A 461373-nucleotide genomic window follows, 5' to 3' on the forward strand; every position below is an offset into this window, starting at 1 on the left:
GTAGCCGATCATCGTCATGGGGATCTTGTCCTGCGCCACGCGGTCCAGAATGCCGTAGGCGACGCCGGTGGAGAGGGTTTCGACCAAGGTAGCGCCACCCTGCTTGGTTTTCAGGCGCTCATAGCATTCGACGCCGCGCGACGGGTTGTATTCGGTTTCGCATTCTTCCCAGCTGATCTTGACGCCATTCACGCCGCCGGCCTGGTTGACCAGGTTGAAGTAGTCGATGGCGCCGCCGTAGAAGCCGGAGCCGCCGGCCGCGTAGGGGCCCACGCGGTAGGACGGCAGGGCGATGTACTGTTCCTTGTCCTGCGCCTGGGCGCTGCCGGCCATGGTGAGCGCGGCACTGGTGATGGCGGCGGCCAGCATGAGCGATTTGATGTGTTTCATTGTGTGTCTCCTCTTGTTTTATTTGATTTCAAGTCAACCGACATCAGACTGCAAGGTACAAATTTCTAGTGCGGGAAAGGCCACAGGCGCAGTTTCTCCTTCGCGATCTGCCACAGCCTGGCCAGGCCGTGTGGTTCGACGATCAGGAAGAAGATGATCAGCGCGCCGAACACCATCAGTTCCAGGTTCGAGGCCACGCTGGTCGGCAATGCCAGGCCATGCGCGATGGTGTTCAGGAAGACGGGCAGCAGCACGATGAAGGCCGCGCCGAGGAAGGAACCGAGAATGGAGCCGACGCCGCCGATGATGATCATGAACAGGATGCGGAAGGACAGATCCAGGTTGTACGCTTCCGGCTCCACCGTGCCCAGGTAGGCATACGCATACAGGGCGCCGGCCACGCCGCAGTAGAAGGAGCTGACGGCAAACGCCAGCAGCTTGGTGCGCATCAGTCTGAAACCGATCACTTCGGCCGCCATGTCCATGTCGCGCACGGCCATCCACGAGCGGCCCACGTTGGAGCGGATCATGTTCTTGGCCAGCAGCGCCATGCCGGCGACGATGGCCAGTACCAGCAGGTATTTGCTTTGCGGCGTATCGAACTGGTAGCCGAGGATGGTCATTTTCTGTACCGTGATCACGCCCGAGGAGCTGTAGTTGGTCAGGTACGGGATCTTGGTCAGGCACCAGACGACAAAAAACTGCGTCGCCAGGGTGGAGGCGGCCAGGTAAAAGCCGCGGATGCGCAGGGAGGGCAGGCCGAAGGCGATGCCCACCATGGCCGCGCACAGGCCACCGAGGATGAACGACACCAGCAGCGGCAGTCCCGGCAGGCGGGCCATGAAGTTATACGAGGCAAAGGCGCCCACGGCCATGAAGGCGGCCGTACCCAGCGACAACTGGCCTGCGTAACCGGTCAATATGTTCAGACCCAGCGCTGCCAGTGCGAAGATCAGGAAGGGAATCAGGATCGCCGACAGCATGTAGGGCGAGGCAAAATACGGCAACAGGAAGACGGCGACAAGCAGCGTGGCCGTCAGCGCCAGGCGGTCCTGGCGGATCGGGAAAATCTGGTTGTCAGCCTGGTAGCTGGTCTTGAATTGTCCTGCTTCACGGTAAATCATGGCGTGTCCTTTGCTGGCTGTTGAGCGTCAACCCAACGGCTTCAATACTGGGGTCGGACCCTGAGGGTCCGACCCCGGGGTTTGTTTTTGGGGTAAAAAAGTCATGCAATATCAAATACGCCGGATGATCTTCTCGCCGAACAGGCCTTCCGGGCGCACCAGCAGGAACAGCAGGGCCAGCACATACGGGAACCAGCCTTCGATGCCGCCGCCCACCATGGGGCCGAGATAGACTTCGGCCAGCTTTTCCGAGGCGCCGATGATCAGGCCACCGACGATGGCGCCCGGCACCGACGTAAAGCCGCCAAGGATCAGTACCGGCAGCGCTTTCAAGGCGATGAAGGTGAGGGCGAACTGCACCCCGTTGCGCGCGCCCCACAGCAAGCCGGCCACCATGGCCACCAGACCCGCCACACCCCACACCACGGCCCAGATGCGCTGCAGCGGGATGCCCACCGCCAGCGCCGCCTGGTGATCGTCGGCGACGGCGCGCAGGGCGCGGCCCACCTTGGTTTTCGAAAACAGCAGGGCCAGGCAGATCACCAGCAGCGCGCAGATGCCGGCCGCCACCACGTCGAATTGCGAGATGATGATATTGAAATGCTCCATCAGGAAGGGCATCGGTACGTCTTCGATGGGCAGGTCCAGCTTGTGCACTTGCGAGCCCCACATCAGCTGCGCCAGGCCTTCGATGAAAAAGGTCAGGCCGATGGTGGCCATGAACAGCGTGATTTCCGGCTGGTTGACGAGCGGGCGCAAGACCACCCGTTCAATCGCCATGCCCAGGACTATCATGGTGAGCATCGTCAGCGGAATGGCCAGCCATAGAGACAGGCCGAACTTGTCCATGATGCCGACGCAGGTGAGGGCGGCGAAAAACACCATCGCTCCCTGCGCAAAATTGAACACGCCCGAGGCCTTGTAGATCAGCACGAAACCGATCGCCACCAGCGCGTACATGACGCCCGACAGCAGCCCGCCGATCAGCACTTCAAAGAAAAAATTGATATTCATACGGTGTCCAATGCGTCTTAGTGGGCCACGCCGAGATAGGCGTTGATGACATCCTGGTTGCTGCGCACCTCGTCGGGCGTGCCGTCGCCGATCTTCTTGCCGTAATCGAGCACCACCACGCGGTCGGAGATATCCATCACCACGCCCATGTCGTGCTCGATCAGCACGATGGTCGTGCCCAGCTGGTCGTTGACGTCGAGGATGAAGCGGCACATGTCCTGCTTTTCTTCCACGTTCATGCCGGCCATCGGTTCATCGAGCAGCAAAATTTCCGGCTCGGCCACCAGTGCGCGGCCCAGTTCCACGCGCTTTTGCAAGCCGTAGGGCAGGCGCCCCACGGGCGTTTTGCGGATGGCCTGGATTTCCAGGAAGTCGATGATCTCTTCGGCCTTCTTGCGGTGCTCGATTTCCTCGCGCCGCGCCGGGCCCCAATACAGGGCTTGCAGCAGGAAATTCGACTTCATCTTCAGGTTGCGCCCCGTCATGATGTTGTCCAGCACCGTCATGCCTTTGAACAGGGCGATGTTCTGGAAGGTGCGCGCGATGCCGGACTTGGCGGCCGCGTAGCAATCCATGCCGCGCCGGTGTTCGCCCCGGTAGATGATCTCGCCCTGCTGCGGGCGGTACACGCCATTGATCACGTTCAGCATCGAGCTTTTTCCCGCGCCGTTCGGGCCGATGATGGCGCGGATTTCATGCTGCTTGACGTCGAATGAGATGTCGGTCAGCGCTTTCACGCCGCCGAACGACAGCGAGATGTTCTTCAGGTCGAGGATCACAGGGCCGGTCTTGCGGGCCGTGCCGAAATGGGCGTCGGGTTCGTTCATTTGCATCGTGCTGTGCTCCATCATGCGGCCAGGCCCTGGGGCCGATACGTTTTGCTGTCCCAGATCTGCAGGTCGGCGCTGGTCGAGCCAAGGCGGCCATCCTCGAATTTCACCTGGGTCTCGATGAATTGCGTTGCCTTGCCCTCATACAGAGCGGAAATGAGCACCGCGTATTTTTCGGCGATGAATTTGCGGCGTACCTTGCGCGTGCGCGTCAGTTCATCGTCGTCCGGGTCGAGTTCCTTGTGCAGCACCAGGAAGCGGTGGATCTGCGTGCGGTCCATCAGCGGATCGGTCGCCAGTTCCGCGTTGACCTGCTCGATACAGTCGCGGATCAAGCCGTAGGTTTCGGCGCGCGCCGCCAGGTCGGTGTAGCCGGCATACGCGATGCCGCGCCGCTCCGACCAGTTGCCCACCGCTTCGATATCGATGTTGATGAAGGCGCACACCTGGTCGCGCGCATGGCCGAAGGCCACCACTTCCTTGATGAAGGGGAAAAACTTGAGCTTGTTCTCGATGTAGTTGGGCGCGAAGATGGCACCGCACGTCAGCTTGCCCACGTCGGCTGCGCGGTCGATGATTTTCAGGTGGCCTTCGCTGTCGAATACGCCCGCGTCGCCCGTATGAAAGTAGCCGTCGGCATCGATCACTTCGGCCGTGGCTTCGGGACGCTTGAAGTAGCCGCTCATGGTGGCCGGCGACTTGACCAGCACTTCGCCATTGGCCGCCAGTTTGACTTCCACGCCCGGCGCGGGCAGGCCCACGCTGTCGAACTTGATATTGCCGTCCGGCTGCAGACACACATAGGCGCAGGTTTCGGTGGAACCGTACAATTGCTTGAGGTTGACGCCGATGGAACGGTAGAAGCGGAACAGGTCGGGGCCGATGGCGGCGCCGGCCGTGTAGGCGACGCGCACGCGCGACAGTCCCAGCACGTTTTTCAGGGGACCGTAGACCAGCAGCTCGCCCAGCTTGTAGCTGAGGCGATCCGCCAGCGGCACGGGTTTGCCATCCAGGATCTGCGCGCCGCAGCGCTTGGCCACGTCCATGAAATGGCTGAACATGTGGCGCTTGATGCTGCTCGCATCTTCCATGCGTATCATCACGCTGGTGAGCATGTTTTCGAACACGCGCGGCGGTGCAAAGTAGCAGGTGGGGCCGATTTCGCGCATGTCGATCATCACCGTGTCGCCCGATTCGGGGCAATTGACGGTGAAGCCGGCCACCATCGCCTGCGCCAGCGAGAACAGGCAGTCGCCTACCCATGCCATGGGCAGGTAGGACAGGATGTCTTCCTCGTCGGTGAGCTTGTCGAAGGCCACGCCGCCAACGCCAGCGGCCAGCAGCGCCGTGTGGCTCTGGCACACGCCCTTCGGTTTACCCGTGGTGCCCGAGGTGTACAGGATCACGGCCGAGTCGCTACCTTGGCCCGCTGCCACGGCGGCGTCAAAAAAGCCCGGATGTTCGCGGTCGTAGGCCCGGCCCAGCACCTGCAGGGCGGCAAAGGACGTCAGCTCCGGCTGGCGGTAATGGCGCATGCCCCGTTCATCGTCGTAGGCGATGTGGGCGATGTGCGGATACAGGGCCTTGAGTTCGAGCAGCTTGTCGACCTGCTCCTGGTCTTCGACGATGGCGTAGCGGATTTCCGCATCCTGCAGCACATAGGCCATGTCGGCGGCCGGCGCGTCCTGATACAGTGGCACGGGCACGCCGCCCAGGCTTTGCGCGGCCAGCATGGCCCAGTACAGGCGGGGACGGTTGTCGCCGATGATGGCCAGGTTCATGCCGCGCTGGAAGCCGATGGCAGCCAGGCCGCAGGCCAGGGCGCGCACCTCCTCGTTGACCTGGGACCAGGTCCAGGTTTGCCAGATGCCCAGGTGTTTTTCGCGAAATGCGGGCTTGTCGGATCGTACTGTCCCGTGTTGCAATAAGCGCCGCGGAAAAGTCGGCATCGTTGCTGTGGTAGTCGTTTGCACCAGTGTCTCCCTGTTGCTTGTCTCAGGCTCCACCTCGTTGGATGGCGCTCTGTGTTTTTATGTATAAGGCGTTTGTGCAATGATAGTAGCTTGCGTTAGTTTGCCGAGTTGTCTTTTCGGGGACATTTACCCACTTTTCGATGGTGCATCGCACAATGACCTACCCTGATATCAGTTTGAAGGATGCCGTGCGCGCGGCCAACTGGGCGCAGCTGCTCGATCCCGTGCAAATGGCCCGGGTCGAGGCGGATGTGTTTGAAACCTTCGTGCCGAAAGGCGGCTTTGTCTGCCGCAAGGGCGAGCCGGTGGACAACTGGATCGGCGTTATCAGCGGCATGGTCAAGATGAATAATTTTTCTGCTTCCGGCAAGGCCATGACCTTCATCGGCGTGCCGCCCGGCAGCTGGTTTGGCGAAGGTTCGCTGCTGAAAAGGGAAATCCGCAAATACGACACCATGGCGCTGCGCGACACGCGCGTGGCGCGCCTGCCCGGCGCCACTTTTCACTGGCTGCTGGAAACGAGTCTGCCCTTTACGCGTTTCCTGCTGATGCAGCTCAATGAGCGCCTGGGCCAGTTCATCGGCATGGTGGAAAACGAGCGCCTGCTCGACCTGAACACGCGCGTGGCGCGCTGCCTGGCCTCGATGTTCAACTCGCACCTGTACCCTGGCGTCGATACGCTGGTGCAGCTGTCGCAGGAAGAGATCGGCCTGCTGTCGGGCTCTTCGCGCCAGCGCGCCAATCAGGCCTTGCAGGTGCTGGAAAAAAAGGGCTTGCTGCGCCTCGATTACGGCGGCATCCGCGTGCTGGACCTGGAAGGCTTGCGCCGCTACGAGGCCGATGATGCCATCTGAGTCCGCCCGCGCCGCAGCGCTGCGCGCACGCCTCGAGGGCGCCGTAGTCGACCATGCGCGCTTCACGGGACCGCCCGTGGACTTGAGTGACTGGACGCCGCAGGAGCTGGGCCTTGTCTGGGGCGCGCTGCACCGCGCCTCCGGTTTCGGCCATGATGATCCGGCACACCGTGAACTGGCGGCGACCTTGCTGGCACAGGCCAGCAGCACGAACCTGGCGCCCCTGCTGGCGGGTGAGGTATTCCTTGACGCGCTGGACGCGGCCCGCGTGCACGACTGGGACTACGCGATTGGCTGCCTGGCTTGCCTGCATGGCACGCCACCGGAAGGCAGTGCGCAACTGGCACTGCGCATCCTGGACGAACCGACGCACTGGGGTGAGCAGCATTTTGCTGTCTGGCTGTTGGCGCAGCTGGCCGGCGGCGATGCCCCGGCCCAATTCGCGCAGATGATGGACGAGCGCCATGCGCGCTACCCGATGCCATTGACCTTGCAGGAACTGGCCGTGCTGCCGCAGCTGGCGCAAGCATCGCTACTGGCGCTGGCCGGCTCGCGCTACAGCGGCCACTGGAACCGCGACAGTATCGGCGAGGCCGATCCCGCCGAGGTGCTGGCCGACGATGCGGCGTATGTGGACTTTGCGCGCACGATACTGGAACAGGCGGCGCGCCATATCGCCGCCGTCCATGACGGCAGCGTGCCGTATGCGGCCGATGCCGCCTTTGCCACGGCAGACTCTCCGGTGCTGGCGCGCGCCGCGCGGGTCGCCGCCTATCGCGATGATGCATGGTTCAGACCCGTGATCACCGTCTTGCTGCCTTTGGCATGCGTGGCGCCCGGCGCGGCCAAGAGCGCGCCGTCGCAGTCGCTGGCGATGGCGCTGGGCCATGCGGTGGAAACCATTCCCACGCCGGAAAGCTTGCTGGCCCTGCGCACGGCGCTGGCGCAGGTACGCCATGCGGGCATCCGCAAGAAGCTGGAACGCAATCTGAAGCCGGCCGAACGGGCGCTGGCCGAACGGCCCGATATCGCCTGGAGGGTCGGCATGCCCGGTCCCATGGGGAAGCGGCGCCAGGCCATGCTGGCGCGCCGCCTGGAGGCGGGCTATGCCAGCGACGTGCGTCTGCGCCTGGACCAATGGCGCGCCTTGCGCGACGATGCCGATATCGATGTGGTGGCGCGCGCGCTGGTCTGGCGCACGGGCGACGGATTGGCCTTTATGCTCGACGGGAAGGGCGCCATCGATGCGCAGGGGCAGCCAGTGGAATTGCCTGAACAAGGCGAAATCGGCCTGTGGCACCCCTTGCACGGCAGCGGGGAGCAGCGCGCCGCCTGGCAGGCGCTGCTCACACAGCGGCGCTGGCGCCAGCCGCTGCGCCAGGTTTATCGTGAAATATATGAACCGCCCGGCGACGCCAGTGCCCCATTTGCCGGCTACCAGTTGTCGGTGCGTACCTTGCTGGGACTGGCGCGCCGCGAAGGTTGGCGCCTGGACTACGATGAAGGCCTGTCGCGCCAGTTCGGCGCCTGGCGCGTGTCGCTGCGCATCGAGGGACGCGTGTATCCGGGTGCAGAGGGCGCTTGCACGTCAAACGGACTGGCGCCTGCGCAGATAATGCCGATGGCGCCGGTGGCATATTCGGAAGCGTGCCGCGCGGTGGATCTGCTGGTCAGCGCCAGCGCGTTGGCGCTAGTGGAAGAAGAGCAAAGCGTGCAGCGCGCAGAACGCCTGTTTTACCTGGCCAACTTGGCACCGGGGCCGATGGCGGGCATGCGGCGCACCGTGCTGGAACAGGTCTTCGCGGAGCAGATCGAGGAAGGCCGCATGGCGCTCGAAGCGCGCCACCTGACGGTAGGCCGGCATGCGATCCACCTGACCACCGGCAGGGTCACGAAGGACGGCGCCGAGGTGGTGATCGAGTTGGTAGCGATGGGGAACAAGCTGGGCGCGGTGCCGTGGCTGCCGCACGATGAGGCGCTGCTGGAAAAAATCGCCGCTACCGCCGGGGTGCTGCTGGCGTTGCACCGAGTGCAGCCCGGCTGCTAATCGCGGTATCATAGGCACTTCCCAGCACAGCACCTTTTCGCCGCCATGCAGACATCCGTTCACAGTAATCCCGCCTCCCGTTTGACCTTGCTGCGCGCCGCCATGCGCGCGCAGCATATCGATGCCCTGATCGTACCCTCGGCCGACCCGCATTTGTCCGAGTACCTGCCGGCGCGCTGGCAGGGCCGCGAGTGGCTGTCGGGCTTTACGGGGTCGGTCGGCACCCTGGTCGTGACGCAGGATTTTGCCGGCGTGTGGACCGATGGCCGCTACTGGGAGCAGGCGGAAGACGAACTGTCCGGCAGCGGCATCGTCCTGAAGAAAATCCCGTCCGGCGCCAGCGTGCTGTATATCGACTGGCTGGGCGAGACCATGCAGCCGGGGCAGACGGTAGCCGTCGATGGCGCCGTGCTGGGCCTGGCCAATGCGCGCCTGCTGCAGCAGGTGCTGGGTGAGCAAGTGACCCTGCGCACCGATACCGATGTGCTGCAAGCCGTGTGGCCAGAGCGTCCGGCCATGCCCGCCGCGCCAGTGGTTGAACACGCGGCGGCGTATCCATCGCTGTCGCGTATTGAAAAACTGGCGGCCCTGCGCGCCAGCATGGCGGCGCACGGCGCCAGCCACCACGTCATTTCCACCCTCGACGATATCGCTTACCTGTTCAACCTGCGCGGCGCCGACGTCAGTTACAACCCTGTCTTCCTCGCGCATGCGCTGGTGGGGCCCGAGCGCGCCACCCTGTTCGTCGCCGACGGCAAGCTGCCCGCCGCCCTGCGCGCTACCCTGGAAAGCGAAAGCGTGGACGTGGCCGCGTATGACCGCACGGCGGCCGCGCTGGCCGCGCTGCCGGCCGGCGCCACCTTGCTGCTGGACCCGCGCCGCATTACGTTCGGCACGCGCCAGGCCGTGGCCGAGGGCGTGCGGGTGGTCGAAGCCATCAATCCGAGCACCCTGGCCAAGTCGCGCAAGACGGATAGCGAAGCGGCCCACGTGCGCGCCGCCATGCAGCAAGATGGCGCCGCGCTGTGCGAATTTTTCAGCTGGTTAGACAGCACCCTGGCCGATCCGCAGCGCGCGCCCTTGACGGAAATCGGCGTCGACGAACACCTGACGGCATGCCGCGCGCGCCGTGCCGGTTTTGTCAGCCCCAGTTTCGGCACCATCGCCGGCTTCAATGCGCACGGCGCGATCATGCATTATCACGCCCATGCGGGTAGCGATGCCACCATCGAAGGCGACGGCTTGCTGCTGATCGATTCGGGCGGCCAGTACCTGGGCGGCACCACGGATATCACGCGCGTGGTCCCCGTCGGCACGATCACGGCCGAGCACAAGCGCGATTTCACCCTGGTCTTGCGCAGCATGATCGCCCTGTCGCGCGCGCAGTTCCCGCGCGGCGTGAAGTCGCCCATGCTCGATGCGATTGCCCGCGCACCGCTGTGGGCCGAGGGCATCGACTTTGGCCACGGCACGGGCCACGGCGTGGGCTTTTTCCTGAATGTCCATGAAGGGCCGCAATCGATTTCGCAGTCGGCCATGCCGGAGCCGCAGACGGCCATGGAGATCGGCATGATCACCTCCATCGAACCGGGCATTTATCGCCCTGGCCAGTGGGGCATCCGTATCGAGAATCTGGTATTGAACGTTCCCGCAGGGACGACGCAGTTCGGGGAATTCCTGCGTTTTGAAACCCTGACCCTGTGCCCGATCGATACGCGCTGCGTCGAGCGCTCGCTGTTGCGCGACGACGAGGCGGCCTGGCTCAACGACTACCACGCCACCGTGTGCGCGCGCCTCGCGCCGTTGTTGGCTGCGCCGGCCGATGCGCCTGCGCTGGCGTGGCTGGAACAGCGCACGGGAGCCATCTGATGCGTTCGACCCGCGCCACGTCCGCCATCGAGCGGCTCAAGGAACGTACCGGCCACCGCCTCTACACGATGGCGCGCACGGGCGATGAACTGTTTTTCCTGACCGAAGGCCCGGGCTTGCCGCCCCTGTGCCCGCCGCTGGAACTCGATGCCTTTGTCGCCTTCGTGAATGGACTGGGGCCGCAAAAGGCGCGCCGCGTCAGCAAGCTCGATGTGGCGTTTGAAAAGCAGCTGACGAAAAAGCCCTAGATGCCGACCATCGACTTCCTGCGCGCGTATTGGTCGCCGGCCGAGCTGGCAACGAATGGCGTGATTCTGCTGAACCTGCTTGGCGCGTTGCTGCTGGGCTTGCTGGTGGGCTATGAGCGTTCCTATCACGGGCGCGCCGCCGGCATGCGCACGTATGGCCTGGTTTGCATGGCTTCGGCCGCGCTGACGGTGCTGGGCGGCTATCCGGAGTTCTGGTATGGCGGCCATGGCACCATCGTCGGCAGCGACCCGACGCGTATCATCCAGGGTATCGTCACGGGCGTGGGTTTCCTCGGCGCCGGCGTCATCATGCGCGAAGGCTTCAATATCAGCGGCTTGACGACGGCCGCCTCGATCTGGGCCTCGTCCGTGATCGGCATCATGGTCGGCATCGGCTTTTATCTGTCGGCCATGGGCCTGGCCTTCATGTGCGCGATGGCGATGATTTTTCTGTCAAAATTGGAGAACTGGCTGCCGTCGCGCCACGCAGTGGCCATCACCATGCGCTTCAAGCAAGGGTTTGTCCCGCGCGAAGATGCGCTGCGGCGCATGGCTGCCAAGCGCGGCTACGACATCGCCGGCGGCTCGCTGACCATCGGCAGCACCGACGGCATGCAGGAATGGCGCTTTGTCGCCATCGCGCATGGCAAGAACACGGGTGCCAGCCTGTCGGCCATGTCGGCCGAACTGGCCGCCTTCGAAGGCATCGCCGGCTTCCAGCTGTCGCACGCACGCAACTGAAAAGGATGGACATGGATGCACAGGCCCAAGACGTACTCGATTTCTGGTTCCTGCCGCCGGATAACCCTGACTACGGCCAGTCGCGCATGGAATGGTTCCGCAAGGATGACGCCTTCGACGCGCACATACGCGCGCGCTTCGGCACGCTGATCGATGCCGCCCTCGATGGCGGCTTGCGCGCATGGGACGCGACGCCGCACGGCGCGCTGGCGCGCCTCATCGTGCTCGATCAGTTGACGCGCAATGTCTATCGGGGCACGCCGCGCGCCTTTGCCGGCGACGCCCAGGCGCTGGCGCTGGCCGTCGCCTTGACGCAAGCGGCGCAGGACCAGCAATTGCCACCGATGCTGCGCGCCTTCGCCTACCTGCCGTTCGAACATGCGGAAGACCTGGCCATGCAGGCGCGCGCCGTCGAATTGTTCCAGCTGCTGTCGCAGGCGCATCCCGGCTTTGATGGCATGCTCGATTATGCGCAGCGCCACCAGGAAGTGATCGCCCGCTTCGGCCGCTTCCCGCACCGCAACGCCATCCTGGGGCGCGCTTCCACGCCGCAAGAGGTGGAATTCCTGCGCCAGCCGGGATCGAGTTTTTAGAACATCATCATGAATGTCACTTTGAATATCATCGGCGCCGGCCACGTGGGACGTGTGCTGGGCAGTTTGTTCGCCGGCGTGGAAGGTGTCGCCGTGCAGGATGTGCTGACGCGCTCGATCGCCTCGGCGCAAGCGGCCGTGGCTTTCATCGGCGCCGGCACGCCCGTCGCCAGCTATGCGGCCCTGCGCCACGCGGACGTCACCATGCTGGCCGTCTCCGACGATCAGATCGGCCCGGCCTGCGCGGCGCTGGTGGCCGAGGGACGCCAGGCGGGCGCCATCGTGTTCCACTGCAGCGGCGCGCTGGCCTCGAACGTGCTGCTGGCCGCCACGCAGGCCGGTGCTTTTGTTGCCAGCGCCCACCCGATCCGCAGCTTTGCCGACCCGCAGCAGGTGGCCGCCACCTTTGACGGCACGTTTTGCGGCGTCGAAGGCGATCCGCTGGCAATGGCCTTCCTCACGCCGGCTTTGCATGCCATCGGCGCGCGGCCCGTGCCCATCGACCCGGCCGCCAAGACCCTGTATCACGCCGCTGCCGTGTTTGCCAGCAATTACCTGGTGACGGTGCTCGACGCCGCCCTGCGCGCCTACCAGGCGGCCGGCATTGCCGAGCCGGTGGCGCGCGAGCTGGCCCAGCCTTTGGTGACGGAAGCGGTGGCCAATGTGTTCCGCCTGGGCGCCGCGCCCGCGCTGTCCGGCCCCATCGCACGCGGCGATGCGGCCACCGTGCAACGCCAGCAGCAGGCGGTGCAAAGCTGGGATGCCGCCACGGGGGAGTTGTACCGGGCGCTGGTGGCGCCCACGCAAGATCTGGCCAGGCGCAAGCGCGGGGGATGAATCAGGCGGCGTGCACGCCGTTACGGCCGTGATGCTTGGCCTGGTACAGGGCGCTGTCGGCGCGCGAAAAGAAGGCCGATTCGCTTTCGTCGCGCCGGTACTCGGCCACGCCCAGGCTGATCGTCACGGGGTGCTGCGGCGCGGGCAGACCGAAATCGTGCTGCTCGACGGCGGCGCGCAGGTTTTCCGCCACGTCCATCGCCTGCGCCAGGCTGCAGTTATTCAGCAGCACCAGGTATTCCTCGCCGCCCCAGCGCGTGATGACGTCGCTTTCGCGCACGGTGGCGCGCGCCACGTCCGCCACGCCACGGATGACCTTGTCGCCCCACAGGTGGCCGTGGGTATCGTTGACGCGCTTGAAGAAATCGATGTCGAACAGGATGGCCGACATCGGTTGCTCGTTGCGTTTGGACAAGAGCATGGCGCGCTGGAACAGCAATTCCAGCGATTGGCGGTTCAGCAAGCCCGTCAGCGCATCCGTCGAGGCGATGCGTTCGATGCGGCGCTGGTAGCGGTTCACCGTCAACAGGGTCAGCAGCAATACCAGCAGGGTGACGCCAAAGCTGATGGCCAGATTCAGGATGAACACGCCCTGCAGCGACTTGACTTCGTCGCTGACATTCTGCTCGACCACCAGATACCAGCCCAGCTCGGGAATGAAACGCGAGTTGACGAGGATTTGCGCACGGCCCAGCTGGTACGACAGGTGCGTCGGTGCGCTCTGGTGGTTGATGATCTGGTCGGCAATGCTGTTCACGCCAGGCAAATTGCGGATGTTGCCGCGACCGTCGCGCATGGTCTTGCCCGCCAGTACCAGGGCGCCGGCGCCGTCGACAAAGTAGATGTTGCGGTGGAAGCGCGCCTGGTAGCGGTCGATGATGTGGCTCATGGTGTCCAGGGTCAGGCCGATGCCCGTGGCGCCGATGAACTGGCCATCGTAATCATAAACGCGGTGGTTGATGAAGATGGTCATGCTGTCGCGGTTGGCCATGTCCACGTCGACATTGGTTTCATAATCGGTGCTGTCCATGGCGCGCACGCGGTAGTACCAGAGGTCGCGCGTCGCTTCCGGGCTGACGGATTTCAGCGTGCCTTCAGCATAATAATATTTGCTGCTTTTGTCCGAGACGAGAAAGCTGGTGATGGCGCCGTATTTCTTCTTGACCTCGGCCAAGTAGCGCACGATCTGCGCCGGGTTGCTTTCGCCAGCGAGTATCCAGTCGCGCACGAAGGTGTCGTGCGCCATCAGCGAGGAGATGAAGACGGGGCGCAGCATGTCTTTCTGGATTTCGGAATAGATATTGTCGCCCGTCAAAGGCAAGGTCTGGTCGGCGATGCCATGCTCGATGGCCTGGCGCGAGGCCAGGTAGCTGGCCAGGCTGGTGGCCATGAAGCCCGCCCCCAGGATCAGGGTCAGAAGGATGAGCAGGCGGTACTTGATCGACAGAAGGCGCATGGAGACGTGAAAGTGGCAGGCGGGAAGGCAATCTTTACGCAAGCCAAAAGTATGCAGCAGGCCTGGTATTGGCGCAATGATAACTGGCTTTATTGATAATTTGCGCTGGTATCCGCGACAAGATAACCACGACTTACCAAATAAAAGTGCCGATTTGTCGACAAAGATGCAAATTAGCAATAAGATTTGACGATGGGAATCAATGCGCACAGCCCCTGTCTTGCCGTCCGTTTCAGGCGCAGGACACCACGCGCAGGGAGTGTAGTATGTTATTTTTAAAGAGTACGTCTGTCAGCAAGGCCTCCGGCATTTATGAGGTCGACATCGCCGCCAAACCACCGGGCAAGACCTTTGGCATTTTCCTCGCCACCGATCCCGATCATCCACCGCATGCCTTGCTGGGACAATTGAAGGTGCTCGGCTACGAGAACACCTATAGTTCCCCCTACCTGCACAAGGATGGGGGCAAGGTGCTGGATTTGCATTTCCAGAAGGATGGCACGGATATCTTCAAGGGCTGGAAAACCGAGGAGTGCACACTCAACTTGGCGGCCATCACGGCGCTGTTCGAGGAGCACGGCATCACTATCTCCCCACGGGTTATGTCGATGGCGGAAGCCTACGCTTAATTTGCTTCAACCCGCCTCCACGCCAATGTGATACAGCGCCCACGGGCAGCTGGCGAATCGTTCGGCCAGGGGCAGGGCCGCCACGGCCGCGATGCGGTCGGCATCATGGATCGCCCATAGCGGTCCCAGGCCGCCCAGCGCCATCGCCTGCCCGTCGAGGTGGGTGGCGACCATAAAACGCTGTGCGCGCGCCTGCGCCATGGTCAGCGCCGCCGCATAGCCATCGACGGCGCGCAGCAGCAGGCGCACATCATCTCCCTCCGGGGCGCCCGCCGCCCTCAAGACATCGACCAGCAGCGGCCCGCGCAGGCCATGCGCCTTGCCATCGTATTCCAGGGTGGGGTGGATGGTGTGTGCCGGCAAGTTCGCCAGCGCCGCAAAGTCGAATGCCCGCGCCCGCTCAAAACTGATTTTCTGCTTGTGCATCATCTGGTCGCGCACGGCGTCGAACGGACCCCGGTTGGGTTTGGCTATGCTGCCCGTGATGGTCAGCAAGGCCGGACCGCGCAGGCCGGCGGGCGCCGCCCGGGCGATGGCGGGCAAGGCCGCAGCGGCCACGCCGGCCGCGAGAAACTGGCGTTTGTGCATGCACTTCTCCTGTTCGTCTGAATTTCAAATTGCGCTTAAGTCTATCTTAAGTTCGCTCAACGGTGCGCATTTTATGGTTATTGTCAGTTTGGAATCTCTGCTTACATCTTGTCACAGTTCTTACGGAATGGAGAAAGACGTAGCTTTTTTCGGCTGTTATTGTGTCCTCATCGCACTTCGCTGAACTGCGAATCCAGGCACGTCAACTATTTGAGAGAGAGAACATGATGAAAAAGAAAATCCTGTTTGCAATGATCGCTACGACTACTGCACTGACCGGCATGAGCGCCGCGCACGCCGAAGGCGCCTATGTGGGTGCCGGCGTCACGGGCAACCGCTACAATTTTGATATTCCTGGCGCCACCAGCGCCGATAATCACAGCGGCTACAAGGCCGGCGCCAAGATCTTCGCCGGTTACGATTTCGATAAAACCTGGGCGGTCGAGGGCGGTTACGCCGATTTCGGCAGCAAGGATTACAGCTATGTCACCGGTGCCGGCAACGGTTCCGTGAAAAGCGATTCGCACGGCTACTACCTGGCCGGCAAGGCCAGTATGCCGGTGAGCGATAAAGTGGGCGTGTTCGGCAAGCTCGGTGTGGCCAAGGTCAAGAATAGCCTGAGCGGCACGGGTCTGTCGACCGGCATCAGCGGCAACGACAAGACGGGCGTGTACGCTTCCGTCGGCGCCCAGTACGCGCTCAACGAGAAAGTCTCGCTGACGGCGGAAGTGGAACACTTCGGCAAGAGTGCCGACCAGGGCCGCAAGGCTACCGGTCTCGCTTTAGGCGCACGCTACAACTTCTAATTTAACAGAAGTTTGCTGAAAAAAAGGCAGTTACCGCGAGGTAACTGCCTTTTTGCATGGCCGGACCGAAATTACGTGGTCAATGGCTTGTAGCGGATACGCTTCGGTTTCGCGCCTTCGTCACCCAGGCGTTTCTTCTTGTCGGCTTCGTATTCCTGATAGTTGCCGTCAAAGAAGGTGACCTGCGAATCGCCTTCGAATGCCAGGATGTGCGTGGCGATACGGTCGAGGAACCAGCGATCATGCGAGATGACCATCACGCTGCCGGCAAATTCCAGCAAGGCGTCTTCCAGCGCGCGCAGGGTTTCCACGTCCAGATCGTTCGACGGTTCATCGAGCAGCAGGACGTTGCCGCCCATCAGCAGGGTTTTTGCCAGGTGCAGACGGCCACGTTCACCGCCGGACAGATTGCCGACGATTTTTTGCTGGTCGCCGCCCTTGAAGTTGAAGCGGCCGAGGTAGGCGCGCGACGGCATTTCGAAGCGGCCAACCGTCAACATGTCGGCGCCGCCGCACACGTCCTGGAAGACGGTCTTGCTGTCCGACAGCGAGTCGCCGCGATTCTGGTCGACGATGGACACGCGCGCCGTCTGGCCGATGGCCACTTCGCCGCTGTCCGGCTGTTCCTTGCCGGTAATCATCTTGAACAGGGTCGACTTACCGGCGCCGTTAGGGCCGATGATGCCGACGATGGCGCCTGGCGGCACGGTAAAACTCAGGTTATCGATCAGCAAACGGTCGCCGAACGCTTTCGATACGTTCTTGAACTCGATGACGTCATTGCCCAGGCGTTCGGCCACGGGAATGAAGATTTCCTGCGTTTCGTTGCGTTTCTGGTACTCGTGCTCGGACAGCTCGTTGAAGCGGGCCAGGCGGGCTTTCGACTTGGCCTGGCGCGCTTTCGGGTTCTGGCGCGACCATTCCAATTCCTTCTGCAGCGCCTTCTGGCGCGCCGATTCCGTCGATTCTTCCTGTTTCAGGCGGGCTTGCTTCTGCTCCAGCCAGGTCGAGTAGTTACCCTTCCATGGAATGCCGCTGCCGCGGTCCAGCTCCAGGATCCACTCGGCCGCGTTGTCGAGGAAGTAGCGGTCATGGGTGATGGCCACCACGGTGCCGGGGAAGCGCAGCAGGAATTGTTCCAGCCAGTCGACCGATTCCGCATCCAGATGGTTGGTCGGCTCGTCGAGCAGCAGCATGTCGGGCTTGGACAGCAGCAGCTTGCACAGCGCCACGCGGCGCTTTTCACCGCCGGACAGCACGCCGATGCTGGCATCCCATGGCGGCAGGCGCAGCGCGTCGGCGGCCATTTCCAGCTGCAAATTCAAATTGCCGCCGTCGGAGGTGGCGATGATCGCTTCCAGGCGCGACTGCTCGGTGGCCAAGGCATCGAAATCGGCATCCTCCTCGCCATAGGCGGCGAACACGGCTTCCAGCTTGGCTTGCGCTTCAAACACTTCACCCAAGCCCGATTCGACTTCCTGGCGCACGGTTTTTTCCGGGTCCAGCTGCGGTTCCTGCGGCAGGTAGCCGATGTTCAGGCCCGGCATCGGCACGGCTTCGCCCTGGATGTCGGTGTCGATGCCGGCCATGATTTTCAGCAGGGTCGATTTGCCGGAGCCGTTCAGGCCCAGCACGCCGATCTTCGCGCCTGGGAAGAAGGAGAGGGAAATATCTTTCAGAATCTGGCGCTTGGGCGGGACGATTTTGCCCACGCGATTCATGGTGTAGACGTAATTTGCCATTAGAAATCTCGGGTGATATACAAAGACGGACAGGATACGGTAAACGCCCGCTTCCGGCCAGCGCTGCGCGCTGCCGGAGCGGGTCGGTCAGGCGGCCAGGCGCGCGCGGCGGCTGTTCCACAGCCCCTCGGCCGCATACAGGCCCAGCGCCGTCCAGATGACGAGGAAGCCCAGCATGCGCTCTTGGGTGAACGATTCGTGGAAAACCCACACGCCGATCAGCAGCTGGCCCGTGGGGGCGATGTATTGTAATAAGCCCAGTACGGCCAGCGGCAGGCGGCGCGCGCCGGCGGCAAACAGCAGCAGGGGAATGGCCGTGATGGGGCCGGACGCCAGCAGCAGCGCGCGCGTGGCGGTGGAATCTGTATTGACGAAGCCGCTCTGTCCGTGCCAGGCCAGCCACAGCATGTAGGCCAGCGCCAGGGGAAACAAAATCAAGGTTTCGAATGACAGGCCTTCCAGCGCACCGAGCGCGGCCGTCTTGCGCAGCAAGCCATAGCCGCCGAAGGTGGCCGCCAGCAGCAGGGCGATCCACGGCACTTGCCCCGCTTGCCAGGTGAGCCAGGCCACGCCGCAGGCGGCCAGGCCGATGGCCAGCCACTGCAGGCGGCGCAAGCGCTCGTGCAGCAGCATAAAGCCCAGCATGACATTGATCAGGGGCGTAATGAAGTAGCCGAGGCTGGCGTCGACCACGTGGCCATTGTTGACGGCCCAGATATAGATGAACCAGTTGGCGGACAGCAAAAACGCGCTGGCGACGAAGCTGGCCACGACCCTGGGCTGCGCTTTCAGGCTACCCAGCCAGCTCCACTGGCGGCGTACGGTCAGCACGATGCCTAGAAACAACAGAGACCAGACCATGCGGTGCGCCAGGATTTCCTGTGGTGCGATCTCGCCGATGGCATGGAAATACAGGGGAAACAGGCCCCAGCACAGGAAGGCGAGGGAGGCGTACAACATGCCTGGATTCATGATGGGGCTCGCTGGAGAGTAGACAGTCTGTCATTATGGCTGAAAACATCGGGGGCTGCCCGGCGCCGCTGGCGAGGCGTAGAATGGCAACAAATCAATGGCCGCAAGCCCGCGCAGCAAGGCGGAGCGGTACAAAACCACGACTTTGGGGCAGCTGCGGAACCATGCAAAAATACTCTTGCTATTTGCTAATACCTATCATATTGTGCGATGCAACAAAACAAAAATGGGTGCAATCTTGACGTCGGAACACAAAAAAAGCGGCCTGGTCGGCTTGACACTGGCTGCCGTCGGCATCGTCTATGGCGATATCGGCACCAGTCCGCTATACACCCTCAAAACGGTATTCGACCCGGCCCACGGCCTGTCTGTCACGCATAACAACCTGCTGGGCATCGTCTCGCTGATCTTCTGGGGCCTGACCCTGATCGTCTCGCTGAAGTACGTGACCCTGGTGCTGCGTGCCGACAACCGCGGCGAGGGCGGCATCATGGCCCTGATGGCGCTGGTGTTGTCGTCCGTCAGCAAGTCGTCGCGCTGGCATGTGCCGCTGATGGTGATCGGCGTGTTTGGCGCCACCCTGTTCTATGGCGACAGCGTGATCACGCCGGCTATTTCCGTGCTGTCGGCCATCGAAGGCCTGGAAGTGGCCACGCCTGCCTTCAGCCCGTACGTGGTGTGGTTGACGATCGCCGTGCTGGTGGCGCTGTATTCGGTGCAGTCGCACGGTACGGCCGGCATCGGCCGTTTCTTCGCTCCCATCATGCTGATATGGTTTGTCGCGCTCGCCTGCATGGGCGTGCTCAATATCATCAAGTCGCCAGGCATCCTGGCCGCCGTCAATCCCCTGCATGCGGTGGCTTTCCTGCTCGACAATGGCCGTATCGCCTTCCTGTCGCTGGGCGCCGTGGTGCTGGCACTGACGGGCGCCGAGGCGCTGTACGCGGACATGGGCCACTTCGGCAAGAAGCCGATCCGCATGGCCTGGTTCCTGATCGCCTTTCCCGCGCTGGCGCTGAACTACCTGGGCCAGGGCGGGCTGCTGCTGGCGCACCCGGAAGCCATTTCCAATCCGTTCTACCAGCAGCTGGGCGCCTGGAGCGTGTATCCGCTGGTGATTTTGTCGACCATGGCCACCGTGATCGCTTCGCAGGCGACCATTTCCGGCACCTTTTCGATGACCAAGCAAGCCATCGCGCTGGGCTTCTTGCCGCGCATGCGCGTGCGCCACACGTCGGAAAGCGAAATCGGCCAGATTTACATTCCTGCCGTCAACTGGCTGCAGCTGGCCGTCGTGCTGATGGCCGTCGTCGGTTTTGGTTCGTCGGAAAAGCTGGCCGCCGCCTACGGCATCGCCGTCACCGCCACCATGCTGGCCACCACGATCCTGACCTTCTTCGTCATCCGCTACCGCTGGAAGATGAATTTGCTGCTGTGCTGGGCCGCCACAGGCTTCTTCCTGATCATCGATGTGAACCTGTTCGCGGCCAGTTCCCTGAAACTGTTCCACGGCGGCTGGTTCCCGCTGTTGCTGGGCGCCGTCCTGTTCATCATCATGCTGACCTGGAAACGGGGCCGCCAACTGGTGTTCCAGAACCTGGAAAAGCACGCGATCCCGCTCAACGAATTTCTCTCGTCGCTGTTCATCGCGCCGCCGCTGCGCGTGCCCGGCACGGCCATCTTCCTGCGCGGCGAAACGGATGGCGTGCCGCATGCGCTGCTGCATAACTTGCTGCACAACAAGGTGCTGCATGAGCGCGTCATTTTCCTCACCGTCTCCATGCATGAAGAGCCGTGGGTGTTGCCATCCGAGCGCGTGCGCGTGGTGGAGCTGGGCCACCAGTGCTACCAGGTGTATGTGCATTACGGCTTCAAGGATGAACCGGACATTCCGGCGGCGCTGGCGCAATGCGCCGAGCAGGGACTCGATTTCGAGATGATGGAAACGTCGTTCTTCATCGCGCGCCAGACCATCATCTCGACGCCGGGGGCCGGCATGATGCCATGGCGCGAGCACCTGTTCGTTACCATGTCGCGCAATGCGCGCACGGCGGCCGACTACTATCAGATCCCGAGCAACCGGGTGATCGAACTGGGCACACAGGTGGAAATCTAAATATTGTGGCCATTTTGGCAGCGTTGCATCGGCGCACCATTCAGCGTCGTGCTTACGTCTGCTTACAAATGGGCCCGGCGACACCTGTTAAACTCCAGCCCGTACCGGTCCGCACCGTACGGGCCCCAGTCACACACCAATATTTAAAGGGAAACCATGAAATCGGTATTTCAATTGATCGCCACGCTCGCTTGTGCCGTGGCCCTGACCGCCTGCGGCGCCGCCGCAAACACGGAAAAGCCGGTCGTGCTCGACCCGAATACGCAGGTGAAGGAACTCACCTTCCCCGATGTGGTGGTCGGCACCGGCGCGACAGCGGAAGCGGGCGATACCCTGGATGTGCTCTACACGGGCTGGTTGTATGACGCGAGCAAGCCGGACAACAAGGGCAAGCAGTTCGAGACAAACATGTCTGGCCCGGCTTTGCCTTTCCAGCTGGGCAAGGGTCTCGTGATCCTGGGATGGGACCGCGGCCTGGTCGGCATGAAGGTGGGCGGCACGCGCATCCTGTCCATTCCGTATGACCTCGGTTATGGCAAGGTGGGCAAGCCACCGGTGATTCCCGGCTACGCGGGCTTGTTGTTTGAAGTCAAGCTTGTGAACGTGTCGAAAAAGTAAGCCAGCGCAGGGCTGCCAATACCAAGGGCGATTCCACGGAATCGCCCTTTTTGCTTTGCGGGCTCTGTCTCTGTCAGGCTGGTGCCAGTTCCTGGAAATAATACGTGGCGCCACCCAGATCGGCTGGCGCGTCATATTGCAGCACCTGCGTGCGGCGCAGCGCCACGGGGGCACTGAAGGCGGGGCCGTCGTAGACGAAGGTATGGAATTCGCCGTTTTCGCCGCAGGCGTCGACACCGGGCGGCAGGTCGGCGAGGAAGGAAGCGTCGAACTCGCGCCCGCAAAACTCGCGTGGCAGGTGCCGGCCATTGATGCACACGACGATGGCCTTGAAGCCGGCGGCGAGAAATTCGTCGACCAGCGCGCGCCGCGCTTCGCCCCACAGGGGCAGATGGGCGGTCAGGCCGGCCGCGGCGCAGACTTTTTCTTCCCAGTCGCGGTGCGGCTGCAGATCGATGTCGCCAAACAGGGCATGAGCTATGCCCTCGTCTTTCGCCGCGCGCAGCATGGCGATAAATTGTTCCTCGTAGCTGGCCCAGCTGGCGTGATAGCGCTGCAGGCGCGCACCCAGGCTGGCTGCCTGCGCTTCGAGTAATTCAGGCGGCACGCCGTGCGAGCGCGATTTGCGGCCATCTTCATCCATGGCCGTGATCAGCAGCGGCACGCGCAGGCCGGCGTTGCGCGCGCGCCACAGGGCCAGGCAGGAATCCTTGCCGCCGCTCCAGGAAATGAGGGCCGTCGTCATGCTGCCGCCCGCGCCGCGCGCAGCATGTCGACGTGCTGTATGCCGTCTTCGTCGTAGGGAGCGCTGACGGTGACAAAGCCGAACGACTGGTAGAAGCGCTCCAGGTATTGCTGCGCACCGATGCGAATGGCGTGGCCAGGGTGCTGGCGTTCGGCGCGCGCAATGCCTTCCGCCAGCAGCTGCTTGCCGGCGCCCGTGCTGCGCGCTTCGGGCGCCGTCAGCACGCGGCCCAGCGACATTTCCACGTATTTGGCGCCCGGCGCCAGCACGCGCAGATACGCGGCCAGCCGGCGCTGGCCATCGACCGTTTGCCAGCCCAGCAAGTGCATGGCTTGCTGGTCATGGCCATCGAGGTCCGGGTAAATACACTGCTGTTCGATGACGAACACGCGCTGGCGCAAGGCCAGCACCTGGTACAAAGCGTGGGGGCCGAGTTCGTCGAACGTGTTCCATTGCCAGGCGATCATGCGTACTCCGGAAAAATCAGGAAAAGAGCGCCATTCTAAAGGTACACGTGAAAAAAAACCGCGCTGCCTTCATGGCAGTGCGGTTTTGATGGCGACGCGCAGCAGTTTATGCCAGGTGTGCTCAGACGATCGTCAGGGTGACGTCGATGTTGCCGCGCGTGGCGTTCGAGTACGGGCACACGATGTGGGCGGCGGCGACCAGCGCTTCGGCGGCGGCGCGCTCCATGCCCGGCAGCGAAATGGTCAGTTCCACTTCGATGCCGAAGCCCGTGTCGATGGCGCCGATGCCGACCTTGCCTTCGATGGACAGGTCCGCCGGCAAGGCGATCTTGTCGCGGCCGCCGACGAATTTCATGGCGCCGATGAAGCAGGCCGAGTAGCCGGCGGCGAACAGTTGTTCCGGATTGGTGCCCACGGCGCCATTGCCGCCCAGTTCTTTCGGCGTGGTCAGCTTGACGTCCAGCACATTGTCGGACGACACGGCACGGCCTTCGCGGCCTCCGGTGGCGGTGGCTTGCGCGCGGTACAGGACTTGTTTGATCGACATGGTGGTTTCCTTGAGTAAATTAAATAGTTAACGATTAAATAGTGTGCTGCTTGTTTCATGGGCTGCTGCCCCAAGATGCCCGTCTGCAGAAGCGATTGCCGGCGTCCATGTGCTCAATATATATCGCGCACTATTTAATTGCAAGCGATTTTATTTTCACGCGACGCATATTTGTGCTTTATTTTCTTGCCTTTGTCGCCAGTATTGCCCTTCCGTCGCATAATGGCCACCGTCGCCGGGGGCGATGGTTATGCTGGGCCCACTTCACACCCCAAGGAAAAAATCATGACTAGCCTCTTCTTTATCCTGCGCATCACCTTGGCCACGATGCTCACTTACATCATCGCTACGGCGATTCTGGTCGAGAATTTTCTGCGCTATATCTTCGGGAATACGGAGGGCTTCTTTGTCATCGTCGGCGCGCTGCTGGCCAGCGCCGTCATCACGAATGCGTTTTCGCACGTGCGGCGCGTGCGCCTGATCGCCGGCGCCGTCAATGCCGGCACCCTGTCGAGCCGCCAGCGGCGCCAGATCGAGATTCCGTTCGAGGCGGGCGAGGTGTTCGACATGATCGACGCGGCTATCCGCGAACTGCCGGGCAGCGAAGTGGTCGAAAGCGCGCGCGACAGCCTGCAGGTGCAGGCTAGAGTACGCCGCGCGGCGCCGTACACGCACACGGGCTTGCCCCGCATGCGCCTGCTGGGTTTTCTGGAGCCGCGGCCGAACCAGATCCTCGCCACCGTCACGCCGAATGGCGAGGCGGGCAGCGTGACCCTGATCTGCGAACCGGCGCGCAATGCCTGGACCGACTGGTTCCTCGTCGACCATGGCAGCAACCTGGAAAACGCGGAAGCGGTGACGCGGGCGTTGACGCGCCGCGTGGCGCAGCGCCGGCGCGGCGAGCAGGCCGAGGCGCGCCAGACGGTGACGGAAAAGGAACTCACGGTGGCCAAGCTGAGCCTGCTGCACGCGCAGGTCGAGCCGCACTTCCTGTACAACACCCTGGCCAGCGCGCAGCTGCTCACGCGCAGCGACCCCGTGCGCGCCGACGAGATGCTGGGCAACCTGATTTTGTACCTGCGCCACTCGCTGCCGCGCACGGAGCAAGCCATGTCGACCCTGGGCACGGAGCTGGAACGGGCACGCGCCTACCTCGATATCCTGAAAATCCGCATGGGCGCGCGCCTGAACCTGCAGATTGAGGTACCGCAATACCTGCGCCAGGCAGAGCTGCCGCCGATGATGCTGCAAACCCTGGTGGAAAACGCCATCAAGCATGGCCTGGAGCCGAAGAGCGGCGGCGGCACCATCTGGATCATGGCGCGCAGCGGCGATGGCACGGTGATCGTCACGGTGGCCGACGACGGCAAGGGTTTCAGCGACGATGGCGCCGGCACGGGCAACGGCCTGCGCAATGTGCGCGAACGCCTGCGCCTGACCTACGGCAATGCCGCCGCGTTTGCCATAGTCGCCAATTTCCCCGATGGTGTGACGGCCACCATCACGGTGCCTGACAGCACGGCGCAAGGAGTGTCGTATGGATGACACCTTGAGCGGCATGACCTGCGTCATCGCCGAAGATGAAACCCTGCTGCGCGATGCGCTGGTGGCCTTGCTGGCCGAAGAGTGGCCGGCACTGCGCATCGTCGCCGCCTGCGACGACGGCGGCACGGCGCTCGACGCCATCGCCACCCTGCGACCCGACGTTGCCTTCCTGGATATCCGCATGCCGGGTTTGACGGGGCTGGAAGTGGCGGCTGGCGCGCTCGAAGCCAGTCCCGCCACCCAGGTGGTGTTCGTCACCGCCTACGACCAGTACGCGATCGATGCCTTCGACAACGGTGCCGTCGATTACTTATTGAAACCCATCGCCCGCGAGCGCCTGCAAGCGACCTTGCAGCGCCTGCAGGTGCGGGCCGGCAAGGCCCAGGCGGGCGACGGCGCACTGGCCGGCCTGCTGCAGCAATTGAGCCGCGCCTTGCCGGCGGCGGCCAAGTCGCCGCCGCTGGTGTGGCTGACGGCCAGCAGCGGCAAGGACACGCGCCTGATCATGGTGGAAGATATCGCCTATTTTCAGTCCGACACCAAGTACACGGCCGTCATGACGGCGGACGGCGAGGCGCTGCTGCGCAAGCCGATACGCGAACTGCTCGACGTGCTCGATCCGGCGATTTTCAAGCAGATTCACCGCTCCACCATCGTCAACATGAAGATGGTGGCGGCGGTCACGCGCGACGAGGTGGGACGCGGCGTCTTGCGCCTGAAAACGCGGCCGGAAACCCTGGCCGTGAGCCAGCCGTTCATGGCGCTGTTCCGCAATATGTAGCGTTAGTCGGCCGTCTCGAAGCCTTCGAGCACGTTCACCACATTGATGCCCAGTTCCTTCACCGCATAGCCCCCTTCGAGGATGAAGGCGGTGGGCAGGTTCAGATGCGCCAGGCGTTCGCCCACGCGCAGGTAGTCGCCGCTTTGCAAGGCGAAGTGCGACAGCGGGTCGCCGACGAAGGTATCCACACCGAGCGACACCACCAGCGCGTCGGGCGCGTACATATTGATGCGCAGGCAAGCCGTTTCCAGCGCGGCGAACCAGTTGGCCGTGGCGCTGCCGGCAGGCAGCGGCAGGTTGACGTTGTAGCCCAGCCCCGCGCCGCTGCCCGTTTCATCGGCGTGCCCCAGGTAAAACGGGTATTCGCTGCGCGGATCAGCGTGGACAGAGGCGAACAGCACGTCGTTGCGCGCATAGAAAATGCTCTGCGTGCCGTTGCCGTGGTGGTAATCGATGTCGAGGATGGCGACCTTGCGGGCGCCGTCGTCGAGCAGATGCTGCGCGGCCAGGGCCGCGTTGTTGAGAAAACAGTAGCCGCCAAAGAAATCGCTGCCCGCATGGTGGCCCGGCGGGCGCGTCAGGGCAAACGTGGCCCGTTCTCCCAGGCGCAGCGCGTGGGCCGCGTTGACGGCGCAGTCGGCGCCCGTCTTGGCCGCCGTCCACGTGCCGGCCGTCAGCGGCGTGCCATTGTCCATCGAGTACAGGCCCAGCTTGGCCGTGAAGTCGTCCGGTTCGATATCGCTGCGCAAGGTGCGCACGGGCCACACGGAGGGCAAGGCATCCTTGTTGGCATTGTCCGGGTCGAGCGCCAGCCAGTCGTGCCAGGCATGGCGCAGGAAGTGCAGGTAACGGGGCGTGTGGATGCGTTCGAGCGACGTCAGCGGTACACCGTGCGGCGTGACGATGCGGCCCAGGTTGCGCCGTCCCAGTTCGGCCACCACCATGTCGGCCCGTTCGGGCGTCTCGAAGCAGGGCACCATGGTGCCGCGAAACATTTCGAAGCGGCCCCGGTGCTGGCTGTGCAATTCATTGTAGAAGGTCAGCATCGGGACGTTTTGTGCAAGGTCAGGTGTGCGAGCACAGGGTGCTGGCGCGGTAGGCGGCGACGAAATCGTCGAAGCTGCCGGCGGGCGCCGCTTCCATGGCGCGCTGCTCGGCCAGCGAGCTGGCGGCCATCGCGTCGAAATACGCGCTTTGTTCCTTGCTGGCCGGCTGCGCGCGGAAGTAGGCGGCATGGCGCTCGCTCTGGCGCAGGCCGAAGGCGGCAAACGAGCCGCCATTGGCGCGCAGCTCGGCCAATACCTTTGCCGATGGCGTCGTGTCCGGGTCTGCCAGTTTGACGGCTTGCGCCGCCAGGCTGTCCGCATGCGCCGTGCCGCCAATGCGCGCGTCGAGCAAGGCCGCCACGGGGGCGATGCGCGCCAGCAATTCTTCGCCCCAGGCCTGCAGGGTGATGTCTGCGCCGTCGCGGCGCAGGGTCAGGCCCGGCGTGCGGCCTTCCTTGACGGTGCGCGCGAAATTGTGCGTGTAGCAGGCGCTTTGCTCGGCCGAGATGGACGCACTGTCGTCGAGCGCGCAGAACAGCAAAAACGCGTCGAGGAAGCGCCCCGTTTCCAGGCTGATACCGACCGGTTCGAACGGGTCGACATCCATGCAGCGCACTTCGATGTATTGCACTCCGCGCAGGCACAGGGCCTGGATGGGGCGCTCGCCCGTGCGGATCACGCGTTTCGGGCGGATGGTCGAATAGTATTCATTTTCGATCTGCAGCACGTTGGTGGACAATTGAATCCACTCGCCATCCTTCTTTGTACCCAGCGCCGCATACGGCGGATACGGGTCGTTGACGGCGTGCGTGAGGGCGCTGACGTAGTCTTCCAGGCTGTTTTCGTGCGGGCGCAGGCCGGACTGGGCATCGTTCTGGTAGCCGAGGTCGCTCATGCGCAGGCTGGTGGCGTACGGCAGGAACAGGGTGTCGTCGGACAAGGTGTCGAGCTTGTGCGCACGGCCGCGCAGGAAACCGCTGGACAGGGCCGGCGAAGCGCCGAACAGGTACATCAGCAGCCAGCTGTAGCGGCGGAAATTGCGGATCGTCGCCAGATAGCTTTCCGACTGCACGTCTTTCGGCGAGGCAGCTGCCTGCGTCGGGCTGGCGCTGGTGTCCGGGTTGCTGGCGAGCACTTGCCACAGCTGTTCGTCGAGCGAATAGTTGTAATGGATGCCGGCGATGCATTGCATGGCCTTGCCGTAGCGCAAGGCCAGGCCGCGCCGGTAGACGTGCTTGAGCATGCCCATGTTCGAGCTGCCGTAGTTGGCGATCTCGATCTGCGCTTCGGGCGGCAACTGGCAGGGCATCGACTGGCTCCACAGCAACTCGTCACCGAGGCGGCTGTACGCGTAGCGGTGTACGGTATCGAGCTTGCTTAATGTCGTGGCGATGTCGCTTTCAGCCGGGGTGATGAATTCGAGCAGCGCTTCGGCGTAGTCGGTGGTGATTTCAGGGTGCGTCAGCGCCGAGCCCAGGGCAGCGGGGTGGGGCGTGGAAGCCAGATGGCCGGCAGGGTCGACGCGCAGGGTTTCACGCTCGATGCCGCGCAAGCCGCCCAGCAGCGCGCGGTTGGCATCTTCGGTCAGCAATGCCAGGCGGCGAGTCAACAGGTTGGGCAATTTGAGCTTCCTTTCTTGTGCAGCATATAAATAATTTGTGCTGAGATTAACCGAATTTTGGCAAATGCGTCGGCGCCGGCCCAAAAAACGCCGCGTCGCCAGCGTCCGCCCCGGGCAAGAGGGGCGGCGCTTCGGTCAGGAATTCGCTTGATATTTTAACAAACTGCGGAGCATCTGGCGCGTTGCCGGATCAAGCCCCGCGCACGTGGATGGGTCAGCCCAGGCGGGCGCCGCTGACGCGCTCGATGCCGGCCAGGTCGCGCCAGCTCTGCACTTTGCTGTAGCCGGCGTCGGCCAGCAAGGCGCGCACGGACGGTGCCTGGTCATAGCCGTGTTCCATCAGCAGCCAGGCGCCCGACGCCAGATGGCGCGCGGCGCCGGCCACGATGGTGCGCAGGGCCGACAGGCCATCGGCGTGGTCGGTCAGCGCACCGGCCGGCTCGAAGCGCAAATCGCCTTCGGCCAGGTGGCGGTCGCCGCTGGCGATGTAGGGGGGATTCGAGACGATCAGGTCGAATTTTTCCGTGCCCAGCGCTTCGAACCAGTCGCTGGCCATGAAGGTGATGTTGACGCCGTTAGCGCTGGCGTTGCGGCGCGCCACGGCCAGCGCCGTGCTGCTGACGTCCAGGGCCGTGACGACGGCGTCGGGCCGCGTGTACGCCAGCGCGACGGCGATGGCGCCGCTGCCCGTGCCCATGTCGAGCACCCGTCCGCCCGGTGGCAGGCGCTCGAGCGCCAGTTCCACCAGCACTTCCGTGTCGGGGCGGGGGATCAGCACGGCGTCGTTGACTTCGAACGGCAGGCCGAAGAATTCGCGCTGGCCCACGATGTAGGCGATCGGCTCGCCTTGCAGGCGGCGCGCCAGCAAGCCGGACAGGCGTTCTGTTTCATCGGAAGTGAGCACGCGCTCCGATTGCGTGATCAGCGAGACGCGCGACAAGCCCAGCGCGTGGCCCAGCAGGATACGGTTGTCGAGCGGATCGAGCAGCGGACGGATTTGCAGCGCGCCGACAGTGCTGCCGGCGGGGATCAGTGTTTCTGGCATGGTGCTTTCAATTATTTCTGACGGCGCAGCAAGGTCCACAGCAGGCCGATGGCGAAGATGGCGAACCAGATGAACGCCCATTGCGGGATCGACAGGCCGAAAAACGGCTCGCCGGCGTTTTCGCAGGCGCCATACGATTCAAACATGAAGGGCATGAGTTCGGCCGTGAAGATCTTGTTCAGCGCCGTTTCCACAGGGTCGATGCCGCACGAGAAGCCGGGGTGCGCCAGTACGTACAAATGCTTGGCGCCCACACCCAGGCCGCCCAGGGCCGCCAATATACCGATGCCGGCGCCGATTTTCGGCCGCTTGGCGGCCGCGCCAGCCAGGCAGGCGATGCCAATGGCGAGGAACAGGTAGCGCTGGATCACGCACAGCGGGCACGGCGCCATGTGCATGGCATGCTGCAAATACATGGCCACGCCCAGCATCAGGAAACACAGGGCGGCGATCGACAGGAGGACGGTGCGTGAATTTTTCATGGGCGACACGGTGAGGTGGATGGAATCGAGCTGGTCATTTTCGCACAAGGCCGGATTTTTATTGCTTAGCCGCTACTTAAACGCGGGGTCAGACCCGGCGGGTCTGACCCCAGCCTTTGCTTGGGGCTACTTAATCACCGAGCGCTGCTAAAAGCTCGGCCTGGTGTTCGGCGGCTAAAGCATTCGTCAAGTCCGTCAAATCCCCATCCATGATGAAGTCCAGCTTATACAAGGTCAAATTGATGCGGTGGTCCGTCAGGCGGCCCTGCGGGAAATTGTAAGTGCGGATGCGCTCGCTGCGGTCGCCCGAGCCGATCAGGCTCTTGCGCGTGGCCGCTTCCTTCGACTGCTGCTCGCGCAGCTGCACGTCCTTGATGCGCGCGGCCAGCACTTTCATGGCTTGCGCCTTGTTCTTGTGCTGGCTGCGGTCATCCTGGCATTCCACCACGATACCGGTCGGCAAGTGGGTAATGCGCACGGCCGAATCGGTCTTGTTGATGTGCTGGCCGCCCGCACCCGAGGCGCGGTAGGTGTCGATGCGCAGGTCGGCCGGGTTGATGTTGACGTCTTCCACTTCATCGGCCTCGGGCATCACGGCCACCGTGCAGGCGGATGTGTGGATGCGGCCCTGCGTTTCCGTGGCCGGCACGCGCTGCACGCGGTGGCCGCCCGACTCGAATTTCAGCTTCGAATACGCGCCATTGCCGACCACGCGCACGATCACTTCGCGGTAGCCGCCCAGGTCGGAGTCGGACGACGACACCAGCTCGACTTGCCAGCGGTTGCGCTCGGCAAAGCGCGAGTACATGCGTAATAAATCGCCGGCGAACAGGGCCGATTCATCGCCGCCCGTGCCGGCGCGAATTTCCAGGAAAATATTGCGCTCGTCGTTGACGTCCTTCGGCAGCAGCATGGTTTGCAATTCGCGTTCCAGGCGCGCCATGGTGGCTTTCGCCGCCTCGATTTCTTCCTGCGCGAATTCCTTCATGTCCGGGTCGCCCAGCATCTCTTGCGCCGTGGCGATATCGTTGCCCGCTTCCTGGTAGGAATGGTACAGGGCCACCAGCGGGCCCAGTTCGGCATGCTCGCGCGTCATCTTGCGGTAGCTGTCCATGTTCGACGTGGCGTCCGGGTGCATCAACAGTTCGTCGAGTTCGACCAGGCGGTTCGCCAGTTGATCGAGTTTGCCCAGCATGGATGGTTTCATAGCGATTCGTGGTGAGAGTGTAAGGATGGTGCGGGTCCGGCACGCCCGGCAGGCGGGCAGGGGCGGCCGCGCGGGCGGCCAGCGGGGCTGCGCTAACGGCGGGGACGGAACAATTTTGGCAGCAGGGTGACCAGCTGCTTGCGCTCGTCGCCTTGCGCATGGTGCAGCGCCTGCTGCGGACCGTGCAGGAACTTGGCCGTCAAGCCCTTCGACAGCGCTTCGAGCACGGCGTCGATGTCGGCGCCCTTGGCCAGCATCTTGCGCGCCCGTTCCACTTCCATCAGGCGCAGCGCTTCGCTGTTTTCATGCAAATGCTGGATGACGGGCACCATGGCGCGGTCGTCGACCCAGCTCATGAACGATTGCACGCGCGTTTCGATGATGGTCTCGGCTTGCGCCACGGCCGCTTGCCGGCTTTCCAGGCCCGTCTGCACGACCTTGCCCAGGTCGTCGACCGTGTACAGGAAGACGTCGTTCAGGCGGCCCACTTCCGATTCGATGTCGCGCGGCACGGCCAGGTCGACCATGAACATGGGTTTGTGGCGGCGCGCCTTGATGGCGCGCTCGACCAGGCCCAGGCCCAGCAGCGGTAACGATGATGCCGTGCACGAGATGACGATGTCGAACTGGTGCAGCATTTCTGGCAAGTCCGCCAGGCGGATCGCCTTGCCGTTGAAGCGGTGCGCCAGTTCCTCGCCCCGTTCCATGGTGCGGTTGGCAATCGTGATGCTTTTCGGATTTTGCGCGGCAAAGTGCGTGGCACACAATTCAATCATTTCGCCGGCGCCGATGAACAGCACGTTCTGCTCGGCGATCTTGTCGAAGATACGCTGCGACAGGCGCACGGCGGCGGCCGCCATGGACACGCTGTGGGCGCCGATTTCCGTGCTGCTACGCACTTCCTTGGCGACGGAAAAACTGCGCTGGAACAACTGGTGCAGATACGTGCCCAGGCCGCCCGCCTCGTCGGCCGTGCGGATGGCGTCCTTGATCTGCCCCAGGATCTGCGTTTCGCCCAGCACCATCGAGTCCAGCCCGGAGGCGACGCGGAAGGTGTGGCGCACGGCATCGTGCTGCGGCAGCATATATAAGTGGGGGCGCAGCTCGCTGTAGTTGAGCTTGTGGTAGTCGGCCAGGAAATGCGCGCCCGCGTCGAGCGGATTGGGCACATGGCTGGCCGCATACAGCTCGGTGCGGTTGCACGTCGAGAGAATGGCCGCTTCGTCGTTGTCGCGCAGGTCGATGCGCTGGAACCAGGTACGCGCCGCCATCACCGCCGAACCCAGATGCTCAGGCGCAAACGCCAGCTGTTCGCGGAGCGACACTGGGGCGGTGGTATGGTTGAGGCCGACGGCGAGCAGTTGCATTTCAGGGCTGTTGGGAATTCTTATGCCGACATTATAACGCCTTGTGCCCGCTCTTTGAGCAGTTCGCCTGTTTTCGTCCGGATGCGTGGGCGTCACCCGCCCAGTTTTTCCAGGCGATAGCCATAACTGTAGACGGGCACGAGGCGGTAGCCGTGTTCCGGTTTCAGCTGCAGCTTGTTGCGCACGCGCGAGACGTGGGTATCCATGGTGCGCGAGGGCAGGGCCGTGTCGCGCTGCCACACGGCTTCATGGATGTAGGCGCGCGACAGGGGACGGCCCATGTTGCGGAAAAACAGCAGCGCCAGGGCGAATTCCTTGTGCGTCACGTCCAGCACTTCGCCATCCTTCAGCAGGCGGCTGGGGCGGGTTTCAAACGTGTAATGACCAAATTGCAAGTACTCGGCCCCATTCTGCGCCGGGTAGGCCACGCGCAGCAGCGCCTGGGTGCGCAAAGTCAGTTCGCTGCGCCGCAAGGGCTTGATCATGTAGTCGTCGGCGCCGGCCGTCATGCCGGCCACCACATCATCTTCGCCCGAGCTGTTGGTCATAAACAACACGGGCGCCTTCGGCGCCAGTTTTTCCCGGGCACGGCGCAATACTTCGGCACCGTCCAGATCGCTCACATGCCAGTCGAGGATGAGCATGTCGCAACTGTCCTTGCGCAATTGCCCCAGCATTTCCTTGCCACTTTGAAACTCGTGGCAAGCGTGGCCGGCGGCGGTGAGCACCTGGCAGATCAGTTCTGCCTGACTATGGTCGCTATCGAGTACGGCAATTCGCATAATGGGCTGGAATGTGTAGCAACAAACAGACGGTCCGCTCTGCTTATCGTAATGTTAAGGAATGCTCAAGTGAAATATAACAGAGATTGCAACTGTGTCCAGTGAAATCAGCGGCCACATTCTTTACGTTACACTTGTTCATCTACCCCCTACTAGCGGAGAAACGCGCATGGCAGACAAGAGCAGTACCGATTGGACCCTGATACCGGCCAGTCATACCGAAATCGAGCAAGTGCGCGAGCGCTGCCGGCGCCTGGTGCAGCGGCGTGCCGTGATGTCGGCGGGCGCCTCGGCCATTCCCATTCCCGGCATCGACCTGATGTCGGATGTCGGCCTGTTTTCCATGCTGATCAACGATATCAACCACGAATTCGGCCTCACGCCCGAGCAGATCGAGCGCCTCAACCCGCAGTTCAAGATGATGGCCTACCGCGCGGCGGTGGGCATGGGCGGCATGCTGGTGGGAAAACTGGTGTCGCGCGAACTGATCCTCCAGCTGCTCAAGCGCAGTGGCGTCAAGATTGCCACCAAGCAGGTGGCGCGCTTCGTGCCGTTCGCCGGGCAGGTGGTGGCGGCAGCCATCGGCTACGCCGTGTTCCGCCAGATCGGCAACCAGCACGTGAATGCCTGCGCCGCGGTGGCGCAGGAGTTGCTCACGGTGAGGCCGGATTAAAGACCTTAAGCGTCCGGCAGCACCACGTTGACGTCGAGCACCTCCAGGTTGCCCTGGCGGTCCAGCGAGATCTTGATGTCGTCGGCATTGACCTTGGTGTACTTGGAAATGACGGCGATCAATTCCTTGTGCAGGGCGGGCAGGAAGTCCGGACCACCGCGGCCGCTGCGTTCGCGGGCGATAATGATCTGCAGGCGTTCCTTGGCGGCGGTGGCCGTCTTCGGCTTGGGGGGAACAGGAAAGAAAGCAAGGCCATATCACTTCGCCCCAAAAATGCGCTGGAGTAATCCAGGCTTTTCATAGTTGGTAAAGCGCAACTCGACCTCTTCGCCGAGGAAACGCGAGACCACGTCTTCATAGGCTTGCGCCACGTCTGTGCCCTTGAAATGGATGGCCGGATTGCCCTGGTTCGAGGCGGCCAGCACTTGTTCCGATTCCGGAATGATGCCCACCAGCGGGATGCGCAGGATTTCCTGCACGTCCTGGTAGGACAGCATTTCATCCGATTCCACGCGTTTCGGCGAGTAACGGGTGATCAGCAAATGTTCCTTGACCGGTTCGCCACCCGTCTGCGCGCGGCGCGACTTGGCTTGCAGGATGCCGAGGATGCGGTCCGAATCGCGCACCGATGACACTTCCGGGTTGGTGACGATGATGGCTTCGTCGGCAAACGTCAGCGCCATCAGTGCGCCATGCTCGATGCCGGCCGGCGAATCGCAGATGATGAACTCGAAACCCATGTTGATCAGGTCGTTCAACACGCGTTCCACGCCTTCTTCCGACAAGGCATCCTTGTCGCGCGTCTGCGACGCAGGCAGGATGAACAGGTTGTCGCAGTGCTTGTCCTTGATCAGGGCCTGGTTCAGCGTGGCTTCCTTGTTGATCACATTGATCAGGTCGTAGACGACGCGGCGCTCGCAACCCATGATCAGGTCGAGGTTGCGCAGACCCACGTCAAAATCGAGCACGGCTGTCTTGTGGCCGCGCATGGCCAGGCCAGTGGAAAAACTGGCGCTAGAGGTCGTCTTGCCGACACCGCCCTTGCCGGACGTCACAACAATAATTCTTGCCACAAATAATCCTTTTCAGATATCTCTTGAATTGTGCAGCTTAAGAGCGGTTCACGGGAGTGACCGGATTGACAGAGTGTATATCGATTCTGTCTCCAGCCAAACGAATTTGCGCCGGTCCGCGCACCATTTCTGTGGGGAAACCATCCTCGAAGGTGCGGTAGACGCCGGCGATCGACACCAGTTCAGGCTCCATGGCCAGCGCAAAAATGCGCGCCTGGGCATTGCCCGAGGCGCCGGCCAGCGCACGGCCATACAGCGAGGAATACACATGGATGCTGCCGTCGGCGATGATTTCGGCGCCATTGTTCACCACGGCGGTGATGATCAGGTCGCAGCCGCGCGCATAAATGCGCTGGCCCGCACGCACGGGCGTGTCGATCACCATCACTTGCGCTTCGGCGCCCGCCTGGGCGGCCGCCGTGGGCGTATCCTTGGGCGGCGCATCGTCGCGCGTCTTGCCGCTATCGAGGCTCAAGCCTTGCGCCAGGATGGCGTCCTGCATCTCGGCCGGCGCATTGCGCACGGCCACGGCATTCAAACGGTATTTTTTCAGCAGGGCCACCAGGGAAGCCCAATCGACGGACATGCTGCCAGGCGGCAAGTCGGCCACGTCCAGCACGGCCAGGTCATCTTCGAAAAAGTCCGCCACGCCCCCCGTCATGTCGCGCAAGGCGGCATCGAGTGCCTGCGTATCGGCGCTATGCATAATGGCGGAGACAGCAACGACGGTGGAAATCTTGATTTCGATAGGCTTCTGCGACGGGCTTTTGGACATAAACATTTATCAAAGTGAAACTGCGGCAGGCCAGATGTTCCGTACGGCAACAATGGGAGCAGTAAATTTCTTGCATTCTACTGCAAAAAAATCAGCATCAGGGGCCTGGCGCGTGCTATTCCGCAGGGCAACACCTACTTCATGTCAAAAAACAAGGGCGGCGCCGCGGAAAACCGCTGCGCCGCCCTGAGCGCAGCCGAGAATGCGGCTTGAGTACGCCTATGGCATCAAGCTGCCCGCATCTGCTGAGCCGCCGCGACCATATTTTTTAAAGCCGCTTCCGTTTCCGTCCAGCCCCGCGTCTCCAGGCCGCAGTCCGGATTGACCCACATGCGCGTGTGGATCTGCGTCGTGTCCTTGACCACGGACGCGGCGATGCGGAAGGCGCGCGTGGCCCATTCCAGGTAGGCGACCCACTGGCCGCGGCGCAGCGGCAAGCCTTCGCGCATGGCCGGCTCGTCGATCTGGATGATGCCGATGCCGGCCGTTTCCAGGTCGGCCACTTCGTCGCGGATGGCCAGGGCCAGCTGCAGCGCCGTGGCGGCGCGCGGCTGGTCGTCGCGCACGAACGACCATTGCAAGAGCGTGACGGGACCCGTCAGGATGCCCTTCACCGGTGTATGCGTCAGGCTTTGCGCGTGTACCGGCCAGGCGACCGTCATGGCGGCCGGGTGCTGCACGTCGCCGTAGATGATGGGCGGCTTGACGCAGCGCGCGCCGTACGATTGCACCCAGCCCAGGCGCGTGAAGATAAAACCGTCCAATTGCTCGTCAAAGTAGTCGGCCATGTCGTTGCGTTCCGCTTCGCCATGCACGAGCACGTCCAGTCCCAGCGTTTCCTGGCGCCCCACGGCGTGGGAGATTTCGGCGCGCACCTGCTGTTCATACCCGGCGCCCGCCAGTTTGCCCCGCTGATGGCTGGCGCGCCGTCCGGCGATGGCCAGGCGAGACGCGGCCAGCGCAGCGGCGTCGGGATGGCCGGCCAGCGCATTTTTCAGCAGCGACAGTTCCGTCAGTTTCTCCGTGGCAAACGCCAGCCAGCGCTTGATTTCCCCGTCGAGCGCCGTTTCCGCTTCCAGGCTGAACGGCACGTGCAGCAGCGAGCACGACGGCGCCAGCCATAGCTGGCCGTTGCGCCTGGCTGCCAGCGGCTGCAGCACGGCCAGGGCCGCGTCGAGGTCGGTGCGCCAGATATTGCGCCCGTCGACGATGCCGATCGACAAGACTTTATGCGCGGGCAACCAGTCCGTCACGCTGATCAATTCATGCGGCGCGCGGATGCCGTCCACGTGCAGGCCAGCCACGGGCAGGCGGCAGGTCAGGCTGAGGTTTTCTTCCAGCGGCGAGAAATAGGTGGCCAGCAAGATATTCACGCCCACCTGGTTCAGCTGCCAATAAGCGCTCTCGAAGGCGCTGCGCCAGGCGTTGGGCAAGTCCAGGCCCAAAATCGGTTCGTCGAGCTGCACCCATGTCACGCCTTGCTGCTTGAGGCGGTCGAGCAGGGCGCCGTACACGGGCAGCAATTGTTCCAGCAGGGCCAGACGATGGAAGCCAGACTCGCCCGGCGTCTTTTCCTTGCCCAGCCAGAGGAAGGTGAGGGGGCCGATCAGGGCCGCCTTGACCTTGTGGCCCAGCGTCTGCGCCTCGGCCACTTCGGCCAGCAGGCGCTCGCCAGCCAGCGAAAACTGCGTCTGCGGCGACAATTCGGGCACCAGATAGTGGTAATTGGTGTCAAACCACTTGCTCATTTCCAGCGCGGCAGTGCCTGCGGCGTTGCTATGGTGCGCGTGGCCGCAGTCCGCGTGTTGCGCATGCCTTGCTGCACCGCGCGCCATGGTGAAATAGCGCGCCAGCGGTGATTGCTCCGGCGTAAAGTTGAAACGCGCCGGTTCGCAGCCCAGCAGCTGGATATGGCTGGCCACCTGGTCGTACAAGGCGAAGTCGCCCACGGTGACGTAATCGAGCCCGGCGTCGCGCTGCTGCGCCCAGTGGCGTGCGCGCAGTTGCTGGCCCGTCGCCTCCAGGGCGGCCTCGGACACCTCGCCACGCCAATGGCTTTCCAGTGCCAGTTTCAGTTCACGCGCGGCGCCGATACGGGGAAAGCCAAGGATGTGGGTACGAATGGGCATGATGTCATCGAGATTTAATGTGAATGCGCTAGAGTGTGCGGCAACTTGATCTATAATCAAAACGAAACATTTTACCGAATAACATGAAAATAATTCACGTACAGAATCCATTTCCCCGATGCTAGAAATCCGCCACCTGCGCACCCTGAGTGCCTTGCGTTCCTCCGGCAGCCTGGTACGCGCCGCGCAGTTGCTCAATTTGACCCAGTCGGCGCTGTCGCACCAGGTCCGCTTGCTCGAAGAGCGCTACAAGGCGCCCCTGTTCGAGCGCAAGTCGATGCCGATCGCGTTTACGGCCACGGGCAGCCGGCTGCTGGAACTGGCCGACAAGCTGCTGCCCGAGATCGAGCTGGCCGAGCGCGACGTGGCGCGCCTGTCGCAGGGCGACAAGGGGCAGTTGCGCGTGGCGCTCGAATGCCATACCTGCTTCGACTGGCTGATGCCGGTGATGGATGCGTTCCGCCAGCGCTGGCCGGAAGTGGAGATTGACCTGGTATCGGGCTTTCACAGCGAACCGGCGGACTTGCTGCGCTCGGGCGAGGCCGATCTCGTGATCGGCTCGCCATATGGCCCCGACTTCACCGTGTTTCCCCTGTTCCGCTTTGAAATGCTGGTGGTGATGGCGCAGAAGCACCGGCTGCAGGCGCAGCGCCGGCTGGTGGCGGCCGACTTTACGGGCGAGACCCTGATCACTTATCCCGTGCCGGAAGAGCGCATCGATCTGATCCGCGAAGTGCTGCGCCCTGCCGGCATCGAGTTTGAACGCCGCACGGCGGAACTGACGGTGGCCGTGCTGCAACTGGTGGCGAGCCGGCGCGGCATCGCCGCCTTGCCGAACTGGGCCATCAAGAATTATGTCGATTACGATTATGTGGTGGCGCGCCCGGTGGGCGAGCACGGCCTGTGGAGCGACTTGTACGTGTCCGTGCCGGAGCAGTTGCAGGACAAGGCGTATGTGCGTGATTTCGTCAGCGTGATACGCGAGCAGTGCGCGGCCTCGCTTGACGGTATCAAGTTGTTGTCCTGATCAACGTTGAGTTGGAAACAAACCAACAGCAAAGCTTGATAAATATCAAGGTTTAGCAATGAACCACCGCTTACAGTTGAGCACTGTGCGGCGCAACATGGCGCTGCCTACTCTTTGGGGAGGAACACGATGTTTTCATTTTCCGAGCAATGGGCACTCGCCGGCAAGGCCGTGGTGGAAGCACAATTGATCAGCGCGCAAGCGTATGCCCAGGCCGCCGTCGAGAGCGGCGCCAGCGTGCTGGACTTGCAGCTCGACGCGGCCCGCGCGGCGCTGGCGGCCGCTACGGTGGCGGGCAATCAGCTGCTGTCCGCGAAGGACCCGCAAGCGCTGCTGGAACTGTCGCGCACGCAGTCGCAACTGGCCATCGAACGCATCGGTGCATATGGCCGCCAGGCAAAGGATGTTGCTCAGGAAACCCAGGAGAAATTCGACACTGTGACAAAGGGTGAGTTTGCTGCATCGCGTCAAAAATTTGGCGAGCTGGTGCAGGTGGTAAAGCAAACGCCCGTGCCCCTGATTATTCCCTTCAATAATTTTCTAAAAACCACTTTCGGCGGCGCCGATGAAGGGTATGATAAAAATAAAAACACGCGTCCCGCTCGTCAAGCGTAGGCGCGTTGTGGCCCGGCAGCGGCTATCCGCCGCGCCAGGCCGCCCGCCGCCACTGCAGGGCAGGCCGCCATCGCTGCCGCCTGCGGTGTGGCGCTGGAACTGTGGCGTATGCCACGCTAGAATGAAACATAGCTTGCTGTGTCTTCCCGGATTCATTGGATTGTATTAACACCTTCACCTTGGCCCTCGTGGCCTGCATATCGGAGAAATAAATGGATGATGTCGTAATCGTGGCCGCCGGCCGTACCGCAGTCGGCAAATTCGGTGGCAGTCTGGCCAAGATTCCTGCGTCCGAACTGGGCGCGCATGTAATCAAGGGCTTGCTGGCACAAACCGGCATCGACCCGAACCTGATCGGCGAAGCGATCCTGGGCCAGGTGCTGACGGCTGCCGTCGGCCAGAACGCCGCGCGCCAGGCTGTCATCAAGGCTGGCCTGCCCAGCTCCATCCCGGCATTCACCATCAACAAGGTATGCGGCAGCGGCCTGAAGGCTACACACCTGGCGGCGCAAGCGATCAAATGTGGCGACGCCAACATCATCATCGCCGGTGGCCAGGAAAACATGAGCGCCTCGCCGCACGCGATGAACGGCTCGCGCGACGGTTTCCGCATGGGCGACTTCAAGATGGTCGACACCATGATCGTCGACGGCCTGTGGGACGTGTACAACCAGTACCACATGGGCATCACGGCGGAAAATGTCGCCAAGAAATACGAAGTGACGCGCGCGGAGCAGGATGAATTCGCGCTGCAGTCGCAACTGAAGGCGGAAGCGGCGCAAAAAGCGGGCAAGTTCAAGGATGAAATCCTGCCGCTGGAAATCGCCAATAAAAAAGGCACCGTGGTCTTCGACAGCGACGAATACATCAAGCCGGGCTCGACCCTGGAATCGCTGACCGGCCTGCGCCCTGCGTTCGCCAAGGACGGTACCGTCACCGCCGGCAATGCTTCCGGCCTGAACGATGGCGCCGCCGCCGTCATCATGATGTCCGCTGCGCAAGCGAAAGAACTGGGCTTGAAGCCGCTGGCACGCATCAAGGCGTACGCCTCGTCGGGCCTGGACCCGGCCCTCATGGGCATGGGCCCTGTCTCCGCTTCGCGTCTGTGCCTGAAAAAAGCCGGCTGGACGCATGAAGAGCTGGACTTGATGGAAATCAATGAAGCGTTTGCCGCGCAAGCGATTGCCGTCAACAAGGAAATGGGCTGGGATACCAGCAAGATCAACGTGAACGGCGGCGCGATTGCCATCGGCCACCCGATCGGCGCGTCCGGTGCGCGCATCCTGGTCACCCTGATCCACGAAATGATCCGCCGCGACGCCAAGAAAGGCCTGGCAGCATTGTGCATCGGCGGCGGCATGGGAGTAGCTTTAGCCATCGAGCGGGATTAATCGCTAGCACCGAACCCGGGCCGTCGCGCGCAGTGTGCGGCGGCCTGGTTCGAGGCGGTTGGCTGCCGTTCCACGGCGGATGTGGATAGCTTTAAGTAGATGATTAACTTTTTAGCAATAGAACGACACTGAGGGGATGAAAAATGGCAAGAGTTGCATTGGTAACTGGTGGCATGGGTGGTCTGGGCGAAGCAGTCTGTTTCAAGCTGGCGGCGCTCGGCTATCGTGTGGTCACGACCTATTCTCCAGGCAATCAGAAGGTCGCGGACTGGCTGGCGACGACCAAGGACATGGGCTATGACTTCAAGGCGTATCCGTGCGACGTGGCCGACTACGATTCGGCCGCTGCCTGCGTGGCTGCCGTGGAAAAGGACATCGGTCCTGTCGACGTGCTGGTGAATAACGCCGGCATCACGCGCGACATGACGTTCAAGAAGATGGACAAGCCGAACTGGGATGCCGTGATGGGCACCAACCTCGACTCCGTTTTCAACATGACCAAGCCTGTCTGCGACGGCATGGTGGAACGCGGCTGGGGACGCATCATCAATATCTCGTCCGTGAACGGCCAGAAGGGCGCTTTCGGCCAGACCAACTATTCGGCCGCGAAAGCCGGCATGCACGGTTTCACCAAGTCGCTGGCGCTGGAAGTGGCGCGCAAGAACGTCACCGTCAACACCATTTCGCCAGGCTACATCGGCACCAAGATGGTCATGGCCATTCCGCAGGAAGTGCTCGACAGCAAAATCATCCCGCAAATTCCGATGGCGCGCCTGGGCAAGCCGGAAGAAGTGGCCGGCCTGGTGGCCTACCTGGCTTCTGATGAAGCCGCGTTCGTCACGGGCGCGAATATTTCGATCAACGGCGGCCAGCACATGTCGTAATCGTTGTTGAGGTAAAACAGAGAGACAGCTGCGGCTGTCTTTTTTTTATGCTTGCCAGCAAAACAAGGGGAAGATGGGATTTGCCTTAGAATCAGCATTTCTTCACCGCATCATTCTCCATGCCCCTTGTTCCTGCCTTGCGCCGCGCCAGCGTGGCCGTCATCCTTTTCCTGGGCGCCAGCGCGGCCCAGGCCAGCGTCGCGTTCCACGTCACGGTGACTACCGAGCGCGTCAACAAGCCCGGCGTGAAAACCAGCCTGCCCGCGCGCGATACGCAGGACAGCGATGTGGTGCTGGGCGAACATTTTATCAGCGTGCGAGATGGCAAGAGCCTGTCCGTGCTCGATTTTGCCACGCGCCGCCGCTACATGATTGATACGGCGGCCTCCACCTACGACACGTATTCGCTGTTTGACGTGGCGGGTTTTCGGCGTTTCGAGATAGAACACCGCAAGGGCATGGCCGGCGCGCTCCAGGCTGGCGGCTTGCAAGCCCACGTCACGCCGCTCGTGTATGAGGAGCAATCGCTGTCCGTGCCGGCGGCAAGGCGGCGCGGCGCGCTGGTTCCGCAGGTGCTCGACGGCGCCGTACTGTGGTCGCTCGATGAGCAGCCCCTGCTGCGCCTGGGAATCGCCGGCAGCCCCGTCAGCGGCGACGATGCCACGGCGTTTGCCCAGTACTTGCGCTACACCTGGGGCGGCCACCCGCTGGTATTGAAGATGCTGGCCGGCGGCAAGCGCATTCCCGCCGCATTCACCTTGCACTACCAGGAGGTAGGCGGCGCGGTGACGCGCCATTTCCGCATCAGCACCATGACGGCTGGCGCACCGGCCACCTATAGCTTGTCCGCCTACCGGCCACGCCCGCTGGCGGCCGATGCCTCCCCGCTTGAAAGAGTGCTGGCGCAGGCGGCGCGGCTGCCGCCGCTGGGACCTCAGGCGCATCCGGCGCTGCGCGCCGAAGCGGAGCGCCTGTTTGCGGAAGAGAAACCCTTTGACGCCTTCCTCAGCATGCTGGAAGATCATTTTTCCACGGGGGCGCTGGTGGAAAAACTCACGCCCCAGCAGCAACTGGCCATGCAGGAGTGCCAGCCCATCCATGACTTGACGCGCGCATTGCTGGCCAAGGACAAGGAGGGCATTCAGGCCGCGCTGGCCACCGTGCAGGCATCCAGGAAGCAAACGGGGCTGGAACAGCCCGTACTGGCCTTGTTCGAAGGGAATTTGCGCGCCAAGCTGGGGCAATGGCCCGAAGCGACCGCGCTGTATCTGCAAGTGCTGCAGGTGAAACCGCACATGGCAGCCGTGTACCAGGACCTGGGCGACGCCTTGCTGGCGCAATTCGATGCGCCGAACGCCTGGCGCAGCTGGGATGCGGGCCGGGCCATGGCGCCGTCGCTGCGGCAATTTCGCAAGGTCAACGATTTGGAGCGCAGCCTGTTGCACGACTACCCCGCCTTCTTTGCCGGCGGGACGACGCTTGCGCCTGAAGTTCAGCCCAGCACCAGCCGCCCGGCCAGCAAGACGAAGACGGTGGGCAGTACGAACTTGCCGTAAGGCGAAGGTTTACCGCGCAGGCGGCGCGCCAGGCGCGCGGCCAGCACGGCGTACAGGGCATCGAACAGCAAGCCCACCAGCACCAGGACGGCGCCCAGACGCAGGTATTGCATGCCAACCTGCTCGCTGCCGACGACGAATTGCGGCAGGAACATGCTGCAAAACAGCAGTGCCTTCGGATTGAGCAGATTCGTCAGGAAGCCGCGCACCAGGCTGGCGCGGGCGCCGTGCGCCGTGGCGGGGGCGGCTGCTTCCTGCAGCGTTTTTTTCGACAGGGCCGACTGCAGCAGGCGCAGCGCCAGGTACAGCAGATACGCGGCGCCCGCCCATTTGACCCACTGCAAGGCTTGCGGATGCGTCACCATCAGCGCCGCCAGGCCCGCGCCCGACAGCGCCACGTGCACGGCGCGCGCACCGGCAATGCCCAGCGCCGTTACCAGCGCCGTCGCCACGCCGCGCGCGGCGCCTGCCGCCAGCACCAGCGCCATGTCGGGGCCGGGTAATAAAAAGGCGCCGGCCAGTGCCAGCAGGTACATCAGGAAGGTAGAATCGGACATGGTGCAGCTCGGTCACAGGCAAAAAGTAAGGGCGGGAGCAACGGCAGCTTGCCGCATGCTCGCCGGGTCCCATTATGTTCTTGTCGTGATGAAATGTGCTTGCTTTTCCTGCCCTGCATACCCTAGTATTCGGGTAGATTCCACTCCTATAAAAACAAAAAATAGATGAAAATTTCAGAAGTTAGCCTCGACGCCACCGATTTGCAGATACTCAGGCTGTTGCAGGATGAAGGACGGCTGTCGAATGCGCGCCTGGCCGAGCGCTTGAAGCTCAGTGAAACCCCTGTCTGGCGCCGTTTGCGCCGCCTGGAAGAGGAAGGCTTTATCACCGGCTACCAGGCTTTGCTCAACCGCAAGAAGCTGGGCATCGGCCTGGTGGCATTTGTACGGGTCGTGTTTGCCAACCATGGCGGCGAGCAGCCGTCGCAGTTCGAGCAAGCCATCGCGACGATTCCCGAGATATTGTCGTGCCACAATGTGGCGGGCGAAGCCGATTATTTCCTGCAAGTGGTGGCGCGCGACCTGGAAGCGTATGGCGAATTCGTCTCGACGGTGTTGCGCCGCCTGCCCGGCGTGGCGGAAATCCAGTCCAGCCTGTCGATGCGCGAAATCAAGTCGTCGAACCGCCTGCCTTTGCCGCTGGCCTGAGGCGCCGGGGGCGCACTATAATTGGAACAGTTGCCAGGAATCGTGCCTGGCGCCCTGACCGCCATTCCAAGGACCGCCCGCCATGCCAGACTCCCTGTCGCCCCTGTTTCCCGCCCTGACGCCGAACCGGCACGGCATGCTGGCGGTCGATGATATCCACACCATTTATTGGGAAGAGTGCGGCAATCCCGATGGCATTCCCGTGCTGTTCCTGCATGGCGGCCCCGGTGCGGGCCTGTCGCCGCAGCACCGCCGCTTCTTCGATCCGCAGCGCTACCGCGTGATCCTGTTCGACCAGCGCGGCGCCGGCAAGTCCACGCCGCTGGGTGAATGGCGCAACAACACGACGCAGTTGCTGATCGACGATATCGAAGTGCTGCGCGCCCAGTTCGGCATCGATCAATGGCTGGTGTTTGGCGGCTCCTGGGGGTCGACCCTGGCGCTGGCGTATGGCCAGGCGCATCCGGAAGCTTGCCTCGGTTTCGTGCTGCGCGGCATCTTTTTGTGCACGCAGGCGGAAATCGACTGGTTCATCGAAGGCGTACGCTGGTTCTATCCGGAACTGTACGCAGAATTTGCCGCGCCCATTCCGCCAGAGGAGCGGGGTGACTTGCTGGCCGCCTACGTGCAACGCATCCTCAGCAGCGATCCTGCCGTGTACTGGCCTGCCGCGCGCGCCTGGAGCCGCTTCGAGGGTCGCCGCGTGTACCTGATGCCGCAGCCGGAAGATGCGCCGAACGATGCGCTGGATCTGGGCGTGGGCAGGCTCGAATCGCATTACATGGCCAATCTCGGTTTCTTCGAGGAAGACCAGTTGATCCGCAACATGGGACGCATCGCGCACTTGCCGGCCGTCATCGTGCAGGGACGCTACGACGCCATCTGCCCGCCGCTGTCGGCCTATCGCCTGCAGCAGGCATGGCCCGGCGCGCAGCTGGAGATGATACCGGACGCGGGCCATGGCGCGCTCGAGCACGGCATCGCTTCGGCGCTGGTGCGCGCCACCGAGCGCTTCGTCCCGGGGCGCGGCTTCGCATGACGTTACAACACGCCGGTTGGCAAAGCGGCCAGCCGGCGTGCGCCACCTGCTACACTAGCGCCTGTGCCGCCGCCTTCCGCGGGCGGCAGTGCGACCTTACCTTTTTTTACCCATGAACATACAGATCGGCGACATCGGCCATATCATCCAGCTGGCGATTGCGCCGGTTTTCCTGCTGACCGGCATCGGCACCATGCTGGTGGTGCTGACCAACCGCCTGGGCCGCATCATCGACCGCACGCGCGTGCTGGAAGACCGGCTGGACATCGGTTACAACGATTTCTACATGGATGAGTTAGATACGCTCTATACGCGTACCCATCTGATCAATTATTCGATCTCCCTGAGCACGGCCTGCGGTTTTTTCGTCTGCGTCATCATCGCGATGCTGTTTCTGGGCGATATCATGAACCTGACGCTGGACAAATACATTGCGGCCTTCTTTGTGCTGGCCGTGATTTGCCTGATCGGCTGTTTTATTTACTTACTGCGCGAAATTTACCTGGCCGCCAGGGCCCAGCGCATCCGGCGCCATATCCGCCCGCCCCGTTAAGCGGCCGCGCCGGTTTTACCCTACTATTGAAGAACGAGTCCAGCATGCACGATTACAAACGTCCCCCCACCCTGCACCGCTACGGCCAGCGCAGCGAACTCGAGCTGGCGCTGAGCCTGGGCCAGTTCCGTCTGATACCAGCGGGCAATTGCCTGACCCTCAGTTTTTCGCAAGTATGGGACAAGCACCTGTTCGACCTGTTCGCCCCGGCCGACGCCTGTTTGATCATCCATAACACGGAAGAATTCGGCGAACGCCTGCACCGCGCCGTGCAGCGCACTTTGCCCAGCTGGGCCGGCATCGACGGCGTCGTCGAATATGGCCAGCGCGCCGCCCTGGGCGCCACTTTCACCAAGACGCGCGCCGAAGCGCCCGAGCAGGAATGGCTGTTCGCCTGGCGCTCGATGCAGCCGCAGGCCAGCCTGAACCCCGTCACAGTCAAACTGGGCAGCCTGGAAAACTTCGCCGAAATTCGCGACCGCGATACGTATCTGGCTTGATTTAGCCTGCCTTTTCCGCGTGCTGGCTGTCGATGCGGGCCAGCACGGCCGCCATCATGCGCTCGATATCGCCGCGTATCATGGTCGTGCCCAGCATGCCGGGCACATAGAAGCCCGGCATCAGCCGGCTGGAAAAGACGATGCGCGTGCCGCCCGTCTCGGGGATGGGATACAAATTCCAGCGCGATTCGTAATGCCGCATGTCGCCCGAAATGAGGGCGATATCGATGGCCGTAAACGGCGTTTCCGTGGCCCGCACTACCAAGTGGATGGGGTGGTTCATGAACAGGAAGCGCGCCATGCCCTGCTGTTCGATGATGATTTCATTGCCGTTGCGCGACAGCACGCGGCAGGAACTGAGGTCGGGCACGAATTCATGCATGCGCTCGTAGGTCGTCAAGGTTTTCCACACGGACGCCGGCGGCGCCTGCACGCTGCCGCTGGCATCGACTTCATACATGCGCTGCCCGTCAACCTCGATGCGCTTGACCTCGACCTTCAGCTTGTCCAGGCGTATCGCCTGTGCCAGCGCGGTCGCGGGGACGGCGCACAGCATCAGCAGGCAGAGGAAGAGTCGCGTCATGCCATCAGCCTACGGGAAAGTAGCGCCCGGCACAAGCTGTACCCATCGCCGGCGGGCGCGCCCGGCGATTTAGAACTCCCGGTCTAGAGAAAGTCGCTGCGCTGGCCAGCAATGCTTGTTACCGTACGGCCTGCATACCACCATCTATCGGACCGACCATGACTGCCTATCCCCATCTGCTGGCCCCGCTCGACCTGGGTTTTACCTGTTTGCGCAACCGCGTCATCATGGGATCCATGCATACGGGCCTGGAAGACAGGTTCTATCATTATGGCAAGCTGGCCGCCTTTTACCGCGAACGGGCACGCGGTGGCGTGGGGCTGATCGTCACGGGCGGCATCTCGCCGAACCGCCAGGGCTGGCTGCTGCCGTTCGGCGGTACCCTCAATTTCCTCGGCGACGTGCCGAATCACCGCAAGGTGACGCGCGCCGTGCACGAGGAGGGCGGCAAGATCGTCATGCAGATCCTGCATGCGGGCCGCTATGGCTATCAGCCGTTCGTCGTCTCGGCGTCGGCGAAGAAATCGCCGATTTCACCATTCCGCCCGCGGCCCTTGAGCGAACGCGGCATCGAGCGCACCATCTGCGACTACGTGCGCTGCGCGCGCCTGGCGCAAAAGGCGGGCTACGACGGCATCGAAGTGATGGGCAGCGAGGGTTATCTGCTGAACCAGTTCCTGTGCGCGCGCACGAATCTGCGCCAGGACCGCTGGGGCGGCACGATCGAGAACCGCATGCGCCTGCCGGTGGAGATCGTGCGCCGCATCCGCGCCGCCGTCGGCCCCAACTTCATCATCATGTACCGCCATTCCCTGCTCGACCTGGTCGAGGGCGGCAATACCTGGGACGACGTGGTAACGGTCGCCAAGGCGCTGGAGCAGGCCGGCGTGACCATTCTCAATACGGGCTTCGGCTGGCATGAGGCAAGGGTGCCCACCATCGTCACCTCCGTGCCGCGCGCCGCCTTTGCCAGCGTGGCGGGCCGGCTGCGCCGCGAAGTCACCATTCCCGTGGTGGCCTCGAACCGCATCAATATGCCGCACGAAGCGAACGCCATCCTGGAACGCGGCGACTGCGACCTGGTGTCGATGGCGCGCCCCTTCCTGGCCGACCCTGACTTTGTCGCCAAGGCCGCTTCAGGCCGCGCCGACGAAATCAACACCTGCATCGGCTGCAACCAGGCGTGTCTCGACCACACCTTTGCCAACAAGCGCGCCAGCTGTCTGGTCAACCCGCGCGCCTGCCATGAAACGGAACTCGTGTACGCGAAAAAGGCCGTGCCGCGCCGGGTGGCCGTCGTCGGCGCCGGGCCGGCCGGCCTGTCGGCCGCCTGCGTGGCCGCCGAATGCGGGCACGCAGTGACCCTGTTCGACAGCAGCGACAGCGTGGGCGGCCAGTTCAAGGTGGCCATGCAGATACCGGGCAAGGAAGAATTCACGGAAACCATCCGCTACTTTGCGCGCCGGCTGGCGCTGCTGGAAGTCAAGCTGCGCCTGGGGCAGCGCGTGACGCGCGAGCAATTGCTGGCCGGCGGCTATGACGACGTCATCGTCGCCACCGGCATCAAGGTGCGCCTGCCGGCTATTCCCGGCATCGAGCATCCGAAAGTGCTGTCGTATCTGGATGTGCTGCAAGCCAAGAAACCCGTCGGCGCGCGCGTGGCCATCATCGGCGCGGGCGGCATCGGCTTCGACGTGGGGGAATATCTGCTGCACGACCCGGCGCACCCGCTTCCGCAATCCGTGGCGACCTGGGCGGGCGAGTGGGGCGTGGACTTGAATGCGGCCACCGGCGGCGGCCTGGTGCCGCCCGTGGCGCCGCATCCCGTGCGGCAAATCTTCCTGTTGCAGCGCAAGACGTCGAAAGTGGGCGCGGGCCTGGGCAAGACCTCGGGCTGGGTACACCGCGCGGCCTTGGCGCGCAATGGCGTGGCCATGCTGGCCGGCGTGAGCTACGACAAGATCGACGCGCAGGGTTTGCACATCACCGTGGGCGGCGAGCAGCGTTTGCTGGCGGTCGACAACGTGGTCATCTGCGCCGGCCAGGACAGCTTGACGGAACTCATGCCGCCCGTCGGCAAGGATGGCAAGCCGCTGCAGGTGGGCGGCCCGCGTTTCCATAAAATCGGCGGCGCCGCGCTGGCGGCGGAACTCGACGCCAAGCGGGCGATACGCGAAGGCGCGGAGCTGGCCGCCAGCCTGTAAAAAGAAAGCCTGCCGGCTGGGGTGCGGGCAGGCTTGCTGGACGGAAAGGGCGCTGGCTTAATGCCCGCCATGCCCCTTGCTGGCCGCCTCAAAACTCTGCAGCACGTGCTCGGCCATGCCATTCGCCAGCTCGTGCTCGCCAATGAAGACCTTGCCCGCGTTTTCCGCGCGCAGCAATTCCGCCTCTTCCTCGCTGTGCGTGCGCACCACCGTCAGGATGGCGGGGTTCAGCGCGCGCGCCGTCTCGATCATGGCGCGCACGTGGAAGGTGTCCGGCGTGGCGATGACGAGCATGGTGGCGTGCGTGATGTGCGCCTGGATCAATACCGCCGGTTCGCCCGCATTGCCGGCCACGGCCGGAATGCCCTGCTTGCGCAGCTGGTCGACGATTTCGCGGTTTTCCTCGGCCACGACAAAATGAATGCCGCGTTCCATCAGGGCGGCGGCGATGCGCCGGCCCACGCGGCCGTAGCCGACCAGCACGACTTGACCCGACAGCTTTTCCTGCGGCACTGTCATCGGCAGCTCGGCCAGCGGGTCGGTGGTGCGTTCGAACTTGCGCGCAAAATCGCTGTTGCCGATCACGCGCAGCAGCGGCTTGGCCATGCTGAAGACGAGCGGGTTGAGGGCGATGGACAGGATGGCGCCGGCCAGGATCAGGCTTTGCCCTTCCTGTGGCATCAGGCCCAGGGAGAGGCCCAGGGCGGCCAGGATGAACGAGAATTCACCGATCTGCGCCAGGCTGGCCGAGACGATGATGGCGGTTTTCGGCGGATAGCGCAGGGCCATCACCAGTAAAAAGGCGGCGATCGACTTGCCGAAGATAATGATGGCGCACACGGCCAGCACTTGCAGCGGCTTGTCGATGAGGATATTCGGCTCGAACAGCATGCCGACGGAAACGAAGAACAGCACGGCAAACGCGTCGCGCAGGGGCAGCGACTCTTCCGCGGCGCGGTGGCTCAGTTCGGATTCGCGCAGCACCATGCCGGCGAAGAAGGCGCCCAGCGCGAACGACACGCCGAACAGCTTGGTGGAGGCGTAGGCGATGCCGACGGCGGCGGCGATCACGCACAGGGTAAACAGTTCGCGCGAACCGGTGCGCGCCACTTGCCACAAAATCCACGGGAACAGCTTGCGGCCCACCACCAGCATGAAGATGATGAAACCGGCCACTTGCCCCAGGGTCACGGCCAGGGTTTGCCACAGGCTGGCGGCCTCGGCATCCGGCGCGACCTTGCCACCCAGCACACCGGCGAACGCCGGCAGCAGCACCAGCACCAATACCGTGACCAGGTCTTCCACCACCAGCCAGCCGACGGCGATGCGGCCATTGAGCGAGTCGAGGATGCCCCGTTCTTCCAGCGCGCGCAGCAGCACCACGGTACTGGCCACGGACAGGGCCAAGCCAAAGACCAGTCCGCCACCGAGGGTCCAGCCCCACCAGTGGGCCAGGCCCATGCCCATCGCCGTGGCGACGCCGATCTGCAGGACGGCGCCGGGTAGCGCAATCTTGCGCACGTCCCACAAATCGTCGATGGAAAAGTGCAGGCCGACACCGAACATCATCAGCATCACCCCGATCTCCGCCAATTGCCCCGCAATTTCCGCATTCGCCACAAAACCGGGCGTGGCCGGTCCGATGATGATACCGGCGGCCAGATAGCCGACCAATGCCGGCAGTTTCAGGCGCGCGGCGATGAAGCCGAAGATGAGGCCGAACCCGAGGGCTGCAGCGATGGTGGTGATCAGACTGATGTCATGGGGCATGCGTGGTGGGTTCCTTATGGGGACGTGCGGATGGAAAAAGAGGGTGTTCAGCGATCGAGTATAAACGCAACAAAGCTGCGGCTGGAATTTTCCTGCCGCTTCTTTTACAAAAAATTTGCGCTATATCTTGGTCCAGCTGGCACCGAACGCATGCCATCGACTGCGATCTGCGCCTAATTGTGGCAATCAGGCGCAGATCGCTCCCAATGCTTACACCTTGCGCACGACCACGCAGCCGATGGAATAGCCGGCGCCGAACGAGCAGATGACGCCCATGGCGCCCGCCGCCATGTCATCCTGATATGTATGGAAGGCGATGATGGAACCGGCCGACGAGGTGTTGGCGTAGGTGTCGAGGATCACGGGCGCTTCGTTGGCCTCGGCGTCGCGGCCCAGGATCAGGCGCGCGATCAGCAGGTTCATGTTCAGGTTGGCCTGGTGCAGCCAGTAGCGGGAGACTTGCGCCACTTCCACGCCGGCCTTGGCCAGGGTCGCCTTGATCATCTCGGCCGCCATCGGGCACACTTCCTTGAAGACCTTGCGGCCTTGCTGGCGGAACAATTTGTCGGCCTTGCCCACGCCGGACTCGTCAAAACGGTTGAGGAAGCCGAAATTGTTGCGGATGGCGTTAGAGAAGCGCGTTTTGAGTTCCGTGCCGATGATCTCGAACTGGTGCGTAGAGACGGCCGTGTCCTTGGCTTCGACGATGATGGCGGTGCAGGCGTCGCCGAAAATGAAATGGCTGTCGCGGTCGCGCCAGTTCAGGTGGCCGCTGGTGATTTCGGGATTCAAGACCAGCACGGCGCGCGCCTGGCCGCTTTGCACGGCGGCCACGGCTTGCTGGATGCCGAAGGTGGCGGACGAACATGCCACGTTCATGTCAAAACCATACCCGTCGATGCCCAGCGCATCTTGCACTTCCACCGCCATGGCGGGATAGGCGCGCTGCATATTGCTGCACGCCACCAGCACCATGTCGATGTCGGCCGGCGTGCGGCCGGCGCGCGCCAGCGCATCGCGCGCGGCGGCGACCGCCATTTCCGCCTGCACGGACAGTTCGTCATCGCCCCGTTCCGGGATGCGCGAGACCATGCGCGCCGGATCGAGGATGCCTTCCTTCTCCATCACGAAGCGCGACTTGATGCCGGATGCCTTTTCGATGAAGGCCACGCTCGACAGCTCCAGCGCCGTCACCGTGCCTGCGGCGATCGCGTCGGCGTGATCGGCATTGAACTTTTCCGCGTAAGCATTGAAGCAGATGACCAGCTCTTCGTTGGAGATCGAAAATGGCGGCGTGTACAGTCCGGTACCGCTGATGACGACTTGTTTCATGGTTAAACTTTCAAATTTGGCAATCGGCGCGCTGCCGATAAGTGAAGCAAATTTTACACAAACGGGCTCGACTGTAGAGAGTTTCGTGTTGCGCGAGAGGGGGATGTGTGGCGGAAGATTGATTTTTGTCGCGTGGACGGGTTACCAGGGGGCATGGCGCCCCCCACGGTACTGCTTACTTCTTCTGTTCTTTCTTGACGTCGGCTTGCACCACCAGCGGTTCGGCCTTGGCCAGCTGAACCGGTAAACCCTTCAGGTGGTTCAGCGCCTGGTGCAATTGAAAATCGTCCTTGCTGCCAAATTCCAGCGGCTTGCGGGTCTTTTCCAGGGCGATGATGCGCAATTGCTCTTCCATCTCGTCGTTGACGGGGGCAGCTTTGGCGCCGTTGTTGGCACTGCCTTGGTCGCGGTCGTTGCTCAGGTGCTTGGTCAGGTCCGCTTCGCGGATGCGCAAGCCGTTGAGGCCGTCGCCGTCCGCATTTTCGTCGACCAGCAGATCGGGCACGATGCCCTTGGCCTGGATCGAGCGGCCTTTCGGCGTGTAGTAGCGGGCCGTCGTCAGTTTGACGGCCGTGTCGGCCGTCAGCTGGCGGATGGTTTGCACGGAACCCTTGCCGAAGGTTGGCGTGCCGATGATGGTGGCGCGCTGGTAATCCTGCAGGGCACCGGCGACGATTTCCGAGGCCGAGGCCGAACCCGTGTTGACCAGCACCACCAGCGGCACTTTCTTGATAGCGGCCGGCAATTTCGCCAGCGCGTCGCCTTCTGCGCGGAAGGTATAGTATTCGGCGCGGCCATAAAAGACCTGTTTCGAGTCCGGCAACTGGCCGTTGGTCGAGACGATGGCCGCGTCCTTCGGCAGGAAGGCAGCCGAGACGCCGATGGCGCCTTGCAGCACGCCGCCCGGATCGTTGCGCAGGTCCAGCACCATACCCTTGATGTTTGGATCTTGCTGGTACAGCGCCGTGATCTGCGCGGCCATGTCGTCGACGGTCGGTTCCTGGAATTGCGACACGCGCAGCCAGGCGTAGCCCGGTTCGACCATCTTCGCCTTCACACTCTTTTGATGGATTTCCTCGCGCGTGATGGTGAAGGCCAGCGGCTGCGGTTCATCCTTGCGGGCAATGGTCAGCGACACCTTGGTGCCCGGTTCGCCGCGCATGCGCTTGACGTTGTCGTCCAGGCTGACGCCTTTCACGGGCTGGCCGTCGAGGCGAGTAATCAAATCGCCGGCCTTGATGCCGGCGCGGTAGGCGGGGGTATCCTCGATGGGCGAGACGATCTTGATGTAGCCGTCTTCGCTCAGGCCAATTTCAATGCCCAGGCCGACGAACTTGCCTTCGGAGCCTTCGCGCAGCTCGGCGTAGGCTTTCTTGTCGAGGTAGGCGGAATGGGGGTCGAGCGAGGCGACCATGCCGGAAATGGCGTCTTCCAGCAATTTCTTGTCTTCCACCGGCTCGACGTAATCGGACTTGATCAGGCCAAACACATCGGCCAGCTGGCGCAACTCTTCCAGCGGCAGGGGCGGCTCGACGGTTTTTTGCGCCATGGCCGAAAATTGCAGCGACACGGCGACGCCGGCCACCACGCCCAAGCCGATCAAGCCGGTATTTTTGAGTTTGCCCATCATTGCACCTTTGCAGCTAGCGTGTCTTGCACAAGCGCCAGTCCCCGTGGAGCGGCGCTTTCCTGAAAGTATAGACCTGAATCTCTGCCGGCGTGGGCCGGCCGTGGAAAAAGCGTACCTCGCCCCAGTCTACGCGCGAAAACGGGGCTGTCAGCTTGCCATATGTTGCGGCTTTGTATGCGATGTATAGTTACTCTTGAGGGGAGTAAGCATTTGTAAGAGTCGAAAAAATGCGTGTGCGGCGGCCCTATAGTGGACTCGCATTCTCGACCCGAAGTGGTTTTGCCTGCGTCTGCGGACGCAGGCTTTTTTTTATCCGGAGCCCCCATGACCTCGCTGATCTTTTCCCCCGCCTTGCGCCGCCTCGGCCTGGCTTTCCTGCTGGGCACCACCGCCTTGACGGCCTCGGCCGTGCCGATTGCCGAGATGCGCCTGGAAGACTTGCTGCCGATGGCCCCCGATTTCAGGACGGAATTGAAACTCAATGCGAATCAAACCACCTTGTGGCAGCAGGTGGAAGGAAAAACCCGTCAACTCTTGCGCGAACGCAAGGCGCGCCGCGAACGCCTGCAAGCGGCTGTGACGCAGGGCTTGCAAACGCCCCGGCTGGAGTTGCGCGACTTGCTCGCGGGCCTGGACACGGAAAGCACGCAGAGCCTGGCCGAAGAAAAGCAGGTGCGCGAATGGTGGCTGAGCGTCAACGATGCCCTGGACGAGCAGCAGCGCCAGATGGTGGCCCAGTTCATCGCCGGGCAGATGGCGCGCGTGATGGACGCCGCCGCGCCCCGCAGTGAATCGCGCGGCGCGCCCGCTGGCGAACACGGCGGGCGCAAGGGCGGCAAGGGAGGCATGGGCGGCGCGGGCGTGAGCATGGGTAGCGGCGGCGCTGGCATGACGTTGCCCGGCAACTGAGGGGCAACTGAGGGGCAACCGGGGGGCAAGGATGGCCAAATGGCATGCTCGCGTGCTACATTCCTGCAGCGCCTGGCGCGGCGGGCTATCCGCCCGCAGCTATCTGCCCGGTCTTTTTTGACATGCCCCATAAGGACAATCCGTGAATCGCTATCTCTTGAGCAGTCTGACCCTGACCCTGTTGGCTGCGTTTGCCCATGCCGCCGAACCCGCATCCGCCGTGGCCGCCCCGACCGTGGCGCCCAGTGTCGCACCTTCCGCGCCTGCCGCCGCTGGCGTCGTTTCTGGCATCGACGTGCAGTACATCGACCCTGCCGTACGCGTGCAGGACGACTTTTTCACCCATTTGAACGGCAAGTGGCTGGCCACGGCCGAGATTCCTGCCGACAAGTCGAGCTGGGGTTCGTTCGCCAAGCTGCGCGATGACACCACGCCACAGTTGCGCGGCATCATCGAAGCCACGCAACAGGACAAGCACAAGAAGGCCGGTTCCGAAGCACAGAAAATCAGCGACCTGTACGCCAGCTACATGGATGAAGCCAAACTCGATGCGCTGGGCACGAAGCCGCTGGCCGGCGAACTGAACCGCATCCGTTCGCTGCGCGACAAGAAGGGCGTGCCCGCCCTGATCGCCCACCTGAGCCAGACGGGCGTGTCAACCCCGTACGCCGTCTACGTGGGCCAGGATGCCCGCGCCTCCACCAAATACGCCGCCTATGTCAGCCAAAGCGGCCTGGGCATGCCTGACCGCGACTACTATCTGGAAGCCAAGCAAGCTGGCGTGAAAGAAAAATACCAGGCGCACGTGGAAAAGATGCTGGCCATGGCCGGCGACAAGAACGCCGCCGCGCACGCCAAGGCGGTAGTGGCTCTGGAAACATCGCTGGCCGAAGCGCAATGGACCAAGGTCGAGAACCGCGACCCCGTGAAACGCTACAACAAGACCGACATCAACAAGCTCAATGACCTGACCCCCGGCTATGACCTGAAGTCCGGCCTGGCTGCCCTGGGCATCGCCAACAAGGTCGATTATGTCATCGTCAACCAGCCGAGCTACCTGGCCGGCTACAACAAGGTGCTGGCTAGCACCGATCTGGACACCCTGAAAGCGTACTTCGAATGGCAGCTGCTGCGCAGCTACGCCAGCTATTTGTCGAAAAACTTCGTCGATGAAAGCTTTGCCTTCTACGGCACGGTACTCAGCGGCGTGACGGAAAACCAGCCGCGCTGGAAGCGTGGCGTAGGCGCCGTCGAAGGCGTGCTGGGTGAAGCGGTGGGCAAACTATATGTCGCGCAATATTTCCCGGCAGAGCGCAAGGTGCACATGCAGGAACTGGTGAAGAACGTGCTGGCCGCCTACAAGGACAGCATCGACACGCTGGACTGGATGAGCCCGGAGACCAAGAAAGAAGCGCAAGCCAAGCTGGCCAAGTTCACGCCGAAGATCGCGTATCCGAACAAATGGCGCGATTACACGAAGCTGCAAATCGTCCAGGGCGACCTGGTGGGCAACATGATGCGCGCCGCCAACTTTGGTTCCGCCCGCCAGGTGGCCAAGCTGGGCAAACCGATCGACCGCGAAGAGTGGGGCATGACGCCGCAGACGGTGAACGCCTATTACAGCTCGACGATGAATGAAATCGTCTTCCCCGCGTCCATCCTGCAGCCGCCGTTCTTCGACGCCAACGCGGACGACGCCGTCAACTATGGCGCCATCGGCGCCGTCATCGGCCATGAAATCAGCCACGGCTTCGATGACAAGGGCAGCCAGTCCGATGGCGACGGCAACCTGCGCGACTGGTGGACCCCGGCCGACCGCAAGAACTTCGCCGCCAAGGCCGATGCGCTGACCAAGCAATACGATGGCTACAGCCCATTGCCTGGCTACCACGTCAATGGCGCGCTGACCCTGGGCGAGAACATCGCCGACAACTCGGGCGTGGCGATTGCCTATAAAGCCTACAAGATCTCGCTGGGCGGCAAGCCGGCGCCCGTGCTCGATGGCTTGACGGGCGACCAGCGCTTCTACATGGGCTTTGGCCAGGTGTGGCGCAGCAAGATGCGCGAAGCGCAGCAGATCGTGCAAATCAAGACCGATCCCCATTCGCCGGGCCAGTACCGCGCGAATGGCACCATGGTCAACCAGCCAGGTTTTTATGAAGCGTTTGGCGTGAAACCGGGTGACAAGATGTATGTGGCGCCGGAAAACCGCGTCATCATCTGGTAAGCGTCATCCGATACACCGATGGCGCTCACCATATTGTCGGCTTACGCCCTCCGGGCTAAGCCGACCTACGCCATGTAAACGTTATCTTGTCACAACAGAAAGGACCACTTGCGTGGTCTTTTTTGTATTCCTGCCAAAGTTCTTTCTGTCGTTTCGGCCGGTATGCTACAGTCAAAAACCGGGCCAGAAGCCCTGGGCCTTCTGACCCTTATATTCCACACAATATAATATAGAGGACAACCGTGAATCGTTATTTGTTAAGTGCATTGACCCTGAGTTTGCTGGCCGGCGTGTCCGGCATGGCTGGCGCCGCTGATACGGCCAAGAAAGCCGCTCCCGCCACGGCCGTCGCCGCCGCCGCGCTGACGTCCGGGATCGCTGTCGAATACGTCGACCCTGCCGTGCGCGCGCAGGACGACCTGTTCCAGCACCTGAATGGCAAATGGCTGGCAGAAACCGTCATTCCTGCCGACAAGTCGAGCTGGGGCAGCTTTGCCAAGCTGGCCGACGATACGCAAACGCAGCTGCGCGGCATCGTCGAAGGCGCTAGCGCCGACAAGGCCCGCGCCGCCGGTTCGAATGCCCAGAAAATCGGTGATTTTTATAACAGTTTCATGGATGAAGCCAAGCTGGAAAGCCTGGGCCTGACACCCTTGAACGCGGAGCTGGCGAAGATTGCCGCGCTGCAGGACAAGGCGGAGTTGCCTGCCGTCATCGCCCATTTCAGCAAGCTGGGCGTGACCTCGCCGTACGACTTCGGCATCCACCAGGACGCCAAGGATTCCACCAAATACGTGGCCGACATCGTGCAAAGCGGCCTGGGCTTGCCTGACCGCGATTACTACCTGGAAGCGGGCAAGGCCGACACGCGCACCAAATACCTGGCCCACGTGGAAAAAATGCTCAGCCTGGCTGGCGACGCGAATGCTGCTGCCAACGCCAAGGCTATCCTCGCGCTGGAAACGGATCTGGCCAAGGCGCAATGGAGCAATGTGCAGAACCGCGACCCCGTCAAGACCTACAACAAGGTGGAGCTGGCAAAACTGGCCGCCATGGCGCCAGGCTACGACTGGGCCCGCTACCTGAAGGACACGGGCATCGCCGGCAAGGTCAATTATGTAATCGTCAGCCAGCCCAGCTACCTGAAAGGTTTTGCCGAGATCGCCAACAAGACGCCGCTGGCGACTTGGAAAGCGTACTTCCAGTGGCACTTGCTGCACGCCAATGCCGGCTACCTGCCGAAAGCGTATGTCGATGAAAACTTCGCGTTTTACGGCACCACCCTGACGGGCGTGACGGAAATGCGTCCGCGCTGGAAACGTGGCGTGGGCGCCGTCGAAGGCGCGCTGGGCGAAGCCGTGGGCCAGTTGTACGTGGAGCAATATTTCCCCGCCGAACGCAAGGTGCGCATGGAAGCGCTGGTGAAAAACCTGATGACGGCCTACCAGCAAAGCATCGACAAGCTCGACTGGATGAGCCCCGTCACCAAGAAACAGGCGCAAATTAAACTGGCCAAGTTCACCACCAAGATCGGCTATCCGAACAAATGGCGCGATTACTCGGGCCTGACGGTGGCGCCGGACGATTTGATCGGCAACATCCAGCGTTCGCACCTGCTCAACTACAACCGCGAATTGAACAAGCTGGGCCAGCCTATCGACCGCGACGAGTGGGGCATGACGCCACAGACCGTGAACGCCTATTACAACCCGGAACTGAACGAGATCGTCTTCCCGGCCGCCATCTTGCAAGCGCCGTTCTTTGACGCCAACGCGGACGACGCCGTCAACTATGGCGCCATCGGCGGCGTGATCGGTCATGAAATCAGCCACGGCTTCGACGACCAGGGCGCCCAGTACGACGGCGACGGCAATCTGCGCGACTGGTGGACCAAGGCCGACCATAAAAACTTCGCCAAGAAAACCAAGCAACTGGTGGCGCAGTACAACAGCTTCAGCCCCGTCAAGGGCCACTTCGTCAACGGCGAACTGACCTTGGGCGAGAACATCGCCGACAATTCCGGCGTGGCGATTGCCTACAAAGCGTACAAATTGTCGCTGAACGGCAAGAAAGCCCCCGTTATCGACGGTTTCACGGGCGAACAGCGCTTCTATGCGGGCTTTGCCCAGGTCTGGCGCATGAAGATGCGTGAAGCGCAGCAACTGGTCTTGCTGAAAACGGACCCGCATTCGCCAGGCCAGTTCCGCGCCAACGGCACCATGCGCAACCAGCCCGGCTTCTACCAGGCCTTCGACGTGAAACCGGGCGACAAGATGTATCTGCCACCGAAAGACCGCGTCATCATGTGGTAAGACGGCTGTTCAAGGCATAAGTTACCAGCCGCCCCGCGCAAGCCGGGCGGTTTTTTTGCGCCCGACATGGCCGCGCTACTGCGAAAGCAAGCTGAGCAGAATGAGGGAAGTGTTGCGCGACTAGGGGGGATTTTTCTTGCTCGTTGACAACGAAGTTTGAAGCGCCTATATCTGGATGAAAACAAGAATAAACCTGTGTAGCGCCCCGTATGTCATCAAAAAGGAAACATTGTGAGAGACATATTTCGTACCAGCCAAGCCCGTTTTATCACCCTGTTCAGTCTTGTTTTTGTGGTGTTGCTGGTCATGACCCTGGCCGTCATCCATTTTTTCGTCACGCCGGATTTGAAACGCACCGAGGGCATGGTGGTCGGTTTTGACGTCAGCAAAATTTCTACCAGGATTACCGAGCAGTTGCGACAGGTCGAGGCGCAGCAGCGCAGCATCACCCAGACGGTGGCGCTGATGGACAGCGCCGCGATCGACGTCCTGCTGCCGGGACTGGTCGACCAGTATTCCGACCCGAATGTGTTTGGCGGCGGCATCTGGCCGCTGCCGAAAAAGCGCGATCCCGAGCGCGACAAGTTCAGCACCTTTTTCGCCCGCGATGGCGCCAATAAACTGGTCATCAACACCCACTGGAACTCGCCGGAGTCGTTGAAGTACTTCGAGCAGAGCTGGTATCTGGGCGGGCTCAAGTCTGCCAAGGGGCATTGTGACTGGGCCAAGGCTTACAAGGACGACGCCAGTGCGCAGCCGCGCACCAACTGCGCCATGCCGATCTATAAGGACAACGAGTTGTACGGCGTATCCACCATCGATGTCACGCTGGGCTTTTTCAACCGCCTGGTGGCCGACATGGAGAAAACGATCCACGGCCAGATCCTGATCGTCGAACGCGACGGCAAGATCATCAGCAACAGTACGTATATCAAGGATGAGATCGTACTCAAGAAAGTCGAGGATCTGGCGTCCAGTTCGCCGATGGTGGCGGCCATCGGCCTCCTGCTGCCCAAGCTCGATGCGCAGGGCGTGGCCGAATCGGAGTATCGCAGCGATGGCACGCCCCACACGCTGTTCCTGAAGGCGATACCGGGCAGTCCGTGGGTGCTGGCGACCGGTTTGCCGACCCGCCAGCTGACCGAGCAAAGCGACCGCATCTTGAGCAAGCTGGGCATGGTGCAGATCCCCATTGCCTTGCTGTTGCTGGCCATGTTCATCGGCAGCATCCGCCTGTTCATGGGACGCCTGGGCGTACTCAAGAGCAATATCGATGCGCTGTCGGCCGGCGACGCCGACCTGACGCGGCGCCTGCCGGGCGGCGGCGGCAGCGAGTTCAACGATGTGGCCGGCAGCTTCAACGCCTTCATCGAACGGCTGCAGCAGATGATGCGCGAAATCGGCACCAGCACGGCGTCGATCGCGCTCGCCTCGCGTGAAATCGCCAGCGGCAACCAGGATCTGTCGGCACGCACCGAAAGCCAGGCCAGCGCGCTCGAGCAGACCGCCGCGTCGATGGAGGAGTTGACCGGCACCGTCAGGCAGAACGTCAGCAGCGGCAAGGAGGCCAACCGGCTGGCACTGGACGCCTCGAAGGTGGCGGCGCGGGGCGGCGCGGTGGTGACGCAGGTGGTCGAGACGATGGGCGCGATCGAACACTCGTCGAAGAAAATCGCCGACATTATCAGCGTCATTGACGGGATCGCGTTCCAGACCAACATCCTGGCGTTGAACGCGGCCGTCGAGGCGGCCCGGGCCGGCGAACAGGGCCGCGGCTTTGCCGTGGTGGCGTCCGAGGTACGCAACCTGGCGCACCGCTCGGCCACGGCGGCCAAGGAGATCGGTGCGCTGATCGTTGAATCGGTGCACAACGTCAACGCCGGTACCAAACTGGTCGACCAGGCTGGCGCCACCATGCACGAGATCGTCGCCGGCACCGACAAGGTTGCCAACATCATCGGCGAGATCCTGCTGGCCAGCCAGGAGCAGGAAACGGGCATCGGCCAGGTCAACCAGGCCATCGTTCAGCTCGACGACACCACTCAGCAAAATGCGGCGCTGGTGGAGCAGGCGGCAGCGGCAGCCCATTCGATGCAGGAGCAGACGGCCAAGCTCGAACAGATCATCGGCGCATTCAAGCTGTAGCGCGCCGCGCACGGACATTAAAAAAGCCGCCCGGTTCAGTTTGAACCGGGCGGCTTTTTCACATCTGAAGCAACCTTGGGGCCGTTGCAACGCGCCGCCTGAAGCGGCATCGCGCTTATTTCGTGGCTTCTTGCGCTGGTGCGGCAGCGCCGTCAGCGGCTGCGGCCGGTGCCGGCACTTCCGGTTCCTTGAACTTGCCGCCCGAAGCGTTGGCAATGTAGACGACGGCGCGCGCCACTTCTACATCGTCGAGGTCGGGATTGCCGCCCTTGGCCGGCATCGCGCGCAAGCCTTCGATGGCGTGTTTCAGGACCGTATCGTAACCCTGGGCCAGGCGGGCCGACCAGCTACCCGCATCACCAAACTTCGGTGCGCCGGCCATGCCGGCGCCATGGCAAGCCACGCAGGTGGCCGTGTAGACGGCTTCGCCGCTTTGCAGCACTTTCGGACCGCTGGCATCCTTGAAGGTAAAGCCGGCGTTGGCCACGGGGCTCAGGCGCTCGGCAATGGCTTCCGGCGACTGGCTGTCCGTCCCGGCGCCCGTCAGTTTTTGCGCCGTGACGAACTGCACCAGCAGGATGATGCCGATGACGGTGAGGAGGAAGAAGCCAGCTACGGCGGCAAGCAATTGTTTAGGCGTTTTGATCGCTGATTGTTGTTCGTTATGTGCGTCGCTCATGATGTCCTTAGTCCAGATTTGAAACTGATGGCCGTGTAAGGTAGCATTTTTACATGCTTGGATGTAAACCTTTGTGAAACCCACAATTATAGGCACAAAAATTGAGCAGCGACATGCAATTGCCAGCGATACGACAGTTTCCGTAGACGTAGGTAAAGAAAAACGGTATCCTTCGCATCACTTCAGAAATTCCCCCTACGCGGCTGTAGCTCAGTGGATAGAGTATTGGCCTCCGAAGCCAAGGGTCGTGGGTTCGATCCCCGCCAGCCGCACCAAGATTTTCCCTGTGTCATTTCCTCTATTGGTTTAACCGTATCGCTGGTCTCAGCGTGGCGTGCATTTGCCTGCGCCTTGCGCGATGCCGCGCAGCCAATGGGGCTTCCAGCTGAGCGTGAAGGCCACGGCCATGATGCCGGCACCCATCATCAGTACCCACAGCAACAGGCCAAAGCCGATGCCGTGACCCGCCACGCACAGTGCGCCGGCCAGCGCCAGGGCGGTGCCGGCAGCGTAGCGCCAGCGGTGGCGCAGCCGTGCCGAGGGCGCGGCGGGGTGCGTGCCGACGCTCGCTGCCCAATGTTCTTCTTGTGATAGCGCAAGCAAGGCAAACGCCAGGTAGATGCCTGCTGCGGCAGCGCAGGTCATAGACAGTTCAAGCATGTGAGCCTTTCCCCGCCTTGCGGCCCAGGCGGCGTGCGCTGGCTGCGGCCAGCACGGCCGTCGCCAGCAGCAGTAGGTCCATGCCGGCCACGGCATGCTGGCCCATGGCCAGCGCGTGGAGGGGATGGTCGCCCGTGGTCAGCCAGTTCAGCAGCACTGCCAGCAGCGCCATGGCGGCTATCAGCCAGGCCTGTTCGCGCCAGGCATGGCCGGCGCGCAGCCAGGCGTGCAGGAAGGCGGCGACCCAGACCGCATAGAAGGCCGCCATTTCCAGGCTGGCACGCGGCATGCCGGCCATGGCGGCGTCGAGCGGCAACAGGCGGTTGGCAACAAAAAAGGCCAGCGTGGCCAGCATGATGCCCGTCACGCTGCCGATGGCCAGTCCCTCCACCACGCGCACGCCGTGCAGCCCTTGCCTGGCGTGCCGCGCGCGGCGTCCCTCCAGCCAGAACAGGTAGCCCGTGGCGATCAGCAGGCAGCCGGACAGGCCGCCCAGGAAGTACAGCCAGCGCAAGGTCCAGTGGTTGAAGCGGATGAAATGCAGGCCGGACATGACACGCTGCGCCGTCATCACGGGCGCGGCCTGGAAACGCTGCAGCAGCGCGCCCGTGCCGGCGTCAAAATACAATTGGTCCAGGTTCATCGTGATATCGCTCGTATACGAACGGCGCAGCTCGACGTAGCTGTTGGCGTCGCCCGGGTGCCAGACGCGCATGAAATACGGCTGTCCGCCATGCCATTCGCGTTCGGCCAGCCTGGCCATGGCGTCGATCGACGTCAGCGTGCCGGGCTGTCCCGTTTTGGGGCGCTTGAAGCGACCATACGCTTGCGCCATGAAGGCGCTCTTGGCCTGTTCGCCGCGTCCGTACGTGGCTTCGTGCGCCTGCGGAAAGTAGATCGTGATGAAAATGATCAATCCGGACAAGGTGATCAGGAAATGAAACGGCAGCGCCGCCAGGCCGCTCAAGTTATGTAGGTCCAGCGCGCTGCGCTGCAGGCGCTTGCGGGGGCGAAACGTGAAGAATTGCGCGACGATTTTCTTGTGGATGACGACGCCGGAAACGAGCAGCACCAGCATCGCCATCGCCGCCAGTCCCACCAGCCATTTGCCCAGGTCCAGCCATGTCAGGTGCAGGCTGTAGTGAAATGGAAAGATAAAGCCTGATCCCCCTGCCGTTCCCTGGTCAGGGATAAAGGCATGGCCGGCGGGATCGAGCTGGTGCGCCACGCTGTTTTTGCCGAGGCGATAGGAAAACCCCAATGTCGGTTCGCGTGGCGTGGGCAGGTCGACGCGCCACTGGCTGGCGCCGGCCGGCACGGCCGGCAGCACGGCGCGGGCGATGCGGTCGAGGGAGAGCGGTTGCGTGGCGGGCGCCAGCCGCGTTTGCGGCATCATCCAGCGGTCGATTTCGGCGTCGAAGACGCTCAGGGTGCCCATCCAGAAAATGGCGAACAGCACGCTGCCCAGGATGACGCCGGCCCAGCTGTGCAGCCAGACCATGGATTTGCCAAACGTGCGTTCCATGCGGCCGCTTCCTAGGTGATCAGATAAATCAGGATGGCCAGCACCGCGGCGCTGGCGCCCAGGCGCAGCCACAGGCGTGCCAGCGACGGCACGCTAAAGCCCCATAGCAACAGCAGCAAATACACGACAAAGCCCAGCATCGCCGCCAGCACGACCGCTTCCGAACGGGCCATGCCCAGGCGCGCCAGCACGGCGCCGGCCGCCGTCACGCCCAGCGCCGTGACGGCGTAGCCACCTGCCACGGCGCCTGTCACGCGCAGCAGCATGCGTGCCGGGGCGACGATGCCGGTGACTCTGGAGCGCGCGCGCGTCATCATGCGTGCCGCTTAGAAGCGCAAGGAGTAGCCGAGCGACAAGGTGCGTCCCCGTCCGGCGAAGTAGCGTTTGGGCTCGACCAGCGCGCTTTGCGAGTAATACGTGATGTAGTCGCGGTCGAACAGGTTGGCCACCGCCAGGCGCAGCTCGCCCTTGGGCAGGCGGTAGCTGGCCGTGGCATCGACCAGCGTGTAGCCGCTGAAATCCTTGGCCGGGTCGTCGAACGATTGGCGGAAGGCGTGCTGTGCTTGCACGAAGGTTTTCAGCTGGGCGTTCCAGTCGGCCGACCAGGTGGCGATCAGGCGGTTGGGCGCCACGTTCAAGCCATCGAGGCGGGCGTCCAGGCTGCCGTTCTCGTCGCTGTCATAGCGGCCCTTGGTGTAGGAATAGGCGAGCTTGGCGCGCTGGGCCGCATTCAGGCGCAGGCCGACGCTCGCTTCCACGCCTTCGATGCGGGTTTTTTCACGCGCCATCATGAAGGCTCCATTGATGGGTACGATGCGCGTGCCGAAATCCGAATCGGAGCGGAAATAGCTGGCGTCCGCATCCCACGCACCCTTGCGCACGCGGGTACCGACCTCGATGCTCTTCGTGAGTATCGGTTCCAGGTTGTGCATGTTGGCAATGCTTAGGCCCGGCGTATTGATCGAGCGCAATACTCTGCCGATATCGGGCATGCCGAAGCCTTCGGAGTAGCTGCCGAAGATTGTGATGTCTTGCAGCGGGGTGTAGACGAGGCCGGCGTTGACCAGGGTTTCATTGAATTTCAGCTTGCCGCCCGTCACCTTGACGCGTTTGTACTGGGCCAGTGTCTGGTAGCTGTCGATTTGCAGGTCCGCATTTTCCTTGCGCACGCCCGCGTGCAGCGTGAGCTGGCCCGTCAGCTTGTATTCGCCCTGCAGGAACAGCGACAGATTGCGGTATTCGGACTCGGGCACATAGGTGCGTCCCGTTGCGTACAGGTCTTGCTTGCCCTTGTCGAACAGGGTGTCGAAGCCTACCGTCAGTTTCAAGCGGCCATCGAGCAAGTCCGAACGGCTCAGGCCGACCTTGCTGCCGTACTTGGAGGCGACGGCGCGCGACTGGTCGTACAGCTTGCCGACGGGAGCGATGCTGGCGTCCTGAAAGGTGGCGGAATTGTCCGCGCCAAACAAGCCTTCGAATTCCTGGTTGAAGACCATGGCCGACAGTTCCATGCCGGCCAGGTTGGCGTGGCTGTAGCTGAGGCTGGAAGTCCAGACATCGTTCCACGGTGCAATGCCTGGCGGCTCGCCTTTTACCGACACGCTGGGCAAGCCCGTGGCGCGGTCGCCGGCGACGACCAGGTAGCCGGCCTTCGACTTGATCTTGTAGCGGTTGAGCGACACTTGCAGACGCTGGTTGTCATCGATGACATAGCCCAGTTTGGCGAGCACGTCATACGTGCGCGAATCCATCAGGTCGCCCTGCGTATTGTCGCTGCCGATAGGGCGGCCCTTGCCATCCAGATACAGCCCCTGGTCTTCGTACGAGGCGGCCAGCAGGTATTCCAGCTTGTCCGTGCGTCCATCCAGGCGGTAGCTGGTCTTGTAATTCATCACATCGGAGCCCGTTTGCGCCGTCGGCGCTGTCGCCTGGATGTCAATGTGCTGGTTGAAGCTGCCCTTTTCAGGACGCCGCGTGATGATGTTGATGGTGCCGCCCGTGGCGCCCAGGCCATTGATGGCATTCGCGCCCTGGATCACTTCGATGCGCTCGACCATGGAAAAATCGATGGTATGGGCTTCGCGTCCCGTGGGGCGCATGGGGTTCGATTGTGGCACGCCGTCGACGAGGATCAGCGGTGTGCGTCCGCGCAGGGTTTCGCCCGAGCCATTCATCTTGCCGCGGCTGGGCGTGTAGGACGGCAGCACGCTGCTCAGGACATCCGAGGAATTGCCGGAAATGGCCATCTGCCGCGCGATTTCCGCCTTGCCAATGATGACCACGGTTTGCGGCGCCTTGTCTGCCGCGATATTCGAACGCGAGGCGGACACCACCACGGCCTGCATCTGGCCGTCCGTCCCGCTGCCGTCCACCGCCAGCTGCGCCACGGCGGATGGCGCCGCCAGGGCAGCCATCAGGGCGGCGTACAGGGGATGGTAAGGCAACGGCATGCTTTTGAATAACTTCACTAGATGTCCTTCAGACTGAGGGTGGGAATGCCATGGCCGCACTGAGGATTGCAACGCAGACGCCATGGCCGCGAAGAAATGGCACTGTTGGCGGCAAGCTATCGACTCAAAGAAGCCGAGGTGCGCCAGTGACTGTTGACAGGCAGGAGCTGGCAGGAAAACGTTGCCCGTATGATTCTCTGCCTGAGAATGATTGTCATTATCAACAAGTGCGACAGGCATGTCAATGCGTGCCGATCGACGTTCACCCTTGCCACAACGCCTGCAGCCCGATTCCACCGGGATGGCCATGCTGCCGTTTTTTTGTGCGGTTTCTTCCGAAAACGTTCCTGACGCCCCTGCCGTTGTCGCATTACAACCTCTAAAGTCCTCCAGCCACCGATATCAAAATTGATATCGAAACAGTGGAAAAATTGATTGGAGAGATTATCGTCCAGCCCCTAAGATAAACGCCGAGCATGCGCACGACATGCAAGCGGTACAACAATATCAATACAATATCTGGAGATTCATGATGCGCCACGCCACCGGCCCGCTCGCGGCCACTTCCCCTCGTCCATTCACCTTGAAGGCAGCCGTTGCGGCATTGGCCGGTATCGGCCTGCTGAGCACGGCTTCGGTCTGGGCGCAGGAGGCGGTGGCGTCCGATGCCAATGCCGAGCCTGCGGCGGAAGTGTCGGTGGTGACCGTCAGCGGCGTGCGCCGCTCGGCGCAAAATTCGCAGCAGATCAAGATGCGCTCGGACCAGGTCATCGATTCCATCGTGGCCGACGACATCGGCAAATTCCCTGACAACAACGTGGCCGAAACCCTGGCGCGCATTTCCGGCATCCAGATCCGCCGCGATTCGGGCGAAGCGAGCGCCGTCATGATCCGTGGCTTGCGCGATGTCACGACCTTGCTCAACGGCCGCGAACTGTTCACCACCACGGGCCGCTACGTCAACCTGGCCGACATTCCCGCCACCATGCTGCAGCGCGTGGACGTGTACAAATCGCAGGGCGCGGACCAGGTCGAAGGCGGCGTGGCCGGCATCATCGACGTGCGCACGAATCGCCCCTTCGATTTCAAGGAGTTGACCGCCAGCGTGAATACGCGCGCCGTCTACAGCGACAAATCCAAGGCCACCGACCCGAACATCAGCGGCATGCTGTCGAATCGCTGGAAGACGGGCATCGGCGAAGTGGGCGCGCTGCTGGGCTTGTCGCAGCAGCAGCAGCGCTACCATGAAGAACGCGCGTTCAGTACGGCCCCCGTGGACAAAAGTTTCCTGTCGCCGGGTTTGACGGGGCCGGACCAGGTGGGCTTGTTGCCGATCAAGGGCGACCGCCGCCGCAGCACCGCTAATGCTGTGCTGCAATGGCGTCCGAACGCCGACGTTGAACTGTACGCCGAAGGCATGGCCACGCGTTTCCTGCTCGATGCCGAATCCGACTACTTCGTCGGCTTGCCATGGTGGGGCACGCCCGTCTCGGCCACCAAAATTCCCGGCAGCAACCAGCTGCAAACGCTCACTTCCACCAACGTCAACACCATCATGTCGACGCAGGCGAACAAGAACCAGACCAAGACGCATCAATTTGCCGTCGGCGGCTTGTGGGATATCAACCCGGAATGGCGTTTCACGTCGGAAGTGGCCAGCACCAAAAGCAGCTATACCTGGCGCAACCCGATTCTCGACGCCATTACCGTCGTGCCGAACGCCAGCATCAATACCAACCGGAACGGCACCTTGCACGTCGACTACACGGGCAGCGACTTGCAAGACCCGTCGAATTACTATCTGAAGGGCTTTTTCGACCGCTACGGCGAAGACAAGGGCAGTTCGAACGACCTGCGCGCCGATCTGGCGTACACGCCGAGTGCCGGCGGCTTCTTCAAGGAAATCAGCGTCGGTGTGCGCGGCGTCAAACGCGAAGCCGAATCGATCAAGAGCTTCGAGGGCAATGCGGAAGCACCGGACGTATCCGGCGCGGCGTTTCCGTTCAGCCGCCAGAGCGTGACGTCGATTCCCGGCCTCAATTGCCTGTCGGAATCGATGTCCAGCGGCGGTCCCGACTATGGCTTGAAGCAGTGGTACACGCCGTGCGCCAGCTTCCTGCTCAATAACACGGGCACGATCCGCCAAGCCGTCACGGGCAATAGCGCAGCGCGCGCCATGGACCCGGGCTCCTTCTTCAAGGATACGGAAAAGACGTATTCCATCTATACCAAGGCGAAGATCGCCTTCAAGCTGGGTGCCTACCCCGTCGATGGCACCGTGGGCGTGCGCGTCGTGCGCACCGAGCAAAGCCTGCAAGGCAATAGTTCGCAAGACGGCGTCTACACGCCCGTCATCAGCGACACGGCCAGCACCGACGTGCTGCCCAGCGTAGCCCTGAAGATCAAGCTGCGCGCCGACCTGGTGGGCCGCTTCGCCGCAGGCCGCACCATCAGCCGCCCCGGCTTTGCACAGCTGAACCCGGGCGTAGCCCTGGTCAATTCGACGGAAACGGTGAAGGCGACGGGCGCGGGCGGCAATCCGAACCTGAAACCGGTGACGGGCGACAATGTCGATGCGGCACTGGAATGGTATTTCGCGCCGGCCGGTTCCGTCACGGCAACCGTGTTCCACCACAAGTTCGACGGCTATATCCAGCAACGCATTGCCAGCGAAACCATCGCCGGCAAGGCCTATGATGTGGACCGCCCGTACAACACGGCCGCCGGCAAGCTGCAGGGCCTGGAAATTGGCTACCAGCAGTTTTATGACGGCTTGCCGGGCCTGTTGAGTGGCCTGGGCTTGCAAGCGAACGGCACCTACATGAGCGGCAGCACCGACGACGAGACGGGCAGCCATGCCATCACGGGTGTGTCGCGCTATGCCTACAACCTGGTGTTGCTGTACGAAAAAGATGCGTGGTCGGGCCGCCTGGCCTACAACTGGCGCTCGAAATTCATCGACAGCTACAACCAGGGTGGTCCCGGCCTGGACTTGAAGGTGGCGCCGACGGCCCAGCTTGACGGATCGCTGTCGTACAAGATCAACGAGCAGTTCACCGTGACCCTTGATGGCAATAACTTGCTCGACACCAAGTTCAAGGATTACTGGAACGAGGCAGGCGTGTATCCGCGCGATACGCGGCGCTATGACAGGACAGTCGGTGTATCGCTGCGCTGGAAAATGTAAGTTGATCACAGAGTAAAAAATCAAGGGCGTTGCCATGGTTTCGGCCGGCAGCGCCGCTTGCGTTGCAGTTGGGCAGTCAGACACGATTCATCATCAAAAGAATGGACGGAAAGCATGGAGACGCAAAAATTATCCACCGTTGAAAAGGTCGGCTTCGGCGCGGGCGACATGGCGCTCAATGTCGTCATCTCGTCGATGATGCTGATCATCACCTTTTTCTATACCGATATCTATGGCTTGAAAACCACGGACCTGGCCCTGCTGTTCGTGGCCGTCAAAGTGGTGGGCGCCATCGCCGACCTGGTCATGGGGCAGATCACCGATCGCTACAGCTTTGCCTCGGGCCGCTACCGCCCGTATCTGTTGTGGCTGGCCGTGCCCTTCGGCGTCAGCGTGTTTTTTGTGTTCACCACGCCGGAATGGGGCTATGACGCCAAATTGATCTGGGCGTATTCGACGTATATCCTGATGACGATCATGACGGCCGGCGTGGGCATCCCCTACATTTCGCTGATCAGCGGCCTGACCAGCGATCCGCACGAGCGCCTGTCGGCCAATGGCTACCGCCTGTTCTTTGCCAAGATCGGCGCCTTCATGGTGACCATCGTCGTGCCGATCCTGTCGCAGCGCTGGGGCGGCGGCAACCCGGCCGTCGGCTACCAGGCGGCCATGGCCGTGATGGCGGTGATGGGCGTGGCCCTGTTCCTGTTCTGCTATTTCACCACCACCGAGCGCGTCGTGCACGTGGTGGAAAAACAATCGTTGCTGGAACAATTGAAGGTGCTGCTGCAGAACGACCAGTGGCTGGTGCTGTGCGGTGTGTGCGTCACGGGCACGGTCGGCTACGTGGTGCGCGGCTCCGTCGCCATTTATTATGCGAAATACTATCTGGGTGGCAGCACGGAAACGGTGGCCGCCTTTCTGACCACGGGCGTGGTGGCGGCCATCCTGGCGATGATCGCCTCGACCTGGATCACCAAGTTTTATTGCAAGGTCAAGCTGTTCCGCTACTCGCAAATCGGCGTCGCGCTGATCAGCCTGGCGATCTACTTTTTTGTAACGCCGAGCGACACCGTGCTGGCCTTCGCCCTGTATTTCCTGCTGTCCTTTGTGGTGGACTTGCACGCGCCCGTGTTCTGGTCGGCCATCGCGGAAACCATCGATTATGGTCAAGTCAAGACGGGCAAGCGCGTCTCCGGTTTCGCCTTTGGCGGCATCTCTGTCTGCCAGAAGGCGGGCATGGCCGTGGCGGGCTTTTTGGTCGGCATGCTGCTGTCGTACTTCGACTATCAGCCCAACCATGAGCAAACGCAATTTGCCCTGAACGGCATCGCCCTGATGCTGTCGATCATCCCCGGCTTCTTTCACTTGCTGATGGGCTTGCTGATGTTCAAGTACCGCATCAGCGACAGCTATTACACGGGCGTGAAAACCGAAATGCACAAGCGTGGCTACGTGGCTGCGTAAGAATAATTGAATGGAGCAAGCAACATGGCAGACATCTTGAAACCGCTGATCGAACAACGCGCCGACCCGCATATCTACCGCCACAGCGACGGTTACTATTACTTTACGGCTTCCGTGCCCCAGTACGACCGCATCGAACTGCGCCGCGCCGACAGCATCGCCGGCCTGGCCGGCGCGCCAGCGGTCGACGTGTGGCACAAGCCGGACACGGGGCCATACAGCGAGCTGGTGTGGGCGCCCGAGCTGCATTTCAACCAGGGCGCCTGGTATGTGTATTTCGCCGCCGCGCCGAGCCGCGAAATCAAAGATCAATTGTTCCAGCACCGCATGTATGCGATCCGTAATACCAACGCCAACCCAATGGAAGGCGAGTGGGAATTCATGGGGCAGGTCGACACGGGCATCGACACCTTCTGCCTGGACGCCACCACTTTTACGCACGACGGCGTGCTGTACTACCTGTGGGCGCAGAAAGATGTGGCCATCGAAGGCAATTCCAACCTGTACCTCGCGCCGATGGCCACGCCGTGGCAGCTGGCCGGTCCGCCCGTGATGCTGAGCAAACCGGAATTCGACTGGGAAATCCGCGGCTTCTGGGTCAACGAGGGGCCGTCCGTGCTGAAGCGCAATGGCAAGATCTTCATCAGTTACTCGGCCAGCGCCACCGATGAAAACTACGCCATGGGCTTGCTCTGGGCCGATGACACGGCCGACTTGCTCGATCCGGCGGCGTGGACGAAGTCGCCCGAGCCCGTGTTTGCCACCTGCTACGAGCACGGCATCTACGGCCCCGGCCACAACAGCTTCACCACGGCCGAGGATGGCGACGGTGTATTGCTGGTGTACCATGCCCGCACCTACACGGAAATCGTCGGCGACCCCCTGTGGAACCCGGACCGCCATACATTTGTGAAGCCGCTGCGCTGGGATGCGCAAGGCATGCCCGTGTTTGGCCGCTCATCGACCCTGTAACATTCCGGACCCGACGCCATGACCCCAGTTGATACTGTTTCAGTGACGCCAGCGCCGTTCGGCATCCTGCCCGACGGCCAGCCCGTGACGGTCTATACCCTGACGAACCGCCAGGGCATGCAGGTGAAGGTGCTGGACTTTGGCGCCATCATCAGCGCAATCCAGGTGCCGGACCGCGTCGGCACTTTTGCCGACGTGGTGCTGGGTTTCGAGCGCATCGAGCCGTATCTGGCCAACAGCGCTTTCCTGGGCGCCGTCATCGGCCGCTATGGCAATCGCATTGCGCAGGGACGTTTCAGTCTGGACGGTAAGGATTACCAGCTGGCTGTCAACAATGCACCGAATCACTTGCATGGTGGAAACCAAGGCTTTCACCAGGTGATGTGGCAGGCCGAGGCTTTCACGAAGGCTGACGCCGTGGGCATCACGTTCACGCGCAGCAGCCCGGACGGCGAAGATGGCTACCCGGGCAAGCTCGACGTGACGCTGACCTATGAACTGGATGACGACAACGCCCTGAGCCTGCACTACCACGCCGTGACGGACCAGGCCACACCGATCAACCTGACCAACCACAGCTATTTCAACCTGGCGGGGCAGGGCAGTATCCTCGGCCACGAGGTGACGATCAACGCGGACCGCTACCTGCCCGTTGATGCGGGATCGATACCCACGGGCGAACTGGCGGACGTGACCGGCACGCCGTTCGACTTGCGCCAGAGTACCGCCATCGGCGACAGCATCGATGTGCCGCATGAACAGCTCCGCATCGGGCGCGGTTACGACCATAACTTTGTGCTCAATCAACAGCCGGAGCAAAGGCTGAAGCTGGCCGCCAGCGTGCGCGAGCCCGTTTCGGGGCGGGTGATGCAGGTGACCACGCAGGAGCCCGGTGTGCAGTTTTATTCGGGCAATTTCCTTGACGGTAGCCAGCACGGCAAGCTGCGCGCCCACAGTTACCGTGGCGCGCTATGCCTGGAAACCCAGCATTTCCCGGATTCGCCGAACCAGTCCCACTTCCCGAACACCATCTTGCGCCCGGGCCAGGTGTATCAGACGGAAACGGTATATCGGTTTTCCGCCGAGTAAGCACCGCAGCCAAAACAGCCCACGCCCTGCCGCCATGCGCCCGCAGGGCGTTTTCATTGGCGCATGCCGATATCGTTTTCGATATCGGAACGCATTAAAAATTGATTGGAAAGGCATGGCAGGATTCTTTAGTATTCCAACATCGCTGCCCGGGCCGACGACATTAGATCCGGCATGGCACAACCAGGAGAATGGCATGTCTGAGACAAAAAAGAAGGTGGCCCTGCGCTCGGCCGAGTGGTTCGGCTCGCAGGACAAGAATGGCTTCATGTACCGCAGCTGGATGAAAAACCAGGGCATACCTGACCACGAATTTCACGGCAAGCCCATCATCGGCATCTGCAATACCTGGTCCGAACTGACTCCCTGCAATGCGCATTTCCGCCAGCTGGCCGAACACGTCAAGCGCGGCATCCTGGAGGCGGGCGGTTTCCCCGTGGAATTTCCCGTCTTCTCGAACGGCGAATCGAATCTGCGCCCGACCGCCATGCTGACGCGCAACCTGGCCTCGATGGATGTGGAAGAATCGATCCGCGGCAACCCGATGGACGCCGTCGTGCTGCTGGTTGGCTGCGACAAGACCACGCCAGCGCTGCTGATGGGCGCGGCCAGTGTCGACATTCCCACCATCGTCGTCAGCGGCGGCCCCATGCTGAACGGCAAACTCAACGGCAAGGACATCGGTTCCGGCACCGCCGTGTGGCAGTTGCACGAGCAGATGAAGGCGGGATCGATCACCTTGCACCAGTTCATGTCGGCCGAATCGGGCATGTCGCGCTCGGCCGGTACCTGCAACACCATGGGAACGGCCTCGACCATGGCCAGCATGGCCGAAGCGCTGGGCACGTCCTTGCCGCACAACGCGGCCATCCCCGCCGTCGATTCGCGCCGCTACGTGCTGGCGCATATGTCGGGCATTCGCATCGTTGAAATGGTGCACGAAGACCTGCGCCTGTCGAAAGTGCTGACGCGCGAGGCGTTTGAAAACGCCATCAAGGTCAACGCCGCCATCGGTGGTTCGACCAATGCCGTGATCCATTTGAAAGCCATTGCCGGACGCATCGGCGTGCCTTTGGCCCTGGAAGACTGGACCAAGGTCGGCCGTGGCACGCCGACCATCGTCGACTTGCTGCCGTCGGGCCGTTTCCTGATGGAAGAGTTTTACTACGCGGGCGGCTTGCCGGCCGTGATACGCCGCCTGGGCGAGGGCGATTTGTTGCCGCACAAGAATGCGCTGACCGTCAACGGCAAGTCGATCTGGGACAACTGCGTCGAAGCGCCGATCTACAACGATGAAGTGGTGCGCACCCTGGACAACCCCTTGCTGGCCGATGGCGGCATTTGCGTGTTGCGCGGCAACCTGGCGCCACGCGGCGCCGTCTTGAAACCGTCGGCCGCCTCGCCGCATCTGATGCAGCACCGTGGCAAGGCCGTCGTCTTCGAAGACTTTGAACATTACAAATCGCGCATCCTTGATCCGGACCTCGATGTGGACGCGAACTCCGTGCTGGTGATGAAGAACTGCGGCCCGAAAGGCTATCCGGGCATGGCCGAAGTGGGCAACATGGGCTTGCCGCCGAAACTGCTGGCGCAAGGCATCACCGACATGGTGCGCATCTCGGATGCGCGCATGAGCGGCACCGCCTACGGCACCGTCGTGTTGCACGTGGCGCCGGAAGCGATGGCCGGTGGCCCGCTGGGCATCGTCAGGGATGGCGACATGATCGCCCTCGATTGCCACGCCGGCAGCCTGAACATCGACATCAGCGACGCGGAAATCGCCGAGCGCCTGGCGAAGCGCGAACTGGGCAGCGCGCCCGGACCGAAGAGCGGCTACCAGCAGCTGTACATCGAACACGTGTTGCAGGCCGACGAAGGCTGCGATTTCGACTTCCTGGTCGGCAATCGCGGTTCCGCCGTGCCGCGCCACTCACATTAAGCGGAGAACTCCATGCTGTTGCTGCAATTTATGAATGAACATGGCGGCCGCCTCGTCGGCCTGCTGCAAGATGACGTCATCCGCGTCATCGAAGGCTACAACACGACGTATGCGCTGGCGCAAGACGCCATCCGCAAGAAGGTCAACCTGGCGGAACTGGTCAACGCCACCGTCGGCAACACCACGCATTCCTATGCGGACGTGGCCGCTGCCGGGCGTGTGTTGCCTCCGCTCGACCATGCGGACGAAGCGCACTGCTACGTGACGGGCACGGGCCTGACCCACCTGGGCAGCGCCGGCGCGCGCGACGCCATGCACAAGAAGATCGGCGGCGATGCCGATTCCCTGAGCGACTCCATGAAAATGTTCCGCCTGGGTGTGGAAGGCGGCAAGCCGGCCGATGGCACGGCCGGTGCCCAGCCAGAATGGTTTTATAAAGGCGACGGCTCCATCGTGCGCGCCAGCGGCCAGCCGCTGCGCATGCCGGACTTTGCCCTCGATGGCGGTGAAGAGCCGGAAATCGCCGGCCTGTACGTGATCGGCGACGACGGCCAGCCGTACCGGGTCGGCTACGCCATCGGCAATGAGTTCTCGGACCATGTGACGGAACGCCAGAATTATCTGTACCTGGCTCACTCGAAGCTGCGCATGTGCAGCGTCGGCCCGGCCTTGCTGGTGGGCGAATTGCCCGCGCACATAGACGGTACCTCGCGCGTGCTGGACATTGCCGGCAAGGTGCGCTGGGAAAAGGCCTTTGTCAGCGGCGAAGAGAATATGTCGCACACGATTGCCAACCTGGAACACCACCATTTCAAGTATCCGCTGTTCAAGCGCCCTGGCGACGTGCACGTGCACTTCTTCGGCACAGCGACGTTAAGCTTTGCCGATGGCGTGAGCGTGGCGCCGGGCGAAACCTTTGAAATCGAAGCGCCGGCCTTTGGCCCCGCCCTGCGTAACCGCCTCGACGTCTTCCCAACCGAATTTGCGAAAGTGAGCACATTATGAGTTTCAATATCACCGGTGATGCATTGATCGGCGGCGTCGCCGTCAAGGGCAATGGCGGCTCCTTCGAAGCGTGGGACCCGGCCGCGCGCGCGCACATCGCGCCCGCCTTCCACATGGTGGACGTAGCGCAAATCGACGCGGCTTGCCGCCTGGCACAGGCCGCGTTCGACCCCTTCCGCGCCACCAGCGATGCGCAGCGCGCCGATTTTCTCGACACCATCGCCGCGCAAATCGGCGAATTGGGCGACGAGCTGATCGTGCGCGCCATGACGGAAAGCGGCTTGCCACGCGCGCGCCTGGAAGGCGAACGTGGCCGCACGGTGGGTCAGTTAAAACTGTTCGCCGGCTTGCTGCGCGAAGGATCGTGGACCGATGCGCGCATCGATTCGGCTTTGCCCGAGCGCACGCCGCCGCGTCCTGATTTGCGTTTGCGCATGATCGGCCTGGGCCCCGTCGCCGTGTTTGCGGCCAGTAACTTCCCGCTGGCCTTCTCGGTGGCCGGCGGCGATACGGCCTCGGCCCTGGCGGCCGGCTGCCCTGTCGTGTTGAAAGCGCATTCGGCCCACCCTGGCACCTCCGAGCTGGTGGCGCGCGCCATCGTCAAAGCCATCGAGATTTGCCAGCTGCCGGCAGGCGTGTTCGCCTTGCTGACGGGCACGGGCAATGGCATCGGCCAAGCCCTGGTGGCCCATCCGGCCATCCAGGCGGTGGGCTTTACGGGTTCGCGTTCGGGCGGCATCGCCCTGATGAAGGTAGCGGCCGAGCGTGCGCAACCAATCCCCGTGTATGCGGAAATGAGCAGCATCAACCCCGTGTTCGTGCTGCCGCAAGCCCTGGCTGCCCGTGGTGCGGCGATCGCCAGCGGTTTTGCCGCTTCGCTGACGATGGGCGTGGGCCAGTTCTGCACCAATCCCGGCCTGGTGCTGGGCCTGGAAGGCGCCGACTTTACGGCCTTTGCCGCCGCCGCCGCCGAAGCGCTGGCCCCGGCACCGGCCGCCACCATGTTGACGGCCGGCATCGCCAGCAGCTATGCGAAGGGCGTCGCCGCCCTGGCGCAGCACGCCGATGTGACGCCGCTGGTGCAAAACGCTGGCGAGGAAGGCAAGGGCGCCGCTGCCCTGTTCGTCACTTCGGGCGAGGCTTTCCTCGGCAAGCACGATCTGCGCGACGAAGTCTTCGGTCCGGCCTCGCTGCTGGTGGCGTGCCGTGACATGGATCAATTGCTGGCGATTACGGAAAGCCTGGAAGGCCAGCTGACGGCCACCTTGCAGATGGATGCCGGCGACGTGATTGATGCGCGCCGTTTGCTGCCCGTGCTGGAACGCCGCGTGGGCCGCATCCTGGCCAACGGTTTCCCGACCGGTGTGGAAGTGTCGACGGCGATGGTGCACGGCGGCCCGTTCCCGGCCACCTCGGACGGGCGCAGCACGTCGGTCGGCACGGCGGCCATCAACCGTTTCCTGCGTCCCGTGTCCTACCAGAACCTGCCGCAGGACTTGCTGCCGGAGTCGCTGCGCGACGATAATCCGCTGGGGATCTGGCGCCGTCACGATGGCGTATTAGGCAAACTTTAATCATAAATTTACAACGCCTGACAAAACCGTAGCGAGCGGATGTGAGTTGTGGTTGAGACGCGGAACTGTGCGAATGCACAGTGAGCATCGGAAACCGCAAATCGCGACGCGCAGTAGGTTTTGATAGGTGTTCTTAATCATAAAAAATAAAAATAAACAGGCGGAGACAAGATGAAGCAATTGGCGAAATATGGCAGCTTGCAGGGCAAGCGCGTGTTCATTACGGGTGGCGGCAGCGGCATCGGCGAATCGTTGGTGGCGGAGTTTGCCGCCCAGGGCGCGCTGGTGGCGTTTGTCGACATCGCCGTGGAAGCGAGCGAGGCCCTGTGCCGCCGCCTGGCCGCAGCGGGCCTGACGGCGCCCTTGTTCCGCCATTGCGACATCACGGATATTGCATCGCTGCAAGCCGTCATGGCCGAACTGGCGCAGAAGCTGGGCGACTTCGATATCCTCGTCAACAACGCGGCCAACGACCAGCGCCACCAGGCGCAGGACGTCACGTTGGAATACTGGAACGAGCGTATTGCGATCAATCAGCGTCCCATGTTCTTCACCTGCCAGGCCGTCTTCGAGGGCATGAAGCGCAGGGGCGGCGGTTCCATCATCAACGTCAGCTCGATTTCCTGGCACATGAAGTCGGGCGGCTATCCTGTGTATGCCACCACCAAGGCCGCCGTCGTGGGCCTGACGCGGGGCCTGGCGCGCGACTATGGCGCCCACAATATCCGCGTCAACACGGTCACGCCCGGCTGGGTCATGACACAGCGCCAGATCGAGCTGTGGGTCGACGAGGCGGCCGAAGTGGAAATCAAGAAAAGCCAGTGTCTGCCAAGCAAGCTGATGCCGCAGGATATCGCCGCCATGGTGCTGTTCCTCGCATCGGACGATGGCGCGATGTGCTCCAGTCAAGAGTTCATCGTTGACGCCGGCTGGGTGTAAGCGCCGCCGCGCCGTTTATTCGCGCCGGCACTGACCGGCACCTCCGATCTTGAAGCACCCCTCATGCCGCCCCAACCCCGCGGCAGGAGAGGCATCGCCACATCCGGACATTGAAGATGAAACCTCTTGTTTGCAGCGTCGCCCTTGTTTTTGCCAGCTTTGCTGATGCGCAAGGGCTGCAGAGTCCTGACGGTACCCTGCAGGTCAAGGTCGCGCCTGGCCCAGCTGGCAGCATCCACTACAGCATCTCGCGCAGCGGCGTGCCCGTGATCCAGTCATCAACTTTGGGCCTGGAATTTGCTGGCCTGAACCTGTCGAAGAAACTGAGCCTGGGCGCGGCGTCTCCCATTACTTCTGTTGCCGAGCGCTACACGATGGCCACGGGCAAGCGCCGTGTCATCGATTACGCGGCCAATGAACAGACGTTCACGGTGCACAATGCGCGGGGGCAAGCCATGGACGTCGTGTTTCGCGTCTCCAACGATGGCGTGGCTTTCCGTTACGAGCTGGGCCAGGTGCCCAGTTCGGCCGGAAAAATGCTGCAGGAAAGCACATCGTTTGCCTTTGCGCCGTCCACGCGGGCCTGGCTGCAACCGATGCAGGTGGCGCAGACGGGCTGGATGAACACCAATCCCGCCTACGAAGAACATTATCGTATGGATATTGCCGTCGGCACGCCGTCGCCGCTGGCGGCTGGCTGGGTCTTCCCGGCCCTGTTCAAGGCGGGCGAGACCTGGGTGGCGCTGACGGAAGCTGGCATGGATGGCAGTTTCCACGCCTCGCGCCTGCAGGCGGCCTCGAAAGGCGGCATCTACCGCATCGGCACGCCGATGGCGGCCGAAGTGGCACCCGGCGGCGCCTTGCTGGCACAGGCGGCCACGGGCTTGCGCACGCCATGGCGGGTGTTGGCCATCGGCAGCCTGGCCACCATCATGGACTCGACCCTGGGCACGGACCTGGCCGCGCCCGCTATCGCCTTCGATACGGCCAAGGTGCTGCCCGGTCATGCAGCCTGGAGCTGGGGCTTGCTGAAGGATGACGCCACCGTGTATGGCGTGCAGAAAGATTTCATCGATTACGCGGCGGACATGCGCTGGAACTATGTACTCGTCGATGCGGACTGGGACCGCAAGATCGGCTACGAGAAAATTGCCGAGCTGGCCAGCTATGCGGCCGCGAAAGACGTGGGCCTGTTCCTCTGGTACAACTCGTCGGGCAGCTGGAACAAGACCGAGTATACGCCGAAAGGCAAGCTGCTGACCCATGCACAGCGCGAACACGAATTTTCGCGCCTGGCGGCCATGGGCATCAAGGGCATCAAGGTGGACTTCTTTGCCGGCGACGGCCAGTCGATGATTGCCTATTATTTGGGCATCCTGAATGATGCGGCCAGACACGGCTTGCTGGTCAATTTCCACGGCGCTACCTTGCCACGGGGCTGGGCCCGTACCTACCCGAATCTGATGACGGCCGAGGCCGTCAAGGGACTGGAATTCACCACCTTCGAGCAGCGCGACCAGGACGCCATGCCCGCGCACGCGGCCATGCTGCCGTTCGCCCGCAACTTGTTCGACCCCATGGATTTCACGCCCATGGTGTTTGGCGACGTGCCCAACATCCGCCGTGCCACGCGCAACGGTTTCGAACTGGCGCTGCCCGTGCTGTTTTTGTCGGGCGTGCAGAACTTTGCCGAGATTCCCGCCGGCATGGCCAGCGTGCCTGCCTATGTCAAAACCTTCCTGCAGGAACTGCCGCGCAGCTGGGATGACAGCCGCTTCATCGATGGCGTGCCGGGCAAGTACCTGATGCTGGCGCGCAAGGCGGGCGAGCGCTGGTATGTGGCCGGCATCAATGCCCAGGTCACGGCGCAGACGTTCACGGTGGACTTGTCCTTTCTGGAAGGCAAGCATGGCGCCCTGATCACGGACGGCGCCGGCGAGCGCGCATTCAGCCAGCAGGAAATTTCGGCCGGCAAGGCCGTCATCACGATCAAGCCGCATGGCGGTTTCGTAGCAATCTTTAAATAAGCCCCAAAGCAAATACCGGGGTCGGACCCTCAGGGTCCGACCCCAGCTTCTGCACTTGGGTTGGTATGAAATTAAAACAACAGGAGACAGCATGAAATTCATCCATACCAGCATCGCGGCCCTCAGCCTGAGCCTGGCCGTCGGCAGCGCCTTTGCCGCGCCCGTCAATGTCACCATCGACGTGGCCAAGCCCGGTGCCGTGATTAACAAGAACGTGTATGGCCAGTTCGCCGAACACCTGGGCACGGGCATCTACGAAGGCATGTGGGTGGGGCCGGAATCGCCTATCCCGAATACGAAAGGCTGGCGCAACGACGTGCTGGGCGCGCTGAAACAGTTGCACGTGCCCCTGGTCCGCTGGCCTGGCGGCTGCTTTGCCGATGAATACCACTGGAAGGATGGCATCGGCGCGCGCGAGAAGCGCCCGACCAAGGTCAACACCAACTGGGGTGGCGTGGAAGAGTCGAACGCCGTCGGCACGCACGAATTCTTCGACCTGGCCGAGCTGCTGGGCGCACAAACCTATATCAACGGCAACCTCGGGTCCGGCACGCCGCAGGAAATGTCCGAGTGGCTCGAATACATGACCTCGGACAGCAAGTCGACCCTGGCCGAGCTGCGCCGCAAGAATGGCCGCGCGCAGCCGTATAAAGTCGATTACTTTGGTATCGGCAACGAAGCCTGGGGTTGCGGCGGCAATATGCGCCCGCAGTACTATGCCGACCTGTACAAGCACTATCACACCTTCATGAAGACGCCGGAAAGCGCGCGCCCGAAATTCATCGCCAGCGGCGGCAATGACGACGACATCAGCTGGTCCAGCACGCTGAGCCGCGAAATCAAGCCGAACATGATGGACGCCATCAGTTTCCACTACTACACGGTGCCGACCGGTGTGTGGGAAAAGAAGGGCGCGGCCACGGGCTTTGGTGAAAATGAATGGATTTCCACCTTGAGCCGCACCCTGCGTATCGATAGCTTGATCAAGAACAATATCGCCGCCATCGACAAGAACGATCCCTCGAAAAAGACGGGCTTGTACGTCGATGAATGGGGCACCTGGTACGACGTCGAGCCGGGCACCAATACGGGCTTCTTGTTCCAGCAAAACAGCTTGCGCGATGCCCTGGTCGCGGCTCTGAACTTCAATATTTTCCACCAACACGCGGACCGTGTGCGCATGACGAATATCGCGCAAATGGTCAACGTGCTGCAGGCCATGATCATCACGGACAAGGATAGCTATTTCCTGACGCCCACGTATCACGCGTTTGAAATGTACGTGCCGTTCCAGGATGCCACGACCCTGCCGGTCGCCATCAGTGGTAATGGCAAGTACAGCCTGGGCAAGGTCAGCATTCCGGAAGTGAGCGCCTCGGCCGCGCGCGGCAAGGATGGCAAGGTGTATTTGTCGCTGGTCAACACGAACCCGCACAAGGCCGTCGACGTCAATGTGGCGCTGGCCGGCAAGCAAGTGGCCAGCGTGACGGGCCGCGTGCTGACCGCCGGCAAGATGGACGCCGTCAACAGCTTTGCGCAACCGCAAGCCGTGCAGCCGGTGGCGTTCAATGCCAAGGCGCAAGGTGGCAAGCTGACCGTGTCGGTGCCGGCCAAGGCCGTGGTGGTGGTCGCCGTCGAATAAACGCCCCGCTTCCTGCTGTCTACTCTGTGCCGGTGCGGGAAGCGAATCCCGCGCCGGCCAGCCGCATCGTGCTGCACGTTGTAGAGAAAGTATTCCATGAACAGAAGAGAATCTGTGCTGGCGCTCGGTAGCGCCATGGCCCTGGCCGCCTGTGGCGGCGGTTCGTCCGATAGCGCGCCTATCGTCTCCGTCACGCCGCCCGTGGTGCCTCCCGTCGTCCCTCCCGCTGTCGTTCCACCAGTACAAGGCGCCATCACTTTTAGCAATGTCTCCGTGCACGACCCGTCCGTCATCAAGGTGGCCGATACCTATTATGTGTTCGGCTCGCACCTGGCGGCCGCCAAGTCCACGGACCTGATGAACTGGACCAAGATGGCCGACGGCGTCAATGCCAGCAACCCCCTGTTCAACAATGTCGTTACCAGCCTGGCTGACACGTTTTCCTGGTCGCAAGTGACGGGCTTGTGGGCGCCTGATGTCATCCAGCTCGACAATGGCAAGTTCGCCATGTATTACAACAGCTGCAAGGGCGATTCACCGCGTTCCGCCATGGGCCTGGCCCTGGCCGCCAAGGTGGACGGGCCGTACGTGAACCAGCGCATCTTTTTGAAATCGGGCATGTGGGGCCAGCTCAGCGAAGACGGCGTGACCATCTACGATGCCCTGACGCAACCGAACGTGGTTGACCCGAACACCTTCCGCGACGCTGCCGGCAAGCTGTGGATGATCTACGGCTCGTATTCGGGCGGCATCTTCATCCTGGCCATGGACCCGGCCACGGGCTTGCCTGTCGCAGGGCAGGGTTATGGCAAGCACGTGATCGGCGGCAACCATAGCCGCATCGAGGGCGCCTACGTGCTGTACAGCCCGCAAACGCAGTATTACTACCTGTTCACCTCGTTTGGTGGCCTGGATGCGAACGGCGCCTACAATATGCGCGTGGCCCGTTCGCGCGCTCCGGACGGCCCGTATGTCGATGCCAAGGGCAAGGACATGACGCAGGTCAAGTCCAATCCCGCCTTGCCCCTGTTCGACGATGCATCCATCGCGCCGTTTGGACAGAAGCTGATGGGCAATCATCAATTCGCGCTGGCGGCGGGAGAAACGGGCACGCCGCTGGGATATGTGTCGCCAGGACACAATTCGGCGGTATACGATGCCGCCACGCAGCAGTATTTCCTGATCTTCCATACGCGCTTCCCGAACACGGGCGAGTTGCACGAGATCCGCGTGCACGAACTGTTCATCAATGGCGATGGCTGGCTGGTGGCCGCGCCATTCCGCTACGTACCGTTGACCAGGAGCGTCACGCCACTGGCGGCGCAGGTGGCAGCCGCAGAGGTAGCGGGCAGCTATCAACTGATCAACCATGGCAAGGATATTTCCACGGCGCTCAAGCTGTCGCAAGCCATCACCTTGCTGGCGGACGGCACGATCACGGGCGCGCAGACAGGCACGTGGGAGCACCAAGGCAATAACTTGTTCGCCATCACCTTGGCATCCGGCGGCCTGTTCAACGGCGTGCTGTCGCGCCAGTGGAATGGCAATGCCAACGCCTTTGTCGTCACGTTCACGGCGCAGTCTGCTGATGGCGTGTCGCTGTGGGGCGCCCGCACGGGCAATTAATAGTTCTAAGTAAAGGAAGGAAAACATGATGCGAATGCTCAAGCGCGGTCTGGCCGCCGTTACCGCCACCTTGCTGGCACTGTCCTGCCATGCCGCGCAAGTGAGCGTGCACGACCCCGTGATGGCCAAGGAAGGCGATACGTATTATCTGTACAGCACAGGTCCCGGCATCACTTTCTACAGTTCAAAAAATATGCGCGACTGGCAGCCGGAAGGGCGCGTCTTCGCGGGCCAGCCCACGTGGGCCAAGACGGCCGCGCCATCGTTTGACGACCATATCTGGGCGCCTGACGTGCAGTTTCATGACGGGAAATATTACCTGTATTACTCGGTGTCCGGTTTTGGCAAGAACAAGTCCGGCATCGGCGTGACCGTCAACACCACGCTCAACCCCCGCTCGCCCGACTACCGCTGGGTCGACCAGGGCATGCTGCTGCAATCGGTGCCCGAGCGCGACGAGTGGAATGCCATCGATTCGAACATCATCACCGATGCCAAGGGCACGCCGTGGATGTCGTTCGGCTCGTTCTGGAACGGCATCAAGCTGGTCAAGTTGACGCCCGACTGGACCCGTATTGCGGAACCGCAAGAGTGGCATTCGCTGGCGCGCCGGGCGCCGCTGCCGCCACGGGCTGGTGAATTCAAGCCCGCGCCTGAAGAGATCGAGGCGCCGTTCATCTTCCAGCACGGCAAGGATTACTTTTTGTTCGTCTCGTGGGGCTTGTGTTGCCAGAAGGAGAAAAGCACCTATCACCTGGCCGTGGGCCGTGCCAAGAGCGTGACGGGGCCGTATCTGGACAAGAACGGGCGCGACATGGCGCAGGGCGGCGGCACGGTAGTGCTGCAGGGCGACAAGGATTGGCAAGGCCTGGGCCACAATAGCGCCTACACGTTCGACGGCAAGGATTACCTGGTGCTGCATGCGTATGAGACGGCGGACAATTATTTGCAGAAGCTCAAGATCCTGCCCATGACGTGGGACAAGGAGGGCTGGCCGCAAGTCGATGCACGCGACCTGAACCGCTATCAAAGCCGCCAGTTGCCCGCTGCCAAGCCGTAAGGGGCCGCCATGAAGAAAACCATGTTGATGCTGGCGCTGGCCGCCGGCGGCCTGCTCACGCCGCACTTGCAGGCAGCTGAACTGTTCCCCCTCTCGTCCGTGCGCCTGGGGGCGGGGCCGTTTCTCGATGCACAAACGACGGACTTGCAGTATCTGATGGCTTTCGACCCTGAAAAATTGCTGGCGCCGTTTCGCCGCGAAGCGGGCTTGCCGCTGCCGCAGCCCAGCTATGGCAACTGGGAATCGACGGGCCTGGACGGCCACATGGGCGGGCATTATCTGTCGGCGCTGGCCCTGATGGTCGCTTCCACGGGTGACGCGCAAGTGCGCGAGCGCCTCGATTATGTGCTGGCGGAACTGCAGAAATGCCAGGACGCCAATGGTAATGGCTATCTGGGCGGCATTCCCGATGGCAGCGCGGCCTGGCAAGCCGTTGCCAGGGGGGAAATGCAGGCCGACACTTTTTCCGTCAACGGGCGCTGGGTGCCGTGGTACAACTTGCACAAGGTGTATGCGGGCTTGCGCGACGCCTACCAGCAGGCGGGCAGCGCGCAGGCGAAAACTATGCTGGTGGCCTTGTCGGACTGGGCCGTCAAGCTATCCGTCTCACTCACCGACGAGCAGATGCAAGCGATGCTGCGCGCCGAGCATGGCGGCATGAATGAAGTGCTGGCCGACGTCTACGCCATGACGGGCGAGCAGAAATACATGGACCTGGCCGTGCGCTTTTCGCACCAGGCCATCCTGCAGCCTCTGGCGCAGCAGCAGGACAAGCTGACGGGCCTGCATGCGAATACGCAAATCCCGAAAGTGATTGGCTTCGAGCGTATTGGCGCATTGACTGGCCGGCGCGACTGGCAGCAGGCGGCGCAATTCTTTTGGCAAACCGTGCATGACAAGCGCACGGTGGCCATCGGCGGCAATAGCGTCAAGGAGCATTTTCACGACGAACACGACTTTTCTTCGATGGTGGAAGAGGTCGAGGGGCCGGAAACGTGCAATACCTACAATATGCTCAAGCTGACCGAGCAATTGTTCAAGCGCGACGAGCAAGTGAAATACACGGATTACTACGAGCGTGCGCTGTACAACCACATCCTGTCGTCGCAGCGCCCTGGCAACGGCGGTTTCGTGTATTTCACGCCCATGCGCCCGAATCACTACCGCGTGTATTCGCAGGTGGACAAGGGCATGTGGTGCTGCGTGGGTTCCGGCATCGAGAGCCAGGCCAAATATGGCGAGTTCATCTACGCGCATGAAGGTGACGCCCTGTACGTGAACCTGTTCATGGCCTCCACCCTGGACTGGCAGGCGCAGAGCGTCAGGATTATCCAGAGCACGCAATTCCCCGACCAGGATACGACGCGCATCACCGTGCAGGGAAATAAGACGTTCAGCCTGAAGATCCGCTACCCGCAGTGGGTAGCCAAAGGCAAGCTGCGCCTGAAGCTCAACGGCAAGGCCATGCGCGTGAACGGCGCCCCCGGCGAATACGTGACGATCACGCGCGCCTGGAAAGCGGGCGACACCGTGGACGTGACCCTGCCGATGACGACGCGCCTGGAGCAGATGCCGGACCAGTCGAATTACTATGCCGTGCTGCATGGCCCCATCGTGCTGGCCGCCAAGACGCAGCCGTTCGCGAATGAACAACTGAACTATTTTGCCGACGACTCGCGCATGGGGCATATCGCCCAGGGGCAAGTCTGTCCGCTGGAATCGTCGCCGCTGTTCGTCAGCGACACAAAAGAGTTCATGCACAAGATCAAACCCGTAAAAGGCCAGCCGCTGACGTTCACGGCGCCCGGGCTGATCCAGGGCAAGGATGCGGCGAAGATAAAACTGATCCCGTTCTTCCGCTTGCATGACTCTCGCTACATGCTGTACTGGCCCGTCTCCACGCCCGCCAGCCTGGCGCAGCTGCAGGAAACCACCCGGCAAGCCGAGGCGCAGCGCCTGGCGCTCGATGCGCTCACCATCGACCAGGTGGCCCCCGGACAACAGCAGCCCGAGTCCGACCACAACTTCCAGGCCGAGGGGGGAGAAAACGGCGTCAACAAGGGCCGGCACTGGCGCCATGCCACGGGCTGGTTCAGCTATGAACTGAGCGACCCGCAAGGTGCCGCGGCGATATTGCGCCTGACCCTGTCCACCCTGGACGCGGGGCGTGTCTTCGACGTCTTGATCAACGGCGTCAAGGTCGAGACCATCGCCGTGGCGGCTGATGCGCCGCAGGAGCTGCATACGGTGGATGTGGCCTTGCCTGCCGAGCTGGTCAAAGCGGCCAAAGGCAAATTGCGCGTGAAATTTGTCGCCGGCAAGGATTCCGTGGCGGGCGGCCTGTACGGGCTGCGCCTGCTGCGCTGACGGGAGGCAGGAAGCTAGGCAAGCATCCGGTGATACGCAAATCGGTATCGCAAGCGAAAAAGAATTGATTGGATGGCTATGTTGCTTTCTCCTACCATGGGTTCATAAAAAACCGCCCATCCGGCATCCGGCTGTGATGGTATTCCAAAAAAAAACTGGAGACAAGAATGAAATTGACACGCCGCACACTCCTCGCCAGCGCCATGTTGTTGGCACTGTCCGCTACTTCTTCCGCCTTTGCCGCCAAGCCCCTCGTCATGGGCTTTTCGCAGGTAGGCGCCGAGAGCGAATGGCGCACCGCCAATACCGTCTCCATCAAGGAGGCCGCCAAGAAAGATGGCGTCACCCTGAAATTTGCCGATGCGCAGCAAAAGCAGGAAAACCAGGTCAAGGCGCTGCGCTCGTTCATCGCGCAAAAAGTTGACGTGATCGCCTTCTCGCCCGTGGTGGAATCGGGCTGGGATACCGTCTTGCGCGAAGCCAAGGCCGCCAAGATTCCCGTCATCTTGACGGACCGCGCCGTTAACGTGGCCGATAAATCGCTGTACGTCACCTTCATCGGTTCCGACTTCGTGGAAGAGGGCCGCCGCGCTGGCCAATGGCTGCTCGAGCACGCCAAGAAAACCCCGGATGCCACCTTGAATATCGTCGAACTGCAGGGTACGGTCGGTTCCGCGCCGGCCATCGACCGCAAGGAAGGCTTCCAGGAAGTCATCGGCAAGAATCCGAAGATGAAGATCATCCGTTCGCAAACGGGCGACTTTACGCGCGCCAAGGGCAAGGAAGTGATGGAAGCGTTCCTCAAGGCCGAAGGCAAGAAGATCAACGTGCTGTACGCGCACAATGACGACATGGCCATCGGCGCCATCCAGGCCATCGAAGAAGCCGGCATGAAGCCGGGCAAGGACATCATCATCATCTCGATTGATGGCGTGAAAGGCGCGTTCGAGGCCATGATCGCCGGCAAGCTGAACGTCACCGTGGAATGCAGCCCGCTGCTGGGTCCGCAATTGATGTCCATCGCCCGCGATGTGGTGGCCGGCAAGCCCGTGCCAGCACGCATCACGACGGTGGAAGGCGTGTTCCCTGCCGAGGTGGCCGCCAAGGAATTTCCGAACCGTAAGTACTAAGCTTGCCGCATGATGAAGACGCAAGCGCATCACACGGCCGCGCCAGCTCCCCTGCTGGAGTTGCGCGGTATCAGTAAAGCCTTTCCCGGCGTCAAAGCCCTCAGCGATGTTGCCCTGCGCCTGTATCCGGGCGAAGTGCACACGCTGATGGGGCAAAACGGCGCCGGGAAATCGACGCTGATCAAGGTGCTGACGGGTGTTTATACGCCCGACAGCGGCCAGATTTTGCTCGATGGCAAAGCCATCGCCCCCGCGTCCACGTCGGACGCTCAGGCGCTGGGCATCAGCACCGTGTACCAGGAAGTCAATCTGTGCCCGAACCTGTCGGTGGCGGAAAACATTTTTATCGGCCGCTACCCGCGCCGTTTCGGCATCATCGACTGGCGTTCCATGCAGCAACAGGCGCGTGCCTTGCTGCAGCAATTGCAGATCGATATCGATGTCACGGCGCAATTGTCCAGCTTTCCGCTGGCCATCCAGCAAATGGTGGCCATTTCGCGCGCGCTGAATATTTCGGCCCGCGTGCTGATCCTCGATGAACCCACGTCCAGCCTCGATGAGGCGGAAGTCAATCTGCTGTTTTCCGTGCTGCGCCGTTTGCGCGAGCAGGGCATGGCGATTCTGTTCGTCACCCATTTTCTTGACCAGACCTACGCCATTTCCGACCGCATCACCGTCATGCGCAATGGCGAGCGCGAAGGGGAATATGCGTGCAGCGAGCTGTCGCGCCTGGCGCTGGTGAACAAGATGATCGGCGTGGCGGCCGACACGCAGGAACAGGCGCTGGATCTGGCGCAAGAAGCAGGCGCGGCCAGTTTCGGTCCCGCCGTGCTGGAAGCGCAGGGCCTGGGCCGCAAGGGCGCCTTGCTGCCCATGGATTTCCACATCCGCCAGGGTGAATTGCTGGGCCTGGCCGGTTTGCTCGGTTCGGGCCGCACGGAACTGGCGCGCCTGCTGTTCGGCGCCGACAAGGCCGATTCCGGTTCCATCACCATGCAGGGTCAGCCGCGCCAGTTCGCCGTGCCGCGCGACGCGATTGCCCGGGATATCGGCTTTTGCTCGGAAGACCGCAAGCACGAGGGGGCGATTTTGTCGCTGTCCGTGCGCGAAAACATCATCCTGGCCTTGCAAGCCCGCACGGGTTTGCTGCGCGCGATTCCCTATAAACGCCAGCAGGCGCTGGCCGACGAATACGTGAAGGCGCTGGGCATCAAGACGGCCAGCATCGAAACGCCGATTGGCAGCCTGTCGGGTGGCAACCAGCAGAAAGCCTTGCTGGCGCGCTGGCTGGTGACCTCGCCGGCCATGCTGATCCTGGACGAACCCACGCGCGGCATCGACGTGCGCGCCAAGCAGGAAATCATGAGTTATGTGAGCAAACTGTGCCGCAAGGGCATGGCGATTCTGTTCATCTCGTCCGAGCTGCCGGAAGTGCTGCGCTGCAGCGACCGTATTGTGGTCATGCGCGACCGCAAGGCCTGCGGCGACTATGCGCGCGGCGAGCTCGATGACAGTTCCGTGCTGCAAGTGATTGCCGGAGACGCCACATGAGTTTATCCACACCCTCCAGCGTGCCCTTGGCGCGTGCGGCTTCCCTTACGAATGCTTCTATGTTGCAGAGCGTCTTGCACCACCCTTTGAGCCGCCCCCTGGCCGCGCTGCTGTTGCTGCTGCTGGTTGATTTCTTCGCCATCCCCGGCTTTTTCCATCTGGAAATTCGCGATGGCCATCTGTACGGCAGCGTGATCGACATCGTCAACCGCGCCGCGCCGCTGATGCTGGCCGCGCTGGGCATGACCCTGGTGATTGCCACGCGCGGCATCGATATTTCCGTGGGCGCCGTCGTGGCCCTGTCCGGCACCGTGGCCGCCATGCTGATCGGCGGCACCATGGTGATGGACAACGGCGTGCCGACCTATGTGAGCAACATCCCCATGGGCTGGGCCCTGGCCGCCGCCCTGGGTGCGGCCCTGCTGTGCGGCGCCTGGAATGGCGTGCTGGTGGCCGGTCTCGGCTTGCAGCCCATCGTCGCGACCTTGATATTGATGGTGGCGGGGCGCGGCCTGGCGCAACTGCTGACGGATGGGCAGATCGTCACCGTCTACTACCAGCCGTACTTTTTCATCGGCAGCGGCTACCTGTTCGGCTTGCCGTTCTCGCTGTTCCTCGTCGCGGCGGTCTTCATCATCACGGCCGTGCTGATGCGCAAGACGGCCCTGGGCCTGTTCATCCAGGCCGTCGGCATCAACCCCGTTGCCGCGCGCCTGGCGGGGATCAAGACGGCCACCCTGATCTTTTTCGTCTACGTGTTTTGCGCCGCCTGCGCTGGCCTGTCGGGGTTGATGATCAGCTCGAACATCAAGAGCGCGGACGCCAACAATGCGGGCCTGATGCTGGAACTGGACGCCATCCTGGCCGTGACCCTGGGCGGGACGTCCTTGGCGGGCGGTAAGTTCAGTCTCGTGGGCAGCATGATCGGCGCGCTCATCATCCAGACCCTGACCTACACGATTTATTCGCTGGGCGTGCCGCCGGAAGTGAACATGGTCGTCAAGTCCGTCGTCGTCTTCCTCGTCTGCCTGTCGCAATCGTCGGAGTTCAAGCAATTGCTGCATCGGAGAAAAGCATGAAGGGCTTGCTGCACACCCCGTATTTCACTTCGCTCGTCACCGTCTTGCTGCTGGTGGTGATGCTGGGCCTGGGCGGCGCCGCCTATCCGGGCCTGCTGTCGACGCAAGTGATCTTCAACCTGTTGATCGATAACGCCTTTTTGCTGGTGATCGCCGTCGGCATGACTTTCGTGATTGTTTCCGGCGGCATCGATTTGTCCGTCGGGTCCGTGCTGGCCCTGTCGACCATGATCGCCGCCTGGCTGCTGAACGTGGCGCACTGGCCGCCGCTGCTGGTGATCGCCACCGTGCTGGCGCTGGGCAGCGTGTTTGGCGCCGGCATGGGCGCGCTGATCCATTATTTCAAGTTGCAGCCCTTCATCGTCACCCTGGCTGGCATGTTTCTGGCGCGCGGGCTGTGCTACTTGATCAGCATTAATTCCATCACCATCACCGACCCGCTGTTCGTGGCCATGTCGCAGACCCAGCTGGGTTTCCTGGGCGGCTTCGTTTCACCCGGCGTGGTGATCGCCGTGGCGACCTTGCTTTTGGCCATCTGGCTGGCGCACGCCACGCCATTCGGCCGCGCAGTGTATGCGATTGGCGGCAATGAACAGTCGGCCCTGATGATGGGGCTGCCCGTGGGCCGCACCAAGGTTTTCATTTACGCCTTCAGCGGATTCTGTGCGTCACTGGGTGGTGTGCTGTTTGCGTTCTACATGCTGTCCGGCTATGGCTTGCATGCGCAAGGCACGGAACTGGACGCGATAGCCGCCGTCGTCATCGGCGGCACCTTGCTCAGCGGCGGCTACGGCTACGTGGCCGGTGCTTTGTCCGGCGTGCTGGTGCTGGGCACCATCCAGACCCTGATCGCCTTTGACGGCACGCTCAGCTCGTGGTGGACCAAGATCGTCATCGGCGGCTTGCTGTTCGTCTTTTGTGTCGTGCAAAGACTGATGGCCATGGGCCAGAAACATACCAACGGGAGTTAACTTTGATGTTGAAGCAGAATAAACGTGCCGCAGCCATCGGCATGGCGGTGGCGCTCGCCTGTATTGCAGTCAACGCGCCGGCGGCCAATCCCATCGTGAAAAACATCTACACGGGCGATCCGGCCGCGCTGGTCGACAATGGCAGGGTGTATTTGTACGTCGGCCACGATGAAGCGAGCGCCACCGACACGGACTATCGGATGAACGAGTGGCGCGTGTATTCCACGTGCGACATGGCCAACTGGACGGACCACGGCTCGCCCGTGCGCTTTTCCACGTTTGCCTGGGCCGGCAAGGATGCCTGGGCCGGCGACATCGTCAAGCGCGGCAATAAATACTATTTTTACTCGACCGTCGACCATAAAACCATCGCCGGCAAGGCCATCGGGGTGGCCGTGTCCGACAGCCCGACGGGGCCGTTCGTCGACGCGCGCGGCAGCGCCCTGATCACGAACGACATGACGAAACAGACGGCGATCCCGTGGGATGACATTGACCCGGCTGTTTTCATCGACACGGATGGTCAGGCCTACCTTTACTGGGGCAACACGGTCTTGAAATACGCCAAGCTGAAAGCCAACATGACGGAGCTGGACGGCCCGATTCTGACCTTCGGCATGGATGCGTTCACGGAAGCGGCGTATCTGCACCAGCATGCGGGCACGTATTACCTGTCGTACTCGCGCAACTTCCCCGAAGAAACGGCGTATTCGACAGGGCCGACGCCGACGGGGCCGTGGCATTTCCGCGGCGCCATCATGGACAAGAATGCCGTGGTGAAAACCATCCACCAGGCCATCATCGAATTTAACGGCAAGTCCTACATCTTCTATCACAACGACAAGTTGCCCGGCGGCGGAGAATACCGGCGCTCCGTGGCCGTGGAAGAACTGAAATACAAGCCGGACGGCACGATCGAATTCATCCATCAAACGGCTGGCCCGGCAGCCAATCCCAGCGCCGCCTGCAAGGCATCCTGAACGCTTGTTGAGCACCTACAAAAAGGAGACACACCGATATCTGGAATATCGATATTGAGTTAAAACTGATATCGATCATGATATGATTTATTCATGGATACCCTCAACCCCAACTGGTTCTTGCGAGCCCGCCTGAAGACGCGGCAATTGCTGCTGTTGATCGCCCTTGACGAGCAGCGCAACATCCACCGCGCGGCGGAAGAATTGCACATGACGCAGCCGGCCGCGTCCAAGCAAATCAAGGACCTGGAAGAGATGCTCGACGTGCGCCTGTTCGACAGGTTGCCGCGCGGTATGGAGCCGACCATCTACGGCGAAACGATGATACGCCACGCGCGCATGGCCCTGACGAGCCTGTCGCTGGCGCATGACGACATCGTCGCCCTGAAGTCGGGTCTCACGGGCCAGGTGGAAGTGGGCGTCATCATGACGCCGGCCATGGCCTTGCTGCCGCGCGCGATTGCCCGCATCAAGCAGCAGGCGCCGCTGATGCGCATCGGCGTGCACCTGGAACACAGCAATACCCTGATGGACATGCTGCAGCATGGCACGCTCGATTTCATGATCGGGCGCATCCTGGAAAAGGAAAGCAGCGCGGGACTCATCTACGAGGAATTGACGGAAGAGCCGGCCAGCGCCGTGGCGCGCAATGGCCACCCGCTGCTGTCGCGCAAGAATCTGCAATTGAAGGACCTGGCGGGCCAGCCGTGGATCTTGCCGCCGCAAGGCAGCATCCTGCGCCACCGCTTCGACATGATGTTCCGCCGCGCCAGCCTGGAACCGCCCGTCGACGTCGTCGACACCACCGCCTTGCTGCTGATCACGTCCCTGCTGCAGCAAACGGATTCCCTGCACGTGATGCCGACGGAAGTGGCGCACTACTACGAATCGTTGAACGTGCTGAGCATCCTGCCCATCGAGCTGCCATGCAAGATGGATGCCTTCGGCATCATCCGCCAGCAGGATCATTTGCTGTCGCCGGGGGCAGATATGCTTTTAAAAGCTGTGCGGGCCACGGCGGCGGACATGTATTAAACCCAACGGCAAATGCTGGGGTCAGACCCTCAGGGTCTGACCCCAGATTCTGCTTTGGGGTTTTAATCGGGCACTTCAAAAAAGAACAGCTGCACCAGTCTGCCATTCTCCGGCGTGTCGCCAAATACATTGCTGATCGAGTGAAAATAATGGCCCTTGTAGACGATCAATCGGTTGTGGCGCATCGGCACTTCCAGCAGCGCTTGCCAACTGTCGCGCTGTTCCTGTAAATCGTTGAATTTTTGCACTTTACTGTTCGGCAGCCAGCGTTTCTGGAAATCCTTGAAGCTGGCGTAGCCGCCCGCTTTCACGTCCGCTTCGGCTAATCTCCGGTACCAGCCGCTGGGGTGGTGGCGCCAGAACGTGGTGCCGCCCTGGCACTGCTCGGGCGGGTTCAGATACAGCACGCCCGCATAGAAATTGAAATTGTTGCCCGTCTCGTTGTCCACATGGATATCCGTGCGTGCCATCGCGTCTGCATAGCTGAGGCGATACGAGCCATTGTCGGGCGAAATGAAACGGATGGGGCGGCCCAGCGCCGTGGCGATGCGCTCCATGATGGCCTGGCTGGGCTGGCCCGCCGTCTGGCTGCCCGGATAGTTCTGTCCCGCATAGCGCTGCTGCTCGAACGGCAGAGCCAGCGCCTGGGCGCGCCAGGCGGCGGGATCGGGCAGGAAATCGTCGAGGATGTGCAAATCCGTTTCGCGCAAAAAATCCTGCAGCGCTGGCGCGACGTTGAGCGGTGTCAACGTTTCCGCCTGTTCCGCTTGCGGGCTGGCAAAGCCGATGCGGCACGTGTGCGCCAGCGCCGGATGCAGCGCCAGCGCTTGCGCGTAGCGGGCCAAAGCCAGATCCTGCTGTCCCGTGCGGTAGTACAGTTCGGCCAGGCCCTGCAGGGTTTGCCAGCGCTGCGGACGCAGGGCATGGGCGCGTTCCAGTTCGGCGATGGTGTCCGCCAGCCGCTGTTTTCCCAGCAGCAATTCCGCGTGACTGATGGAGAAATCGTGCTCGTGCGGCGCCAGCCGCGCCGCCGTGGCGTAGCTGGCCAGCGCCGCCTCGCTGTCCGTACCACGCAGCACGTTGCCGAGGTTGTAGTGGAACAGGGCATTGTCGGGCTGTTGCTTGAGCGACAGTTTTAACAGGCCCAGGCCGATGGTGCCCTGGCCCAGTTCCAGCATGGCCAGGCCCTGGAAATGCTGCGCTTCGGCCAGGGCCGGGTCCTGTTGATACGCGGCCTGGTAAGCGTTGATCGCCTCGATCAGCTTGCCTTGCTGCTGCAGTTTCCGGCCCTTGGCCAGCTGTTGTTCCGCCAGTGTCTGTTCGCCCATGTCTCACTCTCGATGTTGTTGGCGAATAGTGTAACTGCAAGTGGCGAGGTCGTGAACCCAAAACGAAGGCTGGGGTCGGACCCTGCGGGGGAAAGCGCCCCAATGGGGCACTTTCCGATCGCGCAGCGACCGACCCCGGTACCTGCCCTTGGGTTTATAGCGCTTGCTGCACAGGAATTTCTTCCCCGTTCAGCTTGATCGCCACCTTGACGATCTGCGCCTTGACCTGGTTGCTGGCCATGTCCGCTTCCTGGGCGTAGGCATACACGACGATGGCGAAGTCCTTGTAGCCGCTGCGCGCCGCCTCGATCTTGCGGGCCGCCTCCTGGTCCACTTTCAGCAAGGAATAACCGTCGCCATTCGTGAACGCCAGCTTGTAGTCACCGTTGTCATACATGTAGTAATACGTGCCAGCGTCGGCGAACTTGGCGGGGAAGGCGGCCTTGTCCATGGCGTAGGGCGACAGCGCGCCCTGGCCATTGATCTGGTAGCGCAGGTAGCGTTTGGTTTTCGCTTCGCTGACCTTGGCGTCGATCTGCGGTTTCAGCGCGTCGAGCACTTCTTGCTTGCGGAAGGCGTCGTTGCTGCCCGCATATTCGCGCGAGATGCGCTGCGCCACGGCCGCATAGTCAGCTGGTACGCCGGACAGGGCGATGTAGCTGTACATCAATTGGTTGCCGCTGGTGATGTCGATATAGCTGGCGCTTGGCGTGGCCGGGTCCGCTTGTGGCAGGCTGGCGGCGGCCGCCTTGACTTGCGCCTTGGCGGCCATGTCGGCGATATTCGCGGCGACGGGGGCGGAGGCGGCCGGCGTGGCGGTGTCGGTCTTGCCGCAGGCGGACAGGATTACGGCGATGGCAAGCAGGGCGGGGAGGGTACGGTTCATGATATTTCCTTGAGTGAATGTGTGAGGTGACTTAGCCGATGGTTTTACGTTTGTATTCGCCGACGCCGTAAGCGGCCAGGACGATGGAAGACGCCAGCACCAGGTAAAAGCCGATGCCGAACGACAAGCCTTGCCACACTTGCCCCAGCATTTCGCTGGCCATCTGCTCGGCCATGCGGGCCGCGCGGCTGCCCATGATGCCGCCCATGGCGTTGCCCGCATCGCTGACGGCGCCCTTGATCTTGATGAACAGCAAACTGCTGTGGATGACGACGAACAGCAGCGGCGCGCACTTGCCCAGTGCGGCTTTCGGGCTATTGCTGGCCATGGTGGCGCAGCAGGCGGCAATGGCCAGCAGGAAAAAGAATTGTGCGGAGGTAAAACCGCCGCCGCCATCGCGGGCAAAGCTTTCCAGGCTGTCGGCGGACAGGCCCAGCAGCTGCCAATACGTGCGCGAGACGGAGGCGAACAGGCGGATGCCGATGGTGTTGAAGATAAAGGCGCCGGCGATCAGCACGCCAAGAGTCGCCAGCACCTTGATGCCCAGCGCCGAGACGGCCTGGCCCCACAGTTGCTGGCCCTTGTCGCGCGCCAGCTTGGCCGCGCCGGCCATCTCTTCCTGTGCCAGTTGCTGCGTTGCCACGGCGCTGACGGTGGCGAGGCTGCCGGCGTCATCGAAGCGCACGTCGACGACGGCGTTGATGGCGGGCGCCACGTCCGAGCGCCAGTGCGTGGCCACGTCGAAGGCATGTTGAATGCCGGCCACGCTGACGGAACCTTGTCCGCTCGGTTGGTAGGCGAGAATGCGGCCCCGTTGGCCGGTGGTAATGGTTGCTGCTGGGCTGGATGCTTGCATGGGATTTCCCTGGTCACTGTCATGCTGTATTGCATGTACCCACGGATAACGGGGGCAGTTCAGGGAAATCTAAAATTATTTAAAACTATTTTTTTGGCGGCTGTAAAACGTCCTTGGCGGCACCCTGGTAATCCTTCATCAAGCCCATGAAGGCGTCCTGCAAGTGGCGGGCCGCATCCTGCGGCGGCGCGCCCGTACGCCGCGCCAGGTCGAATTTGTAGGCGTGCGCAGCCGTATAGCCCGCCTGGGAGGCAGCGTCCAGCAGCACGCCGGCGCGTTTTAATGAGGCGGGGTCGCCCTTGACCATCAGCAATTCGGCCAGATAAGTCTGGGCAATCGGAAAATCCTTGGCGGCCGCCTTTTCCAGCCACTGCATGCCCGCCTTCGGCTGTTTGATGCCTGCATCGCCGCCGCCGATGCCATAGCCGAGGGCCGTCAGCGCCACCAGGTCGCCACTGCGCGCGCGCTTTTCCAGCTGCTGGCGGGGAAACGGGCGGGCCGCGATTTGCATGCGGATTTCATAGTTGATGTCTTGTAAGACATTGCCTGGCCACACTTTCGCGCCAGAGGCGGTGGTGGCGGGCGCTGGCGCTGGTGCCGGGACGGGGGCACGCATGCCGTTGTTGCCGGAAGCCAGCACGCCCGGCGCCGGCTGGCTGACGCCCTTGCCGCTGCCCATGTTCAGCACCAGGCGCGCCGACGTTTCGCCAAACGAGACGCGCGGTTTTTGCACATCGTGCGTCATGGCAGCGACCCGCGCCGCCACTTGCGAGAAGACGTCGCCCATCGGCAAGCCCGGCGCATCGAGCGCGTCGAGCAGGGCGCTGGTATACGGGCTGTTGCGCGAATCGGGCGACCAGAAATCGCGCGCCAGGGCGCCCGGTCCCGCCGAATAGGCGATCACCACGCCGCGTGGCGCTTGCGTGTCGGCAAAGCCATGGCTGGCCGCATTGCCGCCGCCGGGAACCATCACGGCGCCGCCGCGCGTATATTCCTGGCGACAAGCGTCGAGGATCAGCACGGCGCCGCGCGCGCCCGTGCGCTGCAGATTGCCCGCCAGGCTGGAGACGGACACGCCCTGCGCGGCGATGGCGGCAGCACTGAGCGCATTCATGTTGGCGCCCAACGGCAGCACGTAATTGGCCTCGCCTGCCTGCGCGCCGTGGCCCGCGTAAAACACCAGGGCGATATCGGCGCCGCGCGCCTGCGTGGAAAACTCGGCCGACGCCTTTTGCAGCTGCGCCGCAGTGATGTCCGTGCGCAACAGTACTTCAAAGCCCAGGCGGCGCAAGCGCTCGGCCATGGCGCGCGCATCGTTGACGGGATTCAATAGCGGCTGCGGATAGGCCGCGTTGCCGATCACCAGGGCGATGCGCTTGCCGGGAGCCGCTGGCACAGCGGCGTGCGCCACATTGCTGCCCAGTAAAAAGAACAGACTGAAAAACAGGGGAATCAGGCGATGCATGGGCTTCTCGGGAATTGTCGTGAAAGTAACAAAAGTTAGCGATTTTTACTGTGATATGAGAAAATTGCTTAAATGCATTTTACCTTACTGACAAGTTTCTCTTGTCTGGCCAGCGCATTGCTAGTTTGCCTGTGCGCATCGCCGCCGGCCAGTGGCGCGTGCCGCCCCAACACACGATCGGACCGGCTGTGCAATCGGAACAATTTGAACGGATTCATGCTTTCTGGACCCGCCGCCAGCAGCTGACACAAGGCGAACTGGGTGAGTTTTACCAGCGCGTCATCGCCGCGCTGACCCCATGCCGCCCGCGCGAGGCGGCCTCGCTCGGTGATTCCCTGGCGGATTTGCGCCACCAGTTCTTCATCGAAAAAGTCCTGCACAGCGACAGCGACGCGGCGCCCCACCACGTCGGTGCTTTGTTCCTGTACTTCAAGCGCTTCATCATCGACCAGCTGCGCAAGCAGCGCGACGATGAAGATGCCGATGCGCAAGAGGGCTGCGAGCTGCGCGCGCCCGACGCCTATGCCGAACCGCTGCGCGATTACCAGCTGACGCCACGGCAAGTGCGCGAGGCGGCCGACGTTTTTATCGCCACCTTGCCGCGTGACTTGATCTTGCTGCTGCGCCATTGCGGCTGCGGCGGCATGCCCGTCAAGGAACTGGCCGAGCAGATCGCCTCCGCGCATTACCACGGCGGCAAGCTGGGCCTGGTGCACAGGCAGAAGGGCGATAGCCTCAGCGCGGGACGCCAGATCGTCGAAGCGGCCCACCGTTCTACTCTGCTGGGCAGCTGGGTCTTGAGCTTGCTCAAGCTGCGCGTGGGCGATGCCCTGACCGCACGCGATCTGCAGGCGGCGCAAATAGTTTTGGATATCTTGTGCGTGGCCGCGTTATCCCTGCAGCTGGACCCGATAACCACCTCCCCGAACCCTGATGAAAGGCCACCGGCATGACTGCATTGACGCCCTCGCTGGCCATCGTTGCCGCGCGCCTGCCATCTCCCCCATCGTCCGCCGATTTGCTGGACGCGGAGGTGGGCGGCGATACCCCCGACTGGCGCGGCATTGCCGTGCCGGAACACTTAATGCAACGCTTTGCGCGCCGCAGCGATGCCGCGCCCTTGGCCGCGCGGCCCATCGCGGGCGGACAGATTCACTTGCTGGCGCGCTGTCCCGGCTTCGGCGCCGTGCTGCTCGATGCCTGGGACAGCACGCGGCAGCGCTGGCGCGGCTGGCTCGTCACGCCCGATACGGCGTATGCGGATGCCTGCGGCCTTGTGGTCGAAGAGCGCGACGCGCCCGCCGATCCCCGTGCCGGCCTGGTGCTGTGCGACATGCCCGTGACGTTGGCCGTGACGGACCTGGGCGCCTGCCTGGGCGTGTTCAGCCAGGAGCGCCTGCAGGCAGCGCGCTGGCTGGAAACGCATGGCCGCGCGAATGTCGCCACGGCGGCGCCCGGCGTGATCGCCCGCGTGGCCCTGCCCGGCGACGATTACGCCTTGATGGGCACACCCTTGTCGCGAGACCTGGGCAAGGATGGCCGCCTGGCCTACCGGCAATTACTGCGCCAGGGGCTGCAGCAGTTGCAGATCGCCCCGGCCGATGCTCTGGCACCGGTAGCCACGCCAGTCAGGGCTGCGAATGCGAACCGCTGGCTGAAGCTCGTCACGGCCGTGGCCGCCAGTGTGATGCTGGTGCAATCGGCGTGGCTGTTCCTGCCGAAAGATCAGGCCGTGGTCGGCAATGCGGAATTCCGTAATGGCGGCAGCGGCGTCGAAACGGGCGTGCGCACGCGCGTGCTGTTCCGCGCCGAGGCCACGGAAGCGGAAATTCGCACCTGGCTGCAGCGCGAGCAGCTGGAAATCGTTGCCGGACCGGACACCCTGGGCGCCTTCACGCTGTTATCGCGCGACCGCCAGAAAATCTTGCCGCCACCGGGACCGGGCAATCCCCTGGCCGTGATCAATCCCTGAATTGTGAAATAAGAGAAAGTTATCCAGCATGACAACGTATAAGAATTTTGCATCCGCGCACTGGCGCACATTGATCGCTGGCGTGGCAGTTGGCGTCCTGTTGACGGGCTGCGCCATGACGCCGAACGGCCGTGGCGGCGTGATGGTGGGCATCGATACTGCCGAGTTGTTCGGCACGCCGATTTCCACCTTCCGCTTGCGCGACGGCACGGAAGGCACCTTGCGCAAGGACCCGCAAGGCAAGTATTCGATCAAGCTGTCGCAGGCGTTTCGCGTCGTGCCGCTGGCCAAGGCGATGACGGCCCGCGTGGCGAGGGTGGAAAATGTGGGCGAGCGCACAGTGGTGATCGTGGAAACGCAGGAGCGCGGCTGCGCCTACCGCTATGAAGTGCTGGCTTTCCAGGGCACGGACGTGCTGCAGTGGACGGTCGGCAATTGCAAGGACCGCCCCCGCGTGGAGCTGGCGGCGGACGCGAAATCGCTGAATATCGACTTTCCCAACTACAACCGCCTGTCGCGCATGATCTACACGGACAACCGCTTGCTCAACGCCAGCGTGGCCGTGCCGCCCGGCGTCGATACGCGCGCCCAGCCGTTTGCCGACGACGCCTTGCGCGCCACCGGCCCCGTCATCGCCACCCTGCCTGGGAGCGGCAGCGACAGCGGCCGCGTGATTCCCGCGCCGCCGGCAGCCGCCCCGGCGCCCGCCGCCGCGCCGAAAGCGGGCAGCCGCGCCAGCGCCAAACCGCGCCGCCAGGAGACCCCGGCCAGGGCGGCGGCGCCCGCCGCCATCGGCCTGCCCGCGCCGCGCAGCGCAGCACCTGCGGCGGCGCCGATGATCTTCCAGGCCGAAGAGATCAAGCCCGTCGTCATCGATTTGAGGAAATAAGATGGCCGCGAGTTTGCGCAGTCTGCAAATCCGGCAGACCTTGATCCTGATCGTCCTGACGATTATTTATCTGTGCTTCGAGCTGGGCTTCAATGCCCGCCTGCTTGACGTGGTGGGCGGCGACGTCAAGCCGCACGACGTGGAGGGCGTGGAATTCTATGGCCGCAGCCTGTCTGGCATCGCCGCCGCGCTGGTGGTGCTGCAACTGATGTGGCGCCGCCGCCTGAAGAACAATGGCAGCGGCCCCAGCTGGAAAAAGATCATCTTCTGTTGCCTCGCCACGGCGGCGGTCGTATTCGGCATTTTGAAAACCACGGTCACGGTGCTGGTCGAAACGCGCGATGCGCAGTTTCGCCGCCTGGCTTTCAATACCACCCTGATGCAGCGCTCGCTGGTGGGCGGCAGCCTGCAATTGCAGGGCCTGGTCGATGATCCCACCCTGTTTGCCAAGCCCGAAGGCAAGGCCTTCCTGGCGCTGTTCCCGTTCCTGGCCGTCTCGGTCGGCCATCTCGACGAGCGCATGGAGCCCGCCAAGGAACAGTTGATCAATTTCAACGTCCGCAAGATCGCCGGCGGCGCGGCCGGTTACTATGACAAGTACCAGAAGGCGATAGGCGAGGTGCACGAGAAGTGGAAATTGTATTCGGGTATCATTCCCGACGACGATGCGGGCTTGCGCCAGCAGCAGGAATCGGCATGGAGCGATTACCGGCAAAGCCTGTCGCGCCATGGCTGGCAACCGGAATCGGTGCCGGCGCGCCGGCGCGCGGCGGTGGTCAATAATGTGCGTAAAAAGGTGCCGGTATCGGCCAACTGGCATCCTGCCGATCAATTGAGTTTCCGCGCCGCCGTCAAGCGCCGCTATGCGTCGGAAGCGGCCAGCAAGGGCTTGAACATCAAGGGCGAGCGCATTCCGCCTGGCTTGTCCTTCCCCGCCTTCGTGGCGCGCCCCGGCATCCAGGCCGTTCTGCGCGACGGGCCGGACGGTGGCGACGGTAGCGAAGCGAGCAAGGGCTTGCGGCTGCCGAAGGGCGCCGTGGTGCAAGACGCGTATGCCAGTCCCGCCGAGTTCAGCCGTCTGTTCGACCAATTCGCCGCGCGCCAGACGGCGGAAAAGCTGGTGGAATATCGCGCCAGCCGCAGCGACTTCGAAGTGGGCGGCAAGTATTTTGCAGAGGGCAAGGAAGCGGCGCGCGCGGCCATCGTGCCGCCCGTGGCCCTGTTCTTCTCCCTGCTGGGCGCCATCGGCCACTTTTCGAAACTGCTGTACCTGATCGCCACGGTGGGCTTGCTGGTGCTGGCGGCGCGCCGCGGCGAGCAGGCGGGTGCCGATGGCCAGCTGAGCCGCCGTTCCGCCTGGATCGCCACGGGCGTGCTGGCCGGCGCCTTCCTGGGAACCTGGGGCATCTTGTCCCTGCTCGACAACAACGTCACGAAGAGCGACTTGTTCCGCCAGATGCTGGACTGGAACCGCCAGGCGGCCGACGACAGCACGCGCTGGCAAATCGCCGGCAAGGGCTTGCTGGCCAATATCACGCACGTCGTGGCGGTGGGGCAGGGTTACAGCTACCCCGTCAACGAAGCGATCCGCATCAATGTTTTGCAGGGAATCGAATATGGTTATCATCCGCAACAAAAATAAGGCGGCCGCCCTGGCCTTGCTGCTCTGCATGGCCAGCACAGCCGTCCAAGCCGACTGCCTGGGCATGAAGGTGCACGCCCACCGTGGCGCCGGCAATGCGCCGGAAAACTCGCTGAGCGCGCTGCGCAACACGTATTTCGGCACCTGGGATGGCGTCGAGACGGATTTGCAGCTGCTGGGCGACGGCAGCTGGGTGGTGCACCACGATCTGCTGACGGGCAGAGTCGTCGATACGGGCTCGCCCCGTACCGTGAAGCAACTGACGGCCGACGACTGGCGCGCCGCCAGCATGAAGAACCGCGGCGTGGTCACGGCGGAAACGCCGCCCTTCGTCAGCGATGTCGCCGGCCTGGCGACGGCCTTCCCGAACAAGACCCTGAACGCGGAAATCAAGGATGTCGTGTCGTCGTGCGCGCCGATTGCCACCCTGGTGGGGCAGTTGCGCGCGAACATCAAGCATGGCAACTGGTTCCTCACGTCGGGCGTGCCGAACAACCTGGCGTGCGCGCGCCGCGCCGATCCGCAAGGCTACCTGGGTTTGCTGGTGTTTGACGCGCGCAATGCGCAGGCGGCCGGCGCGAACCGGGTCAGCCGCTATATCGCGAAAAATGCCCGTCCGCCCAAGCTCGACAAGCCGTGGCTGCAGCGCGTGCAGCAGCAGATCGGCATGCCCGCCGGTGTGCACGTGGACGCGCGCAGCCTCGACGCCAACCCGAATTTGCTGGCCGACGCGGCCAGCCTGAGCATGCCCGTCTTCGTCTACGCCGTCGATGGCGACTCGGCCCTGGCCGCGTCCTTGCTGCGCGCCCAGCAGCGCAGCCACCGCTGGCCCAGCGGTGTCATTCTTGACGGCAATCCCGAAACGTTTTGCGCGATGATGAAGTAAGTTATCTCTTCTCTGCGAGACGGTGGTTTTGCCGTGCAGCAGAATACCTCGCCGCCACAGAAATAGCCGCTTGCGGCGGGCCCGTGCAGGGCCGCTTTTGCCGCCTTCCTTGCCTATTTTTTGCGCATTGCAGCATCGAAAATGTTTGCATCGCGCGCGCGACTGGCTTATAAATGTAATCGATTACATTTATGTGAAAACCCCATGCAGCCAGCCGTTCCATCCCCTTTGCCGACAGAAACCGTCTCCATCAGCGCCGTCGCCGCGCATGCGGGGGTGTCGGTGGCCACCGTCTCGCGCGTGCTGAACGAGCAAGCCGGGGTGCGGGCGCCCACGCGCGACAAGGTGCTCGCTTCCGTGGCCGCGCTCGGCTACCGCATGAACCATCTGGCGCGCAGCCTGCGTACGGCCGAGAGCCGCATGCTGCTGACCATGGTGCCCGATGTGGGCAACCCGTTCTATGCGCAGATCGTGCGCGGCATCGACACGGTGGCGCGCGAGCACGGCTATTTCGTGCTGCTATGCGACACGGGCGCCGATGCGGGCCGCGAGCGCTCGTATTTCGACTTGCTGCGCATGCACCGCGCCGACGGCGCCATCTGCCTCGATCCGGACACAGTGCAGCATGCCCTGTCGCATGAGTCCGTCAGCTTGCCATGGGTGGCGTGCTGCGAATTTGACCCCGCCGTGGCCGTGCCCTATGTCGGCATCGACAACCACCGCGCCGCCTCCGACGCCGTCACGCATCTGCTGTCGCGTGGCCATACGCGCATCGGCCTGATCAACTCCGATGAACGCTATCTGTACGCGCGGCAACGCCAGCAAGGCTATCTGGACACCCTGGCGGGCGCCGGCCTGCCCGTGCTGCCGCAGTGGGTGCACACGGTGCAAAGCCTCGACTATGAAGCGGGCACGGCCGCCACTTTGCGCATGATGGCGCAGCCCGATGCACCGACGGCCATCTTTGCCGTCTCCGACACCCTGGCCATTGGCGTGCTGAGCGCGCTGCGCCAGTTGGGAAAACGCGTGCCGGAAGACGTGGCCGTGATTGGCTTCGACGACATCGCCATCGCCGCGCAGATCGACCCGGGATTGACCACCATCGCGCAACCGATGCGCGAGCTGGGCGAGACGGCGGCGCGCTTATTGCTGCAGCGCCTGGCCAACCCGGCGGCCAGCGTGCCTGGCGTGCTGCTGCAACACCGATTAATTTTGCGAGGGAGTGCATAGTGAGCGTTGCCGTCGGTTTCGAGGGGGTCTGCAAGGATTTCGGCCCCGTGCGCGTCTTGCATGGCGTCAGTTTTACCTTGTCGCCCGGGCGCGTGTATGGCTTGCTGGGCGAAAACGGCGCCGGCAAGTCGACCCTGATGAAAATCCTCGCCGGCTACGAGAGCGTGAGCGAAGGGCAGTTGCTGATCGATGGCCAGCCCCGGCATTTCACCAGTTCGCGCGCGGCGGAGCTTGCTGGCATCGTGCTGATCCACCAGGAATTCAATCTGGCCGAACACCTGACGGTGGCGCAGAACATGTTCCTGGGCCATGAGAAAACGCGTGGCTGGCTGCTCGACGAGGCCGCCATGCGCGAGGAGGCGTCGCGCTATTTGAAACAGGTGGGGCTGGACGTCTCGCCCGAGACGAAAATCCGCGACCTGATCGTCGCTGAAAAGCAGCTGGTGGAAATCGCCAAGGCCCTGTCGCGCCGCGCCCGCTTCCTGATCATGGATGAACCCACGGCCACGCTGACGTCGTCGGAAACCCAGCGATTGTTCGCTGTCATGGCCCAGTTGAAAGCGGACGGCGTCACCATCCTCTACATTTCCCACAAGCTCGACGAGGTGGAGCGCAACACGGACGAGGTCATCGTCATGCGCGACGGGCGTTTCGTCACGCGCGAACCGACGGCCAGCCTCACGCGCCAGCAGATGGCGAACCTGATGGTGGGGCGCGAATTGTCCGACATGTTCCCCGCGAAAGTGCCACTCGCACCGGATGCGCCGATCCTGCTGAAGGTCGATGGCCTGTGCGTGCCCGGCTGGTCGAAAGACCTGTCCTTCGAGGTGCGCGCCGGTGAAGTGCTGGGCTTTGCGGGCCTGGTGGGCGCGGGGCGCACGGAATCGTTCGAGGCACTGCTGGGCTTGCGCCCGCGCAGTGCGGGGCTGATCGAGATCAATGGCCAGCCGGTGGACATCCGCACGCCCAAGCAAGCCATGCAGCACGGCATGACGTATTTGAGCGAAGACCGCAAGGGCAAGGGCTTGCATGTGAACCTGGGCTTGCGCGAAAACCTCACCATGATGACGCTGCAGCGCTATGCGCGGCCGTGGCTCGATGTCAAGGCGGAGAAGGCGGCGCTGGCCAGGGCCGTGCTTGACTTCAATATCCGCACGGGCGACCTGGACAGCCGCGTGCGCATGTTGTCGGGTGGCAATCAGCAAAAGCTGGCGCTGGCGAAATACCTGCATTCGGACCCGCGTGTCGTCGTGCTCGACGAGCCCAGTCGTGGCGTGGACGTGGGCGCCAAGCGCGACATTTACTTTTTGATCCACCGCCTGGCCGCCGAAGGGCGCGCCGTGATCGTGATTTCATCGGAACTGATCGAATTGATCGGCCTGTGCCACCGCGTGGCCGTGATGCGCGCCGGCACCTTGCAAGCCACCCTGTCTGCTGACCACCTGACCGAAGAGGAGTTGATTGCCCATGCAACCGGCACGCACTGACACCACCGTATCCCCGCTCGCCGCCGCCGTTGCCAGCTTCGGCGCGCGCATCAAGGGCTTTGGCCCGTGCTGGGCTTGTTATCGCTGTGCATCGCGGGAACCTTGCTCAATGGCGACTTCGCCACCCTGGACAACCTGATGAACGTGCTCACGCGCACGGCCTTTATCGGCATCATCGCCGTGGGCATGACCTTCGTCATCATTTCCGGCGGCATCGATTTATCGGTGGGCTCGATGGCGGCGCTGATCGCTGGCTGCATGATCTATTTCATGAATGCGCTGGCGCAAGGCGCGGGCGGCAACCTGGCGCCGATCACCATGCTGGTGCTGGGCATCGCCATGGCCTTGATATTGGGCGCCGGCTTTGGCCTGATGCATGGCTTGCTTATTAGCAAGGGCAATATCGAACCGTTCATCGTCACCCTGGGCACCCTGGGTATCTTCCGCGCCGTGCTGACGTACCTGGCTGATGGCGGCGCCCTGACCCTGGACGCCACCCTGTCCGAGCTGTACAGCCCCGTGTATTACACGAGCGTGCTGGGCGCACCGATCCCGATCTGGATTTTCCTGATCGTTGCGGCGTTTGGTGCCATCATTCTCAATCGCACCACCTTTGGCCGCCACGTGCAGGCGATTGGTTCCAACGAGCAAGTGGCGCGCTATGCGGCCATCAACGTCGACAGAGTCAAGATCGCCACTTACATGCTGCTGGGCGTCTGCGTGGGCATCGCCACTGTGCTGTACGTGCCGCGCCTGGGCTCGGCCACGCCGACGACGGGCTTGCTGTGGGAACTCGAAGCGATCGCCGCCGTCGTCGTCGGCGGCACGGCCCTCAAAGGGGGAGAAGGGCGCATCGTCGGCACCGTGATCGGCGCCATCCTGCTCTCCGTGATCAGCAATATCCTGAATTTGACCAGCATCATCAGTGTCTACCTGAATGCCGCAGTGCAAGGCGTGGTGATCATCGCCGTCGCCTTCCTGCAGCGTGGCCGCAAATAAAAACACAGCGGCGTTCTGAAAGGGCAGCCAACGGGCGCCCACAACCTTGGAGGAGAGCAGCATGAAGAGCTTTAGACGGGTAGCAGGGATGGCAGTGCTGGTGATGCAGGCGTGGGCCTTGCCGAGTGCGCAGGCGGCTGAAAAGCTGGTCGTCGGCGTGGCCATCCCCACGGCCACGCACAGTTTTACGTCCGGCATCGTGTGGTGGGCGAACCAGGCCAAGGCGGAGCTGGAAAAGGCCCATCCGGGCTTGAAAATCATCGTCAAGACGGCCGCCACGGCGCCTGAGCAGGCCAACCAGTTGCAGGACATGTTGACGGTGAACAAGATCAACACCCTGGTGATCTTCCCCATCGAATCAGCCTCGCTGACGCAGCCCGTGGCGCAAGTGAAAAACAAGGGCGTGTACGTGACGGTGGTGGACCGTGGCTTGACGAACACGCAGTCGCAGGATGCGTACATTGCGGGTGACAACACGGCGTTTGGCAAGCTGCCGGCCGAGTATCTGGCGAAAAGTTTGAATGGCAAGGGCAATATCGTCGTGCTGCGCGGCATGCCGACCACCCTCGATAACGAGCGCTACGACGCGTTTTCCGCCGTGATGAAAGGCCATCCCGAGATCAAGGTCCTGGATGCCAAGTATGGCAACTGGAACCGCGACGATGCCTTCAAGGTCATGCAGGATTATCTGACCCGCTTCAAGCACATCGACGCCGTCTGGGCCGCCGATGACGACATGGCCATCGGCGTGCAAAAAGCCATCGCGCAAGCCAAGCGCACGGACATCAAGCAAGTGTTCGGCGGCGCGGGCGCGAAGGGCGCGGTGAAAAAGATCATGGACGGTTCCGATCCGCTGATCGTGGCCGACGTGTCGTACTCGCCCAAGTTCATGTACGACGCCATCAAGCTGACGACGGAAGCGCGCCTGAAAGGTGATAAATTGCCGGCCAACACCATCATCCCCTCGGTGCTGATTACGCGCGAGAATGCCAAGCAGTTTTACTTTCCGAACTCGCCTTTTTAACGACACCCCAAAACAAGGGCTGGGGTCAGACCTTAAGGTCTGACCCCGGATTTCGGTTTGGGTTAACAGGACATCGATATGAAAACCATCCAGGGCCCGGCCATTTTCCTGGCCCAGTTTCTCGGCGACGAGCCGCCGTTCGACTCGCTCGAGCACCTGGCGCAATGGGCGGCCGGCCTGGGCTACAAGGGCTTGCAGCTGCCCACGGCGCCGCGCCTGTTTGATCTGGAACAAGCGGCCAATAGCCAGCAGTACTGCGACGATGTGAAAACCCTGCTGGCGCGCCATGGCTTGCAGGTGACGGAATTGTCGACGCATTTGCAGGGCCAGCTGATCGCCGTGCATCCCGCCTATGACGCGCTGTTCGACGGCTTTGCGCCCGAGCACGTGCGGGGCGATTCGGCCGCCCGCACGGCGTGGGCCACGCAGCAATTGCTGTGGGCGGCCAGTGCCTCGCAGCGCCTGGGTCTCACGGCGCACGTGACGTTTTCCGGCGCCCTGGCCTGGCCGTATCTGTACCCGTGGCCGCAGCGCCCGGCGGGCCTGGTGGAGACGGCGTTCGCGGAACTGGCGAAACGCTGGCTGCCCATCCTCGACGCGTTTGATGCGGCCGGCGTGGACCTCTGCTATGAACTGCATCCGGGCGAGGATTTGCACGATGGCGTGACCTTCGAGCGCTTCCTGGCCGCCGTCAGCGACCACCCGCGCGCGGCTATCTTGTACGACCCCAGCCACTTCGTGCTGCAGCAGCTCGATTACCTGGCCTTCATCGACATTTACCATGCGCGCATCAAGGCGTTTCATGTGAAAGATGCGGAATTCCGGCCGAACGGGCGCCAGGGCGTGTATGGCGGCTATGGCGACTGGCAAGACCGGGCCGGGCGCTTCCGCTCGCTGGGCGATGGGCAGATCGATTTCAAGGCGATTTTTTCCAAGCTGGCGCAGTACGACTTTCCCGGCTGGGCCGTGCTGGAATGGGAATGCTGTCTGAAGCACCCGGAGGATGGGGCGGCAGAAGGGGCGCGTTTTATCAGTGACCACATCATCCATGTGGCCGAACACGCATTTGACGATTTCGCCGGCAGCGCGGTGGACCAGGAGCAAATCCATCACTTGCTTGGCTTGAAATAAGGAGACGACATGCAGCGACGCTTACGGCTGGGCATGGTAGGGGGCGGGCAGGGCGCATTCATCGGCGCCGTGCACCGCATCGCGGCGCGCATCGATGACCAGTATGAGCTGGTGGCGGGCGCCCTGTCGTCCGACCCGCAGCGTGCGCGCGAGAGCGGCGCCGCGCTGCATCTTTCACCTGAACGCTGCTACAGCGACTACCGCGCCATGGCGCAGGCGGAGGCCGCGCGCGCGGACGGCATCGAGGCGGTGGCCATCGTCACGCCGAACCATTTACACGCACCCGTCGCCACGGCTTTTATGGAAGCGGGCATCCACGTGATCTGCGACAAGCCGCTGGGCATCTCGCTGGCCGAGGGACAGGCGCTGGCGGCGCTGGCGCAACGCAAAAACCTGCTGTTTGCGCTCACGCATACCTACAGCGGCTATCCGCTGCTGCGCCACGCCAGGGCCATGGTCGAGGCGGGCGAGATCGGCGAGCTGCGCCTGGTGCAGGTCGAATACTCGCAAGACTGGCTGGCCGATGCGATCGCGGCAGGCGGCATGAACGAAGGCAATTGGCATAACGACCCGCACAAGGCCGGTCCCGGCGGTACTCTGCTCGACGTGGGCTTGCACGCGTATCATCTGGTGCAGTTCGTCAGTGGACTGACGCCGCATGCCGTGCTGGCGGAGTTGTCGACCTTTGTTCCGCACCGCACCCTGGACGATCACGTGCAGGTGATGTTGCGCTACGCCAACGGGGCCAAAGGAACCCTGTGGGCTAGCCAGGTGGCGACGGGCTGCGAAAACACGGTGCGCTTGCGCTTGTTCGGCAGCAAGGCGCAGCTGGACTTTGACCAGGAACAACCGAACGCGCTGTGGTGTACACCGCAGGGCGGCAACCGCCAGTTGCTGCGCCCGGGCCGGGTCGACAGTGCGGCCGCGCGCCACGCCACGCGCGTGCCGGCCGGCCATCCGGAAGGCTACCTGGAAGCGTTTGCGCAGCTGTACCTGGATGCGGCCCTGGCCATCCGCGCCCTGCAAGCGGGCTTGCCCGTGCCCGAGGAAGCGCGCTGGCTGCCGACGGTGTTTGACGGCGTGGCGGGCCTGGCCTTTGCCGAAGCCGTGCTGCGCAGCCATGCGGCTGGCGCGCAGTGGACGACCTTGGCAAGCTGACTGTTACACTGGGGCATGCGCTCCTTTACCATCACCATCCTTCCGCAAGGCTGGCAATTCACGGCCGAGGCCGGCACCACCGTGCTGGCCGCCGCAGAGCTGGTCGGCATCCGCCTGCTCAGTTCCTGCCGCAACGGCACTTGCCGCACGTGCATCTGCCACATGCCCGAAGGAAAGATACGCTACACGGTGGACTGGCCCGGCATCAGCCCCGATGAACGGCTCGACGGCTACATCCTGCCCTGCGTGGCCGTGGCCGAAAGCGATCTCACCTTGCAGGCGCGGGCCGTGCGCCGCACTTGATGTTGCCTTGCACTGGTGAGAATGTGTGATATTTTTTGTATTTTTTCATGTTAAAAGATTTGATGAGTTTTGCATCTTGCCATGGTGGCGGATGGGAAAGCCAGAACATGGAAGATACATGACTATAACGATGCAAGGATCGTATCGCGCCGCCGCGTTACCTGCCCTGATGCTGGCGTTGCCATTCATTGCCAGTTGTGGCGGAGGGGGCGGAGTCTTCGGGCCGGAAGAGCGCCGTGTGCTGCACCTGTCTGAAGTGAGCAGCAACTGCAACATGGCGCCGGGTGAAGCCTGTACCGACGTGAACGTGGTGGTGCGCAGCGATTTGGCCGAGCGTCCACTGTGGAGCGCCACCGACGCGAACGGCGTGACTGTTTTCCAGCTATCGGATCATCAGAAACTGTCGGACAACAGCTGGCGCATCACCTTCAAGCCCGTGCCTGGCCTGGCGCCTGGCACCTACACGGGACGGATTACGCTGTCTCCCCTGAATTTGTTCGAATTCGAATACAGAAATTTGCCCGAAAGCATCCCATACCAGGTGGTGGTGGCGCCGCTCAAGGGCAATATGCCGGCCCTGGGCGCGTTGCCGGGTGCGGTGGACTGGGAAGGCACGAATGGCAATGCGGCACACACGGGTCTGGTGCCCGTCGATCTCGATGCGGGCAAATTTTCGCGCCGCTGGACGTGGGAATACGCTGGCGGAGAAAAAACTTATCGTGTGAGTCCGCCAGTGGCCGCGAATGGCCTCGTCTATTTCTCGCTGGAACAATCCGCGGCGGATAGCCAGGATGCGAAGAAAATCATCTATACCAATACCTTGATGGCCCTGTCGGAGCACGACAGCAGCGTGCAATGGCGCACGCCGCAGACGCTCGATGGCGCACTGAGCGCGCCTGGCGTGTCGGGCACGCGCCTGGCGATGGCGGGCTTGGCCAGCGTCCATACGTTTGACGCCGTGAGCGGCGTCAAGCTGGCCACTGCCACGCAGCCGCAGACGAACGGCATCTTGACGGCGAGCTCACCGCTGACCGCCCCCACGCTGGCAGGCGCGAGCGTTTATGTCGGCGGCAACAACGACGTCATCAGCGCCGATGCCACGACGGCCCGCAATCTGTGGTCCGCCAGCCTGGGATTATCGAAGTTGGGCAATGTCGACGAGTGGACGCCGGCCGTGAATGCCAGCACGGTGTACAGCAATACGGTGGGTGCCTTGCGCGCGTTCAATCGTGCCGATGGCGCGCAGCAATGGAGCGTGGCCGTGCCGGGAAAGGTGGTGACTGGATTGAGCCGGTCCAGCCTGTATCAGGCACCCGTGCTGGCCGATGCGCACAGCGTACTGCTGTTGAACCAGCGTCTTCCCACTAGTTTTCCCGTTGACAACAGCCTGACCCTGGTCGACACGGATAGCCACCAAGTGCGCTGGAGCGTCAATGGCCAGTTCACCACGCAGCCCGTGGTGGCGCAGGGCGTGTTGTATGTGGGCAATCACGCCACGGCGTCGCTCGAAGCGCGCAGCCTGGCGACGGGTGCCGTGCTGTGGAGCTGGCCCCTGTCGGCGGTCAAGGAAGAGCGCTTTGGAGGCGACCTGATCGTCACCAACAAGCTGCTGTTTATTGCTGGCCAGAAGGGTACGTACGCGCTGGATCTGGCCAGCCAAAAAACCGTCTGGAGTTTCCGGATTGCCGGCACGCTGGCATTGTCGCGCAATGGCGTGCTCTACATCCGTTCGGTGAGCGACAACGGCAACGGCATGTCGCGCGTGACGGCCATCAACCTGCAATAGCCGCTTGCCACGCGGTGGCTAGGCCTTGCCTGGGCCCTTGAGGCGCTGCAGCAGCGCGTCCACGCTGTCGCTGACGGGCAAGCCGTGGCGGCGCAGCAGTTGCACGTGCAGCACCAGGTTTTCCAGCACCAGCTTGGCCGCCACTGCCAGCAGGGCCAGGTTGCGGTCTTCCGGGCTGAAACTTTCCATCGCATCGGCCATCTCGCACAGGTGGTTGGCGATCAGGCCGCGCAATTCCTGCTCGTCGAAAGGCAGGTCGGCAAAATCGATGGGATCGGCCACTTCCACTTCCTGCATCAGCACCGCTAGTTCTTCCGGGGTAATCGTCATGCCTGGCCTCCTTGTGTGCTTGCCGCTATTTTAATTGTATTGGCCGCACAGCGGACTAGAATGAGTCCAGGCCGATGACGTCGAAGGCAGCATGGCGCACTTGCATTTTACCCAGCAACTGGCACGTTTCCTGGACGTCCCCACCGTGGACGTGGCCGCGCCACGCCTGCGCGCCGCTCTCGATGCCGCGTTTGCGCAGCAGCCGCGCCTGCGCGGCTACGTGCTCGACGAGCAGGGGGTGTTGCGCCCCAACGTGGTGATCTTCATCGATGGCGCCCGCTGCCGCGAGCGGCGCGTGCTGGACGACGTCTTGCGGCCCGACAGCCAGGTGTATATCTTGCAGGCACTTTCAGGAGGTTGACGCCATGACAGCAGTTCCGCAGCGCGCGTATCTCGGCACCCGGAAGGGCTTGTTCCAGTTCGATGTCGATGCGGCCGGCGCCTGGCAGCTGGCGCTGGTGCAGTTTGCCGGCGACCCCGTCTCCATGCTGCTGCACGATGGGCGTGACGGCGCCCTGTACGCGGCCCTGAACCTGGGCCACTTCGGCGCCAAGCTGCACCGCCTGGACAGGGGCAGTTCCACATGGCAAGAGATCGCCGTGCCCGCCTATCCCGCCAAGCCGGAAGATAGCAGCGATACCGTGGACTGGACCTTGCGGCAGATCTGGTCGCTGGCGGCCGGTGGCGCGGACCAGCCCGGCGTGCTGTGGGCGGGCACCCTGCCTGGCGGCCTGTTCCGTTCCGCCGACCGCGGCGACAGCTGGCAGCTGGCCGAGTCCTTGTGGCACGTGCCGCAGCGGGCGCAGTGGTTTGGCGGCGGCTACGACGTGCCCGGCATCCACAGCATTTGCGTCGATCCGCGCGACAGCAGCAAGGTGCTGGTCGGCGTGTCCTGCGGCGGTGTCTGGCAAACGCTCGATGGCGGCGCCAGCTGGGCCTTGAGCGCGACGGGCATGCGCGCCGACTACATGCCGCCCGAGCTCGATGAAAACGAAGCCGTGCAAGACCCGCACCGCATCGTGCGCAGCGTGGGCACGCCCGAGGCGCTGTGGTGTCAGCACCATAACGGCATCTGGCGCTCGCAGGACGCCGGCTGGCACTGGCAGGAAGTGACGACGGCGCCGCTGTCGCATTTCGGCTTTGCCGTTGCCGTGCATCCGCGCGATGGCGACACGGCCTGGTTCGTGCCGGCGCAGGCGGACGTGCTGCGCATCCCCATCGATGGCGCGCTGGCCGTGACGCGCACGCGCGATGGTGGCAAGACGTTTCAGGTGTTGCGCGCAGGATTGCCGCAGCAGCATTGCTACGACCTGGTGTACCGCCATGGGCTGGCGCTGGCCGACGATGGGCGCAGCTTGCTGATGGCGTCAACGACGGGCGGCGCCTGGTATTCCGGCGACGAGGGCGAGCATTGGCAGACGGTGTCTGCCCACTTGCCGCCCGTTTATGCCGTCTGTTTTGCCACGCCGTAGTAGCACAGGAAGATATCGACGGCCAGTTCCGCCACTTCGCGCCGGCGTGCCGGGCCCAGCAGAGGCTCACCGAGGGTGATCTGTGGCCAGAATGCAAAGGTTTTTAAGGGCGACATCAGCAGGTGCGCCACTTCCACCGTCTCGCCCGCCTTGATGCGCCCATCTTGCTGCGCCGCGCGGATCCACAGATACAGGCCCGTTTCCTTTTCATTCAGGCGCGCCACCATCGCTTGCGCGCGCGCGGGCGAGTGGATGGTTTCGCCAAAGATCACGCGCGCCAGGTCGATGAATGCCGGGTCGCACAGCAAGCCCATTTTCTGCTCGACCAGGGCCAGCACCTGCGGGCGCAGCGGCTGGTCCGCAAGATAGGGCACGGCGGGCTGGGCCACGCTGCTTTCCCACATGCGCCGCAGGATTTCCGCGAACAGTTCGTCCTTGCTGGGGAAATGGTTGTACACGGTGCGCTTGGAAACGGCGGCCGTGGCGGCGATCCTGTCCATGCTGGTCGCGTCAAAACCGTGCTCGCGGAACTCGGCGATGGCGGCATCGACGATGGCGACGCGCTTGCGGTCGGTGAGGCGTTGCGGTGCGGCCATGGCGGGAAATCTCCTTTGAAAACAATATTTTACACCTCCTGGTTTACTTTGCTCGAAATAGGAACTACACTGTGTAGTGTAATTTAATCCTTGTGTTTTATTGACCGGATCGCATATGCACCGCATCTTATTCTTGGGAGTCCTGATCATCATGAGTTCTTGCACTTTGCGCGCCGCGCCTGCGGCGCCTGTTGAATCGCCACAACACCACGACGGCAAGTTCCGCAATCCCGTGCAGATGCACAAGCTGGGCACGGCAGCCACGCTCAAGCTAATGTGGACATTTCTCTTTGACAAGCCCGACAGCACAGTGCCGGCCGCTGCCGTACCCGTGCAAGCCTTGAGCCAGGCGCAGTTGCTGGCCGCCCCCGACAACAGCCTGTTTCGCCTCGGTCACTCGACCCTGCTGCTGAAACTGAACAACGAATTCTTCCTCACCGATCCCGTGTTTTCCGAGCGCGCCTCGCCGGTACAGTGGGCGGGACCAAAACGTTTTCACCAGCCGCCCATCAGCATCGCCGACTTGCCGCCGATCAAGGCCGTCATCCTGTCGCATGACCATTACGACCACCTCGACCATGCCGCCGTGCTGCAACTGGCCGCCAAGACCGAACATTTTGTTGCGCCGCTGGGCGTGGGTGACACCCTGGTTGCCTGGGGAGTGCCGGCCGCCAAGGTGCGACAATTCGACTGGTGGCAGGGCACCACGATTGCCGGCGTGAAACTCGTCGCCACGCCCTCGCAGCATTTCTCGGGACGTGGCTTGTTTGATGGCAATCAAACCCTGTGGGCGTCGTGGGTCATCGACGCGCCGGACGTGCGCGTGTTTTTCAGCGGCGACTCCGGCTATTTCGATGGTTTCAAGCAAATCGGCGACAAGTACGGCCCGTTTGACGTGACCATGATCGAGACGGGCGCCTACGACAAGCTGTGGCCGGACGTGCACATGCAGCCGGAACAGACCCTGCAAGCCCACCAGGACTTGCGCGGCAAGTGGCTGATGCCCGTGCATAACGGCACCTTTGACCTGGGGCTGCACGCCTGGCATGAACCGTTCGACCGCATCACGGGGCTGGCGGCCAAGCAGGGTGTGCACCTGGCCACGCCGCAGATGGGTGAGACGGTCGACCTGACGCAACCTCAGAAGGGGAATAAGTGGTGGCTGGCGATGCTGGAAGAGGAAATGGCCCGGTAAAGCTGGTTCAGGCCGTCACGTTGATCAGGCGGCCCAGGGTCTGGCCATAGCTGTTCAGCTGGGGCGTGCTTTTCGGCGTGGCGGGGAGCGCTTGCTGCGGCACGGCCAGCTTGATTGCCTGATCCAGCTGCGGCGCCTTCACGGCGGCAGGGGCATCGGCCTGGGCTTGCTGGCTGCTGCGCTGCGTCTGGCTCAGCGACTCCTGTTCCCGCGCCAGCGACTGGCGGCTTTGCGCCAATTGTTCCCTGTCGCGCTGTACCTGGTTCTGGCCTTGCTCGACCCGGCGTTGCGCCGTGGCCAGCGAGGCTTGCAGATTGTTGACGGACGTTAGCGTGACCACATTGTTCACCTTTGAAAGTATGTCCAGGTGCGCGCAGAAGAGGAAGAATGTAGGCCGGGGGGGCGCGACATGTCTGCAGGTAATCTTCACCTGAATCAAGAGTAGGACAAATTCTCGCATAGTTCCAGCTAATTATGTTTTATTGATAATTTTATAGGCCAATATGTTGTTGTTTTTCTACCATGGCAGCGCGCGGTAATGCGCGGCCTGCTTGGCGCTCTGGGCTATAATTGACGGTCAGAGTTGGTTTTTTTTGCCATACAGACAGGTAGTTAACACATGAATCTCAAGAGCCTCGCAATTGCCCTCGGCATGTCGAAAACGACAGTCAGCAGGGCGTTGAACGGCTATCCGGAAGTCAATTCCCGCACCCGTGAAATCGTCCTGGCCGCCGCCAAGAAAGTCGGCTACCGGCCCAACCCGCTGGCGCGCAGCCTGGCCGTCGGCCGTACCAATGTGCTGGGCATGATCTATCCCCTGCTGCCCAGCGACCTGGGCGACAGCGTCTTCCTTTCCGTGGTGAATGGCATGTCGGACGCCGTGGAAGCGTCGAAGATGAGTCTCATCATCGCCCCCGTGTCACCGCAGAACGAACAGCCCTCGTATGAAACCATGGTGCGCGGGCGCCAGGTCGATGGCTTGGTGGTGGGCCGCACCAAGGTGGTTGATGAACGCATCGCCTACCTGACGAAGGTGGGCTTTCCCTTTGTCGCGAATGGCCGCACGCGCATCGACGCGCCGTACGCATATTTTGACTACGACAATGACACGGGCATCGACCTGGCCGTGTCATTCCTGGCGGCGCATGGCCACCAGCGCATCGCCCTGCTGAGCGCGCCGCTGGATTTGCATTTTGCCTTTGAGCGCAAGGAAAGCTTTATCCGCTGCATGGCGCAAGCGGGCTTGCCGCTGGATCCCCACTATCTGCTCGACAATACTCTTGATCGCCGCAGCGGCTACCAGGCCATGCAGCAATTGCTGGCCTGTTCGCCCCGTCCCACGGCCGTCATCGTCGACAACCACCTGTCCGGCGTGGGCGTGGTGCGCGCCCTGATGGATGCGGGCATCGAGATCGGCAAGGAAATCTCCGTCATCGTCTGGGGCAATGTGGAAGACACCTTGATCGGCATCAACGTCACCACCATCGACCAGCCCGACCTGCGCCGCGCCGGCGCCAAGATGGTGGAAATGCTGCAATCCCTGCTGGCCGGCACGCCGCCGGAACGGTTGCAGGAAATCTGGCAACCGGTGTTGTTGCCGGGGGCGACCGTGGGGCGTTGCGTGGACTGAATCAGGATACGTTGCAAGTCCGGGATTCGTCCCGGACTTGGTTCTACTGTACCTAATGCTATCTCTTACGCTGTTTTTTCTGCATCTTCCGCAGGCAAATGCATCAGGACGGTAGCCTTTAATTGTTCTGCATGCGTGTACAGATCGTCTAGGCTGGCAATTGGGAACTTTTCCTCTTCTCTCTTGTGATTGAACAGACCAACGGCAAGTTTTTCAGTATTGTTGAAGCGTAGGCGGCAGACTGGCTTGCGATTATTGTCGTCTAGCAAAATTGCACAGTAGCTTTGCGAATCACGCATGACAATGCGGCGTGAGCTGACGACGCCACGCAGTATTGCGCGAATGATGTGCAATCCTTCGATCTCTTCTGCTGTCGTGATAATCGGGTTTTCAACCACACCTTCAGGAGAAATAACGGGGGCCAATTCCTGTGCTGGCGACGATTCCGGCGTCATGGCACCCTTGAGGCGATCATTGATACGCTCCCCCAACAATTGCTCAAATGCCCGCTTAGTAATGACGGTAAATTGATCTTTGACAGCGGGTGTAAAGCGCTTTCCGCCGAGTAAGTCTGATGACAGTATTTTTACAAATTCTTCGGAGGGGTTGTGTGTCCATTCTGCCAGACGATTCTGGATGGCACGTGTATATTTTAGATCGTTCGCTGTCGTTAATATGGTATCGACGTCGAATTGAGATTTTGCAAATTTCTTGAGCTCATCCACATCCCGCTCTTTGAAGTCCAGAATATTAAATTCAAAGAAGGGTTTTTCGTCCATCTTGTTGGGTTGTTCAAGATCGGTGAAGAATTTATAGGTAAGCCCATTTGTCAACACACCGAATCGTGCTGCGGTGACATGGAAATATCTGAACAACTGCCCAGCATGATTGATGCTCAGGTCTCCACCACTTTTCTTGCATTCGAAGAGAATAATCGGCTTGCCATCACTGAGAATGGCATAATCGACTTTTTCTCCCTTTTTTGTACCGACGTCGGCAATTAATTCTGGTGTCACTTCCGTGGGATCGAATACGTTGTAGCCCAACATCTGGATGAAAGGCATGATCATCGCGTTTTTTGTGGCTTCCTCCGTCTGGATAATATCCTTGGTCGCTGCGATTCGGGAGGCAAGTGCTCTGAGTTGGTCGATTAAATCCATTGCTTTTCCTATGACGTGGGTAGAAATGCGTGAACGTACTCGTTCCTGTTGAAGTACAGAATGAACGAATAAGTTTTGCACGAATTTCATCTTCGTGGCAATGAAAATCGGATTTTATGAAAAAGGAAAATTCAGAGAAAAATTATGAGACGATTTAGATAACGTAAATGAAATTATTTTTATTGAAAATATGAACAATTTAATATTTCTTGAAAAGCCGCCGTCACGAGTCCTATTGGGATTGGCGAAGGCAATCACATGCTCGATAAGGCGCTCTTTATTGCCAGACAGGCTCAGCTTCCAATCCAGTTCATTGATCTCATGCGGTACCGGGTCGCGGATTGACTGAAGCAGCGCGATGGCCCGGGTGACCCAGTGTTTGGTCATGTGATAGTAAGTGACTGATTTTTATGAGGAATGTGATGTTGTCGTTTTTCTGGTGTGATAAAAAATGTCCAGGCTTGAACGAAAATGCGCTATGCCGGCAGTGTGTATTGCTGCCGACATAGCGCATTGTGAATCAAGCGCTGTAGCTTAGAGTCTTATGCCGCGTGCTTGCTTCCATCCGCCAGCACGGCCAGCAATCTCGCCTTGTCCTGGCGATACGTGGCGACAGCCGCTTCCTTGACGTGGCCGAAGCCGCGGATTTTCTCGGGCAGGGTCGCCAGTTCCACGCAGGTGGCCAGGTTCTCCGCCGTGAGGTTCACCAGCAGGCCGGCCAGCAGTTCGCGGTATTCGACGATCAGCGCGCGTTCCATCTTGCGCTCGGCCGTATAACCGAAGATGTCGAAGCTGCCGCCGCGCAAGCCCTTGGCTTTCGCCAGCAGCTTGAAGGCGCGCCACATCCAGGAACCGAACTCCGCTTTCACCAAATGCCCTTTCGCATCCTTCTTCGCGAACAGCGGCGGCGCCAGGTTGAATTTGACGGAGAAATTGCCTTCAAACTGCTGCTGCAATTGCTCCACGAAACGGCCATCCGTGTACAGGCGCGCCACTTCATATTCGTCCTTGTAGGCCAGCAATTTGAAGTAGTTTTTCGCCACGGCGGTCGATAGTTTCTGGCCCAGTCCCAAGGTGTTTTCCCGGTCGCGCACCTGTTTCACCAAAGTCAAATAGCCATCCGCATACGCGGCATTTTGATACGCGGTGAGGAATTCCACGCGCTTTTTGATGACGCTATCGAGGCTTTGCGGCATTTGCACGAGGATCGCTTGCGACGGCGTGGCGATTTGCGTGACCTTGCGCACGTCGACGGCGGCGCGGCGGCCCCACAAAAAGCTCTTCTTGTTCGACTCGATGCCGACGCCATTGAGTTCAATGGCGCGCAGCAGCGCCGCTTGCGTCAGCGGGATGCGGCCCTTTTGCCAGGCGTAGCCCAGCATGAACAGGTTGGCGGCAATCGAGTCGCCCATCAGCGCCGTCGCCAGTTTGGTCGCGTCGATGAAGTCGGCTGCCTCGGCGCCGCCCACGGATTCCTCGATCAGCTGGCGCACTTCCGCCGTTGGATATTGCCAGTCGGCATTCTGCGCGAACGTGCCCGGCGGCTGTTCGTGCAGGTTGACGACGGCCAGGCTTCTACCTGGACGCATTTTCGACACGGCATCCTGCGCGCCGGCCGTCAGCATGTCGCAGCCTAAAATCAGGTCCGCTTCGCCCGTGGCGATGCGCTGCGCGCGGATGTGCGCAGGGGACTTGGCGATTTTCACGTGCGAGGTGACGGAACCGTTCTTTTGCGACATGCCCGTCATATCCAGCACGGACGCGCCCTTGCCTTCCAGGTGGGCTGCCATGCCCATCAGCGCGCCCACGGTGATGACGCCCGTGCCGCCGATGCCGTTGATGAGGATGTTGTACGGCGCGTCGCAGGCGGGTAATACAGGTTCTGGCAGGGGGCCGAAGTTGTCCGTCTCCCCCGGCTTGCCCGCGCCCGTCTTGGTTTTCTTCAGGCTGCCGCCTTCGACGGTGACGAAGCTGGGGCAGAAACCCTTGGCGCACGAATAATCCTTGTTGCATGAAGATTGGTCGATGGTGCGTTTGCGGCCAAACTCCGTTTCCTTCGGCAGGATCGAGACGCAGTTCGATTGCACGCCGCAGTCGCCGCAGCCTTCGCAGACGGCATCGTTGATGACCATGCGTTTGGCCACGTCCGGATACTCGCCTTTTTTGCGGCGCCGGCGTTTCTCGGCCGCGCAGGTCTGGTCGTAGATCAGCACGGACACGCCAGCTACTTCGCGCAATTCGCGCTGCACGGCATCCATGTCCTTGCGGTCGTGCAAGGTCACGTGGGCGGGCAGGTTGCTGCGGTCGCTGTAGCGCGTTAAATCCTCCGTGACCAGCGCGATGCGGGCGATACCTTCGGCCGCCACCTGCTGCGCCATCATCGGTACGGTAATCAAGCCGTCGACGGGCTGGCCGCCTGTCATGGCGACGGCGTCGTTGTAGAGGATTTTGTAGGTGATGTTGACCTTGGCCGCCTGCGCGGCGCGGATGGCCAGATAGCCGGAATGGAAATACGTGCCGTCGCCCAGGTTCTGGAATACGTGCGGCAGTTCGGAGAATGCGGCTTGGCCGATCCACGGCGCGCCTTCGCCACCCATGTGCGTGGTCAGCTTGTTCATTTCCGGGTAAATCGAGGTGGCCATCACGTGGCAACCGATGCCGGCCAGCGCCAGGCTGCCTTCCGGCACCTTGGTCGAGGTGTTGTGCGGGCAACCGGAGCAGTAAAAGGCGGGGCGGAACGGCGTGTTGACGGCCTTCTTCAATACCGCATCCTTGGCGTCGAGGAAACTTAATCTCGCCTTGATCAGGTCGCATGTGACGGGGTCGGAAATCAGGCGCGCGATGCGGCTGGCGATGACTCTGGCCACTTGCGAGACGGAAAAGTCCGCCTTCGAGGTCAGCAGCCATTCGCCGCGCGGCGCCACCCATTCACCTTTTTCATCGAACTTGCCGATGACACGCGGACGCACGTCGTCGCGCCAGTTGTACAGCTGTTCCTTGAGCTGGTATTCGACGATTTGCCGCTTCTCTTCCACGACTAAAATTTCATCGAGGCCTTGCGCGAATTCACGCACGCTGTCCGGTTCCAGCGGCCACGGCATGGCCACCTTGAACAGGCGCATGCCGACCTCGGCTGCCATCTGTTCATCGATACCCAGCTCTTCCAGCGCCTCCAGGACGTCCAGGTAGGACTTGCCGGACGCGATGATGCCCAGCTTGGCGTTCGGGCTGTCGATGGTGGTGTGGTTGAGTTTGTTTTCGCGCGCGTAGGCCAGGGCTGCGTAGATCTTATAGTCCTGCATCAGCGCTTCCTGGTTGCGCGCCTGCTGGCCCAGCGGGATGCTCGACAGGCGCGCGTTCAGGCCGCCTTCGGGCATGATGAAATCCAGCGGGATTTTGACTTCCACGCGGAACGGGTCGGCATCGATGGAGGCCGACGATTCGACCGTGTCGGCCAGGGCCTTGAAGGCCACGGTGCAGCCGGAAAAGCGCGACATGGCCCAGCCGTGGATGCCCAGGTCCAGGTATTCCTGCACATTGCACGGATACAAGACCGGGATCATCGAGGCGGAGAACAGGTGGTCGGACTGGTGCGGCAGGGTCGACGAGTATGCGCCATGGTCGTCGCCGGCTACCAGCAGCACGCCGCCCAATCTGGATGTGCCCGCATGGTTCATGTGCTTGAAGACATCGCCGCAGCGGTCCACGCCCGGGCCCTTGCCGTACCACATGGCGAACACGCCGTCGTACTTGGCCGGGCCGATCAGGTCCACCTGCTGCGAACCCCAGACGGCCGTGGCGGCCAGGTCTTCGTTGACGCCGGGCACGAACTGCACGTGGTGCGCTTCCAGCTGCTTCTTCGCTTTCCACAGGTTTTCATCCAGGCCGCCCAGGGGCGAACCGCGGTAGCCGGAAATGAAGCCGGCCGTATTCAATCCAGCGGCCTGGTCGCGCAGGCGCTGCATCATGGGCAGGCGCACAAGGGCCTGGATGCCGGACAGGAAGATGGCGCCGGAAGTGGCGGTGTATTTGTCGTCGAGGCTGACGCTGGTCAAACGGGAAGGTTCAAGCGGTGTAGATGGCGCGGCACCGGCGTTTCTAGCGAACGCTGCGGAGCCGTTTTCCGTGGTCACGGACATGGCTGTCTCCAAAAGGGTGTTTCAGATAGCGGCTGTACAAGGGGCGCACCCGGTAAGGCGCGCGCTGTGCAGACGGGATGGCCGCGTGTGGGCGGCACATAACTATTTTAAATTTAAAATAGTTAATGTGGTCAGTGTAGAACGACCGAGGGGAAGGGGCAAATACGCTTTGGCGATGGGGGTATAAGAAATACTTATGTGATGGGCGAAAGCACGTGCGCCCCCACCCAGCGCCCGCTGCCGCACAGCTCGGCGGCCACTTGCAGCACGAGGTTTTTCACGGCGTTGCCTGCATTCGTCAGGGGAATGTTTTTTGAGGCGCACAGGGCCACCGTGCGCGACAGCACGGGGCTGTGGATGGCATAGCTGCGCATGGCGCCGCTGTCCAGTTCGGCCAGCAGGGGCGCGGCCGGCAAGATGGTGGCGCCCATGCCGGCCAGGATGGCCGATTTCAGGATGGCGATCGAGTTGATCTCGATCACGTTCGCCGTCTCCAGGCCCAGTTCGCGCGCGCGGCTGTCGATGCGCGGGCGCACACCATGCTGCAGACCCGGCAGGATCAGGGTGGCGCTCAAGGCTTGCGGGAACGACACGGCATGGCCGGCGGGCGTGAACGGCGAATCGCTGCGGCAGATAAAACGCATTTCTTCTTCCACCAGGGGGCTGCAGGCAAAAGGCGTGAGCTGGCCATCGTCGAACAGCACGGCCAGGTTGATGCGGCCCGATTTGAGCTGTTCATTGAGGTTGCCCGTGATTTCTTCCGTCAGTTGCAGGGTGATCTCGGGGTAGCGTTCGCGCGCGGCCAGCAGCAGGGGCAGGGCCAGCGCGCCGGAGATGCTGTGCGGCAAACCCAGGGTGACATTGCCGGACGGCCGCGTGGCGCTTTGCGTGACGGCCGAGCGGGCGTCGGCCACCTGTTTCAGGATCGCTTGCGCGTGTTCGTAAAATACCTTGCCCGCGTCCGTGCTGAGTACGCCCTGGGCCGAGCGGTGCAGCAGCTGTACCCCCAGTTCTTCTTCCAGCTGGCGCAGCTGCTGCGTCAGGGCCGGCTGCGCCACATGCAGGACCAGGGCCGCGCGCGACAGCGAGCCGTGGTCAACGATGGCAACAAAGTAACGTAATTGGCGCAGTTCCATGGGTCCCAAGAGCGGTGCGTTGAGGGTGCGGTGATCGGAAAAAACAGGGTGTTGCGCCGCAGCGCCGAACGCGGCCAGCAGAATAACAATTTTGTTATACTCATTCTAGCGCCTTCGGTGCTCCAGACGCGTACTTGTGGGATGACAGCATGCTCAAGAAAGTTGATTCGTCTCAATTAAAAGTGGGCATGTATGTCCACGACCTCAGCTGCGACTGGATGACCCATCCGTTCGTGCGCAACCGTTTCCTGTTGCGCAGCGATGATGAAATCCGCAAGATCGTGCAAGCCGGCATCCACGACGTGGTGATCGACAGCGGCAAGGGCCTCGATGTGCAGGATGCGCCTACCGTGGCGCAGGCGCGCGCCGAGACGGAACGCGAACTGGTACAGATCGCTACCGCGCCGCAGGTGGTCACGCGGGTGTCGCTGGGCATGGAGCTGGCGCGCGCCACGCAGGTGCGGCGGCAGGCATCGAGCCTGGTGCGTACGGTGATGGCTGATGCGCGCCTGGGCAAGGCCGTCGAGATCGACCGCGTGCAGCATACGGTGCAAGATATTACCGAATCGATCCTGCGCAATCCCGGCGCCCTCGTCGGTTTGTTGCGCATCAAGAACAAGGACGACTACACCTTCTTGCATTCCGTCAGCGTGTGCGCGCTGCTGGTGGCGTTTTGCCGCTCGCGCGGCGTCGATGGGGCGACTACGCACCAGGCCGGCCTGGGCGGCTTGCTGCACGACACAGGCAAGGCGCTGGTGCCCGATAGCGTGCTGAACAAACCCGGCCCCCTGACGCCGGAAGAATTTGCCCTGATCAAGCGCCATCCGCGCGATGGCTACGACATCCTGTGCCGTTCGCCCGAGCTGGGCGCGATTCCCCTTGACATCGCCTTGCACCACCATGAGCGGCGCGACGGCAGCGGCTACCCGGACCAGCTGGCCGGTGACGCCATCAGCGAGCTGGCGCAGATGGCCGCCATCGTCGACGTGTATGACGCGCTGACGTCCGACCGCAGCTACCACAAGGGCATCGCCGCCGCCGAAGCCTTGCGCAAGATTTATGAGTGGAGCAAATTCCATTTCAACCCCGTGTTCGCGCAGGATTTCATGCGCTGCGTGGGGATCTATCCGGTGGGCACCATGGTCATGCTGGAATCGGGCCGCCTGGCCGTCGTCATCGAAGCGCACGAAAGCAACCTGCTGGCGCCGAAGGTGAATGTGTTTTTCAGTACGAAGAGCAATGCCTACATCAAGCCCGAGACAGTCGACCTGTCGCGCGGCATCGGCTTCGGCGGCGGCGACAAGATCGTCGGCCATGAGTCGGCTGCCAAGTGGCAGGTCGATCCCATGCGCTTTATTTCCCTCGCGGATGCCTAGAAGAATTCCGCCGTATCGTTCGAGGCGATGGTCGTCAATAAACCTTTCGCTACCAACTCGTCGTAATGGCAAGCCAGGTTGCGGCCATGGCTTTTCGCGTAGTACAGGGCCTGGTCGGCGCGGCCGAGAATGATGACGGGTGCCTCGTAGGCGTTGATGCTGACGAAGCCCACGCTGACGGTGACTCTGCCCACTTGCGGGAAGTCGTGCGTTTCGACATTGGTGCGGAAGCGGTCGATGATTTTCTGCGCATTTTCCAGGGTGATCGAGCGCAGCAGCACGACGAATTCCTCGCCGCCGAAGCGGAAGATGCGGTCTTGCGAGCGGAACGACGATTGCAGCTGGTTGGCGATCAGGATCAGCACCTCATCGCCATACAGGTGGCCAAACTTATCGTTAACCAATTTGAAATGATCGACATCGATCACGGCCAGCCATTGCCGTTCCGTGTCCGTATGGTGGCGCCGCTCTGCATCGATGGGAAGCGGCTTGTCCGCTTCCGGTTCGCCGCGGCTGTGCAGGATTTTCGCCAGTTGGTCGTCGAAGGTCTTGCGATTCAATAAGCCGGTGAGCGAATCGCGTTCGCTGTAGTCGAGCAGGTTCTGGAAATTGCGGTACACGCTGACGATGCCGCCGATCACCTGGATGGTGGCGCCCGTATAGGGCGTGGGGTTGGTGATTTCCAGGCAGGTGGTGACCTGGTCGCCGATCCAGATGGGCAGCCACAGCAGGTGGCGTCCGTCGGCGCACAGGGTATCGGCGCTCGCTTCATGGCGCGCGATGCAGGCGGCCAGGGCCGGGTAGTCGGACAGCGGTTCGCCTGGCAGGGTAGGGTCGTTATGCTCTTCCATGCGGGCCACGCTGCCTGCCACGATGATGGCCCGCGACCGCACGAACACCTGGCCACGCACGCTGGTCATTGCCAGCACACGGGTCTGCGACGCGGCAGCGAGCTCCTGAACCGCCGAGATCACGGAGATGTCGAGCATCGTGTGGTCGCGGTGCCCGGTCATGTCCACCATGTGTTTCAGTAGGGAATCCATTGTCGATCTCTGGAAAGTAGTCACACAAGTGTCGTCATAGCAGCATTGCATCAAGCAATTCGCGTCCGTCTACAAGAAGCCAAGATTTATTTGGTGGCATGACGCTCTTTACCGCAGGGCGAGAGGCCGTTCCAAAGAAGAGCTAAGCAGGATAATGTCTTTTTGCCTAATAGGCAATTAACGTATGCAATATTTCATGTAAATACATGATATTCATGCACTGCGTTGCAAAAAACTTGCCTTGACGAAGACTTTCAATCCTGATCGCAACATTTGTTTGCGTCAGCCGTCATTTCAACAAGGTTTGATAATTTCCATATGGAAACTTGTGGCGCGTCAATTTGCCAAATGATGGACGCTTTATAGTCAATCCAATGGCGCAGAAATTTACGGCAGGAAACATATTAGCAGGAATGGGCAATGTTTCACACCCGATTGCGCCAGGGACTTGTGATTCACTTTTGGGAGCTTGTCATGCATACCTTCCTGTCGGCAGTACAGCAGTTTGTCAAGGATGAGGATGGCATTACGGCAATCGAGTATGGCTTGATTGCGGCCTTGATGGCGACCGCCATCACGGCCGGTTTCTTGCTGATCAAGACCAACTTGCTGGCCGTCCTCACCGACATTTCCTCGAACCTGGTGTTGACGCCCTAAGCGGGTGCCCGCCGCTGGCCGGCCGGTGGCGGGTTTTTTTCAGGAGGTATGCCATGTCTGCAATTGCCTTGTGCGACCTGCTGTTGTTGTGTTTTGTGACGGGGGCCGCCGTCAGTGATTTGATCCGCCGCAAGATACCGAATGGTTTGGTGCTGTCCGGCATGCTCGCCGCGCTGGCTTTACACCTGTGGCTGTGGCCGCAAAGCGTGCCGTCGTTGTGGCTGGGCGGCATGGCGACGGGCTTCTTCCTGTTCCTGCCCTTATACGTGCTGCGCGGCATGGCCGCCGGCGACGTCAAGCTGATCGCCATGGTGGGCGCCTTTGCCGGCCCGTGGCCCGTGCTGCAGATCTGTTTCGCCACCTTTGTGCTGGGCGGCCTGATGGCCGTGCTGATGATCACGTACCAGGGCAAGTGGCGCGCCTGCCTGGGCAATCTGCGCCAGCTGCTGTGGCCGATGATCGCGCGCATGGCCGGCATTCCCCTGGCGCCTGCTGCGCTGGGTAGCGGTGCCAGCGTGGGCAACATGCCGTACGGACTGGCCATTGCCCTGGGTTGCCTGGTGGTGCAAGGGCGACATTATTTCTGATTGTTATTCATTGCTCTGAATCAATGGGCGCCAGTCCCTGCTGGCTAGAATGAATTCTGTTCAATGCAGTCTTAACCGGATTGGAGACACAGGATGACCGAGGTCGACTATTCCATGAGCAGCGAGAGTGCGCCGCGCCCCGCCGACGCGAACCTGATGCCGCCCTTGCCGCCGCAGCCGAAGAGTTTGCGCGAAACGGGCCTGGAGCGGCCGCTGGTGGTTGAACTGATCGCCAAGCTGATGTTTGTGAGCGGCAAGACGCACCTGTCCGCAATGACGACGCGCTTGCGCCTGTCGATCAATGTCTTGCGCGAAGTGCTCGATTTCATGGTGGCCGAGCAGATGGCCGAAGTGGCCTGGCGCGGTGAATCCGAGATCGACGTGCAGTATCAACTGACGGGCGCCGGCAAGCAGCGCGCCAACGCCTTCCTTGAGCGCTGCGCGTATATCGGCGCCGCCCCCGTCACCCTGGAAGCGTACCGCGCCATGGTGGCGCGCCAGTCGTGGCTGGCACAGGAACAGCGCGTCGGCAGCGACGACCTGGCCGCCGTGCTGGGCAGTGCCCATGCGGGGCCGGGCATGCTTGACGTGGTGGGTGCGGCCCTGCATTCGGGGCGCTCGCTGCTGCTGTACGGTCCGCCCGGCAGCGGCAAGTCGACCCTGGCGCTGCAACTGGGCCAATTGCTGCACGGGCTGGTGGCCGTGCCCTACGCCATCGTCGTCGGCCAGGACATCATTCAATTGTACGATCCGGCGCAGCACTTGCCGCCCGCGCCACAGCATGTCAGCCATGCGCGCCAGGCGCTCGAACGGCGCAGCACCGACATCCGCTGGGTGTTGTGCCAGCGTCCCGTGATCCACGTGGGCGCTGAACTCGACGCGGGCATGCTGGAGCTGCGCCATGACGCCAGCGGTGGCTGCTACCAGGCGCCGCCCCATGTGCGGGCGAATAACGGCATGCTGATCATCGACGAACTGGGCCGTCAGCGCCTGGGCGCGCAAGAACTGCTGACGCGGCTGATGCAGCCGCTGGCACGGGGCAGCGACCAGCTGGGCCTGCCCGGCGGCGTGCAGATCAGCGTGCCGTTCGACAATGCCCTGGTGCTGGCCACGAATGTGTCGCCGGGCGAGCTGTTTGACGCCGCCTTGCTGCGCCGCATCGGCTACAAGGTGCAGGTGGGGCCGCTGGCCGAGAGCGCCTATCGCGCCCTGTTTCGCCAGCAATGCCGCCTGGCCGGCATGGCCATCGACGAACTGGCCCTGAACCACCTGCTGCAGCTGCATGGCGCGCAGGGACGGCCCTTGCTGGCCAGCTATCCTGGTGAATTGCTGGCGCGCATAGGCGACTTTGCCGGCTTTGCCGGCTGTGAAGCGCGCCTGACGGTGGCCGCCCTGGAGCAGGCCTGGAGCAGCCTGTTTGCCAGCTGCGACATGCCGGCCGCCAGCCTGTGCGAGCGTATCGCATGAAAAACCGGCGCGCCCTCTTGATGATGGGTCTGGCTGTGGTGCTGGGCCTGCTGGCCGTGTTGCTGGCCTCGCACTGGCTGCTGCGCCAGACGCCGGCCGGCAAGGGCAAGATCGTCGTGGCCGGCAGCGATGTCAACCTGGGCCAGCGCCTGACGCCCGAGATGCTGCGCCTGGCCGAGTGGCCAGCGGAAAGCTTGCCACAGGGCGCGCTGCAAGACCCGGCAAAACTGGCGGGACGGGTGCTGAAAACCAGCGTGCTGCGCGGCGAACCGCTGAGCGAAGCCAAGCTGGCGCCGGCCGGCACCCTGGGCGGCCTGTCAGCCCTGATCACGGAAGGGCGGCGTGCCATCACCGTGCGCGTCAACGACGTGATCGGCGTGGCCGGCTTTGCCTTGCCGGGCAACTATGTCGACATCATCGTGAGTACCCAGCAAGATGCCGGCGAGCGCGCGTTTCCGCAAAGCCGCAACATTTCCAAGATCGTGCTCGAACGCATCCTGGTGCTGGCCGTGGCGCAGGAAGTGGGGCGCGACGAGACCAAGCCGCGCGTGGTCAATGCGGTGACCCTGGAAGTGACGCCGGAACAGGCGGAAAACCTGGACCTGGCGCGCAGCGTGGGCAGCCTTTCGCTGGTGCTGCGCAATCAGGTCGACCCGCAACCGGGCGTGACGGCGGGCGCCACCAAGCTGACCCTGCTGGGTGGACCGCACGAAGCCGAGCCCGCTCCTGCCGCTGCCCCCGTGCTGGCCGTGGCACCGCGCCCGGTGCGCGTGGCGAAGGCGCTGGCGGAGCCGCCGCGCCAGTGCAGCGGCGTCATCGACGGGACGCGCCAGTCGCGCGAATGTTTTTAGCCAACCATGGACACGCTCATGAACCGCGCCCTGCTGACACTGTGCTGCCTGCTGTTGCCGCTTGCCGGTGCGGCGGCCGATCCTGGCCCGCGCTGCGGCGGCGAAGCGGCTACCCCCGGCAACTTGCAGCTGCAGGTGGGCAAGTCGAGCATGCTGCGCCTGCCTGAAGCCGTGCAACAGCGCAGCGTCGGCAATCCGGCTGTGCTGCAAGCCATGCTGGTGGCGCCCGATACCTTATATGTGGTGGGCGTCGACGTGGGCAGCACCAACATGATCATCCAGGGCAAGAGCGGCGTGTGCAGCGTGGTGAACGTCAGCGTCAGCATGGACCCGGCCGGCCTGCAAGCGACCCTGGCGGCCCTGATGCCGGAAGAAAAAGCCATCCGCGTGACAGCCGTGGCCGATACCCTGGTGCTGTCGGGCACGGTGCAGGATGCGGGCGCCGTGCTGCGCGCCGTCGATCTGGCGCACGCGTATGTGCGCCGCGCTACGCACCCGCTGGCGTTGCCCAAGCCCGCCGATGGCGCCGCCTTGCCGGTGGCTGCCACGGCGCCGGCCGGTGGTGCGGGTGGCGCGAACAGCCGCATCATCAATATGCTCGACGTCAGTGCGCCGCAGCAGGTGATGCTGGCCGTGCAGATCGCCGAAGTGTCGAAGTCGCTGCTGGAACGCCTGGAAGTGGGCGCCACCCTGCGCTTCGCGTCCGGCAGCTGGGCCACCACCTTGCTGTCGAATTTCCTCAGCGGCACGGCCAATAGCTTGCTCGACGTGCGCAAGTCGAATGGCCAGCAGCTGACCATCGAGGCGCAGAAACAGGATGGCCTGGTGCGCATCCTGGCCGAGCCGACGGTGATGGCGATCAGCGGGCAGGAAGGCAGTTTTTTGGCCGGCGGCAAGATCTTCATTCCCGTCGGCCAGGACAACAACAAGATCACGCTGGAAGAGCGCGAGTATGGCGTCGGCCTGCGTTTCACGCCCACCGTGCTGTCGGGCGGGCGCATCAATTTGAAGGTGGCGCCGGAAGTGTCGGAACTGTCGCGCGAGGGGGTGGGCATTTCCGCTGCCGGCGTCAGCGGCCGCTCGATCTTGCCCGTCATCACGACGCGGCGCGCTTCGACCACGGTACAGCTGTACGACGGCCAGAGCTACGCCATCGGCGGCTTGATCAAGAACAACCAGGTGAGCAACATCACGGGCGTGCCCTGGCTCAGCGAAGTGCCCATCCTTGGCGCGCTGTTTCGCAGCACGGATTTCCAGCATGACCGCACGGAATTGCTGTTCGTCATTACCGCGCACCTGGTGAAACCCTTGCCGGCGGACGCCGTGCTGCCGACGGCGCAGATGGCGCCCCCTTCACGCACGGACTTGATGTTGGGCGGCAAGATGGAAGGGACGCTGGCGCCGCCGCCCGTGTCGCCACTGCGCGCGGCCAACGGTTTCGAGCTGAAATGAGACGGGGAGAGATGCCATGCCGAACTCGCTTTTGATGTCGCTGCGGCGCCTGGCGGCGCTGCTGCTGGCGCTGCAGCTGGCCGCCTGCACACACGGCAGCACGCCGCAGCTGGACCGGCGCTTCGGCGACGCCGTGCGCCTGGCCATGGCGCAGCAGGTACGCGATCCGGCCAGCGCCGGCAATCGCACCCCGGCCGATGGCCTCGATGGCCCCAGCGCGCACGCCGTCATGCAGCGCTACCGCGCCTCGTTTGCCGAACCGAACGGCCAGGCGCCGCAGCCGGTGCAATTCATGCTGGGAGGCGGCAATGGCAAATAGACGCCAGCGCGGGGCGATGCTGATCGCCTTTTCCATCCTGCTCATCGTGGTGCTGGGCTTTATCGGCCTGGCACTGGACGTGGGGCAGGTCATCGGCCGCAAGACGGAATTGCAGAACCTGGCCGACAACGCGGCGCTGGCGGCAGCGGCGGAACTGGTGGGCACGCCCGAAGGGCTGACAAACGCCGTGACGAAGGCCAAGAGCAGTGCTGCCGACAAGAGCGCATGGCGGCGCCGCATGCAGGGTGCCATCCTGTCGGACGCCAGCATCCGTTTCGCCAGCACGCCCGATGCGCCTGCCACCGAGTGGCATGCGGCGGGCGCCGTGCCCGACGCCACCACGGCGCTGTTCGTACGCGTCGATACGCAGGCCAATGACCCATCGCTGGGGCAGGTGGCGACGGCGTTCCTGGGCGCCTGGTCGCCGGCGCTGCGTACGCTCGATACGGGCGCGCGCGCGGTGGCCTGGCGGTCCAGCTTGCACCTGACGCCGCTGGCTGTCTGCGCGCTGTCGGCCAGCGCGGCCAGCCCGCGTACGAATGCGGCGCTGCTGCCGGCCGTCGAGTTGCTGGAATATGGCTTTCGCCGCGGCGTGGCGTATAACCTGTTGAAGCTCAATCCGCATGGCCCGGCAGCCGAACATTTCGTGCTCAATCCGCTTGGACAGCCCGGCATACTGGGATCGTCGTTGCAGATCAGCGAGTCGAGCGTGCTGCCGTTTGTCTGCAGCGGCACGGTGCTGTACCCGCGCGTCGGCAGCGCCCAGGTGCACGTGCACCGGCCCTTTCCTGCTGCGCTGTGGCCGGCCTTCAACGCGCGCTTCAATCAGTACGCGGGCAGCGGCTGCCACCCTGTCACGGCGCCGCCCGACACGAATATCCGCGCCTTCCCGAATACGGCAGCGAGCTGGTGGATGATGAATGCGCCTGACGCGCCCAGCGCGCTCAGCACGGGCAATCCGCTGCTGTCCGTGGCGGACCTGGACTCACCTCCGATCCCGCCCGCGCTTGGCAGCTACGGCCCGCTGTGGTCGTTCTCCAGGGCGGCGAAGTACAGCGCCACGAAGCCCGCCGGCGGCTACCCGCCATTTGCCCCCGGCGACTGGGCCAAGCTGTATCCGGCGACGCCGGCGCCGCCGGTAGCGAAGTCCGGTTATCCGATCAGCGGCACGCCTTACCTGACGCTGGGATTCCAGACGGCGCCGACCGGCAACATGGGCGTGGCGCAGCGGCGCGCGCTCAATATCGCCTTGCTGGCGTGCCCCGTGCCAGCTGGCAGCGACGTGCTGGCGCAGGTGCTGGGCATCGGCCGTTTTTACATGACGGCGCCGGCCAGCAATGGCGTGCTGAGCGCCGAATTTGCCGGCACGGTGCCCGAAGGCGCGCTGGCCGGCCCGGCGGAGCTGCTGCAATGAAGCCGCCTTGCCGCGCATCAATCCGGCAGGATGGCCTGGCGGCCATCGAGCTGGCGCTGATCATGCTGTTCTTCATGGCTCTGCTGCCCGTCGTGCTGCTGTTTGGCCGCGCGTTCTTCGCCTATACCGCCTTGCAGAAAGGCGCACATGACGCGGCGCGCTACCTGGCTACCTTGCCGTTACCGCAGATGGCCAACGGCGATGCTATCGTGCAGCACAGCGCTTTTGCCCGGCAGCTGGTGCTCGATGCGATGGCGGAAACGGCGCCGCAGCTGCAAGCGCTCAGCGTCAGCCTCGATTGCATCTATGCCGACGATTTCTATAACTGCGGCAACTACCCGACGGCGCCGCTGCAGGTGCGTATCAAGGTGTCCGTGGACATGCCCGTCGATATCCTGCCCCAGCTGACGCGTGCATGGCTGCCGCAGATGGCGCCGATTCCGCTGCGTGCGAATGCGACATTGCGCTATGTCAACTAATCTGCATATCCGGCGGCGGCGGCGCCAGGGCGGCGTCTTCGCCGTCGAATTCGCCATGCTGGCGCTGCTGTTCTTTTTGTTTGTCTTTGCCATGATCGAAGTGGCGCGCGCCGTGTATGTCTGGAATATGGTGCACGAGATCACGCGCCGCGCCGCGCGCGCCGCCGCCGTGACCGATTTCAGCAACGCTGCCGCGCTGCAGGCCTTGCGGGAACACGCCGTGCTGCGCACCGGCCCCGGCGCCTTGCCCTTGGGCGGCGGTATCAGCGATGCGTATGTGCGCATCGACTATCTGTCGGAGAGCAGCGGCGGCGCCGCGCTGGCGGCAGTGCCGGTGACGGTGATGCCAGGCTGTCCGCAACGCAACCGCATCAATTGCCAGGACGATCCGCATGGCGCCAGCTGTATCCGCTTCGTGCGCGCGCGCCTGTGCGTGCCGGGCGATGGCGCGCGCTGCGAGCGCGTGCCATACCGGCCCGTCCTACCCCTGCTGGGGATGATGTTTCCCTCCGGCGCAGGAGCCGTGCGTTTGCCCAGCGGTAGCACCATGGCGGTGGCCGAGTCGCTGGGCTATCCGGACAACCCGAATTTCTGTCCCTGAATGCCGCCGGACGGTGGCAGCCGACTGTGTTGACCTGAAAGAAGCGAGGAAGTGCGATGAAAGCCTTGATGATTAGCCGCGACGCCAGCTTGCATGAAGAAATCGCCGCGCAAGGCGCGGCCCGCATGCCCGTGCTGCGTCTGCTGGAGCGGCGCAGCGGCCTGCGCGATGCCGTCGAGCGCATGCTGCCCGAAGCGCCCGAGCTGGTGATCGTCGACGCCAGCGGCATCGACGCCGAAGAGGCGGACTTGCTGGAGCGGCTGGCGCGCCAGTATCCGCTGGCCGTGCTGATGCTGCTCACGCGCGGCCAGCAGCAGGATGTGCTGATCCGCGCCATGCGCGCCGGCATGCGCGAGGTGCTGCAACTGCCGCTGGTGCACAAGGCCTTTCACGAGGCGATGGACCGGGTCGACATCCAGGCCGGCGTGACGCAGATGCGCGACGGCAAGGTGCTGGCCTTTATTTCGTGCAAGGGCGGCAGCGGCGCCACCTTCCTGTCGACGAACTTTTCCTACGCGCTGGCCAGCCTGGCCGGCTGCAAGGTGCTGCTGATTGATCTGCACGGCCAGTTCGGCGACGCCACTTTGTACGTGTCGGACCAGAAGCCGGCCATGACGCTGTCCGATATCTGCGCGCAGATCGCGCGCATGGATGGCGCCTTTCTCGCCTCGTGCCTGGTGCACGTGACGCCGAACTTCGGCGTGCTGGCGGCGGCCGATGATCCCGCGCACAAGGTCGACATGCAGCCCGAGCACATGGACCGCATCCTGGCCGTGGCGCGCCAGCACTACGACTACATCGTGCTCGACGTGGGGCGCCAGATCGATGCGCTGTCGCTGCGCGCGCTCGACAACGCCGACGCCATCTATCCGGTGCTGCAGCTGGCCCTGCCCGACATCCGCGACGGGCGCCGTCTGCTCGACATCTTCCGCTCGCTCGGCTATCCGGGCGAGCGCCTGCGCCTGATCGTCAACCGCTATGAAAAGGGCGGGCGCCTGCGCCTGGCGGACCTGGAGCAGGCGCTGGGCGCCGAAGTGGTGCACACGGTGCCCAACGATTACATCGCCGCCACGGACTCCGTCAACCAGGGCATCCCGCTGCTGCAGCTGTCGCGCACCAGCGCCGTGGCGCGCAGCCTGGCCGAGCTGGTGGAGCTGGTGACGGCGCGCCGCGTGACGGAAAGCCGCGGCCTGTTCGACCGCCTGTTCAGCCGCAGCGAGGCCTAGGACCGGAGAGATGTCAAGGCTCCCGCCGGGGGCCATCATGGGAGCCGAGATGACTTTACGCGAACGCCTGGCGGCAAATGAAACGGTGCGCCCCGCCAGCAATGGACAGGGCGCGCTGGCGCTGCACGCCTACCAGGAACTGAAAAAGACCATGCACCAGACGATACTCGACCGTATCGACCTGGAGCGCCTGAAACGCCTGACGGCGGAGCAGTTCAAGCACGAACTGGCGCTGCTGGTGCAGCGCGTCATCGAGGAAGAGCGCATCGTGCTGAACCAGCATGAGCGGCATAGCCTGGTGCTCGACATTCAGCACGAGATGCTGGGCTTTGGCCCGCTCGAGCCCTTGCTGGCCGACGCCAGCGTGTCCGACATCCTCGTCAATACCTGCGACAAGGTGTATGTCGAGCGGGGCGGGCGGCTGCAGCTGACGGACGTGACGTTCCACGACAATGCACACCTGATGAAGATCATCGAAAAGATCGTCTCGCGCGTGGGACGGCGCGTCGATGAATCGAGCCCGATGGTCGATGCGCGCCTGCCCGACGGTTCGCGCGTGAATGCCATCATCCCGCCGCTGGCCGTCGATGGCCCGATATTGTCGATCCGGCGCTTTGCCGTGCAGCCCCTGACCATAGCCAACCTGCTCGACTACAAGAGCCTGACGCCGCCCATGGTGCAGGTGCTGCAGGCGCTGGGCCAGGCCAAGGTCAACATCCTGATCTCGGGCGGCACCGGCAGCGGCAAGACGACCTTGCTCAACGTGCTGTCCGGCTTCATTCCCGGCAGCGAGCGCATCGTCACCATCGAGGATGCGGCCGAACTGGCACTGCGCCAGCCGCACGTGGTGCGCCTGGAAACGCGTCCGCCGAATATCGAGGGCAAGGGCGAAGTGAGCCAGCGCGCGCTGGTGCGCAATGCACTGCGCATGCGCCCCGACCGCATCATCCTGGGCGAGGTGCGCGGCGCCGAGGCGCTCGACATGCTGCAGGCGATGAACACGGGCCATGAGGGTTCGCTGGCGACCATTCACTCGAACACGGCGCGCGATGCGCTGGCGCGGCTGGAAAACATGGTCGGCATGGCCAGCGTGAACCTGACGCCGCGCGCCACGCGCCAGCAGATCTGTTCGGCCGTGACGGTGGTCATGCAAGTGTCGCGCCTGACGGACGGTGCGCGCAAGCTGGTCAGCTTGCAGGAGGTGACGGGCATGGAAGGCGACATCATCGCCATGCATGAAATCTTCCGCTTCGAGCAGACGGGCGTGGATGCCGAGGGCAAGGTGCAGGGCCACTTCTGCGCGACGGGCGTGCGGCCCCGCTTCACGGAGCGCCTGCGCATGTTCGGCGCACCCGTGCCAGACAGCGTGTTCGACCCGGATCGCATCTACGAATAGGAGGCAGCATGGACCTGGTGTTCTACGGCTTTGCCGTACTGCTGTTTGCCGCCTGCATCCTGATGGTGGAAGGCGCCTGGCTGTGGTGGTCGGGCACGCATGGCAGCGCGGCGCGGCGCATCAACCGGCGCTTGCGGCTGATGGCGGCGCGCGGCGAGGCCGGTGGGGAGCGGATCTCCATCCTCAAGCAGCGCCGCTATGCGCGTGCGCCCGGCCTGGAGCGCCTGCTGCGTCGCGCACCGCAGGCGGCGCAGCTCGACCACCTGCTGCTGCAATCGGGCTTGTCCTGGTCGGTGGCGCAATTCATCGGCGTCACGGGTGCCCTGTTGCTGGCGGCCTTGCTGCTACTGGCGGCCTGGCCCATGCCTTTTCCCGGCGCCTTGCTGCTGCTGGCCAGCGCCGTGAGCGGACCGTGCCTGTTGGTGCTGCGCGCGCGTGCGGCGCGGCTGAAAAAGATCGAGGCGCAATTGCCGGAAGCGGCTGATTTCCTGGCCCGCGCGCTGCGCGCCGGGCACTCGTTTTCGAATGTGCTGCAAATGGTGGGCGATGAATTGAGCGAGCCGATCAGCGGCGAATTCAAGATGGCGCATGAAGAAATCAATTACGGCGTGCCGATGAACGAGGCGCTGCAAAACCTGGCCGCGCGCATTCCGCTGACGGACTTGCGCTACCTCGTCATCGCCGTGCTGGTGCAGCGCGAATCGGGGGGGAATCTGGCCGAAGTGCTGGTCAGCATCGCGCGCATCATCCGCGCCCGTTTGAAACTGCTGGGGCAGGTGCGCGTGCTGTCGGCCGAGGGGCGCATGTCGGCCTGGGTGCTGGGACTGATGCCGGTGGTGATGATCGGCGTCATGGCGCTGGTCAACCCACAATACATCCGCCTGCTGTGGACCGATCCCAGCGGCATCAAGTTGCTGTGGTACGCGGCCGGCATGGTGGCGCTGGGCGTGGTCTGGATGCGCAATGTGATCCGTATCCGCATATAAAACAGGGGGTGGCATGAGCGCTTCGCAACTGCTGTTTCTCGTGATTGTCTTCGTCGTGGTGGTGGCGCTGGCCCTGCTGGCGTGGCTGATCTTCTTTCCCGGCGCCTTGCGCCAGCGCCTGTTCGGCGCCACGGCGCCAGCGGCCAGCGATGCGGTGGCCGGCTCTGGCTGGGTGGAGCGCGTGGCGCGCGTGGCGCAGCCGTTCAGCAAGCTGTCGCTGCCGGAAGAGGGCTGGGAGCGCTCGCCGCTGCGCACGCGCTTCATGAATGCGGGCTGGCGGCAAGCAAGCGCGCCCGCCCTGTACTTTGCGGCGAAAACCTTGCTGGCCCTGCTGTTTCCCACCGTGCTGGGGCTGTACGCGGCCAGCGCCATGGCGGCGCAGCTGCGCAGCGTGCTGCTGTTGCTGCTGTGCGTCAGCGCCACCATCGGCTATTACTTGCCGAACCTGGTACTGGCCAGCACGGCCAAGCGGCGCCAGCGCGACATCTTTGAAAATATCCCCGATGCGCTCGACTTGCTGACCGTGTGCGTGGAAGCGGGCCTGAGCCTGGAGCGCGCGCTGGTGAAGGTGTCAGGCGAAATCCACATCAAAAGCATGGTGCTGGCGCAGGAATTGCAACTGGTACTGATGGAAATGCGCGCCGGCTTTTCCAAGGAAAAGGCGCTGCGCAACCTGGCCCTGCGCAGCGGCGTGGAAGATGTCGACACCCTCGTCGCCATGCTGATCCAATCGGAACGCTTCGGCACCAGCATGGGCGATTCACTGCGCGTGCATTCGGAAAACCTGCGCGGCAAGCGCAGCCTGCTGGCCGAGGAGGCGGCGGCGAAGATCGCCCTGAAACTGCTGTTCCCGCTGATATTTTGCGTCTTTCCCACCCTCATGCTGGTGCTCATGGGGCCGGCCGTGATCGAAGTCTATCGCGTGCTTGTGCCGGCCATGGCCAGCCGCTGAAAGGAGTCACCATGCGCTTGACGCTCTCCCGCCTGGCCGCCGCCTGTGCCTGCCTTGGCCTGGCCGCCTGTACCACGCAACTGGCCCATGCACCGGTGCCGGCGTGGCCTGACGCCGATGCCGCCTATGTAGCGGGGCGCCAGCATTTCGAGCGGGGCGACTTGCCCGCCGCGCAAGCGGCCTATGAGCAAGCGCTGCGCCTTGCGCCACGCCACGTGAATGCGCGCAACGGTCTGGCCGTGCTGCATGCGCAGCGGGGCGAACACGCCACCGCCATTGCCCAGTGGCAGGTGCTGACGCAGGAAGCGGGTATGGCGCGGCCGCAGCAGGCCTATCTGTTCAGCAATCTCGGCCATGCCTATTCTCTGAGCGGACGCGATGCGCAAGCGTTGCCCGCGCTGGAACAGGCGTGTTTGCTCGATCCGCTCAATGCGCTGGCTTGGCAGCACCTGGCGCAGGTGCTCGAACGGCTGGGGCAACACGAGCGTGCCGCCCTCATGCAGCGCCAGGCGGCCAGCTTGCGGGAACACGACCTACGGCGCGACATGGCGGTCTTGCGCGGCGCGGCGGCGCCGAAGGTTGTGCCTGTACCCGCGCCGCTGCCGGAGGCGCCCGCCATGGCGCGCGTGGAGATCACGCAGAGCGATGGCATGGCCCAGCTGCAGCGCGTGCCGGCGGCGGTGCGCAGCGTACCCTCCGCAGTGCCCGAGCGGCCCACGCCGGCGGTGCCCGCGCCGCAGCCGCGCCTGGAAATTGTGAATGGCAACGGCGTGCCGGGCATGGCCGCCGCGCTGGCGCGCAGCCTGGCTGGCGCTCCTGTGCAGGTGGTGCGCCTGGCCAATGAAACCAGCTTCCAGGTGGCGCGCACGCGCGTCGAATACCGGCCCGCGCAAGAGCAGGCGGCGCGCCAGCTGGCCCGCCAGCTTGGACCGCAGGTGCAGACCCAGGCCGCCGACTGCCCGGCCAGCGAGCTGCGCCTGGTACTCGGGCGCGACCTGAGTGACCCCGCCATGCTGCATCGCTACTATCTGCAGCAGTTGCAACTGGCGCGACAGGCACTGGCACGGCTGGGGTAAAACGCCTCTGCCGGTATCTATTGCGGCTGGCGGCGGCGCGTGAACGCCAGGGCGGCCAGCCCCAGGCCCAGCAGGAACAGGCTGCCCGGTTCCGGCACGGCCAGGGGATCGATGACGACGATGTCGGTGCGCGTGGACTTGGCAAAGTTCAAGGTATAGCTGCCGGCGGGCAGGGCGAAACTCGAGGTCAGGGAAAACAGCGCAAAGCCATTCGTGAAGGCGCGCCCGGTAGCGGGGTCATTCGTGCCGGCCGTCAAGTTCAGGCTGAACGGGTCGAGGCTGCCGGCGCCATGGTTGCCGTTGATATCGCTGCCATTGTTCGGGTTGCCGTCGGGGGCGAACTGGAAGATCACGCCATCGGCATTCGCGTTCGACAGGCAGCCGACGGGGCTGGCGCTGTTGCAGGAGATATTGAAGATATCCATGATCGACACGTTCGACTTGTCGCCCATGGTCGTCACGCTGGTGCGCAAGTCGCGCCGTCCCATGAAGCTGAAGGTGATGAAGCCGGCGCTCGACAGGGTCAGGTTGACGGAGCCGGTGAGCGTGTCGCCGGCCATGGCCGTGGCGGCGCCAACCGTGTTGCGCTGTGCTTCCGCCACGGCTTGCACGCTGGCGCCGCCATTGAGCATATTGCCGAAGGCGTGCGCATCGCCGCGCGCAAATTCCAGGGTGGAACTGGGGCTGGGTGCGTAGTGGTTTTGCGGCAAGCCGCTGCAGCCGCCCCCGAACACACTTGCAGCACGTCGGCGTTGGCGGCCGGCCCCGTATTGACGGCGCGCGGATTGACGGCCACGCCACCTTCGAAGAAGGCGCTGTCGCTGGCATTGCGGTTGGCGCCGGCCAGCGACAGCGCGCCAGCGCTGGTGGTGATGCGGAAATTGTTCAACTCATTGACGGCCAGGCCGTAGGCGCCGGCCTGCGCCTGACCGCTGGCCAGCAGGCTTGCCGCCGCCAGTGCGCCCAGCCAGCCCAGGGTCTTGCTTCGTGTGTGATCGACGTTCATCGCAGCCTCTTATCGTGGTCAGTGTCGGAAAATCCGGGGGACAAAGAATCCAGAATGACTTGCCTGGATTCATCTCGTAGACACAGATAAGCAGCTTGCGTGCCACACAAAAAAAGTAAATTGAATCAATTACTTGCGCAAAGCAGACTGAGCTGGATAGGGCGAAGTGTAAGAAAGGCCGACGCCGCTTGACGGGTAGCGTTGGCAAGCCTCAGGTGCCACGGTGATAGCCCAGGTGGCCACCCGAATTGCTTGCACAACCGCAACCGATGCGCGCCACTTCCTCGCCTTCCGTCAATTTCCAGTTGGTAATGGTCGTGTGCTGCCAGTCGATGTCACTTTTCTTGACAGGTTTTACCGTCAGTGTGCGTTCTTCCACATCCGTGTATTCCATCAGCTCCTCGTCGTCGGCGATGTCGAGGGCGGTGGATGAGGGAAATGCCGAAGCGGTCGAGTGCGCCATAGCGCTGCAGCACATCGCGCAGTTCGCGGAAGCAGGCCAGATCCGCGGGCAGCAGCGGGTCGACGGCGGAAATATCGGCAACGGGTTGCCATTGCATGGCGTGGATGTTCAGGCTGTGCACGATAGGCTCCTGTGCCCCGTGATGAGTGGCCCAGGCTGCCGGAGGGGCGCCGGCACGCCTGGCGAAATACCCATCGTGGCCGCAAAGCTGGTGCGGCGCTTGCGCCAGATCAAAGGTGCGGCACATCGCATCTCGTCCAACATTGCCCGGTAAAATAGGCCATGGCAAACAAAACTCCCACCTTCCCCGGCGCACGCACGGGCCGCGGCCAGGTCCTGGCCGTGCTGCTGTCGAACCGCGACCAGTCCGGCGCCGAACCGCTGCAAGGCCGCGTCTCCCTGGCCGCCATCGTCAAGGCATTGAAACGCAAATACCACTGGCCCATCGAGACGCACAGCTTTCCCGCGAATACGCAGGATGGCCGCGCCAGCTGGGCAACCGTCTACAGCTTGTCGGAAAAGGTGATTGAGACCGCGCTGGATAACGGCGGCCGGGAGTGGCTGGAGAGCCGGGCAGTGGTCGGGCGGCGGTGAACGCGCCGCCTTGCCCTATTCGAGTCGGAAGCCGACCTTCAGCGTGACCTGGAAGTGCGCCACCTTGCCGTCGACGATATGGCCGCGCGACTCGGTCACTTCATACCAGTCCATATGCTTGACCGTCAGCGCCGCTTTGGCAATGGCATCGCGTATCGCCTGATCGCTGCTCTCGGTCGATGTGCCGACCAGTTCGATCAGCTTGTAAGTGTGTGCGGACATGATGTTTCCCTAGGTAGGCAAGCCAGACATCGGGAGTCTGCTTTGCGCAAGCACGTGCTCATCTTGCGCCTAAATGTGCTGGACGTCATTGCGCGGTGCAGCAATGCACCACGCAAGCCAAGCGGGACGAGCTATCGTTCATCAAATATCGACGTAGCGAGGCAGCAAGTCCTGATCGACCAGGCGAATTTCAATGGCATTGGCGATCTTGACATGCTCGGGGTTCTCATCATTGAAAGGCTCGTCGGTGACGCTGACGATGATGGTGCCGATCTGCTTGTCTTTGCCTTGCTCGCCCGTCGCCATGACGGGTACCAAGGCGCGGGCTTCTGGCACTTGCTGGGTCGTCAGTACACGCGGCAGGTACAACATCCAGCCAACACCTGGACGATCCTTGAAGACTTGTTTTTCAAAATAATCGTTACGTGCAACTGTGATCAATACCGGCCGCAGGGACCCCGCAATAATGGATAGCAGCTCTTTCACTCCATCAATGCCGAGCCGTCTCGCGCCTTGACCGTGATCGCTGATCCTAAAAGTCCGGGCGGGCCAGTCACCGTCGCTGAATCCAAGCGCCATGGTCGCGCCCTCACCGTCTCCGAGCTCGCCATTCCAAGCGCTGAGAAATCGGGATGTCTCACCCTTGAACTCGGCCTCGAGTACGGCTTCGGCCGCAGTGGTGAGTTCTCCCGACGCGTCGAAAACCGGATACAGAAACGACTCTGCTTCTGTTTCCTGCGACAGAAACCAATTCTTTCCAAACGCCTCAGTTTTTTGCAAGAAGCGGACAATCGTGGCGATTTTTTGGACGGTAGGTCGGAACGCAATGGATGTGTTAGCTGCATCGCGTTTGAACAAAGAGTTTATTATCATAATGTCATTGTATGTGATAAGTGACAATTCCCCTTCGCCAGCAAGCGCCCATAGTGCCAAATGCGCTGGACGTCATTGCGCGGTGCAGCAATGCGTCGCGCAAGCCAAGCGGGACGAGCTATCGTTCATCAAATATCGACGTAGCGAGGCAGCAAGTCCTGATCGACCAAGCGAATTTCAATGGCATTGGCGATCTTGACATGCTCGGGGTTCTCATCATTGAAAGGCTCGTCGGTGACGCTGACGATGATGGTGCCGATCTGCTTGTCTTGACCTTGCTCATCCATCGCCATCACTGGCACTAAAGCGCGTGCCTCGGGCACCTGGTGGAGCGTGAGTATGCGCGGCACGTACAACATCCAGCCAACACCTGGACGATCCTTGAAGACTTGTTTTTTAAAATACTGATTACGTGCAACCGTCATAAAGACCGGCCGCAGAGAACCCGCAATAATGGACAGTAGCTCTTTCACGCCATCAATGCCGAGCCGTCTCGCGCCTTGACCGTGATCGCTGATCCTAAAAGTCCGGGCGGGCCAGTCACCGTCGCTGAACCCAAGCGCCATACTCGCGCCCTCACCGTCTCCGAGCTCGCCATTCCAGGCGCTGAGAAATCGGGATGTCTCACCCTTGAACTCGGCCTCGAGTACGGCTTCGGCCGCAGTGGTGAGTTCTCCCGACGCGTCGAAAACCGGATACAGAAACGACTCTGCTTCTGTTTCCTGCGACAGAAACCAATTCTTTCCAAACGCCTCAGTTTTTTGCAAGAAGCGGACAATCGTCGCGATTTCCTGGACGTTGGGTCGGAAAGCGACGGAGGTGCGCGTTGCATCTCGCTTATAAGAAACATTGATTATTGTCATATTTTCATGGAACGTAGTAGGTGGTAATCCCCAACGCAGCTAATTTGGGCTCCATATATTCGTAAGCGAGTGGCGTTTGGAAGTACCACTTCAGCGAGGCTGGCGGGTTAGGCATGACAATCTTTGACTGATCCGTGGCCTGCTTTAATTCCATCCTCAGGAAAATATTTTCTTGAAAATCGTATCTGAATTCGCCGTTTTCCTTGAAAAATTGATCATAATCCGCTTTTGCTTCCTGCAACAAGCACAAGCGGGATTGAAAACCGTCAAAGTCCTTCCCTTCAAACACCCATTCCATGCCAATCAGAAAACCAGTGATACGGGCTTGATAATCGCGCGCGGCGGGCGACATGCTGTGTTTAACAGCCATAAGCGTACCCTTGTCTGGCGGGCAACGGCATCTTTCCTTCGCTTCGCTTCGCGTCTCGGCACGCGCAATGGGCGTGACGCGGGCGTCTTTTGCCTCTTCTGCCTCTTTTTTGCGTTTGCGCAATGCATCGTCCGTGAGCACGGCTCCTGCGGCGGCGACACCCAAGGCTAACAAAATTTTCTCCACGACTGCTGGTATAACTAATATCGGTAGCGCGGGCATTATTGCTCCCCTTCCAGTTTTTTATCCATCACCGCGATCACTTCGTCGAACCGCTGTTCCGGCGTGGCGCCGGGCTTGCGCAGGTAGGCATCAACCAGCGGGTCGTCATGAATCCCAGGCGCGTCGGCCGCCAGATACATCAGATGTACGATATGTGGCGTGGACCTGAAACCGATGCGAATGGCGTAGGTATACGCAGCCAGCATGCGCGCAATCACGGCCGCCCGGCCTGGCTGACTTGCCATGTCGGCCCGCTTGGCCAAGAATTGGTCCGCTACTGCGATGACGAAATCTGTCGTGTCGCCCGTCTGCACTGCACGCCATTGCTCCTCGCTAAACGTCAGCATTGCGCCTCCCTATGATTGCGCGCTTGGCGTCGAGCAGCAAGTGCCATTCATGAATATGGCCAAACATCGCCTCCCGCTGCGTCGGGTCGAGTATTTGCGCCAGCTTCACCAGCACGCGCGGATCCCAAAAGCGAAGTAGCGCTGTGCGGCCATCCGGCAGCCGTGTTTCCAAGTGTAGTTGCAGCAACTGCGCCAGGCCGCCAAGGTCCTGTACGGCGAACAGCCAGGTAACGGAAGGTGTTTCTTGTTCCAGTGCAGCCAGATTCTCAACAAAGGAAGGCGCCGATCTTGCCACGTCGACCAACCACGGGCCAGCATGCGCAAGCGCAGCATCGGGTGTGCCGGTGAACAGCGGGTAACAGCTCGTATTCTGTATCAGGCGTGCTTGGCGGTGTGTCTCATATTGAACACCGTCGACCAATGCGTACAGGCACAGCGCCGGGTGATGTGCCTGAAGTTGATTCAGGCGTTCTGCGACGTCGATCAATGTTGTCACTCCCGGATGACGGTGGTTGCGCCGGCGGCGGCGGCGGAGAGCAAGCATTCGAGGCAAATGCCGGAGTCGGTATTTGCGGCGATCTTGCCTGCAGCTTCCATCACGTCATTGTCGTCGACATCGGCCGGCTCGCCCACGCTGGACTGGTCCAGCCAGATCGTCGTGATCTGTCCTGATATGAGCCTGGCGCCGCAGGCCGTCGTGTCGAGGTGTCTGGCATAACCCCTGCCTGATCCGTCGACCAGGTCGTCGGCGGCGGAGTTGATCGGGAATGTCCCCTTGCATTTCGGGCATACGGTCATGTCGCCCAACCTGGCCACATACTTGCCGTTGATATCGACTGTCATGTCGGCGCTGATCACGGTACCGCCATGATTGGTCTTGTCGCCAAGTACGATGAGTGGACGGGCCATTTGATCCTTCTGTGAATTGGAAAGCCACAGGGTTGGTTGCTAAATTATAACATATTGATATTTAAGAAAGAATGTCTTTTTTAAAATGAACAGGGCGTGTGTCGCGATCATTGCGCAGTCATGCCGAACACGTATAGCTGGCGTTTCGATGTGATTGGGCTGCAGGTACGGCGGGCCCAGCGGTGAGATGGCACCCAGAAAGCAAAAAGCCCAATCCTGAGGATTGGGCTAAGTGCTTGAATTTATTGGTGCCGACTGCCGGTTTCGAACTGGCCACCTGATGATTACAAATCAACTGCTCTACCAAATGAGCTAAGTCGGCAAAAACTGTGCGTTGCGAATTATACGCTATTTAATGCGTGTCAGGGTCGGGCGGCCGCCTTTTTTTGGTGGCTCGTCGTCGCCGGGCGTGGCGTTGTCGCGTTGTTCGGGGGAACTGGTCGGCACGGACGACAGGGTCGGGGCGCTGGAGACCGGGGCCAGCGCTGGCGGCGGCAGGTCGGCTGAGGCCGGGCTGTCCGTTGGTTGCGCGTCGGGGTCATCGTTGCCCAGCACGGGCTCGAAGGCCATGCCCTGGCCGTTTTCGTTGGCGTAGATGGCCATCACGTTGTCGACCGGTACGTAGATTTCGCGCGAGACGCCGCCAAAGCGGGCGTGAAAGCGGACGGCGTCGTTGTCCATCTTCAGGCCGCTGGTGGCGCCGAAGCTGATGTTGAGCACGATTTCGCCCTTTTTCACGTATTCCATCGGTACCGTGGTGCGCGAATCGACTTTGACCGCGAGATAAGGCGTGTAGCCGCTGTCGGTGCACCATTCGTAGATGGCGCGCAGCATATAAGGTTTGGTTGAGATTTCAGACATGGTAGACACTGTGAGGCGGGAGCGCCCCCATCAAGCATGAGGCGGGCGCACCGGTAGTTCAAAAGACACAGATACCCCGGCAAGCGTGGCTTGCCGGGAATATCTTAACGACGCATCACTTTCTCGGAAGGCGTCAGCGCTTCGATATAGGCTGGACGCGAGAAGATGCGTTCGGCGTATTTCATCAGCGGTGCGGCCGTCTTCGACAGTTCGATGCCGTAGTGGTCCAGGCGCCACAGCAGCGGCGCGACAGCCACGTCGAGCATCGAGAATTCGTCGCCCAGCATGTACTTGTTTTTCAGGAACAGCGGCGCCAGGGTCGTCAGGCGGTCGCGGATTTCCGCGCGTGCCTTGTCGTGGGCCTTGTCGTTGCTCTTGGCGCGTTCGCTTTCCAGCACGTGCACGTGCACGAACAGTTCTTTTTCGAAATTGAACAGCATCAGGCGCGCGCGGGCACGCATCAGCGGATCGGCCGGCATCAGTTGCGGATGCGGGAAACGCTCATCGATGTACTCGTTGATGATGTTCGATTCATACAGGATCAGTTCGCGCTCGACCAGGATAGGCACCTGGCCATACGGGTTCATGGTCGAAATATCTTCCGGCTTGTTGAACAGGTCGACGTCGCGCACTTCGAAGTCCATGCCTTTTTCAAACAGGACCAGGCGGCAGCGTTGCGAAAATGGGCAGGTTGTACCCGAATAGAGAACCATCATTTTTTATAGTTCCTTAGAAACAAAGGGGGTGAAGCCGCGAACGGCTCACCCCAGGTCGCTTGTCCACTCATGCGGACAATGCAGAAACAGGCATAAACCGGCCTATGGCCGGCGCCTCACTTATTTGACTTCCTTCCAGAACGACGCGTTAAGGCGCCATGCCAGCAGAGCAAATACCGACAGGAACAGCAGCACCCACACGCCCAGGCGTTTGCGTGTTTGCTGTGCCGGTTCGGCCATCCACTCCATGTAGCCGACCAGGTCGGCTACCGCATTGTCATACTCGATCTTGTTCAACGTGCCGGGCTTGACCTGCTCGAAGCCGGCAAATTTGTGGATCTTCTTGCTGGGCTCGTGGGGATCCGTCTCTTCCACGAACTTGGCAGTCTGGACACCTTGCAATTCCCACAATACATGCGGCATGGCAACATTCGGCAAGACCATGTTGTTCCAGCCGGTCGGCCGAGTGTCGTCTTTATAGAACGTACGCAGGTAAGTATACAGGTAGTCGCCGCCAGTGCCAGCGGAAGATGATTTCGCGCGCGAAATTACCGACAAATCCGGCGGTACGACGCCAAAGAAGGCCTTGGCGTCCTGCGGTGCCAGGCTAGTCGTCATCAAGTCGCCGACTTTATCACCGGAGAACAACAGATTCTGCTTGATCTGGTCTTCCGTCAAGCCCAGGTCGCGCAGGCGGTTGTAGCGCATCGACACGGCGGCGTGGCAATTCAGGCAATAATTGACGAACAATTTGGCGCCATGCTGCAGCGCTGCCATGTTGGTCTGGCGGTCAGGAGCCTTGTCCAGCGGAAAGCCGCCTTCGTTGGCGAGAGCCATGGCGGGCACGAAGGCCAGGATGGCGAGCAGTTTTTTTGCAATCTTCATATGATGTATGTCCTTTGAGCGTGGCGTGAGAGCGGCTTAGTGCGGGTGAAACGTCACACGCGACGGCACGGTCTTGAACTTGCCCATTGCACTCCACCACGGCATCAGCAGGAAGAAGCTGAAGTAAATCAGTGTGCACACTTGCGACACGATGGTTTTCGTATCCGTTGGCGCCTGGGTGCCGAGGTAGCCCAGGATCAGGAACGACAGGCCGAAGATGGTGTACACATATTTGTGCCAGCTCGGACGGTAGCGGATCGATTTCACGGGCGAATGGTCGAGCCATGGCAGGAAGGCCAGGATCACGACGGAACCGCCAAAGAACACCACGCCCCAGAATTTCGCATCGAGCACCTGCGGCAGCATGCCGACGATGGCGACGATGGCGATGCCGGCGATGATAGATTTGACGGTCGTCGACAGGCGCGACTTGAGCCAGATGAACACCACATAGGCCGCCACGACACCCATCAGCACGTACATGAAGTCGGCCGTGGTGGCACGCAGCACCGAGTAGAACGGCGTGAAGTACCAGGTTGGCGCGATGTGCAGCGGGGTTTTCAGCGAATCGCCGGGCAGGAAGTTGTTGTATTCCAGGAAATAGCCACCCATTTCCGGCGCGAAGAACACGACGGCGCTGAAAATGACGAGGAAGATCGAGACGCCGAACAGGTCATGCACGGTGTAGTACGGATGCGATGGAATCGAATCGACCGGGTGGCCATCGGCGCCCAGGTTTTCCTTCACTTCGATGCCGTCCGGATTGCTCGAACCGACTTCATGCAGGGCGATCAAGTGCGCTGCAACCAAGCCCAGCAGTACCAGCGGGATGGCGATCACGTGGAAGGCGAAGAAGCGGTTCAGGGTCGCGTCGGACACAACGTAGTCGCCGCGGATCCACAACGACAGGTCAGGGCCGATGAACGGAATGGCGCCAAACAGGTTGACGATCACTTGGGCGCCCCAGTACGACATCTGGCCCCATGGCAGCAGGTAGCCGAAGAATGCTTCGGCCATCAGGCACAGGAAGATGGCGAAACCGAACAGCCAGATCAGTTCGCGTGGCTTGCGGTACGAGCCGTACAGCAGGGCGCGCGTCATGTGCAGGTAGACGATGATGAAGAAGGCCGAGGCGCCCGTCGAGTGCATGTAGCGCACCAGCCAGCCCCACGGTACTTCGCGCATGATGTACTCGACGGAATTGAAGGCCAGGGCCGCATCCGGTTTGTAGTGCATGGTCAGGAAGATGCCGGTGACGATCTGCAAGACCAGCACCAGCATGGCCAGCGAGCCGAAGATGTACCAGAAATTGAAGTTTTTCGGGGCGTAGTATTTGCCCCATTGGTCGTTCCACAGCTTGGTCAGGGGAAAGCGGTCATCGACCCAGCCCAGCGCTTTTTCGGCGACGGGAGCGTCTGCCGGGAATTTCGTTTCTTTAAAAGCTGCCATGATCAAGCCTCGCCTTTCTCGTCTTTACCTATCAGCAATTTGGTGTCGCTCAGGTACATATGGCGCGGCACTTGCAGGTTGTCCGGCGCCGGCTTGTTCTTGAACACGCGGCCTGCCATGTCGAAGGTGGAGCCGTGGCAAGGGCACAGGAAGCCGCCTTCCCAGTCATCGGGCAGCGACGGTTGCGGGCCGGGGGTAAATTTCGAGGAAGGGGAGCAGCCCAGGTGGGTGCAGATGCCGACGGCGACGAGAATTTCAGGCTTGATCGAGCGCGCCTCGTTCATGCAATACGGTGGCGTAAATTCGTCGGGGTTGCGTTGGGACTTGGCATCGGCGACCTTGCCATCGGTTTGTTTGAGCGACGCGATCATTTCCGGCGTGCGTTTCAGAATCCAGACCGGCTTGCCGCGCCATTCGACAGTGCGCATTTCGCCGGGTTGCAAGGTGGTGATGTCTACTTCGACCGGCGCGCCAGCCGCTTTCGCGCGCTCCGACGGCTGGAAGGTGCTTACCAAGGCTCCCGCGGTTGCCAATCCAACTACACTGCCCGCCGCGCACGTGGCGACGAGCAAGCCGCGACGGCCTGAATCGACCTGCTTTTCGTTACTCATGCAAACCCCAATCAGTCAAAATGCGAATCTTTATTATGAGTGGCAGCCGCGAAAAACCCGTCGCCGAAGCTCTTTCCCACTGATTGCCGCAACCCGCGTCTTTGCGCGGTAAAGTGGCAACATCCCTGCGGAACTTCGGCCAATGGCGCAGCCCATGCCAGTTTCTTGTTGATTATCCGGAAGTGAAAAATCCACTTCTGGCAACCGCAAATTATAAGTGAAGCAAACAACGAATAGAACAAAAACGTTGCTTGTACCATAATTTATATACTTTTGCAGGAGGTGGCTAGTTCTTTCGAACTAGATGCGCCCGGCTGTGCACGAATTGGTCTCGCCGACAACCACAAGTTGGTGGCACTGGGAATCAATAGTATGATCGGCATGTTTTTATATCTATCCGAAGGAGAAATTCATGGCAATGATGAAAGAATTTAAAGAATTTGCAATGAAAGGCAACGTTGTCGATCTGGCAGTCGGTGTCATCATCGGCGGCGCCTTCGGCAAGATTGTCGATTCCCTGGTGCAAGACGTGATCATGCCGCCCATCGGCCGCATTTTCGGCGGCCTCGATTTCGCCAATTACTACCTGCCCCTGAACGGCCAAGCCACGACGATGACCCTGGTGGAAGCGAAAAAGGCGGGCGCCGTGCTGGCCTACGGTAACTTTCTGACCATTTTGCTCAACTTTGTCATTCTTGCCTTCATCATCTTCCAGATGGTGCGCTTGATGAACAAGGCCCGCCGCAGCGAACCGGTCGCGCCGGCACCGGCACCGGCCACGCCGGAAGACATCGTGCTGCTGCGTGAAATCCGCGATTCCCTGCAGCAGAACGCACGCAACAGCAACAATCTGGCAAAATAAGTCGTTCCGGCACCGGCCGGCTGACCTGGGCTGAGAACTATGCGACGATTCTGGTTATTGTTTGCGCAAACCGTGACGATCGCGTTGGCGCTGTACTTTGTGTATGGCGCGCTGCGCCCGGCCAGCCGGGTACAGCAACTGGGCTCTCCCGCCAAGCCGGTGCCTGTGGTGGAAACGGCGTCGAGCAGTCTGGCGCCCGGTTCCTACCGCGACGCGGCGGCGCGCGCCATGCCCGCCGTCGTCAACATCCTCACCCTGCAAGTGCCCAAGCGCGGCGCCCATCCGCTGGCGCGCGATCCCTTTTTCAAACGTTTCTTCGGCGAGCGCGACCCGGACGCTGAGGATGGCGAGGACTTGAAAAACAGCCTCGGTTCCGGCGTCATCGTCAGCCATGAAGGCTATGTGCTGACCAACAACCATGTGGTCGAAGGCGCCGACGAAATCGAAGTGGTGCTCACCGATGGCCGCAAGGCGCCCGCCAAGATCGTCGGCCTGGACCCGGAAACGGACCTGGCCGTCATCAAGATCAATCTCGACAAGTTGCCCGTCATCGTGCTGGGCCAGTCGGAACTGGCGCGCGTGGGCGACGTGGTGCTGGCCATCGGCAACCCGTTCGGCGTGGGCCAGACGGTGACCATGGGCATCATCTCCGCCCTGGGCCGCAACAATCTGCACATCAACAGCTTTGAAAACTTTATCCAGACGGATGCGGCCATCAACTTCGGCAATTCGGGCGGCGCCCTGGTCGATACGCGCGGCAACTTGATCGGCATCAATACGGCAATTTACTCGCAAAGCGGCGGTTCCGTCGGCATCGGCTTCGCCATTCCCGTCTCGACGGCCAAGACGGTGATGGAAGCCATCATCAAGGATGGCCACGTGGTGCGCGGCTGGATCGGCGTGGAAACGCAGGACATTACGCCCGAGCTGGCGCAAAGCTTCAACTTGCAGCGCTCAAGCGGCGCCATCATCGCCGGCGTGGTGCGCAACGGCCCGGCCGACAAGGCGGGCATCGTGCCCGGCGATATCCTGCTGACGGTGCAAGGCAAGCCTGTGGGCGACACGACGGAAATGCTGAACCTGATCGCTCAACTGCCGCCCGGCGAAAAAGCTAAAATGACGGTGCTGCGCAAGAATCGCGAAGCGGCGCTCGACGTGATGGTGGGCAAGCGCCCCATCCCGAAAGAGCTTTCCAAATAGTTGCTGATCGGAATTTGACACATGCATGTGCGTGATTTGACCCAATTTTTACGTGAACTGAGCGACAACAACAACCGTCCCTGGTTTGTCATGAACAAGCCCCGCTACGATATCCTGCGCGAGGAATTCCTGGCGCTGGTGACGTCACTCATTGCTGAACTCGGCAAGTTCGATCCGGCCGTGAAATACTGCAATCCGAAGAAGGCCATGTTCCGCATCAACCGCGACGTGCGTTTCGCGCACGATAAAAGCCCGTATAAAACGCGGTTTTCGGCCGCCATCGCGCCGAACGACATGCGCCGCCCCAGCAAGGCGGGCGGCCCCACGTATTATCTGCAGATCGATGGCCAGGGCAATTTGCTGTTCGGTGCCGGCGAATACATGCCGCCACCGGGCCGCCTGAAGGCGCTGCGCGAACACATGGTCAACGACGCGCCAGGTTTTTCCAAAGTGCTGAAAAATAAGCGCTTGAAAGCCCGTTTCGGCAGCATCCAGAACGAGGGCAAGTTGCAGCGCCCGCCCAAGGGGTTTGACGCGGATGCCGAACATATCGAATTCATCAAGCTGAAAAGCTTTTTTGTCTGGACCGAAGTGCCACTGCCCGTCAACGAACCGGAAAAACTGCTGCTGACCCTGGCGCAAGGCTTGCAGGACGCATGGCCGCTGGTCGAGTGGATGCGCGGCGCGAAAGAGCCGGAGGAAGTCCCCGAGTAATTGCTGAAGGAGCACATAATGGCACTGGAGCACGCAAGTTCAGGACAGGTGATCGAGGTGCTGCGCAGGGATGGCGACGATCTGTCGCAGTTTTCCGCCATCGCGCTGGCCAAAACGGATGAACTGGAATTGATCCGCATGTGCATGCCCAAGGGCAAGACCATGCCCGAGCATCATGTGCTCGGTGAAATCACCTTGCTGTGCCTGCAAGGGCAGGTGGCGGTGCAAGCGCATGGCGGAGAGCAGGTGCTGGGGCCGGGGCAGATGCTGTATCTGCACGGCGGCCAGGCGCATGCGCTGGCCGCGCGCGAAGACAGTCTGGTGCTGCTGACGATATTGATGGCCAAGGCGGGACGTTAGGCCCGGCCCTGTCATTTTTTCAGGTAGTTTCGTCGCGCGGATCGCGCGACAGCAGCTGCTGCACCATCACGTGCGGCAAATCGCCATCGAACAGCACGCCGGCCACCGCGTTGGTGATCGGCATGTCGACGCCCATGCGGTGCGCCAGTTCGCGCACGGCCTTGGCGCACGGCACGCCTTCGGCCACATGACCGAGTTCGGCCACGATGGTGGCCAGCGCCTTGCCTTGTGCCAGGCCCAGGCCGACCCTGCGGTTGCGCGACAGGTCGCCCGTGCAGGTGAGAATCAAGTCGCCCATGCCCGTCAGCCCCATGAACGTTTCCGTCTGGCCACCCAGGGCCGTGCCCAGGCGGGTGATTTCCGCCAGGCCACGCGTGATCAGCGCGGCGCGCGCATTCAAGCCCAGGCCCAGGCCGTCGGCCACGCCGGTGGCGATCGCCAGCACGTTTTTCACGGCGCCGCCCACTTCCACGCCCACCAGGTCGTCGCTCGCATACACGCGGATGGTGCCGCCATGCAAGGCCGAGACGACGGCGCCACGCAAGGCGGCGCTGTGCGAGGCGATGGTCAGCGCGCACGGCAAGCCGCGCGCCACTTCCTGCGCGAAAGAGGGGCCGGACAGGGCGCCGCCGGGGATCTTGTCGCCCAGCACTTCCTGCACGATCTGGTGCGGCAGCAGGCCCGTGCCGCCTTCAAAGCCTTTACAGAGCCACACCAGGTTGCCGATGGCTCTGTCTTTCAGTTGATGCAGCATCGGCCGCAAGCCCGCCACGGGGCAGGCGGCGATCAAGAGGCCGTGTTCGCCGCTGGCATGCGCGACGGCGGCGTCGAAATCGGCGCTGATGCGCAGTTGCGGCGGTAAAGGGAAACCGGGCAGATAGCTGTTTTCGCCACTGGCGGTCATGGCGGCCATGGCTTCGGCGTTGCGGCCCCACAGCAGCACGTCATGGCGGCCGGCCAGGGCCATGGCCACGGCCGTGCCCCAGGCGCCGGCGCCCAGGACGGTGATCTTGCGGACGGCGGGAATACTATCGGGAGTGACTTCAGGAGAAACTTGCATGCAACCTCAACGGGGCAGGGGGGACGGGCGCGGTGCTTACAAGCCCCACACTTCGCTGGTCTTGACGTAGCCGCTCTGGCCATCCTTGTGGCGCACTTTAATCCAGCCGGAGCTCGGTTGCTCGCTCATTTCCAGCAGCACGCCCTTATCGACGAGGATGATGGCGGAGGCGGTGTCGTCGGGGCTGGCGCGAACCTTGAGGTTCGCGGCGCGCGCCACGACGTTACGCTTGGCCGACAGGCCCCTGGCTTCGGTCCAGGCCATTTCGCCGCTGGCGTCGCGTACCTTGACCCATTCGCCGTAGCTGAGCACGACTTCCAGCGGCATGCCGCGTGGCGCCACGTACAACTTGCCGCCCTTGGCGGACGGCGCGTCGTACAGGATCACGGGGTTTGCTCCCACCGTTTTGAAATCGACGGCGTGACTGGCGGCGGTGGCCAGCAGCAGCACGGCGCCGGCGATCCAGCGGAACTTGCTCAAGAGCGCACTTTTCAACATGATATTTTGAACCTTAACGAAACACGGCGGCCAGGCCGCCGTTTCTTACCTGCAGTATAGAACACTCACAAAACCGTCGCGAGCGGCAGTGCATTGTGGCCGAGAAGCGCAGCTGTGCTAGAGCACAGCGAGCATCGCAGACCGCAAGGCGCGCCGCGCAGCAGGTTTGGTGAGATGTTCTTAGTGCGTTTCGCTGGCTGCTGGTGCTGCGGCAGCGGCGTCAGCAATAGCTTGCAGACGTTGTTGGTAAAACACTTCGAAGTTGATCTCGGCCAGGTGCACTGGCGGGAAGCCGGCACGGGTGATCACGTCGGCGATGTTGGCGCGCAGGTAAGGGTAGATGATGTTCGGGCAGCCGATTCCCAGCAGCGGATCGAGTTGATCAGCAGGAATGTTGCGTGCTTCGAAGATACCAGCTTGCTTGCCTTCGACCAGGAAAGCGACTTTATCGCCGACTTTGGCGGTAACGGTGATGGTCACGGTGGCTTCGAAGATACCGTCGGCCAGAGGCGCAGCGCCCACGTCCAGAGCCACTTCGATCGCTGGTGCTTCTTGTTCCAAGAAAATAGCTGGGGAATTTGGTTGTTCCAGCGACATGTCTTTCAGGTAGACGCGTTGGATTTGGAAGACTGGTTGCAGGTTTTCGTCAGACATGGAACGCTTTCGTTGTAAGGGACAAGAACGGCACACCGTTCAAATATGGTGCTTGCGGTATTCAAACCGCGCCGGGTAGGCGCGGCCAGATCAGGTGCGAGGGCAATTGTATCAAAACAATACGACAAAAAACCAAGCAATTTCTCGAACCCGCTTTATATCAGGCTGCCGTGCCATTTAACAAGGGGTCCAGCTTGCCGGCTTGATCGAGCGCATACAAATCGTCGAAACCGCCCACGTGGGTTTCGCCCACATAGATCTGCGGCACCGTGCGGCGGCCCGTGCGTTCCATCATCTTGATGCGCTCTTCCGGGTCGAGGTCGACGCGGATCTTTTGCACGGTCACGCCCTTGGCTTCCAACAGGCGCTCGGCGCGCACGCAATACGGGCACACGGCGGTGCTGTAAACAATTACTGGTACGGTCATGATGCTTCCTTCAGTTAAGGCCGGCTTACTTGGCCAGCGACAAGGTTTTCAATGGCAAACCCTGCTTTTTCCATTCGTCGATGCCGCCTTCCAGGCTCGTTGCCTCAGCGAAACCGGCTTTGCCCAGCAGGCCGACGGCCGTTGCCGAACGCGAACCTTTCTGGCAAACCACTACAATGGGGCGTGTTTTGAATTTTTCCAGCTCGCCCAGGCGTTTTGCCAGTTCCGGCAGCGGCATATTTTTTGCGTCAGGCAAGTGGCCCGTGGCGAATTCTTCCGCGCTGCGCACGTCGACAATGATGGTCTTGCCTCGGTTGATCAGTTGCGTGACTTCCAGCACGGTCGCGCGTTTGCCGCGCATCGACAGCAGTGGCCAGAGGAGGGCGCCGCCGGAAATAATGACGATGGCAAACAGAAAAATGTGGTCGATAATGAATTTCACGTAGGGTCCAATGGTTTAAGTCAATCCGCGCATTATAAAATAGAAGCTGGACGAGGTCTTTTTACGTTTTGCTTTTTTGATTTGAACCCCTTGAGAAGATAGAACTATGTACAAAATCGTTTTCATGCGTCACGGCGAGTCCACCTGGAATCTCGATAACCGCTTCACCGGCTGGACCGACGTCGATCTGACGGAAAAGGGCGTCAACGAAGCCAAGGCCGCCGGCCAGATCCTCAAGCAGGAAGGTTTTACGTTCGACGTGGCCTACACTTCCGTCCTGAAGCGCGCCATCCGCACCCTGTGGCTGGCGCTCGACGAGATGGACATGATGTATTTGCCAATCAAGAACGACTGGCGCTTGAACGAGCGCCACTACGGCGCTTTGCAAGGCCTGGACAAGGGCGAGACGGCCGCCAAGTATGGCGACGAGCAAGTATTGGTGTGGCGCCGCAGCTACGACACGCCGCCGCCGCCGCTGGAAGCGAACGATGACCGCGCCTCGTTCAACGATCCGCGCTACGCCGGCTTGCCGAAAGCGTCGATTCCGCTGACCGAATGCCTGAAAGACACCGTGGCGCGCGTGATGCCGTCCTGGGATGAGGAAATCGCCCCGGCCATCCGCGCCGGCAAGAAAATCATCATTTCGGCCCACGGCAACAGCCTGCGCGCGCTGATCAAGATGCTCGATGGCATCAGCGACAGTGATATCGTCGGCCTGAACATTCCGAACGGCCAGCCGCTCGTGTATGAACTGGACGCCGACCTGAAACCGATCCGTCATTACTACCTGGGCGACCCGGCAGCGATTGCGGCAGCGCAAGCGGCCGTGGCGAACCAAGGGAAGGCCAAGTAACTTGTTGTCTTTCTTCCGCGGCACAGCGATCGCCCCCTCTGCTGAACGACCCCTGCCGGCGTGGCGCGCCGGCGCCATGCTGTGCGCAGCGCTGCTGTTCTCCAGCGCTGCCGCACAGGGTGCCAAGCCCACCGAACGCAGCAAGCAGAAAGCGGTCGCGGAAGCACAACGTGCTGGATTGCAACAAAAGCTGACGGCACTCAAGCGCGACATCAGCCGCACGGAAAGTGCCAAGGACGACGCGGCCGATACCCTGGCCGAGTCGGAAGAGGCCATTTCCAACGCCAACCGCGCCTTGCGCGACCTGGCGCAGGAGCAAAGCGCGACGGGCGTGAAACTCAATGCGCTGGGGCAAGAGCACCAGCAACTGACGGTCACCGTCGAAAAACAAAAAGCGCAGCTGTCCAAATTGCTGCGTGAACAATATGTCGCAGGCAACGAAGACCGCATCAAGCTGCTCTTGTCGGGCGACAATCCGAACCGCATCAACCGCGACTTGCAATTGATGGCCTATGTGTCGCAGGCGCAGGCGCGCCTGCTGGAGGCCTTGCGCGCCAATTTGCTGGCGGTGGAGAAAAACCAGGCGGACGTGCAGAACGCCAAGGATGAACTGGAAGAAATCGCCCAGGAAGAGCGCGACCAGAAGGCCCTGCTGGTGCAGGAAAAGGCGCGCCGCGCCGCCTTGCTGACAAGCTTGTCGCAGCGCCTGGTGGCGCAGCGCAAGGAAGTGGGCAATGTCGAGCGCGACGAACAGCGCATGGGCAGCCTGGTCGACAAGCTGGCGAAACTGATCGAAGAGCAGGCCGCCGCCGCTGCGGCAGAAAAGAAACGCCAGCAATTGCTGGCCGAGCAGCGCGCCGCCGCGAAAGCGGCCGCCGACGCCAAGATCGCCGCGGAAAAACGCGAACGCTTGCTGGCCGCGCGCGCCAAGGCCGCCCAGGCGCAGGCCGAACGCGAGCGCCTGGCGAAAGAGCAACAGAACAAATCGGGCAAGATCAAGCCGCAGACGCCGCCAGCGCCCGTGAAACTGGAGCCGATCGACGACGACGAGCCGCCGCAGGTGGCCAAGGTAACGCCGAAACCAGAGCCGAAGCCGGAACCGGAGCCGGAACGCCCAAGCCTGGGCCCGGCGGCGCCGGCCGGCGCCTTTGCCAGCCTGAAAGGGCAGTTGCGCGCCCCTGTGGCGGGCAAGATCGCCGCCCGCTTCGGCAGCAAGCGCGGTGACGGCCCCAGCTGGAAGGGCGTGTTCATCCGCACGGGCGAAGGCAGCGAAATCCACGCCATCGCCGGCGGCCGGGTCGTGTTTTCCGACTGGCTGCGCGGTTTCGGCAATTTGATCATCGTCGACCATGGCGGCCAGTACATGAGTATTTATGGCAATAACCAATCCTTGCTGAAACGCGTGGGCGATGCCGTCAAGGGCGGCGACGCCATTGCCAGCGCGGGCAATAGCGGCGGCAACGAGGAATCAGGGCTATACTTTGAATTGCGCCATCAGGGCCGCGCCTTCGACCCCGCCACCTGGGTGAAGTTTTAAGTTCCCCAGCGAATTTGTAGATTGCGAAGAATACATGGGTATCAAAGTTAAAAGTATCGGCCTGATTGGTCTGGGCGTCCTGGCCGGCATCGGCATGTCGCTGCAGTTCCCGGCCGTGGCGCAGAAAATCACGAATGCCCCGCTGCCGCTCGACGAGCTGCGCCAGCTGTCCGACGTCTTCGGCCTGATCAAGTCCGACTATGTCGAGAAAGTGGAAGACAAGAAACTCTTGACGGAAGCCATTTCCGGCATGGTCTCGTCGCTGGACCCGCATTCCGTCTACCTGGATAAAAATGCCTTCAAGGAAATGCGCGAAAGCGTGCAAGGCAAGTTTGTCGGTATCGGCATCGAAGTGAGCATGGAAGACGGCTACGTGAAAGTCGTCTCGCCCATCGAGGACAGCCCGGCCGCCAAGGCCGGCATCCTGGCTGGCGACCTGATCACCCGCCTCGACAATATCCCGCTGAAGGGCTTGCAGCTGGAGGACGTCATCAAGAAGATGCGCGGCCAGCCCGGCAGCAAGCTGGTGCTGACCATGTCGCGCAAGGGCGAAAGCAAACCGCTGGTGTTCCCCATCGTGCGCGAGGAAATCCGCGTGCAAAGCGTGAAGGCGAAGATGGTCGCGCCCGGCTACGCCTGGCTGCGCATCGCCCAGTTCCAGGAACCGACCGTCGATGACATGGTCAAAAAGATCAACGCGCTGTATGCGCAAGACCCCAAGCTCAAGGGCCTGGTGCTGGACTTGCGCAACGATCCCGGTGGCGTCGTGCCGGGCGCTATCGGCGTGGCGACGGCATTTCTTCCGGGTAATTCCGTGATCGTTTCCACCAAGGGCCAGTTGCCCGAGTCGAAGCAAGTGTTTTATGGCCGTCGCGAATTTTATGCGCCGCCGGGCGCCAAGGCCGACCCGCTGGCCAAGCTTCCTGCCGCGCTGAAAACCGTGCCGCTGGTGGTGCTGGTCAATGCCGGCTCCGCGTCCGCCTCGGAAATCGTCGCCGGCGCCTTGCAGGATTACCAGCGTGCCACCGTCATCGGCACGCAAACGTTCGGCAAGGGTTCCGTGCAAACCTTGCGCCAGATCACAGCCGACACGGCCGTCAAGCTGACGACGGCCCGCTACTACACGCCGAAAGGCCGGGCCATTCAGGCGCGCGGCATCGTGCCCGACTTGCTGGTCGATGAAACGGCCGAAGGCGATGGCTGGAACAGCCTGCGCGTGCGCGAGGCGGACCTGGAAAAACACTTGAGCAGCAACGATGGCAAGCCGGAAGCGGCCAAGCCGACCATGGAAGGCATGCAGGATCAATTGGAAGAAGAGCAGCGCCTGATCGCCACGGCGAAAAAGCGCAAGCCGCTCGAATACGGCGCCAAGGACGATTTCCAGCTGCAGCAAGCCTTGAACCACTTCCAGGGCTTGCCGGTGCAGCTGGCCAAGGTGGACCCGAAGGCGGAGAAGATCGGCGCCAAGCCGGAAATTGCTTCCGACATCAAGGCCGATGACAAGAAGATTCCTGTGCAAAAACCGTAGTCGCCGCCATGAACGACGCCCAGCTGCTGCGCTATTCGCGCCATATCCTGCTTGATCCGATCGGCATTGAAGGCCAGCAAGCCTTGCTCGATGCGCATGTGCTGGTGATCGGCGCGGGCGGGCTCGGCTCGCCGGCCGCCATGTATCTGGCCGCCAGCGGCGTCGGCAAGCTGACCCTGGTTGATGACGATACGGTCGACCTGACCAATCTGCAGCGCCAGATCGCCCACACCACGGCCCGCGTGGGCCAGCCGAAAGTGCTGTCGGCGCGCGAAACCTTGATCGGCATCAATCCCGAGATAGCCATCGTCGCCTTGCAAGAGCGCCTCGACGGCGCGCGCCTGGCCGAACTGGTCTGCTCCGCCACGGTGGTGCTCGATTGCACCGACAACTTCGCTACGCGCCACGCCGTCAACCGCGCCTGCGTGGCGGCCCGGGTGCCGCTGGTGTCGGGCGCCGTGATCCGTTTCGACGGGCAAGTGAGCGTGTTCGACCCGCGCACGGGCACCCAGCCATGTTATTCCTGCCTGTTCCCGCAGGAGCAGCAGTTCACGGACGAGGCGTGCTCGAGCATGGGCGTGTTCGCGCCGCTGGTGGGCGTGGTGGGCGCCATGCAGGCGGCCGAGGCGCTGAAACTCATCATGGGCGTGGGCGAATCCTTGGCCGGCCGGCTGCTGCTGCTCGACGGTTTGCACATGGAATGGAGCAGCATGCGCGTCGCGCGCGACCCCGGCTGCGCCGTTTGCGGTGGAGTGGTCTTGCCACTCTGAGTAGCCCCGCACAAATTTTTCCCCATATGACAGGCTTTGTCATATTTCCGCTTTATACTCTGCTCTCATTACTCACCTTCTTCTCTCTTTCATATGCAAAACGCAGCAAACCATCCGATACGCCAGCGCCGCGCGCGCGGCTTCACTTTGATCGAAATCATGGTCGTGGTGGTGATCATGGGCATCCTCGCTTCGCTGGTGGTACCCAAGCTGATCGCCCGCACGGGCGAGTCGAAAGTGGCGGCGGCGAAAGTCGACATCTCCACCGTGATGCAAGCCTTGAAACTGTATCGCCTGGACAACCAGCGCTACCCGACCACCGAACAGGGCTTGCGTGCCCTGGTCGAGAAGCCGACCACGGGTCCGGCCGCGAATGGCTGGAAGGCGGGCGGCTACCTGGAAAAGATGCCGAAAGATCCGTGGGGCAACCCATACCAGTTCCTGTCACCGGGCGTGAAAGGCGAAGTCGACATCATTTCGCTGGGTGCCGACGGCCAGCCTGGCGGTAGCGGCGACGATGCCGATATCGGCTCCTGGGAACTGTAAGTTTTTCATTGCATGCCTGCCATGACCACCGGTCTGCGCCAGCGCGGCTTCACGCTGATCGAATTGCTGGTGGTGATGGTCATCATCGGGGTGACCCTGGGCCTGGTGTCGCTGAACGCCATGCCGAATGGCCAGCAAGCGCTGCAAAAGGAAGCCGAGCGCATCGCCCTGCTGCTGCAGCTGGCGCGCGATGAAGCCATCGTGCGCAGCCGGCAAGTGGCGTTCGAGGCTGACGAAAATCAATACCGTTTCCTGGTCCTCAATGAAAAGCTGTGGCAACCCGTGACGCAGGACGATTTGCTGCGCGAACGCGCGTTTGCCAACACGCCCATGCTGCTCAGCGTGCAGCCGTCGAACAGCGTGGCCCAGCCGCTGCGCATCATTTTCGGCCGCGAACCGGTCGACAAGCCTTTCGTGCTGACCCTGGCCAGCGGCGAGCGCAGCGTGGCCATCCGCGCCGACGGCATCGGCCATTTCACGGTCGAGCAATGATGGGCCTCTCCCGACCACGCCGCCAGCGCGGCTTCACTTTGCTGGAAGTCCTGGTGGCACTGGTCATCGTCGGCACGGCCCTGGGCGCCTCGCTGCGCGCCGTCGGCAGCCTGACGCAGAACAGCGACGGCTTGCGCAGCGCCATGATGGCCACCTGGTCGGCGGAAAACCACCTGGTGCGGCTGCGCCTGGCGAAAACCTTCCCGCAGACGGGCAAGCGCACGGTCGACTGCCCGCAGGGCGATTTAAAACTGATCTGCGAGGAGGAAGTGGTGGCCACGCCGAATCCCCGCATCCGGCAAGTGCGCGTGAATGTGTACGACGTGCAATACCCGGCCCGGCGCATCGTGCGCTTGGTCTTGCTGGCGTTCAACGACTGATGGCGCGCCGCACTGTTTCCGTCGCGGGTTTCACCTTGATCGAGCTGCTCGTGGCGATCGGCATCCTGGCCATGGTCGCTGTGCTGGGCTGGCGTGGCCTGGACAGCATCATGCGTTCGCGTGAAGTGCTGACCAGCCAGCTGGAGCAGGCGCGCGGCATGCAGTTGGCGTTTGCCCAGATGCAGAGCGATTGCGACCACCTGGCCGGCGCCGGGCTGAACAACAGCCTGCTGAATGGCCGCCTGAACCTGTCGGCGGAAAATGACCGCCTGACCCTGGTGCGCCTGGCCGCATCGGAACAGGAGCCGCAACAGTTGCAAGTGGTCACTTACCGTCTGCGCGGCGGCGTGCTGACGCGGCGCGAGTCGAACGGCACGCGCGACCTGGCCGTGCTCGACACCCTGTGGCAGGCGGCGCGCGACGATACCGATACCTCCAACGCCGACGTGGCCCTGATGCATGGCGTCGACAGCATGGTCATGCGCGGTCAAAAGCGCCAAAATACGCCGAATCCTGAGTGGATCAGCATGCTTGCCGGTACAAAAACAGAGGATTTTGTCGGCCTGGAAGTGACCTTGCAAATGCCGGGCCAGGACGCGGGCCTGTCCAAAGTCTTCTTGTTGGGGCCGGGATGAAGCCGTTTATTCGCCCCGGCCGCCAGCGCGGCGTGGCCGTCATCACGGCCCTGCTGCTGACGGCGCTGGCCATTACCGTCGTCACCAGCCTGTTCTGGCAGCAGCAAGTGCAGGTGCGCTCGATGGAAAACCAGCGCCTGCGCCTGCAAACGCAGTGGGCCATGCGCGGCATGGTCGATTTCGCCCGCTTCTGGCTGCGCCAGGACAATCCGTCGCAAACGGCGCTGGACGGCGTGTGGGCCACGCCCATCGAGGAAGCGCGGCTCGACGATTACGTCGACCGCGAGAAGGTCGACACGGAAAAATTTGACGCCACCGTCTCGGGCCGCGCGCTCGATGCGCAGGCGCGGTTTAATATTACCAACCTGGTCGCCGCCACGGGCGGCATCAATCCGAAGCAGGTGCTGGCTTACCAGCGTTTGCTGTCGAACCTGCGGCTCGATAGCGGCCTGGCGCAGGCAACGGCCGATGCCGTGCTGCGCGCGAAGCCGAAACTGCGCGCCATGGACAGCGGCAGCGATGGCAAGACGCCCGCCGCCGCGCCCCCATCGGACGGCAGCAGCGAGCCGGTGGCGTTCACGCAGATCGAGGATTTGCTGGCCGTGCCCGGCTACACGCCGCAGATGATCGAGCAGTTGCGCGATTTCGTCATCATCTTGCCGGAACTCACGCCGGTCAACGTGAATACGGCGCCGGCCGCGGTGCTGGCGGCCGTGACGATGATGTCCTTGTCCGAGGCCAGCGCCCTGACCTTGAGCAATCCGCGCAAAAAGTTTGTCGATTTGGCAAACTTCAAGAATAATATTAATGCCGAACTGATTGCTACCGTGGAACTCGACGTGAAGAGCCGCTACTTCCTCACCGTCATCCGCGTGCGGCTGGATCGCGCCGCCCTCGATGCCGTGGCGCTTGTCAATCGAAATACGGATCCGCAGCGCACCACCAGCCTGGTCTGGTTGCGGGAAAATTAACCCCTGAAAGCGAGTCACTTTGACAATATTGTATATCCGTCACCCGGCCAGGGCGTCCACCGACAGCGCGCCTGCCTGCTCCTTCGTGCTGGCCGGCGATGGCGGCGCCCTGCTGCAGCAGGGCAGCGCGCCGCTGGGCAGCCTGGGGCAGTTGATTGCCGGCGCGAAGCAGGTGGTCTTGCTGCTGGCGGCGGCCGACGTGACTCTGCTGCGCCTGAAAACCCCGCCGCTGGCCGGCGCCCGCCTGCGCGCGGCCTTGCCGGGCCTGGTGGAAGAACATATCCTCGGTGACACTCAGGATTGCCTGCTGGCCGCCGGTGCGCCCGATGCTGCCGGCATGCGCACGGTCGCCGTGGCGCAGCGCGCCTGGGCCGCGGTACTGGTGCAAGCGTTGCTGGTGCAGGGGGCGCGCAAGGTGGCGCTGCTGCCGTCGCAGCTATGCCTGCCCTTGCAGCCGGGCAGCGTGACGGCATACTTGCAGGCGGCCGGCGACGGCCTGGAACTGGCCTTGCGCCAGGCGCCGCAAGAGGGGCTGGGCCTGGTCTTGCCGGCCCAGCCGCAGCAGGCGCTGCTGACGACGCGTGCGTTTGCCGGCGACGTGCCCCTGACGGTCTACGTGGCGCAGGCCGAGCTGGCGCAGTATCAGCAGCTCGCTGCCGGCATGGACGGCGTGACGCTGGAGAGCGACCATTGGGCGCACTGGATCGCCGGCGCCAAGGGCGCTGGGCTGGACCTGGCGCCCGCGCTGGGCACGGCCACGGGATCGGCCACCGAATGGCGCCGCTGGCGCTGGCCGCTGCGCCTGGCGCTGCTGGCCGTGGTCGTCAACCTGGCCGGCATGAATATCGAATGGATGCGCTTGAAGCGCGAGGCCGCCACCGTGCGCACCTCGATGCAGCAAACCTTCAAGGCCGCGTATCCGAATGAAGCGCCGGTGTATGGCCTGGAAGCGGAGCAGATGCGGCGCAATATCGCTGCCGCCCGCCTGCAAAGCGGGCAAGCCAGCATGGATGATTTCACCAGCATGAGCGCGGCGCTGGGCGAGGCCTTGGGCGCTCTGGCCGGACGCGGCGTGGTGGCCTCGCTGGAATACCGCGAGCGCAGCTTGATCGTCACATTGAAACCGGATATGGTCGATGCCAGCGCCCAGGCGCAGGTGCGCGACGGCCTGGCCGCGCGCAAGCTGGCCTTGAATGAAACGGCGCCGGGCGTGTGGAAGATCACGCCGGCCACGGGAGCAAAAGCATGAGTGCAGCAGTCAATCAGGCGCGCGCCGCGCTGGCGGGACAACGGCAAAATGTGCAGGCCTTCTGGGCCGAGCGCACGCAGCAGGAGCGCAAGCTCTTGACCATCGGCGGCGTGGTGGCGGGGCTGGCCCTCGTCTACGCGGTGTTTTTCGAGCCGGCCTGGACGGGCCGCATCGCCTTGCAAAAGAGCTTGCCCGAGCTGCGCCAGAACGCGGCCCAGTTGCAGGCGCTGGCACGCGAGGCGGGCGAACTGGCGCGCCAGGCGCCCGTGCAGGTCGCCCCCATGAGCCGTGACAGCATAGACGCATCGCTGAAAGCGCGCGGCTTGGCGCCGCAATCGCTGTCGCTGACGGGAGAGTACGCGCGCGTGCAGTTGAACGGCGTGCCGTTTGCCAGTGTCATGCTGTGGCTGGACGGCTTGCGCCGCGAAGGCCGCGTGGCGGTGCAGGAAGCGAAGATCACGGCGCAGAGCAAGGCGGGGCTGGTCGACGCCAGTCTGACCCTGCACCAGAGCCCTGGCGCGGCACGATGAGGCGCTTGCTTGGCTGGCTGCTGGCCATCAGCGTCAGCGTCTGCGTCACCCTGCTGGTATTTTTCCCGGCCGGCTGGGTCGCCGGCATCGTGGAAAAGCAGACGGGCGGACGTTTGACCTTGGGCGACGCGCAAGGTACCCTGTGGCGCGGTTCGGCCTTTATCGGCGGGGCGGCCAGCGCGAACGGCGCCGTGACGCCGCTGCTGCCGGGGCGTTTCAGCTGGCGCATTTCGCCCTCGGTGCTGTGGGGATCGGCGGACGTGGAACTGCAAAACCCGCAGGCGCTGTCGCAGCCGGTGAACCTGCGCGGTTCGTGGTCGCACTGGCAGGTCAGCCCGGCGGCCCTGCTGCTGCCGGCCGATGGCCTGGGCGGCCTCGGTGCACCGTTAAATACCGTGGCGCCGACGGGCAGCATGCGCCTGTCGTGGAGCACCCTGCAGCTGGCTCTGGAGCAGCGGCAGTTTTCCGCCGTCGGCCGCACCACCTTGCAGATGACGGACATGGCGTCGCGCCTGTCGTCCTTGCGTCCGCTGGGCAGCTACGAGCTCGATTTCGATTGGCAGGGGCAGCAGGCGACGTTGACCTTGCGCTCCATCAAGGGACCGCTGCTGCTCGACGGCAGCGGCAGCCTGCAACAGGGGCGCATGCAGTTTTCCGGCCAGGCCCAAGCCGCAGCAGGATATGAAGAGACCTTGGCGAGTTTGTTGAATTTGCTGGGACAGCGCCGTAGCAATAGCGAAAAAAACATCATCGCCTTAGAGTTCAGACAATGAAAAAACCATCCGTGAGCCCCCATACTTTCTCCTTTTCGCTGCGCCGCCTGTCGGCCGCCGCCTTGCTGTGCTGTTCCGTGGCCGGCATGCCGGCACCCGCCTGGGCCGCGCCCGGCGATGAAGCGGCGCTCAATTTCGTCGGCGCCGACATCGAGTCGGTGATCAAGGCCGTGGGCCATTACACCAACATCAATTTCGTCATCGACCCGCGCGTCAAGGGCACGATCACGCTGGTGTCGGAAAAATCGATCAGCAAAACTCAGGCCTTCGGGCTGCTGGCCTCCGCGCTGCGCCTGCAGGGCTATGCGGTGGTCTCCGGCGACGGCTACGCGAAAGTGGTGCCGGAAGCGGACGCCAAGCTGCAATCCGTGCCGACCCAGGTGGGCAATGGCGCCAGCCAGGTGAAGGGCGACCAGATCGCCACCCAGGTGTTTTACCTGAACTACGAATCGTCGGCCAACCTGCTGGCCGTGCTGCGCCCGCTGATTTCGCCGAACAACACGATCAACGCCAATCCGGGCAACAATTCGCTGGTGATCACCGATTACGCGGATAACCTCAAGCGCCTGGCGAAGATCATCGCCGCGCTCGACGTGCCCGCCTCGACGGACCTGGACGTGATCCCCGTGCGCTATGCCATCGCCTCCGACCTGGCCTCGATGGTGAATAAACTGATGGAAGGCGGGAATGCGGGCGCCGCCGCAGGGGCTGACGCTGGCAAGGTCTCCGTGCTGGCCGACCCGCGCACCAATTCGCTGGTGCTGCGCGCGCCGTCGGCGGCGCGCGCCAACCTGGCCAAGTCGCTGATCTCGAAGCTGGACCAGCCCACCACGCAGCTGGGCAATGTGCACGTGGTGTACCTCAAAAATGCGGACGCCACCAAGCTGGCGCAGACCTTGCGCTCGGTGGTGACGTCGGACGGCACGGCCGCCACGGCGCAGCAGGGCGTCGGCAACCAGAACACGAACAACCAGATCAGCCAGAACAACAGCGGCATGAACAGCACTGGTCTGGGCGGCAATACGCAAAGCGGCAGCACCGGCGGCGCTTCGCTGAACAACGCGCCGCAGCAGCTGTCGTCCGGCGGCGCGGCCGGTTTCATCCAGGCCGATGCGTCGACGAATACGCTGATTTTGACCTGTAACGAAGCCGTGTACCGCAACCTGCGCGCCGTGATCGACCAGCTCGACGTGCGCCGCGCCCAGGTCTACATCGAGGCGCTGATCGTCGAAGTGACGTCGGCCAAGGCGTCCGAATTCGGCGTGCAGTGGCTGGGGCTGTCGGGCGACAGCACCAGCAACTACCGCGTGGGCGCCTTGCAGTCGTTCGCCGGCGGCACTACCAACAACATCGGCGCCATCGCCACGGGCGGCGGCAAGGTCTTGCCGACGGGCGGCCTGACCCTGGGCATCTTCAAGCAGATCAACGGCGCGCTGGGTCTGGGCGCCGTGGCGCATGCGCTGGAATCGGACGGCAATGCGAATATCCTGTCGACGCCGAACCTGATCACCCTGGACAATGAACTGGCGACCATCAAGGTGGGCCAGAACGTGCCTATCCTGACGGGCCAGTACACCAGCACGGCCGGCACCAATACGAACCCGTTCCAGACCATCGACCGCAAGGAAGTGGGCCTGACCCTGAAGGTGCGCCCGCAGATTTCCGAGGGCGGCACGATCAAGCTGGGTATCTATCACGAGACGTCGAGCGTGGACAAATCCACCGCGTCGGCCGTCAGCGGCATCACCATCAACAACCGCGTGATCGAAAACAATGTGCTGGCCGACGATGGCCAGATCATCGTGCTCGGCGGCCTGATCGAGGACACCACGGGCGACAACGCGGAAAAAGTGCGCGGCCTGGGCGACATTCCCCTGATCGGCAACCTGTTCAAGTACCAGACACGCGAGCGCAAGAAAACCAACCTGATGATCTTCCTGCGCCCCGTCATCGTGCGCAACAAGGAGCAGAGCGGCAGCCTGGCGGCTGACCGCTACGACTACATGCGCTCGGCCGAGACGGCCGCCGTGCCGGCCACGGGCAACCTGATGCTGAAAGACCTGGGTACGCCCGTCTTGCCGGCCCTGCAGGATGGCCAGCCGGTGGGCGGCAACATGGTGACGCGTCCCGTGCCGCCGGCGCCGACGCCGCCGCCAGGCGCGCCGGCCAACGCGGCCACCCCGCCGCAGCCGCTGCTGCAGCAATACCAGCAGCAGCAACAGCCACAGAAGTGATGGGACAGCCATGAGCAATCTGCTTCCCTACGCCTACGCGCGCGATTTCGGCTTGCTGGCCCGGCCCGGCGCGGTCGATGGCGCCCCGGTCGAAGTGCTGGTGGCCGCATCCACGGCGCCGGCGGCCATTGCCGAAGTATCGCGCCGTTTCGGCCAGATCCAGTTGACGGTGCTGCCGCGCGGCGAACTCGATGCGGCCATTGCAGGCGCCTACGCGGGCGGCGGCGGCGACGCCTCGCAGATGGCCGATGAATTCGATGCCGACCTGGATCTCACCAAGCTGCTGCAGGACGTGCCGGCCATCGAGGACTTGCTCGAATCGTCCGACGACGCGCCCGTCATCCGCATGATCAACGCGCTGCTCACGCAGGCGCTGCGCGAAGGCGCGTCCGACATTCACATCGAGCCGTTCGAGCAGACCTCCGTCGTGCGCTTTCGCATCGATGGCAGCCTGCGCGACGTGGTGCGCCCGCGCAAGGCCATCCACGGTTCGCTGATTTCGCGCATCAAGATCATGGCGCAGCTCGACATCGCCGAAAAACGCTTGCCGCAGGACGGCCGCATCACCTTGCGCGTGGGCGGCAAGCCCGTCGACGTGCGCGTCTCGACCCTGCCCACCGGGCATGGCGAACGGGCCGTGTTGCGCTTGCTGGACAAGGAAGCGGGCCGCCTCGACCTGCAGCACCTGGGCATGAGCGCGCCCATGTTGAAACAGTTCGATGGCCTGATCACGCAGCCGCACGGCATCGTGCTCGTCACCGGTCCGACTGGCTCGGGCAAGACCACCACCCTGTACGCGGCGCTGTCGATGCTCAACGCCACCACCACGAACATCCTGACGGTGGAAGATCCGATCGAGTACGACCTGGCCGGCGTGGGCCAGACGCAGGTCAATCCGCGCATCGACATGACCTTTGCCAAGGCGCTGCGGGCGATTCTGCGGCAAGACCCTGACGTGATCATGATCGGCGAGATCCGCGACCTGGAAACGGCGCAGATCGCCGTGCAGGCATCCTTGACGGGCCATCTGGTGCTGGCGACCCTGCACACGAACGACGCCTCGGCGGCCGTCACGCGCTTGCTGGACATGGGCATCGAACCGTTCCTGCTGTCGTCGTCCTTGCTCGGCGTGCTGGCGCAGCGGCTGGTGCGCAAATTGTGTGGTTCCTGCAAGACCTTCGATGGCCAAAGCGGATATTGGCAGGCGGTCGGTTGCGAGCAGTGCGGCCAGACGGGCTACCAAGGCCGCGTGGGCGTGTACGAACTGCTGCGCACGACGGAACAGATCCGCGCGCAGATCCACAACCGCGCTTCGGAAGCGGACGTGCGCGCCGTTGCCCTGCAGGACGGCATGACGAGCATGCGCGACGACGGCGAACGCTGGCTGCGCGACGGCACCACCACGCAGGCCGAGTTGCTGCGCGTGACCAAAGACTAGGCCCGCCACCATGCCCGCATTCCGTTATGAAGCCGTCGACGCCCAGGGCGCTACCCGCAAGGGCGTGCTCAATGCCGACAGTCCCCGCTCCGCGCGCGCCGAACTGCGCGTGCAAGGCCTGGTGCCGCTGGCCGTCGAGCCGATCGCCGCGCAGGTCGATGCCGCCGGCGTCACCAAGCGGCGCGGCTTCGGCGAGCGCCTGTCCAGCACCGAGCTGGCCCTGTTTACGCGCCAGCTGGCCAGCCTGCTGGAAGCGGGCCTGCCGCTGGAGCAGGCGTTTTCCGCGCTGCTGGAACAGGCCGAGCGGCCGTATCTGCGCGACCTGATCGCTTCGATCCGTTCGGAAGTGATCGGCGGCGCCGCGTTCTCCGACGTGCTGGCACGCCATCCGCGCGATTTCGCGGAAATTTATCGGGCGCTGGTGGCCTCGGGCGAGCAGATCGGCCATTTGTCGCGCGTGCTGTCGCGCCTGGCCGACTACATCGAGCGGCGCAATGCGCTGGTGCAGAAGGTCAAGCTGGCGTTTACCTATCCGGCCATCGTCACCGTGGTGGCGTTTTCCATCGTGATCTTCCTGCTTACCTACGTGGTGCCGCAGATCGTTTCCGTATTCGCCAACACCAAGCAGAAGCTGCCCATGCTGACGGTGATCATGCTGGCGCTGTCGGACTTCGTGCGCCACTATGGCATCGTGGTGGGCATCGTCCTGATTGGCGCCTGGTTCGCCTGGCGCCGCGCGCTGCAGCAGCCGGCCTTGAAGCGGCGCTGGCATACCTGGCTGCTGACGGCGCCTTTGTACGGCAAGTTCGAGCGCAGCCTGAATACGGCGCGTTTCGCCAGCACCCTGGCCATCACCACGGGCTCCGGCGTGCCGATCCTGCGCGCGCTCGACACCAGCCGCGATACCTTGACCAATGTGGCGATGCAGGAACTGGTGGAAGAAGCCAGCGGCGCCGTGCGCGAGGGCGTCAGCCTGGCGCGCGCGCTGTCGGCGCAAAAGCATTTTCCGCCCATGCTGATCCACATGATACGCGCGGGCGAAATCACGGGCGAGCTGCCGGCCATGCTGGAACGTGCCGCCAGTGCGCAGGAGCAAGACCTGGAACGCCGCACCCTGACCATCGCGGGCTTGCTGGAACCGGCCCTGATCCTGGCCATGGGCGTGGTGGTGCTGCTGATCGTGCTGGCCGTGCTGATGCCGATTATCGAAATCAATCAGCTCGTCAGATAAGAAACTCAAGGAAGCCATGAAGCGTTTGCCTCAATTTACAAGTTTGCTCGCCGTCGTGGCGCTGTCCGTCTCGCTGGCCTACTGGGCCATGCAGCTGTTCAAGGCGCCGCAGCGCCCCATCAATCCACCCGCCGTACCGGTGGTGCAGGATGCCAGCGTGGAGGCGGGCGCTTCGCTGTTCGGCGGCCAGGTCAGCGTGGCCACGGCCAGCAACTACCAGCTCAAGGGCGTGGTAGCGGCCGGCAATGGCCGTGGCAGCGTGGCCATCATCGCCACCGATGGCAAGCCGTCCGTGGCCTTGCCGGAAGGCGCCGAGGTGGTGCCCGGCGTGACGGTGCTGGAAGTGCATGCGCGCCATGTGCTGCTGCGCGATGGTGGCGTGAGCAAGCGCATCGACCTGGTGGCCGACGACAAGGCGCTGGCCTTGCCGGCGCAAGTGTCAGCCACTCCGGCACCTGCCCCTGCGCCGGCAACGAATCTGGTACCGCCGCCGCTGCCGATGGAGCAGCAGCGTCCGGCAACCATGATGCCGGCGCCGCCGCAGGTGAGCACCACCAGCACGCCGCCGTCGAATTGAGCTGATTTTCGGAACCACCCCATTACCATCATGCTGATGGCGCCGTGCCGCCATCGCGACAGGAGTCATCATGTTTTCGATCCGTGCCGTCCTGGCAGCAGGCTGCGTGGCGGCGCTGTGCGCCTTGCCGCAAGCTGGCGCCGCCGCTGACGTTCCCGCCACCACCGCTACCTCCGCTCCCGCCCTGGCTGTTCCTGCGCCCGTAGCGGCGCGCCCGCGCATCGCGCTGGTGCTGTCGGGCGGTGGCGCGCGTGGTCTGGCGCATATCGGCGTATTGAAAGTGCTGCAGGAGCTGCATGTGCCGATCGACATGGTGGTCGGCACCAGCATGGGTGGCGTGGTGGGCGGCGCGTATGCGGCCGGCGCTTCCGTGGCGGACCTGGAAAAGATGGCGCGCGAGACCAACTGGGCGCGCGTGGTGGCCGACCGGCCGCCGCGCGACGAACTGGCGTTTCGCCGCCGCGAGGAAGATTTATTGCTGCCGTCGCGCATCGAGTTTGGCATCAGCCGCAACGGCATTTCCACGCCGCCGGCCGCGGCCAGCAATGCGGCGCTGGAAATGGCGCTGAATCGGCTGCTGCCGGCCGGCATGCGCGACCGCCCCGCCAGCCAGCTGCCGCTGCCCTTCCGCTCGGTGGCGTCCGACCTGGTCAATGGCGAGCTGGTGGAACTGGTTGACACGCCGCTGTTCCTGTCGATGCGCGCCTCGCTGGCCGTGCCGGGCGTGTTTGCCCCCGTGCGCGTGAACAACCGCCTGGTCGTGGACGGCGGCCTGGTGCGCAACCTGCCCGTCGACATGGCGCGCGCCATGGGTGCCGACATCATCATCGCCGTCAACGTGGGCACGCCGCTGGCGCCGGAAAAAGACCTGGGCAGCGCCATCGGCGTGGCGCAGCAGATGCTGCAGATCCTCACGGAGCAGAATGTGCAGCGCTCGCTCAAGGAATTGCGTCCGCAGGATATCCTGGTGGCGCCGGATCTGACGGGCGTCAGTTTCCTCGACTTCGAAAACTATGCGCGCGCCATGCGCGCCGGCGAACAGGCGGCGCAGGCGCTGGCCGCCCGCCTGGCGCCGCTGGCCCTGCCGCCGGAACAGTACGCGGCGCGCGAGCAGCTGCGCCTCGCGGCGCCGGCCTTGCTGGACGTGGCCCTGCCGCTCACGCGCCTGGCCGTGGAGAGCGAAGGCGACATCAATCCGCGCATCCTGCAGGCGCAATCGGGCCTGGTGGAAGGGCAGGCCGTCAGCCAGGAAGATGTACTCAAGGCATCGGCCAGGCTGTATGGCCGCGGCGACGTGGCGCGCGTGGAGACGGACGTGGTCGATGCCGGCGATCAGCGCACGGTCAGCATCAAGGCGGTCGAAGCGCCGTGGGCCAGCAACCGCCTGCGCGTAGGCCTGGAACTGGCCAGCGATTTCAGGGACAGCAATAATTTCGCCCTGAAGCTGCTGCATGCGCGCTCGAACCTGAACAGCTGGGGCGGCGAGTTGCGCAGCACGGCGCAGATCGGTAATACGCGCGGCTATGGCGTGCAGTTCTGGCAGCCGCTGGGCGCCGGCAACCCGTGGTATTTCGCGCCGCAGTTGCAATACACTTCGTCGGCGATGGATTTGTTCGACCAGGGCCGGCGCAGCGCGCGCCTGGCGTATAACGGCCAGACAGCTGCACTGGTGCTGGGGCGCCAGTTCGGTACCTGGGGCGATCTGCAGTTCGGCGTCTCTCGTACGGAAGCCAAGGGCAAGCTGGCGATTCCGGCCGACCCTACGCAGCCGGAGTCGCGCGCGCTGGGCACCACGCAGTTCGTGCGATTCCGTGCCGATACGCTCGATTCGCCCGGCTTTCCCACGCGCGGCGTCCTGCTTGAGGCCACCTGGGCGCGCGATACGACGACGGGGGCGGGCGAGGCGGCCCTGGGCCAATCGTCCATCACGGGGTTGAAGGCCTTTGGCCGCGGCAACTGGGCCGGTCACGTGTATGGCGAATGGGCGCGCTCACAGCGTGACGAAGCGCCGCTCAATCTCGGTGGTTTCCTGCGCTTGTCCGGCACGGAATTTGACTCGGTGAGAGGACGCAGTATCGCCTTTGCGCGCTTCGTGATGGCGCGCCGCATCGGTTCCTTGCCCAGCACCCTGGGCGGCGTCGTGCGGGCCGGTTTTTCGCTGGAAATGGGCGGCGGCTTCGATCAGAGCGAGCGCTGGAAAGCCAGCAAGTTCACGCAGGCCAGCAGCGCCTTCATCTCCGTCGATACGCGTTTCGGCCCCGTGTACGTGGCCTCGGGCGCATCGAAGGGCGGCGAGAGCACCTTCTATCTGTTCCTGGGGCCCGTTTGGTAGCCGGCGGGGGCCGTGCTGCGGCGCAGGGCCGTGAAGGCGGCAAATTCCCATGAGCGAAATCCCAGCAGCAGGGTAAAGCCATCGCGCTCGGCGGGCGCAAGGCGCCGGTCGTTCTGGTGCAGCCGCGCCAGTTCCTCGGCCAGCTGGCGGATTTTTTGCACCAGTTCTTGCGCGCTCGACAGCGACAGGCGCGCCGGAATGCACATCAGGGTTTCGCCGGCGCCGTCAAAGTGGCCGCTGAAATAATCGGCCACCACGTGTTCGCGGAAGTACTGCTGCACCGGGCCGTCGGCCAGCCAGTGGAAGGCGTTCGAGACGCGCAGGCTGTAGCGGTTCAGCGGCTTGAGTTCGATCAAGCCCAGGCGGTCCAGCTCGGCCAGGCAGCCGATGCACTCGGCCTGCGTCAGCGCATACGTTTCCACCACCTGCTCCAGGCTCCAGTGGCCCAGGCAGCAGATCGCCACCAGCAGCAGGCGCGGATGCGCCACCAGCGACTTTTCCTGCACCAGGGTGAGCGTATCGGCATGCGGCGTGATGTCGGCCGCGCCGCGCAGCACATCTTCCATGGCGATGCCCGAGGCCTTGCAGATCAGGGCCAGGCGCGACAGCGACATGTCGTGCTGGCCAAACATGCGCTTGACGCTCGATTCGCTCATGGCGATGCGCTCGGCCAATACCTTGTACGTGATGCCGGCGGCACGCAATTGGGTGCGCAGCACGCGCAAAACCAGTTCAGGTGAACTCACGAGATATCCTTTTTTACAAGTTTGGTGGCGGATGACGGTACCGAATGTAGCCCTTAATGACACTTTGCACAAGGTGATAGTACTTTTCGGCAAAAGCGATGACACTCCCGCTTGTGGCTCGCGCAGCGCGCTACAACCAGGCAATCCATCCACTTGTAGAGGTTATCCATGTTCCCATCTTTCCGTTTTCCCGCAGCGCTGCTGGCGCTGGCCACCATCGCCCCCCTGCATGCCGCCGCTGCCGATCCTGCACCGGGTCCCGTCTACGCGGGCGCCAGCTATGGCTTTCGCGCCAATAGCGGCCTCGATTGCCTGCCAGGACAAGCCGATTGCGACAAAAGCAGCAAGCGCAATGGCAAGGCCTACCTGGGTTACAGTTTCGACGTGCTGCCGTTTCAGGGCGGCGTGGCCCTGCCTTCGGTTGAACTGGTGGGGTACACAGGCGGCGAGGTCAAGTCCGGCTTCGACACGGGCGCCGGCAAGGTTGCCGGTCGCGGCAAGTTCTCCGGCCTCGGCGTGCAGGGCGTGCTCGGCTACCAGTTTGACGCCTTTACCCTGAGCGGGCGCGCCGGCGTGGCCTACACGCAGGGCAAGGTCGATTATCTGGGCGGCGGTTCGGCCAAGAAGAACAAGGCTGGCCTGATCTACGGCATCGGCACCGCATATGCGCTGAACCAGAACTGGTCGCTGCACCTCGACTGGGACCGCGTGCCCGTCAAGTACAACAGCAAGCAAACGACCAAGGTCGACATGTTTTCGCTGGGCGCGTCCTACCGTTTCTAAGGGGATGATGCTGCGGCAGAGAGTGGCCTGATGGCGGACGCCCCCGGAACGGGGTGTCCGCGGGCGGCCTATTTGTCCGTTTCTACCTTCAGCAGCAGTTTCGCCAGCAGGCGTTTTTCCTGCTGGCGCTGGCCTGAGACGGTCTTCACGTGCGCGCCGGCGACGCGCTGCAGGGCGGCCGTGGCGACGGGATTGCGCGGTTTTTGCGAGGGTTCGACGCGGAACTGCATTTTCTGCCGCGTCGCCAATGCCTTGTTTGCCATCGGTTTTCCCCTCCCTGATTACAGCACGTAGCGCGACAGGTCCTCGTTGACCGACAGCGCTTCCAGGCGTTCATTCACGTACGCGGCATCGATCACCAGCAGGTTTTCCGTCGTGCTGCTGCCTTCGCTGGCCGTAAACGACACTTCTTCCAGCAGTTTTTCCATCACCGTGTGCAGACGGCGCGCGCCGATGTTTTCCGTGCGCTCGTTGACTGCATAGGCGATTTCCGCCAGGCGCGTGATGCCTTCCGGGGCGAATTGCAAGGTCAGGTTTTCCGTCGCCAGCAAGGCTTCGTACTGCATCGTCAGGCAGGCGTCGGTGCTCGTCAAAATGCGCTCGAAGTCCGAAATCGACAGTGACTCCAGTTCCACGCGGATCGGGAAACGCCCCTGCAGTTCCGGGATCAGGTCCGACGGCTTAGCCAGGTGGAAGGCGCCCGAAGCGATGAACAGGATGTGGTCCGTGCGTATCATGCCGTACTTGGTGTTGACGGTCGTGCCCTCGACCAGCGGCAGCAGATCGCGCTGCACGCCGGCGCGCGAGACGTCGGCGCCGCCGGACTCCGAACGCGAGGCGATCTTGTCGATCTCATCAAGGAAGACGATGCCGTTCTGCTCGACGTTCTGGATGGCCTTCTGTTTCAGCTCATCTTCGTTGAGCAGCTTGGCCGCCTCTTCCTCGACCAGCAGTTTCAATGCTTCGCGGATCTTGACCTTGCGCGCCTTCTTGCGCTGCCCGCCCACGCCCGAGAACATGGACTTGATCTGCTCCGTCATTTCTTCCATGCCCGGCGGCGCCATGATTTCCATCTGCGGGCCCGCCTCGGCCAGCTCGATCTCGATTTCCTTGTCATCGAGCTCGCCCTGGCGCAATCGCTTGCGGAAGGTCTGGCGCGTGCTGTCGCCGCTGCCGCTGCCGCTGTCCACGGCCGCTGGCGTATTCGGCGTGAAGCCGAAGTCGCGTGCCGGCGGCACGAGGATATCGATGACGCGGTCTTCGGCCGCATCTTCGGCGCGTGCGCGCACCTTCTTCATTTCCAGCGCGCGCGTCTGCTTGATGCCGATGTCGATCAGGTCGCGGATGATGGTGTCGACGTCGCGGCCCACATAGCCCACTTCGGTGAACTTGGTCGCTTCGATTTTAATAAACGGCGCCTCGGCCAGTTTGGCCAGGCGGCGTGCGATTTCCGTCTTGCCGACGCCCGTGGGGCCGATCATGAGGATATTTTTTGGCGTGATTTCATGGCGCAGGGGCTCGGCCACCTGCTGGCGGCGCCAGCGGTTGCGCAAGGCGATGGCGACGGCGCGCTTGGCCTTGGCCTGGCCCACCACGTGCTTGTCGAGTTCGGTGACGATTTCCGACGGGGTCATGTTCATGATCATAGTTGGCTTTCTATCTTCTTTGCGTAGAGTTCCCGAAAAACGTTCAGGGCAAGGCGCGTGGCCGCAGGCAGTACGTTTTTGTACGCCCAGGCCATGCAACGCAGCCATGGGCGTTTTCTCGGGGACTCTTAGTCGAGGGTTTCGATGATGTGGGACATATTTGTGTAGATGCAGAGTTCCGCGGCGATGGTCAGCGATTTCTTGACCACTTCGGCCGGCGACAAGTCCGTGTTTTCCTGCAGCGCCTTGGCGGCGGACTGGGCGAAGGTGCCGCCCGAGCCGATGGCGCCGATGCCGTCTTCCGGTTCCAGCACGTCGCCATTGCCCGTGATAACCAGGGTCGACTCGCTGTCGGCCACCAGCAGCATCGCTTCCAGGCGGCGCAGCACGCGGTCGGTGCGCCAGTCCTTGGCCAGTTCGACGGAGGCGCGCAGCAAATTGCCCTGGTGCTTTTCCAGTTTGCCTTCAAAACGGTCGAGCAGGGTGAAGGCGTCGGCGGTGCCGCCGGCAAAGCCGACCAGGACTTTGCCCTGATACAACTTACGCACTTTGCGGGCCGTGCCCTTCATGACGATGTTACCCAGCGTGACCTGGCCGTCGCCGCCCAGGGCGACTTGCTTGCCGCGCCGTACGCAGAGGATGGTGGTGCCGTGAAATTGTTCCATAGTGACCTCAAAAGATTCGTGCCGATGCGTGCAGCGTCATGTGCCTGCGCGCCCATGGCTCAAAAGTGGGGATGGAAAAGGCAATTGCAAGCGGCAGTGCCTGCTTCAGTGTAGTCGGCGCAGGGCGAAAAAAAAGCACGCAACGCGGGTTGTGTGCTTTTTTTTCTGCCGCCACGCAGCCGCCGGGGCGGCCGCGCAAGGGGAAGGGCGATCAGTCGCCGTACAGCTTTTGCTTCAGTTCGCGCCGTTGCTGGGCTTCCAGCGACAGGGTGGCGGTCGGACGGGCGATCAGGCGCGGGATGCCGATAGGCTCGCCCGTTTCTTCGCACCAGCCATAGTCGCCGGCGTCGATGCTGGCGATCGATTGCTGCACTTTCTTCAGCAATTTGCGCTCGCGGTCGCGCGTGCGCAGTTCCAGCGCATGCTCTTCCTCGATGGTGGCGCGGTCGGCAGGGTCCGGGACCAGCACGGTTTCACGCAAGTGTTCCGTGGTTTCGCCGGCGTTTTTCAGCAGGTCTTTTTCGAGCTGCTGCAGGCGTGCCTTGAAGAATGCCAGTTGTGCCGGATTCATGTAGTCATCTTCGCTCATGGCGCGAATTTGATCTTCGCTGATGAGGGGGATGTCTTGGCTGGCGGCCGGGGTCGATTTATTAGTTTTGGTCATAACTTCGCTTACCTTCGATACGACAGAGTTTTCAAATTGATCAGTTGATGCGGCGATACCGAGCAACTGTACAGGTTCCGCTTGGCATTGCTGTCCCGCTGTACTGCGTGCGACCTTGGCTTGCCGGCGAAAGCCAGGACTACCGGCAGGCTATGGTGCCATGTTGATAACTTTTTACCGCTCTATGCCAGTCGCGCTATGCGCGCGACAACGGGCGTGTTGGGTGGATCGCTTGCATGCCTGGCATGCGGCCAGCGGCAGTTTGCCAGCATTTTATGACAGGCGAACGACATGGGCCGTTTTCGTCGCTGATTTTGGCATGCTTTGCCTTATATTGCCATCCCGATTTGTTGCCTAGCCGATCAGAGACGGCTACTTGTTGGTTTATACCAGCAAGACGGGTGTCGGACAGCGGAAAAGCGTGCTTAACTTTCCCTTTTGTTTCTGCTTTGCAACGGGTATTTTGCAAAACCCGGCTAGTTTATACCAAACATTGTTCGAGTCCGCGAATAAAAATGTCTTTTGGGAGATTCTTGCCAATAAACACCATTTTGCTGCCGCGCACTTCGTTTTCGCCCCATTTGGCGCCCAGGTCGCTGCCCATCAACTGGTGCACGCCCTGGAAGACCACCTTGCGTTCGGCGCCCTGCATCAGCAGCACGCCCTTGTAGCGCAACATGCGCGGACCATACACTTGCACCAGGCCGCCGAGGAACTCGTCGAGCTTGGCGCTGTCGAACGGTTGCGTGCTCTTGAAAACAAAGGCGGCGATATCGTCGCTGTGCTGCGCATGGTGGTGGTCCGCATGGCCGCAATCGGTGGCGCAGTCGTCGCTGTGCTCATGATGATGTGCTTTCTCGCCGGCATGTTCGTGCGCGTGCTCGTGCGCATGGTCATGATCGTGCACGTGCGCCGTTTCGGTGGCCAGGAAATCCGGGTCCAGTTCCAGCTTTTCATTCAGGTTGAAACCGCGGATGTCGAGCACTTCGGCCAGCGGCGCGCGGCCGAAATCGACCTTGGCGATGGGGGCGCGGGGATTGATGCGCTTCAGGCGGCGTGTCAGCGTGGCCACGTCGTCCTCACTGACGAGGTCGGTTTTCGACAGCAGCAGCTTGTCGGCAAAGCCCACTTGCCGCTGGGCTTCCTCGTATTCATCGAGTTGTTTCATCGCATGGCGGGCATCGACCACCGTGATAATGGCGTCGAGCATGTAGTGGCTGCCCACTTCTTCATCGACAAAGAAGGTTTGCGCCACGGGGCCGGGATTGGCCAGGCCCGTCGTTTCGATGACGACGCGGTCGAATGCCAGCAGGCCGGCGTCGCGCTTGCGTGCCAGTTCCGTCAAGCCCACGATCAGGTCGCCGCGCACGGTGCAGCAGATGCAGCCGTTATTCATCTCGATGATGTGCTCGTTGCTATCCTGTACCAGGATTTCATTGTCGATGTTTTCCTGGCCAAACTCGTTCTCGATCACGGCGATGCGCATGCCATGGTCTTCCTGCAGTATGCGGTTGAGCAAGGTGGTTTTGCCGGCGCCCAGGAAACCGGTGAGGATGGTGGTTGGAATCAGTGCCATGAGAGATGCCTATGCTGTAATCGATGGTGCCACCGCGCAAGCGGAAGAATGCGGACGATTATGCCGGAATTTTGCAAATGCTTGCAAATGCGCGCCCATCCGCTTGATATGCATCAGGCCGTTTGGTCTACTTGAGCTTGGCGCGCGGGTGCGCCTGGTCATACACGTGCGCCAGATGCTGGAAATCGAGGGCCGTGTAGACCTGGGTCGAGGTGATGCTGGAATGGCCCAGCATTTCCTGCACGGCGCGCAAGTCGCCCGATGATTGCAGTAGGTGCGAGGCGAACGAGTGGCGCAGCACGTGCGGGTGCACATTCGCGGGAATGTCGGTGGCCAGTGCATGCGCCTTCAGGCGCAGCTGCAATACGCGCGGCGAGATACGCGTGTTGCGTGTGCTTAAAAACAAGGCAGCGCTGCCATCCTTTGCAGGCGGACGCACGGCCAGCCAGCTGGCCAGCGCGACGAGGGCGGCCTTGCCAACGGGCACCTTGCGCATCTTGCTGCCCTTGCCCGTGACGATGACTTCGAAGCTGGCCATGTCCAGCCAGCCCAGCGAGGCCTCCCGGCCGTTCTCGGCCTTGCAGTAGTGGGTGTCCAGGCTGGTCAGTTCCGACACGCGCAAGCCGCTCGAATACAGCAGCTCGAACATGGCGCGGTTGCACAGTTGTTCCGGCTCGGCGGCGCCCTGCTGGTGTTGCGCGGGCGCCACGAGGCGCACGGCGTCGTCCACCGACAGGGCTTTGGGCAAGGTCTTGGCCCGCTTGGGCGCGCGGATGCCGTCGACGGGATTGGCGTCGAGTGCCGTTTCGCCGCTGAGCCAGTTGAAAAAGCCGCGCCACGACGACAGCTTGCGGGCGATCGAGCGCGGATCGAGGCCGCCGGCATGCAGCTTGGCCGTGTAGCGGCGCACTTCATTGTGCGCCAGCGCCGTCCACGGCGTATTGCCGCTCAGTTCCAGCAAGGCGCGCAGGTCGCGCCCGTAGGCGTCCAAGGTGTGGGGCGAGAGCTTGCGCTGCGTGGCCAGCTGCGCCAGGTAGCTGCTCAGCCATTCGGCCTTGCCGCGCGCTTCGTCCACGGGGTTCTCAGGCGCGCAGCGCGGCCAGGGCGGCGCTGGCCGTGGCGCCGATGTGCACGAGGAAGTCCGTGCCCATGCTGGAGGTAAAGCGTTCGCTGTCGGGCGAACCGAGCACCAGCAAGCCGAAGGTGCCTGTGGTGCCGGGCGCGCGCAGGGCGATCATGACGGTCGATTCGATTTTATCCGCCTGCAACCAGTGCACGGCTTCGAAATCACGGTTGCTGCCGCAGTACGGCGCTTGCAGGCTGTTGGCGAACATGCGCACGTCGGCCGTGACATCTTCCGTGAACCAGCCATTGGCGTGTTCCGGCAGCACTTGCCACAGGCGCAGGCTGACATAGGGCACGTCGAAATTGCTTTGCAGGGCATCAACCAGCACGCGCGGCATGGCCGCATCGCTGCGCACTTGCAGCATGGCCTGGTTCCAGCCGTGGAACTTGCTGGCGATGTCGCCATTCTCCTCGGCCAGGCGGCTCAGCTTGGACATGCGCAGTTCCAGCGCCTTGTATTTGTCACGCATCACTTCCATCTGCCGCTCCTGCAGCGAGATGGTGCGTCCCGTCAGCGGGCTGCTCAGCTTGACCTCGCCGAGCAGCGCGGTATGCTCTGCGAAGAAAGTCGGATGCTCGCTCAGGTACTGGGCGACGGTGCTGGAATCGAGTGTGGCGGTCATTGATAGTCAGAAGAGAGAAGGATGAACGCTTCATTCTAACCGAGAGTGCGCCGACATAGGCGCAAAGGGCAGGGCGCCGATGCATTTTCCGCGCGCGCATGAAAAAAGCGGCATGGTTACCCATGCCGCCTTGCATTTCTTGCTCAGCAATCACCCGTGGCGGGTGACGTGCGGGGCATTAGAAATTGTGGTGTACGCCCAGACCGATGTAGCTGACCGAGGTGGTGTTGTTGTAGTTTGCGGCGCTGGCCGATTTCTTGTTCGAAATATCTGCGTACAGGTAGGTACGCTTCGACAGATTGTAGTCATAGCCCAGCGATGCTTGCTTGGTCTTGGCGACGCCATCCGGCGTTTTCTGACCGTAGCCAGCGCGGATCTTGCCTGGGCCGACGTCGTAGTTCGCGCCCAGCACCCATGATTTGGTGTCGGTGTTGACGATTTTGAAATTGCCGTCATCCTGATGCTGGTAAGACGCCATCAGTTTCAATTCCGCGATCGGATTGAACGATGCACCGACCGACCACAGTTTGGCTTGCAGGCCGTTACGCTCGTAGGCAGCCATGGCGGCGAACTGGGCGTAGTTGTACGTTGCCGAAACCGAGTACGGGTTCGATGCTGGCGCTACATTGGCTGCTACGGCGAAATTGCCGGTGGCATTCGTCGTCAGGTTGCGCACGGAGGCTGCGACGGCGGCGTTGTTGTTCGCTTCCTTGGCGGCCACGGTGGCGTTGAACTGGAAGCCGCTGATGACTGGCGAGTTGTAGAACACGGCATTCGAGAAGCGGTTTTTCGAGTTGCCTGGCGCGCTCAGCGGATCGCTGCTATAGGCGGCCACGGTCAGGTCGGTCTGGAAACCGGCTGGCGTCGGCATGCCCGACCATGGTTCGAAACCGGTGCTCGTTTCCTGGAAAGCGGTCAGGCCACGGCCCAGGCGTACGGTACCGAAGTTGCCTTGCAGGCCGACGCGGCTTTGACCCTGGAACAGCGGACGCGAATTGATGCCCGAGGTGTTTTCGACGGTGCCGGTGTCGGATTCATAGCGAATTTCCAATTGGAAAATAGCTTTCAAGCCATTGCCCAGATCTTCCGTGCCCTTGAAGCCCAGTTTGTTGTTGTCGCGCTTGGTGACGGCGGTGGTCGAACCAGTCGCTTTGCCCAGGCCTGCATCGATCGTGCCGTAGATTTGGACGGACGACTGCGCTTGTGCGGTTGCGGCAAAGGCGCCGAAGAGTGCGAGGGCAACGAGTGATTTTTTCATGTCTTATTCCCTATTAAAAGTGAGTTCCGTCCGAGATCCGAGCAGATTGAAATGCGCCAATTACCGCGTTTCGATGAGTGAACCTTAATTCGTCGGCGCGCAAGACGTGCGGGATTGGTCAAATGTGCGTGAAAAAATTGGTGAAAAGCGTCATAAATCCATGGCCCTGTTGTATTTTTGTAACGCGCGGTTTCTGCCGATCCTGCGCCGATAGCCGGCGTTCTCCCATCGCCACGGTGGCGGCACCTTGCCATATTGGCGTGTTTTGGCCGGAACATTGTTGCGTTGAATCAAGTTCTTGAGCCGGCTGTGGCGGATTTATGACACAAGGACGGTACACTAAGGGACGGCCTGCGCTGATGGGTCCGGAGACGACGCACTATTATTAGAATCATTGACTCAATATCGAGAATCGATGGCAAATCGCGAAACATTAGGATTGATCAAGGGCGCACGCGCGGGCGATGTGGCTTGCCAACTGGCGTTGGGACGGCTGTATCTGTTCGGACAGGGTGTGCCGCAGAGCTTGCCGACCGCCTTGCACTGGCTGGCGCGGGCGGCCCAGGAGGATAGCCAGGAAGCATGCTTGCTGATCGGTACGCACGTGCCGTTCGAAGTGGCGCAACCGGCTGCCAGGACGCTGATTCCGTATTACGCGCAGGCGTTCGATGCGGGTCTGGTGCAGGCCGGCCTGGTGCTGGCGCAACTGGTGCTGGGCAACGCCGCCAGCAGTTGTGAAACCTTGCGCGCCAAGGCACGCGTGGCGCTGGACGCCGCCGTGCGCGCCGGCTTGCCCGATGCGCAATGGTTGTTATCCATGCAAGAAGGATCGTCCGCAAGCTGCGTGCCGGATACCGGCGTCGCTGGCAAGCATGCCCTCGATGGCGATACGCCCCTGTACGCCTGGCTGGAGCAGGCCTGGAGCCAGGGCAACCACGCCGGCTTCCTGTCGCAAGGCTTGCCGCTGGCGCGCGAGCTGTTGCAGCGCCAGGCCGCTGCGGGGGCGCGCACGATTGCGCTGGATACGCAGCAGGTGCAGTTGCTGTCGCGTTGCGCCCAGGCACTGGCGCCAGGCGGCGATGCCGAGGGATGGCAATGTTGCGAGCTGGCCGCGCATGGCGGCGACCGCACGGCGCAGCTGGAGCTGGGACTCGGCTATGCGCGCATGGATGCGCATGGCCAGCGGCTGGCCACGCGCAACGGCGCGGCCAATTTCAAGCGGGCCGTGCGCTGGCTGACGCAGGCGGGCGAGCAGGGCCTGGCCGAAGCCTGGTTCGTGCTGTCGCGCATCTATACAAAACCGGAATTTTCCCAGCGCAATGTGATCGAAGCCCATTCCTGTCTGGAGCGTGCCGCCGACCTGGGACATGGCCCTGCCCAGCTCGAGTGCGGCATGCATGCCTGGCGCAATCGCCGCGACGATGTCAACAACGATGTGCGTGCCGCCTATTGGCTGCTGCAGGCGCAGGCGCAGGGCAGCAGTGAAGCGGAGGCGGCGCTGGCGAAGATCGCGCCACACGGCGAATCCGGCGACTGGGGCCAGTGTGCCGCCCTGCATGCCGATGGACAACTGCGCCAGCTGGGCCAGAGCCACCCTTTGCTGGCGGCGCGGCTGGAGCTGGCGCGCCGCTTTCACCTGTCGCGTGCCGAGGCCTTGCTGCTCGATCTGCATGCGGCCGACCAGGGGCATTGTTTGTTGATCGATATCAGTGCCACGCATGGGCGCGGCAAGCGGCGCCTGGTACTGATCCGCACGGCGCAGGAGCGCCAGCTGCTCGATCAGGTGGTGCGCCTGTTCGAACGCGTCGATTGCGGCGTGACGGGGCCGGAAGGCAATTACCGGCAACGCCTGTACCGCCTGAAGTGCTACCTGGCCGAACTGGGTGTCGCGCAGGAACAGCAGTTCCTGGCGGCCTGACGTTTATTTGCTTACAGCTCGATCGTGCCTTCGAACACGGTCACGGCCGGGCCCGTCATCAGGACGGGATGACCCGGGCCTTGCCAGGCGATCGACAGTTCGCCGCCGCGCGCGCTGATGCGCACGGGGGAATCGAGCCGGCCGCGCAGGATGCCGGCCACGGCAGCGGCGCAGGCGCCCGTGCCGCACGCCAGGGTTTCGCCCGCGCCCCGTTCATACACGCGCAGTTTCACGTGATGCCGGTCGACGATCTGCAGGTAGCCGGCGTTGACCCTGCGGGGAAAGCGCGGATGTTGCTCGATCAGCGGGCCCGATTGTTCCAGGTCTTGCGCATCGACATCCTCGACCACTTGCACGGCATGCGGGTTGCCCATCGAGACGACGGACACCAGCACGGGGCTACTGTGGCCCGGCAGCGCCAGGTCCAGCGGCCACAAGGTGTCGCTGCCTTGCGCTACACCGGCGAGGCCAGCGGCATCGAATGGCACCAGTGCCGGTTCCAGCACAGGCGCGCCCATGTCGACCGTGATGCTGCCATCCGCCTCCAGGCGCGGCGCAATGATGCCGGCCATGGTTTCCACGCGGATGCTCGCCTTGCTTGACAAGCCTTTTTCGCTGACGAACTTGACGAAGGCGCGCGCGCCGTTGCCGCATTGCTCGACTTCGCCGCCATCGTTGTTATAGATACGGTAGCGGAAGTCGCAGCCAGGCAGGCGCGGCTTTTCCACCACCAGGATCTGGTCGGCGCCGATGCCGAAACGGCGGTCGGCCAGGCGCTGCCACTGGGCCGGCGTGAAGTCGATAGTTTGATTGATGGCATCGATGACGATGAAGTCATTGCCGGCGCCATGCATCTTGGTAAATTGGAGTTTCATGTTTTGCCGTATCACTTGTGCTGGTTATAGAACGACGCTTCGCCTTGCGGACGCGTCTTGAAGCGTTTATGCGTCCAGAAATACTCGGCCGGCGCTTCGCGCACGCGCTCTTCGATGAATTCGTTCATGCGGCGCGTGGCGGCCGTGATGTCGTCGCCCGGATAGTCATCCCACGCTGGATAGTAGGTCACTTGCCAGCCCTGGTAATTGGGCAAAAAGGTGGCGATGACGGGAATCACTTGCGCCTTGGCGGCCAGCGCCAGGCGCGCCGTGGCCGTCAGGGTGGCGGCGGGCACGCCGAAGAAGGGCACGAATTCCGCATCCTTTTCGCCGAAATCCATGTCCGGCAGCATGAAATACGGCAAGCCGTCGCGCAGCGCGCGCAGAATCGTCTTGATGCCATCCTGGCGCGTAAACAGCTTGGGTGGCTTGAAGCGCGAACGGCCGGCGCGCAGGGCCTGGTCGAAGGCGGCGTTCTTTTGCTGCACATACATCGATGATGCGGAAATTTCCATCGCCGTGGCGGCGCCGGCCACGTCGAGGCAGACGAAGTGCGGGCACAGCAGGATGGTGGGCTTGGCCGCGATCTGCTGGCCCGGAAAGGCGGGCACCTTTTTGATCAAGCGGTTCAGGCGTGCTTCCGACGACCACCACAGGATGCTGCGCTCCCACACGCTGCGCGAATAGGCCTGGAAATGCTGGCGCGCCAGGGCCACACGCTGCCGTTCCGTCAGTTCCGGCATGCACAAGCGCAGATTCGTCAAGGCGATGGCGCGCCGCGTGGGCATGGCGATGAACAACAGGCTGCCGACGGCCACGCCGAAGCGGCCCAGGATGGGCAGGGGCAGCCAGTGCAGCAGCCACATGAAGGCGATCAGCAGTCTCATGGCTGCTCCTTGGTCGCATCGGGGCCGGCCGGCGTGGGCGGCGGCGCACCGCGCGGCACCTTGTAGCGGTTGTAGCTCCACAGGTATTGCGCCGGGCTGCGCGCGATCAATTCTTCCATGGCGGCATTGATGGTGCGCGCCTGCTCGGCAGAAGTGCTGTCCAGCGATTCGGTAAATGGCACAAAATGCACGATATAGCCGCGCCCGCCCGGCAGGCGTTCGGCATAGGTGATGATGACTTCGGCGCCGCCCATCTGCGCCAGCTTGGCCGGCAGGGTCATGGTGTAGGCGGGACGGCCGAAGAAATCGGCCCACACGCCTTCGCCCTCTTGCGGCACCTGGTCCGGCAGCAGGCCGATGGGCTGGCCTTTTTTCAGGCATTTGGCAAAGATGCGCACGCCCGACATGTTGGCCGGCGCCAGCATCAGGTTTTCGCGCGCGCGCGCGCCTTCGATCAGCGGTTTCAGGGCGGCGCGCTTGGGCGGGCGGTACATTACTGTGAGCGGCGTGCGCAGGGCGATTTGCTGGGCGACGATTTCAAAGCAGCCCAAATGCGGCGTCAGGAAGACGATGCCGCGGCCGTGTTGCAAGGCTTTTTCCACCAGTTCCCAGTTTTCCACGGTGGCATGACGCGCCACGCGTTCGGGCGGCGCACACCAGATGAAGGGCAATTCCAGCACGCTCTTGCCCGCTTCGGCCACGGCCGTGTGCAAGTGTTGCGAAAACCCCGCACCCTGCATGTTCTCGCGCATGCGGCGCCGGTAGGACGGGGAAATGGCGTAAATCACCCAGCCGAGCGCAGCGCCCAGGCCATGCAGGACGGGCAGGGGAAAGAGGGATAAAAAGCGGAAAATTGGGACTAACATGAATAAGCTGTTTCCAGGAATGGCGTGTTGCCGTGCCAAAATTTTTTAAGAAGCGTAAAATACCACGTATGCAGTAACCGCTGAGTTAATAGACAACTTGCGAAGCGGAATATAAATATCGCTAAAGCGTCGCAGGCAATATCCTCTTTACTGCGACAGAACATTCACATAGTAATCAGGAGCTTGCAATGTCAAACGACTATCTCTTCACTTCCGAATCCGTCTCGGAAGGCCATCCCGACAAGGTTGCCGATCAAATTTCCGACGCCATCCTTGACGCCATCCTGGCCCAGGATCCGACCGCCCGCGTGGCTGCCGAAACCCTGTGCAACACGGGCCTGGTGGTGCTGGCTGGCGAGATTACCACTTACGCCAATGTGGATTATATTCAAGTTGCGCGTGAAACCATCAAACGTATCGGTTACGACAACACGGAATACGGCATCGACTACAAGGGTTGCGCCGTGCTGGTGGCCTACGACAAGCAGTCGCCCGACATCGCGCAAGGCGTCGATGAAGGTGCGGGTATTGATCTGGATCAAGGCGCTGGCGATCAGGGCCTGATGTTCGGTTACGCTTGCGATGAAACGGCCGAGCTGATGCCTGCCGCCATCCACTACGCGCACCGCCTGGTCGAGCGCCAGTCGCAGCTGCGCAAGGATGGCCGCTTGCCATGGCTGCGTCCGGATGCGAAATCGCAAGTGACCCTGCGCTACGTCGATGGCCGCCCCGTCGGCGTGCACACGGTCGTGCTGTCGACCCAGCATGCGCCGGAAATCTCGCACAAGCAGATCGAAGAAGCCGTCATCGAAGAAATCATCAAGCCGATTCTGCCGCGCGAATGGCTGACGGAGACCAAATTCCTCGTCAACCCGACGGGCCGTTTCGTCATCGGCGGTCCGCAAGGCGATTGCGGCTTGACCGGGCGCAAGATCATCGTCGATACCTACGGTGGCGCAGCCCCGCACGGCGGCGGCGCGTTCTCGGGCAAGGATCCATCGAAAGTCGACCGTTCGGCAGCCTACGCGGCCCGCTACGTGGCGAAAAACATCGTCGCGGCCGGCCTGGCGCGCCAATGCCAGGTGCAGGTCAGCTACGCCATCGGCGTGGCCAAGCCGATCAACATCACCGTCTACACGGAAGGCACGGGCGTGATTCCTGACGCGGAAATCGCCAAGCTGGTGCTGGCGCACTTCGATTTGCGTCCAAAAGGCATCGTGCAAATGCTCGACCTGCTGCGCCCGATCTACCAGAAGAGCGCCGCCTACGGCCACTTCGGCCGCGAAGAGCCGGAATTCACGTGGGAACGCACCGACAAGGTCGCCCTGCTGCGCGACGCTGCCGGCCTGAAGTAATCTAGTCCGACTTGCAAGAAAAGCGCCCCGGCCAGCTGGCCGCGGGCGCTTTTTTCATGGGCGCACGCGACAGTGCATACGGAACGGCGTTGCCGTAGGGATACGCTACAATTCATTGCAAATAAACCAATTGGGGAATGGCATGACCTTGTTGCACGTACGCTCGCTGCTGGTTGTTCTGGTGGCGGCATTCGGCCTGTCCGCTGCCTTGGCGGTGGCGGCGCCAGCCACGCTGACGGTGGGACAATGGCTGGACAAGGCAGAAGGGGGCGACGGCCATGCCGTGCTGATTCTGGCGGCGGGCGGCAAATTTATTTTCCCCGATGGCTCGCTGGCAACGCCGGTCCAGATGCGGCCCGAACTCATCGAGTTGATGGGGCAAATGTCGGCACGCCAGGCCTTGCATGTGCTCACCATCTATGCGGACAGTGGTTTTCTCGCCACGGATCCCGATGCCTGGCGCGCGAATATCAAGCCCGATCCCGTGATTACCTGCAAATGGGCCATGCGCGCCGCGAATTACCCGACCGACGGCAGCAAGGCCGATACGGACATGATACCCATCCTGCGCGACCTGGCCGATGAAATAATGCGGCGCCTCGATGCCGACGCGCGCGCCAGCTGTCTCAGCCAGGGCAAGAACTGGCCGCCGCAGAAACCATAGCACGCCAGCGCGCGTCGCGGACTTGCCAGGCCGCCGGCCCGCTTGACTAATGGTTGCCGCCGGCGCATGGCCAATGTTATGATGCACTGTCCGAGGAGCGTTGCGACGAAGAAATTCGCCAGGCTCGGAATATCCTGCAACTGCGCTCACGTACCTTTTTCAACTGAAAGGAGGGCGTGATGAACGCCGTACTCAAATCGCAACACGACTACACCATCGCCGATATCACTTTGGCCGCATGGGGCAACAAAGAAATCAAGATTGCTGAAACGGAAATGCCTGGCCTGATGGCCATCCGCGAAGAATTCGCGGCAGCGCAGCCCCTGAAAGGCGCGCGCATCACCGGTTCCATCCACATGACCATCCAGACCGCCGTGCTGATCCAGACCCTGGAAGCACTCGGCGCGCAAGTGCGTTGGGCATCGTGCAACATTTACTCGACGCAAGATCACGCTGCCGCCGCCATCGCTGCCGCCGGCACGCCTGTGTTCGCCGTCAAGGGCGAGTCGCTGGACGACTACTGGGAATACACGCACCGCATCTTTGAATGGCCGAACGTGGACGGCAAGGCTGTCTACTCGAACATGATCCTCGACGATGGCGGCGACGCTACCCTGCTGCTGCACCTGGGCGTGCGCGCGGAAACCGACTTGTCGGTGCTGGCCAATCCCGGTTCGGAAGAAGAAATCTGCATGTTCAACTCGATCAAGCAACACTTGCTGACCGACCCGACCTGGTATTCGAAGCGCCTGCCGGAAATCCTCGGCGTGACGGAAGAAACCACCACCGGCGTGCACCGCCTGTACCAGATGCACAAGGAAGGCAAGCTGGCTTTCCCTGCGATCAACGTCAACGATTCCGTCACGAAGTCGAAATTCGACAACCTGTATGGCTGCCGCGAGTCCTTGGTCGACGGCATCAAGCGCGCCACCGACGTGATGATCGCCGGCAAAGTGGCCGTCATCGCCGGTTACGGTGACGTCGGCAAGGGTTCTGCCCAAGCCATGCGCGCCCTGTCGGCGCAAGTGTGGGTGACGGAGGTCGACCCGATCTGCGCACTGCAGGCGGCGATGGAAGGCTACCGCGTGGTGACCATGGATTACGCCTGCGAACACGGCGACATCTTCGTCACCTGCACCGGCAACTATCACATCCTCACGCACGATCACCTGACGCGCATGAAAGACCAGGCCATCGTCTGCAACATTGGTCACTTCGACAATGAAATCGACGTTGCTTCGTTGAAGCAATACGAGTGGGAAAACATCAAGCCGCAAGTCGACCACATCATCTTCCCGTCGGGCCGCCGCATCATCCTGCTGGCCGAAGGCCGCCTGGTCAACCTCGGTTGCGGTACGGGCCACCCGTCGTACGTGATGAGCTCGTCGTTTGCCAACCAGACGATCGCGCAGATCGAGCTGTACGCGAACACGGCCAACTACCCGGTCGGCGTGTACACCTTGCCAAAACACCTGGACGAAAAAGTCGCCCGTTTGCAACTCAAAAAGTTGAATGCGCAGCTGACGGAACTGACGCAAGAGCAAGCCGACTACATCGGCGTGCGTCAAGAAGGCCCCTACAAGCCTGAACACTATCGTTATTAATCGGTAGTCCGGGGCTGTAACTCACCCTCTGAGGGCCGGCGCCTGCCGCCGGCCTGACCCTACTTTTGACAGGCTAGAGAAATGCGCTTGCTACTGATTTGGTTTATCAATGCGGCAGCCCTGTTTGCCGTCCCATACCTGATGCACTCGGTGACGATGAGCAGCGGCTGGACGGCGCTGCTGGCCGCTGCCGTGCTGGGGCTGGTCAATGCGCTGATCCGTCCTTTGCTGATCCTGCTGACCCTGCCCGTGACGTTTTTGTCGCTGGGTCTGTTCATCCTGATCATCAACGGCTTCCTGTTCTGGCTGGTGGCGCAGGTGATCGATGGTTTCCATGTCGCCAGTTTCTGGTCTGCCGTGGGTGGTGCCATTCTGTACAGCATCATTTCCTGGGCCTTGTCGACCTTACTTTTGAGTAATGACGATGGAAAAGCATAATTTCAGTATTGAGTTTTTCCCGCCGAAAACCCCGGAAGGGGCGGAAAAGCTGCGCGCCACGCGTATCAAGTTGTCTGAATTGCATCCGAAGTATTTTTCGGTGACGTTCGGCGCCGGTGGCACCACGCAGCAGGGCACGCTCGATACCGTGCGCGAGATCCTGGCGGCCGGCGAACAGGCCGCACCGCATCTGTCTTGCGTTGGCGGTTCGCGCGCATCGATCCGCGCCGTGCTGGCTGACTTCAAGGCGGCCGGCGTGAGCCGTATCGTCGCCTTGCGCGGTGACTTGCCCAGCGGCTACGGCGCCTCGGGCGAGTTCCGCTACGCCAACGAACTGGTGGAATTCATCCGCGCCGAGACGGGCGACCATTTCCATATCGAAGTGGCCGCCTATCCGGAAGTGCACCCGCAAGCCCGTTCGCCGCAAGACGACCTGCAGGCGTTTGCGCGCAAGGTGCAGGCCGGTGCCGATGCGGCCATCACCCAGTACTTCTACAATGCCGACGCGTATTTCCAGTTTGTCGAGCAGACGCAGAAGATGGGCATCAACGTGCCTATCGTGGCCGGCATCATGCCGATCACGAACTACACACAGCTGATGCGCTTTTCGGACATGTGCGGCGCGGAAATTCCACGCTGGGTGCGTCTGAAACTGGCCAGCTTCGGCGACGACAGCGCGTCCATCAAGGCCTTTGGCCTGGACGTGGTGACGGGCCTGTGCGAACGCTTGCTGGAAGGCGGCGCGCCAGGCTTGCATTTCTATAGCATGAACCAGGCGGCGCCCACGACCGCCTTGTGGCAGCGCCTGGTGAAATAAGTTATCCTGACTTGTCAGTATAAATCGCCCTCGGTCACGATGTGATCGAGGGCGATGTCGTATTCGCCGTTCGGAAAACTTGCTTTCAGGCAGGCATAGGCGATGCCCAGGGTGCGCGGAGGCGGCGCTTGCGCCAGCGTGCGGTCGTAATAGCCGCCACCATAGCCGAGGCGATACCGTTCCCCATTGAATCCCAGGCAGGGCACCAGCAGGGTGGCGGGCGCAGCACGCAGGCGCAATTGGGCCGGCACGGCCACGCCCATGCCATCTTTCACCATCGCGACACCGGGCGTCCAGTCGGAAAATGCCAGCGGCGCATGCTTTTCCAGCACCACCGGCAGGCATAATTGCACGCCACGCGCGGCCAGCTGCGCATACGCGCCGTGCAAGTCCGGCTCGCCATGCAGGGGCCAGTACACGCCCAGTTCCTCGACTTTTTCCTGTGCGCACCAGTCCAGCAGGCGCTGCGCGATGGCCGCATCCCATCCCGCGCGGGTAGTCTCGGGCAGGGCGCGGCGGGCCGCCAGCAGGGCCTTGCGCAAGCCGGCCTTATCCTGTGGCGCAATGGGTGGCCGTGTAGCCGGATCGCATGTTATTCTAGGGTCGCTATTCATATCACCATCAAGTTAAGATTGAGAGTCGTACATTGATTTCCCCACTGAAATGGATTGCCGGCACGATGCTGTGTGTTGCATCGGCCTTGTCTCCCCTGGCCGCCCTGGCCCAGGTGTCCGCCACCGCCTCTCCTGCCGCACCCGACACGCGCAGCGAGGACGATGCCTTCCTGCTGCTGCGCGACGCTGCGCGCAAGGATGACGCCGAAAAAGCCGACTTTTATGCGGGGCGCCTGACGAATTACCAGATTCCATCGTATGTTGACTATTATCGGCTGAAACCGCGCATCAAACTGCTGACCGAAGCGCAATTTCGCGATTACCTGAACCGCTACAAGGGCAGCGCCATCGCCGACCGTTTCCGCAACGACTGGCTGCTGGAGCTGGGCCGCAAGCGTGACTGGGTCCTGTTTGATGAGCAATATCCGCAATTCGCCCTCGACGACGACACCCAGCTCAAGTGCTATGCGCTGATGTCGCGCGCGGCCAAGGGGCAGAACGTGGCGCCCGAAGCGCGCAACCTGCTGGTCTCGCCGCCCGGCTATGGCGAAGCGTGCGGCAGCCTGATCGCCGTGCTGGCGCAAAATGGCCAGTTCGACACGAACGACCTGTGGGCACAAATCCGCCTGGCGGGCCAGACCAACGCCACCGGCCCGGCGCGCCGCATCGCGCTGCTGCTGGGCGCATCCGACGCGAAGATGGCGCAAGCGATCGATTTGCCCGCGCTGATGCTGGCCAAGGGGCCGGGGCCCAGCCGCGCCGACCATGAAATGTACCTGGTGGCTGTCGGCCGCATGGCGAAAAGCACATTAAAACTCGGTGTGGTGGCCTTGCAAAAAGCCAGCGCGCAGCTGACCGCGCAGGAACAGGCCATCGGCTGGGCCAGCCTGGCCTTGCAGGCATCGTATTCGCTGGCGCCGGAAGCGTTTGAATATTGGCAAAAATCCAATGGCGCACCGTTGACCCAGGAGCAGATGCAGTGGAAAACGCGCATTGCCTTGCGCGAAGGCAACTGGCCTGTGGTGAAGTCGTCCATCCAGGCCATGCCGGCCTCGCTGCGCACGGACCCCACCTGGGTCTACTGGCTGGCGCGCGCGCAGCAGGCGGAAACGCCGGGCCGCCCGAATGCGCAAGCCGACACCCTGTACCGCTCGATTAGCGAACAATCGAATTTCTATGGCTTGCTGGCTAATGAAGAGCTGGGCAACCATCTGGTCTTGCCGCCGCCGGGCCAGCCCGTCAGCCCCACGGAAATTGCCGCCATGGCCGCCAATCCGGGCTTGCAGCGGGCGCTGAAATTTTTCAACATGCGCTTGCGCTTCGAAGGCACGCGCGAGTGGAACTGGGAATTGCGTTCGATGACGGATCGCCAGCATCTGGCGGCTGCGGAATTTGCGCGCCAGAACAATGTGCTCGATCGCATGGTCAATACGTCCGACCGCACGCGCCTGGAAGTGGACTATACGCAGCGCTACCCGACGCCGCACGACGATGTCATGCACCCGGCCACGCAAACCCTGGGCCTGGATAAAGCCTGGGTGTATGGCTTGATCCGCCAGGAATCGCGCTTCATCATGGATGCGCAATCGCATGTGGGCGCTTCCGGCCTGATGCAGGTGATGCCATCGACGGCCCGTTATGTCGCCAAGAAGATCGGCCTTACCGATTTCGTCGCGGAAACCTTGAGCGATGTGCGCACCAACGTCTTGCTGGGCACGAATTACTTGAACATGGTGCTCGGTGGCCTCGATGGTTCGCAAGTGCTGGCCAGCGCCGCCTACAACGCGGGGCCGGGACGCTTGCGCATCTGGCGCGCCACCATGACGCGCCCGCTGGAAGGCGCCATCTTTGCCGAGATCATTCCGTACACGGAAACGCGCGGCTACGTGAAAAACGTGATGGCCAACGCCACCTATTACGCGGCCCTGTTCGAGAAGCGCCCGCAGTCGCTGAAAGCGCGCCTGGGTACCGTGGGACCGAAAAACAGCGCCATCGCGGCCGATTTGCCGTAACCCAATGAATTGATACCCGTCCATGCAAACGACCATCCTTGACCCCAGCCTGACGCAAACCCTGGCCGCCGCGCGCGCGCCGGGCCTGACCCTCATCATCGGCAACAAGAATTATTCGTCGTGGTCGATGCGCCCGTGGGTGGCCATGACGGCCTTCGGCATCCCGTTCCAGGAAGTGCGCGTACTGCTCGACCAGAGCGACACGGCCACCAAAATCGCCGAGTATTCGGCCTGCGGCCGGGTCCCCGTGCTGCTGGCGGGCGAGATCACGATCTGGGACAGCCTGGCCATCTGCGAATACCTGGCCGAGCAGTTTCCCGATAAACACCTGTGGCCGCAAGACGTGGCCGCGCGCGCCATGGCGCGTTGTGTCTGCGCGGAAATGCATTCCGGTTTCACGGGCTTGCGCACGGACATGTCGATGAATATCAAGGCGACGTTGCCGGGCCGTGGCCGCACGGCCGCCGCGCAGGCCGACATTGGCCGCATCAGCGAAATCTGGGAAGAGTGTCTGTCGCGCTTTGGCCACCACCAGTTCCTGTTTGGCGAGTTTTCCATCGCCGATGCGTATTTTGCCCCCGTCGTCATGCGCTTCCGCACGTATGGCGTGTCGCTGGCACCGGCCCTGAACGCGTATTGCGAGCGCGTGCAGGCGCACCCTGCCGTGGCGCGCTGGATCACGGAAGCGCTGGCGGAGACGGAAGTCGCGGCCAAGCACGACGCGGAATTACCCGATTAAAGAGAAGTTCACCATGAAGATTTACACGGTCGGTGGCGCGGTGCGCGACCAACTGCTGGGCTTGCCCGTGAAAGACCACGACCACGTCGTCGTGGGCGCCACGCCCGAGGACATGCTGCGCCAGGGCTTCCGGCCCGTCGGCAAGGATTTTCCTGTCTTCTTGCACCCGAAGACGCAGGAGGAATACGCCTTGGCCCGCACGGAACGCAAGACGGCGCCCGGCTACCGGGGCTTTGTCTTCCACGCGGCGCCCGACGTCACCGTGGAAGACGACCTGGTGCGGCGCGATCTGACCATCAACGCCATCGCACAAGCCGAGGACGGTACGTTGACCGACCCGTTCGGCGGCATTCAGGATATCCAAAACCAAGTGTTTCGCCACGTTTCCGACGCCTTCGGCGAAGACCCCGTGCGCATCTTGCGCCTGGCCCGCTTTGCCGCCCGGTTTCATACTTTCACTGTCGCGCCCGCCACCTTGGCGCTGATGCGCCAGATGGTGCTGGACGGCGAAGTCGATGCCCTGGTGGCCGAACGCGTGTGGCAGGAAGTGGCGAAAGGATTGATGGAAGCGCGGCCGTCGCGCATGCTGACGGTGCTGCAGGAATGCGGCGCGCTGGCGCGCATCATGGGAGAAATCCAGTTGAGCGAGCGTTTGCTGCAGGTCATCGACCATGCGGCCGCGCAAGGCCTTGATTTGCCCGTGCGCTTCGCCGCCCTGATGCTGCATGTGAGCAAGGATGCCATCGAGCAGCTGAGCGAGCGCCTGCGCGTGCCCAACGAGTGCCGCGAGCTGGCCGTCATGGCGGCGCGCGAGCTGGAGCAGATCAATGGCGCGCTGGACTTGCACGCCGAAGCCGTGGTGAGCTTGTGCGAACGCTGCGACGGCTTGCGTAAACCGCAGCGCTTTGCGCAACTGCTGCAAGCGGTGGCGTGCGATGGGCTGGTCACCGGGGACTTTCCGCAAGCGGCGCGCTTGCAGGGCGGGCTGGACGCGGCGCGCGCCGTCAACGCGGGCGCGCTGGCGCAAGGTTGTACGGAGCCGAAGCGTATTCCCGAAGTCATCCACGCGGCGCGGGTGGCGGCCGTGCAAGCATTCCTGGCCCAGGCTTGAATGGCGGGAATAGGCTACAATGGCGCCACAATGTTGCACTGCACAATATCGGCCTGATGTGCCGCAGCACCGCCCCCAGGAGTCGTCGTGACCTTACCCAAGCTGTTTCAAAATCCGTTTCGCCGCTGGCTCAGCCGTAGCGGCGGCGGGCGCCCGAGCGTGCTCGTCAAGCAGTTGCATGAGCGCGACCGGCGCCGCATGATGAAGCATTTTCTGTCGCTGGAGAAAAGCGACCGTTTGCTGCGCTTCGGCAGCACCTTGCCCGATGAACTGGTCGCCCAGTACGTGCAGAAGATGGATTTTTCGCGCGACATGATTTATGGCGTCTACAACAGCCTGTTCAAGCTGGTGGGCGTGGGGCATCTGGCGTTCGCGCCGAAGGACAAGTCGCCGGCGAAAAGTGTCGTCACGGACAAGGAGCAGGTGGCCGAGTTTGGCGTGTCCGTGTCGAAATCCATGCGCGGCATGGGCGTCGGGTCGAAACTGTTCGAGCGGGCGGCGATTCACTGCCGCAACAACGATGTCGATACCCTGTACATGCATTGTTTGTCGTCCAACAAGACGATGATGCATATCGCCAAGAAGGCGGGCATGGAAATCCAGCGCGACTATGGCGAAGCTGATGCTTATTTGAAACTATTGCCGCCGAACCCGACCAGCATGCTGCAGGAAGCCGTGCAGGAGCAGTTTGCCATGTTCGACTACACGCTCAAGGCGAACGCGCGCGCCGCATTCAAACTGTGGGATCGCTTGCCGGGGCGCAAGAAGAAGCCCGAGCCACCGTCACCGCCGTCACAGTAAGGGCAGGGCCGTCGTATCCTTGATGCGCTGCAAGGCGAAGCTCGATTTGACGTCCAGCACGGCCGGGTGGCGCAACAGGGTGGCCATCATGAAGCGCGAAAAGTGCTCCATGTCTTCCACGTGCACGCGTAATAGATAATCCATTTCGCCCGTCATCGCATAGCAGGCCACCACTTCCGGCCAATGCGCCACGGCCACGGCGAAGTCGGCGCGCGGCGAGGTATTCGTCACCAGGTTGGGCGCCAGCACGCGCGCCGTGCTGTGCGCGGTGGCGTCGCTGTGCTTTTCCAGCCGCACATTCACATAGGCGAGCAAGCCCAGGCCGATCTTTTCCGGGTCCAGCAGGGCCACGTACTGGCGGATGACGCCCGCTTCTTCCAGTCGTTTGACGCGGCGCAAGCATGGCGACGGCGACAGGCTGACCTGTTCGGCCACGTCCTGATTCGACAGGCGGCCATCGGCCTGCAGGACGGCAAGGATCTTGCGGTCCGTTTTATCCAGCGTAATTTTGCTCATGCTCCCTCCGGTGGTTCTCGTTTCACGCAATATTATTGCGCAAATCATGATTGTTCGGGAGATCTTTGGCATTTAATGCCCGTGACCCACGCCTATACTGTGCGCTACTTCTTGGAGGAGACATCATGCAATTTCAGCCTTGGGATAACCCGATGGGTACCGATGGTTTCGAGTTCGTCGAGTATGCAGCACCAGACCCAAAAGCATTGGGCAAGCTGTTCGAGAACATGGGCTTCACGGCCATCGCGCGCCACCGCCACAAGGATGTGACCCTGTATCGCCAGGGCGACATCAATTTCATCATCAATGCCGAACAAGATTCGTTCGCGCAGCGTTTTGCCCGCCACCACGGCCCGTCCGTGTGCGCCATCGCCATCCGCGTCGACGATGCGGCCTTTGTGTACCGCCGCGCGCTGGAACTGGGTGCCTGGGGTTTCGACAATAAAACGGGTCCGATGGAGCTGAATATCCCCGCCATCAAGGGCGTGGGCGATTCCCTGCTGTACTTCGTCGACCGCTGGCGCGGCAAGGGCGCCGACAAGGAAGGCGCTGCCGCACCGGGCGGCATCGGCGACATCAGCATCTATGACGTCGATTTCGTCGCCATTCCTGGCGCCGTCGCCAACCCCGTCGGCCATGGCCTGACGTATATCGACCACCTGACGCACAATGTGCACCGTGGCCGCATGAAGGAATGGGCGAGCTTCTATGAAAGCCTGTTCAATTTCCGCGAAGTGCGCTATTTCGACATCGAAGGCAAGCTGACGGGCCTCAAGTCGAAGGCCATGACTTCGCCCTGCGGCAAGATCCGCATCCCGATCAATGAATCGTCGGACGACAAGTCGCAGATCGCCGAATACCTGGACCAGTACCATGGCGAAGGCATCCAGCACATCGCGCTGGGCACGGACAATATCTATGCTTCCGTGCAAGGCATGCGCGACACGGGTATCGATTTCCAGGATACGATTGAAACGTACTATGAACTGGTCAACCGCCGCCTGCCGAACCACGGCGAGCAGCTGGAAGAACTGCGCCGCCTGCGCATCCTGATCGATGGTCACAGCACGGAAACGGAACGCGAACTGCTGCTGCAAATCTTCACGCAGACGGTAATCGGCCCAATCTTCTTCGAGATCATCCAGCGCAAGGGCGACCAGGGCTTCGGCGAAGGCAATTTCCGCGCGCTGTTCGAATCGATCGAGCTGGACCAGATCAAGCGCGGCGTGCTGAAAGATACGAACGCAGCATAAATCGCTGCTGTAACAAAAAGTAGTAAAAGAAGTGCCCGCCCGGGAGTGCAGTGCAGCAAAAGAACTGCGCGCATTCCTGTGGTAGTCTACGACAAACAAGTCATTTTTCCGCACCGGCATGCTCACAAAGCCCAGCCGGTACGTGTGAGTTCAACCGACTTTGCACGCGTAGCACAGAGAATAATGGAGACAAGTAATGAATGCACCAATCAAGGGCTCGAGTCTTGAGCCGGGCGCGCACGCGTCCGAGATTTCCCTGAACGACAAATACACGCTCGAACGTGGCCGCGCCTTCATGACGGGCACGCAAGCGCTGATCCGCCTGCCCATGCTGCAGCGCGAGCGTGACCTGAAAGCTGGCCTGAATACGGCCGGCTACATCACCGGCTACCGCGGCTCGCCCGTGACGTCGGTCGACATGACGGCGATCAAGGCCAAGAAATACCTCGATGAACACCACGTCAAATTCCACCCGGGCCTGAACGAAGATCTGGCCGCCACGGCCGTCTGGGGCACGCAGCAAACGAATCTGTTCGAAGACGCGAAATACGACGGCGTCTTCGGCATGTGGTACGGCAAGGGCCCCGGCGTCGACCGCTGCGGCGACGTATTCAAACACGCGAATAACGCCGGTTCCGCCAAGCATGGCGGCGTGCTGGTGCTGGCTGGCGACGACCATGCGGCGAAATCCTCGTCCACTGCGCACCAGTCCGACCACATCCTGAACGCTTGCGGCATCCCCGTACTGTACCCGTCGTCGGTACAGGAATACATCGACTACGGCTTGCACGCCTGGGCCATGAGCCGCTACACGGGCTTGTGGGTGTCGATGAAATGCGTGACCGACATCATCGAGTCGGGCGCCGCCGTCGATTTCGACCCGGACCGCGTGCAGATCGTGCTGCCGACCGATTTCGAACTGCCGGCCGGTGGCCTGAACATCCGCTGGCCCGACACGGTGCTGGAACAAGAAGTGCGCATGAACAGCTACAAATGGTATGCGGCGCTGGCGTATGCGCGTGCCAACAAGCTCAATAAGATCATCTGGGACAGCCCGAAGGCGCGCATCGGCATCATCACGGCCGGCAAATCCTACCTGGACACGCGCCAGGCGCTGGCGGATCTCGGTATCGACGAGCAGACGGCGTCCGACATCGGCATCCGCCTGTACAAGATCGGCATGACCTGGCCGCTGGAAGCGGACGGCGTGCACGAATTTGCCAAGGGTCTCGACGAGATCCTGGTGGTGGAAGAAAAGCGCCAAATCCTCGAATACGCGCTGAAGGAAGAACTGTATAACCTGAAGGATGGCGAGCGTCCGCGCGTGGTCGGCAAGTTCGACGACACGGGCGAGTGGAGCAACCAGAAGGGCACGGGACACGGCGACTGGCTGCTGCCGGCCACGTATGAACTGAACCCGGCCATGATCGCGCGCGCGATCGCCAGCCGCATCTCGCGCTATTACGCCGGTCACCCCGTCGAGCAGCGCGTGAAGGAGCGCATCGCCTACCTGGAAGCGAAGGAAAACGTCCTCAAGGCCATCAGCGCGAAACCCGATCCGCAAAAGGACCGCACGCCGTTCTTCTGCTCCGGCTGCCCGCACAATACCTCGACCAAGGTGCCGGAAGGCTCGCGTGCGCTGGCCGGCATCGGCTGCCACTATATGGTGCTGTGGATGGACCGCGAAACGTCGACATTTACCCACATGGGCGCCGAAGGCGTCACGTGGGTGGGGCAAGCGCCGTTCACGAATGAAAAGCACGTGTTTACCAACCTCGGTGACGGTACGTATTTCCACTCGGGCATCCTGGCCATCCGCGCCGCCGTCTCGGCCAAGGTGAATATCACCTACAAAATTCTGTTCAACGATGCGGTGGCCATGACGGGCGGCCAGGAATTCGACGGGCCATTATCTCCGGCGATCATTTCGCGCCAGATCGCCGCCGAAGGCGTCGGTCCCATCATCGTCGTCACCGATGAGCCGGAAAAATACCCGTCCGATTACGCCTGGGCCGAAGGCGTCACCGTGCGCCACCGTTCGGAACTGATGGACGTGCAGCGCGAACTGCGCGACATGCCGGGCGTGTCGGCCATGATCTACGACCAGACCTGTGCTTCGGAAAAACGCCGCCGCCGGAAACGCAATGAATACCCGGACCCGGCCAAGCGCGCCGTCATCAACGAAGCCGTCTGCGAAGGCTGCGGCGACTGCTCCGTGCAATCGAACTGCCTGTCGGTGGAACCGCTGGAAACGGAATTGGGGCGCAAGCGCCAGATCAACCAGTCATCCTGCAACAAGGATTTCTCGTGCACGACGGGTTTCTGCCCCAGCTTCGTGACGGTGGAAGGCGGCGGCCTGAAAAAGCCGAAAAAAGCCGCTGCCGCCGACAAGGATGCGCCGGCCGCGCCGGCCTTGCCGACACCGACGATTCCCTCGACGGCGGAGCCGTTCGGCATCCTGGTCACCGGCATCGGCGGCACGGGCGTGGTCACCGTGGGCCAGATCCTGGCCATGGCGGCGCACGTGGAAGGCAAGGGCTGTTCCGTGCTCGACATGAGCGGCCTGGCGCAAAAGGGCGGCCCCGTGATGTCGCATGTGCGCCTGGCGGACCGCCAGCAAGACATTCACTCGACGCGCGTCGGCACCGGTGCGGCCGACCTCGTGATCGGCTGCGATTTGATCGTCACGGCCAGCCGCGATGCCCTGTCGCGCATGGGAGAAGGCCGCAGTTGGGCCATGATCAACTCGACCAGCTCGTCGACGGCCGCGTTTGTGAAAAACCCGGACTGGCAATTCCCCGGTGCTTCCGCGCGCATGGAAATCGAAAAGGCCTGCGGTACGGATCATGTCGATTTCATCGACGCGGGCCAGATCGCCACGGCGCTGATGGGCGACTCCATCGCGACGAACATGTTCATGCTCGGTTATGCCTGGCAAAAGGGCAAAGTGCCGCTCACCGAGGCGTCGATCATGACGGCCATCGACCTGAACAACGTCTCGGTGGCGTTCAACAAGGCCGCCTTCAACTGGGGCCGCGCCGGCGCCCACGATACGGCCGGCTTGGTGCGCATGACAACCCCCGCCAAGGTGGTGGAATTCAAGCGCATCGACACGCTCGACGACATCATCGAAAAAAGAGTCGCCTTGCTGACGGCCTACCAGGATCGCGCCTATGCGCAGCAGTACCTGGACTTCATCAGCCAGGTACGCGCGGCCGAAAGCGCCCTGAATGGCCCGCATCTGCGCCTGACGGAAGCCGTGGCCCGCTATTTCTACAAGCTGATGGCTTACAAGGACGAGTATGAAGTGGCGCGCCTGTACACGGACGGCGCCTTCCAGGCGAAGATCGCCGCCATGTTCGAGGGCGACATCAAGCTCAAGTTCCACCTGGCGCCACCGATCATGGCAAAAACGGATGCCCAGGGCCATTTGATCAAGAAGGAATATGGCCCGTGGATGCTGAAGGCCTTCGGCGTGCTGGCCAAGTTGAAGGGCTTGCGCGGCACGGCCTTCGACGTGTTCGGCCATACGGCAGAGCGCAAGACGGAGCGCGCGCTGATTCTTGAATACCGCGCGACGGTGGGCGGCTTGCTGCCGAAACTGACGACGGCCAAGCTGGCGCAAGCCGTGGCCATTGCCAGCATCCCGGAAGACATCCGCGGCTATGGTCACGTGAAGGAACGTCATTTGAAGGCGGCGAAAGAGAAGGAAGCCAGTTTGCTGATCGCCTTCAACGCGCCGACGCCGCTGCCGCCCGTCGTGGCAGCGCCCGTGGCGGCCAGCGTGGCGTGATGGTGTGATGGTGTGAGTATGACGCTGACACAATGGCGCCTGCGGGCGCCATTGTGTCAAAGAAAACAACGACTGCTTGCAAAACATATTATAATTTTTCGATAATTTCTTTTCGGAAAGTTTGTCATGCGTTCCCTGCGCTTTTCTTCTTTGCCTGTGCCCCTTGCTCGTCCTGTCGTCCTTTCCATTGCGTTGCTGTTGAGTGCCTGCGGCGGCGGAGGTGGCGGCAGCGACACCGCGGCCGTTGTGCCGCCCGTCACGCCGACGGATCCTGCGGCGCTGGTCGCTGCATCCACGGTGGCGAACCGCTGTGAGGCGCCGCGCAGCGGCAGCAGCATCGACAAGCCGGGCACCCTGCTCGATGAACTGACGTGGGTGCGCAGCTGGATCGATGAAACGTATCTGTGGTACCGCGAAGTGCCGACCTCGTACCAGCCGCAAAGCTTCACCACGCCCATCGCGTATTTTGACGTGCTGAAAACAACGGCCACGACGGCGTCCGGCAAGCCCAAGGACCAGTTCCATTTCACGTATCCAACGGCAGAGTGGGAAAATGCGCAGAATGGCATCGAACTGGGCTACGGCATGCTGCTGGCGCAGACGCGTAACACGCCACCGCGCAAGGCCGTGATCTCGATCGTCGAACCAGGTTCGCCGGCGGCCCTGGCGGGCTTGCAGCGGGGCGACCTGCTGCAAAGCATCGATGGCGTCGATTTCGTCAATGCCGCGGACGCGGCCAGCGTGAAGATCATCAACGCGGGCCTGTTCCCTGAGGCCCAAGGCACGCATGTGCTCAGTTTCAGCCGTGACGGAACGGTGCGAAACGCCACCCTGCAGGCGGTCGAGGTCAGCACCAGCGCCGTGCAGAACGAGCGCATCATCGACACGCCCACGGGCAAGGTGGGTTATCTGACCTTCAACACCCACAATAATGTCGCCGAGCGCCAGCTGGTCGAGAGCATGCGCCGCTTCCAGGCGGCCGGCATCAGCGACCTGGTGCTCGACGTGCGCTACAACGGCGGCGGCTATCTGGATGTCGCCAGCGAACTCGCTTACATGATTGCCGGCCCGCAAGTCACCACCGGCAAGACCTTCGAGCAGGTGCTCTTCAATGACAAGACCCGGCCGAAAGCGCCCGTGCCATTCCATGCGCAAAGCCAGGGCTTTCCCGGCCCGAATCCCCTCCCCCAGGGCACGCCATTGCCCTCGCTGGGGCTGACGCGGGTGACCTTGCTGACGACGGGCAATACCTGCTCGGCCAGCGAAGCCATCATCAACGGCTTGCGCGGCGTGAATGTGCAAGTCAACCTGATCGGCGGCACGACGTGCGGCAAGCCCTACGGTTTTTACCCTGCACCGAATTGCGGCACCACCTATTTCGCGGTGCAGTTCCAGGGCGTCAACGCCAAGGGCTTTGGCGACTTTGCCGACGGCATGGCGCCGACCTGCGACGTGACGGATGATTATCAGCACCAGCTGGGCGACGCGGCGGAAGGCATGCTGGCGGCGGCGCTGCGCTACCGCAGCAGTGGCAGCTGCACGCCGGCCACAGGCGCGACCAGGCTGTTGAGTTCGATGCAGAGTCCGGCCGACACGGCGACGCGGCTGCTGCGCCCGGCCTACAAGGAAATTGCCGTCATTCGCCGTTAAAGCGTCTGCTTCTGCCATGGCCTCGCCATGGCGCATGGCGTTTTCCTGCTCATGAATCTTTCCATATAACAATTTTGATATATGGAAAGATGAATCCATTCGTTTTGTAATTGCTGGCATCTTGATATCTTTCGCCTTCTCCCTAACCTTGAGAAGCCCAAAGATGCCTATACAATTCAAGTTGCCACCACTCACCATCGCCGTACTGGCCATCCTGGGCGGCTCCGCATGGCAGGCGCACGCGCAAACGCAAGCGCCCGCAGCGGACAAGCAGCCGGCGGCCACCCCGCCAGCCGTCGTGGTCACCGGTTCGCGCATTCCCCGCGCCAGTCTGGAGGGACCATCGTCCGTCACCATCCTGACGGGCGATGAAATCACCAAGCAAGGGTACAAAAACGTCTTCGATGCGCTGACCAATCAGGTACAGAACAGCGGCTTTACGCAAGGCGAGGACTTCGGCAACACGTTCACGCCGTCGGCCAATACCATCAGCCTGCGCGGCCTGGGCCCGAACCACACCTTGATTCTGCTCAATGGCCGCCGCCTGGCCGACTTCCCCGTCGCCTATGAAGGCACGGTCAACTTCACCAACCTGGCGAATATCCCGTCGAGCATTGTCGACCGTATCGAGATACTCAACGGCGGCGCCTCGGCCATCTATGGCTCGGACGCGATCGCCGGCGTGGTCAACGTCATCCTGAAAAAGCAGACGGAAGGTTTCGATATCAACGTCAAGGCGGGCGGCACCACGCGCGGCGGCGCCGGCAACCAGCGCGTGCAGCTGACGGGCGGCGGCAATTTCGACAAGCTGCATACGCTGTTCAGCGTTGAGCTGAGCCAGCGCGATCCGCTGTCGAGCCTGCAGCGCGACTTCATGGCCACCCGCTCGGGCACGCCGACGAATATCGCGTCGCGCCGCGTGGTCCAGGCGGGCACCTCCGGCACGTATGTGGACCTGGGCGACACCTGCAACCAGTTCGGCGACCTGTTCGGCGGTAGCGTCGTCAAGTACCAGGCGAAGAACGGCAGCTATTGCGCCAGCCCGAAAGTGGGCCCCACTTACTGGACCACGCAAACCAAGAACCGCAGCCAGAACGTGTTCGGCAGCGCCAACTATGAGCTGTCGCCGGAAACGACCCTGTTCGCCGATTTCCTGATCGGCAAAAACTCGACCGAGAACAATACGCGCGGACCGACATGGACGTCGTCGTCGACGGGCAGCAGCTATTTCCGTAACCAGAACACGAACAAATACGAAGCGTGGACGCGCTATATCTCGCCCGAGGAAATGGGCGGCGTGGAGCGCTACAACCGCAAGTGGGACGACCTGGCCACCGCCATCTCGCTGGGCGCCAAGGGCCGCATTCCCGGCACGTCATCCTGGCAGTATGAAGCGAACTACAACGCCTCGGTGTACAAGAGCGAAAGCCACACGCCGCGCGCGCTGGCCAATATCGACAGCTTCTTCCTGGGGCCGAAACTGGGCACCGACGCTGCCGGCGTGCCGATCTACGCACCGGATCCGGCCCGCCTGTCGCGCCGCGTGACGGCGGCCGAATTTGACAGCATCACGGGCAATTCCGACAGCGACGACAAGGCCTGGACGAATACCCTGAGCCTGGCCACGAATGGCGACCTGTTCCAGCTGCCCGCTGGCGTGGCAAAGATCGCCACCATCGCCGAAGTGGGCAAGCAGGGCTTCAGCAATGTTCCCGATGCGCGCCTGAACGACGGTTACTTCAACGTCGCCACCAAGTCCGATATCACGGCCGGCACGCGCACGCGTTATGCGCTGGGCGCGGAAGTGAACCTGCCGCTGCATGAAAAGCTGACAGGTACCCTGGCTGGCCGTTATGACCGCTACAGCTTTGCCGGCCGCAGCGATGGCAAGTTCACCTACAACGGCGGCCTGGAACTGCGTCCCGCGCCGGAGCTGCTGTTCCGTGCCAACTACGCCACCAGCTTCCGCGCGCCGGACATGAACTATATCTACAAGGCGCGCGGCACCGGTTACTACTCGAGCACCACTGATTACTACCGCTGCGGCGCTGCCGGACAGGCCATCGAGGATTGCGACTACGCGAATAAATCACCTGGCGCCGACTATGTGCAGAACGGCAGCAAGGATCTGCAGTCGGAAAAGGGCAAGTCGTTCGGCGTGGGCGCCGTCTGGTCGCCAAGTTCGAATTTCGACGTTTCCGTCGATTACTGGAACATCAAGATCGACGACCTGGTGACGAACCTGAGTGCCGACAGGATCCTGCGCGACGAAGCCGATTGCCGCCTGGGCAAGCTCGACATCAATTCGCCTACCTGCGCCGATACCCTGGGCCGCGTCGAGCGTTTCGCGGCCAATGCCCTGAACCGCGCCGGCGAGATCAAGACCATCACCGTCAATCCGATCAACGCGGCCAAGCAGAGCAGCAGCGGTATCGACATCAGCGTCAAGTATTTGCTGCGCACGGCGGACTATGGCCGCTTTGCCTTCAAGGCCAATTACGCCAAGGTGCTGAGCAATAAATCGCAGCAATTTGCCGGCGACGAAGAGATCGACGAGCTCAAATCGCTGAACAATTCGGATTGGCGTGACAAGCTGAACCTGAGCGTCAACTGGGCTGCGGGCGACTGGTCGAACACCTTGCTGGTCAGCCGCTATAGCAAGATCCCGAACGGCGGCGGTACCGGCTACCTGACGCCGACGGCGCTGGCCAACATCAGTACCGTGTACCGCATCAACGACCGCGCCACCTTGTCGCTGATCGTCAACAACGTGTTCGACAAGATCAAGCGCGACGACAGTGGCGGCTGGCCGTACTATCCGGTGGGCAGCTATAGCCCGCAAGGACGCCAGGGTTGGGTAGAATTCAACTACCACTTTGGCTCATAATTCACGCTTGCGAGAGCAAGGCCGGAGCAGCTGACGCTGTTCCGGCTTTTTTATTTGCCACGGCGTTTTTACCTGACCGCCACTCTATAATTGCCCGCTTGTCCTCTCTCGATGGAGTTTGACCCATGCTACGCCACGCCCTGCTGTCCGCCGCCATGTTGTCCCTGTTTGCCGTCAACGCGCATGCCGCGCGCGATATGCGGCTGTTTTCCCTGAAAACGGCGGCCGAGTACTCAGGTTTCAAGAGTACGGGCCGCTACGAGGAAGTGGAAGCCTTGTGCCACCGCTTCGAGGTCCACCACCCGAAACAGGTGCGCTGCTTTGAATTTGGCCGCACGCCGGAAGACCGCCCGATGCTGGCGCTGGCCGTTTCCAACACGGGCGCGCTGACGCCGGACGTGGCCAGGCTGCGCAAGATACCCGTGCTGCTGGTGCAGGGCGGCATCCATGCGGGCGAGATCGACGGCAAGGATGCGGGCTTCCTGGCCCTGCGCCAAGTCCTGGAAGGCAAGGCGGCCGCCGGCGTGCTGGACAAGCAGGTGGTGCTGTTCGTGCCGGTCTTCAATGTCGACGGCCATGAGCGCTTCGGCCAGTGGAACCGGCCGAACCAGCGCGGTCCCGTGGAAATGGGCTGGCGCAGCACGGCGCAAAACTACAATCTGAACCGCGACTACATGAAGGCCGACTCGCCCGAGATGCAGCACATGCTGGCGCTGGTCAATGCCTGGGATCCGCTGGCGTATGTCGACCTGCACGTGACGGACGGCGCGCAGTTCGAACCCGATATCTCGATCCAGGTCGAACCCGTGCAGGCGGGCGATGCGGCCTTGCGCGCGGCGGGAACGGCGCTGCGCGACGGCGTGCTGGCCGACCTGGCAAAGCAGGGTTCCGATCCGAAGCCGTTCTACATGTCGTTTGCCGAAGAAGACAATCCGCAGTCGGGTTTTGTCGATTCGACGCCGAACCCGCGCTTTTCGCACGGCTATTTCCTGTTGCGTAACCGTTTCGGCGTGCTGGTGGAAACCCATTCGTGGAAGGACTACGCGACCCGCGTGCGCATCACGCGCAACACCATCGTCTCGCTGCTATCGCAAGTGGCCCAGCATGGAGCGCAGTGGCGGCAAACGGCGCTCGAGGCGGACGCGCGCGCCGCGCAGATGGCCGGCAGCACCTTGCCGCTCACGTATAAAACCACGGAGAAAAGCCGCATGATCGCATTTCGCGGCTATGCCTATACGCGCACGCCGTCCGAAGTGTCAGGCGCGCTGATGACGCGCTATGACGACAAGACGCCGCAAATCTGGAACGTGCCGCTGCGCGACGAGATCGTGCCCGACCTGCAGGTGACCGCGCCGAAGGCCGGCTACCTGGTGCCATGCGCGCAGGCGAAGATGGTGGGCGCCAAGTTGCGCCAGCACGGTATCGCCTACAATGAAATGACCGGCTTCTTATCCCGGCAGAATGTGGAAATCTTCCGCGCCACGCAAGTGAAGTTCGGCGCGCAGTCGTTCGAAGGACACCAGACGCTGGCGGTACAGGGCGAATGGCAGCGGGAAGTGCGGCTGGTCGATAGCTGCGTGCTGTACGTGCCCGTCAACCAGCCGAAGGCGCGCCTGGTGATGGCGCTGCTCGAGCCGCGCGCGCCGGACTCGCTGCTGGCCTGGGGCAGCTTCAACACGGCGTTCGAGCGCAAGGAATACATGGAGGACTATGTGGCCGAGGATGTGGCGCGCGCGCAACTGGCGGCCGACCCGGCACTGGCGGCGCAGTTCCGGCAGAAGCTGGTCGACGAACCCGAGTTTGCCAAGAATGCGCATGCGCGCCTGGAGTTTTTCGCCCGCCGCCACGCCTCGTGGGATGAGCGCTTGAACCAGTACCCGGTCATGCGCGTCGACGTGGCGCCCGTCAGTTTCATGGATAGACAAGGCCCATTATGAGCAAAAAGCAGAAAAAAATTCTCCTGTTGAGCGTCTCGGCCGGCGCTGGCCACCTGCGCGCGGCGCAAGCCATCGAGGCGTATGCCACGCAGGATGACGGCGAGGGGAGTGCCGCCATCGCCAGCCACCTCGATGTGATGGATTTCGTCACGCCCGCATTCCGCAAGCTGTACACGGATTTTTACATCAAGCTGGTCAACAAGGCGCCCGCGCTGTGGGGCTATCTGTATCACGCCAGCCACGACGCGCCGCGCGACAGCTCGATGCAGCGTTTGCGCCGTGGCATCGAACGCCTCAACACGCGTGCCCTGATGGCGCAGATCGCCGCCTTCCAGCCCGACGCCATCATCTGCACGCATTTCTTGCCGGCCGAACTGCTGTCGCGCGCGCTGCGCCAGGAACAGCTGACCTGCCCCGTATGGGTACAGGTCACCGACTTCGATTTGCACCGCATGTGGGTGCACGAACGAATGCACGGCTATTTTGCTGCCACCGACGAGGTGGCGTTCCGCATGCGCCACGAAGGCATCCCCGCCGAGCGCATCCACGTGACGGGCATCCCCATCATGCCCGCGTTTGCGCAGGTGCCCGAGCGCGTGCAGTGCGCGCAGGCGTTCGGTCTCGATCCACAGCGCACGACGCTTCTGCTGATGGGCGGCGGAGCAGGATTGGGCAGCCTTGAAACGGTCGCCGCGCGCCTGCTGGCGTTGCCAGGCGATTTCCAGCTGATCGTGCTGGCGGGGAAAAACGCCGCCGCGCTGGCGGCGCTGCAGGCACTGGCCGGCCAGTATCCGGGCCGCCTGCTGGCGCAGGGCTTTACCGGTGAAGTGGAGCGGTTGATGGCGTGCGCCGACCTGGTGATCACCAAGCCGGGCGGCCTGACCACTTCCGAATGCCTGGCGCTGGGCTTGCCCATGATCGTCAACGCGCCGATTCCCGGCCAGGAAGAGCGCAACGCCGACTATCTGCTGGAGCAGGGCGTGGCCCTGAAGGCATTCGATGCCGTGACCCTGGAATACCGCGTGCGCCTGTTGCTCGACCATCCGCAGCAGTTGCAAGCCATGCGCGCGAAAGCCCTGGCCCTGGGCCGCCCGCGCGCCGCCGCCGACGTGCTGGCGCAGGTGCTACGCGCTGGCGCCGCTCTTGAATAACAAGGAAGCCATGATGTTGCATGCAGTACTACTGACCCTCGCCCTGGGGCTGGCCGCCGCGCCGGCCGGGGCACAATCATCGCCGCCACGCCATCCGGACTGGGCGACGCCGTTGCCGCAGGTGTCGAACCTGCACCAGGTCACGCCGGGCCTGTACCGCAGCGCCAGGCTCGATAGTGCCGATGTGGCCCAGTTGCAGGCGCTGGGTGTGAAGACGGTGATCAGCCTGCGCTCCTTCCACTCCGATACGCAGGTGCTCGATGGCAGCGGCATCCGCGCCATCCGCATTCCCATCAATACCTGGGCCATCGGCGACCGGCATGTGATAGCGACCATGCGTGCCATCCGCGCCGCCGGGCAGGATGGGCCCGTGCTGCTGCACTGCCTGCACGGCGCCGACCGCACGGGCATGATGGCCGCCATGTACCGCATGCTGTACCAGGGCTGGCCGCGCGAGAAGGCGATCGATGAGCTGAAAAATGGCGGTTACGGCTACCACGCCGTGTGGAAAAACATCGAACGCTATCTGTCGCGCGTGAATCTCGACGAACTGCGCGCGCGCATCGACTCTCCGCAGCCTTGACCCCCGCCGGCGCGCCACTTCAGGCATGATTGCGATTCCAATCACGTTTTTCCGGAATCCGCATGGAACACCACAGCTTTCTCATCAACATACTGTTTTACCTGGTGGCGGCCATCATCATGGTGCCGCTGGCCAAGCGCCTGGGCATGGGCGCCGTGCTGGGCTACCTGGTGGCTGGCGTCGTCATCGGTCCCTGGGGCCTGGGCCTGATCAAGAATGTCGAGGTGATCCTCAGCTTTTCCGAATTCGGCGTGGTGCTGCTGTTGTTCCTGATCGGCCTGGAGCTCGAACCCAAACGATTGTGGCTGCTGCGCCGTCCCATTTTCGGCTGGGGCGGGGCACAGGTGGGCGTCGTCAGCGCGGGGCTGTGCGCCGTGGCCATGGCCTTTGGCGTGGACTGGCGCACGGCGCTGGTGGCCGCGCTGGGGCTGTCGCTGTCGTCGACGGCCATCGTGCTGGCCACCCTGGGCGAACGAAAATTGATGAGCACGCCGGCCGGTTCCGCCGGCTTTTCCATTTTGCTGTTTCAGGATATCGCCGCCATTCCCATGATCGCGCTGGTGCCGCTGCTGGGCGGGCTGGTCACGCACAGTGGCGAACCGGGTTGGCTGCGTGTGGCCAAGCTGGCCGCCGTGCTGGCGGCGCTGGTGATCGGCGGGCGCTTTCTCGTCAACCCCATCCTGCGCTTCATCGCCAAAACGGACTTGCGCGAAATCTTCACGGCCTTCGCCCTGCTGCTGGTGATCGCCATTTGCGTGCTGATGGAATCGGTGGGCCTGTCGATGGCGCTGGGCACCTTCATGGCGGGCGTGCTGCTGGCCGATTCCGAATACCGCCATGAGCTCATTTCCGACCTGGAGCCGTTCAAGGGCTTGTTGCTGGGCCTGTTTTTCATCGCCGTGGGCATGTCCGTCGATTTTGGTGTGCTGCACGCCCAGCCCTTGCTGATCCTGGCCCTGGTGGCGGGTCTGCTGGCGGTCAAGATCGCCTTGCTGTATGCATTGTCGAAGTTTGTCGACATTCCCCGCGGCCAGCAGCTGTTCTTTGCGCTGCTGCTGTCGCAGGGCGGCGAATTCGCCTTCGTCGTGTTTGCCGCCGCCGAGGCCGCGCACGTGTTTGCGCCGCAGACGGCCGCGCTGCTGGTCGTGGTGGTGACCCTGTCGATGGTGGCCACGCCCTTGCTGCTGCTGGCGCACGACAAGTTCGTCGCGCCACGCCTGCAAGGCGACAAGAAGCGCCGTCCCGACGACCATATCGAGGCGCAGGATAACCCTATCGTCATCGCCGGCTTTGGCCGCTTCGGCCAGATCATTGGCCGCCTGCTGGCGGCCAATAAAATCGGCGTGACGGTGCTCGACCACGACCCGGACCAGATCGAGCTGCTGCGCAAGTTCGGCTTTAAAGTGTTTTATGGCGACGCCACGCGCGTGGACCTGCTGGTGGCGGCCGGTATCGAAAAGGCGAAGGCGCTGGTGATCGCCATCGACAACGTGGACGACAGCCTGGCCTTGGTCGACGCCGTGCGCCTGCGCCTGCCCGAACTGACGATCCTGGCGCGCGCGCGCAACGTCACGCATTACTATGAGTTGATGAAGCGCGGCGTGACCATCATCGAGCGCGAGACCTTTGCCGCGGCCTTGCTGCTGGGCGAGCAGACCTTGCAGCAGGTGGGCTACAGCGCGGAACGGGCGCAGCGCGCGGCCGGCATCTTCCGTGCGCATAACCTCAAGACCCTGCTGGAAGTGGCGCCGCACTTCCAGGACCAGCAAAAAGTCATGTCCCTCACGCGCCAGGCGCGCGAAGAGCTGGAAGACATGTTCGAGAGCGATGCGGCGGCGTTTGCGGCAGAGAAGGTGGAAGAACCGGGGTCAGACCCTCGGGTCTGACCCCAGCCTTTGCTTTCAGGGTTACTTCCCCCGGCGGCTTTCAATCGCCTCGATCTGGTCCATGATGCCGTTCATGCGCGCCACCAGCGCCTGGTACGGTTTCGGCGAGGCCAGGTCGACGCCGGCCGCCTTCACCAGCTCATACGGGTAGGCCGAGCCTCCCGCGCTGAGCATTTTCAGGTAGGCGGCCAGGGCGCCCGGTTCCTTGTCGAGGATGCGCTGCGCGAAATCCTGCGCTGCGGCGATCGAGGTGGCGTACTGGAACACATAGAAGCCGTGATAGAAATGCGGCACATACGCCCATTCCAGCGCGTAGGCGGGATCGATGCTCATGACGCCCTGCGCTTCGCCGTGGTAACGCTTGAGGATGCCGGCATAGATGGCCGTCATCTGCTCGCCCGTCAGCGATTCTCCTTGATCCACCTTGCCGTGGATGGCTGCTTCGAATTCAGCGAACATGGCCTGGCGGAAGAAGGTGCCGCGCAGGTTTTCCAGCGCCGCGCCCAGGTACAGCAGGCGCTCCTCGTCATCCTTGGCCTGTTTCAGGCGCGCGTCGAGCAGCAGCGCTTCGTTCGTCGTCGAGGCGATTTCTGCCACAAAGATGCTGTACGGCGCATAGATCGATGGCTGCGCCTTGTTGGCCAGCACCGAGTGCATGGCGTGGCCCCATTCGTGCGTCAGGGTGCTGACGGCTTCGTAATTGTCCGTGTAGTTGAGCAGCACAAACGGATGCACGTCATACGCGTCGCCATTCATGTAGGCGCCCGCCACCTTGCGCGGACGCGGGTACACATCCATCCAGCGCGCTTCCACGGCGGCGGTGAGCGCCTTGACGTAGTCGGGGCCCAGCGGCGCGACTGAGTCGAGCATCATCTGCTTGCCCTCGGCCAGCGGGAACGTGCGCTCGCTTTTCAGCAGCGGCGCATAGACGTCGTAGTACGCCAGGTCCTTGACGCCCAGCATGCGCGCGCGCAGCTTGAAGTAGCGGTGCAAGGTGGGCAGGTTGGCGTTGGTTTGCGCGATCAGGGTCTGGTAGACGGCCGGCGGCAAATGGTCGGCGTCCAGCGCGGCGCTTTGCGAATCGGTGTAATGGCGCACTTTCGCGTACGCGGCATCTGTTTTGAGCTGGCCGTACAGGGTTTCGCCGAACGTGCGTTCATATTCCTTCCACTTGCCGAAAAAGGCGTCGAACACCAGCTTGCGGTCGGCGCGCCGGTCGTCGCCCCGGTATTTGGTGTACGCCGCCTGGTCGAGCCGCACTTGCGTACCGTCCGACAGTTTCACGGTCGGCCATGGGATTTCCGCATTGGCCAGGGTGCGGTAGACGCTCGCGGCCGAGCTTGTCGCCAGGCCGAACTGCGCCACCAGCTGTTCGCCGGCCGCGTCGAGCGTGTGAGGCGCGCTGCGCAGCATGTTACTCAATTGAAAACGGTACAGCTGCAAACCCTGGTCCTTGGCCAGCATGGCATCGATGCGCTTGCTGCCCAGGGCGAGGATTTCCGGCTGCAAAAAGGTCGTCGCCTGGGTGAACTCGTTGCCCAGCAGGGCGGCGCGCTGGTTCAGCTGGTTACCCTTGCTGTCGCCCGTATCCTGGTCATAGTACTGCGCCGCGTAGGTGGTGAGCATGTTGACGCGCTTGCGCGCATCGGCGACCAGCTCCAGGCAGCTTTTCAGGCGGGCCGGCGAGGCTGTCAATTGCCCCTTGCAGGCGCCCAGTTGCTGCAGCTGGGACGACAGCTTTTTCGCGTCGGCGTCGAAGGCGGCGTCGTTTTGATACAGCGCCGTCAGGTCCCAGCGGTCGGCCTGCCGGTCGGCGGGTGCGGGGGCGGCGAAGGCGGTGGAGAGGGCAAAGCTGAGGGCCAGCAGGGTCAGTACGGGGCGTTTGAGCGCGGTCGTCGGCATACAGTGTCCGTTCATGGTCTGGTTGCAAGGGATGCCAGCACGGGCGTGGTGGCAGACTCCGAGCTTAGCGCAGCAGGGGGACGAAGGAAAGCACTTCGGGAGGCGGGCGAGGGAGCGGGGAAGGCCAGCATCCCCGCGCACTACGCGATTACTGCTTTTTGCCCAGCAAATCGAGCAGGATCGACGTTTCCGCCGTGATCGCCGCCTTGATGGTTGGCTGGTACTCGGGCGCCCATTGCGGCGAGTGGGGGCCTGCCAGCGGTTTGCCGCTGGCCTTGGCGGCCGCCAGCTTGCCTGGTTCCACCGCGCCGATATGCAGCAGCACGGCTTTTACGCCGGCCTGACCGTAATTGGCGAAGTCTTCCGACGTCATCTTGGCCGGCATTTCCGTCACGTTGGCCGCGCCCAGCGATTTTTGCAAAGTCGACACCATGCGCAGGGTCAGCTCCGGGTCGTTGTAGACGGCATCCGTGCCGGGACGAATCTCCACCAGCGGCTCTTTCGGCGCGCCGGCGGCAAACGCCTCGCCCTTGACTTCGCGCGCGATACTGGCCAGCACGCGCTTGCGCACGGCATCCTTGAAGGTGCGCACCGTCAGCTGCATGGTGACCTGGTCGGGCACGATGTTGGCCTGGGTGCCGCCATGGATGCTGCCCACGGTGATGACGACGGGGTCCATCGGATTGTTTTCACGCGAGACCAGCGTTTGCAGTGCCAGCACGATGCGCGCGGCCATCACCACGGGGTCGCGCGTGTCGTGCGGTGCGGCGCCGTGGCCACCCTGGCCATACACGGTGATGCTGATGGTGTCGGCGGCGGCGCGGAAGTAGCCGGCGTGGTAGCCGACCGTGCCCGATGGCAGCGTGGCTTCATCGTGGAAGGACAGGGCGTAGTCCGGTTTCGGGAAGCGCGTAAACAAGCCATCCTTCAGCATGGCGGCCGCGCCCAGCAGCGGCTCCTCGGCCGGTTGGCCCACCAGCATCAAGGTGCCGCTCCAGTGCTGGCGGTTGTCGGCCATCAGCTTGGCGCTGCCATACCAGGCCGACATGTGCACGTCGTGGCCGCAGGCATGCATCACGGGCACGCTTTCGCCGGCCGCGTTTTTCGCCACCGCGCTGCTGGCAAACGGCAGGCCGGTTTTTTCCAGCACGGGCAGGGCGTCGATTTCCGTGCGCAGCATGACGACGGGGCCTGGGCCGTTGCGCAGGATGGCGACGACGCCCGTACCGCCAACGCCGGTGGTCACGTCAAAACCGAGCGCCTTGACCTTCTCGGCCAGTTTTTTTGCCGTTTCGACTTCCTGGAACGCCAGCTCCGGGTGGCGGTGCAGGTCCAGGTACAGGTTTTCGACAGCGGGATAGTTGGCGTTCAGTTGCGCCGCGATGGCCGGCGGCAGAGCCGCGCCGTGGGCGCTACCGGCACAGGCGAGGGCGGCGGCGAGGGTGATTTGTTTCAGATGCAATGTGGAAAATTTCATGGGTTTCTTTGAGAAGCAGGCGTGCGGAGACGCGCAACACGCCTGTAGTTGCTGAGGAGACTTTTAAATTAACAGAAACATTTCTCAAAATCAATAAACCAGCTACATATATTTCAATAATGTATAATCTGCAATATAAATAATTCTGTAAGGAATTATAAATATCTTCAACGTAAGATTTTAGAGAAAAGACACCATGGGCTTTATCGCAAATATCAAGATCGGCAAGCGCCTGAGCATCGGCTTTGTCCTGATCCTGGCAATGACCGTTCTGATCGCTACTGTGGGCGTGTGGCGCCTGAATGAAGTGGCGACGTCCACGCGCGCCATGATGGCCGAACCGCTGACCAAAGAACGCCTGATTACCGACTGGTATGGTTTGAACTTTGCCTCGATCCGCCGCACGGCCGCCATCGTCAAGAGCAGCGACCCGGCGCTGGGACCGTATTTCAAGGAGGACTCGGCCGCGTCGGTGAAGAAGGCGGCCGAATTGCTCAAGCAGATCGAGCCGCTGGTCGCGGGCGACAAGGAAAAAGCCCTGTTTGCCAAGATCCTCGAACAGCGCAAGGTGTACAGCGCCTCGCGCGACGGCGCCGTCAAGGCCAAGGCCGATGGCGACGTGGAAGGCGCGGCGAAAATCCTCGACGGCGCGTTCACGCCTGCCGCCCAGGTTTATCAGGACCTGCTGCAGGAACTGGTGACCATGCAGCGCGAAAGCATCGATGCGACGGCCAAGCAGATCGATGCGTCTGCCGTGCATGACACCACCGTTATCAGCCTGCTGACCCTATTTGCGGTAGCGTTCGGCGTGTTGTGTTCGTGGCTGCTGACGACGGGCATTACGCGTCCGCTGCGCCAGGCGCTGGCGCTGGCCGAAACGGTGGCTGCCGGCGATCTGACGCAGACCGTCGCCACGACGGCGAAGGATGAAATGGGGGCGCTGCTGACGGCCTTGGGCAATATGAACAACAACCTGGTTGGCATCGTCAGCCAGGTGCGCAGCGGCACGGACAGCATCGCCACGGCATCGTCGGAAATCGCCGCCGGCAACCTGGACCTGTCATCGCGCACGGAACAGCAGGCCGGTTCGCTGGAAGAAACGGCCTCGTCGATGGAAGAACTGACCAGCACCGTCAAGCAGAATGCTGACAATGCGCGCCAGGCCAACCAGTTGGCGATCACGGCGGCCGGCATCGCCAGCCGCGGCGGCTCGGTAGTGGCGGAAGTGGTGGCGACCATGGGCTCGATCAACGAGTCGTCGCGCAAGATCGTCGACATCATCAGCGTGATCGACGGCATCGCCTTCCAGACGAATATCCTGGCGCTCAATGCGGCGGTGGAAGCGGCGCGGGCCGGCGAGCAGGGGCGCGGCTTTGCGGTGGTGGCGTCCGAAGTGCGCAACCTGGCGCAGAGGTCAAGCCAGGCGGCCAAGGAAATCAAGGCCTTGATCGACGATTCCGTCAGCAAGGTGGGCGTGGGCGCCAGGCTCGTCGACCAGGCCGGCGCGACGATGGATGAAGTGGTCTCCAGCGTCAAGCGCGTGACCGACATCATCGGCGAGATTTCCAGTGCCAGCCAAGAGCAGACGCACGGCATCGGGCAAGTCAACCAGGCGATTACCCAGATGGACCAGGTGACGCAGCAGAATGCGGCGCTGGTGGAAGAGGCGGCGGCAGCGGCCGGTTCGCTGCAAGAGCAGGCGCACGGCCTGGCGCAAGTGGTCAGTGTATTCAAGTTGCGCGAACAGCCAGGCTTGCTGCGCCGCCCTGCGCCACGGCCGGCAGTCGCGCGCCCTGCGCCAGCGCCGCGTGTTGCCGCGCGCAGCATCGCCGTCAAGGCGCAGCCGAAAGCGCTGGCCGGCGACGACTGGGAAGAGTTTTAAGTTGGAACGGACGGCGGCGCCATCGCCATGATGGCGCCGTGCGTCAGCATCAGCCTTGCTGCAGCGGGATGGTGCCGAACGTGGTCGGTGTCGAACACGGTTCTTCGTCAAACGCGATGTCGCCCATGGGACTGGCCACGCCATCGGCCTTCAAATCCTTGAAGCCGAACAGTTTCGGGTCCATCAGGTGCGACGGCGCCACGTTCGACAGCGCCGAGAAGATGCTTTCCACGCGGCCGGGGAATTTCTTGTCCCATTCGCGCATCAAGCCCTTGATCTGCTTGCGCTGCAGGTTTTCCTGCGAACCGCACAGATCGCATGGGATGATGGGGAAGCCCTTGACTTCCGCGTAGCGCAGCGTATCTTCTTCCTTCACGTACGCCATCGGGCGGATGACGATGTGTTTGCCGTCGTCCGATTGCAGCTTGGCTGGCATGCCTTTCAGTTTTCCACCAAAGAACATATTCAGGAAGAACGTTTCCAGGATGTCATCGCGATGGTGGCCCAAGGCGATCTTGTTGGCGCCCAGCTCATCGGCCACGCGGTACAGGATGCCGCGGCGCAGGCGCGAGCACAGCGAGCAGGTGGTCTTGCCTTCCGGGATCAGGCGCTTGACGATGCTGTAGGTATCCTGATTTTCGATGTGGAAAGCCACGCCCAGTTCCGTCAGATAGGCGGGCAAGATTTCCGGCGGAAAATTCGGCTGCTTCTGGTCCAGGTTGACGGCGACGATATCAAAATGGATGGGCGCGCGTTCGCGCAAGGTCATCAGGATGTCCAGCAGCGCGTAGCTATCCTTGCCGCCGGACAGGCACACCATTACCTTGTCGCCGTCTTCGATCATATTGAAGTCGCCGATGGCTTGCCCCACCAGGCGGCACAAGCGCTTGTGCAGCTTGTTGTTTTCCAGGGCGATCTTTTCCGCCTTCTTGCGTGCCAGTTTCTGCGCTTCCACATTGGCCGGGAATTCCACGGCCGTGGTCGTCGGTTCCATCACTGCGCTATTGCTCATATTGTTCATGCTTCATCCTTGATCTTGAATACTTCCACGCCCACGCCTTCGCAGTCGGGATACACGTCCGGTTTCATGCTCGACACGCGCGCGGCGCGCACGCGCGGGTGCGCCAGCATGGCGGCGAGCACGTCGTCGACCAGGCTTTCCTGCAGCTGCACGTGGCCTTGCGCCATGCGCTTGGCGATGGTTTCGCGCATGAAGTCGTAGTCGACCACTTCTTCCAGCTGGTCATCCTTGGGCGTCGACAGGGCCAGGGGAATGTACAGGTCGACGTTGATGAGGACGCGCTGCTCGCCCTTTTTCTCGAAGTCGTAGACGCCGATGTTGATGAGGATTTCGTAATTACGCAGGAACAGGCGGCGGCAATCGGCCAGGCGAGGGTGGGACAGGGCGGACGACATAGTTTTACCTTTTAGGGGATGCTGGAATGCTAATGTTTTTATTGGGTAGGACTGCTGATTATTTGGTCAAAAACATGACGTCGCGCGGCAAGCCGATCAAATGCTGGCCGCCATCGACCAGCAGGGTCGTGCCCGTCAGCGCGCGCGCGCCGGCCACGTAACAGACGCAGTCGGCCACATCCTCGGGCGTGCTGGAGCGTCCCAGCGGCGTGTTTTCATGCGCCTTGGCAAAGTTTGCTGCCGTCTGCTCGCCGGAGACCATGGTGATGCCGGGGGCAATGCCCACCACGCGCACTTTTGGCGCCAGCGCCTGGGCCAGCATGGTGGTCGCCGACAGCAGCGCCGCCTTGGACAGGGTGTACGACAAAAAATCAGGATTGAGATTGTACAGTTTTTGATCGAGCAAGTTGATGACCACGGCTTGTTCGCCTGCCGGGGTGGCCTGGTACAGCGCCTGCGCCAGCAGGATGGGGGCGGCCAGGTTGGCGTGCATGTGGGCGTCGAGCGCCGTGACGGAAAAATCGCCCGCATTGTCGTATTCAAACAACGATGCGTTGTTGACCACGCAAGTAACCGGCCCCAGCGCCGCCTGCGCCTGCGGCAATAGCTGGCGCACGGCGTCTTCCTGCGCCAGGTCGCAGGGGAACGCTTGCGCGCGGCGGCCCAGCGCGACGATTTCCGCCACCAGGCTGAGCGCTTCCTCGCGCGAGTGACGATAATGGACGGCGATATCCCAGCCGTCGCGCGCCAGGCCCAGCGCGATGGCGCGGCCGATGCGGCGCGCCGCGCCCGTGACGAGGGCGACGCGGGGAGTGCTGTCGAATGGCGTTGTCGTTGCTTCTGTCATGTCTTTGCTATGGTTGAGATATTCGGTGGATGCCACACTGGCGGCATGCGCCGCCGATTCGCTACAATGCGGGTATGTCTCTTCCCGTACCCGATAGCGACGCGCTGGCCGCGTCCCATGCCTTGCAGCACCAGATTGCCGCCGAAATCGCGCGCAATGACGGCGCCATTCCCTTTGCCCGCTTCATGGAGCTGGCGCTGTACGCGCCTGACCTCGGCTATTACAGCGGCGGCGCCGCCAAGCTGGGCAAAGATGGCGATTTTACAACCGCGCCGGAGATTTCGCCCCTGTTCGGCGCCACCCTGGCCCATGTGGCAGCCGCTATTATGGCGCAAACGGCCCCGCGCATCCTCGAATTCGGCGCCGGCACGGGCAAGCTGGCCTGCGACATCCTGACGGAAGCGGCCAGCGCCGGCATCCATATAGACCAGTATGCGATCGTCGAGTTATCCGGCGAATTGCGCGCGCGCCAGGAGCTGGCGCTGGCCGCCTTCCCGCAAGTGGTGTGGTTCGACGGTTTTCCCGACAGTTTCGAGGGCGCCGTGTTCGGCAATGAAGTGCTGGACGCCATGCCCGTCAACCTGATCAGCAAGACACCCGCCGGCTGGTGCGAACTCGATGTCAGCATTGCCGATGGCCAGTTCGTGTTTGTCGAACGTCCGGCCGGTGCCGACGTGGCCGCGCAGATCGCCGCCCAGGTGCCCGAGGCCGATGCCTTGCCCGTCGGCTATGTCAGCGAAATCCACGGCGTCGCCTGCGGCTTCATGCGTTCGCTGGCGCGCATGCTGACCAATGGCAAGGGCGGCGCGGCCGTGCTGTTCGACTATGGCTTCCCGGCGCACGAGTATTACCTGGACTTGCGCGCCACGGGCACCCTGATGTGCCATTACCGCCACCACGCCCATGCGGAACCGTTTTATCTGCCCGGCTTGCAAGACATCACGGCCCACGTCGACTTTACGGCCATGGCGGTGGCGGCGCAGAACGCGGGCCTCGATGTGCTCGCGTACATGAACCAGGCGTCCTTCCTGCTGGGCTCTGGCATCGGCGACTTGCTGCTGCGCACCGATCCTGAGCAGGTCAAAACGTACTTGCCGCAGGCCAGCGCCGTGCAAAAGCTGGTCTCGCCGGCCGAGATGGGGGAATTGTTCAAGGTGCTGGCGGTGGGGCACCGCGTGGCGTTGCCGGAAGCCCTGTTGTCCAGCGACCGCAGTCATCGCCTGTAAGCGCGGCAATATCAAGACAGGGCAGTGTCGCCCTGTAATTTCCTGTCCGCCGGTGGTTATTATCTTGTCATATCGTTTATGATGACCGACACAGCACGGTTCCATCCTGCAAGAACCCGTCGCCGCGCACCGATTTCAAGATAGAACGATGGGAAAGATACATACACACTATGACAACCTGAAGGTGGCGCGCCTGGCGCCGCAGGAAGTCATACGTGCCGCGTACAAAGCCCTCAGCCAGAAATACCACCCGGACAAGAACCCAGGCGACGAAAAGGCCGCCCGCATCATGGCGATCCTCAACAGCGCCTATGGCACCTTGTCCGATCCACAACGCCGCAGGGAACACGACGAGTGGATCGCTGCCGAGGAGTGGGAAATCGAATGGCTGGAAAGCACCCATCACGAAGAAGGCAAGGGCCGCGATGGCCGCGCGAAAGGCCATGCCCAGTCGCATGAGCATGCATGGGCACAAGATGTGCCGCCATCCAAGGGCAAGCCGCGACGCGGCCTGCAGCCCGTCTGGCGCAACTGGCGCTGGTGGCTGAGCCTGCTTGTCTGCCTGTTGCTGGGCTGGTTGGGCGCCTTGCTGATGCTCGATACCTCCCCGCCCGTGCCGGTCGCGCTGGCATCGGCCTGGAACGGCTTGGCCCGCGATGGCGCCCAGCCGCATGCGCCAGCGGCCAGCGCCGCGCCGCCGTCATCGAAAGGCGAGGCGGTGGCGGTCGACAGCTGGGCGGTGGGCAAACCGTATGCACCCGAACCGCAGGAAGCGAAGACGCCCGAGATCCGCGTGCTGGCCGTTTCCCAGCTGAGCTTGAAAGCCATCCCGCCCGTCTGCGATGGCACAGGCAAGGCCGAGTCGGCAGCGCTGGTGGCGCCGAATGGCGAGCCCTGGCCGGCGCATTCCGGCTATGTCGATGGCTTCCTGATCGGTAACAAGGGCGAGGAGCTGGCCATCAGCATCGACAACAGCCACAATGCCGCGCCCATGTTCGTCAAACTGTATGACACGGAGCGGCGCTCGAACGTGCGCTATTTGTACATCCTCGCGAACGACAAACTGCTGGTGGAACAGCTCAGCGCTGGCAAGTATGAAGTGCGCTACCAGGCAGTCGGGCCTGGCCAGGACAATTGTGGCGGCACCACGCGTGGCGGCGCATCGGCGCCGGCGCCGGCCGTTGGCGAGGATGGTGTGAAGAATCCTGTTGTAAGCAGCATCTAATCTGATTATGCTTGATATGCGTCAACGCAGCGTCCACATCGACCTTATCCATTAGGAGTATTCATGACCGACCTCAAAGCCGATGCAGATGATAACTGGCTGCTCGACGAAGATGAGCCGGTGGCCAGTCCTGCCGGGCTGGCCGCGCCTGACCAGCGCCTGTGGCGTGTCCTGATCGTCGATGATGATGTCGATGTGCATGCGGTCACGCGGCTGGCGCTGCGCAATGTCAGTTTCAAGGGGCGCGAACTGGAACTGTTCTCCGCCTACAGCGGCCGCGAAGCGTATGACATCCTGCGCGACACGCCCGATATCGCGCTGGTGCTGCTCGACGTGGTGATGGAAACGGATGATGCCGGCCTGATCCTCGCCAAGCGCATCCGCGCCGACCTGAACAACTCCATCGTGCGCGTCGTGCTGCGCACGGGCCAGCCGGGCCAGGCGCCCGAGCAGCGCGTCATCATCGAATACGACATCAACGATTACAAGGCCAAGACGGAGCTGACGACGCAGAAGCTGTTTACCACCGTCATCTCGGCGTTGCGTGCCTACGAGAGCCTGATGATGCTCGAGCGCAGCCGCATCGGCCTGGGCAAGATCCTCGCCGGCGCCACCAATCTGTACCAGATCCATTCGCTGCGCGAATTCGCTTCCGGCGTGCTCAACCAGGTCAGCGCCATCCTCGACGTGGGTGCCGACGGCGTGCTGTGCCTGATGCAGGGCGGCGCCGGGCGGCCCGAGGTGGTCGCCGCCACGGGCAGCTATGCCATGCTGGCCGAGTCGGAAGCTATGCCGGCCGAGCATGCGCTCACCGCCACCATCGCCAAGGCGTTTGCGGAAAAGCGCAGCCAGTTCGAGCATCCGGCCAATGTGCTGTTCATCCATACTGAAGGCAACCGCGAGCTGGCCATCTCCGTCACGCCGCCGTGGCCGCTGGCGCAGATCCAGCGCGACTTGCTGGAAGTATTTTGCCAGCGCATCGCCGCCGCCTTCGACAACCTGTACATGTTCGGCCAGCTGCGCAAGGCGCAGGAAGCGACCGTGGTGGCGCTGGCCGACCTGGCCGAGTTCCGCGACAGCGACACGGGCGGCCATGTGCGGCGGGTACAGCTGCTGTCCGAGGCGATCGCGCGGCGCATGCAGCAGCGCGCCGTGTACCCGGATGAGCTCACGCCGCAGCTGCTCGACATGATCGGCCTGGCCAGCATCTTGCACGACGTGGGCAAGGTGGCCACGCCGGACGCCGTGCTGCTGAAACCGGGCAAGCATACGGACGAGGAGCGCACGCAGATGCAGCTGCATGCCAGCGTCGGGCGCACCATTCTCGAGCGGGCCGCCAACATGGTCGACGGCGTCAGCTACCTCACGTATGGCGCGCAGATCGCCGGCGGCCACCATGAGCATTTTGATGGCGCTGGCTATCCGAACGGCCTCGTGGGACGCGACATTCCCGTGGCTGCGCGCATCGTTGCCGTGGTCGATGTCTTCGATGCCTTGCTGCACGAGCGGCCCTACAAGGAGCCGTGGCCGTATCCGCAGGTGCGTGAATACATCGAACAGCGCAGCGGCAGCCAGTTCGATCCGGAAGTGGTGACGGCGCTGCTGGAGCTGATCGACCACGAGCCGCAACTGTGGCATCCGGAGCGCGCCACCACCTGAGTTGGCGTTTTTCGGCAGCACACCATTCCCTTGCGCGCGGCGCCGTCATATACTCGGCTGCCTCATGCTGGCCGGCGCCACGCACCAGTGTGGCGCGCCGCGGAGTTTTCGGACATTACGACATGAAAGAACTCAAGGGTCTCAGCGCACTGATCATCGAGCCGCATCCGGGCATGCGCGCCAGCCTGCACAATATGCTCAACCTGTGCGGCCTGGCGAAGATCGATGACGCGGCCAGCTCGGGCCAGGCGATCCGCATGCTGGGTAGCAAATCGTATGATTTGATCCTGTGCGAATACGACCTCGACGGCGGGCAGGATGGCCAGCAGATGCTGGAAGACTTGCGCCACCACAAATTGATGCATGCGTCGACCATGTTCTTCATGGTCACGGGCGAAGGCAGCTTTGCCAAGGTAGTCAGCGCCGTCGAGCTGCTGCCCACCGATTACATCCTCAAGCCCTTCACCGCTGAGAACATGCTTGAGCGCATCGGCCGCGCGCTGGACAAGCGCAATGCCTTCGTGCCCGTGTATGCACTGATTGACGTGGGCAATGAGCGCGCGGCGATTGCCGCCTGCGCCGAGGGCGCCAGCCTGTATCCCCGCTACGCCACCGATTTCCTGCGCCTGCGCGCGGAATTGCATTTGCTGCTGGGCGAGGCGGCCGACGCCGAGCCGATCTACGCAGCCCTGTACCAAGCCAAGTCCATCGGCTGGGCGCGCCTGGGGCAGGCCAAGACGCAATTCCTGCTGGGCGAGTACGCAGCGGCGCAGGGCACGCTGGAAGGGCTGCTGGAAAACAACAAACGCTTTCTCGATGCGTATGACTGGCTGGCGCGCACGCACTTGGCACAAGGCAAGCCGGAACTGGCACAGGCGGCGCTGAGCGAGGCGGTGGCCCTGTCGCCGCATGCCGTGCGCCGCTTGCGCCGGCTGGGCGAGGCGGCCCTGGCGGCCGACGATATCGAGATGGCGGAAAAAGCCATGAAGCTGGTGGTCAGCAAGGCCAAGTATTCGGAGTTCCGCGACCCGGAAGACCATGTGCGCCTGGTGCAGACCCTGGTGCGCAAGGGCGATCCGCTGCAGGTGGGCGCCGTGATCCGCGACCTCGACAAGTCGATGGGCGGACAAAAGAATGCGGAGCTGTGCAGTGCTCTGTGCAGCGCCATGCTGCATGCGCATACGGGCAACGCCGAACGCCTGCAGCAATCGCTCGACGCCGCCTTGGCTGCCAACCGGCATAGCGTGGGCAGCTCGAATACGCTGAAAACGGAGTTGGCGCGCCACTGCCTGGCGCACGGGCGCGAAGACGGCGCCGCCGAGGTGATGCGTGAAGTCATGCGCAATGCGCCCGACAGCGCGGCCATGACGCGCGCCATGGCCGTCTTCGAACTGGCGGGGCGCGAGGAACTGGCCAAGGCGCTGGCGCGGCAAAGCCGCCAGGAAGTGGCCGATATGGTGGCAGCGGGCGCCGCCAGGGCGGGAGACGGCGATTTCCGCGGCGCCGTCGATCTGATGGGCGAAGCCGTCACGCGCTTGCCCGACAATCCGCAAGTGGTCTTCAATGCGGCCGTGGCGGTATTGAAATGCCTGGAGCACGAAGGCTGGGATGAGCGCATGGGGCAGCAGGCGCTGACGTTTATTGCCGGTGTGCGCCGCCTGGACCCACGCAACCCCAAATTGCCCGTGCTATCGGGCTTGCATCAGCAGTTGTTGCGTAAATATAAGCCCCTTGGCAATTCCTGGATGCATCCGCCTGACGCCCGGTGACAGGGAGAAATACGGGGCGAATGACGGAAAAATGCGGCTTGCAGCGGGGGGTGATAAAAAAATGCGAAAAAAAGTCGACTTTTTCGCGCCAACCCTTGCACATTCTCAAATCGGGAGCTTATAATCACGCCCCGAAGCAGCCAACTTCTTCTTTATATGCAAATGCAGCAGTCAGGCATCGGTAAATAAGGTTGACAGTTGTGAGTAGATGCTTCATACTCTGCGGTTCCCGCGGAGGGGTGGCCGAGTGGTTAAAGGCGACAGACTGTAAATCTGTTCTCTATGAGTACGCTGGTTCGAATCCAGCCCCCTCCACCAAGTTTTTGCAAGGAAAACTGGGTAGTAGCAAAGTAATAAAGTAATAGCAAGTAAGTGAAGATAAGTGAACGATACCTCGCGGGTGTAGCTCAATGGTAGAGCAGAAGCCTTCCAAGCTTACGACGAGGGTTCGATTCCCTTCACCCGCTCCAGTTTCCGTTCAGATGCTTGATGCATCGCATGCAACAAATTACAGCCCTTGTAGCTCAGTGGTAGAGCACTCCCTTGGTAAGGGAGAGGCCACGTGTTCGATCCACGTCAAGGGCACCAGAATTCGCAGCAGGCAGTACAGAAGCAATTCAAACCAGACCGTCGGGCGTGTGCCTGAGCAATCTAATCAAATCATTAGGAGTTCAAAATGGCAAAAGGTAAATTCGAACGGACCAAGCCGCACGTCAACGTCGGCACCATCGGCCACGTCGACCACGGTAAAACCACGCTGACCGCTGCAATCGCAACGGTTCTGTCGAAGAAATTCGGCGGCGAAGCTAAAGCATACGACCAGATCGATGCAGCACCAGAAGAAAAAGCGCGCGGTATCACGATTAACACCGCTCACGTCGAGTACGAAACGGCAGCGCGTCACTACGCGCACGTTGACTGCCCAGGCCACGCCGATTACATCAAAAACATGATTACCGGTGCTGCGCAGATGGACGGCGCGATCCTGGTATGCTCCGCAGCTGACGGCCCAATGCCACAGACCCGCGAACACATCCTGCTGGCCCGCCAAGTTGGCGTTCCATACATCATCGTGTTCCTGAACAAGTGCGACCTGGTCGACGACGCAGAGCTGCTGGAACTGGTTGAAATGGAAGTGCGCGAGCTGTTGTCGAAGTATGAGTTCCCTGGCGACGACGTGCCTATCATCAAAGGTTCGGCACGTATGGCGCTGGAAGGCAAAGAAGGCGAAATGGGCGTTGACGCAGTGTTGCGTCTGGCCGATGCTCTCGATTCCTACATCCCAACGCCAGAGCGCGCTGTTGATGGTGCTTTCCTGATGCCAGTGGAAGACGTGTTCTCGATCTCGGGTCGCGGTACCGTTGTGACCGGTCGTATCGAGCGCGGCATTGTTAAAGTCGGCGAAGAGATCGAAATCGTCGGTATCATCGATACCGTCAAAACGACTTGCACCGGCGTGGAAATGTTCCGCAAACTGCTGGACCAAGGTCAAGCAGGCGACAACGTTGGTCTGCTGCTGCGCGGCACCAAGCGTGAAGACGTGCAACGTGGTCAAGTGTTGGCCAAGCCAGGCTCGATCAAGCCGCATGCACACTTCACCGGCGAGATCTATGTTCTGTCGAAAGACGAAGGCGGCCGTCATACGCCATTCTTCAACAACTATCGTCCACAGTTCTACTTCCGCACGACGGACGTGACTGGTTCGATCGAGTTGCCAGCAGACAAAGAAATGGTCATGCCAGGCGATAACGTGTCGATCACCGTCAAGCTGATCAACCCGATCGCAATGGAAGAGGGTCTGCGCTTCGCTATCCGTGAAGGCGGTCGTACCGTCGGCGCCGGCGTGGTTGCAAAAATCCTCGCATAAGGAAATGTTATGCTTCCACCCGGGGCGTCCTGGGTGGTAGAATGGCACTCCTCGAAAGTTTTACGTAGGGACGTAGCTCAATTGGCAGAGCGTCGGTCTCCAAAACCGAAGGTTGGGGGTTCGATGCCCTCCGTCCCTGCCACCGTCAAGGTGCAGGGCACCGAAAGTAGAAAAATGTCAAATCAATCCGTGCAAACCGTTAGCACGTCGAGTGACAAGATAAAAGTCGCGCTGGCAATAGTGGCTGCGATTGCAGGAGTAGTCGGGTTTTATTACCTGGCAGGCCAACCAGCTCTGGTGCGTGCAAGCGCGCTTGTGGCTGGTTTGGTTATTGCTGTTGCACTCTTGTATATCTCGACGACCGGCCGTGAATTTCTCAATTTCGCCAAAGAAGCTGTGCGCGAAACCAAGAAAGTCGTTTGGCCTACCCGCAAAGAAGCCACGCAGATTACTGCGATCGTGTTTGCCTTTGTGCTGGTCATGGCGATTTTCCTGTGGGGCACGGATAAATTGCTCGAGTTTTTGTTGTATGACGTAATTCTGGGTTGGAAAAAATAATGAGCGAAAATGTGCATGATGAAGCGGCGGACGAGTCCGTTCCGGGCGACGCTCCGGTAGCGGACACTGGTGCCGCGCTGAGCGTGCCAGTCAGCAGCAAGCGCTGGTATGTCGTGCATGCTTATTCCGGCATGGAAAAAAGCGTCATGCGCGCATTGACCGAGCGCATCGAGCGCGCGGGCATGCAAGACCAGTTCGGCCAGATCCTGGTGCCGATCGAAGAAGTGGTCGAAGTCAAGAATGGTGTGAAGTCCGTCACCGAACGTCGTTTCTATCCTGGCTATGTGCTGGTTGAAATGGAAATGACGGACGAGAGCTGGCACTTGGTGAAGAACACCAGCAAGGTTACCGGTTTCATTGGTGGCAAGTCGAACAAGCCGACGCCGATCTCCGCGCGCGAAATCGACGGCATCATGAAGCAGATGCAGGAAGGTGTTGAAAAGCCCCGTCCAAAAACCTTGTACGAAGTGGGCGAGCAAGTGCGCATCAAGGATGGTCCGTTCACCGATTTCAACGGCAATGTCGAAGAAGTCAATTACGAGAAATCCAAAGTGCGCGTCTCGGTCACCATCTTCGGCCGCGCTACTCCGGTGGAACTCGAATTCGGCCAGGTCGAAAAAGTTTAAGTCTGTATCAAGCGCCACCAGGAGCGTCGCGGTAGTCAAAGCGAAATCCGGTCAGAGGAGCCCCGCCAGGGTAGGATCGGCGGGGCGCTACTACTCAATCCAAGATAGGAGCCATCATGGCAAAGAAAATCATTGGTTTTATCAAGCTGCAAGTACCAGCTGGTAAAGCAAACCCATCCCCACCAATCGGTCCAGCTCTGGGTCAACGTGGTCTGAACATCATGGAATTCTGCAAAGCCTTCAATGCACAGACCCAAGGTCTGGAAGCAGGCATGCCGATTCCAGTCGTGATCACCGCGTTTGCGGACAAGTCCTTCACGTTCGTGATGAAGACGCCTCCAGCAACCTACCTGATCAAAAAAGCTGCTGCGATCACCAAAGGTTCGCCGAAGCCACATACCGACAAAGTCGGTACGCTGACCCGCGCACAAGCTGAAGAAATCGCTAAATTGAAAACCCCTGATCTGACCGCTGCCGACATGGATGCTGCTGTACGCACCATCGCTGGTTCCGCTCGTTCGATTGGTATCACGGTGGAAGGTGTTGTATAATGGCTAAGTTATCCAAACGTATCAAGGCTTTGAAAGCCAAAGTCGACCGTACCAAAGTGTACGCTTTCGACAACGCTGTCGTTCTGATCAAAGAATGCGCAACGGCCAAGTTCAATGAATCGATCGACGTATCGGTGCAACTGGGTGTTGATCCTAAGAAATCCGACCAAGTGGTGCGCGGCTCCGTCGTGCTGCCAGCTGGTACCGGCAAAACCGTACGCGTGGCAGTCTTCGCGTCGGGCGAAAAAGCAGAAGCTGCTAAAGCAGCTGGCGCCGACATCGTTGGTATGGAAGACCTGGCTGAGCGTATCAAAGCCGGCGACATGCCTTTCGATATCGTTATCGCTTCGCCAGATACCATGCGTATCGTTGGTACCCTGGGTCAGATCCTGGGCCCACGCGGCCTGATGCCTAACCCGAAAGTTGGCACTGTTACTCCTGACGTCGCTACCGCCGTGAAAAACGCGAAAGCCGGTCAAGTTCAGTACCGTACCGACAAGTCCGGTATCATCCACGCTACCATCGGCCGTAAATCGTTCGCTGACGCAGATCTGAAATCGAATCTGGTCGCACTGATCGACGCACTGAACAAAGCCAAGCCAGCATCGAGCAAAGGCGTGTACCTGCGCAAAGTTTCGCTGTCGTCGACCATGGGCGCTGGCGTCCGTGTTGACCAGGCTAGCCTGGCAGCTTAAGTAAAGAATCAAGTCCTGTGGCGCCTTCGGGCGCTGCGGGCGCATCTTTGGGCTGTCTGCCCGGTGTTCGCACCAGGCAGGCAGACAATCAAAGACCGTTGGGCCGACTGTGATCGCACATGCAGAAGGTTAATAGGCTTGCCGGCAACGGCAAGTGCCCAACGCAGATGGTGTACCCGAACAAGTTTTGTAGTCCTCATGCTGCGTGAATTCATCCGCTCAGTTTAGTACTTCTTGACTTCGGACGCCGTGTTCGAACCGATGCAAGGCGCTCAACCACTCGGTTGTGATTGCCGAACATCATTTAAGGAGGTTGACCGTGAGTCTCAATCTGAATGACAAAAAGGCCGTCGTCGCCGAAGTTTCCGCACAAGTAGCAAATGCGCAAACGATCGTCGTGGCCGAATATCGTGGCATCCAGGTTGGTCACTTGACGCAACTGCGTGCTAAAGCGCGTGCCCAAGGCGTGTACCTGCGTGTGTTGAAAAACACTCTGGCTCGTCGCTCCGTTGAAGGTACCGCATTCGCCAGCCTGGCAGATGCCATGACCGGCCCGTTGATCTACTCGATCTCGGCCGATGCCGTTGCAGCAGCTAAAGTCATCGCTGACTTCGCTAAAACCAACGACAAACTGGTCATCAAAGCAGGTAACTACGCAGGCAAGCCGCTGGATACAGCTGCTGTCACCGCGTTGGCGAGCATTCCTAGCCGTGAAGTTCTCATCTCGCAGTTGTTGGGCGTTATGCTGGCTCCGGTTTCGGGCTTTGCACGTGGTCTGGCTGCCCTGGCAGCGAAAAAAGGCGAAGGCGCCGAAGCTCCTGCAGAAGAAGCAGCAGCAGAAGAAGCCCCAGCAGCCGCTTAATTGCGCGCGCTTTTTTCTCTCAGTACCAATCTGATGTAACTAACGTAATAAATTTAGGAGTTTCAAAATGGCAATTAGCAAAGACGATATCCTGGAAGCAGTTAGCGCCATGTCCGTAATGGACCTGAACGACCTGGTTAAAGCATTCGAAGAAAAATTCGGCGTGTCCGCAGCAGCGATGGCTTCGGCCGGTCCTGCAGCAGGCCCAGCAGCAGCTGCTGAAGAACAAACCGAATTCAACGTCATTCTGGACAGCTTCGGCGCAAACAAAGTTGGCGTCATTAAAGCAGTTCGCGAAATCACCGGCCTGGGCTTGAAAGAAGCTAAAGACCTGGTTGATGGCGCACCAAAAACTGTGAAAGAAGCAGTGTCGAAAGCTGACGCTGAAGCAGCACAGAAGAAACTGGTAGAAGCCGGCGCAACCGCTTCGATCAAGTAATATCTGTACCGGCGGCAGTTAGCGCCCGAGTCAAAGTCTGAGGTTTCCCCTCGCAAGGGGGGAAATCCGACTTTGGCTCCTTTGTCGTCTGCATCGTATTTGTCATGTAGTTGTAGCAGCAGTTTTTATTCGATTCAAGCCGGAAAGCAGAGCCTTGAGGTTTCGTCTGTGTCACACGCAGCGGTGCAAACGAACACTTGCAAAACCTGAATTTTCTATCCTTTCTGTCACTCACGGAGTGTCCATGCACTACTCATTTACTGAGAAGAAACGCATTCGCAAATCATTCGCGAAGCGCGCCAACGTTCACCACGTTCCGTTCCTGCTGGCGACCCAGCTCGAGTCTTATCATAGCTTCTTGCAAGAGGACATAGCACCGTCCGGCCGCAAGAATGATGGCCTGCAGTCGGCTTTCACTTCGATTTTCCCTATCGTGTCGCACAATGGTTTTGCGCGTCTCGAATTCTTGTCGTACGTTCTGGGCGATCCTGCCTTCGACGTCAAAGAATGTCAACAACGTGGCCTGACGTTCGCGTCGCCGCTGCGCGCGAAAGTGCGTCTGGTGATCCTGGACAAGGAATCGCCAACCAAGCCTGTCGTCAAAGAGATGAAGGAACAGGAAGTCTACATGGGCGAATTGCCGCTCATGACGACCACTGGTTCGTTCGTGATCAACGGCACGGAGCGGGTTATCGTTTCCCAGCTGCACCGTTCGCCTGGCGTGTTCTTCGAGCACGACCGCGGCAAGACTCACTCGTCCGGTAAGCTGCTGTTCTCCGCGCGTATCATTCCTTACCGCGGTTCGTGGCTGGACTTCGAGTTCGACCCGAAAGACATCCTGTTCTTCCGCGTCGACCGTCGCCGCAAGATGCCAGTGACGATCCTGCTCAAAGCCATCGGCATGTCGCATGAGCAAATCCTGGCCAATTTCTTTGTCTTCGACAATTTCAACCTGCGCTCCGAAGGCGCGGAAATGGAATTCGTCGCCGAACGTCTGCGCGGCGAAGTGGCGCGCTTTGACATCGTCGACAAGTCGGGCAAGACCCTGGTGCTGAAAGACAAGCGTATCAACGCCAAGCACGTGCGTGATATCGAAGCTGCCGGCATCAAGCACATTTCGGTACCGGAAGATTACCTGCTGGGCCGCGTATTGGCGAAGAACATCGTCGATGGCGACACCGGTGAAGTTGTCGCTTCCGCGAACGATGAGCTGACGGAAGACCTGCTGGGTCGCCTGCGCGACGCCAACATTTCCGAAATCCAGACCTTGTACACCAACGACCTGGATCAAGGCGCCTACATTTCGCAAACCCTGCGTATCGACGACACCGCCGATCAGATGGCTGCGAAAGTGGCGATCTACCGCATGATGCGTCCAGGCGAACCGCCAACGGAAGACTCCGTTGAAGCGCTGTTCAATGGCCTGTTCTACAACTCGGACCGCTACGACCTGTCGGCCGTGGGCCGCATGAAGTTCAATCGCCGCATTGGCCGCGATGAACTGACCGGCGCCATGACCCTGTCGAACGAAGACGTGCTGGCCGTGATCAAGATCTTGGTGGAACTGCGCAATGGCCGCGGCGAAGTCGACGATATCGATCACCTGGGTAACCGTCGCGTACGTTGCGTGGGCGAACTGGCCGAGAATCAATTCCGCGCCGGCCTGGTGCGTGTTGAGCGCGCCGTCAAGGAACGCCTCGGCCAAGCCGAAGCGGACAACCTGATGCCGCACGATCTGATCAACTCGAAGCCGATTTCGGCTGCGATTCGCGAGTTCTTCGGTTCGTCCCAGCTGTCGCAGTTCATGGACCAAACCAATCCTCTGTCGGAAATTACCCACAAGCGCCGTGTATCGGCTCTGGGACCCGGCGGTCTGACACGCGAACGCGCCGGCTTTGAAGTGCGCGACGTGCATCCGACCCACTACGGCCGCGTCTGCCCGATCGAGACACCGGAAGGTCCGAACATTGGTCTGATCAACTCGCTGGCTCTGTACGCCCGCCTGAATGAATACGGCTTCCTGGAAACCCCGTACCGCAAGGTCGAAGGTTCCAAGATTACCGATCAGATCGACTACCTGTCCGCCATCGAAGAAGGCCGCTACATCATCGCTCAGGCGAATGCGACCATCAGCGATGAAGGTACGCTGTCCGATGAACTGGTCTCGGCCCGTGAAGCCGGCGAAACCATCCTGGTCTCCCCGGAGCGCATCCAGTACATGGACGTGGCGCCAGGCCAGATCGTTTCCGTCGCTGCCTCGCTGATTCCGTTCCTCGAACACGATGATGCAAACCGTGCATTGATGGGCGCCAACATGCAACGCCAGGCTGTGCCTTGCTTGCGTCCTGAAAAAGCGCTGGTCGGTACCGGTATCGAACGCACCGTTGCGGTCGACTCGGGCACCACCGTGCAAGCCTTGCGTGGCGGTATCGTCGATTACATCGATGCGGGCCGTGTCGTGATTCGCGTCAACGATGACGAAGCCACCGCTGGTGAAGTGGGCGTCGACATCTACAACCTGATCAAGTACACCCGTTCGAACCAGAACACCAACATCAACCAGCGTCCTATCGTGCAAGTGGGCGACCGTGTTGCCAAGCGCGACGTGATCGCCGATGGCGCATCGACCGACCTGGGTGAATTGGCACTGGGCCAGAACATGACCGTGGCGTTCATGCCATGGAATGGTCTGAACTTCGAAGATTCGATCCTGATCTCGGAAAACGTCGTCAAGGACGACCGCTACACCTCGATTCACATCGAAGAGTTGTCGGTGGTTGCCCGTGACACGAAACTGGGCGCGGAAGAAATTACGCGCGACATCTCGAACCTGGCTGAAAATCAGCTGGCACGTCTGGACGAGTCCGGTATCGTCTACATCGGCGCTGAAGTCCAAGCCGGCGACACCCTGGTCGGTAAAGTGACGCCTAAAGGCGAAACCCAGCTGACCCCGGAAGAGAAGCTGCTGCGCGCGATTTTCGGCGAAAAAGCTTCGGACGTAAAAGATACGTCGCTGCGCGTGCCTTCGGGCATGATCGGTACCGTGATCGACGTGCAAGTCTTCACGCGTGAAGGCATCGTGCGCGACAAGCGCGCTCAGCAAATTATCGATGACGAACTGAAACGCTTCCGTCTGGATCTGAACGACCAGATGCGTATCGTGGAAGGTGATGCCTTCCAGCGTCTGGAAAAAATGCTGATCGGCAAAGTTGTCAACGGCGGCCCTAAAAAGCTGGCCAAAGGCGCCAAGATCACCAAGGATTACTTGGCCGATCTGGACAAATACCACTGGTTCGACATCCGCCCTGCGGACGACGATGCAGCGGTAGCGCTGGAAGCGATCAAGGAATCGATCAACGAGAAGCGTCACCAGTTCGATCTGGCCTTCGAAGAGAAGCGCAAGAAACTGACGCAAGGCGATGAGCTGCAACCAGGCGTGCAAAAAATGGTCAAGGTGTACCTGGCCGTGAAACGCCGCCTGCAGTCGGGCGACAAGATGGCAGGTCGCCACGGTAACAAGGGTGTGGTTTCCCGTATTGTTCCTGTGGAAGACATGCCATACATGGCCGACGGCACGCCAGCCGACGTTGTGCTGAACCCGCTGGGTGTTCCTTCACGGATGAACGTTGGTCAGATTCTCGAGACTCACTTGGGCTGGGCTGCCAAGGGTCTGGGTATCCGCATCGGCGAAATGCTGAAGGCGCAAACCAAGGTCGAGCAAATGCGCAAGTATCTGACGACGATCTACAACGACAATGGCCGCGCGGAAGATCTGGACAAGTTTGATGATGAAGAGATCATGAAACTGGCCGAGAATCTGAAAAAAGGTGTGCCATTCGCCACGCCAGTGTTTGACGGCGCGAACGAAGAAGAGATCCGCCGCATGCTGGACCTGGCGTATCCGGACGACATCGCCAAGAACCTGGGCATGACCCCGTCGAAGAACCAGGTGACCATGTATGACGGTCGCACCGGTGAAGCCTTCGAACGCAAGGTCACTGTCGGCGTCATGCACATGCTGAAACTGCATCACTTGGTCGATGACAAGATGCATGCGCGTTCGACCGGTCCTTACTCGCTGGTGACGCAACAGCCGCTGGGTGGTAAAGCCCAGTTCGGTGGTCAGCGTTTCGGTGAGATGGAAGTCTGGGCACTGGAAGCGTATGGCGCGTCGTATGTCTTGCAAGAGATGTTGACCGTCAAGTCCGATGACGTGAATGGCCGTACCAAAGTGTACGAGAACCTGGTCAAGGGCGACCACGTGATCGACGCCGGCATGCCGGAATCGTTCAACGTGCTGGTCAAGGAAATCCGTTCGCTGGGTATCGATATCGACCTCGAACGCAACTAAAAGACAGCCACCTGTCATTTGGTTTGGGAAACACAAAGCCCGGCTGGGAAACCACGCCGGGCAATGTAGTCTCAGGAATATAGAAATTTAATCACCTCTGGAGTGATACATGAAAGCACTGCTCGATCTATTCAAGCAAGTACAGACCAACGAGACCTTCGATGCAATCAAGATCGGTCTCGCTTCGCCTGAGAAAATCCGTTCGTGGTCCTACGGCGAAGTCAAAAAGCCGGAAACCATCAACTACCGTACCTTCAAGCCTGAGCGCGATGGCCTGTTCTGTGCCAAGATCTTTGGCCCGATCAAGGATTACGAATGCCTGTGCGGTAAGTACAAGCGCCTGAAACACCGCGGCGTGATCTGCGAAAAGTGCGGCGTCGAAGTCACGCTGGCCAAGGTGCGCCGCGAGCGCATGGGCCACATCGAGCTGGCCTCGCCAACCGCGCACATCTGGTTCCTGAAGTCGCTGCCGTCGCGTCTGGGCATGGTCCTGGACATGACCCTGCGGGACATCGAACGCGTGCTGTACTTTGAAGCATACGTCGTGACCGATCCAGGCATGACCCCGCTGAAGAAGTGCCAGATCATGTCGGAAGACGACTACGCCGCCAAGTACGAAGAGTACGGCGACGACTTCACCGCCTTCATGGGCGCCGAAGGTATCCGTGAACTGCTGCGCTCGATCGACATCCACCGCGATGCCGAAACGCTGCGCGTGGAACTGAAGGAATCGAAATCTGAAGCCAAGATCAAGAAATACGCCAAGCGCCTGAAAGTGCTGGAAGCGTTCCAGCGTTCGGGCATCAAGCCTGACTGGATGATCATGGAAGTGCTGCCGGTGCTGCCGCCGGAACTGCGTCCGCTGGTACCACTGGATGGTGGCCGTTTCGCGACCTCGGATCTGAACGATCTGTATCGCCGCGTCATCAACCGTAACAACCGTCTGAAACGCCTGATGGAGCTGCGCGCTCCAGAGATCATCACGCGCAACGAAAAGCGCATGCTGCAAGAAGCAGTCGATTCGCTGCTGGACAACGGCCGTCGCGGCAAAGCGATGACCGGCGCCAACAAGCGTCCGCTGAAATCCCTGGCAGAAATGATCAAGGGCAAGGGCGGCCGTTTCCGTCAAAACTTGCTGGGCAAACGCGTCGATTACTCCGGTCGTTCGGTCATCGTCGTGGGCCCGCAATTGAAACTGCATCAGTGCGGCTTGCCGAAACTGATGGCGCTGGAACTGTTCAAACCATTCATTTTCAATAAACTGGAACTGATGGGTCTGGCGACCACGATCAAGGCAGCGAAAAAGCTGGTCGAGATTCAAGAGCCGGTCGTGTGGGACATCCTGGAAGACGTGATTCGCGAACATCCGATCATGTTGAACCGCGCACCGACGCTGCACCGTCTGGGTATCCAGGCCTTCGAGCCAGTCCTGATTGAAGGCAAGGCCATCCAGTTGCACCCACTCGTCTGCGCCGCATTCAACGCCGACTTTGACGGTGACCAAATGGCGGTCCACGTTCCTCTGTCGATCGAAGCGCAGATGGAAGCACGCACCCTGATGCTGGCATCGAACAACATCCTGTTCCCATCGAACGGCGAACCGTCGATCGTGCCATCGCAGGATATCGTGCTGGGTCTGTACTACGCGACGCGCGAAGCGATCAATGCGAAGAACGAAGGGATGATGTTCCCTGACGTCTCGGAAGTGATCCGCGCCTACGACAACAAGGAAGTCGAACTGACGACCCGCGTGACCGTGCGTATTACCGAATACCCGAAAAACGCCGAAACGGGCGAATTCGAGAAAACGATTACCCGCTACGAAACGACGATCGGCCGTGCGATCCTGTCGGAAATTCTGCCGAAAGGCCTGCCGTTCTCCGTCCTGAACCGCGCGCTGAAAAAGAAAGAAATTTCCAAGCTGATCAACACGTCGTTCCGCAAGTGCGGCCTGCGCGCCACCGTGGTGTTCGCAGACAAACTGATGCAATCGGGTTTCCGCCTGGCGACACGCGCCGGTATCTCGATCTGCGTCGACGACATGCTGGTACCACCGCAAAAAGTCACCCTGATCGCGGCGGCCGAATCGGAAGTCAAGCAGATCGAACAGCAATACGCCTCGGGTCTCGTGACCGCCGGCGAGCGTTACAACAAGGTAGTCGATATCTGGGGCAAAACCTCGGATGAAGTCGGCAAGGCCATGATGGACCAGCTCAAAGTCGAAGACGTGATCCGCCGCGACGGCACCAAGTCGACGCAAGAATCGTTCAATGCCATTTACATGATGGCCGACTCCGGCGCGCGCGGTTCCGCAGCCCAGATTCGTCAGTTGGCCGGTATGCGTGGTCTGATGGCCAAACCGGATGGTTCGATTATCGAAACGCCGATTACCGCGAACTTCCGCGAAGGTCTGAACGTTTTGCAGTACTTCATTTCGACCCACGGTGCGCGTAAAGGTCTGGCCGATACGGCGCTGAAAACGGCTAACTCCGGTTACCTGACGCGTCGTCTGGTTGACGTGACGCAAGACTTGGTGGTGATCGAGGACGATTGCGGCACCATGAACGGCGCGCTGATGAAGGCGCTGGTCGAAGGTGGTGAAGTCATCGAAGCGCTGCGCGACCGTATCCTCGGCCGTGTTACCGTGCACGATGTCGTCAATCCTGAAACTCAGGAAACGCTGTACGAAGCCGGTTCGTTGCTGGACGAAGACATGGTCGAAGAGATCGAGCGTCTGTCCATCGATGAAGTCAAGGTGCGTACGCCACTGACTTGCGACACGCGCTTCGGCCTGTGCGCCAAGTGCTATGGCCGCGACCTGGGCCGCGGCATGCTGGTCAACGCCGGCGAAGCCGTCGGTGTGGTGGCAGCGCAGTCGATTGGTGAGCCGGGTACCCAGCTGACCATGCGTACGTTCCACATTGGTGGTGCGGCATCGCGTGCAGCAGTGGCATCGTCGGTGGAAGCCAAGTCGAACGGTACCATCCGCTTCACGGCAACCATGCGTTACGTGACGAACGGCAAGGGCGCGCAAATCGTCATTTCCCGTTCCGGCGAAGTGCTGATCACCGACGACCATGGCCGTGAGCGTGAGCGTCATAAAGTGCCGTACGGCGCGACCCTGATCGTCAAGGACGGCCTGGTCATCAAGGCCGGTACGGCCCTGGCAACGTGGGATCCGCTGACCCGTCCGATCATTACCGAATACGCCGGTCAAGTGCGTTTCGAGAACGTCGAAGAAGGCGTCACCGTCGCCCGTCAGGTCGACGAAGTTACCGGTCTGTCCACCCTGGTGGCGATCGATGCGAAACGTCGCGGTTCGTTGACGAAAACGTTGCGTCCGCAAGTCAAGCTGATCAACGAGGCGAACGAAGAAGTCAAGATCGCCGGCACCGAACACTCGGTGGCGATCGGCTTCCAGGTCGGCGCGCTGATCATGGTCAAGGACGGTCAGCAGGTATCGGTTGGTGAAGTGCTGGCACGTATTCCTACCGAATCGCAAAAAACGCGCGATATTACCGGTGGTCTGCCACGCGTAGCGGAACTGTTCGAAGCGCGCTCGCCGAAAGATGCCGGTATGCTGGCGGAAGTCACGGGTACGGTTGCGTTCGGTAAAGAAACCAAGGGCAAGCAGCGTCTGGAAATCACGGACATGGACGGCAACAAGCATGAGTTCTTGATCACCAAGGACAAACAAGTGCTGGTGCATGACGGCCAAGTCGTGAACAAGGGCGAGATGATCGTGGACGGCCCGGCCGATCCGCAAGACATCCTGCGCCTGCTGGGTATCGAAGCGCTGGCACGTTACATCGTCGACGAAGTACAAGACGTGTACCGTCTGCAAGGCGTGAAGATCAATGACAAGCACATCGAAGTGATCGTGCGTCAGATGCTGCGCCGCGTACAGATCGTCAATGCTGGCGACACCAACTACATCGTTGGCGAGCAGGTTGAGCGTTCGGAACTGCTGGATCAGAACGACCTGATGGAAGCCGGAAACAAAATTCCTGCAACCTACGAAAACGTTCTGCTGGGTATTACCAAGGCTTCGTTGTCGACCGATTCGTTCATCTCGGCCGCATCGTTCCAGGAAACCACCCGCGTGCTGACCGAAGCGGCGATCATGGGCAAGCGCGATGGTTTGCGCGGCCTGAAAGAGAACGTCATCGTCGGCCGCCTGATTCCTGGCGGTACGGGCCTGGCCTTCCACCGCGCACGCAAAGAAAAAGAAGCGTGGGAAGTGGAAGAGCGTCAAGCACTGCTGCTGGCCGAGAAAGCCTCGATGGCCGGCGAAGCTGCCGAAGCGTTGCAGGATATCGAAAGCCAGCAACACCACGGCGACGAAGCGTAATCTACGCTGTCAGCTGACAAGAACGGCACCTTCGGGTGCCGTTTTTTTGTCCGTCCGGCGCATTTAAAGGCAAAGGTGTAAGGCGTAAAAACGTAAAAATGGCGGGCCGGAGACGCGAGTCCGAGAAAATGCCGATGGCGGCGTTGCAGCTCCTAGCCCACCTCGTTATACACAAGTCCGTACCGCTGCCCAGTCGGCGTAAAAACACGTTTATATTCAAGGATTTAACACGCCCCTTGTAAACTGGCCACGATTCAGGTTTACTCTCGCCTTTTGCGTGGACGAATTGGCGATAGCACCAGTAGCAATACCTTGGACCGAGACGGAATTTGAACAACTCGACCTGGGCGATGCACGCCTGAACAAACGAGCGAGGATATTGATGGAACGATTTGCGGCTGACCCGACGGCGAGCGTGCCGAAGGCGTGCCAAGGCTGGGGCGAAACGATGGCGGCGTATCGCTTCTTCGACAACAACAGCGTCGACTGGCAGGCGATCATGGCGCCGCATTGGCAGCAAACCGCACAGCGCATGGCCGCGCTGCCGGTGGTGCTGTGCCTGCAGGATACGACCGAGCTCGATTTCAATGGCCAACGCGCGTTCGGCCTCGGTCCGTTGAGCTACGAAGCCCAGCGCGGCATGTACCTTCATCCGACGTACGCGGTCACACCCGCGCGCGAGCCGTTGGGTATCATCGACGCGTGGATGTGGGCGCGTGAAAAGAAGGACAAGACTGGCGCTCGCGGCGGCCCGAAGGAAAGCCTGCGCTGGATCGAAGGCTACGAACGGATCGCCGAGATGGCGGTGCAGTTGCCCGCCACACGGCTGGTATATGTGGCCGACCGCGAGGCCGATCTGGTGCCGCTGATGCTGCGCGCGCAGGAATTGGGCGCGCCGGCCGACTGGTTGGTGCGCGCCAAACACAACCGCTGCCTGCCCGACGGCGACAAGCTGTGGGAGCATACGGGCACAGGCGCGCCGATCGGCGAGTTGACGTTCGCGATGGCGGCACGGCACGGGGTGAAGGCGCGCACGGTGCGCCAGCAGTTGTGGGTACGCACAGTGAGTCTGCCTGCGGGCAAAGGCAAGAGCGTCGTCGCGACCTGCGTGATCGCGCGCGAGATCGATGCGCCGGACGGCGTCAAGCCGATCGAATGGCGCTTGCTGACCAACCGCAAGGCCGCCACGCCCGAGGCGGTCGTCGAGCTGATCGACTGGTACCGCGCGCGGTGGGAAATCGAGATGCTGTTTGACGTTCTGAAAAACGCCTGCCGCGTTGAGGCGATGCAACTGGGGTCGATCACACAGCTTGAACGGGCCTTGGCGCTGTTCATGGTGGTGGCCTGGCGCATTGCGCGTTTGATGCGCTTGGGCCGCACCTGTCCGGACTTGGACGCGGAACTGTTCTTCGACCCCGATGAGATTCAAGCGGCCTACCTGCTGCGCAAAAAAACACCGCCAGACAAACCCCGCCTGAATGACGTTCTGCGCCAGGTCGCCTGTATCGGCGGGTTCCTGGCTCGCAAGAGCGATGGCGAGCCCGGCGTTAAGACGATCTGGCTTGGATTGAAGGATGTTCACGTGGCGGTGGAAACGATACGCACGCTACGTGAAATTGGGGCGCTCAAAAGTTGTGTATAACGAGGTGCTCCTAGCCGTACATGCGTACTGTCTTCGTCGCTGCGCCTTGCCCTCGACATTTTTCAGCCTCGCTTGGCCCGCTACACCTGTGCGGGCGACTGGGGCTTTAATCCGTTTTGCAGCTCTACTGGTCGCGTAGGGGCGCTATCTGAACGGCATTACCTTCGGGTGCCGTTTTTTTTATGCCTGTGCGCTTATCCGAAGCCTGCGCACGAATAGCGGGGAATGCGAAGAATCATGGTGAGCCATTTATATCCGGATTTTCATTACTGAAAAAAACGTTATTTATATGGTGGATTGAAATATTGGCTGTACGGGTAAGTGGAAAATGCACGATGCAATGAAAGTCGCACTGTTATTCATGGCTGGGATTGGAATCAACGCTATATGCCGAGATTATTCCGTTTGGTTTGTGAATCAATATGGCCGAGTTACTGTTGCATGGGAATGTTTGAATGGATAGGTAAACCCAGGTGATGCGGTTGGTATCAATGGATTGGAAGTGAGCGCTCACAAGGATGACTGATGGCTGGCTACCCGCAGTTGGGCAAGCGCTACGTCGCCCGCATGTGTTCGCCCAACTGCTGCTGATCGCGTAGCACCGCGTCGTGGTGCTATCACGTACTATTGCCCTCGGCACGCCAGTTTCCAGTTTATTCATGCTAAGATCTGGCGCATGATTGCCCAAGCCCTGTTTACTCCCGCCCAGCAGAAACTGCTGGGCTTGCTCTTTGTCCGCGTGAATGAAGGCTTTCACTTGAACGAGATCATGCGTTTGACGGGCCTGGGCAGCGCGTCGGCGCAGCGGGAACTGCGACGCCTGCATGACTCCGGCCTGATCACTTCTGAGCGGATCGGCAATGTGCGTCGCTTCTGGCCCAACAAGGAAAGCCTCGTGTATCCCGAACTGAGCGGACTGGTGCAGAAGACCTTCGGCATCGTCGGCGTGCTCAGTGCGACTCTGGCGCCCTTGCGAGCCCAGTTGCACCTGGCCTTTGTGTCTGGTGCCACAGCGAAGGGACAGGACATGCCCGGTAGCGCCATCGACTTGCTGCTGGTGGGCGAGGACGCCAATTATGGCGATCTGTTGACAGGATTGGCCCCGGCCGAGCGAACCTTACGGCGTAAAATCAATCCCAACTTATATACGCTGGCCGATTATCGCCGGCGTCTGCGCGAAGGTCAGCCATTTCTGCTGCAGGTATTACAGCAGCCGAAGTTGTTTGTCATCGGCGATGAATCGCTATTGCAGGCGCTGGCATTACCAGACGCTTCCTTGCAAGTGAATGACTTGCCATCTGTATTCTAAAGGCCGGGTCTGGCATTCAATTTCTGCTGCATGAAATTTTTAGCTAGAAAAAACTCTGAGGCGGATTGATCGTATGATGAATAAACTACAGGCTTTCGGTTTAATTGTTTCCCAGGCAGTGCGCGGTGAATTAACGTTTCCCACGAGTGTTAATTCAGCTCTGCAATTGCAATTGGCTCTGGCCGAACCGGACTGCCATATCGATCATGCCATCAAACTGGTGCTGGCCGAGCCCTTGCTGGCGGCGCGCACGGTGGCCCTGGCCAACTCTGCCGTGTACAGCCGTGGCGATGCGGCGCCCGTGACCAGCGTGCGCGCCGCCGTCATGCGCATGGGTTACCGCAATCTGTACGCGCTGGTGGCAGCCATGGTGGTGCGCCAGTTCGGCAGCAAGATCATCGACCCCGTGCTGCGCCAGAAGGCGACACAGCTGTGGGAGCACACTGCCCACGTGGCGGCGCTGGCGCACGTGCTGGCCCGCCGCGTGACGCACGTCGATGCGGACACGGCGCTATTCGCCGGCATCGTGCATGAGGTGGGTGGTTTTTACTTGTTGTCGCGTGCCGATGAATTTCCTGGCCTGCTCGACGACGATGCGGATCACTGGATGGAGTCCGCCGAAGAAATCATTTCCCGCGAAGTCATGAAGAAGCTGCTGATACCGCTGGCCGTGAGCGACGCCATCGAAGGCTTGCGCGATGGCTTGCTGTCCATTCCTCCCGATTCCCTGCTCGATACTTTATTGTTGGCCAAGCAACTGTCGCCCGTGCCGTCGCCGTTGCAGGTGACGTACGTGGAAATGCTTACACCTTCCGATTCTGTCATCGATTTCATTATCGACAACGAAACCCTGCAAAGCATCCTGGCCGAGTCAAACGAGGAAGTACGCTCGATGAGTGCGGCGTTGCTGGTGTAGCTGAAAACGCTACCGGCGAAAAAAACGGCAGCGCCATCGAGGTGCTGCCGTTTTGTCTTCAGGCCTTGCGTTTTACTTTTGCTGCGCGATCCACCGGTCGACCTTGGCTTCCAGCAGTTTCAAAGGCAGGGTACCGTCGCCGAGCACCACTTCATGAAACTTCGGCAGGCTGAACTTGTCTCCCAATGCCTGCTGCGCGCGCTGGCGCAGTTCGACGATCTTCAGCGCCCCGATCTTGTAGCCCAGCGCTTGGCCCGGCCACGCCATGTAGCGTTCCGTTTCGCTTTTCGCCACGGCGTCATAGCCGAGGGTGTCGCGCATGTACTTGATGGTCTGCTCGCGTGTCCAGCCCTTGGTATGCAAGCCCGTGTCGACCACCAGGCGCACGGCGCGCAGCATCTCGTCGTTCAAGTGGCCGAAGTACTGGGCCGGATCGTCGAACAGGCCCATTTCCTTGCCCAGGGTTTCCGCATACAGGGCCCAGCCTTCCGTGAAGGCATTGTTGCCGCCGAAGCGGCGGAAGTTCGGCAAGTCCATCTCTTGTACCAGCGCCAGGTGAAAATGGTGGCCAGGCTTGCCTTCGTGCAGGAACAAGGTGGTCATGCCTGTATCGCCATACTGTTTCGGGTCGGTGACGACGGACCAGAACACGCCGGGGCGCGAACCGTCGGCGGCTGGGGCCGTATAGTGATCGGCGGCCGTGTCGCGGCTCAGTTCAGGCTCCAGGCGCAAGTCCAGCGGCGCTTTCGGCACCAGGGTGAACAGCGCGGGCAATTTGCTGTCGAGCAGCACGTTCAGCTTGCGGTAGACGTCGAGCACTTCCTGCTCCGTCTTGAACGGGCGGTATTTTGCCTGTTCCGAGACCCACACGGGCAAGCCGGCGGCCGGGCCGGTGTAGCCCATCTTCGGTCCCACGATCGCGTATTGTTCCTGGATGCGCGCCACTTCCTTCAAGCCGATGGCGTGGATCTGCTCCGGTTTCAAATCCGTTGTGGTGCTGCTGGCCACGCGCGCCTGGTACCAGGCAGCGCCATCGGGCAGGGCGCTCCAGCCGCTGCTCGTGCGGCCGGCCGGCAGGTAATCGCGTTCCATGAAGGTGGACAGGCGCTGCAGCGCAGGCATCAGCTTGGCCGCGATGATGACGGTGTAGGTTTGTGTCAGGCGCGCCTTGTCCGCGTCAGAAAAACTGGCCGGCAAGTTCTTGATGGGCGTGTAATAGACGCTGTCTTGCGGCGTGGCGCTGACGAGTTTCTTGAATTGTGGCAGGGCCGATTCCGTCAGCGCCTTCGGCAGCACGATGCCCTTTTGCATGCCGACTTTCATGTTGGCGATGGCCTGGTCTATCCAACCCGGCAACTGGCCGATACGGCTCAGGTAAGCGTCATACTCCTTGACCGTGGTCAGCGGTTGCGATGCCTCGCCGCCCGCATAATTGGCCAGGGTGACGGGCATGCTGTCCATCTGGTTCAACGGCAGCAGGTATTCGGGGAAGCGCTCGAAGCTCAGCGCCGTCGCCAGTTCATAGTCGAGGATATCGTAGTTGATCTGGTCCTGGTGCGACAGCTGCGCACGGGCAATGCTGCGCAGGGTCTTCTGGTACTGGCGGTACAGGGCGAACTGTTTTGCGCGCGCGGCAGGCACGATGGCTGAACCGAGCTGGTCGTCAAAACGGTTGTCGCCGCTTTCGGTGGCATTGATCGGCTCGAAACGGGCCTGCGCATCGTAGTACTGGTCGGCCAGCACTTGCAACTGCTGCTTGGCTTTCGGCGCACTGACGGCCACGCTTTTGGCAATGGGCTGGACTGCTTGCGCCATGGGCGCGTAGGCGAGCAACAGGGAGATGGCCAGGGTGCCGAGGGTGCCGGCGGCAAAACGATGCTTCATGCGCGATGTCCTTTGTAAGGAGGGAATGAACGGAGGCGTTGGGGGTCGGGGTGGCCGGTCGCGATGGAGCAGCCGGGGCGTAAGCATACGCCATTGCCCAGCGCGGTTGGATAAATTGTATGAGGGGAATGTTGCTATTTCGCCGTAGGCGGCAGGCCTGCTTTCATCGCCTGCCAGTGCCCGCTGGTCAAGGGAAGACAGGCGGGGCAGGGCGTGGCGGAGATCAGGCTCTCGATCTGCTGCGCGCGCGCCGCCGTTTGCGGGTGTGAGGAAATCCATCCCGGCACACTGGCCTTGTCTTTGTCATCAAGCTTCTGGAAAAAGCGCAGCATGCCATCGGGGCGAATCTGCGCGCGCTGCAAGGCAAGCAAACCGAGCCGGTCCGCTTCCTCTTCCATGTCGCGGCTGAAATACAGGGTGCCGGCCTGGTGCGCCAGCATGGCGGCCACGGCGCTGATGTCGCCGATGGTCAGGCCCATCAGGGCGCCCCAGCCCAGGCTGCTGATCATTTGCCGCAGCGAATGGCGCTGTTCCACATGCTGTACTTCATGCGCGAGCACGCCGGCCAGCTCGCCCGGATCGCCCGCCTGGCGCAGCAAGCCCGTATGCACGACGATGATGCCGCCCGGCATGGCAAACGCGTTGACCGTGTCATCCTGCTTGACCAGCCAGCGGTACTGGTAGCGCGACCCCGCTGTCAGCTTGCGGCCGATCTCCTGCAGCGTTTGCTGCGCCACGCCGTGCTCGCTGATGCCGCCCTGCGCGCGCACTTGCGCCAGAGCCAGTTCACCCAGCTGCTTTTCCGTCGACAAGGGGATCCAACCCGCCAGCGCGCCGATGGCATGGCTGCCCTGCCACCACAGCAGGGCAGAGGCGACGACGGCCGCGCCCGTCAAGCCGGCCAGCCAGCCCGATACTTGCCGCCGGTTGCGCTGGCGCTCGCTCCACAGGCGCTGCAGTTGCGGCTGCAGCGCGGGTGGTGCTTCGCGCAAGACGATGGCGATGTCGCCCGCTGTCAGCGGCTTGAGCGAGGCTTGCCGTCCTTGTGCATCGAGCCAGTTCAGGAACAGTTCCGGCCCATCGACACCGCCCACGCTGACGACCAGCTGCGCCACATCCACGTTATGGCCGGGCGCGTTGATGGCCAGCTGCCTGCCGAAAAAATGTGCGCTGACGGGCGTGCCGGCGGCGCCGCCCTCGGGGCCCGTCAGCAGTGCCTGGAATGGCGTCATGCGGCCTCCTCGGCAAAGCGGCTTGCGTACAGCGCCGCCATCAGGTCGGACTGGCTGATGATGCCGGCCAGGCGCTCTTCATCGTCAAGGATGGGAATATGGTGGTAGCCGGCGTCGGCCATCAGGGGCACCAGATCGATGATGGGCGTGCCCAGGCGGGCCGTGTGCGGCGATGGCGTCATCAGCTGGCCCACCACCTCGGGCTTGTCGCTGTGGGAAAGCCCGCTACGCTGCAGCAGGCCGCGCAGGCGCTGGCGCATGCCCTGATAATCGTCGAGGCCGCCATGGCGCAGAAAATCCGTCTGCGTGATGATGCCGATGACCCGGCGTGCCCGGTTCAGCACGGGCAAGGCGCCCACATCGTGCTCGCGCATGGTGCGCCAGGCCACATCGAGCGGCGTGCCGAATTCCACGCTGAGCACATCTTTCGACATGATGTCGGCGCAGGTGACGACGCCGAAGCGGCGCTGGTAGGCGCGCATTTCCGTTTGCAGGAAGATGGCTTGCAAATCGTCGCGGCTGATGTCGAGCACTTCGCTGTGCTGGCGCAGCACGGCGTCGAGGTCATCGGGCGAAAAGCCCAGGCGGTTGCTGGGAACCTCATCCCTGGTGGCGTGCGGATGCGGCGCCACCAGTTGCTGGATGTGCGGGTAGCGGCGGCCCGTCAGGTTGTTGTACAGCACGGCACAAGCGACCAGCACGGCGGAATTGAACAGCACGGTGATGAAGACGAATTCAAAGCCGGCCGCATGCACGCTGGCACCACCGACCACGGTGGTGAGCGCCACGGCGCCGCCCGGAGGATGCAAACAGCGCAGGGCAAACATGGCGCTGATGGCCAGGCAGGCGGCCAGCGCCGCCACGCCCACGCTGGGCCCCAGCCATTTGACGCAGGCCATGCCGACCAGGCCGGAGACCACATTGCCACCGACCACCGACCACGGTTGCGCCAGCGGGCTTGCTGGCAGGCAGAACAGCAGCACGGCCGAGGCGCCCATGGGCGCGATCAGGTAGACGCTGGCGCTGTCGGGGGCCAGCAGGAAATGGCAGATGAGACCAGTGAGTAACAGGCCGCAGATGGCGCCCGCGCAGGCGCGCAATTGTTCGCGGCGGCTGCCGTTGTTCGGTTGCGGCAGCCAGCGTGCCAGGAAAGAAGTCGTCATGGGGGAGGGCGCGTTCGGGCCGCGTTGCTCTGTGTGAGCCCGAGATTATCCCATGCGTTGCATTTCGCTGCCGGTGCTACTCTTGCGCGCAGAGCGCTTGCAAGCCGTGTTGCTCCAGCAAGTTCCTGGAGGCCGCGATGATGGAAGGCTCTTTTGGTGCCGCTTATACGTTTTCCGCATAAGCACAGTGCAATTAAATGGTGGATATTTCCCACAAGCAGGCATATTCTAGACAATCACGCCCGCTGGCAGCTGTTCAGCTGGCCTCACGATTTCTCTCAGGAGCCCTGATGCGCTTTTCCATTCTTCTTGCCAGCCTGCTGCTTGCCGGCACCGCCATTGCCGCCGCGCCGACACCAAGCAACCCTGTCGCCACGCCACACTTGCCGTACAACGCGGCGGCCGACGCCAAGGCCGACGTGGCCCGCGCGCTGGCCGAGGCCAAGGCGGCGCACGTGCCTGTCTTGCTGATCTTTGGCGCCAACTGGTGCGAGGATTGCCGCGCGCTCGACAAGGCCTTGAAAGAAGGCAAGAACGCCGAGTTGATGCAACAGCAGTTCAAGGTCGTCAAGGTCGACGTGGGCAACTTCGACCATAACCTGGACGTGGCGCAAACCTATGGCAATCCGCTCAAGAAAGGCATCCCGGCTGCCGTGCTGGTATCGAGCGACAATAACCAGGTGCTGTACGCCACCAAGGGTGGCGAACTGGCGAATGCGCGCCGCATGAGTGAAAGCGGCATTTATGATTTCTTCAAGCAAGCGGCGAGCGTGAAAGCACCGGCGATGTAATTTCTTCCAGCTTGAAGACGCTGACCACCTGCGCCAGCCGGCCGGCCTGATCTTGCAAGGATTGGGCTGCCGCTGCTGCTTCTTCCACCAGGGCCGCATTTTGCTGGGTCGCGTCATCCATTTGCGTGACGGTGGCATTGACTTGCGCGATGCCCTGGCTTTGCTCCTGGCTGGCTGAAGCGATTTCTCCCATCAGGTCGGCGACCCTCTGGACCGACACGACGATGTCCTGCATGGTGGCGCCGGCCGAGTCGACCAGCCTGCTGCCCGCTTCCACCTTGCTGCCCGAGTCGACGATCAAGTCCTTGATTTCCCTGGCCGCCGCTGCCGAACGTTGCGCCAGGTTGCGCACTTCTGTCGCCACTACGGCAAAGCCGCGGCCCTGTTCGCCCGCGCGCGCCGCCTCGACCGCCGCGTTCAGGGCGAGGATATTGGTTTGAAAGGCAATGCCGTCGATCACGCCGATAATGTCCGCGATCTTGCGCGAACTTTCCGTAATCGCGCCCATCGTCTGCACGACTTGTCCGACCACTTCACCACCCCTGACGGCGTGGCTTGAAGCCGATACCACCAGTTGGTTCGCCTGGCGCGCGTTGTCCGCGTTCTGTTTCACGGTCGACGTCAGTTCTTCCATGGCTGCCGCCGTCTCTTCCAGGCTCGACGCCTGGGTTTCCGTGCGCGCCGACAGGTCCAAATTGCCCGATGCGATCTGGCTCGATGCGCTGGCAATCGCCCCGGTACTGTCGCGAACTTCGCGTATCGTCACGTTCAACGATGCGACGAAACGGTTGAAGGCGGCAGCCAGTGCGCCAACCTCGTCTTCCGACTCGACGGGCATGCGGCGGCTCAGGTCGCCGTTCCCGCTGGCGATCTCGCTGAGCATGTCCGCTGCGCGTGCGACGGGGGCGGCGATGGCGCGGCTGATGACATAAATGATGCACAGGGCGATGCCGCCACCGACCAGCCCGGCGATCAGGGCGGCGATCAGGGCCGACCGCGTGACATTGCCCAGCACTTCCGCTTCCGGCACTTCGGCCATCACATACAGATTCAATTCCGGCACGAAGGACGCGGCGACGAGCTGCTTGCCGGCCGGCGCCGCATAACTCGCATAGGTGTATTTGTTGCCGGTCAGCAGAGTCTTGCTCAATGCGGCATTAAAGCCGGGCAAGTCCTGCAACTGATGCTTGCCGTCGGCCAGGGCCGGATCGCGGTGGATCAGCAGGTTGCCGTCGGCGCGTACCAGGTAGACATGGCCCGTCTGGCCGACCTTGTAGCTGCGGATGGTGTCGGCCATGGCGTCGACGCTCAAGCCCATGCCTGCAATGACGGCCTTGCCACCGGCCGTCTGGCCCCGCGCATTCAGGAACAGCATGAAACTGCCCGAGGCTGGATCGCGGTCCAGATTGATCGCGTACTGTTTGTTGTCGTCGAGCATGCTGAAGAACCAATGATCGGCTGGCTGTTGCTTGTCCAGTGTGCGGATCAGGCCCGCATCGGTCATGTACTTGGACGCAGTTTGCGAACTCCAGCTGACGACGGCTGCCTTGTTTTTTTCCTTGAGCATCTTCGCGTAGCGCTGGAAGGTCGGCAAGCCGCTGTCCGCCAGGTCTGCGTCTTCCCAGTCTTGCAAAAAGACATCATTGGCTATCGTTTGCACGACCGATAGCGGTTGGTTGATCTGGCGCAGCACATCATTGCGGATTTCGCCCACCTGGGCTGGCAGTTCCTGGCCGACGACGCGTTCGCGCACATAGTCGCTGCTCATGCGCACGCTGAGGAAGGATGAAATTCCCATGAAAAGCAGCAGGCATAAGCCCATGCTGAACATCAGTTTTTTCTGGATGGAGAGATGGCGAAGCAGATGCATGGAAGACCCTGGGAATGGGCCCGCGCGACCGGCAGAGGTTGCCAGAAAGGGACGGACAAGTGCGCAGTATAGCGACGGATAACAGGGATATAGAGGAGGTATGCCGTATTTAATGTGTTGTGTTGCTTTACGGGAACAAGCGCAAGCCGTTAACATGCGTGCTTTTCATGTCCGCCTGCGCGGGGTGGAAAAGCGTTCAGGCAGGCAAGCCGTGGGCGATCAATTCCAGCGGCAATTCCGTGCTGCATTTGATTTGCTCCATGGAAAAGGCGGACGACACGCCCGTCAGCTGCACGGCCTTGATGAGCTTTTTATAGAAGGTATCGTAGCCCTTGATGTCGGTGGTGACGACTTTCAGCAGGTAGTCGATGTCACCGCTCATGCGGTGAAATTCCTGTACCTCGGGCAAGACGATGACGGCAGCGGCGAAGCGGCGCAGCCATTTTTCATCGTGCTGTCCCGTGCGCACGCTGACGAAGACGGTCACGGGCAAGCCCACTTTTTGCCGGTTGACGATGGCCACGCGACTCTCGATATAGCCCTCTTCCTCCAGGCGCTTGACGCGTTTCCAGCAGGGCGTGCTGGTCAAGCCGATCTTCTCGCTGAGGGCGGCGATCGACAGGGTGCCATCCTGCTGCAGGGCGGCGAGGATGGCACAGTCGAATTTGTCGAGCGTGGTGTTTGGTGAATTCATTTTACTATTCCGATTTTTATAGCATGAACATGCTGCATAGTAGCGTAGTTGCAGTGTCTTTTGGCATATCTTCACGGCACCCTGCCGGTAAACTATCCATACGTTCCAGCCACTTGCGCTGCATCCTTTTTAGAGAATACTCAGACTGCCATCATGAAAGAAATCTACCTCGACAGCAATGCCACCACTTGCGTGTTGCCCGCCGCCGTTGCCGCGGCCAGACAAGCGATGGAGCAGGGCTATGGCAATCCCAGCAGCACCCATGCCACGGGATTGCGGGCCAAGGCCATGCTGGATGGCGTACGCCAGCGCGCCGGCGGCCTGCTGGGCGTGGGAGGCGGTCGTTTGATGTTCAATAGCGGCGCCACTGAAGGCATCCAGACGGCCGTGCTGTCGGCCCTGTGCGCGCTGCGCGAACGGCGCGACGCGGGCAAGCGCATCGGCAGCCTGCTGCTGTATGGCGCGACCGAGCACAAGGCCGTGCCGGAAAGCCTGGCGCACTGGAACCGTTTATTGGGCCTGAACCTGGAAGTGCGCAAGCTGCCCGTCGATGCACACGGGCGCCATGATCTGCAGGCACTCGATGCGCTGATCGGCGACGCGGCCATGCTGTGCACGATGGCAGCGAATAATGAAACGGGCGTCATCAGCGACCTGTCCTCCATCGCGCAACTGCTGCAGGAACGCGGTGCGGACGCCTACTGGATGGTCGATTGCGTGCAGGCGCTGGGCAAGCTGAAACTGAACCTGGCCGCCACGCGCATCGACTACGCGCCGTTCTCCGGCCACAAGCTGTATGCACCGAAGGGCATCGGCATGCTGTATGTGCGCGCCGGCGCGCCATTTACACCGTTGATGATGGGCGGCGGCCAGGAAGCGGGCCTGCGCTCGGGCACGGAGAACATGGCCGGCATCGCCGCCCTGGGCGCCGTGCTGGCCGCGCTGGACGATGGCAAGACCTTCCGCAGCCACGCGGAACTGGCGGCTTTCCGCACGCAGCTGGTGGCCAGCCTGGAGCGCGCTTTCCCCGGCATCGTTTTCAATATGCCGTTCGACCTGTCCTTGTCGACGACGCTCAATTTTTCCGTGCCGGGCTTGTCCTCGAAAGAGCTGCTGGACCTGTTCGACGCGGCGCGCGTGCGCGTCAGCTCGGGCAGCGCCTGTTCCGCCGCCAAGGCCCTGCCCAGTTATGTGCTCGAAGCGATGCACGTGCCGCAATGGCGCGCCAGCTCGGCCATCCGTTTGTCGTTCGGCCCGCTGATCGATGCGGCGACGATAGCGGCCGCCTGCGCGCGCATCGAGCGCTGCGGCGAAGCGCTGCGCAGCAGCTGTTTGTTGCCATCGGCGCTGGCGCCATCGCCGCAGGACGGCATAATCCAGCTGAGCGTCGATGGCCAGTGCACCTGGCTGCTCAGCGACGCTGCCAGCGCCAGTTGCGTCGTCATCGATCCTGTCGCCGCGCTCGTGCCGCGCCTGGCCGCTTTCATCCGTTGCCAGCACCTGGCCTTGCGCGCCATCGTGCACACGACGGCGCCCGCCGACCATGGCGTGGCGCGCCTGGCCTTGTTGCAGGAACTCGCTATCGAACAGGTGGGCCGCATCGATATCGACGGTGAGCTGGCACTGGGCCAGCAGCGTTTGCGCCGCGTCGAGTGTGGCGAAAACCATGTGTATTTGCTGGGGCAGCGCTTCGCCTTCATCGGCACCCTGTCGCCCGAGGCGCTGAGGCCCTTGCTGGATGCGGCGCTGCTGACGCCGGACACCGTGCTGTGCGGCGCACGCGACGATGGCAGCATCTGCTGCACCGTGCGCGCCGCACGCGAAGACGCAGCCCCCGCGAGCGAACTGCAGCTCGATGCGGCCAGCTTGCCCGCTTTCCTGCGCCAGCATCCCGACGCCATCCTCGTCGACGTGCGCGAAGCGTATGAACACGCGGCCTGCGCCGGAACCGTGTTCGAGGGCTGCGCCGTGCACAGCGTACCGCTGAGTCGCCTGGCAGGGCAGGTGGCCGCATGGCTGCAGCAGCCTCAACGCCCGCTGGTCTTTTTCTGCCGCAGCGGCAACCGCAGCGCGCGCGCTGGCGCCTGTCTGCGCCGCCTGGGCCATGCTGCGGCATGGCAACTTAACGGCGGCATGGCGATGGCGGAAGCGGCGCGCCACCCGCTGGCCATCGCGGCCTGACGGGGCTGAAGTTTCTCCTCAGAAATGTTGCGCCGTGCCATCATTGGTACGGTGTCTCCGTTTATTTTCTCCCCTTCGTTTCCTCTCGGCATTTTTCCACCCTGAACGGGCTGATTTCTTTGCCTGCACGTCCCTAAAACCTCGGGTATGTACGCTAGCGCACGGTCTTGCCCGCAGGGCGCACCTACGATGAAGTTCAGAAAATCTCCCTATACCCTGAGATTCGTCGCAACGCTCCGGCGCTTCGCTTTCCGTCTTCGCCAGTGTCCGATCGTGTTCTTCCAGACTTGGCCAGCGTGACGGTGGCCGCTGGTTGCCTGCGCGCACCTAGCGAGGCCAAGTTGAAAGAGTACACCGCAGTCGTCACGCAGCAGATCAAGGAACGGCTTTCCAAATTCAAGGAAATCTTCCGCGACCATCCCCTTGCACCGGACAGTTTCGACGCTGCGCGCGACGATGCCTTGCCCCTGCGTTCCGAGTTATTCAGCGCCATGCAGATGGCCGCCCACGGCAAGCACGTGGCCGCCGGCCACGCGGTGGGCAAGCACCATGGCCGCGACCGCTTGCTGGCGCGCCTGGCCGACAATGCGGCCCTGATCACGGCCACCGTCAACGAGCTGACGGCCACGGTGAAAAGCGGGCGCCAGGTCACGCCCGCCTCGGAGTGGCTGCTGGATAATTTTTACCTGATCGAAGAGCAGATCCGCACCACGCGGCGCCACTTGCCGAAGAACTACAGCAAGGAGCTGCCACGGCTGACGTCGGGCGTGGACGCGGGTTGCCCGCGCGTGTACAAAATTGCGCTGGAAATCATCTCGCATGGCGACGGCAGGGTCGACCTGGAAAACCTGTGCCACTTCGTCGAGGCTTACCAGGATGTCGCCACCCTGACGCTGGGTGAATTGTGGGCCGTGCCCATCATGCTGCGCCTGGCGCTGATCGAAAACCTGCGCCGCGTCGCCGCGCGCGTGGCCGACGACCGCATGCAGCGCGACCTGGCCAATACCTGGGCCGACCAGATGATGGACATCGCCGAGCGCAATCCCAGCGGCTTGATCCTGCTGGTAGCCGACATGGCGCGTTCGAATCCGCCGATGACCAGCGCCTTCGTGGCCGAATTGTCGCGCCGCCTGCAGGGACAAAGTTCCTCGCTGACCCTGGCCCTGTCGTGGCTGACGCACAAGCTGGCCGAGTCGGGCCTCACCATCGAGCAGCAGATCCAGTCCGAGATCGGGCAGCAGGCGGCCGACCAGGTGTCGATCGCCAACAGCATCGGCAGCCTGCGTTTTCTCGGCACCATGGATTGGCAGGAATTTGTCGAGACCATGAGCGTGGTCGAGCAGACCTTGCGCCTGGACCCGGCCGGCACGTATGGCTTGATGGATTTCGCCACGCGCGACAGTTACCGCCACGCCATCGAACGCATCGCCAGGCGCAGCGCGCGCAGCGAAGTGGACGTGGCCGAGATGGTGGTGCAGCTGGCGCATACGCACGGCAACGGCAATGACGCGCGCCGTGGCCACATCGGCTTTTACCTGGTGGGGCGCGGCGTGCTGGTGCTGGAAAAGCAGGCCGGTGCGAAGCTGCCTTTCATCGAGGCGCTGCAGCATACGGCGCGCGCCGCACCGCTGGCCGTCTACCTTGGGGCCATCTCGTTCCTGGCCCTGGCGACGAGCGCCTTGCTGCTCGAGCGCGCCGTGCGCCATGGCGTGCAGGGCTGGCCACTGGCGGCGCTCGGCGTGCTGGCGCTGCTGGGCAGCAGCCAGCTGGCCGTGGCCGTGGTGAATTGGCTGGCAACCCTGATGACGTCGCCCCATCCGCTGCCGCGCATGGACTACCAGGCCGGCATTCCGTCGGACGGGCGCGGCATCGTGGTGGTGCCGACCCTGATCTACAGCGAGGACAACGTGGCTGCCCTGTGCGAGGCGCTGGAAGTGCGCTACCTGGCCAACCGCGATCCGAACCTGCGTTTCTGCCTGCTGACGGATTTTGTCGATGCGTCCGCGCAAACGATGCCGGGCGACGAGGCCTTGCTGCGCCAGGCGCAGGAGACCATCCGCGGCTTGAACGACAAATACCGCGTGGAGGGCAGCGAGTTCAAGGACAATGGTGAGCCGGCCGACCCGGAAGAACTGGGTCATGCGGGGCCGTTCCTGCTGCTGCACCGTCCGCGCTTGTGGAATTCGCAGCAGAATGCGTGGATGGGGCAGGAGCGCAAGCGCGGCAAATTGTCCGACCTGCACGCGTTTTTGCGCGGCGGCGCACGCGACAAATTTTCGCTGGTGGAAGGCGAGTTGCGCGGCCTGCGCACGATCAAATATGTGATCACGCTCGACACGGATACGCAGCTGCCGCGCGACGCGGCGCGCGAATTCATCGCCACCATGATGCACCCGCTGAACCGTCCCGTGCTGGATGCTGCCGGCACGCGCGTGGTGGCCGGCTACGGCATCTTGCAGCCGCGCGTGGCCGTGGCGCTGCCCAGCGCGAACGCTTCGCGCTACGAACTGCTGTGCGGCGGCGAACCGGGCATCGACCCCTACACGCGCACCGTCTCCGACCTGTACCAGGATGTGTTTTATGAAGGCTCCTTCATCGGCAAAGGCATCTATGACCTCGACATGTTCGAGCGCGTGCTGGGCCAGCGCCTGCCCGACAATAAAATCCTCAGCCATGATTTATTGGAAGGCTGCTACCTGCGCGCCGGCTTGCTCAGCGACTCGCAACTGTATGAGGAATACCCGGCCCGCTACGACGCCGATGTCAGCCGCCGCCAGCGCTGGATACGCGGCGACTGGCAGCTGATCGGCTGGTTGCTGGGCCGCGTGCCGGGCCGCGCCGGCAAGCGCGAACGCAATCCCCTGTCGATGCTGTCGCGCTGGAAGCTGTTCGACAACCTGCGCCGCAGCATCGTGGCGCCGGCCACCACCTTGTCCCTGCTGCTGGTGTGGGGTTTCTTGCCGCACGTGGTTTTCTGGAGCGTGGCGGTGCTGGCCATCATCTTCCTGCCGCCCGTTTTTTCGGCCCTGTACGATCTGCTGCGCAAACCGCGCGACACCCTGTGGCGCCAGCATCTGGCCGCGTTCGAGCGGCGCTGCGGCGTGCAGTTTTCGCACGCCATGCTGACCCTCGTCTTCCTGCCTTATGAGGCCTGGATCAGCCTCGATGCCATCGCCCGCACCCTGTGGCGACTGGGCGTGTCGCACAAGCATTTGCTCGACTGGCGTGCCTCGAACCTGCATACGTCTTCCGGCTCGCAGGCAGACAGCTGGCGCGCCATGTGGTGCTCACCCGCGCTGGCGCTGGCCACCTTTGCCGCCTTGCTGCACTGGCGCCCGGCAGCGCTGCCGGCTGCCGCCGTGGTGCTGCTGCTGTGGCTGGCCGCGCCCGCCATCGCCTGGTGGATCAGCCGCCCCATCGAACGGGCCGTGGCGCGCCTGTCTGCCGAGCAGGGACGTTTCCTGCATGGCGTGGCGCGCAAGACCTGGGCCTATTTCGAGACCTTCGTCGGGCCGGACGATCACTGGCTGCCGCCCGATAACATGCAGGAGCATCCGAACCTGGTGGTGGCGCACCGCACCTCGCCGACGAATATCGGCCTGGCCCTGCTGGCCAATCTGACGGCCTACGATTTCGGCTATCTCACCATGGGCCAGTTGATCGAGCGCAGCCGCGCCACCTTGCACAGCATGGGGGAGCTGGAGCGCTTCCAGGGGCATTTCTACAACTGGTACGACACGCAAACGCTCAAGGCGCTGCAGCCCATGTACATCTCGACGGTCGACAGCGGCAACCTGGCCGGCCATCTGCTGACCTTGCAGCCCGGACTGGTGGAACTGTACGACGCCCCGATCATGGGGCCGCAGATCGTGGACGGCATCCGCACGACGGCGCAGGTACTGCAGGAATTCATCGCCGCGGAAGGCGAAGGCAAGGCGGTGCGCGCATCGCTGGCGCTGCTGCAGATGCCGGCCGTGCCAGCCAGCCTGCCCGCATGGCATGCCTACCTGAGTGCCGCGAATGGCGCGGCCGACGCGCTGCTGTCGCTGACCTTGCAAAGCGACGATGGCGAGCTGGCCATGTGGAGCGGCGCGCTGGCGCGCCAGTGCCGCGCGGCGCTGGCCGAGTTGCTGCAACTGGCGCCGTGGGCGGCACAGGCGGGCCTCGATGCGGCGTGGCTGCGCGTGCCGACCCTGCGCGAACTGGCCAATCTGGAGACGCCGGAAGGCTTGCCTTCCGAGCTGGCCGCATGGCTGGCGCAAGGCCGCGAGCAGGCGGGCCGCCACATGCGCGACATCGCCCATGCGGCGGGCCAGGCGCGCGACTTTGCGCAGATCGAATACGCGTTTCTGTACAACCCGTCGACCAAACTGCTGGCCATCGGCTACAACGTCAGCGAACGGCGCCTCGACCCCAGCTACTACGACTTGCTCGCTTCCGAAGTGCGCCTGGCCAGCTTCATCGCCATCGCCCAGGGCCAGTTGCCGCAGGAGCACTGGTTCGCGCTGGGCCGCCAGCTGTGCATGGTGGCCGGCCAGCCCGTGCTGCTGTCGTGGAGCGGCTCGATGTTCGAGTACCTGATGCCGCTGCTGGTGATGCCGAATTATCCGAACACCTTGCTTGACCAGACCTACCACTCCGTCATCGAGGCGCAGATCGACTATGGCCGCCAGCGCGACGTGCCGTGGGGGATTTCCGAATCCGGCTACAACACGGTCGACGCCAGCCTGAATTACCAGTACCGCGCCTTTGGCGTGCCGGGGTTGGGTCTGAAGCGTGGCCTGGCCGACGACCTGGTGGTGGCGCCATACGCCAGCATGATGGGTTTGATGGTGCAGCCGGAAGCGTCGTGCCAGAACCTGCAGCGCATGCAGGCGGCCGGCTACATGGGCCGCTACGGTTTTTTTGAAGCCATCGATTTCACCACCGCGCGCCTGCCGCGCGGGCAGGGCAGCGCCGTCATCCGTTCCTTCATGGTGCATCACCAGGGCATGGGATTTTTGGCCCTCAGCTATCTGCTGCACGACCGCCCCATGCAGCGCCGTTTCGAGTCCGATCCGCTGCTGCAATCGGCCTTGCTGGTGCTGCAGGAGCGTACGCCGCAGGCAGGGGCGTTTTATTCGAACACGGCCGAACTGGCGGTGCTGCGCAGCGGCACGCCCGAGCAGGCCATGCCGATGCGCATCCTCACCCAGGCCAACAGCGCCGTGCCCGAAACGCAGCTGCTGTCGAATGGCCGCTACCACGTCATGGTGAGCAATGCGGGCGGCAGCTACAGCCGCTGGAAAGACTTGTCCGTGACGCGCTGGCGCGAGGACAGCACGCGCGATAACTGGGGCAATTTCTGTTATTTGCGCGACCTCGACGACGGTGCCGTCTGGTCCACCATGTATCAACCGACCCTGGCCGAACCGAAGAAGTACGAAGTGATTTTCTCCGAGGGGCGCGCGGAATTTCGCCGTGCCGACCATGGCCTCGACCTGTACACGGAAATCGTCGTCTCGCCCGAGGACGACATCGAAATCCGCCGCACGCGCATCAGCAACAATTCGAACCGCCAGCGGCGCATCGAGATCACCAGCTTTGCCGAAGTGGTGATGGCGCCGGCGGCGGCCGATGCGGCGCATCCCGCGTTCAGCAAGCTGTTCGTACAGACGGAAATCCTGGCGCATGAAAATGCGATTTTATGCACGCGCCGGCCCCGCTCGAAGGATGAACAGATGCCGTGGCTGCTGCATGTGATGACGGTGCACGATATCGAACACTATGCCGTGTCGTTCGAGACGGACCGCGCCCGTTTCATCGGCCGCGGCAACACGGCGCAGCTGCCGCTGGCGCTGCAGGAGAGTGGTCCGCTGAGTGGCGGCCATGGTTCCGTGCTCGACCCCATCGTGGCCATCCGTTACGTCATCACGCTCGAACCGGACCAGGCGGTTACGGTCGATAGCGTGACCGGCATGGTGGAACAGCGCGAGGCGGCGCTGCACCTGATCGACAAATACCAGGATCGCCACCTGGCCGACCGCGTGTTCGAACTGGCCTGGACGCACAGCCAGGTGGTGCTGCGCCAGTTGAATGCCAGCGAAGCGGACGCGCAACTGTATGCGCGCCTGGCCAATGCAGTGATCTACCCGAATGCGACCCTGCGTGCCGAGGCCGGCATCCTGATCAAGAACCAGCGCGGCCAGTCCGGCCTGTGGGCATATGCCATTTCCGGCGACTTGCCCATCGTGCTGCTGCAGATACGCGACGTGGCCAATATCGAACTGGCGCGCCAGATGGTGCAGGCGCATGCCTACTGGCGCCTGAAAGGATTGATAGTCGATCTGGTGATCTGGTACGAGGACCAGTCGGGCTACCGCCAGCTGCTGCACGACCAGATCATGGGGCTGATCGCCTCGGGCATCGATGCGCAGGCGATCGACCGCCCGGGCGGCATTTTCGTGCGCCTGGCCGAGCAGATTGCCAACGAAGACCGCATCTTGCTGCAATCGGTGGCGCGCGCCATCATCAGCGACCTGCGCGGCACCCTGGCCGAACAGGTCAAGCGCCTGCCCAGCCCCGTGCTGCGCATGCCGCCGCTGCTGCAGGATTCTGCGCGTGAACAGGGCGGCGTGCCGTACCGGGCGCAGGCGCGCGCGCTGATCCTGGAAAACGGCCTCGGTGGTTTTACGCCCGATGGGCGCGAATATGTGATCACCACGGGCGAAGGCACACAGACGCCGGCGCCCTGGTCGAACGTGCTGGCCAACGCGCAATTCGGCACCGTGGTGTCGGAAGGCGGCCAGGCGTATACCTGGAGCGAGAATGCGCATGAATTCCGCCTCACGCCATGGCAGAACGACCCTGTCTCCGACCTGTCCGGCGAAGCGTTTTACGTGCGCGACGAGCAAACTGGACAGTTCTGGTCGCCATCGGCCCTGCCGGCGCGCGGCAGCGGCGACTACGTGACGCGCCATGGCTTTGGCTACAGCATTTTTGAACACAGCGAGGGCGGTATCGCCACCGAATTGTGCACCTATGTGGCGCTCGACGCGGCCGTCAAATACTCCGTCATCAAGGTGCGCAACGACAGTGGCGTGCCGCGCCGTCTGTCCGTCACAGGCTACGTGGAGTGGGTGATGGGCGACCTGCGCGCCAAGTCCTGCATGCACGTGGCGACCGAGGTCGACACCATCAGCGGCGCGCTGTTTGCGCGCAATAACTACAACACGGAGTTTTCAGGACGTGTCGGCTTTTTCAATACCGACGCCAGCATCCGCTCGATCACCTGCGACCGCAATGAATTCATCGGCCGTAATGGCAGTCTGGCGCAGCCGGCGGCGCTGCGGCGCGTGCGCCTGTCCGGCAAGGCGGGCACGGGGCTGGACCCGTGCGCAGCGATCCAGGTGCCGTTTGAACTGCAGCCGGGGCAGGAGCGCGAAATTGTCTTCATCCTCGGCGTGGGCGGGCGCCGCAATGCCGACGCCAGCACCATGGTGCAGCGCCATGCGGGCAAGGATGCGGCACGCGGTGCGCTCGACGCGGTGCGCGCGCACTGGGAGAGTACCCTGGGCGCCGTGCGCATCGAAACGCCCGATCCGTCGCTGGACGTGATCGCCAATGGCTGGCTGATGTACCAGACCATCGCCTGCCGCCTGTGGGCGCGCAGCGGCTATTACCAGTCGGGCGGCGCCTACGGTTTCCGCGACCAGCTGCAAGATGCGATGGCCATGATCCACACGGCGCCGCAGCTGCTGCGCAAGCACTTGCTGCTGTGCGCGGCGCACCAGTTTGTCGAGGGCGACGTGCAGCACTGGTGGCATCCGCCGTCGGACCGGGGCGTGCGCACGCATTGCTCCGACGATTACCTGTGGCTGCCGCTGGCGGCTTGCCGCTATGTGATCGCCACGGGTGACGTCAACGTGCTGTCGGAAGTGGCCCCCTTTATTGAAGGGCGCGCCGTCAAGCCGGAGGAAGACTCGTATTACGACCTGCCCGTGCGTTCGGGCGAGTCGGCCGACCTGTACGAGCACTGCGTGCGTGCCATCCGCCATGGCTTGCGCCTGGGCGTGCACGGCTTGCCCCTGATGGGCTCCTGCGACTGGAACGACGGCATGGACAAGGTGGGCGAACACGGCAAGGGCGAGAGCGTGTGGCTGGCCTTCTTCCTGTACGAAGTGCTGCAGCGCTTCGCCGAGGTAGCCGTGCTGCGCGGCGATGCGGCGTTCGCCCAATTCTGCCGCGACGAAGCCGTGAAACTGGCGGCCAATGTCGAGGAACATGCGTGGGATGGCGAGTGGTACCGGCGCGCGTATTTCGACGACGGCACGCCCTTGGGATCGCACACCAACGAGGAATGCCAGATCGATTCGATTTCGCAAAGCTGGGGCGTGCTGTCGGGCGCGGCCAACAAGGAGCGCGTGGCCGGCGCCATGCGCCAGGTCGATGCGCGCCTGGTGCGCCGAGATTCCGGCGTGATCCAGCTGCTCGATCCGCCGTTCGACAAATCCGATCTCAATCCCGGCTATATCCGCGGCTATGTGCCGGGTGTGCGCGAGAACGGCGGTCAGTACACGCATGCGGCCATCTGGACGGCGATGGCGTTTGCCCGCATGGGCGATGGCGAAAAGGCGTGGGAACTGCTGCGCATGATCAATCCCGTACGCCATGGCGTGGATGCGCAGGCGGTGCAACGCTACAAGGTCGAGCCGTATGTGGTGACGGCCGACGTGTATGCCGTGGCGCCGCACGTGGGGCGCGGCGGCTGGAGCTGGTACACGGGGTCGTCGGGCTGGCTGTACCGGCTGATCCTTGAATCCCTGCTCGGCTTGACGCGCGAAGCGAACGTGCTGCGCCTGCTGCCGACCATGCCGGCCGAATGGGACAGCTTCAAGCTGCATTACCGCTTCGGTGCCAGCAGCTATGCCATCACGGTGGAAAAGGCACAGGGGCGGCCTGCAGGACTGTCGCTCGATGGCGTGGCGCAGGAGGGCAACAGCATCGCCCTGCGCGACGAGGGCCGCGAGTATGCGGTGCTATTGCTGGTGTAGTCTCGCCCACGTCTCAAGAAAGCGCGCTGACCGTTCAGGATCAGCGCGCCGGTTGCATGTTGCCGACATTGGTCAGAAGCCCAGGGCTGCGCCCGCGCCCAGCAGGGTCGCCACGCCCAGCACGGCAAAGACCAGCGCCGCGATGCCGTGTACCAGGCGCAGCGAGACGCGGTTGGCGATCTTGTCGCCCAGGTACACGGCCGGCACGTTGGCCAGCATCATGCCGAAGGTGGTGCCCAGCACGACGGAAACAATGTCGTGGTAGCGCGCCGCCAGCGCCACGGTCGCCACCTGCGTTTTATCTCCCATTTCCGCCATGAAGAAGGCGATCAGGGTGGTCAGGAAGACGCCGTACTTGGCCAGCTTCGTCTCGTCTTCGTCGAGCTTGTCGGGGATCAGGGTCCAGGCGGCCATAGCCAGGAACGATACGCCGAGTACCCAGCGCAGCACGTCGGGTCCCAGCATGCTGGTGATCCAGGCGCCGACGGCGGCGGCAAACGCGTGGTTGGCGATGGTGGCGACGAGAATCGCCAGCACGATGGGCAAAGGCTTGCGGAATTTGGCCGCCAGCAAAAAGGCCAGGAGTTGGGTTTTGTCGCCGATTTCAGCGAGACCGACGATGCCGGTGGAGATGAGGAATGCTTCCATGAGATTGCAAGAGGTACGCGGGCCGGACGAATTAACCAATGATCCATGGGCGACTCCGGCCCATGCGGCCGCCCTGGATCAATGGTCTCGTCAAGTTCTGCAACCACCTGCACCATGGCCTGCGGGCCAATTATGTTGATACAGGTTCCCGCGGCAGGACCGCGGGACGACTACTCCCCAATGTTCGAGGCGCATCATACGCCAATGCCCGTGCCGGCGCCAGTGCTGCCGGGGCATGGCACTGGCTGGTGTGTGGGACTTCCACAACAATGAGCGATTTGCAAACAGACTCGACTTAGAATGCAGTCTGTCCACGACTCCCAGATGGAATGCGCCATGCCGGTCCTTGTCCGCTTGCTTGCCTTGTGTTTGACCTTGTTTGCTCCCTTGCCCGGCCTGTGCGCCGCCGCGCCCTTCGACGACAAGTTCCGCCAGCTGGAAGAACTGCTGCCCACGCCGAATAACTACCGCACCGCGTCCGGCGCGCCGGGCCACGCCTACTGGCAGCAGCGCGCCGATTACGTGATCCGCGCCACCTTGGACGAAGCGCGCCGCGAAATCACGGCCAGCGAGCAGATCACCTATCACAACCGCTCGCCGGACAGCCTCGCGTATCTGTGGCTGCAGCTGGACCAGAATGGCTTGCGCCAGGATGCGGACCAGCGCCGCGTATTGAGCGCGCCGTCGCGCCAGGCCTGGCTCAGCGGCACTGAAGAGGAAGCGCTGAAATTCGAGGACTTGCGCGCCCTCCATGCGGGCCGCGAATTCGACGGCGGCTTCAAGCTCACCGCCGTGAAAGCGGCCAGCGGCAAGCCGTTGCCGTATGTGGTCAACCAGACCATGCTGCGCATCGATTTGCCGGTGGCGCTGGCGCCCGGCCAGAGCATCAGCTTTGGCATCGACTGGTCCTACAAAATCAATGACCAGAAGGTGCTGGTCGAGCGCTCCGGCTACGAATATTTTGAAGACGACAAGAACACGATTTTCCAGATCGCACAGTGGTTTCCGCGCATGGCCGCGTATTACGACGCCGTTGGCTGGCAACACAAGCAATTCCTCGGCTCCGGCGAATTCACGCTGGAATTTGGCGACTACGAACTGTATCTGACGGTGCCGGGCGACCATGTGGTGGCTGCCACGGGCGAGCTGCAAAATCCTGCGGCCGTGTTGAGCGCGGTGCAGCGCGAGCGCCTGGCGCGGGCGAAAAACAGCAATACGCCGCTGCTGGTGATCACGCCCGCCGAAGCGCTGGCGGCGGAAAAAGGCAAAGCAGCCGGGATGAAAACCTGGCACTTCAAGGCGGCCAATGTGCGCGACGTGGCGTGGGCGTCAAGCCGCAAGTTCATCTGGGATGCGCAGGGGCTGGACAGCGGCGGCAAGCGCGTGATGGCCATGTCGTATTATCCGAACGAGGGCAACCCGCTGTGGCAGCAGTACAGCACGCGCGCCGTCGTGCACGCGATCGAGCAGTACAACAAGTACAGTTTCGACTATCCGTATCCGAACGCGATTTCCGTCAACGGCGCCGTGGGCGGCATGGAGTATCCGATGATTGCGTTCAATGGCGGGCGTCCCGTGAAAGACAAGAAGACGGGTGAACTCACGTATTCGAAGACGGCAAAATATGACCTGATCGGTGTGATCATCCACGAAGTGGGCCACAATTATTTTCCCATGATCGTCAACTCGGACGAGCGCCAGTGGACGTGGATGGATGAGGGCCTCAATTCCTTCCTGCAGTACCTGGCCGAGCAGGCGTGGGAAGAGCATTTCCCCTCCTGGAATGGCGAACCGCGCAAGATCGTCGACTACATGCGCAGCCAGAACCAGGTGCCCATCATGACCAATTCCGAGTCCTTGCTGCAGTTCACGGCGAATGCCTACGACAAGCCGGCCACGGCGCTCAACATCCTGCGGGAAACCATTTTAGGGCGCGAGCTGTTCGACTTCGCCTTCAAGCAGTACGCCTTGCGCTGGAAGTTCAAGCGGCCCACGCCGGCCGACTTTTTCCGCAGCATGGAAGACGCTTCCGGCACCGACCTGGACTGGTTCTGGCGCGGCTGGTTCTATACCACCGACGCGGTTGACATCAGCATCGACGGCATCAGCGAATATGGCGTGAGCACAAAGAATCCGGAAACGGAAAAGGCGTGGAAGAAGGCGCAGAAGGCGGCGCAGCCGATTTCGATCTCGGACCAGCGCAACAAGGCGCTGCCGAAGAAGGTGGAGCTGGACCCCGCGCTGAAGGATTTCTATAACCGGCACGATGAATTCACGGTCACCAACAAGGACCGCAACAGCTATGCGGAAGAGCAGGAAACGCTGGAGCCGTGGGAGAGAAAGCTGCTGGAGCAGCGCAACATGGGCAAGCATCTGTACCTGGTCGATTTTTCGAATCTCGGCGGCCTGGTGATGCCGCTGATCCTGGAAATCGAACTGAAAAGCGGCAAGAAGATCATCGAGCGCGTGCCGGCCGAAGTGTGGCGCTATGCGCCGCACAAGATCAGCAAGGTCATCATCACGGACGAACCGATGGTGGGGCTGGTGCAGGACCCGTACTGGGAAACGGCCGACATCGACACCAGCAACAACGCCTGGCCGAGAAAAATCACGCCATCGCGCCTGGAGTTGTTCAAGCTGGACCGCGACAAGAACAACTTGATGAAGGATGTTAATACGCCGTTGAAGGCGCCCGAGGCAAAGCCGGAAGCCAAGGCCGTGACGAAGTAGGGAAACAGCGCCGGCCAGCCCGTAATGCCGTTCAGTTAAGCTGTCCGACGCATTTAAAGGCAAAGGTGTAAGGCGTAAAAACGTAAAAATGGCGGGCCGGAGACGCGAGCCCGAGAAAATGCCGATGGCGGCGTTGCAGCTCCTAGCCGTACATGCGTACTGTCTTCGTCGCTGCGCCTTGCCCTCGACATTTTTCAGGCTCGCTTGGCCCGGTACACCTGTGCGGGCGACCGGGGCTTTAATCCGTGTTGCAGGTCTACTGGTCGCATAGGGGCGCTATCTGAAAGGCATTACCGGCCAGCCCGGCGCTTTTTTCTGCCGGCCTGCGCCGGAAGTGCTATTCTGCGCGACGCCCCGGCGCACACGGACCGGGGCTTTCGCAAATCATTCAAAAGACGACCATGCAAACTTTGACCTTCCTGCGCGCGCTGGGCTGTGCGCTACTTTGCCAGGTAACCCTGGCTGCACACGCCGATCCCCTCAGCTACGCGCGTTACGACCAGGTGCGCACGCGCGACCTGCAGCTGGACCTGAAAGCCGATTTCAAGCAAAAGACTTTGAGCGGCTATGCCGAGCTGTCCTTGAACTGGATCGACCCGCAAGCGCGCACCCTGGTGCTCGATACGCGCGATCTGTCGATCGCGAAAGTGCAGGTGCAGGACAAGCGCGGCGCATGGCAGATGGCGCCGTATCAGCTGGACAAGGCCGACCCGGAAAAGGGTCAGGCGCTGCGTATCACCACCACGGGCCAGCCGGGCAAGGTGCGCGTCTACTATCACACGGCACCAAACGCCATCGCGCTGCAGTGGCTCACGCCGCAGCAGACCATGTCGGGCAAGCTGCCTTTCATGTTCAGCCAGTCGCAAAGCATTAACGCCCGCTCGTGGGTGCCATCGCAGGATACGCCGGCCGTGCGTTTTACCTACAGCGCGCGCATCGATGCGCCAGCGGGCATGCGCGTCGTGATGAGCGCCGAGAATGACGAGAAGGCGACGGGCAAGGGCGGCTGGAAATTCAGGATGCCGCAGCCGATTCCATCGTACCTGCTGGCCATTGCCATCGGCGAACTGGAAGTGCGCAAACTTGGCCCCCGTTCGGCCGTGTATGCCGAGCCGCCGCGCATCAAGGCGGCCGAATACGAGCTGGCCGACACGGAAAAGATGATTCAGGCAGCCGAAGCGCTGTACGGGCCGTATGGCTGGGGGCGCTACGACATGATCGTGCTGCCGCCATCGTTCCCCTACGGCGGCATGGAAAACCCGCGCCTGACCTTCCTTACGCCGACCATGATCGCGGGCGACCGCAGCCTGGTCGACCTGATCGCGCATGAACTGGCCCACTCGTGGTCGGGCAACCTGGTCACCAACGCCTCGTGGAAGCACATGTGGCTCAACGAAGGTTTCACCACCTACGTCACCACGCGCATCGTCGAGCAGCTGTATGGCAGCGACGTGGCGCAGATGGGCGTGCAGGTCGACCAGGAAGAACTGGCCGCCTCGATCCGCGAATTGCCGGCGGCGAAAACGGCGCTGATCACGCGCGATGCGGACGCCAACCCGGCGCAAACGTATACGGACGATGGCATCATCTACCCGAAGGGCGCCTGGTTCCTGGCCACCATGGAACGGCGTGCCGGCCGCGCCGTGTTCGATCCTTTCCTGCGCGGCTGGTTCGACCAGCACGCGTTCCAGAGCGTGACGACGGAGCAGTTCATCGCCTACCTGCGCAAGAACCTGCTGGCGCAGCATCCGGACGTGATGCCGCCAGCGGAACTCGATGAATGGCTGTATGGCACGGGCGTGCCGGCCAGCGCGCAGCGCGTCGTCTCGCCGCGCCTGGCGCTGCTCGACCAGCACCGTGACGCCTGGCTCAAGGGCGAGCTGTCCACCAAAGACCTGGGCATGGACAAGTGGATCGCCATCGAATCGATGCACTTCCTGAACGATATCAACAACAAGGCCAGCGCGGCGCAATTGCGTGAACTGGACCAGGTCTACGGCGTGGGCAAGAGCGGCAATAATGAAGTCGCCTACCGCTTTTATCTGGCTGCCGTGAACGCCGGCTACGGCGTGCGCCAGCCCTTGCAGGCATTCCTGATGAGCGTGGGTCGCCAGAAGTTCGTCGTACCCCTGTACGGCGCCTTGATGAAGACGCCGCAAGGCCATGCCTGGGCCAAGGACGTGTATGCGCAGGCGCGTGAACGCTACCACCCGGTGACGCAGGAAAGCGTCGATAAATTGATGGCCGCGCAAGCGCATTGAACCTTATTTGGACATCCTGACCATGCATACCATGAACCGCCTCGCCGCCGCCATCGTGCTGGCGTTTTCCAGCATCACGGTGCCGGCGCTGGCCTCTGACGCCGCCCCCGTCGTTGCCGCTGCTTTGGCCCCCGCGCCGGCCTTCGATCTTGAGCGTGACGTCGCCACTGCCCTGAAAGTGTTCGACGTGCCCGGCATGGCGATCGCCATCGTCAAGGATGGCAAGGTCATCACCGCCAGGGGCTTTGGCGTGCGTAAACTCGGCGAAGCGGCATCCGTCGACGCCAAGACCCTGTTCGAAGTGGCATCGAACTCGAAGGGTTTCACGGCCGCCGCGCTGGCCATGCTGGTTGACGAAGGCAAGCTGGCCTGGGACGATCCCGTCACCAAACATTTGCCCGGCTTCCAGATGCACGATTCCTACGTGACGGGCGCCATGACCATCCGCGACTTGCTGACGCACCGCAGTGGCCTGGGCCTGGGTGCGGGCGACTTGCTGTGGTGGCCCACCACCACCTTCAGCACGGACGAAATCATCGAGAAGCTGCGCTACATCCGTCCGGCCACGAGTTTTCGCAATAGCTATGCCTACGATAACCTGCTGTACATCGTGGCCGGCAAGATCATCGCCGACAAGGCGGGCAAGAGCTGGGGCGAGGCCATGCATGAGCGCATCCTGGCGCCGCTGGGCATGACGGGTACCACCACCAGTCTGGCGGAAAACGTGGGTAACCCCGACGTCGCCAATGCGCACAGCAAGATCGACGGCAAGATCGCCGCCGTCAAATCGATGCCCGTGCCGAACGCCGTGGGCGCCGTCGGCATCAACACGAATGCGGAAGATATCGCCAAGTGGATGATGGTGCTGCTCGACGAAGGCAAGATCGCGGGCGTGAAAGACAAGGATGGCAAGGACGCGCGCCTGTTCAGCGAAAAGCAGGGCCGCGAAATGTGGACGGCGCAAACGCCGATCAAGATTGCCGAGCCGAAGCCGGCGCTGGCCGCCACGAAACCGAACTTCAGCGCGTATGGCCTGGGCTTCCAGCTGCGCGACTACAAGGGCATGAAAGTGGCCATGCACGGCGGCGCGCTGCAGGGCTTTTATTCGCGCGTGGTGATGGTGCCGGAAGCGAAACTGGGTGTGGCCATACTCACCAATGCAGAAAATGGCGGTTCCATGACGGCGCTGCAATGGCGCATCCTCGACCATTACCTGCAGGCGCCGGCGTCGGACTGGCTGGCGCTGGTGGCCAAGGTGGAGCAGGACCAGCATGCCGAAGAGGTGAAAAAGCAGGGCAAGGCATCGAGCGCGCGTGCGGCGAAATCGCAGCCATCGCTGCCGCTGGCCGCGTATGACGGCGAGTACGAGGATGCCTGGTATGGCAAGATCGTGATCAAGCCGGAAGGGAAAAAACACATTCTCAGCTTCACGCGCACGCCGGACCTGACGGGCGAGCTGGAACACTGGCAGCACGACACATTCATCGTGCGCTGGAAGGAGCGCAATTTCAACGCCGATGCCTACGTGACGTTCTCCCTCAATCCCGATGGCAGCATCGACCGCGTGAAAATGGCGCCCGTGTCGGCCGAGACGGATTTCAGCTACGACTTTCAGGACCTGAACCTGGCGCCGGTAAAGCCGAAGGAAACGAAGAAGTAAAGCGGTAGGTCGGGTTAGCGCACAGCGCGTAACCCGACACGCTCACTTTATGGCTTGACGAACTTCAAGGTCATGCGGTCGCTCTCGCCGATGGCCGTGTATTTTGCCCGCTCCACATCCTTGTTGGCGTAGGTCGGCGGCAGCGCCCAGACGCCGCCCTGGTGGTCTGCCGTGTCTTTCGGATTGGCGTTGACCTCGGACTTGGCCGCCAGCTTGAAGCCTGCGCCTTCGGCCAGCTTGATCACATACGCTTCGTGCATGTAGCCGCTGCTGGCCGTGGCATCTTGTGCCTTGCTGGCCGGCAGGCGGTGCTCGACGACGCCGAACACGCCGCCCGGTTTCAGGCTGTCATACACTTCCTTGAACAAGGGCTGCATGCCTGCTTCGCCGATGGGTATCCAGTTGTGGATATTGCGAAAGGTGAGCACCATGTCGGCCGTGCCCTTGGGCGCGATGCGGTAGGTGGTGGGCGGTGCGAAGGCACCGATCTCCACCTTGCCGAAAGCAGCGGAATTGGCGTCGAGTTTTTGCTGGAAGCGCGCCGCGCCACGGCGTGCGCCTTCGCTGCTTGACTGCGGGTCGTTGCCGGCGGCGATCAGTTTGCCGTTGTCGCGCAGGTAGGGCGCCAGGATTTCCGTGTACCAGCCGCCGCCGGGCGCCAGCTCCACCACCGTCATGCCCGGCTTGATGCCGAAGAACGTCAATGTTTCATACGGGTGCCGGGCGCTGTCGCGCAGCGCGTTGGCCGGCGTGCGGGCGTTGCCTGCGATGGCCGCCTTCAAGGCTGCGTCGCTGCTGTCGGCCGCCAGTGCCGCACCGCTGCTGCCGCAGGCCAGCATGACCGTCAGGGCCGCGGCCAGGGATACTCGCTTCATCATCATCTGCTCCATTCATGAGTGGGTCGATTGGTGGCTATCGCCATCAACGCCGATCATCGGGCAAGCACGCTGGCCGGTCAAGCGGATTCCGTACTCCATGCGGCGGCATACGCGGGCAGCGCGCTAGTATTGAGCGCATCGGCGATGGCCGCGCCACGGCCGTGCGTAAAAGGCAGTTCGCCCGTCCAGACGACGTGCGCCATGTCGCCCGCGTCGTCGAGCGGGCCACCCTTGCGCTGCTTGACGGCGCATTCGTCGAGCGCGATGCGCAGCACGGTGGTGGCCGCGTATTCCTTGGCGCTGCCGTCGCGCACCTGCGCCAGGCGTCCCGGCGCCAGCTTTTCCATCAGCGCATCCATGGCCGCATGCTGCTGGCCGATGTCGCTCACCTTGTCAAACTGCCCGTAGACCGTCGCCGAGCGGTAGTTCATGGTGTGATTGAAGGCTGAGCGCGCCAGCACCAGGCCGTCGAGATGGGTGATGGTCACGCATACGTCGGTATCGTTGACGAGTTGCTTGAGCATGCGGCTACCGTTCGAGCCATGGATGTACAGGTGGCCGTCGATGCGCCAGCAGGCGGTCGGGATGCAATGGCTGCCCTTGTCGTCGCGGAAGGCGATATGGCACAGGAAGGCGGCGTCGACGATGGCATACACGGTGGCTTGCTCGTAGCTGGCCAGTTCGGCGACGCGGCGCACGCGGGTACGGGGGCTGGGAGGGAGGGCGACAGCGGTCATGGCGGAAATCCGGTTGGTTGAGGAAGCAGGCCGCACTATAATCGGCATCTGGCCCTGAAAAAAGATCCAGAAGTTAGAAATAATTTGGAGCCATAAAGGGAGTCGCATGGATTATGCATTGCTGCTGAACGCTTTCGAACGTACGCACCGCGAGCGGGGCTGGTCGCGCCAGCGCCTGCTGCATGAATGCCTGCGCGCGGCGATCCGCGGTGGCCAGCTGGCTCCCGGCACGCGGCTGGCCGCCACGCGCGTGCTGGCGGTCGAACTGGGACTGGCGCGCAATACCGTGCTGTACGCCTACGAGCAGCTGGCCAGCGAAGGTTTTGTCTTGCCGGACCGGCGCGGTACCGTAGTCGCCGGCAACGTTGGCCAGCCAGTGGTGGCGCCACCGGCCGGCAGCAAGGATGGCTTGTCGCGCCGCGCACAACATTTGCGCGGCGTGGCGGGACAGGATGTGAATGCGACGGTGGTGTTTCCTGCAGACGCGATGGGGGCGTTCGCGCCGGGCGTGCCGGCGCTGGACGAATTCCCGCTGGCGCAGTGGCGGCGCATGCTGGACCGCGCGTGGCGCGCGCTGACGCCGCGCCAGCTCAATTACGGCGACCCTGCCGGCGAGCCGCAGCTGCGCATGGCCATCGCCGACCATTTGCGCGCCGCGCGCGGCGTCGTGTGCGATGCGGGCCAGGTGTTCATCACGGACGGCACGCAGAGCAGCCTGGATGTGTGCTTGCGCGCCTTTGCCGACCAGGGCGACACCTTGTGGATCGAGCACCCCGGCTATGGCGGCGCACTGGCGGCGGGCCGTGGCGCCGGGCTGCAGGTGAGGGGTGTCGCCGTCGACATGGATGGCATCGCGCCGACGGACGACGACTGGAACGTGGCGCCGCCGCGCCTGATCTACACCACGCCGTCGCACCAGTATCCGACCGGCAGCGTGCTCAGTCCCGCGCGCCGCATGGCGCTGCTCGAACGTGCCCGCGCCTTTGGCGCCCTGATCATCGAAGACGATTACGACAGCGAGTTTCGCCATGGCGGCCCGCCCCTGGCGGCCATGCAGGGACTGGTGAGCGATGCGCCCGTCGTGTATCTGGGTACCTTCAGCAAGACCATGTTTCCGGCCTTGCGGCTGGCCTTTATTGTCGTGCCGGCAGGGCTGGCCGGGGCCTTCGCGCAGATGCAGGCGCAGGGCGCCACACGGGGGCGCGTGGCCGAACAGCTGGCGCTGGCCGAGTTCCTGCGCAGCGGCCTGTTTGCGCGCCACGTGCGTCGCATGCGCCGCCTGTATTGCCAGCGCCGCGACGCCTTGAGCGAGGCATTGCAGCGCCATGCGTGTGCGGGCGCGGTCATCCATGGCGGCACGGCCGGCATGCACCTGGCGCTGCGTTTTCAAGACGTGCAGTGGGATGACCTGGCATTGAGCCGCCGCGCCGCGCAGGACGGCATCGTGGCGCTGGCGTTGTCCGCGCATGGCACGGGTGAGAGGAGGGGCGAGGGCGCCGGCTGGAACGGTTTCCTGCTCGGTTATGCGCAGGTGCCGGCCGAAAACATGGACGGTCTGGCGCGCCGCCTGGGCGCGCTGCTGCCGGCGTGATGCGGCGCTACCGCCTTACTGCTGGTCCTGCATCCACTGCTTCAAGCCGTTGACCCAGTTCTTGGCGGGCAGGTTGAATTGCTTCTTGATGGTGGCGGCGCGTTCGTACAAGTCGCTGAAATCGAGCAATGGCGATTTTTTGAAGGCCAGCACGACGATGTTTTCATCCTCCGTTTCCGGCACCCAGACAACGGCGTCGAAGACCAGTTCCATCGCCTGCAAGTTCTTGTCGTAGTTGGGGAAGTCGCCGAAGACATTCGTGCACATGATGCCGTCGTCCGTCAGGCAGTCGAAGCAGGCCTGGTAGAACTCGGGCGTGTCGAGCACGGGGCCGCGCGCGTCTTCGTCGTACAGGTCCACTTGCAGCGCATCGACCGTGCCATGGTTGGCAGGATCGAGCACGAAGTCGAGCGCATTCATTTCACGCACGTCGAGGCGCGCGTCGTTCGGCGGCAGCGCGAACTGGGCGCCGCAGATGGCGATCACGTTCGGATTGAGCTCGATGGCCGTGACCGTGGCATCGGGGAAGCGGCGGTAGCTGAATTTGGTCAGCGCAGCGCTGCCCAGTCCCAGCTGCACGATGCGTTTTGGCTGCGTCTTGAACAGCATCCACATCATCATCATCTGTACGTATTCGAGCTCGATGGCATCGGGTTTGTCCAGGCGCATGGCGCCCTGTACCCACTTGGTACCCAGGTGCAGGTAGCGGATGCCGCGGTGTTCGGTGGTGGTGGCCGGCGGGTGGCCCGGGTGGCTGAAAGCGGTATGGCTGGTGGAGGTAAAGTCGGTCGTCATGGCGTCAGTGTAGCAGCCACCTAAAAAATGACGCCGCAGCGTCTTGTGGGAGGGGAGCTCAAGATTGCTTGCTGCGCCGTGTCAGGAAGCCGAGTATACCCAGGCCTGCCAGCATCATGGCATACGTTTCCGGCTCGGCAACCGGAACCAGGTTCAGCAGGGAAGAATCAATGTCACCGCCAGTCCACCGCCTTCGCGGTTGGCCAGGGTGATGCGTCCGCCATGCGCTTCGGCGATCTCGCGCGCCAGGGCCAGGCCCAGTCCCGTACCGCTGCGTTTGGTGGAGTAAAACGGCACCAGCGCGTTTTCCAGCACGGCGCCATTCATGCCCGGCCCCCGGTCGCGCACTTCGATGCGCAACTGGCCTTGCGCCTGGCTGACGTGCAGCCCGATGTGCTGGAGCTTGGAGCCGGACTCCAGCGCATTCTTGAGCAGGTTGAGCAGTGCCTGCTGCATTTGCGCCGCATCGAACACGGCGGCCTGCGTCGGCGGCGGGCCGTCGAGCGTGAAGGCCGCTTGCGAAGCCAGGCTGTCGAGGAAGGGGGGCCACTCGCATGGCGCCAGGCGCGGTGCGGGCAGCTTGGCAAAGCGCGCATAGCCGAGGATGAAGGTTTCCAGGTGGCGCGTGCGCTCTTCGATGGTGGCGAGGATTTGCGGCAGGCGTTCGGTCTGGCCGCGGCGTACCAGCTCGGCCCCGGAATGGGCCAGCGAGGCCAGTGGCGCCAGCGAGTTGTTGAGCTCATGGCTGATGACGCGGATGACTTTTTTCCAGGTCTGTACTTCCTGGCGCCGCAGTTCCAGCGTCAGTTGGCGCAGCAGCAGCAGTTCATGCTTGCGCCCATTCAGGCTGAAGCTGCGCCGCGCCAGGTGATACACCTCTTCCTGTTCCCCTTCTCCGCTGGTAAACAAGCCGTCGTTGCGGCGCGCCAGCGCCTCGGCCAAGGCCGGCGCTGCCTCGCGCACGATGTCGGCCAGGTGGCGTCCTTCGAGCCGGCGGCCGTGGTGCAGCAACTGGCGCGCGGCCAGGTTGGCGTAGACGATGGCGCTGCCCTCGGCCACCAGCAGCATGGCCACCGGCGTGTTTTGCACCATGGTGTCGAGCAGCAGTTCGCGCTGCACCAGGTCCAGGCGCTGCTTGCGCAGCACGTCGCCCAGCGCATTGTGGGCCGCCACCAGGTCGGCCAGTTCATCGTTCTGCGGCCAGCGCAAGCTGAAGCCGAAGTCGCCGTCCTGGTAGCTGGCGACCGTGCCGCTCAAGGCGCGAAACAGCGACAGCATCGATTGCAGCTGCGCACGGATGGTAATGACGGCCACCGGCAGCACGCACAGCAGGGTGCCCGCCAGTACCAGCAGCGGCTGGCCAGGTAAAAAATGCGCGAGCAGCAGGGCGATGACGATGCCCAGCACCAGCAAGGTGACGATCAGCGCCGTCCAGCGTGTGAGCAGGGAGAGGCGCATGGGGCGGTATGCCATCAGCCGCGCGCGATGCCCAGGCGTTCCATGCGCCGGTACAGCGCCTGGCGCGACAGGCCCAGTTCCTGCGCTGCCTGCGCCACCACGCCGTGTGCGCGCGCCAGGGCGGCAACGACGCTGTCGCGGTCCGGTTCCGTCGCGGCGGCATCCTGCGGCGCGCGCGGCGATGCAACATCCGCCAGCGGCAAACCCGTTTCCTGCGCACCGATCACCGGGCCGGCCGTCAGCAGGCTGGCGCGCTGCATGACGTTTTTCAGTTCGCGCACATTGCCCGGCCAGCCGTGCGCCAGCAGGGTGGCCTGTGCCTGCGCGTCCAGGGTTTTTTCGCTGCCCAGGAAATGCCGCGCCAGTACCAGGATGTCCAGCGGGCGCTGGGCCAGCGGCGGCAGGCGCAGTTCGATCACGTTCAAGCGGTAGAACAGGTCTTCGCGAAACGTGCCCGCCTTGATCATCGCCGGCAGGTCGGCGTTGCTGGCGCTGATGACGCGCACTTTCACTTGCCGCTCGCGGTTGGAACCGAGGCGCTCGAAGCGTCCCGTTTCCAGCACGCGCAGCAGTTTCATTTGTCCGGCCAGCGGCAGGTTGCCGATCTCGTCGAGGAACAGCGTGCCGCCGTCGGCCGCGTCGAACTTGCCGTCGCGCGCGCGCGTGATGCCGGTATAGGCACCCGCCTCGGCGCCGAACAGTTCCGCCTCGATCAGCTCCACCGGCACTGCGCCGCAATTGAGCACCACGAAGGGACCGCTGGCGACCTGCGAATTGGCTTGCACGATGGCGGCGATGCGTTCCTTGCCGCTGCCGTTCGGCCCTGAAATGAGCACGGGCACGTCGGCGCGCGCCACCTGGCACGCCAGGTGCACCACTCTTTCGGTGGCCGGGTCTTGCCACACCATGCCGCGCAAGTCGAAGTCGTGTTCCAGGGCGTGGCGCTGGCGCCGCTCGGCCACCACGCGCTGGCGCAGCGCGCGGTTGGCCTGTCCCAGTTCCAGCAGGTTCTGCACGGAAGCGATCAGGCGCCGGTCATCCCATGGCTTGGCCAGGTAGTCGGCCGCACCGGACTTGATCAGGTCGACCGCCGCGTCGAGCTGGGTCCATGCCGTCAGCAGGATCACGGGCAGGTCAGGGTAGCGCGCGCGGATGGCGTGGAACAGCGCGCTGCCTTCCTCGCCCGAGGTGGTGTCGGCCGTGAAGTTCATGTCCTGCACCACCAGGTCGATGGCGTGGCGCTCGAGCAGGTGCATTCCCTCCTCGGGCGAGGCGGCGCGCACGGCGTCGATCTCGTGCAGGGAAAACAGCACGTCCAGCGCGATGGCCACGGCGGCATTGTCGTCAATAATCAGTACGGTAGGCATGCGCGCAGCATATCACTCAGGTGCCTGCTCAGGTACTGCGGGTGGCAGTGGCTGGCGAAATGCTGGCTGCGCGCCATGCCGGGCCGTACACGGCGCCCAGGCCCAGTAGCCAGAAGACGGCCGCGCCACCCAGCAGGTAGGGCAGGGGCAGGCGTGCCATTTCCAGCTGGCTCACCAGCAGCTGGTTCAAGCCCAGGGCCAGCAGCACGCCGCACATCACGCCGACGCTGGTGATCATGAAATTCTCCGTCAAAAAATAGCGCAGGATGTCGACGCGGCGCGCGCCCAGGGCGCGCCGCACGCCGATCTGCTTGCGCCGCTGCGTCACCCACAGGCTGGCGATGCCGACGATGCCGCTGGCGGTGACCAGCAGCAGCAGGGCCGAAACCGTGATCAGCATCCACGACATCGCGCGGTCGGCGCGGTAGCGCGTGTCGCGGTCTTCATCGAGCGTGCGCAGGCGCACGATCAGCTTGTCCGGCGTGGCTGCGCGGATGGCCTGCTCGGCTTCTTTCATCACGCGGTCGCGCTGGCCTGCTTCGGCACGGATGGTCAGCAGGGTATCGCCGTCGCCCGTCAGGCGTACGGGAAACAGCACCGAATACTCGCCCTTGTCACCCACTTCCGCACCCTGGCTCTGCAGCCGCTCAACGACGCCGACGACTTGCAATTGCTGCGCTCCTTCGCCGGTACCCAGGAAGAGGGGCATGCCCAGCGCACTGCCGCCACCAGGGTGGATTTTTTCGGCCATTGCCCGCGTGACGATGACTTGCGGGGGGAATTCTTCCGTCACGTTCTGGTCGATTTCGACGATCTCCGCTGGCGTGAAGTCGCGTCCTTCCAGCAGCTGCAGCCCCCAGGTCTTGATCAGGGGGTCGGGCGTGATATACACGGCGGCAATGGCGGAACTATTTTCCTGCTTGCGGCTGGCGGCGAAGCCGCTGTTGCTGCCATTGCGCGACAACGGTACCTGGCTCACCTGCGCTACCGAGACGACGCCCGGCACGGCGCGCGCGGCCGCGGCCAGGCGCTTTTGCAGCGCGAGTTCTTCGTTGTGACCCAGCGGGCGCAGGTTGCGCGCCAGCAGGTGGAAGACGTCGCCCTCCGCCGCCACGCCGCTGGGGCGCGCCGCCACTTCCTGGCGCACGTTGACGATATGCAGGGCATTGGCCAGGATGGCCAGGCTCAGGGCTACTTGCACGGCGACCAGGATGGCGCCGGTTTTGCTGCGCATCAGCGCAGACAGGATGGGTCGGATTTCCATGGTGTTCCTATTCGTGTGCGGTCGATTCTGTCATTGGGATTTGAGCTGGATGGCCGGCGTCACCTGGCAGGCGCGCCAGGTTGGCAGCAGGCCCGCCAGGATCGCTGCGGCCACCGAGATGACGAAGGTCATGGCCAGCATCACCCAGTCCATGTGCGCGGCGACGGTCAGCTGCTTCGACTGCATGCCGATCAGTGCCAGCGCACCGAAGGACAGCAACAGTCCCAACATGCCGCCAGCCAGGCCGATGACGGTGGTCTCGACGAGAAACTGGCGGAAGATATCGCTGCGCGAGGCACCCAGTGCGCGACGGATGCCCACCTCGGCGGCGCGTACCGAGAACTTGGCCAGCAGCAGACCGATGGTGTTGACCAGGCACAGGGCCAGAAAACCGAAGGCCAGCCAGGCCGACAGCTTGTTGTCATTGCCCACCACGCGCAGGTGCACCAGCCATTCATCGATGCTGAACAGCTGGTTGGGGGCATTGCGCTTCAGGCGGCCCAGCTTGCGCTGCTCCTGCGCATAGCTGTCGAGGTAGTTTTGCAGTTCGCCGCGCTGGCCATCGTTGGCCATCTCGAACCAGAACTGCATCCACGTGCATTCCGAATCGAGCGTGCCCTGGTAGCCCGGCTCCCGGTTGCCGCTGCAGTTCATGCTGCCGTTATGGCTGGTCTGGTGGCGGATCGCGCTGGTAAACGGGATGAAGTAACTGTCCTCGCTGCCAAAGGCGCCGCTGCCGATGATGCGATGGATGCGCGGCACGGGTTCCCATGTATCGAGCACGCCCGTGATCTGGTATTGGAAACCCATGAGCGTCATGCGCTGGCCCACAGGATTGCTGTCGCCGTACAGCTTTTCTGCCAGCTTGCGCGACAGGACGATGACGTCGGCACCGGCGGCATCGTCGGCCTCGCTCCATGGCTGGCCATGCAGAAAGGGCGTCTCGAACATGGGAAAGAAATCGCGGTAGGCGGCCAGGCCTTGCGACGTGAAGGCGCCGATGTCCTTGCGCTGCGGCTCGATGGCACCGCCCACGCCGAACATGACGCTGCGCCGCTCGCCCATTTTGCTGTTCTGGAAATTGACGGCGTCGCGGTAGCTGAGCTGCTTGTCGCCCGATGCATTTCCCGGCGTATAGCCGGAGAGGGAGCCATTGTCGACCAGCGGCACGAACATGCGGCCATTCTTGTGCGGCAGGGGATTGCCCGACATGACATGCAGGATGGTCAGGGTAGAGATGCTGGCGGCCACGCCGATGGCCAGGGTCAGCACCATCAGTGCCGTCAGGGCAGGGTTGCGGCGCAGGCTGCGCAGGCCGAGCAGAAAGTAGTACTGGAACATGGGCGATCCTCAGACAGTGGCGGCGTTGTTGCCGGCCTTGGCCTGGCTGCTGGCCAGCGTCGGCCCCTTGTGCGCCAGATCCGAGACCTGGCCATCGATGATGTGCACGTTACGCTGCGAGCGCAGTGCCAGTTCGGGATCATGCGTGACCATCAGGATGGTGGTGCCTTGCGCGTTGATGTCTTCCAGCAGTTCCATCACGCCGCGCGCCATTTGCGTGTCCAGGTTGCCGGTCGGTTCATCGGCCAGCAACAGTTTGGGCGAGCCGGCCAGCGCGCGCGCGATCGCCACGCGCTGTTGCTGGCCGCCCGACAGTTCGGCCGGATAGTGTTTCATGCGCGACGCCAGTCCCACCTTGGCCAAGGCATCCTCGATGCGTTCGCGCCGCTCGGCACTGTTGAAGCCCCGATAGCGCAGCGGCACGTCGACATTGTCGAACAGCGACAGGTCGGGAATCAGGTTGAAGCCCTGGAAGATGAAGCCCAGTTTTTCATTGCGCAGGCGCGAGCGGGCATTGTCGTTCATGCCCTTCACGTTAACGCCGTCGAGGATGTATTCGCCGTCGGTGAATTCTTCCAGCAGGCCAGCGATGTTCAGAAAGCTCGTCTTGCCGGAGCCGGAAGGGCCTGTGACGGTGACGAATTCACCTTGCTTGACGTGGATGTCGAAGCCGCGCAGCGCGTGCGTTTCGATCATGTGGGTGCGATAGACTTTGTTCAGATTTTGCATGCGCAGCATGGTGGACCTCTTGATGGAATGGAGTGGATGCAGCTGATTAATTAAGGGAGATGCGGGCAGCGTTTTCAAACGATTCCGTGCCGGCGACGACGACCTTGTCGCCCAGCTTCAGGCCATCGAGAATTTCCACGGCCGAGACGCTGGTGGCGCCCATCTTGATGGGGGTGCGGATGGCCACGCCGTCGCGCACCACATAGGCGAAACGGCCGCCTTCTGCCTCGACGAAGGGGCCGCGCGCCAGCATCAGCACATTCGGCTTTTCGTCGATCAGCAGGCGCGCCGTGATGCGCTGGTTTTGCCTTAGCCCTGCCGGTTGTTCACCATTGAAGCGCACGCGTGCCAGCACCTGGTTTTTCACTACTTCCGGCGACAGCGCCGAGAGTTTGCCTGTCGCCTTGATGGCACCCGTTTCGATTTCCGCGCGCATGCCCAGGCCGATATCTGCCACATACGTTTCCGGCACTTCCAGCTCGACTTCCAGCTGCGACAGGTCGACCAGGGTCATCAGCGCCGTATTGGCTTGCACCACGCTGCGGTTGGCGACCGACAGGGTGCCGATGAAGCCGTTGACGGGGGCGCGCACGGTCAGTTCGTCGACCCTGCGCTGGGCGTTGTCACGGCTCAGGCGCTGGCGTTCCAGTTCATTCGCCTTGGTTTTCAAGGCCAGGGTCACGTCCTCGCTTTCCAGGCCCGCCGCCTGCGAAGCGTGCTTGCTGCGGATCTCGGCAGAATTCAAGGCATCCTTGGCCTTCTGGTAATCGATCTTGGCGATGATGCCGACCTGCGCCACGCTTTCATAGCGTTCCAGCGTACGCTGTGCGGACAGGCGCTCGATTTCGGCCGTATCGGCTTCACGGCGCGCCAGCAGCTTCTGCTTCTTGGCCAGGATCTGCTGGCGCGCCACTTCCGCTTCCAGTTGCTGCACGCTCGATTGCTCCCGTTTCAGGGCGTCGGAGAGGTCCGGCGATTCCAGCACGGCCAGGATGTCGCCTTTTTTCACCGTGTCACCCGCCTTGGCCTTCAATGTCACGGTCGCTACCGTGGTCGAATACAGGGTGGGGCTGATGGCGGCCACCACGCGGCCATTCACGGCGGCGTCGCGGATCAGGGTGCCGCGCGTGACCTCGGCGATGCGCAGGCGGCTGCTGTTGACGGAATGTTCGCTGTTACGCCAGCCGGCAACGGCAGCGACGGCCGCGCCGATGACGATGACGGCGCCGGCCAGCAGCAGGGCACGTTGCTTGTGGCGCTGGCCCGGAGGGGCGGACAGTACGGCGTCTTGGGAGGAGGTATCGCGGATCATGGTCAGGTCTCGTGGAGAATGATTTTTCTAATGCACGATCCGTGCCAGTTATCAAGTCGTTGATTTGAATGGGAAAAATTTTTGGCGTCCGGCTGTCCGCCATGTCCGCACTGTCCAGTCGGTGTCCGCGTGCGCGGCAGTGTCGCGGCGTGTGCGCATGGATCTTGATATTCTGGCAATCGACCTGATCTGCGGCCCATGCAGTGATGGCGCGCGGCGCCACGCTGGCCCCCTTCTTTGGAGCATGATGTTGCCTTCGCCCTCCCTTTTTGCCCGCCTGGGCCCCTGGCTGCGCCAGTTTGCCAGCCTGCCTGAACCGGCGGAATTCGATTACCCCTTTGCCCGCAGCGACATTGCCATGTTGCAGCAGGTCGAAGCTGGCCCGGTCCAGCTCGATGAACAGACCTGGGACGAAATGCTGGTCGATGACTACCATATGCAGCTCGCCGATCAGACCAGCATTCTTGGCCAGCAGCGATTGCATCAGCGCCTGGCCGGCGGCACGGCGGACGCCGCCTCGCGGGCGCGTATCGCGGCCTTGCTTGGCGCGCCGGCACAGCAGGCGATGATCGAGCAAGCCATGCGGCCGCTGCGCACGGCAGACATGGAAGTGGCGGCGCTGCTGTGCGGTGCAGCGCCGCCAGCACCGCCGTGGTGGAGCCGCTGGCTGCTGCTGCCGACGCTGGCGCTGTTGGCGTCGCTGCTGGCCGCGTGGCTGTTTGCGCCGCTGGCATGGGCCGTTGCGGTGCCCGTCTGGCTCTTGCTGATGGCGTTGCAGATGCGCTTTTACGAGCGTTGCAAACCGTGGGAGCGCAGCGTCTTTACCTTGCAGCAGATACTGCTGGTACATGGCCGCCTGGGCGCGCTGGATACTGCGTTCACGGCGGACCTGCGCGAAGGTGGGCGGGCTGCCGGCGTGATCAATCGCCAGATCACGCCGCTACGCTGGATCAAGATGATTCCCCTGCTGGGCGAATATGACGACTGGCTCATGCTGGGCAATATCCGGCGCTACTTTCACAGCCTGCGCGTGGTGCGGCGCGAACGCGCCTTCTTGCGCCAGAGTTTCCTGCTGCTGGCCGACCTGGAGGCGGATCTGGCCCTGGCGCGCCACCTGCGCGGTCGCGCACAGTTTTGCTGGGCGCAGGAAGCCGATGCGCGACAGTTGTCGCTCGATGCCATGGTGCATCCGCTGCTGGACGGCGCCGTGCCGCTGTCGCTGCAGCTCGATGGCCGCGGCGCCTTCATCTCGGGCCAGAATGCCATCGGCAAGAGTACCTTGCTGCGCGCCGTGGGCCTCAATCTGATCAGTGCGCGCGCCTTCGGCTTTTGCTATGCGCAGGCGGCCCAGGTGCCCATGCTGCCCCTGTATTCGAGCATGCAGAATGAAGACTCGCTCGATGGCGGCGAAAGTCTGTATATCGCCGAATTGCGGCGCGCACGCGAATTGCTGGCGCTGGCCGAGGGCGGGGCGCCGGCGCTGTTCCTGATCGATGAGATTTTTCGCGGCACCAACCACCTTGAATCGGTGGCGGCTGCGGCCGCCGTGCTGCATTCCCTGGCCGCGCGCCACCTGGTGATCGTCTCGTCACACAACCTGGTGCTGGGGCCGCTGCTGGAAGACTGCCTGGCGCCGTGGTGCGTGCGCCGCGATGAAGGGGGCGCGCTGCAGCTGGCGCCCGGCGTGCTGCAGGCCACGAATGGCATCGCCCTGCTGGCGCAGCGCGGTTTTGACGCCGGTATCGCGGACAAGGCCGGGCGTGTCTTCGACTGGCTCAGCACGCACATGGCGCAACCGGCCGATTGCGGCGGCGTGCTCGAACGGGCCTGATGGCCGCCCTTACTTGTCCTGCTTTTCCGGCGTGCTCTTGTCGATCACTTCGCGGCAATCGCCGCGGATGATGGCGTTGTCGTAGTTGGTCCAGCCGTAGCTGTCGACGTAGCGCTTGTGTTGCTTGAAGCGGGGGCTGGCGATGCTCCATTCGGGCTGTTCGCCGGGAAAGCGGATGTCGCCCAGGTCGAGTAGCGTGTGGAACATGTTTTCCGTCGACAATCGCGCCTTCTGATGGCGCTGCAGCTGCGTCACCTTTTCCGGATAGTGCTGCTGGAATTGCGGCGAATACCAGACGAAGGCGGGCACGTGGAATTCGAATTGCGTGTTGTGGCCATGGAAGGCCAGGCGGCAGGTGCCGTCGTACAGGGTCTGGCCATGGTCGGCCACGTAGACGAGCGAACTGCGCAGGGCGGTGCGCTGGCCATCGTCCTTCAGCATGCCGATCACGTTCGACAGGAACCAGTCCGTGTACAGGATGGAACTGTCGTAGCTGTTGTTGAGCTGTGGCTTGATGGCCGTGTCCGTGTAGACGGGCTTGTCGATGCCGAACAGCGACGGTTGCCACTTGTCGAAGGACTTCGGATAGCGCTGGCTGTAGTTCCAGTGGCTGCCCAGCGTGTGCAGCACGATGAGTTTTTTCGGCGCCGGGTCGGCCAGCGCATTTTTGAACGGATCGAACAGGATCTGGTCTAAGTTGGAACTGTTGGTAAAGCCGCCCAGGTTCAAAAATTGCACCACGTCCGCTTCCTTGGCAAACACGGACACGGGCGTGTCGAACTGGCCGAAGGAAATCTGGTTCGACAGCCAGTAAGTCTTGAAGCCCGCTTCCTTGTAGGCGGTGATAAAGGATTTTTCCGAGAAGCCATCCTTGAGGCTTTGCGTGGCCGGCTTGCGCGAGATGATGACGGGCACGGACAGGCGCGTGGCGGAAACGGCCGTGATGACGTCGGCCAGCGGCACCAGGTTGGCTTCCTGTTTCAGCAGGGGATTGGTGTCGCGTTCGTAGCCATTCAGGCTCCAGCGGTCGTAGCGCGACGATTCGCCGATCACCATGACCACCACTTCCGGATGGGCATCGGGCTGTTGCTGGTGCGCGCCGAAACGGAAGCGGCTGCTTTTCTGTCCCAGCTCGGCCAGGTACTTGCGTTCCTTGTAGAAATCGAAGCCACGCGCGGCCAGGCCGAAGGGCCAGGAATTGCTGATGGTGTCAAAGGCGTACGGCAGGCGCGCCCAGTGGGGCAGGCTGGGCCAGCCCAGGCCCGTTTCGTCGGCGCCGGCGATGCTGGCGTTCTCCGGCTTGCTGCTTTCCTCGTCTTCTTCGGCCGTGTCGTCTTCGGCGGAGCTGGCGTCGCCGAAGCCGGAGGCGCCCGCCTTGCCGCTGGCCGACGGCCCGCTGGCCTTGGCCGAGGCGGGGACGCCATGCAGAACCTTGGCCTCGAAACCGAATTCGTAGCCATACCACCAGAAGCCGCCCAGCAGGAGCAGCAGCACGAAGGCGGCCGGGCGCGTCTTGCCGCGCCAGTCCAGCTCGCGCGTGCGCGTGGCGGCATACAAAGCCAGACCGCACCAGGCGATCACGCCCAGCATGACGGCGCCCATCAGCCACACTTTTTGCCCGAGGAATTCCATCGCTTCCTTGGGGCTGGTTTCGAAGATGATGCCCAGGTGGTGCGTGGAAATGCCCTGGCCATAGAAAATGAACAGGTAGATTTCCGTCGGCAGGGCCAGGAAGGCGGGCACCAGCAGCCAGTGGAACCAGGCGGGACGCTTGAACACGCTCCAGACGGCCAGCCAGGCCAGCAGCTCGAAGGTGAGCATCTGCCACGGATGCTCGAGCGCACGCCCCAGCAGCGCGGGGACGAAGGGTACGGCCGTCAGCAAGGCATACGTCAGGAGCAGGAACAGAGTGGCAGGGCGAAGCAAGGAGCGCATAAGGGGGGGGTGGGAGGGCCGCGAAAAATGTCCGCTATTATCAATCCTTTTGTTGTCTTGCGGTCGTACAAGAATGCGCGCGTCCGATGCTTGGTTGTAGAGAAAGAGTGCCAAATCATCAAGCACCAGGAGGTGCAAGCGTCCACGCGCCGCAGCCAAAGATTAGTCAAAATGCCACAAAATCACCTCTTTTTTGCCTTTTTTTATAGCAAAAAGCGGTAAACCGATTGACCCCCTGTAGCACAAGGTCTAGACTAGCGAGTTCTCGATTTTATTCTGCTCATCGTTTACGCATTACCTGGCATTTCATGGCCGCTCCTTATCGAGTGGCTGCGGGCGCCTCCGGTGCGCAGTAGATGACAGTGGGACGAGGTTTTAGTCGCCGGGCATCTTGCCCGGGTTATTAATCGTAGTTTTTTGTTGGATTTATAACGATGCCAACCATCAATCAATTGATTCGCAATCCACGCGTCGCTTTGACCGTGAAGAGCAAATCGCCGGCGCTGGAAAACAGCCCGCAAAAACGTGGCGTTTGCACACGTGTTTACACCACGACTCCAAAGAAGCCTAACTCGGCTCTGCGTAAAGTCGCTAAAGTTCGCCTGACCAATGGTTTCGAAGTCATTTCGTACATTGGCGGTGAAGGCCATAACCTGCAAGAGCATAGTGTTGTGCTGTTGCGCGGCGGTCGCGTCAAGGATTTGCCGGGTGTGCGTTACCACATGGTTCGCGGTGCTCTGGATACCCAAGGCGTCAAAGACCGTAAGCAATCGCGTTCGAAGTACGGTACCAAGCGCGCTAAAGCAGGCAAGAAGTAATAAGTTGTACGCAGCAAACCCAAGTTTCGCTCAGTGGCAACTAGCTAAGTGAATGTAGTCGACCGCATCTGGTCGAGTAAGTGGAAGACTATGATGGTCGTCCGCGAGTGTGCGAAGAACGCGCGCTCAACTGAAGATTGAAAGGAATTGATATGCCACGTCGTCGTGAAGTACCCAAGCGCGAAATTTTGCCAGATCCAAAATTCGGCAACACTGATGTCGCTAAATTTGTAAACGTGCTGATGCTGTCCGGTAAGAAATCGGTTGCAGAAAACATCATCTACGGTGCTTTCGAGCACATCGCAGCAAAATCGGGCAAAGATCCGCTCGAAGTTTTTGTTACCGCAATCAACAACGCCAAGCCGCTGGTTGAGGTGAAATCCCGTCGCGTCGGTGGTGCAAACTACCAGGTGCCGGTCGAAGTTCGCCCAGTCCGTCGTATGGCTCTGTCCATGCGTTGGTTGCGTGAAGCTGCTAACAAGCGCAGCGAAAAATCGATGCCACAACGCCTCGGCGGTGAGCTGATGGAAGCGGCTGAAAGCCGCGGCGGCGCGATGAAAAAACGCGACGAAGTCCATCGTATGGCTGAAGCGAACAAAGCGTTCTCGCATTTCCGCTTCTAATATAAAGCCAGCTGCCGCAAGGTGGCTGTCAAGCATCTGTTGTTCGAGGCCGGGCTCATTTTTGCAAAAAAATGCTGCTCGGTTTTGTCCATTCATTTAGGATTAATTATGGCCCGCAAGACCCCCATTGAGCGCTACCGCAATATCGGTATCTCCGCTCACATCGATGCAGGTAAGACGACCACCACCGAGCGCGTTCTGTTCTACACGGGCGTGAACCACAAGCTGGGCGAAGTCCATGATGGCGCCGCTACCACCGACTGGATGGCGCAAGAGCAAGAGCGCGGTATCACGATTACCTCGGCTGCTGTTACGTGCTTCTGGAAGGGCATGGCAAACAATTTCCCTCCGCATCACATCAACATCATCGACACCCCAGGCCACGTTGACTTCACCATTGAAGTAGAACGTTCGATGCGTGTGTTGGATGGCGCCTGCATGGTTTACTGTGCAGTCGGCGGCGTGCAGCCACAATCGGAAACGGTTTGGCGTCAGGCTAACAAGTACAAAGTGCCACGTCTGGCCTTCGTGAACAAGATGGACCGTACCGGCGCCAACTTCTTCAAGGTCTACGATCAGATGCGTTCGCGTCTGAAGGCCAACCCAGTGCCTATCCAGATACCTATCGGCGCTGAAGACCTCTTTACCGGTGTTATCGATCTGGTCAAGATGAAAGCAGTTATCTGGGATGACGCTTCGCAAGGCATGAAGTTTGAATACGGCGAAATTCCAGCGAATCTGGCGGCTGAAGCTGCCAAGTGGCGCGAAAACATGGTTGAGGCCGCTGCTGAAGCGTCCGAAGAACTGATGAACAAGTACCTGGAAGAAGGCGACCTGACGGAAGCCGAGATCAAGGCTGCTTTGCGTCAGCGTACCATCGCCAGCGAAATCGTTCCAATGCTGTGCGGTACCGCCTTTAAAAACAAGGGCGTACAAGCCATGTTGGACGCGGTCATCGAGTACCTGCCATCGCCAATCGACATTCCACCTGTCCCAGGTCTGGACGAGGACGAGCAGCCAGTTGAACGTGCTGCTGACGACAATGAGAAATTCTCGGCATTGGCGTTCAAGATCGCAACCGATCCGTTCGTGGGTCAGCTGTGCTTCATCCGCTGCTATTCGGGCACGTTGAATTCGGGCGATTCGGTCCTGAACTCCGTGAAGCAGAAGCGTGAGCGTATTGGCCGTATCGTGCAGATGCAAGCCAATGAGCGCGAAGAAATCAAGGAAATGCGCGCTGGCGACATCGCTGCCGTCGTGGGTCTGAAAGACACCACCACTGGCGATACGCTTTGCGACGAAAAGGCAAGCGTCGTTCTGGAGCGCATGGTCTTCCCTGAGCCGGTGATTTCGCAGGCAGTCGAGCCAAAAACCAAGGCCGACCAGGAAAAAATGGGCCTGGCGCTGAACCGTCTGGCAGCAGAAGATCCATCGTTCCGCGTGCGTACCGATGAAGAATCGGGCCAGACCATCATCGCCGGTATGGGCGAGTTGCATCTGGACATCATCGTTGACCGCATGAAGCGCGAATTCAACGTTGAAGCGACCGTCGGCAAGCCACAAGTGGCTTACCGCGAAACGATCCGTAAAGTGTGCGAAGAGTCGGAAGGCAAATTCGTCAAGCAATCGGGTGGTCGTGGTCAATACGGTCACGTGGTTCTGAAGATCGAACCGCAAGAACCGGGCAAGGGCTTCGAATTCGTTGACGCGATCAAGGGCGGTACCGTTCCTCGCGAATACATCCCTGCAGTTGAAAAAGGTGTGCGCGACACGCTGACTTCGGGCGTGATGGCTGGTTATCCAGTTGTTGACGTGAAAGTCACGCTGTTCTTCGGTTCGTACCATGATGTTGACTCGAACGAAAATGCATTCCGCATGGCCGCTTCGATGGCATTCAAAGATGGCTGCCGCAAAGCATCGCCAGTCATCCTGGAGCCGATGATGGCCGTGGAAGTGGAAACGCCGGAAGACTACGCCGGTACCGTGATGGGCGATCTGTCGTCGCGTCGCGGTATGGTGCAAGGCATGGATGAAATTGCTGGTGGTGGCGGCAAGATCATCAAGGCCGAAGTGCCTCTGTCGGAAATGTTCGGTTACGCCACATCGTTGCGTTCGTCGACCCAAGGTCGTGCGACTTACACGATGGAATTCAAGCACTATGCTGAAGCACCTAAGCATGTGACTGAAGCGATCGTAAGCTCGAAAGCTAAGTAATAGAAGTTCCGGGCCGGCTTTCACGAGAATGCCGGTCCCTACATTTAAATCATTGTTCTAAGGAAGAATAAAATGGCAAAAGGTAAATTCGAACGGACCAAGCCGCACGTCAACGTCGGCACCATCGGCCACGTCGACCACGGTAAAACCACGCTGACCGCTGCAATCGCAACGGTTCTGTCGAAGAAATTCGGCGGCGAAGCTAAAGCATACGACCAGATCGATGCAGCACCAGAAGAAAAAGCGCGCGGTATCACGATTAACACCGCCCACGTCGAGTACGAAACGGCAGCGCGTCACTACGCGCACGTTGACTGCCCAGGCCACGCCGATTACATCAAAAACATGATTACCGGTGCTGCGCAGATGGACGGCGCGATCCTGGTATGCTCCGCAGCTGACGGCCCAATGCCACAGACCCGCGAACACATCCTGCTGGCCCGCCAAGTTGGCGTTCCATACATCATCGTGTTCCTGAACAAGTGCGACCTGGTCGACGACGCAGAGCTGCTGGAACTGGTTGAAATGGAAGTGCGCGAGCTGTTGTCGAAGTATGAGTTCCCTGGCGACGACGTGCCTATCATCAAAGGTTCGGCACGTATGGCGCTGGAAGGCAAAGAAGGCGAAATGGGCGTTGACGCAGTGCTGCGTCTGGCCGATGCTCTCGATTCCTACATCCCAACGCCAGAGCGCGCTGTTGACGGTGCTTTCCTGATGCCAGTGGAAGACGTGTTCTCGATCTCGGGTCGCGGTACCGTTGTGACCGGTCGTATCGAGCGCGGCATTGTCAAAGTCGGCGAAGAGATCGAAATCGTCGGTATCATCGATACCGTCAAAACGACTTGCACCGGCGTGGAAATGTTCCGCAAACTGCTGGACCAAGGTCAAGCAGGCGACAACGTTGGTCTGCTGCTGCGCGGCACCAAGCGTGAAGACGTGCAACGTGGTCAAGTGTTGGCCAAGCCAGGCTCGATCAAGCCACACGCCCACTTCACCGGCGAGATCTATGTTCTGTCGAAAGACGAAGGCGGCCGTCATACGCCATTCTTCAACAACTATCGTCCACAGTTCTACTTCCGCACGACGGACGTAACCGGTTCGATCGAGTTGCCAGCAGACAAAGAAATGGTCATGCCAGGCGATAACGTGTCGATCACCGTCAAGCTGATCAACCCGATCGCGATGGAAGAAGGCCTGCGCTTCGCTATCCGTGAAGGCGGTCGTACCGTCGGCGCTGGTGTTGTTGCAAAAATCCTGGCTTAATTCTTAAGCCTGCATAAAAGAAGACGCGTCGTCGCCCGGCGCCCTTCTTTTTATTCAACTGGCGGGGTTGGCAAGCATTTTGGTGCTATCATGTCGACCCTGACGGTTGTTGCGTCAGAAATTCCCGTATGACCTCATTGCCGTGCAGACTGCACGGTTCGTTCTTTTAAGGAAATATCATGTCGGCACCAAACCAAAAAATCCGTATCCGCCTGAAGGCTTTCGATTACAAACTGATCGACCAGTCCGCTCTGGAAATCGTTGAAACCGCGAAGCGCACCGGCGCTGTCGTCAAAGGCCCAGTACCACTGCCTACCCGTATTCAACGTTTCGATGTGCTGCGTTCCCCGCACGTCAACAAAACTTCGCGCGATCAGTTCGAGATCCGTACGCACCAACGCCTGATGGACATCGTTGACCCAACGGACAAAACCGTTGACGCGCTGATGAAGCTGGACCTGCCAGCTGGTGTTGATGTTGAAATCAAACTGCAATAAGAGTTTCAAGGGCGGCTGACAATACCGTAGCATCAGGTGTTGACAGCTGTTCCAGGCCGGCGGGGTGTCCCGCTGCCTGATGATGGGGCCGGGCCTGCTCACAATCGTGAGTGCGCCCGGCCCCATTGCTATTGGTGCATGGCGAACATTGGCGGCTGCGCCGTACGCATGCAAAATCGCTTTACAGTGCTGAGGCTGGACGATAAAGTTGCCGCATGCTTAATGCCCTCGATACCCATCTGTTAAATGCGACTCCACGTCTGCGCTTGCGCGGCTGGCCGCGCTTCCTGACCGAATTCCTGTATTTCGGCATCAAGGAGGCGAGGGCGTGCCTGTTCGTCGGGCTGTTTTTTGCTGCCGTGTTCCTGGTGCCGCGCGCCGGCCTGTTCGGCTTGCCGCGCTATGACGTGCTGCTGCTGGTAGCGCTGGCGATCCAGGTTGCCATGGTATGGAGCGGGCTGGAAACGTGGGATGAGTTGAAAGCCATCTGCCTGTTTCATGCGGTCGGCTTCGCGCTGGAAGTGTTCAAGGTCTCGGGGACGATCCAGTCGTGGAGCTATCCCGACTTCGCCTATACCAAGGTGTTCGGCGTGCCCCTGTTTTCCGGCTTCATGTATGCGGCCGTCGGCAGCTACATCATCCAGACCTGGCGCCTGCTCGATATGCGCATACGCCACCATCCGCCGTACTGGATGGCGGTGCTGATCGCGCTGCTCATCTACGCCAACTTCTTCACCCATCACTACATCGGCGACTACCGCTGGTATCTTGCCGCCTGCGCGCTGGGCTTGTACGCGCGCACCAGCGTGGTGTTCCGTCCGCTCGACCGCGACCGCAGCATGCCCTTGCTGCTCGGTTTTGTGCTGGTCGGCTTCTTTATCTGGCTGGCCGAAAACATCAGCACCTTCTGGGGCGTGTGGCGTTATCCAAACCAGCTTGGTGCCTGGTCGGTGGTGCATGTCAGCAAATGGAGTTCATGGTCGCTGCTGGTGGTGATGACGTTCACCATCGTGGCCCACCTCAAGCACATCAAGGCCAGCATCCACGTCGCCCAGCCGTAGGCCGGGCCCCGGGAGTCTCTTATTACAGGCTGGCCGCCACCGCGTCGAAGCGATTGCCGAGTGCCGCCTGCGGGCTGCCTTGCAGCTGCCTGGCGTACTGGCGCAGCACTTCCGCCGAATACGTGCGCGAGGCGGGCGACAGCTTCGGCAGCAGCGGCAGCACTTTCTCCAAGTATCCCGTGCCTTCCTGCCACTTGCCTTGCGCCGCCAGCGCCGACGCCAGCTCCACCATGCGACGGCCGACGCGCGCATCGCTGCGTGGCTGCGCCGCTTCTTCCGTGGCCAGGGCTTGCCGGTACAACTGCTCCGCCTCGGCATTCTTGCCCTGCAAGCGCTTGATGCGGCCCAGGTTGTACTGGCGCTGCGAGAGGATATCCGCGCTGGCCCCGGCCTGCTCGGCGCTGCGCAGCGCCTGTACGCAAGCTAGTTCCGCTTCGCCAAACTGGCCTTTGAGCTCGGCCGCGTTGCAGGCGTCGTGTTGTGCGTTGGAAGTGGTGAGCGTCGCTGGCGCCGCGCAAGCGGCCAGCAGGCTGACAGCGCATAGCAGGCTGATGGTATGGTTCTTCATAGTCTCCTCGGACGGGTGTTGGACGCGGTGTATCAGTGGAGTCATGCTGCGATAAATATACTATAAGTTTTTTGGGGCGGGTGGCTTTTTGGCGGCGCACCGCAAGGCGCGCGATTGACGCCGCTTGTGTGCTTCAGGGATACTCCGGGTCTGTCCACTAATGCGTGCCGCCGCCATGTCCAAGACTGTCCTGATCGTGGAAGATGAACAGGCGATTGCCGACAGCATCGCCTATGCCTTGCGCACGGACGGCTTTACGCCGCGCCATGTGATGTTGGGCGAGCAAGCCCTGGCCGCGCTACGTCCAACGCCCGGCGAAGCCGCGCAGATGCCCGTTCTGGTGGTGCTCGACGTGGGCTTGCCCGACATGAGCGGGCTGGAAGTGTGCCGCCGGCTGCGCCAGTTTTCCGAGGTGCCGGTGATCTTTCTGACGGCCCGCAGCGATGAGATAGACCGTATCGTCGGCCTGGAAATCGGCGCCGATGATTACGTCACCAAACCGTTTTCGCCGCGCGAACTGGTGGCGCGCATCCGCGTCATCCTGCGCCGCGCAGGTGCCGTTCAGGTGCCGCGCGAGACTGGCATGACGATAGCCGCACCTGTCGCCGCGACCGCGCCGGCGCGCTTCGAATTGCGCGCGCTGGAGGCGAAAGTGCTGTTTCACGGCCAGACGCTGGACCTGACCCGCTATGAATACCTGTTGTTGAAAATCCTGCTCGAGCATCCCGGCCACGTGCTGTCGCGCGCGCAGCTGATGGCGCGCGTGTGGAGCGGGGCGCCCGACACGCTCGAGCGTACCGTCGACGCGCACGTCAAATCGCTGCGTGCCAAGCTGCGCGCCATCGATGCGCAGGCCGACCCCATCCACACCCACCGTGGCCTCGGCTACAGCCTGGCCGGCGCATGAAGATCGGCCTGCGCATCCTGCTCGGCTACTTCCTGATCGTCGGCCTGGCCGCGTGGTTCTTGCTGAACGTCTTCATGGAGCAGGTCAAGCCGGGTGTGCGCTCGACCCTGGAAGATACCTTGGTCGATACCTCGCAACTGCTGGCCAGCCTGGTGGCGCCCGATGTGAAGGCGGGCACGCTGGCACAGTCGCCCGTGGCCGAGCGCATGCAGGACTATGCGCGCCATGGCGTGGACGTCAATATCAATGGAGTGCGCAAGCGCACGCTCGACTACCGCATCACCATCACGGACCGGCACGGCATCGTGCTGTTCGATTCCAGCGGCCGCGACGTGGGGCGCGACTATTCGCGCTGGAATGACGTGTATCTGACCTTGCAGGGCAAGTATGGCGCGCGCAGCACGCGCAGCCGGCCCGACGACGAGATGTCGACGGTGATGCACGTGGCCGCGCCGATTCGCGACGGCAATGCAGTGATCGGCGTGCTGACGGTGGCCAAACCGAATGCCAGCGTGCAAGCCTTTGTTGAACGCAGCCAGCGCAAGATATTGCAGCGCGGCGCCATCCTGTTGCTGCTGTCGTTGCTGATCGGCCTGGCATTCGCCTGGTGGCTGCACCATGCGCTGGGCAAGCTGATGCATTACATCGGCGACGTGGAAGCAGGGCGCAAGGTGGCGCTGCCGGCGCTGGGCAGGAACGAGATCGGCACTCTGGGGCGGGCGCTGGAGGCGATGCGCACGCGCCTGGAAGGCAAGGAATATGTGGAGCAGCTGATGCACACCCTGGCGCATGAATTGAAAAGCCCGATCGCCGCCATCCAGGCATCGGCCGAGCTGCTGCAGGAAGACATGCCGCCGGCCGAACGGCGCCAGTTCCTCGCCAGTATCCTGGAACAGAATGCGCGCCAGCGGCAGCTGATCGACAAGCTGCTGGCCCTGGTGCGCGTGGAGAAGCAGCAACGGCTGGAGCATCCCGAGCGCATCGCGCTGGGGCCGCTGCTGGCGCAAGTGGCGCAGGACGCGGCCGCCACCCTGGCGGCGCGCGGCGTGCGCCTGCAGGTGCAGGCGGACGAGGCGAGTGTGGCGGGCGACGCCCTGTTGCTGCGCCAGGCGCTGGGCAACCTGCTCGACAACGCGGCCGGCTTCGCGCCACCGGGCAGCTGCATCGAGCTGACGGCGCAGCGCCAGGGCAGCCAGCTGGAAATCGCCGTGCGCGACCGCGGTGAGGGCATCCCCGCGTATGCGCTGGAACGTATCTTCGAGCGCTTTTATTCCCTGCCGCGCCCGAGTACTGGCAAGAGCACGGGCCTGGGCCTGCCCTTCGTGCGCGAGGTCGCCTCCCTGCATGGCGGCACGGTCGAGGTGCTCAATCATCGCGATGGCGGCGCCTGCGCGCGCCTGTGCCTGCCCCTGGCTTAGCCTGCATTTATTTCCAGACTTCACACGCAGCGCATCATCAGCGCACATGATTTTTCTACACTGGCCGCCTTACTTCAAGGATGCGCCATGCAAAAAACTCTCTTCGTCAAAGCGTTGATCGTGTTCGGCCTGATGTTGCTGATCGGCCTGCCTCTGCTGATGATTCAGGAAACGATCAAGGAACGGATGGAATTCCGCCAGGAAGCCGTCAACAGCATCGCCGCCGATTCGGTGCGCGAACAAACCATCATCGGTCCCATCCTGGTGATCCCCTACACGGAGCAATATGAAGAGCGCGTGGAAGTGGCCAAAGGCGATGACAGGGACGCGAAAGCGCCTGTGCGCACGGAGTTGCTGCACCGCACGGTGCAACGCCGCTTGCTCGTGTACCCGAACAACCTGCTGATCAATGGCAGCATCGATGCGGACCGCCGCTACCGCGGCATCCACCAGGTGCTGGTGTACAGCGGCCAGCATGCCTTCAAGGGCGACTTCACGCTGCCGGCCGTCGGCCAGCTGCCGCGCAAGTCGCCGGACTCGCGCATGACCCTGGGCACGCCTTTCGTCGCGCTATCCATCGAGGACGTGCGCGGCATCCGTAATATCCCGAAAATCGACTGGGGCGGCCAGAAGATCGAGTTCGAGCAGGGCACCGACTTGTTTGCCTTCCGCAGCGGCCTGCACGCGCCGCTGGGCGCCATGCCGCTGGCGCAAGCGCAACAGGTGAAATTCAGCTTTGACCTGGGGCTGGACGGTATCGAACGCCAGCATTTCGTGCCGGTGGCGAAAAACAGCCAGGTCAGCATCAAGTCGAACTGGCCCCATCCGCAGTTTGGCGGACGCTTCCTGCCGTCGCCGAAATTCCGCCAGATCAACGCCGATGGCTTTCAGGTCGAGTGGAGCATCTCCTCGCTGGCGACCAATGCCCAAACGCAGCTGAACACGATCGAGGGGGAATTCAAGGTGCCCGACAGCGCGCCGCTGGGCCAGGTGGACCGTTTCAGCGTGGGCTTCATCGAGCCGGTGAACGTGTATTCGCAATCGGATCGGGCCACCAAGTATGGCTTGCTGTTCGTGGCGCTGACCTTTGCCGCCTTCTTCATCTTTGAAATCCTGAAGAGCCTGCCGATCCACCCGGTGCAGTACTTGCTGGTGGGCTTGTCGCTGGTGATCTTCTTCCTGCTGCTGGTGGGCCTGGCCGAGCACATCGCCTTCCTCGCCGCCTACCTGATCGCCAGCGCCGCCTGTATTGCGCTGACCAGCTTTTATCTGGCGCACGTGCTGCACAATGCCTGGCGCGGGATCGGCTTCGGCCTGGCGCTGACGGCGCTGTATGGCGCCCTGTATGGCTTGCTGAGCTCGGAAAACAATGCGCTGGTGATGGGCAGCATCCTGTTGTTCGCCGTGCTGGCCGCCATCATGGTGGCGACGCGTAAAGTTGACTGGTATCAAGTGGGCAAGGGCGCAGTGGCGCCCGCTGCAGAGCCGCATGAATAGGCGATGTATGCTACATTAGCCGACCTTTGCAGCGCCGCCGGCAACTGTCGCAGAGGCGGCGCGCAACACTTTGACATACCTCGTGTTAACTTGTTGCGTCAAGGGTTTTTGTGCTATATACTAGTCGGCTTCGGTATGGATTCGTCTTTTTTGGATCCTACGTTACTTTGTAGTTAAACAAGCCCCGCCCAATCGCAGGTGGGAATGGAGAAAAAATGAGCCTAGGCCTTCTCGGTCGCAAGGTTGGTATGATGCGCATTTTCACGGATGAAGGGGATTCGATCCCGGTCACCGTGTTGGACGTATCGAACAACCGTGTTGCGCAAATCAAAACCCCTGAAACAGATGGCTACTCCGCTGTTCAGGTCGCATTCGGTCAACGTCGCGCTTCCCGCGTGACCAAAGCTGTTGCTGGTCATCACGCTAAAGCTGGTGTTGAAGCCGGTACTCTGTTGAAAGAGTTCCGTGTCGATGCTGCTAAAGCCGCTGAACTGAAAGCTGGCGATGTTGTCGCTGCTTCCCTGTTCGAAGTCGGTCAAAAGATCGACGTGCAAGGCGTTACCATTGGTAAAGGCTATGCAGGCGTTATCAAACGTTATCACTTCTCTTCTGGCCGTGCAACGCACGGTAACTCGCGTTCGCACAACGTTCCAGGTTCCATCGGTATGGCACAAGATCCAGGTCGCGTTTTCCCTGGTAAGCGCATGACCGGTCATCTGGGTGACGTTAACCGTACGATCCAGAACCTCGTGATCGCCCGTATCGATGCCGACCGTCAGCTGTTGCTGGTCAAAGGCGCGATTCCAGGTGCGAAAAATGGCCAGGTAGTTGTCTCGCCAGCCATCAAAACCAAAGCCAAGAAGGGAGCTTAAACGATGGAACTCAAGCTTCTGAATGCGCAAGGTCAAGCCGCCTCGAACGTTGCTGCAGCCGATACGATTTTCGGCCGTGACTACAATGAAGCGCTGATCCACCAAGTCGTCATCGCGTATCAAGCGAATGCACGTAGTGGTAACCGCAAGCAAAAAGACCGTGAAGAAGTTCACCACACGACGAAAAAGCCATGGCGCCAAAAAGGTACCGGCCGCGCTCGTGCTGGTATGTCGTCGTCGCCACTGTGGCGCGGCGGTGGTCGGATTTTCCCGAACTCGCCTGACGAAAACTTCACCCACAAAGTGAACAAAAAGATGTATCGCGCAGGTATCTGCTCGATCCTGTCGCAGCTGGCTCGCGAAGAGCGCCTGATCGTCATCGACGATCTGACGATCGACGCGCCAAAGACCAAGCTGTTGTCGCAAAAATTGAACGGCCTGGGCTTTGATTCGGTTCTGATCATCACCGACGTTCTGAACGAAAACCTGGAACTGGCATCGCGCAACCTGCCTAACGTACTCGTCGTTGAGCCACGTCACGCAGACCCGATGTCCCTGGTGTTCTACAAGAAGATCCTGGTCACCAAAGCTGCATTGGCCAAGATTGAGGAGATGCTGGCATGAGCGCGATTTTGAAACATAGCGAAGAACGCTTGATGAAGGTGCTGTTGGCGCCCGTGATTTCCGAGAAGGCCACCATGGTCGCGGAAAAGAACGAGCAAATTGTATTCCGCGTACTGCCGGATGCAACCAAGCCTGAAATCAAGGCAGCGGTCGAACTGCTGTTCAAGGTTGAAGTCCTGTCCGTGCAAACTGCAAACCGCGAAGGTAAGCAGAAACGCACCGGCAAGTTCAACGGTCGTCGTAACCATACCAAGCGTGCTTTCGTGTGCCTGAAGCCTGGCCAGGAAATCAACTTCTCCGAGGAGGCTGCATAATGGCACTCGTTAAGATGAAACCAACCTCGCCAGGCCGTCGCGGCATGGTAAAGGTGGTGAACCCAGACCTGTACAAAGGTCGTCCGTTCGCTGCCCTGGTTGAAAAGAAATCCAAGACCGCTGGTCGTAACAACAACGGTCACATCACCACCCGTCATATCGGTGGTGGTCATAAGCAACACTATCGCTTGATCGACTTCAAGCGCACCAAAGATGGTATTCCAGCGAAAGTGGAACGTATCGAATACGATCCAAACCGCACCGCGAATATCGCTCTGCTGTGCTACGCCGACGGCGAACGTCACTACATCATCGCAACCAAAGGCATGGCCGTTGGCGACAGCGTGATGAACGGTTCGGAAGCACCGATCAAATCGGGTAACTGCTTGCCAATCCGTAACATCCCAGTCGGTACCGTGATGCATTGCGTCGAAATGCTGCCAGGTAAAGGTGCCCAAATGGCACGTACCGCTGGCGCTGGCGTTGTGCTGATGGCACGTGAAGGTACCTATGCTCAAGTGCGTCTGCGCTCGGGTGAAGTACGTCGCGTGCACATCGAGTGCCGTGCAACGGTTGGTGAAGTCGGTAATGCCGAGCACAGCCTGCGTAAAATCGGTAAAGCTGGCGCGATGCGCTGGCGCGGTGTTCGTCCTACCGTTCGCGGTGTGGTCATGAACCCGGTCGATCACCCGCACGGTGGTGGTGAAGGTAAAACAGCAGCTGGTCGTCATCCAGTTTCGCCATGGGGCCAACAGACCAAGGGTAAGAAAACACGCAGCAACAAGCGTACGACTTCCATGATCGTCTCGCGCCGCGGCAAGAAATAAGGGGTAGCACATGACACGTTCATTGAAAAAAGGGCCGTTCTGTGACGCCCACCTGGTGAAAAAAGTTGAAGCCGCGCAAGCAGCCAAAGACAAAAAGCCAATCAAAACCTGGTCGCGTCGTTCGACAATCATGCCTGACTTTATCGGCCTGACGATCGCGGTTCATAACGGCAAGCTGCACGTGCCGGTTTATGTTTCCGAAAACATGGTTGGTCACAAGCTCGGCGAATTCGCACTGACCCGTACGTTCAAGGGTCATGCAGCTGACAAAAAGGCTAAGAAATAATGGAAACTAAAGCTATCCTCAAAGGTGTGCGCCTGTCGGACCAAAAGGGCCGCCTGGTTGCTGACCTGATCCGTGGCAAGAAAGTTGACGCTGCACTCAACATCTTGCAATTCAGCCCGAAAAAAGGTGCTGCGATCATCAAACGTGTTCTGGAATCCGCTATTGCGAATGCCGAGCACAATGATGGTGCGGACATCGACGAATTGTTCGTGAAAACGATCTACGTCGAAAAGGGCCCGGTCCTGAAGCGCTTCACCGCGCGTGCAAAAGGCCGTGGCGACCGTATTTCGAAACAATCCTGTCACGTTTACGTGACTGTCGGTAACTAAGGAGCCACGATGGGTCAGAAAATTCATCCAACCGGTTTCCGTCTGGCGGTCACCCGTAACTGGGCTTCGCGCTGGTATGCAGGCAACGGTAATTTCGCTGCCATGCTGAACGAAGACTTGAAAGCACGTGCTTACCTGAAAAAGAAACTGAAGAACGCATCCGTTGGTCGCATCGTTATCGAGCGCCCAGCCAAGAACGCGCGCTTCACGATCTACAGCTCGCGTCCAGGCGTGGTCATTGGTAAAAAAGGCGAAGACATCGAAGTACTGAAGTCCGCGCTGACCAAGATCATGGGCGTACCTGTTCACGTGAACATCGAAGAAATTCGCAAGCCAGAAATCGACTCGCAACTGATCGCCGATTCGATCGCTCAGCAGCTGGAAAAACGGATCATGTTCCGCCGCGCCATGAAGCGTGCAATGCAAAATGCAATGCGCCTGGGTGCTCTCGGTATCAAGATCATGTCGTCCGGCCGTCTGAACGGTATCGAAATCGCGCGTAAAGAGTGGTACCGCGAAGGCCGCGTGCCTCTGCATACCCTGCGCGCCGATATCGACTACGGTACCAGCGAAGCGTCGACCACCTACGGCATTATCGGTGTCAAGGTGTGGGTATACAAAGGTGACCGCGCGCCTAACGGCGATGCGCCAGTCATCGATACCCCAGCTGACGAGAAGAAAAGCCGCGGCCCACGCCGTGACGATGGCAAGCCAGCTGGCCGTCCGCGTCCAGCCGGTGCCGGTGCGAAACCATCCACAGCACCAGGTGCACGTGTGCGTACCGCCGCTAAACCGGCCGCCGCAGCAGCACCAGCTGAGAAAGCAGGAGAATAATCATGCTGCAACCAGCACGCAGAAAGTATCGTAAAGAGCAGAAAGGCCGTAATACCGGTATTTCGCACAGCCGCGGCACCGCCGTGTCGTTTGGCGAATTCGGTCTGAAGGCAGTTGCGCGCGGTCGTATCACTGCGCGTCAAATTGAAGCGGCGCGTCGTGCAATGACGCGTCACATCAAGCGCGGTGGCCGTATCTGGATCCGTATTTTCCCGGACAAACCGATTTCGAACAAACCGGCTGAAGTCCGTATGGGTAACGGTAAGGGTAATCCTGAGTACTACGTCGCTGAAATTCAGCCAGGCAAAGTACTGTACGAAATGGATGGCGTTGATGAAGCGCTGGCACGGGAAGCTTTCCGTCTTGCCGCCTCTAAACTGCCACTGGCTACGACGTTTGTCGTACGTCAAGTCGGCCAATAATTGGAGTTGAATATGAAAGCAACTGAACTCCGCGGCAAAGACCAGCCAGCTCTGCAAAAAGAGCTGAATGACTTGTTGAAGGCACAGTTCGGCCTGCGTATGCAAATCGCTACGCAGCAGCTGAGCAACACTTCGCAGCTCAAGAAGGTACGCCGCGATATCGCGCGTGTGAAGACGGTAATGAATCTGAAGGAAGCCAAATGAACGAACCAGTGAAACAGTCGCTCAAGCGCACGCTGATCGGTAAAGTGGTTTCGGACAAGATGGACAAGACCGTTACCGTTCTGATCGAGCGCCACGTAAAACATCCTTTGTATGGCAAGATCATCATGCGCTCGAACAAGTATCACGCGCATGACGAGACCAACCAAGTCAAGGCCGGTGATACGGTCGAGATCCAGGAAGGTCGCCCGATCTCCAAAACGAAGGCATGGACGGTGACACGTGTGGTTCAAGCCGCACCAACCGTTTAAATAAAAACCACCGCTTCGGCGGTGGCTTTTAATTAGTACTTGCAGGCCCGCAAATTGTATGTAATACTTGCGGGCTTCGTTCATGTAACGCCGCAAAGTGTCTGGTCACAGACAGTAGCATTCGCGGTCAGTTAATGTATGAAGGTCATGCACCCAAACAGTGAAGCCCAGCAGGGCGGCTCTGGCGGGACCAAGACTGACCGTGGGTCTACATTGTGTGGATTCTTCGGCTTAAGTTGGGAAAGAGAATACTATGATTCAAACTGAAAGCCGGCTCGAAGTGGCTGACAATACCGGTGCCAAAGAAGTAATGTGCATCAAGGTATTGGGCGGCTCCAAGCGCCGTTATGCTGGCATTGGCGATGTGATCAAGGTAACCGTTAAGGTTGCTGCGCCACGTGGCCGTGTCAAAAAAGGTGAAATTTATAACGCCGTGGTTGTGCGCACCGCTAAAGGTGTTCGCCGCCAAGACGGTTCCCTGGTGAAGTTCGACGGCAACGCCGCCGTTCTGTTGAACGCCAAGCTGGAACCGATCGGTACCCGTATTTTTGGACCTGTCACACGCGAACTGCGTACTGAGAAGTTCATGAAAATCGTGTCCCTGGCACCGGAAGTCCTGTAAGGAGTCGTAATGGATAAGATTCGTAAAAACGACGAAGTCATCGTTCTGACCGGGAAAGACAAGGGCAAACGTGGTGTGGTACAGCAGCGTATCGATGCTGAACATATCGTGGTTGACGGCATTAACATCGCTAAAAAAGCGACTAAGCCAAACCCGATGACTGGCGTAACTGGTGGTATCGTCGATAAGACCATGCCAATTCACGTGTCCAACGTTGCATTGTTTAATGCAGCGACTGGCAAGGCAGATCGCGTGGGTTTCAAAGAAGTGGACGGCAAGAAAGTTCGCATCTTTAAATCCTCCGGCGAAGTAGTGAAGGCTTAAGAAATCATGGCACGTCTCCAAGAATTCTATAAAGAAAAAGTCGTTGCCGACCTGACCAGCAAGTTTGGTTACAAGTCGGTAATGGAAGTTCCACGCCTGACCAAAATCACCCTGAACATGGGTGTTGGTGAGGCAATCGCGGATAAAAAAGTTCTCGAGCACGCAGTTGCTGACTTGACCAAGATCGCCGGCCAGAAGCCAGTGACCACCAAGTCCCGCAAAGCGATCGCAGGCTTCAAAATCCGTGAAGGTTACCCGATCGGTACGATGGTCACCCTGCGCGGCGCTCGCATGTACGAGTTCCTGGATCGCTTCATTACCGTGGCTCTGCCACGCGTACGCGATTTCCGTGGTGTGAACGGCCGTGCATTTGATGGTCGTGGTAACTACAACATCGGTGTCAAGGAACAGATCATTTTCCCTGAAATCGAATACGACAAGATTGACGCGTTGCGCGGTATGAATATCAGCATCACGACAACCGCTAAGACCGATGACGAAGCCAAAGCTTTGCTCGCCGCCTTTAAATTCCCTTTCAGGAACTGATCATGGCCAAACTGTCACTGATTAATCGTGAGATCAAGCGTGCTGACCTGGTGGCGAAATTCGCCCCTAAGCGCGAAGCTCTCAAGGCCATCGTCGATGATCAATCGAAATCGGAAGAAGAGCGCTACGAAGCTCGCCTGAAATTGCAGGCGCTGCCACGTAACTCGAACCCGACGCGTCAACGTAATCGTTGCGCCATCACCGGTCGTCCGCGCGGCACATTCCGTAAATTCGGTCTGGGTCGTATCAAGCTCCGTGAATTCGCCATGCGTGGTGAAATTCCGGGTATGACAAAAGCAAGCTGGTAATAGGAGAATATGCAATGAGTATGAGCGATCCTATCGCCGATATGCTGACCCGCATTCGCAATGCACAAGGCGTGCAAAAGACGACCGTGGCCATGCCATCGTCGAAAGTCAAAATTGCGATTGCCAGCGTCCTGAAGGACGAGGGTTACATTGAAGATTTCGCTGTTACCGAAGCTGGTGGCAAAGCGGAACTGAAAATCGGTTTGAAGTATTATGTTGGCCGTCCCGTTATTGAGCGCTTGGAGCGCGTGTCCCGTCCGGGTCTGCGCGTCTACAAGGGTAAAGACGAGATCCCTGTTGTGATGAATGGCTTGGGTGTGGCGATCGTGTCGACTCCGCAAGGCGTCATGACTGACCGCAAAGCACGCGCTACCGGTGTCGGCGGCGAAGTTATTTGCTACGTGGCTTAAGGAGTTACACATGTCTCGAGTAGCTAAAATGCCTATCGTAGTGCCAGCTGGCGCCGAAGTCGCCATCTCCGCACAAGCGATCACCGTAAAAGGCCCGCTGGGCGTACTTTCCCAGGCCCTCACCGGCCAGGTCAAAGTAGAAAACAATGCAGGAACCCTGAGTTTCGACGTGGCGAACGACAGCCGCGAAGCCAATGCCATGTCCGGCACGCTGCGCGCACTGGTCAACAACATGGTTGTTGGCGTCACCAAGGGTTTCGAGAAAAAGCTGAACCTGGTAGGCGTGGGTTACAAGGCGCAAGCTCAAGGCGACAAGTTGAATCTGTCCCTGGGTTTCTCGCACCCTGTAGTGCATGACATGCCAGCTGGCGTTACCTGCGCAACACCAACCCCGACCGAGATCCTGATTAAAGGTATCGACCGTCAACAGGTTGGACAGGTAGCCGCTGAAGTTCGTGCTTACCGCGCTCCTGAGCCTTATAAAGGCAAGGGCGTTCGCTATGCGGACGAAGTGGTTAAGCTTAAAGAAACCAAGAAGAAGTAATTAGGGGCTGACGATGGATAAGAAAGAATCACGGCTTCGCCGCGGACGCCAAACCCGCATCAAGATTGCGGAATTGAAAGTAAATCGCTTGTCGGTGCATCGCACCAACCTGCACATTTACGCCAACCTGATCAGCCCGGATGCAAAAATCCTGGTTTCGGCCTCGACGGCTGAAGCGGAAGTTCGCGCTGAACTGGCAGGCCAATCCGGCAAAGGCGGCAATGCCGCTGCTGCAGCCTTGATCGGCAAGCGCGTCGCTGAAAAAGCGTTGAAAGCAGGGATTACCGAAGTTGCGTTTGACCGCTCCGGTTTCCGTTACCACGGCCGTGTGAAAGCGTTGGCAGAAGCCGCACGCGAAGCCGGTCTGAAGTTCTAAGGATCAATCATGGCAAAAATGCAAGCAAAAATGCAAAGCGACAAGCCGGATGATGGCATGCGCGAAAAAATGATCGCGATCAACCGCGTGACCAAAGTGGTCAAGGGTGGTCGTATCATGGGTTTCGCCGCGCTGACCGTAGTTGGTGATGGCGATGGCCGCGTCGGCATGGGCAAGGGCAAATCGAAAGAAGTGCCAGTTGGCGTGCAGAAGGCAATGGAAGAAGCCCGTCGCAACCTGATCAAAGTACCGCTTAAAAACGGTACCTTGCATCACACGGTTGTTGGTCGTCACGGCGCCTCCAAGGTCCTGATGAACCCAGCTAAGCCTGGTACTGGCGTGATCGCTGGTGGCGCCATGCGCGCTATCTTCGAAGTGATGGGCGTGACGGACGTGGTGGCGAAATCCACCGGTTCGAACAACCCATACAACCTGGTACGCGCTACGCTGGACGGCCTGTCGAAAATGAGCACTGCTTCCGATATCGCTGCCAAACGCGGCAAGTCGGTTGAAGACATTCTGGCTTAAGGTGGACAAAATGACAAACACAGTCAAAGTGCAATTGGTCAAGGGCTTGATCGGTACGCGCGAATCGCATCGCGCTACCGTGCGCGGTCTGGGTCTGCGTCGTGTAAATTCGGTTTCCGAATTGCAAGACACCCCATCCGTACGCGGCATGATCAATAAAGTATCGTATCTCGTTAAAGTTGTCGGGTAAGCCTTCGGGCTTACACGAACGGAGCAAATCATGGAATTGAATACTATTGCACCAGCCGAAGGCGCTAAGCACTACAAGCGTCGCGTCGGTCGCGGTATCGGCTCCGGCCTGGGTAAAACCTCGGGTCGTGGTCACAAAGGTCAGAAATCGCGTTCGGGCGGCTTTCATAAAGTCGGTTTCGAAGGCGGTCAGATGCCTCTGCAACGCCGTCTGCCTAAGCGCGGTTTCAAATCGATGCACGCAACCTTCAAAGCTGAAGTGCGCCTGTCCGATCTGAACAACCTGGCGGTTGGCGATGTCGACATTCTGGTCTTGAAGCAAGCTGGCGTTCTGGGCGTGTTGGCCCGTGACGTGCGCGTGATCTTGTCCGGCGAAATCACCAAAGCGGTGAATTTGAAGGGCTTGAAAGTGTCCGCTGGCGCGAAAGCCGCCATCGAAGCAGCCGGCGGCTCGGTAGCCTGAGTTGACCGCTAACAGCTTGATCGGAGCGAAAATTGGCGACTAATCCACAACTTGCTAAAAGTGCAGCGGCCGGTTTCCCTTGGGGACGGCTCTGGTTTTTGCTTGGCGCATTGGTGGTTTATCGTATCGGTGCTCACGTCCCGGTTCCCGGGATTGACCCGACACAATTAGCCTCGCTGTTCAAGGAGCACGAAGGCGGCGTCCTGGGCATGTTCAACATGTTCTCGGGCGGTGCCTTGTCTCGTTTTACAGTGTTTGCGCTGGGTATCATGCCTTATATCTCGGCCTCGATCATCATGCAATTGCTGTCGATCGTGTCACCGCAGATGGAAGCGTTGAAAAAAGAAGGCGAAGCAGGTCGTCGCAAGATCACCCAGTACACCCGGTATTTCACGGTTGCCCTGGCACTGTTCCAAGCGTTGGGCATTGCAGTCGCACTGGAGTCGCAAGCTGGTCTGGTGTTGGAACCTGGTCTTGCATTCCGCTTCGTGACGGTCGTCACTTTGTTGACCGGAACAATGTTTTTGATGTGGTTGGGTGAGCAAATTACCGAGCGTGGCTTGGGGAATGGCATCTCGATCATCATTTTTGCCGGGATTGCAGCAGGTCTGCCGTCGGCGTTGGGTGGCTTGTTCACTCAGGTGTCGAATGGTTCGATCGGCAGCTTCAGCGCGATTTTCATCGTGATTCTGGTAGCACTGGTAACGTACTTCGTTGTATTCGTCGAACGCGGTCAGCGCAAAATATTGGTCAATTACGCGAAGCGCCAGGTAGGCAACAAGATTTATGGCGGTCAAACCAGCCATTTGCCGTTGAAGCTGAACATGGCCGGCGTGATCCCGCCGATCTTTGCTTCTTCGATCATCTTGTTTCCGGCCACTATCGTGGACTGGTTTTCAAAGGGCGCCGACAACGCTAACCCTGCGGTGCGGTTCTTGAAAGATTTGGCAGCATCGATGGGGCCTGGTGAGCCTATCCATGCGCTGTTGTACGCAGTGGCGATCGTGTTTTTCTGTTTCTTCTATACAGCGTTGGTGTTTAACAGCAAAGAAACAGCGGATAACTTGAAGAAAAGCGGTGCGTTCATTCCCGGGATCCGTCCAGGCGAGCAGACAGCCCGTTACATCGACAAGATCCTGACACGCTTGACACTTGCCGGCGCAGTCTACATCACCCTGGTGTGTTTATTGCCGGAATTTATGCAAGCCCAGTGGAAAGTACCATTCTATTTCGGCGGTACTTCTTTATTGATTATTGTAGTTGTGACCATGGATTTCATGGCGCAAGTACAGAACTACGTGATGTCGCAGCAATATGATTCGCTGCTGCGCAAAGCAAATTTCAAGGGCGGAATTCCGACGCGTTAAGCGCGGTAAACATACCGAATGGCAAAAGACGACGTCATACAGATGCAGGGCGAGATTCTTGAGAATCTCCCAAATGCAACATTTCGAGTGAAGCTGGAGAACGGACACGTGGTGCTCGGGCATATTTCAGGTAAAATGCGGATGAACTATATTCGCATTCTCCCTGGAGACAAGGTGACGGTGGAGTTAACGCCGTACGACCTGAGCCGAGCCCGCATTGTGTTCCGTACCAAGTAACACACTGAATCAAACCAAAGAAGCGAAAGAAAGAGCCCAAAAATGAAAGTTCTCGCATCAGTCAAGCGGATCTGCCGCAACTGCAAGATCATCAAGCGCAAAGGCGTAGTCCGCGTAATCTGCGTGGAACCACGTCACAAGCAGCGTCAAGGTTAATCGAGGAATAACAAATGGCACGTATTGCAGGGGTTAATATCCCAAATCATCAGCATACCGTTATCGGCCTGACAGCCATCTACGGTGTTGGCCGTCCACGCGCAGAGAAAATCTGTGCATCGACCGGTGTAGCAACCAACAAAAAGATCAAAGATCTGGATGACAGCGAACTGGAAAAACTGCGCGATGAAGTAGGTAAATTCATCGTCGAAGGCGATCTGCGTCGTGAACTGTCCATGAACATCAAGCGTTTGATGGATCTGGGTTGCTACCGCGGCATGCGTCATCGCAAGGGTCTGCCTTGCCGTGGCCAGCGTACGCGTACGAACGCACGTACCCGCAAGGGACCGCGTAAAGCCGCTCAATCGCTGAAAAAATAATCCGCTAGGGAATAATTATGGCTAAGTCGCAAAATAACGCCGCATCAGCACGCGTGCGTAAAAAGGTTAAAAAGAACGTCGCTGAAGGCATTGCACATGTCCACGCTTCGTTCAATAACACCATCATTACCATCACCGATCGTCAAGGTAATGCCTTGTCGTGGGCTACCTCCGGCGGTGCAGGCTTCAAGGGTTCGCGTAAATCGACCCCGTTCGCAGCGCAGGTCGCCGCGGAAGCCGCTGGTAAAGTGGCTGTTGAGTGTGGCGTCAAGAACCTGGAAGTACGTATCAAGGGCCCAGGTCCTGGTCGTGAATCCGCTGTTCGCGCGCTGAACAACCTGGGCATCAAGATCACCGAGATCCAGGACGTGACGCCGGTACCGCACAACGGTTGCCGTCCACCGAAACGCCGTCGTATCTAAGATAGTGTTGCAGAGGGCGCTTCGGCGCCAGCTGCTTTGTTATCTGTTGTAACTCAGTACAGTTGTGTGAAATCGCTGGAGCAGTGAGCCGGAAACGGTTATACTGCCCGGCTGTTCTTGCCTGTCAAATTCCATTTGGCGGGTTTTTCGTTTTCAGCCACCGTCTGATTGAAGCTGAGTCAGACTAGCGCCTAACCGCAGCAGCGTGTTTGATCATGCATGTGGCTGGGGCGTTATCATTAAAAAAAGGAAGCATCGTGGCACGTTATATCGGACCTAAAGCAAAACTCTCCCGCCGTGAAGGTACTGACCTGTTCCTGAAGAGCGCACGTCGCTCGCTCGACAGCAAGTGCAAACTGGACGTCAAACCAGGCCAGCACGGTGTCAAATCCGGCGCCCGCACCTCGGACTACGGTAACCAACTGCGCGAAAAGCAAAAAGTAAAACGCATGTACGGCGTGCTGGAACGTCAATTCCGCCGCTACTTCGCTGAAGCAGACCGTCGTAAAGGCAACACCGGCGAAACGCTGTTGAAGTTGCTGGAAACGCGTCTGGACAACGTTTGCTACCGCATGGGCTTTGGTTCGACCCGCGCTGAAGCGCGTCAATTGGTCAGCCACAAAGCGTTCACCGTGAACGGTATCGTTGTCAACATCGCTTCGTACGCGGTCAAAGTTGGCGACATCGTTGCTGTTCGTGAAAAATCGAAAAAGCAAGTGCGTATCGTTGAAGCACTGTCGCTGGCTGAACAAGTTGGTATGCCTAGCTGGGTTTCGGTTGATGCCAAGAAAATGGAAGGCACCTTCAAGTCCCTGCCAGAGCGTAACGAAATCGCTAACGACGTCAACGAATCGCTGATCGTCGAGCTGTACTCGCGTTAATAGTAGTTAGCACCATCACCGCCCACTCGATCGAGTGGGCGTTTTACTAATGCCATCAGCCTTATCGGTGTAATGAGCCGAGGGTATTGAAAAGGACATTTCATGCAAAACAGTTTGTTGAAGCCACGTATTATCGATGTTGAAGCTCTCGGTGCAGGTCACGCCAAAGTCGTGATGGAACCGTTCGAGCGCGGCTATGGCCACACATTGGGTAACGCGTTGCGCCGCGTCTTGCTGTCGTCGATGGTAGGCTACGCGCCGACCGAAGTGACGATCGCCGGCGTCGTCCACGAATATTCCTCCCTCGATGGCGTGCAAGAAGACGTCGTCGATCTGTTGCTGAACTTGAAGGGTGTGGTTTTCAAAGTCCACAACCGCGATTCGGTAACCCTGACCCTGAAAAAAGAAGGCGAAGGCGCGATCCTGGCCTCCGACATCGACCTGCCGCATGACGTCGAACTGATCAACCCTGACCACGTGATCGCCCACCTGACCGCTGGTGGCAAGCTGGACATGCAGATCAAGGTTGAAAAAGGCCGCGGCTACGTTCCTGGTAACGTGCGTCGCCTGTCGGAAGACACGAACAAGACCATCGGCCGCATCATCCTGGACGCGTCGTTCTCGCCAGTGCGCCGTGTATCGTACTTCGTTGAATCGGCTCGCGTCGAACAGCGTACCGACTTGGACAAGCTGATCATCAACATCGAAACCAACGGCGTGATCTCGCCGGAAGAAGCGATCCGCCAGTCGGCCCGCGTTCTGGTGGATCAGTTGAATGTGTTCGCTGCCCTGGAAGGCACGGAAGCTGCCGCCGAAGCGCCATCGCGCGCTCCGCTGGTCGATCCTATCCTGTTGCGTCCAGTCGACGACCTGGAGTTGACCGTGCGTTCGGCGAACTGCCTGAAAGCGGAAAACATCTACTACATCGGCGACCTGATCCAACGTTCGGAAAACGAACTGCTGAAAACGCCAAATCTGGGCCGCAAGTCCCTGAACGAAATCAAGGAAGTGCTGGCATCGCGCGGCTTGACCTTGGGCATGAAGCTGGAAAACTGGCCGCCTGCAGGCCTGGAAAAGTAATTCGTTTTGTAGCAAACTGCCTGGGACAGGTGTCCCAGGCTTTTATTTTGAAGCACCAAACCGGCCCGCGATGTTGCACTAGCTTCATCGATCGAAGAGCTGGAATTTAAACACTCACCGAAAGGATTTATCATGCGTCACGGTCACGGCCTCCGTAAACTGAATCGTACCTCGTCCCACCGTCTGGCAATGCTGCGCAACATGACAGTATCGCTGCTGCGTCACGAAGCGATCAAAACCACCCTGCCAAAAGCAAAAGAACTGCGCCGCGTTGTCGAGCCAATTCTGACCTTGGGCAAAACTGACTGCCTGGCAAACAAGCGTCTGGCCTTCAACCGCCTGCGCGATCGTGAAATGGTCTTGAAGCTGTTCGCTGAACTGGGCCCACGTTACGCCAACCGTAACGGCGGCTATGTGCGCATCCTGAAAATGGGTTTCCGCGTAGGCGATAACGCTCCTATGGCGTTCGTCGAACTGATGGATCGTCCAGACACGACCGAAGCAGTTGAAATCGCTGGCGAGTAATCCCGCCAGTTGTATCTGAGAAAGCCAGGCCTAGCCTGGCTTTTTTGTTTTCTGCTGCAGTCATTCTTACCGCAGTGTACTATTCTCCTTTCGCGCCGGCCCGGCACAAGCGCTGCCTGCTCCGCGCGTCCTCTGTCGAATGGTCGAAAAGGTAGTTCATGTCCCGTCTCCTCTCCAGCGCCACTGCGCGCGCCGCGCCACGCCATCCTTTGCTCACCTGGTTTGCTGCCTGTTGCTTCCTGTTGATCGCCGTTTTTGGCACCGGCCATGCCCGCGCCGACGATGAATTCCTCGATCCCGAGCTGGCTTTCAAATTTTCCGCCCGCATGCAGGATCCTTCCACCATCGCCGTCACCTATGTGATTGCCGATGGTTACTATATGTACCATGAGCGCTTCAAGTTCGAGGCCGTGGGCGCCAAGCTGGGCACGCCTGTGTATCCGGCTGGCAAGGTCAAGTTCGATGAGACCTTCCAGAAGAACGTGGAAACGTTCCGCAAGACGCTCACCATCACCATTCCCGTGCAGGCCGTTGGCGCGTTTACCCTGAAGGCGACGGGACAGGGCTGCTCCGACAAGGGCCTGTGCTATGCACCGCAGGATGCCACGGCCCAGCTGGTGGGCGGTGGTGGCGGCCAGAGCATGGCGCCGGGCGGCGTGGCGTCGAAGTTTGCCTTGCCGGCCGCGCCGGCAGTCGACACGGCGGCCGTCAACGGGCCGCAGGCGCAAGCGTCGCCTGGCGTATCCGTGCTGAGCATTCCCCAGGCGGACATCACCAGCACGCCCGAGCCGGTAGCGGCGGCCCCCGTGGCGGCAAGTTCCGCGCCTGCGCAAAGCGAGATGGGCAAGATCGAAGCGGCACTGAAGGGCGGCAAGCTGCTGGTCATCGTGCCCCTGTTCATGTTGCTGGGCCTGGGCCTGGCGTTCACCCCATGCGTGCTGCCGATGGTGCCGATTTTGTCGTCGATCATCATCGGCGATGGCGCCAAGGTCAGCCGTTCGCGTGGCTTGCTGCTGTCGCTGACGTACGCGCTGGGCATGGCCATCGTCTATACGGCGCTGGGCGTCGCGGCCGGGCTGGCGGGCGAAGGCTTGGCGGCCCAACTGCAAAATCCGTGGGTGCTGGGCTTTTTCGCCTTGCTGATGGCGGGCCTGGCGCTGTCGATGTTCGGTTTTTATGAGCTGCAAGTGCCGGCTTTCCTGCAAGGCAAGCTGACGTCCGTGTCGAACCAGCAATCGTCGGGCCGCCTGGCGGGCGTATTCGTCATGGGCGCCATTTCCGCGCTGATCGTGGGGCCATGCGTGGCCGCGCCGCTGGCCGGTGCCTTGCTGTATATCAGCCAGACGCGCGACGTCGTCATCGGCGGCAGCGCTTTATTTGCCATGGCGGTGGGCATGAGCGTGCCGTTGCTGTTGGTGGGCGTCTCGGCCGGCACCTTGCTGCCGCGCGCCGGCGCCTGGATGGATGCCGTCAAGCGCTTCTTTGGCGTGCTGCAGCTGGGCGTGGCCTGGTGGCTGGTGTCGCCCGTGCTGCCGGGCGCCGTGCAGATGCTGGGCTGGACGGTGCTGTTCGTCGGTTACGGCATGTATCTGCTGGTGGGCAAGAGCGGTGCGAAGCACGCCTGGGTCGCCAAGGCCTTCGGCCTGGTGTTTGCCGTGCTGGGTGCGATGCAACTGGTGGGCGTGGCCAGCGGTGGCCGCGACCCGCTGGCGCCGCTGGCGCACCTGGGCGGTGGCCAGGTGCACGCGCAACCTTTTACACGTGTAAAGACCGTGGCGCAGCTCGACGCGGCGCTGGCCCAGCTGGGTGGCAAGCCAGCCTTGCTGGACTTTTATGCGGACTGGTGCGTGTCGTGCATCGAGATGGAAAAACTGACCTTTGTCGATCCTGCCGTGCGCGAGAAGATGGGGCAAGCCGTGCTGCTGCAAGTGGACGTGACGGCCAATGATGCGGACGACAAGGCCATGCTGAAACGTTTTCAGCTGTTCGGGCCGCCTGGCATCATCATGTTCAACCCGCAGGGGCAGGAGATCGCCCAGTCGCGCGTGATCGGCTTCCAGAATGCTGCCACTTTCCTGACCTCCCTGCGCAAGCTGGAGGAGTAGGTCGGGTTAGCCCGCCAGGGCGTAACCCGACACCACCGCACACGTCAACGTTGTCGGATTACGGTCCTGCGGACCTAATCCGACCTACCCAGCTTTGGGATGCTCTTGCATGCCATGGTGGCCACCACGATGGCCGCCGTGCTTGCCGCCCGGCACGCTGTCATCAAACACTTTCTTTTGCTCCGGCGTCAGCACGGCATAAAAGGTTTTCAGCGAGGCCAAACGGCTTTCCTGGCTGGCGATGCGTTCCTTCGACATGGCGATCCACTGCTCCATGCGCTCCGGCGCCGACAGCTTGGCCATCGCTTCGCGCTTGGCTTTCCAGTCGCCCATCGGTTTTTTCGGCGCATTGGCGGCCGTGAAAGTGGCCCAGGCCGGTTCCTGCGCGGCTGTCAGCTTCAGCTTGTCGTGCAGACGGGCCTGGTACTTGGCCATGCGTTCGGCCGGGTTGCCACCGCGGTGCGGGCCGCGTTGGCCATCATGTTGCATTTTGGTGCTGGCGGCAGGCGCGCTGGCGGCCGCTTCCTGGGCGTGGACGGTCAGCGATGCCGCACCCATGCCGAGTACGCTCATGGCGATGATCAAATTCTTGCGCAAGGTTGTCATTGAGGCGTTCATCTGGATTCCTTTGTAAAAGATGAGGGATGTACATGTTGCTGCACATGAATCCATGGTGGACGCTCCATGTTTCCCCGAAGTGTCCGCTGCCAGACAGTTTGTATCTATATGTTTCTTCGGGTCTCCTATATACAAGACGATACAAATGCGCTGTGCAAGGGCGGGGGAAGTGGGGATAATTCGTAGCATGGAACCCACTTCTACAATTCTCATCGTCGACGATGACCGCGACATCCGCAGCTTGCTGGCGGATTACCTGGAAACGAACGCTTACCGCACCCTGGGCGCGGCAGATGGCACGGCCATGTGGAAGATTCTCGATGAAACGCGGCCCGACCTGATCGTGCTCGATTTGAACCTGCCTGGCGACGACGGCCTGACCTTGTGCCGCAAGCTGCGTGCCCAATCGACTGTGCCGGTGATCATGTTGACGGCGCGCAATGAGCCGCTGGACCGCATCCTGGGCCTGGAAATGGGCGCCGACGATTACTTGCCGAAACCGTTCGAGCCCCGCGAATTGCTGGCGCGCATACGCAGCGTGCTGCGCCGCAGCCATGCCATGCCGTCGAACGTGCCCTCGGACAAGGCGCAGCAAATCCGCTTTTCCGGCTGGACCCTGGACCTCACGGCGCGCCACCTGCTCAATCCCACGGGCCTGGTGATCATGCTGTCGGGCGCCGAGTTCCGCTTGCTGCGCGTATTCCTGGAACACCCGAACCGCGTGCTCAACCGCGACCAGTTGCTGAACCTGACGCAGGGGCGCGACGCCGACCCGTTCGACCGCTCGATCGATATCCAGATCAGCCGCTTGCGGCAAAAGCTCGGTGAAGATGCCCGTTTGCCGCAAATCATCAAGACCGTGCGCAATGGCGGCTACGTGCTGGCCGGGCAAGTCAACGTGGAGCCGCACGCGTGAAGGCCTTTCTGGGGTCGATGACGGGCAGAGTCTTCATGTTTCTGCTGATCGGCATCGTCGCTTCGGCCGCGCTGACGCAGTGGCTGGCCGTGGGCGAACGCCAGCGCGCCATCGAACAATACCGCGACTATCACGCCGTCGAGCGGGCCGAGCAGCTGGTGATGGCGGCCGACGTGGTGCCGCTGGCCTCGCGCGCCGCTTACCTGAAGGTGGCCAACAAGGGCAGCGTGCGCCTGGAATTGCGTCCCGACACGGAACATAAGCCCGGTATGCCGACGGAATTTTCCAGCGCCCTGCAAGCCAAGCTGGGCGAGGGTTTCAAGGTCAGCGCGCTGGCCGAACGCCCGGAAGCCTGCGTCAAGCCGCGCCAGTCGCCGGGCATGTTCGGCGCCAAGCCTTGGGGCGGCACCTGCGAAAACCTCGACGTGCGCATGCAGGATGGCCACGTGCTGCGCCTGATGGTCTTGCCGCCGCGCCAGCAGCCGCCGTTCAATGAACATAATGACTGGATGACTCTGCTGCCTTTCCTGATCAGCATCGCCATCCTCGCTTACCTGGTCACGCGCATGACCATGCGCCCTCTGAAACAGCTGGCGCAGGCGGCGAAAGACCTGGGCAACGACATCAACCATCCGCCGCTGACCCTGTCGGGCGCCAGCGAGATCCGCCAGGCCAGCGCCGCCTTCAATGCCATGCAGGCGCGCATACGCCAGCATATTTCCCAGCGTACACAAATGCTGGCGGCCATCACGCACGACTTGCAAACGCCGCTGACGCGCCTGCGCCTGCGCCTGGAAAAGGTGGCCGATACGGAGTTGTATGAGCGCCTGGTGGGCGACCTGTCGGCCATGCAGAGCATGGTCAAGGAAGGGTTGGACCTGGCCCGTTCGATGGATAGCACGGAAGCGATGCAGGCGCTCGATCTCGATTCCCTGCTCGACAGCGTCTGCTCCGACGCGGCCGATGCCGGCCAGAACGTGACCCTGGCCGGGCAGGCCAGCATGGCCTTGATGGGCCGGCCCATCGCCATGCGGCGTTGCCTGGTGAACTTGATCGACAATGCCGTCAAATATGGCCAGTATGCGCAGGTGACGGTCGAGCGCATCGCCGGCGCGGCGCGCATCCGCATCCGCGACGGCGGGCCGGGTATTGCGCCAGATCAACTGGCCAAAGTGTTCGAACCGTTTTATCGTATCGAAACCTCGCGTTCGCGCGAATCGGGTGGCACGGGCCTGGGCCTGACCATCGCGCGCAACATCGCCGAGCAGCATGGCGCCACGGTTTCACTGCTGAATCATGTCGACGGTGGACTGGAAGTCACCCTGATCGTGCCAGAGTATTACGCGGGAAAGTGAGCATTTCCGTGCGACAATATTGGGCTTTACGCCCCCTGGCAACTACCTTCAACCTGCGGCCCTGCGCTGCAACAGCGTGACAGAACAATGAAAAAGACTAGCCTGGCAATCCTCGTGGGTGCGGCCCTGTGTATCGGTGGCGGCATCTGGTATTTCAATCATCAGTCGGGCAAAGCGGCCGGTGGGCAGGATGGCAAAGGGGGCAAGGGCGGACAGGGACCGACCACCGTGAGCGTGATCGCGCCCGTGCGCCAGGATGTGCCGATGCTGCTGCAAGCCAATGGCAGCGTGACGCCCATCAGCAGCGTCGACCTGCATCCACAGACGACCAGTACGATCACCAAGGTGCACATCCGCGAAGGCCAGTTCGTCAAACAGGGCGAACTGATGTTTACGCTGGACGCCCGCAGCGAGCACGCGAATGTCGACAAGGCGCAGGCGCAAGTATTGCGTGACCGCGCCTCGGTGCTGGACCTCGAACGCCAGCTCAAACGCAGCCAGGATTTGCTGAGCAAGAACTTCATCGCCCAGGGCGCCGTGGATACCCTGCAAAGCCAGCTCGATGCGGCACGCGCCTTGCTGGCCGCCGACCAGGCCGCCTTGCGCGCCGCCCAGGTCGATTCCAGCTACACCGTCCTGCGCGCGCCGCAGGGGGGCCGCGTGGGCGCCATCAATGTGTACGCGGGCAGCCTGGTGCAGCCGACTACTTCGCTCACCAGCATCACCCAGCTCGACCCGATCGATGTGGTCTTCACCTTGCCGGAAAGCAGTCTGTCGGGCTTGCTGGCGGCGCAGAAGGCGGGCGAGGTGGCGGTCAAGGCGCTGCTGGCCGATGCCGGCGGCAAGCAGCTCGACGGTAAACTGAGTTTCATCGACAATGCCGTCGATCCCGCCACGGGCGTGATCAAGGTCAAGGCCCGTTTCAACAATGGCGGTACCGACCTGTGGCCTGGCCAGTATGTGAATACGCAGCTGACGGTGCGCACGCTCAAGGATGCGCTGGTCATCCCGCAAAACGCCATCATCACCAATACCACGGGCATCTTCGTGTATTCGATGGAAGCCGATCATACGGCCAAGGTGCGCAAGATTGCCCGCGTGTATGCGTTCGGCCCGAATGCCGTCGTCACCGGATTGACCGGCGACGAGCAAGTCATCGTCGACGGCAAGCAGAACCTGCGTCCTGGTGGCAAGGTGCGCCTGGCGGAAAAACACAAGGCCGCCGATGGCGCTGCCGCACCGCAGGGCAAGCCAGCATGAACCTGTCCGAACTGAGCATCCGCCGCCCCGTCATGGTGGTGCTGCTGTCCCTCTCCATCATCCTGGCCGGCGTGCTGGCGTATGGCCACATTCCCGTGGCGGCCTTGCCGAGCTATAACACGCCCGTCATCAACGTCAGCGCCGACCTGGCCGGCGCCAGCCCCGAGACCATGGCGTCTTCCGTGGCCTTGCCGCTGGAAAAGCAGTTTTCCACGATTGCCGGCCTGAGCCTGATCACCTCGACGAGTACCCTGGGCAATACGTCGCTGACCCTGGAGTTTGACGCCAGCATCAATGTGAACGAGGCCGCCGTCGACGTGCAGGCGGCCCTGCTGCGCGCGCAGCGCCAGTTGCCGACGGAAATGACGGACTTGCCGTCCTACCGCAAAGTCAATCCGGCCGATGCGCCGGTGCTGTTCATCCAGATGACGTCGCCATCGCTGAACTTGTCGGATCTGAATGATTATGCGGAAAACCTGATTGCGCCCAGCCTGTCGACCTTGCCTGGCGTGGCCCAGGTCAGCGTGAATGGCCAGAAACGCTTCGCCGTGCGCGTGCGTGCCCGTGCCGACCTGATGAACGCGCGCAACCTGACGATGGACGAGCTGGCCCAGGCCCTGCGCGCCTCGAACACGAATTCGCCGCTGGGCATCCTCGACGGCCCCAGCCAGACGCTGACCATCCAGGGCAACCCGCAGATGATGAAGGCGGCCGATTTTGCCGAACTCATCGTCGCCACGCGCAATGGCCAGCCCGTGCGGCTGAAGGAAGTGGCCGAAGTGGAAGATAGTTTCCAGTCAACCAAGACGGCTGGCAGTTTCAATGGCGAGCGCTCGATCACCTTGCTGGTGCAGCGCCAACCGGATGCGAACACGGTGCAAGTGGTCGATGCCGTGCGCAAACTCTTGCCAGGTTTCAAGGCGCAATTGCCTGCCTCCATCCAGATCAGCCTGGTCAACGACCGTTCCGTCTCGATCCGCGAAGCGATCCACGATGTCAATCTGACCCTGGCCCTGACGGTGATCCTGGTGGTGCTGGTGATCTTTTTGTTCCTGCACCGCGCGGCCGCCACTTTCATTCCGGCCGTCACCATGCCCATTTCCCTGCTCGGTGCGCTGGCCCTGCTGTACTGGCTTGGCTACAGCCTCGACAATATCTCCCTGCTGGGCATCACCCTGGCCGTGGGCCTGGTGGTCGACGATGCCATCGTGGTGCTGGAAAATATCGTGCGCCATATCGAGATGGGCAAGAAACCGATCCAGGCGGCTCTGGTGGGCGCCAAGGAAATGGGTTTCACCATTATTTCGATTTCTGTCTCGCTGGTGGCCGTGTTCATCCCCATCTTCTTCATGCCGGGCGTGATCGGCTTGCTGTTCCACGAGTTTGCCGTCGTCGTCTCGCTGTCCATCCTCGTCTCGGCCATCGTGTCGCTGACCCTGGTGCCGATGCTGGCCAGCCGCTTCCTGCCGGCCGACTCGCGCGAACACAATGACAGCGACCCCACGCATGGCGAAAAGTCCTTCATCGGCCGCCACTTCGAGGCGGGGTTCACGAAGTTGCGCAACGGATATGTGCATCTGCTCGACAAGGCCCTGGCGCACCGCAACGTGGTGCTGTTCATCGCAGTGTGTACCTTTGCGCTGACGGTGCTGCTGTACGCGACCATTCCGAAGGGTTTCTTCCCCGAGGAAGACCTGGGCCAGATCCAGGTGAATACGGAAGCGTCGGAGGATATTTCCTCGGCGGCATTGCAGGACTTGCAAGCGCGCGTGGCGGCCGTACTCAAGGCGGACCCCAGCGTGCAGGATGTGACCTCGTTCGTCGGCGGCGGCAACACGGGCCGCATGTTCATGGTGCTGAAACCGCGCAGCGAACGGCCGAAAATGCCCGTGGTCCTGGAAAACCTGCGCCGCGCGACGAGTACCGTGCCCGGCATGGCCGTGTATTTCCGTCCCGTGCAAAACTTGCAGCTGGGCGGACGCCAGAGCAAGAGCCGCTACCAGTACACCTTGCAAAGCGTCAGTCCCGATGCCTTGAATGACTGGGCGGAAAAGTTTATTGCTGGCATGCGCGCCGATCCCGCGTTCCGCGACGTCACCAGCGATTCGCAGATCAAGGGCTTGCAGGCGTCCCTGCGGATCGACCGCGACAAGGCCAATCTGCTGGGTGTGCAAATGTCCGATATCCGCACGGCCCTGTACAGCACCTTTGGCGAGCGGCAAGTGTCGACCATTTATTCGTCGGCAGCGAGCTATTACGTGATCCTGGAAGCGGCCACGGCGGATCGCCAGTATGACGATGCGCTGACGCGCGTGTCCGTGCGCAGCAAGTCGGGCGAACTGGTGAAACTGTCGAGTATTGCCTACGTGGAACGCACGATTGGCCCCACGTCCGTGAATCACCAGGGGCAGTTGCAGGCCGTGACGATCTCCTTTAACCTGGCACCGGACGTGCCGCTGGGTGTCGCCACGGGCAAGATCGACGTGATGGGCAAGGACATGAGCTTGCCGGCCTCCATCATCACGCGCTACGGCGGCGACGCGGCCGTGTTCCAGGATTCCCAGTCCAGCCAGATCATCCTCATCATCGCCGCGCTGGCCGTGATCTATGTGCTGCTCGGCGTGCTGTATGAAAGCTACATCCACCCGCTGACCATCCTGGCCGGCTTGCCGTCGGCGGCTGTGGGGGCGCTGTTGACCTTGCGCCTGTTCGGCATGGACCTGACCATGATCGCCATCATCGGTATCTTGATGCTGATCGGTATCGTCAAGAAAAACGCCATCATGATGATCGACTTTGCCCTGCATGCGCAGCGCAACGAGGGTATGAGCCCGCCTGAAGCCATCCGCCAGGCCTGCATCCTGCGTTTCCGTCCCATCATGATGACGTCGGCGGCGGCCTTGATGGGCGCCTTGCCGATCGCCCTGGGCCTGGGCGCCGGTGCCGAGCTGCGCCAGCCGCTGGGTCTGGCCGTGGTCGGCGGATTGCTGTTTTCGCAAGTGATTACCCTGTTCATCACCCCCGTCATCTATTTATTCCTGGATAAGTACAGCGGCACGGGGCCGGTGACGGACGAGCAACTGGTGGCACTCGACAACAAGGCTTGAGCGCTTGCGTTGCCCGCTGCCCTTTGAGCCGTTGACCCGTGACCGGCGCCCCATTCCTGCGTGAATGGGGCGCCGGTTTTGTATGGGTAGTGATACATACGGTAACAACCGTCAAGAGACGGCTCGGGTACTCTGGTCAGCGCTGCAAGGAATGTCGCTATCCTGTACGCTTCGGGTTGGAAAGGCCGAGGAAGTGTTCCCAAAAGCAAGGGACTCTGGCACTATGGCTGCCCTGTAATGTTATTTCTTCGCTACACAGAAAGCACGATTCATTTTGCATGACACGACCCATTTGTTGGCTGCCGATTCCGATGTTTGCCCCACCTGCGGGCAAGTGATCCAGCCACTGCCGGCCTACGGGTCCAAGACCAGCACCACGCGCAAGGTTGCGCTCGGCGTGTCCGTCTTGCTGCACGTGCTGCTGGCGGCGTATGCATTGTTTCGCAGCGACACGATTGAAAAGATTCCGCCGCCGAAGAAGGAAAGCGCGATGGTCTACATCGCGCCCCTGAAGGACAAGCCGCAACCGAAGCCGCAGCCGAAACCCACGCCGAAACCGAAGGACACAAAAGTGGCCAAGGTGAAACCGCCGCCGGCCCCGAGCAAGCGCGTGGTGACGAAGGATGTGCCGCGCGACAAGCCAAAATTGGAAACATTCACGCCGCCGCTGGTATCGAAAGTGCCGTTGCCGCCGCCGCCGGCTGAAGACATGAGCTCGATGATCGAGCAGCGCCGCAAGCAGCGTGAGGCGCAGAACCCCACGCCGCCGGCCGAGGAAAGCGAGAACGACCGCGCCATGCGCGTGGCCAAGGCGAATATCGCCGGCGCACAGGGGCGCAATTCGGGCAGCGACCGCGAGGATTCGGGCGGCGTGTTTTCCATCGTCAACCAGACTTCGTTCAGCGCCGAAGTCAAGTTCAAGGGCTGGAATGGCAACTTCAAGCGCAATTGGCTGAAGCAGGAAAAAGTCGAACTGGGTAATGAACCCGATATCGAAACGGCCATCATCAAGAAGATGATCCAGCTGATCCGCGCCGAAAAGCCCGGCGACTTCGTGTGGGAATCGCGGCGCCTGGGGCGCAACGTCAACCTCAGCGCCCGCGTGGAAGACACGGCCGAACTGAGCGCCTTCCTGCGCCAGGAATTCTTTTCGGAGAAGCGGCCAGGGCCGGGACGGCGCTAACATCCAGCGCAATCAAAAAAGGCTGCACCGTGTGAACGGGCAGCCTTTTTTTTACGCAGCGTTGATGTGAATCAAGCCGGTTTGTCGGTTCCCGCTTCCGGTTCGACGTCGTCTTCCATGTCGATCAGTTCGACCATCTGGGCCGCGCCATCTTCGCTGATGCCGGCCAGTTCCATGATCTTGTCATTCGCTTCGTCGATGCCGACGCGCTTCAATGCGGAAAACAGTTGTACGGTGAACGGAAAGCCGATGCCGTCTTCGTCCACATAGCTGTCGAGCTTGGCTTTCGCCTGGCGCAGCGCGTTCACGGATTCATTGCGGTTGAGCTTATCGACTTTGGTCAGGATGCAGTGGATCGGCTTGCCCGTGGGGGCGAACCATTCCAGCATCTGGACGTCCAGGTCGGTGAACGGACGGCGCGAATCCATGATCAGGACCAGGCCCGCCAATTGCTCGCGGCGCTGCACGTAGTCGCCCAGCAGGCGCTGCCAGTGCAATTTGGCCGAGCCCGAGACTTCCGCGTAGCCGTAGCCAGGCAAGTCGACCAGCAGGCATTCGATCTCTTCGACGATGGTGGCATCCTTGCGGTGCTGCGCCACGTGGGCGCCGCCGATGGAGAAGTAGTTGATGTGCTGGGTACGGCCAGGTGTCTTGGAGGCGAACGCCAAGCCTTTCTGATTACACAAGATGTTGATGGCGGTCGATTTACCGGCATTGGAGCGGCCGGCAAAAGCGATTTCCGGCACCGTGGTATCGGGCAGGTCACGCAATTGGTTGACGGTCGTAAAGAAGCGGGCTTGCCAGAGTTTTGACATGGGAGTAGTAAAGCAACAAAATGGAGCGATAAGGGAGCGATAACGCCAAGAAGCTATTGTACAATAAGGGATTGTTAATTGTTGCCGGCGTAGCAGCGATGCGGCTTGCGGCCCTGAAAATAAATCAAAAATCTCAGGAGCGCGGCAATGTCCACCACTAATTTCTCACTGTCTCAGGGTGCCTGAATGAATCGTGCGTTTTCACCGTTGTTCAAATCCATGCTGCTCGCTTTGCTGGCTGTATCGGCAACTGCTTCCGCGGTCGAAGCACCGAAACCGGCCGTCAAGGCCGATGCCGCCAAGGGCGCTACCCTGTACGCCGACGGCGATGCGGCGCGCGGCTTGCCTGCCTGCGTGTCTTGCCATGGTGCGGCCGGCAACTCGACCATCACGGTCAACCCGAAGCTGGCCGGCCAGCACGAAAGCTATATTTACAAGCAACTGGTCGATTTCACCACGCCGGAGCGCAACCAGCCCGTCATGACGACATACGCGAAGATGCTCAGCGACGCTGACAAGAAGAATATCGCCGCTTACCTGGGCGCGCAGTTGTCCAAGCCGGGCGCCGCGAAAAACAAGGATACGATTGACCTGGGCAAGAAAATCTACCGCGGTGGCATTGCTTCCAAGCAAGTTGCTGCCTGCGCCAGCTGTCATGGCGCGACGGGCAATGGTCTTCCCGTCCAGTATCCGCGCATCGCCGGCCAGCACCAGGACTACACGGTGGCTCAGCTGACCATGTTCCGCAGCACCAAGGCTGATGCCCGCAAGAATAGCGCGCAAATGCACACCATCGCCGCCCGCATGTCGGATGACGAGATTGCCGCCGTGGCCGATTACATCGCCGGCCTGAAGTAAGTTTTCATAGTGGCAAGAGATTGCCAAGCGCACCATCGCGCATGAACCAGGGCGGCCGTCTCAACAGGCTGCCCTTTTTTATGGCAGGGGCCAAAACTGGAGTATGCTGCCGCCTTGCGCGCAGAAACTATCTGCTCCATGCCACACTTCTTGAAGATTGCATATCCCGTATGAGTATCCACGTATGAGCACAGGCACGACCGGAATCGAGTTAAAGACCCAACGCCGCAGCCTGGCTGAATTTGTCGAGCTGGTCTCGTCGATGCGCTTTGCCATCAGCCTGCTGACCCTGATCGCCGTCGCCTCCATCATCGGCACCGTGCTCAAGCAGAACGAGCCCATGCCCAATTATGTGAACCAGTTCGGTCCGTTCTGGTTCGCCATCTTCGACAAGCTGAGCCTGTATTCCGTGTATTCGGCCTGGTGGTTCCTGGTGATCATGGGTTTCCTCGTCGCCTCGACCTCGCTGTGCATCGTGCGCAATGCGCCGAAGATGCTCAAGGATATGCGCAGCTGGCGCGACAATGTGCGCGAGCAATCGTTGCGCAATTTCCATCACAAGATGGAATGGCAGGTGCCGCTGCCGCGCGCCGTGCTGGCACAGCAGATGGTGATGCGCCTGAAAGACAGCGGCTATGCGGCCAAAGTGGTCGAGAAGGACAACGCCACCCTGGTGGCGGCCAAACGCGGCGCGGCCAATAAATGGGGCTATATCTTTGCCCACGGCGCCATCGTCATCATTTGCGTGGGCGGCTTGCTCGACTCGGAAATGCCGATCCGCGTACAGCAATGGTTCTTTGGCAAGACGCCGTTTTCCGGCAGCGGCGTGATCGCCGACATTCCCGCCCAGCACCGTTTGAGTCTGTCAAATCCTACTTTCCGCGGCAACACCATGATCCCGGAAGGCTCGTCGAGCAACACGGCCATCATTCCCCAGGCCGATGGCGTGCTGATCCAGGATCTGCCGATCACGATTTTGCTGAAAAAATTCCACATCGATTTCTACAGCACGGGCATGCCGAAGCTGTTCGCCAGCGATGTCGTCATCACCGACCATGTCACGGGTGAAAGTTTCCCAGCCACCATCAAAGTCAACCAGCCGCTGCTGTACAAGGGCCTGGCCCTGTACCAGTCCAGCTTTGAGGATGGCGGCAGCAAGCTCAAGCTGACGGGTTTTCCCATGACGGGCAAGACGACGAAACGCTTCGATATCGGCGGCGAAGTGGGCGGCAGCACGCCGCTCGAGCGCAGCGATGGTAATTCCTACACGGTGGAATGGTCGGGTTTCCGCCCCTTCAACGTGGAAAACCTCAGCGCCGGCCAGGATGTGCGCGCCGTCAGCAAGGCGGAAAGTTTCAACGATAAATTTGCCGTCGGTCTCGATAAACGCCTTGGTTCGGCCGCAAAGAACGCGAACAACAAGGATCTCAAGAACGTCGGTCCCTCGGTGCAATACAAATTGCGCGACAAGACGGGCCAGGCGCGCGAGTACCAGAATTACATGCAGCCTGTCACCGTAGATGGCACGACGGTGTTTCTGGCCGGCATGCGCGTCAACCCCAGCGACCCGTTCAGCTATCTGCGCATTCCCGTCGATGATAATTACAGCGTGACGGAATGGATGCGTTTGCGTGCCGCGCTGCAAGATCCCGCGCTGCGCCAGCAAGCTGCCGCGCGCTATGCGGCCCGCGCCATGCCGCAGGCGAACGCGGAAGCCCTGCGCGGCCAGTTGCAGGAATCGGCGGCGAAAAGCCTGGGCATCTTTGCCGGCAATGGGCAAGAGGGCGGTTTCCTCGCCATTTCGCGTTTCCTGGAGAAAATTCCTGCCGCCGAGCAAGAAAAAGCGGCCGATATCTTCATGAAGATCTTGAATGGCAGCCTGTGGGATTTGTGGCAGGCGGCGCGCGCCCAGGATGGCTTGAAAGCCATCGAGGCCGATGACAAGCACGGCCGCTTCCTGCAGCTGGCCACGAATGCGCTGTCCGACAGCTTCTTCTATGGCGCGCCCGTGTATCTGCAGCTCGACGAGTTCACGGAAGTCAAGGCGTCCGTGCTGCAAGTGACGCGTTCGCCGGGCAAGAGCGTGGTGTACCTCGGTTGCCTGTTCCTCGTGATCGGCGTGTTTTCCATGTTTTATATCCGCGAGCGCCGCCTGTGGGTGTGGATCAAGGATGGCGAAGGCGGCAGCGAAGCGCTGATGGCCATGAGCACGCAGCGCAAGACACTGGATTTTGAAAAAGAATTTGAGACTTTGAAGGCAAAGCTGCCGCAATCGGCGTAAGCTGCGCTGAGTTGGATTGGCTGAGTTTCGGGACGCTTGCGCGTCGCCGGGAATGGAGAAAATGATGGAATTGGCAAACAAGCAAATATATACGCAGGAACCAGGATTTTTCAAGCGCCTGAGCCTGATCGATTGGCTGTATGGCGCCGGCTTGCTGGCGGCCTCCCTGTTCGGCCTGATGCGCTTCGGCGCCTTCATGGATATCTATGAAAAGACCATCCTTCTGGCTGCGGCGCCCACGTTTGCGTGGCTGGGCTGGTACTGGAAGCCCGTGCGCTGGCTGATCCCCCTGGCGGCCGTGCTGTCGCTGTTTGCCATCGAGCTGTACGCAGGCCATCTGGAGATGGCGAACCAGAAATTCTTCCTCAAATACATCTTGTCGAGCCAATCCGCCATCCTGTGGATGGGCACCCTGTTCGTGCTGTCGACCCTGTTCTACTGGATCGGCCTGGTGGCGCGCTCGGAATTCGGCTCGTCCGTCGGCTCCCTGCTGTGCTGGGCCGGCGTGGTGCTGGGCCTGACGGGCATGCTGGTGCGCTGGTACGAGTCTTACCTGATCGGTGCCGACGTGGGCCATATTCCCGTGTCGAACCTGTATGAAGTGTTCATCCTGTTTTCCTTGATCACGGCCATGTTCTACCTGTACTACGAGCAGCATTATGCGACGCGCCAGCTGGGCGCCTTCGTCATGCTGGTCATTTCGGCAGCCGTGGTGTTCCTGATGTGGTACACGGTCACGCGCGACGCGGCCGAAATCCAGCCGCTGGTGCCGGCCCTGCAAAGCTGGTGGATGAAGATCCACGTGCCGGCCAACTTCATCGGCTACGGCACGTTCGCCCTGTCGGCCATGGTGGCGGCGGCGTATCTGCTCAAGTCGAGCGGCTACCTGGTCGACCGCCTGCCGTCACTGGAAGTGCTCGACGACGTCATGTACAAGGCCATTTCCGTGGGCTTTGCTTTCTTCACGGTAGCGACCATCCTGGGCGCCCTGTGGGCGGCCGAAGCGTGGGGTGGCTACTGGTCGTGGGATCCGAAAGAAACGTGGGCGCTGATCGTCTGGCTCAACTATGCAGCCTGGCTGCACATGCGATTGATGACGGGCTTGCGCGGCCGCGTCGCGTCGTGGTGGGCGCTGGTGGGCTTGCTGGTGACGACGTTTGCCTTCCTGGGCGTGAATATGTTCCTTTCTGGACTCCATTCCTACGGCAAGTTGTAATTGATTTTTGCATGACAGAAGCGTCATGAACGGCCCGGAAAAACTGGTGTAAGGTATATCCAATCACCTTTTTCCGGAGCCGCCATGTTGATCAAGCGCAGTCCCAACGGCATTGAGTTGCCGTTTTCTTCCGAAATCACGCCGCGCGCCGTGTTTGAATCGCGCCGCAGCTTCATCAAGCAAGTAGCGCTGGGCTCGATGTCCAGTGCGGCCTTGCTGGAAATGGCCAGCCGCGAAGCGTTCGCGCAAGGCACCAATCCCAAGCTGGCTGCCAAACTCAATCCCGCCTATTCGGCGCTGGAAAAGCAGACGGCCTATAAAGACGCCACCAGCTACAACAATTTCTATGAGTTCGGCACGGACAAGAGTGACCCCGCGCAAAACGCGGGCACCTTGCGCACGCGGCCGTGGACGGTCAGCATCGAAGGCGAGGTCAAGAAGCCCATGACGCTCGATCTCGATGCGCTGTTAAAACTGGCGCCGCTGGAAGAGCGCGTCTACCGGCTGCGCTGCGTGGAAGGCTGGTCGATGGTCATCCCGTGGGTCGGTTATTCCTTCTCGGAAATCATCAAGAAGGTCGAACCGACGGGCAATGCCAAGTATGTGGAATTCATCACCCTGGCCGACAAGAAGCAAATGCCGGGCGTGGGCAGCCGCGTGCTGCAGTGGCCCTATACGGAAGGCTTGCGCATCGATGAAGCGAACCATCCGCTGGCGCTGCTGACCCTGGGCATGTATGGCGAAACCTTGCCGAACCAGAATGGCGCGCCCGTGCGCATGGTCTTGCCGTGGAAATATGGTTTCAAATCGGCCAAATCCATCGTCAAGATCCGTTTCGTCAAGGAGCAGCCGCGCACATCCTGGAACCTGTCGGCGCCGTCCGAATACGGTTTTTACTCGAATGTGAACCCGAACGTCGATCATCCGCGCTGGTCGCAGGCTTCCGAGCGGCGCATCGGCGAAGACGGTTTTCTTACGCGCAAGCGCAAGACCCTGATGTTCAACGGCTACAACGATGTCGCTTCCTTGTACGCGGGCATGGATCTGAAGAAGTTCTTTTAAGGAAAGACCATGGCCCTCAACCCCACGCCGAGACAATTGTCGCTCTTCAAAAGCCTGGTTTTTCTGCTGGCGCTGCTGCCATTCGCGCGCATGGTCTGGCTGACGTACACGGGGCAGCTGGTGGAGCCGCTGGAATTCATCACGCGCGGCACGGGCGACTGGACCCTGTATTTCCTGTGCATCAGCCTGGCTGTCACGCCCTTGCGGCGCTTCACGCAATGGAATTGGCTGATCAAGCTGCGCCGCATGCTGGGCCTGTTCGCGTTTTTCTACGCGGCGCTGCACTTCACCACGTTTTTATGGTTCGATCACTTTTTTGATGTGCAGGAAATGTGGAAGGATGTGCTCAAGCGCCCGTTCATCACGGTGGGTTTTGTTGCCTTTATCTTGCTCATTCCGCTGGCCGTGACGAGCACGAATGGCATGGTCAAGCGCCTCGGTGGCAAGCGCTGGCAGTGGCTGCACCGGCTGATCTATGTCATTGCCCCGCTGGCCATCTTGCACTTCTGGTGGATGAAGGCGGGCAAGCATAATTTCGCGCAACCGATCCTGTTCGGCAGCATCGTCGCGCTACTGTTGTTAATTCGCGTGGCTTTTGCCTGGAATAAACGCGTCAAAAGCGCCAGGATGGCGAAGGCAGCCACCCCGGTGCATTCTGCTTAAGTTGCTGGCACGATCACGGGTGGCGGCGGCACGGGCGCCGGTTCGACGGGGCCTTTTGTCGGCGCACCCTTGGCCGTCGGCGGCTTGGGCAGGTACAGGGGGCCGGGCTGGCCACAGCCGGCCATGACGCTGGAAACCACAATGGCGGTGCCGATATAAAACGCTGAGGATGACTTCACGATTAGAATCACGGTTTGATTAAGATCTTTGGAGTGTAGCATGAGCGAATCGGAATTCCTGGCCCTGGCCGAAGCCACCCTGACCCAGATCGCCACGGCGCTGGACCGGCTGAACGATGAAGACGTGCTCGACGTCGAATGCAGCCGCAGCGGCAATGTGCTGGAAATCGAATTCATCGACAACGGCACAAAAATCATCGTCAACAGCCAGGCCCCCATGCGCGAAATGTGGGTGGCGGCCCGTTCCGGCGGTTTTCACTACAAGCGCGTGGGCGATGAATGGATCAACACGCGCGACGGCTCGGAACTGTTTGCGGCCTTGTCCAGCATGGCCAGCGAGCAGGCGGGTGCGCCCGTGGTGCTGAAGTAATTGTATTAGCCGCGCGCAATAAAAAAGGGCAGCCTCTTCAGGCTGCCCTTTTTGCATCAAACGAGCTTAAAACAACTCGTTCTTGACGGCTTCTTTCGCTTTTTCTTCTTCCGGCGTGCCGCGCGCCGCGCCTTCCAGGCTGCCTACGCCCGTGCCCGGTGGATTTTCCGCATAGTAATACTCGTCGCCCACGCGGATCAGGCCTTCCGGCACGGCGCGTTCCTCGACGGGAATGCTTTTCAATGCCTTCGCCATGTAGCTGATCCAGATCGGCAAGGCCAGGCCGCCGCCCGTTTCCCGGTTGCCCAGGTTGCGCGGCTGGTCGTAGCCGATCCAGGCGATGCCCACCAGCTTGGCCTGGTAACCGGCAAACCAGGCGTCGATGGAATCGTTGGTGGTGCCCGTCTTGCCGGCCAGGTCAGGGCGCTTCAAGGCCATGGCCTTGTTGGCCGTGCCGAAGCGCACGACGTCGTTGAGCATGCTGTTCATCATGAAAGCATTGCGCTCGTCGATGACTCTGTTGGCTTCCTCGCCCGCCAGGTCCGGCTTGGCTTGCGACAGGATATTGCCATCGCTATCGGTCACCTTGGCGATCAGGTACGGGTTGATCTTGTAGCCGCCATTGGCGAACACGGCGTAGGCGCCCGCCATCTGCAACGGTGTCACGTTGCCGGCACCCAGGGCCAGGGTCAGGTACGGCGGGTTCTTGTCTGCGTCAAAGCCGAAGCGCGTCGCGTATTCCTGGCCATACTTGGCGCCGATCTTGTGCAGGATGCGGATGGAAATCATGTTCTTCGATTTCATCAAGCCCTTGCGCATGGTCATCGGGCCATCGTATTTGCTGTCGTAGTTCTTCGGTTCCCACGCCTGGCCACCCGTCTGGCCCGCGTCGAACGAGATCGGCGCATCGTTGATGATGGTCGCTGGCGACAGGCCCCGTTCCAGCGAAGCGGAATAGATGAAGGGCTTGAAGGCCGAACCGGGCTGGCGCCACGCCTGCGTGACATGGTTGAACTTGTTGCGGTTGTAATCGAAGCCGCCCACCATGGCGCGAATGGCGCCGTCGGTGGTGCTGGCCGAGACGAACGCCGATTGCACTTCCGGCATCTGCGTCAAGACCCAGGCGTTGTTTTCTTGCATGACGCGGATCACGGCGCCGCGCTTGATGCGGCGGTTCGGCGCCGCTTTTTCCGACAGCCAGGCCGCGCCGAAGGTCAGGCCGGGGCCGGTAATAGTGATTTCCTCCCCGGCCGACGTGACTGCCTGCAACGATTTGGGCGATGCTTGCAGCACCATGGCGGCGATGATGTCGTCGCTGTCCGGGTGATCGGCCAGTTCCGTCTCGATGGCGTCGTCCGCTTCGGCCTTGGTTTTCGGAATCTCGATATACGCTTCCGGGCCGCGGTAGCCGTGGCGTTTCTCGTAATCCATCACGCCCTTGCGCAAGGCGATGTAGGCGGCGTCCTGGTCGGCCTTGGTGATGGTGGTGTAGACGTTCAGGCCGCGCGTATACGTGTCTTCCTTGAATTGCTCGTAGACCAGCTGGCGCGCCATTTCCGACACGTATTCCGCGTGCACGCCGAAGGCGCTGCTGTCGGTCTTCACTTTCAGCTCTTCATTTTTCGCTTCTTCGAACTGCGCCGGCGTGATGTAGCCCAGCTGCGCCATGCGCTGCAGAATGTATTGCTGGCGCATGCGCGCGCGTTTCGGATTGACGACGGGGTTGTAGGCCGACGGCGCCTTCGGCAAGCCGGCCAGCATGGCCGCTTCGGCGACGGTGAGATCCTGGATATTCTTGCCGAAATAGATTTGCGCGGCCGAGGCGAAACCGTAGGCGCGCTGTCCCAGATAAATCTGGTTCATATACACTTCGAGGATCTGGTCCTTGCTGAGGTTTTTCTCGATTTTCCATGCCAGCAAGACTTCATACGCCTTGCGCTTCAAGGTCTGTTCGCTGGACAGGAAGAAATTGCGCGCCACCTGTTGCGTGATGGTCGAGGCGCCTTGCTTGGCGCCGCCCGTCAGGTTGTGCAGGGCCGCGCGCGTGATGCCCAGATAGTCGACGCCGCCATGTTCATAGAAACGGTCATCTTCGATGGCCAGCACGGCTTTCTTCATGACATCGGGAATATCCTTGATATGCACCATGTTGCGCCGTTCTTCGCCGAACTCGCCGATCAGCACACTGTCGGACGTGAACACGCGCAGCGGCATTTTTGGCTTGTAATCGGTCAAGGTATCGAGCGCCGGCAGGTTCGGATAGGCCATGGCCAGGCCAAAGACCACCAGCAAGACGCCGACGATGCCCAGGCCCAGCAGCGATACCAGTGCCATCAGCAGAAAACGTTTGGGTTTGCTGCCCTTGGTGGGCGGCTTCGAGCCAGCGGAGCCAGCGGAGTTTGAAGATGTCATGCGTCGTATGTCTTTCGGTTAATTATGCCGGCCAATTATAAGCGAGCTTGCCGGGGTGGCAGCGCGCCGTGGCGCTTGCCTGGGGGAGTGTGGAAACTTGTCGATACTCTATATAAGCGTGTATTGGCCCGCTGGCAACCAGGATTTGGTAACAATTATTCTGCGCCAGATCACGGCCGGGCCAGATAGGCGCCGCGCGCCGCAGACAACAGCGTGAAATCCGTTTACAAGCCAGCGCTGCCAGGACTAGGCTTGCGGATGGCAGCAACCCCTCCCACGCTGACGTTTCTCTATGAAAAACATATCCATCCGCAGTTTTCTTGGCATCGGTTTGCTGGGCGTCGACATGGCGGACGATGCCGTGCGCGTGGTCGAGTTAAGACGCCGGCGGGGAAAACTGTCATGCCGGCATAGCGGCAGCGCCGCGCTGGCGGCAGGAGTGATGCTTGAAGGTCATGTCGAAGATCCGCAGGGCTTGGCCAGCGCCGTGCGCCTGGCATGCCGCAACAGTGGCAGCGCCTGCACCCGCGTGGCGCTGGCCATGCCGGCCACGGCCCTGATCACGCATGCGATCCGCCTGCCCGCCGGTTTGCCGGAGGAACAGCTGGAAATCCTGGTGGAACTGGAAGCGGCCCAATACATGCCGTTTGCGCTGGAAGACGCCAGCCTGGATTTTTACCAGCTGGGGCCGGCGCCACCGTTTGCCGGCCAGACGCAGCAGGAGATCGAAGTGCTGCTGGTGGCGGCGCGGCGCGCCAGCGTGCAGCGCCGCCTCGATGCGGCTACGGCGGCCGGCTTGACGCCCGTCGTCATGGATAGCGAGGCGCTGGCCCTGCAGGCGGCACTCGCGCAGGGTGGCTGGCAAGCCTTGCCGGACGGCGGCCTCAGTTATCAGCTGGCCTGGGGGCTGGCGTTGCACCGGTACGCGCGATGACGGCCGTGGCGCAAGTGCCAGGCATCAACCTGTTGCCGCATCGCCAGGCGGTACGGCGCCGGCGCAGTCAGCTGCTGCTGTGGCAACTGGCCTGTGGGGCGCTGCTGGGATTGCTGTTGGCCCTGGCGGCAGGCACCTGGCTGCAGCAGCAGCTCGACGCGCAGCTGCGCCGCCAGGAGGGCTTGCGCCATGCCATGCAGCAGGTGAATGCCGTCCTCGTCTCCGGCAAGCGGGTGCAGGGCGAGACGGCGGCGCTGCTGCTGCGCCAGCAGGCCATTGCCAGTTTGCAAGAACAACGCAATGCCTGGGTACGCATGCTGGACGCGCTGGCGCGGGCGATGCCGGCCGGTGTGGCTTTGCACAGTGTGCGCCAGGAATCGGCGATGGTGCGCCTGCAAGGGCATGCCATTTCGCAGGAAAAGGTCGCAGCATTGCTGCAGGCGCTGGAGCAGGCAGCACCCTGGTCCCGGCCGGCATTGGTGGAAGTGCGGCTGGAAGGGCCCCGCGCGGCAGAGGGCGCCGTGGAATGGACGATACGGCTGGCGTTGGCACCCGCTGGGCAATCTTAGTCTGTGGAGGTTGATCATGCTGAGCTTGAAGACCGCGTCGCTGTGGCCGCTGCCCGCGCGCCTCGCTTGCGCTGCCCTGGCCGGTACGCTGGTGGCCGCGCTGCTGCACGCCACCTGGCTGGCTGGACTGGTGGCCGCCGTGCAGGTGGCGCAAGGAGAGGAGGGCCGCTTGCGCGCCGGGTATCTGGCGGCGCAAGCCAGGGCGAGCCAGTTGCCGCAGTGGCGTGCGCAGCGGCGCCAGGCTGGCGCCGAGCTGGCCCAGCTGGAACGGCAATTGCCCGACCCGCAGGCGATGGCGCTGTTGTTGACGGACATTAACGCCGCAGGCCAGTCGCGCGGCCTGCAAGTTTCGCTGTTCAAACCAGGCGCGGCCCGGCCGCAAACGCCGTATGTCGCCTTGCCGATCGCCATACAGTTGCGCGGCGGCTATCACGCCATGGGCGCGTTGCTGGCGGACCTGGCGCGCCTGGCGCGCATCGTCACGGTGCATGAGCTGGCCTTGACCCTGGGCAAGGATCGCTTGCTGACCCTCGATGCCGTGCTGCACGCGTATCGCTTGCCCGCAGCGGGGGAGCTGGCGGCGCAAGCGGCATTGCCTCCAAAGACCGGCGCGCCAGCATGGCGCCCGCTTGCCGCTGTCGCGCCGCAGCCGTACGCGGCCGCTGCCTTGGCCGACCCTTTTGGTGCCTTGCTGGAGGCAAGCGCACCGGCTCAGCATGGCGGCGTGGCCGGACCCGACCCGCGCCGCGTGCGCGAGCCGCTGGAAAGCGTCGCCTTGCCGGCCATCAGCATGGTCGGCAGTGTGCAGCAGTCTGGCCGCCTGAGCGCGTTGCTGCTGGCGGGCCAGCGCGTGTACCGGGTAGCGGTGGGCCAGTATCTGGGGCCAGACCACGGCCGGGTCACGCAAATCAGCGAACAGGCGCTGCAGTACAACGAGTTGCTGCCGGACGCGGGTGGCGGGTGGCGCGAGCGGCATGGCAGCCTGTCCCTGCAAAAACCGGGTGACGCCAGGGCCAGTGTGCCGGAGGCCACGCCATGAAGCCGTCTGTGTGGATGTGTTCGATGTATTGGCTATTGCTGCATGGTGCCGCCTTGGCCGGTGACGAGGCGGTGGTGCAGGTGACGGCGCCGCGCCTGTATGCCGGCGAGAAAATCTCCGTCGATTTCCAGAACGTGGGCGTGCGCGCGGCTCTGCACATCCTGGCCGATGCGTCGGGGCAAAACATCATCGCCAGCGACAGCGTGACGGGCAACCTGACGCTGCGACTGCGCGACTTGCCGTGGGACCAGGCGCTCGACGTTCTGTTGCAGGCGAAGGGACTGGACATGCGGCGCAATGGCAACGTGCTGTGGATCGCGCCGCGCGAGGAAATGCTGGCGCGCGAAAAACTGGAACTGGAGCAGCGCGCGCAGATCGCGGAACTCGAACCCTTGCAATCAGCCATCTTCCAGCTCAATTACCAGAAGGCGGAAGCGTTCCGCAGCGTGTTCGGCCTCGATGCGGGGGAAGGGCGTAGCCGGTTGCTGTCGCGCCGTGGTAGCGTGCTGATCGAGCCGCGCACAAATCAGTTGTTCGTCAGCGACGTGCCGGCGCGCCTGGAGCAGATCCGTCAGCTGATCGCCAAGACAGATATTGCAACGCGACAAGTGATGATCGAGGCGCGCATCGTCGAGGCGAACGACAGTTTCAGCCGCAACCTGGGCGCGCGCCTGGGTTTTACGGACCAGCGCCTGGCAGCAGGCCAACTGCCCGGTTTTTCCCTGGGCGGCAGCGGACGCCGCGCGGCCATCGGCGGCACGTATCAGGGCGTGGGCGAGGCGACGGGGCAAACGGTGGCAGGCAGCAGCGCTTTCGTGCCGAACACGCAATTCGTCAACTTGCCGGCTGCCAGCATTAATGGCTTGCAACCGGCCAGCTTCGCCCTGAGCCTGTTTTCGGCGGCCGCCAACCGCTTCTTGAACCTGGAATTGTCCGCGCTGGAAGCCGATGGCAGGGGCAAGATCATTTCCAGCCCCCGCGTGGTGACGGCCGACAAGGTGCTGGCGCTGATCGAGCAGGGCATCGAATTGCCCTACCAGGTGGCTACCAGCAGCGGCGCCACCTCGATCACGTTCCGCAAGGCGAACCTGCGCCTGGAAGTGACGCCGCAGATCACGCCGGACGGCAACGTGGTGCTGGAAGTGGATGTGAACAAGGATAGCGTGGGCCAGGAAACGCGTTCCGGCTTCGCCATCGACACCAAGCATGTGCGCACGCAGGTGATGGTGGAAGACGGCGGCACGGTGGTGCTGGGTGGCATTTATCAGCAGTCCGAACGGGGCACGGACAGCAAGGTGCCGCTGCTGGGCGACATCCCCGTGCTCGGTGTTTTTTTCCGCAGCACGGGCCGCAGTCAAGAAAAAACGGAACTGATGGTGTTTATTACGCCGAAAATAGTGGCAGATCGGCCAGCAACACGTTAATGTCACATCTTTACGTTTAAGTAACAATGCAAACGAAAGCGGACTGATGGCGACTATGCGGAATTTCTCTTTAGGCAATACTTCTTGGAGTAGGGCATTGAATTGGCTGGCTTTGCTGGTCTTGAGCACGGTACTGGCCGCGTGTGGCGGCGGTGGCGGTGATCCGACCATTGATGGCGGTAATGGCGGTGGTACGACGGGCGGCGTGGCCGCGACGGTCACGGTGAGCCTGTTGAACGCAGCCGACCAGCCTGGCAGTACGCTAAGCAGCACTGCGCCGCTGACGGCCAAGGCGCTGGTGGTCGATAAAAATGGTGCTCCGATCAGCAATACGGTCGTCACTTTCGCTTCCGATCCCACACTGGTAAAGCTGTCGTCGACCAATGGCACGGCGCTGACGGACGCCAAAGGCTATGCCAGCATCACTGTCTCGGCCTTGAATGCGACGGTCACCGGTGCGGGCAAGCTGACGGCCACTGTCGCGGCGGGCACCGCCATGGTCACCGGAGAGGCTAGCTATGAAGTCAAGGCGGCGCAGGCTGCGGGCGCCAAAATGACGCTTTCCTTGCTGAACGGTAATAGCGCCAGCAATGCATTGTCGAGCGCCACGCCGCTGACAGCCAAGGCACTGGTGACCGATTTGAACGGCAAGCCAATCACCAACGCCCTGGTCGCGTTCTCCACTGACAACACCCTGGCCGTCATGTCACCATCGGTAGGAACGGCACTGACCGATGCGACAGGCACGGCCAGCATCACGCTGCGGCCATTCAGCCTGTCCGCCAGCGGCGCGGCCACTTTGCAGGCGACGACGACGGCCAATGGCGCCGTCGCCAGCAGTCAGATCAATTATGTGCTGGGAGCGACCGACCTGAGTGTGGAGAACATGCGGTTTTCGCCCGCCAGCATCGCGGCCTATGGCACCACCAACGTCACGGTCGATGTCATGGCTGGTACCAGCCTGTACACGGGATCAGGTCAGACGGTCAATTTCAGTTCGACTTGCGTGCAGGTCGGCAAGGCTAGCGTGACCAGCGGCGTGCCGGTAGTCAATGGCAAGGCCACAGCTGTTTTCCGCGACCTGGGCTGCAATGACTATGATATGGTCAATGCCACAGTGATGGGCAGCGCTTCCATGTATCACGCGACGCTGCCGATCGGCCGCGTCGCGCCGGCATCGGTACAGTTTTCCGCCGTCAGTCCGGTAGGAAAATCGATCGTGATTAAAGGCCAGGGTGGTCTGTCGCGCATGGAAACGGCCACTCTCACATTCCGCGTCGTCGATACCTTCGGCAAAGCGCTGGAGGGCCAGGAAGTCACGTTTGAGCTGGTTAATGGCCCTGGCATGACTTTAAATAAAGACAAGGACACGAGCAAAGCCAACGGCGAAGTCATCACGACCGTCAATTCCGGCACCACCCCGACCACCTTCCGCGTCAAGGCCAGCCTGGCCTCCGGCGTCTCCACCTTGTCCGACTCCGTACTTGTCTCCACCGGCTTGCCGGTGCAAACAGCGTTTTCGCTCAGCGCCGTCAAGTCCAGCGTGGAAGGCTGGTCGTATGACAGCCCCGTAGGCACCCCTGCCACAACCGTCACTATCTTGCTGGCGGATCAAGCGGGCAACCCCGTTCCTGACGGCACGCCAGTGGCATTTCAGAGCAATTTGGGCGCCATCGGCTCGTCCAGCATGGGCGGCTGCACCACCATGAACGGCGGCTGCTCGGTCGACTTTCGCAGCCAGAACCCGCGCGTGGCGACCAATCCGCCGGTCACGCCCTGCAATGACGTCAGCAATGGCGGCACGCCCGACAGCCTGTGGCCAGGCTTGGCAACCGTCTGCGCCAGCACTTCGGACGGCAGCAAGACGCTGTTCGCGAAGATCGCCATCTTTTTAAGCGGTAGTCATGCCGACAATGTCACGCTGTTTGATCAGTCGGCCCAGGTAAGCCTGGATCGCAGCACTTATGATCTGGGGAGCGTTTCGGCCTCTGCAGTGCGTCAATTCAGCCTGCGATTGAGCGATTTGCATCAAAACCCCATGCCTTCCGGGACGACTGTCGCGATCACGAACATGATCAATGGAGTCGGCTCCATCACCCCGGATAGCATCCAAAATATCTATCCGCACAACACGCTTGGCGTGGATGACCGTACCGGAGGCAACATTCAAGGTAACCAGGGAAGCCGGCATGCCGTTACAATTAACAGCCTGACGCCGACAAATTGTGTAGCGAATGTGGTCAGCACGTTTAATGTAACAGTGACGACGCCGCTGGGTAACGCCACCAGTTACCCGTTTAGACTGACATTCTCCTGTCCTTGACGCAAGGGGAAACGGGCGCCGTAAAGGCGGTGCCCGCTTATTTTCTGATTGATATAAAAAGTGTCTGAAATTTCCAACAGTAATATTTTCCTTGTCGGCCTCATGGGCGCAGGCAAAACCACCATCGGGCGCATTCTGGCCCGCAAGCTGGGCTTGCGCTTTGTCGATTCCGACCACGAAATCGAGGCACGCACGGGAGCGACCATCCCGTGGATCTTTGAAATCGAGGGCGAGGCCAGCTTTCGCCGGCGCGAGGCCGAGGTCATTCGCGACTTGAGCGCCCAGGAAGGCATCGTCATGGCCACCGGCGGCGGGGCCATCCTCAATGCCGACAGCCGCGCCTACCTGAAGGAACGGGGTACGGTCGTGTATCTGCGCGCCAGCGTCAGCAACATCCTGGCGCGCACCAGCCATGACAAGAATCGTCCGCTGCTGCAGACGGCCGACCCGCGCAGGAAGCTGGAAGAGCTGACGGCGCAGCGCGAGCCCCATTACATGGAAGTGGCCGACATTGTCATCGACACGGGCCGTCCTAACGTACAATCGATGGTTCAGACCATCCTGATGCAGCTGGCCAGCCTCGAATGCGAAGCTTCCCCCAACTGCGTCATTCATGCAGAGCCTTCGATGAACGAGCAATCCAAAATGTTGTTGAGCGTAGACCTCGACGAACGCAGTTACCCGATCGCCATCGGTCCCGGCTTGCTGGCCGACGCCGATGCGCTGCTGCGCCATATCAGCGGCCACAAGGTGGCCATCGTCACCAATACCACCGTCGCGCCGCTGTACCTGGGCCGCCTGCAGGCAGCGCTGGCCAGCGATGGCCGCGAAGTGATCTGCATCGTCCTGCCGGACGGCGAAGAATATAAAAACTGGGCCAGCCTGATGCAGATCTTCGACGCGCTGCTGGCCAACAAATGCGACCGCAAGACCACCCTGGTGGCGCTGGGCGGCGGCGTGATCGGCGACCTGACCGGCTATGCGGCGGCCAGCTACATGCGCGGCATCGGCTTCGTGCAGGTGCCCACCACCTTGCTGGCGCAGGTCGATTCCTCCGTCGGCGGCAAGACGGGCATCAACCACCCGCTGGGCAAGAACATGATCGGCGCCTTCTACCAGCCGCGCGCCGTGATCGCCGACACCTCGACCCTGGAAACCCTGCCGGCGCGCGAACTGTCGGCCGGCCTGGCCGAAGTGATCAAGCATGGCGCCATCATCGATGCGGCGTTTTTCGACTGGATCGAGGCGAACATGGCCAAGCTGATGGCGCGCGACAAGGGCGCTCTGGCCTACGCCATCGCTCGTTCCTGTGAAATCAAGGCCGACGTGGTGCGCCAGGACGAGCGCGAAGGCGGCTTGCGCGCCATCCTGAACTTCGGCCACACCTTCGGCCACGCCATCGAGGCGGGCCTGGGCTACGGCCACTGGCTGCACGGCGAAGCCGTCGGCTGCGGCATGGTGATGGCGGCCGACCTGTCCTGCCGCATGGGGTATATCGACCAGGCGGCCGTGGAGCGCTTGCGCAAACTCGTCGCCGCTGCCGGCTTGCCCGTCAAGGCGCCCGACCTCGGTGTCGAGCGCTGGCTGGAACTGATGGAAGTGGACAAGAAGAACGAGGGCGGTGCCATCAAGTTCATCCTGTTGAAACCCCTGGGCAGCCCGTGCATCACGTCGGCGCCGCATGAACTGGTGCTGGCCACCCTGGCCGCCGGAGTGGCTTGATCATGATGCCCGAAGACTTCCTCGCTCCCTATGCGGCCCATTCGGCACAGGGGCAGGGACGTCGCTTTGCCGAGGCGGCGCACGCCTCACGCAGCCAGTTCCAGCGCGACCGCGACCGCATCATCCATTCCTCGGCCTTCCGCCGCCTCGAATACAAGACCCAGGTGTTCCTCAATCACGAGGGAGACCTGTTTCGCACGCGACTGACGCACAGCCTGGAAGTGGCGCAGGTGGGCCGCTCCATCGCGCGCAACCTGCGCCTGAATGAAGATCTGGTGGAAGCCATCGCCCTGGCGCATGACCTGGGCCATACGCCATTCGGCCACGTGGGCCAGGACGTGCTCAATGAATGCATGCAGGCGCACGGCGGCTTCGAGCACAACCTGCAAAGCCTGCGCGTGGTCGATACGCTGGAAGAGCACTACGGCGCCTTTGACGGCTTGAACCTGATGTTCGAGACGCGCGAAGGCATATTGAAACACTGCTCGCTGGCGCATGCGCGCGAACTGGGGCCCGTGGCCCAGCGCTTCATCGACCGCACGCAACCGACGCTGGAAGCGCAGCTGACCAATCTGGCCGATGAAATCGCCTACAACAGCCACGATATCGACGATGGCCTGCGTTCGGGCCTGATCACCATCAAACAGCTGGAAGAGGTGGAATTCTTCGGCCGCTTGTGGCGCGAGGTGCAGCAGGCGTTCCCAGGCCTGTCGGGCCGGCGCGCCATCTATGAAACCCTGCGCCGATTGATCACGGCCCTGGCCGACGATTTGATCGTCACGTCGAATACCTTGATTCTTGATGCGGCACCGCGCGATGTGAACGAAGTACGTGCCAGTGCCCCGCTGATCCGTTTTTCGGACGCCATGCGCCGTGACGCGACGGACCTGAAACGCTTTTTAAGAGCAAACCTGTACCGCCATTACCAGGTCAACCGCATGCGGGTCAAGGCGAGCCGCATCGTGCGCGAACTGTACGACAGCTTCATGGCCGAACCGGCCCTGCTGCCGCCCGACTATCAGGTCAATGGCGATGATGTGACCAAGCAGGCGCGCAAGATCGCCGACTACATCGCCGGCATGACGGACCGCTACGCGATCCGCGAGCACCGCCGGCTGTATTCGCTCGACGAACTGTAGGCGCGATACCCTCATTTCCCCTCCCTGTCAATTGGCATGATCATCTAGGCCCCCACCCGATCACCCCAATATCCGTACGGCAACTTCTTTTCTATCATGGCAGCAAGTCAACAAGGGCTTGCCGCCCATAGTCAAGGAGAGTGTCATGATTGAATCGCGCCGCAGTTTTTTGCGCGCCTTGCCAGCCGTTACCATCGGCGCGGCCATCGCGCCGCTGCCCGGCAAGGCTGCAACGAAGGGCGAGGGCGGGCAGCGCTGGGCGATGGTGGTCGATGTGCAGAAGTGCATCGGCTGCCAGGCGTGCACGGTCTCCTGCATCATGGAAAACGCCGTACCGGAAAACAGCTTCCGCACCGTCGTCTCGACCTATGAAGTCAAGGAAGAGAACCGCTGCGGCACTTACATGCTGCCGCGCCTGTGCAACCACTGCGCCAATCCTCCCTGCATTCCCGTCTGTCCCGTGGGCGCCACCTTCCAGCGCAAGGATGGCGTTGTCGTCGTCGATGGCGACCGCTGCGTGGGCTGCGCCTACTGCGTGCAAGCCTGTCCGTACGACGCGCGCTTCATCAACCACGAAACGGGCAAGGCCGACAAATGCACATTCTGCGCGCACCGCGTCGACGAAGGCTTGCTGCCGGCCTGCGTGGAAACCTGCGTCGGCGGCGCGCGCATCTTCGGCGACCTGAATGACCCTGAAAGCATGGTGCACCAGCTGCTCACCGAGAACAAGGTGAAAGTGCTCAAGCCCGAACAGGGTACCCAGCCCCACGTGTTCTACCTGGGATTGGACACGCGCTTCGCCGGCCACGTCGAGGGCGAAGCGACACTTTGGCAACCGAGCAAACACGGGAAATAAACCATGGACAGCCACATCACCGAAATTGTCAACGTCACACGCGAAGCGGCATGGCTGCCGTGGGCGGTGCAGTATTTTTTTCTCATCGGCCTCAGTTACGGCAGTTTCATGCTGACCTTGCCGTACTTCGTCTTTGGCCGCAAGGCGTATGAACGCCTGGGGCGCATCGCGCTGCTGGCGTCCCTCGTGTGCGGCATGACGGCGCCTGTGGCGCTGCTGGCCGACCTGCACGGGCCGGGCCGCTTCTATCACTTCTATATTTACTTCCAGCCGCAGTCGTGGATGTCGTGGGGCGCGTTCTTCATTCCCCTGTATCTGGGCTGCCTGATGCTGTACGCATGGCTGGCGCTGCGCGTGGACTTCGCCACGCGGGGGCAGGGCCAGGACCGTCTGGCCTTCCTGTACCGCCTGGCCGGGCGCGGTGGCGCCGCCTCCCTGCGGGCCATCCGTATCGCCGCCGCCTTCACCTTGCTCGCCGCATTTGTCGTGGGCCTGTACACGGGCATGGAAGTGATGGTGGTGCGCGCCCGTCCGCTGTGGTTCACGCCTTTCCTGCCGGCGCAATTTGCCGCCACGGCCTTTGTCGGAGCTGTTGGCCTGGCGTTGCTGTTCAACCGCTTCCTGCCGGGCCGCGAGCAGGCCCTGGAAGTATCGCTGAACCGCGCGCTGGCCCTGTCGCTGTCGCTGGTGCTGGCGCTGGGCGGCGGCTGGCTGTTCGTCAGTCTCTCCGGCGTGAGCGCCAGCCACAGCATGGCGTTTACCCAGGTGGCGGGCATGCCGCAATGGCAGTTCACGGCTGTCTGGGCCGTGCTGTCGTCCATCGTGCCAATGGCGCTGGCCATCTGGCGCCCGGCCACGAGTGGCCTGGTGAATGGCCTGATCGCGCTGCATAGCGCCTGGATGATGCGCTGGACGATTTTTATCGGTGGCCAGACGATCCCGAAAACGGGCGCGGGCCTGTACGACTACCACCTGCCGATGGGGAACGACGGCTTGCTGGGGATCATCGGCACGGCCGGCCTGTGGATCGCGCTGCTGTTGCTGATGCTGGAATTTTTGCCATGGGCGGGACGCGTCGTCGCTGCACGCAGCCGTCCTGCCATGGCCACGCACTGAGGAGTCAAAAATGAACGACCACACAAATAACGACGACCGCAACGACGTCCCTGAAGATGAAAACGAAAAGCGCCGAAAGCTGCTGCGCTACGGCGCCATCGGCGGCGGCCTGGCCGCCTTTGCCGCCAGCTTTTCCACCACGGCCGGCCGCATGGTCGACCATGCGCTGGGCAAGGACAAACCCGTACAGCGCTTGCACGGCAATTCCCTGCCGCCCGAGTTTTCCGTCGACACGGCAACGGGCAAGCTGACCGTCAATCCCGACCAGCAGGTCAGCTACACCATGTGCATGGGCTGCACCACGTTTTGCGGCGTGCGCGTGCGCCTGGATAAAAAAAGCGGCAAGGTGCTGCGCGTGGCGGGCAATCCCTACAGCCCCATGTCGGCCGACCCGGCGCTGCCTTACCAGACCTCGATACGCGACAGTTTTGTGTCGCTCTCGCGCTTCCAGGAAAAGGGGCTGAAAGGCCGCTCGACCGCTTGCGGCCGCGGCAATGGCGTGCTGGAACAGATGGAGTCGCCGTTCCGCGTGCTGGCGCCCATGAAGCGCGTGGGACCGCGCGGCGGCGGCCAGTGGGAACCGATCGCTTTTGATCAACTGGTGAAGGAAGTGACGGAAGGCGGCGACCTGTTTGGCGAAGGCCACGTGCAGGGGCTGCGCGCCTTGCGCCAGCTGGAAAAGCCGATCGATCCGGCGCAGCCGGAGCTGGGCCCGCAAGTCAACCAGGTGGGCCTGATGTGCAGCACGGACGACGGCCGCCTGGCGTTTGGCACGCGCTTTTTCAAGCAGTCGTACGGCAGCTTGAACCTGGTCAACCATGGTTCGTATTGCGGCGGCGCGTATCGCAGCGGCTCGGGCGCCATGTTCGGCGACATGAAGAAAATGCCGCATGCAAAAGTGGACCTGGAAAACACGGAATTCTGCATTTTTGTCGGCACGGCGCCGGGCAATGCGGGCAACCCATTCAAGCGCCAGGGCACCCTGATCGCCAAGGCTCGTTCCGGCAAGCGCGAGTTCAGCTACGTCGTCGTCGACCCCGTGCTGACGAACGCAGACAGCCTGGCCGCGGGCGACCGCAGCCGCTGGGTACCGATCAAGCCGGGCACGGATGGCGCGCTGGCCATGGCGATGATACGCTGGATCATCGAGCAGGAACGCTATGACCGCAACTTCCTCGCGCAGCCGAACCTGAAGGTGGCGGAAGCGGCGGGCGAGGCCGCCTGGTGCAATGCCACGCATTTGATCATCAACGAAAAGGGCCATCCGCGCGATGGCCGCTATCTGCGCGCGTCGGACATCGGCGCGGTGGAACTGGCGGAAGAAGAGCGCTACAAGGACGGCGACGCCTTCTGCGTGATCGACGCCGCCACGCAAGCGATCGTGCCGCACAATGCCGCCAAGGGCGAGGGTCGCTTGTTCTTCGACGGTCCGCTGGAGGTGGCGGGCGCGCCGCTGCACCTGAAGACGGCCATGACGATGTTGAACGAAGAAGCGCAGCGCCACAGCATGGATGAATACGCAGCTGCCTGCGGCATCGGGCGCGACATCATCGAAGGCCTGGCGCAGGAACTCACCAGCCATGGCAAGCGCGCCGCCGTCAATGCGCATGGCGGCATGATGTCGGGCGCGGGTTTTTATAACGCCTATGCGCTGGTCATGCTCAATACACTGATCGGCAACTTGAACCGCAAGGGCGGCACGCTGGTCAATGGCGGCAGCTTCAAGGATGCGGGGCCTGGGCCGCGCTATAACCTCGAGAGTTTCGACGGCGAGATCAAGGCGACGGGCATGCCGATCGGGCGCAATGTGCCCTATGAAAAAACCTCGGAATTCAAGCTGAAGAAGGAAGCGGGCAAGGCGTATCCGGCCAGGGCGCCGTGGTATCCGAACGCGCCCGCGTTGGCGACCGAGTGGCTCACCAGCGCCATGAACGGCTATCCGTACACCTTGAAGGCGCTGATCCTGTGGAGCTGCAATCCTGTCTACGGCATCACGGGCTTGCGCGCGCAGATCGGCAAGGAGCTGGCCGATCCGAAGAAGATTCCCCTGATCGTCGCCATCGACCCCTTCATCAATGAAAGCTCGGCGTTTGCCGACTACCTGCTGCCCGATACCTTGCTGTATGAAAGCTGGGGCTGGGCCGGCGCCTGGGGCGGCATGCCCGTCAAAATGAGCACGGCGCGCTGGCCCGTGGTCGAACCGCGCGTGCAGAAAACGCCGGATGGCCAGACCATCTGCATGGAATCGTTCTTCATCGCGCTGGCCAAAACGATGGCCTTGCCGGGCTTCGGCCCGGAGGCCTTGCAGGACATGGATGGCCAGCGCTTCCCCTTGCTGCGCGCGGAAGACTGGTATCTGCGCGGCGGCGCCAACATCGCCTGGCAGGGCAAGACGGCCGTGCCGGAGGCGAGCGACGACGACATCGAACTGTCCGGCGTGGCGCGCATCCGCCCCGAACTGGAGCGCACCCTGAAGCCGGAAGAGTGGCGCAAGGTGGCTTTCATGCTGGCACGCGGAGGACGCTACCAGAGCTATGGCGAGATGTTCGGCCTGCGCCTGCCGCCGCCCGCGAATGCCAAGGCGCCGGTGCCTCCCGTGCCGGTGCTTGATGAGATGCCGTATCCGCAGGACTGGTCCACGCACCGTTATCTGAAACCCATGATGCTGTACAACGAGGGCCTGGGCGTGAGCAAGAACAGCTTGAGCGGCAAACGCTTCCCCGGTACGCCCGCCTGGAGAGTGGCGGCGTTTGCCGACGGCACGCCCGTGCGCAAGGCGTATCCGGCCAGCGAGTGGCCATTCGAGTTGATCAGTTTTAAATCGGCGCTGCAGAACTCTTACAGCATCGGCGCACGGCGCTTGCGCGGCATCCATCCTGACAACCCGGTTGCCGTGCATCCCGACGATGCGGCGCGTTTGAAACTGGAAAATGGCGATGAAATTGTTCTGGAAACGCCGGGCGGCAGGGCCAGGGCCACGGTGATGCTGCGCCATGGGGTGCAGCGCGGCGTGATCGCCATTGAACATGGCTTTGGCCACAAGGAGCATGGCGCGCGCGCCCACCGCATCGGCAAGTCGCGTCAGCCCGACGAGCCGGCCATCGGCGCGGGCATCAACCTGAACGATCTGGGATTGACGGATCCGAGCCGCGGCGACAAGAACGTGTTTGTCGATCCTGTTTCTGGCACGTCGGTGCGGCAGGGACTGCCGGCGCGCATCGTGCGGGCTTAAATCTGTCCACCTGCCATCAGCAGCCGGGCTACCTCGGCTGCTGAGTGCAGGCCCAGTTTTTCCATCGTGTTATGGCGGTGTACCTGCACCGTCTTGTCGCTGATGCCCAGCTCGCGGGCGATGACTTTCGAGGCTTTGCCTTCGGCCATCAGCAGCGCCACTTCGCGCTCGCGCGCGGTGAGCCTGGCCAGCGCCGACTGCGCCGTATTCGCGCTGGCGGCGTTGCGGCTCTCATCCACGCTGCGGGCCACGGCGCGCGAGACGGCGTCCAGCAGCACCTGGTCCTTGCACGGCTTTTCCAGAAAATCGCAGGCGCCGGCCTTCATCGTCTGCACGGCCATGGCCAGGTCGCCGTGGCCGCTGAGGAAAATCACGGGTAGCGCTATCGCATGGCGCGCCAGCTCCTGTTGCAGTTCCAGTCCGCTCATCAAAGGCATGCGCACGTCGAGCAGCAAGCAACCGGGCGCATGGCCATCATAGCGCTGCAGGAAGTCGCGCGCCGATTCAAACGTCGCCACTTGCCAGCCGGCCGAATCGAACAGATAGGCCAGCGAGCGGCGCATGGCGGCGTCGTCGTCGACGACAAAGATGATCGCATCGCTTTCGTTCATGGTGTTTCCTCTTGGTTTTCCTTGTGCGCTTCCATGCCGCTATCTTCGGGCAGGCGGAACCAGACCGTCAAGCCTGGCGCATCGGTGTTGGCATGCGCCGACAGGCTGCCGCCGAACGATTCGATGATGCTTTTGCTGAGCGACATGCCCAGGCCCAGGCCTTCGGCCTTGGTGGTAAAAAAGGGTTCGAACAGGCGCGCCATCTGCGCCGCCTGCAGGCCGCAACCGGCGTCGCGCACGGCCACCGTGCAGGCGCCGTTTTCGCGGTGCAGCAGTACGCCGATGGGGTGCCCCGGATTGTCGTTTTCCACCTGCGCATCGAGCGCATTCTTGAGCAAATTGAGCAGCACCTGCTGCACTTGCTGCGGATCGGCCAGCACGCGCGCGTCAGGACTGGCCGTGTCGTGGCGCCAATCGATCCGCGCTTGCGGATGGGCCGCGCGGAACAGCGATACCGCCTGCTCCACGGCGTCGGCCAGGGCGAAGGGCGTGCTGTGCGCGGGACGCTTTTGCGCCATCGCGCGGATGTGCCGGATGATGGCGCCCGCGCGTTCGCTTTGCGTGGCGATTTCCTGCGCGCCGTCGAGCAGTGGTGCCGCATCGAGCCGGCCCGCCGCGATGCGGCGCGCCATGCCGCGCGCGAAATTGCCGATGGCCGCCAGCGGCTGGTTCAATTCGTGCGCAATGGCGCTGGCCATCTCGCCCAGGATGGCCAGGCGCGCCGTGTGGTCGAGCGTGGCCTGGCGCTGGCGCGCCTGTTCTTCCAGCGCGCGCTGCTGGTGCTGGGCGGCGCGCAATTGCTCCGTGCGCCGGCTGACCAGGTATTCCACGCGCACCGTATGCACGGCCCAGGCCACCAGCAAGGCCAGCACCAGCAGCATCCAGCCCCAGTAGCGGCGCAGGGCCGTCTCGAACGTCAGCTTGTCCAGGTAGGCGTAGGGGCCGATGCGCAGCTCGCGGAACAGTTCATCGACGATCTGGTAATCGCTGGGCACCGTCCAGCTGTAACCTTCATCGGTACGCGGCATGGCCAGCAGGGCCTGCGCCACTTTTTTCGCCAGCGCCGGCGGCGTCTGGCGCAGGGCCACGAAGGGCCAGTCCGGATACAGCCGCGACGAGCTGGCGCAGCGAAAACCGGGAATCGGGCGCGTGGTGATCACGCGCAGTTCATCTGCCTGTACCTCCTTGCGCGCCACCATCTGTTCCAGCAGACAGGTGCGCACGATGCCGGCATCCATGCGTCCCGCCCGCACGGCTTCGACGATCTGCTGCGAGGGAAAGCCGCTGTAGCGCAGGCTGGCGAAATCATGTGTGGGATCGATGCCCGCTTCGCGCAGTTCGCGCGCGGCGATCTGGTAGCCGCCAAAGGCGTCGGGCGCCACCGCCATCACGTTCTTGCCCGCCAGGTCGGCCAGGTCATGCAGCGGCGACGCGCTGCGCACGACGATGGCCGAACCGATGGCCTGGCGCGGCGAGTCCGTCCACGGCGATTCAATCGTGGCGATGCGGCTGGCGCCGTCGCTGTGTTCCAGCGCCACGTAATGGCCGCTGCTGGTGATGGCGAAGGCGATCGCTTGCGAGTGCACGGCGCGCGTCAGGCCCGCCTGGTCGTAGTCGGCCAATGTAAAACGGATGCCGGGGATGCTGGCGTGCAGGTGGCGCGTCACGTACGACCAGTCCTGCTGCACGGCGTCGCCGCCCTTGTAGGCGAGTACACCGATGCGTACCTCCGGCAGCGCGTCAGCCGCTTGCGCGTCGTGCAAACACAGCGCCATCAGCGCGAACAGTAAAAAACGTCGCACTAGAACATGCTGCGCTGCGCCGCACGCGCATCGCCGAACAGTTCCAGCAGCAGTTTCTTGATGGGCGCGGGCAGCGGCGCGTCGGCGATTTTCGTGCCGTCGTACCAGACGTGGGTGGCTTCCCCTGCCAGCGCCAGGCGGCGCGCCAGGGTGATGCGGCAGGGGACGATGTGCAGCTTGTAGTGGGTGAAGACATGCACGATGGGCAGCAAGCGCTCCTGCGTCTCGATCTCGCCGAACGGCGCCACGGCGCGTGCCAGTACCTGCTGGTCTATCTCTCGCGGCGAGTCTGCATCGGCCAGCATATGGCCATCGAGTTCGGGCAGCGACAGCAAGCCGCCCCAGATGCCCGAGCCCGGGCGCTGCTCCAGCAGCACCTGGCCGTTGTCGATGACGAGCAGCATGACAGCGTGCTTTTCCGGGCTGGTTTTCTTCGGCTTGCGTACAGGCAGATCCTTGGTGCGGCCGGTGGCGTAAGCCACGCAGCGTGGTTGCAGCGGACAGCGGCCGCAATCGGGGCTGCTGCGCGTGCACAGCGTGGCGCCAAAGTCCATCAGTCCCTGCGTGTAGGCTTCGATACCGGTTTCAGGCAGCAGCGCCTCGGCGCGGCGCCACATGGCTTCCTCGACCCGTTTCTCGCCGGGATAGGCGTCGATGCCGAAGGTGCGCGCAAACACGCGCTTGACGTTGCCGTCCATGATGGCCGCGCGCGTGCCGCTGGAAAACGCGGAGATGGCGGCCGCCGTCGAGCGGCCGATGCCGGGCAGGTCGGCCAGCAGGGCCGGGTCGCTGGGAAAGACGCCATCGTATTCGGCCACCACGCGCTGCGCGCATTTGTGCAGGTTGCGTGCCCGCGTGTAGTAACCCAGGCCGCTCCATTGCGCCATCACGTCTTCCACCGGTGCTGCCGCCAAATCGCGCAGGGTGGGGAAGCGTTCAAGGAAGCGCGCATAGTAGCCGAGTACTGCGGTGACCTGCGTTTGCTGCAGCATGATTTCGGACAGCCAGATCAGGTAGGCGTCGCGCGTGTTTTGCCACGGCAGCGCGTGGCGGCCATGCTGCTTTTGCCAGGCGATGACGGTGGCGGAAAAAGTCGGGTCGGCGTAATCTTCAAAATGTGCCGCGCCCGTGGCGGGCGAGAGCGGATGCAGCAGACGTTTCATGCGGGATTCCAGTGTTCTGTTGTTTGATGGTGCTGATGTTGCGTTCAGCTTGCGCTGGCCGCGCGCAAGGCGGCCAGCAATTGCGCCAGCTGCGCCTTGTCGCGTTCGAGCGCCGCCAGGCTGGCCTCGAAGCCGGCGATTTTCTGTTCCAGGCTGCCGGTGGCGTCGTGGATGCGCTGGATCGAGGCAAAGCGCAGTTTCAGCTGTTCCTTGTACTCGACGATCTGCGCTTCGAGGGGCGCCATGATGACTTTCAGCCAGGCGCTGGCGTCGTCATTGGCGTTGGTGAAACTGCGGCGCACGCGCGAGGCGATGGTGTCGAAGAATTTTTCCATCAGCACGACGCGGCTGGTGGTGAGCAGGGTCGCCGTGCCGAACTGCTTGTGATACACGGCTTCGATGTCGGCGATTTCCTGGCGGTAGCGGGCCAGCGAAAACGGCATCGGCGCGGCCAGTGCCAGGCCGTGTTCGGAGGCGAATTTGCGGTACATCACGTTCATCATTTCCGTGATCTCGGCCGTCTTGCCTTCCGAACGGTCCAGGTTACTGGCGATGCGCTCGAAATACTGGCGCACGGCCTCGCGCAGGCCCGTGAAAAAGCGGCTGCGCTGCATGGCCGCGCGCACGCCATCGATATCGTCGCGCACGATGTCCATGCCCAGGCTCGTATACAGCTCCGTCGACAGCCGGGTAAACACGGCGCGCGTCGCTTGCAGCTTGAACAGGCTGCTGTCGAATTCCTTCTTCTCGATATCGATGCGCCGCATCATGTGGGCGATCACGCTCTGGTTCTTGCCGCGCATGCTATGCAGCTCGTGCAGCTGCTCGGCGATGCCGCGCGCGCGGGCCGCCGCCTGCACCTGCTGCGCCGCTTCGATGGCGTCCAGGTCAAACGCCAGCTGGCGCCGAATGATGTCCTTGCGCGCGGGGATCAGCTCCTCGAACAGGGCCGTCTCCAGCGCCTGCAGGCGGCTTTTTTCCAGCAGCGCCGCATCGTGGTTGATCTTGCCCACCAGGGCCTTTTGCGCCGAGACGGGAAACACCTGGCCAGCGTCCAGCGTCAGGAGGTGCGCCACGCTGGCCTGCTGGCGCTCGATGGCCTGCGCCACTTCCAGGTCGCCGCGCAATTCGTCCCACATGCTGTCGATTTTGTTGAGCACCACCAGGCGTCCGGCGCCGGCGCCGATATGGTTGCGCCATACCTCGATGTCGCTGCGCGTGACGCCCGTGTCGGCCGCTAAAATAAACAGCACCGCATGCGCATTCGGGATCAGGTTCAGGGTCAGTTCCGGTTCCGTGCCGATGGCGTTCAGACCCGGCGTATCGAGGATGACGAGGCCCTGTTTCAGCAGCGGATGGGGGAAGTTGATGATGGCGTGGCGCCACATCGAGATTTCCACCTGGCCGTCTTCGTCGAGCATGGCGGGAGCGTCCGCGTCGTCGGCGTCGTACAGGCCGTAGCGCGCCGCTTCTTCCACGCTGACTGTTTTCGTCAGGCTGACCTGGCGGATGGCTTCCTGCATGTCGTCGCCCGCATCGATGTTCAGGGGCAGGACGGTCCAGGCGGCGGGCAGGTCGCGGTAGTCGCTGGTCGACAGGTTCTGCGCGCGCGTCTCGATGGGCAGCAGCCGGATCGATGGCGGCCAGGCCGCGTCGTACAGCAGCTCGGTGGGGCACATGGTGGTGCGGCCCGCGCCCGAGGGCAGGATGCGCTGGCCATAGCCGGCAAAGAAGATGGCGTTGATCAGCTCGGATTTGCCGCGTGAGAATTCCGCCACGAAGGCGACGGATAAACGGTCATCGAGCAGGCGGGAGCCACAGCGCGCCAGGCGCAGCGCGGAGGCGCCGTCGACCAGGCCCGCCGCGCTGGCGGCTTGCCGGTATGCCTGCAAGGCGGCCTGTACGTCCTGCCGCCATGCGCTGTATTGTTCCAAATCTCTGACCATCAGGCCCCCTTTACTTTTGACAGTTCACGCAGTAAAACGTGGAACGCTGTCCCTGCACGATCTGGCGGATAGTCGCGCCGCACACGCGGCATGGCTTGCCCGCGCGGTTGTACGTGAAATACGTCTGCTGGAAGTAGCCGGACTGGCCGTTCACGCCGATGAAGTCGCGCAGGGTGCTGCCGCCTTGCACGATGGCTTCGGCCAGCACGTCGCGGATCGATTGCGCCAGTTTTTCATAGCGCGCCAGGCCGATGCGCCGGGCTGGCGTCTTCGGGTTGATCCCCGCGCGAAACAGGCTTTCGGAACAATAGATATTGCCCACGCCGACGACGATGTCGCCCGCCATCAGTACCTGCTTGATATTGGTGCCCTTGTTGCGTGTTTTTTCGAACAGCAGCTGGCCCGTGAAGCCGCCTTCCAGCGGTTCCGTGCCCAGGCCGCGCAGCAGCGCATGGCCATCGAGCGGGCCGTCGGCCTCGTCGTGCCATAGCACGGCGCCGAAGCGGCGCGGGTCCGTCATGCGCAGCACCTGGCTGCCGCCGTCCGCGTCTTCCACGACGAGGTCGAAATGGTCGTGCTTTTGCGCCTCCGTCCCCGTCGGCAGCACGCGCAAATGGCCCGACATGCCCAGGTGGATGATCAGGGTGCCGTGGCGGAAGTGGATCAGCAGGTATTTGCCGCGCCGTCCCGTCAGGCCGATGGTTTGCCCCGACAATTGTTCGCCCAGGGCCGGGGGGAAGGGCCAGCGCAGGCCGTCGCGGCGCAGCACGACGGCGCGCACGGCGCGGCCCTCAATGTGGGGCGCGACACCGCGCCGTGTGACTTCGACTTCTGGCAATTCTGGCATAGGGCTCGAATGGTTGAAAACCGGGTAAAAACAGGCGGGTTGCCGGCCGATGGCTGGTCCGGGCTGGCTACTCCGGCACGACGTATATATTTCGTTACATACGTGAAGTACGCGATAGCCGTGTTGGGCGTAGAATCAAACTTTGCCGTTTAGCCAGGATCCGCCTTTGAAAAACGCTTTCGCCATTGTAACCTTGTCTGCCCTGATGGCCACGCATGCCATGGCACAGACGCCTGTCGCCCCGCCGATGCGGCGGCCAGCCACTCTGCGGCCGCGCCCGCCGCGCCGCAGGAGCCGGACGCCACCTCCAAGGAGGGGCCCGGCGGCGGCGAGTTGCCGAAGGTCGAATTGACCAGCGACTTGCTGTACAAGCTGACCCGCGCTGAAATGGAATTCAAGAGTGGCCAGTGGCAAGGGCCGTACGTGACGATGATGGTGGCGGCGCAGCAGACGCGCGACCCGCGCCTGGCGCGCCGCGCTTCGGAAATGGCGCTGGCCGCCAAGCAGGGTGGCGAAGCGCTGGCAGCCATCCGCCTGTGGCGCGAGCTGGCGCCCGATTCGGACGAGGCGACGCAGTTCTTCCTCGGCTTTGTCGTGTTGACGGACAAGATCGAAGAAGCGGAACCGATTTTCGCCGAGCGCCTGGCCAATGCGCCGGCGGGCGCGCGCGGCGTGGCCCTGTTCCAGATGCAGCAGATTTTGTCGCGCTCGAATGACAAGCTGTATGCCTATTCGATGGTGACGCGCCTGGCGCAGCCCTACCTGGACATGTTCGAAGCGCACCTGGTGCTGGCGCAGGGCGCCCTGTCGATTGGCGAGCGTGAACGCGCCATCGGCGAAGCGAACAAGGCGCTGGCCATCAAGCCGAACTCCGAGCTGGCCGTGCTGACCCTGGCGCAGGTGACGGGCGAGTCCGAGGCGGCGGGCAAGGTGCTGGCCACTTTCCTGCAAAAGAATCCGGACGCCGTCGAAGTGCGCGGTGCATATGCGCGCCTGCTGGTCGAACAAAAACAGCTGGAGCCAGCGCGCGACCAATTCCTGCTGCTGCTGAAAAGCGCGCCTGATAACGTGGGCGCCCTGTATGCGCTGGGTATCGTGGCGCTGCAGCTGGAAGATAGCAAGGGCGCGGAGCAGTACTTCAAGCGCTTCCTCGCCGTGCTTGAAAAATCCCCTGGCGACACGCGCGATCCGTTCAAGGCCCTGATGATTTTGTCGCAGATCGCCGAGACGCGCGGCGACACGGCCGGCGCCATCGCCTGGCTGGACAAGGTCGACAATAGCGCATCAAGCGGTTATGTCGAGGCGCGTTTGCGCCGCGCCCAGTTGATCGCCCGTGGCGGCAATCTCGATGCGGCGCGCAAGGCGCTGACGGAAATCGAAACGGACGATCCGGCAAGCCAGGCGCAGGTGCTGCTGGTCGATGCGCAATTCCTGCGCGACGCCGGCTATGTGCAAAGCGCCTACACGGTGCTGGAAAACGCCTTGCTGCGCTTCCCCGACAATCCGGAACTGCTGTATGACTACGCCTTGCTGGCCGAGCGCCTGGATAAACTCGATCTGATGGAAGCGAGCCTGCGCCGCGTGATGGCGCTGGCGCCCGACAATCAGCATGCGTATAACGCCCTGGGCTACTCGCTGGCCGAGCGGGGTATCCGCTTGCCGGAAGCCCATGCGCTGATCGAAAAAGCCTTGCAGATGGCGCCGGGCGACCCGTTCATCATGGACAGCATGGGCTGGGTGCAGTTCCGCATGGGTAACCTGGCCGCAGCGGAAAACGCCTTGCGCCGCGCCTATGCCGTGCGCAGCGATCCGGAAATCGCCGTCCACCTGGGCGAAGTGCTGTGGCAGAAGGGCGACAAGGATGAAGCGCAAAAACTGTGGCGCGAAGCGCGCAGCAAGGACCCGAAAAACGATGCGCTGAAAAGTACCTTGGCGCGACTGAATGTCAGTTTGTGATTATTGAACCCAAGGACAAATGCTGGGGTCAGACCCGATGGGGGAAGACGTTCCAATGGAACGCCTTCCGATCCCGCAGGGACTGACCCCCGGATTTTGCACTTGGGGTGAGCTCAAAAAATTCCCCATGCCAAAAAACTTCATCCCCCTGACTGTCCTGTGCCTGTCCCTCTCGGCCTGCTCGACCCTGACTTCCCCATTCTCGTCCGGCGCCGCGCCATCCGCTCAAACCGTCGCGCCCTACCGTGAGCAGGTGGAGCTGACGGGCCGCCTGAACGTCGTGTACCAGAAGGATGACAAGCCCGAATCGGCCACCGTCAATTTCAACTGGCAGCAGACGGCGCAGCGCACGGATGTGACGCTGTATTCGCCCGTCGGCAGCACCCTGGCGACGATTGCCGTCACGCCGCAGCAGGCTGTGTTGACGCAAAGCGGCAAGGCGCCGCGCAGTGCGCCCGATGTCGATACCCTCTCCGCGCAGATGCTGGGCTGGTCCTTGCCCGTGTCGGGCTTGCGCGACTGGCTGCAGGGATACGCCGTGGGCGCCGATGGCAAGCGCTTTGTCGCTTCGCCCGCGAACGACAGCGTGACGACCAAAGACGGCTGGCGTTTGCGCTATGTGTCGTGGCAAGAAGTAGGGCAAAATGCGGCCGACAATACACCGGGCGCCTTGCCCCAACCGCGGCGTATCGATGCCGAACGCAATGCCAGCGCGCAGGCCGATGCCGTCTCGCTGCGCATCGTGCTCGATCCCGCCACTTCCGCACCTGCACCATGACACTGACGACCCTGAACCATTGCCCGGCCCCGGCCAAGCTGAACCTATTTCTACACGTCAACGGCCGCCGCGCCGATGGCTACCATCTCCTGCAGACGGTGTTCCAATTGCTCGACCATGGCGACACCTTGCACTTTGCGCTGCGCGACGACACGGCGATTGTCCGCGTGACGGCGCTCGCCGGCGTGCCGCAGGAGCAGGACCTGATCATCCGCGCAGCGACATTGCTGCAGGCCGAAGTGCGGCGCCGCAAGGGCGCCTTGCCGCGCGGCGTCGATATCGCCATCGACAAGGTGCTGCCCATGGGCGGCGGTCTGGGGGCGGCTCGTCCGATGCGGCCACGGCACTGATGGCCTTGAACCGCCTGTGGCAGGCTGGATTGACGCGCGAGGAATTGATGGCGCTGGGCTTGCCGCTGGGCGCCGATATCCCGTTTTTCATCTTTGGCGAGAATGCCTTTGCCGAAGGCGTGGGCGAGGCCTTGCAGAGCGTCGCCACGCCAGAATGCTGGTATGTGGTGATCGAGCCGGGCGTGCAAGTACCCACCGCTGCAATTTTTTGCGCGGAAGGCTTGACGAGAAATACCGAACCCGTCACAATAGCGGACTTTTCCAGGTACCTCGCAGAAGGAAACGATGCGGGCGGGTTTGGTAAGAATGATTTACAGCAAGTAGCATGCAGTCTTTTCAAGCCGGTAGCAGATGCGGTAGAATGGCTGGGTGCTTACGGTGAGGCCAGGATGACTGGTTCCGGAGCTTGTGTGTTTAGTGCGTTTGGCAGTCAGGAAGAAGCGGATGCGGTGCTCAGCAATGTGCCACCAGTCTGGATCGCCTGGAAGGCAAAAGCGCTGAGTCGCCACCCGATGCTCACCATGCTGTAGAGAGCAAAAAAAGATTTTGCTTAGCGTCAAATAGTCGGTATAATACTGGCCAACATGACGGCAAGCAGTCAGTAACGTAGGGGAATCGCCAAGCTGGTTAAGGCACTGGATTTTGATTCCAGCATGCGAAGGTTCGAATCCTTCTTCCCCTGCCACCATTTCACCGTAGTCTGTCGATGCGAAGTCAGCGTCCAGTGCGGGAAAAAGCAGATATGTCGCCACGCGGCATATTCTAAACAATGACTGACCGGGCCTATGCCCGGTTAGTGCTTTTCAAGACTTCTATATCACCTCTTGGGACTCCCATGGCTTACGAAAACCTGATGGTTTTTACCGGCAACGCGAATCCAGCGTTGGCAGAGGGGGTCGCAAAAAACCTCGGCATTCCTCTCGGTAAAGCAAACGTTTCGAAATTCTCCGACGGCGAAGTAATGGTCGAGATTAACGAAAACGTGCGCGGCAAGGATGTTTTTGTTTTGCAATCCACCTGTGCTCCAACCAACGACAGCCTGATGGAAATCATGCTGATGGTTGATGCCTTGAAACGTGCTTCCGCTGGCCGCATCACTGCCGCGATTCCTTACTTCGGCTACGCCCGCCAAGACCGTCGTCCACGCTCCGCGCGTGTGGCGATTTCGGCCAAGGTGGTGGCGAACATGCTGGAAGAAGCCGGTGTCGAGCGCGTCCTGATCATGGACTTGCACGCTGACCAGATTCAAGGTTTCTTCGATATCCCAGTCGACAATATCTACGCTTCGCCAATTTTGCTGGGCGACCTGCAAAAGAAAAACTACCAGGATTTGCTGGTGGTGTCGCCGGACGTCGGCGGTGTGGTACGTGCGCGCGCCCTGGCAAAACGCCTGGGCTGCGACCTGGCCATCATCGACAAGCGTCGTCCAAAAGCGAACGTGTCCGAAGTGATGAACATCATCGGTGAAGTCGAAGGCCGCAACTGCGTGATCATGGATGACATGGTCGACACGGCAGGCACCCTGACCAAGGCTGCCGAAGTGCTCAAAGAGCGCGGCGCGAAAAAAGTCGTGGCGTATTGCACGCACGCGGTGCTGTCGGGCCCGGCGATCGACCGTATTTCGGCTTCGCCACTCGATGAGCTGGTCGTGACCGATACGATCCCCCTGTCCGAAGCGGCCCTGGCCTGCGGCAAGATTCGTCAATTGACGTGCGCGCCGCTGCTGGCCGAGACGTTCAAGCGCATCATCAAGGGTGACTCCGTCATCTCGCTGTTCATCGATTAATTCGGTAAGAGCAGCAACAGACGTAATGCCTGCGGCGCGACCGGCTTTTTGCCTGTTGCGCCGCAGTGTTTTAGTTTTCGGGGCGCGTCTGCGCCCATTTCCGAAGATTCCTGGTCGCGGGAATCTTCATAACACAAGGCGCAAGCCTTGTTCTTCTTGGAGTTTCACATGAAAGTTATCGCATTTAAACGCGAATTGCAAGGTTCCGGAGCGAGCCGCCGCCTGCGCATTTCCGGCCAAACCCCTGGTATCGTCTACGGTGGCGCTGAAGCCCCGGTGCTGATCTCGCTGGATCACAACGCCCTGTACCACGCGTTGAAAAAAGAAGTGTTCCACTCGTCGATCCTGGATCTGGAAATCGACGGCGTTTCCCAGCAAGTTCTGTTGCGCGACTTCCAAGTCCACGCATACAAACAACTGGTTCTGCACGCTGACTTCCAGCGCGTTGACTCGAAGCAAGCTATCCACGTGAAAGTGGCGCTGCACTTCATCAACGCTGACGTTTCCCCAGCAGTCAAACTGCACGGCGCGACCATCAGCCACGTAGCCAACGAAATCGAAGTTTCGTGCCTGCCAGGCCAACTGCCGGAATTCATCAACGTTGACCTGTCGAACATCGACGTCGGTCACTCGCTGCACGTCGGCGACCTGGTCCTGCCAGCTGGCGTGACCGTTGTCGCCCATGGCGACAACCTGACCATCGCTACCGCTTCGATTCCAGCTGGCGCGGTTGCCGCCGAAGCTGAAGCCGCTGCTGCTGTTGACGCCGACAAGAAGTAATTTTGCCGCCGCAGCAATGCGGTAGTTGCAAGGAAAAACCCGCCAGGTTCGCCGCGCGGGTTTTTTTCTGCCTGTTTTCACCGATAATGTTTTCTTTTTCATTGCAGACACAGCCATGCCCATACGCCTGATCGTCGGCCTCGGCAACCCGGGACCCGAATACGAACAAACCCGCCACAATGCCGGTTTCTGGCTGGTGGACAATCTTGCCAACAGCTTGCCCGGCACGCGCTTGCAGCGCGATTCGCGCTATAACGCCATGCTGGCGAAAACGTCGATCGCCGGCAAGGAAGTCTGGCTGCTCGAACCGCTGACCTTCATGAACCGCTCGGGCCAGTCCGTGGGCGCGCTGGCGCGCTTTTTCAAGATCGCCGCCGATGAAGTGCTGGTCGTGCACGACGAGCTCGATCTGATGCCCGGCATTGCGCGCCTGAAGAAGGGCGGCTCGGCCGGCGGCCACAATGGCTTGAAAGACATCACGGCCGCGCTGGGCACGCAGGATTACTGGCGCTTGCGCCTGGGCATCGGTCACCCGCGCACCCTGAGCCTGCAGCAGCAGGTGGCCGACTTCGTGCTGCACCGGCCGCGCCGCGAAGACCAGGAACTGATCGAGCAAGCCATCGAGAAATCCTTGCAGGTGATGCCGCAGATCGTCGAAGGCAAGTTCGAGGCGGCGACCATGAAGCTGCATACGGCTTGAGAACAGGGCCTGATGGCGTCACGATACGGCTGTTTTGGCGTCATTTGCCCATCATCGGGCTTTTGAAGCGCGCCTGTCAGGGGTACAATTGACCCCTTGAAATGCAGCACACGCACCATTCCCGGAAAATGGCGAACCATCGCCCCGTTTTCCCTAACAGCACGGCAAGCACGCCGATAGACGGCGCCATGTGCTTTGATTATTAAAGGTTTTCCATGAGTCTCCAATGCGGTATCGTCGGCTTGCCGAACGTCGGCAAGTCCACCCTGTTCAATGCACTGACGAAAGCCGGCATTCCGGCTGAAAACTATCCGTTCTGCACCATCGAGCCGAACGTCGGCGTCGTTGAAGTGCCGGATCCACGCATGGATGCCCTGGCCGCCATCGTCAAGCCGGAACGCACGGTCAACGCCATCGTGGAATTCGTCGACATCGCCGGCCTGGTGGCTGGCGCATCGAAGGGCGAGGGCCTGGGCAACCAGTTCCTGTCGCACATCCGCGAAACGGACGCCATCGTCAACGTCGTGCGCTGTTTTGAAGATGACAACGTCATCCACGTGGCCGGCAAGATCAGCCCGCTCGACGATATCGAAGTCATCCAGACCGAACTGGCGCTGGCCGACATGGGCACCGTGGAAAAAGCGATTCATCGCGAAAACAAGAAAGCCCGCTCGGGCGACAAGGACGCGGCCAAGCTGCTGGCCATCATGGAACGCATGATGCCTTACCTGAACGACGCCAAACCGGTGCGCGCGATGGGCCTGGACGCCGACGAAATGGAACTGATCAAGCCCTTGTGCCTGATCACGGCCAAGCCGGCCATGTTCGTGGCCAACGTGTCCGACACGGGCTTTACCAACAACCCGCTGCTGGACCAGCTGACGGCCTACGCACAATCGCAAAACGCACCCATCGTCGCCATCTGCGCATCGATGGAAGCGGAAATCGCCGATCTGGATGCCGCCGACAAGGGCGCTTTCCTGGCCGACATGGGTCTGGAAGAGCCCGGCCTGGACCGCCTGATCCGCAGCGCCTACAAGCTGCTGGGCCTGCAAACCTACTTCACGGCGGGCGTGAAGGAAGTGCGCGCCTGGACCATCCATGTGGGCGACACGGCACCGCAAGCGGCCGGCGTGATCCACACCGACTTCGAACGCGGCTTCATCCGCGCGCAAACCATCGCCTATGACGACTTCATCGCCTACAAGGGCGAAGCCGGCGCCAAGGAAGCGGGCAAGATGCGCGCCGAAGGCAAGGAATACGTGGTCAAGGATGGCGACGTGCTGAACTTCCTGTTCAACGTCTAAACTTAGACGTCTGGCAGATAAAAAAAACCTCGCAGCTTGCGAGGTTTTTTTGTTTCTGGCGCGCGTACAGCACGCTATGGCGTTGTGGCGCCCTTTGCCGACGCTGTCGTCAAGCTGAGCGCCGTGTCGAGCGCCTCCATGAACTCGGGTACGTTGATGGGCTTGGTCAGATAGCGCAGGAAGCCGGCGTCGAGGCCTTTGCGCACGTCACGCGGCAGGGCGTTGGCCGACAAGGCGATGACGGGGATGTGCGCCGTCAGCGGATCGACGCGCAGCAAGCCCAGCACCTCGGTGCCGCTGATGCCGGGCAGGTTGATGTCCATCAGGATCAGGTCGGGCTGGTGCTGGCGCGCCAGCGTGATGCCGAGGTGGCCATCGACGGCGCTGAGCATGCCCAGGTCGCTGCGGCGGGCGATCAATTGCTCGACCAGGATCAGGTTGGCCGGATTGTCCTCCACGTACAGCACCTTGCGGCGCGGCGCATCGAGCGGCGCATCAGCCGATGGCTTCCGGCCCATATTCCCGGCATGCTCGCCGAGTTGCAGTTCAGGAGCAGATGAGGCTGCCAATTCGATCCAGAACAGCGTGCCGACCCCGACCTCGCTCTCCACCCCCAGCGTGCCACCCATCAGCTCGACCAGTTGCTTGGTGACCACGAGGCCGATGCCGGTGCCTTCCTCGACGCCGGCTTCCTGTCCCAGCCGGTTAAACGGCTGGAATAATTGTTGCAATTGCTCGGCGCTCAGGCCGTTGCCGGTGTCGCGCACGCTCAGGCGCACTTTGTCGCCACGCGGTTTGCATTCCACCAGCACGCTGCCGCCCGCGCGGTTGTATTTGATCGCATTCGACAGCAGGTTGATGACCACTTGTTTGACGCGCGTCAGGTCGGCATGTACGTAGAACGGCTGGTCGAGCGAAGGGAAGGTCAGCGTGATGTGGCGCTTTTGCGCCTGCGGCGTGATCATCGCGCGGCAATCGCGCAAGACTTCGGTGAGCGCCATCGCCTCGCGCGACATGGCGACCCGCCCCGATTCGATCATCGACAGGTCGAGAATTTCATTGATCAGGCGTAGCAGATACCAGCCGCCATTGAGGATCTGCTCCAGCGAGCGTTGCTGCGAGGCGCTGGGCGGCGGCGTGTCCGACGCCATCAGCTGGGCAAAGCCCAGTACCGCGTTGAGCGGTGTGCGCAACTCATGACTCATGCTCGACAAAAATTCCGACTTGGCGCGGTTGGCCTTGTCCGCTTGCGCACGCGCGTTTTCCAGTTCGATGCTATTGTCGCTCAGCACGCGATTGAGTAGCTCGCGCTCCTGCTCCGCATGCTTGCGCACGGTATTGTCGGTGCCGATCAGCAGATAGCCGAGAATGGCGTCGTCCGCATCGCGCAGCGCCGTCACCGAGACGATCGCCGGGAAGCGGCTGCCATCCTTGCGCACATACGTCAGCTCATAACTGTCTTCGATCCCGCGCGACGCCTTGTAGACCAGCGCCTCAAAACCGGGAGCGATCAGCGTACCGAGTTCTTGCGAGAGGGCGGCGGCGCGGGTGATGACCTCGGCCGGATCGGATATGCCGGCCGGCGTAATCTGGTCGATCACCTCGTTTGCCTGATAGCCCAGCATGCGCTCGGCACCGACATTGAATAATTGGATCACACCCTGTGCATCGGTGGCGATGCAGGAAAAATAGGGGCTGCTGAAGATGGCTTCCTGTAGTACTCCCGCTTTCAGGAGCGCAGGCTGGGCTGCGCGTGCGGCGGTACCGGCGCGGTGAATGTCGTTCATGCTTACTGCCCTTTGTTCGCAACGGCCGCTTCCGGTCGGATAGGGCTGGCTGCATATTGTTGAGCGACAGGCGCTGTGGTTTTGTGAAAGACGCTGCTGTCTGTGTTGCTAAACCACATGACAAAGGATATTTTAGCAAATTTCCTTCCCATCGCCGCGTGCATCACGCGGACAAGACGGACGGCCTGGCGTGGGCAGTCAGTTGCACCAGAGCCATGCGTTTTTTGCGCAGCGTCTGGGGCCGCTTGCCCCGCTGGCATGGTGCGTGCTGCTGGCGGCCGCACTGCACGTCTACCGGCCTTCGCTGTGGGCCGCCTTCAGGCTGCTGAGGCCGGTCCAACAACAGCACTGACAGCGTTTGCTGCGCGTCGCCGTATTGCGCTTTCCTTGTGACTCCGCGTACAATGAGAATAATTCTCATTTATATTTGTGCGCCTGCGGTTCCGCTGGCCATCGACCACAGGAAGGGTAACGTGAGCACCGCCGAGTTAGCGCTTCAGCAGCAAGTCAGCAGTTTGTACACCGACCACCATGGCTGGCTGCGGGGCTTGTTGCGCCGAAAGCTGGGCAATGCCTTCGATGCAGCCGACCTGGCGCACGACGTGTACCTGCACCTGATGAAGACGGGCCGCGTACCGCCGGCCGGGGAGTCGCGCCGTCATCTGACGCAGATCGCCAACGGCATGGTCATCGACCTGTACCGCCGCCGCCAGATCGAAGCGGCCTACCTGGAAGTGCTGGCCCTGGTGCCCGAAGCGCTGGCGCCGTCCGAGGAAGAGCGCGCTCTGGTGCTGGAAGCGCTGGCGGAAATCGACGCCGTGCTGCACCGGCTGCCGGCCAAGGCGCGCCAAGCCTTGCTGCTATGCAAACTCGACGGTATGAGTTACCGCGGCATCGCCGCCGAACTGCAAGTATCTGTTTCGTCTGTTGAAAAATACATCGCCGCCGGCTTGCTGGTCTGCTACCAGGCCTTGCATGGGCAGGATGCCTGAGCCATGGAAGTGCTGATTGCGCCCGCCATCGTCCAGCAGGCTGCCCGGTGGATGGCGCGTCTGTGGTCCGATGACGCCAGCGACGAGGACCAGGCCGAGTGCGCCCGCTGGCGCGCTGCCCATCCGCACCACGACCTCGCCTGGCAGCGCCTGCAAGCGTTCGAAGGCAAGCTGCACAGCGTGCCGCGCGAGGTGGCCCGCCATGCACTGCGCGAACCGGCCTGCGCCGCCTACCTGAACCGCCGCCGTGCCCTGAAGGTGCTGGCCGTGCTGTTGCCCGTGGGCGGCATGCTGTATGCGGCGCGCGGCATGGATGCCTGGCAAGTGGCCATGGCCGGCCACGCTACGGAGAAAGGGGAAATTCGCGAAATCATGTTGCCTGACGGCACGCGCGTGATGCTCGCTTCCGCTTCTGCCATCGATGTGCGCTTCGACGCCAGCGAGCGCCGGCTGATCCTGCGGGCAGGGGAAATCCTCGTCACCACGGCCCACGACCCGGCGCAGCGGCCTTTCCGCGTGCAGGGCCGCCACGGCACGGTGCGGGCCCTGGGCACGCGTTTTACTTTGCGGCAAGACGAACACACGTCGCGCGTCGCCGTCTTCGAGGGCGCCGTCGAGGTGCGCCTCGCGCATGCACCGGAGCGGCCCGTGCGCATCGCCACGGGCCAGGGCGCCGTCTTCTCGGCCGACATCGTGCAGTCTGGCGCGCCTGCCTCCGCCAGCGCCGCAGCCTGGACCAAGGGCGTGCTGGTGGCCGACAACATGCGCCTTGATGACCTGCTGGCGGAACTGGCCCGCTACCGGCCGGGCCTGCTGCGCTGCGACCCGGCCGTGGCCAGCCTGAGCGTCAACGGCGTGTTTTCCTTGCGCGATACGGACCGCGCGCTGCACAACCTGGCGCTGGCCTTGCCGGTGCAGATTGTTGCGCGCACGCGCTACTGGGTGACGGTGCAAGCCATACCCCAGGCTGCTGCCTGACAATTTCACGGGCCCGATTGAGGGTTTTGCATTCTCGTTCGGGATATAGGTAAGAGCCACCCTTATCCATAGACCTTATGCACGTTTTTTTCCGCTTTTCCCATGAGTAGCCCAAGCCGCCAAGCCGGCCCCATCAGCCGGATCTTGCACCCCATCCGCGGCCGCCTGATCGTCGCTGCTGTGCTCGCCGGCACGGGTTCCATGCTCACCTTGGTGCCGCTGGCGGGTATCGCGCACATCGCGCAAATCGCCCTGGACCCTGTACTGGCGCAAGGCGAGCTCTGGCCCGTCATCGTCGCCAGCGTCGCTTGCCTGTTTGCCGGCATGGCGCTGATGTCGCTGGGCGAGCTGGCCGCCCACCTGGCCGATAACCGCCTCACCCATCAATTGCGCTTGCAAGCCATGCAGCGCCTGGGGCAAGTGCCGCTGGGCTGGTTCACCAGCCGGGCCTCGGGCGAGGTCAAGCAGGCGATGCAGGATGACATCCATACCTTGCACAGTCTCACCGCGCACTTCTACACGACGACGGGACGCGCCGTCGGCGCCATCGCTATCTCGGTGGTGTACCTGTTCGCCATGGACTGGCGCCTGGCCATCGTCTCGCTATTGCCATTCCCCGGCTTTTTCCTGTTCTTCGGCCGGGCCATGAAGGCCAGCGGGAGCAATATGGCGCAATTCGTCGCCGGCATGGGGCGCATCAACAATGCGGTGGTGGAGTTCGTCAATGGCATTCCCGTGGTCAAGGCCTTCGGCGCCACGGGCCGCGCGCATGGCAGCTACCGCGCTGCCGTCGACGCTTTTGCCGATGCGTTTGCTGCATTCACGCGCCCCCTGGTCGGCTCGATGGCGAATGCCAATGCGCTGATCGCACCCGTGGCCGTGCTGGGCGTGGTGGTGCTTGCCGGCACCGTCTTCGTGGCCCTTGGGGCGATGGCCCCCGTGGACATCCTGCCGTTCGCCCTGGTGGCGCCCGGCATTTCCGCGCCCATGCTGCTGTTGCATTACCTGACGCACGACCTCAACAACGCCACCGGCGCCGCCCAGCGCGTGCAAACCTTGCTCGATACGCCCGTGCTGGCGCAGCCAGCGCCGGATCAGCAGCAATTGCCGAACGGCACCGAGATCCGCCTGGAAGGCGTCAGCTATGCCTATGATGGTCACAACAAGGTGCTGTCGGACATCACGCTGACTTTGCGTCCTGGCACGGTGACGGCCATCGTCGGCGCCTCCGGTTCCGGCAAGTCGACCCTGGCGCGGCTGCTGCTGCGCTTTTTCGACCCGAGCGAGGGGCGCATCACCCTCGGTGGCGTCGACCTGCGGCACATCGCCACACCCGAGCTGTACCGGCGCATCGGTTTCGTGCTGCAGGAAGTGCGATTGATCCACGCCAGCGTGCGCGAGAACATCGCGCTGGGCCGGCCCTCGTCCAGCGCGCAAGAGATCGAAGAGGCGGCGCGCCTGGCGAACATCCACGAACGCATCCTGGCCTTGCCGCGCGGCTACGATTCCGTGATCGGCGAGGATGCGCAACTGTCTGGCGGCGAGTTGCAGCGCGTCAGCATCGCCCGCGCCGTGCTGCTCGATCCAAACGTGCTGGTGCTCGATGAAGCCACGGCGGCGGCCGATGCGGAAAACGAAGTGGCGATCCAGGACGCGCTGTCGCGCTTTGCCCTGGGCCGCACCCTGCTGGTGATCGCGCACCGGCTCGATACCATCATGCACGCCGACCACATCATCGTCGTCGAGAACGGCGCCATCGTCGAGCAGGGCAGCCATGCCGGATTGCTCGCAGACAAGGGCCGCTATGCGCAACTGTGGACGCTGGGCGGCTATCAGGATACCCAGGAAGAGGCGAGCCCGTCATGCTGAAGACTTTCATACAATTGCTGGGCGACGATGCGCCTGTTTTCCGCCGCTACTGTGCCATGGCGCTCGCGTATGGCGTGCTCAGCGGGCTGACGATCACCGCGCTGGTGCTGGCGCTGGGCCGGCTGCTGGCTGGTGACACGGGCGGCGCGGCCCTGTGGCTGCTGGTGCTGCTGGCCGGGCTGGTCGCTTGCTGGGGCTGGCGGCGCCAGGTGGAAAAGGCGGGCGTGCGCGTCGGCGTGACGGTGCTGCAAGGGGCGCGCCAGCGCCTGGGCGACCACGTGGCACGCCTGCCCGTCGGCTGGTTCACGCCGGACAACACGGCGAAACTGGGCCACGTCATCACGCAGGGCATGATGAACGTGGCGCAACTGCCGGCCCACGTGCTCACGCCCGTCATTTGCGGCGCCGTCACGCCCCTGGTGCTGGTGGCCGCGCTGTTCGCGCTGCACTGGCAGCTGGGCGTCATGGCGCTGCTGGCGCTGCCCCTGCTGGCGGGCGCCTTGCGGCTCACGGCGCACCTGGGCCAGCGCGCCGACGACGCCTACCACCGGCATTTTGCCCAGACCAGCCAGCGCCTGGTGGAGTTTGCGCAAGCGCAATCCGTCTTGCGCGCTTTCAATGGTAACGGCGATGGTAACGGCGGTGGCGACGGCACGCGTTTTTTGCGGCAAGCCATCGACGAGCAACGCCACGCCGGCACGCGGCTGATCTATCTGTCGGCCCTGTCGTCGGTGCTCAACGCCTGGGCCGTGCAAGCCATCTTCGCCGCCTTGCTGGCCGCTGCCGCGCTGTGGCTGCAGAGCCTGCTGGGTGCGCCATCTGCTGCGGGTGACGCTATTTCTGTCATCGTGGCACTGCTGCTGGTGGTGCGCTTTGTCGACCCGCTGCAGGAAGTGGCCAGCTATGGCGAAGTGCTGCGCGGCGCGCGCGGCCCGCTCGACGCTGCGCGCGACATTTTCGCCGTGCAGCCCTTGCCGGAAGCTCCAGCGCCGCAAGCGCCGCGCGATGGTTCCGTCGAGCTGCGCGGCGTGGCTTTCCGCTATGCACAGGATCAGCCTGACGTATTGACGGACATCAATCTGCAGATTGCACCGGGCAGCATGACGGCGCTGATCGGCGCTTCCGGCTCCGGCAAGACGACGTTAGTACGCCTGATAGCGCGTTTCTTCGATGCCAGCCAGGGTAGCGTGCTGGTGGGCGGTGTCGATGTGCGCGACTTGTCCAGCGAGCAATTGGCCGGGCAGATCAGCCAGATCTTCCAGGACAGCTATTTGTTCCACGGCAGCATCGGCGACAACATCCGCATAGGCAAGCCGGACGCGAGCGATGCCGAAGTGCTGGACGCGGCGCGCCAGGCGGGCGTGGCCGAAATCATCGCCCGCCTGCCGCAGGGACTCGATACGCCCGTGGGCGAGGGCGGCGCGCGTCTGTCCGGTGGCGAGCGCCAGCGCATTGCGATTGCCCGCGCGCTGATCAAGGATGCGCCGATTTTGCTGGTCGACGAAGCGACAGCCGCGCTCGATGCGGAAAACCAGGCCGCCATCGCCGAGGCGCTGGCGCGGCTGCGCGGCAAGTGCACGCTGATCGTCATCGCCCACCAGCTGTCGACGGTGGCCATGGCCGACCAGATCGTCGTGCTCGATGGCGGCACGCTCCGCGAGCAGGGCGCGCCAGCCACCTTGCGCGCACAGAACGGCCTGTATGCGCATTTCCTGGCTCAGCGCCGGGCGGCCAAGGGCTGGCGCATCGCCGCGCCCGCGCGCCAGCCTGGAACGGAGTCCGGCATTTGACACGCGTGCGTTGGTTTTTCTTGTTTTTTCTGCTGTGCGGTGCTTCGCTGCTGGTGGGCGCCAGGCAGATGGAGTGGAGCCAATTGCTGTCGTCGTCCGAGGATGCATGGCTGACCCTCACGGCCAGCCGCCTGCCGCGCCTGGCGGCGCTGGTGCTGACGGGTGTGGGCCTGTCCGTCTGCGGTGTCATCCTGCAGCATATCGTGCGCAACAAATTTGTCGAGCCGGCCACCTCGGGCGGCCTCGACGCGGCCAAGCTGGGCATTCTCGTGTCGCTGACCGTGGCGCCCGCAGCGGGCACGGCGGGCAAGATGGCGTTCGCGCTGGCCTTTTGCTTTGCCGCCAGCTTGCTGTATGTGGCGCTGATCCGCCGCATCCGCTTCAAGAACACGATCCTGGTGCCCGTCATCGGCCTCGTGTATGGCGGCGTACTGAGTGCCGTGGCCGAGTTCTATGCCTACCGCAACAACATCCTGCAAAGCATGCAGGGCTGGCTGCTCGGCGATTTCTCGCGCATCGTGCAGGGCAACTATGAAATCATTTATCTGATCTTGCCCATCGTTGCCCTCACGTATCTGTACGCGCAACGCTTTACCGTGCTGGGCATGGGAGAAGGCATGGCCACCAGCCTCGGCCTGAACTATGCGGCCACGGTGGCGCTGGGCCTGATGCTGGTGGCCGTCACCGTGGCGGCCACGGTGATCACGGTAGGGGCGATTCCGTTTGTCGGGCTGGCCATCCCGAACCTGGTGGCTTTGCGCCATGGCGACAACCTGGGCCGCACCTTGCCCATCGTGGCCCTGTGCGGCGCCTCGCTGCTGCTGGCCTGCGACATCGCCGGGCGCTTGCTGATCTACCCGTTCGAGGTACCGATCGGCCTGACTGCGGGTGGCGTGGGCGGCGTGCTGTTCCTCATATTGATCATCCGGGGGCGCCGATGAAGCGGCTATTCAAGCAGCGGACGCTGTGGCTGGTCGTGTGTGCCCTGGCGCTGGCCTTCCTCTTCCTCGGCGCCAATCTCGATTTTGATTACGTCATTCCCAAACGATTGTCGCGTCTGGCCGCCATCGTCATCGGTGGCGTCTGCGTGGCGGTCTCATCCATCGTGTTTCAGACCATCGCCGGCAACCGGATATTGACGCCGGCCGTCATGGGCTACGAAGCCGTGTACCTGCTGCTGCAGTCGCTGCTGATCCTGGCGATGGGCATGCACAGCGTGGTGCTGCTGGGACACAACGGCAATTTTGTCGTGTCGATCGCGCTGATGCTGGCGTATTCCTGGGCCATCCACTCTTGGCTGTTTCGTGATGGCAAGAACAACGTGTATTTCCTCTTGCTGCTGGGATTCGTGCTGACGATGGTGATCGGCACGTTTACCCAGTTCATCCAGCTGCGCATCAGTCCCGGCGAATTTGCCATCTTGCAAGGATTCAGCCAGGCATCGTTCAACAAGGCGCAACCCGCACAATTGCTGACTGCGGCCCTGCTGGTGGGCGCCGCCTGCGTGGCCGTGCTGAAAACCTTGCCGGCGCTCGACGTGCTGGCGCTGGGGCGCGAGCAAGCCATCTCGCTCGGTATCGATTACCGGCGCATGGTGCAGCTGCAGCTGGCGCTGATCGCCGTGCTGGTGGCGGTGTCGACGAGTCTGCTGGGTCCGACGGCCTTCATGGGCATCTTTGTGGCGAACACAAGCTATGCCCTGGCCCGCACGGCGCGCCATCGCGTGACCTTGCCATTGGGCTGCGCCATCGCCATCGCCATCTTCCTGGCCGCCCAGTTGCTGGTCGAGCACGTTTTTAACTACCGGACCACGGTCGGCATCCTTGTCAACCTGGTGTGTGGCGCGTACTTTCTGGCGCTCATGGTCCGCACCCGAGGCACCACATGATCCACGTCAAACAGATTGAAAAAAGCTACGGTGCCAGGCGCGTGCTGGACAACGTCAGCGCGCAGTTTCCCAGGGGGAAAGTGACATCCTTGATCGGCCCCAACGGCGCCGGCAAGACCACCTTGCTGATGCTCATCGCGCGTCTGCTGGAGCCGGGTCAGGGGGAAATTCTGCTTGGCGGGCGCAGCATCGCGGACATGCGCATTGCTGACTATGCACGGCAAGTGGCCACCCTGCGCCAGTCGCCCGATTTCAACCTGCGCCTGACGGTGGAAGAACTGGTCGCCTTCGGCCGCTTCCCCTACAGCCGTGGCACGCTGACGCCACAGGACCGGCTCGCCATCGATGAGGCGATCGCCTTTTTGTCGCTCGAAGCGCTGCGTGCCGCGTATGTCGATGAACTGAGCGGCGGCCAGCGCCAGATGGCCTTCCTGGCCATGACGATTGCCCAGCAGACGGACATTTTGCTGCTTGACGAGCCGCTCAACAACCTCGACATGAAACACGCCGTGCAGATCATGCGCGCGCTGCGCCGCCTGTGCGACGAGCAGGGCCGCACCGTGATTCTGGTGATCCACGACATCAACTTCGCCGCCAATTACTCGGACCACATCGTCGCCATGCAGGGCGGCGCCGTGCGCTTTGCTGGCCCCGCGCACGAGGTTGTCACCGAGGAACGCTTGCGCGCCCTGTACGACATCGATTTCCACATCGTGCGCAACGAACGCGGCTGCGTCTGCAATTACTTTACCCCCACAGGAGCTTGAGATGATCTGCAACCAACCCCGTCTGGCAACCGCCGTGCTGCTCGCCGCCATGGCGGTCTTGCAAGGCTGTACCGACAAGACGGCGAGCGTACCGCCGGCGCCTGCCGCCTCGGCCACACAGCCGGCGTTTGCTCCCATCACCATCGTGCACAAGCTGGGCACGACAGTGATCGACAAGCGGCCGCAGCGCGTGGCCGTGCTCGACATGAATGAAGTCGATTTCCTCGACCAGCTGGGCGTGCCCGTGGCCGGCATGGTGAAGGATTACGTGCCGCACTTTCTCACCCGCTACAAGGACGACCAGGACATCCGCGACCTGGGCGCCATCGTGCAGCCGAATCTCGAACATATCCACGCGCTCCAGCCCGACCTGGTGCTGATGACCTCGATCCAGGCCAACCACTATCATGAGCTGAGCCAGATCGCGCCCACCTTGCACTTCGACGTGGATTACCAGAACAGCGAGAGCAAGCACATCGAGGTGGTCAAGCAACACTTGCTGACACTGGGACGTATCTTCGGCAAGGAAGACCTTGCTCGCCAGAAGGCCGCCGAGCTCGATGCGAAGGTGGCGGACGCGCGCAAGGTGATGCAGGAGCGTCCCGAGAAGGCGCTGATCGTGCTGCACAACAACGGCGCCTTCAGTGCATTCGGCGTGCAGTCGCGCTACGGCTTCGTCTTCGATGCGCTCGGCGTCAAACCGGCCAGCACGGCCATCGAAGCGGGCTTGCATGGGCAGCCCATTTCCAGTGAGTTCATCCAGCAAGCCAATCCCGACATCATTTATGTTGTCGACCGTACGGCCGTGATGGAACACCGTCCCGTCATGACGGCCGAACAGATGGCCAATCCGCTCTTGCGCCAGACTAATGCCTGGAAGAATGGCCGTGTCGTCTTCGTCGATGCCGATGCCTGGTACATCACGGCAGCCAGCGTGACGTCGCTGAAACGGGTGATCGACGATGTGCTCAAGGGGTATGAATAATATAAGTTATTTTTTTAATGATTCGTATTTGCATTGAGGGTTTTGCCTTTTCGTTCGGGAGATAGGGTGAGAACAAGCAATCATCCAATCTGAAAAGGACTTAACTTATGGCAACACGCATGGCGACACGCCACCTTCCCGCCTTGAACCTGAACCGTATCGCCACTGCCGTGCAACTGGCGCTCGTCACGGGCCTGACCATGGGGGCGCTGAGCGTGGCGGCCCCGCCGGCCTTTGCGCAAGCGGCGCAAGTCCGGCAAGCGTTCAGCGTGCCGGCCGGTGCACTGGGCCTGGCGCTCAACACCTTTGCTGCCGAGGCAGGCGTCGAACTGACGGTCGATGCAGGTTTGCTGCAGGGCAAGCACAGCGCCGGCCTGTCCGGCAGCTACAGCGTGCCCGAAGGATTTTACGAATTGCTGCGCGGACACGGCTTGCAGGCTGTGCGCGAGGGCAATGGCAGCTACACGCTGCGCCGCGAGCTGGCGCACAGCGCCAGTGCAGAGGCCGCCGCAACCATGCCGGCCGTGACGGTGTGGGGCACAGGCAACACTGTCACCGATGCCTACGCAGGCGGGCAAGTGGCGTCCGGCGGGCGCGTGGGTTTTCTGGGCGACAAGGATTTCATGGAAACCCCGTTCAACACCATCAGCTATACGGATACCTTCATCGCAGACCGGCAAGCGCGCGATATCACCGATGTGATCTCGGCCGCCGATCCCACCGTCTTCAGCAGCGGCATGACGGGCATCATCGGCGAGAATTACTCGATACGCGGTTTCAGTTCCGGCACCAGCGACGTCGCGTTCGGCGGGCTGTTCGGCGTCTCGCCCGTGTACCGTACCTCGCCCGAGATGTTCGAACGCATCGAAGTGCTGAAAGGCCCGTCGGCCTTGCTCAACGGCATGCCGCCGGGCGGTTCGGTGGGCGGCAGCATCAATCTGGTGCCCAAGCGCGCGGGTGATGCACCGCTGGCGCGCGTGACGGCGTCGTATATCTCGGATTCCCAGTTCGGTGGACATGTTGATCTGGGCCAGCGCTTTGGTGAAAACAAGCAATTCGGCATCCGCATCAACGGCGTCTACCGCGACGGCGATGGCGCTATCGAGCATCAGAAAAAGAAGACCCAGCTCGCATCCGTGGGACTCGACTGGCGCGGCGTTGGCGCGCGCGTGTCCGCCGACCTGTACAGCAGCGAAGACCGCGCGCGTGGCTTGAACCGTGGCGTCAACCTGGTCGCGGGACTGCCCGTGCCGCGTCCGCCGAAAGCGGAGACCTTGCTCAATCCCAGCTGGGCCTTCTATGACACGAAGGACAAGGGCGCCATGCTGCGCGGCGAATATGACGTCAACGAACAACTGATGGCGTATGCCGCCATCGGCGCTGGCAAGGCCGATTACCAGTCGACGGGCGCCTACCTGATCCAGGTGTTCAATACGGCCGGCGACTACCGCACCAATCTGGCCGACCTGGGTTTTAAGCTGGAAAAACAATCAGCGGAAGTGGGCGTGAAGGGCAAGTTCCGCACAGCCGGCATCAGCCATCAATGGGCGGCCAACGCGACGTATTACCACCACACGGACAAGCAGTTCGGCCGCAGGAATACCTTGGCGCAAGATTGGATCACGAATATCTACCATCCCGTCTGGGGTCCAGCGACCCGCTTCGAGGCACCGCAAATTTCGAAGACGGAATTGCGCCTGGCCAGTGTTGGTCTGGTTGATACCCTGTCGTTTGCGCAGGATCAAGTGCAACTGACGGTGGGCTTGCGGCGCCAGGAAGTGCTCAACGATAGCTTCAACGTGAAGACGGGCGCGCGAACCTCCCGCTATGACGCCGCTGCCACGACGCCGGCCGTCGCCCTGTTGGTCAAAGCCGCCAGGAATGTTTCGCTGTACGCCAATTACATCGAAGGCTTGAGTCAGGGTGCGACGGCCCCCATGACGGCGGCCAACGCGGGCGAAGTGTTTGCCCCGTATAAATCGAAGCAGATGGAGGCCGGCGTCAAGGTCGACCTGGGCGAATTCGCCCATACGCTCAGCGTGTACGAAATCAAGCGTCCCAGCAGCTATGTGGACCCGGTCAGCAATATCTTTTCGTTTGGCGGCGAGCAGCGCAACCGCGGCGTCGACTGGGGCTTTTTCGGCTCGCCCGTGCGCGACATGCGCCTGATGGGCGGTATCGCCTATGTGGATCCGACCCTGGCCAGGACGGATGACGGCGTCAACCAGGGCAAGCAGGCGGCGGGTGTGCCCAAGCTGCAGGCCAAGCTGGGCGTGGAGTGGGATGCGCCGCCGGTGCCGGGGCTGACCCTGACGGCGAACGCGACGGTGGCATCGAAGCAATACATCAATGAAGACAATTCATTGTCGGTACCGGGCCGCAGCGTATTTGACCTGGGCGCGCGCTACGCCACCCGCGCCACCGGCCGGCCGTTGACCGTGCGCGCCAGCGTGAGCAACGTGGGCAACAAGGCGTATTGGGCGTTGCCGCAATGGACCAGCCTGGGGCTGGGCGCGCCGCGCACTTTCATGCTGTCGGCCACGACGGACTTTTAAGCCGGCTAGTCGTGCGGGCCGCGCGCCAGGCTGTCCGAGCGGCGCCAAGTCCACATCAGACCGATGCCGGCCGAGGTGCCGCTGTTCTGGCGCAGCAGGGGGCTGCTACGGTTGGCGGCGCTTGCGTAAGTGTCGTAGCGTACAAAGGCAAAGGCGCGCCAGTCCCGGTGCAGCCGGTAGGAACCGCCCAGGCCAAGGCGCGTGAGCATCAGCCCGCTTTTTGCCGCATACGCCGGACGCTGACCGGTGGCAAACGCGGGGCTGACGCCATAAAAGTAATCGTTGATGGCGGCATTGCCCAGTACGGTGCCCAGGCTGGCATCGACGTGCCATGCCTGCTGATCGCCTTGCAGTGCATACACGAGGCGTGGCTCGAACGTGGCGCCCTGGCGGCGCAGGCCGCCGCGCGCCTCGATGACGGCGCGCAAGGGCAGTTCCAGGCCCAGGCGGCTGTTGCGGGTCGGTTCGGCCAGCTTGATTTTCAGGCGCGGGCCAAATTCCACCAGGGTGCCCAGGTCCGGCATGCCGCGCCGGGCCGGCACGTCGCTGGATCTGGCCGGCAAGGACAGGGCGAAACCCACGTCGAATTCCACCCGCTCCGTGTCGAGCAGGCGCGCGCCCACGCCTGAGCGGTCAGCACGCAGCACTTTCCCGCGATAAATCAAATAGGGCAGGGCCAGGCTGCGCGTCGAGCGTTCGCTGGCGCCGGGATAGGCGGGCGTGACGGCCGTGCCGCCGAAGACGCCCGCTTCCCATAAGGGCAGCGGTGCTGCGGCGGCTTGCGCCGGCGCCATGGCGGCGAAGAGGGCGCAGGCGGCCGACAAGGTGCGGGCGGTGTTCATCGAAGGACTGTGCAAGGTTTGCCGGCCTGTAGCGATTCCAGCGCCTTGTCGCTGAGGGCGCTCGATTGACCGCTTTTCTTTGCCAGCGCGATGGCCTGGCGGAAATGAAATTCGGCCGCATCGGAGCGGCAGGCCCCGCTGGCGGCGCGTCCCGCCTGGTGATGCAAGCGCGCCTGCCAAGCGAAGTCGCCATGGCCCAATTCGGCATTGTCGGCCGCAGCCGCATAGCTGCGCATGGCGCGCTCCCAGTCGCCCTGGCTGGCCGCCTCGCGTGCGAACTGCTCCTGCTGCGCCGCCATGCGCAGTTCGGTTTGCGTGGAGCAGGCGCCCAGCGCCATCAAGACCAGTGGCAGGACGAGGCAAGCGCGCAGGCAGAGTAGTGTGGACATGGCGCCACTGTAGCGCATGCGCAGGTGCGCACGTTTGCGCGCTACGCATGAATTGGAGATTTCCCCCGGCATGGATGACATATAATTTGCACACGACGTTGTTATTTTTGACAGTACACCTCACGGGAGCACCATGTTTTCACGCAAATTCCATTCTTGTGCACAGCTGATGCTGACCACCTTGCTGATGGGCTTTATCGCCGCGTCCCCTGCGCGCGCGCAGCAAGCGGCCGTCAAATTGCCGAATGTGGTGATTCTGGCCACGGGCGGCACCATCGCCGGCAGTGGCGCCGACAGCACCACCACCGTCGGCTACACCTCGGCCACCGTGGGCGTCGAGCGCCTGATCGCGGCCGTGCCGGAACTGAAAAAAGTGGCGAATGTGAAAGGCGAGCAAGTGTTCCAGATCGCCAGCGAAAGCATGGGCAATAGCCACTGGCTGGCCCTGGCCAAACGCATCAACGTGCTGCTGGCCTCGAACGATGTCGATGGCGTGGTCGTCACGCACGGCACCGATACCATCGAAGAGACGGCGTATTTCCTGAACCTCACCGTGAAGAGCCACAAACCCGTGGTCGTGGTGGGCGCCATGCGGCCATCGACCGCCATTTCGGCCGATGGTCCCATCAACCTGTACAACGCCGTGATGCTCGCTGGCAGCAAGGAAGCCGTGGGCAAGGGCGTGCTGGTGGCCTTGAACGACCAGATCAACGCGGCGCGCGAAGTGACCAAGACGAACACCTCGACCACCGACACCTTCAAGTCGCCGGAACTGGGCATGCTTGGCTACATCCAGGGCAGCAAGGCCTTTTTCTACCGCCAGTCGACGCGCAAGCACACCCTGGAATCGGAATTTGACATCAGCAAGCTCGATGCCCTGCCGCAAGTGGACATCGTGTATGGCTACGCCAACATGAACCGTGTCGGCATGGACGCGTTTATTGCCGCCGGCGCCAAGGGCATCATCCACGCGGGCGTGGGTGATGGCAGCGTGGCCGCGCAAATGAAGCCGGCTCTGGTGGAAGCGCGCCAGAAGGGCGTGCTGATCGTGCGCTCCAGCCGCGTCGGCCAGGGCATCGTGGCGCGCAATGGCGAAGCCAACGACGATGAACTCGACAGTGTCGTCTCCGACACCCTGAACCCGCAAAAAGCCCGCATCCTGCTGATGCTGGCCTTGACCAAGACCAACAGTACGCAAGAAATCCAGCGTATTTTCTATACCTATTGATCGCCGTCACGCCGGCCCAGCCACTGCGGCTGGGCTTGGCTGATTTACGCTAGCCCGCTTTGCTGCCATACTTCGCATCTGAATAATTTACTGGCAGAAGCAGCAATACTGTTCCTTGTCCCCTGTTCATGGCTATCCTGTCTGACATCATCCTGTATCCGATCAAATCGTGCGCCGGCATCCACTTGCAGGAGGCAGTGCTCACGCATTCCGGGCTGATGAGCGAGCACGTGTTCGACCGCGAATGGATGGTGGTCGATGCGCAGGGCCGCTTCCTGACCCAGCGCGAACATCCGCGCATGGCGCTGATCGTGCCCTCCATCAAGGCCACCACGCTGGAGCTGCGCGCGCCGGGCATGTTGCGCCTGGAAATCGAGCTGGGCTTGCCGCATCCGCAACTGGCGCCCATGCTGGAGGTGCAAGTGTGGGACGATAGCGTGCGCGCCTACGATTGCGACGACGTCACGGCCACCTGGTTTTCCAACGCCATCGGCGTGCCGTGCCGCCTGGTGCGCTTTCACCCGGACGTGGTGCGCGCCACCAGCAGGGAATGGACGAATGGCATTGCCGCCGCGACCATGTTTGCCGACGGCTACCCGGTGCTGATCGCCGGCAGTGCTTCGCTCGACGACGTCAATGACAAGTTGCGCGCCGCCGGCCGCGAGGCGCTGCCGATGAACCGGTTCCGTCCCAATCTGGTGATCGGCGATATCGGCGCCTTCGAGGAAGACTACGCCGCGTTCCTGCAATTCGGCGCCACCGTGCTAAAACCCGTCAAGCCGTGCTCGCGCTGCCCGATCCCGTCGGTGGACCAGGCCACGGGCGTGCCCGGACCGGACCCGCTCGACGTCATGCATGGCTATCGCGCCAAGCCCGAACTCGATGGCGCCATCTGCTTCGGCATGAACGCCATCGTCACCGACGGCGGCGACGAGCGCATCGTGGTGGGGCAGGACATCGGTTTCGAACTGGCATTTTAAGCATGGCGCCCGTACAGAAGGGTTTAAGGTTTTTATGAATCAAGCAATACCGCCGGACCCGCGCATTGCCAGCCTCGAAGCCGAAAACCAGGCCTTGCGCGCGCGCATGGCTTTCCTGTTGGAACAGGTTGAGCGCAACCACGACATCATGTGCCGCCACCAGGCGTTTGACCTGGAAATCGTCAGCGCGTCCACCTTTCCCGAACTGATCGGCACCATTTTTCGTACCTTGCCCGTGATCTCCGACCTCGACGGCGTCACCTTGAGCCTGCTCGACGAGGATGACGATATCGTGCTGGTGATGGAAAAACTGGGCGTCGATTTCAGCGCCTTTCCGCAGTTGCTGTTCGTGCATGCCGTGGCGGAGCTGGGTTTTGCTGCACCAAAGCCCGTGGCCGAAGGGGAAGCGGCCTTGCCGCCCTTGCCCCTGCTGGGACAGTTCGACGCCGCCGTGCATGGCCCCCGTTTTCCGGGCATCGACGCTCCCCTGCGCAGCGTGGCGCTGGTGCCCTTGCTGCGCAACAAGCGCCTGATTGGCAGCCTGAACCTGGCCAGCGGCGACATGACGCGCTTCACGCCTTCGCTGGGCACGGATTTCATCAAGCACATGGCCTCCATCATCGCCATTTGCCTGGAAAACGTGATCAGCAATGAAATGCTGAAATACATCGGCCTGACCGATTCCTTGACGGGCGTCTATAACCGCCGCTATATCGACCGCCGGCTGCTGGAAGAAATCGGCCGCGCGCGGCGCCAGAATTATTGCATTTCGTGTATGTATATCGATATCGACCATTTCAAGCTGGTCAATGACACCTATGGCCACCAGGGCGGCGATGAAGTACTGCGCGAAGTGGCCACGCGCATCCGCACGGAATTGCGCCGTTCCGATGCGCTGGGCCGCTTCGGCGGCGAGGAATTCGTCGTCCTGCTGATCGATGCCGACCTCGACAGCGCGACCTTCGTTGCCGAACGCATCCGCGCCAGCATCGCCAGCACCATGTTTGACTTGCCGGGCAGCGCGCAAGCGTGGGTCAGCGTGTCGATCGGCGTGGCCAGCCTGGAAGCGGACGCGGCACTGCTACCCATCGAAACGGTGGCGCAGCAGCTGGTAGCGCACGCCGACCAGGCCCTGTACCAGGCCAAGGCGGGCGGACGTAACAAGGTCATCAGCTGGCAGGCGCAGATCGGCTGACCAAGATCGGCTGACTATTTCAATAATAATGTTTCGGCTTTGGCCACGGCATCCGCGCTGCCGCGCAGCACGATCACATCGCCGCTGGCCAGCTGCGTCTCGGGCGTGACATCAAGGCGGCCACGGCCGCGGCGGATGGCCGTCACGGTCGCGCCGCAGCCGGCCACGTCGAGCGTGCTCAAGGGCAAGCCCACGCACTGCGCGCCCTCGTTGACGGTGACCGTATGCAGGCGTTCCAGCTCGGCATCGTCGCCCGCATCGCTGGAGCCATGGAAATAACCGCGCAGGGAGGCATAGCGTTCCTCGCGCGCCGCCTGCACCCGGTGCACCACGCGGCGCAGGGGCACGCCCATCATGATCAGCGCGTGCGAGGCGAGCATCAGGCTGCCTTCCATCAATTCCGGCACCACTTCGGCCGCGCCCGCGCTTTTCAGCTGGTCGAGGTCGCTGTCGTCGTGGCTGCGCACGATGACGGGCAAGGTGGGCGCCATGTCGTTGAGTAAATGCAATAACTTCAGTGCCGAGGGGGTATTCGCATAGGTGATCACCACGGCGCTGGCCCGGTAGATGCCGGCCGCCACCAGGCTTTCGCGCCGGCCCGCGTCGCCATACGAGACGTGGGCGCCAGCCAGCTGCGCTTCCTGCACCCGTTCCGGGTCCAGGTCCAGCGCGTGGTACTCGATCTTTTCTTCCGCCAGCAGGGTGGCCAGGCTTTGCCCGCTGCGCCCGAAGCCGGCGATCAGCACGTGTTTCTGCGACGCCATGGTGCGCGTGGCGATCTTGGTCAGCGCCAGCGATTGCATCATCCAGTCGTTGGCCGCCAGCTTCATGACGATGGCGTCGGACTTGGCGATGAGGAAGGGCGCCACCAGCATCGACAGCACCATCGAGGCCAGCACCACCTGCACGACGAACGGATCCATCAGCTTGATGCCGCCCGCCAGGTTCAGCAGCACGAAGCCGAACTCGCCCGCCTGCGCCAGTCCCAGTCCCGTGCGCAAGGCCACGCCGTTGCTGGAGCCGAACAGCCGGGCCAGGCCCGCGATCAGGGCAAATTTCAGCAGCACGGGGCCGCACAGCAGCAGCAAGACCAGCCACCAGTTGTCGAGCACCACGCGGATATTGAGCAGCATGCCGACGGTGATGAAGAACAGGCCCAGCAGCACGTCGCGGAAGGGCTTGATATCCTCTTCCACCTGGTGCTTGAATTCCGTCTCGGAAATGAGCATGCCGGCAACAAACGCCCCCAGGGCCAGCGACAGCCCGGCCCGCTCCGTGATCCAGGCCGCGCCCAGCGTGATCAAGAGCAGGTTGAGCATGAACAATTCCTGCGAGCGGCGCTTGGCGACGATGGTCAGCCAGCCGCGCACCAGCTTCTGGCCGATGAACAACAGCAGAATGAGGACAACCAGGGCCTTGCCGCCCGCCCAGGCCAGGGTTTCGGCCAGATTGTCGGAATCGCGCGTGAGGGCGGGAATCAGGATCAGCAGGGGTACCACGGCCAAGTCCTGGAACAGCAAAATGCCGATGATCTTGCGGCCGTGTTCGCTTTCCAGTTCCAGCCGCTCCGTGAGCATTTTCGAGACGATGGCCGTCGACGACATGGCCAGCGCGCCACCCAGGGCAAACGCGGCTTGCCAGCTCAGGTGGATGTAGGCGGACAGGTAGCGTCCGACGAACCAGCCGAAGACGACGGTGGCGATGATGGTGGTGACCACCTGCGCCATGCCAAGGCCGAAGACGATGCGCCGCATGGCGAGAAACTTGGGAAGCGAGAATTCGAGTCCGATGGAAAACATCAGGAAGACGACGCCGAATTCGGCCAGGGTATGGCTGGCTTCGTTCTCGGCTGCCAGGCCCAGCGCGTGGGGGCCGATGACGATGCCGACGGCCAGGTAGCCCAGCATGGGCGGCAGATGCAACATTCTGAAAGCGACCACGCCCAGCACGGCGCTGCCGAGTAACATCAGGGTCAGTTCAAGCGAGGAAAACATGGGTTGCCCGGTGCGCTCAATGGAAATCGTTGTTTGTTGTGACTGGCAAGTTTTTTGCTTTCCTAATTCGTTTATACTTTGGGCATGAGTGTAACCCATGAAAAAACAATGCTGAAAGCTTTTGATCGAATTGACATGCAAGCGACGACCGAGCGCGCCGTCGCGCTGGCCCGTACCACCTTGCAGATCGAGTCCGACGCCATCGTTGCGCTGCGCGCGCGCCTGGCCACGGACGACAGCGTGGGCCGCGCCGTGGCGATGTTGCTGCAATGCAAGGGGCGTGTCGTCGTCTCCGGCATCGGCAAGTCCGGCCATATCGCGCGCAAGATTGCCGCCACCCTCGCTTCCACCGGCACGCCGGCCCTGTTCGTGCATCCGGCCGAAGCGGCCCATGGCGACCTGGGCATGGTCACCTCGGAAGATGCTTTTATTGCCATATCGTACTCCGGCGAATCGTCGGAACTGATGGCCATCATGCCCGTCGTCAAGCGTATGGGTGGCGTGCTCATTTCCATGACGGGCAAGCCGAACTCCAGTCTGGCCCAGCTGGCCGACGTGCACCTGGATATTTCTGTTGAGAAAGAAGCCTGTCCGCTGAACCTGGCGCCGACGGCCAGCACCACCGTCACCCTGGCGCTGGGCGACGCGATCGCCGTGGCCTTGCTCGACTTGCGCGGCTTCAAGGAAGAAGATTTCGCCCGCTCGCACCCGGGCGGCGCCCTGGGCCGCCGCCTGCTCACGCACGTGCATGACGTCATGCGCAGCGGCGAACGAGTACCGAAGGTGCCCGTGGACGCTTCCTTGCTGCAGGCGCTGGAAGAAATGACGAAGAAGGGCATGGGCATGACGGCCGTCGTCGATGCGGACAACCGCCCCGTGGGCGTGTTTACCGATGGCGACTTGCGCCGCATGTTCGAGCGCGTGCAGGATTTCACGCAAGTGGCGATCCGCGACGTCATGCATGCGCAGCCGCGCAGCATCGCACCCGAGCGCCTGGCCGTCGACGCCGTGGCCGTGATGGAGCAGTTCCGCATCAACCAGATGCTGGTCGTCGATGCCGACGGCAAGCTGGTGGGCGCGCTGCATATCCATGATCTGACGCAAGCGAAGGTGATCTGATGGACAGCGTAGCGGACAACCTGGCGCGCGCAGCCAAGGTCAAACTGATGATCTTTGACGTCGATGGCGTGCTCACCGACGGCAGCCTGCATTTCGGCCCGGATGGCGAGATGATGAAAACGTTTAATGTGTATGATGGCCTGGGCATCAAGCTGCTGCAGGAATCGGGCGTGCAGACGGCCATCATCAGCGCGCGCCGCTCGGCCATCACGGCGCGCCGCGCGCAAGACCTGGGTATTACGCATGTGCACCAGGGCGGTCACGACAAGCTGACGCCGTTTCGCGAGCTGCTGGCGCTGACGGGCTTGACGGAAGAGCAATGCGGCTATATCGGCGACGATGTCATCGATGCGCCCATCCTGCGCCGCGTGGGCTTTGCCGTCAGCGTGCCGGGCGGGCGTCCGGAAGTGCAGGGCCTGGCGCACCATGTGACGCAGGCCGGTGGCGGCCGTGGCGCGGTGCGCGAGATCTGCGAATTCCTGCTGCGCGCCCAGGACAACTATGCGCGCGTCATGGCGCCGTTCCTGGAGTGAGGCGCGCCTTGCCGCCAGTGACATTTGAAAGAGTGAAATCCTATGCGTAAGCCAGGAGGCGCCCATCGCTGGCGCATGATGTTTACCGTGCTGGGGGCAGTTGTCTTTGCGCTGGGCAGCTTCTGGCTGCTGGAAGTGATGAACAAGAATGCCCAGGACATCACGGCCAGCAAGCATCAGGATGAGCCCGACTATTTCATCACCAATTTCAGCCTGGTGCGCATGGACTTGACGGGCAAGCCCAGCTATATCGTGTCGGGCACCAAGCTCACGCATTATCCGCTGGACGATTCTTCCGATATCGACCAGCCTTTCGTGCGCAAGCTCACGCCAGGCATGCCGCCGATGAACATGAATGCGGAACTGGCGCATATCGACCAGGACAATACCCGGCTGCAACTGCACCGCAATGTCGTGATCGACCGCGCGGCCAGTCCGAAGGCGCAGAACCTGACGGTCAAGACGGAAGCGCTGACGGTATTCCCGGACGAGGAAAGAATGGAAACGGACGTGCCTGTCGATATCCTGACGGGCACCTCGCGCCTCAATGGCATCGGCATGAAGGCCAATAACGCCACCGGCGTGGTGGAAGTGCAGAATGCGCTGCGCATGGTCCTCCCGCCGAAACCGCGCCCGGCCGCGGCGGCAAAATGACAGAATGAAACAAGGAAACCATACTATGAAGAACATCTTGCTGTTGACCGTATTTTCTCTGGCCATGATGGGCGTGGCGCATGCCGAGAAGGCCGATTCCGAGAAGGAAGCCGTCATCACGGCACGCAGCGGCCATGTCGATGACGTCAAGCAGATTCGCACCCTGACGGGCGACGTGGTGCTGGTCAAGGGCACCCTGACCATGAAGGCGGGCCGGGCCCTGATCACGGAAGATCCGCAAGGCTACCAGTTCATCACTTTCTGGGCCGATCCCGGCAAGCTGGCCACCTTCCGCCAGAAGCGCGATGGCGCGGGCGACCTGTGGGTGGAAGGCGAAGCGGAGCGCGTGGAATACGACAACAAGACGGAAGTGGTGAAGCTGTTTTCCAGGGCCAAGCTGACGCGCCTGGAAGGCACGAAAGTGACCGACGTGGCCAATGGCGCCTTCATCTCGTATGACAGCCGCAAGGAAGTGTTTGCGATGGAAAATTCCGACAGCGGCACCAGCACCCCGGACGGTGGCAGCGTGCGCATGGTGATCCAGCCGAAGCCCAAGGCACCGGCCACGCCCGCGCCAGGAAAGAAATAATGGACAATACTCGTTGCGGCAGCACCCTGATCGTTCGCGGGCTGCAAAAAACCTATGGCAAGCGGCAAGTCGTGCATGATGTCTCGCTGCAAGTCGAATGCGGCGAAGTGGTGGGTTTGCTGGGCCCGAACGGCGCCGGCAAGACCACCTCGTTCTACATGATCGTCGGTCTGGTGCCGTCCGATGGCGGCACCATCGATATCAGCGGCGTGGATATTTCCCGCCTGCCGATCCACCGCCGCGCGCAGATGGGCCTGTCGTATCTGCCACAGGAAGCGTCCGTCTTCCGCAAGCTGACGGTGGAAGACAATATCCGCGCCGTGCTGGAAATCCAGACCGTCGAAGGCCGTCCCCTGAAGAAGGCCGAGATCGAGGAGCGCCTGGATAAATTGCTGGCCGACTTGCAAATTGAAAAGTTGCGCGAGAACCAGGCGCTGTCCCTGTCGGGCGGCGAGCGGCGCCGTGTGGAAATCGCCCGCGCGCTGGCCACCGACCCGCGTTTCGTGCTGCTCGACGAACCGTTCGCCGGTGTCGACCCCATCGCCGTGATCGAGATCCAGCGCATCGTGCGCTTCTTGAAGGAGCGCAATATCGGCGTGCTGATCACCGACCATAATGTGCGCGAGACGCTGGGTATTTGCGACCGTGCCTACATCATCAACCAGGGCTCGGTGCTGGCGTCGGGACGCCCCGACGACATCATCGCGAACGAGTCGGTACGCCGGGTCTATCTGGGCGAACACTTCCGCATGTGAGCCAATGAAACAATCATTGCAGCTGCGCACTTCGCAGCACCTGGCACTGACGCCGCAGTTGCAGCAATCGATACGCCTGTTGCAATTGTCTACCCTGGAATTACACCAGGAACTAGAGCAACTGCTGACGGACAATCCCTTGCTCGAGCGCCTCGACGATCCGCTCGACCATTCGCTGCGCCTGCTGTCCGACGGGGCCCTGAGTTCCACGGCCGCGCCGGCCGAAGCACCGCCCCAGCCGCCAGGCCAGGATGCGCCCGCGGCGCCGGCCGAAGCAGAAACCTTTGACGGCGAAGCGGGCGACAGCCCGGCCGCCGCGGATGGTGGCGACAGCGACTGGAGCGAGGCGAGCCGGGGCAAGGCGCCCGACGACGAAGATTCGCGTCCGCAATTGGAGGCCCATCACTGCACCCTGCGCGAGCACTTGATGGAGCAGATGCGCGTGACGGTGCTCGAATTGCGCGACCGCGCGCTGGTCGAGCTGATCATCGACGCGCTCGACGACAATGGCTACCTGGAAGAGTCGCTCGACGACATCCTGGCGCGCCTGCCGGAAGAGCTGGAAATCGACGCCGACGAGATGCGTACGGCCTTGTCCCTGCTGCAAAGTTTCGATCCGCCCGGCGTGGGTGCGCGCAACGCGTCCGAATGCCTGGCGCTGCAAATCAAGCGCTTGCCGCACGTCGCCATGGTGACGCGGCGCATGGCCCTCGTCATCGTGGAAAAGCACCTGGCCTGGTTTGCCCAGCGCGATTTCAACAAGCTGAAAAAAGCCCTCGATTGCGACGAGGAAGACTTGCGTGAAGCGCAGACGGTGATTCGCCAGTGCAATCCGCATCCGGGCGCCGTGTTCGCCTCGGATGTGTCCGATTACGTGGTGCCCGATGTCGTCGTCAAGCGCGCGCGCAATGGCTGGCAAGTCACCCTGAACAACGACGTCATGCCGCGCCTGCGCGTCAATGCCATGTACGCCAACTTGCTCAAGCAGGGCAAGGGCGAGGGCGCCATGGGCGCGCAATTGCAGGAAGCCAAGTGGCTGATCAAGAATATGCGCCAGCGTTTCGACACGATCCTGCGTGTGGCGCAGGCGATAGTAGAAAGACAAAAGAACTTTTTCTCGCATGGGGCCGTTGCCATGCGCCCCCTTGTGCTCCGTGAAATAGCTGATACACTGGGTTTACACGAGAGTACTATCTCGCGGGTAACAACCCAAAAGTACATGCTGACCCCGCATGGCATGTTTGAGTTGAAATATTTCTTTGGTAGCCACGTCGCCACCGAAGCGGGGGGCGAAGCATCATCGACGGCGATACGGGCATTGATCGTGCAACTGACAGGAGCAGAAGACCCTAAAAATCCTTTATCCGACAGTAAGATTGCGGACATGCTGGGGGAACAAGGCATGGTGATTGCGCGACGTACTGTTGCCAAATACCGGGAAGCGTTGAAAATTCCGCCAGTGAGCCTGCGTAAGTGTTTGTAAGTTTTTTTCGGTTCCTCTGCGGGCCGGATAGGATGGACCGCACGAACCCGATCATCTTTAGGAGTGTGTATGAATCTCACCATCAGCGGACATCATCTCGAAGTGACACCAGCCATCCGTGAATACGTACAAACGAAGCTGGAGCGCGTGAAACGTCATTTCGATCAAGTTATCGATATCGCCGTGATTCTGACCGTGGATAACCTCAAAGAGAAAGAAAAACGTCAAAAGGCCGAAGTCAACCTGCGTCTGAGTGGCAAAACAGTCTATGTGGAAAGCCTGGCGCACGACCTGTATGCCGCAATCGATACCCTGATCGACAAGCTGGACAGGCAAGTGATGAAGTACAAAACCAAAGTGCAAGGGCACGGTAAAGAGGCGATCAAGCATCTGCCAGACAACTCCGAGGAAGACGCCGTCGTCGCCGTTTAAGGCCACCCGCTTCCAGCAGTTGTGATCAACTAAGGGCGCACATCTTGCGCCCTTTTTTGCGCCCGTACCTGTCGAACGCAATGTTCCCCGCGCAGGCGCTAAAATGTTGGCACTTTCACTTCTTTCCTGCCTGCCATGAGCGACTTCGTCCAGACCTCCATCCGCAACCGCACCGGGCACATCGTGCTCGACCGTCCGAAAGCCTTCAACTCCCTGTCGCTGGAGATGGTGCGCGCCCTGAGTGCCGTCTTGCTGGCCTGGCGCGACGATCCGCAGGTGGACGCCGTCGTGATCCGTTCCAGCAGCGAAAAAGCCCTGTGCGCCGGTGGCGATATCCGTTTCTTTTATGATGCGGGCCTGGCTACGCCGCAAGGCGGCAGTGCATTGCTGGAAGATTTCTTTACGGAAGAATACGCCTTAAATCATGTCATTCATTTCTACCCGAAACCGTATATCGCCGTGATGGATGGCGTGGTCATGGGTGGCGGCATGGGCGTGGCGCAAGCCGGGCCCGGCAATCGCTTGCGCATCGTCACGGGCCGCACGCGCATGGCCATGCCGGAAGTCAATATCGGCTTGTTCCCGGACGTGGGTGGCAGTTATTTTCTGTCCCGCCTGGCCGGCCAGCTGGGCCTGTACCTGGGCTTGACGGGCTTGACGATCAACGCGGCCGATGCCCTGTACACGGGGCTGGCCGATGTCTATCTGCCCGAGGCGCAGATGGGGGCGCTGCTGGCGCTGTTCGAATCGACGCCGGGCGAGGCCTTGCCGGTGGCCATCAAGGCGCTGGCGGCACCGTTCCAGGCCGAGGCGGGGGCTTCTCCTTTGGCCACGGCGCGCGCGGCGCTGGACCGCCATTTCGGCGCCCCTTCCGTGGCCGCCATCATGGCCTCGCTGGCGCAGGACGACAGCGCGTTCGCAGGCAAGGCGCTGGCGGCCATGCGTTTGCGTTCGCCGCTGATGATGTCGGTTACCATGGAATTGCTGCAGCGCGGTGCCCACCTGGGCGTGGCCGACTGCCTGCGCCTGGAGCGCAGCGTGGTGCGCCACAATTTCGCGCATGGCGAAGTGCTGGAAGGCGTGCGCGCGCTGGTGGTCGACAAGGACAATGCGCCACGCTGGAACCCCGCCAGCCTGGACCAGGTCGATGCAGCCATGGTGGCGCGGTTCTTTGCGCCCGTCTGGCCGGCCACGGCGCATCCGCTGCGCCACCTCAACTGATTAAGCGCGCTCGCGGTGGCGCAGCACGACTCTTTCGTTGGGGCCGAAGTATTGCGCCAGCCGTTCCGCCATGTACACGGAGCGGTGCTGGCCGCCCGTGCAACCGAGCGCCACCGTCAGGTAGCTGCGGTTGTCGGATTTGAATGATGGCAACCATTTCTCGATGAAGGCGCGGATGTCGGCCAGCAGTTCCAGCGCGCTCGGTTGCGCGTCGAGGAAGGCGATCACGGGCGCATCGCGTCCGTCGAGCGGACGCAGCGCGAGGTCGTAATAGGGATTCGGCAAGGCCCGCACATCGAAGACGAAATCGGCGTCCAGCGGCACGCCCAGCTTGAAGGCGAACGATTCGAAGAACAGGGTCAGCGGCGCGCGTTCGGAGGCGACGATATCCTTGATCCAGGCGCGCAATTTATTGGCGCTCAGTTCCGAGGTATCGATCACATGGCCCAGCTGTTCGATGGTCGACAGGCGCTCGCGTTCTTCCGAGATGCATTCGATCAGGGTACGGCGGCTGGCGGGGTTCTGGTTCGGACGCAATTCGTGCGACAGCGGATGGCTGCGCCGCGTTTCCGAGAAGCGCGCCACCAGCGAATGCGTGGTGGCCGTGAGGAACATCACCTTGACGTCGTGCCCCTGGTCGCGCAGCAGGGCCACATTGTGCGGCAGGCTGGCCAGCGACTCGGCGCTGCGCGCATCGACGGCGACGGCCAGTTGCGGTGTGCCTTCGTCGAGCAAGGTTTGCACCAGGCTGGGCAGCAAGGCCGGTGGCAGGTTGTCGACACAATAGTAGCCGGTATCTTCCAGCACATTGAGCGCGACGGATTTACCGGAGCCGGATATTCCGGTGATAAGGACGATATGCATACGCCGATCATACAATAAAGATCGGCACTGCGCTCCCAAAGCAATGATCTTTACAGATTATTGCAATTTAGACTGTACTAACGGTTCGCCCATGCATGGGTGAACTCCTTGCAACGCTAGTCGCCACTCATTGCCAACCTCTGCCGTTCCATGAACTCCTGCAAGGTATCGATGCCGCGCAGCTGCAGAATCGTATTGCGCACGGCCGCTTCCAGCAGCACGGCGATGTTGCGGCCGGCGGCGACGGGGATGACGACCTTGCGCACTGGCAAGCCGAGCACGTCTTCCGTGGGGAACAGGAAGGGCAGGCGTTCGACTTCCTCTTCCAGCGCGTTGCGGCGCACCAGGTGCACGATCAGTTTCAAGCGCATCTTGCGGCGCACGGCCGTTTCTCCAAAGATGGCCTTGATGTCGAGCAAGCCCAGGCCCCGCACTTCCAGCAGGTTTTGCAGCAGGGGTGGGCAGCGGCCTTCGATCATGTTGGGCGCGATGCGCGAGAATTCCACGGCGTCATCGGCCACCAGGCCGTGGCTGCGCGAAATCAGTTCCAGGCCCAGCTCACTCTTGCCCAGGCCCGAATCGCCCGTGATCAGCACGCCCACGCCCAGCACGTCCATGAACACGCCATGCATGATGATGCGCTGCGCCAGCTTTTTGGACAGGTAGACGCGCAGGAAGTCGATCACTTGCGCGGCCGGCAGCGGGGTCGAGAACAGGGGAATGTTTTGCTCGTCGCAGATGGCGAGGATGTCGGGCGGCGTTTCCAGCCCTTGCGCGATGATCAGCGCGGGTGGGCCGCCGGCGATCAGTTCACCGATCACATGCGTGCGCGTGTTGACCTTCAGGCGCTGATAATAATTGATTTCCTGGTGGCCGAAGACCTGGATGCGGCCCGGATGGATCAGGTTCAAGTGGCCCACCTGGTCGGCGGCCGACGAGACATCGCCCGAGATCAGGCGCTCGCCGCCGGGGAAACCGGCGAACCAGCCCAGTTGCAGACTTTCACGATTATCGTCGTACAGGCGTTGTATCGTCAGCGGCGTTTGCAACATGGCAGTCTTCTTCAGGAGTGGAGGAATACCTGAAGTTTAACCCGTCGCTTGCAGACTGGGTTGCCAATTGACGATGCGCGAATGCACGGATTTCGGTTCCGGATCCGTGGCCAGCGCCGTGCGGAAGGCATCGTCGGAAAACATTTCGGCGATTTCCGACAAAATTTCCAGATGTTGCTGGGTGACATGATCGGGAATCAGCAGGAAAAACAGCAGATTGACGGGCTTGCCATCGGGCGACTCGAAGGGAATCGGCTCGGCCAGGCGCACGAAGGCGCCCAGCGGGGCTTTCAGGGTCTTGCTGCCTTTGACCCTGCCATGCGGCACGGCCACGCCATGGCCCAGGCCTGTCGAGCCCAGGCGTTCGCGGGCAAAAAGATTGTCCGAAACGGTAGAGCGGGCGATGCCGTAATTGTTTTCGAAGATCAGGCCGGCTTGCTCGAAGGCGCGCTTTTTACTGGACACTTCCAGGTCCAGCAGGACGTTTTCGAGAGATAGTATTTTGCTAAGATTAGTCATGACACTCAATGAAATGGTGCAATGCGCAGAGGGCTTGCGAGCCGAATTATAGGCCTGTTTCTGCGGCCTGTAACGCCAATTCTCAACAGTATACGCGCGCTGCGGGCACAGTGCGCGCTACAGCCCATGTCGCCATCATTTTAGCAAAAAAATAACATCGGGGTGTATCGGCTATTTCTTGATTAAAAACACACGGCGAACAGATTTTTCCGCCGCCGAATGCCGATTTTCCGATTTTTCAGCGTCTTTGACATGCTCTGCGGCACTACTGCAACGTTGTTTTAAAACACAGCCAACATTCCTGTTGGCATGGTTTTGTGCTGTTGCCTGGTATTACTGGCGCGCATTGCGCAGATTGCCCGGCATCGTGCCCGTGCTGAAGTTGCTGCGCCACGGATTGATATCGAGCCCGCCGCGGCGTGTATAGCGCGCATACACGGACAGTTTTTGCGGCTTGCACTGGCGCAAGATATCGACAAAGATGCGCTCCACGCATTGCTCATGGAATTCATTGTGTTCGCGGAAACCGATCAGGTAGCGCAGCAGGCTTTCCTGGTCGATCTGTGGTCCTGCATACGCGATCTGCACGCTGCCCCAGTCCGGCTGGCCTGTCACCAGGCAATTCGATTTGAGCAAGTGCGAGACGAGTTTTTCTTCCACCGGCGCATCATCGAACGCCGCCTTCAGCAGCAGCGGCGAGGGCGTGTATTGCGTGATTTCCAGGTCCAGGCGGTCGAGCAGCACGCCGTCGAACTCGCCCATTTTGAGCTTGCCGAAATCTTCCTGCAAGGTCAGTTCCACTTGCACGGGCGCGCCAAAGCCGTTCGACAAATCCTGCTTGAGCAAGGTCAGCAACGCTTCCGGGCTATCCAGCTTGGTCTGGTTGAACGAGTTCAGGTACAGCTTGAACGATTTCGACTCGATGATGTTGGGCGAATCGGCCGGCGCGCTGACCTTGGCAATGGCCACCTGCGGCTTGCCGCGCTGGTTCAGCCACGACAGTTCATACGCATTCCAGATATCGAGGCCGAAGAACGGCAGTGTGCCGTGCAATTCCAGTTCGTCGCGCTTGCCCTGGCGCGGAATCGGAAACAGCAATTCCGGCGCGTAATCGCTGCGGTAGGCGGAGCTTTTGCCCAGGGGAGACAGTTCGGCGAGGTCGTTGGTGGTGGTCATGGTCGTGTGGCGTAGTTCGGTCAAGGACGCATGGTAGCCTATTTCAACCCAACGGCGACGACTGGGGTCGTACCCTGCAGGGTACGATCCCAGTATTTGCAGTTGGGCTTATTGCCCGAGGAACAGCTTATACACAGGATTGCTGCTTTCATCCCAGTAACGATAGCCGAGGGTATCGAGGAAGCGGGCGAATTCTCCCATTTCATCGGGCGGCACTTGCAGGCCCACCAGGATGCGGCCCACGTCGCCGCCCTGGCTGCGGTAATGACACAGGGAAATATTCCAGTTCGGCGCCATGCTGTCGAGGAAGCGCATCAGCGCACCGGGGCGCTCGGGGAATTCAAAGCGGTACAGCAGCTCATCCTGCGCCAGGCGGCTCTTGCCGCCCACCAGGTGGCGGATGTGCGACTTGGCCAGCTCGTCGTGGGTCAAGTCCAGCGTCTTGAATTCATGCTCCTCGAATTTCTTCGCCATCGCCCCGGATTCATGCCGGTCGGCAATCTGGATGCCGACGAACACGTGCGCGGCTTTTTCATCGCTGATGCGGTAGTTAAATTCCGTCACGTTGCGCGCGCCGATGAGCGAGCAGAAGCGTTTGAAGCTGCCCCGCTGTTCGCGCATGGTGACGGCAAACACGGCTTCGCGGAACTCGCCCAGCTCGGCACGCTCGGCGACGAAGCGCAAGCGGTCGAAATTCATGTTGGCGCCGCAGGCGATGGTGACCAGCGTCTGGTTGACGATGGGGTGTTTGCTCAGGCTGGCCCGCTCCACGTAGGCCTTGGCGCCGGCGATGGCCAGTGCGCCGGCCGGTTCCAGAATGGAGCGCGTATCCGTAAATACATCCTTGATGGCGGCGCAGATGGCGTCCGTGTCGACGATGATGATGTCATCGACATATTGCTGCGCCAAACGGAAGGTTTCCTCGCCCACCAGGCGCACGGCCGTGCCGTCCGAAAACAGGCCCACGTCGGGCAGGGTGACGCGTTCGCCCGCTTTCAGCGAGCGCGCCATGGCGTCCGAATCGACCGTTTGCACGCCGATGATCTTGATGTCGGGGCGAATCTGTTTCACGTACGCAGCCACGCCGGCGATCAGGCCGCCGCCGCCGATGGCCACGAAGATGGCGTGGATGGGGCCGGAATGCTGGCGCAGGATTTCCATGCCGATCGTGCCCTGGCCGGCGATCACGTCCGGATCGTCGAACGGGTGCACGAAGGTCAGCTTCTGTTCTTTTTCCAGGGTCAGTGCGTGGTTGTAGGCGTCCGTGTAGGACTCGCCGTGCAGCACGATTTCCACATGCACGCCACCGCGCGCCTTCACGGCGTCAATCTTGACGGGGGGCGTGGTGGTGGGCATGACGATGACGGCGCGGCAGCCCATGCGTGCGGCCGACAGGGCCACGCCCTGGGCGTGGTTGCCGGCCGAAGCGCAAATGACGCCGCGCTTGCGTTCCGCATCGCTGAGCTGGGCCATCTTGTTGTAGGCGCCGCGAATCTTGAAGCTAAACACGCTTTGCATGTCTTCGCGCTTGAAGTAAATCTGGTTGTTCAGGCGCTGCGACAGGGCAGGGGCCAGTTCCAGCGGCGTTTCGGTGGCGACGTCATAGACGCGGGCGGTCAGGATTTTCTTGAGGTAGTCGATGTTCATAGTCTGCTAGCAAGTGATTCTGGGCCAGAAAGGTACTGGAGCGTGTCGGTCGATAGCGGCGGCGCGGCGGCGGATAGCCTGGCGACAATAATGCTCTGTGGAACTGCGGGCGGGTATGCCTTTGCCGGCTGGCGCGATGTGTGCGGCGCGCAGGCTGCTCTTCATTATAATGGAGAGCCTTACTGCATCGCGAAGTGTTCCATGATCGAATCCGCAATCGCCTGGCTGCTGCAGCTGATCGCAGCACCGGAAGTCGGGCTGACCTCGGTCTTTCTGATCAGCTTTATTTCCGCCACCTTGCTGCCGCTCGGCTCGGAGCCGGCCGTGTTTGCCGTCATCAAGGCCAATCCTGCACTGTTCTGGGCCGCCATCGGCGTCGCCACCCTGGGCAATACCCTGGGCGGCATGGTCGACTACTGGATGGGCTACCGGGCCAAGCAGGCGTTCGCCAAGGAGCGCGACACGCGCTGGTTCCGCTGGCTGGCTCGCTATGGCGCCAAGACCATGTTGCTGGCCTGGCTGCCCCTCGTGGGCGACCCCCTGTGCACCTTGGCGGGCTGGCTCAAGCTGCCGTTCTGGCCCAGCGTGGCCTACATGGCCATCGGCAAGTGCGCGCGCTACCTGAGCATGACGGCTTTGCTGCTGTACGTGCCCGATGGCGTGTGGCACCGGATCGGACAAATGCTGGCGTAAACGGCAGGCAAACGGGCGTAATGCAACGCCTGTTTGCCCTATTTTTGGGCAGTTCGATAGTTTGCAGTAGAGTCCGATTCTTGGCATTTTTGCGTCAAAAAATCATGGGAACTGGTTTTTTATTCATGTAAAAGTAGGCTTTTCCGTATTTGCTATGGTAGCGGATGAGGTGCTTAAACCTTAGGCGGCCTAAGGCTGTTCCGGCATGGTGCGGCGCAATAAGATAAAATGGTCCTTTAGGGTCCAGTCCACATCGTCACCACACTCCATGAACGCTCCCGCACAACTCCAAGCTTTACTGGCAGAAACGCCGAATGCTCCCGCAGCAAGCCGCCTGCGCGAAATCCCGTATAACTACACGTCGTTTTCCGATCGCGAGATCGTCATACGCCTGTTGGGGGAGGACTCCTGGCGCCTGCTCGACGAGCTGCGCGGCGCCCGTCAGACGGGCCGTTCGGCCCGCATGCTGTACGAGGTGCTGGGCGACATCTGGGTGGTGCGCCGCAACCCCTACCTGCAGGATGACTTGCTGGACAACCCGAAGCGCCGCCAGGGCTTGATCGATGCCTTGCATCACCGCCTGGCCGAAGTCGACAAGCGCCGCCTGGGCATCGATGCGGCCGGCGGCGACGTCGCGGCCAGTGGCGAAGCGCCGGAAGTGGCCAAGGCGCGCAGCGCCAACGTGGAACTGTTGCTGAAAGCGGCCAGCAAGGCCGTGGCCGACTTCGGCGACGAATTCCGCAAGACCTATGACTTGCGCAAACGCACGGTCAAGGTGCTGGGCCGCTACACGGAAAAACACAATGTGCGCTTCGACGGCATGACGCGCGTGTCGCACGTGACGGATGCCACCGACTGGCGCGTCGAATACCCGTTCGTTGTGCTCACGCCCGACACGGAAGAGGAAATGGCCGGCTTGGTGAAGGGCTGTATCGAGCTGGGGCTGACCATCATCCCGCGCGGCGGCGGCACCGGCTACACGGGCGGCGCGATTCCATTGACGCCGATGTCGGCCGTCATCAATACGGAAAAACTCATCACCCTGGGTGCCGTGGAAATGACGGTCTTGCCGGGATTGAGCCACGAATACGCGACGATCCATTCGGGCGCGGGCGTGATCACGAATAAAGTGTCGGAAGCGGCGGAAAAGGCTGGTTTCGTGTTTGCCGTCGACCCGACCTCGGCCCACGCTTCTTGCATCGGCGGCAATGTCGCCATGAATGCGGGCGGCAAGAAGGCCGTGCTGTGGGGCACGGCGCTGGACAACCTGGCGTCGTGGCGCATGGTCGACCCGAACGGCGACTGGCTCGATGTCACGCGCCTGGACCATAACCTGGGCAAGATCCACGATATCGCACTGGCACGTTTCCAGCTGGAATGGCGTCACCCAAGCACGCGCGACGCGACGAAACCGAACGCGCCGTTCAAGACGGAAATCCTGGAAATTCCTGGCCGCAAGTTCCGTAAAGAGGGCCTGGGCAAGGACGTGACGGACAAATTCCTCGCCGGCTTGCCGGGCATCCAGAAAGAAGGCTGCGACGGCCTCATTACGTCGGCGCGCTGGATCTTGCACAAGATGCCGAAATTCGCCCGCACCGTCTGCCTGGAATTCTTTGGCCAGGCGCGCGATGCGATCCCGTCGATCGTGGAAATCAAGGATTACCTCGATGGCTTGCCGGTCAAGGGCGAGCAATACACGAGCATCCGCCTGGCGGGCCTGGAACACCTGGACGAACGCTACCTGCGTGCCGTCGGCTACGCCACCAAGTCGAAGCGGGGCGTGCTGCCGAAGATGGCCCTGTTTGGCGACATCGTCGGCGACGATGAAAATGCCGTCGCGCAAGCGGCGTCGGAAGTGGTGCGCATCGCCAACACCCGCGTGGGCGAAGGCTTTGTGGCCGTCAGCCCGGAAGCGCGCAAAAAGTTCTGGCTCGACCGCGCCCGCACGGCAGCGATCGCCAAGCACACCAACGCGTTCAAGATCAATGAAGACGTGGTGATTCCGCTCAATCGCATGGGCGAATACACGGATGGCATCGAGCGTATCAATATCGAGCTGTCGATCAAGAACAAGCTGCAACTGGCCGATGCCCTGAGTGAATTCTTTGCCAAGGGTAACTTGCCAATTGGCAAGAGCGACGACGCCTCGGACGACCGGGTCGATGACGCGGAAATGCTGGGCGACCGTGCCGAGCAGGCGCAGCAGTTGCTGGCGCAAGTCACGGCACGCTGGACCTGTCTGCTGGCCCAGCTGGACCGTCCGCTGACCGACGTGAAGGGCGAACTGGCCGAACTGGGCATGGAGCGTTTGCTGCCCGTCTTCGATGCACGCCTGGAAACACAGCCGGACGCCACCCTGTTCGACGTGGTGCAGGACCGCACCGTGCGCATCACCTGGAAGCAAGAAATCCGCGCCCAGCTGCGCCAGATCTTCAATGGCGCCGCTTTTAAACTGATACTCGACGAAGCGACGGCGATTCATGCGCGCATCCTGCGTTCGCGCGTATTTGTCGCGCTGCACATGCATGCGGGCGACGGCAACGTGCACACGAACTTGCCCGTCAACTCGGACAATTACGACATGCTGCAAGATGCCCACGCCGCCGTGGGCCGCATCATGATCCTGGCCCGCTCGCTCAATGGCGTCATTTCGGGCGAACACGGTATCGGCATCACCAAGCTGGAATTTTTGACGGAAGAAGAAATCGGCGAGTTCCGCAGCTACAAGCAGCGCATCGATCCGGAAGGCCGTTTCAACAAAGGCAAATTGCTGAACTTGCCGGGTATGGGCGCCGACTTGCGCAATGCCTACACGCCATCGTTCGGCCTGATGGGCCATGAGTCGCTGATCATGCAGCAAAGCGACATCGGCGCCATTGCCGACAGCGTCAAGGATTGCTTGCGCTGCGGTAAGTGCAAACCCGTCTGCGCGACCCATGTGCCGCGCGCCAATTTGCTGTACTCGCCGCGCGACAAGATCCTGGCGACGTCCTCGCTGATCGAAGCCTTCCTGTATGAAGAGCAGACGCGGCGCGGTATTTCCATCAAGCATTGGGAAGAGTTCGAAGACGTGGCCGACCACTGCACGGTGTGCCATAAATGCGTCACGCCCTGTCCCGTCAACATCGACTTCGGCGACGTGTCGATGAACATGCGTAACTTGCTGCGCAAGATGGACAAGAAAAGCTTCAATCCGGGCACCAAGGCGACGATGCTGTTCCTCAACGCCACCGATCCCGTGACCATCAATGCCACGCGCAAGGTCATGATCGACTGGGGCTACAAGGCACAGCGCCTGGGCCACGATCTGCTGAAGAAATTTGCCAAGAAGCAGACCAAGGCGCCGCCGCCATCGACGGGCAAGCCGCCTGTCAAGGCGCAGGTGATTCACTTCATCAACAAAAAAATGCCGGGCAACTTGCCGAAGAAAACGGCGCGCGCGCTGCTCGACATTGAGGACGATAAAGTCATCCCGATCATCCGCAATCCGAAGACGACCACGGCCGATACGGAAGCCGTGTTCTACTTCCCCGGTTGCGGTTCGGAGCGATTGTTCTCGCAAGTGGGCCTGGCGACGCAAGCGATGCTGTGGGAAGTGGGCGTGCAGACGGTCTTGCCGCCGGGCTACCTGTGCTGCGGTTATCCGCAGCGGGGCGCTGGCGAGTTCGACAAGGCCGAGAAGATGATGACGGACAACCGCGTCCTGTTCCACCGCATGGCCAACACGCTCAACTACCTGGACATCAAGACGGTGCTGGTGTCGTGCGGCACCTGCTATGACCAGCTGGCAACGTACCAGTTTGAAAAGATTTTCCCCGGCTGCCGCATCATGGATATCCATGAGTACTTGCTGGAGAAAAACGTCAAGCTGGAGGGCGTCAACGGCACGCGTTATATGTACCACGAGCCATGCCACAATCCGATGAAGTTGCAGGAATCGGGCAAGACCATCAATTCCCTGATCAGCACGGTGGACAACGTGAAGATCGAGAAAAATGACCGTTGCTGTGGCGAATCGGGTTCGCTGGCCGTCACGCGCCCCGACATTTCCACGCAAGTGCGTTTCCGCAAGGAAGAAGAGATGGTCAAGGGCGCCGACAAGCTGCGCGGCGACGGGTTCACGGGCGACGTGAAAATCCTCACCAGCTGCCCGTCGTGCCTGCAAGGCTTGTCGCGCTACAATGACGATTCGGGCACGACGGCCGACTACATCGTCGTCGAGATCGCCAAACACTTGCTGGGAGAGAACTGGATGCCGGATTACGTGAAACGCGCCAATGACGGCGGCATCGAACGGGTGCTGGTGTAATGTCCACGGGTTGCGATCTGTGTCAGTTACTGGACGGCTACGCTAACAAGCAGGGTCTGGAAACCTTGCTGTGGCGCAGCGAGCGCTTGTGCGTGGTGGCCGTCGATGATCCAAGTTACCCCGGCTTTTGCCGCGTGATCTGGAACAAGCACGTGAAGGAAATGACGGATTTGACGCCCGGTGAGCGCAATTACGTCATGGAAGTCGTGTGGCAAGTCGAGCTGGCCGTGCGTGAAGTCATGCAGCCGGAAAAGGTGAATGTGGCCAGTTTCGGCAACATGACGCCGCATGTGCACTGGCACGTGATACCCCGCTACCGCGACGATGCGCATTTCCCGAATCCCAGCTGGGCGGTGTTCCAGCGCGAGACGGCGCCGGAAGTACTGGCCGCGCGCCGCGCCCTGTTGCCGGCCTTGCGCGACGCCATCATTCAACGTTTATCCGCATAAAGTATCGTCATGACTGAAAAAACAGCAACACCCCAACCGACCGGCTTGACCGTACACAACCAATCGCGCGTGCTCGATGTGGCCTTCGACGATGGCAGCACATTTACGTTGCCGTTCGAATACCTGCGCGTGTATTCGCCGTCGGCCGAAGTGCAGGGCCATGGCAAGGGCCAGGAAACCTTGCAATTAGGCAAGCGCCTGGTGGGCATCACGGGCCTGGAGCCTGTCGGCAACTACGCCGTGCAACCCACCTTCAGCGATGGCCACAATTCCGGCCTGTACACCTGGGCTTATCTGTACAAGCTGGGCGCGCAGCAAGCGACATTGTGGCAAGCCTACCTGGACCAGCTGGCGGCGGCCGGCTACCCCGGCGACAGCGGCCGCGACGCCAAGGCGGACATGACGGTCAAGCAATCTTCCGGTCACGTGCATGGACCCAGTTGCGGGCATAAACACTAAAGTGAAAAAATAATGCGGTAATCTTGTCGGATTGCCGCATATCCATTCGTCGTATGAATGCCCGCGCTTGCGGGCATTTTTCTTTTGGAGAAGAAACTATGGAATACCTGATCCTGATCTACGCCGATGAATCCCGCTATGAAACGATGCCGGAAGGACAGATGGCCAGCCTGATGGCCGACTTTGCCAGTTATACGCAGGCACTGGAGGCTGCTGGCGTACTGCGCGGCGGCGCCGAACTGGCGCCCGTGAGCAGCGCCACCAGCGTGCGCGTACAAAATGGCAAGCAGATCATCACGGATGGGCCGTTCGCGGAAACCAAGGAGCAGCTGGGCGGCTACTATTTGCTGGACTGCGCCCACCTGGACGAGGCGCTGGCCTGGGCCGGGCGTTGCCCGGCAGCCTCGCTGGGCACCATCGAAGTGCGGCCTGTCACGGCATAGCCATGGCCGGCGACGCCCTGTCGGCCGTCGAGCACGTCTTTCGCCAGGAACGGGGCAGGGTGCTGGCCGGCCTGATGCGGCGCTTTGGCGACCTGGGCCTGGCGGAAGATGTGTTACAGGAAGCGTGCCGCAAGGCACTGGAACTGTGGCCGCGCACGGGCATCCCCGATCATCCCGCCGCCTGGCTCAGTGCCGTGGCGCGCAACGCGGGCCTCGATTACGTGCGCCGCGCGGGCAAGAGCATCACCGATGCCGAGGCCGTGCTGTCCTGTTTGCCTGCTTCCGTGATGGAAGAAACGCACGCCATCGAGGACGACCGTTTGCGCCTGCTGTTCATCTGTTGCCATCCCGCGCTGGCACCTGAAGCGCAGGTGGCGCTGGCCCTGCGTACCCTGTGTGGGCTGTCCACGGCCGAGATCGCGCGCGCCTTCGGCGTGGCGGAAGCGGCCCTGTCGCAGCGTCTATTGCGCGCCAAACGCAAGATCGCCGAAGCGCGCATCCCTTTCGCGTTGCCGCCAGCGCAAGACTGGCCACTACGGCTGGCGCAAGTGTTGCACGTGATTTACCTCGTGTTCAGCGAAGGCTATTGCGCCAGCGGCGGTGATAGCCTGCTGCGCGCCGACCTGTGCGCGGAAGCGCTGCGGCTGGGACGGCTGCTCGACAGCCTGCAGCCGGGCCAGCCGGAAGTGCAGGGTTTACTGGCCCTGATGCTGCTGCAGGCGTCGCGCGGCCCGGCCCGCCTGTCGCCAGGCGGTGAGCTGCTGACCCTGGAAGAGCAGGACCGGCGCCTGTGGCAGAGTGACTTGATTGCCGAGGGACTGGCCGTGCTGGCGCTGGCCCTGCCGGCGCGCGCACCGGGCCCATACCAGCTGCAGGCGGCCATTGCCGCCCTGCACGCCAAAGCTCCCACAGCCAGCCAGACGGACTGGCGCCAGATCCACGTCCTGTATGGCGCCTTGCTGCGGCACAAGCCGGAACCCTTGATTTTGCTCAATGCGGTGATTGCCTGTGCCATGGCGCATGGTGCCGAACACGGCCTGGCGTGGCTGGATCGCCTGGAAGCCATGCCCAGCCTTGCCAGCTCGCATTATCTGCATGCGGCCCGGGCCGACTTGCTGCGCCGCCAGGGTGACTGCTCAGGCGCGCTGGCGGCGTATGCACAGGCGGCAATGCTTGCTTCAAATGCAGTGGAAAGGCAATACCTTCTCCGGCGTCAGGGGGAAATGCGCCTGCCGCTTGTATAATGCGTGCAAGTTCAAACAGACTGCCTACCATGACCAATACGACCCATTTCGGATACAAAACAGTTGCAGAAGACGACAAAGTGCGCGAAGTCGCCAAGGTGTTCCATTCCGTCGCTGCCAAATACGACGTGATGAACGACTTGATGTCGGGCGGGCTGCACCGTCTGTGGAAGACGTTCACCATTGCCAACGCGGGCGTGCGCCCCGGCTTCAAGGTGCTCGACATCGCCGGCGGCACGGGCGACCTGTCGAAGGCGTTTGCCAAGCAGGCGGGCCCGACGGGCGAAGTCTGGTTGACCGATATCAATGAATCGATGTTGCGCGTGGGCCGCGACCGCCTCTTGAATCGCGGCTTGCTCACCCCCACCTTGTTGTGTGACGCGGAAAAACTGCCGTTCCCTGATAACTATTTTGACCGTGTCAGCGTGGCCTTTGGCCTGCGCAACATGACGCACAAGGATGTGGCGCTGGCCGAAATGCGCCGCGTGCTGAAGCCGGGCGGCAAGCTGCTGGTGCTGGAGTTTTCCAAGGTGGCCGCGCCGCTGCAAAAGCCGTATGACCTGTATTCGTTCTCGGTCTTGCCGTGGTTCGGACAGAAAATCGCCGGCGACGCGGAAAGCTATCGCTACCTGGCCGAATCGATCCGCATGCACCCGGACCAGGAAACGCTGAAGACCATGATGGAAACGGCGGGCCTGGAGCGCGTGCAGTACTACAATTTGACGGCAGGCATTGCCGCTTTGCATACCGGTATCAAGATGTAATGCATCAATGTTGGTGATTTTAGGAGATGGAATGAAATTGAAGAAATTTATGGTCGGCATGATGCTGGCCGCGACCACGGTATCCATGCTGGGCGAGGCGCTGGCCCGTCCGATGGGCGGTGGCCGTTCGTTTGGCCGCCAGTCGCAAAACGTGGGCCGCCAGGCGCCCGCACCGGCGCCGACCCCGGCACCGGCTGCCACGCCACGCCAGGCGCAACCTGCGCCAGCCCCGGCACCGGCACCTGCCGCCAAGGCACCGAGCCGCTGGAAGGGTTTGTTGGGCGGCGCACTGCTGGGCCTGGGCCTAGGCGCGCTGCTGTCGCATTTCGGCCTGGGCGGCGCCCTGGCCAGCATGATCAGTACCCTGCTGATGGTGGCTTTGCTGGCCGGCGTGGCTTACTTCATCTACCGCATGGTGCGCGGCAAGCGCGACAGCAATGCCAACTCGGGCAATGCGCCGTTCGCCGGCTTCGGCAACCAGCCTGCACCGGCCGGCAACGTGCCCGACATCGGTTCGGGCATTCCACCGCTGCCGCCGCTTCAACCTGTCTCGTCTGGCGTAGGCCTGGACAAGCCGGCACCGGCTGCCGCGCCATGGGGCGTGCCTGCCGACTTCGACAAGGAAGCCTTCCTGCGCCACGCGAAAAGCAATTTCATTCGCCTGCAAGCGGCCTGGGACAAGGCGGACGTCAACGATATCCGTGAATTCACGTCGCCGGAAGTGTATGCGGAACTGCGCATGCAAATCCAGGAACGGGGCGCGCAGCCAGACTTTACCGATGTCGTCACCATTGATGCCGAATTGCTGGGCATCGAGACGAGCGTCAACGACTACCTGGCCAGCGTGAAGTTTACGGGCCTGATCCGTTCGGCGCCGGGCGCGGCAGCGGAACCGTTCGCGGAAGTGTGGAATATGTCGAAACCCGTCAGCGGCAACAGCGGCTGGGTCTTGGCAGGCATTCAGCAATTGAATTAATTGTCAAGACTTGCTGAATAATGGCTTAAGTTCATGCGCAATGCATGATGCTTGACAGATATTTCCTGCCGAACTGGTAAGATCGAAACCGCCCACGTTGTTTTACGGGCGGTTTTTTCTTTTTAGGGGCGCGCGCGGCGCGCAGTATATAGATGGCACCATTTTCCGATCTCTCCCTGATGACGCCCGTCATCGCGACCATCAACCATTTGCTGGCGCAAGAGCCGTGGGCGCGCCAGCAGTTGGCCGTGCACGCCGGCAAGCTGGCCTGCATCGACACGGGCGCCGTAGCCTTGCGCCTGCGTGTCGACAGCGCCGGCATGCTGGCAGCGGCGCCGGCCGATATGCCGGCCAATGTCACCATCCGCGTCAAATTGTCCGACGTGCCGCTGATCCTGCAAAACCGCGAGCGGGCGTTTTCGTATGTAAAAATCGAAGGCGATGCCGAGTTTGCCAATGCGATTTCGCAATTGAGCAAGGGTTTGCGCTGGGAAGCCGAGCACGACCTGGAAAAAGTACTCGGTCCCATGCTGGCTATGCGCCTTGTTTCCGGTGCGAAAGATGCCGCCGCCTTTGTGCGCACGGGCCAGCAAAAGCTGGCGGAAAACGTGGCTGAATATTTTCTCGACGAACAGCCCATGCTGATCCGTCCTGCTACCCTGCAAGAGTATTCCGCTGGCGTGACGCGCGTGCGCGATGATGTCGAACGCCTGGCCAAGCGCCTTGCCCGGCTGGAAAAGGCGGCCGCCGCCCTCCAGCCGCAGTCCTCCTCACCGGATTTGTCTACATGATATTGAAATTTCTGCGCCTGTTTAAAATCATCCGTGTTTCCATTAAGTACGGTCTGGATGAGATAGCGATTTCTGGTCTGCAAGTTCCCCGCACCGCCAAATTGATCGACACCCTGATTTTCTGGCGCGACCTGTCGTCGCCACGGGGCCTGCGCCTGCGCCTGGCGCTGGAAGAGCTGGGCCCCATTTTCGTGAAATTCGGGCAAGTGCTGTCGACCCGGCGCGATCTGATGCCGCTCGACATCGCCGAAGAACTGGCGCGCCTGCAAGACCGCGTGCCGCCGTTCGATTCCGACCTGGCCATCGCGCAGATCGTCAAGTCGCTGGGCGCGCACCCGGATCAATTGTTTGCCAGCTTCGAGCGCGAGCCGGTGGCGTCCGCCTCTATTGCCCAAGTGCACTTCGCCACCCTGAAAGATGGCCGCGAAGTGGCCGTGAAGGTCTTGCGTCCAGGCATGAAAAAGCTGATCGACGAAGACGTGGCCCTGATGCATATCGCGGCCGACTGGACCAGCCGCCTGTGGGCCGACAGCAAGCGCCTGAAACCCAAGGAAGTGGTGGGCGAGTTCGACAAATACCTGCACGACGAGCTGGACCTGATGCGCGAGGCGGCCAACGCCAGCCAGCTGCGCCGTAACTTCGCCAATTCGGACTTGCTGCTGGTGCCGGAAATGCACTGGGATTATTGCTCCAGCAGCGTCATCGTCATGGAACGCATGGTGGGCATTCCCGTGTCGCAGATCGACCGTCTGGTGGCGGCCGGCGTGGATTTGCGCAAGCTCTCCAGCGATGGCGTGGAGATTTTCTTCACACAAGTGTTCCGCGACGGCTTTTTCCATGCGGATATGCATCCGGGGAATATTCTCGTGTCGATCGCGCCCGAATCGTTCGGCCGCTACATCGCGCTGGACTTCGGCATCGTGGGCACGTTGAACGATTACGACAAGGATTATCTGTCGCAAAACTTCCTCGCCTTCTTCCGCCGCGACTACAAGCGCGTGGCCGAGGCGCACATCGAATCGGGCTGGGCGCCAAAAGACACGCGTGTCGATGAACTGGAAGCGGCCGTGCGCGCCTGCTGCGAACCGATCTTCGACCGTCCGCTGAAAGATATTTCTTTTGGGCAAGTATTGCTGCGGCTGTTCCAGACCTCGCGCCGCTTCAATGTGGAAGTGCAGCCGCAGTTGGTGCTGTTGCAAAAGACCCTGCTCAATATCGAGGGCCTGGGCCGCCAGCTGGATCCGGAACTGGATCTGTGGCAAACGGCCAAGCCGTATCTGGAAAAATGGATGAGCAACCAGGTGGGGCCGCAAGGCTTCATGGAACGCCTGCGCGCCGAGGCGCCCCGCTATGCGCACATCTTCCCGCAATTGCCGCGTTTGCTGCACCAGGCCTTGACGGTGCATGGCGAGCCGCGCGAAAACGATGTGGAATTGATGAAAACCTTGCTGGCGGAACAACGCCAGACGAACCGCTTGCTGAGTTTTATCGTGTACTTCGTGGGCGCTTTCGCGCTCGGCGCGCTGGGCTTGCAAGTGTTCATGCGCTGGCATCAACTGCCGTTTTAACTGGATCAGGACGTAAGTGATGGCTAACTTCCAAACCCGCGATCCGCTCTCGCCGGCCTTCTGGGACGAGCGTTTCGAGAAGCAATTTACGCCTTGGGACCAGGGCGGCGTGCCTGCGCGTTTGCGCCGCTTCGTTGCCGACAGTCCGGCGCCGCTGCGCTGCCTGATTCCCGGCTGCGGCTCGGCCTATGAACTGGTCTTCATGCTCGATCACGGCTGGGATGCCATGGCCATCGACTTTTCGCCGGCCGCCGTGGCCGCCGCGCGCGCCGTCGTCGGTGCGCGGGCAGGGCAGGTGGTGGAAGCCGATTTCTTCGCCTGGCAGCCAGCAGCGCCGCTGGACCTGATCTATGAACGGGCCTTCCTGTGCGCCATGCCGCGCGCCATGTGGCCGCAAGTGGCGGCCCGCTGGGCGCAACTGCTGGCGCCGGGCGCCATGCTGGCCGGCTACTTTTTCTTTGACGACAATGCCAAGGGACCGCCGTTCGGCATGTCGCGTGAGCAATTGCAGGCCTTGCTGGCGCCGCATTTCGACTGCCTGGCCGATGAGGCCGTGGACGATTCCATCGCCGTCTTCGCCGGCAAGGAACGCTGGATGAGCTGGCGCCGCCGGGCGGACTGAGGCTAGCGGCTGAGCGAGCGGGCATTTTCCGCTGGGAATGGCGGAAAAGCTTTATAATTCAGGGTTTTTGATGATTTTCTCGGAGTAGAGATGCCGATTTATGCTTACCGTTGTGACGAGTGTGGTTTTGCCAAGGACGTCTTGCAAAAGATCTCCGATCCAGTACTGACGGTGTGCCTGTCGTGCGGCAAGCCCAGTTTCAAGAAACAATTGACGGCCGCCGGTTTCCAATTGAAGGGCACTGGCTGGTACGCGACCGATTTCCGTGGCGGCACGGCGCCCACCACGGCCATTCCGACGGGCCCGGCCGATGGCGCCAAGCCCGCCCCGGCTGCCGAGAGCGCGCCTGCCGCGGCGCCTGCGTCCGCCCCGGCTGCCGCTGCGCCGAAAGCGGACTGACAAGCGCGCCGCGCCGATACGTTCCATTACCGAGAAACCGATGCGTAAATACTTTATTACCGGATTACTGATTTTGGTACCCCTGGCCATTACGGCCTGGGTCTTGAATCTGGTGATCAGCACGATGGACCAGTCGCTGTTGCTGGTGCCCGGCAGTACGAAGCCCAGCGTCTGGTTCGGCCACCAGCTTCCCGCGCTGAGCACCATTCCAGGGCTGGGCACGGTATTGACGGTACTGATCGTGTTCTTCACGGGCTTGCTGACGAATAACCTGGTCGGCAACTATGTGGTGAAGCTGTGGGAAAAATTGCTGCAACGCATACCCATCGTCAATTCCCTGTATTCCAGCGTCAAGCAAGTGTCCGATACCTTGTTTTCCCCGTCGGGCAATGCCTTCCGCAAGGCTGTACTGGTGCCGTATCCGCATCAGAATTCCTGGACCATCGCTTTCCTGACGGGCGTGCCGGGCGGCGATGCGGCGAATCACCTGGTAGGCGACTATGTCAGCGTGTACGTGCCGACGACGCCGAATCCGACATCGGGCTTTTTCCTGATGATGAAACGTAGCGATGTCGTCGAACTCGACATGAGCGTCGATGCGGCGCTCAAATATATCGTCTCGATGGGCGTGGTAGCGCCTGCGGAAGTTGTTGCTGTACCGGCCCCGGCAGCCAAAGAATAAAGGCAGGCGTCCCACGCGGGACGTGGCCGGATTGAACACTCACTAACCTGAACTGAGAATTTTATGTCTATGCGTACTGAATACTGCGGCCTCGTCACCGAAGCCATGCTGGGACAAACCGTCAGCCTGTGCGGCTGGGTACATCGCCGCCGCGACCACGGCAGCCTGATTTTCATCGACTTGCGCGACCGTGAAGGCCTGGTGCAAATCGTCTGCAACCCGGAACAAGCGGAAATGTTCAAGGTCGCCGAAGCCGTGCGCAATGAATTCTGCCTGCGCGTGACGGGCGTCGTGACGAACCGTATCGACGGCACCATCAACAACAACCTGAAATCGGGCAAGATCGAAGTGGTCTGCTCGGAACTGGAAGTGCTGAACCCGTCCGTGCCCGTGCCGTTCCAGCTCGATGACGACAACCTGTCGGAAACGACGCGTCTGACGCACCGCGTGCTGGACCTGCGCCGCCCGCAAATGCAGAACAACCTGCGCCTGCGCTACAAGGTAACGATGGAAGTGCGCAAGTACCTCGACGCGCTGGGCTTCATCGACATCGAAACGCCGATGCTGACCAAGTCCACGCCAGAAGGCGCGCGCGACTACCTGGTGCCGTCGCGCGTCAACGCGGGCAGCTTCTTCGCCTTGCCGCAATCGCCGCAGTTGTTCAAGCAACTGTTGATGGTCGCTAACTTTGACCGTTACTACCAGATCACCAAGTGCTTCCGCGACGAAGACTTGCGCGCTGACCGCCAGCCTGAATTCACGCAGATCGATTGCGAAACCTCGTTCCTGACGGAACAGGAAATCCGCGACCTGTTCGAAGACATGATCCGCGTCGTCTTCAAGAACACCCTGAACATCGACTTGCCGAACCCGTTCCCGGTAATGGATTTCGCCGAAGCGATGGGCCTGTATGGTTCCGACAAGCCGGACATGCGCGTCAAGCTGGCCTTCACGGACTTGACCGACATCATGAAAACGGTCGAGTTCAAGGTCTTCAACGGCGCCGCCAACATGAAGGGCGGCCGCGTGGTGGCCCTGCGCGTACCGCAAGGCGGCAGCATGCCGCGTTCGGAAATCGATGCTTACACGCAATTTGTCGCCATCTACGGCGCCAAGGGCCTCGCTTACATCAAGGTCAACGAGAAGGCCAAGGGCCCTGAAGGCTTGCAATCGCCGATCGTCAAGTTCCTGCCTGCCGACGTGCTGGCCACGATTCTCGAGCAGACGGGCGCGCAAGACGGCGACCTGATCTTCTTTGGCGCCGACAAGGCCAAGGTCGTCAACGACGCCATCGGCGCGCTGCGCGTGAAAATCGGTCACAGCGAGTTCGGCAAGAAAGCCGGCCTGTTCGAGGACGTGTGGAAGCCATTGTGGGTGGTCGACTTCCCGATGTTTGAACACGACGAAGAAGCGGACCGCTGGACGGCAACCCACCATCCATTCACGGCGCCGAAAGACGGCCATGAAGACATGCTGGAAACCAATCCGGGCGCCTGCATCGCCAAGGCCTACGACATGGTCTTGAACGGCTGGGAACTGGGTGGCGGTTCGATCCGTATCCACCGCGAAGAAGTGCAAAGCAAGGTCTTCCGCGCATTGAAAATCGATGCCGAAGAAGCGCAGCTGAAGTTCGGCTTCCTGCTCGACGCCCTGCAATACGGCGCGCCACCGCATGGCGGCCTGGCATTCGGCCTGGACCGTATCGTGACCATGATGACGGGTTCCGATTCGATCCGCGACGTGATCGCCTTCCCGAAAACCCAGCGCGCCCAGTGTCTGCTGACACAAGCGCCGTCGGAAGTGGACGAGAAGCAATTGCGCGAACTGCACATCCGTTTACGCGGCGCCGAGCCAAAAGTAGCGTAATGCAGCATGCGGCCGCTGCGGCGGCCGCTGTTTGATAATGCTATGCAAAAAAAGGCGCTTTAAGGCGCCTTTGTTGATATGACTCATAAAATTCCCGTTTCCGTGCTGGTCGTCATTCATACGGCTGATCTGGACGTCTTGCTGATCGAGCGCGCGGGCCAGCCCGGTTTCTGGCAATCGGTGACCGGTTCCGTCGATGCCGTCGACGAACCGCTGCTGCAGACGGCCGCGCGCGAATTGTGCGAGGAGACCGGCATCGTCGTCGATGGACAGCACATCGTGCTGCGCGACTGGAACTTGTCGAATGTGTACGAGATCTATCCGATCTGGCGCCACCGCTATGCGCCCGGCGTGACGCGCAACACGGAACACGTGTTCAGCGTGCAAGTGCCGCGCGACACGCTGATTACGCTGAGTCCCCGCGAACACCTGCATTACGCGTGGCTGCCGTACCTGGCGGCGGCCGACCGGTGTTTTTCCTCTTCCAATGCGGAAGCGATTTTGCAATTGCCGGCCATGACGGGCCTGGCGCGTCCCACCTGATTTCCCTAGAAAGCATTCCATGTTGAACTGGTTACACTTGACTGCGCAGCAAAAACTGCTGGGCACCCTGGGCATCGTTTTCTGCCTGTGCTTCATTTTTCTGCTGTTCAGCTCCACCGTGCCCGGCCGCACGCCGCCCATCGGCATGCCGCTGATGGCGATTGGCTGGCTGCTGCATCCGGGCGCCTTTGCCAAGGGCAAGCGCACCGTGGCCTGGCGCGGCGCACCGTTGCTGGTCAAGATCGTCTGGGCGGCCGGCATTACCGCGCTGCTCGTCAGCGTGACGGCGGGCGTGGGACGCATGCTGGCGTGATTGTGTGCGTTTAGGTGCGCACGCGCACCTACGTTGGCGCCGCGCGGGGCGTGTCTGGGAGTAGAATCATGGCATGAAAATCCGCGTAGCAACTTATAATATACACAAGGGTGTCTCCTCCGTGCGGGGTTTGCCCAGGGTGCACGCCTTGAAGCAGGCGATCGCTCTCTTCAATGCCGATGTCGTCTTTTTGCAGGAAGTGCAAGGCAAGCATGACCGCAATGCGGCCCGCTATGGCGCCGAGAACAACGGCCACAAGCATTGGCCGGAAGCGTCGCAGCATGAATTCTTTGCCGGCGCCGAACACCATTCCGCGTATGGCATGAATGCCGTGTATGACCATGGCCACCACGGCAACGCTTTGCTGAGCAAGTTTCCCATCGCCTCGCAAACCAACCACGACGTCTCCGACCATGCCTACGAGCAGCGCGGCATCCTGCATTGCGTGCTCAAGACGCCGCAGGCCGACGTGCACTGCTATGTCGTGCACCTGGGCCTGTTCGAATCGGGGCGGGGCCGCCAGACGCAGGCGCTGATCGACGCCGTCCTGGAATCGGCGCCGAATGGCGAGCCCGTCATCATCGCGGGCGATTTCAACGACTGGCGCAACACGCTCAGCGACAAGCTGCGCAATGCGCTCGGCGTGGTCGAGGTATTCGACCAGCGCGCGTCGAACTCGGCCCTGGGCGACCTGGTACGCACCCTGGCGCGGCGCCAGACGAAAACACCGGTCCCCGTACCGGCGCGCACCTTTCCCGCCGCCTTGCCGTGGTTCCGCCTGGACCGCATCTATGTGCGCGGTTTCCACGTGGAAGGCGCGCAAGTGATGCATGGCACGCTGTGGGCAAAACTGTCGGACCACGCGCCGATCGTTGCTGCCTTGAAACTCGCGTAGGCTGCTCGCATGCGCACAGTCAATTTCATCGCCCACAACGACATCCAGCTGCTGTATTGCGGCACCGATTACTTTCCCGCGTTGATAGCCGCCATCGATGGCGCGCGCTCGGAAGTGTATTTCGAGACGTATATCTTTGCCGATGACGCCACGGGCACCCTGGTGCTCGATGCCCTGAAACGCGCGGCCGCGCGCGGCGTGCTGGTGTGCATGATCACGGACTGGTTTGGCACGGGCAACCGCCGCGTGAAAGCCATGCATGCGCAGCTGGAAGCGGCCGGCGTGCACCACCGCATCTTCAACCCCTGGTTCCGGCGCGGCATCACGCGCACGCACCGCAAGATCTGCGTCGCCGATGGAGAAATTGCCCTGGTGGGCGGCATCAATATCAACGACGACATGTTTTGCGACTATGACCACAGCATCAGCCTGGAAGCGCCGCGCTGGGATTTCGCCGTGCAGGTGAAGGGCCCGCTGGTGGACGCCATCCATGAGGAAGTGCAGGCGCAGTGGGCAAGATTGGGAAAAATGAACCTGGTGCGGCGTATCAAGCTGTACCGCAAGATGCGCGTGGTCAGCAAGGAACTGGCGAAGAACCCCGTCGTGGCCGGCTTTGTCGTGCGCGACAACCTGCGCAACCGCCGTACCATCCAGCGCGCCTACCTGCAGGCGCTGGGCCAGGCGCGCAAGAGCGTGATGCTGGCCAACCCGTATTTCGCGCCCGGGCACAAGCTGCGCCACGCCCTGGCCCAGGCGGCCCAGCGGGGCGTCGACGTGGTGCTGTTGATCGGCGTGGGCGAATTTCGCATGCAAGATGCCGTGGCGCACTCGTTCTATCCGAAACTGCTGGCTGCCGGCGTGAAAATCGTCGAATACCGCAAGACGCAGCTGCACGCCAAGGTGGCCGTGGTCGACGATGACTGGGCGACAGTGGGTTCGAGCAATATTGACGCGCTGAGCCTGTTCCTGAATCAGGAAGCGAACGTGGTCATCAAGGACGTGGCCTTCGCGCAAAGCCTGCGCCAGCACATCGAGCAGGGCGTGGCCGACGGCATCGTGATTCACCAGGACGATTTCAAGCACATCGGCCGTGTCCGGCGCATCGGCTACGAAGCCGCCTTCCTCGTGTACCGGCTGGTGATGCGCATTTTTTCAGTAGGCAAGTACGCATGAACGAGATGACAACGGTAAGGCTGGATAAATGGCTGTGGGCGGCGCGCTTCTTCAAGACGCGCTCCTTGGCCAGCGAAGCCGTCGATACGGGCAAGGTCAAAGTGGGCGGCGAGCGCGTGAAACCGGCGCGCAGCCTGCGCGTGGGCGACGAGCTGGCCATCGACAATGGCGCGGAAACCTGGGAAGTGGCCGTGCTGGGCCTGTCCGACAAGCGCGGCGCGGCGCCTGTGGCGCGTCTGCTGTACGGCGAAACGCCGGCCAGCATCGCCCGCCGCGAGCAGCTGGCGGAGGAGCGCAAGCTGTTCCGTGAGCCGGGCACCACCATCAAAGGGCGGCCGACCAAGCGCGACCGCCGTCAATTGAGCAAGGCAGGCGGCCTCGACTGAGGCGCGCTTGTTGCTGTCATGCAAGGGCGCGCACCGCTTTTGCCTGCCTGAAATCGCTACAAACACGCGGCCAAAAAATGCTGCGCTGCACCAATAGAACACCGGCTCTAAAGTTCCCGTTTGACTTTTACGTGGTAGTGGATAATAGTACGAGCGTTCGGATTTTTTCGGAGCGTGCTTTTTTTTACCCTCGCTTCAGTCCGCCAAATCGGCAACATCACTTTTAGAACGGACCTCTTGAATACTTCAGTCAAATTCATGCGCAAGGGCGAACTGACCCGTGCAGCCATCCTCGACGTGGCGCTGGACTTGTCCAGCCGCGACGGCCTGGAAGGCCTGACCATTGGGCTGCTTGCGGACAAAATGAACATGAGCAAGTCGGGCGTGTTTGCCCACTTTGGCTCGCGCGAAGACTTGCAGATGGAAGTGCTGAAGCTCTACCACTATCGTTTCGAGCAAGAAGTCTTTTTTCCCAGCATGAAAGAGCCACGCGGCATCCAGCGCCTGCAATCGATGTTTGCGCGCTGGGTCAAGCGGGTCAGCGTGGAAATCGCTTCCGGCTGCATCTATATCAGCGGCGCCGTCGAGTATGACGACCGTCCCGGCCCCATCCGCGACTCCCTGGTGGCCATGGTACGGGCCTGGCAAGGCGCGCTGCTGCGCTGTGTCGAGCAATCGATCGCCACGGGCGACCTGAAGGCGGACACGGACGCCCAGCAGTTGGTGTACGAGATGTATGGCCTGATCCTGGCCCTGCATCACGATGCGCGCTTCCTGCGCGTGCCGGGCAGCATCGAACGGGCGCAAGCGGGCTTTATCCGCCTGCTGGCGTCGTACCAGAATTCCGTCACAAGCAAATAAGCCGTCAGGCAGTATCCGCAGCAACGCACACGCAGTTCACAAGTACAACACTTTAGCTAAACGCCTTCAGGAGAAAAATTATGGGTCAATACGTCGCGCCAATCCGGGATATGCAATTCGTTCTGCATGAGTTCCTGCAAGTGGAAGAAGAACTGAAGCAAATGCCGTCGTACGCCGACGTCGACGCCGATATCATCAACCAGGTACTGGAAGAGGGCGGCAAGTTCACTTCCGAAGTATTGTTCCCCCTGAATCACTCCGGCGACCGCGAAGGCTGCCACCACGATCCCGTCACGAAAAGCGTGACCACGCCTAAAGGCTTTAAAGAAGCCTACAAGCAGTACGTCGAAGGCGGCTGGGCGGCCTTGGCTTGCGATCCGCAATATGGCGGCCAGGGCTTGCCTGTCGTGCTGAACAACTCGTTCTATGAAATGCTGAACTCGTCGAATCAGGCCTGGTCCATGTACCCTGGCTTGTCGCACGGCGCCTACGAGTGCTTGAAGGAACACGGCACCGACCACCAGAAGGAAGTGTATCTGCCGAAACTGGTGTCGGGCGAATGGACGGGCACCATGTGCCTGACCGAACCGCACTGCGGCACCGACCTGGGCCTGCTGCGCTCGAAGGCGCTGCCTGAGGCGGACGGTTCCTGGACCATCACCGGCAACAAGATCTTCATCTCGGCCGGCGAGCACGACATGGCGGAAAACATCCTGCACCTGGTGCTGGCCCGCGTGCCGGACGCGCCGGAAGGCTCGAAAGGCATCTCGCTGTTCCTGGTGCCGAAATTCCTGCCGAACGCGGACGGTACGGTCGGTGAGCGCAACCCGATCACCTGCGGCGCCATCGAAGAAAAAATGGGCATCCACGGCAATTCGACCTGCCAGATGAACCTGGACGGCGCCAAGGGCTGGATCATCGGCCAGCCGAACAAGGGCCTCAACGCCATGTTCGTCTTCATGAACGCGGCCCGCCTGGGCGTGGGCATGCAATCGCTGGGCCTGACGGAAATCGCTTACCAGAATGCACTGATCTACGCCAAGGACCGCACGCAAATGCGTTCGCTGTCCGGCATCAAGAACCCTGAACTGCCGGCCGACCGCATCATCGTGCACCCTGACGTGCGCCGCATGCTGTTGACGGGCAAAGCCTACGCCGAAGGCGCGCGCGCTTTCACTTCCTACGTGGCGCTGCAGATCGACCGCGAACTGCACCACCCGGACGCCGACGTGCGCAAGGAAGCCGCCGACGAAGTGGCGCTGCTGACCCCTGTCATCAAGGCCTTCATTACCGACAACGCCTGGATCGCCACCTCGGAAGCGATGCAAGTGTTCGGCGGCCACGGTTACATCTCGGAGTGGGGCATGGAGCAGTATGTGCGTGACGCGCGCATCAACATGATCTACGAAGGCACGAACACGATCCAGTCGCTGGACCTGCTGGGCCGCAAGATCCTCGGCGACAACGGCGCCAAGCTGCGCAAGTTCGGCGAAAAGATCAAGGCGTTTGTCGAAGACAACGGCACCGATGAAGCGATGAGCGAATTCGTCACCCCACTGGGCGACCTGGGCGACAAAGTCACCAAGCTGACCATGGAAATCGGCATGAAAGCCTTCCAGAATCCTGACGAAGTGGGCGCGGCATGCGTGCCATACCTGCGTGTCGTCGGCCACATGATCTACAGCTACCTGTTCGCGCAGATGGCCAAGATCGCTCTCGAAAAAGAATCCAGCGGCGACACCTTCTACACCGCCAAACTGGCTACCGCACGTTTCTACTTCGCCCGCTTGCAGCCTGAAACGGCAACCCTGATCCGTCAGGCGCGTTCCGGTTCGGCCAACCTGATGGCACTCGACGCAGACCTGTTCTAAGACTTGAGGAAAATATGACCAATTTCATCGTTAAAAAAGTAGCCGTCCTCGGCGCCGGCGTGATGGGCGCGCAGATCGCCGCCCATTGCATCAACGCGAAAGTGCCGGTCGTGCTGTTCGACCTGCCGGCAAAAGAAGGGCCGAAGAATGGCATCGTGCTGCGCGCCATCGAGAACCTGAAAAAACTGTCGCCTGCGCCGTTGGGCAACAAGGATGATGCATCGCTGATCCAGGTCGCCAACTACGAAGACAACCTGGACCTGCTGGCCGGTTGCGACCTGATCATCGAAGCCATCGCCGAGCGCATGGACTGGAAACACGACCTGTATCAAAAGGTCGCACCGCACATCGGCCCGAACGCGATCTTCGCCTCGAACACCTCGGGCCTGTCGATCACCAAGCTGGCCGAAGGCTTCGACGCCGACCTGAAATCGCGCTACTGCGGCGTGCACTTCTTCAACCCGCCGCGCTATATGCACCTGGTCGAGATCATCCCGACCGAGTTCACCAAGCCTGAAATCGCCGACCAGCTGGAAGGCTTTTTGACCACCACCCTGGGCAAGGGCGTCGTGCGCGCCAAGGATACGCCGAACTTCATCGCCAACCGCGTTGGCGTGTTCGGTATCCTGGCCATCGTGCACGAAGCCGAGAAATTCGGTCTGTCCGTGGACGTCGTCGATGACCTGACGGGCTCCAAGCTGGGCCGCGCCAAGTCGGGCACCTTCCGCACGGCGGACGTGGTCGGCCTGGACACCATGGGCCATGTGATCAAGACCATGCAGGACTACCTGCCGAACGACCCGTTCGCTGCCGTCTACAAGACGCCGGCCGTGCTGGCGCAACTGGTGGAAAAAGGCGCGCTGGGCCAGAAGAGCGGCGCGGGCTTCTACAAGAAAGTCGGCAAGGAGATTCAACGCCTCGATTTCGCCACCGGTGAATACGTCGCTGGCGGCGCCAAGGCTGCCGACATCATCGCCCGCATCCTGAAAGAAAAGGATCCGGTCAAGAAGATGAAGGCGCTGCGCGAATCGACGAATCCACAAGGCCAGTTCCTGTGGGCGATCTTCCGCGACGCTTTCCACTACATCGCCATTCATCTGGACACCGTGGCCGACAATGCGCGCGACATCGACTTCGCCATGCGCTGGGGCTTCGGCTGGAACGTCGGTCCGTTTGAAACGTGGCAGGCATCGAACTGGCTGCAAGTGGCCAACTGGGTCAAGGAAGACATCGACGCCGGCCATGCGCTGTGCAATGCACCTTTGCCAGCCTGGGTATTCGAAGGTCCGGTCGCTGAAAAAGGCGGCGTGCACACGCCCGAAGGTTCCTACTCGGCCGTGTCGAACAGCTTCGTACCCCGTTCGAGCCTGGCCGTGTATGACCGCCAGCCATTCCGCGCGCCCGTCCTGGGCAGCGGTGCCATCGACGGCAAGACCGCCGGCACCACCGTGTTTGAAGACGAATCCGTGCGTGTCTGGCATACGGGCGACGATGTCCTGATCATCTCGTTCAAGACCAAGATGCATGTGATCGGCGAAGGCGTGATTAACGGACTCAAGCTCGCGTTGGCAGAAGCGGAGAAGAACTTCAAGGGCCTGGTGATCTGGCACGCCGACGCAGCCGAAGGCGGTGCCTTCTCGGCCGGCGCCGACCTGCAATCGGCCCTGCCGGCGTTCATGCAAGGCGGCGTGAAAGCGGTCGACCCGATCATCGCCGAACTGCAAAACACCTTCATGTCGCTGAAATACGCGAACGTGCCGGTGATCGCTGCAGTCGCTGGCCTGGCCCTGGGCGGCGGTTGTGAGCTGGCGCTGCACTCCTCGAAGCGCGTGGCCTCGATCGAGTCCTACATCGGCCTGGTGGAAGTGGGCGTGGGCCTGATTCCAGCCGGCGGCGGCTTGAAGGAAGCGGCGCAGCGCGCCTACAAGGAAGCCAAGGGTAACGACATCCTGCAATTCCTGAAAACGGGCTTCACCAATGCGGCCACCGCCAACGTGTCGAAATCGGCGCTGGAAGCGAAAAAAATGGGCTACCTGAAAGAAGACGACGTGATCGTGTTCAACGCCTACGAGCTGCTGCACGTGGCCAAGGTCGAAGCGCGCGCCATGTTTGACGCGGGCTTCCGTCCGCAACTGCCGTCGCTGATCCAGGTCACGGGCCGTTACGGCTGGGGCACCATCAAGGCGCAGCTGGTCAACATGCGCGACGGCGGCTTCATTTCGGCGCACGACTTCAAGCTGGGCGAGATGATCGCCGAGATCGTATCGGGCGGCGACGTGGACCAGGGCAGTTTCGTCAGCGAGCAGTGGCTGCTGGATATGGAACGCAAGGCATTCCTGGAGCTGTTGAACCATCCGAAAACCCAGGAACGGATCATGGGCATGATGCAGACCGGTAAGCCGGTACGCAACTAAGCACAACGTCGATGACGATCCTGTCCCTTGTTTTTAAAGTACTGCTGCGCGTGAGGCCAAGCATGGTGTATGACCGTATCAAACAACAGATGATGGACACCTTGCCCTTCGTGCGGCTGCTGGGGATCAGCATCGACGACATCGGCGCCGGCACCTCGAAGGTGTCGATGCCGGACGATCCAAAACTGCATAATCACCTGGGCACGCAGCACGCGGGTGCCTTGTTTACGCTGGCCGAAACGGCGTCCGGCGCGGCCATGGCTGGCGGCTTCGCCGAGCTGATACTGGGCTTGCGCCCGGTGGCCAAGGAGTCGCGCATTCAGTACCAGAAGCTGGCCCGGGGCGCGACGCGCGCCGAAGGCCGGGTACCGGGCGACCTGGCTGCACTGAAGGCGCAGCTGGCACAGGATGGCAAGGTGGCGTTTCCCGTGGCAGTCGATATCTTCGACTCCGAAGGCACGCTGGCGGCACAGGTGACGGTGGACTGGTATTTGTCGCAGAAGCGATAGACCAGCATCCCGGACATTCGACAGAACACGAACCTCGTTCAACATCTTTGAAAGAATAAAATGAGCAAACAACTTCAAGACGCCTACATCGTCTCTGCAACCCGCACCCCGATCGGCAAGGCGCCGCGCGGCATGTTCAGAAACACCCGCCCGGACGACCTGCTGGTGCGCGTGCTGCAATCGGCCCTGGCGCAAGCGCCTGGCCTCGACCCGGCACTGATCACCGATGCCATCATCGGCTGCTCGTTCCCGGAAGCGGAACAAGGTTTTAATATTGCGCGTAACTCGGTGCTGCTGGCCGGCTTGCCGAAAACCGTGGGCGGCGTCACCGTCAACCGTTACTGCGCTTCGGGCATCACGGCCATCGCCATGGCGGCCGACCGCATCCGCGTGGGCGAAGCCGACGTGATGATCGCCGGCGGCATCGAATCGATGTCGATGGTACCGATGATGGGCCACCACCCATCGATGAACCTGGACATGTTCAGCGATGAAAACATCGGCATGGCCTACGGCATGGGCCTGACGGCCGAGAAAGTGGCGCAGCAATGGAAAGTGTCGCGCGAACAGCAGGACGCGTTCTCCGTTGAATCGCACCGGCGCGCCATCGCCGCGCAGCAAGCCGGTTTCTTCAAGGCCGAAACGACGCCCGTCGAAATCATCACGCGCACGCCGAACCTGGCCACCGGCCAGGTGGATGTATCGCGCCGCACGGTCGACACCGACGAAGGCGCGCGCGCCGATTCGACGTTGGAGTCGCTGGGCAAACTCAAACCCGTGTTTGCCGCCAAGGGCACCGTCACGGCCGCCAACAGCTCGCAGATGTCCGATGGCGCCGGTGCGCTGCTGATCGTCAGCGAGAAAATCCTGCGCGAGCATAACCTGACCCCGCTGGCGAAATTCTCCTCGTTCGCCGTGCGCGGCGTGCCGCCGGAAATCATGGGCATCGGTCCGAAATTCGCCATTCCTGCAGCGTGCGCCGCCGCCGGCATCACGCAAGACCAGCTGGACTGGATCGAGCTGAACGAAGCGTTTGCCGCGCAAGCCCTGGCCGTCATCGGCGACCTGGGCCTGGACCCATCGAAGGTCAACCCGATGGGCGGCGCGATCGCCCTGGGCCACCCGCTGGGCGCCACAGGCGCCATCCGCGCGGCCACCGTGATCCACGCACTGCAGCGCACCAAGCAGAAGTACGGCATGGTCACGATGTGCGTCGGTGCCGGCATGGGCGCGGCAGGCATCTTCGAGCGCGTATAAGCTTGACGGGCTAAAGCAATACAACAGGGCGCTGCGGGATTACCTCGGCGCCCTTTATCTTTTTGGAGACGACATGGATATTTTGTGCAGCAAGAGCGAGGGCATCCTGACCCTGGAATTCAACCGCCTGGAACGCAAGAACGCGATCACGGGCGCCATGTACCAGACCCTGGCCGATGCGCTGGTGGCGGCCGAGACGGATGATGAAGTACGCGCCATCCTGATCTGCGGCAAGCGCGAGATTTTCACGGCCGGTAACGACCTCGATGACTTCATGAAGACGGCGCGCCCGAAGGATGGCTCGCTCGACCATGACCGTCCCGTGTTCCAGTTCATGCGCGCCCTGTACGGCAGCAGCAAGCCCGTGGTGGCAGCTGTGTCCGGCCCGGCCATCGGCATCGGCACGACCTTGTTGATGCACTGCGACCTGGTGTATGCGGCCGACAACGCCAGCTTCTCGATGCCGTTTACGCAGCTGGGCCTGTGCCCGGAATTCGGCTCCAGCCTGCTGCTCACGCAACTGGCCGGCTACCCGCGCGCGGCGGAAAAGCTGATGCTGGGCGAGTCCTTCCCGGCCAGCGAAGCGCTGGAAATGGGCTTGGTGTCGAAAGTCGTGCCCCTGTACGACCTGATGACGTACGCGCAAGGGCAGGCCGCCAAGCTGGTGGCCCTGCCGGCAGCGTCCATCCGCGCCACCAAGCGCCTGATGAAGCAAAGCCGCATGGAACCGATGAAGGCCGCCATCGCCGAGGAAAACAAACTGTTCAGCGCCATGCTGGGCGGCGCCGAAGCGAAGGAAGCGTTTACGGCCTTCTTTGAAAAGAGGAAGCCGGATTTCAAGAAGTTTGCATAAGCTCCAGGAAGCAAACCCAAATGCGGCACTGCCGGGGTCGGACCCTCAGGGTCAGACCCCAGAATTTTTCTCTGGGTTTAATTTGAGCTAGACGACTGGTCTAATTGTGCTACAATGCCTCGCATGAAAGCTGAATACATCGACGTGCGCCAGCACATTATTGACCAGGGCAAGGCCATCATCACGCGCAAGGGCTTTGCCGGCGTGGGGTTGAACGAGATTTTGTCGGCCGCCGACGTGCCCAAGGGCTCGTTCTACCATTACTTCAAGTCCAAGGAATTGTTTGGCGAGGCGATGCTGGAAGATTACCTTACCGGCTACCTGGCCGGGATGGAAGACGTGCTGGGACAGCCAGGCAAGAATGCCGCGCAGGCGCTGATGGCGTATTGGTCCAGCTGGACCAGCGAGAGTCTCGATGGCAGCGCTTGCGACTGCCGCTGCCTGGTGGTCAAGCTCAGCAGCGAAGTGGCGGACATGTCCGAACCGATGCGCGTGGCGCTGCTCGATGGCACCCACCGCATCATCGCCAGGCTGGCCCTGGCCATCGCGCGGGGCAGGGTGGACGATTCGCTGCCATCGGTGGCCGATCCGGCGCAAATGGCCGCCACCTTGTACCAGCTGTGGCTGGGAGCGGCCATGCTGACCAAGCTGCGGCGCGACGCCAGCGCCTTGCAAACGGCCTGGCGGGCGACCCTGGCCATGCTGCAGCTGCCGGCGGACAGTTACCGATAGACAGCCAGCAAGCGGACGCAGCACGTCCGCGTTTTTTTGAATGAGTCATAGACGACCAGTCTAATAATTTGGAGCGACAGCATGAAAAATTTTGAATTCCATAACCCGACCCGTATCGTCTTCGGTCTTGATACCGTCGCCAAATTGTCCACGCTGGTGCCGCACGATGCGCGCGTGCTGATCTTGTACGGCGGCGCCAGCGCGGAAAAGACCGGCACCCTGGCCGAAGTGCGCGCTGCGCTGGGCCAGCGCACGGTGCAGGAGTTTGGCGGCATCGAACCCAATCCCAGCTATGAAACCTTGATGCGTGCCGTGGCGCAGGTGCGTGGTGACAAGCTGGACTTCCTGCTGGCCGTCGGTGGCGGCTCCGTCATCGATGGCACCAAGTTTGTCGCCGCGGCCGCCCTGTACGACGGCGAGCCATGGGAAATCGCCGAACGCGGCGGCGCCAATGTGCGTCAAGCCCTGCCGTTTGGCACGGTGCTGACCTTGCCGGCCACGGGGTCGGAAATGAACAGCGGCGGCGTGGTGACGAAAAAAGCCACGCATGACAAGCTGAGTTTTCGCAGTGCGCTGCTGTACCCGCAATTTTCCGTGCTCGACCCCAGCAAAACGTTTACCTTGCCGGCCAGGCAGGTGGCCAATGGCCTGGTCGACGCCTTCGTGCACACGACGGAACAGTATTTGACCTATCCGGCGCAGGCGATGGTGCAGGACCGCTTTGCCGAAGGCTTGCTGCAGACCCTGGTCGAGATCGCCCCGCAGGCGGTCGCCGCGCCTGACGATTACGCTACCCGCGCCAACCTGATGTGGACGGCCACCCTGGCCCTGAATGGCCTGATCGGCGCCGGCGTGCCGCAGGACTGGGCCACCCACATGATCGGCCACGAACTGACGGCCCTGTATGACATCGACCATGCACGCACGCTGGCCCTGGTGCTGCCCGCGCTGCTGGACGTACAGCGCGAGCAGAAACGCGGCAAATTGCTACAGTATGGCGAGCGTGTCTGGAACATCACGCAGGGCAGCGACGACGAGCGCATCGACATGGCCATCGCCAGCACCCGCGCCTTCTTTGAAGGCCTGGGCATCCCGACCCGTTTGTCCGCTTACCAGCTGGGCCAGGAAGCGGTGGAAGCGGTACTGAAACAATTGGCAGCACACGGCATGACCTCGCTCGGCGAACACCGCGATATCGACCTCGCGCGCAGCCGCCGTATCCTCGAAGCAGCACTGTAACCCTGACATAAAAGGAAACAACATGAACATCCTGATGGTACTGACCTCGCACGATCAACTGGGCGACACGGGCAAGAAAACCGGCTTCTGGCTGGAAGAATTCGCCGCGCCCTACTATGCCTTGCAGGAAGCGGGCGCGAAGCTGACGGTGGTTTCGCCCAACGGCGGCCAGCCGCCGCTGGACCCGAAAAGCGACGAACCGGATTCGCAAACGGACGCCACGCGCCGCTTCAAGCTCGATGCGCTTGCCCAAGGAGTGCTGGCCAACACGGGCAAGCTGGCCGACGTGAAGGCGGCTGACTTTGACGCCGTGTTTTACCCGGGCGGCCATGGTCCGCTGTGGGACCTGGCCGAAGACCCGCATTCGATCGCGCTGATCGAGCAAATGATCGCCGCCGGCAAGCCCGTCGCCGCCGTCTGCCACGCGCCGGGCGTGCTGCGCCACGTGAAGGCGCAGGATGGCACGCCGCTGGTGCGCGGCAAACAGGTGACGGGCTTTACGAATACCGAGGAAGACGCCGTCGGCTTGACCTCCATCGTGCCTTTCCTGGTCGAGGACATGCTCAAGCAAAACGGCGGCGTCTACTCGAAGCTGGGCGACTGGCAGCCGTATGCGGTTACCGATGGCTTGCTGGTCACGGGCCAGAATCCCGCATCGTCGGAAGCGGCCGCGCAGGCGCTGCTCAAGCTGCTGGCCTGATGCCAGGCTAGTGACCGGCGGTCATGCCCGCCAGGATCAGGCGGACGGAGGCGTGCCATTGCGTCTCGCTGGCGGGCCTGCCCGCCAGCGCATAGCCGTGTAAAAAATCGACGAGCGCATCGCGCCCGCGCAGCCGGGTTTTTTCAGGCAGATCGAGGCCCTCGACGGCCTGCTCGAACAGTGCCGTGAACCGCTCGGCCACGTCGGCTTGCGTCACCAGCCCGCGCGCCATCAGGCGCACGAAATACGGCGTGGCGCTGACCAGTTCCAGGTACAGCGCGCACAGCGCGAGCACACGCCGTGGCGCTGCCTGGCGTCGCGTAAACGGCGGCTGGCGCGGATCGAGCGCGGCAAAACGCTGCGCCATCAAGGCCAGCAATAACTCTTCTTTCCCCGCATAGTAGTGATACACGGCCATGGCATCGACGCCCAGGCTTAGCGCCAGCGCGCGCATGGAAAACGCTTCGCCTTGTTCTTCCAGCAGGACCAGGGCAGCGTGCAGGATGCTGGCGTTGTCCAGTGCGGGCGCGATTCGGCGGGGGCGGCCCGCGCGGCGCACGGGATTTTCAATAGCTTGAAGTTTTGGCGGTTTCATGGGCATAATTCTACACTGTAGAATTAATTGGGGAGTACTTCATGCAAAAAACTTTCGTCAGCGTTTTTCTTGGCATCAGCATCGACGGCTGCATCGCAGGAGAGAACGGCGACCTGTCCTGGCTGGCCGAGCTGGCGCCCGACTCGCCCGACGCCACCGGCTACACGGCCTTGATGGCGCAAGTCGATACGCTGCTGATTGGCCGCACCACGTATGACGCCGTGCTGGGGTTCGAGCCGTGGCCGTATGCGGGCAAGCGCGTGGTGGTACTCAGCCACCGCGACTTCGCGCCGCGCCATGGCGAGCAGCGCCGCGAAGGCGGCGTGCGCGAAGTGCTGGCAGGTCTGGCCGAGGAGGGCTGCCGCCACGTGTATCTCGATGGCGGCGCCGTCATCCGCGCCGGCTTGCGCGAGGGCGTCATCGACAGCCTGACCTTGTCCGTGTTGCCCGTGGTGCTGGGCAAGGGCGTGCGCCTGTTCGATGACGCGCTGCCGCGCAGCGACTGGCGCCTGGAAGACACGCGCCCGCTACCGAGCGGTGTGGTACAGCTGCGCTATCGGAAACCTTCAACCGCGTTATCGAGTTCGACGATGAAGCCGGAATCGTAGCGTTCGTTTTCCGGCGTACCATCGGGCCGCTTGTAGCCGCAGGGGTTGCACACGACGCGGCACTCGCCTATCTGGTAGTCGAGCGAAGCGTGCATGTGGCCATGCACCCACAAGTCCGCCTGCGCCACCAGTTCGTCCAGCTGCGAGGCGAATGCTGGCGAGCCCAGGTTGGCCGCGTATTGCTCGTCCACCGACAGCATCGATGGCGCCATGTGCGTGATGACGACGGTCTTGCCGGCGAACGGTTGCGCCAGTTGCCCGGCTAGCCAGGTTTTGTGCCGCGCGTGCAGCTGCGCCGTGTCGCTGGCGCACAGCAGGCGCGGTGCGTCGCCACCCGTGCTGATGCGCTTGTAGTCGGGCATGTAGGCTTGCGCCGCGTTCAAGGCTTCCTCGTACCTGTCGGCGCCGAACAGCAGGAAGTCTGTCCACAGCGTGATGCCGAGGAAGCGCACGCCGTTCAAGACCACGGCGTCGCCGTCGAGCAGGCCTATGTTGGCGCCCTGCGCATTGGCGCTGCTACAGGCATCGCGCACGGCGTCCTGCATGTGTTCGAGCTGGTGCCCATAGCCCTCGTGATTGCCGTGCACATACAGCACGGGCAGGGCGCCGAAGGTACGCGCGGCCCAGGCGATGGCATGGTTGCCCGTGGCGATGTCGCCGGCCAGGATCACCACGTCGGGGCGGCTGGTGGCCAGGTCGATGGCGGGTGTGTCTTCACCCCAGACTTCCAGGTGCAGGTCGGACAGGATCAGCAAACGCATGGCAGTGGGCGCGGCAAGGCGCGCGGCAGGTCTATGGGCCTCTATCCTAGCGCAAGTCGCTGCGTCCGTCTGCTTGACCGCGCCAGGGTGGCGACGTTACCCTATGGCATCGATTACCACACACTCACTCCTGGAGCCGCATGCCGCCTTTCTTCCTTCCCAAGACCTTGCTCAGTATCGCGCTGGCCGCCATGGCGCTGCCGTTGACGGCACATGCCGCCACGCCCGCCATCGATCCCCTGACGCAGCCGATCGCCTCGCCGTATGCGGCGCAGTGGAATCGCCCGCAGCAACCGGCGCGCATCCACGGCGACACCTATTACGTGGGCGTGGGCGGCTTGAGCGTGGTGCTGATCGACACGCGCGAAGGCTTGATCCTGATCGATGGCGCGTTGCCGCAATCGGTGGCCGCCATCAAGGAACATATCCTCGAGCTGGGCTTTCGCCTGCAAGACATCAAATTCATCCTGAATACGGAAGCGCATTTCGACCATTCGGGCGGCATCGCCGCCTTGGCCCGCGACAGCGGTGCGCAAGTGGTCGCCAGTCCGCTGGGTGCGGAGGCGCTGCGCGCGGGAGCGGTGCTCGCGCTGGACCCGCAAGCGGGCGAAATCGACCCCATGCCGGCGGTGGAAAACGTGCGCGAGATCGCCGATGGCGAAACCCTGCAGCTGGGCGACGTGAGCGTCACGGCGCGCTACACGCCCGGCCATACGCCGGGCAGCACCAGCTGGACCTGGGTCTCGTGCGAGGATGCGCAGCGTCAGGACTGCCTGAACGTGGTGTTCGGCGCCAGCCTCACGCCGGTGGCGGCCGACGATTTTCACTACCTGGGCGATGAACGCCATGCGGACCTGACGCCGGCCTTCCGCCGCGTCATGCAGGACTTTGCCAAACTGCCGTGCGACATCCTGATCTCGGCCCATCCCGACCACTCCGGCGGCGACCGCAAGCTGACGCAATTGCTGGAGGGCGTCACGCCGAATCCCTTCATCGATGCGCTGGCGTGCAGCGACTACGCGGCCAAAAATGAGGCCAAGCTCGATGCCCGCATCGCCAAGGAAAAGGCGGCTGCGACAAATTAACAACGTTGGCGCATGGTGCCATGAAAATCAAAGTGAAAGCCACGCCCAAGCCGTGTATTCGGCTGGCCGCCGCCAGGCTGCGCGGCGGCGCTGGCGCGCACCAGTCGGAAGCCTCGCCGGCAAGCACCGCCTGCAGCAGTGGCTGGCGGGGCGTCTGAAGCCTGAGGATTAACGGGCTGGCAGCTCGACGATGAAGTTCGGATCAAAAGCGGGATTTTGCGGCGTGCCGCTGCGCGTTTTGTAGCCGCACGGGTTGCTGACCACGCGGCACTGGCCGATCCGATAGTCGCGCGAGACGTGGAGGTGGCCATGCACCCACAGATCCGCCTGCGCGGCCAGGTCGTCCAGGCGCGAAGCATAGGCGGGCGAACACGCCTCGCTGCCATACGCATCATCGACCGACAGCAGCGACGGCGCCATGTGGCTGATGACGACGGTGCGGCCTTCGAACGGCTGCGCCAGTTCGCGCGCCAGCCAGGCCTTTTGCTGCGCGTGGAACATGGCCGTATCGGCCGCGCGCAGCTTGCGATAGCCCATGTTGGCCAGGCGGATGCGCTTGTAGTCGTTCATGATGGCTTGCGCGTCGTGCATGGCCGCTTGCCGCGTGTCGTCGCCCAGCAGGCGGAAATCCGTCCACAGGGTGGCGCCCAGGAAGCGCATCTGCTTGCCGGCTTGGTCGGTGATGACGTGGCTGTCGGCGTCGAGAAAATGCACGTTCTGCGTGGCGGCGCAGGCGCTGCGCAGCTCCTGGCGCACCTTGTCCAGATGGTGGCCATAGCCTTCGTGGTTGCCATGCACGTACAGCACCGGCAGGCCCGCAAACGTGCTGGCCGCCCAAGCGACGGCGCGGGTGCCCGTGTCGATGTCGCCGGCCAGGATCACGGCATCGGGAAGGCTGAGCGCAAGATCGCCTTGCGGCGCATCCTCGCGCCATAACTCATGGTGCAGGTCCGACAAAATCAATAAACGCATGCGGTATCCAGGCGATTGGCGGGTACGCCATCGTACCTGAAAAGCCTCACTCTTCTTCCAGCGCGGCGAAGCTGTGCGCCAGGTAGTCGATCAGCGCGCGCACGGCCGGCAGCAGGCCGCGCCGTGACGGGAAGACGGCGTGGATGATTTCGCGCTGCGGCCGCCACTGCGCCATCAGCGGCAGCAGGCTGCCGTTGGCTACCTGTTCGACGATCATCATGGTCGGCAGCTGCACCACGCCCACGCCGGCCACGGCCGCGTCGCGCAGGGTCAGCATGTCGCCCGTGACGAAGCGCGGCGTATGCCGCAGCTGGGCGCGCGCGCCGTCCGGGCCGTGCAAGTCCCACTGGTAGTGCTGTTGCGGCAGACCCAGGGCCAGGCTGGGCCAGTCGGCCAGGTCGGCCGGCGCGGTTGGCCTGGCGGCGTCGCCGAACAGCAGCGGGCTGCCCACCATGCACTGGCTGCGCTCGGCCAGCACGCGCAGCACCAGGTCACTGTCGGGCAGCGGCGGCGGACGCACGCGGATGGCCACGTCGATGCCTTCGGCCACCAGGTCGACGCGGCGGTTGCTCGCTTCCAGCAGCAGCGTGACCTGGGGATGTTCGCGCATGAAGCCGGCCAGCATTGGCGCGACCAGCGAATGCAGCAGGGCAATGGGGCAGGACAGGCGCACCGTGCCGCGCGGCGCCGCCCGCGTCAGCTCGATCGCTTCCTGTGCCGCTTCCGCTTCCACCAGCATCGCCTTGCAATGCTCGTAAAACGTCTGGCCCACGTCGGTGACGGAAAAATGCCGCGTCGTGCGCTGCAGCAGGCGCACGCCGAGACGCTCTTCCAGCAGCGCGATGCGCCGGCTGAGTTTGGATTTCGGCATGCCCAGCGCGCGTCCGGCCGGGGCGAAGCCGCCATGGTCGACCACCTGCACAAAGTAATACAAGTCATTCAAATCCTGCATGCCGCCTCCTTGATCGTTCTATTTTTGGAACGCTGATGGCGAATTTTACCGTCTAGCGCCTCTATCGTTGCAAGAGTATTCTGACTCCATCGTCATGCACACCCCACAGGAGATTGAGATGAACACAGTCACAGGTATCTACAGCGCACCGCACCAGCACTGGGTCGGCGACGGTTTTCCCGTGCGCTCGATGTTTTCGTACACCGGCCATGGCAAGCAGCTGAGCCCCTTCCTGCTGCTCGACTATGCCGGCCCCGCCGAATTTTCGCCCGGCACGCGTCCGCCCGGCGTCGGTTCGCACCCGCACCGCGGCTTTGAAACAGTGACCATCGTCTACAAGGGCGAAGTGGCGCACCGCGATTCGACGGGCAAGGGCGGCGTGATCGGCCCCGGCGACGTGCAGTGGATGACGGCCGGTGCCGGCATCCTGCATGAAGAGTTTCACTCGCCTGCCTTCACGCAGTCGGGCGGCACGCTGGAAATGGTGCAGCTGTGGGTGAACCTGCCGGCGAAAAACAAGATGACGGCGCCCGGCTACCAGGCCATCACCAGCGACACGATTCCCACCGTGACGCTGCCGGACGGCGGCGGCTCGGTGCGCGTGATCGCCGGCGATTTCGCTGGCCTGCATGGCCCGGCCCGCACGTTTTCGCCGATGCGGGTGTGGGACCTGCGCCTGGCGCAGGGCAAGCTGACGCAGCTGCCGGTGCACGCCGGCTGGAGCACGGCGCTGATCGTCCTGCACGGCACGCTGCTGGTGAATGGCGAGAGCGTGGTGCGCGAAGCGCAGATGGCGCTGTTCGCACGCGATGGCGACAGCATCACCGTCGAGGCGAACAGCGATGCCGTGGTACTGCTGCTGAGCGGCGCGCCGATCGATGAGCCCATCGTCGGCCATGGCCCCTTCGTCATGAATACCGAGGCGGAAATCGCGCAGGCGTTCGAGGATTTCAACAGCGGCCGCTTCGCCCGTATCGCGACGTAATTGGTGCAGCAGGCAGTAAGCAATAGACCATGTTGCTGCTCGACCACCAGGGCGGCTTGTTCTACGGCGCTTCGTAGCTGTTGCGTATCGCCGCCAGCACGCCGCGCTGTTCCAGGTGCGTGATGGCGGCGTTCAGGCGCGCCAGGTCGTCGCTGCTGGTCGTGCGCGCATTGAGCATCAGGTGCACGGGGGCGCGCAGGACCAGGAAGGGCAGGGTGTTCAAGGCGACGCCCTGCAGGCGCGCTTCGTGGCGTACGGCCAGCACGTCGCCCAGCAACAGGTCGGCGCGGCCCGCGTCGAGCATGCGGATGCCCTGCCGGAAGCTGCCAAAGGTATTCAGGCGGCCGGCCTTTTCCAGCGCCGGCCGGGCCGCCGCATACTGCGCGCCATACCAGCCCACTTTGGGCGCCAGCAAGGTCGACTTGCCGCGCGCCAGCTGCGCGAAGCTGCCGACATGGCGCTGCGCTGCGTGCGTGCCGGCCTTGCCGAAGATGCCCACGGCTTCGTCGCGGTAGCTCACGCTGAAACGCGCATACGCATGGCGCTCCGAGGTGTCGGAGGCGGCCAGCATCAGGTCCAGCCCTCCTTTCTGGAACAGCAGCTGGCGTCGCGCCGTGGGCAGTTCCGGCACGCTCAGCAAGGTGCAGCGCGCTTCCTTGAAGATGGCGCGCAGCAGCTCCAGGTCCAGCCCCGTATAGTTGCCTTGTGCATCGCGATACAGGTAGGGCGGCCATTGCTCAAGCGCCATCGTCATGCGGCAGGCCTGGGCGGGCAGGACGCTGCCGAGCAGCGTTGCCGCAAGCAGCAGGTGGCGCAAGCGCATGGAACATCTCCGCAGTGGTTCAGGGTTACAGTTTAGCAAACTGCCAGAATGGCCACGGAAGTCAGGCAGTGCATGGCCGGTTGCGGAGATCAAATGGGCTATAGTGGCGGCGTGCCTCACTCAAAGGAAATCCGCTTGACTCCCCCGCTCGAGATCGCCGCCAATGTCTTGATGACTGCTTCCATCATCCTGGCCGGACGCAATAATATTCATTCCTGGTGGATCGGCATCATCGGCTGCGTGCTGTTTGCCGTGCTGTTTTTCCAGGTTAATCTGTATGCCGACGTGATGCTGCAGCTGTTTTTCATCGTCACCTGCGTCATCGGCTGGCTGCAATGGCGGCGTGGCGCCGGCGGCAAACCGTTGCCGATCACGCGCACGGGCTGGCGCAGCCTGGCCTGGGTGGTGCCGGCCGGTATCGCCTCCGTGGCCATCTACGGCATGCTGCTGCACCGGTTTACGAATGCCTACGCGCCCTTCATCGATTCGGCAGTGTTGGTATTTAGCATCATCGCGCAATTCTTGCTGATGAGCCGGCGCATCGAAACCTGGGCCTTCTGGCTGCTGGTCAACACGGTAGCCGTGCCGCTCTACTACAGCCGCGGCCTGCACCTGACGGCCGTGCTGTATGCGGCTTACTGGGTCAATGCCCTGATTTCCTGGTACTGGTGGGGCGTGCAGGCACGCCGCGCGGCGGCCGCGCCGCGGGCGATGGCCGACGCCTGACATTGCCAAACGCCAAGTCCTTAGATTCAAATCGTATATACAATCAATTTTTAATTCGTTCACGCCATAAAGACGCCGAGATATAGTGGCCTTTCCCCGCTTACCGGTGTCTTTTATGTTGCGCTTTAGTCTTTCTGCCTGTTTTTATGCCGCCCCGCACCAGCTGACCATGCAATGCATGGCGCAGTCGATGCCGGTGCGTGCCCGTCCACGCATCCCGTAATTCCTTCCTGTCCCCGTCGTCGTTTTGCCCGTAGGCCCACCCGGTCCGCGTGCCCCTGCTCGGCCTTTTTTATCTGAAAAAGGCTCAATCCCAATAAGAGGAAACCATGTTCAAACCACTCGCCATCAGTCTTGCCATTGCCGCCGCCTTTCCTGCCTTCGCCCATGCCGAGGACGACATGCTGCGGGTCAACGTCACCGGCTCGAATATCCGCGTCAGCGAAAAAGAGGGCGCCAGCGCGGTGCAGGTCATCACGGCCAAGGAATTGAAAGCCAGCGGCAAGACCAGCGTCTCGGATGTGCTGCGCGCCATCTCCGCCAACAGCGGCAACAGCTACAACGAACAATATACGGGCAGTTTCTCGGCCGGCACCTCGGGCCTGTCGCTGCGCGGCATCGGCCAGAAAAATACCCTGATCCTCGTCAATGGCAAGCGCGTGGCCAGCTATGCGACGGCGCAAAACCTGCAGGAAACCTTTGTCGACCTGAACAGCCTGCCGATGGCGGCCGTGCAGCGCATCGAGGTGCTCAAGGATGGCGCCTCGTCCGTCTACGGTTCCGACGCCGTGGCCGGCGTGGTCAACATCATCCTGTACAAGGAATTCACGGGCACGGACGTCACGGCGCAGTGGGGCGGCTCGACCGAAGGCACGGGCCAGCATGAAAAGAGCGCGGCGCTGCAGACGGGCTTTGGCAAGCTGGAGGAAGACGGCTACAGCCTGGTCTTCTCGATCGATGCGCAGCAGCGCGACAAGCTGCAGCAAAGCGACGTGGCGTGGATGCGCGATGCGGACTTCCGCAAGCAGCAGCGGGGCAGCCTGGGCTGGGCCATCACCAATTACGCGGGCACGGACCCGACCCGGACCTTGGGCGGCGTGCGCGGACCATTGCAACTGGTCAATTATGGCGACATCACGCCCGGCAAGACGGGCCAAGTGCTGGCGTATAACCCGTCGCCGTATAAAACCCTGATTCCCGGCATCGAGCGCGTGCACACGGCCGCGCGCGCCACCTTCAAACTGAACGCGGATACGGAAGCGTATGTCGACTTGCTGCACAGCTATTCGCGCGCCGACCAGACCTTCAGCGCGCCGCTCAGCGTCAACAATGCCACGCGCGTGTGGAACAACGCCACCCAGGCGCTCGACACCATTCCTGTCGTGCTGCCTGTCGGCCACCCGAACAATCCGGGTGCGACGCCGCTGCCGTTCACGGCTACCCTGTTCGACCTGGGACCGCGCCTGAAGCAGGACAAGGTCACCTTCTACCGCGCGCTGGCCGGTGCCAAGGGTACCCTGGCGGGCTGGGACTGGGATGCGGCCGTAGGCCACTCCAGCAGCAAGCTGGAAGAGACGGTGCAGAATTTCGTCAACCGCTATGAATTCCAGAAGGTGCTGGCCGACGGCAGTTATAACTTCTTTGACCAGTCGCAAAACAGCGAGGCCGTGCGCAACCGCTTGCGCCTGTCGACCCTGCGTCCGGCCGAGTCGACCCTCGATACCGTCGATTTCTCGGCGGCGAAAGACTTGTGGCAGCTGCCGGCCGGTCCGCTGGGCTTTGCCGCTGGCGCGCAGTGGCGCCGCGAAAAGATGGATTCGCAAACCTCGACGGCCGTGCTGTCGGGCACGGAGCTGCGCCCGGCGATCAACATCATCAACGGCTCGCGCAGCGTGTCGGCCCTGTTTGCCGAATTCAACGTGCCTGTGGTGAAAGACCTGTCCGTCAACCTGGCGGGCCGCGCCGACCATTACAGCGATTTCGGCAATGCGTTTTCGCCGAAAGCCAGCGCCCGCTACCAGGCGGCACCGTGGCTGCTGGTGCGCGGCACCGTGTCGCGCGGCTTCCGCGCGCCGTCGCTGCCGGAAATCACGCAAAGCACGGCCGTCAGCTATGTCAGCGTGCTCGATCCGAAGGACCCTGTCACGCCGACGCAGACGCGCGGCGTGACGGCCATTACCATCGCCAATACGGCGCTGCGTCCGGAACGGTCGAATAACCTGAACCTGGGCGTAGTGGTGTCGCCGACCAGCAGCTCGAGCATCGGCCTCGATTACTACCGCATCAAGCAAGATGGCGTGATTGGCACGGAAAGCGCCACCACTACACTCGCCAATGAAGCGTCGGCGCCGCAGAAGATCACGCGTGACGCCGATGGCCGCATCACGACCCTGTACCGCCAGTACCGCAACCAGGGACAGCGTGAAGTGTCGGGCATCGACCTCGACCTGCGCCAGCGCTTCGTCGACCAGGACTGGGGCAAGCTGACCCTGGCCGGCCAGCTGAGCCGCGTGCTGCGCTTTGCCGAGCCGCTGTCCGATGGCGCGCCACTGACGAACGGCGCCGGCACCAATTATTTCGGCTCCATCCCGAAATGGCGCGGCGTCACCTCGGCCACCTGGGAGCAGGGCAAATGGTCGTCCACGCTGACCTGGAACTATGTGGGCAGCTATGCGCAAAACACGCATCTCGATGAATCGGTGGCCGCCTTCAGCACTTTCGACGTGACCACCAGCTGGCAGGTGACACCCAAGGCGAACGTCACCTTCATCGTGCAAAACCTGGCCAACAAGCGCGCGCCGTGGGATTACTCAGCCTCGGGCTTCGACTATACGCAGGCCGACCCGCGCGGACGCTTCGCCTCGCTCAAGCTGAACTACAAGTTCTGATCTGCAGTTCTAATGCCCGTTTGACACCTGCCGCTGGCCCGCCTGTTCCTGCAGGCGCTGGCGGTAGGCGCTGGGCGTCATGCCCATGCGTTCGCGAAAGGCGGTGGCGAAGTTGCCCGCGTTGTGAAAGCCGATCAGCAGGGCGACATCCTGCACGTCGATGTCTGTCTGCTGCAGCAATGCCACGCCGCGCGCGATGCGTGCTTCGCGGATGAAGGCAAACACCGTCATGCCCGTTTGTTCGCGGAACATCAGGGTCAGCTTTTCGCGGTAAGTGCCCACGCTGCGGGCGATCTCGGACAGGTTGGGCAGGCTGCCCAGGTTGTCGAGAATGAGCTGTTTGACCGCATTGACGAACACCAGGTCGGGATGCTGCTGGCGCTCGCTGGCCGGGACCGCGATGGGTAAGGTGCTGTTGCTTTTACGCATCAACCCCAGGTGGATATGAATGCGCGCGGCCAGCTCTTCCGGCGTGAACGGCTTCGAAATGTAGTCGACACCGCCCACCTGCAAGCCCATGATGCGTTCCTTGGCGGCATCGGCGCCGCTGAGAAAGATGACGGGTATCTGTTCCGTTTCGGGATTGGCCTTGAGCAATCGGCATGCCGTGTAGCCATCCATCTCGGGCATGCGCACGTCGAGCAGGATCAGGTCGGGCAGCGTGGCCAGCGCCAGCTGGTAGCCCTGGTAGCCGTTGAACGCGATGCTGAAACGGTAGGGCTGCTCGCTGAGCAGCTCCATCAGCATGCGCTGCTCGAACGCGGAATCGTCCACGATCAAGATGTTTTTTTTGACGGTTTCGCTGGTCAATGGCATGGCATGGATGACTTAACCAAAAAGCAAGTGTGGCTTATTATGCCTCGCTTTTTCTTTTATTTTCTGCTTTTCTCGTGTTTCAAAAGAGGTTTCTCCGCCAGAAGAAGCGGCGATTTCCCAGATCGCTAATAATTCACCCATGCATTGACTTAAAGCAATGTCGATTATTAAAAAATCTGTTTTGCAAATGCGGCAAAAAACCGACGCCCTCAGGTTCCTGGCTCTCGGCGCTGATATTTTGTTGTCCTGGTTTGCGTGCCCCAAAAAACGCCAGCAATACCGTGACTATCCTCGATGTCCTTCATATTGACGGGCTCATTAATGATGTTCGATCATCAGGAGGTATCATGTTGCGAGTTATTTCCCCCCACCTTATCGTTGCCGCCAGCACGGCACTGCTGCCGCGTGGCGCCGACGCGGCCGTGTATCTGAACGGCACCGGCGCCCGATACCTGCAAGTCGGGCATCACGGCCACCGTTGACTGTCAAGCCAGGCGCTGCGTGCAGGCCGGTTCTGCTTCCCTGTCGCTTAACCTCCGCCTTGTCCGTGGCGAGGCTGGCCTCGTCGCGCAGGAAAACACATGTTTTCGTGTTGTAACTGAGATTTTTTCGATTGTTGTGTTGAATCAATGTGAGGAGATGGTCGTGAAACATACCAACTTTAATAATTTGCCTTGCCCGATTGCCCGCAGCCTGGGCAAGGTGGGTGAATGGTGGAGCATCCTCATCCTGCGCGAAGCGTTTTATGGCAAGACGCGCTTCGACGAATTTGAAAAAAGCCTCAAGATTGCCCCCACCATCCTGACGCGCCGCCTGGCGGACCTGGTGGAGGGCGGCTTGATGACGCGCCGCTTGTATTGCGCCAAGCCGCCCCGTTACGACTATGTGCTGAGCAAGTCCGGGCGCGCCTTCAAGCCCGTCTTGCTGGCCTTTATCGCCTGGGGCAATGAAAACTTCGCGCCGGAAGGCGCCAGCCTCGTCATCGCCAGCCGTGACACGGGCCTGGCTGCCGATCCGGTGCTGGTCGACGCCATGACGGGCTTGCCCATCAATGATGAGTACTATGCGTTTGCGCCGGGGCCGGCCGCCAGCGACAGCATGCGCAGCATCATCCTCGATGCGGAAAAAAGCAGCGGTATTGCGCCCAAGCCGAAGCCAGCGCCCGCCAACCGGGGCTGGGTGGCGGAAGGCCATCTGGCGTGAGGGTGTGACGGCGGGCGAGATCCGCGCCCAGCGTCAAGCATGGCCGTGCGCGCGGCCTGTGCCGGGAGATGCTGCACGTGGGCGCGCTACAATGGCGCTCCATGCTGACCATTCTCGCCATCACGTCTCCCTTCTTTGCCCTGGTGCTGTGCGGCTACCTGGCCGTGCGGCGCACGCTGCTGCCGCTGGCCGCCATCGGCGGCTTGAACAGTTTTGTCCTGTACTTCGCGCTACCCTGCATGCTGTACCGCTTCGGCGCCGCCACGCCCATCGCGCAGCTGCTCGACGCCAGCGTGTTCGGCGTCTACCTGCTATGCGCGCTGATCATGGTGGGTGTCACCACGGCCATGACGCTGAGCCACCGCATCGACTGGAACAACGCCGCCTTCGGCGCGCTGGTGGCGGCCTTCCCGAACACCGGCTTCATGGGCGTGCCGCTGCTATTGACCTTGCTCGGGCCGCGTTCCTCGGGCCCCGTCATCGTTACCATCGTCGTCGACCTGTTGATTACCAGCTCGCTGTGCATCGCCCTGTCGCGCATCGGTAGCGGCGGCGCGCACGGCAGCCGCGCCGCCGTCGTCAACGCCATGAAGGGCATGGCGGGCAACCCCATGCCATGGGCGATCGTGCTGGGTGCCTTGACGTCGTGGCAGGCACTGGCCTTGCCCAAGCCATTGACGCAGACGGTGGGCCTGCTGGCCGACGCCGCCTCGCCGGTGGCTCTGTTTACCATCGGCGCCGTGCTGGCCCGTTCGCAGATGAGCACCAGCGACCCGGCGCCGATGAAAGAGTATGTGCCCGTGGCGCTGAAAAAACTGCTGCTGCATCCGCTGCTGGTGTGGGGCATCGGCCACGCGGCCATCTGGCTCGGCGCGCCGCTCGATCCGTTCGCGCTGACCTGTATGGTGCTGGTGGCTTGCCTGCCCAGCGCCAGCAACGTCTCGCTGCTGTCGGAACGCTTCGGTGCAAACACGGCGCGCATCGCCCGCATCATTCTGGTCTCGACGGCGCTGTCGTTTTTGACGTTTTCAGCGGCCGTCAGCTGGCTGACTTGACGTTGGCGGCGATCAGCGCGCCCAAGGCCTGCGCCGCGCCGGGTTGATGCTCCAGTGCCAGGCCGCGTGCCATGCGGGCCTGGTCTTGCAGGCTGCGGTTCTGCCCCAGCTTCCATTTTCCCGTGATGCGCGTGAGGGGGATTTCGATGCCGACGATGGCTTTTAACAGCTTGTCGATATAGTCGGCCGGCGCATCGCTCACCCGCCACGGCGCGGCTTGATCTGCCTCATGGCGCGCCGTCAGCCGCTCCACCAATCCCAGCAGCCATGCCGCGTCGTCGATGGCGCGCAGGGGACCGTGCGCGTGCACGACCGCATAGTTGAAGGTGGGGACTTCCTTGCCGCTGCGCTGCTTTTCCGCATACCAGGCGGGCGTGATGTAGGCGTGCGGCCCCTGGAAGATCACCATGCAGTCATCTTCTTCGCCGGCCGTGCGCCACAGCGGGTTGGCGCGCGCCACGTGGGCGCGCAGGATGCCGAATGGGGCGTCAAGCGTGGGCGCGGCGATCTCGAACGGCAGATGGTCGGCGCACAGGCCATCGGCGCCGTGGCGCACCAGCGCGCCCAGCGGATGCGCGTCGATCAGGCCATGCAGCATGTCGAGGCGTTCTTCGCGGAAGCTGGCGGGCGTGTACATCTAGGCGACTCCTTCCACAACCACGTCGGCCGCCAGCGAATTGGCGATGTAGCAGCGCTCGTGCGCGTCGTGGTGCAGGCTGGCCAATGCTTCTGGCGAGGGTGCCGCGCCGGAAAACACGATGCGCGGGCGCAGCACGATGCGCGTCATGGCCACGCGGTCCGCAGCATTTTTCCCCAGCTCGCCGACGGCGTCGTCGCGGTAGTCGTCGATGACGTAGCCGCGCTGCGCGGCCAGCGACAGGAAGAACAGCATGTGGCAGCTCGACGTGGCGGCCACCAGCGCTTCTTCCGGGTCGATATTTGCTGCCACCGACATGGGCAGCGGCACGGACAAGGGCGACGACGAGGCGGGTACCGTCAGGCCGCCGTCGAACTGCCATGCATGGCCACGGCTATAGCGCTGGCCGGCGAAATCCTGGCCGTCGCGCTGCCAGGCCACGGTGGCGAAAAACTGATGCATGGGTGCTCCACGGGAGTGAGGGGATGCGTCATCTTAGCGCCAGTCTTGGCTATTTAAAATAGCCAATAAGTGCTATCTTTAAGCTACCAATTCAAGAGCGCCACCATGCCAGCTTCCCACCTGAATCAGATCATCGCCGCCTTGCCGCTGCAGCGCGGCGCCACCGAACCGCTGTTCCGCCAGCTGTATGCGGCCATCAAGGCCGCCATCCTCGATGGCCGCATGAGTCCCGGCATGCAGCTGCCGCCCACGCGCGACTTTTGCCGCCTGCTGGCCGTGTCGCGCCAGACGGTGCTCAATGCGTATGCGCTGTTGACGGCGGAAGGCTATCTCGATGGCGCCGTGGGACGCGGCACCTTTGTCAGCCGCGACGTTCCCTTGTCCGTACCGGTGGCTGCGCCGGCCGGCAAGTTGGATGCGCCCGGCCTGCTGCGGCCCCTGTCGGCGCGCGGGCAGGGCGTGGTGGCGGCCATGCGCCAGGTGGCGTTCCACCGGGGCCCGCTGCGCGCTTTCCGCGTCGGCATGCCGCGCATCGACCACTTCCCGTTCGACGTGTGGAACCGCCTGGAAGCGCGGCGCTGGCGCCGCCCCGACCACCAGTTCGGCTACAGCGACCCGGCCGGCTACCTGCCGCTGCGCGAACTGCTGTGCGTGTACCTGAAGGCCTCGCGCGGCGTCCAGTGCACGCCGCAGCAGATCGTCATCACCTCCGGGTCGCAGCAGGCGCTGTTCATGCTCTCGACTATTTTGCTGGCACCGGGCGACTCGGCCTGGATGGAGTCGCCCGGCTACCGGGGCGCCAGCGGTCCGTTGCGCGCGGCCGGCGCGCGCGTCTTTCCCGTTCCCGTCGATGCGCAGGGACTGGACGTGGCGTATGGCGTGGCGCACTGTCCGCAGGCGAAGCTGGCCTACGTGACGCCATCGCACCAGATGCCGCTGGGCGTGAGCATGAGTTTACCGCGCCGCCTGGCCCTGCTCGCCTGGGCCGCACACAACAAGGCGTGGCTGGTGGAAGACGATTACGACAGCGAATACCGCTACTCGGGCGCGCCGCTGGCGTCCCTGCAAAGCCTGGACCGCGATGGCTGCGTGGTCTACGTGGGTACCCTGTCGAAAGTGCTGTTCCCCGGCCTGCGCCTCGGTTATATGGTGGCGCCGCCCGCGCTGGCCGAGGCGCTGGTGCAGGCCAAGGCCGTGATGGACCGCCACACGGCCATCGTGCCGCAGATGGCGCTGGCCGACTTCATCGCCGAGGGCCACTTTGGCCGGCATATCCGCCGCACGCGCGACAGCAATGCCGAACGGCGCGATCAGCTGGTGCGCGGCTTGGCGCACGAACTCGACGACCAGCTCGCGTGCGGCCCGGCCGACAGCGGCCTGGAACTGTGCGCGTATTTTCGCGCTGGCCATGATGAAGAAACGGTGTCGCGCGCGGGACTGGAACGGGGTATCGAACTGCGTCCGCTGGGGCACTATGCCGACCCTGACGCCGGTGCCGCCTGCGCCACGCCGCCCGGGCTGTTATTGGGCTTTGCCGCCATTCCCCCGGCAGAGATGCAGCACGGCCTGCTGGAACTGGGGCGCCTCTTGCGCGGCCGATAAACTATACTGGTGCTTGCCTGCATACGAAGACCATGACCATGACGATCAACGCGACCATCACCCGCTGCGCCTGGGCCAATCCGGCCAATCCCCGCTACCTTGACTACCACGATACGGAGTGGGGCGTGCCCTGCCACGACGAGCGCCGGCTGTTCGAGATGCTGAACCTGGAAGGCGCGCAGGCTGGCCTGAGCTGGGAAACCATCTTGAACAAGCGCGACACCTACCGCGCCGCCTTCGACGACTGGGATGCGGAAAAGATCGCCGCGTATGGCCCGGAGAAGGTGGCGCAGCTGCTGGCGGACCCCGGCATCGTGCGCAACCGTCTGAAGGTGGCGGCGGCCATCACGAATGCGCAAGCCTACCTGCGCCTGCGCGCGCAAGGCCAGACCCTGGACAGCTTTTTGTGGGCGTATGTCGATGGCCAGCCCATCGTCAATAGCTGGCAACCGGGCGAGTTTCCCGCCAAGACAGCCTTGTCCGACACATTGTCGAAAGACTTGCTCAAGCTGGGCTTCAAGTTCGTCGGCTCGACCATCGTCTACGCCTACATGCAGGGTATCGGCATGGTCAACGACCATGCGCCGACCTGCTTTTGCCGCGCGGGGCATTGATGCGCCGCGCGCTGGTCCTGCTCGACACCGATTTTGACGGCGCCCGCTTTGGCGCAGCCTGTGCGGCGCATGGCGGGCGGCGCCTGCATTACGTCGCGCTGGCGCCGCGTCCCGTCGATGCCAGCCACTTGCCCGAAGAGTGGCGCACACAGTGGCCGCTTTGCGTGCCGGGCTTGCACCGCATGGTCTCGCACGATGGCTTCGTCACGCTCGATGTGCTGATCGGCGAGCCCGATGCCTGCCTGGCGCAATTGTCGGCACGCATCGATGAAGTGCTGCTGGCCTGGGTACCCGCCGCCGTGGCGGTGCTGGCGCGCCTGATGGTCGATGGCGGCCAGCTGCATGCGCTGCACCTGGACGAGGCGCAGCGCGCGGCGTTGCAACAGAATGGTTTTGTCTTCGACGAGAGCCGCTTGCGCGCCGTATTTTATGCGCGGCGCGCAGAGCACGCGGCCGTCACCGCACCCGAGCGGCGCGCCATCGTCATCGGCGCGGGCGTGGCCGGCGCGGCCGCCTGCGAACGGCTGGCCGCGCGCGGCTGGAAGGTGACCCTGGTCGAGCGCCACGCGCAGCCGGCCAGCGAGGCGTCGGGCAACCTGGCCGGCATCTTCATGCCGCTGATGTCGAAGGATGACAATATCCCCACGCGGCTGGTGCGCGCCGCCTACCTGTATTCGCTGAATCGCTGGAAAGACCTGGGCGGCATCGGCGCCGCCATCGAGGGTGTGCAGAGCGGCGTGCTGCACCTGGCGCGCGACGGCGCGCATGCGCAGGTGCAGCGGCAGATCGCCGCCAGCTGCCTGTATCCGCGCGAATTCGCCCGCTGGCTGGAAGCGCCCGAGGCGAGCGCCATGCTGGGCGCACCGGCGCCCGATGGCGCCTGGTGGTTCGCACAGGGTGGCTGGGCGCGCCCGTCTTCCGTCTGCGCGGCCATGCTGGACGCTTGCGGCGGCTTGCTCACGCGGTGCTTTTCCAGCAGCGCCCTGCGACTGGAGCGTGGCGATCAGGAGTGGCTGGTGCGCGATGCGGACGGCGCCCTGATCGCGGCGGCGCCCAACGTCATCCTGGCGGCGGGCACGGGTGCCGTCGATTTCGAACAGGCGGCCGGTCTGCCGCTGGACGCCGTGCGCGGCCAAGTCACGCACCTGGCCGAAGGCAGTCTGCCCTCCTTGCCGTTCGTCGTCTGCCGCGAAGCCTACATGACGCCCGCATACCAGGGCGTCGTGTGTGTGGGCGCGACCTATGCTGCCGATGCAGACAGCAGCCTGCGCATGGATAGTCAGCACGACAATATCGCTAAGATCTCCGACATCCTTGATGTGGCTCCGTTCGACGCGCCGCTGGCCGGGCGCACGGGCTTTCGCTGCATGGCGCCGGACCGCCTGCCGCTGGCGGGCGCCTTGCCCGATCCCGGCGCGCCAGGCCGCTGCGAGCGCTTGCGCGACGTGCCGCGCTGGCCCGGCCTGTTTGGCTTGCTGGGGTACGCTTCGCGCGGCCTGATCTGGGCGCCGCTGGCGGCCGAGATGCTGGCTTGCCAGCTGGAGGGCGAGCCGTTGCCGCTGGAGCGCCAACTGGCAGAGGCGCTTGATCCTGCCCGCTTCTTGCTGCGCGAGCGCCGCCGCGCTTCCTGATGACACCCAGAGGCAAATTCTGGGGTCGGACCCTCAGGGTCCGACCCCAGCGTCTGCTCTTGGGTTAACAATCAAGAGATGGCGCCAACGCGCGTGATCGCAGGCCCCATATACGTTTTTCAGCTTTCCAAACTCTTTTTAATTTGTTTTCCGAACAACATAAGTTCGCTACAGTGGACTCGTGCTGGTTTTTGACGACGCAATAAAGAGGTGGAACGATGGCTGCTGCAGAACTGATTTTCGACCCACGCGCCGCGCACGGCGAGGCGGCCTTTGACGAAGTACTCCATCTCGCGCGCGCCCAGGCGAAGGCGCAGGGCTTGCCGTATGCGGGCATCGTCAGCGCGCAGGATGCATGGCAGCTGGTGCAGGCTGGCAAAGCCGTGCTGGTCGACGTGCGCACCAACGAGGAACGCACTTTCGTCGGCTACGTGCCGGCCTCGCTGCACGTGGCGTGGGCCACCGGCACGGCCATGAACCGCAATCCCCGCTTTACGCGCGAACTGGAAGCGAAGGCGGGCGGCAAGGATGCCGTCGTGGTGCTGCTGTGCCGCAGCGGCAAGCGCTCGGCCCTGGCCGCAGAAGCGGCCGCCAAGGCAGGTTTCACGCACGTCTTCAATATCGCGCAAGGCTTCGAGGGCGACCTCGACGCGCAGCAACAGCGTGGCCATAGCGGCGGCTGGCGCTGGCATGCGCTGCCCTGGCTGCAAGATTAAATCTCTTTCCGGGACCACCATGAACCAGCGAGCCATTCCCCCGCCTCCCTTGCCGCGCAGCCGCAATGGGAACTGCGCCAGATCGTCGATGAATTGCGCGCCGTGCGCGCACAGTGGCGCGAAGGATTGGCCAGCAACCAGGAGTGCGGCGCGCGCGAATTCCCGTCGCGCCAGCACTTGCGCGACATCATCAAAGCCTTGTGCGCGGCCCTGTTCCCCATGCGCCTGGGCCCCCTCGACCTGCAGCAGGAGAGCGAAGATTTCTTTGTCGGCCACACGCTCGACACGACCCTCACGGGATTGCACGAACAGGTGCGGCGCGAACTCAGTTACCACGCGCGCCAGCACGGCTTGCAGCAGACGGTCTCCATCGAACAGCAGGCGCTGGCCATCGTGCAGCGCTTCGCCCGCGCGCTGCCGCGCATCCGCGCCCAGCTCGACACGGACGTGGCGGCCGCCTTCCATGGCGACCCGGCCGCGCACAGCGTCGATGAAGTGCTGCTGTGCTATCCGGGCATCCTGGCCATCATCCATTACCGCCTGGCGCATACCTTGTATGCACTGGGCGCGCCGCTGGTGGCGCGCATCATCGCCGAGGTGGCCCATTCGCAGACGGGCATCGACATCCACCCGGGCGCCAATATCGGCAGCAGCTTTTTCATCGACCATGGCACGGGCGTGGTGATCGGCGAGACGGCCATCATCGGCGAAAGGGTGCGCATTTATCAAGCCGTCACCCTGGGCGCCAAGCGCTTTCCCGCCGGCTTTGATGGTGTGCTGAAAAAGGGATTGGCGCGCCACCCCATCGTGCAGGACGACGTGGTCATCTACGCGGGTGCGACGATCCTGGGACGGGTGACCATCGGCCAGGGTTCCGTCATCGGCGGCAATGTCTGGCTGACCCGCAGCGTGGCGCCCGGCAGCCATGTCACGCAAGCGCACAACCAGCAGGAAGCAGCGGACTTGCCGGCGCCATCGCACCCCGCTTTTGCCCACCACCCATGAGGACAGCATGTTGATCAAACAGTTTGGACTGGCCGTGCGCCAGTTGCGTGAAGGGCATGGCTGGTCGCAGGAGCGGCTGGCCGAAGCGGCCGACTTGAACCGCTCCTTCATCGGCGAAATCGAACGGGGCGCCGCCACGCCGTCGCTGCTGACGGTGGAAAAGCTGGCCATCGCGCTGGGCGTCGGCCTGGCGGGATTGATGGCCCGCTGCGAACCGGAGCTGGTGGATTAAAAACGGGTAAAACGCTTAACAAAACCGTAGCGAGCGGCAGTGAGTTGTGGCCGAGAAGCGCAGCTGTGCGAATGCACAGTGAGCATCGCAGGCTGCAAATCGCGACGCGTAGTAGGTTTGGTTAAGCGTGTTTTGATGGCGATAGCATGTTGAGGGAAGAGGGGGAGACGCTTGATACTTTATTTGTTTTTCAGATAAGCATATTCACTTTTCTCATCAGGAGTAGTCATGACAGTAGCAACAGAGAGCCAGTTCGCGCTGGGCGATAACGCCGCGCGCCAGCTGGCCAATGCAAGCAAGAGCGTCCCCCAGTTATCCACGATCACGCCGCGCTGGCTGGTGCACCTGCTGCAATGGCTGCCCGTGGAAGCGGGTATCTACCGCCTCAATCGCGTGAAAAATCCGAAGGATGTGCGCGTGGCCTGCTCGCAGCGCGACGAGTCGGAATTGCCGCAAACCTTTGTCGACTACGATGACCAGCCGCGCGAGTATTTTCTCAATGCCGTCAGCACGGTGCTCGACGTGCACACGCGCGTGTCGGACCTGTACAGCAGCCCGCACGACCAGATCAAGGAGCAGCTGCGCCTGACCATCGAGACGATCAAGGAGCGCCAGGAAAGCGAACTGATCAACAATCCCGACTACGGCCTGCTGGCCAGCGTGCACGACGACCAGCGCATTTTTACCCTGACGGGCGCGCCCACGCCGGACGACCTCGACGAACTGCTGACGAAAGTGTGGAAGGAGCCGGGCTTCTTCCTGGCGCATCCGCTGGCGATAGCCGCTTTTGGGCGCGAATGCACGCGCCGCGGCGTGCCGCCACCGACCGTCAGCCTGTTCGGTTCGCAGTTTTTGACCTGGCGCGGCGTGCCGCTGGTGCCGTCCGACAAACTGCCGATCGAAGACGGCAAGACGAAAATTATTTTGCTGCGCGCGGGCGAACAGCGGCAAGGCGTGATCGGCCTGTTCCAGCCTGGCCTGGCGGGCGAGCAAAGCCCGGGCCTGTCCGTGCGCTTCATGGGCATCAACCGCCACGCGATTTCGTCCTACCTGATTTCGCTGTATTGCTCGCTGGCCGTGCTGACCGACGATGCGCTGGCCGTACTGGAAGACGTGGAGATCGGTAAATACCATGACTACCCAGACACCTACAAGTGATGGCGCGGCGGCCTTGCCCGGCGTCCCGTTTTTACCCGACGAAGCGACCCTGAACCGCCTGGCGGGCGAGTTTTTCGCGCGTTTTCCGGGCTTGCCCCCCCGCATTGGACAAGTCGCCCAGCCTTGGCGGTTCCGGCAGCGTGCTCGATGCGGCGCCCCGCTACGTGAACCGTCCGCCGCCGCAGCCCGGCCCTTCGTTCGCCGCCATCGCCCCCGGCGTGGCGCCGGCGCCTGCTTCCGTGCCGACGCCACGGGCATCAAGCCTTGGTGCACCGTCGCCCTACTATTTTGTCGGCGGCGCGCATGGCTATCCCGCGTCGCATGGCAAGCTCGATGGCCTGGCGCAGCAAGGGCTGGGCCAGCCGGGCGCGCCTGCGGCCGGCCAGCCGCAGTTCTATTTCCAGACCGAGCTGCCTGCGCGGCATCAAGGTCCAGGGCAAACGCCCGCGCCATTCGATGTGCATGCCGTGCGGCGCGATTTTCCCGTGCTGGCCGAACGGGTCAACGGCAAGCCTTTGGCGTGGTTCGATAATGCGGCCACCACGCACAAGCCGCAGTCGGTGATCGACCGCGTGTCGTATTTCTATGCGCACGAGAATTCGAACATTCACCGCGCGGCGCATGCACTGGCGGCGCGCGCCAGCGATGCCTACGAGGCCGCGCGCGCCAAGGTCGCCCATTTCCTCGGCGCCGCTTCGCCCAATGAAATCATCTTCGTGCGCGGTGCCACGGAAGGCATCAATCTGGTCGCCAATACCTTTGGCCGCAAGTACATCGGCAGCGGCGACGAGATCATCGTCTCGCAGCTGGAACACCACGCCAATATCGTGCCGTGGCAGCAGCTGGCGGCGGAAAAGGGCGCGACACTGCGCGTGATTCCCGTCGACGACAGCGGCCAGATCATCGTCGATGCATTCCGCAAGCTGCTTAACGGGCGTACCAAGCTGGTGTCCGTGACGCAGGTGTCGAATGCGCTGGGGACCGTGACGCCCGTGGCGCAGATCATCGCGCTGGCGCATGCGGCCGGCGTGCGCGTGCTGGTCGATGGGGCGCAAGCCGTGTCGCACCTGCGCGTCGACGTGCAGGCGCTGGGCGCGGATTTTTACGTGTTTTCGGGGCATAAGGTATTTGGGCCGACGGGCATCGGCGCCGTGTATGGCAAGGCGGACTTGCTGGAGCAACTGCCGCCGTGGCAGGGCGGCGGCAACATGATCGCCGACGTGACGTTCGAGCGCACCGTCTACCAGGGCGTGCCGAACCGTTTCGAGGCGGGCACGGGCAATATCGCCGATGCCGTGGGCCTGGGTGCGGCCATCGATTATGTGCAGCGCATCGGCCTGGACAACATCGCCGCCTACGAGCACGCGCTGCTGGAATACGCCACGCACCACCTGCAGGCGATTGCCGGCGTGCGCCTGATCGGCACGGCATTCGAGAAGGCCAGCGTGGCCTCGTTCGTGCTGGCCGGCTACGAGCCGGCGGAAGTGGGGTGCGCCCTGAACGACGAGGGCATCGCCGTGCGCTCGGGCCACCACTGCGCCCAGCCGATTTTGCGCCGCTTCGGCGTGGAAGCGACCGTGCGGCCATCGTTTGCCTTCTACAATACGTATGAGGAAATCGACCGCATGATCGCGGTGGTGCGCCGCCTGGCGGGTGCGCGCCGCTGATCTTGCCGGCTTATCAAGACTATGCCGCCCTTGCGCCAGCGGGGGCGGCATTGTTGCGTCAGGTCACGGACTTTGCGCGCGCCTGGCTGGCGTCTGCAGGCTGGCGGTATAATTTATCCTTGGCAATATTCAAGCTGCGGCTCCAAGGAGATATCCGGTGGAAAATCAACACAGCTCGCCCGAGCTTTTCCTGTTCCTGGCGTCGACCGTGCACGACATGAAAAATTCGATCAGCGTCGTCAGCGGCACGCTGGAATCCTTGCTGGCGGCCGAACAGGCGAAAGACGCGCCGCAGGCCGATCCCGCCTACCTGCAGATGGCGCAAATGCTGTACCAGACCAAGCGCCTGAACGATAACCTGATCCAGCTGCTGGCCCTGTACAAGGAAGTGGGCAAGCCCGGCTATCCGTTCGACGTGCAGCCGCAACTGGTGAGCCAGGTGGTCGACCAGGTGGTGGACCAGGAAAAGATCCTGCTGGCCTCGAAAGGCATCCGCCTGGAGACGGCGTGCCCGGCCGAGCTGATCTGGACCCTGGATGAAGACCTGGTCATCGGCGTGCTGGCGCATGCCATCAACAACGCCATCCGCTACACGAAAGACACGATCCGCCTGTCGGTGCAGGAGCACGACAATATGCTCGAGCTGCGCGTGGAAGATAATGGCGACGGCTACTCGCAGGCGCTGCTCGACGCGGGCAGCGCAGCCATGGATGGCATGGCGGCCGGCGTGAACTTTTCCACCAACAGCACGGGACTGGGCCTGTATTTCTCCAGCGAAGTGGCGAAGATGCACAAGCACCGGGGCAGTAGCGGCAGCATCGCCCTGGAAAATGGCGGCGCGCTGGGCGGCGGCTGTTTCATCCTGCGCCTGCCCTGAACGAGGAATTCATGACGACAGACAGCCACGCCACCGCCGGCGAAGCGGGCAGCACCGACTGGGCCGACAAGCATTATCTGCTGGTCGACGACTTCATCGGCATCCGCATCCTGCTGCGTGAATCCCTGCGCAACCTGGGCGCGCGCCATATCGACCAGGCGGCCAGCGGCGGTGAAGCCATGAAGCTGCTGGCCAAGACCCGCTATGACGTGGTGCTGTGCGATTACAACCTGGGCGAAGGCAAGAATGGCCAGCAGGTGCTGGAAGAGACGCGCGTGCGCAACCTGACGGCGCCGTCGAGCGTGTGGCTGATGGTGTCGGCCGAGAAAAGCGTGGAATCGGTGATGGGCGCGGCCGAGCACCAGCCCGACGCCTACCTGATCAAACCCATCACGGAAGGCGTGCTGTTGACGCGGCTGAACCGCGTGTGGCACAAGAAGCAAGTATTTCGCGAAATCGACCAGGCCTGCATGGAAAAGGATTATTTGCGCGCGGCCAAATTGTGCGACGCGCAGATCGAGCTCAACAAGCTGCACGCGCTGGAATTGCTGCGCATGAAGGCCAGTTTGCTGCTGAAAAGTGGCGAACCGGAAAAGGCCCGCGCCGTGTATGAAAAAGTGCTGGCCGAGCGCGATTACAGCTGGGCCAAGGCGGGCCTGGGCAAGATCCGCATGAATAACGGCGAGCACGAGGCGGCGCGGCAGATCTTCCAGGGCGTGATCGTCGAAAACAAGTATTACATCGATGCCTATGATCAGATGGCCGTCGCTTACCAGCTGATGGGCCAGCACGAGGAAGCGTGCGGCGTGCTGGAAAAGGCGGCGCGCCTGTCGCCCAATTCGGTGCCGCGCCAGCGCAATCTGGGGCTGGCGGCCTTGAAAGTTGGTAATGTCAGCATGGCGGAAAAGGCTTTTCGCAAGTGTATTTCCATCGGTGAATTCTCCGTCATGAAGACGCCGGATGCCTACCTGGGCCTGGCGCGCGTGTGCGGACTGAAGAAGGATGCCAAGGAGGCGCTGCAATGGCTGCTGCTGGCGCAGCGTGAATTCCCGCCCGAGCAGATCGGCTTGCGCGCGAAGATCACGGAAGGCATGGTGCACCACGAAACGGGCGATTACCGGCGCGCGCGCAAATGCGGCGACGAACTCGAAGCCATGCTGGCGGAAGACCCGGCGCGGCCCGAGAAAAGCATTTGCATGGAACTGGCAACTTTGCTGTTCGCCGTCGGCGTCAAGGATGCGCCGGCCAGCCTGCTGTGCTACGTGGTGAAGAACAACCACGACAACCAGGTGGTGCAGGACGAAGTGCAAAAGATCTTCGACAAGGCGAAGATGGGCGACGAAGGCACCAGCCTGATCATCGCCGCGCGCAAGGAAGCGTCTGACTTGATGAACAAGGGCGTGCTGCTGTGGAAGACGGACAAGCTCAACGAGGCGGTCGCCTGGATGCGTGCGGCACGCGAAAAACTGCCGAACAACCTGCGCATCCTGTTCAATTCCGCGCAAATCATCGTGTCTTTCCTGGAGCAGCGCGGTTACCAGGCGGAATTGGCGGTCGAAGCCATGGAAGTGTTGTTGTATGTAGACAAAATCGCACCGGGACAGCAGCGCTTTGCGCAATTGATGGAGCAACTGGTGCAGCTGACGCCGCCGCTCGGGCCGGAACCGGCCGTCGAGGTGCCGGAAAAAGCGCCGTCGGCGCCGGAAAAAGGGGGAAAATCCGTGCGCGAGCGTGCCGGATGATAAACTAGGGGCCAGCGTGGGTTCGCCCGTGCTTGAGTTGCTTTACAACAATAAGGAAGAAACTATGCGTGATGTGGTCAATGAAGTGTACAAAAAAATGAAGGTCGGCAGTATTGCCTGGGTACGCCCGGTCGCCGCCAAGGGAGACACGCTGGAAACATTCCAGTCTTCGTACGAGCACGCCAAGGCGCTGGCCGACGAAGGCCTGATCACGATCGGTGACGTAAAACGCCAGCCCGACAACATGATCGAGGCGATCCGCATTCATCGTATCGCCTGATCATATCGCCGGCTTGACGCGTCAGGCCTTGCCTGGCGCTTTAGCCTTGGGCGCTGCGCGTTTCGCGGGCGCCTTGCGCAGCGGGGCCTTGGCCTTGGCTGCCGTGCCGGCTTCTGCCGGTTTGGCGGACTTGCTGGCCGCTGGCTTGACCTTCGCTCCAACCGCTCCACCGCCGAAACTGGCCGCTGCCGCACTGGCAGCATCGGGCGACATCGCCGTCGACACGGCCTGCTTGAACTGATCTTGTAACAAATTCCACCAAGCACTTGGATTGGCCAACTGGGCTGCTGCCTGGTTGCCGGCATCGTCGGGCGCCGCCGCAGCGGGTTCTGGCGCGGGTGCAGGTGCGGGCGCCGGTTTCGGTGCAGGCGCTGCCTGCTGGAAAAACGCGGAAGCGTAGGGCACCGATTCAAAGACAGTTTTCTCGCTGGCGCCTGGCTGGGTGATGGCCGCCGCCAGCGAAGCACCCATCGATTTCAGCGTGGCAATGGTGCCGCGCTGTACTTCCAGCGCCTGGATACTGCCGCGCAGCATGCTGGTATTGAGGTTCAGCCATGCTTCGACGGCTTTCAGGTCGCTGATTTTCTTGTCCAGCTCTTCCACCGACATGGTGGGCGCCGTGATGCCGGGCATGCCCATGCCGGGCACGCTCATGCTGCCCCACAGGTTCTTGACGAAGTCGAGGGTATCGGTCACAACTGCTGCGCCCGGTATTTGGGGCATTTGCGGATTTGCCATGCGAAATCTCCTGGTAGGTGGATGGCCCTAGCGTAGCAGATATCAGCTTGCAACTGACGCAACGCTGCCAACATTTTCTTACATAAAACATCAAGAGTTGAGCGCGGGCAAGAAGCGGGAAGTGGGGTGGAAGCGTTACACTACGGCCTATGATGCCCGACTCCTTCTTTTCGCCACCGCGCCGCCGTACCGTCATTTTTGTTGCGGTCATCGGCGCACTGCATTACGTGGCGCTGGAGTGGCTCACCTCGCATGCCCGCATGGTGCCGCTGGGGCAGAATCATGCGCAGGTGGTCAGCATGGCCTTGATCGCCGAGCCACCCAGGCCCCTGCCAGTGTTGCCACCGCCGCCGCCCGAGCTCCCCATGTCCAAGCCCAGGCCGCTGCCCCGCCGCCGCCGACGGAGCTGGCGTCGAGCGAAGCGCCCCAGTGGACGGCGCCTGCCAGCGACGTGCCGGAAGGCCCCGCTACTTCCGAGCCGGCCGCAGTGGCTGCCCCGGTCATCACGGCGCCCGCGCCCGCCGTGGCGGCCGCACCAGCTGCCGCGCCGCCGCCACCGGCCGTCGAACAGGCACGGCACTACAAAACGAATGTACCTGCCTCGGCCCAGTTCGACTTGCATGTGGACCGGCGCGATGCCGACGGCACCAAGTGGCAGGGCGTGGCCGCCATGGCGTGGGAAAACCGGGGCGATACGTATCAGCTGACACTGGAAGTGGGCTTGAGCATGCTGATCACGCGCATCAACCTGCTGGTGCTGACCAGCGAGGGCGTGATCGATACCAGCGGTATCGTGCCCGTCACGGCCACGGAGAAACGCAAGGGCCGCGCGCAAACGGCCACGCATTTCAAGCGCGACGCCAGGGCCATCACGTTTTCGGCTACGACGGCCACGGTTCCATGGCAGGAGGGGGCGCAGGACAAGGCCACGGTGCCGTTCCAGCTGGCCGCCATCGGCCGCGCCGACGTCAACCAGCTGGCCGGCAATATCGATATCCTCGTCGGCGAGGAAAAGGAAGCGACCGTGTTCCGCTTCCAGCTGGTGGGCGAGGAAGAGCTCGATACCAAAATGGGCCGTCTGGTGACCTGGCATCTGCGCCGGCCACCGAAGCCCGGCACCTATTCGTCGCAGCTCGATATCTGGCTGGCGCCGTCCATGCAATGGTATCCGGTACAAATACGCAATACCGAGGCGAGCGGGGCTTTGACCACGCAAACCGTGACCCACATTCGCGTCAATGACGCTACAGGAAAATAAATGATGACTTTGACTACTTTAAAACGCGTGGTGCTGGCCAGCTTGCTGGCCGCCACCCTGACTCCCGCCATGGCCGACGCGCCCGTTGAGCATCCCGTCATCAAGCGCCCCTACAAGCTGGCGCCATCGGCTGACCTCGTCTATTCGATCAAGGCCAGGCAGCGCGGCATCGGACTGTCCGGCGAATCGGTCAGCAACTGGCGCGTGGGCGATGGCAAGTATTCGCTGCTGGCTGAAACCAAGGCGGCCCTGTTCGGCAAGATTCTGGAGCAGCGCAGCGAAGGCACTGTGGACGATTTCGGCCTGGCGCCGGCGCAATTCGTGGAAAAACGTTTCCGTAAGGAAGCGGCCACCACCACGTTCAAGCGCGACAGCAAGACCATCGTCTTCAGCGAGGGCGATGACAGCTATCCGTTGAAAGGCGGCGAGCAGGACCGTAACAGCACCGTCTGGCAACTGGTCAGCGTGGCGCGCGCCACGCCCGAGAAATTCACGCCCGGTTCGGAATGGAGCTTCTTCGTGGCAGGTCGCCACGACGCCGAGCCGTGGACCTTCAAGGTCGTCAAGGATGACAAGGTCGCCACCGGTCTGGGCGAAGTGGCTGCCATCCACTTGGTCAAGGCGCCGCCGCCGGACAAGAAGGGCCAGCAAGTGGACCTGTGGCTGGCGCCGTCGCTGGAATGGTATCCCGTGAAGGTGACGTTCGCTGATGAAGATGGCGATTACGTCGAGCAAACCTTGCAAAAGATCGTCAAGAAGTAAGTGCTTGCTGCGCAGTTTTGCCTCAAATTACCAACCCAGATGCAGAAACTGGGGTCGGACCCTCAGGGTCCGACCCCGGCCCTTCGCCTTTGGGGACGTCGTCAATGCAACACTCGGCAGACTGACGGCCCGTTCGCCCCCTCCCACGCGCTAAATTGCATGTCAGAACTGATATACTGACGCCCCCGCCCCGCAGCGCTGCGTTAGCCCGCTGCGCCGCCCGCTGAACACTCATCCGGAAAAGAATGATTGATATAATGGCAAGTGCAGCCGTGGCTACGGATGCACATCAGACAGAGCAAGAGCATCACGATTCCTTGCAGGCGCATTTCCAGCCCAATATTTCGGCCGATGAAATTGAGCAAGTTTTTCACTTGAAGCGGGCGCAGCCTTTGCTGCAAGTGTTTACGGCCCTGTTCCATGGCGGTTTCGATGGCGTGCTGGTACGTCTGCTGGTGTTGCGCGAGCTGGCGTCCGATGCGGCCACGTCCGCTTATACGCGCGCCGATATCAATACGAAACTGGCGTATCTGTTGCCGGAAAGCCTGGAAACGGTCTTGCTGCGCCTGCGCTCGAATCAGTTGCTGGCCTGGGATGCGCAGCAGGGCGTGTACCGCGTGACGCCCATGGCGCGCAACGTGCTGTCCGCCATCGACAGCTTGCTGGGCCTGGGCCAGACGGAAGACGAAGCGGAAATGGGTTTTCTGTTGTCGCAGGTGGCCGGTGCGCAAGCCGTGGGCGGCGTGTCCGTTGAACAACTCCAGCATTTGCTGGGGCGCCTGGTGGATTTGACGGAAGAGTTCTCCGACGCGATTGCCTCCGGTTCCGAATTCCGGCTGCGCACGGCGCAGGCGAAGTGGAACATGGCGTGCGACTGGGTGGAAAAGGGTTCCGAGATTCTCGTGGCCATCACCTCCGATGAAAACGCGGACAGCGCCACGCACAAGGCGGCGCAGGCGATCGGCCGCGCGCAAAGTAAATTGCTCAATATGCAAGGCATGTTTTCGCGCGCGCTGAACCAGATCGAGCGCCAGCGCGTGCACCTGGGCCAGTCGGGCCTGTCGACCACCGACATCAAGCGCTGGCTCTTGCTGCATGAAGACCTGGCCAGCCTGGCCGAAGGCGCCATCGACCAGCCCGTCGTGCCCCTGTTCAGCACGCCGGCCGAGATGATCGACGTGGCGGAAACGGAACTGCTGTCCGAACGGGCGGCAGGTGTCATCAATACGGGCCTGCCCAGCGGAGAGGACGCGCCCACCACCATCAGCGACGGTCCCGCCATGCAGCTTGAACTCGATGACTTGCTCGAACGCCTGTCGAATTTTGCCAGCCTGGGCAATTTCCCCAGCATCGGCGAAGAAGGGCCGAAATCCGTACCGGTGCAGGATTCGCTGCTGCCTGCCAGCTTTGCCGTGGCCTCGTACCGCGCCTCGATGCTGCCGCTGCTGGGCGATGTGTCCGAAGCGAGCTTGCAAGGCTCGACGGCCGAACTGGCCCGTTTGCCGATCACCTTTACACCGACCGACGAGATGGTCCAGCTGACCGACCCCCACGTGGCGGCCATGTCGATCGCCTCGCTTTCACTGAATGTTTCACTTGATTTAGATAGCGGCACTGCCGATGAATGACGATTCCCAAATCCTGATTGCGCGCCTGCTCACGCATCAAACCCTGCGCCGCGACGACAAGCTCGTCAAGCGCGTGCTGTCCGACGAGCTGTTCCGCGCCGAAATCGATGCGCGCCTGCTGGCCTGCGGCTTGAAGCTGCTCGACAACGTGTATGCCGACCACGTGACGCTGGCCCTGACGCGCACCATCGAACCGAAGATTTTCGGCGCGCGCGACGTCTGGCAAAACAACAATTTCGGTTTGGCGCGCGATGGCGTGGCCTTGCTGGTGGTGCTGTGGGCGCAGATCATCCTGCCCAAGCGCGAACGCCAGGAAACGCACCAGCACGCCGATGACGATCAAAATGATATGTTTGGCACGGAAAAACCGCTGCCGCGCGCGGAAGACGCCTCGATCGGCATTTCCTACAAGGCGCTGCTGTCGGACTTCGGCGACAAGCTGGGCAAGAAGACGCGCATGGACATGAATTTGGGCACCCTGGCCAAGCTGGGCTTCATCGAGCGTCGCGGCGACTTCATCCTGGAAGGCCCGCTGCTGGACCTGATGATGGATACCGACGTGCTCAAGGAACGCATCATCAACGGCGCCCTGGCCGACGTGTTCAAGCGGGCGCCCGCGCGCCTTGTGGCTGTCGATCCGGATGCCGACCTGACAGACGACCAGTCCGTCGACATCGGCGACTTGCCAGACGCCGGTGACGCCGATTCGTCCGACCTCCCTCACTGAAAGCGCCCATGTTTCATATCAAATCACTTGAACTGGTGCACTGGGATTACTGGCAGCGCATCAAGAATATTCCGCTCGACGCGAAGATCATCACCATCGCGGGGCAGAACGGCTCGGGCAAGACCACCTTGCTCGACGCCTTGCGCACCTTGTTCGGCCTCGACTGCTCGATGGGCCGCACGTATAAACATTATGCGCGCCACTCGGGCCAGCAGACGGCCTGGCTGCGCGCCGTGGTCGACAACAAGAACGTGGGCAAGCAGCTGTCGAACCGGCCGTTTCGCAGCTCCGGCTTCTTCAGCGACGATGAAGTGACCCTGTTTTGCCAGATCCAGAAGAATGGCGGCGACTGGAAGCGCCAGTATCTGATGCGTCCAGGCAATGTGCAGATCGAGGACATCACGGATGCCAACGATTGGCTGGGTGTGGAAAACTACCGCAAGCGCCTGGCCAATGCTGGCCTGTCGCCTGCCATGTCGAAAGTGCTGGCGCTGGAGCAGGGCGAGACGGACAAATTGTGCGAATACGCGCCGCGCCAGTTGCTCGACCTGGTGTTTCAGGTGTTCGGCGACAAGGAAGTGCTGGACGCCTACGACGAAGCCAAGCGCCACCAGCGCGATACGGAAGTGGAGCTGAAACGCTTCGAGACGGAACTGGAAGCGTCGAAGACCAACCTGGAAGGCTTGCGCCTGCGCGTGGCCAATTACCACCAGTGGGAAGGGCTGCATAAAGAGCGCCGCAACCTGCTGGAAGAAGTGCTGCCCAGCTTGCAATACCACGAGGCGCGCGAAAAGGCGGCTCAGGCCAGCCGCCAATTGCGCGATGCGCGCAAACCGATGGCGCAGGCGGACCAGCAGCTGACCGATAAACGCAATGCGCTGGCGGCGCAAGCGAAGGCCCTGTCCGACGCGCAGATGAACGAGACCTTGCTGGAGCAGGAATCGATTGGCTTGCAGAGCCGCTTGTCCCTGATCAATAGCAAGCTGAAACCGCTGGACAGCCTGCTGGAACAAAAAGACCGTTTGCACAAGCTGGCTGCCGACTCGGGCAGCGACATCGCCGCAGTGACGGCCCAGCTGGAACAGAAGGAAGCGCAATTGCTGCAGCAGCGCCAGCAGCGTGACGCCTTGTCGGCGCGCATCGCGGGCGAGCAGGCGACGATTGCCGCGCTGCAAGGCAAGACGGCCATGCCGGAGCCGGACAATGTGCGCGGCATGCGCCGCGCGCTGCGCGACGCGGGCATCGGCCACGCGATGCTGTCGGACATCGTCGAAGTGACGGACAGCCGCTGGCAGGGCGCCGTCGAAGGCGTGCTGGGCGGTTACGCTTCGGTCGTCTTGCTCGACAAGGCCAAGGACGCGGCTGCCGCCTACCGCCTGGCCGAGAAGGAGCGCTATCGCCACTTCATCGTGCCCGAGCTGGTCACGGCGCCTGTCGCGAAAGACGAGAGCTTGCTGGCGGTGGTGAAATTTTCCGCGCCCGTGCCCAGCTGGCTGATCGAGCAGCTGTCGCGCATCGCCCGCGTCGATTCCGTCGAAGCCGGTTTCAAGTTGGGCAACAATGAGGAATGGATCACGCCCGAGGCGTATCACCGCGAACGCCGCGGCGGGCGCTCGCTGTTCGTGGAAGCATCACGCTACCGCTTCGGCCAGGCTGGCCGCAGCGGCCGCCTGGAAGCGCTGCTGCGCTCGCTGCCGGGCCTGGAAGGGCAGGAAGATACGCTGACCCTGGCCATTTCCAAACTGGCGGCGGAAGTGGGCGCCTTGAAGGCGCGCATCGCCGGCGTCGACGCGGCCAAGGAACTCAGTGCGCGCCAGGAAGAATTCGCCGAAGCGCTGCGCAATTCGAAGCCGCTCAAGGAAGAGCGCCTGGAAGTGGGCGGCCGCCTGGGCGAGCTGCAAAATCTGACGAAGAACGCCACCGTGGTGCGCACGCGTGCCGATACGGTGTGGCAAAACGCGCGCCTGGCTTTGTCCGAAGCGGAAGCGGGTGCGCGCCTCGGCTACAAGAAACAGATTGAACAGCGCGCCGAGCATGCGCGCGCCTTGCTGGCCCTGCGCCATGCGTGGCGCCATTTGCCGAAAAGCTGGCGCCGCCCTGCGCGCCGCGCGGCCCTCGTCGCCGAGCACCAGAACGCGCACCAGGTCGACTTGCGCGTGGCCAGCCTGCAAAACAGCCTGGCGCGCGACGACTGGGAACTCGATGCCACCGTCATCGACCAGCATCACCGCCTGTCGGACCAACTGCACGGCCGCCAGTCGGAAACGGACGAGCGCCGCTACCAGAACAACCGCGCCATCGAAGCGACGGGCAATGCGCGTGGCGCCTACATGGAGCGCTTGCGCTACACCATCAAGACCTACAGCAAGAACATCAAGGAGCTCGGCGAGCTGGCCGGCATCGAAGTGCATGCCGACCCCGTGCGCCTGGAAAACGATGACGTGCAGCTGTCGCAGGCGGGCTTGCACGTGCGTTTCAAATTTGACGGCAAGGGCGTCATCGGCATGAACGATGGCGAAGCGTCGGGCGGCCAGCAGGTCATGAAGTCGCTGGTGCTGTTGATCGGCTTGCTGAAATCGGAAGACGGTTCCGGCGGCTTCGTCTTCATCGACGAACCGTTTGCCCACCTCGATATCCGCAACATTCAATTGGTCGGCGAATTTCTGAAAAATACGCAAGCGCAATACCTGATGACGACGCCGTTGACGCACAACACGGATGTCTACGATCCGTCGGAGCTGACGTTGATCACCAGCAAAAAGAAAAAGGATAGCCAATGGGCGCAACCGATTTTCGTGCTGCAACGGCGCATCGACCCCGTGTCGGGCAAGGCCGCGTGATGGCCGTGCGCAAGCTCGTTCTGGCCGCAGCCCTGTCGCTGGCATTGGCCGGTACGGCCGTGGCCAATGACGGCATCGGTTCCGTCAGCGCGGGTGGCATCTTGTTCGGCAAGACCGATGCCGTGGCCATGAAAAAGGAAGTGCTCAGCGTGAGCACGGACTTGATCAAGGTCGAGTACGAATTCCTCAATGAATCGGCCAAGGATGTGGAAGAGACGATCTTCTTCCCCCTGCCCGAATACGCGGCCGGCTACCATGGTTCGCCCACGTATTATGGCCAGCCGCAGCAGTTTACTGTCGACGTGGATGGCAAGCGCAAGGACTATAAAACCACGTTTGTCGCCAAGCTCGACAGCAACGATGTGACGGCCCGCTTGCGCCAGCTGGGCTTGTCGGACGCGCAGATCGCGTATTTCCCCTCGCACACGCCGTTCGACAGAAAAGTGGCGCCGCTGACGGCCGCGCAGAGCAAGATCATGATCGGCGAAGGCTTGCTGGCCCAGTTGTATGACGAAGAATGGGTACCTGCCTGGACAGTGAAAGTCATCTATCTGTGGCAGCAGAAATTCCCCGCTGGCAAAGTCGTGCGCGTGCGCCATCAATATGCGCCATTCGTCGCGGCCGGCCCCGGTGCGTCCTACCTGGGCGATGGCAATGCCTTTGAAAAGAAATACTGCGGCGACAAGGCCTTTTACAAGACGTGGAACCGCCTGGCGGCCAAGCAGGGCGAAAGCGGCTTCGTCAATGCTGTCTGGGTCTCGTACATTTTGACGACGGGTAACACCTGGAAGAATGGCATCGAAGACTTTACCTTGAACTTGATCAAGGGCAAGCATGACGAGCTGGTCAGCCTTTGCTTCCCCGGCACGTTCACCAAAATCAACCCCACCACCTTGCAAGTCAAGCTGCGCAACTTCCATCCGAAGCAGGATCTGGATGTGTACTTCGGCAATGTCGAAGGCACGGTCAGCCACGACGGCGTGGCGCCGCAGATACGGCCGTGAGCATGAGTGAGCAGCAGGCACTGGCGGCGCGCCTGCGCGCCATCGCCCGCGCCACGCCGTGGTGCATGCAAGCGCTGCACGCCGTAGCGCAGCTGGGCTTGCCCCACTGCTGCATCGGCGCCGGCGCCGTGCGCAACCTGGTGTGGGACGCCTTGCATGCTTACTCACAACCGTCGGCATTGAGCGACATCGACGTGGCGTATTTCGATGCGCACGATTTGCTTGCGGAAAGTGAGGTGCAGCTGCGCCAGCGCCTGGCAACCTTGCTGCCCGGCGTGCCGTGGGAGGTATGCAACCAGGCCCGGGTGCACCTGTGGTTCGAGGCTGAGTTTGGCTATGCTGTGCCGCCCTTGTGCTCGCTCGACGACGCCATCGCTACCTGGCCCGAGTTTGCCACCTCGGTTGGCATCTGGCTGCGGCCTGACGGCGAGATCGGCATCGTCGCGCCGCATGGCCTCGATGACCTGTTCAATATGGTGGTGCGGCGCAACCCGGCGCGCATCAGCCTGGACGGCTATGCGCAGCGCCTGGCCAGCAAGGACTATGCGGCGCGCTGGCCGCGCGTCACCATCATCGCCTGATTGGATGCAGTATGGATATAGATTGCTTATAATTGCTAATTATCCAATAGTGCTCTCCTGATCCCATGTCCTTTTTGATTTCTTCGCCGCTGCGCCGCCTCGGCCGCCTGCTCTGCCTTTCCTCCACCCTCATGGCGCCCGCCGCCTGGGCCGACAGCTATGCCGATTTCCAGCAAGCCAGCGGCCAGCTGGAAGAGCTGATGGCCAAGGCGACGCCGCACAGCGGCTTGCCGCGCCTGCGCGATCCTGCCGTGGCGCAGCTGTTTGCCCATATCGCCGATGGCCCGCGCCTGTTCCAGGTACCCGTCACGGCGCTGCAGGACGTGAACCAGAGCGTGGCCGTGTGCGAAAAGGCCATGCGTTTGGGACAAACATACTATACGTTTGGCATCGCATGGCCGCTGCCGCTGTCCGGCGCCCAGCTGCAGCAGGCGCGCAAGGAACAAGCGAGGCAGAACCTGGGCAATTATGGTGATGAAATGAGCACCTTGTTTGCTTTCAGCATGCATTGCCATGGCCATTTGATAGCGCTGATGGAGCAGGAATTCAGTGCCCAGCCAGCGGACGCGGTGAGCGGACCCGAGCGGCTGCGCGCGCGGGCGTTCAGCAAGAATACGGCCGTTGTTTACACGGGCGTATTGCAGTTCATGCAGGTGCCGTTCTGGAACGTGGCGCAAAAGAAAGTCATGCTGGAAGCGGCGGCGCAGCACGCCACGGCGAATGCCAATCTGATGGCGCCGCCCTTGCGCGAGCGCCTGCTGGCCAGCCTGGCCGATGCGGACAAGGGCCTTGATCCCGCCTTGGCGCCGGCGCTGGCGACGATACGCCAGGCATTGGCGGTGACGACGTGTACCGGCCTGTGCCAGTACTACTGACGGGATGGCTTACTCGGGCGCCTGCAGTGGCTGGTTGCGCTGGCGCCAGCGCAGCAAGCCCCACGCATACATGGCGTAGTAGCCGATGACGAGGCCATAGGCGGCCATGGTCAGCGGGCTTTGGCCGAACGGTGGCGGCGGCACGGGCACGTCGAGGCGCGTGTTCAGATAGATTTCCATGCCACGGTACAGCAAGCGGGCGATGAACAGCATCGTGATGGCCAGGCCCAGGTAACGGTGCTGGGTAAAAAAGAAATCTTTTCCTACTTGCTCAAAGCGCGTCAGCTTCAAGCCCAGCACGCCCAGCCAGCCACCGGCCAGTGCGCCCGCGCCCAGGCTGGACAGGGGCAGGACCTCGAATTTGGTCGTCGTCACCAGAAACAGCAGCAGCGCGGGAAACGCGATCGCCACGCTCCAGTGGCGCCACAGCTGCGATTTCTGGCGCGCCACCAGTTTCTTCAGGCGTGAATAAATGCGCCAGACCAGCAGTGGGACCAATAACAGCAGGGCGAGGGTGGTGGTTTCCATGTAGGCATTCGGGGGCGGATAAAACAGCGATTGTAAGCGAGATGGGGACGGGCGGCGATGCTTGTCAAACGGTAAAAGTTGCTGGTTGACATTTACATGGCATGAACGCACTATGCTTTGGCACAATGCGCCGCCATGAGCGGTGCGGTGCGCTCGCTTGTTGTCGCCACCTTCATACACTGGAGTTCCATGTCTACTCGTTTGCCTTTGCTGCCCATCACTGTCGGCCTGTTGGCCTCGTCTTCCCTGGCCATGGCGCAAGATGGCGGCTATCAAATGCCGCCGGCCCCCCTGCAAGCCATCGTCGATGCACCGCGCGCGCCGACCCTGAGCCTGAGCCCGAAACGCAACCTGGCCGCCGTGCTGCCCACGCCATCCTTGCCCGGCATCAGCGAAGTGGCGCAGCCGGAACTGAAGCTGGCGGGCTTGCGCATCAATCCGCGTACCTATTCGGCCAGCCGCTTCAGCTTCCACACGGGCCTGGGTTTACTCGACATCGATACGCAGAAGGAAATCAAGGTCAGCGGCTTGCCTGCGTCGCCCCGCATTGCCGATCTGGCCTGGTCGCCCGACCAGCGCTACCTGGCGTTTACGCATGTCGCCTATGCCGATCCGGCCAAGGGCGTGAAGGAATCGGGCGTGCAATTGTGGCTGCTCGACGTGCAGACGAAAGCGGCGCGCAAGCTGGCCAGCGCACCCCTGTCGAGCGTGTATGGCCGTGGTTTTTCCTGGATGCCCGATAGCAAGACCTTGCTGTTGCAGCTGAAACCGGCCAAGCTGGGTGGGGCGCCTGTGGCGAGCGGCATCCCGACGGGCCCGTCCATCCAGGA

At 62.1% G+C, this 461373-nt stretch carries 414 protein-coding genes, 7 tRNA genes, 5 pseudogenes and 2 riboswitches (2 of these 428 cut by a window edge); of the genes and pseudogenes, 295 read left to right on the forward strand and 131 right to left on the reverse strand.

The features are described 5' to 3' along the window. From CNX70_RS01935 to CNX70_RS01955, 5 genes are all read right to left on the reverse strand, one after another. Positions 1-390, reverse strand: partial view of an ABC transporter substrate-binding protein gene (locus CNX70_RS01935; protein ID WP_096233032.1) — the beginning only. Its footprint begins 930 nt before the window's first position; the window shows 390 of its 1320 coding nt (coding positions 1-390); the start codon lies at positions 388-390; its stop codon lies beyond the left edge, outside the window. Positions 391-455: 65 nt separating this feature from the next. Next, on the reverse strand, positions 456-1514 hold the full coding sequence (locus CNX70_RS01940) for a branched-chain amino acid ABC transporter permease (RefSeq protein WP_034752817.1): 1059 nt from the start codon (positions 1512-1514) through the stop codon (positions 456-458). A gap of 111 nt (positions 1515-1625) precedes the next feature. After that, positions 1626-2522, reverse strand: a complete 897-nt coding sequence (locus tag CNX70_RS01945; protein ID WP_207781057.1) for a branched-chain amino acid ABC transporter permease — start codon at positions 2520-2522, stop codon at positions 1626-1628. A 23-nt stretch (positions 2523-2545) separates the two neighbouring features. Then, complete coding sequence (locus CNX70_RS01950; RefSeq protein WP_029496076.1) at positions 2546-3361, reverse strand: ABC transporter ATP-binding protein; 816 nt, start codon at positions 3359-3361, stop codon at positions 2546-2548. Between the two features lie 14 nt (positions 3362-3375). Further along, a complete protein-coding gene (locus CNX70_RS01955; protein ID WP_096233036.1) occupies positions 3376-5307 on the reverse strand; it encodes an AMP-binding protein in 1932 nt (643 codons plus the stop codon). 179 nt (positions 5308-5486) lie between these two features. Here CNX70_RS01955 and CNX70_RS01960 point away from each other — a divergent pair, with 179 nt between their 5' ends. The 7 genes from CNX70_RS01960 to CNX70_RS01990 are packed head-to-tail and all read left to right on the forward strand — an operon-like array spanning position 5487 to position 12520. Next, positions 5487-6185, forward strand: coding sequence for a Crp/Fnr family transcriptional regulator (locus CNX70_RS01960; RefSeq protein ID WP_096233038.1), 699 nt, complete (start codon positions 5487-5489; stop codon positions 6183-6185). Further along, entirely contained in the window at positions 6172-8232 is a 2061-nt protein-coding gene (locus tag CNX70_RS01965) for a DUF4132 domain-containing protein (RefSeq protein WP_096233040.1), read from the forward strand. The genes CNX70_RS01960 and CNX70_RS01965 overlap by 14 nt, the downstream gene beginning before the upstream one ends. Positions 8233-8277: 45 nt before the next feature. Continuing rightward, on the forward strand, positions 8278-10101 hold the full coding sequence (locus tag CNX70_RS01970; RefSeq protein WP_096233042.1) for an aminopeptidase P family protein: 1824 nt from the start codon (positions 8278-8280) through the stop codon (positions 10099-10101). Further along, a complete protein-coding gene (locus CNX70_RS01975; protein ID WP_071079957.1) occupies positions 10101-10349 on the forward strand; it encodes a hypothetical protein in 249 nt (82 codons plus the stop codon). The genes CNX70_RS01970 and CNX70_RS01975 overlap by 1 nt, the downstream gene beginning before the upstream one ends. Beyond that, positions 10350-11090, forward strand: a complete 741-nt coding sequence (locus tag CNX70_RS01980) for an MgtC/SapB family protein (protein ID WP_071079956.1) — start codon at positions 10350-10352, stop codon at positions 11088-11090. Between the two features lie 5 nt (positions 11091-11095). Continuing rightward, complete coding sequence (locus CNX70_RS01985) at positions 11096-11683, forward strand: DUF924 family protein (RefSeq protein WP_096233044.1); 588 nt, start codon at positions 11096-11098, stop codon at positions 11681-11683. Positions 11684-11692: 9 nt separating this feature from the next. After that, positions 11693-12520, forward strand: coding sequence for a Rossmann-like and DUF2520 domain-containing protein (locus tag CNX70_RS01990; RefSeq protein WP_096233046.1), 828 nt, complete (start codon positions 11693-11695; stop codon positions 12518-12520). Between the two features lies 1 nt (position 12521). Here the strand turns inward: CNX70_RS01990 and CNX70_RS01995 are convergent, their stop codons facing one another. Further along, positions 12522-13976: a sensor domain-containing diguanylate cyclase gene (locus tag CNX70_RS01995; RefSeq protein WP_096233048.1), complete on the reverse strand. Its 1455-nt coding sequence runs from the start codon at positions 13974-13976 to the stop codon at positions 12522-12524. A gap of 266 nt (positions 13977-14242) precedes the next feature. Between CNX70_RS01995 and CNX70_RS02000 the strand changes: the two genes are divergently transcribed. Then, a complete protein-coding gene (locus CNX70_RS02000; RefSeq protein WP_096233050.1) occupies positions 14243-14605 on the forward strand; it encodes a hypothetical protein in 363 nt (120 codons plus the stop codon). 6 nt (positions 14606-14611) lie between these two features. Here CNX70_RS02000 and CNX70_RS02005 read toward each other — a convergent pair whose 3' ends face one another. Beyond that, a complete protein-coding gene (locus CNX70_RS02005; protein ID WP_096233052.1) occupies positions 14612-15193 on the reverse strand; it encodes a molybdopterin-dependent oxidoreductase in 582 nt (193 codons plus the stop codon). Between the two features lie 224 nt (positions 15194-15417). On the opposite strand from CNX70_RS02005, the gene CNX70_RS02010 reads away from it, so the two are divergent. Further along, positions 15418-15999, forward strand: a complete 582-nt coding sequence (locus CNX70_RS02010; protein WP_096233054.1) for a porin family protein — start codon at positions 15418-15420, stop codon at positions 15997-15999. Positions 16000-16070: 71 nt separating this feature from the next. Here CNX70_RS02010 and ettA read toward each other — a convergent pair whose 3' ends face one another. Both ettA and rarD read right to left on the reverse strand, forming a co-directional pair. Further along, complete coding sequence (gene ettA, locus CNX70_RS02015) at positions 16071-17741, reverse strand: energy-dependent translational throttle protein EttA (protein ID WP_096233056.1); 1671 nt, start codon at positions 17739-17741, stop codon at positions 16071-16073. A gap of 87 nt (positions 17742-17828) precedes the next feature. Then, complete coding sequence (gene rarD, locus CNX70_RS02020; protein WP_096233058.1) at positions 17829-18713, reverse strand: EamA family transporter RarD; 885 nt, start codon at positions 18711-18713, stop codon at positions 17829-17831. Between the two features lie 238 nt (positions 18714-18951). Here rarD and CNX70_RS02025 point away from each other — a divergent pair, with 238 nt between their 5' ends. Together CNX70_RS02025 and CNX70_RS02030 are read left to right on the forward strand one after the other, a co-directional pair. Then, positions 18952-20829 (forward strand): potassium transporter Kup, encoded by a 1878-nt coding sequence (locus tag CNX70_RS02025; RefSeq protein WP_096238231.1) that lies wholly within the window; start codon positions 18952-18954, stop codon positions 20827-20829. A 156-nt stretch (positions 20830-20985) separates the two neighbouring features. After that, positions 20986-21447, forward strand: a complete 462-nt coding sequence (locus CNX70_RS02030) for an FKBP-type peptidyl-prolyl cis-trans isomerase (protein WP_096233060.1) — start codon at positions 20986-20988, stop codon at positions 21445-21447. Between the two features lie 73 nt (positions 21448-21520). Here CNX70_RS02030 and CNX70_RS02035 read toward each other — a convergent pair whose 3' ends face one another. From CNX70_RS02035 to CNX70_RS02045, 3 genes are all read right to left on the reverse strand, one after another. Then, complete coding sequence (locus tag CNX70_RS02035) at positions 21521-22192, reverse strand: Dph6-related ATP pyrophosphatase (protein ID WP_096233062.1); 672 nt, start codon at positions 22190-22192, stop codon at positions 21521-21523. Then, the gene (locus tag CNX70_RS02040) at positions 22189-22659 is read right to left on the reverse strand and encodes a GNAT family N-acetyltransferase (protein WP_096233064.1); all 471 of its coding nucleotides are present in this window, start codon (positions 22657-22659) and stop codon (positions 22189-22191) included. Before CNX70_RS02040 ends, CNX70_RS02035 begins: the two co-directional genes overlap by 4 nt. Before the next feature lie 121 nt (positions 22660-22780). Next, positions 22781-23206: an organic hydroperoxide resistance protein gene (locus tag CNX70_RS02045; protein ID WP_071079944.1), complete on the reverse strand. Its 426-nt coding sequence runs from the start codon at positions 23204-23206 to the stop codon at positions 22781-22783. 285 nt (positions 23207-23491) lie between these two features. Between CNX70_RS02045 and CNX70_RS02050 the strand changes: the two genes are divergently transcribed. Together CNX70_RS02050 and CNX70_RS02055 are read left to right on the forward strand one after the other, a co-directional pair. Next, a complete protein-coding gene (locus CNX70_RS02050) occupies positions 23492-24751 on the forward strand; it encodes a histidine kinase (protein WP_096233066.1) in 1260 nt (419 codons plus the stop codon). Further along, positions 24744-25532 carry a LytR/AlgR family response regulator transcription factor gene (locus CNX70_RS02055; protein ID WP_244199004.1) on the forward strand — a complete coding sequence of 263 codons (789 nt, stop codon included), beginning with the start codon at positions 24744-24746 and terminating at the stop codon, positions 25530-25532. Before CNX70_RS02050 ends, CNX70_RS02055 begins: the two co-directional genes overlap by 8 nt. A 2-nt stretch (positions 25533-25534) precedes the next feature. On the opposite strand, the gene CNX70_RS02060 is transcribed toward CNX70_RS02055, so the two are convergent. The 7 genes from CNX70_RS02060 to CNX70_RS02090 form a co-directional block, all read right to left on the reverse strand. After that, positions 25535-26578 (reverse strand): histone deacetylase family protein, encoded by a 1044-nt coding sequence (locus tag CNX70_RS02060; RefSeq protein ID WP_096233068.1) that lies wholly within the window; start codon positions 26576-26578, stop codon positions 25535-25537. Positions 26579-26597: 19 nt separating this feature from the next. Then, positions 26598-28199: a glutamate--cysteine ligase gene (gene gshA / locus CNX70_RS02065; protein WP_096233070.1), complete on the reverse strand. Its 1602-nt coding sequence runs from the start codon at positions 28197-28199 to the stop codon at positions 26598-26600. A gap of 214 nt (positions 28200-28413) precedes the next feature. Next, positions 28414-29244 carry a peptide chain release factor N(5)-glutamine methyltransferase gene (gene prmC / locus CNX70_RS02070; RefSeq protein ID WP_096233072.1) on the reverse strand — a complete coding sequence of 277 codons (831 nt, stop codon included), beginning with the start codon at positions 29242-29244 and terminating at the stop codon, positions 28414-28416. A gap of 11 nt (positions 29245-29255) precedes the next feature. Next, positions 29256-29726 carry a disulfide bond formation protein B gene (locus tag CNX70_RS02075; RefSeq protein ID WP_096238233.1) on the reverse strand — a complete coding sequence of 157 codons (471 nt, stop codon included), beginning with the start codon at positions 29724-29726 and terminating at the stop codon, positions 29256-29258. Positions 29727-29856: 130 nt separating this feature from the next. After that, entirely contained in the window at positions 29857-30933 is a 1077-nt protein-coding gene (gene prfA / locus CNX70_RS02080; protein WP_071079939.1) for a peptide chain release factor 1, read from the reverse strand. A gap of 92 nt (positions 30934-31025) precedes the next feature. Further along, positions 31026-32300: a glutamyl-tRNA reductase gene (hemA, locus tag CNX70_RS02085; RefSeq protein ID WP_071079938.1), complete on the reverse strand. Its 1275-nt coding sequence runs from the start codon at positions 32298-32300 to the stop codon at positions 31026-31028. A gap of 92 nt (positions 32301-32392) precedes the next feature. Next, positions 32393-33082, reverse strand: coding sequence for a response regulator transcription factor (locus tag CNX70_RS02090; RefSeq protein WP_096233074.1), 690 nt, complete (start codon positions 33080-33082; stop codon positions 32393-32395). A gap of 169 nt (positions 33083-33251) precedes the next feature. On the opposite strand from CNX70_RS02090, the gene CNX70_RS02095 reads away from it, so the two are divergent. Beyond that, positions 33252-33755 carry a hypothetical protein gene (locus CNX70_RS02095; protein WP_096233076.1) on the forward strand — a complete coding sequence of 168 codons (504 nt, stop codon included), beginning with the start codon at positions 33252-33254 and terminating at the stop codon, positions 33753-33755. Positions 33756-33760: 5 nt separating this feature from the next. Here CNX70_RS02095 and minE read toward each other — a convergent pair. The 4 genes and pseudogenes from minE to CNX70_RS02115 form a co-directional block, all read right to left on the reverse strand. Beyond that, a pseudogene (gene minE, locus CNX70_RS02100) lies at positions 33761-34011 on the reverse strand (cell division topological specificity factor MinE). 1 nt (position 34012) lies between these two features. After that, positions 34013-34828 carry a septum site-determining protein MinD gene (gene minD / locus CNX70_RS02105; protein ID WP_010393629.1) on the reverse strand — a complete coding sequence of 272 codons (816 nt, stop codon included), beginning with the start codon at positions 34826-34828 and terminating at the stop codon, positions 34013-34015. A gap of 37 nt (positions 34829-34865) precedes the next feature. Beyond that, positions 34866-35603, reverse strand: a complete 738-nt coding sequence (gene minC, locus CNX70_RS02110; protein WP_096233078.1) for a septum site-determining protein MinC — start codon at positions 35601-35603, stop codon at positions 34866-34868. A 227-nt stretch (positions 35604-35830) separates the two neighbouring features. Beyond that, the gene (locus tag CNX70_RS02115) at positions 35831-37732 is read right to left on the reverse strand and encodes a 5-methyltetrahydropteroyltriglutamate--homocysteine S-methyltransferase (protein WP_096233080.1); all 1902 of its coding nucleotides are present in this window, start codon (positions 37730-37732) and stop codon (positions 35831-35833) included. A gap of 118 nt (positions 37733-37850) precedes the next feature. Between CNX70_RS02115 and CNX70_RS02120 the strand changes: the two genes are divergently transcribed. The 5 genes from CNX70_RS02120 to CNX70_RS02140 all read left to right on the forward strand — a co-directional run bounded on the left by CNX70_RS02120 (position 37851) and on the right by CNX70_RS02140 (position 43205). Further along, positions 37851-38759, forward strand: coding sequence for a LysR family transcriptional regulator (locus tag CNX70_RS02120; protein WP_096233082.1), 909 nt, complete (start codon positions 37851-37853; stop codon positions 38757-38759). Positions 38760-38888: 129 nt separating this feature from the next. Beyond that, positions 38889-39374, forward strand: a complete 486-nt coding sequence (phaP, locus tag CNX70_RS02125; protein ID WP_096233084.1) for a TIGR01841 family phasin — start codon at positions 38889-38891, stop codon at positions 39372-39374. A gap of 212 nt (positions 39375-39586) precedes the next feature. Beyond that, complete coding sequence (locus CNX70_RS02130) at positions 39587-40765, forward strand: acetyl-CoA C-acetyltransferase (protein ID WP_096233086.1); 1179 nt, start codon at positions 39587-39589, stop codon at positions 40763-40765. 143 nt (positions 40766-40908) lie between these two features. Beyond that, complete coding sequence (phbB, locus tag CNX70_RS02135; RefSeq protein ID WP_096233088.1) at positions 40909-41649, forward strand: acetoacetyl-CoA reductase; 741 nt, start codon at positions 40909-40911, stop codon at positions 41647-41649. 119 nt (positions 41650-41768) lie between these two features. Next, positions 41769-43205 (forward strand): tetratricopeptide repeat protein, encoded by a 1437-nt coding sequence (locus tag CNX70_RS02140; protein WP_157750877.1) that lies wholly within the window; start codon positions 41769-41771, stop codon positions 43203-43205. Here CNX70_RS02140 and CNX70_RS02145 read toward each other — a convergent pair. Beyond that, positions 43142-43762, reverse strand: coding sequence for a LysE family translocator (locus CNX70_RS02145; protein WP_244199005.1), 621 nt, complete (start codon positions 43760-43762; stop codon positions 43142-43144). The two genes, CNX70_RS02140 and CNX70_RS02145, sit on opposite strands and share 64 nt — an antisense overlap. A 165-nt stretch (positions 43763-43927) precedes the next feature. Between CNX70_RS02145 and CNX70_RS02150 the strand changes: the two genes are divergently transcribed. The 4 genes from CNX70_RS02150 (at position 43928) to CNX70_RS02165 (ending at position 46502) form a co-directional block, all read left to right on the forward strand. Beyond that, on the forward strand, positions 43928-44410 hold the full coding sequence (locus CNX70_RS02150; RefSeq protein ID WP_010393611.1) for an Lrp/AsnC family transcriptional regulator: 483 nt from the start codon (positions 43928-43930) through the stop codon (positions 44408-44410). Positions 44411-44492: 82 nt separating this feature from the next. Next, a complete protein-coding gene (pip, locus tag CNX70_RS02155) occupies positions 44493-45449 on the forward strand; it encodes a prolyl aminopeptidase (RefSeq protein ID WP_096233092.1) in 957 nt (318 codons plus the stop codon). Positions 45450-45561: 112 nt separating this feature from the next. Next, on the forward strand, positions 45562-46002 hold the full coding sequence (locus tag CNX70_RS02160; RefSeq protein WP_096233094.1) for a DUF2721 domain-containing protein: 441 nt from the start codon (positions 45562-45564) through the stop codon (positions 46000-46002). Positions 46003-46046: 44 nt separating this feature from the next. Next, complete coding sequence (locus tag CNX70_RS02165) at positions 46047-46502, forward strand: hypothetical protein (RefSeq protein ID WP_096233096.1); 456 nt, start codon at positions 46047-46049, stop codon at positions 46500-46502. A gap of 1 nt (position 46503) precedes the next feature. Here the strand turns inward: CNX70_RS02165 and CNX70_RS02170 are convergent, their stop codons facing one another. Continuing rightward, entirely contained in the window at positions 46504-47085 is a 582-nt protein-coding gene (locus CNX70_RS02170; protein WP_244199006.1) for an SRPBCC family protein, read from the reverse strand. A gap of 158 nt (positions 47086-47243) precedes the next feature. Between CNX70_RS02170 and CNX70_RS02175 the strand changes: the two genes are divergently transcribed. Then, complete coding sequence (locus tag CNX70_RS02175; RefSeq protein WP_096233100.1) at positions 47244-49289, forward strand: NADPH-dependent 2,4-dienoyl-CoA reductase; 2046 nt, start codon at positions 47244-47246, stop codon at positions 49287-49289. 57 nt (positions 49290-49346) lie between these two features. Here CNX70_RS02175 and CNX70_RS02180 read toward each other — a convergent pair whose 3' ends face one another. The 3 genes from CNX70_RS02180 to CNX70_RS02190 all read right to left on the reverse strand — a co-directional run bounded on the left by CNX70_RS02180 (position 49347) and on the right by CNX70_RS02190 (position 54021). Beyond that, positions 49347-51059 carry a cation:proton antiporter domain-containing protein gene (locus tag CNX70_RS02180; RefSeq protein WP_096233102.1) on the reverse strand — a complete coding sequence of 571 codons (1713 nt, stop codon included), beginning with the start codon at positions 51057-51059 and terminating at the stop codon, positions 49347-49349. A 210-nt stretch (positions 51060-51269) separates the two neighbouring features. After that, a complete protein-coding gene (locus CNX70_RS02185) occupies positions 51270-52391 on the reverse strand; it encodes a beta-ketoacyl-ACP synthase III (RefSeq protein ID WP_096233105.1) in 1122 nt (373 codons plus the stop codon). A 175-nt stretch (positions 52392-52566) separates the two neighbouring features. Continuing rightward, positions 52567-54021, reverse strand: a complete 1455-nt coding sequence (locus CNX70_RS02190) for a S41 family peptidase (protein WP_096233107.1) — start codon at positions 54019-54021, stop codon at positions 52567-52569. Positions 54022-54345: 324 nt separating this feature from the next. Here CNX70_RS02190 and CNX70_RS02195 point away from each other — a divergent pair, with 324 nt between their 5' ends. The 4 genes from CNX70_RS02195 to CNX70_RS02210 all read left to right on the forward strand — a co-directional run bounded on the left by CNX70_RS02195 (position 54346) and on the right by CNX70_RS02210 (position 61614). Further along, a complete protein-coding gene (locus CNX70_RS02195; RefSeq protein ID WP_096233109.1) occupies positions 54346-54930 on the forward strand; it encodes a hypothetical protein in 585 nt (194 codons plus the stop codon). A 142-nt stretch (positions 54931-55072) separates the two neighbouring features. Next, the gene (locus CNX70_RS02200; RefSeq protein WP_096233111.1) at positions 55073-57157 is read left to right on the forward strand and encodes a M13 family metallopeptidase; all 2085 of its coding nucleotides are present in this window, start codon (positions 55073-55075) and stop codon (positions 57155-57157) included. Positions 57158-57399: 242 nt separating this feature from the next. Further along, entirely contained in the window at positions 57400-59469 is a 2070-nt protein-coding gene (locus CNX70_RS02205) for a M13 family metallopeptidase (protein ID WP_096233113.1), read from the forward strand. Between the two features lie 240 nt (positions 59470-59709). Next, the gene (locus tag CNX70_RS02210) at positions 59710-61614 is read left to right on the forward strand and encodes a methyl-accepting chemotaxis protein (protein WP_096238235.1); all 1905 of its coding nucleotides are present in this window, start codon (positions 59710-59712) and stop codon (positions 61612-61614) included. Positions 61615-61729: 115 nt separating this feature from the next. On the opposite strand, the gene CNX70_RS02215 is transcribed toward CNX70_RS02210, so the two are convergent. Continuing rightward, entirely contained in the window at positions 61730-62293 is a 564-nt protein-coding gene (locus tag CNX70_RS02215; protein WP_096233115.1) for a c-type cytochrome, read from the reverse strand. Positions 62294-62492: 199 nt separating this feature from the next. Here CNX70_RS02215 and CNX70_RS02220 point away from each other — a divergent pair. After that, positions 62493-62568: transfer RNA gene (locus tag CNX70_RS02220), tRNA-Arg, on the forward strand. A 49-nt stretch (positions 62569-62617) separates the two neighbouring features. On the opposite strand, the gene CNX70_RS02225 is transcribed toward CNX70_RS02220, so the two are convergent. From CNX70_RS02225 to CNX70_RS02240, 4 genes are read right to left on the reverse strand one after another with little or no spacing between them, the layout of a single operon-like run. Further along, complete coding sequence (locus CNX70_RS02225; protein WP_157750878.1) at positions 62618-62953, reverse strand: DUF3325 domain-containing protein; 336 nt, start codon at positions 62951-62953, stop codon at positions 62618-62620. Then, complete coding sequence (locus tag CNX70_RS02230; RefSeq protein ID WP_096233119.1) at positions 62946-64478, reverse strand: PepSY-associated TM helix domain-containing protein; 1533 nt, start codon at positions 64476-64478, stop codon at positions 62946-62948. The genes CNX70_RS02225 and CNX70_RS02230 overlap by 8 nt, the downstream gene beginning before the upstream one ends. 11 nt (positions 64479-64489) lie before the next feature. Then, complete coding sequence (locus tag CNX70_RS02235) at positions 64490-64795, reverse strand: hypothetical protein (protein WP_157750879.1); 306 nt, start codon at positions 64793-64795, stop codon at positions 64490-64492. A 9-nt stretch (positions 64796-64804) separates the two neighbouring features. Next, on the reverse strand, positions 64805-66946 hold the full coding sequence (locus CNX70_RS02240) for a TonB-dependent receptor (RefSeq protein ID WP_244199007.1): 2142 nt from the start codon (positions 66944-66946) through the stop codon (positions 64805-64807). 511 nt (positions 66947-67457) lie between these two features. On the opposite strand from CNX70_RS02240, the gene CNX70_RS02245 reads away from it, so the two are divergent. The 19 genes from CNX70_RS02245 to CNX70_RS02335 all read left to right on the forward strand — a co-directional run bounded on the left by CNX70_RS02245 (position 67458) and on the right by CNX70_RS02335 (position 94568). Then, entirely contained in the window at positions 67458-70115 is a 2658-nt protein-coding gene (locus tag CNX70_RS02245; protein ID WP_096233123.1) for a TonB-dependent receptor, read from the forward strand. 114 nt (positions 70116-70229) lie between these two features. Continuing rightward, on the forward strand, positions 70230-71582 hold the full coding sequence (locus tag CNX70_RS02250; RefSeq protein WP_096233125.1) for an MFS transporter: 1353 nt from the start codon (positions 70230-70232) through the stop codon (positions 71580-71582). A 24-nt stretch (positions 71583-71606) separates the two neighbouring features. Beyond that, positions 71607-72554, forward strand: coding sequence for a glycoside hydrolase family 43 protein (locus CNX70_RS02255; protein ID WP_096233127.1), 948 nt, complete (start codon positions 71607-71609; stop codon positions 72552-72554). An 18-nt stretch (positions 72555-72572) separates the two neighbouring features. Continuing rightward, a complete protein-coding gene (locus CNX70_RS02260) occupies positions 72573-73643 on the forward strand; it encodes an aldose epimerase family protein (protein ID WP_096233129.1) in 1071 nt (356 codons plus the stop codon). 196 nt (positions 73644-73839) lie between these two features. Beyond that, positions 73840-75582: an IlvD/Edd family dehydratase gene (locus CNX70_RS02265; RefSeq protein WP_096233131.1), complete on the forward strand. Its 1743-nt coding sequence runs from the start codon at positions 73840-73842 to the stop codon at positions 75580-75582. 12 nt (positions 75583-75594) lie between these two features. Continuing rightward, on the forward strand, positions 75595-76587 hold the full coding sequence (gene araD1, locus CNX70_RS02270) for an AraD1 family protein (protein ID WP_096233133.1): 993 nt from the start codon (positions 75595-75597) through the stop codon (positions 76585-76587). Continuing rightward, entirely contained in the window at positions 76584-78161 is a 1578-nt protein-coding gene (locus tag CNX70_RS02275) for an aldehyde dehydrogenase (NADP(+)) (protein WP_096233135.1), read from the forward strand. The genes araD1 and CNX70_RS02275 overlap by 4 nt, the downstream gene beginning before the upstream one ends. Before the next feature lie 171 nt (positions 78162-78332). Continuing rightward, positions 78333-79100 (forward strand): SDR family NAD(P)-dependent oxidoreductase, encoded by a 768-nt coding sequence (locus CNX70_RS02280; RefSeq protein WP_096233137.1) that lies wholly within the window; start codon positions 78333-78335, stop codon positions 79098-79100. Between the two features lie 116 nt (positions 79101-79216). After that, entirely contained in the window at positions 79217-81127 is a 1911-nt protein-coding gene (locus CNX70_RS02285; protein WP_096233139.1) for a glycoside hydrolase family 97 protein, read from the forward strand. Between the two features lie 91 nt (positions 81128-81218). Then, complete coding sequence (locus tag CNX70_RS02290; protein ID WP_096233141.1) at positions 81219-82769, forward strand: alpha-N-arabinofuranosidase; 1551 nt, start codon at positions 81219-81221, stop codon at positions 82767-82769. A gap of 96 nt (positions 82770-82865) precedes the next feature. Continuing rightward, on the forward strand, positions 82866-84395 hold the full coding sequence (locus CNX70_RS02295) for a glycoside hydrolase family 43 protein (RefSeq protein WP_244199008.1): 1530 nt from the start codon (positions 82866-82868) through the stop codon (positions 84393-84395). 25 nt (positions 84396-84420) lie between these two features. Continuing rightward, on the forward strand, positions 84421-85455 hold the full coding sequence (locus tag CNX70_RS02300; RefSeq protein WP_341865550.1) for an arabinan endo-1,5-alpha-L-arabinosidase: 1035 nt from the start codon (positions 84421-84423) through the stop codon (positions 85453-85455). Between the two features lie 9 nt (positions 85456-85464). Next, the gene (locus tag CNX70_RS02305; protein WP_096233147.1) at positions 85465-87822 is read left to right on the forward strand and encodes a glycoside hydrolase family 127 protein; all 2358 of its coding nucleotides are present in this window, start codon (positions 85465-85467) and stop codon (positions 87820-87822) included. Between the two features lie 167 nt (positions 87823-87989). Continuing rightward, complete coding sequence (locus tag CNX70_RS02310; protein WP_096233149.1) at positions 87990-88952, forward strand: ABC transporter substrate-binding protein; 963 nt, start codon at positions 87990-87992, stop codon at positions 88950-88952. 9 nt (positions 88953-88961) lie between these two features. Beyond that, entirely contained in the window at positions 88962-90503 is a 1542-nt protein-coding gene (locus tag CNX70_RS02315; RefSeq protein WP_244199009.1) for a sugar ABC transporter ATP-binding protein, read from the forward strand. Next, complete coding sequence (locus CNX70_RS02320; protein WP_096233151.1) at positions 90500-91582, forward strand: ABC transporter permease; 1083 nt, start codon at positions 90500-90502, stop codon at positions 91580-91582. The genes CNX70_RS02315 and CNX70_RS02320 overlap by 4 nt, the downstream gene beginning before the upstream one ends. Further along, positions 91579-92553: a galactofuranose ABC transporter, permease protein YjfF gene (gene yjfF / locus CNX70_RS02325; RefSeq protein ID WP_096233154.1), complete on the forward strand. Its 975-nt coding sequence runs from the start codon at positions 91579-91581 to the stop codon at positions 92551-92553. Before CNX70_RS02320 ends, yjfF begins: the two co-directional genes overlap by 4 nt. Before the next feature lie 5 nt (positions 92554-92558). After that, positions 92559-93533: a glycoside hydrolase family 43 protein gene (locus tag CNX70_RS02330; protein WP_096238238.1), complete on the forward strand. Its 975-nt coding sequence runs from the start codon at positions 92559-92561 to the stop codon at positions 93531-93533. A gap of 93 nt (positions 93534-93626) precedes the next feature. Then, entirely contained in the window at positions 93627-94568 is a 942-nt protein-coding gene (locus tag CNX70_RS02335) for a LysR family transcriptional regulator (protein WP_035823672.1), read from the forward strand. Between the two features lie 62 nt (positions 94569-94630). On the opposite strand, the gene CNX70_RS02340 is transcribed toward CNX70_RS02335, so the two are convergent. From CNX70_RS02340 to CNX70_RS02355, 4 genes are all read right to left on the reverse strand, one after another. After that, positions 94631-95896, reverse strand: coding sequence for a DUF6445 family protein (locus tag CNX70_RS02340; protein WP_096233156.1), 1266 nt, complete (start codon positions 95894-95896; stop codon positions 94631-94633). Positions 95897-96050: 154 nt separating this feature from the next. Continuing rightward, entirely contained in the window at positions 96051-96782 is a 732-nt protein-coding gene (locus CNX70_RS02345) for a hypothetical protein (RefSeq protein WP_096233158.1), read from the reverse strand. A 31-nt stretch (positions 96783-96813) separates the two neighbouring features. Then, positions 96814-97638, reverse strand: a complete 825-nt coding sequence (locus CNX70_RS02350; RefSeq protein WP_096233160.1) for a hypothetical protein — start codon at positions 97636-97638, stop codon at positions 96814-96816. A gap of 85 nt (positions 97639-97723) precedes the next feature. Continuing rightward, on the reverse strand, positions 97724-99103 hold the full coding sequence (locus CNX70_RS02355) for a caspase family protein (RefSeq protein WP_096233162.1): 1380 nt from the start codon (positions 99101-99103) through the stop codon (positions 97724-97726). Positions 99104-99291: 188 nt separating this feature from the next. Between CNX70_RS02355 and CNX70_RS02360 the strand changes: the two genes are divergently transcribed. The 13 genes from CNX70_RS02360 to CNX70_RS02420 all read left to right on the forward strand — a co-directional run bounded on the left by CNX70_RS02360 (position 99292) and on the right by CNX70_RS02420 (position 113610). Then, the gene (locus tag CNX70_RS02360; protein ID WP_167389597.1) at positions 99292-100056 is read left to right on the forward strand and encodes a hypothetical protein; all 765 of its coding nucleotides are present in this window, start codon (positions 99292-99294) and stop codon (positions 100054-100056) included. Continuing rightward, positions 100053-101075 (forward strand): hypothetical protein, encoded by a 1023-nt coding sequence (locus CNX70_RS02365; protein WP_096233167.1) that lies wholly within the window; start codon positions 100053-100055, stop codon positions 101073-101075. Before CNX70_RS02360 ends, CNX70_RS02365 begins: the two co-directional genes overlap by 4 nt. 28 nt (positions 101076-101103) lie before the next feature. Continuing rightward, complete coding sequence (locus tag CNX70_RS02370; protein ID WP_096233169.1) at positions 101104-101964, forward strand: hypothetical protein; 861 nt, start codon at positions 101104-101106, stop codon at positions 101962-101964. 1 nt (position 101965) lies between these two features. Continuing rightward, positions 101966-103606, forward strand: coding sequence for a hypothetical protein (locus CNX70_RS02375; protein ID WP_244199011.1), 1641 nt, complete (start codon positions 101966-101968; stop codon positions 103604-103606). Further along, the gene (locus CNX70_RS02380) at positions 103581-104492 is read left to right on the forward strand and encodes a glycerophosphodiester phosphodiesterase (RefSeq protein ID WP_096233171.1); all 912 of its coding nucleotides are present in this window, start codon (positions 103581-103583) and stop codon (positions 104490-104492) included. The genes CNX70_RS02375 and CNX70_RS02380 overlap by 26 nt, the downstream gene beginning before the upstream one ends. A gap of 204 nt (positions 104493-104696) precedes the next feature. Next, complete coding sequence (locus tag CNX70_RS02385; protein WP_244199012.1) at positions 104697-105722, forward strand: LacI family DNA-binding transcriptional regulator; 1026 nt, start codon at positions 104697-104699, stop codon at positions 105720-105722. Further along, positions 105722-107209, forward strand: coding sequence for a sugar ABC transporter ATP-binding protein (locus tag CNX70_RS02390; RefSeq protein ID WP_096233175.1), 1488 nt, complete (start codon positions 105722-105724; stop codon positions 107207-107209). Before CNX70_RS02385 ends, CNX70_RS02390 begins: the two co-directional genes overlap by 1 nt. A 9-nt stretch (positions 107210-107218) precedes the next feature. Next, positions 107219-108208, forward strand: coding sequence for an ABC transporter permease (locus CNX70_RS02395; protein ID WP_096233177.1), 990 nt, complete (start codon positions 107219-107221; stop codon positions 108206-108208). A gap of 88 nt (positions 108209-108296) precedes the next feature. Continuing rightward, complete coding sequence (locus CNX70_RS02400; RefSeq protein WP_225243231.1) at positions 108297-109232, forward strand: substrate-binding domain-containing protein; 936 nt, start codon at positions 108297-108299, stop codon at positions 109230-109232. Between the two features lie 78 nt (positions 109233-109310). Continuing rightward, positions 109311-110363 carry a sugar phosphate isomerase/epimerase family protein gene (locus tag CNX70_RS02405; RefSeq protein ID WP_096233181.1) on the forward strand — a complete coding sequence of 351 codons (1053 nt, stop codon included), beginning with the start codon at positions 109311-109313 and terminating at the stop codon, positions 110361-110363. A 9-nt stretch (positions 110364-110372) separates the two neighbouring features. Continuing rightward, complete coding sequence (locus CNX70_RS02410) at positions 110373-111521, forward strand: Gfo/Idh/MocA family protein (RefSeq protein WP_244199013.1); 1149 nt, start codon at positions 110373-110375, stop codon at positions 111519-111521. Positions 111522-111536: 15 nt separating this feature from the next. Continuing rightward, on the forward strand, positions 111537-111824 hold the full coding sequence (locus CNX70_RS02415; protein WP_096233186.1) for a 2Fe-2S iron-sulfur cluster-binding protein: 288 nt from the start codon (positions 111537-111539) through the stop codon (positions 111822-111824). Positions 111825-111942: 118 nt separating this feature from the next. Continuing rightward, positions 111943-113610 carry an outer membrane protein assembly factor BamB family protein gene (locus CNX70_RS02420; protein WP_157750880.1) on the forward strand — a complete coding sequence of 556 codons (1668 nt, stop codon included), beginning with the start codon at positions 111943-111945 and terminating at the stop codon, positions 113608-113610. 18 nt (positions 113611-113628) lie between these two features. Here CNX70_RS02420 and CNX70_RS02425 read toward each other — a convergent pair whose 3' ends face one another. Beyond that, positions 113629-113940 carry a hypothetical protein gene (locus CNX70_RS02425; RefSeq protein WP_096233190.1) on the reverse strand — a complete coding sequence of 104 codons (312 nt, stop codon included), beginning with the start codon at positions 113938-113940 and terminating at the stop codon, positions 113629-113631. Between the two features lie 91 nt (positions 113941-114031). Between CNX70_RS02425 and CNX70_RS02430 the strand changes: the two genes are divergently transcribed. Beyond that, entirely contained in the window at positions 114032-114301 is a 270-nt protein-coding gene (locus tag CNX70_RS02430) for a MoaD/ThiS family protein (protein ID WP_096233192.1), read from the forward strand. A 4-nt stretch (positions 114302-114305) separates the two neighbouring features. Beyond that, positions 114306-115412 carry a WD40/YVTN/BNR-like repeat-containing protein gene (locus CNX70_RS02435; protein WP_096233194.1) on the forward strand — a complete coding sequence of 369 codons (1107 nt, stop codon included), beginning with the start codon at positions 114306-114308 and terminating at the stop codon, positions 115410-115412. Here the strand turns inward: CNX70_RS02435 and CNX70_RS02440 are convergent. Then, complete coding sequence (locus CNX70_RS02440; RefSeq protein WP_096233196.1) at positions 115385-116008, reverse strand: TetR/AcrR family transcriptional regulator; 624 nt, start codon at positions 116006-116008, stop codon at positions 115385-115387. The genes CNX70_RS02435 and CNX70_RS02440 overlap by 28 nt on opposite strands. Before the next feature lie 151 nt (positions 116009-116159). On the opposite strand from CNX70_RS02440, the gene CNX70_RS02445 reads away from it, so the two are divergent. After that, positions 116160-117203, forward strand: coding sequence for an MBL fold metallo-hydrolase (locus tag CNX70_RS02445; RefSeq protein ID WP_208624485.1), 1044 nt, complete (start codon positions 116160-116162; stop codon positions 117201-117203). 7 nt (positions 117204-117210) lie between these two features. On the opposite strand, the gene CNX70_RS02450 is transcribed toward CNX70_RS02445, so the two are convergent. After that, positions 117211-117543: a hypothetical protein gene (locus CNX70_RS02450; RefSeq protein WP_096238240.1), complete on the reverse strand. Its 333-nt coding sequence runs from the start codon at positions 117541-117543 to the stop codon at positions 117211-117213. Between the two features lie 279 nt (positions 117544-117822). On the opposite strand from CNX70_RS02450, the gene CNX70_RS02455 reads away from it, so the two are divergent. Beyond that, positions 117823-118833, forward strand: coding sequence for a substrate-binding domain-containing protein (locus CNX70_RS02455; RefSeq protein ID WP_096233200.1), 1011 nt, complete (start codon positions 117823-117825; stop codon positions 118831-118833). A gap of 65 nt (positions 118834-118898) precedes the next feature. Here CNX70_RS02455 and CNX70_RS02460 read toward each other — a convergent pair whose 3' ends face one another. From CNX70_RS02460 to CNX70_RS02470, 4 genes are all read right to left on the reverse strand, one after another. Next, positions 118899-119993 (reverse strand): type I restriction endonuclease, encoded by a 1095-nt coding sequence (locus CNX70_RS02460; RefSeq protein WP_096233202.1) that lies wholly within the window; start codon positions 119991-119993, stop codon positions 118899-118901. Between the two features lie 114 nt (positions 119994-120107). Beyond that, positions 120108-120380 carry a hypothetical protein gene (locus tag CNX70_RS27945; protein WP_157750881.1) on the reverse strand — a complete coding sequence of 91 codons (273 nt, stop codon included), beginning with the start codon at positions 120378-120380 and terminating at the stop codon, positions 120108-120110. A 155-nt stretch (positions 120381-120535) separates the two neighbouring features. After that, complete coding sequence (locus tag CNX70_RS02465) at positions 120536-124132, reverse strand: indolepyruvate ferredoxin oxidoreductase family protein (protein ID WP_096233204.1); 3597 nt, start codon at positions 124130-124132, stop codon at positions 120536-120538. A 194-nt stretch (positions 124133-124326) separates the two neighbouring features. After that, entirely contained in the window at positions 124327-125268 is a 942-nt protein-coding gene (locus tag CNX70_RS02470; RefSeq protein WP_096233206.1) for a LysR substrate-binding domain-containing protein, read from the reverse strand. Between the two features lie 149 nt (positions 125269-125417). Between CNX70_RS02470 and CNX70_RS02475 the strand changes: the two genes are divergently transcribed. Then, positions 125418-126644, forward strand: coding sequence for an HD-GYP domain-containing protein (locus tag CNX70_RS02475; RefSeq protein ID WP_096233208.1), 1227 nt, complete (start codon positions 125418-125420; stop codon positions 126642-126644). On the opposite strand, the gene CNX70_RS02480 is transcribed toward CNX70_RS02475, so the two are convergent. Then, positions 126641-127687 (reverse strand): GGDEF domain-containing protein, encoded by a 1047-nt coding sequence (locus CNX70_RS02480; protein ID WP_096233210.1) that lies wholly within the window; start codon positions 127685-127687, stop codon positions 126641-126643. The genes CNX70_RS02475 and CNX70_RS02480 overlap by 4 nt on opposite strands. 474 nt (positions 127688-128161) lie before the next feature. On the opposite strand from CNX70_RS02480, the gene CNX70_RS02485 reads away from it, so the two are divergent. The 14 genes from CNX70_RS02485 (at position 128162) to CNX70_RS02545 (ending at position 141150) form a co-directional block, all read left to right on the forward strand. Next, the gene (locus tag CNX70_RS02485; protein ID WP_034752975.1) at positions 128162-128344 is read left to right on the forward strand and encodes a Flp family type IVb pilin; all 183 of its coding nucleotides are present in this window, start codon (positions 128162-128164) and stop codon (positions 128342-128344) included. Positions 128345-128397: 53 nt separating this feature from the next. After that, positions 128398-128931: an A24 family peptidase gene (locus CNX70_RS02490; RefSeq protein ID WP_096233212.1), complete on the forward strand. Its 534-nt coding sequence runs from the start codon at positions 128398-128400 to the stop codon at positions 128929-128931. A 93-nt stretch (positions 128932-129024) separates the two neighbouring features. Beyond that, on the forward strand, positions 129025-130398 hold the full coding sequence (locus CNX70_RS02495; RefSeq protein ID WP_096233214.1) for an ATP-binding protein: 1374 nt from the start codon (positions 129025-129027) through the stop codon (positions 130396-130398). Then, the gene (gene cpaB, locus CNX70_RS02500) at positions 130395-131249 is read left to right on the forward strand and encodes a Flp pilus assembly protein CpaB (protein ID WP_096233216.1); all 855 of its coding nucleotides are present in this window, start codon (positions 130395-130397) and stop codon (positions 131247-131249) included. The genes CNX70_RS02495 and cpaB overlap by 4 nt, the downstream gene beginning before the upstream one ends. 18 nt (positions 131250-131267) lie before the next feature. Beyond that, complete coding sequence (locus CNX70_RS02505) at positions 131268-132701, forward strand: type II and III secretion system protein family protein (RefSeq protein ID WP_096233218.1); 1434 nt, start codon at positions 131268-131270, stop codon at positions 132699-132701. Between the two features lie 16 nt (positions 132702-132717). Next, on the forward strand, positions 132718-133020 hold the full coding sequence (locus tag CNX70_RS27950; protein WP_157750882.1) for a hypothetical protein: 303 nt from the start codon (positions 132718-132720) through the stop codon (positions 133018-133020). Then, positions 133010-134434, forward strand: a complete 1425-nt coding sequence (locus CNX70_RS02510) for a pilus assembly protein TadG-related protein (RefSeq protein ID WP_157750883.1) — start codon at positions 133010-133012, stop codon at positions 134432-134434. The genes CNX70_RS27950 and CNX70_RS02510 overlap by 11 nt, the downstream gene beginning before the upstream one ends. Further along, positions 134431-134913, forward strand: coding sequence for a TadE family protein (locus CNX70_RS02515; RefSeq protein WP_096233222.1), 483 nt, complete (start codon positions 134431-134433; stop codon positions 134911-134913). Before CNX70_RS02510 ends, CNX70_RS02515 begins: the two co-directional genes overlap by 4 nt. Then, positions 134903-135514: a TadE/TadG family type IV pilus assembly protein gene (locus CNX70_RS02520; RefSeq protein ID WP_096233224.1), complete on the forward strand. Its 612-nt coding sequence runs from the start codon at positions 134903-134905 to the stop codon at positions 135512-135514. The genes CNX70_RS02515 and CNX70_RS02520 overlap by 11 nt, the downstream gene beginning before the upstream one ends. A gap of 56 nt (positions 135515-135570) precedes the next feature. After that, on the forward strand, positions 135571-136740 hold the full coding sequence (locus CNX70_RS02525; protein WP_071079867.1) for a CpaE/TadZ family protein: 1170 nt from the start codon (positions 135571-135573) through the stop codon (positions 136738-136740). A 49-nt stretch (positions 136741-136789) separates the two neighbouring features. Beyond that, a complete protein-coding gene (locus CNX70_RS02530; RefSeq protein WP_096238241.1) occupies positions 136790-138136 on the forward strand; it encodes a TadA family conjugal transfer-associated ATPase in 1347 nt (448 codons plus the stop codon). Positions 138137-138144: 8 nt separating this feature from the next. After that, on the forward strand, positions 138145-139122 hold the full coding sequence (locus CNX70_RS02535) for a type II secretion system F family protein (RefSeq protein WP_096233226.1): 978 nt from the start codon (positions 138145-138147) through the stop codon (positions 139120-139122). A 13-nt stretch (positions 139123-139135) separates the two neighbouring features. Further along, on the forward strand, positions 139136-140074 hold the full coding sequence (locus CNX70_RS02540) for a type II secretion system F family protein (RefSeq protein ID WP_096233228.1): 939 nt from the start codon (positions 139136-139138) through the stop codon (positions 140072-140074). Positions 140075-140085: 11 nt separating this feature from the next. Continuing rightward, complete coding sequence (locus tag CNX70_RS02545) at positions 140086-141150, forward strand: LytR C-terminal domain-containing protein (protein WP_096233230.1); 1065 nt, start codon at positions 140086-140088, stop codon at positions 141148-141150. 17 nt (positions 141151-141167) lie between these two features. On the opposite strand, the gene CNX70_RS02550 is transcribed toward CNX70_RS02545, so the two are convergent. Further along, the gene (locus CNX70_RS02550; RefSeq protein ID WP_096233232.1) at positions 141168-141884 is read right to left on the reverse strand and encodes an EDSAP-1 family PEP-CTERM protein; all 717 of its coding nucleotides are present in this window, start codon (positions 141882-141884) and stop codon (positions 141168-141170) included. Between the two features lie 18 nt (positions 141885-141902). Between CNX70_RS02550 and CNX70_RS29070 the strand changes: the two genes are divergently transcribed. Continuing rightward, positions 141903-142061 (forward strand): hypothetical protein, encoded by a 159-nt coding sequence (locus CNX70_RS29070; RefSeq protein ID WP_279629342.1) that lies wholly within the window; start codon positions 141903-141905, stop codon positions 142059-142061. A gap of 306 nt (positions 142062-142367) precedes the next feature. Here CNX70_RS29070 and CNX70_RS02555 read toward each other — a convergent pair whose 3' ends face one another. Further along, complete coding sequence (locus tag CNX70_RS02555; protein ID WP_157750885.1) at positions 142368-142619, reverse strand: hypothetical protein; 252 nt, start codon at positions 142617-142619, stop codon at positions 142368-142370. Between the two features lie 282 nt (positions 142620-142901). On the opposite strand from CNX70_RS02555, the gene CNX70_RS02565 reads away from it, so the two are divergent. Continuing rightward, the gene (locus CNX70_RS02565; protein WP_096233239.1) at positions 142902-143213 is read left to right on the forward strand and encodes a hypothetical protein; all 312 of its coding nucleotides are present in this window, start codon (positions 142902-142904) and stop codon (positions 143211-143213) included. A 15-nt stretch (positions 143214-143228) separates the two neighbouring features. Here the strand turns inward: CNX70_RS02565 and CNX70_RS02570 are convergent, their stop codons facing one another. The 13 genes from CNX70_RS02570 to petA form a co-directional block, all read right to left on the reverse strand. Then, complete coding sequence (locus CNX70_RS02570; RefSeq protein WP_034753599.1) at positions 143229-143435, reverse strand: dodecin; 207 nt, start codon at positions 143433-143435, stop codon at positions 143229-143231. 141 nt (positions 143436-143576) lie between these two features. Next, positions 143577-144293, reverse strand: a complete 717-nt coding sequence (locus CNX70_RS02575) for an immunity 52 family protein (RefSeq protein WP_244199014.1) — start codon at positions 144291-144293, stop codon at positions 143577-143579. Positions 144294-144436: 143 nt separating this feature from the next. Beyond that, positions 144437-145171, reverse strand: a complete 735-nt coding sequence (locus CNX70_RS02580) for an immunity 52 family protein (RefSeq protein ID WP_096233243.1) — start codon at positions 145169-145171, stop codon at positions 144437-144439. Between the two features lie 4 nt (positions 145172-145175). Beyond that, the gene (locus CNX70_RS02585) at positions 145176-145715 is read right to left on the reverse strand and encodes a Tox-REase-5 domain-containing protein (RefSeq protein WP_244199015.1); all 540 of its coding nucleotides are present in this window, start codon (positions 145713-145715) and stop codon (positions 145176-145178) included. Between the two features lie 47 nt (positions 145716-145762). After that, positions 145763-146110: a hypothetical protein gene (locus tag CNX70_RS02590; protein ID WP_096233247.1), complete on the reverse strand. Its 348-nt coding sequence runs from the start codon at positions 146108-146110 to the stop codon at positions 145763-145765. Next, a complete protein-coding gene (locus CNX70_RS02595) occupies positions 146097-146597 on the reverse strand; it encodes a DUF4123 domain-containing protein (protein ID WP_244199016.1) in 501 nt (166 codons plus the stop codon). Before CNX70_RS02595 ends, CNX70_RS02590 begins: the two co-directional genes overlap by 14 nt. Positions 146598-146602: 5 nt before the next feature. Beyond that, the gene (locus CNX70_RS02600) at positions 146603-147019 is read right to left on the reverse strand and encodes a PAAR domain-containing protein (RefSeq protein ID WP_096233249.1); all 417 of its coding nucleotides are present in this window, start codon (positions 147017-147019) and stop codon (positions 146603-146605) included. 246 nt (positions 147020-147265) lie between these two features. Beyond that, positions 147266-147341, reverse strand: a tRNA-Thr gene (locus CNX70_RS02605). Between the two features lie 26 nt (positions 147342-147367). Further along, positions 147368-147880 (reverse strand): ClpXP protease specificity-enhancing factor, encoded by a 513-nt coding sequence (locus tag CNX70_RS02610; protein WP_071079859.1) that lies wholly within the window; start codon positions 147878-147880, stop codon positions 147368-147370. 104 nt (positions 147881-147984) lie between these two features. Then, on the reverse strand, positions 147985-148596 hold the full coding sequence (locus tag CNX70_RS02615; RefSeq protein WP_010394154.1) for a glutathione S-transferase N-terminal domain-containing protein: 612 nt from the start codon (positions 148594-148596) through the stop codon (positions 147985-147987). Between the two features lie 120 nt (positions 148597-148716). Then, positions 148717-149481 (reverse strand): cytochrome c1, encoded by a 765-nt coding sequence (locus tag CNX70_RS02620; RefSeq protein ID WP_071079858.1) that lies wholly within the window; start codon positions 149479-149481, stop codon positions 148717-148719. A gap of 36 nt (positions 149482-149517) precedes the next feature. Then, on the reverse strand, positions 149518-150930 hold the full coding sequence (locus CNX70_RS02625) for a cytochrome b (protein WP_096238243.1): 1413 nt from the start codon (positions 150928-150930) through the stop codon (positions 149518-149520). 2 nt (positions 150931-150932) lie between these two features. Beyond that, a complete protein-coding gene (gene petA / locus CNX70_RS02630; protein WP_096233250.1) occupies positions 150933-151541 on the reverse strand; it encodes a ubiquinol-cytochrome c reductase iron-sulfur subunit in 609 nt (202 codons plus the stop codon). 412 nt (positions 151542-151953) lie between these two features. Here petA and mscL point away from each other — a divergent pair, with 412 nt between their 5' ends. Genes mscL through CNX70_RS02650 form a run of 4 tightly spaced genes read left to right on the forward strand, consistent with a single transcriptional unit; the run spans position 151954 to position 154677 of the window. Beyond that, a complete protein-coding gene (gene mscL / locus CNX70_RS02635; protein ID WP_070258531.1) occupies positions 151954-152403 on the forward strand; it encodes a large conductance mechanosensitive channel protein MscL in 450 nt (149 codons plus the stop codon). A gap of 39 nt (positions 152404-152442) precedes the next feature. Next, a complete protein-coding gene (locus CNX70_RS02640; protein WP_096233252.1) occupies positions 152443-153603 on the forward strand; it encodes a Do family serine endopeptidase in 1161 nt (386 codons plus the stop codon). Between the two features lie 21 nt (positions 153604-153624). Beyond that, positions 153625-154317 carry a DUF2461 domain-containing protein gene (locus CNX70_RS02645; protein WP_096233254.1) on the forward strand — a complete coding sequence of 231 codons (693 nt, stop codon included), beginning with the start codon at positions 153625-153627 and terminating at the stop codon, positions 154315-154317. Positions 154318-154335: 18 nt separating this feature from the next. After that, on the forward strand, positions 154336-154677 hold the full coding sequence (locus tag CNX70_RS02650; protein WP_096233256.1) for a cupin domain-containing protein: 342 nt from the start codon (positions 154336-154338) through the stop codon (positions 154675-154677). Between the two features lie 19 nt (positions 154678-154696). Here the strand turns inward: CNX70_RS02650 and CNX70_RS02655 are convergent, their stop codons facing one another. The 5 genes from CNX70_RS02655 to CNX70_RS02675 form a co-directional block, all read right to left on the reverse strand. Continuing rightward, a complete protein-coding gene (locus tag CNX70_RS02655) occupies positions 154697-155737 on the reverse strand; it encodes an NAD(P)H-dependent glycerol-3-phosphate dehydrogenase (protein WP_096233258.1) in 1041 nt (346 codons plus the stop codon). A gap of 36 nt (positions 155738-155773) precedes the next feature. Next, the gene (locus tag CNX70_RS02660; protein WP_096233260.1) at positions 155774-156235 is read right to left on the reverse strand and encodes an SH3 domain-containing protein; all 462 of its coding nucleotides are present in this window, start codon (positions 156233-156235) and stop codon (positions 155774-155776) included. A gap of 180 nt (positions 156236-156415) precedes the next feature. Then, positions 156416-156889: a protein-export chaperone SecB gene (gene secB, locus CNX70_RS02665; protein WP_010394167.1), complete on the reverse strand. Its 474-nt coding sequence runs from the start codon at positions 156887-156889 to the stop codon at positions 156416-156418. Positions 156890-157049: 160 nt separating this feature from the next. Continuing rightward, a complete protein-coding gene (gene grxC / locus CNX70_RS02670) occupies positions 157050-157316 on the reverse strand; it encodes a glutaredoxin 3 (protein WP_096233262.1) in 267 nt (88 codons plus the stop codon). Between the two features lie 25 nt (positions 157317-157341). Next, positions 157342-157758 carry a rhodanese-like domain-containing protein gene (locus CNX70_RS02675; protein ID WP_071079850.1) on the reverse strand — a complete coding sequence of 139 codons (417 nt, stop codon included), beginning with the start codon at positions 157756-157758 and terminating at the stop codon, positions 157342-157344. Between the two features lie 106 nt (positions 157759-157864). Between CNX70_RS02675 and gpmA the strand changes: the two genes are divergently transcribed. The 17 genes from gpmA (at position 157865) to CNX70_RS02760 (ending at position 175834) form a co-directional block, all read left to right on the forward strand. After that, the gene (gene gpmA, locus CNX70_RS02680) at positions 157865-158611 is read left to right on the forward strand and encodes a 2,3-diphosphoglycerate-dependent phosphoglycerate mutase (RefSeq protein WP_096233264.1); all 747 of its coding nucleotides are present in this window, start codon (positions 157865-157867) and stop codon (positions 158609-158611) included. 76 nt (positions 158612-158687) lie between these two features. Beyond that, on the forward strand, positions 158688-160148 hold the full coding sequence (locus CNX70_RS02685) for a murein hydrolase activator EnvC family protein (protein ID WP_096233266.1): 1461 nt from the start codon (positions 158688-158690) through the stop codon (positions 160146-160148). 34 nt (positions 160149-160182) lie between these two features. Then, on the forward strand, positions 160183-161676 hold the full coding sequence (locus CNX70_RS02690; protein ID WP_096233269.1) for a S41 family peptidase: 1494 nt from the start codon (positions 160183-160185) through the stop codon (positions 161674-161676). Positions 161677-161684: 8 nt separating this feature from the next. Beyond that, complete coding sequence (locus CNX70_RS02695) at positions 161685-162446, forward strand: HesA/MoeB/ThiF family protein (RefSeq protein ID WP_096233271.1); 762 nt, start codon at positions 161685-161687, stop codon at positions 162444-162446. 93 nt (positions 162447-162539) lie between these two features. After that, a complete protein-coding gene (gspG, locus tag CNX70_RS02700; protein WP_096233273.1) occupies positions 162540-162992 on the forward strand; it encodes a type II secretion system major pseudopilin GspG in 453 nt (150 codons plus the stop codon). Between the two features lie 12 nt (positions 162993-163004). Beyond that, positions 163005-163484, forward strand: coding sequence for a type II secretion system minor pseudopilin GspH (gspH, locus tag CNX70_RS02705; RefSeq protein WP_096233276.1), 480 nt, complete (start codon positions 163005-163007; stop codon positions 163482-163484). Next, positions 163481-163864: a type II secretion system minor pseudopilin GspI gene (gene gspI / locus CNX70_RS02710; RefSeq protein ID WP_096233278.1), complete on the forward strand. Its 384-nt coding sequence runs from the start codon at positions 163481-163483 to the stop codon at positions 163862-163864. The genes gspH and gspI overlap by 4 nt, the downstream gene beginning before the upstream one ends. Further along, positions 163864-164499 carry a PulJ/GspJ family protein gene (locus CNX70_RS02715; protein ID WP_096233280.1) on the forward strand — a complete coding sequence of 212 codons (636 nt, stop codon included), beginning with the start codon at positions 163864-163866 and terminating at the stop codon, positions 164497-164499. Before gspI ends, CNX70_RS02715 begins: the two co-directional genes overlap by 1 nt. Beyond that, positions 164496-165470 (forward strand): type II secretion system minor pseudopilin GspK, encoded by a 975-nt coding sequence (gene gspK, locus CNX70_RS02720; protein WP_096233282.1) that lies wholly within the window; start codon positions 164496-164498, stop codon positions 165468-165470. Before CNX70_RS02715 ends, gspK begins: the two co-directional genes overlap by 4 nt. A gap of 19 nt (positions 165471-165489) precedes the next feature. Then, a complete protein-coding gene (gene gspL / locus CNX70_RS02725; RefSeq protein WP_244199017.1) occupies positions 165490-166719 on the forward strand; it encodes a type II secretion system protein GspL in 1230 nt (409 codons plus the stop codon). Then, positions 166716-167249 (forward strand): type II secretion system protein M, encoded by a 534-nt coding sequence (gene gspM / locus CNX70_RS02730; protein WP_096233286.1) that lies wholly within the window; start codon positions 166716-166718, stop codon positions 167247-167249. The genes gspL and gspM overlap by 4 nt, the downstream gene beginning before the upstream one ends. Continuing rightward, positions 167246-168022, forward strand: coding sequence for a type II secretion system protein N (locus CNX70_RS02735; RefSeq protein WP_096233288.1), 777 nt, complete (start codon positions 167246-167248; stop codon positions 168020-168022). Before gspM ends, CNX70_RS02735 begins: the two co-directional genes overlap by 4 nt. Continuing rightward, positions 168019-170256, forward strand: a complete 2238-nt coding sequence (gene gspD / locus CNX70_RS02740) for a type II secretion system secretin GspD (RefSeq protein ID WP_096233291.1) — start codon at positions 168019-168021, stop codon at positions 170254-170256. Before CNX70_RS02735 ends, gspD begins: the two co-directional genes overlap by 4 nt. 10 nt (positions 170257-170266) lie before the next feature. Beyond that, positions 170267-171694 carry a type II secretion system ATPase GspE gene (gspE, locus tag CNX70_RS02745; protein ID WP_096233293.1) on the forward strand — a complete coding sequence of 476 codons (1428 nt, stop codon included), beginning with the start codon at positions 170267-170269 and terminating at the stop codon, positions 171692-171694. 10 nt (positions 171695-171704) lie between these two features. Continuing rightward, positions 171705-172925: a type II secretion system inner membrane protein GspF gene (gspF, locus tag CNX70_RS02750; protein ID WP_096233295.1), complete on the forward strand. Its 1221-nt coding sequence runs from the start codon at positions 171705-171707 to the stop codon at positions 172923-172925. A gap of 16 nt (positions 172926-172941) precedes the next feature. Continuing rightward, complete coding sequence (locus tag CNX70_RS02755; RefSeq protein ID WP_081344949.1) at positions 172942-173502, forward strand: type II secretion system protein N; 561 nt, start codon at positions 172942-172944, stop codon at positions 173500-173502. Between the two features lie 70 nt (positions 173503-173572). Then, the gene (locus tag CNX70_RS02760) at positions 173573-175834 is read left to right on the forward strand and encodes a patatin-like phospholipase family protein (protein WP_096233297.1); all 2262 of its coding nucleotides are present in this window, start codon (positions 173573-173575) and stop codon (positions 175832-175834) included. Here CNX70_RS02760 and CNX70_RS02765 read toward each other — a convergent pair. Further along, positions 175807-176580, reverse strand: a complete 774-nt coding sequence (locus CNX70_RS02765) for a helix-turn-helix domain-containing protein (protein WP_071079832.1) — start codon at positions 176578-176580, stop codon at positions 175807-175809. The two genes, CNX70_RS02760 and CNX70_RS02765, sit on opposite strands and share 28 nt — an antisense overlap. A gap of 168 nt (positions 176581-176748) precedes the next feature. Between CNX70_RS02765 and CNX70_RS02770 the strand changes: the two genes are divergently transcribed. Then, on the forward strand, positions 176749-177363 hold the full coding sequence (locus CNX70_RS02770; protein ID WP_096233299.1) for an outer membrane protein: 615 nt from the start codon (positions 176749-176751) through the stop codon (positions 177361-177363). A 68-nt stretch (positions 177364-177431) separates the two neighbouring features. Here CNX70_RS02770 and CNX70_RS02775 read toward each other — a convergent pair whose 3' ends face one another. The 8 genes from CNX70_RS02775 to CNX70_RS02810 all read right to left on the reverse strand — a co-directional run bounded on the left by CNX70_RS02775 (position 177432) and on the right by CNX70_RS02810 (position 184920). Then, complete coding sequence (locus tag CNX70_RS02775; protein WP_096233301.1) at positions 177432-177626, reverse strand: hypothetical protein; 195 nt, start codon at positions 177624-177626, stop codon at positions 177432-177434. An 18-nt stretch (positions 177627-177644) separates the two neighbouring features. After that, positions 177645-179003 carry an ATP-dependent protease ATPase subunit HslU gene (gene hslU / locus CNX70_RS02780; RefSeq protein WP_096238244.1) on the reverse strand — a complete coding sequence of 453 codons (1359 nt, stop codon included), beginning with the start codon at positions 179001-179003 and terminating at the stop codon, positions 177645-177647. Positions 179004-179137: 134 nt separating this feature from the next. Continuing rightward, entirely contained in the window at positions 179138-179674 is a 537-nt protein-coding gene (gene hslV, locus CNX70_RS02785) for an ATP-dependent protease subunit HslV (protein WP_096233303.1), read from the reverse strand. Positions 179675-179885: 211 nt separating this feature from the next. Then, entirely contained in the window at positions 179886-180338 is a 453-nt protein-coding gene (gene dksA, locus CNX70_RS02790; protein ID WP_071079830.1) for an RNA polymerase-binding protein DksA, read from the reverse strand. A 481-nt stretch (positions 180339-180819) separates the two neighbouring features. Continuing rightward, positions 180820-181914 (reverse strand): CobW family GTP-binding protein, encoded by a 1095-nt coding sequence (locus CNX70_RS02795; protein ID WP_096233306.1) that lies wholly within the window; start codon positions 181912-181914, stop codon positions 180820-180822. Positions 181915-182041: 127 nt separating this feature from the next. Beyond that, positions 182042-182989, reverse strand: a complete 948-nt coding sequence (locus tag CNX70_RS02800; RefSeq protein WP_096233308.1) for a tyrosine recombinase XerC — start codon at positions 182987-182989, stop codon at positions 182042-182044. A gap of 7 nt (positions 182990-182996) precedes the next feature. Next, complete coding sequence (locus CNX70_RS02805; RefSeq protein ID WP_071079827.1) at positions 182997-183662, reverse strand: DUF484 family protein; 666 nt, start codon at positions 183660-183662, stop codon at positions 182997-182999. A gap of 178 nt (positions 183663-183840) precedes the next feature. After that, on the reverse strand, positions 183841-184920 hold the full coding sequence (locus tag CNX70_RS02810; protein ID WP_096233310.1) for a porin: 1080 nt from the start codon (positions 184918-184920) through the stop codon (positions 183841-183843). A 415-nt stretch (positions 184921-185335) separates the two neighbouring features. Here CNX70_RS02810 and CNX70_RS02815 point away from each other — a divergent pair, with 415 nt between their 5' ends. Continuing rightward, positions 185336-186838: a tetratricopeptide repeat protein gene (locus CNX70_RS02815; RefSeq protein ID WP_096233312.1), complete on the forward strand. Its 1503-nt coding sequence runs from the start codon at positions 185336-185338 to the stop codon at positions 186836-186838. An 11-nt stretch (positions 186839-186849) separates the two neighbouring features. On the opposite strand, the gene dapF is transcribed toward CNX70_RS02815, so the two are convergent. From dapF to CNX70_RS02830, 3 genes are read right to left on the reverse strand one after another with little or no spacing between them, the layout of a single operon-like run. After that, on the reverse strand, positions 186850-187713 hold the full coding sequence (gene dapF, locus CNX70_RS02820) for a diaminopimelate epimerase (protein ID WP_096233314.1): 864 nt from the start codon (positions 187711-187713) through the stop codon (positions 186850-186852). A gap of 11 nt (positions 187714-187724) precedes the next feature. Then, positions 187725-188600: an LpxL/LpxP family acyltransferase gene (locus CNX70_RS02825; RefSeq protein ID WP_096233316.1), complete on the reverse strand. Its 876-nt coding sequence runs from the start codon at positions 188598-188600 to the stop codon at positions 187725-187727. After that, positions 188597-189466, reverse strand: coding sequence for a lysophospholipid acyltransferase family protein (locus tag CNX70_RS02830; protein WP_096233318.1), 870 nt, complete (start codon positions 189464-189466; stop codon positions 188597-188599). The genes CNX70_RS02825 and CNX70_RS02830 overlap by 4 nt, the downstream gene beginning before the upstream one ends. Before the next feature lie 188 nt (positions 189467-189654). Here CNX70_RS02830 and metK point away from each other — a divergent pair, with 188 nt between their 5' ends. The 5 genes from metK to metF all read left to right on the forward strand — a co-directional run bounded on the left by metK (position 189655) and on the right by metF (position 194344). Continuing rightward, the gene (metK, locus tag CNX70_RS02835; RefSeq protein WP_096233320.1) at positions 189655-190821 is read left to right on the forward strand and encodes a methionine adenosyltransferase; all 1167 of its coding nucleotides are present in this window, start codon (positions 189655-189657) and stop codon (positions 190819-190821) included. 142 nt (positions 190822-190963) lie between these two features. After that, positions 190964-191485 (forward strand): hypothetical protein, encoded by a 522-nt coding sequence (locus tag CNX70_RS02840; protein ID WP_096233322.1) that lies wholly within the window; start codon positions 190964-190966, stop codon positions 191483-191485. An 86-nt stretch (positions 191486-191571) separates the two neighbouring features. Beyond that, positions 191572-191640: riboswitch (S-adenosyl-L-homocysteine riboswitch) on the forward strand. A 24-nt stretch (positions 191641-191664) separates the two neighbouring features. After that, on the forward strand, positions 191665-193089 hold the full coding sequence (ahcY, locus tag CNX70_RS02845) for an adenosylhomocysteinase (RefSeq protein WP_096233324.1): 1425 nt from the start codon (positions 191665-191667) through the stop codon (positions 193087-193089). Positions 193090-193170: 81 nt separating this feature from the next. Then, on the forward strand, positions 193171-193527 hold the full coding sequence (locus CNX70_RS02850; RefSeq protein ID WP_034783534.1) for a phage holin family protein: 357 nt from the start codon (positions 193171-193173) through the stop codon (positions 193525-193527). Then, on the forward strand, positions 193514-194344 hold the full coding sequence (metF, locus tag CNX70_RS02855) for a methylenetetrahydrofolate reductase [NAD(P)H] (protein ID WP_096233326.1): 831 nt from the start codon (positions 193514-193516) through the stop codon (positions 194342-194344). Before CNX70_RS02850 ends, metF begins: the two co-directional genes overlap by 14 nt. Before the next feature lie 14 nt (positions 194345-194358). On the opposite strand, the gene CNX70_RS02860 is transcribed toward metF, so the two are convergent. Then, positions 194359-194886 carry a 5-formyltetrahydrofolate cyclo-ligase gene (locus tag CNX70_RS02860; protein ID WP_096233328.1) on the reverse strand — a complete coding sequence of 176 codons (528 nt, stop codon included), beginning with the start codon at positions 194884-194886 and terminating at the stop codon, positions 194359-194361. Positions 194887-195023: 137 nt separating this feature from the next. On the opposite strand from CNX70_RS02860, the gene CNX70_RS02865 reads away from it, so the two are divergent. From CNX70_RS02865 to CNX70_RS02880, 4 genes are all read left to right on the forward strand, one after another. Further along, positions 195024-196970, forward strand: coding sequence for a lytic transglycosylase domain-containing protein (locus CNX70_RS02865; RefSeq protein WP_167389601.1), 1947 nt, complete (start codon positions 195024-195026; stop codon positions 196968-196970). Between the two features lie 22 nt (positions 196971-196992). Then, the gene (locus tag CNX70_RS02870; protein WP_096233333.1) at positions 196993-197709 is read left to right on the forward strand and encodes a glutathione S-transferase family protein; all 717 of its coding nucleotides are present in this window, start codon (positions 196993-196995) and stop codon (positions 197707-197709) included. Between the two features lie 13 nt (positions 197710-197722). Next, positions 197723-198820 carry a tRNA nucleotidyltransferase/poly(A) polymerase-related protein gene (locus CNX70_RS02875; protein ID WP_096233335.1) on the forward strand — a complete coding sequence of 366 codons (1098 nt, stop codon included), beginning with the start codon at positions 197723-197725 and terminating at the stop codon, positions 198818-198820. A gap of 87 nt (positions 198821-198907) precedes the next feature. Then, a complete protein-coding gene (locus CNX70_RS02880; protein ID WP_096233337.1) occupies positions 198908-199621 on the forward strand; it encodes a GNAT family N-acetyltransferase in 714 nt (237 codons plus the stop codon). Here CNX70_RS02880 and CNX70_RS02885 read toward each other — a convergent pair. Then, a complete protein-coding gene (locus CNX70_RS02885; protein WP_070220829.1) occupies positions 199613-200137 on the reverse strand; it encodes an Lrp/AsnC family transcriptional regulator in 525 nt (174 codons plus the stop codon). The two genes, CNX70_RS02880 and CNX70_RS02885, sit on opposite strands and share 9 nt — an antisense overlap. Before the next feature lie 125 nt (positions 200138-200262). Here CNX70_RS02885 and hppD point away from each other — a divergent pair, with 125 nt between their 5' ends. The 8 genes from hppD to kefC all read left to right on the forward strand — a co-directional run bounded on the left by hppD (position 200263) and on the right by kefC (position 215277). Continuing rightward, complete coding sequence (gene hppD, locus CNX70_RS02890) at positions 200263-201390, forward strand: 4-hydroxyphenylpyruvate dioxygenase (protein ID WP_071079812.1); 1128 nt, start codon at positions 200263-200265, stop codon at positions 201388-201390. Between the two features lie 196 nt (positions 201391-201586). Continuing rightward, entirely contained in the window at positions 201587-205183 is a 3597-nt protein-coding gene (locus tag CNX70_RS02895; protein WP_096233339.1) for an indolepyruvate ferredoxin oxidoreductase family protein, read from the forward strand. A gap of 126 nt (positions 205184-205309) precedes the next feature. Next, entirely contained in the window at positions 205310-206833 is a 1524-nt protein-coding gene (locus tag CNX70_RS02900) for a S41 family peptidase (RefSeq protein ID WP_096233341.1), read from the forward strand. Positions 206834-206996: 163 nt separating this feature from the next. Beyond that, positions 206997-209720 (forward strand): TonB-dependent receptor plug domain-containing protein, encoded by a 2724-nt coding sequence (locus tag CNX70_RS02905; protein WP_096233343.1) that lies wholly within the window; start codon positions 206997-206999, stop codon positions 209718-209720. Between the two features lie 125 nt (positions 209721-209845). Then, the gene (locus CNX70_RS02910; RefSeq protein ID WP_096233345.1) at positions 209846-211657 is read left to right on the forward strand and encodes a M14 family metallopeptidase; all 1812 of its coding nucleotides are present in this window, start codon (positions 209846-209848) and stop codon (positions 211655-211657) included. Next, complete coding sequence (locus CNX70_RS02915; RefSeq protein WP_096233347.1) at positions 211654-212808, forward strand: MGDG synthase family glycosyltransferase; 1155 nt, start codon at positions 211654-211656, stop codon at positions 212806-212808. Before CNX70_RS02910 ends, CNX70_RS02915 begins: the two co-directional genes overlap by 4 nt. Positions 212809-212818: 10 nt before the next feature. Beyond that, positions 212819-213391, forward strand: a complete 573-nt coding sequence (locus tag CNX70_RS02920) for a dual specificity protein phosphatase family protein (protein ID WP_244199018.1) — start codon at positions 212819-212821, stop codon at positions 213389-213391. 62 nt (positions 213392-213453) lie between these two features. Continuing rightward, entirely contained in the window at positions 213454-215277 is a 1824-nt protein-coding gene (gene kefC, locus CNX70_RS02925; protein ID WP_096233349.1) for a glutathione-regulated potassium-efflux system protein KefC, read from the forward strand. Between the two features lie 21 nt (positions 215278-215298). Here kefC and pepF read toward each other — a convergent pair whose 3' ends face one another. Beyond that, the gene (gene pepF, locus CNX70_RS02930; RefSeq protein WP_157750886.1) at positions 215299-217179 is read right to left on the reverse strand and encodes an oligoendopeptidase F; all 1881 of its coding nucleotides are present in this window, start codon (positions 217177-217179) and stop codon (positions 215299-215301) included. Positions 217180-217327: 148 nt separating this feature from the next. Beyond that, the gene (locus CNX70_RS02935) at positions 217328-218656 is read right to left on the reverse strand and encodes an amidohydrolase (RefSeq protein ID WP_096233353.1); all 1329 of its coding nucleotides are present in this window, start codon (positions 218654-218656) and stop codon (positions 217328-217330) included. Positions 218657-218852: 196 nt separating this feature from the next. Between CNX70_RS02935 and CNX70_RS02940 the strand changes: the two genes are divergently transcribed. Beyond that, entirely contained in the window at positions 218853-220538 is a 1686-nt protein-coding gene (locus CNX70_RS02940; protein ID WP_096233355.1) for a methyl-accepting chemotaxis protein, read from the forward strand. Between the two features lie 49 nt (positions 220539-220587). Here CNX70_RS02940 and ttcA read toward each other — a convergent pair whose 3' ends face one another. From ttcA to CNX70_RS02955, 3 genes are read right to left on the reverse strand one after another with little or no spacing between them, the layout of a single operon-like run. Beyond that, positions 220588-221550, reverse strand: coding sequence for a tRNA 2-thiocytidine(32) synthetase TtcA (gene ttcA, locus CNX70_RS02945; protein WP_425269246.1), 963 nt, complete (start codon positions 221548-221550; stop codon positions 220588-220590). A 5-nt stretch (positions 221551-221555) separates the two neighbouring features. After that, positions 221556-221954, reverse strand: a complete 399-nt coding sequence (locus CNX70_RS02950) for a dihydroneopterin aldolase (RefSeq protein WP_071079803.1) — start codon at positions 221952-221954, stop codon at positions 221556-221558. A gap of 58 nt (positions 221955-222012) precedes the next feature. After that, entirely contained in the window at positions 222013-222801 is a 789-nt protein-coding gene (locus CNX70_RS02955; RefSeq protein WP_096233358.1) for an SDR family oxidoreductase, read from the reverse strand. Positions 222802-222875: 74 nt separating this feature from the next. Here CNX70_RS02955 and CNX70_RS02960 point away from each other — a divergent pair, with 74 nt between their 5' ends. The 20 genes from CNX70_RS02960 (at position 222876) to CNX70_RS03055 (ending at position 246847) form a co-directional block, all read left to right on the forward strand. Continuing rightward, entirely contained in the window at positions 222876-224027 is a 1152-nt protein-coding gene (locus tag CNX70_RS02960) for a class I SAM-dependent methyltransferase (protein ID WP_096238247.1), read from the forward strand. Positions 224028-224175: 148 nt separating this feature from the next. Beyond that, a complete protein-coding gene (locus tag CNX70_RS02965; RefSeq protein WP_096233360.1) occupies positions 224176-225252 on the forward strand; it encodes a J domain-containing protein in 1077 nt (358 codons plus the stop codon). A 63-nt stretch (positions 225253-225315) separates the two neighbouring features. After that, a complete protein-coding gene (locus tag CNX70_RS02970; RefSeq protein WP_096233362.1) occupies positions 225316-226911 on the forward strand; it encodes a DUF3369 domain-containing protein in 1596 nt (531 codons plus the stop codon). Positions 226912-227033: 122 nt separating this feature from the next. Further along, the gene (locus CNX70_RS02975) at positions 227034-228680 is read left to right on the forward strand and encodes a tetratricopeptide repeat-containing response regulator (RefSeq protein ID WP_096233364.1); all 1647 of its coding nucleotides are present in this window, start codon (positions 227034-227036) and stop codon (positions 228678-228680) included. Between the two features lie 233 nt (positions 228681-228913). Next, positions 228914-228998 (forward strand) — tRNA-Tyr (locus tag CNX70_RS02980). A gap of 78 nt (positions 228999-229076) precedes the next feature. Beyond that, positions 229077-229150 (forward strand) — tRNA-Gly (locus tag CNX70_RS02985). 43 nt (positions 229151-229193) lie between these two features. Then, positions 229194-229268, forward strand: a tRNA-Thr gene (locus CNX70_RS02990). 88 nt (positions 229269-229356) lie between these two features. After that, positions 229357-230547, forward strand: coding sequence for an elongation factor Tu (tuf, locus tag CNX70_RS02995; RefSeq protein WP_096233366.1), 1191 nt, complete (start codon positions 229357-229359; stop codon positions 230545-230547). A gap of 66 nt (positions 230548-230613) precedes the next feature. After that, positions 230614-230689, forward strand: a tRNA-Trp gene (locus tag CNX70_RS03000). A gap of 32 nt (positions 230690-230721) precedes the next feature. Continuing rightward, complete coding sequence (gene secE / locus CNX70_RS03005; protein WP_035823944.1) at positions 230722-231105, forward strand: preprotein translocase subunit SecE; 384 nt, start codon at positions 230722-230724, stop codon at positions 231103-231105. Further along, entirely contained in the window at positions 231105-231731 is a 627-nt protein-coding gene (gene nusG / locus CNX70_RS03010) for a transcription termination/antitermination protein NusG (RefSeq protein ID WP_034753130.1), read from the forward strand. The genes secE and nusG overlap by 1 nt, the downstream gene beginning before the upstream one ends. A 116-nt stretch (positions 231732-231847) precedes the next feature. Next, positions 231848-232282 (forward strand): 50S ribosomal protein L11, encoded by a 435-nt coding sequence (rplK, locus tag CNX70_RS03015; protein WP_010394312.1) that lies wholly within the window; start codon positions 231848-231850, stop codon positions 232280-232282. After that, on the forward strand, positions 232282-232977 hold the full coding sequence (rplA, locus tag CNX70_RS03020) for a 50S ribosomal protein L1 (protein ID WP_096233368.1): 696 nt from the start codon (positions 232282-232284) through the stop codon (positions 232975-232977). The genes rplK and rplA overlap by 1 nt, the downstream gene beginning before the upstream one ends. Positions 232978-233296: 319 nt before the next feature. Beyond that, entirely contained in the window at positions 233297-233839 is a 543-nt protein-coding gene (gene rplJ, locus CNX70_RS03025) for a 50S ribosomal protein L10 (RefSeq protein WP_029496119.1), read from the forward strand. 67 nt (positions 233840-233906) lie between these two features. Then, positions 233907-234278: a 50S ribosomal protein L7/L12 gene (gene rplL / locus CNX70_RS03030; protein WP_010394320.1), complete on the forward strand. Its 372-nt coding sequence runs from the start codon at positions 233907-233909 to the stop codon at positions 234276-234278. A gap of 244 nt (positions 234279-234522) precedes the next feature. Then, positions 234523-238629 (forward strand): DNA-directed RNA polymerase subunit beta, encoded by a 4107-nt coding sequence (rpoB, locus tag CNX70_RS03035; RefSeq protein WP_096233370.1) that lies wholly within the window; start codon positions 234523-234525, stop codon positions 238627-238629. Between the two features lie 109 nt (positions 238630-238738). Beyond that, a complete protein-coding gene (gene rpoC / locus CNX70_RS03040; RefSeq protein ID WP_096233372.1) occupies positions 238739-242980 on the forward strand; it encodes a DNA-directed RNA polymerase subunit beta' in 4242 nt (1413 codons plus the stop codon). Positions 242981-243266: 286 nt separating this feature from the next. After that, entirely contained in the window at positions 243267-244622 is a 1356-nt protein-coding gene (locus CNX70_RS03045) for an IS4 family transposase (protein WP_425269247.1), read from the forward strand. A 676-nt stretch (positions 244623-245298) separates the two neighbouring features. Beyond that, positions 245299-245931, forward strand: a complete 633-nt coding sequence (locus tag CNX70_RS03050; protein WP_096233374.1) for a transcriptional regulator — start codon at positions 245299-245301, stop codon at positions 245929-245931. A 76-nt stretch (positions 245932-246007) separates the two neighbouring features. Continuing rightward, positions 246008-246847 (forward strand): HDOD domain-containing protein, encoded by an 840-nt coding sequence (locus CNX70_RS03055; protein ID WP_071079792.1) that lies wholly within the window; start codon positions 246008-246010, stop codon positions 246845-246847. 72 nt (positions 246848-246919) lie between these two features. On the opposite strand, the gene CNX70_RS03060 is transcribed toward CNX70_RS03055, so the two are convergent. From CNX70_RS03060 to CNX70_RS03070, 3 genes are all read right to left on the reverse strand, one after another. Continuing rightward, on the reverse strand, positions 246920-248731 hold the full coding sequence (locus tag CNX70_RS03060; RefSeq protein WP_096233377.1) for a DUF885 domain-containing protein: 1812 nt from the start codon (positions 248729-248731) through the stop codon (positions 246920-246922). Positions 248732-248865: 134 nt separating this feature from the next. Then, entirely contained in the window at positions 248866-249963 is a 1098-nt protein-coding gene (locus CNX70_RS03065; protein ID WP_096233379.1) for a M48 family metallopeptidase, read from the reverse strand. After that, a complete protein-coding gene (locus CNX70_RS03070; protein ID WP_096233381.1) occupies positions 249960-251126 on the reverse strand; it encodes an HPP family protein in 1167 nt (388 codons plus the stop codon). The genes CNX70_RS03065 and CNX70_RS03070 overlap by 4 nt, the downstream gene beginning before the upstream one ends. A gap of 290 nt (positions 251127-251416) precedes the next feature. Between CNX70_RS03070 and CNX70_RS03075 the strand changes: the two genes are divergently transcribed. Then, on the forward strand, positions 251417-251917 hold the full coding sequence (locus CNX70_RS03075; RefSeq protein WP_096233383.1) for a thioredoxin family protein: 501 nt from the start codon (positions 251417-251419) through the stop codon (positions 251915-251917). Here CNX70_RS03075 and CNX70_RS03080 read toward each other — a convergent pair. Beyond that, positions 251880-253787, reverse strand: a complete 1908-nt coding sequence (locus CNX70_RS03080; protein ID WP_096233386.1) for a methyl-accepting chemotaxis protein — start codon at positions 253785-253787, stop codon at positions 251880-251882. The two genes, CNX70_RS03075 and CNX70_RS03080, sit on opposite strands and share 38 nt — an antisense overlap. A gap of 196 nt (positions 253788-253983) precedes the next feature. Further along, on the reverse strand, positions 253984-254481 hold the full coding sequence (locus tag CNX70_RS03085) for an Lrp/AsnC family transcriptional regulator (RefSeq protein ID WP_096233388.1): 498 nt from the start codon (positions 254479-254481) through the stop codon (positions 253984-253986). Between the two features lie 153 nt (positions 254482-254634). Between CNX70_RS03085 and CNX70_RS03090 the strand changes: the two genes are divergently transcribed. Together CNX70_RS03090 and CNX70_RS03095 are read left to right on the forward strand one after the other, a co-directional pair. Further along, a complete protein-coding gene (locus CNX70_RS03090; protein ID WP_096233390.1) occupies positions 254635-256662 on the forward strand; it encodes an aminotransferase class V-fold PLP-dependent enzyme in 2028 nt (675 codons plus the stop codon). 404 nt (positions 256663-257066) lie between these two features. After that, positions 257067-265694, forward strand: coding sequence for a glycoside hydrolase family 94 protein (locus CNX70_RS03095; RefSeq protein ID WP_167389736.1), 8628 nt, complete (start codon positions 257067-257069; stop codon positions 265692-265694). Between the two features lie 72 nt (positions 265695-265766). Here the strand turns inward: CNX70_RS03095 and CNX70_RS03100 are convergent, their stop codons facing one another. Continuing rightward, on the reverse strand, positions 265767-266342 hold the full coding sequence (locus CNX70_RS03100) for a TMEM165/GDT1 family protein (protein ID WP_096233392.1): 576 nt from the start codon (positions 266340-266342) through the stop codon (positions 265767-265769). Between the two features lie 21 nt (positions 266343-266363). After that, a riboswitch (yybP-ykoY riboswitch) is annotated at positions 266364-266533 on the reverse strand. 145 nt (positions 266534-266678) lie between these two features. Between CNX70_RS03100 and CNX70_RS03105 the strand changes: the two genes are divergently transcribed. From CNX70_RS03105 to CNX70_RS03115, 3 genes are all read left to right on the forward strand, one after another. Then, positions 266679-269072 (forward strand): M1 family aminopeptidase, encoded by a 2394-nt coding sequence (locus CNX70_RS03105; RefSeq protein ID WP_096238250.1) that lies wholly within the window; start codon positions 266679-266681, stop codon positions 269070-269072. 401 nt (positions 269073-269473) lie between these two features. Then, the gene (locus CNX70_RS03110) at positions 269474-271333 is read left to right on the forward strand and encodes a M1 family metallopeptidase (RefSeq protein WP_096233394.1); all 1860 of its coding nucleotides are present in this window, start codon (positions 269474-269476) and stop codon (positions 271331-271333) included. Positions 271334-271355: 22 nt separating this feature from the next. After that, positions 271356-272993 (forward strand): serine hydrolase, encoded by a 1638-nt coding sequence (locus CNX70_RS03115; protein ID WP_096238251.1) that lies wholly within the window; start codon positions 271356-271358, stop codon positions 272991-272993. A gap of 47 nt (positions 272994-273040) precedes the next feature. On the opposite strand, the gene CNX70_RS03120 is transcribed toward CNX70_RS03115, so the two are convergent. Together CNX70_RS03120 and CNX70_RS03125 are read right to left on the reverse strand one after the other, a co-directional pair. Next, positions 273041-273868: a class I SAM-dependent methyltransferase gene (locus CNX70_RS03120; RefSeq protein ID WP_167389602.1), complete on the reverse strand. Its 828-nt coding sequence runs from the start codon at positions 273866-273868 to the stop codon at positions 273041-273043. Positions 273869-273948: 80 nt separating this feature from the next. Further along, positions 273949-274608 (reverse strand): pyridoxamine 5'-phosphate oxidase family protein, encoded by a 660-nt coding sequence (locus CNX70_RS03125; protein ID WP_096233396.1) that lies wholly within the window; start codon positions 274606-274608, stop codon positions 273949-273951. Between the two features lie 106 nt (positions 274609-274714). Here CNX70_RS03125 and pdxR (CNX70_RS03130) point away from each other — a divergent pair, with 106 nt between their 5' ends. Beyond that, on the forward strand, positions 274715-276199 hold the full coding sequence (gene pdxR, locus CNX70_RS03130; RefSeq protein ID WP_096233398.1) for a MocR-like pyridoxine biosynthesis transcription factor PdxR: 1485 nt from the start codon (positions 274715-274717) through the stop codon (positions 276197-276199). A 15-nt stretch (positions 276200-276214) separates the two neighbouring features. On the opposite strand, the gene CNX70_RS03135 is transcribed toward pdxR (CNX70_RS03130), so the two are convergent. Genes CNX70_RS03135 through CNX70_RS03170 form a run of 8 tightly spaced genes read right to left on the reverse strand, consistent with a single transcriptional unit; the run spans position 276215 to position 284465 of the window. After that, positions 276215-276994 carry a spermine/spermidine synthase domain-containing protein gene (locus CNX70_RS03135; protein WP_096233400.1) on the reverse strand — a complete coding sequence of 260 codons (780 nt, stop codon included), beginning with the start codon at positions 276992-276994 and terminating at the stop codon, positions 276215-276217. 58 nt (positions 276995-277052) lie between these two features. Continuing rightward, positions 277053-277166, reverse strand: a complete 114-nt coding sequence (locus CNX70_RS29075) for a PEP-CTERM sorting domain-containing protein (protein WP_096238253.1) — start codon at positions 277164-277166, stop codon at positions 277053-277055. Further along, positions 277148-278452, reverse strand: a complete 1305-nt coding sequence (locus CNX70_RS03145; protein ID WP_244199019.1) for a sensor histidine kinase — start codon at positions 278450-278452, stop codon at positions 277148-277150. The genes CNX70_RS29075 and CNX70_RS03145 overlap by 19 nt, the downstream gene beginning before the upstream one ends. 14 nt (positions 278453-278466) lie before the next feature. After that, complete coding sequence (locus tag CNX70_RS03150; RefSeq protein ID WP_096233404.1) at positions 278467-279819, reverse strand: sigma-54-dependent transcriptional regulator; 1353 nt, start codon at positions 279817-279819, stop codon at positions 278467-278469. Between the two features lie 28 nt (positions 279820-279847). Continuing rightward, positions 279848-281083, reverse strand: a complete 1236-nt coding sequence (locus tag CNX70_RS03155; RefSeq protein ID WP_096233406.1) for an ABC transporter permease — start codon at positions 281081-281083, stop codon at positions 279848-279850. Between the two features lie 30 nt (positions 281084-281113). Continuing rightward, complete coding sequence (locus CNX70_RS03160) at positions 281114-282424, reverse strand: ABC transporter permease (protein ID WP_096233409.1); 1311 nt, start codon at positions 282422-282424, stop codon at positions 281114-281116. A 9-nt stretch (positions 282425-282433) separates the two neighbouring features. After that, complete coding sequence (locus tag CNX70_RS03165; protein WP_096233411.1) at positions 282434-283162, reverse strand: ABC transporter ATP-binding protein; 729 nt, start codon at positions 283160-283162, stop codon at positions 282434-282436. 37 nt (positions 283163-283199) lie between these two features. After that, entirely contained in the window at positions 283200-284465 is a 1266-nt protein-coding gene (locus CNX70_RS03170) for an efflux RND transporter periplasmic adaptor subunit (RefSeq protein WP_096233413.1), read from the reverse strand. 157 nt (positions 284466-284622) lie between these two features. Between CNX70_RS03170 and CNX70_RS03175 the strand changes: the two genes are divergently transcribed. Beyond that, the gene (locus CNX70_RS03175; RefSeq protein ID WP_244199020.1) at positions 284623-286296 is read left to right on the forward strand and encodes a MutS-related protein; all 1674 of its coding nucleotides are present in this window, start codon (positions 284623-284625) and stop codon (positions 286294-286296) included. Between the two features lie 9 nt (positions 286297-286305). On the opposite strand, the gene CNX70_RS03180 is transcribed toward CNX70_RS03175, so the two are convergent. Next, positions 286306-288231, reverse strand: coding sequence for a phosphoethanolamine transferase (locus CNX70_RS03180; protein ID WP_167389603.1), 1926 nt, complete (start codon positions 288229-288231; stop codon positions 286306-286308). A gap of 434 nt (positions 288232-288665) precedes the next feature. Here CNX70_RS03180 and rpsL point away from each other — a divergent pair, with 434 nt between their 5' ends. The 6 genes from rpsL to CNX70_RS03215 all read left to right on the forward strand — a co-directional run bounded on the left by rpsL (position 288666) and on the right by CNX70_RS03215 (position 294707). Further along, complete coding sequence (gene rpsL, locus CNX70_RS03190; RefSeq protein WP_010394376.1) at positions 288666-289049, forward strand: 30S ribosomal protein S12; 384 nt, start codon at positions 288666-288668, stop codon at positions 289047-289049. 152 nt (positions 289050-289201) lie between these two features. Further along, positions 289202-289672 carry a 30S ribosomal protein S7 gene (gene rpsG, locus CNX70_RS03195; RefSeq protein WP_065310159.1) on the forward strand — a complete coding sequence of 157 codons (471 nt, stop codon included), beginning with the start codon at positions 289202-289204 and terminating at the stop codon, positions 289670-289672. A 108-nt stretch (positions 289673-289780) separates the two neighbouring features. Continuing rightward, the gene (gene fusA / locus CNX70_RS03200) at positions 289781-291886 is read left to right on the forward strand and encodes an elongation factor G (protein ID WP_096233419.1); all 2106 of its coding nucleotides are present in this window, start codon (positions 289781-289783) and stop codon (positions 291884-291886) included. A gap of 72 nt (positions 291887-291958) precedes the next feature. Further along, positions 291959-293149, forward strand: coding sequence for an elongation factor Tu (gene tuf / locus CNX70_RS03205; protein ID WP_096233366.1), 1191 nt, complete (start codon positions 291959-291961; stop codon positions 293147-293149). A 179-nt stretch (positions 293150-293328) separates the two neighbouring features. Then, positions 293329-293646: a 30S ribosomal protein S10 gene (gene rpsJ, locus CNX70_RS03210; protein WP_010394389.1), complete on the forward strand. Its 318-nt coding sequence runs from the start codon at positions 293329-293331 to the stop codon at positions 293644-293646. A 215-nt stretch (positions 293647-293861) separates the two neighbouring features. Further along, a complete protein-coding gene (locus CNX70_RS03215; protein WP_096233421.1) occupies positions 293862-294707 on the forward strand; it encodes a DUF817 domain-containing protein in 846 nt (281 codons plus the stop codon). Positions 294708-294729: 22 nt separating this feature from the next. Here CNX70_RS03215 and CNX70_RS03220 read toward each other — a convergent pair whose 3' ends face one another. Then, complete coding sequence (locus CNX70_RS03220; protein WP_096233423.1) at positions 294730-295275, reverse strand: tetratricopeptide repeat protein; 546 nt, start codon at positions 295273-295275, stop codon at positions 294730-294732. Between the two features lie 175 nt (positions 295276-295450). Here CNX70_RS03220 and creB point away from each other — a divergent pair, with 175 nt between their 5' ends. The 32 genes from creB to dsbD all read left to right on the forward strand — a co-directional run bounded on the left by creB (position 295451) and on the right by dsbD (position 315541). Beyond that, a complete protein-coding gene (gene creB, locus CNX70_RS03225) occupies positions 295451-296182 on the forward strand; it encodes a two-component system response regulator CreB (protein WP_096233425.1) in 732 nt (243 codons plus the stop codon). Then, positions 296179-297600, forward strand: coding sequence for a two-component system sensor histidine kinase CreC (gene creC, locus CNX70_RS03230; RefSeq protein ID WP_096233427.1), 1422 nt, complete (start codon positions 296179-296181; stop codon positions 297598-297600). Before creB ends, creC begins: the two co-directional genes overlap by 4 nt. Positions 297601-297687: 87 nt before the next feature. After that, positions 297688-299097: a cell envelope integrity protein CreD gene (creD, locus tag CNX70_RS03235; RefSeq protein ID WP_096233429.1), complete on the forward strand. Its 1410-nt coding sequence runs from the start codon at positions 297688-297690 to the stop codon at positions 299095-299097. 215 nt (positions 299098-299312) lie between these two features. Continuing rightward, positions 299313-299969 carry a 50S ribosomal protein L3 gene (rplC, locus tag CNX70_RS03240; RefSeq protein ID WP_071079769.1) on the forward strand — a complete coding sequence of 219 codons (657 nt, stop codon included), beginning with the start codon at positions 299313-299315 and terminating at the stop codon, positions 299967-299969. Positions 299970-299972: 3 nt separating this feature from the next. After that, positions 299973-300593: a 50S ribosomal protein L4 gene (gene rplD, locus CNX70_RS03245; protein ID WP_034753197.1), complete on the forward strand. Its 621-nt coding sequence runs from the start codon at positions 299973-299975 to the stop codon at positions 300591-300593. Next, on the forward strand, positions 300590-300907 hold the full coding sequence (gene rplW, locus CNX70_RS03250; RefSeq protein WP_010394398.1) for a 50S ribosomal protein L23: 318 nt from the start codon (positions 300590-300592) through the stop codon (positions 300905-300907). Before rplD ends, rplW begins: the two co-directional genes overlap by 4 nt. Beyond that, complete coding sequence (gene rplB / locus CNX70_RS03255; protein ID WP_010394400.1) at positions 300907-301734, forward strand: 50S ribosomal protein L2; 828 nt, start codon at positions 300907-300909, stop codon at positions 301732-301734. The genes rplW and rplB overlap by 1 nt, the downstream gene beginning before the upstream one ends. Before the next feature lie 10 nt (positions 301735-301744). Continuing rightward, positions 301745-302020 carry a 30S ribosomal protein S19 gene (gene rpsS, locus CNX70_RS03260; RefSeq protein WP_008444295.1) on the forward strand — a complete coding sequence of 92 codons (276 nt, stop codon included), beginning with the start codon at positions 301745-301747 and terminating at the stop codon, positions 302018-302020. Then, the gene (rplV, locus tag CNX70_RS03265; RefSeq protein WP_170840583.1) at positions 302017-302349 is read left to right on the forward strand and encodes a 50S ribosomal protein L22; all 333 of its coding nucleotides are present in this window, start codon (positions 302017-302019) and stop codon (positions 302347-302349) included. The genes rpsS and rplV overlap by 4 nt, the downstream gene beginning before the upstream one ends. Positions 302350-302358: 9 nt before the next feature. Then, complete coding sequence (gene rpsC, locus CNX70_RS03270) at positions 302359-303183, forward strand: 30S ribosomal protein S3 (protein ID WP_034753199.1); 825 nt, start codon at positions 302359-302361, stop codon at positions 303181-303183. A 2-nt stretch (positions 303184-303185) separates the two neighbouring features. Continuing rightward, positions 303186-303605, forward strand: coding sequence for a 50S ribosomal protein L16 (gene rplP / locus CNX70_RS03275; RefSeq protein WP_017877854.1), 420 nt, complete (start codon positions 303186-303188; stop codon positions 303603-303605). 12 nt (positions 303606-303617) lie between these two features. Continuing rightward, complete coding sequence (rpmC, locus tag CNX70_RS03280; protein WP_071079768.1) at positions 303618-303809, forward strand: 50S ribosomal protein L29; 192 nt, start codon at positions 303618-303620, stop codon at positions 303807-303809. Next, positions 303806-304078 (forward strand): 30S ribosomal protein S17, encoded by a 273-nt coding sequence (gene rpsQ, locus CNX70_RS03285; protein WP_010394415.1) that lies wholly within the window; start codon positions 303806-303808, stop codon positions 304076-304078. The genes rpmC and rpsQ overlap by 4 nt, the downstream gene beginning before the upstream one ends. A 253-nt stretch (positions 304079-304331) precedes the next feature. Next, positions 304332-304700, forward strand: a complete 369-nt coding sequence (gene rplN / locus CNX70_RS03290; RefSeq protein WP_008444317.1) for a 50S ribosomal protein L14 — start codon at positions 304332-304334, stop codon at positions 304698-304700. Between the two features lie 9 nt (positions 304701-304709). Next, on the forward strand, positions 304710-305024 hold the full coding sequence (rplX, locus tag CNX70_RS03295) for a 50S ribosomal protein L24 (RefSeq protein WP_034753204.1): 315 nt from the start codon (positions 304710-304712) through the stop codon (positions 305022-305024). A gap of 6 nt (positions 305025-305030) precedes the next feature. Next, positions 305031-305570 (forward strand): 50S ribosomal protein L5, encoded by a 540-nt coding sequence (gene rplE / locus CNX70_RS03300; RefSeq protein ID WP_010394421.1) that lies wholly within the window; start codon positions 305031-305033, stop codon positions 305568-305570. A gap of 2 nt (positions 305571-305572) precedes the next feature. After that, on the forward strand, positions 305573-305878 hold the full coding sequence (rpsN, locus tag CNX70_RS03305; protein ID WP_010394423.1) for a 30S ribosomal protein S14: 306 nt from the start codon (positions 305573-305575) through the stop codon (positions 305876-305878). 14 nt (positions 305879-305892) lie between these two features. Further along, the gene (gene rpsH / locus CNX70_RS03310; RefSeq protein ID WP_010394425.1) at positions 305893-306288 is read left to right on the forward strand and encodes a 30S ribosomal protein S8; all 396 of its coding nucleotides are present in this window, start codon (positions 305893-305895) and stop codon (positions 306286-306288) included. Positions 306289-306298: 10 nt separating this feature from the next. Continuing rightward, on the forward strand, positions 306299-306832 hold the full coding sequence (rplF, locus tag CNX70_RS03315; RefSeq protein WP_034778281.1) for a 50S ribosomal protein L6: 534 nt from the start codon (positions 306299-306301) through the stop codon (positions 306830-306832). 13 nt (positions 306833-306845) lie between these two features. Continuing rightward, positions 306846-307208, forward strand: coding sequence for a 50S ribosomal protein L18 (gene rplR / locus CNX70_RS03320; RefSeq protein WP_071079767.1), 363 nt, complete (start codon positions 306846-306848; stop codon positions 307206-307208). A gap of 9 nt (positions 307209-307217) precedes the next feature. Further along, positions 307218-307736, forward strand: a complete 519-nt coding sequence (gene rpsE, locus CNX70_RS03325; RefSeq protein WP_010394433.1) for a 30S ribosomal protein S5 — start codon at positions 307218-307220, stop codon at positions 307734-307736. A gap of 10 nt (positions 307737-307746) precedes the next feature. Beyond that, the gene (gene rpmD, locus CNX70_RS03330; protein ID WP_010394435.1) at positions 307747-307926 is read left to right on the forward strand and encodes a 50S ribosomal protein L30; all 180 of its coding nucleotides are present in this window, start codon (positions 307747-307749) and stop codon (positions 307924-307926) included. 30 nt (positions 307927-307956) lie between these two features. Continuing rightward, complete coding sequence (gene rplO, locus CNX70_RS03335; RefSeq protein ID WP_034753211.1) at positions 307957-308388, forward strand: 50S ribosomal protein L15; 432 nt, start codon at positions 307957-307959, stop codon at positions 308386-308388. A 32-nt stretch (positions 308389-308420) separates the two neighbouring features. Then, positions 308421-309755, forward strand: coding sequence for a preprotein translocase subunit SecY (gene secY, locus CNX70_RS03340; protein WP_010394438.1), 1335 nt, complete (start codon positions 308421-308423; stop codon positions 309753-309755). An 18-nt stretch (positions 309756-309773) separates the two neighbouring features. Further along, positions 309774-309992, forward strand: a complete 219-nt coding sequence (infA, locus tag CNX70_RS03345) for a translation initiation factor IF-1 (RefSeq protein WP_005663428.1) — start codon at positions 309774-309776, stop codon at positions 309990-309992. Positions 309993-310034: 42 nt separating this feature from the next. Beyond that, positions 310035-310148 (forward strand): 50S ribosomal protein L36, encoded by a 114-nt coding sequence (gene rpmJ / locus CNX70_RS03350; RefSeq protein WP_010394471.1) that lies wholly within the window; start codon positions 310035-310037, stop codon positions 310146-310148. 14 nt (positions 310149-310162) lie between these two features. After that, positions 310163-310528, forward strand: a complete 366-nt coding sequence (gene rpsM, locus CNX70_RS03355) for a 30S ribosomal protein S13 (protein WP_046681666.1) — start codon at positions 310163-310165, stop codon at positions 310526-310528. A 17-nt stretch (positions 310529-310545) separates the two neighbouring features. Further along, complete coding sequence (rpsK, locus tag CNX70_RS03360; protein WP_010394475.1) at positions 310546-310950, forward strand: 30S ribosomal protein S11; 405 nt, start codon at positions 310546-310548, stop codon at positions 310948-310950. Positions 310951-311207: 257 nt separating this feature from the next. Beyond that, positions 311208-311831: a 30S ribosomal protein S4 gene (gene rpsD, locus CNX70_RS03365; RefSeq protein WP_010394478.1), complete on the forward strand. Its 624-nt coding sequence runs from the start codon at positions 311208-311210 to the stop codon at positions 311829-311831. Positions 311832-311933: 102 nt separating this feature from the next. Then, entirely contained in the window at positions 311934-312911 is a 978-nt protein-coding gene (locus CNX70_RS03370) for a DNA-directed RNA polymerase subunit alpha (RefSeq protein ID WP_008444343.1), read from the forward strand. A gap of 132 nt (positions 312912-313043) precedes the next feature. Continuing rightward, positions 313044-313436, forward strand: coding sequence for a 50S ribosomal protein L17 (gene rplQ / locus CNX70_RS03375; RefSeq protein WP_010394482.1), 393 nt, complete (start codon positions 313044-313046; stop codon positions 313434-313436). Between the two features lie 158 nt (positions 313437-313594). Further along, positions 313595-315541: a protein-disulfide reductase DsbD gene (dsbD, locus tag CNX70_RS03380; RefSeq protein ID WP_096233431.1), complete on the forward strand. Its 1947-nt coding sequence runs from the start codon at positions 313595-313597 to the stop codon at positions 315539-315541. Between the two features lie 84 nt (positions 315542-315625). Here dsbD and CNX70_RS03385 read toward each other — a convergent pair whose 3' ends face one another. Next, positions 315626-316159 carry a Spy/CpxP family protein refolding chaperone gene (locus CNX70_RS03385; protein WP_157750887.1) on the reverse strand — a complete coding sequence of 178 codons (534 nt, stop codon included), beginning with the start codon at positions 316157-316159 and terminating at the stop codon, positions 315626-315628. Between the two features lie 187 nt (positions 316160-316346). Here CNX70_RS03385 and CNX70_RS03390 point away from each other — a divergent pair, with 187 nt between their 5' ends. From CNX70_RS03390 to CNX70_RS03410, 5 genes are all read left to right on the forward strand, one after another. Continuing rightward, a complete protein-coding gene (locus CNX70_RS03390; RefSeq protein ID WP_035824023.1) occupies positions 316347-317075 on the forward strand; it encodes a response regulator in 729 nt (242 codons plus the stop codon). Continuing rightward, the gene (locus CNX70_RS03395; protein ID WP_096233435.1) at positions 317072-318430 is read left to right on the forward strand and encodes an ATP-binding protein; all 1359 of its coding nucleotides are present in this window, start codon (positions 317072-317074) and stop codon (positions 318428-318430) included. The genes CNX70_RS03390 and CNX70_RS03395 overlap by 4 nt, the downstream gene beginning before the upstream one ends. 87 nt (positions 318431-318517) lie before the next feature. Beyond that, positions 318518-319690 carry an efflux RND transporter periplasmic adaptor subunit gene (locus tag CNX70_RS03400; RefSeq protein WP_096233437.1) on the forward strand — a complete coding sequence of 391 codons (1173 nt, stop codon included), beginning with the start codon at positions 318518-318520 and terminating at the stop codon, positions 319688-319690. Next, entirely contained in the window at positions 319687-322797 is a 3111-nt protein-coding gene (locus CNX70_RS03405) for an efflux RND transporter permease subunit (RefSeq protein WP_096233439.1), read from the forward strand. The genes CNX70_RS03400 and CNX70_RS03405 overlap by 4 nt, the downstream gene beginning before the upstream one ends. 274 nt (positions 322798-323071) lie before the next feature. Beyond that, a complete protein-coding gene (locus CNX70_RS03410) occupies positions 323072-323980 on the forward strand; it encodes a hypothetical protein (RefSeq protein WP_244199021.1) in 909 nt (302 codons plus the stop codon). Positions 323981-324051: 71 nt separating this feature from the next. On the opposite strand, the gene yihA is transcribed toward CNX70_RS03410, so the two are convergent. Beyond that, on the reverse strand, positions 324052-324795 hold the full coding sequence (yihA, locus tag CNX70_RS03415) for a ribosome biogenesis GTP-binding protein YihA/YsxC (RefSeq protein ID WP_096233441.1): 744 nt from the start codon (positions 324793-324795) through the stop codon (positions 324052-324054). A 186-nt stretch (positions 324796-324981) separates the two neighbouring features. On the opposite strand from yihA, the gene CNX70_RS03420 reads away from it, so the two are divergent. The 5 genes from CNX70_RS03420 (at position 324982) to CNX70_RS03440 (ending at position 330875) form a co-directional block, all read left to right on the forward strand. After that, positions 324982-325653 carry a c-type cytochrome gene (locus CNX70_RS03420; protein WP_071079760.1) on the forward strand — a complete coding sequence of 224 codons (672 nt, stop codon included), beginning with the start codon at positions 324982-324984 and terminating at the stop codon, positions 325651-325653. Between the two features lie 184 nt (positions 325654-325837). Further along, positions 325838-327934: a cytochrome c biogenesis protein ResB gene (locus CNX70_RS03425; protein WP_096233443.1), complete on the forward strand. Its 2097-nt coding sequence runs from the start codon at positions 325838-325840 to the stop codon at positions 327932-327934. Positions 327935-327998: 64 nt separating this feature from the next. After that, the gene (gene ccsB, locus CNX70_RS03430) at positions 327999-329150 is read left to right on the forward strand and encodes a c-type cytochrome biogenesis protein CcsB (protein ID WP_096233445.1); all 1152 of its coding nucleotides are present in this window, start codon (positions 327999-328001) and stop codon (positions 329148-329150) included. 84 nt (positions 329151-329234) lie between these two features. Next, complete coding sequence (msrP, locus tag CNX70_RS03435; protein WP_096233447.1) at positions 329235-330212, forward strand: protein-methionine-sulfoxide reductase catalytic subunit MsrP; 978 nt, start codon at positions 329235-329237, stop codon at positions 330210-330212. Positions 330213-330221: 9 nt separating this feature from the next. After that, a complete protein-coding gene (locus tag CNX70_RS03440; RefSeq protein ID WP_096233449.1) occupies positions 330222-330875 on the forward strand; it encodes a protein-methionine-sulfoxide reductase heme-binding subunit MsrQ in 654 nt (217 codons plus the stop codon). On the opposite strand, the gene lptM is transcribed toward CNX70_RS03440, so the two are convergent. Next, positions 330872-331054 (reverse strand): LPS translocon maturation chaperone LptM, encoded by a 183-nt coding sequence (lptM, locus tag CNX70_RS03445; protein ID WP_096233451.1) that lies wholly within the window; start codon positions 331052-331054, stop codon positions 330872-330874. The genes CNX70_RS03440 and lptM overlap by 4 nt on opposite strands. Before the next feature lie 40 nt (positions 331055-331094). Between lptM and cyaY the strand changes: the two genes are divergently transcribed. Then, complete coding sequence (gene cyaY, locus CNX70_RS03450; protein ID WP_071079755.1) at positions 331095-331424, forward strand: iron donor protein CyaY; 330 nt, start codon at positions 331095-331097, stop codon at positions 331422-331424. 66 nt (positions 331425-331490) lie between these two features. Here cyaY and CNX70_RS03455 read toward each other — a convergent pair whose 3' ends face one another. Beyond that, complete coding sequence (locus CNX70_RS03455; RefSeq protein ID WP_096233453.1) at positions 331491-333836, reverse strand: penicillin-binding protein 1A; 2346 nt, start codon at positions 333834-333836, stop codon at positions 331491-331493. Between the two features lie 292 nt (positions 333837-334128). On the opposite strand from CNX70_RS03455, the gene pilM reads away from it, so the two are divergent. The 10 genes and pseudogenes from pilM (at position 334129) to CNX70_RS03505 (ending at position 348190) form a co-directional block, all read left to right on the forward strand. Beyond that, positions 334129-334770, forward strand: a complete 642-nt coding sequence (gene pilM, locus CNX70_RS03460) for a pilus assembly protein PilM (protein WP_096233456.1) — start codon at positions 334129-334131, stop codon at positions 334768-334770. A gap of 5 nt (positions 334771-334775) precedes the next feature. Next, complete coding sequence (locus CNX70_RS03465; protein ID WP_167389604.1) at positions 334776-335339, forward strand: PilN domain-containing protein; 564 nt, start codon at positions 334776-334778, stop codon at positions 335337-335339. Positions 335340-335355: 16 nt separating this feature from the next. Beyond that, positions 335356-336378: a pilus assembly protein PilP gene (locus tag CNX70_RS03470; RefSeq protein WP_157750889.1), complete on the forward strand. Its 1023-nt coding sequence runs from the start codon at positions 335356-335358 to the stop codon at positions 336376-336378. Between the two features lie 98 nt (positions 336379-336476). Next, a pseudogene (locus CNX70_RS03475) lies at positions 336477-337802 on the forward strand (type IV pilus secretin PilQ); the annotation flags it as partial. Positions 337803-337899: 97 nt separating this feature from the next. After that, positions 337900-340125 (forward strand): hypothetical protein, encoded by a 2226-nt coding sequence (locus tag CNX70_RS03480; RefSeq protein ID WP_167389605.1) that lies wholly within the window; start codon positions 337900-337902, stop codon positions 340123-340125. 102 nt (positions 340126-340227) lie between these two features. Further along, the gene (gene aroKB, locus CNX70_RS03485; protein ID WP_096233467.1) at positions 340228-341847 is read left to right on the forward strand and encodes a bifunctional shikimate kinase/3-dehydroquinate synthase AroKB; all 1620 of its coding nucleotides are present in this window, start codon (positions 340228-340230) and stop codon (positions 341845-341847) included. A 2-nt stretch (positions 341848-341849) separates the two neighbouring features. Beyond that, entirely contained in the window at positions 341850-342986 is a 1137-nt protein-coding gene (locus tag CNX70_RS03490) for a deoxyguanosinetriphosphate triphosphohydrolase (RefSeq protein WP_096238256.1), read from the forward strand. Between the two features lie 145 nt (positions 342987-343131). Beyond that, positions 343132-343842 (forward strand): sulfate reduction electron transfer complex DsrMKJOP subunit DsrO, encoded by a 711-nt coding sequence (gene dsrO, locus CNX70_RS03495; RefSeq protein WP_071079747.1) that lies wholly within the window; start codon positions 343132-343134, stop codon positions 343840-343842. Between the two features lie 3 nt (positions 343843-343845). Continuing rightward, positions 343846-344958 carry an NrfD/PsrC family molybdoenzyme membrane anchor subunit gene (gene nrfD / locus CNX70_RS03500; protein ID WP_096233469.1) on the forward strand — a complete coding sequence of 371 codons (1113 nt, stop codon included), beginning with the start codon at positions 343846-343848 and terminating at the stop codon, positions 344956-344958. A 10-nt stretch (positions 344959-344968) separates the two neighbouring features. Then, on the forward strand, positions 344969-348190 hold the full coding sequence (locus tag CNX70_RS03505; protein WP_096233471.1) for a molybdopterin dinucleotide binding domain-containing protein: 3222 nt from the start codon (positions 344969-344971) through the stop codon (positions 348188-348190). Here the strand turns inward: CNX70_RS03505 and CNX70_RS03510 are convergent. The 5 genes from CNX70_RS03510 to mutM are packed head-to-tail and all read right to left on the reverse strand — an operon-like array spanning position 348187 to position 354559. Beyond that, entirely contained in the window at positions 348187-348801 is a 615-nt protein-coding gene (locus CNX70_RS03510) for a response regulator transcription factor (protein ID WP_096233473.1), read from the reverse strand. The genes CNX70_RS03505 and CNX70_RS03510 overlap by 4 nt on opposite strands. Further along, positions 348798-350603, reverse strand: coding sequence for a sensor histidine kinase (locus CNX70_RS03515; RefSeq protein WP_096233475.1), 1806 nt, complete (start codon positions 350601-350603; stop codon positions 348798-348800). Before CNX70_RS03515 ends, CNX70_RS03510 begins: the two co-directional genes overlap by 4 nt. Next, positions 350603-351766 carry an A/G-specific adenine glycosylase gene (mutY, locus tag CNX70_RS03520; protein WP_096233477.1) on the reverse strand — a complete coding sequence of 388 codons (1164 nt, stop codon included), beginning with the start codon at positions 351764-351766 and terminating at the stop codon, positions 350603-350605. The genes CNX70_RS03515 and mutY overlap by 1 nt, the downstream gene beginning before the upstream one ends. Positions 351767-351810: 44 nt before the next feature. Beyond that, positions 351811-353712 carry a dynamin family protein gene (locus CNX70_RS03525; RefSeq protein WP_096233479.1) on the reverse strand — a complete coding sequence of 634 codons (1902 nt, stop codon included), beginning with the start codon at positions 353710-353712 and terminating at the stop codon, positions 351811-351813. A 10-nt stretch (positions 353713-353722) separates the two neighbouring features. Next, positions 353723-354559, reverse strand: coding sequence for a bifunctional DNA-formamidopyrimidine glycosylase/DNA-(apurinic or apyrimidinic site) lyase (gene mutM, locus CNX70_RS03530; protein ID WP_096233481.1), 837 nt, complete (start codon positions 354557-354559; stop codon positions 353723-353725). Between the two features lie 333 nt (positions 354560-354892). Here mutM and CNX70_RS03535 point away from each other — a divergent pair, with 333 nt between their 5' ends. From CNX70_RS03535 to ychF, 8 genes and pseudogenes are all read left to right on the forward strand, one after another. Further along, positions 354893-356515 (forward strand): tetratricopeptide repeat protein, encoded by a 1623-nt coding sequence (locus CNX70_RS03535; RefSeq protein WP_244199022.1) that lies wholly within the window; start codon positions 354893-354895, stop codon positions 356513-356515. A gap of 127 nt (positions 356516-356642) precedes the next feature. Further along, on the forward strand, positions 356643-357293 hold the full coding sequence (locus tag CNX70_RS03540) for an outer membrane lipoprotein LolB (protein WP_096233483.1): 651 nt from the start codon (positions 356643-356645) through the stop codon (positions 357291-357293). Next, positions 357290-358173: pseudogene (gene ispE, locus CNX70_RS03545) on the forward strand (4-(cytidine 5'-diphospho)-2-C-methyl-D-erythritol kinase). Before CNX70_RS03540 ends, ispE begins: the two are co-directional and overlap by 4 nt. Positions 358174-358251: 78 nt before the next feature. Further along, positions 358252-358328: transfer RNA gene (locus CNX70_RS03550), tRNA-Gln, on the forward strand. Positions 358329-358478: 150 nt separating this feature from the next. Next, positions 358479-359429, forward strand: a complete 951-nt coding sequence (locus tag CNX70_RS03555; protein ID WP_034753270.1) for a ribose-phosphate pyrophosphokinase — start codon at positions 358479-358481, stop codon at positions 359427-359429. A gap of 168 nt (positions 359430-359597) precedes the next feature. Beyond that, positions 359598-360209 carry a 50S ribosomal protein L25/general stress protein Ctc gene (locus CNX70_RS03560; RefSeq protein ID WP_096233485.1) on the forward strand — a complete coding sequence of 204 codons (612 nt, stop codon included), beginning with the start codon at positions 359598-359600 and terminating at the stop codon, positions 360207-360209. Positions 360210-360324: 115 nt separating this feature from the next. Further along, on the forward strand, positions 360325-360909 hold the full coding sequence (gene pth, locus CNX70_RS03565; protein WP_071079737.1) for an aminoacyl-tRNA hydrolase: 585 nt from the start codon (positions 360325-360327) through the stop codon (positions 360907-360909). Between the two features lie 215 nt (positions 360910-361124). Next, positions 361125-362216: a redox-regulated ATPase YchF gene (ychF, locus tag CNX70_RS03570; RefSeq protein ID WP_096233486.1), complete on the forward strand. Its 1092-nt coding sequence runs from the start codon at positions 361125-361127 to the stop codon at positions 362214-362216. A 74-nt stretch (positions 362217-362290) separates the two neighbouring features. Here the strand turns inward: ychF and CNX70_RS03575 are convergent, their stop codons facing one another. Beyond that, positions 362291-364003 carry a PAS domain-containing hybrid sensor histidine kinase/response regulator gene (locus CNX70_RS03575; RefSeq protein WP_096233488.1) on the reverse strand — a complete coding sequence of 571 codons (1713 nt, stop codon included), beginning with the start codon at positions 364001-364003 and terminating at the stop codon, positions 362291-362293. A gap of 473 nt (positions 364004-364476) precedes the next feature. Here CNX70_RS03575 and CNX70_RS03580 point away from each other — a divergent pair, with 473 nt between their 5' ends. From CNX70_RS03580 to CNX70_RS03620, 9 genes are all read left to right on the forward strand, one after another. Next, a complete protein-coding gene (locus CNX70_RS03580) occupies positions 364477-364995 on the forward strand; it encodes a sigma-70 family RNA polymerase sigma factor (RefSeq protein WP_096233490.1) in 519 nt (172 codons plus the stop codon). 3 nt (positions 364996-364998) lie between these two features. Then, positions 364999-365973 (forward strand): FecR domain-containing protein, encoded by a 975-nt coding sequence (locus CNX70_RS03585; RefSeq protein WP_096233492.1) that lies wholly within the window; start codon positions 364999-365001, stop codon positions 365971-365973. A 102-nt stretch (positions 365974-366075) separates the two neighbouring features. After that, positions 366076-367842, forward strand: a complete 1767-nt coding sequence (locus CNX70_RS03590) for an ABC transporter ATP-binding protein (protein WP_096233494.1) — start codon at positions 366076-366078, stop codon at positions 367840-367842. Further along, positions 367836-369632: an ABC transporter ATP-binding protein gene (locus CNX70_RS03595; protein WP_096233496.1), complete on the forward strand. Its 1797-nt coding sequence runs from the start codon at positions 367836-367838 to the stop codon at positions 369630-369632. Before CNX70_RS03590 ends, CNX70_RS03595 begins: the two co-directional genes overlap by 7 nt. Positions 369633-369652: 20 nt before the next feature. Further along, a complete protein-coding gene (locus CNX70_RS03600; RefSeq protein ID WP_279629344.1) occupies positions 369653-370573 on the forward strand; it encodes an ABC transporter permease in 921 nt (306 codons plus the stop codon). After that, entirely contained in the window at positions 370570-371520 is a 951-nt protein-coding gene (locus CNX70_RS03605; RefSeq protein WP_096233500.1) for an iron chelate uptake ABC transporter family permease subunit, read from the forward strand. The genes CNX70_RS03600 and CNX70_RS03605 overlap by 4 nt, the downstream gene beginning before the upstream one ends. Next, positions 371517-372287 (forward strand): iron ABC transporter ATP-binding protein, encoded by a 771-nt coding sequence (locus CNX70_RS03610; protein ID WP_096233502.1) that lies wholly within the window; start codon positions 371517-371519, stop codon positions 372285-372287. The genes CNX70_RS03605 and CNX70_RS03610 overlap by 4 nt, the downstream gene beginning before the upstream one ends. A gap of 1 nt (position 372288) precedes the next feature. Beyond that, the gene (locus tag CNX70_RS03615; protein WP_096233504.1) at positions 372289-373272 is read left to right on the forward strand and encodes a siderophore ABC transporter substrate-binding protein; all 984 of its coding nucleotides are present in this window, start codon (positions 372289-372291) and stop codon (positions 373270-373272) included. 119 nt (positions 373273-373391) lie between these two features. After that, the gene (locus CNX70_RS03620; RefSeq protein ID WP_244199024.1) at positions 373392-375827 is read left to right on the forward strand and encodes a TonB-dependent receptor; all 2436 of its coding nucleotides are present in this window, start codon (positions 373392-373394) and stop codon (positions 375825-375827) included. A gap of 5 nt (positions 375828-375832) precedes the next feature. Here CNX70_RS03620 and CNX70_RS03625 read toward each other — a convergent pair whose 3' ends face one another. Both CNX70_RS03625 and CNX70_RS03630 read right to left on the reverse strand, forming a co-directional pair. Continuing rightward, the gene (locus tag CNX70_RS03625; RefSeq protein WP_096233509.1) at positions 375833-376669 is read right to left on the reverse strand and encodes a MipA/OmpV family protein; all 837 of its coding nucleotides are present in this window, start codon (positions 376667-376669) and stop codon (positions 375833-375835) included. Beyond that, positions 376666-377058, reverse strand: coding sequence for a hypothetical protein (locus tag CNX70_RS03630; protein ID WP_157750890.1), 393 nt, complete (start codon positions 377056-377058; stop codon positions 376666-376668). Before CNX70_RS03630 ends, CNX70_RS03625 begins: the two co-directional genes overlap by 4 nt. A gap of 133 nt (positions 377059-377191) precedes the next feature. On the opposite strand from CNX70_RS03630, the gene CNX70_RS03635 reads away from it, so the two are divergent. The 3 genes from CNX70_RS03635 (at position 377192) to CNX70_RS03645 (ending at position 380461) form a co-directional block, all read left to right on the forward strand. Beyond that, positions 377192-378286: a type II asparaginase gene (locus tag CNX70_RS03635; RefSeq protein ID WP_081344939.1), complete on the forward strand. Its 1095-nt coding sequence runs from the start codon at positions 377192-377194 to the stop codon at positions 378284-378286. 128 nt (positions 378287-378414) lie between these two features. After that, a complete protein-coding gene (locus CNX70_RS03640; RefSeq protein ID WP_096233513.1) occupies positions 378415-379266 on the forward strand; it encodes an MOSC domain-containing protein in 852 nt (283 codons plus the stop codon). Positions 379267-379300: 34 nt separating this feature from the next. Next, the gene (locus CNX70_RS03645; RefSeq protein WP_096233515.1) at positions 379301-380461 is read left to right on the forward strand and encodes a GGDEF domain-containing protein; all 1161 of its coding nucleotides are present in this window, start codon (positions 379301-379303) and stop codon (positions 380459-380461) included. 14 nt (positions 380462-380475) lie between these two features. Here CNX70_RS03645 and CNX70_RS03650 read toward each other — a convergent pair whose 3' ends face one another. Beyond that, positions 380476-382455 (reverse strand): monovalent cation:proton antiporter family protein, encoded by a 1980-nt coding sequence (locus CNX70_RS03650; protein ID WP_096233517.1) that lies wholly within the window; start codon positions 382453-382455, stop codon positions 380476-380478. Positions 382456-382539: 84 nt separating this feature from the next. On the opposite strand from CNX70_RS03650, the gene CNX70_RS03655 reads away from it, so the two are divergent. The 8 genes from CNX70_RS03655 (at position 382540) to CNX70_RS03690 (ending at position 389241) form a co-directional block, all read left to right on the forward strand. Beyond that, entirely contained in the window at positions 382540-383574 is a 1035-nt protein-coding gene (locus tag CNX70_RS03655; RefSeq protein WP_425269218.1) for a KpsF/GutQ family sugar-phosphate isomerase, read from the forward strand. Further along, the gene (locus CNX70_RS03660) at positions 383574-384107 is read left to right on the forward strand and encodes a KdsC family phosphatase (protein WP_096233521.1); all 534 of its coding nucleotides are present in this window, start codon (positions 383574-383576) and stop codon (positions 384105-384107) included. The genes CNX70_RS03655 and CNX70_RS03660 overlap by 1 nt, the downstream gene beginning before the upstream one ends. Positions 384108-384149: 42 nt before the next feature. Then, a complete protein-coding gene (lptC, locus tag CNX70_RS03665; RefSeq protein ID WP_244199025.1) occupies positions 384150-384761 on the forward strand; it encodes an LPS export ABC transporter periplasmic protein LptC in 612 nt (203 codons plus the stop codon). 25 nt (positions 384762-384786) lie between these two features. Further along, entirely contained in the window at positions 384787-385350 is a 564-nt protein-coding gene (lptA, locus tag CNX70_RS03670) for a lipopolysaccharide transport periplasmic protein LptA (RefSeq protein WP_096233525.1), read from the forward strand. After that, a complete protein-coding gene (lptB, locus tag CNX70_RS03675; protein WP_071079722.1) occupies positions 385350-386105 on the forward strand; it encodes an LPS export ABC transporter ATP-binding protein in 756 nt (251 codons plus the stop codon). Before lptA ends, lptB begins: the two co-directional genes overlap by 1 nt. 4 nt (positions 386106-386109) lie before the next feature. Then, the gene (locus CNX70_RS03680; protein WP_096233527.1) at positions 386110-387588 is read left to right on the forward strand and encodes an RNA polymerase factor sigma-54; all 1479 of its coding nucleotides are present in this window, start codon (positions 386110-386112) and stop codon (positions 387586-387588) included. Positions 387589-387657: 69 nt separating this feature from the next. Continuing rightward, positions 387658-388020 (forward strand): ribosome hibernation-promoting factor, HPF/YfiA family, encoded by a 363-nt coding sequence (gene hpf / locus CNX70_RS03685; protein ID WP_035824124.1) that lies wholly within the window; start codon positions 387658-387660, stop codon positions 388018-388020. Between the two features lie 135 nt (positions 388021-388155). Beyond that, positions 388156-389241: an enoyl-CoA hydratase/isomerase family protein gene (locus CNX70_RS03690; RefSeq protein ID WP_096233529.1), complete on the forward strand. Its 1086-nt coding sequence runs from the start codon at positions 388156-388158 to the stop codon at positions 389239-389241. Here CNX70_RS03690 and rapZ read toward each other — a convergent pair whose 3' ends face one another. The 5 genes from rapZ to ilvA form a co-directional block, all read right to left on the reverse strand. Then, positions 389242-390105 (reverse strand): RNase adapter RapZ, encoded by an 864-nt coding sequence (gene rapZ, locus CNX70_RS03695; RefSeq protein ID WP_096233532.1) that lies wholly within the window; start codon positions 390103-390105, stop codon positions 389242-389244. 116 nt (positions 390106-390221) lie between these two features. Beyond that, a complete protein-coding gene (gene hprK / locus CNX70_RS03700) occupies positions 390222-391157 on the reverse strand; it encodes an HPr(Ser) kinase/phosphatase (protein ID WP_034753337.1) in 936 nt (311 codons plus the stop codon). Between the two features lie 36 nt (positions 391158-391193). After that, complete coding sequence (locus tag CNX70_RS03705; protein WP_096233534.1) at positions 391194-391676, reverse strand: PTS sugar transporter subunit IIA; 483 nt, start codon at positions 391674-391676, stop codon at positions 391194-391196. Positions 391677-392009: 333 nt separating this feature from the next. Further along, the gene (queF, locus tag CNX70_RS03710; RefSeq protein ID WP_096238257.1) at positions 392010-392852 is read right to left on the reverse strand and encodes an NADPH-dependent 7-cyano-7-deazaguanine reductase QueF; all 843 of its coding nucleotides are present in this window, start codon (positions 392850-392852) and stop codon (positions 392010-392012) included. A gap of 108 nt (positions 392853-392960) precedes the next feature. Next, positions 392961-394499 (reverse strand): threonine ammonia-lyase, biosynthetic, encoded by a 1539-nt coding sequence (ilvA, locus tag CNX70_RS03715; RefSeq protein WP_096233536.1) that lies wholly within the window; start codon positions 394497-394499, stop codon positions 392961-392963. Positions 394500-394700: 201 nt separating this feature from the next. On the opposite strand from ilvA, the gene CNX70_RS03720 reads away from it, so the two are divergent. The 28 genes from CNX70_RS03720 (at position 394701) to CNX70_RS03855 (ending at position 423510) form a co-directional block, all read left to right on the forward strand. Then, positions 394701-395192: a YqaA family protein gene (locus tag CNX70_RS03720; RefSeq protein WP_071079715.1), complete on the forward strand. Its 492-nt coding sequence runs from the start codon at positions 394701-394703 to the stop codon at positions 395190-395192. A gap of 268 nt (positions 395193-395460) precedes the next feature. Continuing rightward, positions 395461-399501, forward strand: a complete 4041-nt coding sequence (locus tag CNX70_RS03725; protein ID WP_096233538.1) for a DUF3683 domain-containing protein — start codon at positions 395461-395463, stop codon at positions 399499-399501. Beyond that, positions 399501-399950, forward strand: coding sequence for an HIT family protein (locus tag CNX70_RS03730; protein ID WP_096233540.1), 450 nt, complete (start codon positions 399501-399503; stop codon positions 399948-399950). Before CNX70_RS03725 ends, CNX70_RS03730 begins: the two co-directional genes overlap by 1 nt. A gap of 9 nt (positions 399951-399959) precedes the next feature. Next, positions 399960-400409, forward strand: coding sequence for a gamma-butyrobetaine hydroxylase family protein (locus CNX70_RS03735; protein WP_096233542.1), 450 nt, complete (start codon positions 399960-399962; stop codon positions 400407-400409). A 98-nt stretch (positions 400410-400507) separates the two neighbouring features. Then, positions 400508-400852: a YciI family protein gene (locus CNX70_RS03740; RefSeq protein ID WP_096233545.1), complete on the forward strand. Its 345-nt coding sequence runs from the start codon at positions 400508-400510 to the stop codon at positions 400850-400852. Between the two features lie 2 nt (positions 400853-400854). Continuing rightward, positions 400855-402096, forward strand: coding sequence for an RNA polymerase sigma factor (locus tag CNX70_RS03745; protein WP_096233547.1), 1242 nt, complete (start codon positions 400855-400857; stop codon positions 402094-402096). 29 nt (positions 402097-402125) lie between these two features. After that, positions 402126-402860 (forward strand): bifunctional demethylmenaquinone methyltransferase/2-methoxy-6-polyprenyl-1,4-benzoquinol methylase UbiE, encoded by a 735-nt coding sequence (ubiE, locus tag CNX70_RS03750; protein WP_034753359.1) that lies wholly within the window; start codon positions 402126-402128, stop codon positions 402858-402860. Positions 402861-402891: 31 nt separating this feature from the next. Then, positions 402892-403836 carry a Tim44 domain-containing protein gene (locus CNX70_RS03755; RefSeq protein ID WP_096233550.1) on the forward strand — a complete coding sequence of 315 codons (945 nt, stop codon included), beginning with the start codon at positions 402892-402894 and terminating at the stop codon, positions 403834-403836. A 152-nt stretch (positions 403837-403988) separates the two neighbouring features. After that, a complete protein-coding gene (locus tag CNX70_RS03760) occupies positions 403989-404627 on the forward strand; it encodes a ubiquinone biosynthesis accessory factor UbiJ (RefSeq protein WP_244199026.1) in 639 nt (212 codons plus the stop codon). After that, positions 404624-406195 carry a ubiquinone biosynthesis regulatory protein kinase UbiB gene (ubiB, locus tag CNX70_RS03765; RefSeq protein WP_096233554.1) on the forward strand — a complete coding sequence of 524 codons (1572 nt, stop codon included), beginning with the start codon at positions 404624-404626 and terminating at the stop codon, positions 406193-406195. The genes CNX70_RS03760 and ubiB overlap by 4 nt, the downstream gene beginning before the upstream one ends. Before the next feature lie 19 nt (positions 406196-406214). Beyond that, positions 406215-406817 carry a methyltransferase gene (locus tag CNX70_RS03770; RefSeq protein WP_096233556.1) on the forward strand — a complete coding sequence of 201 codons (603 nt, stop codon included), beginning with the start codon at positions 406215-406217 and terminating at the stop codon, positions 406815-406817. A gap of 90 nt (positions 406818-406907) precedes the next feature. Next, positions 406908-407216 (forward strand): FmdB family zinc ribbon protein, encoded by a 309-nt coding sequence (locus CNX70_RS03775; protein WP_071079705.1) that lies wholly within the window; start codon positions 406908-406910, stop codon positions 407214-407216. Between the two features lie 40 nt (positions 407217-407256). Beyond that, entirely contained in the window at positions 407257-407898 is a 642-nt protein-coding gene (locus CNX70_RS03780) for a DUF502 domain-containing protein (protein ID WP_096233558.1), read from the forward strand. Positions 407899-407961: 63 nt separating this feature from the next. Further along, positions 407962-409764, forward strand: coding sequence for an aspartate--tRNA ligase (aspS, locus tag CNX70_RS03785; RefSeq protein ID WP_167389606.1), 1803 nt, complete (start codon positions 407962-407964; stop codon positions 409762-409764). Positions 409765-409842: 78 nt separating this feature from the next. After that, positions 409843-410307: a dihydroneopterin triphosphate diphosphatase gene (gene nudB, locus CNX70_RS03790; RefSeq protein ID WP_096233562.1), complete on the forward strand. Its 465-nt coding sequence runs from the start codon at positions 409843-409845 to the stop codon at positions 410305-410307. Positions 410308-410326: 19 nt separating this feature from the next. Further along, on the forward strand, positions 410327-410620 hold the full coding sequence (locus CNX70_RS03795; RefSeq protein WP_072457749.1) for a hypothetical protein: 294 nt from the start codon (positions 410327-410329) through the stop codon (positions 410618-410620). Positions 410621-410693: 73 nt separating this feature from the next. Beyond that, positions 410694-411515 (forward strand): endonuclease/exonuclease/phosphatase family protein, encoded by an 822-nt coding sequence (locus tag CNX70_RS03800; protein WP_071079700.1) that lies wholly within the window; start codon positions 410694-410696, stop codon positions 411513-411515. A 9-nt stretch (positions 411516-411524) separates the two neighbouring features. Then, complete coding sequence (clsB, locus tag CNX70_RS03805; RefSeq protein ID WP_096233564.1) at positions 411525-412688, forward strand: cardiolipin synthase ClsB; 1164 nt, start codon at positions 411525-411527, stop codon at positions 412686-412688. After that, positions 412685-413074: an RNA-binding S4 domain-containing protein gene (locus CNX70_RS03810; protein WP_096233566.1), complete on the forward strand. Its 390-nt coding sequence runs from the start codon at positions 412685-412687 to the stop codon at positions 413072-413074. The genes clsB and CNX70_RS03810 overlap by 4 nt, the downstream gene beginning before the upstream one ends. 258 nt (positions 413075-413332) lie before the next feature. Next, the gene (locus tag CNX70_RS03815; RefSeq protein WP_096233568.1) at positions 413333-413935 is read left to right on the forward strand and encodes a TetR/AcrR family transcriptional regulator; all 603 of its coding nucleotides are present in this window, start codon (positions 413333-413335) and stop codon (positions 413933-413935) included. An 80-nt stretch (positions 413936-414015) separates the two neighbouring features. Continuing rightward, complete coding sequence (locus tag CNX70_RS03820; RefSeq protein WP_096233570.1) at positions 414016-415806, forward strand: acyl-CoA dehydrogenase C-terminal domain-containing protein; 1791 nt, start codon at positions 414016-414018, stop codon at positions 415804-415806. 14 nt (positions 415807-415820) lie between these two features. Further along, a complete protein-coding gene (locus CNX70_RS03825) occupies positions 415821-418220 on the forward strand; it encodes a 3-hydroxyacyl-CoA dehydrogenase/enoyl-CoA hydratase family protein (protein ID WP_096233572.1) in 2400 nt (799 codons plus the stop codon). Between the two features lie 11 nt (positions 418221-418231). Further along, on the forward strand, positions 418232-418729 hold the full coding sequence (locus CNX70_RS03830; RefSeq protein WP_243420105.1) for a PaaI family thioesterase: 498 nt from the start codon (positions 418232-418234) through the stop codon (positions 418727-418729). Between the two features lie 60 nt (positions 418730-418789). Beyond that, positions 418790-419986: an acetyl-CoA C-acyltransferase gene (locus tag CNX70_RS03835; RefSeq protein ID WP_096233576.1), complete on the forward strand. Its 1197-nt coding sequence runs from the start codon at positions 418790-418792 to the stop codon at positions 419984-419986. Between the two features lie 73 nt (positions 419987-420059). Beyond that, positions 420060-420839, forward strand: coding sequence for an enoyl-CoA hydratase (locus tag CNX70_RS03840; protein ID WP_058050031.1), 780 nt, complete (start codon positions 420060-420062; stop codon positions 420837-420839). A 123-nt stretch (positions 420840-420962) separates the two neighbouring features. After that, positions 420963-421571, forward strand: coding sequence for a TetR/AcrR family transcriptional regulator (locus tag CNX70_RS03845; RefSeq protein ID WP_096233578.1), 609 nt, complete (start codon positions 420963-420965; stop codon positions 421569-421571). Positions 421572-421652: 81 nt separating this feature from the next. Further along, a complete protein-coding gene (locus CNX70_RS03850) occupies positions 421653-422810 on the forward strand; it encodes an iron-containing alcohol dehydrogenase (protein WP_096233580.1) in 1158 nt (385 codons plus the stop codon). A 22-nt stretch (positions 422811-422832) separates the two neighbouring features. Beyond that, positions 422833-423510: a type 1 glutamine amidotransferase domain-containing protein gene (locus tag CNX70_RS03855; protein ID WP_096233582.1), complete on the forward strand. Its 678-nt coding sequence runs from the start codon at positions 422833-422835 to the stop codon at positions 423508-423510. A gap of 7 nt (positions 423511-423517) precedes the next feature. Here the strand turns inward: CNX70_RS03855 and CNX70_RS03860 are convergent, their stop codons facing one another. Further along, the gene (locus tag CNX70_RS03860) at positions 423518-424105 is read right to left on the reverse strand and encodes a TetR/AcrR family transcriptional regulator (protein ID WP_167389607.1); all 588 of its coding nucleotides are present in this window, start codon (positions 424103-424105) and stop codon (positions 423518-423520) included. Between the two features lie 41 nt (positions 424106-424146). Between CNX70_RS03860 and CNX70_RS03865 the strand changes: the two genes are divergently transcribed. Further along, a complete protein-coding gene (locus CNX70_RS03865) occupies positions 424147-424713 on the forward strand; it encodes a dihydrofolate reductase family protein (RefSeq protein WP_096233586.1) in 567 nt (188 codons plus the stop codon). Here CNX70_RS03865 and CNX70_RS03870 read toward each other — a convergent pair. After that, positions 424659-425474 carry a metallophosphoesterase family protein gene (locus CNX70_RS03870; RefSeq protein WP_096233588.1) on the reverse strand — a complete coding sequence of 272 codons (816 nt, stop codon included), beginning with the start codon at positions 425472-425474 and terminating at the stop codon, positions 424659-424661. The genes CNX70_RS03865 and CNX70_RS03870 overlap by 55 nt on opposite strands. A 140-nt stretch (positions 425475-425614) precedes the next feature. On the opposite strand from CNX70_RS03870, the gene bla reads away from it, so the two are divergent. Both bla and CNX70_RS27960 read left to right on the forward strand, forming a co-directional pair. Beyond that, positions 425615-426559, forward strand: coding sequence for a subclass B3 metallo-beta-lactamase (gene bla / locus CNX70_RS03875; protein ID WP_096233590.1), 945 nt, complete (start codon positions 425615-425617; stop codon positions 426557-426559). A 20-nt stretch (positions 426560-426579) separates the two neighbouring features. After that, positions 426580-426717: a hypothetical protein gene (locus CNX70_RS27960; protein WP_157750891.1), complete on the forward strand. Its 138-nt coding sequence runs from the start codon at positions 426580-426582 to the stop codon at positions 426715-426717. Between the two features lie 10 nt (positions 426718-426727). On the opposite strand, the gene CNX70_RS03880 is transcribed toward CNX70_RS27960, so the two are convergent. Then, the gene (locus CNX70_RS03880; protein ID WP_096233592.1) at positions 426728-427531 is read right to left on the reverse strand and encodes a metallophosphoesterase family protein; all 804 of its coding nucleotides are present in this window, start codon (positions 427529-427531) and stop codon (positions 426728-426730) included. A 46-nt stretch (positions 427532-427577) separates the two neighbouring features. Further along, positions 427578-428483 (reverse strand): LysR family transcriptional regulator, encoded by a 906-nt coding sequence (locus CNX70_RS03885; RefSeq protein WP_096233594.1) that lies wholly within the window; start codon positions 428481-428483, stop codon positions 427578-427580. A 118-nt stretch (positions 428484-428601) separates the two neighbouring features. On the opposite strand from CNX70_RS03885, the gene CNX70_RS03890 reads away from it, so the two are divergent. Next, positions 428602-429468 (forward strand): pirin family protein, encoded by an 867-nt coding sequence (locus CNX70_RS03890; RefSeq protein WP_096233596.1) that lies wholly within the window; start codon positions 428602-428604, stop codon positions 429466-429468. Positions 429469-429529: 61 nt separating this feature from the next. Here the strand turns inward: CNX70_RS03890 and CNX70_RS03895 are convergent, their stop codons facing one another. Beyond that, complete coding sequence (locus CNX70_RS03895; RefSeq protein ID WP_096233598.1) at positions 429530-430291, reverse strand: substrate-binding periplasmic protein; 762 nt, start codon at positions 430289-430291, stop codon at positions 429530-429532. A gap of 135 nt (positions 430292-430426) precedes the next feature. Here CNX70_RS03895 and pnuC point away from each other — a divergent pair, with 135 nt between their 5' ends. After that, positions 430427-431017: a nicotinamide riboside transporter PnuC gene (pnuC, locus tag CNX70_RS03900; RefSeq protein WP_208624488.1), complete on the forward strand. Its 591-nt coding sequence runs from the start codon at positions 430427-430429 to the stop codon at positions 431015-431017. Positions 431018-431346: 329 nt separating this feature from the next. Further along, positions 431347-433905, forward strand: coding sequence for a TonB-dependent receptor (locus tag CNX70_RS03905; RefSeq protein WP_096233602.1), 2559 nt, complete (start codon positions 431347-431349; stop codon positions 433903-433905). A gap of 9 nt (positions 433906-433914) precedes the next feature. On the opposite strand, the gene CNX70_RS03910 is transcribed toward CNX70_RS03905, so the two are convergent. Continuing rightward, entirely contained in the window at positions 433915-434721 is an 807-nt protein-coding gene (locus CNX70_RS03910) for a response regulator transcription factor (protein WP_096233604.1), read from the reverse strand. A 12-nt stretch (positions 434722-434733) separates the two neighbouring features. Next, the gene (locus CNX70_RS29080) at positions 434734-434862 is read right to left on the reverse strand and encodes a hypothetical protein (protein WP_277922166.1); all 129 of its coding nucleotides are present in this window, start codon (positions 434860-434862) and stop codon (positions 434734-434736) included. 206 nt (positions 434863-435068) lie between these two features. On the opposite strand from CNX70_RS29080, the gene CNX70_RS29085 reads away from it, so the two are divergent. The 3 genes from CNX70_RS29085 (at position 435069) to CNX70_RS03920 (ending at position 436979) form a co-directional block, all read left to right on the forward strand. Continuing rightward, positions 435069-435203, forward strand: a complete 135-nt coding sequence (locus tag CNX70_RS29085; RefSeq protein ID WP_279629345.1) for a hypothetical protein — start codon at positions 435069-435071, stop codon at positions 435201-435203. Positions 435204-435366: 163 nt separating this feature from the next. Beyond that, positions 435367-435924 carry a winged helix-turn-helix transcriptional regulator gene (locus CNX70_RS03915; protein ID WP_071080157.1) on the forward strand — a complete coding sequence of 186 codons (558 nt, stop codon included), beginning with the start codon at positions 435367-435369 and terminating at the stop codon, positions 435922-435924. 101 nt (positions 435925-436025) lie between these two features. Further along, positions 436026-436979, forward strand: coding sequence for an AEC family transporter (locus CNX70_RS03920; protein WP_096238258.1), 954 nt, complete (start codon positions 436026-436028; stop codon positions 436977-436979). Here CNX70_RS03920 and CNX70_RS03925 read toward each other — a convergent pair. Further along, positions 436963-437616, reverse strand: coding sequence for an FMN-binding negative transcriptional regulator (locus CNX70_RS03925; protein ID WP_096233606.1), 654 nt, complete (start codon positions 437614-437616; stop codon positions 436963-436965). The genes CNX70_RS03920 and CNX70_RS03925 overlap by 17 nt on opposite strands. After that, a complete protein-coding gene (locus tag CNX70_RS03930; RefSeq protein ID WP_096233609.1) occupies positions 437617-438078 on the reverse strand; it encodes an OsmC family protein in 462 nt (153 codons plus the stop codon). 105 nt (positions 438079-438183) lie between these two features. Here CNX70_RS03930 and pdxR (CNX70_RS03935) point away from each other — a divergent pair, with 105 nt between their 5' ends. The 11 genes and pseudogenes from pdxR (CNX70_RS03935) to CNX70_RS03985 all read left to right on the forward strand — a co-directional run bounded on the left by pdxR (CNX70_RS03935) (position 438184) and on the right by CNX70_RS03985 (position 449602). Beyond that, positions 438184-439680, forward strand: a complete 1497-nt coding sequence (gene pdxR / locus CNX70_RS03935; RefSeq protein WP_096233611.1) for a MocR-like pyridoxine biosynthesis transcription factor PdxR — start codon at positions 438184-438186, stop codon at positions 439678-439680. Positions 439681-439712: 32 nt separating this feature from the next. After that, complete coding sequence (locus CNX70_RS03940) at positions 439713-440294, forward strand: DNA-3-methyladenine glycosylase I (RefSeq protein ID WP_244199027.1); 582 nt, start codon at positions 439713-439715, stop codon at positions 440292-440294. Next, positions 440294-441925: an FAD-dependent 5-carboxymethylaminomethyl-2-thiouridine(34) oxidoreductase MnmC1 gene (mnmC1, locus tag CNX70_RS03945; protein ID WP_096233613.1), complete on the forward strand. Its 1632-nt coding sequence runs from the start codon at positions 440294-440296 to the stop codon at positions 441923-441925. The genes CNX70_RS03940 and mnmC1 overlap by 1 nt, the downstream gene beginning before the upstream one ends. Before the next feature lie 218 nt (positions 441926-442143). Then, positions 442144-442641 (forward strand): rhodanese-like domain-containing protein, encoded by a 498-nt coding sequence (locus CNX70_RS03950; protein WP_096233615.1) that lies wholly within the window; start codon positions 442144-442146, stop codon positions 442639-442641. Positions 442642-442743: 102 nt separating this feature from the next. Continuing rightward, positions 442744-443646, forward strand: coding sequence for a serine O-acetyltransferase EpsC (gene epsC, locus CNX70_RS03955; RefSeq protein WP_425269219.1), 903 nt, complete (start codon positions 442744-442746; stop codon positions 443644-443646). 7 nt (positions 443647-443653) lie between these two features. Next, entirely contained in the window at positions 443654-443878 is a 225-nt protein-coding gene (locus CNX70_RS03960; RefSeq protein ID WP_086147172.1) for a helix-turn-helix domain-containing protein, read from the forward strand. 228 nt (positions 443879-444106) lie between these two features. After that, positions 444107-445036 carry a family 2A encapsulin nanocompartment shell protein gene (locus CNX70_RS03965; RefSeq protein ID WP_070221598.1) on the forward strand — a complete coding sequence of 310 codons (930 nt, stop codon included), beginning with the start codon at positions 444107-444109 and terminating at the stop codon, positions 445034-445036. Next, a pseudogene (locus CNX70_RS03970) lies at positions 445011-446703 on the forward strand (family 2A encapsulin nanocompartment cargo protein cysteine desulfurase). Before CNX70_RS03965 ends, CNX70_RS03970 begins: the two are co-directional and overlap by 26 nt. Positions 446704-446860: 157 nt before the next feature. Continuing rightward, positions 446861-447580, forward strand: coding sequence for a sensor histidine kinase (locus tag CNX70_RS03975; protein WP_071079670.1), 720 nt, complete (start codon positions 446861-446863; stop codon positions 447578-447580). A gap of 11 nt (positions 447581-447591) precedes the next feature. After that, a complete protein-coding gene (locus CNX70_RS03980) occupies positions 447592-449322 on the forward strand; it encodes a tetratricopeptide repeat-containing response regulator (protein WP_096233621.1) in 1731 nt (576 codons plus the stop codon). Positions 449323-449386: 64 nt separating this feature from the next. Continuing rightward, positions 449387-449602: a hypothetical protein gene (locus tag CNX70_RS03985; RefSeq protein WP_096233623.1), complete on the forward strand. Its 216-nt coding sequence runs from the start codon at positions 449387-449389 to the stop codon at positions 449600-449602. 21 nt (positions 449603-449623) lie between these two features. Here the strand turns inward: CNX70_RS03985 and CNX70_RS03990 are convergent, their stop codons facing one another. Next, the gene (locus CNX70_RS03990; protein ID WP_096233625.1) at positions 449624-450340 is read right to left on the reverse strand and encodes a PhaM family polyhydroxyalkanoate granule multifunctional regulatory protein; all 717 of its coding nucleotides are present in this window, start codon (positions 450338-450340) and stop codon (positions 449624-449626) included. A gap of 487 nt (positions 450341-450827) precedes the next feature. Here CNX70_RS03990 and CNX70_RS03995 point away from each other — a divergent pair, with 487 nt between their 5' ends. The 8 genes from CNX70_RS03995 to CNX70_RS04030 all read left to right on the forward strand — a co-directional run bounded on the left by CNX70_RS03995 (position 450828) and on the right by CNX70_RS04030 (position 460015). Beyond that, positions 450828-451598, forward strand: coding sequence for a DUF3108 domain-containing protein (locus tag CNX70_RS03995; protein ID WP_244199029.1), 771 nt, complete (start codon positions 450828-450830; stop codon positions 451596-451598). Continuing rightward, positions 451599-452360 (forward strand): DUF3108 domain-containing protein, encoded by a 762-nt coding sequence (locus CNX70_RS04000; RefSeq protein ID WP_096233627.1) that lies wholly within the window; start codon positions 451599-451601, stop codon positions 452358-452360. It abuts the gene before it with no gap. Between the two features lie 245 nt (positions 452361-452605). Beyond that, a complete protein-coding gene (locus tag CNX70_RS04005; RefSeq protein WP_071079666.1) occupies positions 452606-453988 on the forward strand; it encodes a hypothetical protein in 1383 nt (460 codons plus the stop codon). Next, positions 453981-454715 carry a hypothetical protein gene (locus CNX70_RS04010; RefSeq protein WP_096233631.1) on the forward strand — a complete coding sequence of 245 codons (735 nt, stop codon included), beginning with the start codon at positions 453981-453983 and terminating at the stop codon, positions 454713-454715. Before CNX70_RS04005 ends, CNX70_RS04010 begins: the two co-directional genes overlap by 8 nt. 8 nt (positions 454716-454723) lie before the next feature. Then, positions 454724-457555: an ATP-binding protein gene (locus CNX70_RS04015; protein WP_096233633.1), complete on the forward strand. Its 2832-nt coding sequence runs from the start codon at positions 454724-454726 to the stop codon at positions 457553-457555. A gap of 5 nt (positions 457556-457560) precedes the next feature. Continuing rightward, on the forward strand, positions 457561-458559 hold the full coding sequence (locus tag CNX70_RS04020) for a DUF4424 family protein (RefSeq protein WP_157750892.1): 999 nt from the start codon (positions 457561-457563) through the stop codon (positions 458557-458559). Positions 458560-458561: 2 nt separating this feature from the next. After that, positions 458562-459140 carry a nucleotidyltransferase family protein gene (locus CNX70_RS04025; RefSeq protein ID WP_244199030.1) on the forward strand — a complete coding sequence of 193 codons (579 nt, stop codon included), beginning with the start codon at positions 458562-458564 and terminating at the stop codon, positions 459138-459140. A gap of 65 nt (positions 459141-459205) precedes the next feature. Continuing rightward, entirely contained in the window at positions 459206-460015 is an 810-nt protein-coding gene (locus CNX70_RS04030; RefSeq protein ID WP_096233637.1) for a hypothetical protein, read from the forward strand. A 9-nt stretch (positions 460016-460024) separates the two neighbouring features. Here the strand turns inward: CNX70_RS04030 and CNX70_RS04035 are convergent, their stop codons facing one another. Beyond that, positions 460025-460543, reverse strand: coding sequence for a CcdC protein domain-containing protein (locus tag CNX70_RS04035; RefSeq protein ID WP_096233639.1), 519 nt, complete (start codon positions 460541-460543; stop codon positions 460025-460027). A gap of 732 nt (positions 460544-461275) precedes the next feature. On the opposite strand from CNX70_RS04035, the pseudogene CNX70_RS29185 reads away from it, so the two are divergent. Beyond that, positions 461276-461373: pseudogene (locus CNX70_RS29185) on the forward strand (alpha/beta hydrolase family protein) (it continues 1855 nt past the right edge of the window).

This window comes from Janthinobacterium svalbardense (assembly GCF_002327145.1).
GTDB classification, from domain to species: domain Bacteria; phylum Pseudomonadota; class Gammaproteobacteria; order Burkholderiales; family Burkholderiaceae_D; genus Janthinobacterium; species Janthinobacterium tructae.

Coding starts and splice junctions, on each gene's coding strand:
- CNX70_RS01940 (WP_034752817.1), bottom strand. CDS start 1,514: ATGATTTACCGTGAAGCAGGACAATTCAAGACCAGCTACCAGGCTGAC.
- CNX70_RS01950 (WP_029496076.1), bottom strand. CDS start 3,361: ATGCAAATGAACGAACCCGACGCCCATTTCGGCACGGCCCGCAAGACC.
- CNX70_RS01955 (WP_096233036.1), bottom strand. CDS start 5,307: ATGCCGACTTTTCCGCGGCGCTTATTGCAACACGGGACAGTACGATCC.
- CNX70_RS01960 (WP_096233038.1), top strand. CDS start 5,487: ATGACCTACCCTGATATCAGTTTGAAGGATGCCGTGCGCGCGGCCAAC.
- CNX70_RS01965 (WP_096233040.1), top strand. CDS start 6,172: ATGATGCCATCTGAGTCCGCCCGCGCCGCAGCGCTGCGCGCACGCCTC.
- CNX70_RS01970 (WP_096233042.1), top strand. CDS start 8,278: ATGCAGACATCCGTTCACAGTAATCCCGCCTCCCGTTTGACCTTGCTG.
- CNX70_RS01975 (WP_071079957.1), top strand. CDS start 10,101: ATGCGTTCGACCCGCGCCACGTCCGCCATCGAGCGGCTCAAGGAACGT.
- CNX70_RS01980 (WP_071079956.1), top strand. CDS start 10,350: ATGCCGACCATCGACTTCCTGCGCGCGTATTGGTCGCCGGCCGAGCTG.
- CNX70_RS01985 (WP_096233044.1), top strand. CDS start 11,096: ATGGACATGGATGCACAGGCCCAAGACGTACTCGATTTCTGGTTCCTG.
- CNX70_RS01990 (WP_096233046.1), top strand. CDS start 11,693: ATGAATGTCACTTTGAATATCATCGGCGCCGGCCACGTGGGACGTGTG.
- CNX70_RS01995 (WP_096233048.1), bottom strand. CDS start 13,976: ATGCGCCTTCTGTCGATCAAGTACCGCCTGCTCATCCTTCTGACCCTG.
- CNX70_RS02000 (WP_096233050.1), top strand. CDS start 14,243: ATGTTATTTTTAAAGAGTACGTCTGTCAGCAAGGCCTCCGGCATTTAT.
- CNX70_RS02005 (WP_096233052.1), bottom strand. CDS start 15,193: ATGCACAAACGCCAGTTTCTCGCGGCCGGCGTGGCCGCTGCGGCCTTG.
- CNX70_RS02010 (WP_096233054.1), top strand. CDS start 15,418: ATGATGAAAAAGAAAATCCTGTTTGCAATGATCGCTACGACTACTGCA.
- ettA (WP_096233056.1), bottom strand. CDS start 17,741: ATGGCAAATTACGTCTACACCATGAATCGCGTGGGCAAAATCGTCCCG.
- rarD (WP_096233058.1), bottom strand. CDS start 18,713: ATGAATCCAGGCATGTTGTACGCCTCCCTCGCCTTCCTGTGCTGGGGC.
- CNX70_RS02030 (WP_096233060.1), top strand. CDS start 20,986: ATGAAATCGGTATTTCAATTGATCGCCACGCTCGCTTGTGCCGTGGCC.
- CNX70_RS02035 (WP_096233062.1), bottom strand. CDS start 22,192: ATGACGACGGCCCTCATTTCCTGGAGCGGCGGCAAGGATTCCTGCCTG.
- CNX70_RS02040 (WP_096233064.1), bottom strand. CDS start 22,659: ATGATCGCCTGGCAATGGAACACGTTCGACGAACTCGGCCCCCACGCT.
- CNX70_RS02045 (WP_071079944.1), bottom strand. CDS start 23,206: ATGTCGATCAAACAAGTCCTGTACCGCGCGCAAGCCACCGCCACCGGA.
- CNX70_RS02050 (WP_096233066.1), top strand. CDS start 23,492: ATGACTAGCCTCTTCTTTATCCTGCGCATCACCTTGGCCACGATGCTC.
- CNX70_RS02055 (WP_244199004.1), top strand. CDS start 24,744: ATGGATGACACCTTGAGCGGCATGACCTGCGTCATCGCCGAAGATGAA.
- CNX70_RS02060 (WP_096233068.1), bottom strand. CDS start 26,578: ATGCTGACCTTCTACAATGAATTGCACAGCCAGCACCGGGGCCGCTTC.
- prmC (WP_096233072.1), bottom strand. CDS start 29,244: ATGCCAGAAACACTGATCCCCGCCGGCAGCACTGTCGGCGCGCTGCAA.
- CNX70_RS02075 (WP_096238233.1), bottom strand. CDS start 29,726: ATGAAAAATTCACGCACCGTCCTCCTGTCGATCGCCGCCCTGTGTTTC.
- prfA (WP_071079939.1), bottom strand. CDS start 30,933: ATGAAACCATCCATGCTGGGCAAACTCGATCAACTGGCGAACCGCCTG.
- hemA (WP_071079938.1), bottom strand. CDS start 32,300: ATGCAACTGCTCGCCGTCGGCCTCAACCATACCACCGCCCCAGTGTCG.
- CNX70_RS02090 (WP_096233074.1), bottom strand. CDS start 33,082: ATGCGAATTGCCGTACTCGATAGCGACCATAGTCAGGCAGAACTGATC.
- CNX70_RS02095 (WP_096233076.1), top strand. CDS start 33,252: ATGGCAGACAAGAGCAGTACCGATTGGACCCTGATACCGGCCAGTCAT.
- minC (WP_096233078.1), bottom strand. CDS start 35,603: ATGTCCAAAAGCCCGTCGCAGAAGCCTATCGAAATCAAGATTTCCACC.
- CNX70_RS02115 (WP_096233080.1), bottom strand. CDS start 37,732: ATGCCCATTCGTACCCACATCCTTGGCTTTCCCCGTATCGGCGCCGCG.
- CNX70_RS02120 (WP_096233082.1), top strand. CDS start 37,851: ATGCTAGAAATCCGCCACCTGCGCACCCTGAGTGCCTTGCGTTCCTCC.
- phaP (WP_096233084.1), top strand. CDS start 38,889: ATGTTTTCATTTTCCGAGCAATGGGCACTCGCCGGCAAGGCCGTGGTG.
- CNX70_RS02130 (WP_096233086.1), top strand. CDS start 39,587: ATGGATGATGTCGTAATCGTGGCCGCCGGCCGTACCGCAGTCGGCAAA.
- phbB (WP_096233088.1), top strand. CDS start 40,909: ATGGCAAGAGTTGCATTGGTAACTGGTGGCATGGGTGGTCTGGGCGAA.
- CNX70_RS02140 (WP_157750877.1), top strand. CDS start 41,769: ATGCCCCTTGTTCCTGCCTTGCGCCGCGCCAGCGTGGCCGTCATCCTT.
- CNX70_RS02145 (WP_244199005.1), bottom strand. CDS start 43,762: ATGTCCGATTCTACCTTCCTGATGTACCTGCTGGCACTGGCCGGCGCC.
- CNX70_RS02150 (WP_010393611.1), top strand. CDS start 43,928: ATGAAAATTTCAGAAGTTAGCCTCGACGCCACCGATTTGCAGATACTC.
- pip (WP_096233092.1), top strand. CDS start 44,493: ATGCCAGACTCCCTGTCGCCCCTGTTTCCCGCCCTGACGCCGAACCGG.
- CNX70_RS02160 (WP_096233094.1), top strand. CDS start 45,562: ATGAACATACAGATCGGCGACATCGGCCATATCATCCAGCTGGCGATT.
- CNX70_RS02165 (WP_096233096.1), top strand. CDS start 46,047: ATGCACGATTACAAACGTCCCCCCACCCTGCACCGCTACGGCCAGCGC.
- CNX70_RS02170 (WP_244199006.1), bottom strand. CDS start 47,085: ATGACGCGACTCTTCCTCTGCCTGCTGATGCTGTGCGCCGTCCCCGCG.
- CNX70_RS02175 (WP_096233100.1), top strand. CDS start 47,244: ATGACTGCCTATCCCCATCTGCTGGCCCCGCTCGACCTGGGTTTTACC.
- CNX70_RS02180 (WP_096233102.1), bottom strand. CDS start 51,059: ATGCCCCATGACATCAGTCTGATCACCACCATCGCTGCAGCCCTCGGG.
- CNX70_RS02185 (WP_096233105.1), bottom strand. CDS start 52,391: ATGAAACAAGTCGTCATCAGCGGTACCGGACTGTACACGCCGCCATTT.
- CNX70_RS02190 (WP_096233107.1), bottom strand. CDS start 54,021: ATGATGGGCAAACTCAAAAATACCGGCTTGATCGGCTTGGGCGTGGTG.
- CNX70_RS02195 (WP_096233109.1), top strand. CDS start 54,346: ATGACCTCGCTGATCTTTTCCCCCGCCTTGCGCCGCCTCGGCCTGGCT.
- CNX70_RS02215 (WP_096233115.1), bottom strand. CDS start 62,293: ATGAGCGACGCACATAACGAACAACAATCAGCGATCAAAACGCCTAAA.
- CNX70_RS02225 (WP_157750878.1), bottom strand. CDS start 62,953: ATGCTTGAACTGTCTATGACCTGCGCTGCCGCAGCAGGCATCTACCTG.
- CNX70_RS02230 (WP_096233119.1), bottom strand. CDS start 64,478: ATGGAACGCACGTTTGGCAAATCCATGGTCTGGCTGCACAGCTGGGCC.
- CNX70_RS02235 (WP_157750879.1), bottom strand. CDS start 64,795: ATGATGACGCGCGCGCGCTCCAGAGTCACCGGCATCGTCGCCCCGGCA.
- CNX70_RS02245 (WP_096233123.1), top strand. CDS start 67,458: ATGATGCGCCACGCCACCGGCCCGCTCGCGGCCACTTCCCCTCGTCCA.
- CNX70_RS02250 (WP_096233125.1), top strand. CDS start 70,230: ATGGAGACGCAAAAATTATCCACCGTTGAAAAGGTCGGCTTCGGCGCG.
- CNX70_RS02255 (WP_096233127.1), top strand. CDS start 71,607: ATGGCAGACATCTTGAAACCGCTGATCGAACAACGCGCCGACCCGCAT.
- CNX70_RS02260 (WP_096233129.1), top strand. CDS start 72,573: ATGACCCCAGTTGATACTGTTTCAGTGACGCCAGCGCCGTTCGGCATC.
- CNX70_RS02265 (WP_096233131.1), top strand. CDS start 73,840: ATGTCTGAGACAAAAAAGAAGGTGGCCCTGCGCTCGGCCGAGTGGTTC.
- araD1 (WP_096233133.1), top strand. CDS start 75,595: ATGCTGTTGCTGCAATTTATGAATGAACATGGCGGCCGCCTCGTCGGC.
- CNX70_RS02275 (WP_096233135.1), top strand. CDS start 76,584: ATGAGTTTCAATATCACCGGTGATGCATTGATCGGCGGCGTCGCCGTC.
- CNX70_RS02280 (WP_096233137.1), top strand. CDS start 78,333: ATGAAGCAATTGGCGAAATATGGCAGCTTGCAGGGCAAGCGCGTGTTC.
- CNX70_RS02285 (WP_096233139.1), top strand. CDS start 79,217: ATGAAACCTCTTGTTTGCAGCGTCGCCCTTGTTTTTGCCAGCTTTGCT.
- CNX70_RS02290 (WP_096233141.1), top strand. CDS start 81,219: ATGAAATTCATCCATACCAGCATCGCGGCCCTCAGCCTGAGCCTGGCC.
- CNX70_RS02295 (WP_244199008.1), top strand. CDS start 82,866: ATGAACAGAAGAGAATCTGTGCTGGCGCTCGGTAGCGCCATGGCCCTG.
- CNX70_RS02300 (WP_341865550.1), top strand. CDS start 84,421: ATGATGCGAATGCTCAAGCGCGGTCTGGCCGCCGTTACCGCCACCTTG.
- CNX70_RS02305 (WP_096233147.1), top strand. CDS start 85,465: ATGAAGAAAACCATGTTGATGCTGGCGCTGGCCGCCGGCGGCCTGCTC.
- CNX70_RS02310 (WP_096233149.1), top strand. CDS start 87,990: ATGAAATTGACACGCCGCACACTCCTCGCCAGCGCCATGTTGTTGGCA.
- CNX70_RS02315 (WP_244199009.1), top strand. CDS start 88,962: ATGATGAAGACGCAAGCGCATCACACGGCCGCGCCAGCTCCCCTGCTG.
- CNX70_RS02320 (WP_096233151.1), top strand. CDS start 90,500: ATGAGTTTATCCACACCCTCCAGCGTGCCCTTGGCGCGTGCGGCTTCC.
- yjfF (WP_096233154.1), top strand. CDS start 91,579: ATGAAGGGCTTGCTGCACACCCCGTATTTCACTTCGCTCGTCACCGTC.
- CNX70_RS02330 (WP_096238238.1), top strand. CDS start 92,559: ATGTTGAAGCAGAATAAACGTGCCGCAGCCATCGGCATGGCGGTGGCG.
- CNX70_RS02335 (WP_035823672.1), top strand. CDS start 93,627: ATGGATACCCTCAACCCCAACTGGTTCTTGCGAGCCCGCCTGAAGACG.
- CNX70_RS02340 (WP_096233156.1), bottom strand. CDS start 95,896: ATGGGCGAACAGACACTGGCGGAACAACAGCTGGCCAAGGGCCGGAAA.
- CNX70_RS02345 (WP_096233158.1), bottom strand. CDS start 96,782: ATGAACCGTACCCTCCCCGCCCTGCTTGCCATCGCCGTAATCCTGTCC.
- CNX70_RS02350 (WP_096233160.1), bottom strand. CDS start 97,638: ATGCAAGCATCCAGCCCAGCAGCAACCATTACCACCGGCCAACGGGGC.
- CNX70_RS02355 (WP_096233162.1), bottom strand. CDS start 99,103: ATGCATCGCCTGATTCCCCTGTTTTTCAGTCTGTTCTTTTTACTGGGC.
- CNX70_RS02365 (WP_096233167.1), top strand. CDS start 100,053: ATGACTGCATTGACGCCCTCGCTGGCCATCGTTGCCGCGCGCCTGCCA.
- CNX70_RS02370 (WP_096233169.1), top strand. CDS start 101,104: ATGACAACGTATAAGAATTTTGCATCCGCGCACTGGCGCACATTGATC.
- CNX70_RS02375 (WP_244199011.1), top strand. CDS start 101,966: ATGGCCGCGAGTTTGCGCAGTCTGCAAATCCGGCAGACCTTGATCCTG.
- CNX70_RS02380 (WP_096233171.1), top strand. CDS start 103,581: ATGGTTATCATCCGCAACAAAAATAAGGCGGCCGCCCTGGCCTTGCTG.
- CNX70_RS02385 (WP_244199012.1), top strand. CDS start 104,697: ATGCAGCCAGCCGTTCCATCCCCTTTGCCGACAGAAACCGTCTCCATC.
- CNX70_RS02400 (WP_225243231.1), top strand. CDS start 108,297: ATGGCAGTGCTGGTGATGCAGGCGTGGGCCTTGCCGAGTGCGCAGGCG.
- CNX70_RS02405 (WP_096233181.1), top strand. CDS start 109,311: ATGAAAACCATCCAGGGCCCGGCCATTTTCCTGGCCCAGTTTCTCGGC.
- CNX70_RS02410 (WP_244199013.1), top strand. CDS start 110,373: ATGCAGCGACGCTTACGGCTGGGCATGGTAGGGGGCGGGCAGGGCGCA.
- CNX70_RS02415 (WP_096233186.1), top strand. CDS start 111,537: ATGCGCTCCTTTACCATCACCATCCTTCCGCAAGGCTGGCAATTCACG.
- CNX70_RS02420 (WP_157750880.1), top strand. CDS start 111,943: ATGACTATAACGATGCAAGGATCGTATCGCGCCGCCGCGTTACCTGCC.
- CNX70_RS02425 (WP_096233190.1), bottom strand. CDS start 113,940: ATGACGATTACCCCGGAAGAACTAGCGGTGCTGATGCAGGAAGTGGAA.
- CNX70_RS02430 (WP_096233192.1), top strand. CDS start 114,032: ATGGCGCACTTGCATTTTACCCAGCAACTGGCACGTTTCCTGGACGTC.
- CNX70_RS02435 (WP_096233194.1), top strand. CDS start 114,306: ATGACAGCAGTTCCGCAGCGCGCGTATCTCGGCACCCGGAAGGGCTTG.
- CNX70_RS02440 (WP_096233196.1), bottom strand. CDS start 116,008: ATGGCCGCACCGCAACGCCTCACCGACCGCAAGCGCGTCGCCATCGTC.
- CNX70_RS02445 (WP_208624485.1), top strand. CDS start 116,160: ATGAGTTCTTGCACTTTGCGCGCCGCGCCTGCGGCGCCTGTTGAATCG.
- CNX70_RS02455 (WP_096233200.1), top strand. CDS start 117,823: ATGAATCTCAAGAGCCTCGCAATTGCCCTCGGCATGTCGAAAACGACA.
- CNX70_RS02460 (WP_096233202.1), bottom strand. CDS start 119,993: ATGGATTTAATCGACCAACTCAGAGCACTTGCCTCCCGAATCGCAGCG.
- CNX70_RS27945 (WP_157750881.1), bottom strand. CDS start 120,380: ATGACCAAACACTGGGTCACCCGGGCCATCGCGCTGCTTCAGTCAATC.
- CNX70_RS02465 (WP_096233204.1), bottom strand. CDS start 124,132: ATGTCCGTGACCACGGAAAACGGCTCCGCAGCGTTCGCTAGAAACGCC.
- CNX70_RS02470 (WP_096233206.1), bottom strand. CDS start 125,268: ATGGAACTGCGCCAATTACGTTACTTTGTTGCCATCGTTGACCACGGC.
- CNX70_RS02475 (WP_096233208.1), top strand. CDS start 125,418: ATGCTCAAGAAAGTTGATTCGTCTCAATTAAAAGTGGGCATGTATGTC.
- CNX70_RS02480 (WP_096233210.1), bottom strand. CDS start 127,687: ATGGATTCCCTACTGAAACACATGGTGGACATGACCGGGCACCGCGAC.
- CNX70_RS02485 (WP_034752975.1), top strand. CDS start 128,162: ATGCATACCTTCCTGTCGGCAGTACAGCAGTTTGTCAAGGATGAGGAT.
- CNX70_RS02490 (WP_096233212.1), top strand. CDS start 128,398: ATGTCTGCAATTGCCTTGTGCGACCTGCTGTTGTTGTGTTTTGTGACG.
- CNX70_RS02495 (WP_096233214.1), top strand. CDS start 129,025: ATGACCGAGGTCGACTATTCCATGAGCAGCGAGAGTGCGCCGCGCCCC.
- cpaB (WP_096233216.1), top strand. CDS start 130,395: ATGAAAAACCGGCGCGCCCTCTTGATGATGGGTCTGGCTGTGGTGCTG.
- CNX70_RS02505 (WP_096233218.1), top strand. CDS start 131,268: ATGAACCGCGCCCTGCTGACACTGTGCTGCCTGCTGTTGCCGCTTGCC.
- CNX70_RS27950 (WP_157750882.1), top strand. CDS start 132,718: ATGCCGAACTCGCTTTTGATGTCGCTGCGGCGCCTGGCGGCGCTGCTG.
- CNX70_RS02510 (WP_157750883.1), top strand. CDS start 133,010: ATGGCAAATAGACGCCAGCGCGGGGCGATGCTGATCGCCTTTTCCATC.
- CNX70_RS02515 (WP_096233222.1), top strand. CDS start 134,431: ATGAAGCCGCCTTGCCGCGCATCAATCCGGCAGGATGGCCTGGCGGCC.
- CNX70_RS02520 (WP_096233224.1), top strand. CDS start 134,903: ATGTCAACTAATCTGCATATCCGGCGGCGGCGGCGCCAGGGCGGCGTC.
- CNX70_RS02525 (WP_071079867.1), top strand. CDS start 135,571: ATGAAAGCCTTGATGATTAGCCGCGACGCCAGCTTGCATGAAGAAATC.
- CNX70_RS02530 (WP_096238241.1), top strand. CDS start 136,790: ATGACTTTACGCGAACGCCTGGCGGCAAATGAAACGGTGCGCCCCGCC.
- CNX70_RS02535 (WP_096233226.1), top strand. CDS start 138,145: ATGGACCTGGTGTTCTACGGCTTTGCCGTACTGCTGTTTGCCGCCTGC.
- CNX70_RS02540 (WP_096233228.1), top strand. CDS start 139,136: ATGAGCGCTTCGCAACTGCTGTTTCTCGTGATTGTCTTCGTCGTGGTG.
- CNX70_RS02545 (WP_096233230.1), top strand. CDS start 140,086: ATGCGCTTGACGCTCTCCCGCCTGGCCGCCGCCTGTGCCTGCCTTGGC.
- CNX70_RS02555 (WP_157750885.1), bottom strand. CDS start 142,619: ATGGCGCACTCGACCGCTTCGGCATTTCCCTCATCCACCGCCCTCGAC.
- CNX70_RS02565 (WP_096233239.1), top strand. CDS start 142,902: ATGGCAAACAAAACTCCCACCTTCCCCGGCGCACGCACGGGCCGCGGC.
- CNX70_RS02570 (WP_034753599.1), bottom strand. CDS start 143,435: ATGTCCGCACACACTTACAAGCTGATCGAACTGGTCGGCACATCGACC.
- CNX70_RS02580 (WP_096233243.1), bottom strand. CDS start 145,171: ATGACAATAATCAATGTTTCTTATAAGCGAGATGCAACGCGCACCTCC.
- CNX70_RS02590 (WP_096233247.1), bottom strand. CDS start 146,110: ATGCTGACGTTTAGCGAGGAGCAATGGCGTGCAGTGCAGACGGGCGAC.
- CNX70_RS02600 (WP_096233249.1), bottom strand. CDS start 147,019: ATGGCCCGTCCACTCATCGTACTTGGCGACAAGACCAATCATGGCGGT.
- CNX70_RS02610 (WP_071079859.1), bottom strand. CDS start 147,880: ATGTCTGAAATCTCAACCAAACCTTATATGCTGCGCGCCATCTACGAA.
- CNX70_RS02615 (WP_010394154.1), bottom strand. CDS start 148,596: ATGATGGTTCTCTATTCGGGTACAACCTGCCCATTTTCGCAACGCTGC.
- CNX70_RS02620 (WP_071079858.1), bottom strand. CDS start 149,481: ATGAAGATTGCAAAAAAACTGCTCGCCATCCTGGCCTTCGTGCCCGCC.
- CNX70_RS02625 (WP_096238243.1), bottom strand. CDS start 150,930: ATGGCAGCTTTTAAAGAAACGAAATTCCCGGCAGACGCTCCCGTCGCC.
- petA (WP_096233250.1), bottom strand. CDS start 151,541: ATGAGTAACGAAAAGCAGGTCGATTCAGGCCGTCGCGGCTTGCTCGTC.
- mscL (WP_070258531.1), top strand. CDS start 151,954: ATGGCAATGATGAAAGAATTTAAAGAATTTGCAATGAAAGGCAACGTT.
- CNX70_RS02640 (WP_096233252.1), top strand. CDS start 152,443: ATGCGACGATTCTGGTTATTGTTTGCGCAAACCGTGACGATCGCGTTG.
- CNX70_RS02645 (WP_096233254.1), top strand. CDS start 153,625: ATGCATGTGCGTGATTTGACCCAATTTTTACGTGAACTGAGCGACAAC.
- CNX70_RS02650 (WP_096233256.1), top strand. CDS start 154,336: ATGGCACTGGAGCACGCAAGTTCAGGACAGGTGATCGAGGTGCTGCGC.
- CNX70_RS02655 (WP_096233258.1), bottom strand. CDS start 155,737: ATGCAAGTTTCTCCTGAAGTCACTCCCGATAGTATTCCCGCCGTCCGC.
- CNX70_RS02660 (WP_096233260.1), bottom strand. CDS start 156,235: ATGTTGAAAAGTGCGCTCTTGAGCAAGTTCCGCTGGATCGCCGGCGCC.
- secB (WP_010394167.1), bottom strand. CDS start 156,889: ATGTCTGACGAAAACCTGCAACCAGTCTTCCAAATCCAACGCGTCTAC.
- grxC (WP_096233262.1), bottom strand. CDS start 157,316: ATGACCGTACCAGTAATTGTTTACAGCACCGCCGTGTGCCCGTATTGC.
- gpmA (WP_096233264.1), top strand. CDS start 157,865: ATGTACAAAATCGTTTTCATGCGTCACGGCGAGTCCACCTGGAATCTC.
- CNX70_RS02685 (WP_096233266.1), top strand. CDS start 158,688: ATGCTGTGCGCAGCGCTGCTGTTCTCCAGCGCTGCCGCACAGGGTGCC.
- CNX70_RS02690 (WP_096233269.1), top strand. CDS start 160,183: ATGGGTATCAAAGTTAAAAGTATCGGCCTGATTGGTCTGGGCGTCCTG.
- CNX70_RS02695 (WP_096233271.1), top strand. CDS start 161,685: ATGAACGACGCCCAGCTGCTGCGCTATTCGCGCCATATCCTGCTTGAT.
- gspG (WP_096233273.1), top strand. CDS start 162,540: ATGCAAAACGCAGCAAACCATCCGATACGCCAGCGCCGCGCGCGCGGC.
- gspH (WP_096233276.1), top strand. CDS start 163,005: ATGCCTGCCATGACCACCGGTCTGCGCCAGCGCGGCTTCACGCTGATC.
- gspI (WP_096233278.1), top strand. CDS start 163,481: ATGATGGGCCTCTCCCGACCACGCCGCCAGCGCGGCTTCACTTTGCTG.
- CNX70_RS02715 (WP_096233280.1), top strand. CDS start 163,864: ATGGCGCGCCGCACTGTTTCCGTCGCGGGTTTCACCTTGATCGAGCTG.
- gspK (WP_096233282.1), top strand. CDS start 164,496: ATGAAGCCGTTTATTCGCCCCGGCCGCCAGCGCGGCGTGGCCGTCATC.
- gspM (WP_096233286.1), top strand. CDS start 166,716: ATGAGTGCAGCAGTCAATCAGGCGCGCGCCGCGCTGGCGGGACAACGG.
- CNX70_RS02735 (WP_096233288.1), top strand. CDS start 167,246: ATGAGGCGCTTGCTTGGCTGGCTGCTGGCCATCAGCGTCAGCGTCTGC.
- gspD (WP_096233291.1), top strand. CDS start 168,019: ATGAAAAAACCATCCGTGAGCCCCCATACTTTCTCCTTTTCGCTGCGC.
- gspE (WP_096233293.1), top strand. CDS start 170,267: ATGAGCAATCTGCTTCCCTACGCCTACGCGCGCGATTTCGGCTTGCTG.
- gspF (WP_096233295.1), top strand. CDS start 171,705: ATGCCCGCATTCCGTTATGAAGCCGTCGACGCCCAGGGCGCTACCCGC.
- CNX70_RS02755 (WP_081344949.1), top strand. CDS start 172,942: ATGAAGCGTTTGCCTCAATTTACAAGTTTGCTCGCCGTCGTGGCGCTG.
- CNX70_RS02760 (WP_096233297.1), top strand. CDS start 173,573: ATGTTTTCGATCCGTGCCGTCCTGGCAGCAGGCTGCGTGGCGGCGCTG.
- CNX70_RS02770 (WP_096233299.1), top strand. CDS start 176,749: ATGTTCCCATCTTTCCGTTTTCCCGCAGCGCTGCTGGCGCTGGCCACC.
- CNX70_RS02775 (WP_096233301.1), bottom strand. CDS start 177,626: ATGGCAAACAAGGCATTGGCGACGCGGCAGAAAATGCAGTTCCGCGTC.
- hslU (WP_096238244.1), bottom strand. CDS start 179,003: ATGAACATGACCCCGTCGGAAATCGTCACCGAACTCGACAAGCACGTG.
- hslV (WP_096233303.1), bottom strand. CDS start 179,674: ATGGAACAATTTCACGGCACCACCATCCTCTGCGTACGGCGCGGCAAG.
- dksA (WP_071079830.1), bottom strand. CDS start 180,338: ATGACCAAAACTAATAAATCGACCCCGGCCGCCAGCCAAGACATCCCC.
- CNX70_RS02795 (WP_096233306.1), bottom strand. CDS start 181,914: ATGGCACTGATTCCAACCACCATCCTCACCGGTTTCCTGGGCGCCGGC.
- CNX70_RS02805 (WP_071079827.1), bottom strand. CDS start 183,662: ATGACCGCCACACTCGATTCCAGCACCGTCGCCCAGTACCTGAGCGAG.
- CNX70_RS02810 (WP_096233310.1), bottom strand. CDS start 184,920: ATGAAAAAATCACTCGTTGCCCTCGCACTCTTCGGCGCCTTTGCCGCA.
- CNX70_RS02815 (WP_096233312.1), top strand. CDS start 185,336: ATGGCAAATCGCGAAACATTAGGATTGATCAAGGGCGCACGCGCGGGC.
- dapF (WP_096233314.1), bottom strand. CDS start 187,713: ATGAAACTCCAATTTACCAAGATGCATGGCGCCGGCAATGACTTCATC.
- CNX70_RS02825 (WP_096233316.1), bottom strand. CDS start 188,600: ATGAGACTGCTGATCGCCTTCATGTGGCTGCTGCACTGGCTGCCCCTG.
- CNX70_RS02830 (WP_096233318.1), bottom strand. CDS start 189,466: ATGTTAGTCCCAATTTTCCGCTTTTTATCCCTCTTTCCCCTGCCCGTC.
- metK (WP_096233320.1), top strand. CDS start 189,655: ATGTCAAACGACTATCTCTTCACTTCCGAATCCGTCTCGGAAGGCCAT.
- CNX70_RS02840 (WP_096233322.1), top strand. CDS start 190,964: ATGACCTTGTTGCACGTACGCTCGCTGCTGGTTGTTCTGGTGGCGGCA.
- ahcY (WP_096233324.1), top strand. CDS start 191,665: ATGAACGCCGTACTCAAATCGCAACACGACTACACCATCGCCGATATC.
- CNX70_RS02850 (WP_034783534.1), top strand. CDS start 193,171: ATGCGCTTGCTACTGATTTGGTTTATCAATGCGGCAGCCCTGTTTGCC.
- metF (WP_096233326.1), top strand. CDS start 193,514: ATGGAAAAGCATAATTTCAGTATTGAGTTTTTCCCGCCGAAAACCCCG.
- CNX70_RS02865 (WP_167389601.1), top strand. CDS start 195,024: ATGCTGTGTGTTGCATCGGCCTTGTCTCCCCTGGCCGCCCTGGCCCAG.
- CNX70_RS02870 (WP_096233333.1), top strand. CDS start 196,993: ATGCAAACGACCATCCTTGACCCCAGCCTGACGCAAACCCTGGCCGCC.
- CNX70_RS02875 (WP_096233335.1), top strand. CDS start 197,723: ATGAAGATTTACACGGTCGGTGGCGCGGTGCGCGACCAACTGCTGGGC.
- CNX70_RS02885 (WP_070220829.1), bottom strand. CDS start 200,137: ATGAGCAAAATTACGCTGGATAAAACGGACCGCAAGATCCTTGCCGTC.
- hppD (WP_071079812.1), top strand. CDS start 200,263: ATGCAATTTCAGCCTTGGGATAACCCGATGGGTACCGATGGTTTCGAG.
- CNX70_RS02895 (WP_096233339.1), top strand. CDS start 201,587: ATGAATGCACCAATCAAGGGCTCGAGTCTTGAGCCGGGCGCGCACGCG.
- CNX70_RS02900 (WP_096233341.1), top strand. CDS start 205,310: ATGCGTTCCCTGCGCTTTTCTTCTTTGCCTGTGCCCCTTGCTCGTCCT.
- CNX70_RS02905 (WP_096233343.1), top strand. CDS start 206,997: ATGCCTATACAATTCAAGTTGCCACCACTCACCATCGCCGTACTGGCC.
- CNX70_RS02910 (WP_096233345.1), top strand. CDS start 209,846: ATGCTACGCCACGCCCTGCTGTCCGCCGCCATGTTGTCCCTGTTTGCC.
- CNX70_RS02915 (WP_096233347.1), top strand. CDS start 211,654: ATGAGCAAAAAGCAGAAAAAAATTCTCCTGTTGAGCGTCTCGGCCGGC.
- CNX70_RS02920 (WP_244199018.1), top strand. CDS start 212,819: ATGATGTTGCATGCAGTACTACTGACCCTCGCCCTGGGGCTGGCCGCC.
- kefC (WP_096233349.1), top strand. CDS start 213,454: ATGGAACACCACAGCTTTCTCATCAACATACTGTTTTACCTGGTGGCG.
- pepF (WP_157750886.1), bottom strand. CDS start 217,179: ATGCCGACGACCGCGCTCAAACGCCCCGTACTGACCCTGCTGGCCCTC.
- CNX70_RS02935 (WP_096233353.1), bottom strand. CDS start 218,656: ATGAAATTTTCCACATTGCATCTGAAACAAATCACCCTCGCCGCCGCC.
- CNX70_RS02940 (WP_096233355.1), top strand. CDS start 218,853: ATGGGCTTTATCGCAAATATCAAGATCGGCAAGCGCCTGAGCATCGGC.
- ttcA (WP_425269246.1), bottom strand. CDS start 221,550: ATGAGCAATAGCGCAGTGATGGAACCGACGACCACGGCCGTGGAATTC.
- CNX70_RS02950 (WP_071079803.1), bottom strand. CDS start 221,954: ATGTCGTCCGCCCTGTCCCACCCTCGCCTGGCCGATTGCCGCCGCCTG.
- CNX70_RS02955 (WP_096233358.1), bottom strand. CDS start 222,801: ATGACAGAAGCAACGACAACGCCATTCGACAGCACTCCCCGCGTCGCC.
- CNX70_RS02960 (WP_096238247.1), top strand. CDS start 222,876: ATGTCTCTTCCCGTACCCGATAGCGACGCGCTGGCCGCGTCCCATGCC.
- CNX70_RS02965 (WP_096233360.1), top strand. CDS start 224,176: ATGGGAAAGATACATACACACTATGACAACCTGAAGGTGGCGCGCCTG.
- CNX70_RS02970 (WP_096233362.1), top strand. CDS start 225,316: ATGACCGACCTCAAAGCCGATGCAGATGATAACTGGCTGCTCGACGAA.
- CNX70_RS02975 (WP_096233364.1), top strand. CDS start 227,034: ATGAAAGAACTCAAGGGTCTCAGCGCACTGATCATCGAGCCGCATCCG.
- tuf (WP_096233366.1), top strand. CDS start 229,357: ATGGCAAAAGGTAAATTCGAACGGACCAAGCCGCACGTCAACGTCGGC.
- secE (WP_035823944.1), top strand. CDS start 230,722: ATGTCAAATCAATCCGTGCAAACCGTTAGCACGTCGAGTGACAAGATA.
- nusG (WP_034753130.1), top strand. CDS start 231,105: ATGAGCGAAAATGTGCATGATGAAGCGGCGGACGAGTCCGTTCCGGGC.
- rplK (WP_010394312.1), top strand. CDS start 231,848: ATGGCAAAGAAAATCATTGGTTTTATCAAGCTGCAAGTACCAGCTGGT.
- rplA (WP_096233368.1), top strand. CDS start 232,282: ATGGCTAAGTTATCCAAACGTATCAAGGCTTTGAAAGCCAAAGTCGAC.
- rplL (WP_010394320.1), top strand. CDS start 233,907: ATGGCAATTAGCAAAGACGATATCCTGGAAGCAGTTAGCGCCATGTCC.
- rpoB (WP_096233370.1), top strand. CDS start 234,523: ATGCACTACTCATTTACTGAGAAGAAACGCATTCGCAAATCATTCGCG.
- rpoC (WP_096233372.1), top strand. CDS start 238,739: ATGAAAGCACTGCTCGATCTATTCAAGCAAGTACAGACCAACGAGACC.
- CNX70_RS03050 (WP_096233374.1), top strand. CDS start 245,299: ATGATTGCCCAAGCCCTGTTTACTCCCGCCCAGCAGAAACTGCTGGGC.
- CNX70_RS03055 (WP_071079792.1), top strand. CDS start 246,008: ATGAATAAACTACAGGCTTTCGGTTTAATTGTTTCCCAGGCAGTGCGC.
- CNX70_RS03060 (WP_096233377.1), bottom strand. CDS start 248,731: ATGAAGCATCGTTTTGCCGCCGGCACCCTCGGCACCCTGGCCATCTCC.
- CNX70_RS03065 (WP_096233379.1), bottom strand. CDS start 249,963: ATGACGCCATTCCAGGCACTGCTGACGGGCCCCGAGGGCGGCGCCGCC.
- CNX70_RS03070 (WP_096233381.1), bottom strand. CDS start 251,126: ATGACGACTTCTTTCCTGGCACGCTGGCTGCCGCAACCGAACAACGGC.
- CNX70_RS03075 (WP_096233383.1), top strand. CDS start 251,417: ATGCGCTTTTCCATTCTTCTTGCCAGCCTGCTGCTTGCCGGCACCGCC.
- CNX70_RS03080 (WP_096233386.1), bottom strand. CDS start 253,787: ATGCATCTGCTTCGCCATCTCTCCATCCAGAAAAAACTGATGTTCAGC.
- CNX70_RS03085 (WP_096233388.1), bottom strand. CDS start 254,481: ATGAATTCACCAAACACCACGCTCGACAAATTCGACTGTGCCATCCTC.
- CNX70_RS03090 (WP_096233390.1), top strand. CDS start 254,635: ATGAAAGAAATCTACCTCGACAGCAATGCCACCACTTGCGTGTTGCCC.
- CNX70_RS03100 (WP_096233392.1), bottom strand. CDS start 266,342: ATGGAAGCATTCCTCATCTCCACCGGCATCGTCGGTCTCGCTGAAATC.
- CNX70_RS03105 (WP_096238250.1), top strand. CDS start 266,679: ATGCCGGTCCTTGTCCGCTTGCTTGCCTTGTGTTTGACCTTGTTTGCT.
- CNX70_RS03110 (WP_096233394.1), top strand. CDS start 269,474: ATGCAAACTTTGACCTTCCTGCGCGCGCTGGGCTGTGCGCTACTTTGC.
- CNX70_RS03115 (WP_096238251.1), top strand. CDS start 271,356: ATGCATACCATGAACCGCCTCGCCGCCGCCATCGTGCTGGCGTTTTCC.
- CNX70_RS03120 (WP_167389602.1), bottom strand. CDS start 273,868: ATGAAGCGAGTATCCCTGGCCGCGGCCCTGACGGTCATGCTGGCCTGC.
- CNX70_RS03125 (WP_096233396.1), bottom strand. CDS start 274,608: ATGACCGCTGTCGCCCTCCCTCCCAGCCCCCGTACCCGCGTGCGCCGC.
- pdxR (WP_096233398.1), top strand. CDS start 274,715: ATGGATTATGCATTGCTGCTGAACGCTTTCGAACGTACGCACCGCGAG.
- CNX70_RS03135 (WP_096233400.1), bottom strand. CDS start 276,994: ATGACGACCGACTTTACCTCCACCAGCCATACCGCTTTCAGCCACCCG.
- CNX70_RS03145 (WP_244199019.1), bottom strand. CDS start 278,452: ATGCGCCTCTCCCTGCTCACACGCTGGACGGCGCTGATCGTCACCTTG.
- CNX70_RS03150 (WP_096233404.1), bottom strand. CDS start 279,819: ATGCCTACCGTACTGATTATTGACGACAATGCCGCCGTGGCCATCGCG.
- CNX70_RS03155 (WP_096233406.1), bottom strand. CDS start 281,083: ATGGAAATCCGACCCATCCTGTCTGCGCTGATGCGCAGCAAAACCGGC.
- CNX70_RS03160 (WP_096233409.1), bottom strand. CDS start 282,424: ATGTTCCAGTACTACTTTCTGCTCGGCCTGCGCAGCCTGCGCCGCAAC.
- CNX70_RS03165 (WP_096233411.1), bottom strand. CDS start 283,162: ATGCTGCGCATGCAAAATCTGAACAAAGTCTATCGCACCCACATGATC.
- CNX70_RS03170 (WP_096233413.1), bottom strand. CDS start 284,465: ATGATCCGCGATACCTCCTCCCAAGACGCCGTACTGTCCGCCCCTCCG.
- CNX70_RS03175 (WP_244199020.1), top strand. CDS start 284,623: ATGGATCTTGATATTCTGGCAATCGACCTGATCTGCGGCCCATGCAGT.
- CNX70_RS03180 (WP_167389603.1), bottom strand. CDS start 288,231: ATGCGCTCCTTGCTTCGCCCTGCCACTCTGTTCCTGCTCCTGACGTAT.
- rpsL (WP_010394376.1), top strand. CDS start 288,666: ATGCCAACCATCAATCAATTGATTCGCAATCCACGCGTCGCTTTGACC.
- rpsG (WP_065310159.1), top strand. CDS start 289,202: ATGCCACGTCGTCGTGAAGTACCCAAGCGCGAAATTTTGCCAGATCCA.
- fusA (WP_096233419.1), top strand. CDS start 289,781: ATGGCCCGCAAGACCCCCATTGAGCGCTACCGCAATATCGGTATCTCC.
- tuf (WP_096233366.1), top strand. CDS start 291,959: ATGGCAAAAGGTAAATTCGAACGGACCAAGCCGCACGTCAACGTCGGC.
- rpsJ (WP_010394389.1), top strand. CDS start 293,329: ATGTCGGCACCAAACCAAAAAATCCGTATCCGCCTGAAGGCTTTCGAT.
- CNX70_RS03215 (WP_096233421.1), top strand. CDS start 293,862: ATGCTTAATGCCCTCGATACCCATCTGTTAAATGCGACTCCACGTCTG.
- CNX70_RS03220 (WP_096233423.1), bottom strand. CDS start 295,275: ATGAAGAACCATACCATCAGCCTGCTATGCGCTGTCAGCCTGCTGGCC.
- creB (WP_096233425.1), top strand. CDS start 295,451: ATGTCCAAGACTGTCCTGATCGTGGAAGATGAACAGGCGATTGCCGAC.
- creC (WP_096233427.1), top strand. CDS start 296,179: ATGAAGATCGGCCTGCGCATCCTGCTCGGCTACTTCCTGATCGTCGGC.
- creD (WP_096233429.1), top strand. CDS start 297,688: ATGCAAAAAACTCTCTTCGTCAAAGCGTTGATCGTGTTCGGCCTGATG.
- rplC (WP_071079769.1), top strand. CDS start 299,313: ATGAGCCTAGGCCTTCTCGGTCGCAAGGTTGGTATGATGCGCATTTTC.
- rplD (WP_034753197.1), top strand. CDS start 299,973: ATGGAACTCAAGCTTCTGAATGCGCAAGGTCAAGCCGCCTCGAACGTT.
- rplW (WP_010394398.1), top strand. CDS start 300,590: ATGAGCGCGATTTTGAAACATAGCGAAGAACGCTTGATGAAGGTGCTG.
- rplB (WP_010394400.1), top strand. CDS start 300,907: ATGGCACTCGTTAAGATGAAACCAACCTCGCCAGGCCGTCGCGGCATG.
- rpsS (WP_008444295.1), top strand. CDS start 301,745: ATGACACGTTCATTGAAAAAAGGGCCGTTCTGTGACGCCCACCTGGTG.
- rpsC (WP_034753199.1), top strand. CDS start 302,359: ATGGGTCAGAAAATTCATCCAACCGGTTTCCGTCTGGCGGTCACCCGT.
- rplP (WP_017877854.1), top strand. CDS start 303,186: ATGCTGCAACCAGCACGCAGAAAGTATCGTAAAGAGCAGAAAGGCCGT.
- rpmC (WP_071079768.1), top strand. CDS start 303,618: ATGAAAGCAACTGAACTCCGCGGCAAAGACCAGCCAGCTCTGCAAAAA.
- rpsQ (WP_010394415.1), top strand. CDS start 303,806: ATGAACGAACCAGTGAAACAGTCGCTCAAGCGCACGCTGATCGGTAAA.
- rplN (WP_008444317.1), top strand. CDS start 304,332: ATGATTCAAACTGAAAGCCGGCTCGAAGTGGCTGACAATACCGGTGCC.
- rplX (WP_034753204.1), top strand. CDS start 304,710: ATGGATAAGATTCGTAAAAACGACGAAGTCATCGTTCTGACCGGGAAA.
- rplE (WP_010394421.1), top strand. CDS start 305,031: ATGGCACGTCTCCAAGAATTCTATAAAGAAAAAGTCGTTGCCGACCTG.
- rpsN (WP_010394423.1), top strand. CDS start 305,573: ATGGCCAAACTGTCACTGATTAATCGTGAGATCAAGCGTGCTGACCTG.
- rpsH (WP_010394425.1), top strand. CDS start 305,893: ATGAGTATGAGCGATCCTATCGCCGATATGCTGACCCGCATTCGCAAT.
- rplF (WP_034778281.1), top strand. CDS start 306,299: ATGTCTCGAGTAGCTAAAATGCCTATCGTAGTGCCAGCTGGCGCCGAA.
- rplR (WP_071079767.1), top strand. CDS start 306,846: ATGGATAAGAAAGAATCACGGCTTCGCCGCGGACGCCAAACCCGCATC.
- rpsE (WP_010394433.1), top strand. CDS start 307,218: ATGGCAAAAATGCAAGCAAAAATGCAAAGCGACAAGCCGGATGATGGC.
- rpmD (WP_010394435.1), top strand. CDS start 307,747: ATGACAAACACAGTCAAAGTGCAATTGGTCAAGGGCTTGATCGGTACG.
- rplO (WP_034753211.1), top strand. CDS start 307,957: ATGGAATTGAATACTATTGCACCAGCCGAAGGCGCTAAGCACTACAAG.
- infA (WP_005663428.1), top strand. CDS start 309,774: ATGGCAAAAGACGACGTCATACAGATGCAGGGCGAGATTCTTGAGAAT.
- rpmJ (WP_010394471.1), top strand. CDS start 310,035: ATGAAAGTTCTCGCATCAGTCAAGCGGATCTGCCGCAACTGCAAGATC.
- rpsM (WP_046681666.1), top strand. CDS start 310,163: ATGGCACGTATTGCAGGGGTTAATATCCCAAATCATCAGCATACCGTT.
- rpsK (WP_010394475.1), top strand. CDS start 310,546: ATGGCTAAGTCGCAAAATAACGCCGCATCAGCACGCGTGCGTAAAAAG.
- CNX70_RS03370 (WP_008444343.1), top strand. CDS start 311,934: ATGCAAAACAGTTTGTTGAAGCCACGTATTATCGATGTTGAAGCTCTC.
- rplQ (WP_010394482.1), top strand. CDS start 313,044: ATGCGTCACGGTCACGGCCTCCGTAAACTGAATCGTACCTCGTCCCAC.
- dsbD (WP_096233431.1), top strand. CDS start 313,595: ATGTCCCGTCTCCTCTCCAGCGCCACTGCGCGCGCCGCGCCACGCCAT.
- CNX70_RS03385 (WP_157750887.1), bottom strand. CDS start 316,159: ATGAACGCCTCAATGACAACCTTGCGCAAGAATTTGATCATCGCCATG.
- CNX70_RS03390 (WP_035824023.1), top strand. CDS start 316,347: ATGGAACCCACTTCTACAATTCTCATCGTCGACGATGACCGCGACATC.
- CNX70_RS03400 (WP_096233437.1), top strand. CDS start 318,518: ATGAAAAAGACTAGCCTGGCAATCCTCGTGGGTGCGGCCCTGTGTATC.
- CNX70_RS03405 (WP_096233439.1), top strand. CDS start 319,687: ATGAACCTGTCCGAACTGAGCATCCGCCGCCCCGTCATGGTGGTGCTG.
- yihA (WP_096233441.1), bottom strand. CDS start 324,795: ATGTCAAAACTCTGGCAAGCCCGCTTCTTTACGACCGTCAACCAATTG.
- CNX70_RS03420 (WP_071079760.1), top strand. CDS start 324,982: ATGAATCGTGCGTTTTCACCGTTGTTCAAATCCATGCTGCTCGCTTTG.
- CNX70_RS03425 (WP_096233443.1), top strand. CDS start 325,838: ATGAGCACAGGCACGACCGGAATCGAGTTAAAGACCCAACGCCGCAGC.
- ccsB (WP_096233445.1), top strand. CDS start 327,999: ATGGAATTGGCAAACAAGCAAATATATACGCAGGAACCAGGATTTTTC.
- msrP (WP_096233447.1), top strand. CDS start 329,235: ATGTTGATCAAGCGCAGTCCCAACGGCATTGAGTTGCCGTTTTCTTCC.
- CNX70_RS03440 (WP_096233449.1), top strand. CDS start 330,222: ATGGCCCTCAACCCCACGCCGAGACAATTGTCGCTCTTCAAAAGCCTG.
- cyaY (WP_071079755.1), top strand. CDS start 331,095: ATGAGCGAATCGGAATTCCTGGCCCTGGCCGAAGCCACCCTGACCCAG.
- CNX70_RS03455 (WP_096233453.1), bottom strand. CDS start 333,836: ATGACATCTTCAAACTCCGCTGGCTCCGCTGGCTCGAAGCCGCCCACC.
- pilM (WP_096233456.1), top strand. CDS start 334,129: ATGAAAAACATATCCATCCGCAGTTTTCTTGGCATCGGTTTGCTGGGC.
- CNX70_RS03470 (WP_157750889.1), top strand. CDS start 335,356: ATGCTGAGCTTGAAGACCGCGTCGCTGTGGCCGCTGCCCGCGCGCCTC.
- aroKB (WP_096233467.1), top strand. CDS start 340,228: ATGGGCGCAGGCAAAACCACCATCGGGCGCATTCTGGCCCGCAAGCTG.
- CNX70_RS03490 (WP_096238256.1), top strand. CDS start 341,850: ATGATGCCCGAAGACTTCCTCGCTCCCTATGCGGCCCATTCGGCACAG.
- dsrO (WP_071079747.1), top strand. CDS start 343,132: ATGATTGAATCGCGCCGCAGTTTTTTGCGCGCCTTGCCAGCCGTTACC.
- nrfD (WP_096233469.1), top strand. CDS start 343,846: ATGGACAGCCACATCACCGAAATTGTCAACGTCACACGCGAAGCGGCA.
- CNX70_RS03505 (WP_096233471.1), top strand. CDS start 344,969: ATGAACGACCACACAAATAACGACGACCGCAACGACGTCCCTGAAGAT.
- CNX70_RS03510 (WP_096233473.1), bottom strand. CDS start 348,801: ATGAACGAAAGCGATGCGATCATCTTTGTCGTCGACGACGACGCCGCC.
- mutY (WP_096233477.1), bottom strand. CDS start 351,766: ATGAAACGTCTGCTGCATCCGCTCTCGCCCGCCACGGGCGCGGCACAT.
- CNX70_RS03525 (WP_096233479.1), bottom strand. CDS start 353,712: ATGGTCAGAGATTTGGAACAATACAGCGCATGGCGGCAGGACGTACAG.
- mutM (WP_096233481.1), bottom strand. CDS start 354,559: ATGCCAGAATTGCCAGAAGTCGAAGTCACACGGCGCGGTGTCGCGCCC.
- CNX70_RS03540 (WP_096233483.1), top strand. CDS start 356,643: ATGCCAAAAAACTTCATCCCCCTGACTGTCCTGTGCCTGTCCCTCTCG.
- CNX70_RS03555 (WP_034753270.1), top strand. CDS start 358,479: ATGGCTTACGAAAACCTGATGGTTTTTACCGGCAACGCGAATCCAGCG.
- CNX70_RS03560 (WP_096233485.1), top strand. CDS start 359,598: ATGAAAGTTATCGCATTTAAACGCGAATTGCAAGGTTCCGGAGCGAGC.
- pth (WP_071079737.1), top strand. CDS start 360,325: ATGCCCATACGCCTGATCGTCGGCCTCGGCAACCCGGGACCCGAATAC.
- ychF (WP_096233486.1), top strand. CDS start 361,125: ATGAGTCTCCAATGCGGTATCGTCGGCTTGCCGAACGTCGGCAAGTCC.
- CNX70_RS03575 (WP_096233488.1), bottom strand. CDS start 364,003: ATGAACGACATTCACCGCGCCGGTACCGCCGCACGCGCAGCCCAGCCT.
- CNX70_RS03585 (WP_096233492.1), top strand. CDS start 364,999: ATGGAAGTGCTGATTGCGCCCGCCATCGTCCAGCAGGCTGCCCGGTGG.
- CNX70_RS03590 (WP_096233494.1), top strand. CDS start 366,076: ATGAGTAGCCCAAGCCGCCAAGCCGGCCCCATCAGCCGGATCTTGCAC.
- CNX70_RS03595 (WP_096233496.1), top strand. CDS start 367,836: ATGCTGAAGACTTTCATACAATTGCTGGGCGACGATGCGCCTGTTTTC.
- CNX70_RS03605 (WP_096233500.1), top strand. CDS start 370,570: ATGAAGCGGCTATTCAAGCAGCGGACGCTGTGGCTGGTCGTGTGTGCC.
- CNX70_RS03610 (WP_096233502.1), top strand. CDS start 371,517: ATGATCCACGTCAAACAGATTGAAAAAAGCTACGGTGCCAGGCGCGTG.
- CNX70_RS03615 (WP_096233504.1), top strand. CDS start 372,289: ATGATCTGCAACCAACCCCGTCTGGCAACCGCCGTGCTGCTCGCCGCC.
- CNX70_RS03620 (WP_244199024.1), top strand. CDS start 373,392: ATGGCGACACGCCACCTTCCCGCCTTGAACCTGAACCGTATCGCCACT.
- CNX70_RS03625 (WP_096233509.1), bottom strand. CDS start 376,669: ATGAACACCGCCCGCACCTTGTCGGCCGCCTGCGCCCTCTTCGCCGCC.
- CNX70_RS03630 (WP_157750890.1), bottom strand. CDS start 377,058: ATGTCCACACTACTCTGCCTGCGCGCTTGCCTCGTCCTGCCACTGGTC.
- CNX70_RS03635 (WP_081344939.1), top strand. CDS start 377,192: ATGTTTTCACGCAAATTCCATTCTTGTGCACAGCTGATGCTGACCACC.
- CNX70_RS03640 (WP_096233513.1), top strand. CDS start 378,415: ATGGCTATCCTGTCTGACATCATCCTGTATCCGATCAAATCGTGCGCC.
- CNX70_RS03645 (WP_096233515.1), top strand. CDS start 379,301: ATGAATCAAGCAATACCGCCGGACCCGCGCATTGCCAGCCTCGAAGCC.
- CNX70_RS03650 (WP_096233517.1), bottom strand. CDS start 382,455: ATGTTTTCCTCGCTTGAACTGACCCTGATGTTACTCGGCAGCGCCGTG.
- CNX70_RS03655 (WP_425269218.1), top strand. CDS start 382,540: ATGAGTGTAACCCATGAAAAAACAATGCTGAAAGCTTTTGATCGAATT.
- CNX70_RS03660 (WP_096233521.1), top strand. CDS start 383,574: ATGGACAGCGTAGCGGACAACCTGGCGCGCGCAGCCAAGGTCAAACTG.
- lptC (WP_244199025.1), top strand. CDS start 384,150: ATGCGTAAGCCAGGAGGCGCCCATCGCTGGCGCATGATGTTTACCGTG.
- lptA (WP_096233525.1), top strand. CDS start 384,787: ATGAAGAACATCTTGCTGTTGACCGTATTTTCTCTGGCCATGATGGGC.
- lptB (WP_071079722.1), top strand. CDS start 385,350: ATGGACAATACTCGTTGCGGCAGCACCCTGATCGTTCGCGGGCTGCAA.
- CNX70_RS03680 (WP_096233527.1), top strand. CDS start 386,110: ATGAAACAATCATTGCAGCTGCGCACTTCGCAGCACCTGGCACTGACG.
- hpf (WP_035824124.1), top strand. CDS start 387,658: ATGAATCTCACCATCAGCGGACATCATCTCGAAGTGACACCAGCCATC.
- CNX70_RS03690 (WP_096233529.1), top strand. CDS start 388,156: ATGAGCGACTTCGTCCAGACCTCCATCCGCAACCGCACCGGGCACATC.
- rapZ (WP_096233532.1), bottom strand. CDS start 390,105: ATGCATATCGTCCTTATCACCGGAATATCCGGCTCCGGTAAATCCGTC.
- hprK (WP_034753337.1), bottom strand. CDS start 391,157: ATGTTGCAAACGCCGCTGACGATACAACGCCTGTACGACGATAATCGT.
- CNX70_RS03705 (WP_096233534.1), bottom strand. CDS start 391,676: ATGACTAATCTTAGCAAAATACTATCTCTCGAAAACGTCCTGCTGGAC.
- queF (WP_096238257.1), bottom strand. CDS start 392,852: ATGACCACCACCAACGACCTCGCCGAACTGTCTCCCCTGGGCAAAAGC.
- ilvA (WP_096233536.1), bottom strand. CDS start 394,499: ATGAACATCGACTACCTCAAGAAAATCCTGACCGCCCGCGTCTATGAC.
- CNX70_RS03720 (WP_071079715.1), top strand. CDS start 394,701: ATGATCGAATCCGCAATCGCCTGGCTGCTGCAGCTGATCGCAGCACCG.
- CNX70_RS03725 (WP_096233538.1), top strand. CDS start 395,461: ATGAACGCTCCCGCACAACTCCAAGCTTTACTGGCAGAAACGCCGAAT.
- CNX70_RS03730 (WP_096233540.1), top strand. CDS start 399,501: ATGTCCACGGGTTGCGATCTGTGTCAGTTACTGGACGGCTACGCTAAC.
- CNX70_RS03735 (WP_096233542.1), top strand. CDS start 399,960: ATGACTGAAAAAACAGCAACACCCCAACCGACCGGCTTGACCGTACAC.
- CNX70_RS03740 (WP_096233545.1), top strand. CDS start 400,508: ATGGAATACCTGATCCTGATCTACGCCGATGAATCCCGCTATGAAACG.
- CNX70_RS03745 (WP_096233547.1), top strand. CDS start 400,855: ATGGCCGGCGACGCCCTGTCGGCCGTCGAGCACGTCTTTCGCCAGGAA.
- ubiE (WP_034753359.1), top strand. CDS start 402,126: ATGACCAATACGACCCATTTCGGATACAAAACAGTTGCAGAAGACGAC.
- CNX70_RS03755 (WP_096233550.1), top strand. CDS start 402,892: ATGAAATTGAAGAAATTTATGGTCGGCATGATGCTGGCCGCGACCACG.
- CNX70_RS03760 (WP_244199026.1), top strand. CDS start 403,989: ATGGCACCATTTTCCGATCTCTCCCTGATGACGCCCGTCATCGCGACC.
- ubiB (WP_096233554.1), top strand. CDS start 404,624: ATGATATTGAAATTTCTGCGCCTGTTTAAAATCATCCGTGTTTCCATT.
- CNX70_RS03770 (WP_096233556.1), top strand. CDS start 406,215: ATGGCTAACTTCCAAACCCGCGATCCGCTCTCGCCGGCCTTCTGGGAC.
- CNX70_RS03775 (WP_071079705.1), top strand. CDS start 406,908: ATGCCGATTTATGCTTACCGTTGTGACGAGTGTGGTTTTGCCAAGGAC.
- CNX70_RS03780 (WP_096233558.1), top strand. CDS start 407,257: ATGCGTAAATACTTTATTACCGGATTACTGATTTTGGTACCCCTGGCC.
- aspS (WP_167389606.1), top strand. CDS start 407,962: ATGTCTATGCGTACTGAATACTGCGGCCTCGTCACCGAAGCCATGCTG.
- nudB (WP_096233562.1), top strand. CDS start 409,843: ATGACTCATAAAATTCCCGTTTCCGTGCTGGTCGTCATTCATACGGCT.
- CNX70_RS03795 (WP_072457749.1), top strand. CDS start 410,327: ATGTTGAACTGGTTACACTTGACTGCGCAGCAAAAACTGCTGGGCACC.
- CNX70_RS03800 (WP_071079700.1), top strand. CDS start 410,694: ATGAAAATCCGCGTAGCAACTTATAATATACACAAGGGTGTCTCCTCC.
- clsB (WP_096233564.1), top strand. CDS start 411,525: ATGCGCACAGTCAATTTCATCGCCCACAACGACATCCAGCTGCTGTAT.
- CNX70_RS03810 (WP_096233566.1), top strand. CDS start 412,685: ATGAACGAGATGACAACGGTAAGGCTGGATAAATGGCTGTGGGCGGCG.
- CNX70_RS03815 (WP_096233568.1), top strand. CDS start 413,333: ATGCGCAAGGGCGAACTGACCCGTGCAGCCATCCTCGACGTGGCGCTG.
- CNX70_RS03820 (WP_096233570.1), top strand. CDS start 414,016: ATGGGTCAATACGTCGCGCCAATCCGGGATATGCAATTCGTTCTGCAT.
- CNX70_RS03825 (WP_096233572.1), top strand. CDS start 415,821: ATGACCAATTTCATCGTTAAAAAAGTAGCCGTCCTCGGCGCCGGCGTG.
- CNX70_RS03830 (WP_243420105.1), top strand. CDS start 418,232: ATGACGATCCTGTCCCTTGTTTTTAAAGTACTGCTGCGCGTGAGGCCA.
- CNX70_RS03835 (WP_096233576.1), top strand. CDS start 418,790: ATGAGCAAACAACTTCAAGACGCCTACATCGTCTCTGCAACCCGCACC.
- CNX70_RS03840 (WP_058050031.1), top strand. CDS start 420,060: ATGGATATTTTGTGCAGCAAGAGCGAGGGCATCCTGACCCTGGAATTC.
- CNX70_RS03845 (WP_096233578.1), top strand. CDS start 420,963: ATGAAAGCTGAATACATCGACGTGCGCCAGCACATTATTGACCAGGGC.
- CNX70_RS03850 (WP_096233580.1), top strand. CDS start 421,653: ATGAAAAATTTTGAATTCCATAACCCGACCCGTATCGTCTTCGGTCTT.
- CNX70_RS03855 (WP_096233582.1), top strand. CDS start 422,833: ATGAACATCCTGATGGTACTGACCTCGCACGATCAACTGGGCGACACG.
- CNX70_RS03860 (WP_167389607.1), bottom strand. CDS start 424,105: ATGAAACCGCCAAAACTTCAAGCTATTGAAAATCCCGTGCGCCGCGCG.
- CNX70_RS03865 (WP_096233586.1), top strand. CDS start 424,147: ATGCAAAAAACTTTCGTCAGCGTTTTTCTTGGCATCAGCATCGACGGC.
- CNX70_RS03870 (WP_096233588.1), bottom strand. CDS start 425,474: ATGCGTTTGCTGATCCTGTCCGACCTGCACCTGGAAGTCTGGGGTGAA.
- bla (WP_096233590.1), top strand. CDS start 425,615: ATGCCGCCTTTCTTCCTTCCCAAGACCTTGCTCAGTATCGCGCTGGCC.
- CNX70_RS27960 (WP_157750891.1), top strand. CDS start 426,580: ATGAAAATCAAAGTGAAAGCCACGCCCAAGCCGTGTATTCGGCTGGCC.
- CNX70_RS03880 (WP_096233592.1), bottom strand. CDS start 427,531: ATGCGTTTATTGATTTTGTCGGACCTGCACCATGAGTTATGGCGCGAG.
- CNX70_RS03885 (WP_096233594.1), bottom strand. CDS start 428,483: ATGCAGGATTTGAATGACTTGTATTACTTTGTGCAGGTGGTCGACCAT.
- CNX70_RS03890 (WP_096233596.1), top strand. CDS start 428,602: ATGAACACAGTCACAGGTATCTACAGCGCACCGCACCAGCACTGGGTC.
- CNX70_RS03895 (WP_096233598.1), bottom strand. CDS start 430,291: ATGCGCTTGCGCCACCTGCTGCTTGCGGCAACGCTGCTCGGCAGCGTC.
- CNX70_RS03905 (WP_096233602.1), top strand. CDS start 431,347: ATGTTCAAACCACTCGCCATCAGTCTTGCCATTGCCGCCGCCTTTCCT.
- CNX70_RS03910 (WP_096233604.1), bottom strand. CDS start 434,721: ATGCCATTGACCAGCGAAACCGTCAAAAAAAACATCTTGATCGTGGAC.
- CNX70_RS29080 (WP_277922166.1), bottom strand. CDS start 434,862: ATGGGTGAATTATTAGCGATCTGGGAAATCGCCGCTTCTTCTGGCGGA.
- CNX70_RS29085 (WP_279629345.1), top strand. CDS start 435,069: ATGTTGCGAGTTATTTCCCCCCACCTTATCGTTGCCGCCAGCACGGCA.
- CNX70_RS03920 (WP_096238258.1), top strand. CDS start 436,026: ATGCTGACCATTCTCGCCATCACGTCTCCCTTCTTTGCCCTGGTGCTG.
- CNX70_RS03925 (WP_096233606.1), bottom strand. CDS start 437,616: ATGTACACGCCCGCCAGCTTCCGCGAAGAACGCCTCGACATGCTGCAT.
- CNX70_RS03930 (WP_096233609.1), bottom strand. CDS start 438,078: ATGCATCAGTTTTTCGCCACCGTGGCCTGGCAGCGCGACGGCCAGGAT.
- pdxR (WP_096233611.1), top strand. CDS start 438,184: ATGCCAGCTTCCCACCTGAATCAGATCATCGCCGCCTTGCCGCTGCAG.
- CNX70_RS03940 (WP_244199027.1), top strand. CDS start 439,713: ATGACCATGACGATCAACGCGACCATCACCCGCTGCGCCTGGGCCAAT.
- mnmC1 (WP_096233613.1), top strand. CDS start 440,294: ATGCGCCGCGCGCTGGTCCTGCTCGACACCGATTTTGACGGCGCCCGC.
- CNX70_RS03950 (WP_096233615.1), top strand. CDS start 442,144: ATGGCTGCTGCAGAACTGATTTTCGACCCACGCGCCGCGCACGGCGAG.
- CNX70_RS03960 (WP_086147172.1), top strand. CDS start 443,654: ATGTTGATCAAACAGTTTGGACTGGCCGTGCGCCAGTTGCGTGAAGGG.
- CNX70_RS03965 (WP_070221598.1), top strand. CDS start 444,107: ATGACAGTAGCAACAGAGAGCCAGTTCGCGCTGGGCGATAACGCCGCG.
- CNX70_RS03980 (WP_096233621.1), top strand. CDS start 447,592: ATGACGACAGACAGCCACGCCACCGCCGGCGAAGCGGGCAGCACCGAC.
- CNX70_RS03985 (WP_096233623.1), top strand. CDS start 449,387: ATGCGTGATGTGGTCAATGAAGTGTACAAAAAAATGAAGGTCGGCAGT.
- CNX70_RS03990 (WP_096233625.1), bottom strand. CDS start 450,340: ATGGCAAATCCGCAAATGCCCCAAATACCGGGCGCAGCAGTTGTGACC.
- CNX70_RS04000 (WP_096233627.1), top strand. CDS start 451,599: ATGATGACTTTGACTACTTTAAAACGCGTGGTGCTGGCCAGCTTGCTG.
- CNX70_RS04005 (WP_071079666.1), top strand. CDS start 452,606: ATGATTGATATAATGGCAAGTGCAGCCGTGGCTACGGATGCACATCAG.
- CNX70_RS04010 (WP_096233631.1), top strand. CDS start 453,981: ATGAATGACGATTCCCAAATCCTGATTGCGCGCCTGCTCACGCATCAA.
- CNX70_RS04015 (WP_096233633.1), top strand. CDS start 454,724: ATGTTTCATATCAAATCACTTGAACTGGTGCACTGGGATTACTGGCAG.
- CNX70_RS04025 (WP_244199030.1), top strand. CDS start 458,562: ATGAGTGAGCAGCAGGCACTGGCGGCGCGCCTGCGCGCCATCGCCCGC.
- CNX70_RS04030 (WP_096233637.1), top strand. CDS start 459,206: ATGTCCTTTTTGATTTCTTCGCCGCTGCGCCGCCTCGGCCGCCTGCTC.
- CNX70_RS04035 (WP_096233639.1), bottom strand. CDS start 460,543: ATGGAAACCACCACCCTCGCCCTGCTGTTATTGGTCCCACTGCTGGTC.